437 protein-coding genes, 12 tRNA genes, 1 other RNA gene and 1 pseudogene (1 of these 451 only partly in view) are annotated in these 452,292 nt (G+C 64.4%); 213 read left to right on the top strand and 238 right to left on the bottom strand.

Annotated elements, in window-relative coordinates; translation table 11 throughout:
- Positions 1-5: 5 nt before the first annotated feature.
- A complete protein-coding gene (dksA, locus tag DND132_RS03750) occupies positions 6-368 on the bottom strand; it encodes an RNA polymerase-binding protein DksA (protein ID WP_014321374.1) in 363 nt (120 codons plus the stop codon).
- A 223-nt stretch (positions 369-591) separates the two neighbouring features.
- Between dksA and DND132_RS03745 the strand changes: the two genes are divergently transcribed.
- From DND132_RS03745 to DND132_RS03725, 5 genes are all read left to right on the top strand, one after another.
- Positions 592-666: transfer RNA gene (locus tag DND132_RS03745), tRNA-Gly, on the top strand.
- Positions 667-673: 7 nt separating this feature from the next.
- Positions 674-748 (top strand) — tRNA-Cys (locus DND132_RS03740).
- A 4-nt stretch (positions 749-752) separates the two neighbouring features.
- Positions 753-827: transfer RNA gene (locus DND132_RS03735), tRNA-Gly, on the top strand.
- Positions 828-889: 62 nt separating this feature from the next.
- Positions 890-964 (top strand) — tRNA-Gly (locus DND132_RS03730).
- A 191-nt stretch (positions 965-1,155) separates the two neighbouring features.
- A complete protein-coding gene (locus DND132_RS03725) occupies positions 1,156-2,175 on the top strand; it encodes a hypothetical protein (RefSeq protein ID WP_014321373.1) in 1,020 nt (339 codons plus the stop codon).
- Between the two features lie 343 nt (positions 2,176-2,518).
- Here the strand turns inward: DND132_RS03725 and DND132_RS03720 are convergent, their stop codons facing one another.
- Together DND132_RS03720 and DND132_RS03715 are read right to left on the bottom strand one after the other, a co-directional pair.
- Positions 2,519-3,385 carry a DMT family transporter gene (locus DND132_RS03720; RefSeq protein WP_014321372.1) on the bottom strand — a complete coding sequence of 289 codons (867 nt, stop codon included), beginning with the start codon at positions 3,383-3,385 and terminating at the stop codon, positions 2,519-2,521.
- The gene (locus DND132_RS03715) at positions 3,382-4,383 is read right to left on the bottom strand and encodes a metal-dependent hydrolase (protein WP_014321371.1); all 1,002 of its coding nucleotides are present in this window, start codon (positions 4,381-4,383) and stop codon (positions 3,382-3,384) included. Before DND132_RS03715 ends, DND132_RS03720 begins: the two co-directional genes overlap by 4 nt.
- 107 nt (positions 4,384-4,490) lie before the next feature.
- On the opposite strand from DND132_RS03715, the gene DND132_RS03710 reads away from it, so the two are divergent.
- The 6 genes from DND132_RS03710 to leuB all read left to right on the top strand — a co-directional run bounded on the left by DND132_RS03710 (position 4,491) and on the right by leuB (position 10,739).
- On the top strand, positions 4,491-5,138 hold the full coding sequence (locus DND132_RS03710; protein WP_014321370.1) for a phosphatidylserine decarboxylase family protein: 648 nt from the start codon (positions 4,491-4,493) through the stop codon (positions 5,136-5,138).
- Positions 5,139-5,165: 27 nt separating this feature from the next.
- Positions 5,166-5,933, top strand: coding sequence for a CDP-diacylglycerol--serine O-phosphatidyltransferase (pssA, locus tag DND132_RS03705; RefSeq protein ID WP_014321369.1), 768 nt, complete (start codon positions 5,166-5,168; stop codon positions 5,931-5,933).
- 139 nt (positions 5,934-6,072) lie between these two features.
- A complete protein-coding gene (locus DND132_RS03700; RefSeq protein WP_014321368.1) occupies positions 6,073-7,605 on the top strand; it encodes a 2-isopropylmalate synthase in 1,533 nt (510 codons plus the stop codon).
- Between the two features lie 4 nt (positions 7,606-7,609).
- Complete coding sequence (leuC, locus tag DND132_RS03695; RefSeq protein ID WP_014321367.1) at positions 7,610-8,869, top strand: 3-isopropylmalate dehydratase large subunit; 1,260 nt, start codon at positions 7,610-7,612, stop codon at positions 8,867-8,869.
- A 12-nt stretch (positions 8,870-8,881) separates the two neighbouring features.
- Positions 8,882-9,373 carry a 3-isopropylmalate dehydratase small subunit gene (locus DND132_RS03690; protein ID WP_014321366.1) on the top strand — a complete coding sequence of 164 codons (492 nt, stop codon included), beginning with the start codon at positions 8,882-8,884 and terminating at the stop codon, positions 9,371-9,373.
- A 298-nt stretch (positions 9,374-9,671) separates the two neighbouring features.
- The gene (gene leuB / locus DND132_RS03685) at positions 9,672-10,739 is read left to right on the top strand and encodes a 3-isopropylmalate dehydrogenase (protein ID WP_014321365.1); all 1,068 of its coding nucleotides are present in this window, start codon (positions 9,672-9,674) and stop codon (positions 10,737-10,739) included.
- A gap of 62 nt (positions 10,740-10,801) precedes the next feature.
- Here the strand turns inward: leuB and DND132_RS03680 are convergent, their stop codons facing one another.
- From DND132_RS03680 to DND132_RS03670, 3 genes are all read right to left on the bottom strand, one after another.
- A complete protein-coding gene (locus DND132_RS03680; RefSeq protein ID WP_014321364.1) occupies positions 10,802-11,260 on the bottom strand; it encodes a hypothetical protein in 459 nt (152 codons plus the stop codon).
- The gene (locus DND132_RS03675) at positions 11,257-11,502 is read right to left on the bottom strand and encodes a hypothetical protein (protein ID WP_014321363.1); all 246 of its coding nucleotides are present in this window, start codon (positions 11,500-11,502) and stop codon (positions 11,257-11,259) included. The genes DND132_RS03680 and DND132_RS03675 overlap by 4 nt, the downstream gene beginning before the upstream one ends.
- 112 nt (positions 11,503-11,614) lie before the next feature.
- Positions 11,615-11,920: a GIY-YIG nuclease family protein gene (locus tag DND132_RS03670; RefSeq protein ID WP_014321362.1), complete on the bottom strand. Its 306-nt coding sequence runs from the start codon at positions 11,918-11,920 to the stop codon at positions 11,615-11,617.
- A gap of 81 nt (positions 11,921-12,001) precedes the next feature.
- Here DND132_RS03670 and DND132_RS18910 point away from each other — a divergent pair.
- From DND132_RS18910 to DND132_RS03645, 6 genes and pseudogenes are all read left to right on the top strand, one after another.
- A pseudogene (locus DND132_RS18910) lies at positions 12,002-12,544 on the top strand (ATP-binding cassette domain-containing protein); the annotation flags it as partial.
- Positions 12,530-13,975 carry an ABC-F family ATP-binding cassette domain-containing protein gene (locus tag DND132_RS03665; RefSeq protein ID WP_420794997.1) on the top strand — a complete coding sequence of 482 codons (1,446 nt, stop codon included), beginning with the start codon at positions 12,530-12,532 and terminating at the stop codon, positions 13,973-13,975. The pseudogene DND132_RS18910 and the gene DND132_RS03665, both read left to right, overlap by 15 nt.
- Positions 13,972-14,361 carry a (deoxy)nucleoside triphosphate pyrophosphohydrolase gene (locus tag DND132_RS03660; RefSeq protein WP_014321360.1) on the top strand — a complete coding sequence of 130 codons (390 nt, stop codon included), beginning with the start codon at positions 13,972-13,974 and terminating at the stop codon, positions 14,359-14,361. Before DND132_RS03665 ends, DND132_RS03660 begins: the two co-directional genes overlap by 4 nt.
- A gap of 123 nt (positions 14,362-14,484) precedes the next feature.
- Positions 14,485-15,357 (top strand): methylenetetrahydrofolate reductase, encoded by an 873-nt coding sequence (locus DND132_RS03655; RefSeq protein WP_014321359.1) that lies wholly within the window; start codon positions 14,485-14,487, stop codon positions 15,355-15,357.
- Positions 15,358-15,375: 18 nt separating this feature from the next.
- Entirely contained in the window at positions 15,376-16,401 is a 1,026-nt protein-coding gene (locus tag DND132_RS03650) for an aspartate-semialdehyde dehydrogenase (protein ID WP_014321358.1), read from the top strand.
- Between the two features lie 10 nt (positions 16,402-16,411).
- Positions 16,412-17,353, top strand: a complete 942-nt coding sequence (locus tag DND132_RS03645; protein WP_014321357.1) for an aminotransferase class IV — start codon at positions 16,412-16,414, stop codon at positions 17,351-17,353.
- Positions 17,354-17,800: 447 nt separating this feature from the next.
- On the opposite strand, the gene DND132_RS03640 is transcribed toward DND132_RS03645, so the two are convergent.
- On the bottom strand, positions 17,801-18,706 hold the full coding sequence (locus DND132_RS03640; RefSeq protein WP_014321356.1) for a glycosyltransferase family 2 protein: 906 nt from the start codon (positions 18,704-18,706) through the stop codon (positions 17,801-17,803).
- Positions 18,707-18,981: 275 nt separating this feature from the next.
- On the opposite strand from DND132_RS03640, the gene DND132_RS03635 reads away from it, so the two are divergent.
- Complete coding sequence (locus DND132_RS03635) at positions 18,982-21,741, top strand: SulP family inorganic anion transporter (RefSeq protein ID WP_014321355.1); 2,760 nt, start codon at positions 18,982-18,984, stop codon at positions 21,739-21,741.
- A 7-nt stretch (positions 21,742-21,748) separates the two neighbouring features.
- Here DND132_RS03635 and rfbD read toward each other — a convergent pair whose 3' ends face one another.
- The 11 genes from rfbD to DND132_RS03580 form a co-directional block, all read right to left on the bottom strand.
- Positions 21,749-22,624 (bottom strand): dTDP-4-dehydrorhamnose reductase, encoded by an 876-nt coding sequence (gene rfbD / locus DND132_RS03630; RefSeq protein WP_014321354.1) that lies wholly within the window; start codon positions 22,622-22,624, stop codon positions 21,749-21,751.
- Positions 22,624-23,640, bottom strand: a complete 1,017-nt coding sequence (rfbB, locus tag DND132_RS03625) for a dTDP-glucose 4,6-dehydratase (RefSeq protein ID WP_014321353.1) — start codon at positions 23,638-23,640, stop codon at positions 22,624-22,626. The genes rfbD and rfbB overlap by 1 nt, the downstream gene beginning before the upstream one ends.
- A 74-nt stretch (positions 23,641-23,714) precedes the next feature.
- Positions 23,715-24,176, bottom strand: coding sequence for a tRNA (cytidine(34)-2'-O)-methyltransferase (locus tag DND132_RS03620; protein WP_014321352.1), 462 nt, complete (start codon positions 24,174-24,176; stop codon positions 23,715-23,717).
- 3 nt (positions 24,177-24,179) lie between these two features.
- Entirely contained in the window at positions 24,180-24,887 is a 708-nt protein-coding gene (locus DND132_RS03615) for a molybdopterin-guanine dinucleotide biosynthesis protein MobB (protein ID WP_014321351.1), read from the bottom strand.
- Positions 24,884-25,552, bottom strand: coding sequence for an energy-coupling factor ABC transporter ATP-binding protein (locus DND132_RS03610; RefSeq protein WP_014321350.1), 669 nt, complete (start codon positions 25,550-25,552; stop codon positions 24,884-24,886). The genes DND132_RS03615 and DND132_RS03610 overlap by 4 nt, the downstream gene beginning before the upstream one ends.
- Positions 25,549-26,244: an ABC transporter permease gene (locus tag DND132_RS03605; RefSeq protein WP_014321349.1), complete on the bottom strand. Its 696-nt coding sequence runs from the start codon at positions 26,242-26,244 to the stop codon at positions 25,549-25,551. The genes DND132_RS03610 and DND132_RS03605 overlap by 4 nt, the downstream gene beginning before the upstream one ends.
- Positions 26,245-26,311: 67 nt before the next feature.
- A complete protein-coding gene (locus tag DND132_RS03600; RefSeq protein ID WP_014321348.1) occupies positions 26,312-27,136 on the bottom strand; it encodes an ABC transporter substrate-binding protein in 825 nt (274 codons plus the stop codon).
- A 54-nt stretch (positions 27,137-27,190) separates the two neighbouring features.
- Positions 27,191-27,577: a winged helix-turn-helix domain-containing protein gene (locus DND132_RS03595; protein ID WP_014321347.1), complete on the bottom strand. Its 387-nt coding sequence runs from the start codon at positions 27,575-27,577 to the stop codon at positions 27,191-27,193.
- Between the two features lie 128 nt (positions 27,578-27,705).
- Positions 27,706-28,542, bottom strand: coding sequence for a HesA/MoeB/ThiF family protein (locus tag DND132_RS03590; protein ID WP_014321346.1), 837 nt, complete (start codon positions 28,540-28,542; stop codon positions 27,706-27,708).
- A gap of 4 nt (positions 28,543-28,546) precedes the next feature.
- On the bottom strand, positions 28,547-28,774 hold the full coding sequence (locus DND132_RS03585) for a MoaD/ThiS family protein (protein ID WP_014321345.1): 228 nt from the start codon (positions 28,772-28,774) through the stop codon (positions 28,547-28,549).
- 93 nt (positions 28,775-28,867) lie between these two features.
- On the bottom strand, positions 28,868-30,595 hold the full coding sequence (locus DND132_RS03580; protein ID WP_014321344.1) for an aldehyde ferredoxin oxidoreductase family protein: 1,728 nt from the start codon (positions 30,593-30,595) through the stop codon (positions 28,868-28,870).
- A 212-nt stretch (positions 30,596-30,807) separates the two neighbouring features.
- Here DND132_RS03580 and DND132_RS03575 point away from each other — a divergent pair, with 212 nt between their 5' ends.
- Complete coding sequence (locus DND132_RS03575) at positions 30,808-31,350, top strand: hypothetical protein (protein ID WP_148266934.1); 543 nt, start codon at positions 30,808-30,810, stop codon at positions 31,348-31,350.
- A 298-nt stretch (positions 31,351-31,648) separates the two neighbouring features.
- A complete protein-coding gene (locus DND132_RS03570) occupies positions 31,649-32,473 on the top strand; it encodes a hypothetical protein (RefSeq protein WP_041915684.1) in 825 nt (274 codons plus the stop codon).
- Positions 32,474-32,492: 19 nt separating this feature from the next.
- On the opposite strand, the gene DND132_RS03565 is transcribed toward DND132_RS03570, so the two are convergent.
- On the bottom strand, positions 32,493-33,419 hold the full coding sequence (locus DND132_RS03565; RefSeq protein ID WP_014321341.1) for a LysR family transcriptional regulator: 927 nt from the start codon (positions 33,417-33,419) through the stop codon (positions 32,493-32,495).
- Between the two features lie 306 nt (positions 33,420-33,725).
- On the opposite strand from DND132_RS03565, the gene DND132_RS03560 reads away from it, so the two are divergent.
- The 6 genes from DND132_RS03560 (at position 33,726) to DND132_RS03535 (ending at position 41,047) form a co-directional block, all read left to right on the top strand.
- On the top strand, positions 33,726-35,372 hold the full coding sequence (locus tag DND132_RS03560) for an arylsulfatase (protein ID WP_014321340.1): 1,647 nt from the start codon (positions 33,726-33,728) through the stop codon (positions 35,370-35,372).
- 83 nt (positions 35,373-35,455) lie between these two features.
- Complete coding sequence (locus DND132_RS03555; RefSeq protein ID WP_014321339.1) at positions 35,456-36,436, top strand: HAD family hydrolase; 981 nt, start codon at positions 35,456-35,458, stop codon at positions 36,434-36,436.
- Positions 36,437-36,499: 63 nt separating this feature from the next.
- Positions 36,500-37,807 carry a cytochrome b N-terminal domain-containing protein gene (locus DND132_RS03550; RefSeq protein ID WP_014321338.1) on the top strand — a complete coding sequence of 436 codons (1,308 nt, stop codon included), beginning with the start codon at positions 36,500-36,502 and terminating at the stop codon, positions 37,805-37,807.
- Positions 37,804-38,313 carry a QcrA and Rieske domain-containing protein gene (locus DND132_RS03545; protein WP_014321337.1) on the top strand — a complete coding sequence of 170 codons (510 nt, stop codon included), beginning with the start codon at positions 37,804-37,806 and terminating at the stop codon, positions 38,311-38,313. Before DND132_RS03550 ends, DND132_RS03545 begins: the two co-directional genes overlap by 4 nt.
- A gap of 19 nt (positions 38,314-38,332) precedes the next feature.
- A complete protein-coding gene (locus tag DND132_RS03540; RefSeq protein ID WP_014321336.1) occupies positions 38,333-40,609 on the top strand; it encodes a tetratricopeptide repeat protein in 2,277 nt (758 codons plus the stop codon).
- A gap of 75 nt (positions 40,610-40,684) precedes the next feature.
- A complete protein-coding gene (locus DND132_RS03535; RefSeq protein WP_014321335.1) occupies positions 40,685-41,047 on the top strand; it encodes a SpoIIAA family protein in 363 nt (120 codons plus the stop codon).
- A gap of 63 nt (positions 41,048-41,110) precedes the next feature.
- Here DND132_RS03535 and DND132_RS03530 read toward each other — a convergent pair.
- The 10 genes from DND132_RS03530 to DND132_RS03485 all read right to left on the bottom strand — a co-directional run bounded on the left by DND132_RS03530 (position 41,111) and on the right by DND132_RS03485 (position 49,073).
- Positions 41,111-41,187: transfer RNA gene (locus tag DND132_RS03530), tRNA-Val, on the bottom strand.
- A 77-nt stretch (positions 41,188-41,264) separates the two neighbouring features.
- Positions 41,265-43,367: an FAD-dependent oxidoreductase gene (locus tag DND132_RS03525; protein WP_014321334.1), complete on the bottom strand. Its 2,103-nt coding sequence runs from the start codon at positions 43,365-43,367 to the stop codon at positions 41,265-41,267.
- A 12-nt stretch (positions 43,368-43,379) separates the two neighbouring features.
- Positions 43,380-43,955, bottom strand: a complete 576-nt coding sequence (locus DND132_RS03520; protein ID WP_014321333.1) for an electron transport complex protein RnfA — start codon at positions 43,953-43,955, stop codon at positions 43,380-43,382.
- Between the two features lies 1 nt (position 43,956).
- Complete coding sequence (locus tag DND132_RS03515) at positions 43,957-44,454, bottom strand: DUF2059 domain-containing protein (protein WP_014321332.1); 498 nt, start codon at positions 44,452-44,454, stop codon at positions 43,957-43,959.
- A 2-nt stretch (positions 44,455-44,456) separates the two neighbouring features.
- Complete coding sequence (gene rsxE, locus DND132_RS03510; RefSeq protein WP_014321331.1) at positions 44,457-45,134, bottom strand: electron transport complex subunit RsxE; 678 nt, start codon at positions 45,132-45,134, stop codon at positions 44,457-44,459.
- Between the two features lie 13 nt (positions 45,135-45,147).
- Complete coding sequence (gene rnfG / locus DND132_RS03505) at positions 45,148-45,723, bottom strand: RnfABCDGE type electron transport complex subunit G (protein ID WP_014321330.1); 576 nt, start codon at positions 45,721-45,723, stop codon at positions 45,148-45,150.
- The gene (locus tag DND132_RS03500; RefSeq protein ID WP_014321329.1) at positions 45,724-46,704 is read right to left on the bottom strand and encodes an RnfABCDGE type electron transport complex subunit D; all 981 of its coding nucleotides are present in this window, start codon (positions 46,702-46,704) and stop codon (positions 45,724-45,726) included. It abuts the gene before it with no gap.
- Positions 46,698-47,903, bottom strand: a complete 1,206-nt coding sequence (locus tag DND132_RS03495) for an electron transporter RnfC (protein ID WP_014321328.1) — start codon at positions 47,901-47,903, stop codon at positions 46,698-46,700. The genes DND132_RS03500 and DND132_RS03495 overlap by 7 nt, the downstream gene beginning before the upstream one ends.
- A 14-nt stretch (positions 47,904-47,917) precedes the next feature.
- Complete coding sequence (locus tag DND132_RS03490; RefSeq protein ID WP_014321327.1) at positions 47,918-48,658, bottom strand: cytochrome c3 family protein; 741 nt, start codon at positions 48,656-48,658, stop codon at positions 47,918-47,920.
- 127 nt (positions 48,659-48,785) lie between these two features.
- Positions 48,786-49,073: a hypothetical protein gene (locus DND132_RS03485; protein ID WP_014321326.1), complete on the bottom strand. Its 288-nt coding sequence runs from the start codon at positions 49,071-49,073 to the stop codon at positions 48,786-48,788.
- Between the two features lie 66 nt (positions 49,074-49,139).
- On the opposite strand from DND132_RS03485, the gene DND132_RS03480 reads away from it, so the two are divergent.
- The gene (locus DND132_RS03480; protein WP_014321325.1) at positions 49,140-49,769 is read left to right on the top strand and encodes a PilZ domain-containing protein; all 630 of its coding nucleotides are present in this window, start codon (positions 49,140-49,142) and stop codon (positions 49,767-49,769) included.
- 10 nt (positions 49,770-49,779) lie between these two features.
- On the opposite strand, the gene DND132_RS03475 is transcribed toward DND132_RS03480, so the two are convergent.
- The 3 genes from DND132_RS03475 to DND132_RS03465 all read right to left on the bottom strand — a co-directional run bounded on the left by DND132_RS03475 (position 49,780) and on the right by DND132_RS03465 (position 51,888).
- Entirely contained in the window at positions 49,780-50,682 is a 903-nt protein-coding gene (locus tag DND132_RS03475) for an NAD(P)/FAD-dependent oxidoreductase (RefSeq protein WP_014321324.1), read from the bottom strand.
- 91 nt (positions 50,683-50,773) lie between these two features.
- Complete coding sequence (locus DND132_RS03470) at positions 50,774-51,556, bottom strand: HD domain-containing protein (RefSeq protein WP_014321323.1); 783 nt, start codon at positions 51,554-51,556, stop codon at positions 50,774-50,776.
- 2 nt (positions 51,557-51,558) lie between these two features.
- Entirely contained in the window at positions 51,559-51,888 is a 330-nt protein-coding gene (locus DND132_RS03465) for an SHOCT domain-containing protein (protein WP_014321322.1), read from the bottom strand.
- Between the two features lie 188 nt (positions 51,889-52,076).
- Here DND132_RS03465 and DND132_RS03460 point away from each other — a divergent pair, with 188 nt between their 5' ends.
- The 10 genes from DND132_RS03460 to lpxC all read left to right on the top strand — a co-directional run bounded on the left by DND132_RS03460 (position 52,077) and on the right by lpxC (position 60,964).
- Positions 52,077-52,475: a response regulator gene (locus DND132_RS03460; protein WP_014321321.1), complete on the top strand. Its 399-nt coding sequence runs from the start codon at positions 52,077-52,079 to the stop codon at positions 52,473-52,475.
- A 35-nt stretch (positions 52,476-52,510) separates the two neighbouring features.
- Positions 52,511-53,359 (top strand): TIM44-like domain-containing protein, encoded by an 849-nt coding sequence (locus tag DND132_RS17505; RefSeq protein ID WP_014321320.1) that lies wholly within the window; start codon positions 52,511-52,513, stop codon positions 53,357-53,359.
- A gap of 42 nt (positions 53,360-53,401) precedes the next feature.
- Positions 53,402-54,127: a class I SAM-dependent methyltransferase gene (locus DND132_RS03450; protein WP_014321319.1), complete on the top strand. Its 726-nt coding sequence runs from the start codon at positions 53,402-53,404 to the stop codon at positions 54,125-54,127.
- Positions 54,124-55,851 carry a YcaO-like family protein gene (locus DND132_RS03445; RefSeq protein ID WP_014321318.1) on the top strand — a complete coding sequence of 576 codons (1,728 nt, stop codon included), beginning with the start codon at positions 54,124-54,126 and terminating at the stop codon, positions 55,849-55,851. The genes DND132_RS03450 and DND132_RS03445 overlap by 4 nt, the downstream gene beginning before the upstream one ends.
- Before the next feature lie 210 nt (positions 55,852-56,061).
- Positions 56,062-56,379, top strand: a complete 318-nt coding sequence (locus DND132_RS03440; protein ID WP_014321317.1) for a TusE/DsrC/DsvC family sulfur relay protein — start codon at positions 56,062-56,064, stop codon at positions 56,377-56,379.
- A gap of 191 nt (positions 56,380-56,570) precedes the next feature.
- Positions 56,571-56,798, top strand: a complete 228-nt coding sequence (rpmE, locus tag DND132_RS03435) for a 50S ribosomal protein L31 (protein WP_014321316.1) — start codon at positions 56,571-56,573, stop codon at positions 56,796-56,798.
- Positions 56,799-56,996: 198 nt separating this feature from the next.
- On the top strand, positions 56,997-57,923 hold the full coding sequence (locus tag DND132_RS03430) for a DUF1385 domain-containing protein (RefSeq protein ID WP_014321315.1): 927 nt from the start codon (positions 56,997-56,999) through the stop codon (positions 57,921-57,923).
- 3 nt (positions 57,924-57,926) lie between these two features.
- On the top strand, positions 57,927-58,994 hold the full coding sequence (prfA, locus tag DND132_RS03425) for a peptide chain release factor 1 (protein ID WP_014321314.1): 1,068 nt from the start codon (positions 57,927-57,929) through the stop codon (positions 58,992-58,994).
- A 19-nt stretch (positions 58,995-59,013) separates the two neighbouring features.
- Positions 59,014-59,865, top strand: a complete 852-nt coding sequence (gene prmC / locus DND132_RS03420; protein WP_014321313.1) for a peptide chain release factor N(5)-glutamine methyltransferase — start codon at positions 59,014-59,016, stop codon at positions 59,863-59,865.
- A 181-nt stretch (positions 59,866-60,046) separates the two neighbouring features.
- Positions 60,047-60,964, top strand: a complete 918-nt coding sequence (lpxC, locus tag DND132_RS03415; RefSeq protein WP_014321312.1) for a UDP-3-O-acyl-N-acetylglucosamine deacetylase — start codon at positions 60,047-60,049, stop codon at positions 60,962-60,964.
- Positions 60,965-61,273: 309 nt separating this feature from the next.
- On the opposite strand, the gene DND132_RS03410 is transcribed toward lpxC, so the two are convergent.
- The 13 genes from DND132_RS03410 to DND132_RS03350 form a co-directional block, all read right to left on the bottom strand.
- Entirely contained in the window at positions 61,274-62,101 is an 828-nt protein-coding gene (locus tag DND132_RS03410; protein WP_014321311.1) for a hypothetical protein, read from the bottom strand.
- A gap of 8 nt (positions 62,102-62,109) precedes the next feature.
- Positions 62,110-62,517, bottom strand: a complete 408-nt coding sequence (locus tag DND132_RS03405) for a hypothetical protein (RefSeq protein ID WP_014321310.1) — start codon at positions 62,515-62,517, stop codon at positions 62,110-62,112.
- 23 nt (positions 62,518-62,540) lie between these two features.
- Positions 62,541-62,867: a hypothetical protein gene (locus DND132_RS03400; RefSeq protein ID WP_014321309.1), complete on the bottom strand. Its 327-nt coding sequence runs from the start codon at positions 62,865-62,867 to the stop codon at positions 62,541-62,543.
- Positions 62,868-62,870: 3 nt separating this feature from the next.
- Entirely contained in the window at positions 62,871-63,503 is a 633-nt protein-coding gene (locus DND132_RS03395) for a flagellar basal body-associated FliL family protein (RefSeq protein WP_238528318.1), read from the bottom strand.
- A 93-nt stretch (positions 63,504-63,596) separates the two neighbouring features.
- On the bottom strand, positions 63,597-63,977 hold the full coding sequence (locus DND132_RS03390; protein WP_014321307.1) for a chemotaxis response regulator CheY: 381 nt from the start codon (positions 63,975-63,977) through the stop codon (positions 63,597-63,599).
- Positions 63,978-64,000: 23 nt separating this feature from the next.
- Entirely contained in the window at positions 64,001-64,786 is a 786-nt protein-coding gene (locus tag DND132_RS03385) for a FliA/WhiG family RNA polymerase sigma factor (RefSeq protein WP_014321306.1), read from the bottom strand.
- A complete protein-coding gene (locus DND132_RS03380) occupies positions 64,728-65,555 on the bottom strand; it encodes a MinD/ParA family protein (RefSeq protein WP_014321305.1) in 828 nt (275 codons plus the stop codon). The genes DND132_RS03385 and DND132_RS03380 overlap by 59 nt, the downstream gene beginning before the upstream one ends.
- A gap of 17 nt (positions 65,556-65,572) precedes the next feature.
- A complete protein-coding gene (locus DND132_RS03375; RefSeq protein WP_014321304.1) occupies positions 65,573-66,649 on the bottom strand; it encodes a flagellar biosynthesis protein FlhF in 1,077 nt (358 codons plus the stop codon).
- Positions 66,650-66,658: 9 nt separating this feature from the next.
- Complete coding sequence (flhA, locus tag DND132_RS03370) at positions 66,659-68,758, bottom strand: flagellar biosynthesis protein FlhA (RefSeq protein WP_014321303.1); 2,100 nt, start codon at positions 68,756-68,758, stop codon at positions 66,659-66,661.
- A gap of 61 nt (positions 68,759-68,819) precedes the next feature.
- A complete protein-coding gene (flhB, locus tag DND132_RS03365; RefSeq protein ID WP_014321302.1) occupies positions 68,820-69,890 on the bottom strand; it encodes a flagellar biosynthesis protein FlhB in 1,071 nt (356 codons plus the stop codon).
- A 12-nt stretch (positions 69,891-69,902) separates the two neighbouring features.
- A complete protein-coding gene (gene fliR / locus DND132_RS03360; RefSeq protein WP_014321301.1) occupies positions 69,903-70,691 on the bottom strand; it encodes a flagellar biosynthetic protein FliR in 789 nt (262 codons plus the stop codon).
- 123 nt (positions 70,692-70,814) lie between these two features.
- Complete coding sequence (locus DND132_RS03355) at positions 70,815-71,720, bottom strand: M23 family metallopeptidase (RefSeq protein WP_014321300.1); 906 nt, start codon at positions 71,718-71,720, stop codon at positions 70,815-70,817.
- Between the two features lie 62 nt (positions 71,721-71,782).
- Positions 71,783-72,532 carry a tRNA lysidine(34) synthetase gene (locus DND132_RS03350; RefSeq protein ID WP_014321299.1) on the bottom strand — a complete coding sequence of 250 codons (750 nt, stop codon included), beginning with the start codon at positions 72,530-72,532 and terminating at the stop codon, positions 71,783-71,785.
- Between the two features lie 164 nt (positions 72,533-72,696).
- On the opposite strand from DND132_RS03350, the gene DND132_RS03345 reads away from it, so the two are divergent.
- The 5 genes from DND132_RS03345 (at position 72,697) to DND132_RS18145 (ending at position 76,681) form a co-directional block, all read left to right on the top strand.
- Positions 72,697-74,037, top strand: coding sequence for a DUF4340 domain-containing protein (locus DND132_RS03345; RefSeq protein ID WP_014321298.1), 1,341 nt, complete (start codon positions 72,697-72,699; stop codon positions 74,035-74,037).
- A gap of 34 nt (positions 74,038-74,071) precedes the next feature.
- Entirely contained in the window at positions 74,072-74,299 is a 228-nt protein-coding gene (gene rpoZ / locus DND132_RS03340) for a DNA-directed RNA polymerase subunit omega (RefSeq protein WP_014321297.1), read from the top strand.
- 10 nt (positions 74,300-74,309) lie between these two features.
- Positions 74,310-75,422 (top strand): molecular chaperone DnaJ, encoded by a 1,113-nt coding sequence (gene dnaJ, locus DND132_RS03335; RefSeq protein WP_014321296.1) that lies wholly within the window; start codon positions 74,310-74,312, stop codon positions 75,420-75,422.
- A gap of 3 nt (positions 75,423-75,425) precedes the next feature.
- The gene (gene moaC, locus DND132_RS03330) at positions 75,426-75,905 is read left to right on the top strand and encodes a cyclic pyranopterin monophosphate synthase MoaC (protein WP_014321295.1); all 480 of its coding nucleotides are present in this window, start codon (positions 75,426-75,428) and stop codon (positions 75,903-75,905) included.
- 209 nt (positions 75,906-76,114) lie between these two features.
- Positions 76,115-76,681: a hypothetical protein gene (locus tag DND132_RS18145; RefSeq protein WP_148266933.1), complete on the top strand. Its 567-nt coding sequence runs from the start codon at positions 76,115-76,117 to the stop codon at positions 76,679-76,681.
- Positions 76,682-76,776: 95 nt separating this feature from the next.
- Here the strand turns inward: DND132_RS18145 and hisF are convergent, their stop codons facing one another.
- The 5 genes from hisF to DND132_RS03305 all read right to left on the bottom strand — a co-directional run bounded on the left by hisF (position 76,777) and on the right by DND132_RS03305 (position 79,982).
- On the bottom strand, positions 76,777-77,556 hold the full coding sequence (gene hisF / locus DND132_RS03325) for an imidazole glycerol phosphate synthase subunit HisF (protein WP_014321294.1): 780 nt from the start codon (positions 77,554-77,556) through the stop codon (positions 76,777-76,779).
- Complete coding sequence (gene hisH / locus DND132_RS03320; protein ID WP_014321293.1) at positions 77,546-78,187, bottom strand: imidazole glycerol phosphate synthase subunit HisH; 642 nt, start codon at positions 78,185-78,187, stop codon at positions 77,546-77,548. The genes hisF and hisH overlap by 11 nt, the downstream gene beginning before the upstream one ends.
- A gap of 155 nt (positions 78,188-78,342) precedes the next feature.
- Complete coding sequence (locus DND132_RS03315; RefSeq protein ID WP_014321292.1) at positions 78,343-79,113, bottom strand: J domain-containing protein; 771 nt, start codon at positions 79,111-79,113, stop codon at positions 78,343-78,345.
- Positions 79,114-79,128: 15 nt separating this feature from the next.
- Positions 79,129-79,566 (bottom strand): YkgJ family cysteine cluster protein, encoded by a 438-nt coding sequence (locus DND132_RS03310; RefSeq protein ID WP_014321291.1) that lies wholly within the window; start codon positions 79,564-79,566, stop codon positions 79,129-79,131.
- The gene (locus tag DND132_RS03305) at positions 79,563-79,982 is read right to left on the bottom strand and encodes a CoA-binding protein (RefSeq protein WP_014321290.1); all 420 of its coding nucleotides are present in this window, start codon (positions 79,980-79,982) and stop codon (positions 79,563-79,565) included. Before DND132_RS03305 ends, DND132_RS03310 begins: the two co-directional genes overlap by 4 nt.
- 81 nt (positions 79,983-80,063) lie before the next feature.
- Between DND132_RS03305 and DND132_RS03300 the strand changes: the two genes are divergently transcribed.
- Positions 80,064-81,287, top strand: a complete 1,224-nt coding sequence (locus DND132_RS03300; protein ID WP_014321289.1) for a M24 family metallopeptidase — start codon at positions 80,064-80,066, stop codon at positions 81,285-81,287.
- Between the two features lie 92 nt (positions 81,288-81,379).
- The gene (locus DND132_RS03295) at positions 81,380-81,769 is read left to right on the top strand and encodes a hypothetical protein (RefSeq protein WP_014321288.1); all 390 of its coding nucleotides are present in this window, start codon (positions 81,380-81,382) and stop codon (positions 81,767-81,769) included.
- Positions 81,770-81,818: 49 nt separating this feature from the next.
- On the opposite strand, the gene DND132_RS03290 is transcribed toward DND132_RS03295, so the two are convergent.
- A complete protein-coding gene (locus DND132_RS03290; RefSeq protein WP_014321287.1) occupies positions 81,819-83,015 on the bottom strand; it encodes an iron-containing alcohol dehydrogenase in 1,197 nt (398 codons plus the stop codon).
- Between the two features lie 26 nt (positions 83,016-83,041).
- Positions 83,042-84,874: a protein-disulfide reductase DsbD family protein gene (locus DND132_RS03285; protein ID WP_014321286.1), complete on the bottom strand. Its 1,833-nt coding sequence runs from the start codon at positions 84,872-84,874 to the stop codon at positions 83,042-83,044.
- 98 nt (positions 84,875-84,972) lie between these two features.
- On the opposite strand from DND132_RS03285, the gene DND132_RS03280 reads away from it, so the two are divergent.
- Positions 84,973-85,048, top strand: a tRNA-Lys gene (locus DND132_RS03280).
- A gap of 245 nt (positions 85,049-85,293) precedes the next feature.
- Here the strand turns inward: DND132_RS03280 and mdoH are convergent.
- The 12 genes from mdoH to DND132_RS03220 form a co-directional block, all read right to left on the bottom strand.
- Positions 85,294-87,390 carry a glucans biosynthesis glucosyltransferase MdoH gene (gene mdoH / locus DND132_RS03275; protein WP_014321285.1) on the bottom strand — a complete coding sequence of 699 codons (2,097 nt, stop codon included), beginning with the start codon at positions 87,388-87,390 and terminating at the stop codon, positions 85,294-85,296.
- A gap of 6 nt (positions 87,391-87,396) precedes the next feature.
- On the bottom strand, positions 87,397-87,771 hold the full coding sequence (locus tag DND132_RS03270; protein WP_014321284.1) for a hypothetical protein: 375 nt from the start codon (positions 87,769-87,771) through the stop codon (positions 87,397-87,399).
- Entirely contained in the window at positions 87,755-89,356 is a 1,602-nt protein-coding gene (locus DND132_RS03265) for an OpgD/OpgG family glucan biosynthesis protein (protein WP_014321283.1), read from the bottom strand. The genes DND132_RS03270 and DND132_RS03265 overlap by 17 nt, the downstream gene beginning before the upstream one ends.
- A gap of 263 nt (positions 89,357-89,619) precedes the next feature.
- Positions 89,620-91,014: a HAMP domain-containing sensor histidine kinase gene (locus DND132_RS03260; protein WP_014321282.1), complete on the bottom strand. Its 1,395-nt coding sequence runs from the start codon at positions 91,012-91,014 to the stop codon at positions 89,620-89,622.
- Entirely contained in the window at positions 91,011-91,709 is a 699-nt protein-coding gene (locus DND132_RS03255) for a response regulator (protein WP_014321281.1), read from the bottom strand. The genes DND132_RS03260 and DND132_RS03255 overlap by 4 nt, the downstream gene beginning before the upstream one ends.
- Positions 91,710-91,888: 179 nt before the next feature.
- Entirely contained in the window at positions 91,889-92,527 is a 639-nt protein-coding gene (gene thiE, locus DND132_RS03250; RefSeq protein ID WP_014321280.1) for a thiamine phosphate synthase, read from the bottom strand.
- A complete protein-coding gene (gene thiM, locus DND132_RS03245; protein WP_014321279.1) occupies positions 92,527-93,339 on the bottom strand; it encodes a hydroxyethylthiazole kinase in 813 nt (270 codons plus the stop codon). The genes thiE and thiM overlap by 1 nt, the downstream gene beginning before the upstream one ends.
- Positions 93,336-93,638, bottom strand: a complete 303-nt coding sequence (locus DND132_RS03240; protein ID WP_014321278.1) for an MTH1187 family thiamine-binding protein — start codon at positions 93,636-93,638, stop codon at positions 93,336-93,338. The genes thiM and DND132_RS03240 overlap by 4 nt, the downstream gene beginning before the upstream one ends.
- A gap of 311 nt (positions 93,639-93,949) precedes the next feature.
- Positions 93,950-97,456 carry a pyruvate:ferredoxin (flavodoxin) oxidoreductase gene (nifJ, locus tag DND132_RS03235; protein ID WP_014321277.1) on the bottom strand — a complete coding sequence of 1,169 codons (3,507 nt, stop codon included), beginning with the start codon at positions 97,454-97,456 and terminating at the stop codon, positions 93,950-93,952.
- Between the two features lie 380 nt (positions 97,457-97,836).
- Positions 97,837-99,219 (bottom strand): MBL fold metallo-hydrolase, encoded by a 1,383-nt coding sequence (locus tag DND132_RS03230; RefSeq protein WP_014321276.1) that lies wholly within the window; start codon positions 99,217-99,219, stop codon positions 97,837-97,839.
- 77 nt (positions 99,220-99,296) lie between these two features.
- Positions 99,297-100,343: a hypothetical protein gene (locus tag DND132_RS03225; RefSeq protein WP_014321275.1), complete on the bottom strand. Its 1,047-nt coding sequence runs from the start codon at positions 100,341-100,343 to the stop codon at positions 99,297-99,299.
- Positions 100,344-100,767: 424 nt separating this feature from the next.
- A tRNA-Asn gene (locus DND132_RS03220) sits at positions 100,768-100,843 on the bottom strand.
- A 278-nt stretch (positions 100,844-101,121) separates the two neighbouring features.
- Between DND132_RS03220 and lysS the strand changes: the two genes are divergently transcribed.
- The 12 genes from lysS to DND132_RS03160 all read left to right on the top strand — a co-directional run bounded on the left by lysS (position 101,122) and on the right by DND132_RS03160 (position 116,614).
- Entirely contained in the window at positions 101,122-102,630 is a 1,509-nt protein-coding gene (lysS, locus tag DND132_RS03215) for a lysine--tRNA ligase (protein WP_014321274.1), read from the top strand.
- A gap of 5 nt (positions 102,631-102,635) precedes the next feature.
- On the top strand, positions 102,636-103,865 hold the full coding sequence (locus DND132_RS03210; RefSeq protein WP_014321273.1) for a lipoprotein-releasing ABC transporter permease subunit: 1,230 nt from the start codon (positions 102,636-102,638) through the stop codon (positions 103,863-103,865).
- Positions 103,858-104,541, top strand: coding sequence for an ABC transporter ATP-binding protein (locus DND132_RS03205; RefSeq protein WP_014321272.1), 684 nt, complete (start codon positions 103,858-103,860; stop codon positions 104,539-104,541). Before DND132_RS03210 ends, DND132_RS03205 begins: the two co-directional genes overlap by 8 nt.
- Positions 104,531-107,254, top strand: coding sequence for an outer membrane protein assembly factor BamA (gene bamA, locus DND132_RS03200; protein ID WP_014321271.1), 2,724 nt, complete (start codon positions 104,531-104,533; stop codon positions 107,252-107,254). The genes DND132_RS03205 and bamA overlap by 11 nt, the downstream gene beginning before the upstream one ends.
- A 36-nt stretch (positions 107,255-107,290) precedes the next feature.
- Positions 107,291-107,806 carry an OmpH/Skp family outer membrane protein gene (locus DND132_RS03195; protein ID WP_014321270.1) on the top strand — a complete coding sequence of 172 codons (516 nt, stop codon included), beginning with the start codon at positions 107,291-107,293 and terminating at the stop codon, positions 107,804-107,806.
- Between the two features lie 4 nt (positions 107,807-107,810).
- Positions 107,811-108,851 carry a UDP-3-O-(3-hydroxymyristoyl)glucosamine N-acyltransferase gene (gene lpxD / locus DND132_RS03190; protein WP_014321269.1) on the top strand — a complete coding sequence of 347 codons (1,041 nt, stop codon included), beginning with the start codon at positions 107,811-107,813 and terminating at the stop codon, positions 108,849-108,851.
- Positions 108,844-109,302, top strand: a complete 459-nt coding sequence (gene fabZ / locus DND132_RS03185) for a 3-hydroxyacyl-ACP dehydratase FabZ (protein ID WP_014321268.1) — start codon at positions 108,844-108,846, stop codon at positions 109,300-109,302. Before lpxD ends, fabZ begins: the two co-directional genes overlap by 8 nt.
- Entirely contained in the window at positions 109,302-110,111 is an 810-nt protein-coding gene (gene lpxA, locus DND132_RS03180; RefSeq protein ID WP_014321267.1) for an acyl-ACP--UDP-N-acetylglucosamine O-acyltransferase, read from the top strand. The genes fabZ and lpxA overlap by 1 nt, the downstream gene beginning before the upstream one ends.
- A 16-nt stretch (positions 110,112-110,127) precedes the next feature.
- Positions 110,128-110,967 carry an LpxI family protein gene (locus DND132_RS03175; protein WP_014321266.1) on the top strand — a complete coding sequence of 280 codons (840 nt, stop codon included), beginning with the start codon at positions 110,128-110,130 and terminating at the stop codon, positions 110,965-110,967.
- 130 nt (positions 110,968-111,097) lie between these two features.
- Positions 111,098-111,997 (top strand): damage-control phosphatase ARMT1 family protein, encoded by a 900-nt coding sequence (locus tag DND132_RS03170; protein WP_014321265.1) that lies wholly within the window; start codon positions 111,098-111,100, stop codon positions 111,995-111,997.
- Positions 111,990-115,142, top strand: coding sequence for an AsmA family protein (locus DND132_RS03165; protein ID WP_014321264.1), 3,153 nt, complete (start codon positions 111,990-111,992; stop codon positions 115,140-115,142). Before DND132_RS03170 ends, DND132_RS03165 begins: the two co-directional genes overlap by 8 nt.
- An 86-nt stretch (positions 115,143-115,228) precedes the next feature.
- Positions 115,229-116,614 (top strand): YhjD/YihY/BrkB family envelope integrity protein, encoded by a 1,386-nt coding sequence (locus tag DND132_RS03160; RefSeq protein WP_014321263.1) that lies wholly within the window; start codon positions 115,229-115,231, stop codon positions 116,612-116,614.
- A 6-nt stretch (positions 116,615-116,620) separates the two neighbouring features.
- Here DND132_RS03160 and tgt read toward each other — a convergent pair whose 3' ends face one another.
- Positions 116,621-117,739 carry a tRNA guanosine(34) transglycosylase Tgt gene (gene tgt / locus DND132_RS03155; protein ID WP_014321262.1) on the bottom strand — a complete coding sequence of 373 codons (1,119 nt, stop codon included), beginning with the start codon at positions 117,737-117,739 and terminating at the stop codon, positions 116,621-116,623.
- Positions 117,739-118,374 carry an endonuclease III gene (gene nth / locus DND132_RS03150; protein ID WP_014321261.1) on the bottom strand — a complete coding sequence of 212 codons (636 nt, stop codon included), beginning with the start codon at positions 118,372-118,374 and terminating at the stop codon, positions 117,739-117,741. The genes tgt and nth overlap by 1 nt, the downstream gene beginning before the upstream one ends.
- A gap of 120 nt (positions 118,375-118,494) precedes the next feature.
- Between nth and cutA the strand changes: the two genes are divergently transcribed.
- The 12 genes from cutA (at position 118,495) to pal (ending at position 128,273) form a co-directional block, all read left to right on the top strand.
- Entirely contained in the window at positions 118,495-118,815 is a 321-nt protein-coding gene (cutA, locus tag DND132_RS03145) for a divalent-cation tolerance protein CutA (protein ID WP_014321260.1), read from the top strand.
- A gap of 78 nt (positions 118,816-118,893) precedes the next feature.
- The gene (locus DND132_RS03140; protein WP_014321259.1) at positions 118,894-119,829 is read left to right on the top strand and encodes a carbohydrate kinase family protein; all 936 of its coding nucleotides are present in this window, start codon (positions 118,894-118,896) and stop codon (positions 119,827-119,829) included.
- Between the two features lie 29 nt (positions 119,830-119,858).
- Positions 119,859-120,941, top strand: a complete 1,083-nt coding sequence (locus DND132_RS03135) for a phosphotransferase family protein (protein WP_014321258.1) — start codon at positions 119,859-119,861, stop codon at positions 120,939-120,941.
- Between the two features lie 3 nt (positions 120,942-120,944).
- Positions 120,945-121,532, top strand: a complete 588-nt coding sequence (locus tag DND132_RS03130; protein ID WP_014321257.1) for an adenylyl-sulfate kinase — start codon at positions 120,945-120,947, stop codon at positions 121,530-121,532.
- 73 nt (positions 121,533-121,605) lie between these two features.
- A complete protein-coding gene (miaB, locus tag DND132_RS03125; RefSeq protein ID WP_041915680.1) occupies positions 121,606-122,952 on the top strand; it encodes a tRNA (N6-isopentenyl adenosine(37)-C2)-methylthiotransferase MiaB in 1,347 nt (448 codons plus the stop codon).
- The gene (locus tag DND132_RS03120) at positions 122,946-123,440 is read left to right on the top strand and encodes a bifunctional nuclease family protein (protein ID WP_014321255.1); all 495 of its coding nucleotides are present in this window, start codon (positions 122,946-122,948) and stop codon (positions 123,438-123,440) included. The genes miaB and DND132_RS03120 overlap by 7 nt, the downstream gene beginning before the upstream one ends.
- A gap of 7 nt (positions 123,441-123,447) precedes the next feature.
- A complete protein-coding gene (locus tag DND132_RS03115) occupies positions 123,448-124,098 on the top strand; it encodes a histidinol phosphate phosphatase domain-containing protein (protein WP_014321254.1) in 651 nt (216 codons plus the stop codon).
- A 141-nt stretch (positions 124,099-124,239) separates the two neighbouring features.
- Positions 124,240-124,941, top strand: a complete 702-nt coding sequence (locus DND132_RS03110) for a MotA/TolQ/ExbB proton channel family protein (RefSeq protein WP_014321253.1) — start codon at positions 124,240-124,242, stop codon at positions 124,939-124,941.
- Positions 124,942-124,950: 9 nt separating this feature from the next.
- Positions 124,951-125,367, top strand: a complete 417-nt coding sequence (tolR, locus tag DND132_RS03105; RefSeq protein WP_014321252.1) for a protein TolR — start codon at positions 124,951-124,953, stop codon at positions 125,365-125,367.
- A gap of 21 nt (positions 125,368-125,388) precedes the next feature.
- Positions 125,389-126,285 carry a TonB family protein gene (locus tag DND132_RS03100; RefSeq protein ID WP_014321251.1) on the top strand — a complete coding sequence of 299 codons (897 nt, stop codon included), beginning with the start codon at positions 125,389-125,391 and terminating at the stop codon, positions 126,283-126,285.
- A gap of 5 nt (positions 126,286-126,290) precedes the next feature.
- On the top strand, positions 126,291-127,598 hold the full coding sequence (locus tag DND132_RS03095; protein ID WP_014321250.1) for a PD40 domain-containing protein: 1,308 nt from the start codon (positions 126,291-126,293) through the stop codon (positions 127,596-127,598).
- A gap of 120 nt (positions 127,599-127,718) precedes the next feature.
- Positions 127,719-128,273 carry a peptidoglycan-associated lipoprotein Pal gene (gene pal / locus DND132_RS03090; RefSeq protein WP_014321249.1) on the top strand — a complete coding sequence of 185 codons (555 nt, stop codon included), beginning with the start codon at positions 127,719-127,721 and terminating at the stop codon, positions 128,271-128,273.
- Between the two features lie 327 nt (positions 128,274-128,600).
- Here the strand turns inward: pal and DND132_RS03085 are convergent, their stop codons facing one another.
- Entirely contained in the window at positions 128,601-129,083 is a 483-nt protein-coding gene (locus tag DND132_RS03085) for a phosphatidylglycerophosphatase A family protein (protein ID WP_014321248.1), read from the bottom strand.
- Positions 129,084-129,368: 285 nt separating this feature from the next.
- On the opposite strand from DND132_RS03085, the gene DND132_RS03075 reads away from it, so the two are divergent.
- The 3 genes from DND132_RS03075 to DND132_RS03065 all read left to right on the top strand — a co-directional run bounded on the left by DND132_RS03075 (position 129,369) and on the right by DND132_RS03065 (position 131,213).
- Positions 129,369-129,923 carry a GNAT family N-acetyltransferase gene (locus tag DND132_RS03075; RefSeq protein WP_014321247.1) on the top strand — a complete coding sequence of 185 codons (555 nt, stop codon included), beginning with the start codon at positions 129,369-129,371 and terminating at the stop codon, positions 129,921-129,923.
- 162 nt (positions 129,924-130,085) lie between these two features.
- Positions 130,086-130,574, top strand: a complete 489-nt coding sequence (locus tag DND132_RS03070; protein WP_014321246.1) for a GNAT family N-acetyltransferase — start codon at positions 130,086-130,088, stop codon at positions 130,572-130,574.
- 69 nt (positions 130,575-130,643) lie between these two features.
- Positions 130,644-131,213 carry a class I SAM-dependent methyltransferase gene (locus tag DND132_RS03065; RefSeq protein ID WP_014321245.1) on the top strand — a complete coding sequence of 190 codons (570 nt, stop codon included), beginning with the start codon at positions 130,644-130,646 and terminating at the stop codon, positions 131,211-131,213.
- A 16-nt stretch (positions 131,214-131,229) separates the two neighbouring features.
- On the opposite strand, the gene DND132_RS03060 is transcribed toward DND132_RS03065, so the two are convergent.
- Both DND132_RS03060 and DND132_RS03055 read right to left on the bottom strand, forming a co-directional pair.
- Positions 131,230-131,652: a GNAT family N-acetyltransferase gene (locus tag DND132_RS03060; RefSeq protein WP_014321244.1), complete on the bottom strand. Its 423-nt coding sequence runs from the start codon at positions 131,650-131,652 to the stop codon at positions 131,230-131,232.
- 35 nt (positions 131,653-131,687) lie between these two features.
- Positions 131,688-132,299 carry a Maf family protein gene (locus DND132_RS03055; RefSeq protein ID WP_014321243.1) on the bottom strand — a complete coding sequence of 204 codons (612 nt, stop codon included), beginning with the start codon at positions 132,297-132,299 and terminating at the stop codon, positions 131,688-131,690.
- 211 nt (positions 132,300-132,510) lie between these two features.
- Here DND132_RS03055 and DND132_RS03050 point away from each other — a divergent pair, with 211 nt between their 5' ends.
- The 12 genes from DND132_RS03050 to DND132_RS02995 all read left to right on the top strand — a co-directional run bounded on the left by DND132_RS03050 (position 132,511) and on the right by DND132_RS02995 (position 143,347).
- Positions 132,511-133,224, top strand: a complete 714-nt coding sequence (locus tag DND132_RS03050; RefSeq protein ID WP_238528317.1) for an OmpA/MotB family protein — start codon at positions 132,511-132,513, stop codon at positions 133,222-133,224.
- A gap of 16 nt (positions 133,225-133,240) precedes the next feature.
- Complete coding sequence (locus DND132_RS03045; protein WP_014321241.1) at positions 133,241-134,134, top strand: motility protein A; 894 nt, start codon at positions 133,241-133,243, stop codon at positions 134,132-134,134.
- Between the two features lie 108 nt (positions 134,135-134,242).
- Positions 134,243-135,205 carry a glucokinase gene (locus DND132_RS03040; protein ID WP_014321240.1) on the top strand — a complete coding sequence of 321 codons (963 nt, stop codon included), beginning with the start codon at positions 134,243-134,245 and terminating at the stop codon, positions 135,203-135,205.
- Positions 135,206-135,327: 122 nt separating this feature from the next.
- Entirely contained in the window at positions 135,328-135,810 is a 483-nt protein-coding gene (gpt, locus tag DND132_RS03035; protein WP_014321239.1) for a xanthine phosphoribosyltransferase, read from the top strand.
- A gap of 131 nt (positions 135,811-135,941) precedes the next feature.
- Entirely contained in the window at positions 135,942-137,087 is a 1,146-nt protein-coding gene (locus DND132_RS03030; RefSeq protein WP_014321238.1) for a BMP family ABC transporter substrate-binding protein, read from the top strand.
- Positions 137,088-137,096: 9 nt separating this feature from the next.
- Complete coding sequence (locus DND132_RS03025; protein WP_014321237.1) at positions 137,097-138,158, top strand: ABC transporter permease; 1,062 nt, start codon at positions 137,097-137,099, stop codon at positions 138,156-138,158.
- A gap of 4 nt (positions 138,159-138,162) precedes the next feature.
- On the top strand, positions 138,163-139,080 hold the full coding sequence (locus DND132_RS03020) for an ABC transporter permease (RefSeq protein ID WP_014321236.1): 918 nt from the start codon (positions 138,163-138,165) through the stop codon (positions 139,078-139,080).
- Positions 139,081-139,083: 3 nt separating this feature from the next.
- Positions 139,084-140,619, top strand: coding sequence for an ABC transporter ATP-binding protein (locus tag DND132_RS03015; RefSeq protein ID WP_014321235.1), 1,536 nt, complete (start codon positions 139,084-139,086; stop codon positions 140,617-140,619).
- A 76-nt stretch (positions 140,620-140,695) separates the two neighbouring features.
- A complete protein-coding gene (locus DND132_RS03010; protein ID WP_014321234.1) occupies positions 140,696-141,457 on the top strand; it encodes a basic amino acid ABC transporter substrate-binding protein in 762 nt (253 codons plus the stop codon).
- Between the two features lie 61 nt (positions 141,458-141,518).
- Positions 141,519-142,232, top strand: coding sequence for an amino acid ABC transporter permease (locus tag DND132_RS03005; protein WP_014321233.1), 714 nt, complete (start codon positions 141,519-141,521; stop codon positions 142,230-142,232).
- Positions 142,233-142,367: 135 nt separating this feature from the next.
- A complete protein-coding gene (locus DND132_RS03000) occupies positions 142,368-142,838 on the top strand; it encodes a MarR family winged helix-turn-helix transcriptional regulator (protein WP_014321232.1) in 471 nt (156 codons plus the stop codon).
- A gap of 47 nt (positions 142,839-142,885) precedes the next feature.
- The gene (locus DND132_RS02995) at positions 142,886-143,347 is read left to right on the top strand and encodes a DsrE/DsrF/DrsH-like family protein (protein ID WP_014321231.1); all 462 of its coding nucleotides are present in this window, start codon (positions 142,886-142,888) and stop codon (positions 143,345-143,347) included.
- Positions 143,348-143,399: 52 nt separating this feature from the next.
- Here the strand turns inward: DND132_RS02995 and DND132_RS02990 are convergent, their stop codons facing one another.
- From DND132_RS02990 to DND132_RS02965, 6 genes are all read right to left on the bottom strand, one after another.
- Positions 143,400-143,621: a YgdI/YgdR family lipoprotein gene (locus tag DND132_RS02990; protein WP_014321230.1), complete on the bottom strand. Its 222-nt coding sequence runs from the start codon at positions 143,619-143,621 to the stop codon at positions 143,400-143,402.
- 88 nt (positions 143,622-143,709) lie between these two features.
- Positions 143,710-144,495, bottom strand: a complete 786-nt coding sequence (locus DND132_RS02985; protein ID WP_014321229.1) for an amidohydrolase family protein — start codon at positions 144,493-144,495, stop codon at positions 143,710-143,712.
- An 81-nt stretch (positions 144,496-144,576) separates the two neighbouring features.
- Positions 144,577-144,996 (bottom strand): acyl-CoA thioesterase, encoded by a 420-nt coding sequence (locus tag DND132_RS02980; RefSeq protein ID WP_014321228.1) that lies wholly within the window; start codon positions 144,994-144,996, stop codon positions 144,577-144,579.
- Positions 144,996-146,192 carry a cofactor-independent phosphoglycerate mutase gene (locus tag DND132_RS02975; protein ID WP_014321227.1) on the bottom strand — a complete coding sequence of 399 codons (1,197 nt, stop codon included), beginning with the start codon at positions 146,190-146,192 and terminating at the stop codon, positions 144,996-144,998. Before DND132_RS02975 ends, DND132_RS02980 begins: the two co-directional genes overlap by 1 nt.
- 24 nt (positions 146,193-146,216) lie before the next feature.
- Positions 146,217-147,515, bottom strand: a complete 1,299-nt coding sequence (locus tag DND132_RS02970; protein ID WP_014321226.1) for a homoserine dehydrogenase — start codon at positions 147,513-147,515, stop codon at positions 146,217-146,219.
- 2 nt (positions 147,516-147,517) lie between these two features.
- A complete protein-coding gene (locus DND132_RS02965; RefSeq protein ID WP_014321225.1) occupies positions 147,518-148,729 on the bottom strand; it encodes an aminotransferase class I/II-fold pyridoxal phosphate-dependent enzyme in 1,212 nt (403 codons plus the stop codon).
- A 220-nt stretch (positions 148,730-148,949) separates the two neighbouring features.
- Between DND132_RS02965 and DND132_RS02960 the strand changes: the two genes are divergently transcribed.
- The 9 genes from DND132_RS02960 to ettA all read left to right on the top strand — a co-directional run bounded on the left by DND132_RS02960 (position 148,950) and on the right by ettA (position 160,148).
- Positions 148,950-149,873, top strand: a complete 924-nt coding sequence (locus DND132_RS02960) for a branched-chain amino acid transaminase (RefSeq protein ID WP_014321224.1) — start codon at positions 148,950-148,952, stop codon at positions 149,871-149,873.
- Positions 149,874-150,004: 131 nt separating this feature from the next.
- Positions 150,005-151,873: a DNA polymerase III subunit gamma/tau gene (dnaX, locus tag DND132_RS02955; protein WP_014321223.1), complete on the top strand. Its 1,869-nt coding sequence runs from the start codon at positions 150,005-150,007 to the stop codon at positions 151,871-151,873.
- A 23-nt stretch (positions 151,874-151,896) separates the two neighbouring features.
- On the top strand, positions 151,897-152,208 hold the full coding sequence (locus tag DND132_RS02950) for a YbaB/EbfC family nucleoid-associated protein (protein ID WP_014321222.1): 312 nt from the start codon (positions 151,897-151,899) through the stop codon (positions 152,206-152,208).
- A 90-nt stretch (positions 152,209-152,298) separates the two neighbouring features.
- Entirely contained in the window at positions 152,299-152,904 is a 606-nt protein-coding gene (gene recR, locus DND132_RS02945; RefSeq protein WP_014321221.1) for a recombination mediator RecR, read from the top strand.
- 11 nt (positions 152,905-152,915) lie between these two features.
- On the top strand, positions 152,916-155,126 hold the full coding sequence (gene recD2 / locus DND132_RS02940) for an SF1B family DNA helicase RecD2 (RefSeq protein WP_014321220.1): 2,211 nt from the start codon (positions 152,916-152,918) through the stop codon (positions 155,124-155,126).
- Positions 155,127-155,309: 183 nt separating this feature from the next.
- Positions 155,310-155,816 (top strand): ferritin, encoded by a 507-nt coding sequence (locus tag DND132_RS02935; RefSeq protein WP_014321219.1) that lies wholly within the window; start codon positions 155,310-155,312, stop codon positions 155,814-155,816.
- A gap of 73 nt (positions 155,817-155,889) precedes the next feature.
- Positions 155,890-157,575 (top strand): 2-oxoacid:acceptor oxidoreductase subunit alpha, encoded by a 1,686-nt coding sequence (locus DND132_RS02930; RefSeq protein WP_014321218.1) that lies wholly within the window; start codon positions 155,890-155,892, stop codon positions 157,573-157,575.
- A 15-nt stretch (positions 157,576-157,590) separates the two neighbouring features.
- Positions 157,591-158,421, top strand: coding sequence for a 2-oxoacid:ferredoxin oxidoreductase subunit beta (locus DND132_RS02925; RefSeq protein ID WP_014321217.1), 831 nt, complete (start codon positions 157,591-157,593; stop codon positions 158,419-158,421).
- 44 nt (positions 158,422-158,465) lie between these two features.
- Positions 158,466-160,148: an energy-dependent translational throttle protein EttA gene (gene ettA / locus DND132_RS02920; protein ID WP_014321216.1), complete on the top strand. Its 1,683-nt coding sequence runs from the start codon at positions 158,466-158,468 to the stop codon at positions 160,146-160,148.
- Positions 160,149-160,550: 402 nt separating this feature from the next.
- On the opposite strand, the gene DND132_RS02915 is transcribed toward ettA, so the two are convergent.
- The 3 genes from DND132_RS02915 to DND132_RS02905 all read right to left on the bottom strand — a co-directional run bounded on the left by DND132_RS02915 (position 160,551) and on the right by DND132_RS02905 (position 166,700).
- Positions 160,551-162,785: a GGDEF domain-containing protein gene (locus DND132_RS02915; RefSeq protein ID WP_014321215.1), complete on the bottom strand. Its 2,235-nt coding sequence runs from the start codon at positions 162,783-162,785 to the stop codon at positions 160,551-160,553.
- Positions 162,786-163,030: 245 nt separating this feature from the next.
- Positions 163,031-165,277 carry a carboxyl transferase domain-containing protein gene (locus tag DND132_RS02910; protein WP_014321214.1) on the bottom strand — a complete coding sequence of 749 codons (2,247 nt, stop codon included), beginning with the start codon at positions 165,275-165,277 and terminating at the stop codon, positions 163,031-163,033.
- Positions 165,278-165,281: 4 nt separating this feature from the next.
- A complete protein-coding gene (locus tag DND132_RS02905) occupies positions 165,282-166,700 on the bottom strand; it encodes a biotin carboxylase N-terminal domain-containing protein (protein WP_014321213.1) in 1,419 nt (472 codons plus the stop codon).
- Between the two features lie 248 nt (positions 166,701-166,948).
- Between DND132_RS02905 and DND132_RS02900 the strand changes: the two genes are divergently transcribed.
- The gene (locus tag DND132_RS02900) at positions 166,949-168,211 is read left to right on the top strand and encodes an NAD(P)/FAD-dependent oxidoreductase (RefSeq protein ID WP_014321212.1); all 1,263 of its coding nucleotides are present in this window, start codon (positions 166,949-166,951) and stop codon (positions 168,209-168,211) included.
- Between the two features lie 356 nt (positions 168,212-168,567).
- On the opposite strand, the gene DND132_RS02895 is transcribed toward DND132_RS02900, so the two are convergent.
- Both DND132_RS02895 and DND132_RS02890 read right to left on the bottom strand, forming a co-directional pair.
- The gene (locus DND132_RS02895) at positions 168,568-170,775 is read right to left on the bottom strand and encodes a CHASE2 domain-containing protein (protein WP_014321211.1); all 2,208 of its coding nucleotides are present in this window, start codon (positions 170,773-170,775) and stop codon (positions 168,568-168,570) included.
- Between the two features lie 156 nt (positions 170,776-170,931).
- Positions 170,932-171,663 (bottom strand): sulfite exporter TauE/SafE family protein, encoded by a 732-nt coding sequence (locus DND132_RS02890; protein ID WP_014321210.1) that lies wholly within the window; start codon positions 171,661-171,663, stop codon positions 170,932-170,934.
- 161 nt (positions 171,664-171,824) lie between these two features.
- On the opposite strand from DND132_RS02890, the gene DND132_RS02885 reads away from it, so the two are divergent.
- Complete coding sequence (locus DND132_RS02885) at positions 171,825-172,004, top strand: ferredoxin (protein WP_014321209.1); 180 nt, start codon at positions 171,825-171,827, stop codon at positions 172,002-172,004.
- A 67-nt stretch (positions 172,005-172,071) separates the two neighbouring features.
- Here DND132_RS02885 and DND132_RS02880 read toward each other — a convergent pair whose 3' ends face one another.
- From DND132_RS02880 to DND132_RS02860, 5 genes are all read right to left on the bottom strand, one after another.
- A complete protein-coding gene (locus DND132_RS02880; RefSeq protein WP_014321208.1) occupies positions 172,072-172,518 on the bottom strand; it encodes a DUF1499 domain-containing protein in 447 nt (148 codons plus the stop codon).
- Positions 172,519-172,571: 53 nt separating this feature from the next.
- Positions 172,572-173,468: a DMT family transporter gene (locus tag DND132_RS02875; RefSeq protein ID WP_014321207.1), complete on the bottom strand. Its 897-nt coding sequence runs from the start codon at positions 173,466-173,468 to the stop codon at positions 172,572-172,574.
- 38 nt (positions 173,469-173,506) lie between these two features.
- Positions 173,507-173,836, bottom strand: coding sequence for an MGMT family protein (locus DND132_RS02870; RefSeq protein ID WP_014321206.1), 330 nt, complete (start codon positions 173,834-173,836; stop codon positions 173,507-173,509).
- Between the two features lie 105 nt (positions 173,837-173,941).
- On the bottom strand, positions 173,942-174,739 hold the full coding sequence (locus DND132_RS02865) for a ZIP family metal transporter (RefSeq protein WP_041915904.1): 798 nt from the start codon (positions 174,737-174,739) through the stop codon (positions 173,942-173,944).
- 179 nt (positions 174,740-174,918) lie between these two features.
- Positions 174,919-175,173, bottom strand: coding sequence for a hypothetical protein (locus DND132_RS02860; protein WP_014321204.1), 255 nt, complete (start codon positions 175,171-175,173; stop codon positions 174,919-174,921).
- Positions 175,174-176,433: 1,260 nt separating this feature from the next.
- Between DND132_RS02860 and DND132_RS02855 the strand changes: the two genes are divergently transcribed.
- Complete coding sequence (locus DND132_RS02855) at positions 176,434-176,754, top strand: TIGR03905 family TSCPD domain-containing protein (RefSeq protein ID WP_238528315.1); 321 nt, start codon at positions 176,434-176,436, stop codon at positions 176,752-176,754.
- 243 nt (positions 176,755-176,997) lie between these two features.
- Here DND132_RS02855 and DND132_RS02850 read toward each other — a convergent pair whose 3' ends face one another.
- Complete coding sequence (locus tag DND132_RS02850) at positions 176,998-177,288, bottom strand: hypothetical protein (protein WP_014321201.1); 291 nt, start codon at positions 177,286-177,288, stop codon at positions 176,998-177,000.
- A gap of 422 nt (positions 177,289-177,710) precedes the next feature.
- Here DND132_RS02850 and hsdR point away from each other — a divergent pair, with 422 nt between their 5' ends.
- The 4 genes from hsdR (at position 177,711) to DND132_RS02830 (ending at position 185,703) form a co-directional block, all read left to right on the top strand.
- Positions 177,711-181,079, top strand: coding sequence for a type I restriction-modification system endonuclease (gene hsdR, locus DND132_RS02845; RefSeq protein WP_014321200.1), 3,369 nt, complete (start codon positions 177,711-177,713; stop codon positions 181,077-181,079).
- Between the two features lie 366 nt (positions 181,080-181,445).
- Entirely contained in the window at positions 181,446-182,882 is a 1,437-nt protein-coding gene (locus DND132_RS02840) for a type I restriction-modification system subunit M (RefSeq protein WP_014321199.1), read from the top strand.
- The gene (locus tag DND132_RS02835) at positions 182,875-184,374 is read left to right on the top strand and encodes a restriction endonuclease subunit S (RefSeq protein ID WP_014321198.1); all 1,500 of its coding nucleotides are present in this window, start codon (positions 182,875-182,877) and stop codon (positions 184,372-184,374) included. The genes DND132_RS02840 and DND132_RS02835 overlap by 8 nt, the downstream gene beginning before the upstream one ends.
- Before the next feature lie 414 nt (positions 184,375-184,788).
- Positions 184,789-185,703, top strand: coding sequence for a hypothetical protein (locus tag DND132_RS02830; RefSeq protein ID WP_014321196.1), 915 nt, complete (start codon positions 184,789-184,791; stop codon positions 185,701-185,703).
- A 249-nt stretch (positions 185,704-185,952) separates the two neighbouring features.
- On the opposite strand, the gene DND132_RS02825 is transcribed toward DND132_RS02830, so the two are convergent.
- The 5 genes from DND132_RS02825 to DND132_RS02805 form a co-directional block, all read right to left on the bottom strand.
- Positions 185,953-187,692: a site-specific integrase gene (locus tag DND132_RS02825; RefSeq protein WP_014321195.1), complete on the bottom strand. Its 1,740-nt coding sequence runs from the start codon at positions 187,690-187,692 to the stop codon at positions 185,953-185,955.
- Between the two features lie 141 nt (positions 187,693-187,833).
- Positions 187,834-187,929, bottom strand: a tRNA-Ser gene (locus DND132_RS02820).
- Positions 187,930-188,159: 230 nt separating this feature from the next.
- Entirely contained in the window at positions 188,160-188,546 is a 387-nt protein-coding gene (locus tag DND132_RS02815) for a NifB/NifX family molybdenum-iron cluster-binding protein (RefSeq protein WP_014321194.1), read from the bottom strand.
- A gap of 75 nt (positions 188,547-188,621) precedes the next feature.
- Complete coding sequence (locus tag DND132_RS02810) at positions 188,622-189,104, bottom strand: nucleoside deaminase (protein ID WP_041915901.1); 483 nt, start codon at positions 189,102-189,104, stop codon at positions 188,622-188,624.
- A gap of 9 nt (positions 189,105-189,113) precedes the next feature.
- Positions 189,114-189,929: a phosphoribosylformylglycinamidine synthase subunit PurQ gene (locus tag DND132_RS02805; RefSeq protein WP_014321192.1), complete on the bottom strand. Its 816-nt coding sequence runs from the start codon at positions 189,927-189,929 to the stop codon at positions 189,114-189,116.
- 173 nt (positions 189,930-190,102) lie between these two features.
- On the opposite strand from DND132_RS02805, the gene DND132_RS02800 reads away from it, so the two are divergent.
- From DND132_RS02800 to DND132_RS02730, 15 genes are all read left to right on the top strand, one after another.
- Entirely contained in the window at positions 190,103-191,749 is a 1,647-nt protein-coding gene (locus tag DND132_RS02800; protein ID WP_014321191.1) for a CTP synthase, read from the top strand.
- Between the two features lie 3 nt (positions 191,750-191,752).
- A complete protein-coding gene (kdsA, locus tag DND132_RS02795) occupies positions 191,753-192,556 on the top strand; it encodes a 3-deoxy-8-phosphooctulonate synthase (protein WP_014321190.1) in 804 nt (267 codons plus the stop codon).
- Positions 192,549-193,073: a KdsC family phosphatase gene (locus DND132_RS02790; protein WP_014321189.1), complete on the top strand. Its 525-nt coding sequence runs from the start codon at positions 192,549-192,551 to the stop codon at positions 193,071-193,073. Before kdsA ends, DND132_RS02790 begins: the two co-directional genes overlap by 8 nt.
- A complete protein-coding gene (gene lptC, locus DND132_RS02785; RefSeq protein WP_014321188.1) occupies positions 193,074-193,691 on the top strand; it encodes an LPS export ABC transporter periplasmic protein LptC in 618 nt (205 codons plus the stop codon).
- Positions 193,692-193,722: 31 nt separating this feature from the next.
- Positions 193,723-194,529 carry an LptA/OstA family protein gene (locus DND132_RS02780; RefSeq protein WP_148266932.1) on the top strand — a complete coding sequence of 269 codons (807 nt, stop codon included), beginning with the start codon at positions 193,723-193,725 and terminating at the stop codon, positions 194,527-194,529.
- A complete protein-coding gene (gene lptB / locus DND132_RS02775) occupies positions 194,530-195,255 on the top strand; it encodes an LPS export ABC transporter ATP-binding protein (protein ID WP_014321186.1) in 726 nt (241 codons plus the stop codon). It abuts the gene before it with no gap.
- 236 nt (positions 195,256-195,491) lie between these two features.
- Complete coding sequence (rpoN, locus tag DND132_RS02770; RefSeq protein ID WP_014321185.1) at positions 195,492-196,901, top strand: RNA polymerase factor sigma-54; 1,410 nt, start codon at positions 195,492-195,494, stop codon at positions 196,899-196,901.
- A gap of 34 nt (positions 196,902-196,935) precedes the next feature.
- Complete coding sequence (gene hpf, locus DND132_RS02765; RefSeq protein ID WP_014321184.1) at positions 196,936-197,478, top strand: ribosome hibernation-promoting factor, HPF/YfiA family; 543 nt, start codon at positions 196,936-196,938, stop codon at positions 197,476-197,478.
- A 2-nt stretch (positions 197,479-197,480) separates the two neighbouring features.
- Positions 197,481-197,930, top strand: a complete 450-nt coding sequence (locus DND132_RS02760; RefSeq protein WP_014321183.1) for a PTS sugar transporter subunit IIA — start codon at positions 197,481-197,483, stop codon at positions 197,928-197,930.
- Between the two features lie 18 nt (positions 197,931-197,948).
- Positions 197,949-198,830: an RNase adapter RapZ gene (gene rapZ / locus DND132_RS02755; RefSeq protein WP_014321182.1), complete on the top strand. Its 882-nt coding sequence runs from the start codon at positions 197,949-197,951 to the stop codon at positions 198,828-198,830.
- Between the two features lie 2 nt (positions 198,831-198,832).
- A complete protein-coding gene (locus DND132_RS02750; protein WP_014321181.1) occupies positions 198,833-199,273 on the top strand; it encodes a PTS sugar transporter subunit IIA in 441 nt (146 codons plus the stop codon).
- A gap of 10 nt (positions 199,274-199,283) precedes the next feature.
- Entirely contained in the window at positions 199,284-199,748 is a 465-nt protein-coding gene (locus DND132_RS02745; RefSeq protein ID WP_014321180.1) for a PTS sugar transporter subunit IIB, read from the top strand.
- Between the two features lie 26 nt (positions 199,749-199,774).
- Entirely contained in the window at positions 199,775-200,455 is a 681-nt protein-coding gene (locus tag DND132_RS02740; protein WP_041915900.1) for a PTS sugar transporter subunit IIC, read from the top strand.
- 343 nt (positions 200,456-200,798) lie between these two features.
- Positions 200,799-201,719: a manganese-dependent inorganic pyrophosphatase gene (locus DND132_RS02735; protein WP_014321178.1), complete on the top strand. Its 921-nt coding sequence runs from the start codon at positions 200,799-200,801 to the stop codon at positions 201,717-201,719.
- Between the two features lie 305 nt (positions 201,720-202,024).
- On the top strand, positions 202,025-202,693 hold the full coding sequence (locus DND132_RS02730) for a PEP-CTERM sorting domain-containing protein (protein ID WP_014321177.1): 669 nt from the start codon (positions 202,025-202,027) through the stop codon (positions 202,691-202,693).
- A 186-nt stretch (positions 202,694-202,879) separates the two neighbouring features.
- On the opposite strand, the gene DND132_RS02725 is transcribed toward DND132_RS02730, so the two are convergent.
- The 10 genes from DND132_RS02725 to DND132_RS18650 all read right to left on the bottom strand — a co-directional run bounded on the left by DND132_RS02725 (position 202,880) and on the right by DND132_RS18650 (position 212,094).
- Positions 202,880-203,695: an ABC transporter permease gene (locus DND132_RS02725; protein ID WP_014321176.1), complete on the bottom strand. Its 816-nt coding sequence runs from the start codon at positions 203,693-203,695 to the stop codon at positions 202,880-202,882.
- Positions 203,685-204,626 (bottom strand): ABC transporter permease, encoded by a 942-nt coding sequence (locus tag DND132_RS02720; protein ID WP_014321175.1) that lies wholly within the window; start codon positions 204,624-204,626, stop codon positions 203,685-203,687. The genes DND132_RS02725 and DND132_RS02720 overlap by 11 nt, the downstream gene beginning before the upstream one ends.
- Positions 204,623-205,669 (bottom strand): ABC transporter ATP-binding protein, encoded by a 1,047-nt coding sequence (locus DND132_RS02715; RefSeq protein WP_014321174.1) that lies wholly within the window; start codon positions 205,667-205,669, stop codon positions 204,623-204,625. The genes DND132_RS02720 and DND132_RS02715 overlap by 4 nt, the downstream gene beginning before the upstream one ends.
- An 86-nt stretch (positions 205,670-205,755) precedes the next feature.
- Positions 205,756-206,913, bottom strand: coding sequence for an ABC transporter substrate-binding protein (locus DND132_RS02710; protein ID WP_014321173.1), 1,158 nt, complete (start codon positions 206,911-206,913; stop codon positions 205,756-205,758).
- A 297-nt stretch (positions 206,914-207,210) separates the two neighbouring features.
- Complete coding sequence (locus DND132_RS17500) at positions 207,211-208,380, bottom strand: GAF domain-containing protein (RefSeq protein WP_014321172.1); 1,170 nt, start codon at positions 208,378-208,380, stop codon at positions 207,211-207,213.
- 245 nt (positions 208,381-208,625) lie between these two features.
- A complete protein-coding gene (dapA, locus tag DND132_RS02700; RefSeq protein ID WP_014321171.1) occupies positions 208,626-209,507 on the bottom strand; it encodes a 4-hydroxy-tetrahydrodipicolinate synthase in 882 nt (293 codons plus the stop codon).
- 49 nt (positions 209,508-209,556) lie between these two features.
- Complete coding sequence (locus DND132_RS02695; protein WP_476643946.1) at positions 209,557-210,417, bottom strand: UshA-like (seleno)protein family 2; 861 nt, start codon at positions 210,415-210,417, stop codon at positions 209,557-209,559.
- Between the two features lies 1 nt (position 210,418).
- A complete protein-coding gene (locus DND132_RS02690) occupies positions 210,419-210,694 on the bottom strand; it encodes an HU family DNA-binding protein (RefSeq protein ID WP_014321169.1) in 276 nt (91 codons plus the stop codon).
- A 137-nt stretch (positions 210,695-210,831) separates the two neighbouring features.
- Positions 210,832-211,641: a MinD/ParA family protein gene (locus tag DND132_RS02685; protein WP_014321168.1), complete on the bottom strand. Its 810-nt coding sequence runs from the start codon at positions 211,639-211,641 to the stop codon at positions 210,832-210,834.
- A gap of 12 nt (positions 211,642-211,653) precedes the next feature.
- Positions 211,654-212,094, bottom strand: a complete 441-nt coding sequence (locus DND132_RS18650) for a GGDEF domain-containing protein (protein WP_238528370.1) — start codon at positions 212,092-212,094, stop codon at positions 211,654-211,656.
- On the opposite strand from DND132_RS18650, the gene DND132_RS18645 reads away from it, so the two are divergent.
- Positions 212,093-212,512, top strand: coding sequence for a hypothetical protein (locus DND132_RS18645; protein ID WP_238528313.1), 420 nt, complete (start codon positions 212,093-212,095; stop codon positions 212,510-212,512). The two genes, DND132_RS18650 and DND132_RS18645, sit on opposite strands and share 2 nt — an antisense overlap.
- Here the strand turns inward: DND132_RS18645 and prfB are convergent.
- The 9 genes from prfB to DND132_RS02635 form a co-directional block, all read right to left on the bottom strand.
- A protein-coding gene (prfB, locus tag DND132_RS02675; RefSeq protein WP_014321167.1) for a peptide chain release factor 2 occupies positions 212,484-213,603 on the bottom strand; the annotation gives its coding sequence in 2 pieces (ribosomal slippage) (positions 212,484-213,527 and positions 213,529-213,603; 1,119 coding nt in all). The two genes, DND132_RS18645 and prfB, sit on opposite strands and share 29 nt — an antisense overlap.
- Positions 213,603-215,120, bottom strand: coding sequence for an apolipoprotein N-acyltransferase (gene lnt / locus DND132_RS02670; RefSeq protein ID WP_014321166.1), 1,518 nt, complete (start codon positions 215,118-215,120; stop codon positions 213,603-213,605). Before lnt ends, prfB begins: the two co-directional genes overlap by 1 nt.
- A 3-nt stretch (positions 215,121-215,123) precedes the next feature.
- On the bottom strand, positions 215,124-215,945 hold the full coding sequence (locus DND132_RS02665; protein WP_014321165.1) for a hemolysin family protein: 822 nt from the start codon (positions 215,943-215,945) through the stop codon (positions 215,124-215,126).
- A 130-nt stretch (positions 215,946-216,075) separates the two neighbouring features.
- Positions 216,076-217,959: a tRNA uridine-5-carboxymethylaminomethyl(34) synthesis enzyme MnmG gene (gene mnmG / locus DND132_RS02660; RefSeq protein ID WP_014321164.1), complete on the bottom strand. Its 1,884-nt coding sequence runs from the start codon at positions 217,957-217,959 to the stop codon at positions 216,076-216,078.
- Between the two features lie 15 nt (positions 217,960-217,974).
- Positions 217,975-219,198, bottom strand: coding sequence for a M20 family metallo-hydrolase (locus DND132_RS02655; protein ID WP_014321163.1), 1,224 nt, complete (start codon positions 219,196-219,198; stop codon positions 217,975-217,977).
- Between the two features lie 100 nt (positions 219,199-219,298).
- Positions 219,299-219,586, bottom strand: coding sequence for a PxxKW family cysteine-rich protein (locus DND132_RS02650; RefSeq protein WP_014321162.1), 288 nt, complete (start codon positions 219,584-219,586; stop codon positions 219,299-219,301).
- A gap of 129 nt (positions 219,587-219,715) precedes the next feature.
- A complete protein-coding gene (locus DND132_RS02645) occupies positions 219,716-221,065 on the bottom strand; it encodes an amidohydrolase (RefSeq protein WP_014321161.1) in 1,350 nt (449 codons plus the stop codon).
- 3 nt (positions 221,066-221,068) lie between these two features.
- The gene (mtnP, locus tag DND132_RS02640) at positions 221,069-221,827 is read right to left on the bottom strand and encodes an S-methyl-5'-thioadenosine phosphorylase (protein WP_014321160.1); all 759 of its coding nucleotides are present in this window, start codon (positions 221,825-221,827) and stop codon (positions 221,069-221,071) included.
- A gap of 12 nt (positions 221,828-221,839) precedes the next feature.
- Entirely contained in the window at positions 221,840-222,361 is a 522-nt protein-coding gene (locus DND132_RS02635) for an adenine phosphoribosyltransferase (protein ID WP_014321159.1), read from the bottom strand.
- A gap of 113 nt (positions 222,362-222,474) precedes the next feature.
- Between DND132_RS02635 and rsmA the strand changes: the two genes are divergently transcribed.
- The 8 genes from rsmA (at position 222,475) to cbiB (ending at position 231,661) form a co-directional block, all read left to right on the top strand.
- The gene (rsmA, locus tag DND132_RS02630) at positions 222,475-223,257 is read left to right on the top strand and encodes a 16S rRNA (adenine(1518)-N(6)/adenine(1519)-N(6))-dimethyltransferase RsmA (RefSeq protein WP_014321158.1); all 783 of its coding nucleotides are present in this window, start codon (positions 222,475-222,477) and stop codon (positions 223,255-223,257) included.
- Between the two features lie 275 nt (positions 223,258-223,532).
- Positions 223,533-223,805 (top strand): HU family DNA-binding protein, encoded by a 273-nt coding sequence (locus DND132_RS02625; RefSeq protein WP_014321157.1) that lies wholly within the window; start codon positions 223,533-223,535, stop codon positions 223,803-223,805.
- Between the two features lie 371 nt (positions 223,806-224,176).
- On the top strand, positions 224,177-224,377 hold the full coding sequence (gene rpsU / locus DND132_RS02620) for a 30S ribosomal protein S21 (RefSeq protein ID WP_014321155.1): 201 nt from the start codon (positions 224,177-224,179) through the stop codon (positions 224,375-224,377).
- A 3-nt stretch (positions 224,378-224,380) separates the two neighbouring features.
- Positions 224,381-224,827, top strand: a complete 447-nt coding sequence (locus DND132_RS02615; RefSeq protein WP_014321154.1) for a GatB/YqeY domain-containing protein — start codon at positions 224,381-224,383, stop codon at positions 224,825-224,827.
- 23 nt (positions 224,828-224,850) lie between these two features.
- Positions 224,851-227,145, top strand: a complete 2,295-nt coding sequence (locus tag DND132_RS02610; RefSeq protein WP_014321153.1) for an endonuclease MutS2 — start codon at positions 224,851-224,853, stop codon at positions 227,143-227,145.
- Positions 227,146-227,166: 21 nt separating this feature from the next.
- Positions 227,167-228,918 carry a DNA primase gene (gene dnaG / locus DND132_RS02605; RefSeq protein WP_014321152.1) on the top strand — a complete coding sequence of 584 codons (1,752 nt, stop codon included), beginning with the start codon at positions 227,167-227,169 and terminating at the stop codon, positions 228,916-228,918.
- Positions 228,905-230,656: an RNA polymerase sigma factor RpoD gene (rpoD, locus tag DND132_RS02600; RefSeq protein ID WP_014321151.1), complete on the top strand. Its 1,752-nt coding sequence runs from the start codon at positions 228,905-228,907 to the stop codon at positions 230,654-230,656. Before dnaG ends, rpoD begins: the two co-directional genes overlap by 14 nt.
- Positions 230,657-230,707: 51 nt before the next feature.
- Positions 230,708-231,661, top strand: coding sequence for an adenosylcobinamide-phosphate synthase CbiB (cbiB, locus tag DND132_RS02595; RefSeq protein WP_014321150.1), 954 nt, complete (start codon positions 230,708-230,710; stop codon positions 231,659-231,661).
- A 308-nt stretch (positions 231,662-231,969) separates the two neighbouring features.
- Here cbiB and proC read toward each other — a convergent pair whose 3' ends face one another.
- The 16 genes from proC to DND132_RS18420 form a co-directional block, all read right to left on the bottom strand.
- Positions 231,970-232,773 (bottom strand): pyrroline-5-carboxylate reductase, encoded by an 804-nt coding sequence (proC, locus tag DND132_RS02590; protein WP_014321149.1) that lies wholly within the window; start codon positions 232,771-232,773, stop codon positions 231,970-231,972.
- Positions 232,773-233,195, bottom strand: coding sequence for a nucleoside-diphosphate kinase (gene ndk, locus DND132_RS02585; protein WP_014321148.1), 423 nt, complete (start codon positions 233,193-233,195; stop codon positions 232,773-232,775). Before ndk ends, proC begins: the two co-directional genes overlap by 1 nt.
- A gap of 80 nt (positions 233,196-233,275) precedes the next feature.
- The gene (locus DND132_RS02580) at positions 233,276-234,070 is read right to left on the bottom strand and encodes an ABC transporter ATP-binding protein (protein WP_014321147.1); all 795 of its coding nucleotides are present in this window, start codon (positions 234,068-234,070) and stop codon (positions 233,276-233,278) included.
- Positions 234,067-234,966, bottom strand: a complete 900-nt coding sequence (locus DND132_RS02575; RefSeq protein WP_014321146.1) for an ABC transporter permease — start codon at positions 234,964-234,966, stop codon at positions 234,067-234,069. Before DND132_RS02575 ends, DND132_RS02580 begins: the two co-directional genes overlap by 4 nt.
- Before the next feature lie 128 nt (positions 234,967-235,094).
- A complete protein-coding gene (locus tag DND132_RS02570) occupies positions 235,095-236,045 on the bottom strand; it encodes an ABC transporter substrate-binding protein (RefSeq protein ID WP_014321145.1) in 951 nt (316 codons plus the stop codon).
- A 155-nt stretch (positions 236,046-236,200) separates the two neighbouring features.
- Positions 236,201-237,178 carry a flagellar motor switch protein FliM gene (gene fliM / locus DND132_RS02565; RefSeq protein ID WP_014321144.1) on the bottom strand — a complete coding sequence of 326 codons (978 nt, stop codon included), beginning with the start codon at positions 237,176-237,178 and terminating at the stop codon, positions 236,201-236,203.
- Positions 237,179-237,565: 387 nt separating this feature from the next.
- Positions 237,566-238,798, bottom strand: a complete 1,233-nt coding sequence (locus DND132_RS02560) for a divergent polysaccharide deacetylase family protein (RefSeq protein WP_014321143.1) — start codon at positions 238,796-238,798, stop codon at positions 237,566-237,568.
- An 18-nt stretch (positions 238,799-238,816) separates the two neighbouring features.
- Complete coding sequence (locus tag DND132_RS02555) at positions 238,817-240,100, bottom strand: S41 family peptidase (RefSeq protein WP_014321142.1); 1,284 nt, start codon at positions 240,098-240,100, stop codon at positions 238,817-238,819.
- Positions 240,101-240,147: 47 nt separating this feature from the next.
- Positions 240,148-241,254 (bottom strand): murein hydrolase activator EnvC family protein, encoded by a 1,107-nt coding sequence (locus tag DND132_RS02550; RefSeq protein WP_014321141.1) that lies wholly within the window; start codon positions 241,252-241,254, stop codon positions 240,148-240,150.
- A 6-nt stretch (positions 241,255-241,260) separates the two neighbouring features.
- Positions 241,261-241,914 (bottom strand): endonuclease III domain-containing protein, encoded by a 654-nt coding sequence (locus tag DND132_RS02545; protein ID WP_014321140.1) that lies wholly within the window; start codon positions 241,912-241,914, stop codon positions 241,261-241,263.
- 1 nt (position 241,915) lies between these two features.
- Entirely contained in the window at positions 241,916-242,779 is an 864-nt protein-coding gene (locus tag DND132_RS02540; protein WP_014321139.1) for a 50S ribosomal protein L11 methyltransferase, read from the bottom strand.
- A gap of 81 nt (positions 242,780-242,860) precedes the next feature.
- Positions 242,861-243,067, bottom strand: coding sequence for a hypothetical protein (locus tag DND132_RS02535; RefSeq protein ID WP_014321138.1), 207 nt, complete (start codon positions 243,065-243,067; stop codon positions 242,861-242,863).
- A gap of 65 nt (positions 243,068-243,132) precedes the next feature.
- A complete protein-coding gene (locus DND132_RS02530) occupies positions 243,133-244,341 on the bottom strand; it encodes an aspartate aminotransferase family protein (protein WP_014321137.1) in 1,209 nt (402 codons plus the stop codon).
- A gap of 14 nt (positions 244,342-244,355) precedes the next feature.
- Positions 244,356-244,814, bottom strand: a complete 459-nt coding sequence (gene dut / locus DND132_RS02525; RefSeq protein ID WP_014321136.1) for a dUTP diphosphatase — start codon at positions 244,812-244,814, stop codon at positions 244,356-244,358.
- A gap of 242 nt (positions 244,815-245,056) precedes the next feature.
- Positions 245,057-246,664 carry a sodium:solute symporter family protein gene (locus DND132_RS02520; RefSeq protein ID WP_014321135.1) on the bottom strand — a complete coding sequence of 536 codons (1,608 nt, stop codon included), beginning with the start codon at positions 246,662-246,664 and terminating at the stop codon, positions 245,057-245,059.
- Positions 246,661-246,798 carry a symporter small accessory protein gene (locus DND132_RS18420; RefSeq protein WP_014321134.1) on the bottom strand — a complete coding sequence of 46 codons (138 nt, stop codon included), beginning with the start codon at positions 246,796-246,798 and terminating at the stop codon, positions 246,661-246,663. Before DND132_RS18420 ends, DND132_RS02520 begins: the two co-directional genes overlap by 4 nt.
- A gap of 506 nt (positions 246,799-247,304) precedes the next feature.
- On the opposite strand from DND132_RS18420, the gene DND132_RS02515 reads away from it, so the two are divergent.
- The 8 genes from DND132_RS02515 (at position 247,305) to secF (ending at position 255,662) form a co-directional block, all read left to right on the top strand.
- The gene (locus DND132_RS02515) at positions 247,305-248,834 is read left to right on the top strand and encodes a glutamate synthase-related protein (protein WP_014321133.1); all 1,530 of its coding nucleotides are present in this window, start codon (positions 247,305-247,307) and stop codon (positions 248,832-248,834) included.
- Between the two features lie 12 nt (positions 248,835-248,846).
- On the top strand, positions 248,847-249,293 hold the full coding sequence (locus tag DND132_RS02510) for a 4Fe-4S dicluster domain-containing protein (protein WP_014321132.1): 447 nt from the start codon (positions 248,847-248,849) through the stop codon (positions 249,291-249,293).
- A gap of 9 nt (positions 249,294-249,302) precedes the next feature.
- Positions 249,303-250,589 carry an NAD(P)/FAD-dependent oxidoreductase gene (locus tag DND132_RS02505; RefSeq protein ID WP_014321131.1) on the top strand — a complete coding sequence of 429 codons (1,287 nt, stop codon included), beginning with the start codon at positions 249,303-249,305 and terminating at the stop codon, positions 250,587-250,589.
- Between the two features lie 11 nt (positions 250,590-250,600).
- On the top strand, positions 250,601-251,698 hold the full coding sequence (locus tag DND132_RS02500; RefSeq protein ID WP_014321130.1) for a class II glutamine amidotransferase: 1,098 nt from the start codon (positions 250,601-250,603) through the stop codon (positions 251,696-251,698).
- The gene (locus tag DND132_RS02495; RefSeq protein WP_014321129.1) at positions 251,699-252,460 is read left to right on the top strand and encodes a GltB/FmdC/FwdC-like GXGXG domain-containing protein; all 762 of its coding nucleotides are present in this window, start codon (positions 251,699-251,701) and stop codon (positions 252,458-252,460) included.
- 42 nt (positions 252,461-252,502) lie between these two features.
- Positions 252,503-252,865: a preprotein translocase subunit YajC gene (gene yajC / locus DND132_RS02490; protein WP_014321128.1), complete on the top strand. Its 363-nt coding sequence runs from the start codon at positions 252,503-252,505 to the stop codon at positions 252,863-252,865.
- Positions 252,866-252,994: 129 nt separating this feature from the next.
- Complete coding sequence (gene secD, locus DND132_RS02485; RefSeq protein WP_014321127.1) at positions 252,995-254,590, top strand: protein translocase subunit SecD; 1,596 nt, start codon at positions 252,995-252,997, stop codon at positions 254,588-254,590.
- Between the two features lie 10 nt (positions 254,591-254,600).
- Positions 254,601-255,662: a protein translocase subunit SecF gene (secF, locus tag DND132_RS02480; protein WP_014321126.1), complete on the top strand. Its 1,062-nt coding sequence runs from the start codon at positions 254,601-254,603 to the stop codon at positions 255,660-255,662.
- A 103-nt stretch (positions 255,663-255,765) separates the two neighbouring features.
- On the opposite strand, the gene DND132_RS02475 is transcribed toward secF, so the two are convergent.
- Entirely contained in the window at positions 255,766-257,169 is a 1,404-nt protein-coding gene (locus tag DND132_RS02475; protein WP_041915673.1) for a phenylacetate--CoA ligase family protein, read from the bottom strand.
- Between the two features lie 285 nt (positions 257,170-257,454).
- Between DND132_RS02475 and DND132_RS02470 the strand changes: the two genes are divergently transcribed.
- A complete protein-coding gene (locus DND132_RS02470) occupies positions 257,455-257,985 on the top strand; it encodes a hypothetical protein (RefSeq protein ID WP_014321124.1) in 531 nt (176 codons plus the stop codon).
- Between the two features lie 92 nt (positions 257,986-258,077).
- Here DND132_RS02470 and DND132_RS02465 read toward each other — a convergent pair whose 3' ends face one another.
- The 6 genes from DND132_RS02465 to DND132_RS02440 form a co-directional block, all read right to left on the bottom strand.
- On the bottom strand, positions 258,078-258,743 hold the full coding sequence (locus tag DND132_RS02465) for an adenylate kinase (protein WP_014321123.1): 666 nt from the start codon (positions 258,741-258,743) through the stop codon (positions 258,078-258,080).
- 95 nt (positions 258,744-258,838) lie between these two features.
- A complete protein-coding gene (tilS, locus tag DND132_RS02460) occupies positions 258,839-259,849 on the bottom strand; it encodes a tRNA lysidine(34) synthetase TilS (protein ID WP_014321122.1) in 1,011 nt (336 codons plus the stop codon).
- Between the two features lies 1 nt (position 259,850).
- A complete protein-coding gene (locus tag DND132_RS02455) occupies positions 259,851-260,198 on the bottom strand; it encodes a hypothetical protein (RefSeq protein ID WP_014321121.1) in 348 nt (115 codons plus the stop codon).
- Complete coding sequence (gene hemA / locus DND132_RS02450; protein WP_014321120.1) at positions 260,198-261,568, bottom strand: glutamyl-tRNA reductase; 1,371 nt, start codon at positions 261,566-261,568, stop codon at positions 260,198-260,200. The genes DND132_RS02455 and hemA overlap by 1 nt, the downstream gene beginning before the upstream one ends.
- Entirely contained in the window at positions 261,565-262,377 is an 813-nt protein-coding gene (locus tag DND132_RS02445; RefSeq protein ID WP_014321119.1) for a cytochrome C assembly family protein, read from the bottom strand. Before DND132_RS02445 ends, hemA begins: the two co-directional genes overlap by 4 nt.
- The gene (locus DND132_RS02440) at positions 262,364-263,041 is read right to left on the bottom strand and encodes a precorrin-2 dehydrogenase/sirohydrochlorin ferrochelatase family protein (protein WP_014321118.1); all 678 of its coding nucleotides are present in this window, start codon (positions 263,039-263,041) and stop codon (positions 262,364-262,366) included. The genes DND132_RS02445 and DND132_RS02440 overlap by 14 nt, the downstream gene beginning before the upstream one ends.
- A gap of 103 nt (positions 263,042-263,144) precedes the next feature.
- On the opposite strand from DND132_RS02440, the gene DND132_RS02435 reads away from it, so the two are divergent.
- Together DND132_RS02435 and DND132_RS02430 are read left to right on the top strand one after the other, a co-directional pair.
- The gene (locus tag DND132_RS02435; RefSeq protein WP_014321117.1) at positions 263,145-264,395 is read left to right on the top strand and encodes a glycosyltransferase family 9 protein; all 1,251 of its coding nucleotides are present in this window, start codon (positions 263,145-263,147) and stop codon (positions 264,393-264,395) included.
- A gap of 4 nt (positions 264,396-264,399) precedes the next feature.
- Complete coding sequence (locus DND132_RS02430; RefSeq protein WP_014321116.1) at positions 264,400-265,671, top strand: CgeB family protein; 1,272 nt, start codon at positions 264,400-264,402, stop codon at positions 265,669-265,671.
- Positions 265,672-265,738: 67 nt separating this feature from the next.
- Here DND132_RS02430 and DND132_RS02425 read toward each other — a convergent pair whose 3' ends face one another.
- From DND132_RS02425 to xerD, 10 genes are all read right to left on the bottom strand, one after another.
- The gene (locus tag DND132_RS02425; RefSeq protein WP_014321115.1) at positions 265,739-266,962 is read right to left on the bottom strand and encodes a replication-associated recombination protein A; all 1,224 of its coding nucleotides are present in this window, start codon (positions 266,960-266,962) and stop codon (positions 265,739-265,741) included.
- Positions 266,959-267,699: an RsmE family RNA methyltransferase gene (locus DND132_RS02420; protein WP_014321114.1), complete on the bottom strand. Its 741-nt coding sequence runs from the start codon at positions 267,697-267,699 to the stop codon at positions 266,959-266,961. The genes DND132_RS02425 and DND132_RS02420 overlap by 4 nt, the downstream gene beginning before the upstream one ends.
- Before the next feature lie 48 nt (positions 267,700-267,747).
- Entirely contained in the window at positions 267,748-268,986 is a 1,239-nt protein-coding gene (lysA, locus tag DND132_RS02415; protein WP_014321113.1) for a diaminopimelate decarboxylase, read from the bottom strand.
- Positions 268,987-269,080: 94 nt separating this feature from the next.
- Positions 269,081-269,527: a hypothetical protein gene (locus DND132_RS02410; protein WP_014321112.1), complete on the bottom strand. Its 447-nt coding sequence runs from the start codon at positions 269,525-269,527 to the stop codon at positions 269,081-269,083.
- A gap of 2 nt (positions 269,528-269,529) precedes the next feature.
- The gene (gene mutS / locus DND132_RS02405; RefSeq protein ID WP_014321111.1) at positions 269,530-272,136 is read right to left on the bottom strand and encodes a DNA mismatch repair protein MutS; all 2,607 of its coding nucleotides are present in this window, start codon (positions 272,134-272,136) and stop codon (positions 269,530-269,532) included.
- A gap of 45 nt (positions 272,137-272,181) precedes the next feature.
- A complete protein-coding gene (locus DND132_RS02400; RefSeq protein WP_014321110.1) occupies positions 272,182-273,327 on the bottom strand; it encodes a tetratricopeptide repeat protein in 1,146 nt (381 codons plus the stop codon).
- An 8-nt stretch (positions 273,328-273,335) separates the two neighbouring features.
- Positions 273,336-273,695 (bottom strand): LapA family protein, encoded by a 360-nt coding sequence (locus tag DND132_RS02395; protein ID WP_014321109.1) that lies wholly within the window; start codon positions 273,693-273,695, stop codon positions 273,336-273,338.
- Positions 273,696-273,705: 10 nt separating this feature from the next.
- Positions 273,706-274,191 carry an HIT family protein gene (locus DND132_RS02390; RefSeq protein ID WP_014321108.1) on the bottom strand — a complete coding sequence of 162 codons (486 nt, stop codon included), beginning with the start codon at positions 274,189-274,191 and terminating at the stop codon, positions 273,706-273,708.
- Positions 274,192-274,321: 130 nt separating this feature from the next.
- Entirely contained in the window at positions 274,322-277,009 is a 2,688-nt protein-coding gene (locus tag DND132_RS02385) for a CBS domain-containing protein (RefSeq protein ID WP_014321107.1), read from the bottom strand.
- A gap of 25 nt (positions 277,010-277,034) precedes the next feature.
- Positions 277,035-277,958 carry a site-specific tyrosine recombinase XerD gene (gene xerD, locus DND132_RS02380; RefSeq protein ID WP_014321106.1) on the bottom strand — a complete coding sequence of 308 codons (924 nt, stop codon included), beginning with the start codon at positions 277,956-277,958 and terminating at the stop codon, positions 277,035-277,037.
- Positions 277,959-278,165: 207 nt separating this feature from the next.
- Between xerD and DND132_RS02375 the strand changes: the two genes are divergently transcribed.
- The 7 genes from DND132_RS02375 (at position 278,166) to DND132_RS02345 (ending at position 284,275) form a co-directional block, all read left to right on the top strand.
- Positions 278,166-279,332, top strand: a complete 1,167-nt coding sequence (locus DND132_RS02375) for an LL-diaminopimelate aminotransferase (protein WP_014321105.1) — start codon at positions 278,166-278,168, stop codon at positions 279,330-279,332.
- A complete protein-coding gene (gene folK / locus DND132_RS02370) occupies positions 279,329-279,832 on the top strand; it encodes a 2-amino-4-hydroxy-6-hydroxymethyldihydropteridine diphosphokinase (RefSeq protein ID WP_014321104.1) in 504 nt (167 codons plus the stop codon). Before DND132_RS02375 ends, folK begins: the two co-directional genes overlap by 4 nt.
- Before the next feature lie 24 nt (positions 279,833-279,856).
- Positions 279,857-280,156 carry a TRASH domain-containing protein gene (locus DND132_RS02365; RefSeq protein ID WP_014321103.1) on the top strand — a complete coding sequence of 100 codons (300 nt, stop codon included), beginning with the start codon at positions 279,857-279,859 and terminating at the stop codon, positions 280,154-280,156.
- A gap of 471 nt (positions 280,157-280,627) precedes the next feature.
- Complete coding sequence (locus DND132_RS02360) at positions 280,628-282,712, top strand: tetratricopeptide repeat protein (RefSeq protein WP_014321102.1); 2,085 nt, start codon at positions 280,628-280,630, stop codon at positions 282,710-282,712.
- Positions 282,713-282,714: 2 nt separating this feature from the next.
- Positions 282,715-283,407, top strand: coding sequence for an AzlC family ABC transporter permease (locus DND132_RS02355; RefSeq protein WP_014321101.1), 693 nt, complete (start codon positions 282,715-282,717; stop codon positions 283,405-283,407).
- Entirely contained in the window at positions 283,394-283,690 is a 297-nt protein-coding gene (locus DND132_RS02350) for an AzlD family protein (RefSeq protein WP_014321100.1), read from the top strand. The genes DND132_RS02355 and DND132_RS02350 overlap by 14 nt, the downstream gene beginning before the upstream one ends.
- Positions 283,691-283,834: 144 nt before the next feature.
- Positions 283,835-284,275, top strand: a complete 441-nt coding sequence (locus DND132_RS02345; RefSeq protein ID WP_014321099.1) for a GNAT family N-acetyltransferase — start codon at positions 283,835-283,837, stop codon at positions 284,273-284,275.
- Positions 284,276-284,576: 301 nt separating this feature from the next.
- Here DND132_RS02345 and DND132_RS17495 read toward each other — a convergent pair whose 3' ends face one another.
- Positions 284,577-286,085 (bottom strand): response regulator, encoded by a 1,509-nt coding sequence (locus tag DND132_RS17495; RefSeq protein ID WP_014321098.1) that lies wholly within the window; start codon positions 286,083-286,085, stop codon positions 284,577-284,579.
- A 360-nt stretch (positions 286,086-286,445) separates the two neighbouring features.
- Here DND132_RS17495 and DND132_RS17490 point away from each other — a divergent pair, with 360 nt between their 5' ends.
- A complete protein-coding gene (locus tag DND132_RS17490; RefSeq protein ID WP_014321097.1) occupies positions 286,446-288,371 on the top strand; it encodes an ankyrin repeat domain-containing protein in 1,926 nt (641 codons plus the stop codon).
- Between the two features lie 97 nt (positions 288,372-288,468).
- Positions 288,469-289,137: a nucleotidyltransferase domain-containing protein gene (locus tag DND132_RS02315; RefSeq protein ID WP_014321096.1), complete on the top strand. Its 669-nt coding sequence runs from the start codon at positions 288,469-288,471 to the stop codon at positions 289,135-289,137.
- Between the two features lie 79 nt (positions 289,138-289,216).
- Here the strand turns inward: DND132_RS02315 and DND132_RS02310 are convergent.
- The 5 genes from DND132_RS02310 to rimI all read right to left on the bottom strand — a co-directional run bounded on the left by DND132_RS02310 (position 289,217) and on the right by rimI (position 292,133).
- A tRNA-Leu gene (locus DND132_RS02310) sits at positions 289,217-289,303 on the bottom strand.
- Between the two features lie 16 nt (positions 289,304-289,319).
- On the bottom strand, positions 289,320-289,610 hold the full coding sequence (secG, locus tag DND132_RS02305) for a preprotein translocase subunit SecG (RefSeq protein WP_420794996.1): 291 nt from the start codon (positions 289,608-289,610) through the stop codon (positions 289,320-289,322).
- A 101-nt stretch (positions 289,611-289,711) separates the two neighbouring features.
- Positions 289,712-290,467: a triose-phosphate isomerase gene (gene tpiA, locus DND132_RS02300; protein ID WP_014321094.1), complete on the bottom strand. Its 756-nt coding sequence runs from the start codon at positions 290,465-290,467 to the stop codon at positions 289,712-289,714.
- Positions 290,467-291,666: a phosphoglycerate kinase gene (locus DND132_RS02295; protein WP_014321093.1), complete on the bottom strand. Its 1,200-nt coding sequence runs from the start codon at positions 291,664-291,666 to the stop codon at positions 290,467-290,469. Before DND132_RS02295 ends, tpiA begins: the two co-directional genes overlap by 1 nt.
- An 11-nt stretch (positions 291,667-291,677) precedes the next feature.
- Complete coding sequence (gene rimI, locus DND132_RS02290; protein WP_014321092.1) at positions 291,678-292,133, bottom strand: ribosomal protein S18-alanine N-acetyltransferase; 456 nt, start codon at positions 292,131-292,133, stop codon at positions 291,678-291,680.
- Positions 292,134-292,219: 86 nt separating this feature from the next.
- Here rimI and DND132_RS02285 point away from each other — a divergent pair, with 86 nt between their 5' ends.
- The gene (locus DND132_RS02285; RefSeq protein ID WP_014321091.1) at positions 292,220-292,756 is read left to right on the top strand and encodes an NUDIX hydrolase; all 537 of its coding nucleotides are present in this window, start codon (positions 292,220-292,222) and stop codon (positions 292,754-292,756) included.
- A 22-nt stretch (positions 292,757-292,778) separates the two neighbouring features.
- On the opposite strand, the gene DND132_RS02280 is transcribed toward DND132_RS02285, so the two are convergent.
- Together DND132_RS02280 and DND132_RS02275 are read right to left on the bottom strand one after the other, a co-directional pair.
- On the bottom strand, positions 292,779-293,573 hold the full coding sequence (locus DND132_RS02280) for an inositol monophosphatase family protein (protein ID WP_014321090.1): 795 nt from the start codon (positions 293,571-293,573) through the stop codon (positions 292,779-292,781).
- Positions 293,574-293,639: 66 nt separating this feature from the next.
- Positions 293,640-293,843, bottom strand: a complete 204-nt coding sequence (locus DND132_RS02275) for a DUF6485 family protein (protein WP_014321089.1) — start codon at positions 293,841-293,843, stop codon at positions 293,640-293,642.
- Between the two features lie 274 nt (positions 293,844-294,117).
- Here DND132_RS02275 and DND132_RS02270 point away from each other — a divergent pair, with 274 nt between their 5' ends.
- Together DND132_RS02270 and gcvT are read left to right on the top strand one after the other, a co-directional pair.
- Entirely contained in the window at positions 294,118-295,854 is a 1,737-nt protein-coding gene (locus DND132_RS02270; protein ID WP_014321088.1) for a hypothetical protein, read from the top strand.
- A gap of 21 nt (positions 295,855-295,875) precedes the next feature.
- Positions 295,876-296,961: a glycine cleavage system aminomethyltransferase GcvT gene (gcvT, locus tag DND132_RS02265; protein WP_014321087.1), complete on the top strand. Its 1,086-nt coding sequence runs from the start codon at positions 295,876-295,878 to the stop codon at positions 296,959-296,961.
- A gap of 198 nt (positions 296,962-297,159) precedes the next feature.
- Here the strand turns inward: gcvT and DND132_RS02260 are convergent, their stop codons facing one another.
- Positions 297,160-297,804, bottom strand: a complete 645-nt coding sequence (locus DND132_RS02260) for a lysophospholipid acyltransferase family protein (protein ID WP_014321086.1) — start codon at positions 297,802-297,804, stop codon at positions 297,160-297,162.
- 165 nt (positions 297,805-297,969) lie between these two features.
- Between DND132_RS02260 and yedF the strand changes: the two genes are divergently transcribed.
- Both yedF and DND132_RS02250 read left to right on the top strand, forming a co-directional pair.
- Positions 297,970-298,596 (top strand): sulfurtransferase-like selenium metabolism protein YedF, encoded by a 627-nt coding sequence (gene yedF / locus DND132_RS02255; RefSeq protein WP_014321085.1) that lies wholly within the window; start codon positions 297,970-297,972, stop codon positions 298,594-298,596.
- Positions 298,597-298,606: 10 nt separating this feature from the next.
- Positions 298,607-299,362, top strand: coding sequence for a pseudouridine synthase (locus DND132_RS02250; protein WP_014321084.1), 756 nt, complete (start codon positions 298,607-298,609; stop codon positions 299,360-299,362).
- Here DND132_RS02250 and lolA read toward each other — a convergent pair.
- The 4 genes from lolA to DND132_RS02230 form a co-directional block, all read right to left on the bottom strand.
- Positions 299,359-300,051 (bottom strand): outer membrane lipoprotein periplasmic chaperone LolA, encoded by a 693-nt coding sequence (lolA, locus tag DND132_RS02245; RefSeq protein WP_014321083.1) that lies wholly within the window; start codon positions 300,049-300,051, stop codon positions 299,359-299,361. The two genes, DND132_RS02250 and lolA, sit on opposite strands and share 4 nt — an antisense overlap.
- Before the next feature lie 14 nt (positions 300,052-300,065).
- Entirely contained in the window at positions 300,066-302,300 is a 2,235-nt protein-coding gene (locus tag DND132_RS02240; protein WP_014321082.1) for a DNA translocase FtsK, read from the bottom strand.
- Between the two features lie 87 nt (positions 302,301-302,387).
- On the bottom strand, positions 302,388-302,945 hold the full coding sequence (gene efp / locus DND132_RS02235) for an elongation factor P (protein ID WP_014321081.1): 558 nt from the start codon (positions 302,943-302,945) through the stop codon (positions 302,388-302,390).
- Positions 302,946-302,995: 50 nt separating this feature from the next.
- Complete coding sequence (locus tag DND132_RS02230; RefSeq protein ID WP_014321080.1) at positions 302,996-303,454, bottom strand: type II 3-dehydroquinate dehydratase; 459 nt, start codon at positions 303,452-303,454, stop codon at positions 302,996-302,998.
- Between the two features lie 111 nt (positions 303,455-303,565).
- Between DND132_RS02230 and yihA the strand changes: the two genes are divergently transcribed.
- On the top strand, positions 303,566-304,147 hold the full coding sequence (yihA, locus tag DND132_RS02225) for a ribosome biogenesis GTP-binding protein YihA/YsxC (protein ID WP_014321079.1): 582 nt from the start codon (positions 303,566-303,568) through the stop codon (positions 304,145-304,147).
- On the opposite strand, the gene DND132_RS02220 is transcribed toward yihA, so the two are convergent.
- From DND132_RS02220 to DND132_RS02210, 3 genes are read right to left on the bottom strand one after another with little or no spacing between them, the layout of a single operon-like run.
- Positions 304,148-305,275, bottom strand: a complete 1,128-nt coding sequence (locus tag DND132_RS02220; protein WP_014321078.1) for an LptF/LptG family permease — start codon at positions 305,273-305,275, stop codon at positions 304,148-304,150.
- A complete protein-coding gene (gene lptF, locus DND132_RS02215) occupies positions 305,272-306,447 on the bottom strand; it encodes an LPS export ABC transporter permease LptF (RefSeq protein WP_014321077.1) in 1,176 nt (391 codons plus the stop codon). The genes DND132_RS02220 and lptF overlap by 4 nt, the downstream gene beginning before the upstream one ends.
- A 9-nt stretch (positions 306,448-306,456) precedes the next feature.
- Entirely contained in the window at positions 306,457-306,639 is a 183-nt protein-coding gene (locus DND132_RS02210; protein ID WP_014321076.1) for a hypothetical protein, read from the bottom strand.
- A 125-nt stretch (positions 306,640-306,764) separates the two neighbouring features.
- Between DND132_RS02210 and DND132_RS02205 the strand changes: the two genes are divergently transcribed.
- On the top strand, positions 306,765-307,556 hold the full coding sequence (locus tag DND132_RS02205; protein WP_014321075.1) for an undecaprenyl-diphosphate phosphatase: 792 nt from the start codon (positions 306,765-306,767) through the stop codon (positions 307,554-307,556).
- A gap of 89 nt (positions 307,557-307,645) precedes the next feature.
- A tRNA-Met gene (locus DND132_RS02200) sits at positions 307,646-307,722 on the top strand.
- 116 nt (positions 307,723-307,838) lie between these two features.
- On the opposite strand, the gene DND132_RS18140 is transcribed toward DND132_RS02200, so the two are convergent.
- The 3 genes from DND132_RS18140 to DND132_RS02190 all read right to left on the bottom strand — a co-directional run bounded on the left by DND132_RS18140 (position 307,839) and on the right by DND132_RS02190 (position 311,695).
- Positions 307,839-308,252, bottom strand: a complete 414-nt coding sequence (locus DND132_RS18140) for a hypothetical protein (protein WP_148266928.1) — start codon at positions 308,250-308,252, stop codon at positions 307,839-307,841.
- Positions 308,253-308,346: 94 nt separating this feature from the next.
- Positions 308,347-310,593 carry a hypothetical protein gene (locus tag DND132_RS02195; RefSeq protein ID WP_148266927.1) on the bottom strand — a complete coding sequence of 749 codons (2,247 nt, stop codon included), beginning with the start codon at positions 310,591-310,593 and terminating at the stop codon, positions 308,347-308,349.
- A gap of 211 nt (positions 310,594-310,804) precedes the next feature.
- The gene (locus DND132_RS02190) at positions 310,805-311,695 is read right to left on the bottom strand and encodes a hypothetical protein (RefSeq protein WP_014321073.1); all 891 of its coding nucleotides are present in this window, start codon (positions 311,693-311,695) and stop codon (positions 310,805-310,807) included.
- 330 nt (positions 311,696-312,025) lie between these two features.
- On the opposite strand from DND132_RS02190, the gene DND132_RS02185 reads away from it, so the two are divergent.
- A complete protein-coding gene (locus tag DND132_RS02185; protein WP_014321072.1) occupies positions 312,026-312,331 on the top strand; it encodes a hypothetical protein in 306 nt (101 codons plus the stop codon).
- 121 nt (positions 312,332-312,452) lie between these two features.
- Here DND132_RS02185 and DND132_RS02180 read toward each other — a convergent pair whose 3' ends face one another.
- The gene (locus tag DND132_RS02180) at positions 312,453-312,851 is read right to left on the bottom strand and encodes a desulfoferrodoxin family protein (protein WP_014321071.1); all 399 of its coding nucleotides are present in this window, start codon (positions 312,849-312,851) and stop codon (positions 312,453-312,455) included.
- Between the two features lie 703 nt (positions 312,852-313,554).
- On the opposite strand from DND132_RS02180, the gene ssrA reads away from it, so the two are divergent.
- Positions 313,555-313,940: a transfer-messenger RNA gene (gene ssrA, locus DND132_RS17920) on the top strand.
- A gap of 208 nt (positions 313,941-314,148) precedes the next feature.
- Here the strand turns inward: ssrA and DND132_RS02175 are convergent.
- From DND132_RS02175 to DND132_RS02145, 7 genes are all read right to left on the bottom strand, one after another.
- On the bottom strand, positions 314,149-314,727 hold the full coding sequence (locus DND132_RS02175; protein ID WP_014321070.1) for a 4Fe-4S dicluster domain-containing protein: 579 nt from the start codon (positions 314,725-314,727) through the stop codon (positions 314,149-314,151).
- Between the two features lie 10 nt (positions 314,728-314,737).
- The gene (locus DND132_RS02170) at positions 314,738-316,870 is read right to left on the bottom strand and encodes a molybdopterin-containing oxidoreductase family protein (RefSeq protein WP_014321069.1); all 2,133 of its coding nucleotides are present in this window, start codon (positions 316,868-316,870) and stop codon (positions 314,738-314,740) included.
- 218 nt (positions 316,871-317,088) lie between these two features.
- Positions 317,089-317,970, bottom strand: coding sequence for a formate/nitrite transporter family protein (locus tag DND132_RS02165; protein WP_014321068.1), 882 nt, complete (start codon positions 317,968-317,970; stop codon positions 317,089-317,091).
- A gap of 321 nt (positions 317,971-318,291) precedes the next feature.
- Positions 318,292-319,044 (bottom strand): flagellar motor protein MotB, encoded by a 753-nt coding sequence (locus DND132_RS02160; RefSeq protein ID WP_014321067.1) that lies wholly within the window; start codon positions 319,042-319,044, stop codon positions 318,292-318,294.
- 4 nt (positions 319,045-319,048) lie between these two features.
- On the bottom strand, positions 319,049-319,813 hold the full coding sequence (locus DND132_RS02155; RefSeq protein ID WP_014321066.1) for an OmpA/MotB family protein: 765 nt from the start codon (positions 319,811-319,813) through the stop codon (positions 319,049-319,051).
- A gap of 21 nt (positions 319,814-319,834) precedes the next feature.
- Positions 319,835-320,587, bottom strand: a complete 753-nt coding sequence (locus DND132_RS02150) for a motility protein A (RefSeq protein WP_014321065.1) — start codon at positions 320,585-320,587, stop codon at positions 319,835-319,837.
- Positions 320,588-320,590: 3 nt separating this feature from the next.
- Positions 320,591-321,709, bottom strand: a complete 1,119-nt coding sequence (locus tag DND132_RS02145) for a DUF342 domain-containing protein (RefSeq protein WP_014321064.1) — start codon at positions 321,707-321,709, stop codon at positions 320,591-320,593.
- 275 nt (positions 321,710-321,984) lie between these two features.
- Between DND132_RS02145 and DND132_RS02140 the strand changes: the two genes are divergently transcribed.
- The gene (locus DND132_RS02140; protein ID WP_014321063.1) at positions 321,985-322,374 is read left to right on the top strand and encodes a flagellar protein FlaG; all 390 of its coding nucleotides are present in this window, start codon (positions 321,985-321,987) and stop codon (positions 322,372-322,374) included.
- Between the two features lie 148 nt (positions 322,375-322,522).
- Positions 322,523-322,822 (top strand): hypothetical protein, encoded by a 300-nt coding sequence (locus tag DND132_RS02135; protein WP_014321062.1) that lies wholly within the window; start codon positions 322,523-322,525, stop codon positions 322,820-322,822.
- 73 nt (positions 322,823-322,895) lie between these two features.
- Here the strand turns inward: DND132_RS02135 and DND132_RS02130 are convergent, their stop codons facing one another.
- From DND132_RS02130 to DND132_RS02120, 3 genes are all read right to left on the bottom strand, one after another.
- Positions 322,896-326,486 (bottom strand): PEP/pyruvate-binding domain-containing protein, encoded by a 3,591-nt coding sequence (locus tag DND132_RS02130; protein ID WP_014321061.1) that lies wholly within the window; start codon positions 326,484-326,486, stop codon positions 322,896-322,898.
- Between the two features lie 362 nt (positions 326,487-326,848).
- Positions 326,849-330,550, bottom strand: a complete 3,702-nt coding sequence (locus tag DND132_RS02125) for a pyruvate carboxylase (protein ID WP_041915667.1) — start codon at positions 330,548-330,550, stop codon at positions 326,849-326,851.
- A 43-nt stretch (positions 330,551-330,593) separates the two neighbouring features.
- Positions 330,594-331,562: a biotin--[acetyl-CoA-carboxylase] ligase gene (locus tag DND132_RS02120; RefSeq protein ID WP_014321059.1), complete on the bottom strand. Its 969-nt coding sequence runs from the start codon at positions 331,560-331,562 to the stop codon at positions 330,594-330,596.
- 28 nt (positions 331,563-331,590) lie between these two features.
- Between DND132_RS02120 and DND132_RS02115 the strand changes: the two genes are divergently transcribed.
- Positions 331,591-332,736, top strand: coding sequence for a tRNA nucleotidyltransferase/poly(A) polymerase-related protein (locus DND132_RS02115; protein ID WP_014321058.1), 1,146 nt, complete (start codon positions 331,591-331,593; stop codon positions 332,734-332,736).
- 68 nt (positions 332,737-332,804) lie between these two features.
- Positions 332,805-333,713, top strand: a complete 909-nt coding sequence (locus DND132_RS02110) for an exopolyphosphatase (RefSeq protein WP_014321057.1) — start codon at positions 332,805-332,807, stop codon at positions 333,711-333,713.
- Between the two features lie 8 nt (positions 333,714-333,721).
- Here the strand turns inward: DND132_RS02110 and DND132_RS02105 are convergent, their stop codons facing one another.
- Positions 333,722-334,498, bottom strand: coding sequence for a hypothetical protein (locus tag DND132_RS02105; RefSeq protein ID WP_014321056.1), 777 nt, complete (start codon positions 334,496-334,498; stop codon positions 333,722-333,724).
- Positions 334,499-334,641: 143 nt separating this feature from the next.
- Here DND132_RS02105 and sucD point away from each other — a divergent pair, with 143 nt between their 5' ends.
- Both sucD and DND132_RS02095 read left to right on the top strand, forming a co-directional pair.
- Entirely contained in the window at positions 334,642-336,720 is a 2,079-nt protein-coding gene (gene sucD / locus DND132_RS02100; RefSeq protein ID WP_014321055.1) for a succinate--CoA ligase subunit alpha, read from the top strand.
- A 12-nt stretch (positions 336,721-336,732) separates the two neighbouring features.
- Positions 336,733-337,791 carry a glycosyltransferase family 4 protein gene (locus tag DND132_RS02095; RefSeq protein WP_014321054.1) on the top strand — a complete coding sequence of 353 codons (1,059 nt, stop codon included), beginning with the start codon at positions 336,733-336,735 and terminating at the stop codon, positions 337,789-337,791.
- A 38-nt stretch (positions 337,792-337,829) separates the two neighbouring features.
- Here the strand turns inward: DND132_RS02095 and DND132_RS02090 are convergent, their stop codons facing one another.
- The 4 genes from DND132_RS02090 to DND132_RS02075 form a co-directional block, all read right to left on the bottom strand.
- Positions 337,830-338,285: a metal-dependent hydrolase gene (locus tag DND132_RS02090; protein ID WP_014321053.1), complete on the bottom strand. Its 456-nt coding sequence runs from the start codon at positions 338,283-338,285 to the stop codon at positions 337,830-337,832.
- A gap of 23 nt (positions 338,286-338,308) precedes the next feature.
- Entirely contained in the window at positions 338,309-338,878 is a 570-nt protein-coding gene (locus DND132_RS02085) for a TetR/AcrR family transcriptional regulator (protein WP_014321052.1), read from the bottom strand.
- 154 nt (positions 338,879-339,032) lie between these two features.
- Positions 339,033-340,193: a SufB/SufD family protein gene (locus DND132_RS02080; RefSeq protein WP_014321051.1), complete on the bottom strand. Its 1,161-nt coding sequence runs from the start codon at positions 340,191-340,193 to the stop codon at positions 339,033-339,035.
- A 22-nt stretch (positions 340,194-340,215) separates the two neighbouring features.
- On the bottom strand, positions 340,216-340,974 hold the full coding sequence (locus DND132_RS02075) for an ABC transporter ATP-binding protein (protein ID WP_014321050.1): 759 nt from the start codon (positions 340,972-340,974) through the stop codon (positions 340,216-340,218).
- Positions 340,975-341,113: 139 nt separating this feature from the next.
- Here DND132_RS02075 and DND132_RS02070 point away from each other — a divergent pair, with 139 nt between their 5' ends.
- Positions 341,114-341,836, top strand: a complete 723-nt coding sequence (locus tag DND132_RS02070) for a Smr/MutS family protein (protein ID WP_014321049.1) — start codon at positions 341,114-341,116, stop codon at positions 341,834-341,836.
- Positions 341,837-341,896: 60 nt separating this feature from the next.
- Here DND132_RS02070 and DND132_RS02065 read toward each other — a convergent pair whose 3' ends face one another.
- A complete protein-coding gene (locus tag DND132_RS02065) occupies positions 341,897-342,439 on the bottom strand; it encodes a chemotaxis protein CheW (RefSeq protein WP_014321048.1) in 543 nt (180 codons plus the stop codon).
- Between the two features lie 272 nt (positions 342,440-342,711).
- Here DND132_RS02065 and DND132_RS02060 point away from each other — a divergent pair.
- Positions 342,712-342,788: transfer RNA gene (locus DND132_RS02060), tRNA-Pro, on the top strand.
- Positions 342,789-342,852: 64 nt separating this feature from the next.
- Positions 342,853-342,928 (top strand) — tRNA-Thr (locus DND132_RS02055).
- A gap of 74 nt (positions 342,929-343,002) precedes the next feature.
- Here the strand turns inward: DND132_RS02055 and DND132_RS02050 are convergent.
- The 8 genes from DND132_RS02050 to DND132_RS02020 all read right to left on the bottom strand — a co-directional run bounded on the left by DND132_RS02050 (position 343,003) and on the right by DND132_RS02020 (position 352,398).
- Positions 343,003-343,848 carry a flagellin gene (locus DND132_RS02050; RefSeq protein ID WP_014321047.1) on the bottom strand — a complete coding sequence of 282 codons (846 nt, stop codon included), beginning with the start codon at positions 343,846-343,848 and terminating at the stop codon, positions 343,003-343,005.
- Positions 343,849-344,274: 426 nt separating this feature from the next.
- Entirely contained in the window at positions 344,275-344,553 is a 279-nt protein-coding gene (gene ilvN, locus DND132_RS02045) for an acetolactate synthase small subunit (RefSeq protein ID WP_014321046.1), read from the bottom strand.
- Positions 344,546-346,222, bottom strand: a complete 1,677-nt coding sequence (gene ilvB, locus DND132_RS02040; protein ID WP_014321045.1) for an acetolactate synthase large subunit — start codon at positions 346,220-346,222, stop codon at positions 344,546-344,548. Before ilvB (DND132_RS02040) ends, ilvN (DND132_RS02045) begins: the two co-directional genes overlap by 8 nt.
- Positions 346,223-346,717: 495 nt before the next feature.
- Positions 346,718-346,885, bottom strand: coding sequence for a hypothetical protein (locus DND132_RS18415; protein ID WP_014321044.1), 168 nt, complete (start codon positions 346,883-346,885; stop codon positions 346,718-346,720).
- Between the two features lie 62 nt (positions 346,886-346,947).
- Positions 346,948-349,449 (bottom strand): Lon protease family protein, encoded by a 2,502-nt coding sequence (locus tag DND132_RS02035; protein WP_014321043.1) that lies wholly within the window; start codon positions 349,447-349,449, stop codon positions 346,948-346,950.
- A 17-nt stretch (positions 349,450-349,466) separates the two neighbouring features.
- Positions 349,467-349,883 carry an Hsp20/alpha crystallin family protein gene (locus tag DND132_RS02030; RefSeq protein ID WP_014321042.1) on the bottom strand — a complete coding sequence of 139 codons (417 nt, stop codon included), beginning with the start codon at positions 349,881-349,883 and terminating at the stop codon, positions 349,467-349,469.
- Positions 349,884-350,032: 149 nt separating this feature from the next.
- A complete protein-coding gene (locus DND132_RS02025; RefSeq protein ID WP_014321041.1) occupies positions 350,033-350,215 on the bottom strand; it encodes a hypothetical protein in 183 nt (60 codons plus the stop codon).
- 44 nt (positions 350,216-350,259) lie between these two features.
- Positions 350,260-352,398: a putative bifunctional diguanylate cyclase/phosphodiesterase gene (locus DND132_RS02020; protein WP_014321040.1), complete on the bottom strand. Its 2,139-nt coding sequence runs from the start codon at positions 352,396-352,398 to the stop codon at positions 350,260-350,262.
- A 212-nt stretch (positions 352,399-352,610) separates the two neighbouring features.
- Between DND132_RS02020 and DND132_RS02015 the strand changes: the two genes are divergently transcribed.
- The 5 genes from DND132_RS02015 (at position 352,611) to epsC (ending at position 356,889) form a co-directional block, all read left to right on the top strand.
- The gene (locus tag DND132_RS02015) at positions 352,611-352,871 is read left to right on the top strand and encodes a DUF493 family protein (RefSeq protein ID WP_014321039.1); all 261 of its coding nucleotides are present in this window, start codon (positions 352,611-352,613) and stop codon (positions 352,869-352,871) included.
- Between the two features lie 109 nt (positions 352,872-352,980).
- Positions 352,981-353,835, top strand: coding sequence for a Fe-S cluster assembly protein NifU (nifU, locus tag DND132_RS02010; RefSeq protein WP_014321038.1), 855 nt, complete (start codon positions 352,981-352,983; stop codon positions 353,833-353,835).
- 2 nt (positions 353,836-353,837) lie between these two features.
- Positions 353,838-355,034 carry a cysteine desulfurase NifS gene (gene nifS, locus DND132_RS02005; RefSeq protein ID WP_014321037.1) on the top strand — a complete coding sequence of 399 codons (1,197 nt, stop codon included), beginning with the start codon at positions 353,838-353,840 and terminating at the stop codon, positions 355,032-355,034.
- A 2-nt stretch (positions 355,035-355,036) separates the two neighbouring features.
- Positions 355,037-355,957 (top strand): cysteine synthase A, encoded by a 921-nt coding sequence (cysK, locus tag DND132_RS02000; RefSeq protein WP_014321036.1) that lies wholly within the window; start codon positions 355,037-355,039, stop codon positions 355,955-355,957.
- A gap of 11 nt (positions 355,958-355,968) precedes the next feature.
- Entirely contained in the window at positions 355,969-356,889 is a 921-nt protein-coding gene (gene epsC, locus DND132_RS01995; RefSeq protein ID WP_014321035.1) for a serine O-acetyltransferase EpsC, read from the top strand.
- Between the two features lie 85 nt (positions 356,890-356,974).
- Here the strand turns inward: epsC and DND132_RS01990 are convergent, their stop codons facing one another.
- The gene (locus DND132_RS01990; RefSeq protein ID WP_014321034.1) at positions 356,975-357,604 is read right to left on the bottom strand and encodes a tetratricopeptide repeat protein; all 630 of its coding nucleotides are present in this window, start codon (positions 357,602-357,604) and stop codon (positions 356,975-356,977) included.
- A gap of 214 nt (positions 357,605-357,818) precedes the next feature.
- Here DND132_RS01990 and ileS point away from each other — a divergent pair, with 214 nt between their 5' ends.
- The 7 genes from ileS to DND132_RS01955 are packed head-to-tail and all read left to right on the top strand — an operon-like array spanning position 357,819 to position 364,119.
- The gene (gene ileS / locus DND132_RS01985; protein WP_014321033.1) at positions 357,819-360,635 is read left to right on the top strand and encodes an isoleucine--tRNA ligase; all 2,817 of its coding nucleotides are present in this window, start codon (positions 357,819-357,821) and stop codon (positions 360,633-360,635) included.
- Between the two features lie 7 nt (positions 360,636-360,642).
- Positions 360,643-361,143 carry a signal peptidase II gene (lspA, locus tag DND132_RS01980; RefSeq protein ID WP_014321032.1) on the top strand — a complete coding sequence of 167 codons (501 nt, stop codon included), beginning with the start codon at positions 360,643-360,645 and terminating at the stop codon, positions 361,141-361,143.
- A 12-nt stretch (positions 361,144-361,155) separates the two neighbouring features.
- The gene (locus tag DND132_RS01975; RefSeq protein ID WP_014321031.1) at positions 361,156-361,380 is read left to right on the top strand and encodes a PLD nuclease N-terminal domain-containing protein; all 225 of its coding nucleotides are present in this window, start codon (positions 361,156-361,158) and stop codon (positions 361,378-361,380) included.
- Positions 361,377-362,336, top strand: a complete 960-nt coding sequence (locus tag DND132_RS01970) for a tetratricopeptide repeat protein (RefSeq protein WP_014321030.1) — start codon at positions 361,377-361,379, stop codon at positions 362,334-362,336. Before DND132_RS01975 ends, DND132_RS01970 begins: the two co-directional genes overlap by 4 nt.
- A gap of 49 nt (positions 362,337-362,385) precedes the next feature.
- Positions 362,386-362,829: an NIL domain-containing protein gene (locus DND132_RS01965; protein ID WP_014321029.1), complete on the top strand. Its 444-nt coding sequence runs from the start codon at positions 362,386-362,388 to the stop codon at positions 362,827-362,829.
- Between the two features lie 16 nt (positions 362,830-362,845).
- A complete protein-coding gene (locus tag DND132_RS01960) occupies positions 362,846-363,364 on the top strand; it encodes a PilZ domain-containing protein (protein ID WP_014321028.1) in 519 nt (172 codons plus the stop codon).
- Positions 363,365-363,381: 17 nt separating this feature from the next.
- On the top strand, positions 363,382-364,119 hold the full coding sequence (locus DND132_RS01955) for a protein phosphatase CheZ (RefSeq protein ID WP_014321027.1): 738 nt from the start codon (positions 363,382-363,384) through the stop codon (positions 364,117-364,119).
- 225 nt (positions 364,120-364,344) lie between these two features.
- Here DND132_RS01955 and mgtE read toward each other — a convergent pair whose 3' ends face one another.
- Positions 364,345-365,679, bottom strand: a complete 1,335-nt coding sequence (mgtE, locus tag DND132_RS01950) for a magnesium transporter (protein WP_014321026.1) — start codon at positions 365,677-365,679, stop codon at positions 364,345-364,347.
- Between the two features lie 159 nt (positions 365,680-365,838).
- Between mgtE and nadC the strand changes: the two genes are divergently transcribed.
- Genes nadC through nadB form a run of 3 tightly spaced genes read left to right on the top strand, consistent with a single transcriptional unit; the run spans position 365,839 to position 369,373 of the window.
- Positions 365,839-366,705 (top strand): carboxylating nicotinate-nucleotide diphosphorylase, encoded by an 867-nt coding sequence (gene nadC / locus DND132_RS01945; protein WP_014321025.1) that lies wholly within the window; start codon positions 365,839-365,841, stop codon positions 366,703-366,705.
- 14 nt (positions 366,706-366,719) lie between these two features.
- A complete protein-coding gene (gene nadA / locus DND132_RS01940) occupies positions 366,720-367,760 on the top strand; it encodes a quinolinate synthase NadA (protein ID WP_014321024.1) in 1,041 nt (346 codons plus the stop codon).
- Positions 367,761-367,786: 26 nt separating this feature from the next.
- Positions 367,787-369,373, top strand: coding sequence for an L-aspartate oxidase (gene nadB, locus DND132_RS01935; RefSeq protein ID WP_014321023.1), 1,587 nt, complete (start codon positions 367,787-367,789; stop codon positions 369,371-369,373).
- Between the two features lie 660 nt (positions 369,374-370,033).
- On the opposite strand, the gene DND132_RS01930 is transcribed toward nadB, so the two are convergent.
- The 6 genes from DND132_RS01930 to DND132_RS01905 all read right to left on the bottom strand — a co-directional run bounded on the left by DND132_RS01930 (position 370,034) and on the right by DND132_RS01905 (position 376,216).
- Positions 370,034-371,491 carry a TrkH family potassium uptake protein gene (locus DND132_RS01930; protein WP_014321022.1) on the bottom strand — a complete coding sequence of 486 codons (1,458 nt, stop codon included), beginning with the start codon at positions 371,489-371,491 and terminating at the stop codon, positions 370,034-370,036.
- Positions 371,492-372,862, bottom strand: coding sequence for a Trk system potassium transporter TrkA (gene trkA, locus DND132_RS01925; RefSeq protein WP_014321021.1), 1,371 nt, complete (start codon positions 372,860-372,862; stop codon positions 371,492-371,494).
- A 166-nt stretch (positions 372,863-373,028) separates the two neighbouring features.
- On the bottom strand, positions 373,029-373,700 hold the full coding sequence (locus tag DND132_RS01920; protein WP_014321020.1) for a nitrite/sulfite reductase domain-containing protein: 672 nt from the start codon (positions 373,698-373,700) through the stop codon (positions 373,029-373,031).
- A gap of 32 nt (positions 373,701-373,732) precedes the next feature.
- A complete protein-coding gene (locus DND132_RS01915; RefSeq protein WP_014321019.1) occupies positions 373,733-374,050 on the bottom strand; it encodes a cupin domain-containing protein in 318 nt (105 codons plus the stop codon).
- Positions 374,051-374,060: 10 nt separating this feature from the next.
- Positions 374,061-374,855 (bottom strand): ATP-binding protein, encoded by a 795-nt coding sequence (locus tag DND132_RS01910; RefSeq protein ID WP_014321018.1) that lies wholly within the window; start codon positions 374,853-374,855, stop codon positions 374,061-374,063.
- 29 nt (positions 374,856-374,884) lie between these two features.
- Complete coding sequence (locus DND132_RS01905; protein ID WP_014321017.1) at positions 374,885-376,216, bottom strand: 4Fe-4S binding protein; 1,332 nt, start codon at positions 376,214-376,216, stop codon at positions 374,885-374,887.
- 84 nt (positions 376,217-376,300) lie between these two features.
- On the opposite strand from DND132_RS01905, the gene DND132_RS01900 reads away from it, so the two are divergent.
- Positions 376,301-376,978 (top strand): Crp/Fnr family transcriptional regulator, encoded by a 678-nt coding sequence (locus DND132_RS01900; RefSeq protein WP_014321016.1) that lies wholly within the window; start codon positions 376,301-376,303, stop codon positions 376,976-376,978.
- A gap of 55 nt (positions 376,979-377,033) precedes the next feature.
- Here the strand turns inward: DND132_RS01900 and DND132_RS01895 are convergent, their stop codons facing one another.
- The 10 genes from DND132_RS01895 to DND132_RS01850 all read right to left on the bottom strand — a co-directional run bounded on the left by DND132_RS01895 (position 377,034) and on the right by DND132_RS01850 (position 389,568).
- On the bottom strand, positions 377,034-377,882 hold the full coding sequence (locus tag DND132_RS01895; protein WP_014321015.1) for an ABC transporter substrate-binding protein: 849 nt from the start codon (positions 377,880-377,882) through the stop codon (positions 377,034-377,036).
- A gap of 162 nt (positions 377,883-378,044) precedes the next feature.
- Positions 378,045-378,308 carry a 30S ribosomal protein S20 gene (rpsT, locus tag DND132_RS01890; RefSeq protein ID WP_014321014.1) on the bottom strand — a complete coding sequence of 88 codons (264 nt, stop codon included), beginning with the start codon at positions 378,306-378,308 and terminating at the stop codon, positions 378,045-378,047.
- Between the two features lie 120 nt (positions 378,309-378,428).
- Positions 378,429-380,537, bottom strand: coding sequence for a glycine--tRNA ligase subunit beta (glyS, locus tag DND132_RS01885; protein WP_014321013.1), 2,109 nt, complete (start codon positions 380,535-380,537; stop codon positions 378,429-378,431).
- Between the two features lie 41 nt (positions 380,538-380,578).
- Positions 380,579-381,448, bottom strand: a complete 870-nt coding sequence (gene glyQ, locus DND132_RS01880) for a glycine--tRNA ligase subunit alpha (protein WP_014321012.1) — start codon at positions 381,446-381,448, stop codon at positions 380,579-380,581.
- Between the two features lie 13 nt (positions 381,449-381,461).
- On the bottom strand, positions 381,462-382,220 hold the full coding sequence (recO, locus tag DND132_RS01875) for a DNA repair protein RecO (protein WP_014321011.1): 759 nt from the start codon (positions 382,218-382,220) through the stop codon (positions 381,462-381,464).
- A 33-nt stretch (positions 382,221-382,253) separates the two neighbouring features.
- Complete coding sequence (locus DND132_RS01870; RefSeq protein WP_014321010.1) at positions 382,254-383,294, bottom strand: helix-turn-helix domain-containing protein; 1,041 nt, start codon at positions 383,292-383,294, stop codon at positions 382,254-382,256.
- Positions 383,291-384,229: a SurA N-terminal domain-containing protein gene (locus DND132_RS01865; protein WP_148266925.1), complete on the bottom strand. Its 939-nt coding sequence runs from the start codon at positions 384,227-384,229 to the stop codon at positions 383,291-383,293. The genes DND132_RS01870 and DND132_RS01865 overlap by 4 nt, the downstream gene beginning before the upstream one ends.
- A gap of 130 nt (positions 384,230-384,359) precedes the next feature.
- The gene (locus DND132_RS01860) at positions 384,360-385,472 is read right to left on the bottom strand and encodes a peptidylprolyl isomerase (RefSeq protein WP_014321008.1); all 1,113 of its coding nucleotides are present in this window, start codon (positions 385,470-385,472) and stop codon (positions 384,360-384,362) included.
- A 9-nt stretch (positions 385,473-385,481) separates the two neighbouring features.
- A complete protein-coding gene (gene mfd, locus DND132_RS01855) occupies positions 385,482-388,967 on the bottom strand; it encodes a transcription-repair coupling factor (RefSeq protein ID WP_014321007.1) in 3,486 nt (1,161 codons plus the stop codon).
- A 100-nt stretch (positions 388,968-389,067) separates the two neighbouring features.
- Positions 389,068-389,568, bottom strand: a complete 501-nt coding sequence (locus DND132_RS01850) for a chemotaxis protein CheW (RefSeq protein ID WP_014321006.1) — start codon at positions 389,566-389,568, stop codon at positions 389,068-389,070.
- Positions 389,569-389,895: 327 nt separating this feature from the next.
- On the opposite strand from DND132_RS01850, the gene DND132_RS01845 reads away from it, so the two are divergent.
- Entirely contained in the window at positions 389,896-390,111 is a 216-nt protein-coding gene (locus DND132_RS01845; protein ID WP_014321005.1) for a hypothetical protein, read from the top strand.
- A 71-nt stretch (positions 390,112-390,182) separates the two neighbouring features.
- Here the strand turns inward: DND132_RS01845 and DND132_RS01840 are convergent, their stop codons facing one another.
- A complete protein-coding gene (locus tag DND132_RS01840; RefSeq protein WP_014321004.1) occupies positions 390,183-391,520 on the bottom strand; it encodes a UDP-glucose dehydrogenase family protein in 1,338 nt (445 codons plus the stop codon).
- Positions 391,521-391,697: 177 nt separating this feature from the next.
- Here DND132_RS01840 and DND132_RS01835 point away from each other — a divergent pair, with 177 nt between their 5' ends.
- From DND132_RS01835 to cimA, 7 genes are read left to right on the top strand one after another with little or no spacing between them, the layout of a single operon-like run.
- Positions 391,698-392,423, top strand: coding sequence for a pyridoxine 5'-phosphate synthase (locus DND132_RS01835; RefSeq protein WP_014321003.1), 726 nt, complete (start codon positions 391,698-391,700; stop codon positions 392,421-392,423).
- Positions 392,424-392,445: 22 nt separating this feature from the next.
- Positions 392,446-392,820: a holo-[acyl-carrier-protein] synthase gene (locus DND132_RS01830; RefSeq protein WP_014321002.1), complete on the top strand. Its 375-nt coding sequence runs from the start codon at positions 392,446-392,448 to the stop codon at positions 392,818-392,820.
- Positions 392,821-392,842: 22 nt separating this feature from the next.
- Positions 392,843-394,393 carry a bifunctional ADP-dependent NAD(P)H-hydrate dehydratase/NAD(P)H-hydrate epimerase gene (locus tag DND132_RS01825; RefSeq protein ID WP_014321001.1) on the top strand — a complete coding sequence of 517 codons (1,551 nt, stop codon included), beginning with the start codon at positions 392,843-392,845 and terminating at the stop codon, positions 394,391-394,393.
- Positions 394,387-394,836, top strand: a complete 450-nt coding sequence (locus tag DND132_RS01820) for a CBS domain-containing protein (protein ID WP_014321000.1) — start codon at positions 394,387-394,389, stop codon at positions 394,834-394,836. The genes DND132_RS01825 and DND132_RS01820 overlap by 7 nt, the downstream gene beginning before the upstream one ends.
- Before the next feature lie 9 nt (positions 394,837-394,845).
- Positions 394,846-395,331 carry a tRNA (adenosine(37)-N6)-threonylcarbamoyltransferase complex ATPase subunit type 1 TsaE gene (tsaE, locus tag DND132_RS01815; RefSeq protein WP_014320999.1) on the top strand — a complete coding sequence of 162 codons (486 nt, stop codon included), beginning with the start codon at positions 394,846-394,848 and terminating at the stop codon, positions 395,329-395,331.
- A gap of 16 nt (positions 395,332-395,347) precedes the next feature.
- Positions 395,348-396,577, top strand: a complete 1,230-nt coding sequence (locus tag DND132_RS01810) for an aspartate kinase (protein WP_014320998.1) — start codon at positions 395,348-395,350, stop codon at positions 396,575-396,577.
- 3 nt (positions 396,578-396,580) lie between these two features.
- Positions 396,581-398,176 carry a citramalate synthase gene (gene cimA, locus DND132_RS01805; RefSeq protein WP_014320997.1) on the top strand — a complete coding sequence of 532 codons (1,596 nt, stop codon included), beginning with the start codon at positions 396,581-396,583 and terminating at the stop codon, positions 398,174-398,176.
- A gap of 430 nt (positions 398,177-398,606) precedes the next feature.
- On the opposite strand, the gene gap is transcribed toward cimA, so the two are convergent.
- Complete coding sequence (gene gap, locus DND132_RS01800; protein ID WP_014320996.1) at positions 398,607-399,587, bottom strand: type I glyceraldehyde-3-phosphate dehydrogenase; 981 nt, start codon at positions 399,585-399,587, stop codon at positions 398,607-398,609.
- A 93-nt stretch (positions 399,588-399,680) separates the two neighbouring features.
- Positions 399,681-400,433 (bottom strand): 5'/3'-nucleotidase SurE, encoded by a 753-nt coding sequence (surE, locus tag DND132_RS01795; protein WP_014320995.1) that lies wholly within the window; start codon positions 400,431-400,433, stop codon positions 399,681-399,683.
- Positions 400,434-400,580: 147 nt separating this feature from the next.
- On the opposite strand from surE, the gene DND132_RS01790 reads away from it, so the two are divergent.
- The 7 genes from DND132_RS01790 (at position 400,581) to DND132_RS01760 (ending at position 405,775) form a co-directional block, all read left to right on the top strand.
- Positions 400,581-401,621, top strand: coding sequence for a 3'-5' exoribonuclease YhaM family protein (locus DND132_RS01790; RefSeq protein WP_014320994.1), 1,041 nt, complete (start codon positions 400,581-400,583; stop codon positions 401,619-401,621).
- Complete coding sequence (tmk, locus tag DND132_RS01785; protein ID WP_014320993.1) at positions 401,597-402,238, top strand: dTMP kinase; 642 nt, start codon at positions 401,597-401,599, stop codon at positions 402,236-402,238. Before DND132_RS01790 ends, tmk begins: the two co-directional genes overlap by 25 nt.
- A gap of 114 nt (positions 402,239-402,352) precedes the next feature.
- Positions 402,353-403,168 carry an amino acid ABC transporter permease gene (locus DND132_RS01780; RefSeq protein ID WP_014320992.1) on the top strand — a complete coding sequence of 272 codons (816 nt, stop codon included), beginning with the start codon at positions 402,353-402,355 and terminating at the stop codon, positions 403,166-403,168.
- A 158-nt stretch (positions 403,169-403,326) separates the two neighbouring features.
- Positions 403,327-404,187: a transporter substrate-binding domain-containing protein gene (locus tag DND132_RS01775; RefSeq protein ID WP_014320990.1), complete on the top strand. Its 861-nt coding sequence runs from the start codon at positions 403,327-403,329 to the stop codon at positions 404,185-404,187.
- 13 nt (positions 404,188-404,200) lie between these two features.
- Complete coding sequence (locus tag DND132_RS01770) at positions 404,201-405,085, top strand: amino acid ABC transporter permease (protein ID WP_014320989.1); 885 nt, start codon at positions 404,201-404,203, stop codon at positions 405,083-405,085.
- 102 nt (positions 405,086-405,187) lie between these two features.
- On the top strand, positions 405,188-405,439 hold the full coding sequence (locus DND132_RS01765) for a glutaredoxin family protein (protein ID WP_041915664.1): 252 nt from the start codon (positions 405,188-405,190) through the stop codon (positions 405,437-405,439).
- 3 nt (positions 405,440-405,442) lie between these two features.
- Positions 405,443-405,775, top strand: a complete 333-nt coding sequence (locus DND132_RS01760) for a ferredoxin-thioredoxin reductase catalytic domain-containing protein (RefSeq protein ID WP_014320987.1) — start codon at positions 405,443-405,445, stop codon at positions 405,773-405,775.
- A 47-nt stretch (positions 405,776-405,822) separates the two neighbouring features.
- On the opposite strand, the gene DND132_RS01755 is transcribed toward DND132_RS01760, so the two are convergent.
- From DND132_RS01755 to trmFO, 3 genes are all read right to left on the bottom strand, one after another.
- Positions 405,823-406,899 (bottom strand): M48 family metallopeptidase, encoded by a 1,077-nt coding sequence (locus DND132_RS01755; RefSeq protein WP_014320986.1) that lies wholly within the window; start codon positions 406,897-406,899, stop codon positions 405,823-405,825.
- Positions 406,900-407,000: 101 nt separating this feature from the next.
- On the bottom strand, positions 407,001-408,305 hold the full coding sequence (locus tag DND132_RS01750; RefSeq protein WP_014320985.1) for an O-acetylhomoserine aminocarboxypropyltransferase/cysteine synthase family protein: 1,305 nt from the start codon (positions 408,303-408,305) through the stop codon (positions 407,001-407,003).
- Between the two features lie 305 nt (positions 408,306-408,610).
- Positions 408,611-409,933, bottom strand: coding sequence for a methylenetetrahydrofolate--tRNA-(uracil(54)-C(5))-methyltransferase (FADH(2)-oxidizing) TrmFO (gene trmFO / locus DND132_RS01745; RefSeq protein ID WP_014320984.1), 1,323 nt, complete (start codon positions 409,931-409,933; stop codon positions 408,611-408,613).
- A 76-nt stretch (positions 409,934-410,009) separates the two neighbouring features.
- Here trmFO and DND132_RS01740 point away from each other — a divergent pair, with 76 nt between their 5' ends.
- The 13 genes from DND132_RS01740 (at position 410,010) to DND132_RS01680 (ending at position 422,937) form a co-directional block, all read left to right on the top strand.
- Positions 410,010-410,978, top strand: coding sequence for an ABC transporter ATP-binding protein (locus tag DND132_RS01740; protein ID WP_014320983.1), 969 nt, complete (start codon positions 410,010-410,012; stop codon positions 410,976-410,978).
- Positions 410,979-410,981: 3 nt separating this feature from the next.
- Positions 410,982-411,941 carry an ABC transporter ATP-binding protein gene (locus DND132_RS01735; RefSeq protein ID WP_014320982.1) on the top strand — a complete coding sequence of 320 codons (960 nt, stop codon included), beginning with the start codon at positions 410,982-410,984 and terminating at the stop codon, positions 411,939-411,941.
- Between the two features lie 93 nt (positions 411,942-412,034).
- The gene (locus tag DND132_RS01730; protein ID WP_014320981.1) at positions 412,035-412,598 is read left to right on the top strand and encodes an HD domain-containing protein; all 564 of its coding nucleotides are present in this window, start codon (positions 412,035-412,037) and stop codon (positions 412,596-412,598) included.
- A gap of 95 nt (positions 412,599-412,693) precedes the next feature.
- Positions 412,694-413,464: a cobalt ECF transporter T component CbiQ gene (gene cbiQ / locus DND132_RS01725; protein ID WP_014320980.1), complete on the top strand. Its 771-nt coding sequence runs from the start codon at positions 412,694-412,696 to the stop codon at positions 413,462-413,464.
- Positions 413,461-414,177 (top strand): energy-coupling factor ABC transporter ATP-binding protein, encoded by a 717-nt coding sequence (locus tag DND132_RS01720; protein WP_014320979.1) that lies wholly within the window; start codon positions 413,461-413,463, stop codon positions 414,175-414,177. Before cbiQ ends, DND132_RS01720 begins: the two co-directional genes overlap by 4 nt.
- Positions 414,178-414,347: 170 nt before the next feature.
- Positions 414,348-415,739: an MATE family efflux transporter gene (locus DND132_RS01715; RefSeq protein WP_014320978.1), complete on the top strand. Its 1,392-nt coding sequence runs from the start codon at positions 414,348-414,350 to the stop codon at positions 415,737-415,739.
- A 9-nt stretch (positions 415,740-415,748) separates the two neighbouring features.
- Positions 415,749-416,630, top strand: coding sequence for a DUF2156 domain-containing protein (locus DND132_RS01710; RefSeq protein ID WP_014320977.1), 882 nt, complete (start codon positions 415,749-415,751; stop codon positions 416,628-416,630).
- Between the two features lie 3 nt (positions 416,631-416,633).
- Positions 416,634-417,932 (top strand): alkaline phosphatase family protein, encoded by a 1,299-nt coding sequence (locus DND132_RS01705; protein WP_014320976.1) that lies wholly within the window; start codon positions 416,634-416,636, stop codon positions 417,930-417,932.
- Positions 417,933-420,089, top strand: a complete 2,157-nt coding sequence (locus DND132_RS01700; protein WP_014320975.1) for an ATP-dependent helicase — start codon at positions 417,933-417,935, stop codon at positions 420,087-420,089.
- A gap of 17 nt (positions 420,090-420,106) precedes the next feature.
- Positions 420,107-421,054, top strand: a complete 948-nt coding sequence (thiL, locus tag DND132_RS01695; protein WP_014320974.1) for a thiamine-phosphate kinase — start codon at positions 420,107-420,109, stop codon at positions 421,052-421,054.
- A gap of 11 nt (positions 421,055-421,065) precedes the next feature.
- A complete protein-coding gene (gene tsaA / locus DND132_RS01690) occupies positions 421,066-421,470 on the top strand; it encodes a tRNA (N6-threonylcarbamoyladenosine(37)-N6)-methyltransferase TrmO (RefSeq protein WP_014320973.1) in 405 nt (134 codons plus the stop codon).
- 5 nt (positions 421,471-421,475) lie between these two features.
- Positions 421,476-422,342 carry an alpha/beta fold hydrolase gene (locus tag DND132_RS01685; protein WP_014320972.1) on the top strand — a complete coding sequence of 289 codons (867 nt, stop codon included), beginning with the start codon at positions 421,476-421,478 and terminating at the stop codon, positions 422,340-422,342.
- A 34-nt stretch (positions 422,343-422,376) separates the two neighbouring features.
- Complete coding sequence (locus DND132_RS01680; protein ID WP_014320971.1) at positions 422,377-422,937, top strand: chalcone isomerase family protein; 561 nt, start codon at positions 422,377-422,379, stop codon at positions 422,935-422,937.
- Positions 422,938-423,217: 280 nt separating this feature from the next.
- Here DND132_RS01680 and DND132_RS01675 read toward each other — a convergent pair whose 3' ends face one another.
- The 5 genes from DND132_RS01675 to DND132_RS01650 all read right to left on the bottom strand — a co-directional run bounded on the left by DND132_RS01675 (position 423,218) and on the right by DND132_RS01650 (position 429,330).
- Positions 423,218-424,009, bottom strand: coding sequence for a formate dehydrogenase accessory sulfurtransferase FdhD (locus tag DND132_RS01675; RefSeq protein ID WP_014320970.1), 792 nt, complete (start codon positions 424,007-424,009; stop codon positions 423,218-423,220).
- Positions 424,010-424,013: 4 nt separating this feature from the next.
- On the bottom strand, positions 424,014-424,928 hold the full coding sequence (locus DND132_RS01670; protein WP_014320969.1) for a formate dehydrogenase accessory protein FdhE: 915 nt from the start codon (positions 424,926-424,928) through the stop codon (positions 424,014-424,016).
- Positions 424,929-425,002: 74 nt separating this feature from the next.
- Positions 425,003-425,737 carry a 4Fe-4S dicluster domain-containing protein gene (locus DND132_RS01665; RefSeq protein WP_014320968.1) on the bottom strand — a complete coding sequence of 245 codons (735 nt, stop codon included), beginning with the start codon at positions 425,735-425,737 and terminating at the stop codon, positions 425,003-425,005.
- Positions 425,738-425,749: 12 nt separating this feature from the next.
- A complete protein-coding gene (gene fdnG / locus DND132_RS01660; protein WP_014320967.1) occupies positions 425,750-428,791 on the bottom strand; it encodes a formate dehydrogenase-N subunit alpha in 3,042 nt (1,013 codons plus the stop codon).
- Between the two features lie 149 nt (positions 428,792-428,940).
- Entirely contained in the window at positions 428,941-429,330 is a 390-nt protein-coding gene (locus DND132_RS01650) for a winged helix-turn-helix domain-containing protein (protein ID WP_014320966.1), read from the bottom strand.
- Positions 429,331-429,864: 534 nt separating this feature from the next.
- Between DND132_RS01650 and DND132_RS01645 the strand changes: the two genes are divergently transcribed.
- Entirely contained in the window at positions 429,865-431,142 is a 1,278-nt protein-coding gene (locus DND132_RS01645) for a double-cubane-cluster-containing anaerobic reductase (protein WP_014320965.1), read from the top strand.
- Positions 431,139-431,915 carry an acyl-CoA dehydratase activase gene (locus DND132_RS01640; protein ID WP_014320964.1) on the top strand — a complete coding sequence of 259 codons (777 nt, stop codon included), beginning with the start codon at positions 431,139-431,141 and terminating at the stop codon, positions 431,913-431,915. Before DND132_RS01645 ends, DND132_RS01640 begins: the two co-directional genes overlap by 4 nt.
- A gap of 3 nt (positions 431,916-431,918) precedes the next feature.
- Here the strand turns inward: DND132_RS01640 and DND132_RS01635 are convergent, their stop codons facing one another.
- From DND132_RS01635 to DND132_RS01585, 11 genes are all read right to left on the bottom strand, one after another.
- The gene (locus DND132_RS01635; protein ID WP_014320963.1) at positions 431,919-432,491 is read right to left on the bottom strand and encodes a DUF2179 domain-containing protein; all 573 of its coding nucleotides are present in this window, start codon (positions 432,489-432,491) and stop codon (positions 431,919-431,921) included.
- Positions 432,492-432,776: 285 nt separating this feature from the next.
- A complete protein-coding gene (gene ilvC / locus DND132_RS01630) occupies positions 432,777-433,766 on the bottom strand; it encodes a ketol-acid reductoisomerase (RefSeq protein WP_014320962.1) in 990 nt (329 codons plus the stop codon).
- Between the two features lie 120 nt (positions 433,767-433,886).
- A complete protein-coding gene (ilvN, locus tag DND132_RS01625) occupies positions 433,887-434,378 on the bottom strand; it encodes an acetolactate synthase small subunit (protein ID WP_014320961.1) in 492 nt (163 codons plus the stop codon).
- Positions 434,379-434,387: 9 nt separating this feature from the next.
- A complete protein-coding gene (gene ilvB, locus DND132_RS01620; RefSeq protein WP_014320960.1) occupies positions 434,388-436,079 on the bottom strand; it encodes a biosynthetic-type acetolactate synthase large subunit in 1,692 nt (563 codons plus the stop codon).
- 3 nt (positions 436,080-436,082) lie between these two features.
- Complete coding sequence (locus tag DND132_RS01615) at positions 436,083-436,313, bottom strand: DUF465 domain-containing protein (RefSeq protein ID WP_014320959.1); 231 nt, start codon at positions 436,311-436,313, stop codon at positions 436,083-436,085.
- Between the two features lie 20 nt (positions 436,314-436,333).
- Complete coding sequence (locus DND132_RS01610) at positions 436,334-436,630, bottom strand: DUF167 domain-containing protein (protein WP_014320958.1); 297 nt, start codon at positions 436,628-436,630, stop codon at positions 436,334-436,336.
- A gap of 21 nt (positions 436,631-436,651) precedes the next feature.
- The gene (locus DND132_RS01605) at positions 436,652-437,155 is read right to left on the bottom strand and encodes a DivIVA domain-containing protein (protein WP_014320957.1); all 504 of its coding nucleotides are present in this window, start codon (positions 437,153-437,155) and stop codon (positions 436,652-436,654) included.
- 22 nt (positions 437,156-437,177) lie between these two features.
- Positions 437,178-437,486, bottom strand: coding sequence for a YggT family protein (locus DND132_RS01600; protein ID WP_014320956.1), 309 nt, complete (start codon positions 437,484-437,486; stop codon positions 437,178-437,180).
- 85 nt (positions 437,487-437,571) lie between these two features.
- The gene (locus DND132_RS01595; protein WP_014320955.1) at positions 437,572-438,252 is read right to left on the bottom strand and encodes an HAD family hydrolase; all 681 of its coding nucleotides are present in this window, start codon (positions 438,250-438,252) and stop codon (positions 437,572-437,574) included.
- A 16-nt stretch (positions 438,253-438,268) separates the two neighbouring features.
- Complete coding sequence (locus tag DND132_RS01590) at positions 438,269-439,051, bottom strand: hypothetical protein (RefSeq protein WP_014320954.1); 783 nt, start codon at positions 439,049-439,051, stop codon at positions 438,269-438,271.
- Between the two features lie 16 nt (positions 439,052-439,067).
- Positions 439,068-439,439, bottom strand: a complete 372-nt coding sequence (locus DND132_RS01585; RefSeq protein WP_014320953.1) for a hypothetical protein — start codon at positions 439,437-439,439, stop codon at positions 439,068-439,070.
- A 244-nt stretch (positions 439,440-439,683) separates the two neighbouring features.
- Here DND132_RS01585 and DND132_RS01580 point away from each other — a divergent pair, with 244 nt between their 5' ends.
- A complete protein-coding gene (locus DND132_RS01580) occupies positions 439,684-439,884 on the top strand; it encodes a twin-arginine translocase TatA/TatE family subunit (RefSeq protein ID WP_014320952.1) in 201 nt (66 codons plus the stop codon).
- Positions 439,885-440,200: 316 nt separating this feature from the next.
- Here the strand turns inward: DND132_RS01580 and DND132_RS01575 are convergent, their stop codons facing one another.
- The 3 genes from DND132_RS01575 to DND132_RS01565 are packed head-to-tail and all read right to left on the bottom strand — an operon-like array spanning position 440,201 to position 442,544.
- Complete coding sequence (locus DND132_RS01575; protein WP_014320951.1) at positions 440,201-440,767, bottom strand: CDP-alcohol phosphatidyltransferase family protein; 567 nt, start codon at positions 440,765-440,767, stop codon at positions 440,201-440,203.
- Between the two features lie 21 nt (positions 440,768-440,788).
- Positions 440,789-441,691, bottom strand: coding sequence for a hypothetical protein (locus DND132_RS01570; RefSeq protein WP_014320950.1), 903 nt, complete (start codon positions 441,689-441,691; stop codon positions 440,789-440,791).
- Positions 441,684-442,544 carry a hypothetical protein gene (locus DND132_RS01565; protein WP_148266924.1) on the bottom strand — a complete coding sequence of 287 codons (861 nt, stop codon included), beginning with the start codon at positions 442,542-442,544 and terminating at the stop codon, positions 441,684-441,686. Before DND132_RS01565 ends, DND132_RS01570 begins: the two co-directional genes overlap by 8 nt.
- 231 nt (positions 442,545-442,775) lie before the next feature.
- Between DND132_RS01565 and DND132_RS01560 the strand changes: the two genes are divergently transcribed.
- Entirely contained in the window at positions 442,776-443,264 is a 489-nt protein-coding gene (locus DND132_RS01560) for a SixA phosphatase family protein (RefSeq protein WP_014320948.1), read from the top strand.
- On the opposite strand, the gene miaA is transcribed toward DND132_RS01560, so the two are convergent.
- The 4 genes from miaA to DND132_RS01540 are packed head-to-tail and all read right to left on the bottom strand — an operon-like array spanning position 443,265 to position 446,873.
- Positions 443,265-444,191, bottom strand: a complete 927-nt coding sequence (gene miaA / locus DND132_RS01555) for a tRNA (adenosine(37)-N6)-dimethylallyltransferase MiaA (protein ID WP_014320947.1) — start codon at positions 444,189-444,191, stop codon at positions 443,265-443,267.
- The gene (gene coaD / locus DND132_RS01550) at positions 444,188-444,715 is read right to left on the bottom strand and encodes a pantetheine-phosphate adenylyltransferase (protein WP_014320946.1); all 528 of its coding nucleotides are present in this window, start codon (positions 444,713-444,715) and stop codon (positions 444,188-444,190) included. The genes miaA and coaD overlap by 4 nt, the downstream gene beginning before the upstream one ends.
- Positions 444,703-445,263 (bottom strand): 16S rRNA (guanine(966)-N(2))-methyltransferase RsmD, encoded by a 561-nt coding sequence (gene rsmD, locus DND132_RS01545; RefSeq protein WP_014320945.1) that lies wholly within the window; start codon positions 445,261-445,263, stop codon positions 444,703-444,705. Before rsmD ends, coaD begins: the two co-directional genes overlap by 13 nt.
- Before the next feature lie 2 nt (positions 445,264-445,265).
- Positions 445,266-446,873 (bottom strand): MBL fold metallo-hydrolase RNA specificity domain-containing protein, encoded by a 1,608-nt coding sequence (locus DND132_RS01540; RefSeq protein ID WP_014320944.1) that lies wholly within the window; start codon positions 446,871-446,873, stop codon positions 445,266-445,268.
- A gap of 173 nt (positions 446,874-447,046) precedes the next feature.
- On the opposite strand from DND132_RS01540, the gene DND132_RS01535 reads away from it, so the two are divergent.
- Both DND132_RS01535 and DND132_RS01530 read left to right on the top strand, forming a co-directional pair.
- Entirely contained in the window at positions 447,047-447,703 is a 657-nt protein-coding gene (locus DND132_RS01535) for an LOG family protein (protein WP_190275305.1), read from the top strand.
- 5 nt (positions 447,704-447,708) lie between these two features.
- Positions 447,709-448,611, top strand: a complete 903-nt coding sequence (locus DND132_RS01530; RefSeq protein WP_014320942.1) for a DMT family transporter — start codon at positions 447,709-447,711, stop codon at positions 448,609-448,611.
- Between the two features lie 106 nt (positions 448,612-448,717).
- Here the strand turns inward: DND132_RS01530 and DND132_RS17485 are convergent, their stop codons facing one another.
- The 4 genes from DND132_RS17485 to gpmI form a co-directional block, all read right to left on the bottom strand.
- A complete protein-coding gene (locus DND132_RS17485; protein ID WP_050813936.1) occupies positions 448,718-449,065 on the bottom strand; it encodes an OsmC family protein in 348 nt (115 codons plus the stop codon).
- A gap of 134 nt (positions 449,066-449,199) precedes the next feature.
- A complete protein-coding gene (locus DND132_RS01520; protein WP_238528291.1) occupies positions 449,200-450,819 on the bottom strand; it encodes a methyl-accepting chemotaxis protein in 1,620 nt (539 codons plus the stop codon).
- A 384-nt stretch (positions 450,820-451,203) separates the two neighbouring features.
- A complete protein-coding gene (locus DND132_RS01515; RefSeq protein WP_014320939.1) occupies positions 451,204-451,446 on the bottom strand; it encodes a hypothetical protein in 243 nt (80 codons plus the stop codon).
- Positions 451,447-451,448: 2 nt separating this feature from the next.
- Positions 451,449-452,292, bottom strand: the 3' portion of a protein-coding gene (gene gpmI, locus DND132_RS01510; protein ID WP_041915659.1) for a 2,3-bisphosphoglycerate-independent phosphoglycerate mutase. It continues 686 nt past the right edge of the window; only the last 844 of its 1,530 coding nucleotides appear in the window; its start codon lies beyond the right edge, outside the window — the gene reads right to left on this strand; its stop codon occupies positions 451,449-451,451.

The raw sequence follows: 452,292 nt of genomic DNA, 5'->3' as shown, positions 1-452,292 counted from the left end.
GGCGGCTAGTCGCCGCGCACGGCCTCGTCTTCTTCCTGTTTGCTCTTGCAGTTGATGCACAGCGTGGTCATGGGCCGCGCCTTGAGCCGGGCAATGGAGATATCGTCGCCGCATTCCTGACAGATGCCGAATTCGCCATCGTCGATGCGGTTGATGGCCTGCTGAATCTTCTTGATCAGCTTGCGTTCGCGATCGCGTAGACGCAGGGTGAAGGCCCGGTCGCTCTCGGCCGTGGCCCGGTCCGCCGGATCGGCATAGACCTCGCCCGATTCGGTCATGTCTTCGATGGTCGCCTCACTCTTCTTGAGGATGTCATCGAGCATGCCGTTCAGGGTTTCCTTAAAGTACTTCAGATCGTTGGCTTCCATATAACTTCCCCCTCCAGGAGTGAGCAGTCTGTTGAGGAGCTAAGGGTGTAACCCCTTTTCTACTGAATTAAAGCGCGTTGGTATACCAAAAAGGCCCAAAAAGTAAAGTCTTTCCATTAGGCCAAAAATTCCGGGGAGTTCATACTCTCCCGGATTTTAAAAAAATCCAAAATACGCTTGACACCCAACGGGGCCACGGGTAAACAGTGGTTCGCTTTTGAGGGCGGGAATAACTCAGTGGTAGAGTGCAACCTTGCCAAGGTTGAAGTCGCGGGTTCAAATCCCGTTTCCCGCTCCAAAAAATCGGCGACATAGCCAAGTGGTAAGGCAGAGGTCTGCAAAACCTCCATTCTCCGGTTCAAATCCGGATGTCGCCTCCACTCGGCGGGAATAACTCAGTGGTAGAGTGCAACCTTGCCAAGGTTGAAGTCGCGGGTTCAAATCCCGTTTCCCGCTCCAGCTAATCAAGCCGGTCTCCGCGTGAGACCGGCTTTTTTAGGGGAGCCCGCCGCCGAAGACACGCGGGAATAACTCAGTGGTAGAGTGCAACCTTGCCAAGGTTGAAGTCGCGGGTTCAAATCCCGTTTCCCGCTCCACGAACACCCAGGCCGATCCCTCCGGGACCGGCCTTTTTTATGCCCGGCGTTTTCCCCTACACGCTTGGTTTTATTCCGCTATCGATAAAATGTGACTTTTGCGCATCGTTTTGCCCATGGCCGGTATGGTCCGTGCAGATACGGGCTGGACGGCAACAATTTCCCGTACAAACCCGACCGTCCGGACGACCATGAGCAAGACGACCATCGATCATATCCAGAGCCCCGTCCACGGCGCGATTCCCGGCGGATTGACGGGCTCGCCCCTGGCCTCGGCGGGCATGCAGGCCCGGAACTTCACCGCCATGGTCGGCCTCCCGGCCCCGGCCATCGCCCCGGACTTCTACACCCCCGACCCCCTGGTCGCGGACGTGGAGCGTCTGTGCGACCCCGACGAGCCCGTGTCCGACACTCGGCTGCTCAACCTGGCCGTGAAATACTTTTTTGCCTACGTGCACGAGGACGCCCATTGCGACGCCGTGCCTTACGCCGAACTGGCCGCGCTCTATGAACAGTTTTCGCGCCACCAGTCCATGAACGAGCCGGGCGACGACATCGAGGTCATGAACCGGCTGCGCATGTGGTCCCCGGTGCTGCGCGTCCTGGCCGACGCCCCGCGCGCGGCCCACGTCCTGCGCGCGGTCCTGGCCCGGACCGACGCCGCCCCGGCCTGCGGGCCCTTCGTGGGCGTGGACCTCGGGGCCGGGACCGGCATCATGCTCCTGGCCCTGCAAATCCTGGCCCGGCGCGGCGGCTGCTCGGACATCCAGACCCTGGGTTACCAGTGCGACCCGCTGTCCGGCGAGCGGACCCACGACCTGGTCCATGCCCTTGGCGCGGGGTCCGTCATGCTCGCAGACCCTGCCCGCGAACACGCCTTCCATCTGGTGCGCGGCCGGAACGTCGATTTCGTGGCCAACGAGGTCATGGCGGGCATCCAGCAGTCCCTGGACGCGGACAACTGTTTCGACAAGTACCGGGCCTTCATCCACGCCGTGGGCCACGGCCTGGACCGGGCCGCCTTCTTCCCAGACGGGCTCGTCGCCCACAGCACCGCCACCCGCGCCTCGGTCATCCTCGCCCGCGAAAACGGCTTCCAGCCCCCGGCCGAATACCTGACCGACAAATTCATCCCCCAGGGATTCATCCTCGACGGCAAGGTCCTGCCCATCCACAAACTCGGCAGCGACTTCTATCGTTACCTGACCTAGAAGAGGCCTCCGGCGGGGCCTCGCCGGCCGGGCGCCTCCGGCGGCCGGGGCGCTGCCCCGGACCCCGCCAGAGAACCTTTTGAAAAAGGTTCTCTGGACTCTCCAAAACTTTTTGGCGCCGCTTCGCGGGGGCCGTGCGTCCGCACGCTCCGTGCTTCTTCGCGGTGCCAACCACATCCGTACATGCTTCAATAATAAAATACGCCTTCCCGCAACCCACCCCGCGAAGCGGCGCTAAAAAGTTTAGGAAGGAGAAGGGGATGGGGGGGCGAGGGAAGGGGAAGAGGGAACCCTTTTCAAAGGGTTCCCTCTTCCCCTTCCCTCGGCTGCCGGAGGCATCCATCTACCCCCACAGGGCGATGACGGCGGCTCCGGTGGTCATGATGATGGTGCCGATGAGGCGGAAGCGGATGCCGGTTTCCTTGAACAGGAGCCAGCCGTAGAGCACGGAGAAGATGCCCGCGGTGCGTTTGATGGTGATCATGTAGGCTGCGGCGGTCATGGTCATGGCGGTGTTGTGGCAGGCGGCTTCGGCGAAGACGATCAGTCCGGCAACGGCGCCGAGCAGGGGTTTACGGGTCAGGTTCTTGAGGGACGCCTTGCCCGTGGCCAGGAGGATGAGGGTCAGCAGGACGCCGTACAGGGCGAAGATGACCACGGCGGCGAACATGGGCGAGGAGTTGAGGATGATGACCTTGCCGCCCACCGAGGTCAGGCCGAAGAGCACGGCCACGACGAGCATCAGGGCCGAGCCGGGTTCCTTCCAGATCGCCTTGACCGGGCCGAGCAGGCCGTAGCGGGCTGAATCGAGGTTGAGCACGTAGCCGCCCGCGACGACCAGGAGCATGCCCAGGATGCCCTGGGGCTTGAGGCTTTCGTCCAGGATGAGCCCGCCGGTGAAGAGGACGAAGACCGGGGTGAAGCTGAGGAAGGGCAGGGTCAGGGACAGGGGCGACACGTGGATGGCGCGGTAATAGAGGACGATGGAGATCATGAGCAGGGGCAGCACCCAGGCCAGGGAGGGGAGGAAATCGGGGCCGATGGGCGGGATGTCGATGAACATGAGCGCCGCGAGGAAAAGCGGCAGGCCGTAGAAATAGGGGATCAGGCTCATTTCCCAGGGCGATAGGTCCGAGAAGAATCGCTTTATGAACGCGGAGTTGGAGGCCATGAAAAAGGCCGCGCCCACGGAGAGCAGGAACCAGGTCACTGCGGCGGCTCCCCGGCGTCGGCAAGGGCGCTGATCCCGCCCTCATAGGACCAGGCCGTGAGGCGGCCCGTGTGATCCAGGTGGGCGACCAGGGTGAAGGGCAGCCGTTTGCCGTCGTAGTACCAGGTCATGACCGGGTTGGTGGAGGCGAAGCGCAGATCGCGGAAGACCAGGGTCCGGCCCTCGGGCGTGTCGGTCTCCTCCACGTAGGGCCACAAGGTGAACCAGGCATAGGTGGCGAACATGGATTGCTGCTTGCCAAGGGCGCGCAGGAACGTCTTGTCCGCCCGTCTGACGCGCAGGGGCGCGGTGGGCTCGCGGTCGCCGAACAGGTCCATGGTGTCGAGCAGGTAGTCCGGACCGGCGGTGACGACCACCTTCCAGAAGCGCGGGGACAGGGCGTCCGGGGTGACGCGGACGTGGTCATGGGCCACGCCTCGGGCGTCGAGGCGGTGGGCGTAGACGTTCTGGAGTATTGCCCCGGCGGCCATGTTGGCCAGGGGGTAGGCGAAGAACCAGGCCATGCCGACCAGGGCGATGGTCTGGCGATGCTTTTTGCCCAGTCCGGCCGTGGCCAGCAGGGCGAGCGCGGTCAGGGTGAAGACCGGGTCGATGATGAAGGCCCCGTCCAGGGCGAAGCGGTGGTTGGAGAAGGGCGCGAGGAGCTGGGTGCCGTAGGTGGTGATCAGGTCGAGCCAGACGTGGGTCAGGGTCAGGGCGTAGAACAGGGCGGCGATCTTCACGAACGGGGTGCGCCGGGAAACGAGCTTGTACAGCCCGGCCAGGGCCAGCGCCAGGACCAGGGTGCCGAAAAAGGAGGTGCTGACTCCCCGGTGGTAGAGCAGGTTGAACTCCGGGCCGTCGCTGAAGAGGATGTCCGCGTCGGGAATCCAGGCCGCGAGCACGCAGGCGGGCAGCAGGAATTTCGCTTCGGGAAACCACCTGCGCGCGGCCAGGCCGCCCATGAGGCCCGAGGAGAGGTGCGTGACCGGGTCCATGGATGGGGGTATACCTTGCGGCGAATATATTGTAAAAAACAAACTTGCGGTTTGAGGGAGCCAAGGGTAAGGAGCGGAAACTTCGTATAAAAGGAGCACGACGCGCCATGTTGAAACCGTCTGTCGGCGTCGCCCTGGAAGGGCTGCCCTATATCATCATCGCGGCATTCACCACTCTGATCTTCGCCATCATCGGCTGCTGGCCCATGGCCGTCCTCGGGCTGGCCGCCACCGCCTTCATCGGGCACTTCTTCCGCGACCCCGAGCGGGTCGGTCCGGAGGACGCCGAGGCCGTGTCCGCCCCGGCGGACGGCAAGGTCATCAAGGTCGGCCGGGCCGTGGACCCCGTCACCGGGGAAACCCGCCAGTACATCGCCATCTTCATGAACATGCTCAACGTGCACGTGAACCGCATGCCGGTCAGCGGCAAGGTCGAGACCATCCGCTACATTCCGGGCAAGTTCTTCAACGCCTCCTTCGACAAGGCCAGCGAGGACAACGAGCGCAACATCCTGGTGGTCACCGGCAAGGGCAACCAGCGGTTCACCATGGTCCAGATCGCGGGGCTGATCGCCCGGCGCATCGTCTGCTGGGCCGAGCCGGGCGACAAGCTCAAGCGCGGCGAGCGGTATGGTCTTATTAAGTTCGGATCAAGAGTTGACCTTTACATTCCGGATGGCTATGTACCAACTGTCAGCGTCGGTCAGAAGACCGTCGCGGGCGAAACGGTGGTCGCGGAAAAACGCGCCGCCTGACCCGGAGACTGAACGCAACCGATCGCCATGGTAGAAAAGAAATTGCCGCGCCATAAGAGTGTCTATCTCTTGCCGAACCTGCTGACCACGGCCAGCCTGTTCGTCGGCTTTCTGGGACTGACCTGGGCCATCCAGGGGGATATCGCCTCCTGCGCCCTGTGCATCCTGGCCAGCTGCGTGTTCGACGGGCTGGACGGCAAGGTGGCGCGTATCACCAACACCCAGAGCGAATTCGGCGTCCAGCTCGACTCCCTGGCCGACCTGGTCGCCTTCGGCGTGGTCCCGGCGGTCATGGCTTACCTCTGGGTCCTGAACGACTTCGGCCGCCTCGGCCTGATGGCCGCCTTCCTGTTCATGGCCTGCGGGGCCCTGCGCCTGGCGCGGTTCAACGTCCAGGCGGCGACCTCCTCCAAGAAGCATTTCGTGGGGCTGCCCATCCCGGCGGCGGCCTGTACCCTGGCCACCCTGGTCCTCTTCACCGAATACGTGCCGCAGGAGTACATGCACTCCGTGGTTTCGGTGGGCACATTGGTCCTGGTCTACGTGCTGTCCTTCTTCATGGTCAGCACCATCCGTTTCTACTCCTTCAAGGAAATCAGCGCCTTCAAGGCTCATCCCTTCAGCTGGATGGTGACCGCGATCCTGCTTTTCTCGCTCATCGCGTCGCGCCCGAAGGTGCTCGGCTTCGTCTTCTTCCTGGGCTACCTCGTGTCCGGCCCGCTCTACACCCTTTTCCTACTATCCCGTACCAACAAGCGACTACTACGGGACAGCTCCAAGAAAGAGCTAGGCTAGCTCTCCTCATCCCATATTGGTACGTCGTACTGACCCTGATCGCCACGCTGCCCGTGCGGGTTTTGCGTTTGGCGGTTGCATACCCATTGGCAAACATTTAGAACATACCCCCGCAGGGGGAAATATCCCGGAGGATACCATGGCAGAAAGAGTGTACGTATTCGATACCACCTTGCGTGACGGCGAACAGTCTCCCGGCGCGACCATGAACCTGGACGAGAAGATCCGCATGGCCCGTCAGCTCGAAACCCTGGGCGTGGACATCATCGAGGCGGGCTTCCCCATCGCCAGCCAGGGCGACTTCGAGGCGGTCCAGGCCATTGCCTCGGCCGTCGAGAAACCGCAGATCGCCGGACTGTGCCGCGCCGTGGTCAAGGACATCGACCGCTGCTGGGAGGCCATCAAGGACGCCCGGCACCCGCGCATCCACGTCTTCCTGGCCACCAGCGAAATCCACATGAAGCACAAGCTGGGCAAGACCGCCGACGAGGTCATCGAGATGATCAAGAAGGCCGTGGCCCATGCCCGCCAGTACACGGACAACGTGGAGTTCTCGGCCGAGGACGCCTCGCGCTCGGACTGGGACTTCCTGGTCAAGGTGACCGAGACGGCCATCGACGCCGGGGCCTGCGTGGTCAACCTCCCGGACACCGTGGGCTACGCCCAGCCCTTTGAATACTATGACATGATCAAGTACGTCGTGGACAACGTCCGCAACATGGACAAGGCCATGATTTCGGTCCATTGCCACAACGATCTGGGCTCGGCCGTGGCCAACTCCCTGGCCGCGGTCAGGGCGGGCGCGCGCCAGGTGGAGTGCACCGTGCTCGGCATCGGCGAGCGCGCGGGCAACGCGGCCCTGGAGGACCTGGTCATGGCCCTGAACACCCGCAAGGAGATGTACGGCGTGGAGACCGGCATCAACACCGAGCAGTTGTACCCGTCCTGCCGCCGTCTGTCCCAGATCATCGGCATGCCCATCCCGCCCAACAAGGCCATCGTCGGAGCCAACGCCTTTGCCCACGAGTCCGGCGTGCACCAGGACGGCGTGCTCAAGAACCGGCTGACCTACGAGATCATGACCCCGGCCTCCATCGGCCTGACCACCAACGAGATCGTCATCGGCAAGCACTCCGGCTCCCACGCCGTGCGCAAAAAGGCCGAGGAACTGGGCTACAAACTGGACGAGGCCCAGGTCAACGTGCTCTTCAAGGCGGTCAAGGACCTGGCCGACAAGAAGGAGCAGGTCTTCGACGAGGACGTGGAGGCGCTCATCCTGGAGTCCGTGTACCGCCGCAAGGACCGCTTCCGGCTGGTGGACATGTCCGTGTTCTCCGGCACGGGCGACGTGCCGCCCCACGCTGCCACGGTCATGGAGTTCGGGGCCGAGGGCGATGCCGAGGTGCGCAAAACCAGCAATTTCGGCGAGGGTTCCATTGACGCCGTGTTCCAGTCCATCTACTCATTGGTGGGCGTATCCCCGAAACTCGAAAGTTATACGGTCAACGCCGTGACCGAAGGGTCCGACGCCCTGGCCGGCGTCGCCGTGCGCATCGAGCACGACGGCGTCAAGGCCGTGGGCCGCGCCAACGACGGCGATGTGGTCAAGGCCAGCGCCTTGGCCATGGTCAACGCATTGAACCGCTTGGAAAAAGCGAAAGAGGAGAAATAGTCAGATGGGTCAGACCTTAGCTGAAAAAATTCTGCAGAATCATACGGACCAGACCGTCACCGGCCCCGGGCAGATCGTCCAGTGCCGGGTGGACATGGTCCTCGCCAACGACGTCACCGCGCCGCTGGCCGCCAAGGCCTTCAAGGCCATGGGCGCGAAAAAGGTGTTCGACAAGGACAAGGTGGCCCTGGTCTGCGACCATTTCACTCCGAACAAGGACATCGACTCCGCCGAACAGGTCAAGGTGGTCCGCGACTTCGCCGAGGAAATGGGCGTGACCCATTACTACGAGTGCGGCGAGGTCGGCGTGGAGCACGCCCTGTTGCCCGAGAAGGGCATCGTCGGCCCCGGCAACGTGGTCGTGGGCGCGGATTCCCACACCTGCACCTACGGCGGCCTGGGCGCCTTCGCCACGGGCATGGGCTCCACCGACATCGGCGCGGCCATGGCGCTGGGCGAGACCTGGTTCAAGGTCCCGCCGACCATCCGCGTGAACCTGACCGGCACCCCCGGCGAGTTCGTCGGCCCCAAGGATTTCGTCCTCAATCAGATCGGCATCCTCGGCGTGTCCGGCGCGCTCTACAAGGCGCTCGAATACGGCGGCGAGGTCGTGGACGCCATGACCATGGAAGGGCGCATGACCATCGCCAACATGGCCATCGAGGCGGGCGGCAAGGTCGGCCTGTTCCCGGCGGACCGGAAGACCCTGGACTACGCCGCCAAGGCCGGGTTCAAGGGCGGCGAGATCATGGCCGCCGACGCGGACGCCGTGTACGAGCGCGTGCTCGACATCGACGTCACCGGCATGGCCCCCCAGGTGGCCTGTCCGCATCTGCCCGAGAACGTCAAGCCCGTGGACGAGACCGCCGGGCTCAAGATCCATCAGGCCGTCATCGGCTCCTGCACCAACGGCCGCATCGAGGACATGCGCCTGGCGGCCGGCGTGCTCAAGGGCCGCAAGGTCGATCCCAAGGTGCGCTGCATCATCCTGCCCGCCACCCCGTCCATCTGGAAGGCGTGCATGCGGGAAGGGCTGATGGAGATCTTCATGGAAGCGGGCTGCATCGTGGGCCCGCCCACCTGCGGCCCCTGCCTGGGCGGCCACATGGGCATCCTGGCGGGCGGCGAGCGCGCCATCGCCACCACCAACCGGAACTTCAAGGGCCGCATGGGCTCCCTGGAGTCCGAGGTCTTCCTGTCCAACCCCGCCGTGGCCGCCGCCTCCGCCGTGGCCGGCGAGATCATCAACCCGGCCAAGCTGTAGGAGGGTGCAACAATGAAAGTAACCGGAACCGCTCACAAAGTGGGCGACCATATCGATACGGACGCCATCATCCCGGCCCGCTTCCTGGTGACCACCGACGCCAAGGAACTGGGCGCCAACTGCATGGAGGGCCTGGAGGCCGGATGGGTCAAGCGGGTCAAGGAGAACGACGTCATGGTCGGCGGCGTGAACTTCGGCTGCGGCTCGTCCCGCGAACACGCGCCCATCTCCATCCTGGGCGCGGGCATCCCCGTGGTCCTGGCCCACAGCTTCGCGCGCATCTTCTACCGCAACGGCTTCAACATGGGCCTGGTCCTGCTCGAGATCGGCGACGACATCGACAAGTTCAGCGACACCGACCAGATCGAAGTGGACACGGCAAGCGGCGTCATCAGGAACCTGACCACCGGAGCCACCGTCCAGGCCGCCCCGGTCCCCCCGTTTATGCAGGAAATCCTGAATGCGGGCGGACTGGTCGAGTACGCCAAGAAGAAACTGGCCTAAGAAGGCCTCCGGCGGCCGGGGGAAGGGGAAGGGAAACCCTTTGAAAAGGGTTGTCCCTTCCCCTTCCCCCGGACCCCCATCCCCCATCCTTTCCCAAACTTTTTGGTTCCGCTTCGCGGGGTAGGGGGACGATAAATTTGTTAGTGGCATTGAGCATGCGCCCCCACGGCCCCGCCGAAGGCGCGACAAAAAGTTTTGGAGAGTCCAGAGAACCTTTTTCAAAAGGTTCTCTGGTCCCGCCGAAGGCGACCCCCGGTAGGGCCGCCGGAGGCATCTTCCAGCACAACAGGAGTGAGCGATGAAGATATGTGTAATGCCCGGCGACGGCATCGGCCCGGAGATCGTGGCCCAGGCGCTGCGGGTTCTGGACAAGGTCGGCGACAAGTTCGGCCGCGCCTTCGAGACCACCGAGGCGTTGATCGGCGGTTGCGCCATCGACGCCGAGGGCGTGCCGCTGCCCGCCGGGACCGTGGCCAAATGCAAGGATTCGGACGCGGTGCTGCTCGGCGCGGTGGGCGGTCCCAAGTGGGACGTCATCGACCCGGCCATCCGTCCGGAGAAGGGCTTGCTCGGCATCCGCAAGGAGCTCGGGCTGTTCGCCAACGTGCGTCCGGCCAAGCTGTTCAAGCAGCTGTCCGCCGCCTGCTACCTGCGCCCGGACATCGTGGCCCGCGGCCTGGACGTCATGGTCGTGCGCGAGTTGACTGGCGGCATCTATTTCGGCGAGCCACGCTTTGACGGCGAGAAGGATGGCGAGCGGTTCGGCTACAACACCATGACCTACTACGAGCACGAGATCCGGCGCATCGCCAAGGTGGCCTTCGAGGCAGCGCGCAAGCGTTCCGGCAGGGTCTGCTCCGTGGACAAGGCCAACGTCCTGGACGTGTCCCGCGTCTGGCGCGAAATCGTCATCGACGAGCACAAGAACTACCCGGACATCGAGCTGTCGCACCTGTACGTGGACAACGCGGCCATGCAACTGGTGCGCGACCCGTCCCAGTTCGACGTGCTGGTCACCGGCAACCTGTTCGGCGACATCCTGTCGGACGAGGCCGCGGCCATCACCGGTTCCATCGGCATGCTGCCGTCGGCATCGCTCGGCGCGGGCAATCCCGGCCTGTTCGAGCCCATCCACGGTTCGGCCCCGGACATCGCGGGCAAGGACCTGGCCAACCCCCTGGCCACCATCCTGTCCGTGTCCATGATGCTGCGCCACGCCTTCGACATGGCCGAGGAGGCCGACTGCGTGGAGCGGGCCGTGGAAAAGACCCTGGAGCAGGGCTACCGCACCGGCGATATCATGCAGGAGGGCGGCAAGCGCGTGGGCTGCACCGCCATGGCCGAGGCCGTGCTGGCGAACATGTAGTCCGGATCAAGAGAAGAGTCGAAGGGCCGCGTCGTTTGCGATGCGGCCCTTTTATTTGGCGGCTAGAGCCGGGGGGTGCTGAGCTTGCCCGCCTTGAGGGCCTGTTTGCCGGTCTCCAGGTCGATGAAGCCTAGGGCCACGCACACGCCCAGGTAGTCCATCTTGAGGATTTCCATCTTCTTCAGGGCGCGGTTGTGCTGTTCCCGGGTGATCTTGCCCTGGTTGAGCAGGTAGCGGCCCATCTTTTCGTTCTCGTCCATCTCGACCGATTCCAGGTCGGCCACGGAGATGCTCCGGACGTCGCCGCGATCGCTTTTCAGAGCGGCCAGGGCCTGTTCCTTTGTGGTCAGCTCCCGTTGCAGGTCCCGCTTGCGGTCGCGCAGGGATTGGTGCCGGGTCTCGAGTTCGTTTTGCAGGTTGTACAGCTCGTTCATGGTCGTGTAGCGGTACTTGGAGATCATCCGGAAGATGATGAAGAAGGCGGCCAGGGCCAGGCCGAAGAGCATGCTGAAGGTCATCATGGCCGTTTCCGCTGCTCCAGGATGGATATCTGGTCGGTCAGGTCGTCCACCTTGGTCTTAAGGTCCGCGATCTGTTCGTCCAGGACGGCGTTCTTGGATTCGAGGTGGACGGTCAGCCGCCGGACCTCGTTGCGCTTGCGGCGGATCATGTCCGAGCAGTTGTGGTGGTGGACCACGATGATCCCCAGGAGGACGAACCCGAACATGGCCAGGAGGAGATATAGGGTGCTTACTTCCAGCATGCGATGACGCGTCGGGTTGTCGGTTCGGAAAAGGCCTGAACTGCGGGCAAGATACGTGCAAACACGGCGGGATGCAAGGAAATGCATCGTATCCCGAAAGGCCGTCCGCCCGTCACCCGTCCGCCGCCTGGCCGGACCCCGCGCCGGTCCGCGCAAGATCGAGCAGCAGCCCGATCTTCTGTCCGGCGGGCAGCTTCTTGATGCGCATTTCCAGCTTCAGGGCCGCGCTCTTGCCGTCCACCTCCGCGCTGGCCGCCAGGCACACCGGGAGCCGCGCCCGGGTGTACTTGGAGGCGGTTCCGGCGTTGTGCGCCGCGATCCGCCGGTCCAGGTCGTTGGTGATGCCGCAGTAGAGGCTGTTGTCCGCGCAGCGGAGCAGGTAGACGTGCCATGCCTTCATGGGGGCCAGTGTACCCATCGGACCGCGCGCGGTCAAAACAGTTGCCAATCCGCTTCACCCATTATATCTCATGCCCAAACGAAAAAGGTCCATTATTATATGTCCCGCATCACAGTACAGAGTCTCGAGAAATCCTACGGCGGCCACCCGATCTTTTCCGACGTGGCCTTCGAGGTCACGCCGGGCATGCGCCTGGCCCTGACCGGCCCCAACGGCTGCGGCAAGTCCACGCTGCTCAAGGTCCTGGCCGGGGAGATCGAGCCCGACGGCGGCCAGGTCACCCTGACCAAGGGCGCCCGCGTGGGCTACGTGGCCCAGGAGATGACCGGCGATATCCTGGAGCAACAGCTCCTGGCCTGGGTCCTTTCCGCCCTGCCTTCCTGGAACGAGTTCTGGGAGGCGTGGGAAAAGGCCGTGGCCGACGGCGACAACGCCCGCATCGAGCGGCTGGCCCACCGCCAGGCCGAGTTCGAGCAGCTCTACGGCTACAATCCGGACCACAAGGCCCGGGCCATCCTGACCGGCCTGGGGTTCGCCGAGGACGACCTGCACAAGCGCATCGGCGAGCTGTCCGGCGGCTGGCGCGAGCGGGCCAAGCTCGGTCGGGTCCTGTTGCAGGGCGCGGACGTGCTCCTGCTCGACGAGCCCACCAACCACCTCGACCTGGAGGCCGTGGAGTGGCTGGAGGACTACCTGCTCAACTTCCGGGGCTCGCTGGCCTTCGTGGTCCACGACCGCATCTTCCTGAACCGCGTGGGCACCCACGTGCTCTTCCTGGGCGGGGCCAAGCCGCTCCTGCGCAAGGGCTCCTTCGACGAGTTCCTGGCCTGGGACGAGGAGAACCGCGAGCAGCGGCGTAAGGAAGCGGACAAGCTGTCGGCCAAGATCGAGAACGAATACAAGTATATCAACAAGTTCCGCGTGAAGGCGCGCAAGGCCGCCCAGGCCCAGAGCAAGCTCAAGAAGGTCGAGAAGCTGGAGCGTGAGCTGGTCCAGATCAAGGAGGTCCAGGCCTCCCACCACCGGGGCCGGAGCCTGAACTTCCGGTTGCCCGAGCCCAAGCGCGGCGACAAGGTCGCGATTTCCGTGGTGGACCTCGAATTTCACTACCAGGGCGGCCAGCCGGTCTGGCCCGCCCTGAACTTCCAGCTCTTCCGGGGCAAGAAGGTGGCCGTTGTCGCGCCAAACGGCGCGGGCAAATCGACCCTGCTCAAGCTCATCGCCGGGTCCCTGACCCCGTCGGCCGGGCACGTCAAGATCGGTCCGGGCACGGAGATGGGCTATTTCAGCCAGCACCAGCACGAGATCCTGAACCTGGACAGCTCGGTCCTGGGCGAGATCCGGCGGCTGTCCAGCCCCGGCCTGACCGAGGAGCAGGTCATGAGCGTCCTCGGCCTGTTCCTGCTCGGCGAGTCCTATTTCGAACGCAAGGTCCGGGGGCTGTCCGGCGGCGAGAAGTCCCGCCTGCTCCTGGCCACCCTGTTCCTGGCCAAGGCCAACCTGCTCATCCTGGACGAGCCCACCAATCACCTGGACATCGAAACCCGCGAAGGGCTCATCCGGGCCCTCCAGGACTACGAGGGCACGTTGCTCTTCGTGGCCCACGACCGCTACCTCCTGAACGAGGTGGCCGAGGAGGTCTGGTCCCTGGACGGCAACGGACTGACCCAGCATGTGGGCGGGTTCGAGGCGTTCCATGCCCGGCAGAAGCAGGAGGAGGCCTGCCGCAACAACCCGGCCGCCTGCGACCCGGAGGACTCCCTGGAGAAGCCCAAGCTGACCAAGGAGGAGAAGCGCCGCCAGGCCGAGGAGCGCAACCGCCTCTACCGCGAGCTCAAGCCGCTGAAGAAGAAGTACGACAAGCTCGAGGCGGACCTGGAAAAGGTCCTGGACGAGCAGGCCGGACTGGAAGCGAAGATGAACGATCCCGCCACCTACGAGAAGCCCGAGGAGGCCCTCCGGCTCAACGCGGCCTACAAGGACGCCACCGAGTGGGCCGAGACCCTCATGGAGCGCATGGCCGAGCTGGAAGGGCGCATGGAGGCCATCACCGGGGCCGGGGGCGAGGCGTGACCAAGCCCGTCCTGGAAGTGGTCGCGGGCATCGTTTGGCGCGACGGGCTCTACCTGGCCGTACAGCGGCCCGAGGGTGGCCCCATGGCCGGATGGTGGGAGTTTCCGGGCGGCAAGGTGGAGCAGGGCGAGACGCGCGAGCAGGCCCTGGTCCGCGAGTTCCGTGAGGAGCTGGCCGTCACGCCCGTGGAGTTCGCCTACTGGCGCGACCTGCGCCACGAGTACGACGAGTTCGCCGTGCATCTGTATTTTTTCCATATTACGAAGTATTCCGGTGAGTTGCAGAGTATGGAAAAGCAGCGCATGGCCTGGGTCGATCCCCGCCTGTCGCCCGCCCTGGACTTCCTGCCCGCCGACATCGTCATTGTCGAAGCCCTCCATGCATGATTCCGATGCCCGCCGGGCGTGGATTGACGCCATTTCTCCATTGAACGTTGGGCGGAGAAGGAGTATGTATCTTCACTTGCCCGGCATGGGTCGTTCTTGAAGTGATTGTTGAAGGAGTCTGCTTTGCGCGTTTGTGATCTGATCGACGGGAAGTCCCCGTTCATCTCCATGGAGTTTTTCCCGCCCAAGGAGCGGGAGGCCTGGCCCGCCTTTTTCGAGGTGGTGGACAAGCTCAAGGTCCTCGATCCCCTGTTCGCGTCCGTGACCTACGGCGCGGGCGGCGGAACCCAGGACAACACCCTGGAGATAGCCACCCGGATGAAACGGGACCACGGCATCGAGCCGGTCACCCACCTGACCAGCGTGGGGGCCTCGGCCGCAAAGCTGGACGGTTTCCTCGAAAGCCTCATCGAGGCGGGTATCGACAACGTCCTGGCCCTGCGCGGCGATCCGCCCCGCGGCGTGGTGGACTTCGACTTCAACGCCCAGGAGTTCAAGCACGCCTCGGACCTCATCGAGTACATCTGCGCGCGCTATCCCTCCCTGTGCGTGGGCGGCGCGGCCTATCCCGAGCCCCACTGCGAGTCCCCGTCCATCCGCTCGGACCTGGACATGGTCCACCTCAAGGTGCGCAAGGGCGCGAAGTTCCTGGTGACCCAGCTGTTCTTCGACAACCGCATGTATTTCGACTACGTGGAGCGGCTCAAGCTCATGGGTTCCGACGTGCCGGTCATCCCCGGCATCCTGCCGATCATGAGCCTGAAGTCCGCCAAGTTCATCCTCGGCCTGTGTGGCGCCGCCATTCCGGGCAAATTCCTGAGCGCCCTGGAAAAGGCGCATGAGGAGGGCGGTGACGATGCCGTGTACAGACTCGGCATCGACTACGCCACCAAACAGGCCCGCGAACTCATCGAAGGGGGCGCGCCGGGCGTGCATCTGTACACGCTCAATCGCGCCGAGGCCGTTCTGGAAATCGGAAAAAATCTCAATATATAGTCTTTGGGGGTAAGGAAAATGAGCAAGAAGTTCGTTGTCGCGGTCTGCGGCGCCACGGGTGCCGTGGGTCAGGAAATGCTGAAGGTCCTGGAGCAGAGGGATTTCCCCTGCAGCAAGATCATCCCGCTGGCCTCTTCCCGCAGCGCGGGCAAGAAGGTCGAATGTCAGGGCCACGAGCTGGTCGTGCAGGAGTTGACCAAGGACTCCTTCAACGGCGTGGACATCGCCCTGTTCTCGGCGGGCGGCGCCATCAGCAAGGAGTACGCACCCATCGCGGCCCAGGCGGGCTGTGTGGTGGTGGACAACTCCGCGGCCTGGCGCATGGACCCCGAGTGCCCCCTGGTGGTTCCCGAAGTGAACCCCCAGGATCTGGACTGGCACAAGGGCATCATCGCCAACCCGAACTGCTCGACCATCCAGATGATGGTCGCTCTCAAGCCCATCCATGACGAGGCCAAGATCAAGCGCGTGGTCGTGTCCACCTACCAGGCCGTGTCCGGCACCGGCCAGAAGGCCATCGAGGAACTGGAGAACCAGGTCCGCCGCCTCATGTCCGGCCAGCCCGTGGTGGCCGACGTCTACCCGCACCAGATCGCCTTCAACTGCCTGCCGCACATCGACGTCTTCATGGACAACGGCTACACCAAGGAAGAGATGAAGATGGTCAACGAGACCGTCAAGATCATGGGCGACCCGAACATCAAGGTCACCGCCACCTGCGTGCGCGTGCCGGTCTTCTACGGTCACTCCGAGTCCGTGAACATCGAGACCGAGCTCAAGCTGACCGCCGACGACGTCCGCGCCCTGCTGGCCAAGGCCCCCGGCGTGACCGTCGAGGACTACCCCGAGAAGCTCATTTACCCCATGGCCATCAACGCCTCGGGCGAGGACGACACCTTCGTCGGCCGTATCCGCGAGGACGAGACCATCGACAACGGCATCAACATGTGGATCGTCTCCGACAACATCCGCAAGGGCGCGGCCCTGAATACCGTCCAGATCGCCGAGACCTTGATCGAACGCGACCTGGTGCGCGTGCCCTAAGGAGTTCATCGTGGCCAAGGTAGCGGATTCAAAAGCCTATTTGGAGGCCATGCTGGCCGTGGAGCGCCCCGGTGCCCACGAGATCCAGGCCTTCTACGAACACCGTGTGGGGCTGGTCTGCACGGACCCCAAGCTCATGCTCATGCCCTGGGACGACCACCTGGTCCATCGCGGCGACGGCATCTTCGAGACCATGAAGTTCGTGGGCAGGAAGCTCTACCAGCTCGAGCCGCACATGGCCCGCATGCAGCGTTCCTGCGAGGCCATCTACATGACCCCGCCGTGCTCCTGGGACGACATCCGCGGGCTCATCCTGGATGTGGCCCGTGCGGGCGGCCGGGACGACGGCATGGTCCGCGTGCTCATCGGGCGCGGCCCCGGCGGCTTCGGCATCTATCCGTCCGAGTGCCCCGAGGCCAGCCTCTACGTGGTCGCCTATGACCTGCATCCCAAACCGGAGTCGGTCTACGAGAAGGGCGTCACCGCCTTCAAGACCTCCATCCCCGCCAAGCAGTCGTACCTGGCGACCATCAAGTCCATCGACTATCTGCCCAACGTGCTCATGAAGCACGAGGCAGAGGAAAAGGGCTACGACTTCCCGTTCTGCTTCGACCACAACGGGTTCCTGGCCGAAGGGGCCACCGAAAACGTGTGCATCGTGGACGACGGCGGCAGCCTGATCATCCCGGAGTTCACCAACGCCCTGGCCGGAACCACCCTCATGCGCGCCGTGGACCTGATCAAGAACGAGCTGCCCATCGTCTTCCGCAGCATCAGCGAAGAGGAAATCCTCCTGGCCCGCGAGGTCATCATCGTCGGCACCACCGGCGACGCCATCCCCGTGGTCCGCTTCAACGGCAAGCCCATCCACAACGTCAAGCCCGGCCCCGTGGCCAAACGCATCCGCGAGCTCCTCAAAAAGGACCTCCAGGACACCGGCATCCCGCTCTAGGCCGGTCACCAAGCCAATCAAAAAGGGCCGCCCTCCGGGACGGCCCTTTTTTTATGCCTCCGGCGGCCGGGGGAAGGGGAAGGAAAAACCTTTCCCGAAAGGTTTTTCCTTCCCCTTCCCCCGGCCCCCCATCCCCATCCTTTTCCAAAGCTTTTTATCGCCGCTGCGCGTGGTGGGGTACGTGAAAAAGGCTCCCGACTCATTTTGAGTCCGGAGCCATTCTTTTTCTTCAATTTTTGAAGCGATTCGGGTGGCGCAGCCACCCGACAGCGTCTCTCGGCGCTGGCACTAGGCTTTCGAGAGTGGGTCAGCTGTGCATTTTCTTCCGGCCGCGACAACCACAGCGTAGCCGTCTACGTGAGGATTGGCGCGGCCGGAAAAAATGTGCAGATGGCCCGCTATCGGAAGCCGTCTTCCGTACCTTTCACTGACTGAGTGAATGATCCCCTAGAGAAGGGTTGTAGAATTAATGACCGCCTTGTCGAACTGGCGAATGGCCTCCTCCGCCAGGGTGTCCGTGCCCATGGTCTTCATGGCGTGGTCGTGGAGCATGCGGGTGACGTCCATGGGGCCGGGGATGGTCATGAAGCCGAAGGCCTCGGCCCAGGCGTCGCCGCGCAGATACGCCAGCGCCCAGCGCACGGTGTGGTCGGGGAAGAAGGCCTGGTTGTTGATGACCAGCATGGCCTTGCACCGGCCGTCCTCGGCCCGTTCGCGGAACGAGACCTTGCGGTGTTCGCATGAGGTCAGCGGGTAGCCGACGTGGTAGAAGTTCCCGCCCGCCTGCGCCGTCTGGACCCACAGGTCCCAGTCGCGGTAGAAGGTGTTGTCGCGGAACCCCTCGGTCCGCTCGAAGGCCTGGCGGGTGATGAGCACGCCGGGGCCCAGGAAGCCGCGCGCCTGGAGCAGGCCGTCCCGGAAGGGGGGCAGCTGGATCATGGCCGGGCCGGGCGACTGGCTGCGGCCCGGGGCCAGGCGGATGTAGTCGGCGTACATGACGTCGGTCTCGGGGTGATCCGCGAAGACCGCGTCGGCGGTGGTCAGATACTTGGGGTCCAGCCGATGGTCGGGCCGCAGGAACACCAGCCGGTCGCCGATGGACTTGGCGGCGGCCAGGTTGCGCGCCCTGGACGGGGTCACGCCGGGCTCGAAGGTCTCCAGCCGGACCGCGTCGAGGCCGGTGACGGCCCGCCAGAGGGTTTCGGAGGAAGGGTCGTGTCCGCCGTTTCCCGCCACCACGATCTCGGCCCGGTCGAGTCCTTCGGACTGCCGGGAAACGGACTGCAACAGTCGCGGCAGGCCGGGGTGGGTTTCCAGGTCGGAAACGATTATGGAAACGGTATGCTTGCGCATGGTCGCCCTTCCGTGGGATTGCACATTACAATGCGGGGGAGGTTGTACGGTCCGTGTACACATTTCGCCTCACTCGCACCAATTGTATCGACCCATAGATAGGAAACTTTAGGGGCTTGATATGATTTTCCGAAAAAACATATCCGCCGGCCGCCGGCGCATCGGCTTGCGCGGGGTCAAGGCTTGACGTATGTAGGTAACTGCGTGAAACAATATGGGAACCGGTTTCGTTCCATCCGGTCTGTGGCTCCACCTTTTGACCCCGGCGGTATTTTGTGGCGATTTTCCAGTGTGATTCCTGCGGCTACGAGCGCATCGTCCAGGACCTCCTGACCGGGCAGCGGGCCCGCTGTCCCGGCTGCGGCCGGGTCGTGACCATTGCCGGGGAGGGGACCGGATCGGACGCCGCCGGGGCTCCCGTGGACGCGGACAGTTCCCGCGAAGTGGGGATGGCGGAGTCTGACGGGCCCGTGGTCCGGGAGGCCGCGAGCGACCCGCTTCCGGCGGGCGGCGACGGCGTGCCCCTCGCCCCGGTCGATCCGGACGACGGGGAGTCCGAGGTGGACCTGCAAGTACCGGAGGACGTCATTTGCGCGGCCTGCGGGCACGTGCAGGAACCGGGGCACGGCGAGACCTGTTCCGGGTGCGGAGCAATGCTCAAGGCGGTGGAGGCGCTGCCCGAGGTGGACGAGAGCGAGATCGACGTCAGCGACCTGGCCGAGATCGACGAGCCCCAGGTCTGGGACGCCGACTTCCAGGGCGACGGGGACGGCGCGAGCCTGGAGGAGACCGAGGACCCGGACCGCTGGCGGCTTCTGCGCGGCGGCAAGACCCTCAACCTGTATGCGGGCATCGTCTCCGGCGTGCTGTCGCTCTTTTTCGTCTACGCCCTGTCCCTGTTGGCCGCCTCCCAGGCGGGCATGCACCAGTACCTGCCGTTTCTGCTCGGCACCGCCCTGACCGGGGTCATCGTCGGGTCCATCTTCTATTCGTTCCTCTCGCGCATCCCCTTTGCCCTGGTAGGGCCCGAGACGGTCCTGACCGCCGTGCTCTTCCTGTTCCTGGGCAGCATGTACCGCCAGATGGCCGAGACCCTTTCCCCGGAACTCATCCTGCCGACCCTGATGGCCGGCATCGCCGTGGCGGCCCTGCTCACCGGACTGAGCCTGTTGGTGCTCGGCCGGTTCCGGTTGGGCGAATACATCCGCTTTCTGCCCCTCCAGGTCATCGGCGGGGTCATCGGCGGGGTGGGCGTGTTCGTGCTCCTCGGGGCCTTCGCCTGGATGGGCGGGCTGAGCCTCGACTGGAGCAACGTCTACAGCCTGGCCCTGTCCCTGGGGACCAACTTCGATCTCCGAAAGGATCTCTACACCATGGGGCCGAGCGTGATCTTCGGCCTGATCCTGTTCTTCGCCATGTTCCGGACCAAAAATTCCCTGTTCCTGGTGGCCCTGATCCTGGTGGCCGTGGGCGCGGGCAACGCGGCGTCCATCTGGGGCACGAACCCGGCCCTGCGCGACCTGGCCGTGCCCGTGCCCTTCCCCGAGGGGTCCCTGCTGGTCCACCTACAGGAGGTGCTCAGGTCGCCCATGCTCTTCAGCGACATCCAGTGGTCGGTGATCAAGTCCCACGGGCTGTACATCGGGGCCATGGTCGTCCTGGCCGTGTTCACGGTCATGTTCCGGATCACGCGCCTGGAGTTCGCCCGCGGCCGGGGGAGCGACCTGAACCGCGAATACGCGGCCCTGGGCGTGACCAACATGGTCTCCGGGCTGTGCTGCGGCATGCCGGTCTCCCTGTCCTACGGACGTAGCGCGGGCAGCTACGGCGCGGGCGGACGCGGGCCCCTGGCCGGGATCGTGGCCGGGCTGGTCTGCGCGTCCGGGCTCTTCTATGCGGACTACGTCCTGCCCATGATCCCCCGGTTCGTGCCCGAGGGGCTGCTGGTCTACGCCGGGCTGGACCTCATCCGCGACTGGGGCTTCCGGACCAAGTCGTCCTTCACCAGTCGGTCCGAGCTGTGGCTGCTCCGGCTGACCTTCGCGGCCACCATCCTCCTCGGGTTGCTCGAAGGCATCGGCTTTGCCGTGGCCCTGGCCCTGATGGTCACGGTCGGCCGCGTGAGCCGGGGCGGGGTGGTGCGCAACGAGCTTTCCGGCTCCCAGCACACCAGCAACGTGGACCGGGCCCCGGCGCAGCAGCGCGTCCTCCGGGAGTACGGCGACCACATCCACATCATGCGCCTCCAGGGGTTCGTCTTCCTGGGGTCCATGGAGCGGCTCATCCAGGCTGTCCGCAGGCGGCTGGACGACCGGGGGCAGCTCTCCCTGGAATACCTGGTCCTGGACTTCCGTCTGGCCCAGGGGTTCGCCTCGGCATCCAGCCTGGGCTTCGCCAAGCTGTACAAGCTGGCCGTGGAGCGCGGCATCCAGGTGGTCATCACCAGCGCGCCGCTGGAGCTGGAGTCGCACCTGGTCGCCCTGGGCTACGCGGGCGATGAGGAGGGGCTGTTCCGGACCTTCTTCAACCTGGATTATGCCCTGGAGTGGTGCGAGAATCGCGTGCTCGACGGCGAGGGCATGCTCGAGATGAAGCAGAAGACCCTGCCCGAACTGCTGGTGCCGATCTTCCCGGAGCCCCGGTACATCCCGGCCCTGATGAAGGTCCTCAAGCGCGAGACCGTCAGGGCGGGCGAGGCGGTCTTCCGCCAGGGGGACAGTTCGGACTCCATGTTCTTCGTGGAGTCCGGCAGGCTGGACGTGGAGTTGGAGTTGCCCGACGGCCGGATCATCCGGCTGAAAAAGGTCGGTCCCGGCGCGGTCTTCGGCGAGATGGGCATCTACACCCTGTCCCCGAGGTCGGCGACCATCCGGGCGGCCGAGCCGTGCGTGCTCTACCGCATGACCCTGCACAAGCTCGACGCCATCGAGGAGCGCGTGCCCAGGCTGGTCACGGCCATCAACAGGTTCCTGATAAATCTCCTGTCCGAGCGGCTGGCCGATTCCAACGCCCGTGTCCGAGAACTGATGCTCTAGGCCGGGCTCAGGCCCCCAGGCCGAGGTCGCCCAGGACGTACTGTCTGAGGGCGTCTTCCCAGCGGCGCGGGGTTATGCCCGTGGTCCGGGTGAATTTGGCCAGGTCGAGCACCGAGTAGGACGGCCGGAAGGCCTTGGTGGGGTAGGCCGTGGTGGGCACGGGCGAGACCGTGCAGTCCTTGCCCGCCAGGTTCACGGCGGTGTTGGCCAGTCCGTGCCAGGAAGTTTCGCCCGAGTTGGCCAGGTGGAAGAGGCCGGTGGCGTCCTTTTCCAGCAGCTTGACGGTGTTCTCCGCGATGTCCGGGGTGTAGGACGGGGAGCCGACCTGGTCGTTGACCACGGTCAGCTTCCTGTGAACGTCGGCCAGCCCCAGGATCTTCTTCACGAAATTCGTCCGGCCCGGGCCGAAGAGCCAGGAGATGCGGATGATCAGGGTGCGCTCGTAGCCGAGCTTGAGCAGGCCGCGCTCGCCGTCCGCCTTGCTGATGCCGTAGACCGAGACCGCGTTGGGCTCGTCGTATTCGGTGTAGGGCGTGCGCTTGCGGCCATTGAAGACGAAGTCCGTGCTGTAGTGGACGAAGGGGATGGCCCGGCGCGCGGCCAGGGTGGCCAGGAGCGGCGGAACCGACCCGTTCAGGGCGAAGGCCTGGTCCGGCTCGTCCTCGGCCAGGTCCACCTGGGTGTAGCCCGTGGCGTTGACCAGCAGGTCCGGGTCGTTCTTGTCGAGCCACTGCTCCACGCTGAGCGGGTCCAGGACGTCGCAGTCGCGCCGGGATAGGGGAAAGGGCAGGGCTCCGGCGCGACCGAAGGCCGTGGTCAGGGCCTGGCCGAGCAGCCCGGTCCGTCCGCCCAGAACGGCGATCCGCGCCCCCTCCATGCGCATCAGGCGCGCTCCTCGTACCAGGTGTCCATGAAGCTCCGGTACTCGCCGCTCTGAACCTGTTCAAGCCAGGTCCCGTTGGCCTCGTACCAGGCGATGGTCCGGGCCAGCCCCTCGGCGAAGGGCAGGGTCGGGGCGAAGCCGAGTTCCTCGGCGGCCAGGGAGAAGTCCATGGCGTACCGCTTGTCGTGGCCCGGCCGGTCGGTGACGTGGGTGATCAGCGACTCGGGCTTGCCCACGATGGACAGCAGGGTCCTTACCACCGAGATGTTGGTCTCCTCGGCCGCGCCGCCGAAGTTGTAGACCTGGCCCTCGCGTCCCCTGGTCAGGGTCAGCTCCACGCCCCGGCAGTGGTCGTCCACGAAGATCCAGTCGCGCACGTTGAGCCCGTCGCCGTAGACCGGAAGGGGTTTGTCCGCCTTTGCGTTCAGGTACATGAGCGGGATGAGCTTCTCCGGGAATTGGTAGGGTCCGTAGTTGTTGGAGCAGCGGGTGATCAGCACGGGAAAGCGGTAGGTCTCGAAGTAGGCCCGGGCCATGAGGTCCGCGCCCGCCTTGCTGGCCGAATACGGGCTGTTGGGCGCGAGCGGGGTGGTCTCGGTGAACTTTCCCGAGGGCCCGAGGGTGCCGTAGACCTCGTCCGTGGACACGTGGACGAACCGCCCGATGCCGCACTGGCGGGCGCACTCCATGAGGTTCTGGGCCCCGCCCACGTTGGTGGTCACGAACGGCGACGGGTCGTTGATGGACCGGTCCACGTGGGACTCGGCCGCGAAGTTGACCACCGCGTCCACCCCGTTGTCGGTCAGCAGGTCCATGACCAGGTCGCGGTCGCAGATGTCGCCGTGTACGAAGGCGTAGCGCGGTTCGGTTTTCTCAATGTCCAGGAGATTCAGACAGTTGCCCGCATAGGTCAGCTTGTCCAGGTTGACGATGGACCAGTCCGGGTGGGCGGCCAGCATGAGCCGGATGAAGTTGGTGCCGATGAAGCCGCAGCCGCCGGTGACGAGAAGTTTCATGGGTGTGTCGGGTCCGGTAAAAGGGTTGGGAGACTACTTTGACGATGGCAGTCTACCGCCGGGACGCCCGAAACTCAAGCCGGGAACGCGTCCACGATGGAGTCCGTCTGGCGCAGGGCCTCGAAGAGCAGGATGCCCGTGGCCGTGGACAGGTTCAGGCTGCGCACCTCGCCCCAGATGGGGATGCGCACCATGGCGTGCCCCTCCATCAGCTCCATGGGCAGGCCGCGCGTCTCCGGGCCGAGGACGATGGCGTCGTCGGCCCGGAAGGCAAAGCGGTGGTGCGCGATGCGCGCCTTGGTGGTGGCCATGACCAGGCGCGGCGGGGCCACGGTCGCAAGGAAGTGGTCGAAGTCCGGGTGCACGGTCAGGTCCACGGCGGGCCAGTAGTCCAGCCCGGCGCGCTTGAGGTGCTTGTCGTCGATGGAGAACCCCAGTGGCTCGATGAGGTGCAGCGGGGTCCTGGTGGCCGCGCACAGCCGGGCGATGTTGCCGGTGTTGGGCGGGATCTCCGGCTCGAAGAGGACGATGCGCACGGCCTAGACGTCCAGTTTGATGGTCGCCTTGCCCGGCGCGTACCCCTTGAGGGTGCGGATCATCTCGCGGATGGAGGCGGAGATGATGTCCTCCACGAAGGGCTTCATGCCCACCGCCGCGCCGTCGATGTCCACCTGGATGGAGTTGTGCATGGCCAGGCAGGCCCTGGGCGTGACCTTGCCCGCCACGATTTCGGCGGCCAGGGTCCGGCAGTCCGGACGCCCGCAGGTCTCGCAGTCCATGCCCGGCAGGAAGAATCCCTTTTCCAGGACGACGTCGGCCAGGGCCTGGATGTCGTTGATCATCGGCACGCCGTCCACGGAGGTCTCGCCCACGCTGGCGATGGCCAGCTCCGGGTGCAGCCAGTCGATGCCGTCGGACAGGTCCCCGCGCAGGCAGAGGATGCGCGGCAGGAAGCCGAGTTCCTTGCCGCCCTCCACCAGGAGCACGTCGTTGGTCAGGAGCGGCAGCAGGTCCGGCAGGAAACGGTGCCGGGTCCACTGGACGAAGGTCTCCTTGGGGCCCAGCCCGGCCACGGTGTCGCAGACGGCCGCGTAGTCCGTGGTGTCTGCGTCGCTCCAGTCGAAGCCGTGGTGGCTGAACTTGGCCGCGGACACGGTCAGTCCCTGCGCCTTGAAGTAGTGGGCGAGCTGTACGCCCAGGGTGGTCTTGCCGGAATTTTTGGGCCCGATGATGGAGACTGCCTTCATGGTTCCTCCGAATGTTGGACGGTCCGCACCAGGCGGCCTTCGTCCAGGTAATGGATGTGGTCGGCCAGGGTCTTGAGCCAGGGCATGTCGTGGCTGGCCACGACCAGGCTCGCGCCGTATTCGTCGCGGGCGGACAGGGCGGCCTGGTGGATCAGCTCGGCGCTCTTGGCGTCCAGGCTGGCCGTGGGCTCGTCCATGAGCAGGAGCTTGGGCTTGATGACCAGCCGGGCGGCCAGGGCCACGCGCTGGACCTCTCCGCCGGATAGTTCGAACCACTGCCGCCTGGCGAAGACGCCGGGGTCGAGGCCGACGATTTCGAGCGCCCGGAAGACCTTGGCCGGAATGTCGTTTTTGCCGCGGATACGCAGGCCGTAGGCCACGTTGGCGAAGACCGTGCGCTTGAGCAGGTAGGGCTCCTGGACCAGCAGGGAGACCTGCCGGGTCACGGCGGACCCGGGGTGGGCCGGGCGGCCGAGAAAGGTGATGGTCCCCTGCGCCGGGGGCTCCAGGAGGGCGAGCAGGCACAGCAGGGTGGACTTGCCCGAGCCGTTGGGCCCGGCCAGGCCGGAGATGGTCCCCTCGGCGAACTCCAGGTGTTCGATGTCGAGGACGGTCCGGTCCGAATACCGCTGCCGGATGTGGTCGAGAACGACGAGGGCGCTCATTGCACGGCCCGCTTCTTGAGCCCGACGGCCCCGATGTTGACCAGCAGGGCCACGGTCAGGAGAACCATGCCGAGCGCGATGCCCACGGCGAATTCGCCCTTGCCGGTCTCCAGCGCGATGGCCGTGGTGATGGTCCGGGTGTGCCACTTGATGTTGCCGCCGACCATCATGGAGATGCCCACCTCGGAGACGATGCGTCCGTAGGCGGCCATGGCCGCGAGCATGATGGAGTAGCGCGCCTCCAGGACCGTGGCCCACATCATCTGGGTCGGCGTGGCGCCCAAGGTGATCAGGGTCATGGGCAGCCGTTTGTCCAGGGACTCCACGGCGTTGGCGGTCATGGCCACGATGATGGGCAGGCCGAGCAGGGCCTGGCCGATGGCCATGCCGGGGATGGTGAAGAGCAGGCCGGTGCCGCCGAGCGGGCCGTTGCGCGTCAGAAAGGCGTAGACCACCAGGCCGATGACCACGGTGGGGAAGGAGAGCAGGGTGTCCACGATGGTGCGGACGACCTTCTTTCCGGGAAATTTCTTGTAGCCGAGCAGGAACCCCAGGGGCACGCCCAGGGCCATGCTGCACGTCATGGACAGGGTCGAGGCGTAGACCGTGGCCCAGATGGCGGAGTAGGCCTCCGGATCTCCCGAGAACAGGAGCCGGAACCCTTGCAGAAAGCCTTGGAGCAGATATTCCATGTTGGTCTCGTGAAGAGGGGGGAGGGAGTTGCCGCCTCCCTCCCCCCTTCGGATCGGTTTGCTGAAGTTACTTCGCGTTGGGGGTGAACAGCGGCTTGCCGAGCAGCTTGAAGTCGCCGATGGCCTTCTGGACGTCCGGGGAGGCCATCCAGTTGATGAACTTGGTGGCCAGGTCGTACTGGGCGTCCTTGCACTTGGCGGTGTTCACGGCCAGGGCGCTGTACTGGTTGAACAGGACCTTGTCGCCTTCCACCAGGACCACCAGCGGCGGGTTGCCGCCCTTGGTGTCCGCGTACTTGATGTAGGTGCCGCGGTCGGTCATGGTGTAGCCGTTCTTCTCGTTGGCGATGTTGATGGTCGGGAGCATGCCCTGGCCGGTCTGGATGTACCAGGCGGCCTTCTCGGGCACGGCCATGCCGGCGGCCTTCCACAGGGAGAGCTCCTTCTTGTGGGTGCCGGAGTTGTCGCCGCGGCTGGCGAAGACGGCCTGCTTCTCGGCGATGGTCTTCAGCGCGTCGGCCACGTTCATGCCCTTCACGCCCGCCGGGTCGGAGGCCGGGCCGATGATGACGAAGTCGTTGTACATGAGTTCCTTGCGGTCGACGAGCACGCCCTTGTCCACGTAGGCCTTCTCGGACGCGGGGGCATGCACCAGGACCACGTCCACGTCGCAGTTCTCGGCCATGGCCAGGGCCTTGCCGGTACCCACGGCGATGTACTTGATCTCAATGCCGGTGTCCTTCAGAAATTTCGGCACGATCAGGTCGTCCAGCAGGCCGGTGTTGGCGGTGCTGGTGGTGGTGGCCATCATCAGGGTCTGACCCGCCATGACGGGCAGGGCCATGGCCGTGATGATCAGGCAGGACAGGACGGCGATAAGCAAACGTTTCATTCGTTCCTCCATTGATGAACAGTTGTATCCGCTGACCCCAAACAAGATGAGGTGCTATTCCATGTCGTCGCGGTAGAATTCGCCGGACTTGGTGACGTCCATGCCGAGCACTTCCGTGGCGCGCTTGGTGGCGTATTCCTCAACATCCAGGTAGAATTGCAGGAATTCCTCCATGACCTCCTTGCCGTAGGGCGAGAGGTTGAAGCGCTGGCCCTTGCCCTTGGTCTTCTCCACCAGGGGCTTGCCGATGCGCTCCTCGGCGCTCTTCAGTTTGCCCCAGGCGCGCCGGTAGGACATGCCCAGGGCTTCGGCCGCCTTGCGCAGGGAGCCGAGTTTTTCCACCTGTTGGAGCAGCAGGGTGCTGCCGATGCCGATGTAGGTCTGGTCTTCCTGTTCGAGCCAGACGCGCAATCTGAGTATGATTTCTGGGTTCCGTTTCATGGGGCACCTCGGAGTTCGCGGTCAAAAAAAGAAGCCGTTTCAGTTTGATATCCTGCTAACTGATGAAAATAGACGAATCTTCGGAATTACGTCAATGAAAACATAATGCGGAAGGAATTGACACCGGATCAGAGGGAGACGACCTCGAAGGTGTGCGAGCGCAGGTCGGTCATGAGCATCTTCCCGGCCAGGGTCGGCGCGCCGGTCAGGAGGTTGACCGCTTCCGAGGCCATCAGCGAGGCGATGAAGTTCACGGCCGGGGCCGGGCAGCCGAGGCGCTCCTCGGCGCCGTTGTCCGTGCCCATGAGGTCCGCCGGGCCGAGCTGGCCGGGCATGACCACGGCGACGAAGCCGGTCCATCCGGCCAGGGCCCCGGTCACCAGGGGGATACCCGCGTCGGACGCGGCGTGTTGCAGGTGGCCGCGCATGGTCAGACCGCCCAGGGCGTCCAGGGCCAGGTCGCAGCCGTCCAGAAAATCGGGCAGGGTCTCCGGGGTCAGGTATTCCGCGTGGGTCTGAAGGGTGACGGATGGGTTGATCTCCGCCGCCCGGAGACGGGCCGCGCGGGTCTTGAGGCGGCCGCACCCGTCCAGGGTGGACAGGGCCTGGCGGTTCAGGTTGGAGGGTTCGAACACGTCGCCGTCGGCCGCGCGCACGGTGCCGACGCCCAGGCGCAGGAACTGCTCCAGCAGGGAGCCGCCCAGTCCGCCGAGTCCCACCTGGGCCACGCTCGCCCGGAGCAGGCGGATCTGGTCCTCGCGGGACACGGACTCCCGGTTGCGCAGGTAGCGGGCGGGCGTGACGCCCTGGATCAGGGCCAGGGCCTCGACCTCATGGCCGGGCACGCCGTGCTCCCCGGCCAGTTCGGCCACGTCGTTCACGTCCAGGACCGGTCCGTTGCCGCCCCAGGGCAGGGCGCCGGGGTGCGCGAGGCTGCGGATGGACTCTTCGAGGGAGGCGTCCAAGGGACTAGCCTCCGCCCACCGGGGGGAACAGCCCGACGCGGTCGCCGTCCTTGATCTCGTTGTCCAGTTTGGAGAACCGGGAGTTGATGAACATGATGGTCACGTCCTTCTCCGGGATGCCGAGTTTGGCCACCAGGGAGCGGATGGTCTCGCCCGGTTCAACGGGATAGTCGTCGCTGTTTTCAGGCAGGTAATCCCTCAGGGTGGCAAAGCATTTGAGTTCTATTCCCATGATTTGAACCTAGGCGGTTGGGGTACGTGGGTCAACCATAAAAAGGGGCCGGGGAACATGCCCCGGCCCTTGTCGTTCCGTTTGATGCGCTGCTTAGACCTTGGCGTCCTGGAGTTCTTCCACGGTGTAATCCCAGATGACGTTGTGAGGCGGCAGGGGATCGGTCTCGAAGAAGCGGGGCAGCTGGTCGTCGATCTTGGAGAAGCCGGCGCGCTCGTTGAAGTCCAGTTCGTCCTTCAGGGCACCAGCGCCCAGGGCGACCAGGTCGTCCACGGAGAAGCTGTTGCCGGTCCAGGACTGGACCAGGTCGGCCATGGTCTGGACGCCGTTGTCGGAATCCAGGACCGCGAAGGCCACGAACAGGCAGAAGCCCATGGAGTCGATGGCCGCGGTGGCAACCTGGAGGTTCTTGGACAGCTCGACGTTGCCTTCCTTCTTGTGGCCGTCGATGGAGCCGCCCACGCCCAGGCAGTTGGCGGTGACGCCGTAACCGGCGGTGTGGTCAGCGCCCATGGGGGTGGTGGCGTAGGTCACGCCGACGCCCTTGACCGCACGCGGGTCGTAGGCGGGCATGGACTGGCCCTTGACGGTGGGCAGGCGCTCCACGCCGAAGGCGCCGCCGGCGAAGTCCACGCCGTTGCCGATGATCATGCCCAGGGGATCGTTGGTGCCGACCTTCTTGAGCAGCTCGATGGCGGCCTTGCCGTCACCCCAGGGGATGATGCCGCCGTCCATGGCCACGGCCACGGTGTTGCCGATCTCGATGGTGTCCATGCCCTTTTCGTCGCAGATGCGGTCCATGAGGGCGATGTCGTCGATGTCCTTGATCAGGGAGTTGGCGCCCAGGGCCCAGACGGTCTCGTACTCAAAGCCGGAGGTCACGTAGTTGCCGTTGGCGTCGTTGTACTGCTGGGAGCACTGGATGATGCAGCCGGTATGGCAGCCTTCGGTGGTCTTGCCGCCGCGTTCCTTGATCAGGTCGGCGATCTTCTCGCCGGAGATCTCGGCGGCGTGCTCGCACTGGCCGTAGCGGAAGTTCTTGGTGGGCATGGCGCCCGCCTCGTTGATGATGTTGACCAGGACGTTGGTGCCGTAGGCGGGCAGGCCCTGGGAGGTGACCGGATGGCCCTTGAGGATGGAGACCCAGGTGGTCCGGGCTTCCTTGAAGGCGTCCGCGTCGGCGGCCGAGACCTTCTCGTTGACCTCGGGGTCGAGGACGATGGCCTTGATCTTCTTGGAGCCGAGAACGGCGCCGGTGCCGCCGCGACCGGCAGAGCGGGCGGGCCGCTTGTACGGATCGGTGAACTGGATGGTGGCGGCCTTGCGCAGGGTCTCGCCGGCGGGTCCGATCATGGCCGCGACGAGCTTGTCGCCGTACTGGGCCAGGAGCTTGTCATGGGCGGGATAGTTGTCCATGCCGACGATGTCGGTGGCATCGCGAAATTCAACCTTGTCCTCGGTGATGAACAGGGTGGAGAAGGGCGCGTCTTCGGCGGGCTTGTCTTCGAGGATGATGGCCTTGAGGCCCATCTTGGGCATCTTGTGGGCGAACAGGCCGCCGGAGTTGGACTCCTTGATGCCGCCGGTCAGGGGGGACTTGGCGCCCACGGACAGACGGCCGGAGTTGGCCGCGGTGGAGCCGCCCATCAGGCCGGTGGCGAAGACCAGCTTGTTCTCGGCCGACAGGGGATGACAGGTGGCCGGGACCTCTTTGTTGATCACCCTGGAAGTCAGGGCGCGACCGCCGAGCCCGGCGTAGGGGCCGTCATCCTCAAAGGTGTATTCCTTCGTCCGACAGTTGATTCTCAGAATTCTTGACATTGATTCACCCTCTGCTTTTTTTGATATTGAGCGTATGGCTTGACGCGTTGTCGATAAACGGACTAACTGTCTCCTCATACCCTGTTTTCAAAATTAATGTCAAAAAAAACAATATACTATGTTGGTGTCGACATAATGTTCGATTTCAGTACAATACATGCGGGAAGGCAAAAATGAAATTGATCAGTAAGCCCGGTTGTATGGAACTTTCGATGGTTGCGGAGGCCGCCTGGGGTTGGAATTATATTCTCCAGAAGGGATTCGCGCTGGACGGCGTTTCCGGGACGTCCGTGCGCGGTTTTTTGCATGATGCCCTCGGTTTCGACGACGGATTCATCGACTCCACGGTGCGGACCATATTCTTGAACAACAGCCCGGTGGACGACCTGGACCGAACCTACATCAAGGACGGGGACCGCATGGGCCTGGGCAGCGCCATGCCCGGCCTGGTCGGTATCGTCATGGGCAGGGACAACTTCTACAAGAGCTTCCGCAGCGGGATCGAGATCAAGGATCATTCCCGCGCCCAGGCGTCACCGGCCCGGGTGTCCATGAAGGTCTTCAGCACCCTGGCCGCGGAGACCGGACGGGGGCTGCTGGCCCGGGGCATTCTGGTGGACGCCGGGGTGCTGGCCGAGTTCCTGCGCGACCGGAAGGCGCAGATCCTCTCGGCCGACGGGCTGGATGCCGAGGGATTCCTGGCCAGGCTCGAGACCATGACGGGCGACGTGTCCATCCGGGTGATCTTCGCCTGATCCCGGCCCGGTCCGCGACCCGTTTTCGGGTTCATCGACGGCCCCGTATCGTCCGCCCATTATTTCCTTGACATTTTGCGATAACAAAAAGGATACTTTTAGCTAATGAAGTAAATTTTTGGTTATCAATCGCATGGATGCCGAGGGAGGGCCGTTGATGAAGACCTTCTTGCCTGTTTGGAGCGGACCGGGTGGAGCGCGTGCAATCGCGTGCTCCACCTTTGTTTTTGTCGTCTGGCTGGCCGTATCGGTCTGCCTCGCCGGACCGGTCCGGGCGGAGGGCGGTGCGGCAGCCTCGGTGCCGGATACCAACGCCCTGGCCGAGGCCGGAGCCAAGCTCGCCAACCCCCTGGGCAGCCTGTGGGCGCTCAATTTCGACATTCACCCGTTGCAGTTCTTCAACGGCACCGAGGTCGAGGACGGTCCCAAGTACGGGGTCGGGGTGAATTTCCAGCCGATTATGCCCATCCCGCTCTACGGGACCGGCGACAACCAGGCCAAGCTGGTCACCCGGCCCGTGGTGCCCATCGTCTTCAGCCAGCCCGTGCCCACGAGCGGGGGCGACACGCGCCAGGTGGGCGGCATAGGGGACATCCAGCTGCCGGTCCTGTATTCCCCCCCGGAAACCGTGACGGGGTCGAACCTGATAATCGGGGCCGGACCCGTGGCCCTTCTGCCCACGGCAACGGACGACGTCCTGGGCGAGGATCAGTGGGGGTTGGGTCCGGCGGTCGTGCTCGGCTACAAGAACAAGTTGTTCACCGCCGCGCTCTTTCCCAACTATTTCTGGAAGGTGGCCTCGGCCGGGCAGGGAAGGAAACCCGATCTGAACAGGGGCAGTCTGCTGTACGTGCTGACCTTCAATCTGCCCGACGCCTGGCAGATCGGCATGAACCCGACCATCACCTATGACCACACCGCGTCCGAAGGCAATCGCTGGACCGTGCCCGTGGGGCTGTTCGTGGGCAAGACCGTGCGCATGGGCGGCTCGCCGGTGAACATCAAGGCCGGGTTCGAATACTCCGTGGTCAAGCCCGACGACTTCGGCCAGCAGGCCATGTTCCGCATCCAGCTCACCCCGGTCATCGATTCGCTGATCAAGGAGCCGCTGTTCGGGAACTAGGCCGGGAGCCGGGCGGCGGTCAGTCCCGTTCCTTCAGTTCCTCGGCCACGTCCAGGAATACGTCCTGCAACGTTTGCAGCGCGTCGAAGACGGAGCAGCCGCTCAGGCGGACGATGGAGTAGTCTGTCCACAGGTCCAGTCTCGGCTTGGGGGACAGGTACAGTTCGTCCTTTGACGACAATTTGTTGAGTACCTGACGGGTGGTCATGGTGAAGGCGTCGCTGCTGGCCACCATCCGCAGCAGGGTGGTGGCGCTGTCGCACTGGATCAGACCCGTGCCGAAGTCCTCCAATGACCGGATCTCGCGCCCGAGGAGTTTGCTAAACAGGTTCAGGATGCGTTCCGGCGTCCACATGGCCGCCAGGGGATAGGCGTTGAAGTCCTCGGGGGTCGGGTTCTCCAGGGCGGCCAGCGGATGGCCCTTGCGGACGCAGTAGAACAGCTCCTCCGGAGGCAGACCGACGATCTCGAATTCGGGCACGTCCTTCACCTCCTGGGATTCGCCCACGAAGAAATCGAGCACGCGTTTGCGCAACAACTCGGTCAGCCTCGGCGCATAGTCCACGGTCAGCTTGACCGTCATCTTCGGAAACAATTTGTTGAACCGGCCGATGGCATCGCCCGCCAGGAGTTCGGCCGGAAACGGTCCGCAGCCCACGTTGATCTCGCCTTTCTCGCCTCCCTTGAGCAGGGCGATGTCGCGGTGCAGCAGGTCGATGTCGTTGAGCAGCCTTTCTCCACGCTGGAGGATCAGGGCGCCATAGCGGGTCGGCAGCAGCTTGCCCCGCAAGCGGTCGAACAGCCGGACTCCGAGCTTGTCCTCCAGGGTGAGGATGGAGCGGGACAGGGCCGGTTGGGAGATGCAGAGCTTTTCGGCGGCCAGACGGAAATTGCCGTGCTTGGCCAGGGCGTCGATTTGTTCGATGTGTCTGAGAGTGATGTTCATGATTTTGATTTTTAATGGAGTTTGATGAGCGGGTCGTCCCGTGGCGGTTGGGCGGAATACCTTCTGGTGTGTTACATTTCCATTTCTGATAACAAAATATTATCGGAATGTAATTAAATTGCATTGGACAAATTCTGGAGGGCTGCCTAGGAAATAGAATAGACCAGCTTTATGAGCGGGTCGATATGCAAGGACGGGCGGATGGAAAGGCCGAGCTGCTGGGTCCGCAGTTTGGTGTGGTGTTCAAACGGCAGGTCCATTACCATCGCCCAGGATGGCGGTATAACCCAGAGGAGGGTTCCACTCATGAAACGACGGATTTTGTATGTCCCGGCCATTGCGGCCGCATTGATCCTGTGCCTGGCCGTCATCGCCTCGGCGGCGAGCAGGCCGAACATCGTCCTGATCGTGTCCGACGACACCGGTTTCGGCGATCTCGGCGTGTACGGCGGCGGCGAGGGGCGCGGCATGCCCACGCCCAACTTCGACAAACTGGCGGACGAGGGCATGACCTTCTTCTCGTTCTACGCCCAGCCCAGCTGCACGCCGGGCCGGGCCGCCATGCAGACCGGGCGCATCCCCAACCGCAGCGGCATGACCACCGTGGCCTTCCAGGGCCAGGGCGGCGGCCTGCCCGCGGCCGAGTGGACGCTGGCCTCGGTCCTCAAACAGGCCGGCTACGCCACCTACTTCACCGGCAAGTGGCACCTGGGCGAGGACGACTACGCCCTGCCCAACGCCCAGGGCTACGACGACATGAAGTACTGCTTCCTCTACCACCTCAACGCCTACACCTACGGCGATCCCAAGTGGTTCCCGGACATGGATCCCAAGCTGCGGGAAATGTTCCAGAAGGTGACCAAGGGCTCCCTGTCCGGCAAGGCCGGGGAAAAGGCCAAGCAGGACTGGACGGTCAACGGCGAATACGTGAACACCCCGGAAAAGGGCGTGGTCGGCATTCCCTTCCTGGACAGCTACGTGGAAAAGGCGGCCCTGGAGTTCCTGGAGCAGGGCGCCAAGGACGCCAAGGAGGGCAAGCCCTTCTTCATCAACGTGAACTTCATGAAGGTTCACCAGCCGAACATGCCGGCCCCGGAGTTCGAGCACAAGTCGATGTCCAAGTCCAAGTATGCGGACTCCATCGTCGAGCTCGACACCCGTGTCGGCCGCATCATGGACAAGCTGCGCAAGCTCGGCCTGGACAAGAACACCCTGGTCTTCTGGACCACGGACAACGGCGCCTGGCAGGACGTGTACCCCGATGCGGGCTACACCCCGTTCCGCGGCACCAAGGGCACCGTGCGTGAAGGCGGCAACCGCGTTCCCGCCATCGCCTGGATGCCCGGCAAGATCAAGGCCGGCGTGCGCAACAGCGACATCGTCGGCGGCCTGGACTTCATGGCCACCTTCGCCTCCGTCGCGGGCGTGAAGCTGCCCGCCAAGGACCGTGCCGGAGAGCCGATCATCTTCGACAGCTATGACATGTCCCCGGTCCTGTTCGGCAAGGGCAAGTGCGCCCGCACCAGCTGGTTCTACTTCACCGAGGACGAGCTGACCCCCGGCGCGGCCCGCGTCGGCAACTACAAGGCCGTGTTCAACCTGCGCGGCGACAACGGCCAGGCCACCGGCGGACTGGCCGTGGACTCCAACCTCGGTTGGAAGGGCCAGAGCAAGTATGTCGCTACCATCCCGCAGATCTTCGACCTCTGGGCGGATCCGCAGGAACGCTACGACATCTTCATGAACAACTACACCGAACGGACCTGGACCGTGGTGACCATCAACGCGGCGATCCAGGAACTGATGAAGACCTACGTGCAGTATCCTCCGCGCAAGCTGCAGAGCGAGACCTACACCGGTCCCATTACGCTGACCAAGTATCAGCACTTCAAGTACATTCGCGACTCCCTTGCGAAGGACGGCATCAGCCTGACCCTGCCCTCGGGCAACTAGGGAGCGTACCGGATACACCATGAACACCCGCCCCCGGAGGTCCCAGGCCTCCGGGGGCGGGCCATTCCCGAAGGAGAGAAAGAATGCGCCTGCGTCGATATGCCTCCAGCCTGCTCATCCTGATTTTCGTCATCGCCTTCGGCCTGCCGGCCCTTGCGGCGGACCCGCTGCCTTCCTGGAACGACGGCCCGGCCAAACGGGCGGTCATGGATTTCGTCACCCGGACCACCCTTGAGGGCGGGCCGGATTTCATCCCGGTCCCCGAGCGGATCGCGACCTTCGACAACGACGGCACCCTGTGGGCGGAAAAACCCCTCTACGCCCAGCTGTTCTTCGCCCTGGACCGGGTCCGGCAGCTCGCTCCGGATCATCCGGAATGGAAGACGCAGGAGCCCTTCGCATCGCTGCTCAAAGGTGATATGAAGGGCGTGGAGAAGGGCGGGATGAAGGCCCTGCTCGAAGTGGTCATGGCCACCCACGCGGGCATGACCACTGACGAGTTCGAGGCCCTGGTCCGGGAGTGGATCGCCACGGCCCGGCACCCGCAGACCAAGATGCTCTTCACCGGGATGGTCTATCAGCCCATGCTCGAGCTGCTGGACTACATGCGGGCCAACGGCTTCAAGACCTTCATCGTGTCCGGCGGCGGCATCGAGTTCATGCGCCCCTGGACCGAGAAGGTGTACGGCGTCCCGCCCGAGCAGGTGGTGGGCAGCTCGATCAAGACGAAGTTCGAGTTGCGCGACGGCAAGCCGGCCATCCTCCGTGAGGCCCAGCTGGACTTCATTGACGACAAGGAAGGCAAGCCCGTGGGCATCAACCTGCACATCGGCCGCCGTCCCGTGGCCGCCTTCGGCAACTCCGACGGGGACCTGCAGATGTTGCAGTACGCCACCGCCGGACAGGGTGCGCGCTTTGCCCTGCTGGTCCACCACACGGACGGCCAGCGCGAGTTCGCCTACGACAAGGGGGCCGAGAAGGCCCTGGCCGCGGCCGCCCAGGCGGGCTGGACCGTGGTGGACATGAAAAAGGACTGGAAGACCATTTACCCCGCCGCCAAGTAGCGGCGTCCGACACGGGAACATACCGGGGCGTCGCGGGGGCGGCGCTCCGGCAAAGGATATCGCATGCGGCCCTCGAGACAGTCCATCACCGACCTCATCCTCCATCTGCACCCCCGCACCGTGCCGCTGTCCACGATCCGGTTCTCCCTGAGCTTTGGATTGGGCGGCATGGCCGTGACCCTGATCGGGCTGCTCTTCCTGACCGGCGTACTCCTGCTCCTGGCCTATGAGCCGACCCCGGGCGGGGCCTACGCCTCGGTCCAGACCCTGGGCCGCGAGGTCCCCCTGGGCTACTGGGTGCGCAACATCCACCACGCCGGGGCCAACCTGCTGGTGGTCGTGGCCGTGCTCCACCTGCTGCGCGTGGTCCTGACCGGGGCCTTCGGGCCGGGCCGCCGCCTGAACTGGGTCATCGGCCTGTTTCTGCTCTTCCTCGTCCTGGCCGCCAACTTCACCGGCTACCTGCTGCCCTGGGACCAGCTGGCCTACTGGGCCGTGACCATCTCCACGGCCATGCTCGGCTACATCCCCCTGTGCGGCGACTGGCTGCGCACTTTCTTCCGGGGCGGGGCGGAGATCGGCCCGGCCACCCTGGCCAACTTCCACGTCCTGCATGTGGCCGTCATTCCCGGCTGCCTGCTGGTCCTGCTGGTCTGGCACTTCTGGCTGGTGCGCAAGGCCCACGGGCTCATCGGCGCGCCCGAAGGGGACCAGCCCGTGCGCCGCGTGCCGGTGGTCCCGGACCTGGTGGCCCGCGAGGCCGCCGTGGGGCTCGGCCTCATCGCCCTGGTCCTGCTCCTGGCCCTGGTCTGGAACGCGCCGCTCCTGGCCCAGGCCAATCCGGGCATGAGCCCCAACCCGACCAAGGCCCCGTGGTACTTCCAGGGGTTCCAGGAGTTGCTCCTGCACCTCCATCCCTTGTTCGCGGTCTTTGTCTGGCCGCTTTTGGCCGGTGTGACGCTCCTGCTCGTTCCCTTTCTGCCGGACAGCGCTCTGCCCGGCGGGGTCTGGTTCGGCTCGGAGCGCGGGCGCGAGCTGGCCCTGGCCGCCGCCCTGACGGGCGCTGGTCTGGCCCTGGCCGTGGTCCTGGCGGACAACGCGCTTGCGCAGGCGGGCGCGCCGCTTACGGACACCCTGGTCACGCGCGGGATGGTCCCCACGGCAGCCGTGCTTGTTCTGGCCGCCGGGGCGTACTGGCTGGTGGTCAGGGTCCTTGGCTGCACCCGGGCCGAGGCGGTCATGGCCGGGCTGGTCCTGGGCTTCGCCGCCCTGGCCGCCCTGACCGTGGTCGGCGTCTGGTTCCGGGGCGCGGAGATGCATCTGGTCGCGCCCTGGGCGCAGGGGGCGGCCGCAGCGGGAGGGTTGTCGTGAGCAAGTGGGAGCAAAAGAACGGCGCGGGACTGACGACCCGCCGGACCTTCCTCAACCGGCTCTGGATATTTCTCGGCCTGGCCGGCCTGGCCGAATTCGCCTGGCTCGGCGTGTCCTTCCTGGGCGCCCGTCGGGACCGCGACCGGCCCGAAGCGGCGGAGCGCATCGTCACCGTGGGCGAGGCCGCCTCGTTCAAGCCCGGCACGGTCACGCCCGTGCCCCAGGGGCGGTTCTACCTGGCCCGTCTGGCGGACGGCGGGTTCCTGGCCCTGTCGCGGACCTGCACCCACCTGGGCTGTTCCGTGCCCTGGGACGAGGACAAGCACCTGTTCGTCTGCCCCTGTCACGGCTCCTCCTTCAGCCTGACCGGCGAGGTCCTGACCGGCCCCGCGCCCCGGCCCCTGGACACCTTCGCCGTGCGCATCGAGGACGGCGTGGTCAAGGTCGACTGCGCCACACCCCGCCGCCGGGACCGCTTCCGGGCGGAACAGGCCGTGCGGCTCTAGGACGGGAACGGGGAACGCCATGAGCACGCCATTTCACGAATCGGCCGTTTGGGAGCGCATCGCGCTGGTCGCGGCCGTGCTCATCCTGCTTTCTCCTGCGGCGGCCCTGTATCTCCATCCGCCCCGCACCGGCGTCCCCCAGGAGGAACCCGCCCGGTTCGTGGGCTCCGAGGCCTGCGCCCGATGTCACAAGGCGGCCTACGACAAGTGGCGTGGCTCCGACCACGACCGGGCCATGGAACCGGCCGCCGAGGACACGGTGCTCGGCGACTTCAACAACGTGACCTACACCGATCCCCACTCCGGCGTGGTCTCGCGTTTCTACCGCCGCGACAAACGGTTCTTCGTCGAGACCGAGGGACCGGACGGCAAGCCCGGCCAGTTCGAGGTCACCTACACCTTCGGGGTCTATCCCCTGCAACAGTATCTGGTCCCGTTCCCCGGCGGCAGGCTGCAATGCCTGAACATCGCCTGGGACGTGGAGCGCAGGGCCTGGTACCGGCTCCCGCCCTACGACGTGCAGGGGCCCGGCGACTGGCTTCACTGGACCAACGGCGGCCAGACCTGGAACGTCATGTGCGCGGAGTGCCACTCCACCCGCGTGCGCAAGGGGTACGACCCCGAGGCCGACGCCTACCACACCACCTGGGCCGAGATCGACGTGGGCTGCGAGGCCTGCCACGGGCCGGGCTCCAGACACGTGGCCTGGGCCGACCTGCCGCCCCTGGCCCGGGCCGATGTCCCGAACTACGCCCTGACCGTGTGCACCTCGGGCATCGGCAACGAGGAACAGGTCCGCATCTGCGCCCCGTGCCATGCGCGGCGTTTCCAGCTGGGCGACAACTCGCACGGGGAGGGCGAGCTTCTGGACCTGATGGTCCCGCAGCTTCTCGGCCGGGACATGTATTTCCCGGACGGCCAGATCGAGGCCGAGGACTACGTTTACGGCTCCTTCGTCCAGAGCAAGATGTACGCGCGCGGGGTGCGCTGCGGCGACTGCCACGACGTGCACGGCCTCAAGCGGCACAAGGAGGGCAACGACCTGTGCACCCAGTGCCACCGGGCCGAGGTCTACGACACGCCGGGCCACCATTTTCACAAGAGGGAGGACAAGGGCAAGCCGAGCGAAGGGTACCTGTGCATCCGCTGTCACATGCCCGAGCGCACCTACATGGGCATCGACCGGCGGGCCGACCACAGCCTGCGCGTGCCGCGCCCGGACCTGAGTGTGACCCTGGGCACGCCCAACGCCTGCTCGGCCAAGGGGTGCCACGACGACAAGTCCCTGGCGTGGAACGTCCAGGCCGTGACCAAGTGGTACGGCGAGAAGCGCAAGCCGCACTACGGCACGGTCATCGCGGCGGGGCGGGCCGGCCGGCCCGAGGCCGAAGGGGAGCTCATCCGGCTGGCCGGGGACGGTCTGTCGCCGTCCATCGTCCGGGCCACGGCCCTGGAGCTGCTGCGCGACTACCCCTCGGAGGCGAGCCGCGCGGCCCTGGCTCGTGGGCTGGAGGACGCGGATGCCCTGATCCGCTACACCGCCATCCGCAGCCTGGCCTATTTCGACGCCGAGACCCGGCTCAGGCGCATCGCGCCCAAGCTGTACGACCCGGTCAAGGGCGTGCGCATGGAGGCCGCGGCCCTGCTCAGCTCCCTGCCCGAGTCCGACCTGCGCGAGGCGGACCGCGAAGCCTTCCGCGCGGACCTCGAGGACTATCGGCAGAGCCTGCGCTACAACGCCGACTTCGCGGCCCAGCGCTACAACCTGGGCAACCTGGCGGTCAACCGGGGCGACGACCCGGCGGCCGAGCGCGACTACCGCAAGGCCATCGCCATCGACGACCATTTCTATCCGGCCAAGGTCAACCTGGCCATGCTCTACAACCGGCAGGGCGACAACGTCCGGGCCGAACGGCTCCTGCGCGAGGTCACGGTGCAGCGCCCGGACCTGTATGAAGTGGCCTATTCCCTGGGGCTGCTCCTGGCCGAGATGGGGCGCTACACGGACGCCGAGACCTACCTGGGCCGGGCCGCCGAGCACCTGCCGGAAAACGCGCGCGCCCAGTACAACTACGGCCAGGTCCTGCTCGCCCTGAAGCGGCCGGTCGAGGCCGAGGCGGCCATGAAGAGGGCGCTCGATGCCGCACCGCACAACCAGGCCTATTTCGTGGCCCTGGCCAATTTCTACCTGGCCTCGGGCAGGCCGGACAAGGCCCGCGACCTGGCCCTGCGCATCCTGGAGCGCTCGCCCGGCGATACGGCCGCAACGGAACTGCTCCGGCACCTCGGCCGCTAGCCCCGGACATTCCCAAAACTCCGCAAATGGGGTATGTTCCCCCTGAATCGTCGTATCCGAACAAGGAGGATTCGCATGATCACCGTTATGGAACAATCCACGCCGACCATGGTCGCGGTCAGGGCCACGGACAAGCTGACGGACGCGGACTACAGGGACGTTTGGATTCCGGCCCTGGAAAAGGCCATTGGGGATGGCGGCAAGGCCGACGCCCTGCTGTTCATGGACGCGGACTTCAAGGGGTGGGAGTTCAAGGCCATGTGGGACGACGCCAAGTTCGGCCTGGCCCACCGCAAGGATTTCCGCAGGCTGGCCGTAGTCGGCGGTCCGGACTGGGTCCGCTGGGGCGTCCGCCTGGGCGAACTGCTCATGGACTGCGAGGTCAAGCTCTATCCGCCGGAAAAGCTCGATCAGGCCCTGGAATGGATCGTGGCCTGAGCGCCCAGGCTCACGCGAAAAAAAACGGACGCTTGCGACAACCGTCCGTTTTTTCTGTCAAAGTGGTGGGCGATACGGGATTTGAACCTGTGACTTCCACCGTGTGAAGATGGCACTCTGACCAGCTGAGTTAATCGCCCACTTTGGTCTTTCCTCGGGGACATCGCCTCAAGGGAGAAACTGTATATCGCCTGGTCCTGCGCTTTGCAACCCTTTTTTACTGATTTTTAACACAGTCCCCGCTGGTGCAGGTCTGGCCGTCGATCATGTCCCGGTTGTAGCAGGTCAGGCCGCAACGCAGGCAGCGGCAGGTCTCGTGCTTGGCCTGGGCCTCGCTCAGGGCGCCCTCGATCTCGTCGAAGGTGCAGGCGCGTTCGTCGCACTCCACCAGGTGGGGCATCTTGGACCGCTCGCGGAAGCCCACGTCCGGCACGTCGGTGAACATGGTGTAGGGCAGCAGGTCGCGCTGGGTGCGGGCGTCCACGTGGGGCGTCTCGCCGTTGAGGTACTGGTGGATGGACCGCGCCGCCTTGCGGCCTTCGCCCAGGGCGGTGATGACCAGGGCCGGGCCGGTGTGCATGTCGCCGCCGGTGAAGACGTTGGGCATGGCCGTGCGCAGGGTGTCGGAATCGGCGGCCAGGGTGCGCCAGCGCGTCTCCTCCAGCTGGCAGACGCCGTTTTCGTACAGGCAGGAGAGTTCGGGCTTCTGGCCGATGGCCGTGTACACGGTGTCCGCCTCGATCAGGGTCTCGGACCCCTCGATGGGCACGGGACGGCGGCGGCCGGACTGGTCGGGCTCGCCGAGCTCCATCTTGATGTATTCGATGTGGGTCACGTGGCCCGCGTCGTCCTTGACGATGCGCGTGGGTGCGGCCAGGAAGAGGTATTTGACGCCTTCCTCCTCGGCCCCGACGATCTCCTCCATGTTGGCGGGCATCTCGTCCCGGGTGCGGCGGTACATGAGGGTCACGTCCGCGCCCAGGCGCAGGCTCGTCCGGGCCGCGTCGATGGCGGTGTTGCCGCCGCCCACGACCACGACCTTCCGGCCCGTGCCGGTGTCGATGCCCAGGCCCACCTTGGTCAGGAACTCGGTGCCCGTGGATACGCCCTCGGCGTCCTCGTTGTCGATGCGCAGGTTCAGGTTCATCCACGCGCCGATGCCCAGGAACACGGCCTCGAAGCCGTCCTCATGCAGGGTGTTCAGGGAAAAGTCCTTGCCGAAGAACTGCCCGTATCTGACGTCGATGCCCAGGTCCAGGATGCCCTGGATCTCCCAGTCGAGCACGGCCTTGGGCAGCCGGTATTCCGGGATGCCGTAGCGCAGCTGGCCGCCGAGCTTGGGCATGGACTCGAAGATGGTCGGGCGGTGGCCCAGGCGGCGCAGGAAAAAGGCGCAGGACAACCCGGCCGGGCCGCCGCCGACCACGGCCACCTTGCGTCCGGTGTCCGGGGCGCAGGTGATGGGCAGGCGGACGCCGGAGTTCATCTCCCAGTCCGCCGCGAACCGCTTGATCATGTTGATGCCCACAGGCTCGTCCACGTTGCCGCGGCGGCAGACACCCTCGCAGGGGTGGGGGCAGACCCGGCCGATGGACAGGGGCATGGGGATGCGCTCGCGGATGGTCTCCAGCGCCCCGGCGTAGTCGCCGTGCGAGACCTGTTCGATGTACCGGGGGATGTTGATCTGTCCCGGACAGCGCTGGCGGCACGGGGCCAGGCAGTCGGTCTCCAGGTTCAGGTGGGTGATGCGCGCGGTCATGCCCCAGATGGTGATCACGCCGCGCGGGCAGACCTGGGCGCAGCCGCCGCAGGCCGTGCACAGGTTGGGGTCCACCACGGGATAGCCGTTGGGGCCCATCTCGATGGCCCCGAACTGGCAGGCCGTGACGCAGGTGCCGAAGCCGAGGCATCCCTCGGGGCACATCTTGGAGCCGGAGTAGAGCATGTGCTGGGCGCGGCAGTCCTTGACCCCGGCGTAGCGGTAGACCTCCTCGGCGCGCACGCCGCCGGTGCAGTCCACAAAGGCGATCTGCTTTTCCATGGAGGAAAATTCCAGCCCCATGATGGCGGCCACCTTGGCGGCCACGGCGTCGCCGCCGATGACGCAGACCGTGGCCCCGGCCTTGCCCTCGACCACGCCCTGGGCCGCACCGGAGCAGCCGGGGAAACCGCACCCGCCACAGTTGGCCCCGGCCAGCACCCCTTCCACCTGGGCGATGCGCGGGTCCTCGTAGACGTAGAGCAGCTTGGAGGCCACGGCCAGGATGACGGCGGACGTGAAGCCGATGCCGAGCAGGATCAGTACGGAAGCGGTGATCATAGCGTCAAACTCCTAGGAGGCCATGCCCTTGAAGGCGAAGAAGGCCAGCGACATGAGGCCCGCCATGATCAGGGCCAGCGGGGTGCCGCGCATGGCCATGGGCACCCTGGACAGGTCCAGCCGCTCGCGGATGCCCGCCAGCAGGACCAGGGCGAGGAGGAAGCCCGCGCCCGAGGCCACCGAGAAGATCAGGGTCTCGAGCAGGGAGTATTCCTCGCGCTGGCAGATGATGGCGATGCCGAGCACCGCGCAGTTGGTCGTGATCAGCGGCAGGAAGATGCCGAGCGACTTGTACAGCGGCGGCACGGCCTTTTTCAGGAACATCTCCACGAACTGGACCAGGGCGGCGATGACCAGGATGAAGGCGATGGTCTGGAGATAGTCCAGGTCGTTGGGCGTGAGCAGGAATTTCTGGACGCACCAGGTGATGACCGCGGCCATGGTGGCCACGAAGACCACGGCCATGCCCATGCCCATGGCCACGCCCGAGTTCTTGGACGTGCCGATGAACGGGCAGTTGCCCAGGTACTGCGCCAACACGATGTTGTTGACGAAGATGGCGGCGATGACGAGTACGAAGTAATCCATGCTACTTGTCCTTGATGTATCCGGCTTCCTTCAGGCGGGTGGCGATGCGGGCCATCATGTCGTTGGTCATTTTCGGGATGTCCTCCCGCAGCATCTTGCCGTACTCCTCCCGGGCGTACTGCTGGGTGACCTCGAACTGCTTCTTCCAGACCGGTGTGTCGTAGAGGGCGATGAGGTCGTCCACGTCCTGCTGGGTCAGACGCTCGGCGTAGTAGGCCGTCTGTTTGGCGAGCACGTCGTTCATGGTCTTCTGCACGGCGTTGTGCATTTCCTCGTTGATGATCTGGCCCGCCTCTTCCGGCAGGTTGGGCAGCTTCTTTTTCAGCTGGATCTGGGCCACGGCAAGGAGCTTGGCCATCATCGTCTGCACGGTATCCACGGTTCCGGAGGCCTCGAACATGGTCATCAGGCTCTGGTCGGTGGGCCGTTCGGCCAGGGCCGGGGAGGCGCACAGGGCCAGGGTCAGAAGGAGCAGGGGGAATATGAGCAGTCGTTTCATGATTACATCCTCGGTTTGCTGGCACACATGCCGCAGGTTTTACAATCGTGGACCGGGCCCTGGATGGCCTCGAGTCCCTTGGTTTTCCGTTGCCAATTGGTCAGGGCGTTCATCCCCGCCAGGAGTACGCCCAGGCAGACAAAGGCGCCCGGCGCCTCGACCATGAAGCCGAAGGGTTTGAACCAGCCGCCCATGACCTGCATGCCGAACCAGGTCCCGTAGCCGAACAGCTCGCGCAGGGAGCCCAGGAAGGTCAGCGACAGGGTGTAGCCCAACCCCATGCCCAGGCCGTCGGCGATGGACAGCAGCACCGGGTTCTTGGAGGCGAAGGCCTCGGCCCGTCCCAGGATGATGCAGTTGACCACGATGAGGGGCACGAAGATGCCGAGCTGCTGGTACAGGGGGTAGGCGTAGGCCTGCATGAGCAGCTCGACGCAGACCACCAGGGAGGCCGCCACCACGATGAAGCAGGCGATGCGCACCTTGGAGGGGATGATCCGGCTGAGCATGGAGACCAGCATGTTGGACAGGGCCAGGACGAAGATGACGGCCACGCCCATACCGAAGCCGTTGTAGGCCGTCTTGGTCACGGCCAGGGTGGGGCACAGCCCCAGGACCAGTTTGAACGGCGGCAGGTCCGTCCACAGTCCCTTGGAGAATTCCTTCCACAATGTGCTCATGGCGCTTTCCTTGTCAGGACCACGTGGCGTGGATCTTGTCCTTGATCTGGTTGAAAATCCGGATCGCTTCGTTGACCGCGGCCACGCTGCCCGTGGACGAGATGGTCGCCCCGGCGATGGCCGCGATGTCGCCGCCGTTCTTGGTCAGCTCCACGGACTTGGTGCTGTGGCCCCGGAACTGGTCGCGGTAGTCCGGCTCGGTCAGGCGCATGCCCAGGCCGGGCGTCTCCTTGAGGGTGGTCGTGCCGATGCCGACCAACTCGCTGCCGTCGGTGTTGAAGCCGACCATGATGCCCACCGGGCCGCCGAACCCCTTGCCGAAGGTCTCCAGCGCCACGCCCAGGAGCTTGCCGTCCTTCATGGCCGGGAACACGGTCACTGTCCCGGTCGGCAGGTCGAAGGTCTTGCGGTCCTTGATCGGGTTGTTGTCGTAGTTCGAGAAGATGTCCTTCAGGGCCGGGCCCTGCACGTAGGTCATGACCTGCTCCTCGATGCGCGCGGAGGTGGCGTGGCGCACCGAGGCCAGGGTCAGTCCGGACAGCCCGCAGATGAGCGACAGGACCAGGACCATCTTGATCATATCCTTCATCTATGCGCCCTCCCTGCCGTTTAGGAAGGAGTAGGGGCCGCCGAAGGGGCGGGGCCGGATGCGGTCCAGAAGCGGGGTGAACAGGTTGGCCAGGAGGATGGCGAAAGGCACGCCGTCGGGGTACGTGCCGTACACCCGGATGACGATGACCATGGCCCCGGCCATGAGCCCGAAGATCACGTCGGGCAGCCTGCCGATGGGGCTGGACGACGGGTCCGTGGCCAGGAAGAAGGCTCCGAAGACCGCGCCGCCCGCCAGCAGGTGGAACAGGGGCGGGGCGTAGGCCGCGGGGTCCATGAAGCGGTAGATCCAGGCCGTCAGCAGCAGTCCGCCGAGGAACCCGGCCGGGATCTCCCAGGAGATGTGCCCACGCAGCAGGAGGTAGGCGGCGCCCACCAGCAGGGCGCCCACGTGGACGGCCCCCAGGCCGCCGAGCTGGTTGCCCAGGAACAGGTCCTGGTAGTGGATGGAGGCGATGGACTCCACGCCGAAATACTTGAGCTGTTGCAGGGGCGCGGCCAGCTGGGAGGAGAGCATGGTCGCGTTGGTGTCCATCCAGCTCCCCCAGGAGATGCGGCACATGGCCCAGCCTACCAGGGGCGGGCAGAGCGGGCTGCCGCCCAGGCCGCCGAAAATCATCTTGCCCAGGGTGATGGAGGCGGACGACCCGATGGTCACCAGCCACCACGGGCTTGAGGCCGGGAGCAGGAAGGCGAAGAGCAGGCCGGTGACCGGGGCGCTGTAGTCGTCCACGGACTGTTCGCGTTTCATGATCCGGTTGAGCAGGGCCTCGGTGGTCACGGCCACGGCGCAGGACAGGGCCATGACCCTGAGCGCCCCCATGCCGAAGACGACCACGGCCATGAGGGCCGCGGGCAAGAGCGCGACGAGGGTGTCGATCATGTGGCGCCGGATGGTCCGTCCGCAGTGCACGTGGGGCGCGACGGCCACGGTCAGGATGGGATTCAGCGGCTTCAGCATTGCGAGTCTCCTGTCCGCTCCTTGAGTTCTTCGTCCGTGGGCCCGGTCGGGGCGTGGGCGCCGGCCAGCAGGGCCAGCTCGTACTTGGCCAGGCGGATGTATTGCAGCAGCGGGCGCCTTGCCGTGCACCAGTAGCCGCACAGGCCGCACTCCATGCAGGAGTGGATGTGGTAGGCCTCGGCCCGCTGGAACTGCTTGAATTCGGCGCATCGGCTGATCATGCCGGGCATGATCCGGGCCGGACAGTGGCGCTCGCATGCCCCGCAACCCAGGCAGAAGTTGTCCGTGGTCTCGAGGCTGGCGTCTTGGCGCATGAGGGTCAGGCCGCTGGTGTCCTTGTCCACGCCCTGTTCCAGGTTGACCGCGGCCAGGCCGCGCAGGGGGCCGCCCAGGACGGCGCGGTCGCCGGGCTGGAGCCGGGCCCCGGCCTCGACGGCCAGGAAGCCCACGGGCGTGCCCACGCGGACCAGCAGGTTTTGCCCGCCGATGGTCATGGGCGTCTCGGTCACGGGACGGCCCGTCTCCATGACCCGGCCCACGGCGTACAGGTCCTTGACCGACAGGATGGTGGCCTTGTCCGGCCGGGAGCCGGGCAGGACCTCCTCCTTGAGGACCGCCTTGAAGACCAGGGGGTCGAGCCCGTTGGGGTAGACCGGGGTGACGTGGACCACGGTGCAGTTGGCAAAGGCCGTGGATTGGTTGCCCTTGGCCGCCACCAGAAACATCCTGCCCGGCTCGACGACCTTCTGGACCGTGTCCAGGCCCAGTTGCAGGGTCTTGCGGTAGTCGCGCAGCAGGGGCTCGTAGACCGAGATGCCGGGCTCGGGCGGAACCGCGTTGATGATCAGGGTGGGGGCCTTGTACATCAGGCCCACGTCCACGCCCATGGATTTGAGCCAACGCCTGAGCGGCTCGCCGCCCTCGGCGCAGGGGGAGACGGGTTCGGTCCTGCCCCCGGCGTCCGCCTCGATGAGCATGGAGTGGGGCTCCAGTTCAAGGATGGTTCCGGCCAGGGGGGCGTGCAGGTCGCCCTTGTCCGGGCCGTTGCCTACGGCCACCCTGGCGCCCGCCAGGACCTGCTCGCCCACGGCCAGGACCGGGGTCATGCCCTCCATGGGAAGGCGCAGCATGTCGGGCCGGGAGGCCGTGGTCAAAGGCCCGGTCTCGCCGCACAGCAGGCTGAAGTTGAAATCGCTCATGGTGCTTCGGTCCCTTATTTCATATGGCATTGGTAGCAGGCGTCGTCGCTGAACGGGCCGCTGCCGTTCTTTTCGTGGCAGCCCCGGCACTGGTCGTGGTAGGCCGTCATGGTGGTGGGGATCAGCCTGTCCACGGTCCCGGTGTGGCAGTCGGCGCAGGCCTGGTAGTCCGTCTGGTCGGCCGGTTCGGCCTTGCGCTCGTGGCAGCGGGTGCAGCCCACGGCCCCTTCCTTGTAGAAGTCGTCGTGGCAGTCCGCGCACCGGGCGTGGGCCGCGTCGCGCAGGCTCGGCCGGGATTCGGCTCCGTCCTTGTGGCAGTTGGAGCAGGCCTGGGGTTCGGGCTCGATGTCCTTGCCGTGGTGGCAGGAGAGGCAGTCGCCGGAGGCGTAGTTCTCGGCGTGCTCGTCGTGGTTGAACCTGGCGATGGTCGCCCCGGCGTGGTGGCAGGCCCCGCACTGTTTTTCGTCCATGGCGTCCTGGTGCGCGACCTTGAAGTTCTCGTCGAACTTGGCCACGTGGCAGGTGGAGCAGGCGACCGGATCCCGGTCCGCGTCCGAGGTGTGGTGGCAGTCGACGCATCGGCCGTCCATGTCGCCGATGTGTTGCGCATGGTTCAGGATGACCTTGCCCCCCTTGTTCTCCAGGAGCACGCGCACGGGCGGTCCCTCGGAGCCGGCAGGGGCCAGATAGCCGCCTGCGGCGACAAGAAAGAGGATGCCGGTCACGATGGCGATGGGAAGATACCGTTTCTGCAATGGAGCGACCTCATGGGTTAGAGCGGAATACAAACTTGTAGCTGAAACCGTGGGGTTTAGTCCATACCCTAAAGGGGTTTTCGGGTTACGACGAGCGTCGTCCGGAAGAATCGGGATTATGCAGAATTTACTTTCGGCCAAGGAGGCCGAGGGCGAACATCAGACCAAACAGGGCCACTCCGGACCACCACAGGAAAACAGCCACTTCCGTGGTCACGAGCACGTATGCCGCCTTGGCGGCCACGTCCAGGGGGAGGTTCCCGGCCAGGGTCAGCAGGTCCATGCCGAGCAGTTTGCCGAGCACGGTCATGAGGGTTATGGAGGGCCAGGACCCGGTCACGGCCCAGGCCGCGCCCTGCCAGGCCAGGGTCATCAGGCATCCGATCCAGGCGATCATTCCGAGCGTTTTGAGCATGCAAGGCGTATATATAATTGCGGTCCGAAAGGCCATAGTTTACCGCAAGCATAGGGGGAGGTCGGCATGGACATCGCCGTGGGAGACAGCATCATTCTGGAGGTTTCCACCTTTGAGGACCGCTTCCTCGGGCTGGTCGCCGGGCTCGGCGAGGACGGCCGCCTGACGGTCTTCGCCGACGTGCCCGACGCGGTCGTCAAGCGCCTTGCCACCGACACCTTCGCCTTGGTCCGCTACGCCTACGACGGCAGGCTGCTCGGCTTTACCACCCGCGTCCTGCAAACCCTGGACACGCCGGGCACCCTGTTCGAACTGGCCGCCCCCCAGAGGGTCTTCGACGCCGAGGAGCGTTGCGAACCGCGCTGTTGCTGCACCTTCCCGGCCTTCGTGGCCAACGGGAAGGGGGCCGTCCGGGGGGTTCTGGAGGACATGTCCGACAGCTGCGCCCGCGTTCGTTTCGTGGACGACGGCCCGGACGGCTGCCCGGCGGAAAAGGGCGGGCGCGTGCGCCTGACCTTCCATCCCTTCGACATGGCCGGGGAGGGCATCGGCGTGGGCTGCACCGTGGTCAAGACCTTCATGCGGAACCACGCCCACTACGCGGTCCTGCGCTTCAACAACGACGAACCGGATGCCCGCAAGCGGATATCCGGTTTCATCGAGGCCCAGGTCTGCTGCCGCATCCCGGGAACCTAGCCGTTTCGGTCTAGGCTTCGAGCTTCTTGGCGTAGGTGGCGGCTTCGATGCCCGCCACGCAGCCCTCGCCCACGGCCTTGGCCATCTGGAGGGGCGGCCCGCAGATGTCGCCCGCGGCGTAGACGCCCTCCACGTTGGTGCGCTGCTTCTTGTCCGCCTCGATGTACTTCATGTTCTCGTCCAGCCGCACGCCGAGCATGGCGGTCAGCTCCAGCACGCCCTTGGCGCCCAGTTCGATGAACACGCCGCTGACGGCCTGGGTGGAGCCGTCGTCCAGGAGCACGGATTCGACCGCGTTCTCCCCCCGGATCTCCTGGATGGACACGCCCTCGTGGACGTGCACGCCGGTCTCGGCGAGTTGCCTGCGCAGTCCCTCGTTGACGTCCAGCTCCTGGCAATAGAGGTGCACCTCGCTGGCGAAGTGGGTCAGGGCCACGGCCCCGCCCGCGGCGGCGCTGCGGCACCCGGCCACGGCCACCACCTCGTTTCTGTAGAAGCCCGCGTCGCAGTCCACGCAGTAGCTCACGCCCTTGCCGAGCAGCGCCTTTTCGCCGGGCACGCCCAGCTTGTTGCGGCTGGACCCGGTGGCCAGAATGATGGTCTTGGCCCGGACCGCGTCGCCGGATTCGAGCTTGAGGGAGAAGAGCCTGCCGTCCGGCTCGATGGCCAGGACGTCCTCGTTGCGGAATTCGGTCCCGAAGCTCTCGGCCTGTTCGCGGCCCTTCTTCAGGATTTCCTCGCCGGATATCTTGATCTGGCAGCAGTAGTTCTCAACGTGGGCCCAGTACAGGCTGGAGTTGTCTATGCGGCCGAGCATGAGGGTTTTGGCCTTCCTGCGCGAGGCGTGGATGGCGGCCTGCAGGCCGCCGGGGCCGGAGCCGAGAATGACGACGTCGTAGAGTGTATCGGACATGAGGGGTCCTCCTGTGTTCGGATGAGAGTGCGTTACCGGAAATAATAAGCACTCGCCGGAGGATGTAAAGCGTCGTCCCCGGACGGGGTCGTCAGGACCGGACCGCGCCCCGGGCGCGCAGGTGGTCCATGACCTTGGCCTCCAGGGCCTCCACCTCGGGGGTCGAGGGCAGCATGCCGAAGGTCCGGGCCACCAGGCCGCGTTCGAGGAGCAGTCGGGCCGAGGTTGCGTAGGTCAGGGAGAAGAGCCAGCCGGTCATGAGCAGCAGGAAGTCCTTTTCGAAGCGCAGCAGGGAATAGTCGCAGGACCCGCCGGACAGGACCGCGTCCATGACGGCCGGGGTGTAGCGCGCTGGGTCTTCCTCGAGTTGCAGCAGGACCACCCGGTCCGGGGATCGAGGGCTGGCCAGGTAGTCCAGGATCACGGTGAAGATGTCGATCTTGTCCGCGTCGCGGGTGACGTTGACCATGGCGGCCAGAGGGTTGGTCAGGGCCGGGTTGAGGTCCTTCACGTTGTGCAGCCCCACGGCGGCCCGGATCAGGCGCCATTCCTCGGTCGTGAACCCGCCGGGCAGGTCCAGGCGGCGCAGGGTCAGCACGCCCATGCGCCCGTGGTTCACGGAGTCCGCATCCTTGAAGGTCCGGTAGCGGGTGAACTGCGGGAACCGGCCGATGTCGTGGTACAGGGCGGCCATGGCCGCCAGTTCCCCGGTGCGCCCGGTGATCCGCTCGTCCGCGACGATGGCCAGGCCGTTGTCCAGGACCCGCATGGTGTGGTCGAGCTTCAGGCGGATGTGGTAGTCGTTGTTCTCCTCGCCGGTGAGGTGGCTCTCGGCGAATTCCCGGACCAGTTGCGTGTGGGTGGCCAGCGACATGATCAATCCTCGAGGCGCTTCAGCCGGGCCTTGTATTCCATCTCGGAGATTTCGCCCTTGTCGAACTGCTCCTTGAGCTCGGCGCGCTCCCGTTCGGTCTCACGGCGGGCCTCCTCGTCGAGTTCCTTGTCGCGCAGGGGGCCGCCCGGTCCGAAGAGCAGGCGGAGGAAGAGCAGGATCACGCCCATGATCAGGGTGACGAAGAGCAGCCGGGCCAGGGCGGGCAGGATGTGTTCCCCGTACCCGGCGTTGAACGGCCAGGCGCGCCACTGCGGGCTGTCCAGGAAGTCGAAGAAGCCGCCGAGCAGGGCGGGGATGTGCGAAAGGTCCATGATCAGGTTTCCTCCGGGGCGGCGTGGTTCGCCGTGGCCCTGTTCCTACGTGGCAATCGCCTCCAGGGCAAGTCCCGGCCGTACGGGCGGGCGGCATGTGAAGGCGTTATATATTGCGTCCGAAGTCTGCCCGGCCCGTTGTCTTCCTTCCTGGAGTGGTGTACTTTTGTTTCCGATAAGGAGAATCAATGCGTATTCTTATAGTTGAAGACGAATTCACCAGCCGCAAGCTGTTGACCGCGCTGCTGTCCGATTTCGGCGAATGCGACACGGCCTCCGACGGCGTGGAGTGCGTGGACGCCTTCCGCCGGGCCATTGCCGAAGGTCGTCCCTACGATCTGGTCTGCATGGACATCATGATGCCCAACAAGGACGGCCACCAGGCCCTCAAGGACATCCGGGCCATGGAGCAGGAGGCGGGCGTTTCCGCCGCCGACGAGGCCAAGGTCATCATGATCACCGCCCTGAACGACCCAAAGACCGTGGTCCGGGCCTACTACAAGGGCGGGGCCGCGGCCTATCTGCCCAAACCCATCGAGGTGGAGAGCCTCTACGCCATCCTGCGCAACCTCGCGCTCATCGATTGATTGCCTGTCCGCCGACTTTGTTTTACGAAACACCCATGCACAACGTCATCCATGCAATCGCGGCCGGTGCGTCCGGCCGTTCGGCGCACCGCCGGGCACGTTGCCTGGGCAGGCTGCTGACCGCGTCCGTCCTGGTCCTGCTCACGGCCACCCCGGCCCTTGCCCAGGCCGCGGCCCCGAGCCGCACCGGCTCCATCCTGAACATCCTCCTGCTGGTGCTCATCGCCTATTTCCTGGTCCGCGCCTTCCGGCGTCGTTCCGGCGGCAATGACGACGACCGGACCCGGCCCGGTCGCTGGTCCCGGCCCGACTACCCGGACAAGCCCGGCGACGAGGACGGCTCCGGCGAGACCCGGCCCGACGTACGGTCCGACGACGGCACCGCCCAACGGCCCGAGGCCCGGACCATGGACCGCCACGAGGCGGCCCGCCGCACCTGGGACATGCTCGGTTCCAGGGAACCCGGCCAGCGGCCCGAGCCCACGACCCCCACGGGGACGCCCACGGGTTCGTCCCTGCGCGCCGACGGGTTCGACGAGGCCGAGTTCCTGGAAGGGGCCAAGGTCCTCTTTTCCCGCTTCCAGCAGGCCCGCGACAAGGAAGACTACGACGATCTCCGCGACTTTCTGTCCGACGGGGTCTACAGCGATGCCGTGGCCGCCGGGGAACGCCCCCGCACCGAGGTCATGCTCGTCTCGGCCCTGCTTACGGAGCTGCATTCGGACAACGGCCGCACCACGGCCTCCGTGCACTACGACGCGCAGTTGCGCGTGGGCGAGGAGGGCCGTCCGGTCCGATACCGCGCCGTCTGGGAGTTCGACCGCGACGACACCACGCCCGGCGGACTGTGGGTCCTGGAAAGGATCAATTCGATAGACCAATAAAACACGGCCTCTTCGAGAGGCCTTCGTATTCCGGAGGGAAGAATGGCGGATACCGTTTTCAACCTGGAACAGCCCATCGGTGCGCTCATCGACCTCGCCGTGCGGGAGTTCGGCGAGGTCGGGTTCGAGCCCGTGACCATCGGCGACCAGACCCTGGAGATCCTCCAGGTCAAACAGATGCCCAAGTATCTCGACAAGCTGGTGGACCGGACTCGGTCGGGCAAGAAGATTTCCCTGCCCCTGTGGGCCAAGGTCTGGCCCTCCTGCCTGGTCCTGGGCTACACCCTGACCCGGTTTCCGTTCACGCCCGGCTGCTCGGTCCTCGAAGTGGGCACGGGCTGCGCCGTGAACGGCATGGTCATGGCCAAGCTCGGCCACCACGTGACCGTCAGCGACGTGGAACCCTACGCCCTGCTGTTCAGCCGCATCAACGTGCTGAAGAACGGCCTGGACGGCCTGGTGGACATCCGGCGGGTGGACTTCACCAGGGACTCCCTGGGGTGCCGCTTCGACTACATCATCGGCTGCGAGGTCCTGTACGAGGAGGCTGTCTACGAGCCTCTGGCGGACTTCCTCGGCGCCCATCTGGCCGAGACCCCGTCCGCCGAGGTCTTCATGGCCATGGACCGCAAGCGGCAGGGCCGGAAGTTTTTCGACAAGGCGGCCGAAACCTTCGCCATGATGAAGTCGGCGGCCAACTACAAGGACAACGAGACCGGCGAGGAAAACGTCATCAACCTGTTCCGCATGAAGAGGAAGGCCGCGTGATCGAACTCGGAAACTGTCCCAAATCCTTCACCACGGACCAGGACAAGGCGTGCAGCCCGGTGGAGACCGTGGCCCGCGTCAAGGCCGCCCTGGCCGAAAAGTGCAGCGGCGTCCTGGCCCGGACCGACCGGGTGGACACCGGCCGTCTCGGCATCCCGGTGTTCGTCAGCGAGTGCGGCCCCGAGGCCCGCGAGGTCATGCCCACCCGCAAGCAGATGGGCAAGGGCGCGTCCCCGGAGCAGGCCGAGGCCTCGGCCCTCATGGAGCTGGTGGAGCGCTTCTCCTATTTCAGCTTCTGGGCCGACCCGGAGAATTTCACCGAACTGACCTGGTCCGAGGCCCAGGCCCGCTGGCCGGGCCGGGTCATGGACGTCGGCCAGGTGATCCGCTCGGTGGGCGAGAACATCGGGCCGGACAAGGCCGTCCGGCTCCTGGACCTGATCCGCTGGAGGTTCCACCCGGCCCTCAACGTGGCCGCCGGGCGGGAGGAGTACGTCCCCCTGGACTGGTTCAAGAAGCTCAACGAATTCAACGGCTCCTCCGCCGGGAACACCTTCGAGGAGTCCATCGCACAGGGGGCCTGCGAGCTGGTGGAGCGGCACGTCTGCGCGCTCATCGACCGCTCCCGGCAGGTCACCCCGACCATTGACCCGGCCACCTGCGGCGATCCGGTCCTGCGCCGTCTGCTCGATTGCTTCGCGCGCAACGGCGTGACCATAATTCTCAAGGACTTCAGCCTCGGCTATCCCGTGCCCACCGTGGCCGCCGTGGCCTGGGACCGCAAGACCTTCCCGGCCCTGAGCGAGATCGTCTTCACCGCCGGGACCGCGGCCTCGCCGGTCAAGGCGGCCATCCGCGCCGTGACCGAGGTGGCCCAACTGGCGGGCGACTTCGAGACCAGCCGCGTGTACGAGGCCTCGGGGCTGCCCAAGTTCACCGAACTCGATCAGATCGAGTGGCTGAAGCGGGGCGGCGTGGTCCCCCTCGATTCCCTGCCCACGGTGGAGGACGGGGACATATATAATGAATTGACCGCCCTGGCCCGAGGGCTGGCGGACAAGGGCGACACGCTCTACGCCGTGGACACCCGGCACCCGGAGCTGATGGTCACGGCCAACTATAACTTCGTGCCCGGCTTCGACTTCCGGGAGCGCACCCCGCACCGGTCCATTGGCCTGTTCGTGGGCCGCATCCTGGCCGAGGACGCGGACTTCGACGAGGCCCTGGAGGGGCTGGACGTGCTTGAGGAGATTTACCCCGGCGCGTACTTCCTTCCGTTCTTCCGGGGACTGCTGGCCCTGCGCATGGGCGATCCGCTTTACGCGGCGGCCTGCTTCGAGGAATCCGTGGACCTGCAACCGGCCGACGCCGAGCGCGGCCTGGCGGTCTTCTACCAGGCCTACGCCCTGTCCCAGATGGAGGCGTGGGAGGAGACCGTCGAACTTCTGGACCGGGCCGTGTCGCTGGACCGCGAGTGCCGGGAGTTCTTCAACCTGCGCGGCGTGGCCCACTTCAAGGGCGGCCGGTACGAGTTGGCCGCCGAGGACTTCAAGGCCTCGCTGGACATCGACAGCGGCTCGCCCCACGACCTGGCCAATCTCGGCCTGTGCCACAAGTTCCTGGGCAACCGGCAGGAGGCGGAGGATTACCTGCGGGCGGCCCTCGACATGGACCCGTCCTTGGAGTATGCTCGCGATCATCTGTCCGAACTCATGGAATCCTAGTTCGTTACGGGTGCCTTTTCGGACCGCTTTTTGTTCCATTGAATTGTGGCGAGTACTTGACAAGGTTGGGGAGGCGACGTAATGTCCCTCCACGGTTTTACACCGGTCTTTTGGATCGCAGCTAAGCAGCGGATCGCTGTTTAAATGGATAAGGTCGCTCCGGGAACCCTCGGAGCTACAGCAAGACAAACATCCACTTAGGAGGATACAATGGCTGTTGTTGAATTCCAGGGCTCTTCTTTCGAAGTTGACGAAGACGGCTTCCTGCAGAAATTTGAAGACTGGACCCCTGTTTGGGTCGAATACGTGAAGGAATCCGAGGGCATCAAGGAGATCTCCGAGGATCACCAGAAAGTCATCGACTTCCTGCAGGACTACTACAAGAAGAACGGTATCGCTCCGATGGTCCGTATCCTCTCCAAGGTCACCGGCTTCAAGCTGAAGCAGATCTACGAACTGTTCCCGTCCGGACCCGGCAAGGGAGCCTGTAAGATGGCCGGCCTGCCCAAGCCCACCGGCTGCGTCTAGTTCTCAACCGAACTCGACTGACAAAGGCGGGAGCTTCGGCCCCCGCCTTTTTTGCGCCTTTGGCGGCCGTGGGGCGGGGCGAGGGCGCAAGACCGCGAAAACCGGGAAAATCCCGGAAATTTTCCTTGCCAAGCGGTGGGGCAGTGCGTATAAGACCGAGTTCCACGCAAAAAGAATGACAGGAGATAGTCATGAAAAACGATATTCATCCCAAGACTTACAAGGCCAAGGTCCGCTGCCACTGCGGTTACGAGGCCGAGCTGCTGACCACCAAGGGTGAGGAGTTCGAGGTGGAAATCTGCGCCAACTGCCATCCGTTCTACACCGGCAAGCAGCGCTTCGTGGACACCGCCGGCCGCATCGACCGCTTCCGCAAGAAGTACGGCGATCTGAGCACCCTGGCCGCCAAGTCCAAGTAGCTTCGTTTTTTCGGCGCAAGCCGAGACCATATGCCTTCGGTGGGGTCGCGTACCCTTCGGAGGCATATTGTTTTATCCGGCGCTTTACAATCGACGGGGAATCCATGATTCTCCGTACACGGGACATGGCGCGGGCCGACCCGGGGACCGTTTCCTTTACCGGAGGGTATCTGCTTGAGACTGCGAGGAATTCTGACGATGGCCGCACCCCAGGCCGTGGGCGGCCAGGCGGTGATCGAGGGCGTGATGATGCGCGCCCGGGACAATCTCGCCATTGCCGTCCGCAAGGCGGACGGCGAGATCGTCACCGAGGTCCGTCCGTGGTTCACCATGGTCAGGCATCCCTTGCTCAAGAAACCCTTCCTGCGCGGCTTCCCGGTGCTCATGGAGACCATGGTCAACGGCATCAAGGCCCTCAATTATTCCGCCATGCAGGCCGCCGAGGACTCCGAGGAGGAGGGCGGCGAGCTGACCACGTGGCACCTGGTCCTGACCATGGTCGTGGCGTTGGGCGCGGCGCTCGGCCTGTTCGTGGTCGTGCCCCATTTCCTGTCCCTGGGCATGGAGCTGCTCGGCCTGGGCGGCGACGTGGACTCCCTGAGTTTCCACGCCTGGGACGGGCTGATCAAGATGATCGTCTTCGTCGGCTACATCCTGGCCATCTCGTACATCCCGGACATTCGCCGGGTCTTCCAGTACCACGGGGCCGAGCACAAGGTCATCTGGACCTGGGAGGAGGGCAAGGAGCTCTCCCCGGCGTCCAGCCGTTTCTACAGCCGCCTGCACCCGCGCTGCGGCACCGCCTTCCTGCTCTTCGTCCTGGCGGTGTCCATCGTGCTCTACGCCGTGCTCGTGCCATGGCTGTTGACCTTCTATTCGCCGGAACATTTCGCCGTCAAACACCTGTACATCGTCGGTATGAAGCTCTTTCTCATGATTCCGGTCAGTTGCGTGGCCTATGAGATGATCAAGTTCGCCGGGAAATACAGCCGGAACTGGCTGTGCAAGCTGTTGTGCTGGCCCGGTCTGATGATGCAGTTGCTGACCACCAAGGAACCCGACGACAGCCAGCTTGAGGTGGCCATCGCCGCCCTGCGCTGCGCCGTTAACGCCGAGGAGTGCTAGACCATGTTTGGCAAGCTTGAAGAGATTGAGGAAAAATACGTCCTTTTGGAGCAGGAACTGGCCGAGCCCGATATTTTCAACGATCAGGAACGGTACAAGAAGGTCTCCAAGGCCCATGCCGACCTGAGCGAGGTGGTCGAGGCCTTCCGTCGGTACAAGCAGCTTTCCCAGGAGCTGGACGACAACCGCGAGATGCTCAACGACGCCGACCCGGAGATCCGGGAGATGGCCAAGGCCGAGATCGACGACCTCGAGGGCGAACTGCCCGAGATCGAGGAACAGCTCAAGGTCCTGCTCCTGCCCAAGGACCCCATGGATGAGAAGAACATCATCCTCGAAATCCGCGCCGGTACCGGCGGCGACGAGGCGGCCCTGTTCGCGGCCGACCTGTACCGCATGTACACCCGCTACGCCGAGATCAACCACTGGAAGGTCGAGGAGATGAGCGCCAACCACACCGGTTCCGGCGGTTACAAGGAAGTCATCGCCTCCATCTCCGGCGACAAGGTCTACAGCAAGCTCAAGTACGAGTCCGGCACCCACCGCGTGCAACGCGTCCCGGCCACCGAGTCCCAGGGCCGCATCCACACCTCGGCCGTGACCGTGGCCATCATGCCCGAGGCCGAGGAGGTGGATATCGATCTCCGCCCCGAGGACCTGCGCGTGGACGTGTTCCGCTCCTCGGGTCCCGGCGGCCAGTCGGTCAACACCACGGACTCGGCCATCCGCGTGACCCACATCCCCTCGGGCATGATCGTCATCTGCCAGGACGAGAAGTCCCAGCACAAGAACAAGGCCAAGGCCCTCAAGGTCCTGCGCTCCCGTCTGCTCCAGATCGAGCAGGACAAGGCCAAGGCGGAGCAGGAGGCCAACCGTCGCAGCCAGGTGGGCTCCGGCGACCGGTCCGAGCGCATCCGCACCTACAACTATCCCCAGGGCCGCGTGTCCGATCACCGCATCAACCTGACCCTGCACCAGCTTCCCCAGATCATGGAGGGTGAATTGCAGGATCTGACCGACGCCCTGATCAGCTACTTCCAGGCCGAAGCCCTCAAGCGGCAGGGCGACTAGCCGCCCCCGAGGAGCCCCTGTGCCCCGCAATATTCAGGACGTGCTGAAACGGTGCGAGTCCCGCCTGTCCGGCGTGGACTCGCCTCGTTTGAGCGCCGAACTCCTGGCCGCCCACGCCCTGGGCTGCTCGCGCCCGGCCTTGAACCTGGACCGGGGCAGGGTCCTGACCGACGAGGAACTGGCCGCCGTGGAAACCCTGGTCGCGCGCCGCGAGGCGGGCGAACCCGTGGCCTACATCCTGGGCAACCGGGAGTTCTACGGCCTCGACTTCGCGGTCTCGCCCGCCGTGCTCATCCCCCGGCCCGAGACCGAACACATCGTCGAGGCCGTGGAGGAGCGCTTTTCCAAGGACCAGCCCTTCCGTTTCGCCGACCTCGGCACCGGCTCCGGCATCCTGGCCGTGACCATCGCCGTGCTCTTTCCCCAGGCCAGGGGCGTGGCCGTGGACATCAGCCCTGATGCCCTGGATGTGGCCCGCGCCAATGCCCGGACCCACAACGTGGCGGACCGGCTGGACTTTCTTCAGGCGGATTTCACTAGCCAAACCCCGGAAGGACCGTACGACCTGGTCGTCTCCAACCCGCCGTACGTCACCGAGGCCGAATTCGAGGCGGCCAGCCGAGAGGTCACCGGCTTCGAGCCCACCGGCGCGCTGGTCAGCGGCCCGGACGGCCTGGACCACATCCGGGCCATGCTCCCCCGCGTGGCCGACATGCTCCGGCCTGGCGGCTGGATGTTCATGGAAATCGGCTGGGAACAGGGGTGCGCGGTAATGAATATCCTTGCTGGCGAATATCCATCATTCGAAGCGGTTGGGGTGCGAAAGGACCTCGCCGGGCTGGATCGCGTGGTCTGTGCGCGGCGAAACTAATCGTACAAATGCAACACCTTCAGCCGTACCTTGTGGTAAAAAAACAAAGAGTTGCTTGAATGCAACACGTGTTTGGATCGTTTGCTTGACTAAAAATCAATACAAAACGTGTAGTTATAGCTTTTCGTCTTTATGGCATTGTTCTTGCTTATGGATGATCGGTTAATCAACCGGAGGAATAATGTCTCAGACGACTATACATAGATCAGTACGTTGCACCGGAATCGGACTCCACAGCGGCAAGCAGGTGGAAATGGTCCTTCGGCCCGCAGCGGAAGATACCGGCATCCTGTTCTCCCTGCGGAACGGGTCCGGTTCCACGTTCCTGACCCCCGCCCCGTCCCTGGTCGTGGAGACCAGCCTGGCCACGGTGCTGGGGGACGGCCGCGAGACCGTGGCCACCGTCGAACACCTGCTCGCCACCATCAACGGCATGGGCATCGACAACATCCACATCGAGGTCTCGGGCAAGGAAGTGCCCATCATGGACGGCAGCGCCGCCTCCTTCGTCTACCTGCTCAAGCAGGCGGGCGTGCGCAAGCTGAACAAGCCCCGCAAGGTCATGGCCGTCAAGAAGGCCATGGAGTTCGAACAGGACGGCAAGTACATCAAGGCCCGCCCGTACGACGGCCTGCGCCTGGACTACACCATCGAGTTCGCGCATCCGCTCATCGGCCGCCAGCACATGTCCCTGGAGATCACGCCCGAGAACTTCGCCCAGCATCTCGCCAAGGCGCGTACCTTCGGTTTCCTGAAGGAAGTCGATTACCTGCACGCCAACGGCCTGGCCCTGGGCGGGTCCCTGGACAACGCGGTCGTCCTGGACGAGTACAACATCCTCAATGCCGAGGGACTGCGCTTCGACGACGAGTTCGTGCGCCACAAGATGCTCGACTTCGTCGGCGACATCGCCACCTTCGGCGCGCGGCTCCAGGGTCACTTCGAGGTCTTCGCCTCGGGACACGCCCTGAACAACGCCTTCCTGCGGCACCTGGACGAGAACCGCGACCTCTACCTTGAGGAAAAGGTCGAATCCGTCCCCGCCATGGAAAAGGCCCCGGCCCGCGAACAGCTCCGCCCTGCCCCGGCCGTCGCTTAGGCGATCCAATCACGCATCACGCAAAAGCCCGCCACCCGGCGGGCTTTTTTTTGGGCCTCGCCGGCCGGGCGCCTCCGGCGGCCAGGGCGCTGCCCTGGACCCGCCAGAGAAACTTTTGAAAAAGGTTCTCTGGACTCTCCAAAACTTTTTGGCGCCGCTTCGCGGTAACCGTGCGGAAGCACTTTTCGTGCCTCGTTCTGGTTCAATGTCCTATCCACTTAGTACAAGAACACGCCTCCCTGCGCCCCACACCGCTCAGCGGCGGTAAAAAGCTTTGGAAAAGGATGGGGATGGGGGGCCGGGGGCGTCTTACTTCTTCAACAGCAATTCGGCGAGGAGGCCGCTGTGTTGGGTGCGGGGGAGTTTGGTCACGCCGAGGAGTTGGATTTGGAACGGGGCCTGGGGGTGTTTGCGGGTATCGAGGTAGCGGGCCAGGGTGTCGGCGTGTTCGGGGTGTTGCAGTTGCACGCGGCAGGACAGGGCGTCGGCCTTGTGGAGGAACTGGACGCGGGTCAGGCCCATGCGCGGATGGTCGAATTCGACCACGGTTTCGGTCAGGCCGGTCCCGGTGTCGGCGGTGCGCACGATGGTCGTCTGGCGCAGGGCGGCGGGCGCGAGCCAGGGCTGGTAGGCGAGGGTGACCCTGGCCGAGGTGTGCAGGATCGCGGACAGGGCGTCGGCGCAGTTGGCCGCGTCCTGGTAGGCGGCGTGGAGCGGCGGTGTGGCGGCCAGCAGGGCCAGGAAATCGGGCAGGGGCAGGGGACGGCCGAAGCGGTCGGCCTGGCGGAGCGCGGTCCGGAAGCGGTTTTCGAACAGGGTGCGGGCGGAGTCGAAGTCGCCGATGCGGGACAGGGTGGTGGCGGTTTGGCCGTGGGGAGCGCCGCCGGACAGTTCCTTGAGCACGATGCGCGGCGCGAGCTGCTGGATAAGGAAGAGCAGGCGACTGCCCTCGGGGTGAACGGTTTCAAGCTGGGCCAGGAGCCGTTCACCGTCGATGTCCACCCAGGCCATTGCGTCCGGGAGATTCTTGAGCAACACGCCCCGGACCTTCTGGCCGGGCCGGTGACGGTTGCGGAACCGGTCGGACCGGCTGCCGCCGAAGGACGAGCCGCCGGAGCCTGAACCCGAGATGCGCACGGCGACACCTAGGCCTGGTCGATGATCAGTTCGACTTCCTCCAGCCCGAGGCCGGTGGACTTGGCGAGCTGCATCGCGGTCTTGCCGGAGCGGTGCCCCTGGATAATGATTTCACGCATGAATTGCGGGGACTTGGCGTATTCGTTGGCGAGCTTGACCAGCTTTCTGAGTTCGGCGGCCTTGTTTTCGAGCTGGGTGTTCAGGGCGACCAGCTCCTGCTGGCGCTGTTCGAAGGTGGCCACCAGTTCGTTTTCCAGCTGGGTGTTGAACTGTAACCGTTTGATGAACTCCTCCTGCTTGGCGTGCAGGCCGGAGAGCAGGGTCTCGGACTTGCGCAGGCGGAGGAAGAAGACGATGACCACGCCGAGCAGGACGACCTCGCTGAGGGTGAACAGGATGATGAGCAGGTTGGACATGGCTGGGTTGCCCCCTCAAGGGGTCATATCTTGACGTTGACGATGTTGCCGGACCAGGGTGAGCCGTCCGAGGCCCCGGTGTCCGGGTCCTCCTCTTCTGGTTCGCGTCCCCGGCGTTCCGGGGCGGCCTCCTGCTGCCGGTCGTTGTGGCCGTCGCGGTCCACGGGATCGGTGGCGGCGTTCTTCTGGACCTGTTGGACCGTGCCCTCGCGCTTGCGGAGCTGTTCCTGGATCAGCGGGCCGAAGAGTTGCTGGTTGATCTCGGGCGTGGCCTTTTCCGCATGGGCGATCTTCTGCACGAAGGGCAGCTGGGAAATGAGTATGGGCAGGTCCAACGGCGTGGTGCTCATGGATCACCTCACAAGATATTGTTCGAACATCAGCGTGTCGAACTGGCCGAACCCCATGTACTGGTTGATGATGACCAGCAGTTCCTTTTTCAGTTTCTCGCTGTTTTCCTTATCGGACAGAAATTCGAGATCCTTATTCTTGAGATAGTAGTACAGGGCGTTGCGCACGGCATACGTCTCCTGCTTGAACTGCCGGGCCAGTCCCTCGTCCTCGGTGGACAGGAGGATGCTGACCTCGAGGAAGCGTATCTTGCCCGCCTCGTCCACTTGCTCGATGAGGAACGGGTCGAGCTTGACGATGATCTGCGGCGTCTCCGGGGCCTCGGGTTCCGGTTGCGGGATGGCCGTCTCCTCGACGGGCGGCGGGGGCGGAGGCGGCGTTTCGGGTTCGCGCAGCAGGAGGATGACGATGACGGCCAGCAGGACCAGGATGACGCCCAGTCCCATGAGCACGAACTTGTTCTTGAGCAGGGCGACCAGCCCGAGCCTGGGCTTGCCGCCGTCCTCGGTCAGGAGCGGGGTCTCGACCGGGACTTCCTCGATCTCCTCGTCCTCGTCCTCGTCTTCGAGGAACGGGGCGTCGTCGAGGTCGAGATCGACCTTCTGGGTGGCCCGGCTCGCCGCGGCATCGTCCAACTCCGCTTTCCGCTGCGCGGGAGCGTCGGTTACATCATCGGCATCATCCGGGACGAGCAGGACCATGGCACACGCCTATCGGGCAGAGGTCGCCTAGCCGAAGATTTTTTCGATCTTCTGGCCCAGGGTTTCGGGGGTGAACGGCTTGACGATGTAGTTGGACACCTTGGCCTGCACGGCCTCGATGATGTTCTCCTGCTGAGCCTCGGCCGTGACCATCAGGAAGGGGATGTCCGAGTACTCCTCGCTGGCGCGCACCTTGCGGAGCAGTTCGATGCCGGACATGGTCGGCATGTTCCAGTCGGAGACGATGAAGTCGATGTTGTCCTTGTTGAGCACTTCCCAGGCGGTGGAGCCGTCATCGGCCTCGACGATGTTGTTGAAACCCAGCTGGCGCAGGATGTTCTTGATGATTTTACGCATGGTGGAGAAATCGTCTACAACCAGGACGCGCATGTTGGTGTTGTAAGCCATCGAAAGTCTCCTTTACGTGGATGCTACTCGTTTTCGTAACGAGCTCTGAACGTTTTTCTCAATTTATTCAATGCTTGGGAGTGGAGTTGCGAGACGCGGCCCTCGGTTATGTCCATAACCTCCGCAGTCTCCTTCATGTTCAGCTCCTCTCCGTAATACAGAGATATGACCAATTTTTCTCTTGGCGTCAATTCTTCAATGAGATTGGCTACTTTGTCAACAATCTCCTGGAAGGCGGCCGACTGGAACGGTTCGTTGTCGGTCATTTTTTTCTGGCCGACGAGGTTCTCCTGGAAGGAGTCCAGGCTGAGGCAGACCTGGTTGTTCAGGGCTTCGAGTCCCTGCTGGACCTCCCGGTCCGACATGCCGGTGTGGGCGCAGAGCTGTTCCGTGGTGGCCGGGGAGCCGGTCTCGTGCTCGATCTGGCGCATGGAGTCCTCGAGCACCTTGACCTTCTGCCGGAGCCCCCGGGAGAACCAGTCCATGCGCCGCAGCTCGTCGAGCATGGCCCCCTTGATGCGGTTCTCCGAGTAGGTGTCGAACTTGATCCCCAGCTCCGGGTTGAACTTTCCCAAGGCATCGAGAAGACCGAGGCTGCCCGCGCTGATGAGCTCGTTGAGCTCCACGCTCTGGGGCAGCTTGGCCTTGAGCCGCAGCGCCAGGATCCGGATTTTGGGCGCGTAGTAGCGGACGATGTTTTCCCGGTCCCTCGGCGAAAAATCGTCCCAATGCCTGACGCCCTGTTCCAGCTCAAGCCACGGATCGTTCCTGGAAGAGGAGCTTTTTCCAGAAGAATTTAATATTGTCATCGGTGTTGGGGGTTACCTGCCAGTTTTTGACCTTCTGGGCCGTCTGCCGGACAGCGACGCTGGCCGGGGTCTTGGGAAATTTGTGGCAGAACGGGGTCTGGGCGATGACCGCGTTGCGCACGTTCTGGTCGTAGGGCACGAAGCCGACCAGGTCCAGCGAGATGCCGTCCAGGAAGTGGTCGCAGGCGTTCAGGAGCTTGAGGTAGACCTCGCGGGCCATGTTCACGTCCTTGACCATGTTCACCAGCACGCGGAACTTCTCCACCCCGTGGTGCAGCTTGAGGACCTTTATCAGGGCGTAGGCGTCGGTCAGGGAAGTGGGCTCCGGGGTGATGATCAGCAGTCGTTCCTGCACGGCCAGGTTGAAGTAGAGCACGTTGTCGTTGATGCCCGCGCCCGTGTCCACGATGAGGTAGTCCACGTTGTCCTCCAGGGAGTCCATGGCATCCAGGAGTTCGAGCTTCTGGCCCTTGTCCAGGTTGACCATGTCGCTCACGCCCGACGAGGCCGGGAGGATGCGGAAGCCGTAGGGGGTGTCGAAGAGGATCTTGTCCAGGGTCATGTCCTCGTGGAACAGGTGGAAGAGATTGTGTTTGGGCGTGACCCCGAGAATGACGTCCACGTTGGCCAGCCCCAGGTCCGCGTCGAGCAGGACCACGTTCTTGCCCGCGGCGCTGAGGGAATAGGCCAGGTTGACCGACATGTTGGTCTTGCCGACCCCTCCCTTGCCGGAAGTGACGGAGAGGACCAGGGGAAGATTCGAGCTCATGACGGGTGACGCGCTCCTTAGGGTTGGGTTGTGCCGTCGGGCAGCCTGCGCATGAACATGAGTCGCCAGATCATCTCTTCCGTGGCCGGGCTGATGCTGTTCTTCAGGCCGGGGCCGTAGGACAGGGCCGAGACCGGCAGTCCGCCGGCGAAAGCCATGTTCAATATTGCCCCGAATGTACAGGCTTCATCGAGTTTCGTCCAGATAACGCTGGCTAGTTGTTCACTTTTGTATTTGTCCACGAAACGCTCGAACTGGCCCTTGCTGTAGTAGGGATTCAGGACCAGGTGAATGGACAGGTCCGGGCATTCGTGCAGGCCGTAGAGGCGCGACCATTCCTCCAGGGTGGTCCTCCCGGACAGGCCGGGCAGGTCGATGAGGATCATGTCGAATTGCCGGGCCTCGTCGCGGAGCAGGGCGAAGTCGTCCTTGGTGATGATCTCGCGGAAGGCCAGGCCGCTCAGTTCGGCGTAGTGCTTGAGGATCAGGCGGCCCTTGCCCCGGCCGCCGTCGGCCGTGGCCAGGCACAGGCGCATGCCCGGCTGCTCCTTCTTCATGCGCAGGGCGAGGCGCACCAGGCTGGAGGTCTTTCCGGCCCCGCCGGGCCCGGCAAAGGCGTGGAAGCGGTTGGTCCAGGTCCCGGCCCGGAACGGCGTGGCCTTGAGCAGCGGGTCCAGGGCTCCCATGACCGGCAGGTCGCGGGTTTCGCGCATGGTGCAGTAGACGTGGGTCAGGACCCGTTCGTCCACCTCCTCGCGCTCCAGGTATTCCAGCGCGATGCGCTGCTTGGACGAGAGCCGGGTCGGGTCCATCTGCGGCTTCATCAGGGCCAGAATCTGGCCCTTGATCTGGCTCCATTCGCGCTGCCAGCCCACCGAGTCGCGCAGGGCGGCGTCCACCACGCCGTCCCTGGTGTCGCGCTGCGGGCGGCGCGGCTGCGGATCGCTCTCCACCGCGGCCACGATCTCGCAGCACTTGCAGCCGTTCTCGGTGACGGTCTTGTTGGACAGGATCACGGCCTCGTCGCCGAGTTCGGATCGGACCTTGGCGAAGGCGGCCGTGGACGTGGCGGCCCGGTAAGTCTTCATTCTCATAATCTGGTCCTAGAGTTCGACGGTTGCGACCGACTGAATTTTGACGTCCGCCGGGATTTCGGCCTGGGAGATGACCGGCAGGGTCGGGATGAACCGGGTCAGCAGCTGGGCCAGCTGCGAGCGCAGTTGCGGTGTGACCAACAGGATGGGCTGGCCGTCGGCCACCATGGCGTCCTCCGTCGAGCGGTTGATGGCCTGGATGATCCTCTGGGCCATGCCCGGCTCCAGGGCCAGGTAGCCGCCCTGTTCGGCCGGGCGCATGGCGTTGTTCAGAATCTCGTCGATCTGCGGGTTCAGGGTGATGATCGGCAGCACCCCGTTGTCGCCGAGATACGGCTTGACGATGGTCCGGCCCATGCGGGCGCGGACGTATTCCGTGAGCTGTGTCGGGTCCTGGGTTGCCGGGGCGTAGTCGGCCAGGGTCTCCACGATGGTCAGCAGGTCGCGGATGGAGACGTTCTCCTGGACCAGGGCCTGGAGGACTTTCTGCACGCCGCCCACGCTGAGCACGGCGGGCACCAGGGATTCCACGGCCTTGGGCGCGCGCTTGGACAGGTTGTTGAGCAGCTCCTGGGTCTCCTGGCGGCCGAGGAACTCGTGCAGGTTGCGCCGGAAGACCTCGGTCAGGTGGGTGGCGATGACCGTGGACGGATCGACCACGGTGTAACCCGCCAGCATGGCCTCCTCCTTCTGGGCCTCGGGAATCCACACGGCCGGGAGGTTGAAGGCGGGCTCCACGGTCTCCACACCCTCGATGCGGTGCTTGGCGTCGCCCGGGTCCATGGCCAGGTAGTGGTCGATGAGCAGCTCCGCGCTGGCAACCGGGTTGCCCTTGATGAGCACGCGGTACTCGCCGGGCTTGAGCTGGAGGTTGTCGCGCAGGTGCAGGGAGGGTACGACCACGCCCATGTCCAGGGCGAACTGGCGGCGGATGGAGCGGATGCGCGAGAGCAGGTTGCCGCTCTGTTCCTCGTCCACCAGGGGGATGAGCCCGTAGCCCACCTCCAGTTCCAGCTGGTCGAGCGGCAGCAGGGCCTGGACCTCCTCCGGGGTGTCCAGGGTGGCGGGCTGCTTCTGCTCCTTGGCCTCCTGGGCCACGGTGAAGCTGCGCCGCTGCTTGGCCGAGATATGGCCCACGCCGAAGACGATGGCGGCCAGAGTCAGGAACGGGATGGTCGGCATGCCGGGAACGATGCCGAAGATGACCAGGATGCCGGACACCAGCTTGAGCGCCCGGTGATGATAGGACAGCTGGCCGATGAATTCCTCGCCCATCTTGGCCTCGGCGGCCGCGCGGGAGACGATGATGCCCGCCGAGGTGGAGATGATCAGGGACGGGATGGTGGCCACCAGGCCGTCGCCGATGGTCAGCAGGGTGTAGGTATGGGCCGCGTCCATCCACTCCATGTTTTTCTGCAGCACGCCGATGAGGAAGCCGCCGATGATGTTGATGGCCGTGATCATCAGGCCGGCCTTGACGTCTCCGGACACGAACTTGCCTGCGCCGTCCATGGCCCCGTAGAAGTCGGCCTCGCGGCGCAGGTCCTCGCGCTTCTTGGTGGCCTGCTCCTCGTCGATGAGCCCGGCGTTGAGGTCCGCCTCGATGGCCATCTGCTTGCCCGGCATGGCGTCCAGGGTGAAGCGGGCGGCCACCTCGGCGATGCGGGTGGTGCCGGTGACGATGACGGTCTTGTTCAGGATGAACAGGATCATGAAGATGACGATGCCGATGACGTAGTTGCCGCCGACCACGAACTCGCCGAAGCTCTGGATGACCGAGCCCGCGGCCGAGGTGCCCTCGTCGCCGTGCAGCAGGATGGCGCGGGTGGTGGCCACGTTCAGGGCCAGGCGCAGCAGGGTGGTGACCAGCAGGAGCGACGGGAAGATGGAAAATTCCAGCGGCGAGGTCATGAACATGGAGGTCACCAGGATGACCAGACCCAGCGAGATGGAGACCGAGAGCATGAAGTCGATGAACGGCGTCGGCAGGGGGATGAGCATCACGAAGAGGATGACCACCACGCCTCCGGCCAGGAGGATGTCGCCCTGCTTGGCGAACTTGCTGTAGTCGATTTTCGGGATGGCGGTCTTGGCGGAAGGCTGGGCCATGTTTTTGACACCTCTCGGATGGTTCGTCTGTGGATTCCGGGGAGGGTGTCAGGCCTCGCAACTAGCGGCGTCGCTTGAATTTCTCCAGCTTCGCCAGAATTGCGGCCACGGCCTGGAACAGTTCCTCCGGGATGGTTTCTCCGATCTCCACCTGTTTATACAAAGCCTGTGCCAAGGGTCGGTTTTCCTCGATGGGGATGGAGTTCTCGCGCGCAACTTCCTTGATTCGTTCGGCAACCTTGTTCACACCCTTGGCCAGGACCAGGGGCGCGGGGGCCTTCAGCGGGTCGTACTGCAGGGCCACGGCGTAGTGGGTCGGGTTGGTGATGACCACGTCCGCCTTGGGGATGTCCTGGAACATGCGCGAGGCCATGACCTCCATCATCTTCTGGCGCTGCTTCTGCTTGATCTTGGGGTCGCCCTCGGCCTGCTTGCGCTCGTCCTTGATCTCGTCCTTGGTCATCTTGATCTGCTCCTCGTAGTTCCAGCGCTCGTAGACCAGGTCGGCCACGGCGATGAGCAGCATGGGGATGAGGGCGTAGCAGACCATCCTGTAGCCCACGGTGACGATGAAGGCGAGGATTCCCTGGACGTTGGAGTGGAACAAGGGGAGCAGGTTGGGCAGCTCCTGCCGGATGACGATATACGGGGCGATGGCCACGGCCATGGCCTGGAGCAGGCTCTTGCCCAGTTTGAGCAGGGCGTCCGGGCTGAGCATGAGCTTCTTGATGCCGCTCATGATGTTGAACAGCTTGCCGAACTTCGGCTCCAGGGGCTTGGTGGTCCACAGGGAGCCCACCTGCAACCGCAGGGACAGGAAGGCCACCAGGGCCAGGACCAGCATGAACGGCACCACCAGCAGGGCCATCTTCTTGAGGCCCCAGGCGAACAGGGCGTAGGCCATGGGCTTGTCCACCTGGAAGTTGATGGCCTCAAGGAAGGTCCAGCGGTAGATCTCGGTGAACTGGTCGCTGTAGAAGCCGATCATGAAGCGCAGGGTCAGGACTCCGGCCAGCAGGGTCATGACCTTGGGTATCTCCTGGCCCTTGGCGACGTTGCCCTCCTCGCGCTGCTTGTCGCGCCGCTTCTGGGTGGCCCTTTCGGTTTTACTCGGATCTTCCTGGCCGATCATGGACGCCGTCCCCTATTGCAGGCCGGACATGCCGAAGCGCATGACGTTCTCGTACATGTTGTTCAGGCCGGTCAGGTAGTCGCCCACGTACTGGGCCATGATGGAGAAGATGAAGCCCAGGAAGAAGAAGCCCACGGTGATCTTGATGGGAAAGCCGAGGATGAGCACATGCATCTGGGGCGCGGCCCGCGAGATGAGCGCCAGGGAGAGGTCCACCAGGAACAGGGCGGCCATGACCGGGGCCGCGATCTTGATGGCCAGGGTGAACATCAGGTTGGAGAAGTGGAAGATGTCGTTGGCCAGTTCCGGCTGGAGCAGCAGGGTGCCCGGCGGGATGTACTGGAAGCTCATGCCCACGGCCTTGAGCAGATAGAGGTGGCCGTTGAGGACCAGGAAGGTCAGCATGGTGCACATGTACAGGAAATGGGCCGAGACCGCGTTGCTCGTGCCGGTGATGGGATCGACCACGTTGACCATGGCGAAGCCCATCTGGAAACCGATGATCTGGCCGCCCAGCTGGACCGCCGCGAACAGAAAATTGACGAGCATGCCGAGGATCAGGCCGAGCACCAGTTCGCCGAGGAACATGATGGCGATGTTCCAGCCCGTGGGCATCAGGGAGCCGGGGAAGGAAAGCTGCGGCCAGAGCGCCATGGACAGGACCAGGACCAGGGCGGCCTTGACCACCTTGGGGATGGATTGCCCGCCGAAAAAGGGCAGCAGAAAGAGCACGACGCTGATGCGGAACAGCGTCAGGAAATAGCTGAGCAGGTCGCTCGGTTGGAATCCGAAAAGCTCCATTATCGCGTCATTGCAAAACCCGAACCAATCGGGGCGTCGGACCGTGCCGCCCGGAAACGAACAGGCCCTTCCGGAATGTGGCATTCCAAAAGGGCCCTGGACATTCGTGAAACGGGAACCGGTTTAGTTGAGGATGTACCGTTTGGGGTTCACCGGCACGCCGTTCAGGCGGACCTCGTAGTGCAGGTGGGGGCCGGTGGAGCGGCCCGTGTTGCCCACGTAGCCGATGAGCTCGCCGCGGGTGACTTCCTGGCCGCTCTTGATGGCGATGCGGTTCAGGTGGGCGAACCGGGTGGTCAGGCTGGCGTTGTGCTTCAGGCGGATGCACAGGCCGTAGGAGCCGTCGCGTCCGGCGAAGGTCACGCTGCCGCGCGCCGGGGCATAGACCGGGGTGCCGCGCGGGGCCGAGATATCGAGCCCCTTGTGGAACTCGCGCTTGCCCGTGAAGGGCGAGGTGCGCCAGGCGAAGCCCGAGGTCACCCAGCCGGAGGTCGGCCAGATGGACGGGGTGGCTTCGAGGATGTTCTGGTTGGAACGCAGGGTGTGCATGATTTCCTGCTGGCGGACCTCTTCGAGGCGCGCCTCCACGTTCAACTGGCGCAGGAACTCGTGCATCTTGCGGGCGAGCAGTTCCTGGCGGTAGAGGGGCAGGTAGCCCTTGGAGAAATTCTCGTTGGCGGGACCGCCCTTGGGGGCGGCGGCCTGGCTGCCGTCCTGGTCCAGGTTGATCATGACCCGGAGCTTGGAGTCGAAATCGCGGATGCGGCTCAGGTTGCCTTGGAGGGAGGTGATCTTCTGGGAGAGACTGAGGAGTTGGGTTTTTTGTTCCTGGACGGTTTTTTCAGCGATGTTGAGGCCTTGCTCGATACGGGAGTGCTCGGCGTATTTATTCCAGAGAATGACGTTGCCCGCGGCCATGGACACCGTCATCAGGAAGAGGAACATGATAACCCAGCCTCGGAGCTGGAATTTCTTGCAAGAACCCTGTTTGTCTCTGAAGACAACTATGTGGTATTTTCGGAAAAGCATTACCTTTCCAGGATGTTACAAGTTTGCAGAGCAGCCGGACTCGGACTTTGAGTACTATTAGTCTAGACTTTTTTGCTTGTCAAGTCGACTTGTTGCCGGGTTATGGCGTTGAAGATATTGTTTTTTATACGTTTATCTTTCCGCCACATGGCCCGTAGCCATTCATGGATTTCGTCCCTTTTGGTGAATCCGTTGGAAGGGCAGACGTTTTCCCAAATGGGCAGCTCCCATTGGGCGGCCGCCTTGATCACGGTCTTCTTGTCCAGGAGCATGGTCGGCCGGATGACCTTGAGCTTGCCGCCGAAGAACGGCTCGTTGGCCGACAGCCCGTCGGCGCGCCCGTTCTGGACCACGTTCATGAAGAAGGTGATCACGTTGTCGTCGGCGTTGTGTCCGAAGGCCAGGTGGGTCAGGTTGTAGTCGCGGCACAGCTCGAAGAGCCGCTTTCGGCGTTGCATGGCGCACCAGAAGCACGGGGAATTCTTGCGGTTTTCCTCGGTGTGGGCGCGCGGGCCGAAGTCGGTCAGCTCCACGTGCGCGGCCAGCCCGTTTTCCGCGCACCACCTGACCAGCGGCGCATGGGAGGCGGGGTCGAAGCCGGGGTTGACGTGCAGGGCCATCAGCTCCACGGGAAAGGGCATGATCGCCCGGCGGATGGTCATGACCTTGAGCATGAGGAAGCTGTCCACGCCGCCGGAAATGGCCAGGCCGATGCGGGCCCCGCCCGTGACCATGTCGGTCTGCTGCATGAGCTTGCCCGTGGCGGTGACGCATTTTTTCTGCGCAAAGGTGAGTTTGCCCCATGAGGCCATCTGTTGTTCTCCCGTTCGATTTGCTGCAGGGCGGGTCAGGTCAGGCAGATAGAGTATTCCTGCTTGACTTGCAAGCCCCTTTGGGGCAGCTTTACAAGCTTTCGCGTCACGGTCCGAACCGTCCGTTCGGGCCCGGAACCAGGTCCCCCCGGAGGATGCCTGTTTTGAGACGGATACTGTTCCTTGTCGTCATCGTGCTCGCGGCCGCCCTGGCCGGTGGCGCGTACTGGTACAGGTCCGGCATGGAAAAACAGGTCGTGACGTCCCGCTGGCTGGCACATCCCCTGAAGAAGGTCAAGTCCGTGCACGTCCGGCAGGGGGGCGAGGCCTATACCCTCGTCCTCGACGGCGACCGATGGGTGGCGCGGGTCCCGGGCGCGTCCTGGAACGTCTCGGCCAGGGCCCTGGGCGACCGGGTCCGGGATTACCTGATCCGGGTGCCGGAACTGGTGCCGCTGCTCGCCTTTGACGGGAACGAATCCGAGATGCTCGGGGAGTACGGCCTGACCGAGCCGGAGCTCAAGCTCATCGTCCAGTTCCGGGACGAGAACGTGCCGCCCCTGAACCTCAGGTTCGCCCGGGGCGAGTCCGGCAAGACCTACGGCTGGAACTCGGAGACGCCCGGCCGGGTCTACGAATTCGGAGGCGAGGTCTTCGAGCAGCTCGCCCATCCGGCCGCCTACTTCCTCGACACCAAGGTCTTTCGTTTCAACGAGGAGCAGGTCAGCCAGGTGCAGCTGGTCCAGCCGTTCGGTTCGAGCTGGGTGGCCCGGCGCGAGTCCAAGGGGTTCGTTTTCGTCCTGCCCGGTTACCTCAAGGGCAAGGAGGCGTCCAGCTCGGAGCTCAAGCTCTACCTGCACGCCCTGGCCCTGCTGCGGGCGGGCAGGCTGGTGCTCGAACCCGCGGTGCCGGAAAAGGGCATGGCGGCCCTGACCATCAAGGTCTGGTCGGACGACGCCAAGGAGCCGTCCACGGTGGAATTCTTCACCATCGAGGATGACCCCAAACACTATTTCGGCCGCTCTTCCTGGCTGACCGTGCCGTTCCTGCTCGATGCGGAGAGCGTCAGTCAGCTGGTCAAGAGCGCCTTCGACGTCCAGGGGCGCAACGTGTTCTCCCTGGACATCGGCCAGGTTGCCCTGCTGGTCGTCGTCAACGGCGACCGGCGTTACGTGGTCCGTCGCGGGCACACCGGCTGGCGCGTGGACGGAGGGGAAAAAGACATCCCCGGCATTGACATGGCGCTCTGGCGATTTACAGAGTTACAGTTTGAGGCGTTGCCCCTGAACAACCTGGCCGCCACGGCTGTGAAGCTCATGCACTGCCGCCTGCTGGACGGCGACGGGAACGAACTGAAGGGGATCACCTTCTACGCGGATCCCAAGCTGCCCCAGGGACAGTGTTGGATGAAGAACGGAGACGGCATGTACTACCCGGTCTCCGCCCGGCTGCTCAAGGACCTGCAAGGGATGTTCCCGGCGGGCGAGCCCGGAAAAGTGGAATAACGGCGCTTCGAACGAAGTCTTTAAGGAGAATAGCATGGCAAGGATCACCGTTGAAGATTGTCTGGCCAAAGTGAGCAATCGCTTTCTCATCACCCAGATGGCCATCAAGAGGGTCAAGCAGTACCGCGAAGGGTACGAACCCCTGATCGATTCCAAGAACAAGGAAGTGGTCAACGCCCTGCGCGAGATCGCGGCCGGCAAGGTCATCCCCGACACCACCTCCGACCTGCATCTGCATTCTTCCGAAACCGAGGAAGCCTAAGTAGCCGGTCATGTCCAAACGCGATTACTACGAGATCCTGGAGGTGGAGCGGACCGCCACCCAGGATCAGATCAAGACGGCGTACCGGAGACTGGCCTTCAAGTATCATCCCGACCGCAACCAGGATGATCCCGACGCCGAATCCAAATTCAAGGAGGCCGCCGAGGCCTACGAGGTCCTGGGCAACCAGGACAAGCGCCAGTCCTATGACCGGTTCGGCTTCGACGGCGTGAACGGCAACGGCTTCTCCGGCTTTTCCAGCAACGAGGACATCTTCGGCGCCTTCAGCGACATCTTCGGCGAGGTCTTCGGCTTTTCCTCGGCCGGGCGGGCCAACCGCCCCCGGGCCGATTCCGACCTGCGCTACAACCTGGAGATATCCTTCCGGGACGCGGCCAAGGGCACCGAGGTGTCCATCAAGATTCCCGTGGAGACCCATTGCGAGACCTGCGGCGGCAGCGGGGCGGCCCCCGGCTCCTCGCCCCAGACCTGCCCCCAGTGCGGCGGGTCCGGCACGGTCCAGCAGTCCCAGGGATTCTTCCGCATTTCCGCCACCTGCCCCCAGTGCCACGGCGCGGGCAAGCTGATCACCGACCCCTGCGACACCTGCATGGGGCGCGGCACGGTCATCCAGGACAAGGACCTGAGCGTCCGCATCCCGGCGGGCGTGGACAACAACTCGCGCCTGCGGCTGCGCGGCGAGGGCGAGGCCGGGGTCAACGGCGGCCCTCCGGGCGACCTCTATGTGGTCATCCGGGTCACGCCCGACGACACCTTCGAGCGCCAGGGCCAGAACCTGATCATCAGCCGGGAAATCTCCATGGTCGAGGCCGCCCTGGGCCATCGCCTGGAGGTGCCCACCCTGGACGAGCCGGTCAACCTGGACATCCCGAGCGGCACCCAGTCCGGCGAGGTCTTTCGGCTGCGCGGCCTGGGGCTGCCCCATCTCGGCTCCACCCAGAACGGCGACCTGCTCGTGGAGATCCGCGTGAAGACCCCCTCCAAGCTGAACGCCCGCCAGGAGGAGCTCCTGCGGGAGTTCGCCGAGATCGAGGCAGGAAAACTCAAGAATCGGGCCAAGGGCTTCTTCAAGAAGGCCAAGGACAAGGTCATGGGAGAGTAGACGATGGCACAAGGCTTTTCGCACATGGACCAGGACGGCAACGCCCGCATGGTGGACGTCTCCGCCAAGAACGACACGAGCCGCACGGCCATTGTCCGGGGATTGGTCCGCATTTCCCCGGAGACCATGCGCCTGCTCAAGGAGGACGCCCTGCCCAAGGGTGACGTCCTGACCACGGCCAAGATCGCGGGCATCCAGGCCGCCAAGCGGACCAGCGACCTCATCCCCATGTGCCACCCCCTGCCCATCAGCTATATCGACGTGCGCTTCACCGTGCACGACGAGGCCTCGACCATCGAACTCGAATGCGAGGTCCGGACCACCTACAAGACCGGCGTCGAGATGGAGGCCCTGATAGGCTGCCAGGTGGCCGCCGCGACCATCTACGACATGTGCAAGGCGGTCCAGAAGGACATCGTCATCGACAAATGCCGGCTGGTCTACAAGTCCGGCGGGAAGTCCGGGATTTTTACCGCCAAATAGTTAACTTGTTATTTTAAAATAAAAAAGCTGGCATACATCTGTATGCCAGCTTTTTTTGTGTAGCGTTATGGATATAACTGATTGGTATTAGGGTTGGTTTATTGTAAACAGATACAATAAATAGGGCTGATTAGAGATGGCTGGCACATTATAGCTATAAAGAATTGGAAATTGAAAATAATTTTTCCAAAGAGTTAACGGAGGATGCAATGGCTGATGTTGCAACAGTAATGATTTCTGGTGGACTTTTTTTGCTTACAGCTATTTTGGCGTGGTATACTCGTACCCTCGCCATTGAAGCTAAATCTGCCCGTCTTCTCCAAATACAACCGTGCGTTGTGGTTACAATAGAGCCAAGTAAGTTTTTGTTTTACATGGAGCTTGTAATTGTGAATACAGGGATGGGCGTAGCTCGTAATGTAACAATTGAAGCTAATCCCGACATCTCTCTTGAAGGGGAAAAGTCAGGTAAGACATTTAATGAGTTGTCATTTTTGAATTGGGATATTCTAAAACCTGGACAAGAAATTAGGCATTCAATCGGGTCGTTTAGGCATTATAGGGAATGCCCAACATCAATAACGTCAAAATGTTATGATGTTATTGGTAATCAACATATATTCACAACTCATATCAATGTAGCAGTGTTAGAAGGTATTACTAAAATAGGGGAAGATCCTTCAGAGAGAATTGCGAATGGCGTTGAGAAAATCCTTGCAACAATCAATCGGTCTGATTTTCGGAAGCGACAAATAGAGATAGTGCCACAAAAATAATAATTACATTATATTGTTTAATATTATGTGCAAATGAGCATAGAAAAAGGCCGTTCTCTGTGAAGAGAACGGCCTTTTCTATGATTCGGCTAGAACTACCAGACCATGCGGGTCTGGACGCCGTGTTCGGACATGTATTTCTTGAGTTGCGGGATGGTGTATTCGCCGTAGTGGACGATGGAGGCGATGAGCGCGGCCGTGGCCTTGCCCTCGGTCACGGCGTCGACCATGTGCTGGGGGTTGCCCGCGCCGCCGGAGGCGATGACCGGGATGGTCACGGCCTCGGCCACCAGCCGGGTCAGTTCCAGGTCGTAGCCGTTCTTCACGCCGTCGGCGTCGATGGAGTTCAGGCAGATTTCGCCCGCGCCGAGCGCCTCGCCGGTCTTGGCCCATTCGATGGCGTCCATGCCCATGTACTTGCGGCCGCCGTGGATGACGATCTCGAAGCCGGAGGGGATGTCCTCGGACTTGGGCACGCGCTTGACGTCCATGCCGAGCACCACGCACTGGGAGCCGAACATGGCCGCGCCCTCGCTGATAATGTCCGGGTTCTTGACCGCGCCGGAGTTGACCGAGACCTTTTCCGCACCGGCCACGAGCACGTCGCGCATGTCGGACACGGAGTTGATGCCCCCGCCCACGGAGAACGGGATGAATATCTGGGAGGCGACTTTTTCGACCACGTCCAGGAAGATGCCGCGCGCCTCGTGGGAGGCGGTGATGTCGTAGAAGACGATCTCGTCCGCGCCGTCCTCGTAGTAGCGCTTGGCGGACTCGACCGGATCGCCGATGTCCACGTTGCCTTCGAACTTGATGCCCTTGGTCAGACGGCCGTTGCGCACGTCGAGGCAGGGGATGACCCGTTTACTCAGCATTTCCGGCCTCCACGCAGTAGTTGTAGAAGTTGCGGAGCATCTTCAGGCCGGGACGGCCGCTCTTTTCCGGGTGGAACTGGACGGCCCACAGCCCCTTGCGGCCGTGCACCGAGCAGAAGTCGATGCCGTAGCGGGTGGTGCCGATGACGAACTCCTCGGCGGGTGCGGGGTAGTAGCTGTGCACGAAGTAGAAGTCCGCGTCCGGGTCGATACCGTCGAACAGCTCGCACTCCTTGATCAGCTCCACCTGGTTCCAGCCCATGTGCGGCACGCGGATCTGGATGTCCTCGTAGTCCACCCAGGAAGGGTTGAACAGTCGGCATTCGCCGGGGATGACCTCCAGGGCCTTGGTGTCGTTTTCCTCGGAGTAGTCCAGGAGAATCTGGCAGCCCACGCAGATGCCGAGCACGGGCTTCTTCTGGGCGATGAGCTTCTTGATGACCTGGTCGAGGCCGCCGGATTCGAGCTCTTCCATGGCCTGGCCGGCGGCGCCGACGCCCGGGAAGATGATCCCGGTGGCATTGTCCAGTTTCACGGGGTCGTTGGTGATTTCATTCGGGATGCCCAGGTGCTCCAGGGCCCGGTGGACGCTGGTCTGGTTCCCCGCCTTGTAATCGAAGATGGCGAGCATGGGTTCCTCCGCTTGATACTCGGTATGCTACAGCGACTAGTAAAAATACCGGGGGAAAACAAGGCTTTTATTGCACCGGCAAAAATGTATGCCAGGATTGGCAAATGTTCGTTTCGGCGGGGGGTTGTCAGGACCGCGTCCGGCCCCTGAAACGGTCATTTCCCGAGGATGCGCAACAGCAGGTCGCCCTTGAAGGGCCCGAGCTTTCGGCCCAATCCCTTGAGCCGGATGGGACGGCCGACCACAAAGTCCTGGGGCAGGGTGACCTCGATGGTCCTGGGCCCCTTGGTGAAGGGGTGCTCCACGGTGATGCGCACCTTGCGGCCCGGCAGGAGGTGGGAGGCCGGGTAGTGGACGGTCTGCTCGAAGTCCATCTGGCCCGTGAGCCACCCCTTGATGCCCTTGGAGAAGTCCAGGTTCAGGGTCCGCTCGCCCCAGTGCAGCTGCAGGCTGCGCTTCTTGAGCTCCAGGGGGCCCTTGTAGCCCGGTTGGTCCTTGCGGATCTGGGAGTAGATGTCCTCGAAGACCTTCTTGGCGAAGGGGTCGTTGAGGATGGTCCGCAGGACCTCCTCCTCACGGTAGTAATACTTCTGGTTCTTGGCCCGGGTGGAGCGGCGCGGCTTCTCCGGTTTGGGCGGGGGCGTCCTGTCCCGCTGCCGGGCGTAGGCCCTGGCCCCCTGTTCGCGGCTGGCCGTGGGCTCGGCCTCGGGGCCGTGGGACGCGGACCGCGTGGGTCCGGCGAGGTCCAGGAGCTTGCGGGCCGTGACGTAGGCCTCGTTGACCACGCGGAACTTCTCGGCGGCCCGTGGGCTCGGGTTCAGGTCCGGGTGGTACTTGAAGGCCAGCTTGCGGAAGGCGGACTTGACCTCCTCCAGGTTCGCCCCTGGGGCGAGCTGAAGCTCTTTGAGGCACTCCTGGAGATTCATGGGAAGCGTCCTTGGTTATTCGTCGGAAATCAGCGCGTTGGGCGACGTGTCGGGATCATAGCGCAAAAGATCGTGCTCGCGCAAATAGGCGCGTCCCTGGCGGACGAACTCCGCGTGCCCGGCCTCGGGGTTCACGCCGGGACAGTACTCCTGGATCATCTCCCAGCTGGTCTCGTCGATGAGGTTGCCCCGGAAGTAGGGCCAGGCGCGGCAGATGTCCGGGCGGCCGGGGTGCACCGAGCAGCCTTCCTTGTAGAAGACGCAGTAGTCGTCCTCGCCCACGCCGAGCTGAATCTTGCCGCCGCGCGTCTGGGCGTAGCGCGCGACCAGCTCGTCCACGGTGATGTGCAGGAAGTCGGCCAGCCGCACGCAATCCTTGTCGGTCATGACGATGCCGCCCTCGCCCTGGCAGCAGTGGCCGCACATGCGGCATTCGAAGGCGGCCACGGTCATGGACGGATCCCCATGGCCTGCATCTCGACCTTGGTGCAGCGGTCCTCAACCACGGTGATGCCGCTTCCGGCCAGTATCTGCCGGGCCTCGGGGCTGACGATGCCGGACTGCATCCAGAAGATTTTGGGCAGCGGATCGAGGGCCAGGGCCTCGCGGGCGTGGTCCGGGCAGAACTGCGGGGCCCGGAACACGTCCACCAGGTCCACGGGCACGGGGATGTCGCCGAGGGCGGGGTAGGTGGGCAGCCCCCAGACGTCGCTGCGCTTGGGATGGACCGGGATGACGTTGAAGCCCATGTCGATGAGGGCGCGGCCGACCATGTCCACGGGGCGGCCGGGCTTGTCCACGGCGCCGACCACGGCGATGGTCTTGACCTCGCGCAGCAGGGGCGCTAGCTCTTTCATGTCGATCAACATTGCTCGATACCTCGCAGATTGAGAGGCCGTTGTACAGCAAAGCCTTCCGATTGCCTAGCCGATAATCCCCAAGGAGCCGCCATGTTCGAAGCCATCGCCCGCATCCCACAAGAGGAACTCTCGCGCCGCTGGGACGCCGTCCGGCGCCACCTGCGCCATATCGCCCCGGAAGCGGGCGGCATCCTGGTCTTTTCCCGGCTGAACATCTATTACCTGACCGGCACCTTCGGCCAGGGCGTGCTCTGGCTGCCGCTTGACGGCGAGCCCGTGCTGCTCATCCGCAAGGGCGTCAACCGCGCCCGGCTGGAGGCGGGGGTCCGGCACATCCTGCCGTTCAAGTCCTACGGCGAACTGCCCGGCCTGTGTGCCGACGCGGGCAGCCCCTTCACGCCCACCCTGGCGGCGGTCATGGCCGGGCTGACCTGGCAGCTCGGGATCATGCTGGCGGACAAGCTCAAGGACTACGCCATCGTGCCCGGCGACCACGCCGTGGCCCTGGCCAAGATGGTCAAGTCCGAGTTCGAGCTGGACATCCTGCGCCGCTGCGGCGAGCGGCACCACCGCTGCCTGTACGACATCCTGCCGCCCCTGCTCCATCCCGGCATGACCGAGCGCGAGATCGCCCACAAGGCGTGGGAGGTCTTTTTCGCCGAGGGGCACATGGGCATCATCCGCATGCAGGCCCACGGCGAGGAGGCCTTCCTCGGCCACGTGTCCGCCGGGGACTCCGGCAACTATCCCAGCGGGTTCAACGGCCCCCTCGGATTGCGCGGCGAACACCCGGCCTCGGCACTGATGGGCAACGTGCACAAGATATGGGAGCCGGGCGAACCGCTCATGCTCGACATCGGCTTCCAGCTCGAGGGCTACCACACGGACAAGACCCAGGCCTATTTCGCCGGGCCCGCGTCGGCCATCCCCGACGACGTCCGCCGGGCCCACGAGTTCTGCATGGAGCTCCAGGACTGGATGTGCGCCACGGCCAAGCCGGGCGTGACCCCGGAGGAACTCTACCTGCACTGCCTGGACGAGGCCGAGCGGCAGGGCTTCGCCGACGGCTTCATGGGGCTGGACGAGAACCGGGTCCCGTTCGTGGGCCACGGCATCGGCCTGACCGTGGACGAGTACCCGCCCATGGCCAAGGGATTCACCCAGCCGCTGGAGCAGGGCATGGTCATCGCCCTGGAGCCCAAGCAGGGCATCCGCGGCGTGGCCATGGTCGGGGTGGAGAACACCTTCGAGATCACCGCCGACGGCTGCCGCTGCATCTCGGGCGACCGCTACGACATGATTCCCGTGGAATAGGGCGATAACGGGGTTGAACTGTTTTCGGCGAGTGTAGTAGAGGCAGACGGGGCGGATTGTTTCGCCCCGCGTCCGCAACCAGCGAGGGAAGCATGGCCTATACCCAGATATTCACGTCCAAGAACGAGTATCTCCTGTGCATCACCGACGGCGTGGTGGATGACGCCGAGACCTTCATCGAGTGGGCGCTGAAGCTGGTGGCCAAGGCGCGGGAGGCCCGGCGGACGCGCATCCTGGTGGACAACCGCACCTTACGCCTGGATCTCTCGCCGCTCGACATCATCACCTTCGCCAACTTCCTGGAGGATCAGGGCACGGCCAAGCTCGGCCTGCGCCTGGCCGTCCTGTCCAACCCGCACAACCCGGAGACCAGCCGCCTGGTGGAGACCGCCCTGGTCAACCGCTCCGCCTCCTACAGGAGTTTCCGCTCCCAGCAGGAGGCCCAGGAATGGCTCCTCGGCGAGCCGCTTCTGTCCGAATGAAAAAAGGCTCCCCGAGGGGAGCCTTCCTTTTTCCGTATGAATCGGTCGCTTATTCGTAGGCCGCCTCAAAGATGGCGATGACGTCCTCCACGGTCATGTCCACGGGGGTGACGTCGAACAGCGCGCCCATGGTGGCCAGGGCGTTTTCGGCCAGGGCCGGGATCTCCTCGCGGGTCACGCCGTAGTCGGACAGCTTCTCCTCGTCCAGGCCGACCCCGGTGATGAGGGCGTCCAGGGCGTCGAGAAAGGCCAGGCCGGTCACTTCCTCCTCCAGGTTTTCCTCCAGGGTGTCGCCCATGGCCAGGGCCAGGTCGCCCAGCCGTTCCTCGCCCCGAGCGGCCAGGAAGCCGAAATACGCCTTGGACAGCAGCACCAGCCCGGCCCCGTGGGGCAGGTTGGGGTGGAAGGCGGACAGGGCGTGCTCCAGGGAGTGCTGGGAGATGCACGAGGAATAGGTCTCGCACAGCCCGGCCGCGGTGCAGGCCCAGGCCATGACGGTCCGCGCCTCCAGGTTGTCGCCCTCGGCCACGGCCTGGGGCAGGGTGTGGCTGATGAGGTGCACGGCCTCCAGGGCGAGCATGTCGCTGGCCGGCTGGCGGCAGGTGGCCAGGTAGGCCTCGGTGGCGTGGAAAAAGGCGTCCATGCCGGTGTAGGCGGTCTGCCTCGGCGGCACGGAGAGCATCAGCTTGGGGTCCACGATGGACAGGGCCGGGAAGGTCCCGTCAAAGCCCCAGCCGAGCTTCTCGCGCGAATCGGTGCCGGACTTGGTGATGACCGTCCACGGGTCGGCCTCGGTGCCGGTGCCCGCCGTGGTCGGGATGGCCACGATGGGCAGGGGCTCGTTCGCCGGGGTCTGGCCGCCGCCCGAGCCGGACTGCATGTAGTCCCAGTATTTCCCGGGGTTGGTGGCCATGGTGGCGATGGCCTTGGCCGAGTCGATGGTCGAGCCGCCGCCCAGGCCGACCACGAACTTGACGCCCTTTTCGCGGCAGATGGCGGCCGCCTCGTCCACGGCGTCGGATTCCGGGTTGGGCTTGATCCTGTCGTAGACGATGGTCTGGACGTCCTGTCTGGACAGCTGGGACTGGACCCGGGCCAGGTAGCCCTGGTGGATCATCACGCCGGATTCGCCGATGACGATCATGGCCTTGTCGCCGCGCGGCAGGTGGGGGGTGTCGCCCAATCGGTCGAGGCTGTCGGGGCCGAAGACGATGCGGGTGGGCATGAAGTATTGGAAGTTGAGCACGGAGCGTCTCCTCGTTTTTTCTCTTTCTAAAGGGATTTCAGCAAGTTTTCAAGCTGGTCGGCGGTGTACAGGTCGCGGATGACCACCGGGGTCTCGCGGCCGTTCACCCGGAACACGGCGGCCGTGGGCAGGCTGCGGCTGCCCAGCGCGGCCAGCAGGGCCTCGGCCTCGGGGTCGCGTTCTGTCATGTCCACCTTGATGAAGCGGACGCCGTAGCGTTCCTTCCACTCGGCCACGTTGGACCGGGTCATGACCGTGGCCTCCAGCGCCTTGCAGGTGGGGCACCAGTCGGCGGTGAATTCCAGGAATATCTTCTCCTGGCCCAGCGATTGGTCGAGCTCAACGGGGTTGAAGTGCTCCCACGGGTCGGCCCGGACCTCCGTGCCGGGCGTCGTCCAGTAGACCGTGACGGCCAGGAGCACGAGCATGGAGACGCGCAGGATGAGCTGGGTGCCCTGCCGGGCGGTCCGGGAGCGGACCCACAGCCAGCCGCCGAACAGGATGACCCACAGGGGGGCCAGGACGCGCAGGCTCTGCCCGCCCAGGGCGATGCCGAGCAGGTAGAAGGCGGTGCCGAGCAGGAAGAAGGCGATGCCCTTTTCCACGTACTCGATCCACGGCCCGGACCTCGGCAGGAAGCGCGACAGGCCGGGGCTCAGGATGAGCAGCAGGTAGGGCGCGGACATGCCCAGGCCGATGCAGATGAAGACCGTGGCGATGATCACCGGCCCCTGGATCAGGGCCCAGCCGAGCACGCCGCCCAGGAACGGGCCGCTGCACGGGGTGGCCAGCAGGGTGGTCAACATGCCGGTGAAGAAGGCCTGCTTGCGCGGGTTCTTGTGCCCGGCCCCGAACTTGAGGTCGATGACCGGCAGGTGGAACAGGCCGAACAGGCTGAGGGCCAGCGCGCCCATGATCGCGGCCATGCCGAGCACCAGCCAGCGGTTCTGGAAGAGCGCGCCCCAGGCCGAGCCCGTGGCCCCCAGGACCAGGGCCAGAAACAGGAAGAAGGTCAGCACCCCGATGACAAAGAATACGTTGTGCTCCCGGAAGGCCCGGATGCGCGCGTGGGGGTCGCCCTCGGCCCCGGCCCCGAGCAGGGCGGAGAGCTTCAGACTGACCACGGGCAGGACGCAGGGCATGACGTTAAGGATGAGTCCGGCCAGCAGCCCCATGAGCACGGCCGAGAGCAGTCCGCCCACCTCGAGGCCGGGCTGGAAGTAGGTCGGGCTGAATCGCCAGGCGATCACGGCCGCGTCGACCTCGGCGTCGGCCTCGGCCTGTGTCTGGGACGCGCTCCGGACCATGCTCCGGAAGCCGGCCCACCACACCTGGCTTGCGGCGGGCGGCAGAGTGGCCGTGTCGAGCCCGGCCTTGCCGAAGGCGAACTCCACGCGCGCCGGGACGCACTTGGTCGGGTGACACAGGAGCAGGTCCAGGGACAGGTTCACCGGAAAACGGTTTTCGAGGTCGTCGGGCACCAGGACGAAGAGGGTGGTCCCGTCGAGGTAGGCGGCCACGGTGATGGTCGGGTCGTAGGAGTCCGGCTTGTCCTTGCCCCTGGGGTAGAACACGGTCAGGCCGGTGCCGTCGGCGGCCGTGGCGGTCAGGCGCGTGGGCTTGCCCGTCTCGCCGGGCACGTTGGAATAGGCGTACCAGTCCTTGTGGATGTGCAGGGTCAGGGCCAGCAGGGTGCCGCCCGGCGATCCCGGCCGGACAGCGCCGGGAGACACGGCGAAGGGCTCCACCGAGGTCTCCATGGGCAGCGAGGACGGCTGCACCAGGGCCTTTGCCGGGGTAGCGGGCAGGAACAGGAGGGCACTCAGGAGCAGGGTAAAAAGAAGCTTGTTTATGGGCATTTAGGTCCTGTGTGAAAAAAATGAAAATTTGTGGTTGACTTTTCCGGGGCCGACTTATAGTTATCTCTCCGTCGCGACGAACAACGGCGCGACCGAGTGGGTCACTAGCTCAATTGGCAGAGCAGCGGACTCTTAATCCGGAGGTTCAAGGTTCGATTCCTTGGTGACCCACCACTCAGAAAACACACCCCGTCAGCAATGGCGGGGTTTTTTCGTTTCGGGCTGTTGCCTGTGCTGTTGTCGGCGATATGGTTCACGGATCTGCTCGTCGCTGTTCAGGGTTGTTCGCCGGAAACGGCGCAGGCCGCGCCGGACGGACGGTCTTTCCGGCGCAGGACCCATCTTACCTCACCCCGGCGTCAGGTCAATGGAATGATAGTGTATTGAGGATCGGCCCCGGCTCAAGCCTGCGGGCCGGTTCAGGCCCGCTTCAGCCACGCCTTGCGCACGGCGCCGTCGTTGGCGGTCCAGGCCTGGCGGTGGACGGTCAGGAGGCCGTCCGGGTCGCGCAGCAGGACCTGCTTTTCGTTCTGGGACAGCGCATTGGGGCCGCCTTCCAAGACCTTTTTGACCAATTGCGCGTTGCGGGCGCGGGCGGCCTCGCCCGGATTGCGCCTGTGGCGCAGGAGCAGGGCGCGGCGCAGGCCGTTCAGAGCCGGGTCGAGCAGGGTGCGCAGGAAGCCCGCCTCGCGCGGCAGGCCGAGCGGCACGGGGGCGTTCTCGAACTCCACGGTGAAGCGGGTCACGTCCACGATCTCGCTGTCCGGGAAGGTCTCCTCGGGGATGAGCAGCAGCCCCTTGCGGCGCAGCCAGCGGCCCGGCGCGTCGTGGCTGGTCAGCACGGACAGGGGCATGGACAGGACGATGGGCAGGACGATGGGCGCGATCCACCAGAAGAAGCGCGGGGCGTAGAGCCAGACGATGCCGCCCCAGAGCAGCCCGAACAGCGTGCCCCCGCCGTGGAAGCGCAGGGCGTCGCGCCAGGTGGTCGGCCGGTCGTCGCGCTGCTGCGAGCCCCAGCCGATCTTCCGGCCGAGCAGGGTGATGCACACGAACTTGCTGTGGAAGAACATGCGGATGGGCGCGAGCAGGGTCGAGAAGGCCACCTCCAGGACGATGCTCGTCAGCAGCCGGGCCGCGCCGCCGAACTGACGGGCCCGCCTGGTCTTGAGGACGATCATCAGGTAGCTCAGGACCTTGGGGAAGAAGAGCAGGACGCCCGTGGTGGCCAGCAGGACCAGGGCCCACAGGGGCTGCCAGACCGGCCAGGCCGGGAACAGGGAACGCGTGGCCGCGAAGTAGCTCGGGCCGACTACGGCCTGGAGCACGGCCTCGGCCGAGGAGAGCATCAGGAAGAGGAACCAGAGCAGGGCGGACACGTAGCTCATGGCCCCGTTGAGAAAGAGCACCCGGTGGGCCGGGAAGAGCCCCTCGGTGAACAGCAGGCGCAGGTGTTGCAGGTTGCCCTGGCACCAGCGCCGGTCCCGCTTCAGCTCCGAGAGCAGGTTGGGCGGGCATTCCTCCCAGCTGCCGGTCAGGTCGAAGGCCAGCCAGACCTCCCATCCCGCGCGGCGCATGAGCGCGGCCTCCACGAAGTCGTGGCTGAGGATGTCCCCGCCCAGCGGCGGCTTGCCGGAAAGCCGGGGCAGGCCGCAGTGGCGCATGAACGGGTCCACGCGGATGAGCGCGTTGTGGCCCCAGTACTGGGCGTCGCCCAGCTGCCAGAAGTGCAGCCCGGCCGCGAACATGGGGCCGTAGGCGCGGTTGGCGAACTGTTGCAGCCGTCCGAGCAGGGTGTCGCGGCCGAAGCAGGCCGGGGCGGTCTGGAGGATGCCGATGCGCGGCCGCCGCTCCATGATGTGGACCATGTCGCACAGGGTGTCCCCGCGCATGACGCTGTCCGCGTCGAACACGGCCATGTAGGTGTAGTCCCTGCCGTGGCGGCGGCAGAAGTCGGCCACGTTGCCGCTCTTGCGCTTCAGGTTGACCTTGCGGTTGCGGTAGAAGATGCGTCCCTGGGCCCCGAGTTCCTCCACCAGCCCGGCCCAGGCGGCCTCCTCCTCCATCCATTTGTCCGCGCTGCCCGAGTCGCTCAGGATGTGGATGTCGAACTGGTCCGCCTTGCCGGTGCGTTGCAGGGAGAGATAGGTGGTCTTGACCCCGGCCATGACCCGCGGCGTGTCCTCGTTGCAGATGGGGAAGAGCACGGCCGTGCGCGGGGCGTCGCCCGGCGCGAGCGGTTCGGCCAGGGCGTGGCTGACCGCGAAGCGATCGTAGCGGCGCATGAGGGTGAACCAGCCCATGATGGCCGTCCAGAACCCCACGGATATCCAGGCGAAGAGGATGGAGTAGACGATGATGATGGCCAGCTCCAGGGGGGTGGACCCCTTGTCGGGCAGCACGGACCCCACGTAGGCGCTGGCCAGGGCCGACGGGATGAGGATGAGCAGGGTCAGGACCGAGCGCCGCTTGGCGGTGGAGAAGGTGGCGTGGCGTTTCTGCGGATCGCGCGACATGGGACTTTACCTGGAAAGGGACAATATGAGGGTCAGGGCCAGCAGCAGGCCGAGCATGGCCAACCAGCCCCATTGGGCCGCGAAGCCGGACAGGCCGGAGCGCGGTCGGCCCAGGTACTGGCAGGGCATGTGGCTGCGGTGCAGGGCCGGGGCGTCCGGCGGATAGACCTGGAGGTCCGGGGCGGGCAACCGGGACAGGAGCGCGTCCAGGGCCTGCTCGGGCCCGGCCCCGGCGGGTAGTCCGCGCAGGGTCTGGAGAACCAGCTCAAGGCGGTCCTCGGTGGGCATGGGCAGCTGCTCGGCGTAGGCCGTCAGGCAGCGGGCTGCCCGTTCGCGCCGCTTCTTGTCGTCGGCCGATCCGCCGTCAGGGACGATAGGCATAGTTCCAGGTTTCCGTCAGGGTGGTGTCGTTGATCTTCAGGAAGGCCCGCAGGTCCACGGGCGGCCTGCGGTTGGGCAGGACCTTTTCCAGGGCCGAGGGGGCCTGGTCGGGCCGGATCACGAAGGACAGCCGCCACCCCCCTGTATGCGGGTTCTTCTCCACGTTCTGCGCGGCGACCACCGCGCCCTTGCCGCAGGTGACCACGCCCTCCACCTTGGACGGCGGTTGCAGCAGGGCCAGGGCCTTGCTCTGGAAGTCCACGATGAACCTCTGGCCGCCGCCCCAGGCGTCGCCGGTACGGGTGGCGCTGACGTAGCCGAGCGGCGGGTGGGTGAACCCGCCATTGTACCACAGCAGCCGGTAGGCGTAGGTCTGGGGGACCCCCACGGGCAGCGGGTCGCGCGGGCTCCAGAAGGCCACGATGTTGTCGTGGATTTCCTTGTCCGTGGGGATGTTGATCAGCTCCACGTGGCCGAAGCCCCAGTCTCCCACCGGCTCCACCCAGAGGGTCGGGCGGCGTTCGTAGCCCGCTTCGAGGTCCTCGTAGTGGGCGAAGTCCCGGTCGCGCTGGACGAGCCCGAAGCCGCGCACGTTGTCCGCGGAAAAGGCGTTGATTTCAAGGTTTTCCGGGTTGTCCAGGGGCCGCCAGAACCATTCGCCCGAGTCGTTCTTGATGAGCAGGCCGTCGGAGTCGTGCACCTCGGGCCGGAAGTCCCGGACCTTGCGCTCGTCCGTGTTCTCGCCGAACAGGAACATGCTGGTCAGGGGGGCGATGCCGATCTTGGCCACGGGGATGCGCAGGAACAGGGTGGCGGTGACGTCCATGGTGGTGGTCCGGCCGCTCTCGATGACGAAGGTGTAGGCCCCGGTCAGGCTCTTGCTGTCCAGCAGGGCGTGCACGGTCAGGCTGGTGCTCTTGCGGGTCGGCTTCTCGATCCAGAATTCCTTGAAATAGGGGAACTCCTCGCCGTCCGGCAGGGCGGTGTCCACGGCCAGGCCGCGCGCCGATATCCCGTAGGCCTGGCCCTTGGCCACGGCCCGGAAATAGCTCGCGCCCAGGAAGACCGCGACCTCGTCGAAATAGCTCGGCGTGTTGATGGGCCCGTGGATGCGGAAGCCCGCGAAGCCGAACCGTTCGGGGATCTGTTCCGGCAGGGAGTGATTGTTGCCGTAGTCGAACAGGGCCGGGTCGAAGGGAATCCGCTCGGTCGCGTCCTTGGTGACGACGTGGACGTCCACCAGCCGGTCGTAGAACAGGCCGGGGTGGAAGAACTGCACCTGGAAGGACAGCTTCTCGTCCTTCCACAGGGCCTTGTCCGGGCGGAAGCGGATATCGCGCCAGGCGTCGTAGTCCAGGTCGAGCAGGGCCTGAGGCACTTCCCCCTGGGCCGGGGCGAACGGGGCCTGGCTCAACTGCCGGGCCTTGTCCACCACCACCTGGCGGGAGAAGGGCGTCTCCTCCCCGGCCAGGGCCGGTTTCACGGGCAGGGTCCCCGGCAGGACCTGGGCGAGCAGGAGCAGGGCCGGGAACAGGAGATGGAGGCGCCCGAGGGCGCGTCCGGACGAATGTATGCGTTGTGACATTACGGGCTTTTTCGCTTGTTGGTTGTTTCCGGGACAGGACCTTGGTCCGTGGCCGCAGGAGACAGCACAGTACGCGATGCCCAGGGTATTATCAATTTTGAAACGCGTTTTTGCACAAAGTCGTTTTATAAAGAATATTCAGGATGTTGCCTCAATGTGCAAAGGTTCGCGCATGCGTCGCTCCCGGGCGCGCGGCCGGACGGATCGATTTTTCCGCCTGGGAGCGGGCAGGAGGGCCCGGCACGGCGCTGCCGGGATCGGGGTTACTCCCGGTCCAGGGGCAGGCGGATGGTCACGCGGAAGGTCTCGTCCTCGCTCCGGGCGCGGATGGTCCCGCCGTGGTCCTCGACGATCTTGCGGGCGAAGGCCAGGCCCAGGCCGTTGCCCTCGACCTCGTCGTAGCCCAGCCGCCGGAAGGGGGCGAACACGGCCTCCAGTTCATCATCGGACAGGGGGGGATAGGCGTTGCTCACCCGGATGACCACGGCCTCGCGGTCGTCCTCCCATTCGGCCCCGCAGCGGATGTCCACCCGGCCGTTGTCCGGGCTGTACTTGACCGCGTTGGACAGGACGTTGTCCAGGACGATGCGCAGGTCCTGCCGACGGCAGCGGAAGGCGGGCACGGGCGAGAGGTACAGCTGGAGGCGGATGGACCGCGCGCCCGTGAGCGGTCCGACCCGTTCGGCGGCCTCCTCGAGCATGACGTTCATGTCCGCCATGTCCTCGCGCGGCGGGGGCTCCTGGAGATCGAGCTTGGACAGCTTCATGATCTGGTCGATGAGCGAGTCCATGTGGTCGATCTCCTCCTCCATGCGCCGGACGTGCTTGACCACGCCGTCCGTGCGGCCCGCCTCCAGCCGTTCGAGGACGATCTGCTGGGAGACGCGGATGCGCGCCAGGGGGGAGCGCAACTCGTGGGACAGGTTGGCGGTCAGTTCGCGCCCGCCCCGGACCATTTTTTCCAGGCTGTTGACCATGTGGTTGAAGGTCCGGGCCAGGGTGCCCATCTCGTCCTTGCGGTCGTCGAACACGCGAGGGGTGAAGTCGCCCCGGGCCAGCTGTTGGGCGGACCGGGTCATCTGGACCATGGGCCGGGTCAGGCGGCGCGACACCGGGATGAGCAGCAGGGCGGCCACCGTGGCCATGAGCAGCAGCCCCTCCATGAACCAGACCTCCTCGTTGTGGGTGATCCACTCGTTGAGCAGGTGCACGGTCAGGGTGCCCAGCGGGGTCTTGAGCGGCCCGTAGGAGTAGATGGACCCCTTGTCGCCCTTACGGATGAAATAGATGCGGTCGTTCTGCTTCGTGACCAGCTTGAGTTCCAGCTCCTCCTCGCCGGTCAGGGGCGGGGTCCGGTAGGATTGGGCCACGGTTACGCCGCGTTCGTCGGTGATCCAGGCGTCGCCGCTAAAGGCGTTGGCGTAGATGTCGAGGACTCGGTCCAGGCGGGCGCGCAGTTCCGGGGTCAGCCGGGTCGCGCCGTCGGTCTCGAGCCCGATGATCTGCTTGAGGGCCTCGGTGCGGTTCTTGGCGTGCAGGGTGAAGGGCGGGCGCATGTGGCCCATCTTGAGCAGTCCGCCGATGCCCGCGATGGCCACCGCCTGGACCAGGATGAAGGCGAAGAGGATCTTCAGGTACAACCGGCTGACTTTCATCATTCACCCACGAACATGTAGCCCGTGCCCCAGACGGTCCGGATGCGCTTGGCATGGGCCGGATATGGCTTGAGCAGGGAACGCAGCTTGGAGACGTGCACGTCGATGGACCGGTCGTAGGCCGCGAAGTCCTTGTCCCAGGCCATGTCCATGAGTTCGTCGCGGGACAGGGCGCGGTCCGCGTGGCCCATGAGCGCCTTGAGCAGGCGGAACTCCGTGGGGGCCAGCTCGACCTCCCCGCCGTCGATCTCCAGGACCTGGCGGGCCAGGTTCAGGACCAGCCCGCCCGCATGGATGGCCGTGATCTCGGCCCTGCGCTCTTCGCATGCCTCCACCCGGCGGAGCACGGCCTTGATCCGGGCCAGCAGCTCGCGCGGGTTGAACGGCTTGGCCATGTAGTCGTCGGCCCCGAGTTCGAGCCCGACGATGCGGTCCGTGTCCTCGCCCTTGGCCGTGAGCATGATCACCGGGGTGGCGAATTCCACGCGGATGTCGCGCAAAACCTCGAGCCCGTCCTTGCCCGGCATCATCACGTCCAGGACGATGACGCTCGGGTTGAGCGAGCGGATGGTCTCCACCGCCTTCATGCCCGAGGGCAGGGTGGCCGTGGGGAAGTCGTACTCGCCCAGGTACTCGGCCACCAGGTCGCGCAGCTTCTGGTCGTCGTCGATGATCAGGATCGGGCCGTTGCTCTTCATTGTTTCCCCTTACCCGGATGTCGCGCGGGATGAAAAGGCCCCGCAGCCCCCTTTTACAATGTTTAACAACTTTTATCACCCCGTGGACGGGGGGCGGGACAAGGACAAAAAACGCGGCCCCCCCGTGGGAGGCCGCGCATGCGCCCCGGCTCGCGGGGCAGGGGGAAGGGCGGGCAGGGCTACCGCGTCCCTTCCTTCATGGCGTAGGCCAGCTCTCGCGCGGCCTCGGCGGGCGAGGGCGCGGAGCAGATGGCCGAGACCACGGCGATGCCCGCCACGCCCGAACCGGCCACGGCCCGGACGTTGTCGCGCTGCACGCCGCCGATGGCCACCAGCGGGATGGCGGACTGCCCCACCGCGCGCCGCAGCCCCTCGGGACCCCACGGCGTGCCCTTGACGTCCTTCTTGGTCAGGGTGGGGTAGGCCGGGCCGATGCCGAGGTAGTCCACGGGCCGGTTCTGGGCGTCCAGAAGCTCGGCCTCGGTGTCCACGGACAGGCCGAGGATGGCGTCAGGACCGATGATCCGGCGGACGTCCTCGGGGAGCATGTCGGACTGGCCCACGTGCACGCCCTCGACCCCGGCGGCCAGGGCCACGTCCACGCGGTCGTTGATGAGCAGCGGGATGGACAGCGGCTTGAGCAGCCTGTGCAGGGCGCGGGCCAACTCCACGAATTCGCCGGTGTCGGCCTCCTTTTCGCGCAGCTGGACCATGGTGCAGCCGCCCTCGGCGGCCTGGGCCACGACCTCTTCCAGGGACCGGCCCCGGCAGAGGCTGCGGTCCGTGACGAGATAGACGAGCAGATCTTCGGTTCTCATTATTCCACCACCTTGAGGCGGGTGCGGACGGCCTCCTCGTCCAGGAGATAGAGGGCGTCCTGGAGGTGCATCTGCAGGCTGCCGGGACCGGGCGACTGCTCGGCGGCCATTTCCCCGGCAATGTTCATGACCGCGGCGGTGTCCACGGCGGCCTGGAAGTAGTCGTGGCGCACGGCGGCGAAGGCTCCGGCCAGGGCGGTGCAGGTGCAGCCCAGCCCGGTCACGCGCGGCATCATGTCCGAGCCGCCCGCCAGGCGCATCTCGCGGTTTCCGCCAACCACCAGGTCGGTCTCGCCGCTGACCAGGACCGTGCACCCGTAGCGCTCGTTCAGGGCCTTGGCCGCGCCCTTGGCCTCGTCCACGTCCATGGAGGTGTCCACGCCCTTGGGGCGGCCGTCCTGACCGGCCAGGGCCATGATCTCCGAGGCGTTGCCCCGGACGATGTCCGGATGGTACTTCTCGAGAAATTCCATGCAGATGTCCGTGCGGAAGGCGTTCACTCCGGCGGCCACGGGATCGAGGACCACGGGCATGCCCATGTCATTGGCCTGGGCCATGGCCACGTGCATGCCCTCCACGTAGTCGTCGGCCAGGGTGCCGATGTTGACCACCAGGGCGCCGGCCAGGTCCACCAGGCCGGGCAGGTCCTCGGCCACATGGTTCATGGCCGGGGAGGCCCCCAGGGCGAGCAGGGAGTTGGCCGTGTTGTTGGTGACCACGTAGTTGGTGATGTTGACGATGAGCGGGGCCTGTATGCGGACCTCGCAGATATCCTTCCAGATGGTCCGGATCAGTTTGTCGGGCGCGCTCATTTCAGCAGCTCCCCGACGCTTTCGACCTTGTCGCGCATGCGCCCGGCCCCGCCGGAGCGGGAGTCCACGGTCAGGTTCAGGTAGACCCGGCCGCACCCCTTGCGCATGTCGTCGTGGCAACGCTTGATGGTCGCCATGATTTCGTCGAATTCGCCCTCGAGGACGGTGCCCATGGCCCCGAGTTCATGGGGTAGTCCGGATTCCCGGACGATCTCGATGGTCCGCGCCACGTAGGGTGCGAAGGACCCCTGGTCGGGGCGTTCCAGGGGGAACAGGCTGAAGGTGGCTACACAACTCATGACATTCTTCCTTGTTGATGCGTTCAAGAAAGGCCGCTCCAGGCGGCCGACCGCTCCAGGATTGACCCATTCATGCATAACGTCAATGCCCGAAGCCCGGTAAATGTCGGTTTCATTCTCCATCAGGCCGTCTCTCAGCCCCACACCCGGCGAAGCGGCAATAAAAAGTTTAGGAAGGAAAGGGGGATGGGGGTCCGGGGAAGGGGAAGGAAGCCTTTCAAAGGGTTTCCCTTCCCCCTTCCCCCGGCCGCCGGAGGCGTGAAAAAAGGCCGGGGCGTGAGCCCCGGCCTCGATGTGGCGTATGCGGTCGGCTATTCCTTGCAGTCTTCGCCGGCCATGTGCTTGAGGGTCTCGTAGCGCTTGTTGTAGTTCGTCTCGATCTCGGCCCGGTACTCCTTGGAGAACTCGGGGTAGAACCGTTCGAGCATGGCGTAGCGGTTTTCGCCGGACAGGAACTCCTGGAGGGTGCCGTCGGGGGCCTTGGATTCCAGGATGAACGGGTTCTTGCCCTCGTCGGCCAGCAGCGGGTTGTAGCGGTAGAGCGGCCAGTAGCCTGAGTCCACGGCCAGCTTCTGCTCGAGCTGGGTCTTGCCCATGCCCTTCTTGATGCCCTGGTTGATGCACGGGGCGTAGCAGATGATCAGGGACGGGCCGGGGTAGGCCTCGGCCTCCTTGACGGCCTTGAGGAACTGCTGCTTGTTGGCGCCCATGGACACGGAGGCCACGTAGACGTAGCCGTAGGTCATGGCCATGCGGCCGAGGTCCTTCTTGTTGGTGGTCTTTCCGGCCGCCGCGAACTTGGCGATGGAGCCGAGCGGGGTGGCCTTGGAGGACTGGCCGCCGGTGTTGGAGTAGACCTCGGTGTCCAGGACCAGGACGTTGATGTCCTTGCCCGAGGCGAGCACGTGGTCCAGTCCGCCGTAGCCGATGTCGTAGGCCCAGCCGTCGCCGCCGAAGACCCAGATGGACTGCTTGGTGAACAGGTCGGACATGGCCAGGATTTCCTTGAGGGCCTTCTTGCGCGTGCCCTTGAGGGCCTTTTTCAGGGCCTCGCCGGCTGCCTTGGACTCCTCGGGATCGCCCATGACCTTGACCCACTTGTTCAGCTTGGTCTTGAGCGCGCCGGTCTCGACCTTGGCGGCCTCCTTGCACAGCTCGGCCAGGTGGGCGCGGCGCTGGTCCGTGGCCATCTCGATGCCGTAGCCGAACTCGGCCGCGTCCTCGAACAGGGAGTTGCCCCAGGCCGGGCCGTGGCCGTCGGGATTGACGCAGTACGGCGCGGTGGGCGCGGAGGCGCCCCAGATGGACGAACAGCCCGTGGCATTGGCGATGACCATGCGCTCACCGAAGAGCTGGGTGATGACCTTGACGTAGGGGGTCTCGCCGCAGCCCGCGCAGGCCCCGGAGAATTCCATGAGGGACTTGCGGAACTGGGAGCCCTTGACCGAGTCGCGGGCCATGACGTCCTTGTAGGTGACGGTGTCGGCGAAGTCGAAGTTGGGCACCTGGACCCCGGTCTGGGTGGCGATGGGCTTCATGACCAGGGCCTTTTCCTTGGCCGGGCAGATGTCGGCGCAGTTGCCGCAGCCCAGGCAGTCCAGGGAGTTGACCTGAAGGCGGAAGTGCAGGCCCTTGAGGTCCTTGCCCACGGCGTCGATGGTCTCGTAGGTGGCCGGGGCCTTCTTCATCTCGTCGTCGGTGGCCAGCACGGCGCGCAGGGCGGAGTGCGGGCAGACGAAGGCGCACTGGTTGCACTGGATGCAGTTTTCCTTGATCCACTCGGGCACCAGGATGGCCACGCCGCGCTTCTCGTACTTGGACGTGGCGGACGGCATGGTCCCGTCGTGGGAGAAGGCCGAGACGGGCAGGGAGTCGCCCTTCTGGGCCAGGACCGGGCGCATGACGTTCTTGACGTAGGCCGGTTCGTTGCGGTTGGGGGCCTTGTCGTCCTTGAGGGTCTTCCAGGCCTCGGGCACGGGAATCTCAACGAGGGCGTCCGGGGCCTTGTCCACGGCGGCGCAGTTCATGTCGACGATCTTCTGGCCCTTCTTGCCGTAGGCCTTGTCGATGCCGTCCTTGAGCAGGGCGACGGCCTTGGTGAACGGGATGACGTCGGCCAGCTTGAAGAAGGCGGTCTGCATGACCATGTTGATGCGGCCGCCCAGGCCGACCCCGGCCGCGATCTTGACCGCGTCGACGGCGTAGAACTTGAGGTTTTTCTCGGCGATGGTCCGGCGCATGGCGGCGGGCAGCTGCTTGTCCATCTCCTCGGCGGTCCAGGGACAGTTGAGCACGAAGGTGCCGCCGTCCTTGATGCCCTCGAGCACGTCGTACTGGTGCACGTAGCTCGGGTTGTGGCAGGCCACGTAGTCCGCGTTCTGGACCAGGTAGGTGGACTGGATGGGCTTCTTGCCGAAGCGCAGGTGCGAGATGGTGATGCCGCCCGACTTCTTGGAGTCGTAGGCGAAGTAGCCCTGGGCGTAGAGGTTGGTGTTGTCGCCGATGATCTTGATGGCCTGCTTGTTGGCGCCCACCGTGCCGTCGGAACCCAGACCCCAGAACTTGCACTGGACCGTGCCCGCCGGGGCGGTGTCCACGCAGTCGCAGTCGAACAGGGAGGTGTTGGTCACGTCGTCGGTGATGCCCACGGTGAAGCCGTGGCGGGGCTTGGCCAGGGAGTTGAAGACCGACTCGACCTGGGCCGGGGTGAAGTCCTTGGACCCCAGGCCGTAGCGGCCGCCGACGACGACCGGGGCGTTGCGCTTGCCGGCAAAGGCGGCGCAGACGTCCATGTACAGGGGATCGCCCAGGGCGCCCGGCTCCTTGGTGCGGTCCAGGACGGCGATCTTTTTGGCGGTCTTGGGGATGGCGGCGAGCAGGTGCTTGACCGAGAACGGACGGTACAGGCGGACCTTGACCAGGCCGACCTTCTTACCGATGGAATTCAGGTAGTTGACGGTCTCCTCGATGGTCTCGCAGGCCGAACCCATGGCGATGATCACGCGGTCGGCCTTGGCGTGGCCCACGTAGTCGAAGAGTTTGTAGCGGCGACCGGTGACCTTGCCGACCTTCTTCATGGCCTCGGTGACGATGTCCGGGATGGCCGCGTAGTAGGTGTTGGTGGTCTCGCGGCCCTGGAAGTAGATGTCCGGGTTCTGGGCGGTGCCGCGGATGTTCGGATGCTCGGGGTTCATGGCCTTCTTGCGGAACTCGGCCACCTTGTCCATGTTCATCAGCGGCTGCATGTCCTCGTAGTCGATGACCGCGATCTTCTGGATCTCGTGGGAGGTGCGGAAGCCGTCGAAAATGGACATGAACGGGACGCTGGCCTCCACGGCGGCGATGTGGGCCACCAGGGAGAGGTCCATGACCTCCTGGACGGAGTTGGAAAAGAGCATGGCGAAGCCGGTCTGGCGGGTGGCCATGACGTCCTGGTGGTCGCCGAAGATGGACAGGGCGTGGCCGGCCACGGCGCGGGCCGAGACATGGAAGACGCCGGGCAGCAGCTCGCCCGCGATCTTGTACATGTTCGGGATCATCAGCAGGAGCCCCTGGGAGGCGGTGAAGGTGGTGGTCAGCGCGCCGCCGGCCAGGGAGCCGTGGACCGCGCCCGCCGCGCCCGCCTCGGACTGCATCTGGCGGATCTGAACTTTCTGGCCGAAAATGTTTTTCCGTCCGTGGGCGGCCCATTCGTCGGCGATTTCGCCCATGGGCGTGGACGGGGTGATGGGGTAGATGGCGGCCGTCTCGCTCATGGCGTAGGCCACATGCGCGGCAGCGGTGTTGCCGTCCATAGTTTTCATGGTCTTCTTGGGCATTTGCTTCTCCAAGTTGTTTTGTTGGACCTGTAACTGACTCTGGACATATGGCGGTTCCCGACGGTCGGGTTCCGTGCGGTCCGTGCGGACCGGATCATGCATGGTTATACACGTTCCATCCTAGTTGTTTCGCGATTTATGCAGCCGGGGTCAAGTCCTTTGCCCTCCGTTCCCCGACCAATCCAAGCCATTTACCGAATTTCTCGGGCGGCGGCGGGGGTGACGGCGGCCCGGCGGCCGGGTCGGCGGTCTTGTCCGGATCTCCCGTCCCATGCCGGATCGGCTGTCGATACAGCCGGTTGCGTATGTCCTCGCCCCGGACTGCGGACCGAAAAAAAGGCGGCCCCGGCATTCCGGGGCCGCCGATGGTTTCTCGGGGATCATTTTTCGGTGTGGAAGCCCGCGCGGCTCCAGGCGAGATAGCCGCCCGCCAGGCTGCGCACGTCCCAGTAGCCGTGCTTCTGGAGATAGGAGGCGGCGATGTTCGCCCGGTAGCCCGCCGCGCAGTAGAGCAGGTGGTGGGCGTTCTCGTCGAGGTCGAACTTGCCGTCCAGGATGTCGATCAGCGGGATGTGCTTAGCGCCGGGAATGTGCCCGCCGGCCCACTCGGCCGGGGTGCGCACGTCGATCAGGCTGATGGGCTTGCCTTCCTCCTGAATGTTCTGGAGGACCTGGGCCGAGTCGATGGCCAGGGAGTCCACCGGGCGGCCGGAGTAGACCCAGGCCTGGATGCCGCCGGACAGGTAGCCGAAGATGTTGTCGTAGCCGATGCGGTGCAGCTCGATGCGCATGCGCTCGTAGTCGTCGCGGGTGTCGACCACCAGGAGGATGTCGGCGTCCGGCTCCACGGTCATGCCCACCCAGTTGGCCAGGCTCGGCTCGAAGCCGATGTTCAGGGAGCCGGGGATGTGGTACCCGGCGAAGGCCGCGGCGTCGCGCACGTCGATGACCACCGCGCCGTCCTGCATCTTCTCCTCGAACCTGTACGGGTTCATGGCCAGGTCCAGCGGGCAGCGTTCGAGCAGCGGCGCGCCTTCGGCATTGGTGGAGATGATGTGGGTGAAGGACTTGGGCCGGGCCGGGAAGTTCTGGCTCATGGCCAGGTGGAACGACTCGAAGTTGTCGAAGCCGAGCATGGGGTTGTGGCGCCGCTCGAAGCCCAGCGTGGAGCTCGGCTTGGAGGACATGCCGCGCCCGCACAGGGAGCCCGCGCCGTGGGCCGGGAAGACCTCCAGGCTGTCCGGGAACTTGGCGAACTTGACGTAGAGGGAGTTCCACAGGTTGTGGACCTGCTCGTCGAGCTTGGCGCCGCCCACCAGGTCGGGCCGTCCGATGTCGCCCACGAAGAGCACGTCGCCGGTCAGCAGCATCCAGGGCTCGTCGCCGCGCGTGGTGTCCGTGACCAGCAGGGACAGGGCGTCCGGGGTGTGGCCGGGGGTGTGCAGGACCTCGAGTTTGGCGTTGCCCACGACCAGCTGCTCCCCCTCCTTGAGCGGGGTGAAGTCGTAGCTGACCGGCGAGGTCTCGTAGACCATGACGTCGCAGCCGGTCTGGGATTTCAGTTCCTGCGCACCGGATACGTGGTCCGCGTGCACGTGGGTGTCGATGACGTGGACGATCTTCATGCCTTCCTCGCGGGAGATGTCCAGGTAGTCCTGCACGTCCCGCTTGGGGTCCACGACGACCATTTCACCGGCGGCGGGGCAGCCGATGGCGTAGGAAAAGCAACCGAGTCCGGGTGTGGTGATCTGCTTGAAGTACATTGGGGGCTCCTTGATGACTTCTCTTCTTGCTCCGACAAGAATAAGCACAAAGAAGGATCAATGCAACATGTGAACAATCATTCTAGTTCGTCGGCCCTGGTCCGGAAGCGCGCGGCCAGGTCGTCCAGGATGCCGGCGGCCGCCCCGAAGGCCTCGGCGTTGCCGCCATCCCGGCCCAGGGAGCGCCGGTAGCCCCACTGGGAGAGGTAGAAGAGCTCGGATTCCGGGCAGGACTGGCAGACCTGGCGCAGCTTGGTGACGATCTCGGCCCTGGTCCGTTCGCGGGCCAGGATGGCCTGCTTGAGGCGGTCGCTGGCCTCGCCCGTGCCCTTGCCCTCGGCCATGGCGGCCTGCAGCTGGCCGTTGGCCCGCTCCACGGCCTTGGCCGCGCGGCGGTACCCGGCCGCCGATTCGAGGATGGACGGGTCGTCGGCAAAGGCGTGCAGCACCTCGGCGGTGCGCTCGATGCGCCGGGCGTCGAGGCGGAGCATGACCTTTATCTCATCAGTGGTCAGGGTCCGGGTCTCGGTGGCGTCGCCCACCGTGTATTCGCGCTCGGTGTTGGCCGCGGTGTCCACCAGGTGGACCATGAAGGCCGGGGCGTAGAGGGCGTACAGGGTCTTGAGCGTGGCCGGATTGAAGGCGTAGTCGTAGACCGCCTTGCGCGAGGCGTCGATGTCGTCGCCGGACACGGCGAAGCCGTCCAGCTCGCGACCGTAGTAGCGGTTCAGGGCCACGGCGGAGACCAGGCTTTCGGGCTTGCCCTTGGGGCCGCGCGGGTGGAATCGGTGCAGCAGGAAGTCGGACAGGGACTCCACGAAGGTGAAGGTGACCACCTTGTCCTCGGCCACCTCGATGGTTTTGGGCTCCTTGGGCTGCTCGGGCTGGGCGGCCGGTGCCGGGGCGGCGGCCTCGGGCTGGGCCGTGGCCGCCGAGTAGTCGGGCTTGGCCTCCTGGCCCTTGTCCACCCAGTCCGGGGCCCTGGCGGGCTCGGGGGCGGGCGGGGTCACCTCGGACCGGACCATGGAGGGCTCCTCCGGGGTCCGGTTCAGGAGAAAGAAGGCGCCGACGGCGAGCAGCACGGCGCAGACGATCAGTATGAGGGCGGTCCGGTTCTGTTTCATGACCATGCCTCCCGGCAGGGGGTAGGGGTTGAGCTTGGCGGGTCCGGCGCACGCGGCGTCCGCATCGGCGGCACCGGGACTGGGGGACCGCCTCGTCGAGCCCAAGGCTACCCCGAGCGCCCGCTTTGGGCAATGCCTCTTTGGCCGGGCGGGGCGGATCCTCCGCTCCGAGGCGGAGGGACGCGGCAGGAGCCGGTGTGTCGACAAACGGCCAGGCGGTTGTCTGTGCGCCACTGCAACAGATGGATATTGTGGGTATAAATGACGGAAAGCCCGCTTCAGGCCGATTTTGGCCGACGGGACGGGCGAGGGGCTGTACAGTATGAAGGGGAACAGGCGGCGGGGTGTGGCCGTGCGGCGCGGCAGGGCAACGGAGGGCAAGGAAAAACCCCTTACGATCGCTCGTAAGGGGTTTTGATTTCCTTGGCTCCCCAGCACGGACTTGAACCGCGAACCTAGTGATTAACAGTCACCCGCTCTGCCGATTGAGCTACTGGGGAACATTTCTCGCCGAAGCGAGAAGAGTGTTTAAACAAATCGTTTCGGGGGGTCAAGCAAAAAAAGTGGACTTTTTCAGGAAAATGCAAATACGCTTTTGCCGGGGGCTAAGGTTCCCATTTTCTTGACGGCATCGGTTATATGGCTTACGGAATCAACGTCTCGCGGATTTTTCCAGATTTTGTGCGGGACGGGGAAAATAATTTTGTCACAAGATACTCAAAAAGAAAAGAAAATTAAGCTCGCAACCAAGTCGCCGAACGCGGAACGGTTCAGTCACATGCTCCAGGCCCTCGAGGCCAAGGACGAACTCAATTCCGTCATCAAGACACGCGTGGAAAAGGCGTGTCTCCTCCTGGACAACAACATCCCCCTGTACCCCAACAATTTCCGGCGCGATGCGGAAATCCAGGACATCTGGCGGGAGTACGGGGAGTTGGACGAAGAGGCCCTGGAGGGGACCGACGCGCAGTTCACCATCGCCGGGCGGGTGGTCTCCTACCGCTCCTTCGGCAAGGTCACCTTCTTCCACATGCAGGACCGCAGCGGCAACATCCAGGTCTACGCGGCCCGCGACGAACTGGGCCCGGACGAGTACCAGCTCTTCAAGAAGACGGACATCGGCGACATCGTCGGCGTGACCGGCTCCCTGTTCCGGACCAAGACCGGCGAGCTGACCGTCAAGACAAGGCATTTCCAGCTGGTGACCAAGTCCATGCGTCCGCTGCCCGAGAAATACCACGGGCTCAAGGACGTGGAGACCCGCTATCGCCAGCGGTACGTGGACCTCATCGTCACCCCCCGGACCAAGGAAATCTTCCAGGCCCGCACGGCCATCATCCGGGAGCTGCGCAACATCCTCGACGAGAAGGGCTTCATGGAAGTGGAAACGCCCATGATGCAGGCCATCCCCGGCGGGGCCACGGCCAAGCCCTTCGAGACCCACCACAACGCCCTGGACATGAAGCTCTACATGCGCATCGCGCCCGAGCTCTATCTCAAGCGCCTCCTGGTGGGCGGTTTCGAGCGGGTCTACGAGATCAACCGCAACTTCCGCAACGAGGGCATGGACACCCAGCACAACCCCGAGTTCACCATGCTCGAGTTCTACTGGGCCTACGCCGACTTCATGGACCTCATGGACCTGACCGAGGAGATCTTCTCGCGCATCGCCGAGAAGGTCACCGGCTCCACCGTGGTCCCGTATCAGGGCGAGATGATCGACCTGACCGTGGGCGCCTGGACGCGCATGCCGTTCCACGAATCCCTGGAGAAGATCGGCGGCGTGTCCCCCGACGTCTACATGGACTACGACAGGTGCGCGGCCATGGTGAAGGAGAAGGGCGAGAAGGTCATCACGGGCGAAAAGCTCGGCAAGCTTCAGGCCAAGCTCTTCGACCTGCTGGTGGAACCCCGGCTGATCCAGCCCCATTTCATCTATCATTACCCGACCGACATCTCGCCGTTGTCCCGCCGAAACGAGGACAACCCCGACATAACCGACCGCTTCGAGCTGTTCATGACCGGCCGCGAGTTGGCCAACGCCTTTTCCGAACTGAACGATCCCGTGGACCAGCGCGGTCGTTTCGAGATCCAGGTTCAGGAGAAGGAGGCCGGTGACGAAGAGGCGCACTTCATGGATGAGGACTACGTCCGCGCCCTGGAATACGGCATGCCCCCGGCTGCCGGCCAGGGCATCGGCATCGACCGCCTGGTCATGCTGCTCACGGACTCCGCCTCCATCCGCGAGGTCATCCTCTTCCCGCTGCTCAGGCCCGAGGCCGGGTAGGGTCTATGCGGTTTGAGACCTTCGTCGCACTGAGATACCTGTTCGCCCTGCGCAAGCAGTCGTTCATTTCCGTTATATCGCTGTTCGCGGTCTGCGGGGTGGCCATCGGCGTGGGCGCGCTCATCGTGGTCATCGGCGTGATGAACGGTTTCTCCACCGACCTGCGGGACAAGATCCTCGGGGTCAACGCACATATCCTGATCACCTCCCTGCGGGGCGGCATCAGCGACTACGAGGAACTGGCCGACGAGGCGAAGAAGGTTCCGGGCGTCACGGGAGTGACGCCCTTCGTCTATTCCGAGGTCATGCTTTCCACCCGTACCGGGGTCAAGGGCGTGGTCCTGCGCGGTATCGACCCGTCCACCTCGTCCTCGGTCCTGTCCCTGTCCAAGGACATGATCAGCGGCAGCGTCAGCCGCCTGAACGACAACGGCGACTTCCCCGGGATCATCATCGGCTCGGAGCTGGCCAAGCGCCTCGGTCTGACCGAGGGGTCCCTGGTCAACCTGCTTTCGCCGTCCGGCCGGACCAGCGCGGCCGGGTTCACGCCCAAGGTCAGCCGCTTCGCCGTGGCCGGCATCTTCCGCACCGGCATGTTCGAGTACGACTCCTCCATGGGCTACGTCAGCATCCCGGCCGCCCGCCAGCTGCTCGGCTTCAAGGGCGATCTGGTCTCGGGCCTCGAGATCAGCGTGGACGACGTCTACAACGTGAAGAAGATTTCGAACGACCTGCGCGACAAGGTCGCGTCGTTCACGGTCTACGTGCGCAACTGGCAGGAGATGAACGCCAACCTCTTCGCCGCCCTGGAGCTCGAGAAGACGGCCATGTTCATCATCCTGGCCATGATCGTTCTGGTGGGCTCCTTCTCCATCGTCACCACCCTGGTCATGCTGGTCATCCAGAAGACCAAGGACATCGCCGTGCTCATGTCCCTCGGGGCCGACAAACGCTCCATCCGCAACATCTTCATGTTCCAGGGGACCTTCATCGGCCTGGCCGGGACCTTCATCGGCTTTCTCATCGGCGTGCCGCTGAGCCTGCTCCTCAAGGAGTACCAGTTCATCAAGCTGCCGAGCAACGTCTACCCCGTGGACTACCTGCCCGTGCGCCTGGAGGCGCTGGACCTGTTCACCATCGGGGCGGCCGCCTTCCTGCTCTGCTTCGTGGCCACCATCTACCCGGCGCGCCGGGCGGCGGGCCTGAGCCCGTCGGAGGCCTTGCGTTATGAGTAGGGAGGCGATATACCAACTGATTGACGTCAGCAAGGAGTTCGACGGACCCTCGGAAGTGGTCCGCGTGCTGCGCGGAGTCGATCTGGAAATCCGCCGGGGCGAGTCCCTGGCCATCCTGGGCGCCTCCGGGTCCGGCAAGACCACGCTGCTGCATATGCTCGGCACCCTGGACACTGTGACCGCCGGCAAGATCTTCCTGAACGGCGTCGATCTGGGCACCCTGGGGGACAGGGAGCGGGCGACACTCAGAAACCGGGAGATCGGCTTCGTGTTCCAGTTCCACCATCTGTTGCCCGAGTTCTCCACCCTGGAGAACGTGGCGATGCCCGCCTTTATTGCCGGGAAGGGGCGCGGCGAAGGGCTGCGTCTGGCACGGGAGGCCCTGGACATGGTTGGACTTGCGCACAGGCTCGAACACAAGGTAACCACCCTGTCTGGCGGTGAGCGGCAGCGGGCGGCCATCGCCCGGGCCATTCTTCTCCGTCCCAAGGTGCTGCTGGCCGACGAGCCCACCGGCAACCTCGACGAGGAAAACGGCGCCAGGATCGGCAACCTGCTGGCCTCTCTCAACAATGAATTGGGTATGACCTTTATCGTCGTGACACATAATCCGGAACTCGCAGCGATGATGCATCGGCGCTTCGAACTGCGTTCAGGAGAACTCTATGCTCAGTAATCTCGCCCGCGGTCTGGCGATGGGGGTGATCGCAACCATTGTCCTGCTGGCCGCCGGAACGGGCCATGCCGCCGAAAAGCTCAACCAGGACGTGTCCGTCGCGGTACTGCCCTTCGAGGTCAACGCGGGCGACGACCTGAGCTATCTCAAGGACAGCCTGCCTGAGTTGCTGAGCGACCGGTTGAAGGAAGCCGGATTCAAGGTCATCGCGCCCGAGGAAGTGAGCCGCATGGTCGGCGACAAGGGCTACACCCAGTTCGACCCGGACAAGGCGCGCGAGATCGCCCTGCTGGCCGGGGCCCAATTTTCCGTCTACGGCTCCCTGAACCAGATCGGGGAGAACCTGACCATCGACGCCCGACTGGTCGACGCCTACGCCAAGGACCCGGGCAAGAAGATTTCCGTGACAAAGAAGGGGCTGATCAACCTGCTGCCCGCGGTGGACGCCCTGGTGGACCGCATGCGCATGGACCTGTTGCGCCTGGACATCGTCTCCGAAGTGGACGTGGAGGGCACCAAGGTCCTGGACAAGGACGTGGTCCTCATGCGCATGACCATGCAGAAAGGTGACATGATCACCGCCAAGTCCGTCAACACGGCCCTGAAGAACGTCTACGATCTCGGTTATTTCGACGATGTCCGCGTGAAGCTTGAGGACGCCGAGGACGGCAAGAAGGTCGTCTTCGTGGTCAAGGAGAAACCGCGCATCCAGGCCATCGGCGTGCGCGGAGCCAAGGAGATCGACGCCGACGACATCCTCGAGGCGGTCTCCACCAAGAAGGGCAGCGTGGTCAACCCCAAGGTCCTGTCCGACGACATCCGGGTCATCCGCGAGATGTACCGTAAGGAAGGCTACTACAAGGCCAACGTCACCCAGGAGATCGAGGACGCGGGCTCCGGCATCGCCCGGCTGACCTTCGTCATCGACGAGGGGCCGCAGCTGTACATCGAGCACGTCATCATCGACGGCGCCAAGCAGCTCGATCCCGAGGACATCAAGGGCGTCCTGGCCCTCAAGGAGCGCGGCTGGCTCTCCTGGATCGACAACTCCGGCGTGCTCAAGGAAGAGCTCCTCGACCGCGACGCCTCGGCCATCATGGCCTATTACCAGTCCAAGGGCTTCCTGACCGCCAAGGTCGGCCAGCCCGAGGTGGAGATCAAGGACGACGGCATCGACGTCATCTACAAGGTATGGGAGGGCGACCGCTACAAGATGGGCGACACCTCCTTCACCGGCGACCTCATCGACGACCCGTCCAAGCTCCTGCAGGTGACCCAGATCGACCAGCTCAAGGATGAGGACGAATATTTCGACCGGCTCATCCTCCAGAAGGACGTCTCGGCCCTGACCAACTACTACAACGACTACGGCTACGCCTACGCCGACGTGGGCGTGAAGCTCGACGACGACCCCGAGACCAAGATCGTCAACGTGGTCTACACCATCAGCAAGCACCAGCGGGTGCATATCCGCCGGGTGCTCATCGAGGGCAATACGGTCACCCGCGACAACGTCATCCTGCGCGAGATGCGTCTGGCCGACGGCGATCAGTTCAGCGGCGAGAAGCTCCGGCGTTCCAGCCAGCGGCTGACCAACCTCGACTTCTTCGAAAAGGTCGATATCGCCCCGGTGCCCACGGGCAACCCCGAGGAGATGGACCTGGTGGTCAAGGTCAAGGACAAGGCCACCGGCAAGATCAGCGGCGGCGTGGGCTTCTCCACCTATGACGGCATCTTCTTTGGCGGCGAGATTTCCGAGAAGAACCTCTTCGGCCGCGGCTACGACGTGGGCTTCAACGGCCAGGTGGGCGGGACCACGACTAAATACGTCCTGCATTTCACCAACCCGCACATCAACGACACCGATCTCGGCTTCGGCGCCCAGGTGTACCGGCGGTCCACCGACTACAACCAGTACACCGTGGCCGGCACCGGCACCGACATCAACTTCTTCTATCCCATCGGCGAGTACACCAAGCTCCGCTGGGACTACAACCTGGAAGCCTACGACATCACCGACGTTTCCGACGACGCCTCCCAGGAGATCAAGAACGACGAGGGCTCGCACCTGGCCTCCATCCTGGGCGGCACGATCACGCGCGACACCCGTGACGATTTCCGCAACACGTCCACGGGCACCAAGACCAAGCTGACCATCCTCTTCGGCGGCGGCCCCCTCGGCGGCACCGACGACTTCGTCAAGTACGTCGGCGAATTCGAATGGTGGCATCCGGTCTTCGAGCAGGTCGTCTTCCACTCCAAGTTCTGGGCGGGTTACCTGCACAAGAACTTCGGCGGCGGCACGATCCCCTCGGCCCAGCGCTTCGAACTCGGCGGCCAGTACACGGTCCGCGGCTACTCGAACTACGGCATCACCCCGACCGACGGCCCCAATTCCGACGCGGCGGTGGGCGGCGACAAGGCCTTCTACACCAACCTCGAACTCAAGCGTCCCATCAGCAAGGAACTGGGCATCGTGGCCCTGGGCTTTTTCGACGCAGGCAACTCGTGGAAGGAAGGGGAGAGCTGGTTCGACTCCGTGGAGCGCGGCTCCATGGCCGCGCCTTCGCTGGGCCTGTACAAGAGCGTCGGCGCCGGTATCAACTGGTATTCCCCGATGGGCCCCGTGGGCGTGATTTACGCCTACGCCCTGGACGACCTGGCCGACTCGAAGACGCACACCATCGAGTTGATCATGGGTCAGCAATTCTAACCCGACATCGTTTTTAATCAGTCAAGGAGTCATACAATGAAAAAGATCTGTCTGTTTGCCGTTTGTTTCGTCTTTCTGCTTCAGGCCGCAGCCTATGCCGAGACCAAGATCGCGGTCTTCAGCACCAAGGAAGTCGTGCAGAAATCCGCCTACGGCAAGGATGTGCGCGATAAGCTCGACGCCAAGTTCACCGCCCGCGGCAACCAGCTCAAGAAGGAGCGCGAGGACCTCGAAAAGCTGAAGATGCAGATCGACAGCAACGCCTTCGAGGGCAAGGTCCTCCAGGACAAGGTCACCGAGCTCCGCCGCCGCGGCCGCGACTGGAACGAGGACTTCTCCGTCTACCAGAAGGCCATCCAGGCCGAGCAGAACGAGCTGGGCAAGCCCGTGCTCAAGAAGCTCGAGAAGATCCTCATGGACTACTGCACCGCGCACGGCTACACCATCGTCTTCGACAAGCAGACCCCCGGCCTGGCCTTCATCGCCGACGGCCTGGACATCACCGATCAGCTCGTCAAGGAACTCGACAAACTCCAAAAGGCCGGAAAGTAGTCGCATGACCATCAAGCTGTCCGCCCTGGCCGAAAAGCTCGGGCTTGCCTACACGGGTGCGGATAGGGAGATAGCCGGGGTCAACACCCTGGAAAAGGCCGGGCCCGGCGACCTGTCGTTCCTGGTCAATCCCAAGTACCTGCACCAGTTGGAAACCACCAAGGCCGGATGTGTCCTCACATCCGGCCATTATGCCGACAGGGTCCCGTGCGCGCTCGTGAGCGAGAACGTGTACATGGACCTGGCCCGGGTGGTGAACGTCTTTGCGCGCCCCCAAGGGTGCCTGACCGGCGTGCACACCCTGGCCTTCGTCCACCCCGACGCCGACGTGGCCGATTCCGCCACAGTCTACCCCTTCGCCTTCGTGGGCGCGGGGGCCGTGGTCGGGCCGGACACGGTCATCTTCGCCGGGGCCTACGTGGGCGAGGGGAGCGTCATCGGGGAGGGGTGCATCCTCTACCCCAACTGCGTGGTCATGGGCGGCCTGACCCTGGGCGACCACGTCATCCTCCAGCCCGGAGCGGTGCTCGGCGGCGACGGCTACGGCTATGCCCAGACCCCGTTCGGGCACATGAAGATTCCCCAGATCGGCACCGTGGTCGTCGAGAACGACGTGGAGATCGGCTCCAACTCGGCCATCGACCGCGCCGCCCTGGACACCACCCGCATCGGCCGGGGGACCAAGATCGACAATCTGGTCCAGATCGGCCACAATGTGGAGATCGGCGAGCACTGCCTGATCATCGGTCAGACCGGCATCGGCGGTTCCTCGGTCATCGGCAACGGCGTGGTCCTTGCGGGCCAGACCGGCGTGCCGGACAACGTCAGGATCGGCGACGGGGCCATGGTCGCCGCCCAGAGCGGCATCCTCGGCGACGTCGAGCCCGGCAGCAGGCTCGCGGGCAGCCCGGCCATCCCGGCCAAGGCCTACTTCAAGGCCGTGGGCGTGTGCACGCCCAAACTGCCCGAGCTGTTCAAGCGCGTGAAGAAACTGGAAAAAGAACTGGCCGACCTGAAGATGGCCAGCGGAGGGAGCGATGAATAACGGCTGTCCGCTCGACATACGCAAGATCATGGAGATGCTCCCGCACCGGTACCCCTTCCTGCTGGTGGACCGCGTGCTGGAGTTCGAGGCGGGGGTCCGTCTCAAGGCCGTGAAGAACGTGACCATCAACGAGAACTTTTTCCAGGGACATTTCCCGGGGCTGCCGGTCATGCCCGGCGTGCTCCAGCTCGAGGCCCTGGCCCAGACCGGCGCGCTGTTCGTCATGAATTCCTTCGACGAACCGCTCGGGGACAGGATTTTTCTGTTCACCGGCCTGGACAAGGTCAAGTTCCGCAGGCCCGTGGTTCCGGGCGACCAGCTCGTCCTGAACGTCCAATTCCTCAAACAAAAGTTGAACATATGGAAGATGCGCGGCGTCGCCGAAGTGGACGGTCAGGTGACCTGCCAGGGCGAATTCTCCGCCGCCATCGCCAACAGGGGGGACATGTAATGTCCAGTCAGATCCATCCCAGCGCCATTATTCATCCCACGGCGGAGCTGGGAGCCGATGTCCGCATCGACCCCTACGTCGTTGTGGGGGCCGACACCAAGATCGGCGACGGCACCTTCCTGGAGACCCATTGCGTCATCCAGGCCAACACCGAAATCGGCAAGAACAACCACATACACCCGAACGCCGTCATCGGCGGCGAGCCGCAGCACGCCGCCTTCAAGGGCGAGCGGACCTTCACCCGCATCGGCGACAACAACATCATCCGCGAGTGCGTGACCATCCACCGCGGCACGGTCCAGGGCGTGCAGGAGACCGTCATCGGCTCGGGCTGCATGTTCATGGCCTATTCGCACATCGCCCACGACTGCAAGATCGGCGACCACGTCATCCTGGCCAACGCCGTGCAGCTGGCGGGCCACGTCGAGGTGGGCCGCAACGTGACCATCTCCGGCATGTCCGCGGTCCAGCAGTTCATCCGTATCGGCGAATACTCCTTCCTGGGCGGCGCCAGCGGCTACAAGCTCGACGTGCCGCCGTTCATGCTGGCCCACGGCGTGCGCGGCATGCTATTCGGACCCAACCTCATCGGGCTCAAGCGCAACGGCTTCGACTCCGCCGCCTGCAAGGCGCTCAAGAAGGCCTACAAGATCATCTTCCGCTCCGGCCTGACCAAGGAACAGAGCCTGGCCCAGGTGGAAGAGGAGCTGCCGGGCATTCCCCAGGTGGCCCGTCTCGTCTCGTTCATCCGCGAGAGCAAGAACGGCGTGGTTCCCGACCACAAGCAGCGCTGCGCCAACGGCCACTAGGCCCTCCCGGAGCGGCATGACCGAACCCGTCAGCACCATCGGCCTCATTGCCGGAGGCAAGCAGTTCCCCGTGTTGGTGGCCCGTGGCGTCAAGGCCAGGGGCCACCGGCTCGTGGTGGCCGGTTTCACCGGACACACCAACATGGACGTGGTCCCGCTGGCCGACGTCTTCCGGGAACTCAAGCTCGGCAAGCTCAACCAGCTCATCTCCTTCCTCAAGGAGGAGAAGGTGGACAAGGTCATCATGGCCGGGACCATCGAGAAGCCCAAGGTCATGGACATCCGCCACCTGGACATGCGGGCCATCAAGCTCATCCTCGGCCGCAAGGACAAGGGCGACTCCGCGCTGCTCGGCATCATCGGCCGGGAGTTCGAGAAGGAGGGCATGCCCGTTGTTCCGGCCCACGAGTACCTGCCGGACCTGCTTTCGCCCGAGGGTGTCATGACCCGGCGAGAACCCGATGCGCGCGAGTGGGGCGACCTCAGGTTCGCCTGGGACATCGCCAAGGAGCTCGGGCGCATGGACGTGGGCCAGTGCGTGGTGGTCCGAGAGGGCATCGTGGCCGCCGTGGAGGCCCTGGAGGGCACGGACGAGACCCTGCGGCGCGGCTTCAGGTACGGCGGCCCGGAGTGCGTGGTGGTCAAGGTCTTCAAGCCCGGCCAGCAGCAGGAGGTGGACCTGCCGAGTCTCGGTCTGGACACCCTGAAGCTCATGGCCGAGGGCAAGGCCACCTGTCTCGGCGTGGAGGCGGGCAAGAGCCTGTTCTTCGACCGCGAGGCGGCCATCGAGTTCGCCGACCGGGCGGGCATCGCCGTGGTCGGGCTGACCGCGGATTCCTTCCCCGAATCTTCCTGACGTTTTCTTAACGATTCCATCACCGTCTTGCCAATGGCGGGGCGTTGTGCGATCACACTGTGAGGTCATGTCGTTGCGGTCGGCCGCGACGCCGTGTCCCGTCGTTTCCTTTTTTCGAACGGATTGCCTCATGGATACTGCACTCGAATGTCTGCCCTGCTTCAAGCGGATGGCCATCAGGGAGGCGAAGATCGCCTGCCCGGACGACCCCGCGCTGCGTGAAGAGATCGTCGCCCGGTGGGAGGCCCTCCTGCCCCGTCTGGATATGGACGAGCCGCCGCCGTCCCTGACCCGGCATCTTTCGGACCTGGTTCGGGAAATCTCCGGCTGCGGCGACCTGTACGCGGCGGACAAGGCGGCGGCCAACGCCTTCGTCCTCGGACTGCTTCCCGACCTCGCGGCCCGCGTGGAGGCCGAGCGCGGTCCGGGCGATCCCCTGCGCCTGGCCCTGGAGTTGGCCATCATCGGCAACTACATCGACCGGGGCGTGGAGCTGGACTTCGACCTGGAAAAGGAGCTGTTCCAGGTCAAGGACTCGGTTTCCCCCGAGCTGCTGGACAGCTTCCGGCAACAGGCCGTGCCCGGCGCGTCCGTGCTCATCCTGGGCGACAACACCGGCGAGATCGTCCTGGACACCCTGCTGGTCCGGGAACTGACGCGCATCGGCTGCGAGGTGACCTACGCGGTCCGCTCTCGGCCCGTACTCAACGACGCCACCATGCCCGACGCCGTGGCCGTGGGCATGACCGAGCTGTGCACCGTGGTGGAGTCCGGCGCGGACACCCCCGGCACGGTCCTGGACCGCTGCACCCCGGCCTTCATCGAGCGCATGCGCGCAAGCGACGTCATCCTGAGCAAGGGGCAGGGCAACTTCGAGGCCCTGGACGGGGTCTGGCCCGGCGCGTTCTGCGCCTTCAAGGTCAAGTGCCCGCGCATCGCCCGCAAGACCGGCCTCACGTTCGGGGCGAGCGCCCTGTGCCTGAGCCGCGAGCCCAGGGACGGCAACGGCGACGGGAAGGATCATGCTTAGGCGGCTGCCGCGCATCCTGGTCGAGTGCCTGGTGGCCCTTGTCCTGGTCTGCACCGGGCTGTTGCTCTGGGCCTCCTACTACATCGACACCGGCGAGTTCCGCGCCCGCTTCACCGAGACCATGGAGACGGTCCTGGGCCGCTCCGTGACCCTCAAGGGCGACCTGGACATCGCCATCTGGCCGAGGCTTGCCCTGACCGTGGAGGACCTCGGCATCGGCGAGGCGCCGGGCTTCGGCGACGGCCCGGCGGCCCATTTCAACGACATTGAAATCAGCGTGCGCATCCTGCCGCTCCTGTCCCATCACGTGGAGGTGGAATTCCTGGAGCTGAAGGGGTTGAAGGGCGTCGTGGTCCGCAACGGGCAGGGCGTTTTCAACTGGCAGTCCCTGGTGGAGCGCGGCGGTCAGGGGGGCGAGGGCGCGACCATGGACGGCTGGACCTTCGCCGTGAACAGCGTGGAGATCACCGACGCCGAACTCCTCTTCCGCGACGAGATGGCCGCCACCGAGTACAAACTTTCCGGCATAGACATCCACACCGGGAACGTCACCCTGGGCGAGGACGTGCCGTTCTCCCTGAGCAGCGGCTTTTCCTGGGCCGACCAGGGCATCAAGGCGGACCTGGTCCTCAAGGGCATGATCCGGGTCATGGACGACGGCACTCCGCCGGTCTTTTCCCGGACCACGGTCCAGGCCAAGGTCTACGGCGACTTTCTGCCCAAAAAGGCCGCGCCGGGCGAGTTCATCGCCGCCGTGGACCTGGACTGGGACAAGCGCATCGTCACCTTCGAGGACATCCGGGCCAGCCTGTTCGGCCTGCGCGCCGAGGGCGACGTGACCAGCGGCGACCTGGACAAGGGGCTGGACTTCCGGGGCCACATCACCGTGCATCCGTTCGTGCCGCGCGACCTCATCGCCCTGTACGCCCCGGACATGCCGGTCAAGGACGTGGACGGCCTGCGCAGCAGCGCGGTGGCCTCCTTCGTGCACGTCACCGAGGAGGGGGCACGCTTCGACAATCTGATCCTGACCCTGGACGACATCACCGTGCGTGGCCGCTGCGCCTTCACGGGGTGGACCCGGCCGGTCCTCGACTTCGACCTGCGCGGCAACACCCTCGACCTGGACCGTTACCTGCCCCTGTTCCGCACCGGCACCCCGTTCATCTGGGACGATTTCGGCCTGCCGTTCTTCCGGGCCTTGCGGGGCGGCGGCACGGCCCGGGCGGACGGCTTCAAGGTTCTCGACACCCTGATCTCGGATATCCGCCTGAAGGTGGCCGCCACGGACAAGGGCATCGCCTTCGACGCCGGGGCCATCCGCGAGGGCATGGCCTCCCTGGGCGGGACCATGGACGTGGCCATCGGCACGGACAAGGCGGGCGATCCGACCCTGGCGTTGAGCGCCGTGGTCGATGCCGAGTCCCAGCGGCGGGGCTTCGCGTTCCTGCACCGGGATCCGCTGGACGTGGGCGGTTCGGGCACCCTCCACCTGGAGGTCTCGGTCCCGAAGATGGCCTGTCCCCCCGATGCCCGGTCCATCTATATCCTGCAGCATCTCGACGGGTTGGCCCGGCTCTCCCTGGGCGGGGGCAAGGCGGTTCTCAAGCGGGACAAGGCCGAACCCCTTTCCCTGGACTACACCAGGGCGGACCTGGAAGTGAAGGTCCGGCCCGACGGCAATGGCGCCAAGGGCGTCTGGAACAGCACGGTCTCGGCCGGCATCAAGCTGCGCACGGGCGGCGACCTGGAATCGCTGAACGGAACGGCGGATGGGGTCCTGTCCGCGGGCATCGACGAGCTTCGCGCCCAAAGCCGGGGCATGGCCGTCAGCGGCTACCTGACCTCGCCCCGGCTGCCCAAGGATGCCCGGCGGCTGACCTTCGGCGGCACCGTGGCCTTCGACACCGCCAAGGGAGCCGCGTCCCTCACGGACGGCGTGTTCCAGGTCCTGGAGACCACCCTCAAGGGTGACGCCCGACTGGCCGGTTCCGCCGGAAAGCGGCGGGTGGAGGGCGCCTTCGACGTGGCTCAGGCCGACCCCAAGCGGATCATCTACCTCCTGACCGGCGAGAACCTGCGTACCCGTGACGGCGACGCCCTGCGCAAGGCCGCACTGGCCGCGCGGTACGAGGCCGACGGGAACGGCTTCACCCTGAGCGACCTGAGCGGCGAGCTGGACGGCACCACGGTCAAGGGCCACGTGGTCGGCACGGGCTACCCCAACCCCCTGCTGGCCTTTTCCCTGGCCTCCGGTCCCCTCAATCTGGACCGCTACCTGACACCCGCCCCGGCCCCGAGCCTGAGCGACGTGCGCGCGGGCAGGGTGCCGGAATCCACTCCCGCGAAAATGCCCCTCGAATTTCTCCGCGCCCTCAAGCTCAACGGCAAGGTTCTGTTCCAGGAGTTCACCCTGGCCAGGGTCCGTTGCGAGTCCCTGGAGGGCTTTGTCCGGGCCAACGAGGGCATCATCCACTTGTCCCGGATGCAGGGGAAACTCCACGGCGGGACCCTCAAGGCAGGCCTGGAGGGGCAGGCGGGGCTCGACGCCCTGGACCTGCACCTCACCCTGGACGTGGACAAGATGCAGGCCGGTCCGTTCATGCTGGAGATGGCCGAGCGCGAATACCTGCGCGGCGAGACGGACATCAAGGCGGACCTGCACAGCGTGGGCCGGACCGACGACGACATCCTGGCCAACCTGGACGGCACTGCCTCGGTGCGGATCACCAACGGCTCGTTCAAGTTCACCGGCTGGGACCTGCCCGTCAGGCCGGTGGATGAGGGTCGGGGCGCGCAGATCGGCGCGGAGCAGCAACGCCGGACCAACGGACGCACGGTCTTCCGCAGGTCGTCCTCCGACGCCACGGTGGAGAAGGGCGTGTTCAGGATCGACAACTTCCGGCTCGAGGCCCCGCCCGTGCTTCAGGCCTACGGCGAGGGGAATTTCAGCCTGCCCGCCAACACCATCGACCTGTCCATCCGCAACGACTTCGTGGCCGTGCCGAGCGTGACCCTGCACCTGACGGGCAAGCTAACCGACCCCAAGGTGGAGGTGCCCACCGGGCGCATCGTCAACGACACGGTCCTGAACATCCTGAGCCTGCCCAAGAAGTCCTTCGAATTTCTGCGGGACCTGTTCTGATGGAAGACCGGGCGGACTTGCCTGCGCGGGCGCAAACGGTGTATGCGGCAACAGGGCGGAACCTTTAGCGGACAGGTGGAGCGGGTATGAGTCTGGTCAAAAAGGCCATGCAGCTGAGGCGGCAGTTCCTCGAGGACATATGGGAGCGCAACGTCCCCGGCACGCCCTTCGTGGTGCGCATCTGGCGGGGGGCCTGCCGTCTGGTCTACCTGATCGGCTTCAGCTTCATCAAGGACCAGACCATCATCCGCGCGGCGGCCCTGACCTTCACCACCATCCTGTCCATCGTTCCGTTCCTGGCCGTGGCCTTCTCCATCTCCAAGGGGTTCGGCTTCCAGAACACCGGCAAGATGCGCGACCTGATCCTGCACCTGACCACGGGCCAGCCCGAGGTGGCGGACAAGATCATCGAGTACATCGACCGGACCAACGTCCAGGCCCTGGGCTGGGTCGGCGTGGTCACGCTCCTCTTCACGGTCCTCTCCCTGGTGGGGACCATCGAGAAGGCCTTCAACGTCATCTGGAGCGTGGACAAGGGGCGCTCGGCCTGGCGGCGGATCACGGATTTCTTCCCGATCATCCTCTTCGGCCCCATCTTTCTGTTCGTGGCCTCGAGCTTCAACTTCAGCCTGCAGAACCAGGAGATGATCTCCCGGGTCATGAGCCTCAAGGCCATCGGCTACCTGGAGACCGCGTTCCTCAAGACCGTGCCGTATCTCCTGATCATCATGGCCTTTTCCATGATGTACGCCTTCATCCCCAACACCCGGGTGCGCCTCCGGGCCGCGATCATCGGCGGGGTGGTCGGCGGGGTCCTGTGGCAGATGGCCCAGTGGCTGTACATCAACTGGCAGATCGGCGCGGTCAAGTACAACGCCATCTACGGCAGCTTCGCCCAGTTGCCCCTGCTCCTGGTCTGGATCTACCTGAGCTGGGTCATCGTCCTGCTCGGCGCCCAGGTCAGCCACGCCTGGCAGAACATCAATTCCTTCGTCAAGCAGCGCTATTTCGGCACGGCCACGCCCTACGAGCGGCAGAAGATCGCGGTATTGATGATGGTCGTCCTGGCCAAGCGGTTCCACGAGGGCGCGCCCCTGCCGTCCGTGGAGGAGATCTCCGACGGTCTCATGGCCCCCGCCTCCCTGGTCTCGGACCTGTTCCGGGTGCTCCAGCAAGCGGGCTACACGGTCCCGGCCGAGGTGCCGGGGCATGAGGTCTTCGCCCCGGCCCGCGAACTGACGGACGTGCGCGTGCTCGACGTCATCCGGGCCATCAACATGGAGGGCGAGCGGAGGGTCTTCGCCGAATTCGACGAGAAGTACGGCTTCCTGGAACGCGTCCTGGGCCAGCTCGGCAAGGCCACGGCCAACAGCGAGGCCAACCTGACCCTGCTGCAATGCGCCGAGGAATACCCCGGAGCCGTCTTCAGCATCGCGCCCGGCGACGAGCCGGACCGCTCCCCGCAGGGCTGATCCCGCCTATTCCCGGCCGTAGGCCGCTTCGTATTTGGCCTTGAGTTCGCGGAAGGTCCCTTCCTCGATGGCCTGGCGGATCTGCTTCATCAGATTCAGGTAGAAGTACAAGTTGTGGTAGGTGTTCAGCCGGTAGGAGAGCAGCTCCTTGGCCATGTACAGGTGGCGCAGGTACGCCTTCGAGAAGTTGCGGCAGGTATAGCAGCCACAGTTGGGGTCCAGGGGTGAGTCGTCCTCGGCGTACTCGGCCCGCTTGATGTTGACCTTGCCGAGCGAGGTGAACAGGGTCCCGTTGCGGGCGTTGCGCGAGGGAAGGACGCAGTCGAACATGTCCACGCCCACGGACACGCCCTCGAGGATGTCCAGCGGGGTGCCCACGCCCATAAGGTAGCGCGGCTTGTCGGCCGGCATCTTCGGGGTGATGTGGTGCAGCAGGTCGTACATTTCCTCCGTGGACTCGCCCACGGACAGCCCGCCGATGGCGAACCCCTCGAAGTCGATCCCGCGCAGCTGTTCCAGGCTGCGGTCGCGCAGATCCTTGTAAAACCCGCCCTGGACGATGCCGAACATGAGCTGGTAGCCCGATCCCTTGGGGTAGTGGTCGCGGCACCGTTTGGCCCAGCGGGTGGTCATCTCCAGGGACTTCTCGGTGTAGGCACGGTCGTTGCCGTAGCCCACGCACTCGTCGAGCACCATCATGATGTCCGAGCCGAGGTTGCGCTGGATGTCGATGGCCTTTTCCGGGGAGAAGAAATGCTTGGACCCGTCGATGTAGGAGCGGAACTCCACGCCCTCCTCGGAGAGCTTGCGGATGCCCTCCAGGCTGAAGACCTGGAATCCTCCGGAGTCGGTTAGGATGGGGCGCTTCCAGTTGGCGAACTTGTGCAGGCCGCCGCGCCGGGCCACCAGCTCGTCGCCGGGCCGCAGGTACAGGTGGTAGGTGTTGCCCAGGATGATCTGGGCCTCCATCTCCTCCAGGTCGCGGGGCGTCAGGCTTTTGACCGTGCCCTGGGTGCCCACGGGCATGAAGATGGGCGTCTGGATGTCGCCGTGGGCCGTGGTCAGGGTCCCGCGCCGGGCCAGATTGTCCTTGGCGTGGACGGTGAAGTCGCCGGGCCGGGCCATTACGCGACCCCCTTTTTCGGACAGATGTCGTTCAGTTCGCAGACGTCGCAGTGGGGCTTGCGCGCCGGGCAGACCTCCCGGCCGAAGAAGACCAGCAGGTGGTTGACGTCGCCCCAGGTCTCGCGAGGGAAGAGGGGCATGAGGTCCTTTTCGATCTGCACGGGCTCGGTCTTGGTGGTCAGCCCCATGCGGAAGGCCAGCCGCTTCACGTGGGTGTCCACGGCGATGCCCTCGTTCACGCCGAAGGCGTTGGCCAGGACGATGGACGCGGTCTTGCGGGCCACGCCGCCAAGGGTGATCAGCTCGGCCATGGTCCGGGGCACCTCGCCGTTGTAGACCTCCATGATCCGGGTGGCCGCGGCCTTGATGTTCTTGGCCTTGTTGCGGAAAAAGCCCGTGGAGCGGACCACCTCCTCGATCTCGGCCACGTCGGCCTCGGCCGCGTCCTCGATGGACGGCCAGCGTTCGAAGAAGACCGGGGTGACCATGTTCACCCGTTCGTCCGTGCACTGGGCGGACAGGGCCGTGGCCACCAGCAGTTCCCAGGCGTTGGTGTAGGCTAGGGCCGGTTTGGGGGCGGGGTACCGCCGGGACAGGCGGGCGAAAATTTCGGCTGCGCGTTCTTTCCTGTTCATGAGACCTCCGTGTCGGAGGCTTGTTAGCACCTGCGGGCGCTCGGCTCAAGGGCCAAAGGCGCGGCTCCCCGGTTGCGTCCGCCGCAGAACAATGTATCATCGTCCCCAATGGAGGAACCCATGTCCGCATCGTTCGTCTACATGACCTGCGCGAGCCCCGGCGAGGCCGAGGCCATCGGGACCATGCTCGTGGAGAAACGGCTGGCCGCCTGCGCCAACATTCTGCCCGGCATGCGCTCCGTCTACTGGTGGCGGGGCCGCATGGAGCGGGCCGAGGAGACGGTCCTCATCGCCAAGACCCGCACCGACCTGGTGGAGGCGCTGACCGACGCCGTCAAGGCGGCCCACGGCTACGAGGTTCCCTGCGTGGTCGCGCTGCCCGTCACCGGCGGCAACCCGGACTTCCTCCGCTGGATCGAGGACGAGACCGGGGAACCGTGACGCAAAGGGGATCGTTGACAGCATCGGGACCATGCACGTAGGTTCCCGTTGACCAAATCAGCCATTTGAGGAGTGCGCATGCAGATCTATATTTCCGGGTCCCTGGCCTTCGACCGCATCATGACCTTCCCCGACAAGTTCTCGAACCACATCCTGCCGGACAAGATCCATATCCTGAACGTCTCCTTCCTGGTGAACGGGCTGGTGGAGCGGTTCGGGGGCACGGCCGGCAACATCGCCTACAACCTCTCCCTGCTGGGCGAGAAATCGACCATCCTGAGCCAGGTGGGCAAGGACTTCGGCCCCTACGACGAACGGTTGCAGCAGCACGGCATCGCCGTGGACGGCATCCGGACCATCGAGCAGGAGTTCACCGCCGGGTGCTACATCACCACGGACATGTCCGACAACCAGATCAACGGCTTCAACCCCGGGGCCATGAAGTATCCCTGCCAGTACGATATGAGCCGCATCGACCCTGCCGAGGCCATCGGCCTCATCGCCCCCGGCAACATCCACGACATGGTCGATCATCCGAAATACTACCGCGAGCACGGCATCCCCTACATCTTCGATCCGGGCCAGCAGATTCCGGCCCTGTCGGGCGACCAGCTCAACGAGGCCATCGACGGCGCGGAAATCCTCATCGTCAACGATTATGAGCTGGAGATGATCAAGAAATCCACAGGGCTGTCCAAAGCGGACATCGTCGGCAAGGTGGCCTACCTGATCACCACCCTGGGTGAAAAGGGGTCCGTGGTCACCACCGTCGATGACGAGACGGCCATAGGCGTGGTCCCGGCCAGGGAAGTGCTCGACCCCACCGGGGCCGGAGACGCCTTCCGCGCCGGACTGCTCAAGGGGCTGGCCATGGGCAAGACCGTGGCCGAGGCCTGCAAACTGGGAGCCACCTGCGCCACCTATGCGGTGGAGTTCAAGGGCACCCAGGAACACTCCTTCACCCTGGAGGAGTTTACCGCGCGCTACGAGTCGGTCTTCGGGCCGCTGACGTAGCCGTCGGCCGAGAGGCCGGGGAGGGCGACATGATCGAACTCAAGGTCCAGGCCATCGAACGATATCTGCGCCGCGTGTACGGCGACGACGCCCGGTTCCTGGCGGCCGGGGACATCGGCAGCCTCGACGCCCAGGGCATGAAGGGGTTCGGCTACGGCAAGCCCCTGCTGGTCCGCTTCGAGGCCGGGGGCGCGATCCGCGAGGCCGTGTTCTCGGTCATGAAGGGCGACAAGTACGGCCACCAGTTCTACTGGGACCGGGCGGCCGTGCTTATGTTCCAGTACGAGACCTCGGCCCGCATGGAGCGCCACGTCCGGCCCCTGGGCCTGGGCTACGTGGACGGCTCGGACGCGCTCATCCCGGTGAACGGGGCCAAGGAGTTCTTCATCGTCAACGAGAAGCTCCTCGGTCACGACTATTTCCAGGACCTGGAACGCATCCGGAAAAGCGGTCTGCGCGACGGCGATCTGGACCTGGCCCGCGAGTTCGCCCGCTGGCTGGCCAGGGTCCACGCGGACAAGCTCGACGATGCGCACCTGTACGCCCGGCGCATCCGCAACCTGCTCGGGGCCAGCGAGTGCATCCTCGGCCTGGTGGACGAGGCCTTCCCCCCGGACTACGCCTTTTTCGGCGCGGATCGCTTCCGGGCCCTGGAAAAACGGCTCATCGACTGGCGCTGGAAGCTGAAGGGGTACGCCCACCGGCTGAGCGCGGTGCACGGCGACTTCCACCCCTGGAACGTGCTCGTCACCGACGACGGGGACTTTTCGGTGCTCGACCGCAGCCGGGGCGAGTGGGGCGAGCCCGGCGGCGACCTGGCCTCCATGGCGGTCAACTACCTGCTCTGGTCCCTGTACGACCGGGAAAAACTGGCCGGGCCCTTCCGGGAGCTCTACCTGACCTATTTCGGAGAGTACCTGGAGCGCACCGGGGACAGCGAGGTCCTCGAGGTCCTGGCCCCGTTCTGCGTCTTTCGCGGCCTGGTCATCGCCTCGCCCGAGTGGTATCCCGACCACCCCGAGGGGGTGCGCCGCCGGTTGTTCAACTTCGTGGCCAACGTGCTCGAGGACGACGTCTTCGACTGGGCGCACGTCAACCGGTACCTGGAGTAGGCCATGGCCGGATCAGGCGGCGAGGGCTGGGCGATCTGGGTCGTGGGGCTGCCCGGCAGCGGCAAGTCCACCCTGGCGGACGGCCTGCGCGACGCGCTCACGGCGCGGGGCGTGGACGTGGAGCTGCTCCGGATGGACGAGCGGCGCAAGGCGTATTTTCCCGAGCCCCGGTACACCCGCGAGGAGCGCGAGACCGCCTACCGGCTGTTCGCCGAGGAGGCGGCCCGACTGGTCCGACGGGGGCGCAACGTGATCCTGGACGGCTCGGCCTACAAAGCGGCCATGCGCCGCTACGCCCGCGCGCTCATCCCCCGGTTCGCCGAGGTCTTCGTGCATTGCGGGCTGGACACGGCCATGGCCCGCGAGGCCGGACGGCCCGCCGGGAAGGTCATGGCCGACCTCTACCGCAAGGCCCTGGAGCGGCGGAAGACCGGCCGCGATTTCGAGGGGTTGGGTGAGGTCATCGGGGTGGACGTGCCCTTCGAGCGCGACCCCGGAGCCGAGTTCGTCATCGACAACACCGCCCTGACCCGCGAGGAGACCTTGGGAAAAACCTTGCACTTTCTGGACACCTGGCTGGCCAGTGTTTAACTGCCCACATGACCGCGCCGATCCATCGGCCTGAACCGAAACGAACCGGCCCCTTGGAGCCGGATGCATGCATATGAAATTCCACATCACCACCTTCGGGTGCCAGATGAACGTCCACGATTCGCAGTGGCTGACCCGCGCCCTGGAGAGCAGGGGGTGGGAGGAGACCGGCGAGGACGACGCCCAGGTCTACATCCTGAACACGTGCAGTGTGCGCGACAAGCCCGAGCAGAAGGTCTACAGCGAGCTCGGGCGGGTGGCCGCGCATTGCAAACGCGATGAATCCGTGTTCGCCGCCGTGGGCGGCTGCGTGGCCCAGCAGGTGGGGCGCGGCTTCTTCGAGCGCTTCCCCTTTGTCCGCCTGGTCTTCGGCTCGGACGGCATCGCGGGCGCGCCCAACGCCCTGGAGCGCATCGCCGCGGGCAGCGACGAGCGCGTGGCTCTGCTCGACTTCGTCACCCTGTACGAGGAGCGCGAGCGGCCCGAAACCCCGGCCGCCCCGGACAACACCCGCCAGGCCTTCGTCAACATCATGCAGGGGTGCGACAACTTCTGCGCCTACTGCATCGTGCCCTACACGCGTGGCCGCCAGAAGTCCCGCACCCCGGACGCCATCCTGGACGAGTGCCGCTCCCTGGTGGACAACGGGGTGCGCGAGATCACCCTGCTCGGGCAGAACGTCAACAGCTTCGGCCTGGACAAGGGCGGAACGGGCGTCAGCTTCGCCCAGCTCCTGCGCGCCGTGGCCGCCATCCCCGGCCTGGACCGGCTGCGCTTCACCACCTCGCACCCCAAGGACATCGCCGGGGAGGTCATCCGCGCCTTCGGCGAACTCGAGAACCTGTGCCCATCCCTGCACCTGCCCATGCAGGCCGGGTCGGACCGGGTGCTCAAGGCCATGCGCCGCAAGTACGACATGAAGCGCTACCTGGAGATCGTGGACGGCCTGAAGGCGGCGCGGCCGGACATCAGCCTGACCACGGACCTCATCGTCGGCTTCCCCGGCGAGACCGAGGAGGACTTCAAGGAGACCCTGCGGATGGTCGAACTGGTCGGCTTCGAGTCCAGCTTTTCCTTCAAGTATTCCGACAGGCCCGGCGTGGCGGCCGTGAACATGGAGCCCAAGGTCCCGGCCGAAGAGGCCGCCGAGCGGCTGCTGCGCTTGCAGACTCTGCAAAATAATATTACTAGAAAATGTCTAAAGAACCTGGTGGGCGTGGAAACCGACGCGTTCATCGAGGGATTGAGCCGCATGCAGGAGGGGGATGCCCTTTCCTGGAAGGGGCGCGATCCGGCCGGTCGCATCGTCAACGTCTCCGTGGCGGAGAGCGGCGATCTGGTCGGCAGGATGGTCCCGGTGCGCATTGTGGAAGCCAAGAAACACTCCCTGGTGGGAGAGAGGACGGGCGAGCCGTGGTAAAGGTCGAGATTTTCGGATTGGCCGTGGACGAGGCGGGCAAGTCTCCGATCATCGTCCTCAAGGACGAGGGGGAGACTCGGGTCCTGCCCATCTGGATCGGGGCCATGGAGGCCATGTCCATCTCCATGGCCATCAACAAGGTGCCCTTTCCCCGGCCCATGACTCACGACCTCCTGCTCAACGCCATCCGCGCCCTGGGGGGCGTGATCAACCGCGTGGAGATCACCGACATCGAGAACGGAACCTTCTTCGCGGAGATCGTCCTCGACGCCGGGGGCGAGACCAAGCGCATCGACAGCCGCCCCTCGGACGCCATCGCCCTGGCCGTGCGCGCCGAATGTCCCATCCTGGCGGGCGAATCGGTTCTGGAAGAGGCCGGGGGGCCGTTCCCGGAACACCCCGAGACGGTCATCAAGACCGAGGACTCCGAGAAGTGGCAGGAGGAGCTGGACAAGCTCTCCGAAGACGACATCAAATACAAGATGTAGGCCCAACATGATCGATCTGCACACCCATACCATTTTCAGCGACGGGGAGCTCATCCCCGCCGAACTCGTCCGCCGGGCCGAGGTCATCGGCTACAAGGCCATCTGCATGACCGACCACGCGGACGAGGCGACCATGTACCACGCGCTCGAGAACGTGCTGCGCTTCGTCAAGAAGCACGGGCACTTCTTCGACATCAACGTCCTGGCCGGCGTGGAGCTGACCCACGTGCCGCCCGCGCTCATCGCCGAGATGGTCAAGAGCGCGCGCGACAGCGGGGCGCAGGTGGTGGTCATGCACGGCGAGACCCCGGTGGAGCCCGTGGCCCCCGGCACCAACCTGGCGGCCATCGAGGCGGGCGTGGACATCCTGGCCCATCCCGGCCTGATCACCGCCGAGGAGGTCCAACTCGCCGCGGAAAAGGGCGTGGCCCTCGAGATCACCACGCGCGGCGGCCACAGCTACACCAACGGCCACGTGGCCGCCATGGCCCGCAAATACGGGGCCAAGCTGGTGGTCGACAACGACGCCCATGCCCCGCGCGACCTGGTCGGCGAGGACCTGCGCCGGACCATCGCCCTGGGCGCGGGGCTGACCCCGGACGAATACCGGCAGACCGAGGCCAACGCCTGGGAAATCGTCCAGCGATGCATGAAATGATGTTTCCCGATCGTCGCACTGTCGTGACCAAGAAGGCGTAGGCACGTAAAGAAATACAGGAAAGCCGTGGCTTGCTTGAGGCCCGGCTTTTTTCGCATGAAGCGGGCCCCCACGGCCCATAGACCCGACAAAGGTGCAATCATGAACTTTCTGCCCGACAACTCCATTCTGACCCTGCTCTCCGGGGCGACCCTGGCGGTCAAACTGGTCATGCTCTTCCTGGGGTGCATGTCCCTGTGGAGCTGGACCATCATCTTCCTCAAGTTCTTCACCATCGGCACGGCCCGCAAGAAGGTCATCCAGGGGTACGAGGCCTTTGTGGCGGCGGGCGACCTGGCCAAGGGCATCAAGAGCCTGGGCGACCAGGAGTCCCCCCTGGCCCGGGTCGCGTCCCTGGCCATCAAGGAGTTCCGCCTGCTCGAAAAGGCGGGCGTCAACCGCGAGCGCAAGCGGCTGCTGGTCAAGGACACCCTGCGGCGCGTGCTCAAGCAGGGCATCTCCAAGGAAATGCGCTCGCTTACCCGCAACCTGCCGTTCCTGGCCACCTGCGCCAACGCCGCCCCGTTCATCGGTCTGTTCGGCACGGTCTGGGGCATCATGCACTCGTTCCACTCCATCGGCATGGCCCAGTCGGCGGCCCTGGCCACGGTGGCGCCGGGCATCTCCGAGGCCCTCATCGCCACGGCCATCGGCCTGCTGGTGGCCATCCCGGCGACCATTTTCTACAACTATTTCCTGGGAAAGCTGAACGAGGTGGAGTCCGGCATGGTGGACTTCGCCGGGGCCTTCCTGAACCGCGCCGAGCGCGAGATCGCCTGGGCGGACAAGCCCGAGCGGGCGTAGGAGACGGCCATGGCGATCAAGACCGGCGGCGGGTTCCTCAACGAGATCAACGTCACGCCCTTCGTGGACGTGATGCTGGTCCTGCTGATCATCTTCATGGTCACGGCCCCGCTCATGACCCAGGGGGTGGAGGTGGACCTGCCGACCACGCGCACGGTCCGCAACCTGCCCCAGGATTCGGAACATCTGGTCCTGACGGTCAAGAAGGACGGCAAGATATTCCTGGACGAGTACCAGGTGTCCATGGACGAGCTGGAGGACCACCTGAAGCGGCTGGTGTCCGGGCAGAAGAAGCAGCTCTTCCTGCGCGCGGACAAGGAGGTGCCCTACGGCACCGTGGTGCAGGTCATGGGCGAGATCAAGGCGGCGGGCATCGACAAGCTCGGTATCGTGGCCGAAGAGCCCAGGCCGGATAAAAACAAGTAATTTCCCAGAGTTGATATAGACATGCGGCAGGGCCTCGGCTTCACCCTCTCTCTCTTGTTCCACGCGGGCATATTCGCCTTCGCGCTGTTCGGCGTGAACTATTCCGCGCCGAGCGTGAACCTGGACCGGCCCGTGTACAACGTGGATCTGATCTCCCTGGCCCCGCCCCCGGCCGGGCCGCCCGTCAAGGTCCAGGCCGAGGCCCAGGCCCCCGCGGAGACCCCGGCGGTGCCCGTGGTCGAGGCCAAACCCGAACAGGCCGAGGCCAAGCCCGTGCCCGTGGTCGAGGCCAAGCCCGAACCCGAGCCGGAGGCCCAGGAAATCAGCCCCAAGAAGGTCGAAAAGAAGACCGTGGTCAAGAAGAAGGAAGAGCCCAAGCCCAAGCCGAAACCAGAGCCCAAGCCCGAACCCAAGCCGAAACCCAAGCCCAAGAAGACGGCCCAGCAACTGCTGGCCGAGGGCATGGCCGCGGCCCAGGCCCAGGCCAAGCGCGAGGACGCCGCCAAGCAGAAGAACCTGGCCAGCGAACTGGCCGCCCTGAAGAAGCAGGAGGGCAGCGACGTCTACGCCCACGGCGGACAGCCGGGCGGGCAGGAGGGCGGCCGCGAGGGCGGCGTGGCGGGCGGCGCCGGATCGGGCCTGTCCGAGGTCTACGCCCTCATCGTCGGCTCGGCCATCAAGAAGCACTGGCGCTATCCCGCCTTTGCCGGTGAGGCCAACCTCATGGTGACCATCGAGATCACCCTTGCGGACGACGGCAAGATTCTTTCCTCGAAGATCCTGGAACCCTCGAACAATCCTGAATTCGACAGTTCCGCCCTTCGAGCCATCAAGGAAACCGAGTATGTGGAGAAGCCGCGCACCCCGCGTGACCGGCTCATCCGCATCAATTTCAACAGCCAGGAACTCTCAGAGTAAACGGTATGAAACGGATAACGATCCTCATCGCAGCCTGTCTGCTCGTCTGCCTCGCGGCGGCGTTCGCCTCGGCCCAGGGCCCCCTGACCGTGGACATCCACGGCCCCGGCCAGCGCATGGTCAACATCGTCCTGCTCCCGCCCAAGGGGCTCGACGGCCAACCCGTGCCCGAGGCGGCGGCCAAGGCCTTCGAGGAACTGGTGGCCAACGACCTCGGCTACATCCCGTTCCTCAAGCTGGTCCCGGTGACCACGCTGCTCGGCGGCGACCCGAGCCGGGGCGTGACCGCCCAGGACATCGACTTCAAGCCCCTCCAGCTCGCCCGTGTGGACCTCTGCCTGACCACCGGCTGGAACGGCCAGTACCTTGAGGCCCGGGTCTACGAGACCTTCGGCGGCCGCCGCGTGGTCGGCAAGGCCTACCGCGACGTGGCCGACAAGCTGCCCATGGTGGCCGACCGGTTCTGTTCCGCCTTCCTCGAGGCCCTGACCGGCAAGAAGGGCTTCTTCGATTCGCCCATCGCCTTCGTCAAGCAGGACGGCAAGGCCAAGGAAATCTACACGGTGTTGCCGCAGGGCAGGGGGTTGACGCAGATCTCCGACCTGGGCGGCTTCAACCTGAGCCCGGCCTGGTCCGCCGAGGGCGACCTGATCGCCTTCACTCACATCGGCAACGACCGCCATGAACTGTGCATCTACGAGGCCAAGACGCACAAGATCCGGCGCATCGCCAAGGGGCTGGGCGACACGGTCATCAGCCCGGTCTACGGCCCCGGCGACGTGCTCTACGCCTCCCTGAACCTCAACGGAACCACCAACATCTACGAACTGAGCAAGTCCTACAAGGTCGGCAAGCGGCTGGGGGCCAGCCCGTATATCGACGTCTCGCCGAGCTTCGACCGGACCGGCTCCAAGATGGCCTTCACCTCGGGCCGGGCGGGCAACCCGCACATCTACCTGCTGGACATGCAGTCCGGCCAGGTCCGGCGCGTGACCACCACGGGCAAGTACAACACCCACCCGTGCCTGAGCCCCGACGGCCGGTACGTGGCCTACACGCACCAGACCTCGGACGGCCACCGCATCTTCCTGCACGACCTCGAGACCGGCCGCGAGAAGCAGCTGACCTTCGGGCCGGGCAACGACGAATATCCGGCCTTCGGCCCGGACGGCTACTTCATCGCCTTCGCCTCCAGCCGGACCGGAGCCTACCAGCTCTACCTGACCACCCGGCACGGCGACACGCCGCGCAGGATATCCACGGGCAAGGGCGCCGCATTCGCCCCTGCATGGGATACTTCCCTACAGTGGTAAATTGTAATATATTCGGAGTTGATTTTTGGCGCGGAAAAGGTACATCGTAACAAATCGAAAACCGGGTACTCACGGAGTACTGCAAATATGGCCGGGCGACGGCTCTACCAAGGAGTGAGCATGAGAATCAAATGGTATGTCGGTATTGTGGCCCTTATGGCCGTGTCCCTTCTTCTCTTTGCCGGGTGTGCGAAGAAATCTACAACCACGGAGCCGACCCAGAGTCAGGTCGAAGTGAAGGACGATACCCAGTGGACGCCGCCCCAGCCGGCAGAGCCCGCCGTGGATGAGGCCGCCCTGGCCGCCGAGCAGCAGGCCCGCGCAAAGGCCGAGGCTGTCCAGGAACTGACCAACGTGACCATCCATTTTGCCTTCAATTCCTATGAACTGAGCGACGAATCCCGCTCGATCCTGGCCCAGAAGGCCACCATCCTGCGCAAGTTCGCGGACGTCAACGTGGTCATTGAAGGCCATTGCGACGAACGCGGCACCGAGGAATACAACCTCGCCCTGGGCGAGCGCCGCGCCCGCGCCGCCTACGAACACCTCGTCATCCTGGGCGTGGAACCCGAACGCATGAAGATCGTCAGCTACGGCGAGGAATACCCCGTGGACCCGGGCCACAACGAAACCGCCTGGGCCAAGAACCGCCGCGACGAATTCGTCATCAAATAACCTCGTCAGTGATATCAATTAAAAAGGACGCCGCCCGTATGGGCGGCGTCCTTTTTTATGATGCCTCCGGCGGCCAGAGGGGGAACCTCTTGAAAGAGGTTCCCCCTCTGGACTCCCCCTCCAGAACTTTTTGTGTGCCTTCGGCAAGGACGTGCCGTCATGAAAGGACGTCCTTCGTATAAGGGGGGACAACCGCGATATACCCCGCGAAGCGGCGTCAAAAAGTTTAGGAAAAGGAGGGGATGGGGGTCCGGGGGAAGGGGAGGAAAAACCCTTTGAAAAGGGTTCTTTCCTCCCCTTCCCCCGGCCGCCGGAGGCATTCTTTTCCTAAAAAAGAAGTCCTGCGGCGTAGTGGATCAGGTGCAGGCAGGCCAGGGCGTAAAGTCCGGCCACGCCGTCGTCGAGCATGACGCCGAAGCCGCCGGGGAAGGCGGTTTCGGCCCATTTGACGGGCCAGGGCTTGAGGATGTCGAAGATGCGGAACAGGACGAAGGCGATGGCCAGGTACCAGATGGGCATGGCGAAAAAGAGCAGGGTGATCCACTGGCCGAAGAGTTCGTCCACGACCACGCTGCCGGGGTCCTTGCGATTCATGACGATCTCGGCCCGGCCGCAACCCCAGGTGCCGACGATGAACACGCCGAGCAGCACGGCCAGCCGCCAGGGCAGGTCGAGGGAGAGGAACAGCCACGGGGCGGCCACCACGGCGGCCAGGGAGCCCCAGGTGCCGGGGGCCTTGGGGAAATGGCCCACCGGGCCGAGGGTGGCCAGGGCGACGGCGAGCTTGTCGAGGGGATTGGGTGTGGACATGAACGGGCTCCGGGCTGGTTTTTTCGCCTTGATAATCGGAAACCGGGCCACAGGCAACGTTCTTGACGGGCGTGCGTGGCGGCGGGTATCGCTGGACCGTCATGGCGGCCCGTTTTCGGCGGCCGCGCAGCCCTTGCAGGAGACTGTTTGCCTCGTTTGCTTTCGGATCTTGTTCGTTAGTCCCGTGCCGCCCGCGACCGTTTCGGAGCGGGCGGGAATGGATCGAGGCCGCGTCCCGGACGGGCGCGGGTCTTTCTGCATGGACTGAAACAACAGGATGAAAACATGTTGATACGCTTGGAAACAGACAACGACGAGGCCGCCATCCGGGCGGTCGAATACGCGGCCTTCCGCAACCATCCCCAGCACGCGCCCGGCGCGGAACCCACCGAACACCTGATCGTCGACGCCCTGCGCGCTTCGGGCCGGTTGAGCCTGTCCCTGGTGGCCGAGGACGGCGGCGCGGTGGTCGGTCACGTGGCCCTGTCCCCGGCCTTGCTGGGGAACGCCCCGGAGGACGCCCCGGAGGTTGCCATGAAAGACGGGAACCAGGGCTGGTACCTGCTCGGCCCGGTGGGCGTGACGCCCGAACGCCAGGGGCGGGGCATCGGCTCGGCCCTGATCCGCGAGGCCCTGGAGGTCATGCGGGACCGGGGCGCGCGCGGCGTGGTCCTGGTGGGCGAGCCGGGCTACTACGCGCGGTTCGGTTTCAGCGCCCGGCCGGGGCTGACCATGGACGGCGTGCCCGGCCGGTATGTCCTGGGCCTCTCCCTGGATGACGGCGAGGTCCGGGGGAGGATCACCGCCGACCCGGCCTTTTTCGTGACCGCCGAGGCGTGATTGCGCAGCGACGAGACTATGGGGGGCGGGCCGTGGGTCCGCTCCCTTTTTTAAGGCGGGAAGTGGGGCGGCAAGCGCTTGCCTGGCGGGGGAAGGGCGATTATGGTCGTCGCCGATCACGCACCCGACCGGCTCGAAGCCGGCGAACCAAGGAGCCGACCCATGCAGCCCGCCACCGAACAGGATCTTCCCAGGATCGTCGAGATATACAATTCCACGGTCGCCACGCGCATCTCCACCGCCGACACCGAGCCGGTCTCCGTGGAGGCCAGGCGGCCCTGGTTCGAGCACCACGTGCCAGGCCGGCGGCCCATCATGGTCGAGCGCATCGACGGCGAGGTGGCGGCCTGGGTCAGCTTCGAATCGTTCTACGGCCGTCCGGCCTACGACCACACCGCCGAGATCAGCATCTACATCGCCCCGGAGCACCGGCGGCAGGGGCTGGGGCGCAAGCTGCTCCGGGAGGCACTGGACATGACCCCGGCCCTGGGCATCAACACCGTGCTCGGCTACATCTTTTCCCACAACGAGGGGTCCATGCGGCTGTTCGCCTCATTCGGCTTCGAGGAGTGGGGCCGGTTCCCGGACATCGCCGAGATGGACGGCCGGGAGTACAGCCTGTCCATCATGGGCAAGCGGGTCAACCCGTAGCGTCCTTTTGACGCGGCCGCGCCCGGCGCGTATCCTGTGCTTCCCTTAGACCCCTGACCAGGAGAATCCATGGACGCCAAGCCCAAGGCCGCAGGCAAGAGCAGTATCGGCCACATTGATCTGGACCTCGCCCTCGACAACATCATGGTCGGCCCCCGGGCCACGTACCTCGACCTCGGCTGCGGCGCGGGGAACTACACCCTGGCCCTGGCCCGGCGGCTGGGCGCGGGCTCCCTGGTTTACGCCCTGGATTTGTGGGAGGACGGCATCATCGCCCTGGCCGAGACAGCGCGCGAAGAGGGGCTGGGCAACATCGAACCCAAGGTGGCCGACCTCTCCCAGCCCCTGGACCTGGAGACCGGCTCGGTGGACGCCGCGTTCATGGCCACGGTCCTGCACGATCTGCCCGAAGCGGCCCGGCCCGGCCTCATGGGCGAGTTGAGCCGCGTGCTCGTGCCCGGCGGCGTCTTCGCCCTCATCGAGTTCAAGAAATTCGCCCACGGCCCCGGCCCGTCGAGCCCGGACAAGCGCATCGGCCCGGAGGACGCGGACAGGCTGACCGCCCCCCACGGGTTCGTCCGGGACGGTACGGTCGATCTCGGCGAGTTCACCTATCTCGCCAGGTTCATTCGGAAATAGCGGGAAGGGCGGCCGCCTAGTCGGTGAAGCCCTTTTCCCGCATGACGGCGGGCCGGACGAACCGCGCCATGCCCGTCTTCATGTTGCTGAAGCCCTGTTTGCGGTAGAAGCCCTCCTTGCCGGGGGCCGCATAGAGGATGACGTTGCACTCCCCCACACCGTCCAGGATGGCGCGCATGATCGCGGCCCCGAGGCCGTGGCCCTGGTATTCCGGGAGGACCGCGCAGTCGTAGACCGCGGCCTGGTACGCGCCGTCGGAGATGGCCCGGCCGAAGCCGACCAGCTTGTCCCCGTCATGGATGAAGACCGTGGTGTGGCTCGCCCGGAACGCCCTGGCGAGCACCTCGGGCGCATGGGAGGCCATGCCCACCAGTTTGAGGATGTCCGCCACGGTCTGCCAGTCGATGCCTTCGCAACCGGTCGTCGTTCGCAAGTTCATGGGATGCCTCGTCTGCATGATTCGCGGGGCGGCGCTCAGCCGCGTCCGGGAGTGATGATGCCGGAGGCGAGGAGCACCTCCAGGACGCGGGCCACGGGCAGGCCGACCACGTTGGTGTAGGAACCGCGTATGGCCGTGACCAGGAAGGTGCCCACGCCCTGGATGGCGTAGGCCCCGGCCTTGTCCATGGGCTCGCCGGTCTCGATGTAGCTCATCAGCTCGCCCTCGGTGGAGGTGCGCATGTCCACGTCCGTGCTCACGGCCTCGGACAGGGTCCTGCCGTCGGGCAGAACCACACAGAAGCCGGTGACCACCTGATGGGTCGCGCCGGACAGGGCGGTGAGCATGTCCAGGGCGTCGAGCCGGGAACGCGGCTTGCCCATGATCCGCTCGCCCAGGACCACGGCGGTGTCCGCGCCGATGACCGTGGCGCCCCGGAAACGTGTCGCCACGTCCAGGGTCTTGAGTTCGGCCATGCGCAGGACGTAGGCGGCGGGCGTCTCGCCCGGCTCGGGCGAGGGCTCGTCGAGGGGGCTCGGATGCACGTCGAAGGTCAGCCCGAGGTCGGACAGCAGTTCGCGCCGACGGGGCGAGCCCGAGGCCAGGACGATGGGGGTGCGGTTCTGAAAGGGGCCTGGTTTCGTCATGCCCCGGAATGTTCCCCATATCCCGGTCCGCGTCAACGACGGACTCTTGACGGAGGGGCCTTGGTCCTCGCCGAAAAAGCGTTCATGGACCGACACGGTTTGTAACTTTTCTCGTCATTCCCGGCGATTACAACCCTGGCAGGTTTTTTGCTTCATATCGCGCGCGTGGGCGAAGACCGCGCGCGTGAACGCAGGAGCGACGATGCAGGACATGGATACGAACAGCGGACTGGGATTCACCTCGTTTCACCAGATGGAAGGGCCGGACCCGAACCGGGGGGCCAACGACTGGGCCGTGCCCTGGTCCGACCTGATGATGGTCATGTTCGTGCTCTTCGTGGTGCTGTTCATCTACACGAGCACCAAGCAGGACGTGAAGATCCTGTTCAGCCGCCAGTCGGCCGAGAAGGCCCAGGCGGCCGGCGCCCTGGACCCGCTCATGGGGCTCATCGGCCAGATCGCCAGCCGGGCCGACACCGGCGGGTCGCGGGACGTGGTCCGCATGGCCGAGAAGGAGGTCCTGTACCGCTCCCGGACCAACGGCATCACCGTGGTCCGCGAGGCCCCGGGCAGGGTGCGCGTGACCCTGCGCGGCGACCTCTTCTTCGACGGCAACTCCGGGCGGCTCAAGCCCGAGTCCGCCGCGTACCTGGACGAGATCGGGGACGTGGTCCGCCTCAGCGTGGGGCTGGTCCACGTCATCGGGTTCGCGGACCAGAGCGAGGCCGAGGGATCCAGCAGCTTCACCCTGTCCTCGGAGCGGGCGGCGAGCGTGGCCGACCAGCTCATCACCCGGCTCGGCATCGAGCCCAAGCGGCTGGTCATCACCGGCAGGGGGGCGTACCAGCCCGAGTTGCCCGACACCTCGGCGGCCAACCAGACCCTGAACCGGCGGGTCGAAATCGTCATCGCCAACAACAGCTGACCCAGCGGAGGCATGCATGGGCAGAAAGAATCTCATCGGCATCGTCTTGAGCCTGATCATCTTCGCGGGCAGTTTCCTGCTCACCGGAGCGGCCGGGGCGTATTTCAACCTGGCGGCCTTCCTGGTGGTCATCTCCGGCCTGAGCGCGGCCATGCTCATCAGCTACCCGGTCAAACACGTGGTCAACGCCTTCCAGGTGGCCAAGAACGTCTATTCCAACGGCCGGACCACGGCCGAGGAGATCGTCAACACGCTCCTCGACCTGTCGGTCAAGTCCAAGGTGGACGGCGTGCTCTCCCTGGAGCGCTCGGCCAACAAGGCCACCAGCTCCTTCATGAAGAGCGGGCTGTGCCTGCTGGTGGACAACTACAAGGAGGAGGAGATCCGCGAGTGCCTGAACGCGGAGATGGCCTTCTTCAACCTGCGCCGCCAGCAGAGCGAGCGGTTCTTCCAGACCCTGGCCCGCACGGCCCCGGCCTTCGGCGTGGCCGGATCGGTCATCGGGCTCATCGGCCTGCTCATGGGCATCAACGACACGGCCGTGATCCTCAAAAACATCCCGGTGGCTTTCATCTCCACCCTGTACGGGCTGATCCTGTCCCACCTGGTGTTCTCGCCCATTGCCGAAAACATCAATTATTCAACGAGGGCCGAGCTGCTCAACCAGAAGCTGGTCATGGAGGGCATCGTGGCCATCAGCAAGGAGCAGAACTCCTACAAGCTCGAGCGCAAGCTGGCCTCGTTTCTGTCTCCGTCCGAGCGTGAGGGCAAGACCGAAACCCTGCGGCGCATCACCCGCAAGTACGTGCAGCGCAAGCGCGGCCCCGTGGAACTGGCCGACATGGCGGACGGCACGGAGGGCGCGGAGGCGGCTCAAACTGCCATGGACAAGGCCACCGAGGCGGCCTGACGCCGAGCGTCGGGTCGAACCGGGTGAATCAGCTGAAAAAGGGGCCTTCGGGCTCCTTTTTTTTTCGCCCGATTGTGCTACGGTGCGTTTCACGGAGGAGAGGGGCGCATGGCCAAGATTCTGGCCGCCGACATCGGCGGCACCCACAGTCGTTTCGCCTTGTTCGAGGCGCGGGGCAACGACCTCGAGATGCTGGATTCCATCTGGCTCGACACCCACGGGGCGCGGACCTTTCCGGAGCTCCTGGAACAGCTCTGGGACAGCGAGTTCCCGGTCCGGCCGGGCGGCTTCGAGGCGGCGGTCCTGGCCCCGGCCGGGGCCGTGTACCACGGCCTGACCTGCCCGGACCTGCCCAACGCGCCGTGGGGCATCGACCTGCGCGAGGTGGACTTCGGCACGCCCGCAGTGCGCCTGATCAACGATTTTTCGGCCCAGGCCTATGCCTGCCGCACCTCGGCCGTGGCCGACGCCCTGGTCATCCAGGCCGGGGAGCCCGTGGACGGAGAGACCATCGGGATCATCGGGGCCGGGACCGGGCTCGGCTATTCCGCGCTGCTCAGGACCGGCGACACCTGGACGGCCCTGCCGTCAGAGGGCGGACACATGGCCTTCCCCTTCATCGGCCGGGACGAGGCCGAGTACGCGGAGTTCAACCGCATCGAAAGCGGGCGCAACTGGCCCGAGGGGGACTCCGTGGTCACCGGCCTGGGGCTTCAACTCGTGCACCGCTTCCTGACCGGCGAGGACCTGACGCCCAAGGAAATCTCGGCCCGGATCACCCCGCAAAGCGAGACCACCCGGTGGTACGCCCGGTTCTACGCCAGGGCGTGCCGCAACTGGGCCATCGGGCTGATGACCACCGGCGGCATGTTCATCGCGGGCGGGGTGGCGGCCAAGAACCCCATGTTCGTGCAGGTTCCCGATTTTCTGGAGGAATTTCACAATTCCCACGTGTACCAGGAGTTCCTGGGCACCATCCCGGTCCGGCTCAACGCCAACCAGGCGAGCGGCCTGTTCGGCGCGGCCTTCTTCGGCGCACAGATGCTGGCCGGGCGCGGCGGAAGAGGGTGATCCCGAGGCCGGAAACCGAGACCGTCTCCACGTCGTGCACGAACGCGGCCGAGACCCCTTGATTAATTGCCCGGACACGGGTACGAAGCCCGACGTTCCGACACCGTTCAAGGAGTGTAACCATGGTTGACAAGAGCCGATACCAGAAGATGTTTCCGGTTTCCTGGGAGCAGTTGCACCGCGACTGCCGGGCCCTGTCCTGGCGGCTGGTGGACAAGGGACCGTGGAAGGGCATCCTGGCCATCACCCGTGGCGGTCTGGTCCCGGCGGCCATCATCGCCCGTGAGCTGGACATCCACCTCATCGACACCATCTGCCTGTCCTCCTACGACTGGAAGAACCAGGGCGAGGCCACCATACTCAAGGAAGTGGACAACGACGGCGAGGGCTGGCTGCTCATCGACGACCTGGTGGACACGGGCAAGACCGCCAAGATCGCCCGCGACATGGTCCCCAGGGCGCACTTCGCCACGGTCTACGCCAAGCCCGCGGGCCGCCCCACGGTGGACACCTTCATCACCGAGGTCAGCCAGGACACCTGGATTCTGTTCCCCTGGGACGCCGGTTCGCAGTTCGTGGAGCCCATCGCCCAGGCCTCGGAGTAGCAGGCCGCTGCCGGAAAAATTTCTTCTTGAAAAACAAGGGAATCGTCATGGCCCGAACAAATTGGGTCTTGCCCGATACCTGCTGCTGAGATATGCGTTTTTGATATGCAACCGCTAACGGAGAGGTCCTCATGAAGAAACTGCTCAAATTGATTGGTCTGCCGGCGGCCCTGCTGCTGTCGCTGTCCCTTTTCGCCTGCGGTGAAGCCCCGCAGGAGAAGAAAGCCGAAGAACCCGCCAAGACCGAAGAGGCCCAGGCCCCCGCGCCCAAGGAAGAGCCCAAGATGGTCAAGGCCGGGTTCATCTACGTGTCCCCGGTGGGCGACGCCGGGTACTCCTACGCCCACGATCTCGGCCGCCAGGCCGTGGACGCCCTGCCCTGGGCCACCACCAAATTCGCCGAGTCGGTGCCCGAGGGCGCGGATTCCGAGCGCGTGCTGCGCAACATGGCCCGCGAGGGGATGGACATCATCTTCGCCACCAGCTTCGGCTACATGGACCCGGTCATGAAGGTCGCCAAGGAATTTCCCGACACCAAGTTCATGCACTGCTCCGGCTTCAAGAAGGGAGCCAACGTCAGCAACTACTTCGGCCGCATCTACCAGGCCCGCTACCTGACCGGGCTGATCGCCGGTTCCATGACCAAGTCCAACAAGCTCGGTTACGTGGCCGCATTCCCCATCCCCGAGGTCATTCGCGGCATCAACGCCTTCACCATCGGCGCGCGCCAGGTGAACCCGGACGTCAAGGTGCACGTGGTCTGGACCAAGACCTGGTATGACCCGGCCCTGGAAAAGGACGCCGCCAAGTCCCTGCTGGACGCCGGTTGCGACGTCATCACCCAGCACCAGGACTCCCCGGCCGCCCAGGAAGCCGCCCAGGAAGCGGGCGCCTACTGCATCGGCTACAACTCCGACATGTCCTCCTTCGCGCCCAAGGCCAACCTGACCTCGGCCATCTGGAACTGGGGCCCCATGTACGTGAAGACCGTGGAAGCGGTCCGCGACGGCTCCTGGCAGGGTGACCAGTCCACCTGGTGGTCCATGCAGGACGGCGTGGTCGACATCGCCCCCATGGGCGCCATGGTCCCGGACGACGTCAAGTCCCTGGTCAACGCCAAGAAGGCCGAGCTCATGGCCGGCAAGGACACGGTCTTCGCCGGTCCGATCAAGAACCAGGCCGGTGAGGTGGCCATCGCCGAGGGCTCGACCCCGGACGACGGCGCGCTGCTCGGCATGGACTGGTTCGTGGAAGGCGTGGTCGGCACCACCAACTAAGTCGGTCACGTGCTGAAGATCCGAAAAAGAGATGAACCCTGGAAGTGGGGCGCCCTGGTCGTATTCCTGGGCGCCCTGCTCTTTTCCCTCGTGCTCAGCGGCCTGCTCCTCGAAGGGCAGGGCAAGGACGCCCTCTACGGGCTGACCGTGCTCTGGCAGGGGAGTTTCGGCAACGTCTGGTCGCTCGAGGACGTGCTCCTCAAGGCCATTCCCCTGTTCCTCTGTTCGCTCGGCGTGGCCGTGGCCTTCCGCATGCAGATATGGAACATCGGGGCCGAGGGGCAGTTCGCCCTGGGGGCCATCGGGGCCACCTGGATGGCCCTGGCCTTCCCGAACCTGCCCCGGTTCGTCCTCCTGCCGCTCATGTTCGTCATGGCCTTCATCCTGGGCGGGGCCTGGGCGCTCATCCCGGCCGTGCTCAGGCTGAAGCTGCGGGTCAACGAGATCATCTCCACCCTGATGCTCAACTACATCGCCATCCTGCTCCTGGACTACCTGGTCTTCGGGGTCTGGAAGGACCCGGCCAGCTTCGGTTTTCCCATGACCCCCGAATTCACCGAGGGTGCGATCATCCCGACCATCGGGGGCAGCCGCGTGCACTGGGGCCTGCTCTTCTGCGTGGTCGTGGGCGTGGGGCTGTGGGGTTTCATGCGCTTCACCCGGCTGGGCTTCGAGCTCAAGGCCAGCGGCGAGGGCGCGCGCGTGGCCCGCTACGCCAAGATCCGCTACGGCATGCTCGTCCTGCTGGTCATGGGCCTGTCCGGCGGTTTCGCGGGCTGGGCGGGCTGCGTGGAGACCTCGGCCATCCTCAACCGGCTCCAGCCCTCGCTCATGGTCGGCTACGGCTACACCGCCATCGTGGTCGCCTGGCTGGCCCGGCTCGAGCCCCTGAACATCGCCTTCGCCTCCTTCCTCCTGGCCGCGCTGCGGGTCGGGGTGGAGAACATGCAGCTCAAATTGCAGATCCCGGCGGCCTTCGGGACCATCATGGAGGGCATCATCCTCCTGACCGTGCTGGCCGGACAGTTTTTCCTGACCTACAAGCTGGTCCGCAGCCAGGGACAGGAGTAGGGCCATGTGGGATTTCCTCATACCGCTGTTCGCGGCCACCGTGCAGTCCGGCACCCCCATCCTGTACGCCACCCTGGGCGAGATGATGACCGAGAAGGGCGGGGTGCTGAACCTCGGCGTGGAGGGCATGATGGCCATCTCGGCCCTGGCCGCCTTCTGGGCCAGCTACGTCACCGGCTCCCCCTGGCTCGGCTTCCTGGCGGGCGGTTGCGCGGGCATGCTCATGGCCTCGCTGCACGCCTTTGTCTGCGTCACCTGCCTGGGCAACCAGGTGGTCTCCGGCCTGGCCCTGACCATCCTGGGCGGCGGCCTGACCCATTTCCTCGGCGTGCCCTACGTGGGCCTGGCCGCGCCCGGCTTCGATCCCTTCGATTTCCCGCTGCTTGCGCGGATTCCGGTGCTCGGCGACATCTTCTTCCGGCACGACATGCTCGTCTACGTGTCCTTCATCATCCCGGTCGTCTTCTGGTTCTTCTTCCGGCGGACCAGCCTCGGCCTGCACGTGGCCGCCACCGGCGAGATGCCCGCAGCGGCCGCCGCAGCGGGCCTCAAGCCCATCCGGCTGCGCTACTTTGCTGTCATCGCGGGCGGCTTCCTGGTGGGGCTCGGCGGGGCGTACCTGTCGCTCGCCTACACCCACCTGTGGACCAACGGGCTGTCCGGCGGTCGCGGCTGGATCGCCGTGGCTCTGGTCATCTTCGCCTTCTGGCGTCCGGGCCGGGCCGTGGTCGGCGCGTACCTCTTCGGCGGGGTCATGGCCTTCCAGCTCCGGCTCCAGGCCGCGGGCACGCACCTGCCGTCCTCCCTGCTGCTCATGCTGCCCTACCTGCTGACCATCCTGGTCCTGATCCTGTCGGCCTGGCGGGGCCGCCGCATCGACGCGCCCGCCGCGCTCGGCACCAACATCGAGCCGGAGGGGTAGGGGATGACCGACCTGAAGTTCGTCCGGCCGGTGCGCACGCGGCCCATCCCCGAGGGCACGCAGCCCGTGGTCGCCCTCAAGGGGCTGACCAAGCGGTTCGGCAAGGTCCTGGCCAACGACGCCATCACCCTGGACGTCTACCCCGGCCGGATCAAGGCCCTGCTCGGCGAGAACGGGGCGGGCAAGTCCACCATGATGTCCATGCTCGCGGGCCGCTACAAGCCGGACGAGGGGACCATTGAGATCGACGGCGCGCCGGTTCGCTTCAGCTCCTCCAAGGACGCCATCCGGGCGGGCATCGGCATGGTCTACCAGCACTTCATGCTCGTGGATTCCATGACCGTGGCCGAGAACGTCCTGCTCGGCCAGGAAGGGGGCTTCTTCGTCTCCCAGCGCGAGATGGAGCACCGGGTGGGCGGGCTGGCCGAAAAGTACGGCCTGAACATCGATCCGGCCGCGCGCATCTGCGAGCTGTCCATGGGCGAGCGCCAGTTGGTGGAGATCCTCAAACTTTTGTATCGCGAGAGCCGCATCCTCATCTTCGACGAGCCCACGGCGGTCCTCACCCCGGAGGAGACCCGCAATCTTTTCGAGGTCCTGTGGCGCATGACCGAGCAGGGCAAGGCGATCATCTTCATCTCCCACAAGCTGGAGGAGGTCATCGCCCTGGCCGACGAGATCGCCATCCTGCGGCGCGGCCGCATCGAGGGCGAACTGGACCCGGAGTCCATCGAATCCAAGGCGGACCTGGCCTCGCGCATGGTCGGCAAGGAGGTGCTCCTGGAGGTGGACCGCATGCCCGCCGAGATCGGCGACAAGGTCCTGGAGGTCCGGAACCTGACCGGCCTGGGGCTCACCGAGGTGGACCTGGACGTGCGCCGGGGCGAGATCGTGGCCCTGGTGGGCGTGGCGGGCAACGGCCAGAAGGCCCTGGTCGAGGCCGTCACCGGCCTGGTCAAGCCGCCGCTGGACACGGTCTTCATCATGGGCAAGCCGTGGCGGCAGTTTTTTGCCGAGTCCACCTGGAACCGGTCCATGTGCTACATCCCCGAGGACCGGCTCGGCCTGGCCACGCTGCCCAACCAGAACCTGGTGGACAACCTGCTCCTGACCACGCGCGACGGGTTCGCCAAGGGTCCCTGGCTGGACAAGAAGCGGGCGGCCAAGCACACGGTCCGGCTCATCGAGAAGTTCGACATCCGGCCGGGCCGCATCCACGCCCTGGCCTGGCAGCTCTCGGGCGGCAACCTGCAGAAGGCCGTCCTGGCCCGCGAACTGTACCGCGAGCCCAAGCTCATCGTGGCCGAGCAGCCCACCCAGGGACTGGACGTTTCGGCCACCGAGGAGGTCTGGAACCGGCTGCTGGAGGCCCGCGCCATGGCCGGGGTGCTCCTGGTCACCGGTGACCTCAACGAGGCCCTGCAACTGGCCGACCGCGTGGCGGTCATCTATCGCGGCCGCATCCTGGACATCCTCGACAACTCCGGCAAGGGCATCACCCGCAGGATCGGCCCGCTCATGGCCGGCATCGTCGATTGATCCCGCCTCGACGAAAACGAATTTTCCGGTTCCCCGACCGGATTGATCCCATTAATCCATCAGCAAGGAGAATGATATGAAGTTCAACAAAATGCGCATGCTGCTTATGCTCGCCGCGATCATCTCGCTGTGCGCCTTCGCCACCTTCGCCCAGGCCGGAACCACCCTGGACAAGATCAAGGCCAAGGGCGTCATCACCGTGGGCAACTCCCCGGACTACCCGCCGTTCGAGTCCATCGGCGACGGCGGCGAGCGCGTCGGCTTCGACGTGGACCTGCTGAACGCCATCGCCGCCAAGATGGGCGTCAAGGTCCAGTGGGTGACCATGGACTTCGCGGCCATCGTCACCGCCACCCAGAGCGGTCAGGTGGACATGGGCATGTCCGGCTTCTCCGTCACCCCGGAGCGCGCCGGGCAGGTCAGCTTCTCCGCCCCGTACTTCGCCAGCGGCCAGGCCCTGGTCGTGCGCAACGACTCTGACATCAAGTCCGCCGCCGACCTCAAGGGCAAAAAGATCGCGGTCCAGCTGGGCACCACCGGCGAGCAGGAGGCCGACAAGATCGAGGGCGCCGAAGTGGTCAAGCCCGAGAGCTACAACATCGCCTTCATGATGCTCGGCAACAAGGTCGCGGACGCGGTCGTCGCCGACATCTCCGTGGCCGACGAGTTCGTCAAGCAGGGCAAGTTCAAGCGCGCCGGCGAGCCCCTGACCTTTGAAGAATTCGCCATGATCACCCGCAAGGGCAACGACGCCCTGCTGCAGGCCCTGAACCAGGGTCTGGAGGCGGTCAAGGCGGACGGCACCTACGCCGCCATCGTCAAGAAGTGGAACCTCTAGTCTAGTCGCAACCGGGCCGGGGGCGCAGGTCCCCGGCCTCTTTTTTTCAGGAGGTCCGGCGATGGATTTCTCGCTGCTTTTCAAACACCAGGACATGCTCCTGCACGGGGCCTGGATCACCCTCCAGGTGACCTTCGGGGCCCTGGCCCTGGGGCTTTTTCTCGGCATCCTGGCCGGGACCGGGCGCATCAGCCGCCGCGTGCAGATCAGGGTGATCGCCGACGTCTACATCCAGGTCATCCGCGGCACCCCCATGCTGCTCCAGATATTCTTCTTCTACCTCGGTTTTCCCCAGCTCTACATGCTGGCCACGGGCGACGGGTTCACTCCCGATCCGCTGATCACCGGCATCGTGGCGCTCGGCATCAACAGCGGGGCGTACAACGCCGAGATCATCCGCGCGGGCATCCAGTCCATCAACAAGGGCCAGATGGAGGCCGCGCGATCCACCGGCCTGTCCCACACCCAGGCCATGTTCCACGTCATCCTGCCCCAGGCCCTCAAGCGGATGATTCCGCCGCTCGGCAACGAGCTCATCGTCCTGCTCAAGGACTCGTCGCTCATCTCCACCATCGGCGTGGCCGAGCTCATGTTCACGGCCAAGGTCCTGGGCGCGCGCTACTACACCTACGTGCCGTTCCTGGTGGGCGTGGGCTGCATCTACCTGGTGCTGACCTTCGGCTTCTCGCGCCTGTTCAACGCCCTGGAGCGCAAACTCTCCGCGGGCAGCGGGGCGCGCACGGAAAAGAAGGGGGCCGTCCCGGACCTGGGCTAGCGCCCGGCGACCCCGGAACGGCGTCCGCCGTCATCCCTGCCTGAAACCCCCTCCCGGCCCCGGCCCGGAGGGGGTTTTCACGTGGTCCGTCCTCTTTCCCTTGACTTTCGACGAACAATGGGTATTGTTCATACCATGAACAAAAATATTGATACCCGCATACCAGACCGCGACGTGGTCGAATTCGAGCACCTGATGGAGTCCCTGTTCCAGTGCTGCCGCGAACGGCTGCAATACCAGAGCGAGCGGTTCGAGCTGCCCGACGCCGAGCTGCGCTGCCTGCTGCTCTTCGAAGGGGAGCGTTACCTGACGGCCAAGGGACTGGCCTACCGCCTGAACGTGGCCAAGAGCCGGGTGACCAAGCTGGTCTCGGCCCTTGTCCGGCGCGGTCTGCTGGCGTCCCTGCCCGATCCCGCCGACTCGCGCGTCAAGCTCCTCTCCCTGACGCCCGAGGGCGGGCGGCTCATCGGGGAGATCGCCCGGTTCCGCTTCGAGGCGCACCAGGCCGTGCTGGCATGGTTCAATCCCGAGCAGCGCGCCGAGCTGCTCCATTCCCTGTCCCTGCTTTCGCGGCACATGAAGTCGGTCAGGGATTTGATGGCCTGATTTTTTTTGAGGGATTTGTTCATATCATTAACAATATGGAGGATGTCATGTCTGATGCAACCAAGAACGAAGGCGGAAAGCAGAAGCACGCCTTCATCACCTCCCGAGGAACCCTGGACGGGGCCATGCCCGCGCTGGTCATGGCGCTCAACTCGCGGCGGCTCGGCAACGACGCGACCATTTTCTACACCTTCATGGGCATGGACGTGATCCGGCCCGGCGGCATCGAGAAGCTGAAGTTCTACCCCGAGGGCACCATGGGCGCCATTCCGGGCATGCCGCACCTGGCCACGAGCATGATGAAGAAGTGGATGAACGAGGCCAACATCCCGGACGCGGCCGAAATGTTCGAGATGGCCCAGCTGGAAGGGGTCAAGTTCGTGGCCTGCCACATGACCATGTCGATGATGAAGCTGAAGCAGGAGGACTTCGTGGAAGGGGTCGAGGTCTGGACCGCCGAGGAGTTCATCAAGTACGCGAGCCAGTGCGACCTCTGCCTGTTCACCTAGAGCGCCAAGGAAAAAGCCCCGGTCCTGCCGGGGCTTTTCGCTGTCGGGGGGGCTACTGCTCCTTGATGAGCTTGATCTCCTGCTTTTCCAGGGTCACCTGTTTGCCGTTCTCGTCGGTGAAGGCGTAGGTGTCTGTGGAGACGTCGTAGACGGGATTGTCCTGGGCAATGTATATCTGCCCGTCCGTGGTGGTGATCTTGTAGCTGGTCGTCATGCAGCCAGCCAGGACCACGGTCAGGAGGCAGGCGGCGAGCAGTTTGGGCAATGCGGACATGGAAAACTCCCCATTGTTACGATAATGGGGCCAGACTAGCCCCAAATCGGGCGATTTATCAACGCCAAAATGGAAAACGCGGTCGAAATTACGCAAAAAGTTTGCCCGCGCGGTTCAGGAAGGCGTCCACGCGCTCCTCGGACAGGCCGAGGCGCTCGGTGATGCGCCGGATCTCCTCCCCCGCGTCGTACAGGGGATAATCGCTGCCGAACAGGATGCGGTCCGGGGTGAAGGCGTCCACCAGCCGCTTGAGCAGGTCGTCGTCCACGAAGTCCATGACGCTGGAACAGTCCACGTACACGTCCAGGCCCGCCAGGTGCTCCATGGCGTATTCCCACTGCTTGAGCCCGCCCATGTGGGCCGCGATCATGACCGGCCGGGGAAAGGCCCGGCGCAGGGCGGCCATCTTCATGGGGCAGGAGGGGTTCAGCGCCGGGGGCAGGTCGTCGCCCACGTGGAACATGCATATGAATCGCTCGTCCACCAGCTCCATGAGGTCGTAGAAGGCCGGGTCGTCCATGCGGAACCCCTGGAAATCGGGGTGGAACTTGAGTCCCCGTATGCCGTTCTCGGCCAGCCGCTCCAGTTCCTCGGCGTTGCGGTCGTAGCCGGGATGCAGGGTGCCGAAGGGGATGAACCGGGGCGCGGTCTTCTTCAGTTCGATGGCCCAGTCGTTGGCCGGGACCACCTGACGAGGCGAGGTGGCGGCCGCCAGGACCACGGCCTTGTCCAGGCCCGCCCGATCGAGGCGGGCGATGAGGTCGTCGGCCTTGCCCGTGCCCACGGGGGTGATGCCGTAATGATCCACCAGATGGCCGACGGCCTTGTCGGCGATCTTGTTGTGGAAGGCGTGGGTGTGGATGTCGATGCGCATGGCGGTGTTGTACCCGGACGGCCGCGGAGATGCAAACACTTGTATGAATCCCCTCCAGGGCGGGGTTCGCGGGCGCTCGGGCTACTGGAACAGTTCGCGGAGCCAGTCCGGGATGGGCACGGGTCTGCCCTTGAGGTTGACGCAGGCGTGTTCGGTCATGCCCGTGGCGTGGAGCACGGTCTTGTCGTCGTTCCAGACCTCGTAGACGAACTCCACCGAGGCGCGGCCCCACTTGGAGATGCCGCAGCGTACGTGGATGCGGTCGTCGTAGCGGATGGGCGTGCGGTAGCGGCACTGGGCCTGGCGCGCGGGCAGCATGATCCCGCGCTCCTCGGCCACGCGGTAGCTGATGCCTGTGTCACGCATGAACTGGCTGCGGGACCGTTCGAACAGGTGCAGGTATTCGGCGTGGTAGACCACGGCCATGGCGTCGGTCTCGCCGTAGGAGACGAAGTGGGTGTACCAGCCGTCGCGTTCGGGAAAGGGTGCTCTGGGGGCCATTATCGTATCCCGAAGGTCTTGAGGGCGTGGGCCAGCAGCTCGTGCCCCCGGTCCAGCTTCAGGCCCGAGGTCGCGGCGTTCTTCTCGCTGAAGCCGTCCACCCCGGACGGGGCGCAGCCGGGTCCGTTGAGGAGGAAGGGTACCGGGTCCGAGGTATGGGTCTTTTCCCTGATGGGCGTGAAGTGGTCGCAGGTCACGATCCAGGCGGTCTCCACGTTCTTGAGGGCCGCGCGCAGGGGGGCCACGATGCGGGCGTCGAACCGGGAGATGGCCTCCACCTTGTCCTTGGCGCTGCCGCCGTGGCCGCACTCGTCCGGGCCTTCCAGGTGCACGAAGACGAAGTCGTGGTCTTCGAGGAACTTGAGCGCCGCCGCCACCTTGCCCTCGTAGTTGGTGTCGAGCAGGCCGGTGGCCCCGGGCACGTCGATGACGGCCATGTTCGAGGCGAAGCCGAGCCCCTTGATCAGGTCAACGGCCGAGATGACCGCGCCGTCCAGGCCGTTGGTCGCCTTGAAGTCGGGCAGGCTCAGGGGACGGCCCTGGCCCCACGGCCAGATGGAGTTGGCCGCCGAGCGGTTCAGGGTCCGGTCGGCCAGCAGGTCGCGGGCCTCGAAGAGCAGGTCCCACAGCTGCGGGCTGCGGGAAAAGGCGCGCAGGTCCTGCTTGATGGGCTTGTCCGTGATGTCGTGGGGCGGGTTGATGAACAGCCGCGCGTCGTCGGTCAGGGCCCCGTCTCGCTGGACCAGTAGGTGGCGGTACTGGATGCCCGGATAAAAGGCGTAGGTCTCGTTGCCGAGCTTTTCCTGGAGCCGCTCCACCAGGGGGCGCGAGACCTCGGAGGCGATGTGCCCCGAGGAGTAGTCGCGCATGATCCCGTCGATGGCCAGCTTGGAGACAGTGACCAGGTTGAGCCGCCAGACCAGGTCGTCCGGCCCGAGGGAGAGCCCCTGGGCGGCCGCCTCGATGGGCCCGCGTCCGGTGTGGTAGGTCGCCGGGTCGAAGCCGAGCAGGGCCATGTTGGCCACGTCCGAGCCGGGGGCCATGCCCTCGGGCACGGTCTGCGCCAGGCCCACCGCGCCGGTGGCGGCCAGCTCGTCCATGTTCGGCGTGACGGCGGCCTCCATGGTGGTCCTGCCGTCCAGTTCGTCCAGGGGCCAGCCGCCCATGCCGTCCGCAATGAGATAGAGAAGCTTCATGTCAGGTCCGTCTATGGGTCCGTCTTACAGGATTCGGAATTTGACGCAGGGCTCCACCGAGAAGTCCATGGCGTCGATCTCGGCCAGGACCGCGTCCGCGTCGCGGGCCGAGGTCTCGTGGGTGATGATCACCAGGGGGATGCCCTGGGCCCCGGCCTCGCCTTTCTGCACCGCCTGGGCGATGGATACGTTGTGGTCGGCCATGGACCGGGTGATGGCGGCCATGACGCCGGTCCGGTCGGCCACGGTGAAGCGGAAGTAGTACTTGGACTCGGATTCCTCGGGCGGCAGGATTTTGGCCTTGGGGATCGGCTGGTTGTGGAAGCCGGTGTTGTCCGGGCCCACGCAGCCGTCGCCGATCTTGCGCACCAGGTTCATGATGTCCGCCAGCACAGCGGAACCCGTGGGCAGGTCGCCCGCGCCCTGGCCGTGGAGCATGATCGGACCCACCGCGTTGCCTTCCAGGCGCACGGCGTTGTAGTTGCCGCCCACCCGCGCCAGCAGGTAGGTGTAGGGCACCAGGGCCGGGTGCACGCCCGCCTCGAGCTTGCCGTGCACGTCCTCCACATGGGCCAGGAGCTTGATGCGGTAGCCGAACTCCCTGGCGAAGTCGATGTCCATGGGCGTCACCCCGGTGATGCCCTGCACCGGCAGGTCGGCCAGGGGGTAGTCCACGCCGTAGGCCATGCGGATGAGCACGCACAGCTTGTGGGCCGTGTCGAACCCCTCGATGTCGAAGGTCGGGTCCGCCTCGGCGTAGCCCAGGTCCTGGGCATCGGCCAGGGCGGCCTCGAAGTTCACGCCCTTGGTGGTCATCTCGGACAGAATGTAGTTGGCCGTGCCGTTCATGATCCCCAGGAGCTTGACGATCTTGTCGCCCGCCAGGCTCTCCTTGAGGGTCTGGACGATGGGGATGCCCCCGGCGCAGCTGGCCTCGAAGAGCAGACCCACGCCGTTGTCCGCCGCGGCCTGGAACAGCTCCAGGCCGTGCTCGGCGAGCAGGTGCTTGTTGGCCGTGACCACGTGCTTGCCCGCGGCGAACGCCTTGAGCATGAGGTCCTTGGCCGTGTCCAGGCCGCCCATGAGCTCGACCACGATGTCGATGGACGGATCGTTGACCAGGTCGTCCGGGGCGTCGGTGAAGGTCACGGTCGGGCCGGGATCGAAGGCTCGCTTCTTGGTCAGGTCGCGGACCAGGACCTTGGCGATCTCCACGCGCTTGCCGAGCCGCTTCTCGATGCGGTCCGCGTTCATCTCCAGGATCCGGGCCAGGCCGGAGCCCACCGTGCCGAAGCCTCCGAGGCCGAGTCTGATCACATCCATGCTTACCCCTTTGCGAAGAATTTGCGCAGGTTGCGCACTGCCTGGTTCGTGCGGTGACGGTTCTCCACGAAGCTGAAGCGGACGTGGTCGTCGCCGTACTGGCCGAAGCCGAGACCGGGCGAGACCGCCACTTCGGCCTCCTGCAGGAGCATCTTGGAGAACTCCACGGAGCCCATGTGCTTGAACTCGTCGGGAATCTTGGCCCACAGGAACATGGTCGCCTGGGGCGGGGTCACGCACCAGCCGATGCGGTTCAAGCCCTCGCACAGGGCGTCGCGGCGGTCCTGGTACACGGCCATGATCTCGCGGACCGCCTTGTCCATGTCCTCCTGAGTGAACTTGGGACAGTCGTCGAGGTCGCCGTTCAGGGCGCAGGCGGCCGCGATCTGGATGGGCTGGTAGATGCCGTAGTCGAGATAGCTCTTGATGCGGGTCAGGGCGTTGACCATGTCCGGGTTGCCCACGCAGTAGCCCACGCGCATGCCGGCCATGGAATAGCTCTTGGTCATGGAGAAGAACTCCACGGCCACGTCCTTGGCGCCGTCGGCCTGCATCAGGCTCGGGGCCACGTACCCGTCGAAGACGAAGTCCGCGTAGGCCAGGTCGTGGATGACGTACAGCCCGTTCTCCTTGGCGAAGTCGATGATCCGCTGGAAGAAGGGCAGGTCCACGCACTGGGTGGTCGGGTTGTGCGGGAAGTTGATGATCAGGAGCTTGGGCTTGGGCCAGGTGTGCCGGATGGCCGTCTCCAGGTTCTCGAAGAAGTCCTGGCCCGGTCCGATGGGCACGCGGCGCACGTCGGCGCCCGCGATGATCGAGGCGTAGGGATGGATGGGGTAGGCCGGGTCCGGGGCCAGGACCACGTCGCCGGGCGAGAGCATGGCCAGGGCCAGATGGGCCAGCCCTTCCTTGGCGCCCATGGTCACGCAGATCTCGCTGTCGCGGTCCAGCGTCACGTCGAAGCGGCGGTAGTACCAGTCCTGAACGGCCTTGCGCAGGCCCTTGATTCCCTTGGATGCCGAGTACTTGGAGTTGCCGGGCTTGTATGCCGCCTCTGCCAGCTTGTCGAGAATGGGCTTGGGGGTGGGCACATCGGGGTTGCCCATTCCCAGGTCGATGATGTCCGCGCCTGCGTGGCGCAGCTTCATCTTGAGTTCGTTGACCTGGGCGAACACATAGGGGGGCAGTCGATCGACTCTCGCAAACTTTGACATGGCGGAAAACTCCTCAAAATGTATTGGTACAAGGAAATTTTCTTACTCTGCACGGTGTGCACTGTCAAAATGAAAAATGGGCGAAATCGACCGTCGGGCAAAGACGCGCAATCAACGAATTGACGGTTGTGTCTTGACCTCCCCGGCGGTTTTTCTTAGCGTCCATCTTTCGATCAGGAGTATATCCGGCCGAAGGCCGAAACACATAAGGAGATCTTTCATGGTTCAGAAGTCCGAAACCATCTGGTTCGATGGTAAACAGGTTCCCTGGGACGAGGCCAACGTGCACGTCCTGACCCACGCCCTGCACTATGCCACGGCGGTCTTCGAGGGCATCCGCGCCTACGAGTGCGCGGACGGCTCGTCCGAGGTCTTCCGTCTCAGGGACCACATGGTCCGCCTGGTCGATTCGACCAAGATCCTGGGCATCAAGATGCCCTACACCGCCGACGAGATGACCGAGGCCGCCATCGAGACCCTCAAGGTCAACAAGCTGCCCGGCGCCTACGTCCGGCCGCTGGTCTTCGTGGGCGAGGGCGCCATGGGCGTCTACCCCGGCGACAACCCGGTGCGCGCCATCATCGCCGCCTGGCCTTGGGGCGCCTACCTGGGCGAGGACGCCCTGGAGAAGGGCATCAGCGTCCGGTGCAGCAGCTTCAGCCGCCATCACGTCAACGTCATGATGGTCAAGGCCAAGGCCTCGGGCAACTACGTCAACTCCGTTCTGGCCAAGAACGAGGCCATTGCCGACGGCTTCGACGAGGCCATCCTGCTCGACACCACGGGCCACGTTTCCGAGGGCACCGGCGAGAACATCTTCCTGGTCCGCGACGACGTCATCTACACCCCGCACCTGGACGGCGTGCTCGGCGGCCTGACCCGCGACTCCATCATCTCCCTGGCCGGGGACCTGGGCTACGAGGTCCGCGAGGAGCCCATCGCCCGCGACATGCTCTACGTGGCCGACGAGGTCTTCTTCACCGGCACCGCGGCCGAACTGACCCCGATCAGCTCCGTGGACCGCCGCCAGATCGGCGACGGCAAGGCGGGCCCGGTGGCCAAGCTGCTCCAGGCCGAGTTCTTCAAGATCGTCAAGGGCGAAAACCCCGACTACGAGCACTGGCTGCACCGCTACCAGGCTTGATAGAAAGTCTAGAAAACCGGTTCATCATCTGGTAAGTAGGGGGAAATCCGGCGCGGAATGTCGGGTTTCCCCTTTTTTTATTCGTATTTCCGGGAAAAGGCGGCCTCCGCGCCACAGCCACGGGCAGACCCATGAGCACAGCGAATCTCACGGCCAAGTATCGTCCCCAGACCTTCGAGGAAGTGGCGGGGCAGCAGGCGGTCAAATCCATCCTTTCCAGGGCGGCGGCCCAGGACAAGATCGCGCCCGCCTATCTTTTTTCCGGCACCCGCGGCGTGGGCAAGACGACCATCGCCCGCATCTTCGCCAAGGCGCTCAACTGCGTGAACGCGCCAACGGGCGAGCCGTGCAACGTCTGCGACCACTGCCGCCAGATCACCGCGGGCGTGGCCCCGGACGTCATCGAGATCGACGGCGCGTCCAACCGGGGCATCGACGACGCCCGCCGCCTCAAGGAGGACATCGGCTACGCGCCCATCGACGGCCGCTACAAGGTCTTCATCATCGACGAGGCGCACATGCTCACCAAGGAGGCCTTCAACGCCCTGCTCAAGACCCTGGAGGAGCCGCCGCCGCGCGCCACCTTCATCATGGCCACCACCGAGCACCACAAGTTTCCCGCGACCATCATCAGCCGCTGCCAGCACTATACCTTCAAGATGCTGCCCCAGGCCGAACTAGTGGCCCATCTCGAAAAGATCATGAATCTCGAGGGGCTCAAGTACGAGCCCAGCGCGCTGTCCATCATCGCCAAGCGCGGCGCGGGCTCGGTGCGCGACTCCATGTCCCTGCTCGGCCAGGCCCTGGCCATGGGCGAGGACGTGCTCAGGGAGGCCGACGTGCGCGGCTTCCTCGGTCTGGCGGGCCAGGACGTCTTCTTCGGGCTCATGGAATCCATGCACGCCCGCGACCTGGTGGCCGTGGGCCACGTGCTCCGGCAGGTCCTGGACCAGGGGCTCGACCTCGGCTTCTTCCTGCGCGAGCTGACCAGCTGCTGGCGGAACATGTTCCTGCTCCGCCAGGCGGGCGAGGCGGCCCTGCCGCTCCTCGGCCTGTCCGGCGAGGAGGCCGTGGGCTGGATGAACTGGGCGGGCAAGTTCGAGCCCGCGCACATCCACGCCTGCTGGCAGATGACCCTGGACGGCCAGCGCAAGGTCATGACCAGCCTGGAACCGGCCCTGGCCCTGGAGCTGCTGCTGCTCAACCTGACCAGCCTGCCCGACCTGATCAACCTGGAGACCTTGAGCCCGCGCACCGGCGGCGCGCCCCGTTCCCCCATGGGCGGGGGCCAGTCGGGTCCCGCGTCCGGTTCCGGCATGCAGGGCGGGCGGGGCACGCAGGCAGGAGGGCAGGGCATGCCGTCCGGCCGGAACATGCCGGGCGGCAGGCAGTTCGCGCCGACGCAACAGGCCGCGCCGCAACCTCCGCAACAGGTTTCGTATCAGGCCGCGCCGCCGGTCCGTTCGGCCCAGCCGACGCACCATGAGGCCCGGGAATCACACGGGTCCGGCTTCGCGCCGCCCAGGGCGCAGTCCGCGCCCCCGGCCCGGCCCGAGCCGGAACCCGAGCCCGTCGGCCCGTCCGACGCCACGCCCCTGTCCGAGCACGCGGCGCACCCTGTCCAGGCCGCGTCCATCCCCGGTCCGCGCGACTGGGAAGGGTTTCTCAAGTTCGTGGAGGCGCGCAACGGCGAGGCCGGGGTCAAGGTGTCCATGCTCCACCTGACAGAAGGGGTGCGCGACCGGAACGGACTCAAGATCGTCTGCAGGACCCGGACGATGTGTTCGCAGCTCAAGGAGAAATCCACGCTGGCGGCCCTGGACGGGCTGACCAGGGAATTTTTCGGTCCAATGGTTGAGGTTCGCGTGGAAACAGGCGATATTGCCGAGCCCAAATCGGACAAGCAACTCATGGAAGAGGCGGAAAACCATCCCGGCGTGATCAGGGTCATGGAGGCCTTCAACGCCCAGATGCTTTCCGTCGGTCACAGAAAACAGTAAGCCCACGATCCGAGGAGAATATAATGAAAGGCATGAACGAAATGCTCCGTCAGGCCCAGATCATGCAGCGCAAGATGACCGAAGCCCAGGACGCCCTGAAGACCAAGGAGGTCGAGGCCTCCAGCGGCGGCGGCATGGTCACCGTCAAGGTCACCGGGGCCCAGGAGGTCACCGAGGTGCGCATCGAGCCGTCCGTCATGGAGTCCGGCGACGTGGAGATGCTTCAGGACCTGGTCATGACCGCGGCCAACGAGGCCCTCAAGAAGTCCAAGGAGATGATGGAGGAGGCCATGAAGGGCGTCACCGGCGGCATTTCCATCCCCGGCATGTTCTAAGTCCGTCCGTTGCCCGGCGTGTCGCGGCCCGGACGTCCGTCCGCGCCGCCGCACCGCCTTCGGGCGACCGTTTTTCCTCAAGGAGCCCCATTGCAGAACCTTCCCGGACCGCTCAAGGAAGTGGTCGATCAACTGTCGAGCCTGCCCGGCATCGGCCCCAAATCCGCCCTGCGCATCGCCCTGACCCTGCTCAAGATGCCCCGCGAGCGGGCCGCCGGGGTGGGGCAGTCCATCTTGGATCTGCGCGAGCGGCTCTGCCTGTGCGAGGACTGCGCCTGCCTGGCCGAGTCCAGCCCCTGCGCCATCTGCGCCGACGCGACGCGCGACACCGGCCAGCTCTGTCTGGTGCCCGAATGGGACGCCCTCCTGGCCCTGGAGGAGATGGGCGTCTACCGGGGAAAATATCTGGTGCTCGGCGGGCTGTTGTCCCCCCTGGACGGCGTGGACCCCGGCCAGCTCGAGATCGAGCGGCTGCGGCGCAGGCTGGCCTCGGGCGATTTCTCCGAGCTGATCCTGGCCTTGGGCGCCACCCTGGACGCCGAGTCCACGGCCTCCTACGTCAAGAACCTGGTGGAGTCCGAGTTCCCCGGGGTCTCCGTGACCCGCCTGGCCCAGGGCATCCCCATGGGGGCCGAGGTCAAGTACATGGACAAGGAGACCCTCAAGCAGTCGCTGGTCCACCGCCAGAAGATGTGACCGGGAACCCCATGAGCGACGAGCAGCAGACCAGTCTGAACGACGCCGAAGTCGTCAGCGTCATCTATCACAACAAGGAAAACGGCTACGCCATCGTCCGCGTCCGGACCAAGGACGAACCGGGCCAGATCACCATCGTCGGCATCCTCGGCGAGCTGGCCGGGGGCGCGAGCCTGAACCTGCGCGGCCGGTGGATCACCCACCCCAAGTTCGGCCGCCAGTTCGAGGTGGCTTCCTTCGAGGAGGCCCGGCCCGCCACCGAGAACGGGGTCATGCGCTTCCTGCAGTCGTCCATCAAGGGGGTGGGGGAGAAGACCGCCGCCCTGATCGTCGAGGAATTCGGCGTGGGCGTCCTGGACGTCCTGGACGAGGATCCGGAACAGCTCCTGCGCATCAAGGGCATCTCCAAGAACAAGCTCAAGGACATCATCGAGTCCTGGGGCCGCCAGCGGGAGATCAAGAACCTGCTGGTCTTCCTCCAGTCCCACAAGGTGCCGACCACCTTCGCGGGCAAGATATTCCATCTCTACGGGGCCCAGGCCGAGGCCAAGCTGCGCGAGAACCCCTACGACCTGGCCTACGAGATTCGGGGCGTGGGCTTCAAGACCGCCGACCACATGGCCATGAAGCTCGGCTTCGCCCCGGACAGTGCCCAGCGGTTCGAGGCGGCCATCGCCTACACCCTGCTGACCTCCTGCGAGCGCAACGGCCACCTGTTCCTGCCCAAGCCCAAACTCCTGGAGGACGTGGCCCGCATGCTCGACACCACGGACTTCGACAAGCTGGAGCTGGCCCTGTACGCCCTGGAGGAGAAGAAGCGCATCCGCATCGAGAACCTGTCCGAGCAGGGCATCTCCGAGGCGGTCTACCTCATGTATTTCTTCCACTACGAGAACGAGACCACCCAGCGGCTGTACCAGCTCATCAGCCACCCCACGCCCATCTCGCGCAAGAAGATCGACAAGACCCTGCCCCTGGTGGAGGACAAGCTCGGCTTCACCCTGTCCGAGGAGCAGCGCGAGGCGGTCTTCGAGGCGTGCTCCAACAAGGTCTTCATCATCACCGGCGGGCCCGGCACCGGCAAGACGACCATCACCAAGGCGATCCTGCTGACCCTCAAGGAGCTCGGGCTCAAGGTCAAGCAGGCCGCGCCCACGGGCAGGGCGGCCAAGCGCATGGCCGAGGCCACCGGCCACCCGGCCAAGACCGTGCACCGCATGCTCCAGTTCCAGCCCGACGGCGGGTTCCACTACTGCGAGGACCAGAAGCTCAAGGCCGACGTGCTCGTGGTGGACGAGGCCTCCATGGTGGACGCCCAGCTCTTCGTCTCCATCCTGCGGGCCCTGCCGCACACCTGCCGCCTGATCCTGGTGGGCGACGTGAACCAGCTGCCCAGCGTGGGGCCGGGCAACGTCCTGGGCGACCTCATCGAGTCCCGCCGCGTGCCCTGCGCCGTGCTGACGCACATCTTCCGCCAGGCCCAGGAGAGCTTCATCGTGGTCAACGCCCACCTGATCAACGAGGGCAAGTTTCCGCGCCAGCACCCGTGCCCGCCGCCCGAGGCGGACTTCTACTGGATTCCCCAGGAGGACCCGGCCAAGGTCCAGCGGCTCATCCTCGACTCGGTCTGCGAACGCATCCCCGAGCGCTACGGCCTGGACCCGTTGCGCGACATTCAGGTGCTCACCCCCATGCACAAGGGCGAGGTCGGCACCCAGGCCCTGAACGCGGCCCTCCAGGCGCGCCTCAACCCGCCGGGTCCGGGCGTGCGCGAGCTCAAGCGCAAGTTCGCCACCTTCCGGGAAGGGGACCGGGTCATCCAGCTCAAGAACAACTACGACAAAGAAGTGTTCAACGGCGACCTGGGCTGGATATCCGAGGTCGATCCCGAGGAGCAGGAGCTGATGGTCGAGTTCGACGGCAACCTGGTGCACTTCGAGGCCTCGGAGCTGGACGAACTGGGCCTGGCCTACGCGGTCTCCGTGCACAAGTCCCAGGGCAGCGAGTACCCGGCCGTGGTCATGCCCATCGTCACCCAGCATTTCCTGCTGTTGCAGCGCAACCTGCTCTACACCGGCCTGACCCGCGCCCGCGAACTGGCCGTGCTCATCGGCTCGGATCGGGCCTTCCGCATCGGCCTGGCCAACGCCACCTCGGGCAACCGCAACACGCACCTCGCCTACCGGCTGCGGGCCATCTTCGACCAGAATCGCCTCTACTAGCCGCGCGGGGCCGGGCGACGCCGTTCCGTCGCAGACCGTGGCGACTTGCAAAAACAGCGAAAAAATGGTCTAGCATGCTCTGGCCTTTTTGCTTGTGATGCTTATTATCACCCACTGGGACGAGGGGCGATGGCGCGCCCCGCCCGCACCTACAAAAACAATACAGTCAAGGAGACTTCAGTCATGCTCAGCGAAAAATTGGAAGATGCGCTCAACGATCAGATGAACTGGGAAATCTATTCCGCCAACCTCTATCTTTCCATGGCCTCCCATTTCACCCATGTGGGACTGTCCGGGTTCGCCGCCTGGATGAACGCCCAGTACCAGGAAGAGATGTTCCACGCCATGCGCTTCTTCAACTACATCAACAACGCGGGCGGCCACGCCAAGCTCGGCACCATCGAGGCCCCGCAGCATGACTGGGAGTCCCCCCTGGCCGCTTTCGAGGACGCCCTGGAACACGAGAAGGGCGTGACCGCGCGCATCAACAAGATCGCCGACCTGGCCGTGCAGGAGCGCAACCACGCCGTGGGCATCTTCCTGCAGTGGTTCATCTCCGAGCAGGTCGAGGAAGAGGAGAGCGTCGGCGATGCCGTGGGCAAGCTCAAGCTCGTCGGCGACGGCGGCGGGCTGTTCATGCTCGACCGCGACCTCGGCACCAGGGTCTTCACCCCGCCGACCAACGCCTAACCGACCACACCGACCGGCCGGGAGAATGCAAGCCGTTCTCCCGGCCTTTTTGTTACCGCAACCCGGAGCAGGCATGCAGGGAAAAAGCATCAACATCGTCATCGGCGGCGCCGCGGGCCAGGGGCTCGTGACCATCGGCCAGTTGCTCTCCAGGGCCGTCACCAGGGCCGGATACCACCTCGTGGTCACCCAGCGCTACATGTCCAGGGTGCGCGGCGGGCACAATTCCTACGCCGTCCGCATCAGCGGGGAGGAACTGCTCGGCGGGACCGAGGCCATCGACATCCTGGCCGCCCTCGACGCCCAGACCCTGGACAAGCACCTCGGCGCCCTGAACCGGGGCGGTCTGGTCGTGGCCGGGGCCGACCTCGACACCACGGGCCTGAACGCACTGCGCATCCCCTACGCCGACCTCGCGCCCAAGCCGCTGTTCCACAACACGGCCATGCTCGGCGTGCTCGGCCGGGCCGTGAACCTGGACCTCGCCATCCTTGAGGAGCTGCTGTCCCAGACCTTCGCCAGGAAGGGCGGCGAGGTGGTCGAGGCCAACCTTGAGGTCCTGCGCAGGGCTTACGCCTGGGTCGCGGAGCAGGACCACGATTTCACCTGCGCCGTGACCCCGGCCGGTACCCGTGGCCGGATGATGCTCAACGGCAACGAGGCCATCGGCCTGGGCGCCCTGGCCGCGGGCTGCAATTTCGTGTCCTTCTATCCCATGACCCCGTCCACGGGCGTGGCCATGACCCTCATCGCCAAGGGCGCGCCGCTGGGGCTGCAATACGAGCAGGTCGAGGACGAGATCGCGGCCATGAACATGGCGCTCGGCGCGTCCTACGCCGGTGCCCGCGCCCTGGTGACCACCTCGGGCGGCGGCTTCGCCCTCATGGAGGAGGCCGTCAGCCTGGCCGGCGTGTCCGAGACCCCCATCGTCTGTGTGGTGGTCCAGCGGCCCGGCCCGGCCACGGGGTTGCCCACCCGCACCGAACAGGCGGACCTCAACCTGGTGCTCCACGCCGGGCACGGCGAGTTCCCCAGGGCCATCTTCGCCCCGGCCACGCCCGAGGACTGCTTCTACCTGACCCACCGGGCCTTTGACCTGGCCGAGACCTACCAGACCCCGATCTTCATCCTGTCCGAGCAGTACCTGGCCGACTCCTTCCGCGACGTGGAGCCCTTCGACCTGGACGACCTGCCCGAAGTGGCCGGGCCGCTCCTCGCCTGGCAGGGCGGCGAGTACAAGCGCTACGCCCTGACCGACGACGGCATCTCGCCGCGCCTGATCCCCGGCGTGACCGAGGCCCTGGTCCGGGCCGATTCCCACGAGCACGAGGAAAACTCCCACATCACCGAGGACAAGGCCATCCGCGTGGCCATGAACTCCAAGCGGCTGCGCAAGGAGTCCGGCCTGTTCGAGGAGGTCATCGGCCCCGACTACTACGGCGAGGAGGGGGCCGACGTGGTTTTGGTCTGCTGGGGGCCCACCCTGGGCGCCTGCATCGAGGCCTGCGAGCGCATCGACTCGAACAAGACCTTCGGCGTGCTGCACTTCAAGCAGGTCTACCCCCTGCGCGAGGAACAGTTCATGGACTTCCTGGAAAGCGCGGGCACGGTCATCGCCGTGGAGGGCAACGCCACGGCCCAGTTCGCCGGGCTCCTCGCCCGGGAAACCGGCTTCGCCGTCAAGGACCGCATCCTGCGTTTCGACGGCCGGGCCATGACCTGGGAATACGTGCTCAAGGGCCTTTCCGACATCCTCTAGACCAGGGAGCGACATATGGTTTCCATCGAAGAATACGGCGAATTCGAGACCGCGTGGTGCCCCGGCTGCGGCAACTTCTCCATCCTCAAGTGCCTCAAGCAGGCCCTGGCCGAACAGGACCTCGCGCCCCGCGACATCGTCATCTCCTCGGGCATCGGCCAGGCGGCCAAGCTGCCGCACTACCTGCGCTGCAACATGTTCAACGGCCTGCACGGCCGGTCCCTGCCCGTGGCCCAAGGCATCAAGATGGCCAATCCGGGCCTGCGCGTGCTCGTCTCCTCGGGCGACGGGTGCAGCTACGGCGAGGGCGGCAACCACTTTCTGGCCGCCGTCAGGCGCAACATGGACCTGACCGTCCTCGTCCACGACAACCAGATCTACGGCCTGACCAAGGGCCAGGCCAGCCCGACCTCGGCGCGCGGCCACGTGACCAAGGCCCAGCCCGAAGGCAACCGGTCCGACGGCTTCAACCCCGTGGCCACGGCCGTGGCCATGAAGGCGAGCTTCGTGGCCAGGGCCTTCTCCGGCGAGCCCGAACACCTGGTGGCGGTCATCAAGGAGGCCATGGCCCACAGGGGGTTCTCCCTGGTGGACATCCTCCAGCCCTGCGTCTCCTTCAACAAGGTCAACACCTACGCCTGGTACAAGGAGCGGACCTACATCCTCGAAGACCACGACCCCACGGACTGGGCGTCGGCCATGGCCCTGAGCGAGGAGTTCGGCGAGCGCATCCCCCTGGGCGTCCTGTACCGCGCGGACAAGCCGGTCTTCGCCCACGGCGACCGGCTGGCCGACCACGCCTATGACAAAAACGACTTGAAAGCGGTGTTGCAGTCGTATACCTAGGGCCACTGCTGCACGACATTCACTTTCAACGAGGTTCTCCATACATGAGCAACGAAGCGGAAAAGATCATCTACTCCATGTACAAGGTGACCAAGCGTCACGGACAGAAGGAGGTGCTCAAGAACGTCTCCCTGTCCTACTTCTACGGCGCCAAGATCGGCGTGCTCGGCCTGAACGGCTCGGGCAAGTCGTCCCTGCTCAAGATCCTGGCCGGAGTGGACGACCGCTTCGAGGGCGAAATCCAGGTCAAGGACGGCTACACCATCGGCTACCTAGAGCAGGAGCCGCTGGTGGACGAGACCCGCACCGTGCGCGAGGTGGTCGAGGAGGGCGTGGCCGAGGTCATGGACGTGGTCCGCGAGTACAACGCCATCAACGAGAAGTTCGCCGAGCCCATGGAGCCCGAGGAGATGGACGCCCTGATCGAACGCCAGGGCAAGGTCCAGGAGCTCATGGACGCCAAGGGCGCCTGGGACATCGACTCCAAGCTCGACATGGCCATGGACTCCCTGCGCTGCCCGCCCGCCGACACCCCGGTGTCGGTCATCTCCGGCGGCGAGCGCCGCCGCGTGGCCCTGTGCCGCCTGCTGCTCCAGGCCCCGGACATCCTGCTCCTGGACGAGCCCACCAACCACCTGGACGCGGACTCCGTGGCCTGGCTGGAACGGTATCTCTCCTCCTTCCCGGGCACGGTCATCGCCGTGACCCACGACCGCTACTTCCTGGACAACGTGGCCGGCTGGATCCTCGAACTCGACCGGGGCCGGGGTATCCCCTGGAAGGGCAACTACTCCTCCTGGCTCGAACAGAAGCAGAACCGCCTGGCCCAGGAGGGCAAGCAGGAGGCCGACCGCCAGAAGACCCTGGAACGCGAACTGGAGTGGATCCGCATGTCGCCCAAGGGCCGCCGCGCCAAGTCCAAAGCGCGCATCAACGCCTACGAGTCCATGCTCTCCCACGAGGCCGAACGGCTGGCCGACGACCTCCAGATCTACATTCCGCCGGGACCGCACCTCGGCAAGCAGGTCATCGTGGCCGAGCACGTGACCAAATCCATGGGCGACAAGCTGCTCATGGATGACGTCAACTTCATCCTGCCGCCCAACGCCATCGTCGGCATCATCGGCCCCAACGGCGCGGGCAAGTCCACCCTGTGCAAGATGATCGTGGGCCAGGAAAAGCCCGATTCCGGTACCCTGACCCTCGGGGCCACGGTCAAGCTCGCCTACGCCGACCAGAACCGCGATTCCCTGATCCCCGGCAAAACCGTGTACGAGATAATCAGCGGCGGGGCGGAGTTCATCAAGCTTGGCGACCGCGAGGTCAATGCCCGCGCCTACTGCTCCCGCTTCAACTTCGCCGGGGCCGACCAGCAGAAAAAAGTGGACGTCCTGTCCGGCGGCGAACGCAACCGCGTGCACATGGCCCAGATGCTCAAGTCCGGGGCCAACGTCCTGCTCCTCGACGAACCGACCAACGACCTCGACGTCAACACCATGCGCGCCCTGGAAGACGGTCTGGAAAACTTCGCGGGCTGCGTCCTGGTCATCAGCCACGACCGCTGGTTCCTCGACCGCATCGCCACCCACATCATCGCCTTCGAGGGCGACTCCAAAGTGGTCATGCTCGAAGGCAACTACTCCGACTACGACGCGGACCGCAAAAAACGCCTCGGCACCGACGCCGACCAGCCCCACCGCCTGAAATTCCGCAGACTGACGCGATAAGCTGCATCAACGAAAAAGGGCCGGTTGCACCGGCCCTTTTTTGTTGTGGATGCCTCCGGCGGCCGGGGGAAGGGAGAGGGAAACCCTTTGAAAAGGGCTTTCCCTCTCCCCTTCCCCCGGACCTCCATCCCCTCTCCCCTCCTAAACTTTTTGGCGCCGCTTCGCGGGGAGGGGAGCGGGGGGATGGTTTGAAAGGGAAATTCCGTCTGGAGCGAGAGTAAGGGGCATAAAAAGAAGAAATTACGTCCTCGCAGGCCGCGAAGCGGAACCAAAAAGTTCTGGAGATTCTTAAGAACCTCTTTCAAGAGGTTCTTAAGCGGGTCCTGGGCAGCGCCCTGGCCGCCGGAGGCATCATCCGTCCACGATCGCGCAGCGGCCTTTAAGTCTCACTTTAACAAAACATCATTTGCAGACGGCAGCCGATTCGACCTTGCCCACGGCGGGGCGGCGGTCGATGGCCACGGAGTTGCCGGGGATGGACTTGGCGTATTTCTTGATGTGCGCGGCGCGTTCGCCGATCTCCATGAGGGAGCAGGGGCCGTCGATCTCGATGACGCCGAGGGAGATGGTCACCAGGGGGTATTTGCGTTCCTTGTCGTCGCGACCCTTGGCCTGTATCCAGCCGCGTTGCTGGTCTTCGAGGCAGTAGCAGTTCCTGACCAAGCGTCCGAAACAGCGGGTGATGGAGGCGCACAGTCTGCGCACGGCGTCGGGCGGGGTGATGAGCACGAAGTCGTCGCCGCCGATGTGGCACAGGCGGGCGTCGCTGGGGGCGTGCTTGCGCGTGGCCCATGACATGATGTCCGCGGCCAGCTTGATGATCCGGTCGCCGTTCTTGAAGCCGTAGGTGTCGTTGTAGACCTTGAAGTGGTCCAGGTCCCCGTAGATGATGGAGAAGGGGCGTTTCTGCTTGATGCGCGACTCCACCTCCTGTTCGATGGCCACGTTGCCGGGCAGGCCGGTCAGGGGGTTGGTGCCCTTGGCCATCTCCACCTGTATCTTGGCCAGCACGTTAAGCAGGTCCTGGACCGTGACCACGCCGTAGAGCAGTCCTTTTTTGGTCACGATGATGTCGTCGTAGGCCTTGATGTGTTCGCGCTTCATGGCCGTGCGCGCGGCCTGTTCCACGGGCATGTCCACGTCCACGATGAGCGGGCTTTTGTCCATGATCGCGTCGATGGACCGCTTGTGGTACAGGGCGATGCCGAACTGGGAGGAGAGCTGGCGGTTGAGGTGGTACTCCATGACCAGCCCCTTGGGCACGTTGTCGCGCACGACCACGATGTTGGTGAAAGTGTCGTTCCTGCGGAAGAACTCGTGGGCCGTGGAGACCAGGCAGTCCATCTCCACGGCGTGGGGGGCCTTGGCCAGGTCGCCCACGGGCGGGGAGCAGATGATGTTGTTGGCGATGTCGCCCACGGTCTTGAGGTGGCGGCATTCCTCGTTGACGTCCGGCTTGGGCGCGGCGGGCCGGGCCAGGAAATAGCCCTGGCCGCAGTGCACGCCGATGTCCTTGAGGCAGACCGCCTGGTCGCGGGTCTCAATGCCCTCGCCGATGATCCGCGAGCCGATCTTGTCCGCGAAGGTGGCCGTGGTCTCGACCAGGGCGCGCTTGACCGGGTCCTTGTGGATGTCGTCGATGAGCGACTTGTCGAGCTTGATGTAGTCGGGCTGGAGCTCGGCGATGAGGGTCAGGCCCGCGTAGCCCGCGCCCGCGTCGTCCACGGCGATCTGGAACCCCTGGCTGCGGTAGTGGGCCAGGGTGCGGTAGAACAGGTCGAAGTCCTGGACCGAATGCTGCTCGGTGATCTCGAAGACCACGTTGTCCGGGGTCAGGCCGTACTTGTCCATGAGTTCCAGGGTCTGGCCGGGGGAGAAGGCCGGGTCCGCCATGGTCTTGGGGTGGATGTTCAGGAAGAGTTTCTGGCCGTCGCGCAGCTCGCCCACGTTGCGGATGGCCGCCTCGCGGCAGAGTTTTTCCAGGGCGAACAGGCGGCCCAGTCCCTCGGCGGTCTGGAAGAGCATGACCGGTGAGCGGAAGGCCGAGCCCTCGGGCCCGCGCGCCAGTGCCTCCCAGCCCAGGATGGTGTCCGTGCGGAAGTCGAGGATGGGCTGATAGTGGGCCGAGACCCACCCCTGGACCAGGATGGTGTTGAACCGCCCGGTGATGGACAGCTCGTTCATGTCCAGGGGGCGGCTCTCCATGCGCCGGGCCGTTTGCAGGGCCCGGTCCAGGGCCTCCGCCCGGCGGTTTTCGTCGTCCGGGCAGGTCATGGGCGCGAAGCCCATGCCCAGGTCGATGCCGAGCCCGGTGTGGCGGAGCATGGTCGGCTCCAGGTCCTTCTGGGCCTGGGTCTTGTATTCGTAGGCGATGTCCGCCGGGTTGTTGTCCTGGGGCACGAGGAAGGCGGCCTTGCCCGGCTCGGGCCGGGAGACGCGGACGTGGCGCGCGTTGTTCCCGGCGGCGGTGGCGGCCAGGGAGTCGCGCAGCTCCTTTTCGAGCAGGTCCACGAAGCTCTGGCCGTACATTTCCCGGAGCTTGACGTAGTCCCGGATGGTGATCAGGACGAGGGTCCGGGGCAACATGCTCCCGGCCGACAGGCCGGTCAGCATATCCGCTGGAAGTACCGTGTGCATCGTCATTCCCCTGTGGTCGAGTCGGGCGGATCGTGTGTTGACGAAATTGCATGGCTCAAGAGGTCTCGCCATTTCGCCGGGGTACCGGCGATGCGGGCACCGCCGGGTGACCTGCGCATCGAATCTGTTACATGCGTCGCGGCTTCGGTTGTTACCGATCGGTGTCAGGATGCGTAAAATTCGGTTGCGGACAAAAAAAGGCAGCCTGTGGGGGCTGCCTTCGTTTGTCGAATCAGAGGCGGGGGTTAGCGGTAGTAGAGGTTCCGTCCGCCGATGGTCAGGAAGGCCTGGTGCAGGTTCTTGCGGATATCCTTGCGGCTCCACACGCCCTGGATGTGGCCCCTGGACAGGGCCTTGTAGCAGTTGTGGTAGTTGGGCGGGATCTCCATGCCTGTGGTCTCCTTGATGACGCCGGGGCCGGCGAAGCCGATGCGCGACGAGCGCACTGCGTACTGGTAGGGCGAACAGCCCAGGAAGGAGGCCACGGGCCCGGCGTAGGAGTTGGTGTCGTAGAGCACGATGTACAGGCCGCCTTCCTCGATGTAGCGGCGCACGGCCATGGTCACCCTGGGCATCTGGATCAGGCCGTTGACGCCCTCCTGGATGCGGATGCCCGCCGTGCCGTGGATGTAGGCCAGGAAGGGCTGGTGCTTGGTCTGGGCCAGTTCCAGGGCGCGGATGAACTTCTCGCCCTCGGCCGCGCCCACGGAGCCGCCCCGGAAGTTGGCCACCAGGGTGGCGCAGGTCACGCGCAGCCCCTCCAGGGTGGCGTTGAAGGTCAGGCAGCTGGACTCAAGGCCGGTCTTCTTCTTGGCGGCCTCAATGCGGGCGTCGAAGTTGGGGAACTTGGTCGGGTTGCCCGAGGCGATGTCCCGGTTGAACTCGCGCACCGAGCCCCGGTCGAAGACGTTGTGGAGGTACCACTGGTACTCCATGGGGAAGTTGTAGCCGCAGTTGGGGCAGACGCCCGCGTAGTCGGTGAACAGGTCGCGCGCCCAGATGTCCAGGCAGCCGCGCTTCTTGGAGTGCGGGCAGGTGATCTCGCGGTCCACCAGGGCCTGGGGGGAGACGTAGTCGCTGTCGTTGACCAGGGCGGGCGTTTCAGGCTCGGACTGGGACAGACCGGTCAGCTCCATCTCCTTCTGCCTGTCCATGCCCGAGGTGACGCCGACCTTGCGCAGCAGCCCCCGGAACATGGCGTAGAACCTGGCCGTGATCACGTGGACCTCGTCCAGGAACTCCTCCGCGATGCGCTCCACGCGCTGCTTGAACGGCTTGATCAGCCCGTACAGGATCAGGCTGGTCGTGTTGGAGACGATGCCGGAGCTGGTGGCGCTCATCTTTTCCAGCAGGGAGCGGTTGTCCTGGTAGGCCTGCTGGGCCATGCGCCGGTATTTGCGGAACCGTTTGGCCACCAGCCGCTCGCGGGCCTTCTCGTTCAGGGACCAGCGGACGATGACGTCGGTGTTCTTCTTGAAGTGGCGCAGGGCCACGGCGCGGAACAGGTGCACGCCCCGCACGCTGAGGGCCACCTCGTCCGTGGCCCGGATGACCTGCTCGCGGACCTGCTTGAAGAAGTCGAAGTGATCGGCCCGGGCGCCCAGCGGAGGCTCCTGGATGATGCCGTCGATGTAGCCGCCCGCCAGGTTGTCCTGGGCGGTGATCCGCTGGGCCAGGGCGCAGGACTCGATGAGTTCGGCCGGGGCGCGTTCGGAGCCCCGGATGTGGCCCTCGATGGCCGCCGCGCCCTCGGGCGAGATGACCGAGTAGTAGCCGTGGGAGAGCATGAGGCGTTTGTCGGCCATGCCGATGGCCTCGGCGCCGCCCGATCCGCCCTCGGAGAAGATGGCCACGATGGGCACGTCCAGTCCGGCCATTTCGTAAATGTTTTCCGCGATCTGCTGGGCAGCGCCCGGAAAGTCCTCAATGGGGTAGGAGCCCGGCGTGTTCACGTAGGCGTGGATGGGGATCTGCTCCCGCGCCGCGACCTTCATGTACTTGAGCGCCTTGGAGTTGCCCCACGGCTTGATGGAGCCGCCGTTGCGGAACTCCTCGCCGTGGCCCTTTTCCTGGCCCACGACCATGACCGGCTGGTTGATGATCTTTTTGCCCCGGCGCCGGGTGATGTAGGCGCGGGCGATGAGCATGCCGGGGTCGATGGAGTGCTCGTCCTGGCCGCCCATCTCGGTGTAGTTGTCGTAGACGTTCTCGAGGATGTCCTTGAGGCTGGCCCGTTGGGGGTGGCGGACGATGCGCACCTTGTCCATGGCGGTCAGCTGGGCGTCGATGGCCGTCTCCATGGTGGACAGCCGTTTGTCCAGGGACTCAACGGCCCGGATGGTCTGCTCCTCGGTCAGGTCCGCGTTCTTCGCCTGGAACCCGCTGATCTCCGTGGCGAACGCGTCGAGCTCGGGGCGGGACTTGTTGCCCAGGATGTCGCGGGCGTAGTTGACCCGGCCCAGGAGGGACTGCAGTGTTTTTTCTATATTCATAGGCTTAGAATTCGAGGAGGTTGGCGGTTTTTGCGAGGAGGAAGGGGACGTTCGACTTCATGGGTCCCCCGGCGGAGTCGGAGCCGTTCAGCTTCAGGTCGTTCAGGAACCGAAGGCCGCGCTCCTTGGCCTCCTCCAGGTCCTTGCCCCAGATGATGGCCAGGGCCAGGTTGGGGTCGTACTCCGTGGGAATCTGGTAGGTGCGATCCGTGGGCACGTGGGTGTGCACGGTCAGCCAGTCCCGCTCCTGCCACTTGAGCTCCTCGATGCGGCCCACCCAGGGGGTGAAGCCGTTCTCGGTGTCCTCGGCGATGAGCCGGTATTCGATGCCCACGCCGTCGAAGGTGACGTCGTCCTGGGTGTAGCCCAGGGGGTCGCCCAAGCCGATCCGGATCTGCTCGCGGATGAGGTTCACGTCGCGGTCGCCCCTGACCGAACTGATGCAGGCCGACACGCCGTTCTCCACCTGGATGCGGGTGTTCACCTCCATGAGGAACGGATCGCCGTTGGGGGTCACGATCCACTCCCAGGTGCCCACGTTGTCGTACTTGATCTCCTTGGCGATGGACAGGGAGTAGCCGGTGATGTCGTCGAGCACCTTCTGGGCGTCGAACGAATAGGCGAACCCTTGGGGCCAGAAGCCGGGGGCCACCTCGATGCGTTTTTGCAGGCCGGGCGACTGGACCGAGCAGTTGCGCGTGCCGAAGTGGACCGGGTTGGTCCCGGACCGGTCGGACACGATCTGCACTTCCAGGTGGTTGAAGTTGAAGACCCGCTGCTCGATGAGCACGCCCTCGTCGTTGAAGGTCCGCAGGGAGTAGTTGCGGATGCGCCGGTAGGTCTGGCGGAAGCGGGCCATGTCCTCGCACTCGTCGATGCCCATGCCGCCGCCGCCCGCCGAGGCCTTGACCAGGACCACGGGCCTGTTTATGCCCATCTTGGCCTGGAACTCGAACAGGCTTTCGGCGATGGCCTCGGCCTCCAGCTCGTCGTAGATGGCCCGGTCCGAGCCGGGCACCGTGGGCACGCCCAGGGTGCGGGCGATGCGCTTGGTGTTGATCTTGTCGCCCAGGTCGCGGATGACCTCCCAGGAGGGTCCGATGAAGGTCATGGCGCGGTCCCGCTGGACCACGCGCCGGGCGAACCGGTAGTTTTCGGAAAAGAAGCCGTATCCGGGATGGATGGCCGTGGCCCCGGCCTCATCGGCCACGGACAGGATGTCCCCGGCGTCGAGGTAGTTGTGGATGCGGTACAGGGATTTCTCCCCGCCCAGTCGGCGGGCCACGTCCAGGTGGCCGGACTGGGAGTCCTCTTCGGTGTACAGGGCCGCGAAGGGCAGGCCGAGGTCGGAACATGCCTCCATGATCCGCACGGCGATCTCGCCCCGGTTGGCAATGAGTATCTTGTGTCCGTCTATGCTCACGTCGTGAATTCTCGTGTTCTGATGTGGTTTTGGCGGAGCCCTAAATACCGTTTCTTCCTCCTTCTGGCAAATCTTTTGCCGATACGTTTATCTTTTTATATCAATAGGTTATCTTGAAACACCCGTTTTAATTATTATCTATGGATTTTTTACTAAAAAATGTGTAGAAAGTCGGTCCGGCAAGTTTTGACGACTCGGGTTTGTCAGATTTGTCAACGCCTTGAGACCTGGATCAGGAGGAGTTCCGCATGGATTACGTTATTGTAGGAAATGGTGTTTCGGCCATCGGCGCCATCGAGGGCATTCGCCAGCACGACAAGACCGGGACCATCACGGTCGTCAGTGACGAGACCGTGCCGACCTACGGCCGCCCGCTCATTTCCTATTATCTCTCGGACAAGATCAAGTTCGAGACCCTGCCGTTCCGCCCCGAGGAGTTTTACGAGCGGAACGGGGTGACCATGCGGCTGGGCTCCCGCGTCCTGTCCGTGGACCCGGCCGGAAAGGTCCTGACCCTCGACTGCGGCGACCGGATCAACTACGACAAGCTGCTGCTGGCCACGGGCGGCACCCCGGTCAAGCCGAATATGCCGGGCATCGATGGACCCGGCGTGTACAATTTCACCACCGTGGCCCATGCCGAGACCCTCAAGGACCTGGTGGACAAGGTCAAGAAGGTCGTGGTCATCGGCGCGGGCCTCATCGCCCTCAAGGCCGCCGAAGGGTTCGCCGAGAAGGGCGTGGACGTGACCATCGTGGTCCGCTCCCGGATCATGCGCACCTACTTCGACGAGACCGCCGGCGAACTCATCGTCAACCACCTGGAAAAGAACGGCATCCGCTTCATGCAGGGCACGGCCACCAAGGAGATCGTCCGCTACAAGGACGGCGCCATCAAGGGCGTGGAGACCGACCAGGGGCTCGTTCCGGCGGACGTGGTCATCGTGGCCGCTGGCGTGCGCCCGAACATGGGACTGGCCGTCCAGGCCGGACTGACCACCGAGAAGGGCATCCGCGTGAACGACTACATGGCCACCTCCGATGCGGACATCTTCGCCGCCGGCGACGTGGCCGAGGCCAAGGACCTGCTGACCGGCGAATACACGGTCCGGCCCATCTGGCCCAACGCCTACACCCAGGGTCGCTACGCGGGCCGCAACATGGCCGGGGCCGAAACCCCGTACACCGGCGGCCTGTCCATGAACTCCATCACCTACTACGGCCTGCCGACCATCTCCGTGGGCGAGACCAACCTGGCCGACGACGACAACTACGAAACCGCCGTATTCCTGGACCGCGACAACTCGATCTACCGCAAGCTCATCTTCAAGAACAACGTGCTCGCCGGATGCATCCTCATCGGGGCCATCGACGCGGCCGGGTTCTACACCAGTTTCATCAAGAACGGCTTCGAACTGGACGAGGCGGGCAAGGAACGGCTCATGGAAGGCGACCCTTCCCCGGCCCTCTGGCCCGACAGCTTCATCGAAGCCATGATGAACAACCCCTAGACCGGGTCATCTGAACAAATCGAAAAGGGCCGCCCCGCAGGGCGGCCCTTTTTTTTCGCCTCCGGCGGCCAGAGAACCTTTTGAAAAAGGTTCTCTGGCTCTCCAAAACTTTTGGCGCCGCTTTGCGGAGGCCGAATGGGCGCAGACTCCGTGCGTCTTTTCGACTCCACATCGCATCCATAATATCTCAGTAACAGAATAAATCTTCCGCTACCCACCCCGCGAAGCGGCGCTGAAAAGTTTAGGAGGGAGAGAGTGGGGTTGGGGGGTCCAGGGGGGAAGGGGAGAGAGAGGGGAACCCTTTCCAAAGGGTTCCCTCTCTCTCCCCTTCCCCCCTGGCCGCCGGAGGCATCCTCCTATTTCGTCTTGTGCGTGAAGACGCAGTCCCAGTCGCAGGCGGGCGGTTCGGTTTGGAGGTGTTCGCAGCGTTCGATGTACAGGTCGCAGAGGATGGTGTCCCTTCCGTATCCGCGCAGTTGGCGGAACAGGGTTTCGGCGGTTTCGAAGTCGCGGTCCACGTAGGCCTGGTGGGCGCGTTCGTGGAGGGCGAGTTCGTCGCGCCGCGCTTCGGCCTCTTCCGGGGCGTACACGGTATAGATGGTCACGGGCTCTTTCTTGCCCTTGACCCGCACGTTGTCGAGGATGCGGAAGTAGTGGCCGTCCGGGCAGGCGTCGCGGATGGCCTGGCTGACCACGATCTTCTGGCCGTAGTACTTGGTCAGTCCCTCCAGGCGCGAGGCGAGGTTCACGTTGTCGCCGATGAGGGTGTAGTCGAAGAGGTCGCTGGAGCCCATGTTGCCCACACGCACCGGGCCGCAGTGAATGCCGATGCCCACGGCGATGGCGAAGCCGTATTTTTCGAGAAACACCTTGTTCAGTTCCTCGAGTCTGCGCTGCTGGGCCAGGGCGGCGCGCAGGGATTTTTCCTGATGGTTTTCGATGTCCAGGGGGGCGTTCCAGAAGGCCATGACCGCGTCGCCGATGAACTTGTCCAGGGTGCCCTCGTTTTCGGTGATGATCCGGGTCATGGGCGTCAGGTAGTCGTGGAGCAGGTCCGTGACCTGGGTGGGCGAGAGTTTTTCGGACAGGGAGGTGAAGTTGCGCACGTCCGAGAACTGGATGGTGATGTTCTTTTCCTGGCCGTCCAGGGACAGGGCGTCCGGGTTGTCCATGATCTGCGAGATGACCGACGGGGCGAGGTAGTGGGCGAAGGCCCCGTGGATGTACCGTTTGGCGGTCTCCTCGCGCCAGAATTTGATCAGGGTCAGGGTGATGAAGGTCAGGCCCAGGGTCAGGTAGGAGTACATGGGCGAGATGAAGAGGTTTTGCTCCCTGTAGAAGAGCACGGATCCGTACCACATGGCGCAGCCCATGCCGAGCAGGGGCAGGATGATCCACGAGGCGCGGGCCCACATGAGCAGGAAGGTGGTCACCAGTCCGCCCGCCAGCATGCCCAGGAACTCCAGGCCCGGCGCCCAGTCCGGCACCGAGAGGATCTGTTTGGACAGGATATTGTCCACGATGGTGGCGTGGGCCTCAACGCCGGGGAAGCCGGGGTCCAGCGGCGTGGCCCGGATGTCCTTGAGCCCCGAGGCCGAGGTACCGATGAAGGCGATCCTGCCGCGCAGGGAGCCGGGCGCCAGCTTGCGGGCGAGGACGTCCGCGGCCGAGATGTATTCGAAGGTCCGCATGGGGCCGCGGTAGTTGATGAGCATCTGCCCGCCGGCGTCCGTGGGGACGACCACGTCGTTGAACTTGATGGATTCGATGCCCACGGGCGACATCTTGATGATGATGTTCTTTTCGCCCGTGGCCTGCATGAGGGTGGCCAGGGCCAGGCTGGCGTAAATCTGTCCGTCGTGGCTGTAGAGCAGGGGCACCCGGCGGTACACGGAGTCCAGGTCCGGGGTGATGGTGATGAAGCCGCTCTCCGGGGCCGCCTCGGCCAGGACCGGGATGGGGCAGATCATCCGGTCGCCCTCGGGCAGGCAGTCGTGGGGCGACGGCGCGCCGGGCGGCGACAGGACGGCCGTCCGGGCGGGCCGTACGCAGCAATCGTTGTTGGCGACGGCCCTGTCGCGGCTGAAGTCGAACCCGAGGGTGTAGGGCCCGTCCTTGAGATTGTAGGCCAGCAGCCTGTCGTAATCCATGAGGTCCCTGGGCAGCCCCTCGAAACGCATGTCGATGTGCAGCTCGCGCCTGACGTCGGCCTGCATGACCATCGGGGAGGTCCGGTCCGGTTCGCTGAAAATGACGTCCGAGGCCACGGCCACGGCGCCGTAGGCGGTCAGGTACTTGAGCAGCAGGGCCACCCGGTAGCGCGGCCAGGGCCACTGGCCCAGTTCGGCCAGGCTCTTCTCGTCCAGGTCGATGATCACCGGCACCTGGGTGGCGGCGGGCTGGTGATACTGGCGCAGGTAGTTGTCGTAGATCTTCAGGTTGAGCAGGTGCAGGAATTTCGGTTGGCTGAGGAACAGCGCGATCATGATGACCGTGACCGATACGCCCGCTCCCAGGAGTATCAGCTGGTCCCTCTTGAACAATCGTTTCAGCAGTTCACGCATGGCTACCGGCCGCAGTGGTTTGTACGTGTTCCCTGTTATTACAGATAACCATCCGCTTATAAAGAAAAAGTCGCGGCGCTCGCCGTAAAATCGGACAGCGGGCGGCGCGCGACGACCGGTGCTGGAATGATTATTCGTTATTTCAATGCGTTGCGCTTATATGGGCAGGATGTTCCGGTAGAGCATCATGCAGCCGAGCAGGAAGACCAGGACCAAGGCCAGCTGCCGGTAGCCACGGTCCGAGAGGCGTTCGTAGGCCTTGGTGCCGAGAAAGATGCCGATGAGCAGGGCGGGCAGGCTCAGGCCGTAGAGGTGCAGGACCTCGCTTGTGATCATGCCGGACGCGGCCTGGACGATGATGATGGCCAGGCCGGACAGGGCGAAGAAGCAGGCCAGGGTGGCCTTGGTCTGATCCTTGGTCCAGGGTTGCAGGGCGGTGTAGATGATGACCGGCGGGCCGCCCACGCCCAGGCTGCCGCCGAGCAGTCCCGAGCAGAACCCGGCCAGGACGGTCATCCGTTTGCCGAAGGTACGGGGCTCGGGCCGGACCAGGAACTGGTAGCTGGTGAAGGCGACTATGATGACGCCCACGCCAACGGACAGTCCCCTGGTCGGGATCTGCCTGAGCGCGTAGACGCCCAGAGGGATGCCGAGGATGCTGGCGGCCATCAGTGTGAAAGTGCATTGGAGATGGATGCTTTTGCGCAGGCGGACGGCGAGGTAGAGGCTGATGATCACCGCCAGGAGAACCATCAGGGGCACGCTGGTCTTGATGTCCAGGAAGAACCCGAACAGGGGCAGGGCGATGAGCCCGAAGCCGAACCCGGTCAGCCCCTGGAGGAAGGCGGCGGCGAGCACGATGAAGACGATGGCGATTGTTTCCAGCATGGACCGTGGAGTACTGCATTTGTCCCGGACTGCCAACGGGGATTTGGCGTTTCGGTGGATTGTCCCGAAAAACAGTTGCCACCAAATTGGCTCGCGGGGTATACGTATGGGCAAATGGGACTCCATTTTTAACAAATCCCAGTATCTCAGGAGGTTGAGCTATGGCCATTGTTATTGATCATGATGAATGCATCGGTTGTGAATCCTGCGTGGAGATCTGCCCCGAAGTCTTTGAAATGGATGCCGACGGGGAAAAGGCCACGGTCATCGCCCCGGATTCCACCCTGGCCTGTGTGGACGAGGCCATCGAGACCTGTCCCAACGAGGCCATTTCCAAATAGACGTTCGGTTTGGCCCAAAAAAAAGACCGCCCGGAAAGGCGGTCTTTTTTTTGTCTGCGGGAAACGGCTATTGCATGTTTTCGAAGATCATCCGGACCTCTTCGATGCGGTCGCGGCTGTCCGAGAAGTTGAAGGCCTCGCCTCTGGACACGGCGTGGACCTGGATCAGGCCCGCCTGTTGGTCGTAGAAGAACTCGGCGTCGTCCATGGTGCGCAGCATGCGGCTCTTGAACTCGGCGCGCAGGTAGTTGCCCTCGGTCAGGAGCACCTTGCCGCCGAAGACGGACTCCACGGCCGTGCCCAGATCGACCATGACCTTGTCGGGATCGCCCGTGGCCCGGATGGGCTCGATCCGGTGTTTGTCGTCGGTGGCCTGGGAGGAGACGCAGTCGAGGTCGGGCGGACAGACGGCGAACTTGCCTTCGCTCATGCCCAGGTCCGGGGCCTTGGTGGAGCAGGCGAAGAGGGCGGCCAGGGCCAGGGCGAGAAGGGCGGTCACGAATAGCTGTTTCATGGTCGTCAATCTATGGCGAAACCCGGTGAAAAAGCAACCCCTATCCCGTGAAATCAGGCAGGGCGCTGTGGGCGGGTGGCCATGACAACGCCGCTGAAGATGAGCACGAACCCCACGCCGTGGACCGTGGTCACGGGCTGGCCGAGCAGGAACCAGGCCCCGATGCCGCTGAAGACCGGCATGAAGTACTGAAACAGGGCGGCGTTGCCCGGTCCGATGTGCATGATGGCGGAATTCCAGAGGAAGAACGCCACCAGCGAGGCCAGGATGCCGATGTACAGGACCGCGCCGAGCACGGCCGGGGTCAGGGTCCAGGCCGGGGCGAAGCAGTTTTCCAGCAGCGCCGCAGGGATGAGCGGGAGGGTCCCCAGGAGAAAGGTCGCGCCGAGGTAGGCGTTGCGGCTGACGGCGGCGGGCTTGCGCTTGACCAGGATGGAGTACACGGCCCACAGGAACCCGGCCAGGAGCATGACCAGATCGCCCGCGCGGAAGGTCATGTGCAGGAGGACCCCGAGGCTCCCCCGCGTGGCGATGGCCAGCATGCCCGCGATGGCGATGACCAGCCCGGCCCCGCGCAACAGGGAGATGCGCTCCTTGAGGAAGATGCGGGCCAGGATGACCACGAAGACCGGGGTCGTGGAGGCGAACAGGGCCATGTTCACGGCCTCGGTGGTCCGCGCGCTGACGTAGACCAGGGTGTTGAACAGGGTCACGCCGGTCACGGCCGCCACCAGGAGTTCCCAGCGGTTGTCGAGCAGGGCCTGCATGTCCCGCTGCATGTCCCGCCGGGCAAAGGGCAGGAACACGGCCGTGGCCGTCACCCAGCGCAGGGCGGCCAGGGTCACGGGCGGGATGTCGTTGACGAATCCGCTGGCGATGAGGAAGTTGCCGGACCATATGGTCACGGCGAGCAGGGCGAAGAGGAATCCCAGGGGGCGGTTGCCGGGCATCGGAGAGGAATAGACGAACCGGGACCGCTTGGCAATCGCTAAGCGCCCGCGTCCGCCGGGATGGGACGCCAGCCGAAGCGGACCAGGTCGATGCGGTCCGTGTCGTCGAAGGACACGCCCTCGGCCAGGAGCAGCCGTTTCTGCTCCTCGTACCCCTGAAACCGGTCCAGGGAGATCCGCCCCTCGCGGTTGATCACCCGGTGCCAGGGCAGGTTCTCCTTGCGCGAGCTGGAGTGCAGCACCCTGGACACCTGGCGCGCCCCCCGGCGGTTGCCCGCCAGGGCGGCCACGGTCCCGTAGGTGCACACGCGCCCCTCGGGGATGGCCCGGATGGTCTCGATGATCTTTTCGGTGAACGGGGAGGGCATGGGGCTTGATACACCGCAGGACCGCCTTGAGGCAAGACGGCCGGGGCAGCCGGGCATTTCCGCCAACGGCCCCGCACGCGCCGGTGCCGACCGGGCGGTCGGCCCCTAACCCAGGGCCACGTCCAGGATCATCATCAGGGTGAAGCCGAAGACCACGCCCATGGTGGCCAGGTCGCCGTTGCCCGAGGACTGGGATTCCGGGATGACCTCCTCCACGACCACGAAGATCATGGCCCCGGCGGCAAAGGCCAGGGCGTAGGGCAGCAGGGGCCGGGCCACCAGCACGGCGGCCGCGCCGAGCACGGCGGCCACGGGCTCGACCATGCCCGAGGCCTGGCCGTACAGGAACGCCTTCGTGCGCGACATGCCCTCGCGGCGCAGGGGTACGGACACGGCCGTGCCCTCGGGGAAATTCTGGATGCCGATGCCCAGCGCCAGGGACACGGCCCCGGCCAGGCTGGCGGAGTCGAGCCCGGCGGCCACGGCCCCGAAGGCCACGCCCACGGCCAGCCCCTCGGGGATGTTGTGCAGGGTGATGGCCGTGACCAGCAGGGTGCTGCGCCGCCAGTTGGTCTTGACGCCCTCCGCCTCGGACAGGGGCGCGTTCAGGTGCAGGTGGGGCAGGACCATATCCACCAGCCGGAGGAAGGACGCGCCGAGCACGAATCCCACGGCGGCCGGGACAAAGGCCCAGGTTCCCATGTCCCCGCTCATCTCCAGGGCCGGGGCCAGGAGCGACCAGTAGCTGGCGGCCATCATCACGCCTCCGGCGAACCCGAGCATGATGTCCAGGGTCCGCTTGGAGATGTCCCTGGCCGTGAAGACCAGGGCCGCGCCCAGGGCGGTCACGCCCCAGGTGAACAGGGTGGCCAGGAAGGCCTGAAAGACGGCGTTTTGCTCCATGAACCAGTGCACGCGACGAATCTCCTGTGGCTGAAGACTGTTCCTGTCGGACGGAATGGGCTGTGGACGATAGGGAATGTACGATCGAAGGAGGCCGGGGACAAGGAGAAAAACGGCCGCGGAAAGCGGTCCGGACGGGCGGGTTGGGGCGGGCCGTTGCCGGGGCGTCCCGGCACTGGCTACTTGAACACCCGTTCCTCCTTGTGGTCCGGGCTCTGTTCGCCGTCCACCAGAAGGTAGCGATTTTCCCACCGCTTGAGCATGGTCACCAGGACGATGAGGTTGGCGTTGAGCCGCGTGACCTCGTTCCTGGTAGCCTTGGTCCATTTCCAGATGAACAGGGGGGCGAAGATCAGGCAGAAGGACAGGATGACCAGGAGGATGATCAGGATGATCATGACCACGCCGTTGGTTGCTGCGATATACGGGTCCATGGTTTTTTCTCCGAATGATTGGGTTGAGTGGGGCAAGCCGTCCCGGGTCAAAGGGGGCGCGCGGACGGTGAACCGGCCGTGGCGCGGCGGGCCGCGACGGAATGGGGGGCGTGGAGTCGAAGGGGGTGATGACGGAACATGGCGGCTCCCATTCCGCACGCGCGTCCTATGGACGCACCTGGGGAATCGATCCCGGAACAGCGAGCAGCCTTCGTGCGATCAGCCCCCTTGTAGCCCATCGCGCGGCAAATGCAAAGCGTCCGGCCATGGGAATTTCGCGGCCGGTGGGCCGGTCGAGGCGGGGGCGGTCGATTCGGCGGATGCGCCGCGCCGGCCCTCCGCCCGGTCCGGTTCCCTGCGCCTTTCATCTCCTCCTGTGGAGGCCATCGTGCCTGCCGTCGCGGCACCGATGCACATGTGCGCATCGTTCCCCCTCGTAAACGAAAGGGCGATACAAGCAGTGTGAAGCCTTTTCGGGCATGGTTGGCCGGTCGTCCTTCCCGGAGCTCCGCCCGGCCTTGTCGGGAAATGATAAAACGAGGGGTGTCGAGGAAGATGTTCATCCAGGGAAAATGACGAAGGCGGGAAAAGTCCGCGACATAAACTATAACAATTTGATTAATAATGCTTTTTTTTAAACATGTCGGGGGATTGCCCCTGGTCTGGGCAATTACCTGCAAGATCGGTAGGAAAAAATGTTCCATGTTTCACAATTGAGGTTTGACAGGGGTATCGACTTTCTGTAGTTCAACTCCCCGGCGAGCGGGAAAAGCCCGTCATTCGCCACTTGGTGGAGAGAGTTCAATGACATGCGTTTGTCCGGTTTGCGCTTCGTCTCAGGTAGGGCTTGAGAAATAAAGCACAAGCGTTCGGTTCGGCAGTGCCCATGATCTTCTGGTTGTATCATAGGGTGTTCGCCGGGCTGTTCGCGCCGGGCGGCCGTGTCCGAGATGTTTTCAGCAGAGGTTGATAACCTCTCCCTCCGCTGCGGGAACGAGCGGGGCCTGCCCAAACGCGGGCTCCTGGTTGTCGGAACCATTTTGCATGGTCGTTTGCGTCGATGTGCAACGTTCCCGCAATTGCCTTGAGGAATCGTCTCCGTGCCCACGGACGACGCGCCGCGTCCTCCCGTGTCCCCAATTCGGGACATGCCGGAGGAGGGCGGCCGCATTGGCCCGCAGGGGCCGCCGTCGCGGCATGGGGCGTGTATTATAGCCGGTTCGTCCGGCTTGAACCGTAAAAGGAAATGGATTGAATACAATGGATAACGCACATCGTCAGGCCGCTCCCATGCGCACTGTGCCCGGCCCCCGCGCACGGGTCGAACACTTCATCCCGGAAGGGAGCGTCTGCACCAAGGAAATCGACTTCGTCGTGGACAACGGCAGCATCGATTACGTCAACTTCTCCGGCGGTTGCGAGGGCAACCTCAAGGCCATCGCCGCCATGATCGAGGGCATGAACGTCGATTTCGTCCTGGACCGTTTCAGCGGCATCACCTGCGGCTCCAAGTCCACCTCCTGCGTGGACCAGTTCTGCCACGCCCTCCAGGAATACAAGAACAAGCACACGTCCAGCTAGCCCTCCGCGCCGCCGGTTCGAACCGGCAGCGGCGGAGCGCACAGGGACCGGCGGGCGACCGTCGGTCCTTTTTTTATGGTCGATGAAAGGGGGCGAAGGGGTGGACGGCGGCGAGGACGCGCCGGGTGCCGGTGCACCTAGGCGGAGCATCGATGTCTTTGCCGTGCCTGGCGGCGGATCACACGGGCGGCGCAGTGCCGTCGCAATCTGCCTGGCGGCGGACCAAAAGGGCGTCGGGCCGCCTCAGGCCGCCTTCTTTTTCCTGGTGTAGATGAACAGAATGGTCGGCTCGGCCCCGTACTCGTCGTCGGCCTGCAGCCCCCGGTCGAGCAGCCGCGACATGGCCGTCTTGGCGTCGTCTTCCGAGGCCAGCAGGTAATTCATCAGGCAGCGGTCGTTCCGGCTGTCCCGGTCCGACCCCTTTTCCTCGATGCCGACATACCAATCCCCGGCCAGGCCGCCATGGTGCCCGATATGCCGCGCGGCCTGCGCCACCACATCCTCAACAGCTCTTGCTTCATGCGGGTAACTCATGGCCACCCCTCTATAATGTTCTTGAGCGGGAAGCAATCCTGGGGTTGGGTGATTGGGGGGGAGGAGAGGGGTAAATAGGATGAAAGACCGTGTTGTCTACAGAATAGGAACGGTTGATGTGGCGTGGGATAAAAAACAAATCCCGGCAGGGTGCTGCCGGGATTCGTCTTGAGAAATATGGCGGAGAGGGTGGGAGAATGCGACACTCTCTCGTCGCCGAGACCGGATCGGCCTCGCATCTCCCTCACCTTCCTTCATAAACGGCAAGGTCTTGCCGTGTGGTCGGTTCCGCTAACAGCGGTTGCTGATCTGGGTAGATGGTCCGAAAATGGTCCGAGTTTGTCAAGCTCAAGAACTTCCTTTATCGGGCGTTCTGTTGTAGGTTCGCGATGTTTCTCGCCATGTTGGACTGGAGAATGCCAATGGACCGGACAAGCGACACCATCCAATCACCGAACTTCTGGTTCCTCGCAGAGCATGACGAGCTGCTGCTCAAGTGTGCAGCGCAGGCCGAACGGCTGGTATTCGCGGACCCGAATGCCGCCCTGTTCAAGGTGCGTCTCTTTGGTGAACTGCTCACGAAGCAGGTGGCCGTCCGATCCGCCGTCCCCATCTACGAGGGAGACACCGCCCTCCGCATCATTCGCCGCCTCGATGATGAAGGCCTCCTGACCCCGAAGATCAACCAAGTCCTCCACATACTTCGCAAAGCCGGGAACGTCGCAGCCCACGAACTCGAAGGAGAGCCGCAACACGCACTCGACGCGCTTCGGTTTGCCCGCATCCTCGCCATCTGGTTCCATCGTTCCTTCGGTGAGGACAAGGCATTCGATCCGGGGCCGTTTCTGCCTCCCGCCAAACCACAACAAGCAGATGACGCCCTTGCCGAGGAACTGGGACGACTCCGCAGGCAGCTCGCTGAGACGGAGCAAGCGCAACAGGAGGCACAGCAGAGGGCGGAAGAGGCCTACCAACAGCTTTCAACCACCGAGGCTCTTCTTCGAGAGACCGAGCAGCAACAGACGCAGGAGAACGCACGGTTTGCCGAACGACTCGGAGAGCTGCAAAGGCAGACAGCCGAAAAGAGCCAAGACGAGATCAACCTCACCAAGGCGACCATCAAGACGGTGGCCGAGGATGCGGTGGACCTCGACGAGGCCGACACCCGCAAACTCATCGACGACCAGCTTCGTGATGCCGGATGGGAAGCGGACACACAGCGCATCACTTTCAAGGCCGGTGTGCGCCCGCAGAAAGGGAGGAATCTCGCCATCGCCGAATGGCCGACAGCAACGGGGCCAGCCGACTACGTCCTCTTTGTGGGCATAACTCCAGTCGCGACGGTCGAGGCCAAGCGCAAGCGGGTCGATGTCTCCGCCGCGATCAAGCAGGCCCAGCGGTACAGCAAGGGCTATGTGATCAAGGGGGAGGAGCGACTTCCTGAAGGCGAGCCGTGGGATGACCATATCGTCCCCTTCCTGCTTTCCTCCAATGGCAGACCGTTCCTCAAGCAGGTTCGGACCAAGAGCGGCATCTGGTTCCGTGACGCCCGTGTCCCGACCAACCTTGCCCGCCCTCTGACCGCGTGGCCGACACCGCAGGGGCTGATTGAGCTGTTGGGGCAGGACATCCCCGAGGCTGACGAGACCCTTGCCAAGGACTCCTCGGACTACCTCGATCTGCGCTATTACCAGCATGAAGCCATCCGAGCCATTGAAGACGCCATCGCCAAAGGTGAGCGCAACATCCTCACAGCCATGGCGACGGGGACGGGCAAGACGCGAACCTGCATCGGGCTGGTCTACCGGCTCTGCAAGGCCAAGCGATTCCGCCGGGTGCTCTTCCTCGTGGACCGAACGTCCCTCGGGGAACAGACTGCGGACGCCTTCAAGGATTTCCGGTTGGAGAGCCACCAGACATTCAATGACATCTACGACGTGAAGGAGCTGGGCGACATCAAGCCTGACAAGGACACCCGGCTTCAGATCGCTACCATCCAAGGCATGATCAAGCGGCTCCTGTTCTCTAGCGAGGGCGAACAGCCGTTGCCTGTGGACCAGTATGACTGCGTCATCGTGGACGAGTGCCACCGGGGGTACAATCTCGACAAGGACATGTCGGAAGCGGAACTGACCTTCCGAAGCGAGCGGGACTATATCTCCAAGTACAGCCGGGTACTCGACCATTTCGACGCGGTCAGGATCGGTCTCACGGCAACGCCAGCACTGCACACCACCGAACTCTTCGGCGAACCGGTCTATACTTACTCATACCGTCAGGCGGTCATCGACGGCTACCTTGTGGACCATGAGCCGCCCATCCGCATCGTCACGCGTTTGGCCGAGGACGGCATCACATGGAAGGCCGGGGAAGAAATCGAAGTGCTCGACATGAAGAGCGGGGAGATCGACACATGGAATCTCGACGATGAGGTGTCGGTGGAGATCGAGGAGTTCAATAAGCGTGTCATCACCGAGCCGTTCAACAAGGTCGTGTGCGAGTGTCTGGCCAAGCATCTTGATCCGACATTCGACGGCAAGACACTCATCTTCTGCGCTACGGACAGCCATGCCGACATGGTGGTGGACCTGCTCAAGCAGGCGTTCGCCGATCAATATGGTTCCGTTGATGACGACGCGATCGTCAAGATCACAGGGACGGCGGACAAGCCGCTGGGGTTGATCCGGCACTTCAAGAACGAGAAGATGCCGAATGTGGTCGTCACTGTGGACCTGCTGACCACGGGCATCGACGTGCCGAAGATCACCAACCTCGTGTTCCTGCGCCGAGTCCGCAGCCGCATCCTCTACGAGCAGATGATGGGCCGGGCGACCCGGCTGTGCGATGAGATCGGCAAGGAGTGTTTCCGCATCTTCGATGCCGTGGATATGTACTCGGCCATTCAGGATTACTCGACCATGAAGCCGGTGGTACAGAATCCCTCCGTCACGTTCGACCAGCTCATCAAGGAGCTGGAAGAGGCGGAGGCGGATGATGTGCGCAAAACGGTCATCGATCAGTTCCGAGCCAAGTTCCAGCGCAAGAAACGTCTTCTTGAGGGCGATGCCCTGGAGAAGTTCACGACCATCACGGGAGACGATACCGAACAATTCGCTCAGAAATTGGCCGAGACGGATTTGCAGGCCACAAGCCGGATGTTGACCAGCCTCCAAGGGCTCGGCGCGTTCTTGGACAATCTGAGAATGAGGAAGAGGCCGAAGCAACTCATCTCCCACCATGACGACGAAGTCCTCCGGGAAGAGCGGGGCTACGGCGACAGTGTGAAGCCGAAGGACTACCTCGACGCATTCAGGCAGTACATCGACACACACAAGAACGACGTGGCGGCCATCAAGGTCGTGTTGCAACGGCCCCGTGACCTCACTCGGCAGCAGCTCCGGGAATTGAAACTCCTGCTTGACGAGCAAGGCTATTCCGAGGTCAAACTTCGGACCGCTTGGCGGGATGCCACCAATCAGGATATCGCCGCCTCCATCATCGGCTTCATCCGCCAACTCGCCTTGGGTTCTCCGCTTGTTCCTTATCAAAAGAGGGTCGAACGGGCCATGGAACGCATCCTTGCCAGCAGGCCTTGGACGGACCCGCAGCGCAAGTGGTTAGAACGTATCGGCGCACAGATGTTGGAAGAGACCATCGTGGACAGGGACGCATTGAACAGCGGCCAGTTCAAAGCGGATGGCGGTTTTCGACGGTTGGACAGGGTGTTCGACGGTCAGTTGGAAGAAGTGCTCGGCGAACTTAATGACGCCTTGTGGCAGGACGCGGGGTAAGGACTATGACGAAGCTCAAGCATGACCCCACGCCAAAGCCCGAACCAGATCAAGATCCACGTCACAAGGTGTACGACGACATAAGCAAAGAGCCTCCGTGTAGTGATCGCAGACCGTTAACCAATTGGGATCATCCTCGTGATTTCTGGTCGAAAGCTCCTTGGAATGTCCCGCCGGAGAATAAAGCCAAGTGTCCATTTTGTATCGAAGTTGTTCCTATCCACCTCCTTTATGTCCACATCGAGCGCACCCATCAGACAATAAAAATCAGATGCCCTTTCTGCGATATGCTTTTGCATGCATCGGCAGTTAGGGAGCATTTCGCCAACAAACACCGTGTTAGCATAGAAGGCAAGAAGCTATAACATGACCACAACACAAGACATCGTGCAGAAGCTGTGGAAGCTCTGCGATATACTTTGGGGTGACGGTGTCACCTACCACCAGTACGTAAACGAGCTGACATACCTCCTCTTTCTGAAGATGGCGGAGGAGACCGAGAAGGAAGACCAGCTTCCCGAGGCTTACCACTGGAAGAAACTGGTCGAGATGGACGGTGTGGAGCAACTCACGTTCTACAAGAAGCTGCTCATCGACCTCGGCACTCAAGGATCGAAGCTGGTACAGGACATCTATGCTAACGCCTCCAGCTTCATCCAGCAGCCCAAGAACCTGCGGAAACTTGTGGATTCCCTCGATGAACTGGACTGGTACAGCGCACGGGAAGAAGGTCTCGGCGACCTGTACGAGGGGTTGCTCGAAAAGAACGCCACCGAGTCCAAGCGGGGAGCCGGACAGTACTTCACACCGCGTCGGCTTATCGAAGTCATGGTTGAGTTGATGCAACCGCAGGCCGGGGAGGTCATCCAAGACCCGGCAGCGGGAACGGGCGGCTTCCTGATCAACGCGGACGCCTACATTCGGGAGCGCACCGGCAACCTGTACAACCTGCCGGAGTCGAAGCAGAACTTCCAACGGCGGCAGGCCTTCCAAGGCATGGAGTTGGTGCAGGACGTTCACCGCCTCTGCCTGATGAACTTGATGCTGCACGGCATCGAGACCCCCATTGCGCTCGGCGACACCCTCGGGCCGCAGGGGGCATCCATGCCGAAGGCGGATGTCATCCTGACGAACCCGCCGTTCGGCACGGCAACAGGCGGAGGCCACACGCGCCGTGAGGATTTCACCTTCCCGACCAACAACCGCCAGCTTGCCTTCCTTCAGCACGTCTACAGGGGCTTGAAGCCCGGTGGCCGTGCCGCCGTGGTCCTGCCCGACAACGTGCTCTTCGAGGACAACACGGGTCGGAAGATTCGCACCGACCTCATGGACAAGTGCAACCTGCATACGATCCTACGTCTGCCTACCGGCATCTTCTACGCACAGGGCGTCAAGACCAACGTCCTGTTCTTCCAGCGCGGCGAGACGGACAAGGGCAACACCAAGGCGGTCTGGGTCTACGACCTGCGGACCAACATGCCCAGCTTCGGCAAACGCACCCCGCTCACTCGCGCTCACTTCTCCGCTTTCGAGCAGGCCTACGGCGACGATCCCAACGGCGGCTCCGAACGAGTGGATCAGGGCGAGGAAGGCCGCTTCCGCTGCTATTCGCGAGACGACATCGCCAAGCGGGCCGACAACCTCGATATCACTTGGCTCCGCGACGAGAATGCCGACCATGCCGAAGACCTGCCGGAACCGGAAGAGTTGGCAGGCCAGATCATGGAGAATCTGAGGATTGCCATGCAGGAGATAGAAGAACTGGTGGGGATGTTGGGTGAAGGTGGGGAACTTGATGGCTAAGCAGGCAGACAAAGGGAAATGGAGCACCGAGGAGTTGCCAGTTCAATGGGATTGGGCAGTTTTTCAAGACATTTTTGAAGATCTGACATCTTCTACCAAAAAGGTAAAACAAAAAGAATACATCGAGAATGCTCCGCTTGCTGTTGTTGATCAAGGGGTTGCGCTCATCGGTGGGGCAACAGACAAATTTGATCTTGCTTTTGAGGGAGATTTACCCGTCATTGTGTTTGGTGATCACACGCGCTGTGTGAAACTTGTCGATTTCCCTTTTGTCCAAGGTGCCGATGGGGTGAAGGTCTTGAAACCCCTTTCACCGCTTTCAACCAACCTCTATTCTTATGCTTTGAATACGGTTCAACTTCCTGACCGAGGTTATAGTCGGCACTTCAAATTCCTGAAGGCAACGGAATTTCCTGTTCCTCCCCTAAACGAACAACGCCGCATCGCTGACAAGATCGACGCGCTCCAAGCCAAGAGCCGCCGTGCTCGTGAGGCGTTGGAGACGGTGGGGCCGCTGCTGGAGAAGTTCCGGCAGTCCGTGCTTGCCGCCGCCTTCCGTGGCGACCTGACCGCAGAATGGCGCGAGCAGCATCCCGATGTGGAGCCAGCCGAAAAGCTCCTCGAACGCATCCGTGTCGAACGCCGCGCCCGGTGGGAAGAAGCGGAACTCGCCAAGATGCGAGCCAAGGGCATCAATCCCAAGAACGACAAGTGGAAGGCCAAGTACAAGGAGCCGGAGCCTGTTGATGCGAGCGGGTTGCCGGAACTGCCGGAAGGATGGTGCTGGGCGAAGGTTGAAGAACTGGCATGTGATGTCAGGTATGGAACGTCCGCAAAAACCTCAGACGATGAAACTCAGATGCCTGTCTTGCGGATGGGGAATATCGTTGATGGCGACCTTGTTTATGACAATCTGAAATATCTAGATCGCAGTCACAAAGACCTCTCTGAGCTGTGCCTGCATTATGGCGACATCCTTTTCAACCGGACGAACAGTGCAGAGCTTGTCGGCAAGACTGCTATGTTCGATTCTGATGAGGACTTCTCATTCGCGTCCTATTTGATTCGAGTTAGAGTGTTGCAGATCGTCCCTGAAGTTGTTGTGTGGTACATCAACTCTCCTTTTGGTCGCCAGTGGGTCTCACAAAACGTGAGCCAGCAGGTTGGACAGGCGAACATCAACGGCTCAAAGCTGAAAGCTCTTGCCGTCCCTATACCTCCGCAAGATGAGCAGGTGGAGCTTGCGCGGAAGATAAAACAAACTCTGGCTGTCATCAAAGGACAGAGAGAGAACAGCATCGGGCTGATAGGCCAAGTCGCCAATCTCGATCAATCCATTCTCGCCAAAGCCTTCCGAGGCGAACTCGTACCCCAAGACCCGAACGACGAACCGGCCTCTGTCCTGCTGGAGCGAATCAAGGCTGAGCGAGAAACGGCGAAGGGAAAAAAGAAGGCAGGACGGGCAAGAAGTGAAGATGCGGCAGCCGGTTAGCCCCTATTCAGGGGTGGAGCGGTAGTGCTCGCGCACCTTGGTCTTCTTCCCGTTCTTGTCCGTGCGGACATGTTCGGGGACATGGACCTTCTTCTTTCCAGACTTGGTCTTGGCCATAAGGCATCACCTCCTATCCGAAGTCAGTACCTTCGGTATCTACCAGCACTGCTCGGAAGGGTCTGGCGAAGAGCTGCCGCACCTTCATTATCAGCAGTATCGAATGGGCGAATCAGGGTCAACTATGCCGACTCCCCCTCCTCGAACGACCCACGAGCGGATCACGTACCGACCTGCATAAAAATTCTGGGAGGCACACTTTGACCGGTGAGCCTCTTCTCGTTTGACGAACTGTATACGTAGATGGTATCTCCTTCCGGCACTTCTCGAAATCATTGAAGAAAATCAGGTGATACCATGGCCGATCTCGATATCAGGATTCCCGACCCCGACGACGAATACACCATCAGGATCGCGCCGGGGTACGTCAGCATCACTGATCACAACAAGCCCAAGGCGAGTGGCCCGAAGAAGCAGAAGGCCAAGGTCAGCAAGTCACCGGCAGCACCGTCGAGGAGCAGGTTCACGGACAAGAGCAGGCTGTCACTCCAGAAGGCGTTGAACGAGATCAAACTGCACAAAACGCCTACGCACTACATCGTGTTGACGTGCATGACCTCGCCCTCTCCCAAGGACTGGAAACGTGCGATCACCAACCTTCGCAGGCGATTCGTGGCGAACTTCCCCCGAAGTTGGTTCTTCTGGCGTCTCATGCCGGAAACGCAACGAGGTGTACCGATTCTTCATCTCCTTGGCAGGCTTGAAAACGACATGCCCGAGGACGAACTTCAGAATCTGGTAAAGGGCTGGTGGGTCAAGATCAATGATCTCGACGGGACGATGGAGGATCGGGCCGTTCGAGTGCAGGTTGTGTCGGACTCCCCGGAGAAGCTGTTCCGAAAGATGGGGTCCGATGAACCGACGACTCACCACACGAGCTGCTTCGAATCATGGGGAAAGCTCGGAAAGCGGTGGGCCGTGTGGAACGAGAAAAATGTTCCCTTCGACGTGGTGGAAGAGATCACGGTCAAGCATGACTGCCATCACGAGATCAAACGCGTGTTGCTGGATGCCGTGGAGCAGGACATCCACGAGATCGAGGCTCGACTTCAGGGGCAGACAGGCTCCTCGGAGTACTTCAAGCTCGTGGACAGCCTGAACAAGAAACAGCAGTATCTGGACAAGATCAGGGCCATGGATGACAACCTCATCTTCTTGGATGCGAAGGACATGGCCTTGTTCAGGGATACCTTGCGCGAGTTCAGTGATTAGCGTCTTGTCGTCCTGTATTCGTGCATAAGTCCTACAGAAGCTGGACGATTTTCGGCTTCCTGTTTTTTTCAGGATATGCGCTTGAACTGAGGCTTCCCCAGAGGCACAGCGAGGGTAATCCGGCTCTTGGCGGCGGTTGAACTACCGACTGTTTACAGACGATTTTCGGCCTGTTGATTTTTCTGGACGCATAAGAGGCCGATGCTGACGCGCACAGGAAGACTACTCCAGCCCTTGGCTGGTCGAGACTCACCTCTTGGTGATCCACATGCTGCCCTTGAGATGGCCGAGGTCCATCACCTTGTCGAAGTCGATCTGGCAAATGAATTCCTCGAACTTGGCCTTCACCGGATCGGCTCCCTCGTAGCCGCCGGTCACATCTTCGAACTCACCTTCTTCGTGGCCGACCACTTCCTTGACCAGCCTGCGGTCAACGCGTTTGTGTTTGCCCAGCGTGATGACGGTATGCCGGAATGAGTGGAATACCACCTCGCTCGTCTCGTCGGTGCTGCCGCCTATTCCATACTTGCGCCGGAAGTAGGTGAACGCCTTCGAGATGTTGGTGGATAGCTTGCCGTCAGCTTGACTCAAGGTGCTGCGGTGGAAGAGGTGTTCTTCTCCGTTGGCTCGGAGGTGGGCGACACGGTCCAGCAGGCCGATCTCGATGAGGAACGGATGGATGGGGACAATCCGCTTTCCGGCCTCTGACTTGATGTCCTTGTCATCCTCGGCATTGATGTCGAAGCACATGACGCCGTCGATCTCGCGTATGTCATCAAGGTAGAGCTGGCAGATTTCCTCCAGCCGTGCGCCGGAAAAGAGCGCGATGATCGGTACCCAAAAGTTGGCCGCATGGGTGAATTTCCCCTTGTGGTAGTCCTTGTTCTCGAACAGGGCTTTCAATTCGTCGAGGGTGAAGGCTCGGCGTTTGGGCGTGGTCGCGTTGGTGTTGCTCTTGCCGAGCTTGAGGACGGATTTCAACGGATTAGCCTGCGTGAGGAACTCCTCTTCACAACACCAGTTCAGGAAGGATTTGACGTTGGTGTAGTTGGTTTCGAGGGACTTGGACTTGAGCCGATGTGCCGCTGGTATGTCCATGGCAAGCAGTTCGTCTCTTGTCTTGCCTCGGTACTTGGCGATGTGGTTGCCGTTGGGCAGGCCCGTGATGATGTCGCGATACAGTCGCATGTGGTCACGGGTCAATTCGTCGATGCGGATGCCGGAGCCGACGTATTCGACGAAACGGCGCAGTTGCGGCGGGATGTCCTTGATGCTGGCCTTGCCCCATTCCGACTTGGTCTTGTCTTCGATGTACTTTTCCATCACGGCTTCGAGAACCGGAGCCGGTTGCGTCGGCTGGGGCAGGGGGACAGGAATGGATGGTTGCGGTAGAGAAACGGAAACAGGAGGCAGCTTGGCCAAGTACTCCCGCTCACCCAGCACATCTCCCATCGCCCGGCAGTGTTGGACGTTCAGCAGGTCGAACACCATCTCGTAAACGCCACGGGCTATGCGGTAAAAATCCGTCGAATCCGGGGCCACCTCAATGCCGCTCTGCGTGATGAAGCGGTCAATGTACGAACCGAAGAAAGTGTAGTCGGACTGTGCCAGCCCAGCACCAGCCTCATCGATGTACATCTCCAGCCTGCTCGGTTCATGGTCTTTCGGAAAATGGGCAGGGATCGGTGTTCGGTCCTCAAGGGGCGGCATGGCTCGTTTGCCTTCGTCCTCGTAAAGGCACTGTTCGAGGAAGGCTCGGAGCTTGGCTTTGAGATCGGCAGGGGAGAGCGTGTTCATGGTCGTGTCGGGCAACAGGGTGAAAAAGGATCGGACCGCCGAAGCTAACCGTTCGGCCCGTTGGTTGGCAAGGCGCTTGTTGCCAGTCTTCAGGCTCACCTTGATGACCTGCTGACCGATGACGGAATGGAACTGCTGCGGAACGCGATAACGGAAGTGATGGGTGCTCCCGTCAAGGACGATATGGCTCATGCTTTCGGCTCCCTGAACAGGCCATTTCGGGCAGATGGTCCGAAAATGGTCCGAGTTCGGATGGTGCTGAAAGCGGCTCGGCCACTCTTTCCCCGCAAGAACGAAAAAAGGTCTCGCTTTCGCAAGACCTTATCTCATTCGTGGCGGAGAGGGTGGGATTCGAACCCACGTACGAGCTATTAACTCGTAACTCGATTTCGAGTCGAGCGCGTTACGGCCGGACTTCGCTACCTCTCCTGGATGCGCCGTGTGTCGGCGTGGAAGGGCTATATAAACAGACTCGGCGCAAGTGGCAAGCACCTTTTGGCTTTGTTCGCCGGTGGCCAGGGGCAGGCCTGGCGTTGGGGCGCGGAAGGGCCGTGACTTGATTGGCGCGGACGGGGTGTGCGTAAAGAGGAGGGGTAGGCGAAAGAAAGCCCCCGGCGGGTGGGCTCGGGGGCTTCGGGGATATTCGGTGCGGCGGGGGCCTAGAGCGGTTTGAGCTTGCTCAGGGCGGGGCCGTCGTGGTGGTCGCAGTCGTGGTGGTCGCAGGTGATCTGGTTGTCCTTGAGCTCGCCGGACAGCCATTTTTCCAGGACCTTCTCGATGGGGCCGGAACAGCCCCGGACCACGTCGATGCCCGCGTTGCGCAGGATGTTCAGCGCGCCCTCGCCCATGTTGCCGGCGAGCATGACCTTGACGCCGCGCTCGGCCAGGATCGGGGCGATGTCGGACTTGCAGCCGCAGCCCTGGGGGGAATCCATGCGTTCGCTGAAGGTGATCCGGTTATCCTCGACCGTGACCAGGGTGTAGTGGTCGCAATGGCCGAAATGGTCGTCGATGAGTCCTTCGCGGGTGGGCAGTGCGATGATCATGTGTCTCTCCTGAATAAATGAATGGTCTGAATGGGGGATAATAAGGCGCGGCGCTCCGTTGTAAAGGGGGGCGGCCTATTTTCTCCGCTCCAGGAAGAACCGCTTGAGCAGGGCCGAGCATTCGTTGCCCATGACACCCTCCACGGTCCACAGCCGGTGGTTGGTGAAGGGCAGGGCGCACCCCTGCATGTTGGAGACCAGGGCCCCGGCGCGCTCGTCGCGGGCCGCGAAGACCACCCCGGCCACCCGGGCGTGGATCAGCGCGCCCGTGCACATCAGGCAGGGCTCCAGGGTCACGGCCAGGATCGTGTCCGGCAGCCGGTAGTTGCGCAGCACGCGGGCCGCCTCGCGCAGGCAGAGAATCTCCGCGTGGCCCGTGGGGTCGTGGGCGGCGATGGGCCGGTTGTGGGCCGAGGCGAGCAGGGTGCCGGTGGGCGTGAACAGGGCCGCGCCCACGGGGGCCTCGCCCGCCTGGGCCGCCTTGCACGCCTCGCCGAAGGCCACGTCCATGAGATCGCGCCAGGTGGTTCCTGCGGGCGGCGGGGGCGCGACGGGCAGGGCCAAGGGCTACCTGTCCTTCAGGTAGCGCACCCCGGCTTCGAGCATGGTCAGGCCGAGCGGGATGTCCGGGTCGGTGCCCCGGGTCCAGGACGGATGGTTGGTCTTGTGATTGTACGCCTCGGGGTGGGGCATGAGGCCCAGGATGCGCCCGGTGGGGTCGGTCAGCCCGGCGATGCCGAGCGGCGATCCGTTGGGATTGTAGGGGTACTCCAGGGTCACTTCGCGGGTCTCGGGGTGGACGTACTGCACCGCGATGAGATTGTCGTCCTGCAGGGCCCGGAAGATGTTTTCATCCATGGGGATGATCTTGCCCTCGCCGTGGCGGATGGGCACGTCGAGGTAGTCGATGCCCTTGGTGAACACGCAGGGCGAGGCCGGGTTGGTCTTGAGCCGCACCCAGCGGTCCTCGAACCGGCCGGAGTCGTTGTAGGACAGGGACACCTGGCGTTCGAAGTAGCGCCCGCCCACGGCCGGAAGCAGGCCGAGCTTGCACAGCAGCTGGAAGCCGTTGCAGATGCCGAGGATGATGCCGCCCTTGTCGAAAAAGGCCTTCAGCTGATCCAGAACGGGCTTGCCGTCCGCGTCGTTGGACCACCGCCAGCGCAGGGCCGCCGCCTGGGCCGCGCCCAGGTCGTCGCCGTCGAGAAATCCGCCGGGGCAGAGCAGGTAATTGTAGTCGTCCATGCGGACATGGCCCGCTGCGAGGTCGGAAAAATAAACGATATCGGCATGATCCGCGCCCGCTTCCCGCAGGGCGTAGGCGGATTCCTTTTCGCAGTTGGTGCCGTATCCGGTGATGACGAGTGCGTTGACGCGGGCCATGAAAATCTCCTCTTCATATTGACTTTGTCGCAGTACCCTGCAAAATTTGCAAAGCAGCGCCGTGCTGGGCAGGAACATACGTGTCCGACGCACGACAGTCAACATGACCGGTGGACGAAGCCGGTGATGATATATCCTTATAATTCAAGCTTAACGAAGGGGCTTCCTGACGTATGAAAACCAAGTTCATATTTATTACCGGTGGTGTTCTTTCCTCCCTGGGCAAGGGTCTGGCCGCGGCATCCATCGGGGCACTCCTCCAGGCCCGCGGCCTCAAGGCGACCATCCAGAAACTCGATCCCTACATCAACGTTGACCCCGGCACCATGAACCCCTTCCAGCACGGCGAGGTCTACGTCACCGACGACGGCGCCGAAACCGACCTCGACCTCGGCCACTACGAGCGCTATCTCGGCACGGCCCTGAGCCAGCAGAACAACTACACCTCCGGTTCCATCTACTATTCCGTCATCCAGAAGGAGCGCCGCGGCGACTACCTGGGCGGCACCGTGCAGGTCATCCCGCACATCACCGACGCCATCAAGGAGGCGGTCATCAACCTGCCCAACGGCGAGGATGTGGCCCTGATCGAGATCGGCGGCACCGTGGGCGACATCGAGGGCCAGCCGTTCCTGGAGGCCATCCGCCAGCTCAAGAACGACCTGGGCAAGGAGAACGTTCTGTTCATCCACCTGACCCTGGTGCCGTACATCAAGGCCGCGGGCGAGCTGAAGACCAAGCCCACCCAGCACTCGGTCAAGGAACTGCGCAGCGTGGGCATCCAGCCCGACATCATCATCGCCCGCTCCGAGGTGCGCCTGCCCGACGACCTCAAGAAGAAGATCGCCCTGTTCTGCGACGTTGACCAGGACGCCGTGTTCACCGGCGTGGACGTGGACAACATCTACAAGGTGCCGCTGGAATTCTACAACGAGGGCGTGGACCAGAAGATCGCCATCCTGCTCAAGCTGCCCGCCAAGAACGCCGAGCTGACCCCCTGGGAGAATCTCGTCCATGCCCTGGACAACCCCAAGGGCTCGGTCAAGATCGGCATCGTCGGCAAGTACGTGGACCTGACCGAGGCCTACAAGAGCCTGCATGAGGCCCTCATCCACGGCGGCGTGGCCAACGAGGTCAAGGTGGAGCTCGAATACGTCAACTCCGAGAAGGTCACCCCGGCCAACGTGGACAAGAAGCTCAAGGGACTGGACGGCATCCTGGTGCCCGGCGGGTTCGGCTCGCGCGGCATCGAGGGCAAGATCCTGTCCATCAAGTACGCCCGCGAGAACAAGGTTCCCTTCTTCGGCATCTGCCTGGGCATGCAGTGCGCCTGCATCGAGTTCGCCCGCAACGTCATCGGCCTGGAAGGGGCCAACTCCGAGGAGTTCGACAAGACCACCCCGCACAACATCATCTACCTGATGAAGGAGTGGTTCGACTTCCGGACCAAGAAGACCGAGACCCGCTGCGAGGAGTCCGAAAAGGGCGGCACCATGCGGCTCGGCTCCTACCCGTGCAAGCTCAAGAAGGACACCAAGGCCTTCGAGGCCTACAAGGCCGTGAACATCGACGAGCGGCACCGCCACCGGTTCGAGTACAACAACAAGTACATCGAGCAGTTCGAGCAAAACGGCATGGTCCTGTCCGGCACCGCCCCGGACGAGTCCCTGGTGGAGATCGTGGAGCTGCCCGGCCATCCCTGGTTCCTGGGCTGTCAGTTCCACCCGGAATTCAAGTCCAATCCCATGCACCCGCACCCGCTGTTCCGGGAGTTCATCCGGGCCGCCAAGGATGAGAAGGCCAAGATGGCCAAGAAGTAGCAGATGGCAGACCTTTATCAAGCCAGCAGGTCCGGCCCGTTCATTCTGGCCGGACCCTGCGCCATTGAAAGCCGGGAGACCGCGCTTCAGACCGCCGACGTCCTCGCCGGGCTGGCCTCGAAGCTCGGCCTCCCCATCGTCTACAAGAGCTCCTTCGACAAGGCCAACCGGACCTCCCTGACCAGCTTCAGGGGACCGGGCATGGAGGAGGGGCTCGCCATCCTGGCCGAGGTCAAGGCGGCCACGGGGCTGCCTGTGGTCACGGATATCCACCATCCGGAACAGGCCGCGCCCGTGGCCGAGGTGGCCGATGTCCTCCAGATCCCGGCCTTTCTCTGCCGCCAGACCGATCTGCTGATGGCCGCCGCCCGCACCGGCAGGGTGGTCAACGTCAAGAAGGGCCAGTTCCTGGCCCCCTGGGACATGAAGAACGTGGTCGAAAAGCTCCGCGCGGCGGGCAACGACCGCATCTGGCTGACCGAGCGCGGCTCCACCTACGGCTACAACAACCTGGTGGTGGACATGCGTTCCATCCCGCAGATGCAGGCCTTCGGCGTGCCGGTGATCATGGACGCCACCCACTCGGTGCAGCTGCCCGGCGGACTGGGCGGGGCCTCGGGCGGGCAGCGCGAATACGTCCCGGTCCTGGCCTCGGCCGCCGTGGCCGCGGGCGTGGACGGCGTGTTCATGGAGGTTCATCCCGACCCGGACAGAGCCCTGTGCGACGGCCCCAACTCCCTGCCGCTCAATCAGGTGGAGGGGCTGCTCAACCGGCTCCTGGCCCTGTGGGAGGTCGTCCGTGGCTGACGCGACCGCGCTGGCGCGGAAGATCAAGCTGCTGGTGCTCGACGTAGACGGGGTGCTGACCGACGGCGGCCTGTACTACGGCGACGAGGGCCTCCTCATGAAACGCTTCAACGTGCAGGACGGCCTCGGCATCAAGATGGCCCAGGCCGTGGGCCTTGAGATCGGGGTCATCACCGGCCTGAACCAGAGGCCGGTGGAAAACCGCGTCCGCGAGCTGGGCATCAAGTACTACTACGCCGGACATCACCGCAAGGTCCCGCTTTTCGAGGAGATGTGCGAAAAGGCGGGGGTTGCCCCCGAGGAGGCCGCCTACATGGGCGACGACTGGATCGACCTGGCCGTCATGCGCCGCGCAGGGCTGGCCCTGTGCGTGCCCAATGCGGTGCCCGAGGCCGTCGAGGCCGCGGACTGGGTGTCCACCCGTTCGGGCGGACACGGCGCGGTCCGTGAAGCCATCGCCTTCATCCTCGAGGCGCGCGGCCTCAAGGAACAGGCCCTCAAGCACTGGGTGGACTAGATGAGAGGGCGCCCCGCTCTGGTTCTGTTCGTCATCTTCGGTCTCGGCCTGCTTCTCGGCCTGGCCGTGAACTCCCTCTTCTTTTCCGATCCCATCCTGGAGAACGCGGACACCGCCGCCAAACCGGCCGTGTCCCGCGAGGACATGTTCGCCGACGCCGACGTCTCGGCCGAAGACATCGAGTTGGTCCAGGGCAAGCAGGGGAGCCTGTCCTGGAAGCTGCTGGCCAAGAGCGCCAAGTACAACCAGGAACTCGGCATCATCGCCGTGGACTTTCCCCAGCTGACCGCCTTTTTCGGCGCGGACCGCCAGGAGGTCTACGTCCAGGCCGACCGCGGCGAGGTGGATCAGGAGAACGACAACCTGTCGCTCTACGACGGGGTCAGCGGCCGGTTCGGCAATCTGGCCCTGGACGCCCAGTACCTTGATTATGTGGGCGCAATCGGTAAGGTGTACCTCAAGGGCGGCGTCACCGTGCGCCGACCGGACATGACCGTCCAGGCCAAGGCCATGGAGATCGACCTGGTCACGAGACAACTGGTGGCCGCGGGCGGGGTGGAAGCCCTGCTGGCCCCCGAGGGGCTGGGAAAGAGCCCTTTGATCGAAAACAAGGAATAAGACGTTGCGAAAAACGGTTCGCCATACGGGAATGCTGCTGATGCTGGCCCTGCTGCTGGTGCCGGTTCGGGCCCAGGCCCAGGACTGGGGCGAGGTGCGCGAGGCCATGGTCAACCTGAACGTGCGCAAGGCGCCCGCCCCGGGAGCGGAGCACGTGGTCACCCTGGCCAAGGGCCAGCGGGTGCGCACGGACTTCCCCAAGGACGGCTGGGTGGCCGTGTTCGAACTGGGTGAAAAGGACCGCGACCTCGCCAAGGCCGTGGGCTACGCCAACGCCAAGTATCTCAAGGTGGTCGAGGAGACGCCGGCCGCGCCCGCCCCGGCGCCCAAGGCCGATTCCGGCGAGGGCGAGGTCAAGGCCGAGGTGGCCGAAACCCCGCCGCCCGCCCCCGTCCCGGTGGGCGTGGACCCGAGCCGCATGCCGGTCAGGATCACCTCCGACCGCATGACCTACGACGAGACCGGCAAGGTCATCGCCTTCGTGGGCAACGTGGTCGCCACCCACGGCGAGCTGACCCTGTGGGCCGACAAGCTCTCGGCCTACCTCTCGGCCAGGACCGACAAGAAGTTCTCCGCCGACAGCGTGGACCGCATCGTGGCCGAGGGCAACGTCCGGGCCAAAAAGGGGACCACCGAGGGGACCTGCGGCAAGCTGACCTACCTGGTGGGTCCGCAGCTGCTCAAGATGGAGCGGAATCCCAAGCTTCAGGACGGCCCCAACTCCCTGACCGGCGAAGTCATCAACTTCCACATCAAGGACGACCGGTCCGAGGTCATCGGCGGCGAGCAGCGCGTCAAGGCCATCTTCATGACCCCCGGCAATCTCAAGGTGCAGTAGATGGCGGAAGGACTGCGTGCCACCAATTTGTCCAAGCGGTACGGCCAGAAAGAGGTCGTCCACGGGATCAACATCGAGCTCAACGCCCGCGAGGTGGTCGGCCTGCTCGGCCCCAACGGAGCGGGCAAGACGACCACGTTCTACATGCTCGTGGGCATCGTCCAGCCCAACACCGGCGAGGTCACCCTGAACGGGCGGCCGCTTACGGACAAGCCCCTGCACGAGCGCGCCCGCATGGGGGTCAGCTACCTGCCCCAGGAGAGCTCCATCTTCCGCAAGCTGACCGTGCGCCAGAACCTCCAGATCATCCTGGAGCAGACCGGCCTGACCTCGAAGCAGCAGCGCGTCCGGGCCGACGAGCTCCTGGAGATGTTCACCATCACCAAGCTGGCGGACCAGGCGGCCATGTTCCTGTCCGGCGGCGAGCGGCGCAGGCTCGAGATCGCCAGGGCGCTCATCCTCGCCCCCCAGTTCATCCTCCTGGACGAGCCCTTCGCGGGCATCGACCCCATCGCGGTCATCGACATCCAGGAGATCATCTCCGTGCTCAAGTCCATGGAGATCGGCATCCTCATTTCCGACCACAACGTCAGGGAGACGTTGAATATCTGCGACCGCGCCTACCTGGTCTACGAGGGCACGGTCATCCTGGAGGGAGGGCCGGACGAGATCGTCAAGTCCAGCCGCGCCCGGCAGATATATCTGGGCGAGGATTTCCGTCTCTGAGCCTTTTCCGCATCTTTTTCCGCTTTCCCGATTTACACCGTTCGCAAAGGTTGGTACACTTTTTTCATACCAGAAATATGCCCGTTGAATTTGCAATAGAAACAGGATGTTATCACAATTGTGTTGCATCCTTTAATTCACTGTGACATAGTCGAACTGAAAAAAATGGCTGCCGAATGAAAAAAATTTTCGTTATCCGGCAGCCGATAAATACAACCTCAAGCGGGTGATGAATCATGGGATTGGAACTTCGGCAACAGCTCAAGCTCTCACAGCAACTGGTCATGACGCCCCAGTTGCAGCAGGCCATCAAGCTGCTGCAACTTTCGCGGCTTGAACTGCTGGAGACGGTGCAGCAGGAATTGTTGGAGAATCCTTTCCTGGACGAGACCGAGACCGAGACCGAGGTCCCGGACAAGGCGGAGGTCCTGACCGAATCCCAGGCCGAGGAGGAACTGGTCCGCAACGCGGACTGGGAGAACTACCTCGGCGAATTCTCCTCCACCTCCAAGCAGGCCCTGTCCCGCGACCTGGAGATGCCGGAGGAGGGCATGTCCTTCGAAGCCCGCCTGGCCTCCAAGCCCTCCCTGGAAGGGCATCTCAACTGGCAGATGCGCCTGTCCAGCTTCACCGAGCACGAACTGGCCATCGGCGACGTCATCCTCGGCAATCTCGACTCCAACGGCTACCTCCAGGCCTCCATGGAGGAACTGACCGCCATGGTCCAGGCCACCCCGGAGGAGGTCGAGTCCGTCCTGACCCGCATCCAGCATCTCGACCCCGTGGGCGTCGGCTCCCGCACCCCGCAGGAGTGCCTGCTGGTCCAGATGGAGGTCCTGGGCTACGACGATCCGACGCTCATCTCCCTGGTGCGCGACCACCTGGAGGACCTGGAGAAGAACCGCTACAAGCCCCTGGCCCGCAAGTTCAAGATCTCCATGGAGGACCTCAAGGCCTACCTGGACCTGATCCAGACCCTCGACCCCATGCCGGGCGCCAATTTTTCCAGCACCGAACCGCACTATGTCAGCCCCGACGTCTTCGTCTACAAGTACGGCGAGGACTTCGTCATCATCCTCAACGAGGACGGCATGCCCCGCCTTCAGATGAACACCTTCTACATGGATTCCATGAAGGGCGCGGCCGACAAGGAGAAGGAATATTTTCAGGAAAAGATGCGTTCCGCCGCATGGTTGATGAAAAGTCTGTACCAGCGGCAGCGAACCCTGTATAAAGTAGTCGAAAGCATTGTCGGCTTCCAGAGGGCCTTCTTCGAGGAAGGCGTGACGAAACTCAAACCCCTGATCCTCAAGGAGGTGGCGGAAGACATCGAGATGCACGAGTCCACCGTGAGCCGAATCACGACCAACAAGTATGTTTCGACCCCTCACGGCATCTTCGAGCTGAAGTTCTTCTTCAACTCGGCCCTGGACCTGAACGACGGTTCCCAGGTGGGTTCGGAGAGCGTCAAGGCGCTCATCAAGCAAATGATCGCAGACGAAGACACGAAGAAACCGCTCAGCGACGAGCGCATCGGCGAGATCCTCCAGGAAAAGCTGGAAGTGAACATCGCCCGGCGTACGGTCGCCAAATACCGCTCGGCAATGGGCATTGCTTCGTCTTCAAAACGCAAGCAGTACTTCTAGTCCCTGCTTGGCACTCACAACCAGGAGGCAGCGTATGAACATCAGCTTCACTTTCAAGAACTTCGAGCCTTCCGATCACCTCAAGGGGTATGCGGAAAAGCGTTTTGAAAAGGTAGCGAAATACGTTTCCGATGCGGAGGCAGATCTCCAGGTCAACCTGCTGGTCGATAAGTTCCGCCACAAGGCGGACGTGATCCTGAACTCGGATCGCATTCACATCTCGGCCTATGAAGACTCGGAAGACATGTACTCCACCATAGACATGGTCCTGGACAAGCTGGAAGCCCAGCTTCGCAAGATGCGTGAAAAGATGAAGAATCGCCCCAGGCAGGCGAGTCCCAATAAATTGGTGCAGATGAACTACCTGTCCTACGAGGACCTTGCTTCCGGTTCGTCGCCCACCATCGTCGGCAGCGATGCATACGAGCCCAAGCCCATGTCCGTGGAAGAGGCCGCCATGCAGCTTGATGCCCGCGACAAGGAATTCCTGGTCTTCCTCAACGCGGAGACCGATGGCGTCAACGTTATCTACAAGAGAAAGAACGGCGATTACGGCCTCATAGACCCCGGTAACTAAGCATGAAACTCAGTGATTACCTGGCGAAGGAACTGATCCTTCCCGAGCTCAAGTCCGAGACCAAGTCGGACGTGCTGCAAGAACTCGTCGCCCCCCTGGGCGAGCAATATCCAGAGATGGACACGGACCATGCGGTCCGTGTCCTTCTCGACCGCGAGGGGCTGGGCTCCACCGGTATCGGCGACGGCATCGCCATCCCCCACGGCAAGCTTGAGGATCTGGGAAAGGTCATCGTGGTCGTGGGCCGCAGCCTCAAGGGCGTGGAGTTCGAGGCTCTCGACCACAGGCCCTGTACCATTTTCTTCCTGGTCCTGGCCCCGGAGCAGGTGGCGGGCATGCACCTGCGCGTCCTGGCCCAGATATCCCGTCTCCTCAAGGACGAGGAATTCCGCAAGGCGTTCCTGTCGGCCGAGGACGTCGAAGGGCTCTGGGCCCTCCTCAAGAGCGTGTAACTCCATGGGCGGACTCCGTTGACCTCGACCAATCCCTTTCCCGTGGTGATCGTCACCGGACTTTCCGGGTCCGGCAAGAGCACCGCCCTCAAGGTCTTCGAGGACCTGGGATTTTTCTGTATCGACGGGCTGCCCTCCGAGATGTCGCCCAAGCTGGCCGAGCTCATCCTGACCTTCGACACCAAGTACCGCGGCATGGCGCTCGGCATGGACCTGCGCCAGTTCGAGTTCGTGGACGGCTGGGGAAAGGCCCTGGAGGGGTTCGCCGAGTTGGGCATCACCCCGCAGGTCCTCTTTCTCGAGGCCAAGATGGCCGAACTGGTCCGCCGCTACGCCACCACCCGCCGTCCCCATCCGCTGGAGAGCCGCAACCTCGGCCTGGAAGCGGCCCTGGAGATGGAGAAGAAGCTCCTGGCGCCTGTCCGCTCGGGCGCGGCCCTGGTCCTGGACACCACGGACTACTCCATCCACGACCTGCGCCGGGTCATCCAGACCAAGTGGTCGGCCCTGGAGGACGTGGGGCTGGGCATGCGGGTGCACATCATCACCTTCGGCTTCAAGTACGGCGTGCCGTCCGAGGCGGACCTGGTCTTCGACCTCCGCTTCCTGCCCAATCCATATTTCGACAAGTCCCTGCGCTCCCTGTCCGGCCTGGACAAGGCCGTGTCCGACTACGTCCTGGACAATCCCACGGGGCAGGGCTTCATCCGGCGGTTCCACGATTTTCTGCTCTATCTTCTGCCTCTGTACGCCGAGGAAGGGCGCTACAGGATCACCCTGGCCCTGGGCTGCACCGGCGGCCGCCACCGGTCGGTTTCCGTGGCCGAGTCGGTACTGGCAACCCTGAAGGAAAAGGGGTATACGGTTTCGATCGAACATCGACACATGGAACTCGGATAGACATGGTTGCACAGACTGACAAGAAATCCGGCGTGATCGGCGTGGTGCTGGTCACCCACGGCAGCTTCGGCGAGACCCTGCTCAAGGCGGCCGAGATGGTCCTGGGTCCCCAGGAGAACTGCCTGGCCGTGGGCATCGACGTGAACAAGGGCGTGGACGAGGCCCTGGAAAATGTGCGCAAGGCGATCCAGTCCGTGGAGCAGGGCAAGGGCGTCATGGCCCTGACCGACCTGTTCGGCGGTTCGCCCACGACCATGTCCCTGTCCCTGATGAAATCGGAAAATCTCGAGGTCATCACCGGCGTCAACCTGCCCATGCTCGTGGCCACCCTCCAGGCCCGCTCCCTGACGTTGCCCGACCTGGCCGAAAAGGCCATGGTGGCGGGGCAGCAGGGAATCAAGGTCGCCGGGGCGATGCTGCGCAAAAAAGCGACGAAAAAGTAGGGATGGTGCCGTGACTCTCGTTCGTATCGACAACCGCTTGATTCACGGCCAGATCATCGAGACGTGGCTGCCCTACACCGGCGCCAAGACCGTTATCGTGGCCAACGACGAGCTGGCCCACGATATCCTCCAGCAGGAGATCATGTCCCTGGCCATCCCCCAGGCCGTGAAGAGCTCCTTCATCACCGTGGACGAGGTCCCCTCGGCCATGGCCCGCATGTGTTCCAATGCCGGCGACGGCGGGGCCATCCTCCTGTTTTCCAGCTGTGCCGACGCCCGCCGGGCCTTCGACTCCGGGTTCGGCTTCCACGTACTGAACATCGGCAACGTCCACTACAGCCCGGGCAAGCGCCAGATCTCCCCGAGCGTGGCCCTGTCCGACGAGGACGAGACCTGCCTGCGCCAGCTGAACCGCCAGGGCGTGGAACTCGATTTCCGCTGCGTGCCCAACGACCCCGTGCAGGTGAGGTTCTAGACCATGCTCGCCCAGCATTCACTCGCCTGGTTCGCCCTGGTCGCTTTTTTTTTGCCCTCTTTTCCCAGTTCCGCTCGACCGTAAGCATCGGCCTGCTTGAGCGCCCCCTGGTGGTGGGCTTCTTCTGGGGCGCGGCCACGGGGGAATACACCACCAGCCTGTACATCGCCATCTTCTTCGAACTCTTCTGGCTCGACCTCATCCCGGCCGGGACCTACATCCCGCCGCAGCTCACGGCGGCCACCTTCGCGGCCCTGGCCTTGACCACATGGTTCGGGCTGGACCAGCCGTCCCGGATCATGTTCGTGCTCTTCGCCAGCATGCCCCTGGCCTGGATCGGCACCAAGGTGGAAGGGTGGCTGCGCGAACGGGAGCAGGGCAGTTACAACGCGCTGCTCAACTGGGCGCGCAATCCGAGGTCCAAGCACCTGCCCGGCGCGCTCATTCTGCGCTCCATGGCCCGCGGGCTGCTCATGGGCTGGATCACCTTCCTGGCGGCCATCCTCATCCTCAAGCTGGGGTTGGACGTCTTCTTCGCCTTCTATCCGCCGATCTTCCTGCACCTGGGCGTGACCTGGGCCCATCTCTGGGTGGCCGCCTCCCTGGGCGGGCTCATGGCCCTGCGACTGAAGCGTGCATATGTCATCCTGGCCACGGGCATCGTCATCGTCGCCCTGTTCCTGATCCTGCCCGACTTCGGCATCTGATCCCGCTGCGGTCCCGCGCCGTTTTCGTGCCGGACCGCACTGCATGCCGACCTGCACGCGCGACGAGTTTGCGATCCTCTTCACATGGTTGACGCCGGGACCGACTCGTCCCGAAGGATTTTCCGAGCAAAATCAGCGACCGGACGTGTCTCCCAAAAGCCTTGGCAGACGCGGGCTGAGGCGGAATTATGGCGGTTCCGCGACAGGCGCAAATCTTTTCGCGCTTTTCTTACTTTGGCTGCGCTTTTAGCTTGGCAGGCGGGGCAGTTTGTGATATCTGTCACATTCTGTTTTTTTGATGCTCAAATCCATATATGGGATAATTTAATTAGGAGGACTTGATATGGCTATTTTGGTTGTTGGACACAAGAACCCTGACACCGACACCGTCGCTTCCGCGATCGGTGCCGCCGATCTGTACAGCAAACGTGGCATGGAAGCCAAGGCCGTGACCCAGGGCGAGATCGCTCCGGAGACCGCCTTCGTGCTCGGCAAGTTCGGCTTCGCCGCTCCCGAGATCGTCACCGACGCCACCGATCAGAAGATCATCCTGGTGGACCACACCGACATCTCCCAGACCATCGACAACCTGGACAAGGGTGAGCTCCTTGCCGTCGTCGATCACCACAAGCTGGGTGACATCACCACCGCCGGTCCGCTGGAAATGTGGGTCTGGCCCGTGGGCTGTTCCGCCACCGTGCTGAAGTCCATGTACGACTTCTACAACGTCGAGATTCCGGCCAACATCGCCGGCATCATGCTGTGCGCCATCCTGAGCGACACCGTCATGTTCAAGTCCGTCACCTGCACCGACGCCGACAAGGCCGCCGTCGAAGCCCTGGCCAAGATCGCCGGTGTGTCCGACGTCATGGCCCTGGGCATGGAGATGTTCAAGGTCAAGTCCGCCGTTGACGGCGCCGCCGCCAGCGAGCTGGTCTTCCGCGACTACAAGGACTTCGACATGTCCGGCAACAAGGTCGGCATCGGCCAGCTGGAAGTCGTGGACCTGTCCATGCTGGATGCCCACAAGGCCGCCCTGCAGGCCGAGATCGAGAAGGTCAAGGCCGAAGGCCGCCACTCCGTCTTCCTGCTCCTGACCGACATCATGAAGGAAGGCTCCGAGATGCTCATCGCCTCCGACGATCCGTCCGTGGTCGAGAAGGCCTTCGGCATCGCCACCAAGGGCGAGCCGGTCTGGCTGGAAGGCGTCATGAGCCGCAAGAAGCAGGTCGCCCCCAACTTCATCAAGGCCTTCGAAGCCTAGTAGTTCCATACTACTGACAGTGCGCAAAGTCGGGCCCGTCAGCGTTGTGCTGGCGGGCCTTTTGCGTTGTCCGGCCCCGGTCGCCTCGGCCGCAGCCCAAATCCCGCATGGGGAAAAAAGGGCGGCGGGGCGGAAACGGGGCACATCGGCAGGGAATCCTGTCGGTCGATTTGACACGTCCGTCGACAAAATTGACAAATCGGGCGGGAATGTGACGATACCGCCCCCGGATTTCAGCACGTTATATTAAGGAATGTTTATTGCTGGGAAACAATACACACGAACTCAACAAAAGGAACCGTAACATGAACATCCGTAGATTCCTTTGGCTGGTCGTTTTGTGTTTCTGCCTCGTCACCTCCGAAGCCTTCGCCAATCCGTCCATCACCCTGTACGACTGGGCATTCAACATCGACGGCGTCATTACCACTTCCGGCGACATGCCGGTAAGCGGCAGCCTGACCGACGGCTTGGGTGAGCTGAGCTGGTCCACCAGCGAAGCGGGAAGCCACACGTTCATCGCCTTTTTCGATTATGAGATCGACGAGCCGCTGAACACCTTCTTCAACGAATACGGCGCGGCGGTCGGTGTCCCCGCTCCCGGCATGATGTGGGAAATCGATGAGCCGGGCTTCCTGTTCGGGGACATCTACACCCACGTGCTGGCCGGCGCCCTCGACAACACCAATGCCCTGCCTTGGGGGAATGACGACGACGTCTCCTTTGCCCTGGGCTGGACCTTCTCCCTGGCCGAAAACCAGATCGCGAACATCATCCTGGATCTTTCCGAGCTGATACCGCTCGTGCCGTTCTATCTTGCCCAGATGGACACCCAAAGCCCGGAGACAATCTATTATTCAGGCGCCCTGACCATCGAAACGACGCCGGTTCCCGAACCCTCGACCATCATTCTCTTTGGCCTGGGGCTGTTGAGCGCCCTGGGGGTCGCCCGAGCCCGGGCGCGCCGCAGGTAAACCGGCAACGACGGGACCTCCCTTGCGAAGGGGCTGCGCAGAAAACCGCGCATGCCCCGTCGCGTCCATACTCCGGGCATGAAAAACCCCGTCCCATTTTCCATGGGACGGGGTTTTTTTACGGCAATTCCACACGAACCTATGCCCGGTATGGAGACCTCGGGATCGGGGGCGATCCCACAGCCCCTACTTGCTGCCGCCTTCCACATCCTCGCCGTCGCGGATCCAGTAATAGGCGAGCAGGATGGGGATGAAGGTGATGGCCATGATGAAGATGGCCACCACGTTGGTCACCGGGCGCTGCCGGGGGCGGATCAGCTCGGTCAGCATCCAGATGGGCAGGGTGGTCTCCTGGCCCGCCGTGAAGGTGGTCACGATGACCTCGTCGAAGCTCAGGGCGAAGGCCAGCATGCCGCCCGCCAGCAGGGCCGTGGCGATGTTCGGCAGGACCACGTGGCGGAAGGTCTGGAAACCGTCCGCGCCGAGATCCATGGAGGCCTCGATCTGGGAGCCGGAGACGCGCCGGAACCGGGCCACGGCGTTGTTGTAGACCACCACGATGCAGAAGGTGGCGTGACCCAGGACGATGGTCCAGGTGCTGAACGGGATGTGCAGCAGGTGGAAGGCGCTGCGCAGGGAGATGCCGGTGATCACGCCGGGCAGGGCGATGGGCAGGATGATCAGCAGGGAGATGGCCTCCTTGCCGAAGAAGCGGCGCTTGTACAGCGCGGCCGCGGCCAGGGTGCCCAGGGTCAGGGAGATGATCGTCGAGACGCTCGCCACCCGCAGGGACAGGGAGATGGCGTCCCAGATGTCCTGGCGGCCGAAGGCCACGGCGAACCACTTGGTGGTCAGGCCCGGCGGCGGGAACTGGTAGGACTTCTCCTCGGTGGAAAAGGCGTAGAGCAGGATGAACAGGAAGGGGAGGTGCAGGAAGAGCATGCCGCCCCAGGTGGCCAGACGCAGGCTCAGGGTGGCCCGTGTGTCGGCTTTAGAGTGCATCGAAGGCCCCCAGTCGTTTGGCGATGGTCAGGTAGATGGACATGATCACGATGGGCACGATGGAAAAGGCGGCCGCCAGGGGGATGTTGCCCGCGATGCCCTGGTGGGTGTAGACGGCCTGGCCGATGAAGTAGCGGGACGAGCCGATGATGCCGGGGATGATGTAGTCGCCGAGCGTCAGGGAGAAGGTGAAGATGGAGCCCGCCACCACGCCGGGAAAGGCCAGGGGCAGGATGACCGTGCGGAAGGTCTGGTTCGGCTGCGCGCCCAGGTCGGCCGAGGCCTCGAGCAGGGAGGACGGCACCCGCTCCAGGGAGGCCTGAATGGGCAGGATCATGTACGGCATCCAGATGTACAGGAAGACCAGGAAGGTCCCGATATAGCTGACGGAAAGGGACGACCCGCCAACCACGGGCAGGGCCAGGACCGAGTTCAGCAGCGGGGTCAGCCCCAGCTTGGCCAGGATCCAGGTCAGGATGCCCTCCTTGGCCAGGATGAGCTTCCAGGAGTAGACGCGCACCAGGTAGCTGGACCACAGCGGCAGCATGATGGCCAGGTAGAGCAGGGCCTTGAGGCGGCCCCGGGCGTACCGGGCCATGTAGTAGGCGATGGGAAAGGCGATGGCGCTTGAGGCCAGGGTCACGACCGAGGCCATGACCACCGTGCGGATGACGATGTCCAGGTTGGCCGGGGTGAACAGCTGGAGCAGGGTGTCGAAGGTCGGCTTGTGGACGATCATCCCCGTGAACTCGTCGATGGAGAACAGGCTCTGGACGAGCAGGGAGAAGAGCGAGCCGAGGTAGATGATCCCCAGCCAGAGCAGGGGCGGGGTCAGCAGGGCCAGCAGGAAGAGCGTGGGCCTGCGGAAGAAGAAGGTGGATATCCTGCCGGTCAGCCCGGACGAGGAACGCGTCATGGCGGCGGTGGTCACGCGGCACCCCCTCCGGCACCCCTCCCGGCACCGAAGACCCGCATGTCGGACTTGAGCCAGGCGATCTCGCGAACCGTGCCCGGTTCCACGGCGGGCGCGGCGCAGACCCCGCCCGTGGCCACGGAGACCGTGACGGGTGCGCCGTTTGCCAGCTGCATGGCGTACTGGACGTTGGCTCCGTGGTAGTTGACGTCGAGCACCGTGCCCTCGGCCTTCCAGTAGGCGTCCGGGGCCAGGGCCCCGTCGACGAAGACGATGCGCTCGGGCCGGATGGAGCAGGTACACCCGTCCGGGCAGAAGTCGCGGGCGTGTTCCGGGGCCAGGACGTTGGCGTCGCCCACGAAGTCGGCCACGAATGGCGATTCCGGGCGTTCGTAGATGGCCTCGGGCGTGCCGATCTGCTCGATGCGCCCGTTGTGGAACACGGCCACGCGGTCGCTCATGGATAGGGCCTCGTCCTGGTCGTGGGTCACGTAGACGAAGGTGATGCCGAGCTGGCGCTGGAGGGACTTGAGTTCCAGCTGCATCTGCTTGCGCAGCTTGAGGTCGAGGGCGCCGAGCGGTTCGTCCAGAAGCAGGACGCGCGGCTGGTTGACCAGGGCGCGGGCCAGGGCGATGCGCTGGCGCTGGCCGCCGGACAGCTGGGCGGGCTTGCGCCTGCCCACGTCGCGGAGCTTGACCAGTTCGAGCATGGCCTCGGCCTTGCGCCGGTATTCCTTCCTGGGCATGCCCTTGACCATCAGCCCGTAGGCCACGTTTTCGAGAATGGTCATGTGCGGGAACAGGGCGTAGTCCTGGAAGACCGTGTTCACGTTGCGGTTGTAGGGCGGGATCTCCTGGGCCTCCTGGCCGTCGATGAACACCCGGCCCGAGGTGGTGGTTTCGAACCCGGCGATGAGCCGCAGACTCGTGGTCTTGCCCGAACCCGAGGGGCCGAGCATGGAAAAGAATTCGCCCTCCTCCACGCCGAAGGAGACGTGGTCCAGGGCTTTGACCTCGCCGTAGTGACGGCTGACATCCAGAAATCCGATTGCAGTGCTCATGGTGCGTCTTGTCTTGAGGTTTCAGGGGCGGGGCGGCCCTGGTTCGGCCGCCCCGCGGAGGTTTCGTTCAGGATGCGGGAACCGGCCTACCGGCCGCCCAGGATGGCGATGTAGTCGGTCACCCAGCGGTAGTAGGGCACGCAGGGGCCTTTGGGTCCCTTGGACACCGGGGTACGCCAGAAGCTGATCCGCTCGAAGTCGTCCAGGCCGTTGGTCTTGCAGCCGTCGTCGCCGAGCAGGGCGTTGCCGGTGCAGGCCTCGAGGTTGACGGGCACGCCGCCGAACCAGGCGGCCACGTCGCCCTGGAGCTTCTTGTTCAGGGACCATTCCAGCCACTTGTAGGCCAGGTTGGGGTGCGGGGCGTTGACGTGCAGCATGGTCGTGTCCGCCCAGCCGGTGGCCCCTTCAGCGGGGATGACGCTGGCCACGGGCTCGCCCTTGGAGACCAGAATGTTCACCTGGAAGGGCCAGGAGGACGAGGCGACCACTCCCTCGTTGGTGAAGTCGTCGATCTGGATGAACGCGTCATGCCAGTAGCGGTTGACGATCTTGCGCTGGGCGCGGAGCACCTCCAGGCAGGCCTGGTACTGCTCCTCGGACAGTTCGTAGGGGTCGTCGATGCCCAGTTCGGGCTTGAGCTTCTTCAGGTACAGGGCGGCGTCCGCGATGTAGATGGGGCCGTCGAAGGCCTGGACGCGGCCCTTGTTGGACTTGCCGTCGGGCAGGGTCTGCTCGCGGAAGACCACGTCCCAGCTGGTGGGCGGGGTGGGGAAGACCTTGGTGTTGTACATGAGCACGTTGGAGCCCCACAGGTAGGGCACGCCGTAGTGCTTGCCGTCCACCGTGTGCCAGGGCGCGTCCTGGAGGCGCTTGTCCACCTTGCTCCAGCTGGGGATCAGAGCCGTGTTGATCTCCTGGACCCGCTTGCCCGCGATAAGGCGCAGGCTGGCGTCGCCCGAGGCCGTGACCAGGTCGAAGCCGCCCTCGTTCATCAGGGCGACCATCTCGTCGGAGGTCCCGGCGACCTTGACCCGCACCTTGCAGTTGTACTGCTTCTCGAATTCGGTGACCCAGTCGTATGCCGGGTCGGTCTCGCCGCGCTCGATGTAGCCCGCCCAGGCCACGATATCGAGCGTGTCCTCCAGGGGGCCGATCTTTTCCATCTTCTCCGCCAGGGCCAGGCCGGAAAGTCCGAACATCAGGAACATCGCCGCCAGCAGACTGACGGTCAGCAGCCGTTTCATGTTTTTCCTCCTCTCTCTCGATTTGATGATTATGGCCCTATTCAAACCGTGATGCCTGGCATCGTTTTTCAATTTCGTTAAAAATAGACATGAACAAAATTGATGAATTGTTTGAATAAACCATATTTGTAAAACACACCCAAATATGAAAAGAGTCAATGAGGATAAGTGGGGGTAAAATGGCCTAAAAAACTACCAGTTACGACCGGCAATGGCGGGAAAAACAGCCGCAGGCACGGAAGGGAGACGCCACGGCGGGCGTTTCGGCGAAAACGGGTGAAAACAGCCCGGAATGGGTTATTCTTCGGACAGGGAAAGGAGAAAGGCGCGGAGATTGATCTTCCGGTTGCGCAGGCCGAGCTTGGTGCGGATGTTCTTGCGGTGGAAGTTGACCGAATTCAGGGAGGTGGCGAACAGTTCGGCGATGTCCTTGGTCTGATACCCCTTGCGGATCAGGGAGGCGACCTGCATTTCCTGCGGTGTGAGGTAGATGTCCATGGCCTTGGCCTTGGAGAGGAAGGGCGAGAGGATCTCCTCCACGTTCTGCCGGATGATCGAGACGTAGGTCCGCTGCCGTTCGGTCAGCTCCGTGTGTTCGAGCTTTTCCAGGTAGGGCGTGACCAGCTCCTTGATGTTGCGCAGGAGGGTCCGCTCGGCCTCCTTGCGGTCCTGCTCCTTCTGCTTGAGCAGCAGTTCCAGGGCCGAATGGGCCTCCGCCATGCTGGCGGCCGGGCCGTCCTTGGTCCGGGCCATGTCCCGTTCCAGCTGTCGGCGCTTGTCGATCTCGGTGTGCAGGCGGCTCTCGGTGTTGGCCCGGTCGATGGCCAGGGCGTAGATGGTGGCCAGCCGCTCGATGTCCTCCAGGGACTGCTGGTCGAACCCGCCAGGCGCGTTGCCCACCGCGATCTGGCCCAGCAGCCGGCCTTCGAACAGGGCCGGAACCGACAGAAAGTTGTTCAGGGCGAAGTGACCGTTGGGCAGGCCGATGGAGGAGGCGTGGCGGGCCGGTTCATTGGTGTAGAACCCCTTGCGCGTGTTCAGGGTGTACCCCCACAGGCCGGGATAGACTCCGTCCCGGGTCCGGGGAAAGATGACGCTCTTGCTCGTCTCCGTGATCCGGCACTCGGTGCTGAACAGGGCGGTCAGGGTATGGCAGATGTTGTCCCCGCTCTCCAGGTCGATGGTCGAGACATAGCCGATGGCGCTGCCGGTCAACAGCTTGGAATAATTGAGGACGATGTGGGCGATGCCCGGTATGGAGGCATTGGCCAGGGCCAGGAAGGTGGACAGGTCCGCGATGAGCGAGGCGGCCTCGCCCCGGTAGGAGCGGGAGCCGATCCGGCGGCTCTCGGCCAGGGCCGTCTCCAGCTCCCTGACCCGCTCGGCCACATGGGATTCCCCTTCTCCGGTTCCTTCGGGCGTCATGTCGCCGTGTTCATCCTGCGGGTTGGGCCAGCGTTTCTTCATGCCCGGATCACCTGCGTGCGGTTGTCGGTTTCGGCCGCCCCGGTCGCGGGCGGCACGGGCCATACTGCCCCGGAGACCCCATCCCTGTCCAGCGCCGACCCGCACGGGCGTCCATGGCCCCTCCGGGAGGCAGACCGAGTAGGCCGAGAGGCCATTCGCCGGACGCAAAAAAGGGACGGCGCGGGCCGTCCCTTTTCCGGGAGATGACGAAAAAAGGCCCCGGCACATGCCGAGGCCTTCAAATATCACAAGAGACCGGCAGTTTTCAGCACGGCTTCCAGTTTGGGTTTGTTCTCGTCCTGCAGGGGCACGATGGGCAGGCGGAACTGCGCGTCCTTGAAGATGCCCATCATGGCCAGCGAGGTCTTGACCGGGATGGGATTGGTCTCCATGAACATGGCCCGGTTGACCGGGGCCATCTTGAGGCTGAGTTCCAGGGCCTTCTCGTGGTCCTTGTCGAAGAAGGCCTTGCACATGGCGCTCACGGCCTTGGGCATGATGTTGGAAATGACGGAGATGACGCCCACGCCGCCCACGGCCAGCAGGGGCAGGGAAGTGAAGTCGTCGCCGGACAGCAGCTTGAAGTCGCGGCCGCACAGCTCCACGACCTCGGCGCCCTGGCAGAGGTTGCCGGTGGCCTCCTTGACCGCAATGGCCTCGGGCACGGCGTCCTTGATCTTCTTCAGCGTGGACGGCAGGCAGTTCAGACCGGTCCGGCCGGGCACGTTGTAGATGACCATGGGCATGTGGGCCGCGTCGGCGATGGCCTTGAAGTGGGCCACCAGGCCGCCCGGAGTCGGTTTGTTGTAGTAGGGCGTGATCTGCAGGGTGGCGTCGGCCCCGGCGTCCCTGGCCATCTTGGTCAGCTCGATGGCCTCCTTGGTGGAGTTGGACCCGGCTCCGGCAACCACGGGCACGCGGCCTTTGGTCTGATCCACGCAGATTTTGATGACCCGTCCCTGTTCCTCGTGGGACATGGTCGCCGCTTCGCCGGTGGTGCCGCAGGGCACCAGCCCGTCGATACCCTGCTCGATCTGCCATTCAATGAAATCGCGGTAGGTCGATTCGTCGACCTCGCCATCCTTGAAGGGCGTCGAGAGAGCGGTGAAAGCTCCTCGTAATTCCATCGTCATCTCCTCCTAAAGTATACGTAGCCACCCGAATCCGCAGCCCTTCCTACTGGAACAGGGCCCCGATCTCCGGATTGTCCTTGATCGCGTCGTTCATGCCTATGGAAGACGAGGTATAATTCTTCGCCTCTTCCCAGGCAAATGAATTTTCTCTTTCCGGCCATTGCAGGACGGTTATCTCGACCAGGCTGCGGCCCCTGTCGTAGGGCCGGACCCACAGGCACCGGCCATCGGCCAGGACCCGTCCGTTGATGCCGGACCCGCCGCCGCTGCCGAAGAGCATGTCCGGGACCTGTTCCGGGTTGGATCGAAGATAGTCGTTCTCCGCCACCCAGCCCCAGTCGCACAGACCGATAAGCAGGTCCACCCGGCCCCGTTCCGCCTTGACCCGGCGGGAGACCTCTGCGGCCAGCTCAGGCGACGGGGCGTCGGCCCCGTCCGGCAGGGACGGGTAACGCAGGAAGCCGACCTTGCGGCCGTCCGGCAGTTCCCGCACCGTGAAGGGCTCTTCCCCGGCCGTCTTCTGCCACGGCCAGCGGGGCACGTCGTCCCCGGCAAGGGCCTTGGCCTCCCTGGCCGTGAGGAGTCCCACATCGTAGTGCATGGCGTTGTAGGCCCGACTCAGGGAGACCATGGTTTTGGCCAGCCCCGGATTGCCGTTGGGACGGATGTACTCCCAGCCGCCGGAGACCAGCAGCAAGGGAGCGTCCGTTTTGGGGACGTCCATAAAATACGTGGCCCGACGGGCCACCCCTCCGAGGGTCTTGCCGCCTCAGGTCGGGCATGGCCGCACCGTGCCATACGTATTTGCCGAGTAAAGGATGGTCAAAAGAGAACCCTGCGCGCGGGCGTCGCCGCACACAAGGACCATGACCGCCAGAAACAGGCAGTATGAAAGTCGTCGCATCCTACTGGTTGATGTATTCCTTCAACTCTTTGCCGGGACGGAAGAAGGGAAGTTTCTTGGGCCGGACCTGGACGACGGTCCCGGTCTTGGGATTGCGCCCGGTGTATCCCTCGTAGTCCTTGATCTTGAAGCTGCCAAAACCCCGGATTTCCACGCGGTCGCCCCGAAGCAGGGCTTCCTTGACGGAATCCACGAAGGCGCCGACCACCTTGGTGGCCTCGTCAACGTGCATTTTCTTTTGTTCTGACAGAGCCTTGATCAATTCGCTCTTGTTCATGCTGTTCCCCCTGAAACGTGTGTTTCCCACAGGTTCCGGAATTGGCCCTGGGAGGTAACAAAAAAGTAATCAGTTCAGAAATTCTCACTAACTATGCCGAAAAATAACTCTTTTCGTCAACCATTATTTCTCGAATTTCATTCCGAAGGAAAATTTTTCAGAATGGGGCGACCGCCGATGCGCGTCCGGTTGTCCTCGCGGTACCGAATGAGCTTCTTGGCGATGCCCACGATATCCTTGCTGGCCGTGGCCTGCGGGGCGAATTTCAAGAGTGGGGTCTGGCGCCGAACCGACTCAACCAGGGTCCGGTCCTGGTGCACGTAGCCCAGGTTGCGCAGCTCGATGTTCAGGAAATTCATGCACGCCGCGTTGAGCCGCTCGAAGGTCTGCTTGGCCTCCTTGGCGCTGGTGGCCTGGTTGATCAGGACCAGGAAGTCCCGGACGTCGTGCTGGGTGGCCAGGACCTTGATCATGGCGTAGCTGTCGGTCAGGGAGGTCGGTTCCGGGGTGACCACCACCACGCGCAGCTGGGTCATGGCCGCCAGGGACAGGACCGTGTGGCTGATGCCCGCGCCGAGGTCGAGCATAAGGAAGTCGTATTCGCCCGCCAGGGTGATGAGCTTCCGGAACAGGATGTCCTGGAGGTCCTCGTCCATCTCCACCAGTTCGGGCACGCCGCTGGTGGCCGGGAGCATGTCGAAGCCGTCCTCGATGGACACCAGGACGTCCTCGGCGTCCACGCCGGTCTGGAGCAGGTCGTGCAGGTTGCGGTCCGGGGAGATGCCGAGCAGGACGTCAAGGTTGGCCAGGCCGAGGTCGCAGTCCATGAGCATGGACGTGATGTGCATGGCGTGCAGGGCGTAGCCCAGGTTGAGCACGATGTTGGTCTTGCCGACACCGCCCTTGCCGCTCATGATCGAGAGACTGAGTGTATTGTTGTGGTTCATTGTCCGTCTCCGTTATTTCCCGCCGAACAGGAACTGCTTTTCGTTGGCGTGCACCAGGGTCTCGCTGGGGACGTTGTCCGCAAAGGCGAGCCTGGAGACCTTGATCTGATCCTTGCCGGCACCCTTGGCCTCGTAGAGCGCGCCGTCGGCCAGTTCGATCAGTTCCCTGTCCGTGATGTTCACGCTGCCCTTGTAGCAGGTCAGGCCCACGGAGCAGGTGACGTGGAAGGTCCCGTCGCCGTCCGGGGTGGTGAATTCGATCTCCCTGAACTCCTGGAGAAGCCGTGCCAGGAGCCGCTGGGCCCGGACCAGGCCGGACCCGGCCATGATCAGGGCGAACTCCTCGCCGCCGAAGCGGGCCGCCAGGTCGTAGCGCCGGGTGTGCGCCTTGAGGTGCCCGGCAAAGGTGCTCAGGACCTCGTCCCCCTTCTGGTGGCCGTAGGTGTCGTTGATGCGCTTGAAGTCGTCCAGGTCGAAGATGGCCAGGGAGAGGGGGGGTGCGGGCGCGCTTGGAGCGCTCGATCTCGATGTCCAGGATGCGGTCGAAGGCGCGCCGATTGGCCAGCCCGGTCAGCGGGTCGTGGTCGGTCTGGTAGGCAAGCCGCTCCAGGGTCTCCTGGAACCGCTTCAGCTGCGGGTAGGCGTCGCCGTTGATGGGCAGGGAGAGCCACTGCCCGAGATCGCGCCGGGCGGCGATGGACTCCCACTCCTCGCAGGAGACCCCCTGGATGAGCCGGAAGACCCAGACCGCGTGTTCGAGATCCCGGCCGGACTGCTTGGAAAACTCGCACAGCTCCTCCTGGAGCGCGGTCAGTTCCGAGGCCAGCTCGTTCTCGGGGAATTTAATGCTTTTGTCCGTGGGCATGGATGAATAATAGGTAGTTTCGGATCATTTCGTCCAGATCGCCGTCCAGAAAGGCGTCCACGTTGCCGCTTTCGCAGTTGGATCGGTGGTCCTTGACCAAACGATACGGTTGCAGGGTGTATGTCCGTATCTGGCTGCCCCAGGCGATGGCGTCCTTGGCCTGGTAGTCCTGCCTGCGGCTTTCCTCGATCTTCTTCAGCTCCCGCTCGTAGAGCCGGGCCTTGACCAGCCGCAGGGCCGTGGCCTTGTTGCGGTGCTGGGATTTCTCGTTCTGGCACTGGGCCACGATGCCGGTGGGGATGTGGGTGATGCGCACGGCTGAGCTGGTCTTGTTCACGGACTGCCCGCCGGGCCCGCTGGACCGGAAGGTGTCGATGCGCAGGTCCTCGTCCTTGACCTCGATCTCGATGTTCTCGTCCATGTCCGGGTACACGTCCACCGAGGCGAACGAGGTGTGCCGCCTGCCCGAGGAATCGAAGGGGGAGATGCGGATCAGCCGGTGCACGCCGGTCTCGCCCTTGAGCAGGCCGTAGGCGAACAGCCCCTCGATCTGGAGGGTCACGGACTTGAGCCCCGCCTCCTCGCCCGCCTGGTAGTCCAGCTGGGTGACCTTGAACCCCTTGCGCTCGGCGTAGCGGTAGTACATGCGCAGAAGCATCTCGGCCCAGTCCTGGGACTCGACGCCGCCCGCGCCGGGATGGATTTCGAGGATGGCGTCGCCCTTGTCGTGTTCGAAGGCGAACATGGTCGCCAGCTCGGTCCCGGCCAGCCGCTCGCGAAGCAGGGCCACCTGGGCGTTCAGGGCGCTGAGCGATTCCTCGTCCGGGTCCTCCTGGGCCAGTTCGAGCCAGGCGTCCAGGTCGTCCTTGGCCTCGGACAGGCCGTCATACATTTCGAGCTTGGTGGAGAGCTGGCTCTTTTCCTTGAGCAGCGGGGTCAGGGCCTCGGGATTGTCCCAGGCCCCGGGTTTGGAGATTTCCTTTTCTATCGCGTCGAGGCGCGTTTTGGTCTCGGCGTAGTCAAAGACGCCCCCAGAGGGATTCGTATTGGTCGATGAGGTCCGCCGAGGCGGCCTTGAGCTCGGGATATTCCAACATTATTGAACGGTTCCTTTGTTTCGTGCGGCCGCAATGAGAATGTAGCCGAAGGCGGCCGCGGTCATCACGTGGATGAACGCCTTGAGCCAGCCGTTGATGCGATGATACACGGTATCGGCCGTAAGGGCAGCGATTTTCATGCTCAGGCTCTCGGCCCGGAACTGGTTGCCCACGGCGGCCCGGCGGCCCACCGGGTCGATGAACGCGGAGATGCCCGTATTGGTGCAGCGGGCCAGCCAGCGGCCCTGTTCCACGGCCCGCATGGTCGCCAGGTCGAGGTGCTGGCCCGGCGCGGACGTGTTGCCGAACCAGGCGTCGTTGCTGATGTTCACCAGCACGTTGGCCCCGCGCTCCACCTGTTGCTGGGCCAGGTCCGGAAAGATGGCTTCATAGCAGATGAGCATGCCCAGCGCAACGCCGTTGAGCTTGAGCGGCCTGTTGTCCAGGCCCGGCTTGAAGTCGCCCGCGGCCTGGACCAGCTTCTTGAAGGGAATCCACTCCTCCAGGGGCATGTACTCGCCGAAGGGCACCAGGTGCTCCTTGTCGTAGGACTGGGTGGTCTGGCCCAGGGTGTCCATGAGCCAGGCCCGGTTGTAGAGCACGTAGGCGTTGGTCTTGGTATTGGTCACGCGGTAGGCGGGCGAACCGGTGATGAGCGGGGTGTCGGTCTCATGGACCAGGGTTTCCAGGGCCTTGCGGTAGGGGGTCGGCTCCTGGAGATAAAAGGGCATGGCCGTCTCGGGCCAGATGACCACCTTGGGGTGATGCAGGGCGATGGCCTCGGCGCTCAGCCGGGCGTATTTCCGGACGGTCGCCGCCTGGTAGGCGCGATCCCATTTCTGCCCCTGGTCCACGTTGCCCTGGACCAGGGTGACCATGTAGTCGAGCTTGCCCACGTCGAAGGCGGACACGCGCCAGAACCCGAAGCCCGCGATCAGGGCGGTCAGGGAAACGGCCAGGACCAGGGCCCCGCGATAGGTGGCGCAGAGCAGCAGGGCCACGGCCAGGGCCGTGTACAGGCCGGACAGACCGTAGGCCCCGATGACCGAAGCCCCCTGCACGGCAAAGGGCCAGGCCGCGAAGGCCGAGGACAGGTTCATCCATGGGAAGCCCGAGAACACGGAGCCCATGAGCATCTCCATGCTCGCCCAGGCGAACCCGGCCAGCAGGCAGAGGGGCATTCCGTCGATGCGCTTGCCCGCGAAATGCATGGCGTAGGCGAACAGGCCGAAATACAGGCCGATGAACCCGGCCAGGAGCACGGGGCAGGGCAGGGCCACGTACCACGGCAGCCCGCCGTAGATCTGCACCGGGATGACCATCCAGTAGAAGCAGCCCGTGGCCGCCAGGGTCCCGGCCAGCCAGCCGAAGCGGAAGGCCCGGCCGCCGGACACGGCGCGCAGACCGATCCAGGCCAGCCCCAGGGGGAAAGCGAGGACCGCTGGCGGGAAATGGAACAGCGGGTTGGCGAACCCGATCCAGGCCCCCAACGTCGCGAGAAGCACCAGTTTGAGCACGGCCTACTCGGTCCCCAGGGGCTCGACCTTGATGGTCCAGATCTGGCGCTCGTCGGCCTCCATGACCGTGAACCGCCAGCCCGAAAAGGTGTACAGCGTGCCCGGGTCCGGGATGCGCCCGGCCAGGGCGGCCATGTAGCCGCCGATGGAGTCCACTTCCTCGCTCTCCAGGTCCAGGCCGAACTTGCGGTTGACGTCCTCCAGCGGGGCGCGGCCCGAGACCACGAAGGTCCCGTCCGAATAGTCCTGGATCTCGTCCGGGCGCTGCTCGTCGTATTCGTCCGAGATGTCGCCGACGATCTCCTCAAGCACGTCCTCCATGGTGACCATGCCCGAGGTCCCGCCGTATTCGTCCTGGACGACGGCCATGTGCAGCTTTTCCTTCTTGAAATAGGCCAGGACCTCGTCCAGGGGCTTGTCCTCGGCCACAAAGAAGGCGGGGCGCAGCAGTTCCACCACGGACCGGTCCGCCTGGCCGTTGAGCAGGGGCTCGAGCAGGTCCTTGGCGTGGACCAGGCCGAAGATGTGGTCCTTGTTGTCCTGATAGATGGGGATGCGGGAGTGGGCGCCCTGATTGACGATGAGCTCGGCCACGTCCTTGACGGTGCTGGAGGCGTCGGCGCAGACCATGTCCGTGCGCGGGACCATGATCTCCTCCACGAGCTTCTGGTCCAGGCCGAGCACGTTCAGGAGCATGGAGACCTCATGGCTCTCCAGCTCGCCGTCGGCCTTGGCCTCGAGGATGTGTTCCTCTATCTGGTGCTCGTTGTTGCCGAATATTTTCTTGAAAATGTTGCGAAATCGACTGTCGGATCCTTCGTCCAAGACCAGACTCCTTTCGTGGGGTTCAGAAGCGATGCGCGGTGCGCGGGCCTTTTCGGGCGAACGTCGCACCGATGTTCATGTATTTAGACAGACTGTGACACCCTGTCAACCGACGGCGGCCGGGGGATTGTTACGATAGGCCGAGTTTTTTCAGGTGGATTTCCAGGCAGGCCAGGGCCGCCGGGGTGACGCCGGAGATGCGTCCGGCCTGGCCCAGGGTCCGGGGCTGGATGCGGGACAGCTTCTCGACCACCTCGCGGGTCAGGCCCGAGACCGATCCGTAGTCCAGGTCCTCGGGCAGGACCTTGTCCTCCAGGGACTTGAACTTGGCCACCAGCTCCTCCTGCTTGACCAGGTACCCCTCGTAGCGCACCTGCACCTCGGCCTCGCACAGGACCTCGCGGTCCAGTCCGGCCAGTTCCGGGCAGAACACGGCCAGCCGGTCAATGTCCATCTGCGGCTGGCGCAGCAAGGAGGCCAGCTCCACGGCCTTGCCCGGCACGGACGCGCCGATGGACTCAAGCGTCTCGCGGGTGGCGGCGTCCGGGCGGATGCGGATGGAGTGCATGGCTTCAAGCACCGCTTGAAGTTTTTCCTGCTTGGCCGTGAACAGCCGCCACTGGTCGTCGTCCACCAGCCCGAGGTCCCGGCCCACCGGGGTCAGCCGTTCGTCCGCGTTGCCCTCGCGCAGGAGCAGCCGGTGCTCGGCGCGGGAGGTGAACATGCGGTAGGGCTCCTCGGTGCCCTTGGTCACCAGGTCGTCCACCAGCACGGCCATGTACGCCTGGTCGCGGGAGAGCAGGAACGGCTCGCGGCCGAGCAGCTTGCAGGCCGCGTTGAGCGCGGCCCACAGCCCCTGGGCGGCGGCCTCCTCGTAGCCCGAGGTGCCGTTGATCTGGCCCGCGCAGTAAAGCCCGGGGACCGCCTTGGTCTCCAGGGTGGGCCTGAGCTGGGTGGGCGGCACGAAATCATACTCGATGGCATAGCCCGGCCGGACGATCTGGGCGTTCTCCAGCCCCCGGATGGCCCGGATCATCTTCTTCTGCACGTCGAAGGGCAGGCTGGTGGGGATGCCGCTGGGGTACATCTCCGGGCTGTGAAGCCCCTCCGGTTCGACGAAGATCTGGTGCCGGTCCTTTTCCGGGAACCGGGCCACCTTGTCCTCGATGGACGGACAGTAGCGCGCGCCCGTGCCCTCGATGATTCCGGTGAACATGGGCGAACGGTCGAAGCCCGAGCGGATGGCCTCGTGGGCCCGCTCGTTGGTGTAGGTCAGCCAGCAGGACACCTGGGGCAGGGGCACGGTCCTGTTGCGGAAGCTGAAGGGCGTGGGCGGGTCGTCGCCGGGCTGCTCCTGCATGGCCGAAAAATCGATGGAGTCGCGCAGCAGACGCGGGGTGGTGCCGGTCTTGAGGCGGCCCAGGTCGAAGCCCAGCTCGCGCAGGCTGGCGGACAGGGAGTTGGCCGCCGGATCGCCCATGCGCCCGCCGCTGAAGTGTTCCAGACCGATGTGCATGAGCCCGCGCAGGAAGGTCCCGGTGGTCAGGAGCACGGCCCGGGCCGGGAAGACCTCGCCCAGCTCCGTGCGCAGGCCGCTGACCGCGCCGTTCTCGGTCAGCACGGCCGCGCCCATGTCCTGGAAGACCCACAGGTTCTCCTGGCTGAATACCGAGCGCTGGACCACGCGCATGTATTCGGCGCGGTCGATCTGGGCCCGGCTCGAACGCACGGCCGGGCCCTTGCGGGTGTTCAGGATGCGGAACTGGATGCCCGCAGCGTCGGCCCACAGCCCCATCATGCCGCCCAGGGCGTCGATCTCCTTGACCATGTGGCCCTTGGCCAGGCCGCCGATGGCCGGGTTGCAGGAGAGGTGCCCGATGCGGTCCACGTTGATGGTCAGCAGCAGGGTCTTGAGGCCCAGCCGGGCCGAGGCCATGGCGGCCTCGCACCCGGCATGGCCCGCGCCGACCACGATGAGGTCGAACTCGGCCGGAATGGGTTGCTTGCGCTGCATGGCTCCCCGCGGGGTCTACCGGGTCAGGAGCATGTCGGCGATGACCTTGGCGTCGCCGATGGTGCTCTTGATGGAAGACCATTCATTGGGCTGGTGCGCGTTGTGGTTCAGGGTGGACCAGACCACGGCGTCGTAGCCCTTGCGACGCAGGAACGCGGCCACGGTGCCGCCGCCCACGCCCACGGTATGCGGATTGTTGTGGTAGATCCTGCGCACCGAGGCCATGGTCCGGACCGCGATCTCGCTGTCCGCCGGGGTGGCCGGTGCGGCCTGCTCCCACATGATCGGCTCGCACTCCACGGTCACGCCGTACTTGGCCGCCACCTCGGCGCCAATGGCCCGGATGGTTCCGAGTACGTCGTTCAGGTCGTACTGGGGCATGACCCGGCAGTCCACGTAGAACACGTCCCGGCCGGGCATGGTGTTCACGTTGGCCACGTTGGCCTCGCGCATGGTCGGTTGGAAGGTGGAGCGGGGCGGGCTGAACAGGGCGTCCTCGGCCGGGTACAGGGTCTCCAACTCCTTGATGCGCAGGATGAACTCCGCGCTGGGGAACATGGAGTTGACGCCCTGGTCCGGGGTGGAGGCGTGGCACTGCTTGCCGATCACGGTGATCTTGACCCAAAACATGGACTTTTCGGCCACCTCGACCATCTCGGAGGAGGGTTCGCCGGAATCCGGGACCAGGAAGAGGTCGTCCTTGCCGAAGAGGTCCTCGTGCTCGCGAACGATGTAGTCCAGGCCGAAGCCCGAGCCGGTCTCCTCGTCGGACACGAGGATCAGGCCGTAGTTCATCTCCGGGGTGATCTTCAGGTCGAGCAGCCCCTTGGCGGTCAGCAGCGAGGAGACCATGCCCTGCTGGTTGTCCTCCACGCCCCGGCCGACCAGGGTGTCGCCGTCGCGCTGAACCACGTAGGGATCGGAATTCCACAGCCCGAGGTCTCCCGGAGGGACCACGTCGATGTGCGATATGACCCACAGGGTCTTTTCCGTGTTCCTGCCGGGGACGACCGCCACGATGTTGGGGCGGTAGCCGCAGGGCACGTCCGGGTCCGGGGCGTTGAACTCGCGGATGTCCCGGATACCCATGGATTGGAGATGGCCGAGCAGGAAGTCGGCCTTGGCCTTTTCGCCTTCGCCCCCGTTGCGGGGTCCGAGGGCCGGAATGGCCGTCAGTCTGGTCTGCAGTTCGACGACCGCCTCGGTCTGGCGGTCCAGTTCGGAAAAGAGCGCGTCCATGGAACCTCCGATGTCGTTTTCGTGGAAACTAGCCCAAAAACCGGAGCATACAAACAAAAAAAAGGCGGGGACCAGCCCCGCCTTTCCTGCTTGCCGTGATCTAGCGACCGCGCGCGGCGCGCTTGGAAGCCTTCAGCGGGTTGACCTTGACCTTGCCGGCCTTGTCCACTTCGGCGCGCACGTGCGTGGCGAAGTTGCACACGCCGTGGGCCCACTTGCGGGCGGGCTGGGCGTAGGTCGGGCAGTAGTCGGTGTCCTCGAAGGAAACGCTGCGGTCGCAGCCTTCACACTTCTCCACAACGGGTTCCAGAATGACGCCCTTGTAGCTCAGACCCTCAGCGGTCTTGACGGCGCCTTCCAGGGTAACGATTCCTTTTTTCTTGGCCATGTCGTGCCTTCCTCCTAAAAATAATGCGGCTCACGGGATGCCAGCGGCATACGAATTTTCATATCGGTGCAAGAGCAGACTTCGATATGCACCAGGGGCGGGTGTTGTCAAGCTATTTGCGGTTCTTTTTCACTTTCCGGAGGCCCGCCGGACCCATTTCGCGGCCCTGGCCGCCTCGCGGCGCAGCCCGCCCACGTCCAGGGTCCGGAACTCGCCATAGAGATAGAGCACCTCGCCCGCCACCATGGTCATGCAGACCTCCATGCCCGTGGCCGCGTAGACCGCGTGGGACACGTGGTTGAAGACCGGCATGAGGTTGGGCGAGGAGAGGTCCAGGGCGATCATGTCCGCCGGGTATCCGGCCTCGATGCGGCCCAGCTCGGGCCAGCCCAGGCAGCGGGCCGAGTTGCGGGTGGCCATGTCCAGGGCGGTCTGGGCGCCCACGGCCGAGGCGTCGCCGTGGCGGACCTTGCCGACCAGGGCGGCCAGCCCCATGTCGCGAAACATGTTCAGCTGGTTGTTGCTCGACGCGCCGTCCGTGCCCAGTCCCACGTTAACCCCGGCGTCGAGCAGGTCCTGCACCGGGGACATGCCCGAGCACAATTTCAGGTTGGAGGCCGGGTTGTGGACCACGTTGGCCCCGGACGCGGCCAGCCGGGCGATCTCCCGCTCGTCCACGTCCACGCAGTGGTGCAGGGTCACGCGCGGGGAGAGCAGCCCGCGGGTGCGCAGGATCTCCACCGGGCGCATGCCGTACTTGCCCAGGCAGACCGAGGTCTCGGTGGGCGATTCGGCCAGGTGCGTCTGCCAGGGGATGTCCAGGGACTCGGCCAGCTCGTAGCTCGCCTCGAGCAGCTCCGGCGGTACGGTGAAGGCCGCGTGGGGCGTGACCGCCGTGCGCACCAGCGGGTCGTCGGCAAAACGCGCCTGAAGCGTCCGGATGGTCTCCCAGCACGCCTCGGCCGTGGGGAAGAACGGGGACGGGAAGGCGAAGAATCCCTCGCCCAGGACCGCGCGCAGACCGCAGGCCGAGGCCGCCTCGCCCGTGACGTGCTCGTGGAAATAGCCGTTCAGGAAGGCCGTGCACCCGGTACGGATCAGTTCCGCGCAGCCGAGCCGCGCGCCGATGCCGAGCAGTTCCTCGTCCAGTTGGGCCTCCACGGGCCAGATGTGCTCCTGAAGCCAGTCCATGAGCGGCAGGTCGTCGGCAAAGCCGCGCAGCAGGGTCATGGGCAGGTGGGTGTGGCCGTTGACCAGGCCGGGCAGGAGCATCCTGCCCGCCATGTCCAGCCGTTGGACGGGCTCGTACCGGGCGTCGAGGTCGGCGTAGTCGCCCACCTCGAGGACCAGGCCGTCGGCCACGGCCACCCCGGCGTCGGTCAGGACGCGCCGCTCGTCGTCCTGGGTGATGACCGCGTCGGCCCGGACCAGCAGGTCGCAGGCCAGGGGCGCGGTCGCGGTAAAGTCGGATGCGTGCATGGCCTAGTCCAACTCCCGGATGACCTCGACCAGCAGGGAGGTGACCTTTTCCACGTTGCCCCTGAAGACCTCGAGAATCTCGTCCCAGGTCACCGGGGCCTCGTCGGTCTTCCAGCAGTCGTAGTCCGTGCTCATGGCCACGGCCGCATATGGGATGCCCGCCTCGTTGGCCAGCAGGCACTCCGGGGCCACGCTCATGTTGATGACGTCCGCGCCCCACATGCGGAACATGTTAGACTCGGCCCGGGTGGAAAAGCGCGAGCCCTCGATGGTGATGACCGTGCCGGTATTGTGGTGGGTCAGGCCGAGCTTGTCGCAGGCCCCGTTGAGCCTGCCGCGCAGGTTCGCGTCGAAGGGGTCGGCCATGGCCGTGTGCACCGCGCCGTGGGGCTCGAACTCGTCGAAGAAGGAGACCTGCCGGCGCCGGGTGAAGTCGATGAACTGGTCCAGGATGACCAGGTCGCCCCGGCCGATCTCCTCGCGCAGGGAGCCGCAGGCCGTGGTGGCCAGGATGCGGTCGCAGCCGATGTCCTTGAGGGCCTTGATGTTGGCCCGGTAGTTGACGAAGGTGGGCGGAATGGTGTGCTCGCGGCCGTGCCGGGCCAGCAGGACCACCTCGCGGCCCTCGATGGTCCCTTCCTTGAGCAGGGCGGAGGGCTTGCCGTAGGGCGTGCCCATCTCCACGTCGCGGGCATCTCGCAACAGGTCCGGATCGTCCAGGCCGCTGCCGCCGATGATGCCGATCTTGCCGGTTTTGCTCATGATCGCTCCCGGTTAATCGATTCCGATCAGGAAATCATGTTTCACGTCGGCCGCGCGCATGACCTCGTCGCCGTCCAGGAAGGAGAGCTGGATGACGAAGCCCGCGCCCACGATCTCGCCGCCCGCCTCGCGGATCAGCTTGATCATGCCCTCGGCCGTGCCGCCCGTGGCCAGCAGGTCGTCGATCATCAGGATCTTGTCGCCCTGTTCGATGGCGTCCACGTGCATGCACAGGGTGTCCGAGCCGTATTCCAGGTCGTAGGTCACGCAGCGGTTCTTGTACGGCAGCTTGCCGGGCTTGCGGATGGGCACGAAGCCGATGCCCATCTTGAGGGCCAGGGGCGCGCCGAAGATGAATCCCCGGGCGTCGGCGGCCACGATCTTGTCCGCGCCGCAGTCCTTGTACTTCTCGTACAGCTGGTCGATGACGTAGCGAAAGGCCTTGGGCGTGCTCAGGATGGGCGTGATGTCGAAGAAGGTGATGCCCTTCTTGGGGTAGTCCGGGATGTCCCGCACGTAATGGCGTAGGTTCATGGGTCCTCCTCATGGAACGGATACCGGGGATTCATACGTTTTCCGGGGAGATGGTGTCAATGCTGTTGCCAGCCGGACCGGGTTCCGCTATCCCCTGACGACGGAGAACACGCATGGCGCATAGAGACCAGCCCCACCGGGCCAAGAAGAGCCTGGGCCAGAACTTCCTGACCGACCGGAACATCTGCCGCAAGATCGTGGACGCCCTGGCGCCCACGCCCGGCGCGTCTATTATAGAAATAGGTCCGGGGCAGGGCGCCCTGACCGAACACCTGGTCGAGACCGGGGCGCGCCTGCGGGTGGTGGAGATGGACGACGACCTGGCCGACCGGCTCGAGGAACGCTGGCCCGACCTCGAGGTCATCCGGGCCGACGCCCTGAAGTTCCCCTGGGCGGAGCTGAATGCGGAGGGACCGGTCCGGATCATCGGCAACCTCCCGTACAACGTGGGCTCCAAGCTCATCTGGGACATCGTCAGCCGGGTCGAGACCCTGGAACGGGCGGTCTTCATGGTCCAGCACGAGGTGGCCCTGCGGCTGACCGCCGAGCCCGGTTCCAAGGCCTACGGCGGGCTGACCGCCTGGGTCCGGAACTTCAGCGACACGCGCTATCTCTTCAAGGTGCCGCCCACGGTCTTCCGGCCGCGCCCCAAGGTCGATTCCGCCGTGGTCCGCTTCGATCCCCTGCCCGCGGGGGCCCGTCCCGAAGACCCGGACCGGCTGGCGGAGCTGATCAAGCTGCTCTTCCAGCAGCGGCGCAAGCAGATTTCCACCATCCTGAAAAAGCGCATGACCCCGGCGGTGGAGCAGTGGTTCCGGGAGGAGGGCGTCAGTCCGTCGCTCAGGCCGGAAAACCTCACGCCGACACAATTCCGTGCGCTTTCCTTAATCTATTAGTCCATATTTTCACAAAGACCGTGCAATCCCTGCTCTCTGGCGAGGGGAAAACCGGATTTTCAGGCCCGAATCCGAGGGTGCAAAATGCCCCGAAAGCGCCATATAGCGTAGGTTTTTTCGTTTTTTTTCAATGCTCGGGCTGGACACGGGACAAAAGTTCATTTAAAGGCCAAGAGGTGAGTTGGTGACGGAAACAAAGTGCGAGTGCATTTTGCGCTCTGGCTGCACTTTAACAAATACCATCAGGTAATTATTTCACCGAGGAGGAAGGACTGATGACAAAGGCTGAATTGGTTGTCAAAATCGCGGAAAAGGCCAACCTGACCAAAGCGAACGCCGAACGCGCCCTGAATGCGTTCCTCGAGACCGTGGAAAGCACCCTGGTCTCCGAGGGCAAGCTCACCCTGACCGGTTTCGGCACCTTCATGGTGGAGCTCCGCAAGTCCCGCGTCGGACGCAACCCCCGCACCGGTCTCGAACTCAAGATCCCCGAGACCAAGGTCGTCAAATTCCGTCCCGGTAAGATTCTCAAAGACGCCGTCAAATAATTTGGAGAGATAACGATGATTCACGGTGAAACCGTTCACAGCCCGCTGCCCATGGACCTCCCTTGGTGGATGCCTGATCATTTCGTCTTTTTCGGTGTCCTGTACATCGTCCTCGGCGTCCTCGGCGTCGCTCTGACGGTTACGGTCCTCCAGTCCCTCCGGGACGCGAAAAAGGCAGGACACTAATCATCGACCGACTGCATCGAAGAGGCCTGTCCGGGTACTGCCGGACGGGCCTTTTTTCGCGGACCAGGCATTCCGTTTTCGACCACATTTTTCGGTTGCCTTTTCGTTTTTTTGTATATATGTAGTTTCTCTTATTTCGCTGGCCCGCCAAGAGAGCGGGCGGTTCACCGAGGAGGTGATTTTCATTGCCCGGAGTGTATTTTGACGAAAATGACAATTTCGACGTCTCCCTGCGTCGCTTCAAGAAGCAGGTGGAGAAGGCCGGAATTCTGTCCGAGTTGAAGAAACGCCAGCACTACGAGAAGCCGAGCGTGCAGAAGAAGAAAAAGAAAGCTGCCGCCAAGAAAAGGCTTGCCAAAAAGATGCGCAAGATTCGCAGCATGTAGATTATGAGTCTGTCCAAGCAAATAGACAAAGACTACATAGAGGCCTATAAGGCCAAAGCTACGGTAAAAGTGGCCGTCTTGAGGCATCTCAAGACGGCCATTAAAAACCGTATGGTCGAGGACAAGTGCCAGGACCTGTCCGACGAGATCGTCCTTGATCTCGTCGCCAAACAGGTCAAGCAGCGCAAGGACTCCTTCGACCAGTACACCAAGGCGGGCAGGGACGACCTGGCCCGTGTCGAGGCCGACGAACTCGTCGCCCTCGAAGTCTATCTCCCCAAGCAGCTGTCCGACGAGGAGCTTTCGGCCGCCATCGACAAGGCCATCGCCGACGTCGGGGCCGCCTCCATGGCGGACATGGGCAAGGTCATGCAGGCCGTGCTCGAGGCGCACAAGGGACAGGTTGACGGCAAAAAGGCCAGCGGGCTGGTCAGGGCCAAGCTCTCCTAACTCTCGAACCCCCCGGCTCATCCATGGAGTCCAGAACATTCCAGGTATTGGAGTTCCCCAAGATTCTTGGGGCACTGTCCGGTTTCGCCGTGTCCGAACCCGGCGCTTCCGCGTGCCTGGCCATCCGCCCCCACGACACCCTTCCGGCCGTGCGCCGGGCCGGGACCCTGTTCGACCAGGGCGCGGCCTGGGTGCGCGAGTCGGGCTTCCGCATGCGCCCCTTTCCCGAAGTGGGCGGCATCTTTCCGCACCTGGACAGCGAGCTGGCCGTGCTCGACCAGGACGCGCTCTTCGCCCTGAAGGTCATCCTGGACCTGGCCCGCGACGCCCGCGACTCCCTGTCCGGCTTCGAGGAACGCGGCTTCGACGTGCTCCGCGACGAGCTCTTCGCCTACCCCTGGCCCCAGAAGACCGTGTCCGGCATCACCCGCTGCCTGGACGCCGAAGGACAGATCAAGGACGAAAGTTCCCCGAACCTGCTGACCGTGCGCCAGGAGATTCGGGCCATTCACCAGCGCTGTACCAAGCGGGTCAAGGACTTCATCCTCCAGGAGAACATGGCATCGGCCATGCAGGACGAGTTCATGACCATCTCGTCCGACCGGTACGTGCTGCCCATCAAGGCGAATTTCAAGAACAAGACCAAAGGCATCATCCACGACTACTCGCAGACCGGCGAGACCTGCTACTTCGAGCCCATCTTCCTGGTGGAGACCAACAACAAGCTCCAGGAACTCAAGCGCGAGGAGCGGGCCGAGGAATACAAGGTCCTGCAATACCTGACCTCCCTGGTACGCCAGGAGGGGGACGCGGTGCGCGGGGCCTACGACGGCCTGGTCACCCTGGACGTGCTCACGGCCAAGGTCCGGTTGGCCGACGCCTACAACGGCCGGACCATCGAGGTGGTCGAGGAGGGCGCGCCCAAGCTCCTCAAGGCCCGCCATCCGCTCCTGGCCCTGACCGACGACGCGGTCCACGCCGTGAACATCGAGCTGCTGGAAGGCCAGCGGGCCATGATCGTCAGCGGCGGCAACGCGGGCGGCAAGACCGTCTGCCTCAAGACCGTGGGCCTCATCGGCCTGATGGCCTTTTCCGGCCTGCCGGTCCCGGCCGCGGAGGGCAGCCGCCTGCCCCTGTGGGACGACATCTTCGTCATCATGGGCGACGAGCAGTCCCTGGAGGAGAACGTCTCCACCTTCACCGCCCAAATCAAATACCTGCGGCGGGTCTGGGACAAGGTGGACGACCGCTCCCTGTTCATCCTCGACGAGTTCGGCGCGGGCACGGACCCCACCCAGGGCGCGGCCCTGGCCCAGGCGGTCATCGACTCCCTGCTGGAAAAGCGGGCCACCGCGTTCACGGCCACCCATTTCCCGGCGCTGAAGGCCTACGCCATGGCCACCAAGGGTGTGCGCGCGGCCAGCGTGCTCTTCGACCCGAGCACCAAGAAGCCGCTCTTTCGCCTGGCCTACGACCAGGTGGGCGCGTCCATCGCCCTGGACGTGGCCCGCGAGCACGGCCTGCCCGCCGCCATCCTGGAACGGGCCGAAAAATATCTCCTGCTGGACGGTTCGGACACCTCCGCCGTGCTGGACCGTCTCAACGCCATGGCCGTGAAGAAAGAGGCCGAACTGGACGCCATCGAGGCGGAGCACGCCCGCATCGAGAAGAAGCGGGCCACCCTTGAGCAAAAGTTCGAGAAGGAACGCTCCAAGATCCTCAAGGACGTTCAGGCCAAGGCCCAGGAAGTGGTCAAGCAGTGGAAGACCGAGCGCATCGGCCAGAAAGAGGCGCGCAAGAAGCTCCACCAGGCCCGCCTGCGCATCGAGGACATCATCCCGGAACGCAAGGAGGAACCCGTTTTTTCCTTCGCGGATATTGTCCCGGGCAAGAAAGTGTCGTATCCGGCATGGAACAAGTCGGGCACGGTGCTGGAAATCAACGAGAAGAAGAAGCAGGCCAAGGTGGACATCGGCGGCGTGGCCATGTGGGTCAAGGCCGAGCATCTCGGCCCGGCCGACGACCCGTCGTGGAACGCCAGGCCCGCCGGGCCCAAGCTTCCGGCCCCGAGCGAACTGGTGATCGAGGTGGACCTGCGCGGACGCAGGGCCGACGAGGCCCTGAGCGAGCTGGAGCGGGCCCTGGACGACGCCCTGCGCAAGGGCGCGGGCAAGATGGAGATCGTGCACGGCCGGGGGACCGGGGCGCTCAGGCGCGAGGTGCACGAGTTCCTCAAGTATTATCCGGCGGTGGAGAGTTTCACCCTGGCCCCGGAGGACCGGGGCGGGGACGGCATGACCGAGGTAACGCTCAAGTAGCGCATCGCCCGGAGGCGTTTGGTGGACAGAAGTGGCATCGAGGCCGTCAAGGCCCGGATCAATATCTCGGACGTGGTGCGCCGGTATGTTGACCTGAAACCGGTTTCCGGCCGGTGGATGGGGGCGTGCCCCTTCCATCAGGAGACCAAGCCGTCCATGTCCGTGAACGACGAGGAGGGCTTCTTCTACTGCTTCGGCTGCCAGGCGTCGGGCGACGTCATCGATTTTTACGGGCGCATCAACGGCTTGGAATTCAAGGAGTCCCTGGAACAGCTGGCCGCCGAGTGCGGGGTGGAGCTGAGCCACGTGCCGAGCGACCCGCACGCCGCCGAGCGCAAGGCGCGCAAGCAGCTGCTCATGGACATGCACGACGAGGCCAACCAGTTCTTCCAGCGCAACCTGTCCCTGGCCTCCGGGGACCAGTGCCGCCGCTACCTCGCCAACCGGGGCATGACCCCGGAGATGATCGCCAAGTTCGGCCTGGGCTATTCCCCGGAGGACTGGCACGGACTGGACAATTTTCTGCGCACCAAGGGCCGCAGCCCCGAGGACGGGGTGGAAGCGGGGCTCTTGTCTAAAAATGAAAAAAACAATATCTACGACCGGTTCCGGGGAAGATTGATCTTTCCCATCCAAAATTTGTCCGGCCGGGTTATTGCTTTTGGCGGCAGAATAATTACTGAAGGAGAACCCAAGTATCTGAACAGCTCGGATACGCCGATATACAAGAAGGGCGACCACTTGTATGGGCTCAATCTGGCCCGGTCCACCATGACCCGCACCAAGCGGGCCATCCTGACCGAAGGATACATGGATGTCATATCGCTTCACCAGTTCGGCTACACCGACTCCTGCGGCGTCCTGGGCACGGCCCTGACGGCCGATCAGGTGAAACGGCTGGCCGGTTTCTGTTCGCGCGTCGATCTGGTCTTCGACGGCGACGGAGCGGGACACAAGGCGGCCATGAAGTCGAGCAGGATGATCCTGCTCCAGGGCGTGGCCTGCCGGGCGGTCCTCCTGCCGGACGGCGAGGACGTGGACAGCCTGCTCCAGACCAGGGGAGCGGAGGGGTTCGAGGTCTGCCTGAACGAGGCCCCGGACGGTTTGACGTTTTGCATGAACACCCTGCGGGAGGAGTACGCCCCCAGGGATATCATGGCTTGGGCCAAGAGTTTTCTGTCGGAATTGTCCGACGCGTCCTTGCGGGCGTATTACCTGCCCCGGTTGGTGACCGGGCTCGGATTGTCCGAGGCTGACTTCAGGCGCGACGCGGGTGCAGCGGCACCCCAACAGCGCAATCCACGGCATCAGCCCCGACAGACGATGCGAGCCGAGCCGCAACCGGCCATGGGCGTCGGCAAGGACTTTGCGGATGATCGGTATTTTTTACGGTTTTCGATCCAGTATCCGGACTATGTGACGGAACTGGCCAAAAGGGGAATGACCCAGGTTCTTCGCACCGAATGGGCGAGGGCGCTGTGGGAGAAGCTCGAAACAACGCAGCAAGGCCATATCGCGAGCCTGCTGAACGAACAGGAAAAGGGCTTCTACTTCCGGTGCCGCGAAGAACTGCATGAGAACGTCCTCTCCGGCCGGGATTTGCTGGAGGAATGGAATCATATTTGTCACACGATCGCGCTTGAGCAGCAGAAGCTGGACAAGCGCCAGCTCACAGAGGCCATACGCCAGGCACAGCAGAGCGGGGACACGGAACGGGCCATGCAGCTGCTGGCCATGAAGGACTCCCGCAGGAGGGACGATGAGCAACATTAAGGAAATCCAACAGATCAAAGCTCTTATCGCCGAAGGTAAGAAAAAGGGATTCCTGACATACGAAGAGTTGAGCAAGGCCCTGCCTTCCGACTACAACAGCCCCGACCAGCTCGAGGAAATCCACGCCATCTTCGACCAGATGGACATCGCCCTGGTGGACTCGGACGATTCCGACAAGAAGTTGACCGACGATGACGACGACAAGGAGTTGGAGTTCGACGACGCCGACGACGATTCCTCGGAATACGCCTCGCGCAGCACCGATCCCGTGCGCATGTACCTGCGCGAGATGGGCGCCGTGCCGCTGCTCGACCGCGAGGGCGAGGTGGTCATCGCCAAGAAGATCGAAAACGGCGAGATGGACGTCCTCTACTCCCTGGTGGAGGTGCCCGTGGCCGTGGAAGAGCTCATTTCCGTGGGCGAGGACCTGGAAGACGGCCGCATCAAGCTCAAGGACGTGGTCAAGACCATCGAGGAGGACGATCCGTCCGAGGATGAGATGAACCAGCGCCAGCGGGTCATCTTCCTGCTCGCAGAGGTCAAGAAGCTCTACCACAAGAAGAAGAAAATCTACGAGAAGCTCGACTACTGCGCCTGCCTGGACAAGCGCGTGTACGGCGTGCAGCAGGAGATCCTCAGCTACAAGGAGGAGATCGTCACCCGGCTGCGCGACATCAAGCTCGAGAAGACGCTCATCGACCGCATCATCGAGACGGTCAACGACTACGTGCGCCAGATGCACAACTGTCAGCGCGACCTGTCCGCCTATGTCCTGTCCGTGGGCAAGACCAAGGCCGAGATCGAGGAGCTCTTCCAGCAGGTGGACGCCCGGTCCATCAACCCGGTGGCCGCCTCCACACAGCTCGGCATGACCGTGGAGGAGTTCTTCTCCTTCAAGGAAATGCTCGCGGGCAAGCTGGAGATCATGCACCGGCTCCAGGACAAGTGCTGCCACTCCGTGCACGACCTGGAAGAGGTCCTGTGGCGCATCAAGTCCGGCAACCAGACCGCCATGCAGGCCAAGCAGGAGCTGATCCGCGCCAACCTGCGCCTGGTGGTCTCCATCGCCAAGAAGTACACCAACCGCGGCCTCCAGTTCCTGGACCTGATCCAGGAGGGCAACATCGGCCTGATGAAGGCCGTGGACAAGTTCGAGTACCAGCGCGGCTACAAGTTCTCGACCTACGCCACCTGGTGGATTCGCCAGGCCATCACCCGCGCCATCGCGGACCAGGCCCGGACCATCCGCATCCCGGTGCACATGATCGAGACCATCAACAAGCTCATCCGCACCTCGCGCTACCTGGTGCAGGAGCTCGGCCGCGACCCGTCTCCCGAGGAGATCGCCGAGCGCATGGACTACCCGCTGGAGAAGGTCAAGAAGGTCCTCAAGATCGCCAAGGAACCCATTTCCCTCGAGACCCCCATCGGCGACGAGGAAGATTCCAGCCTGGGCGATTTCATCGAGGACAAGAAGGCCACCGCGCCCGCCGAGGAAGTGGTCTCCACCAAGCTCAGCGAGCAGATCGCCTCGGTTCTGTCCGACCTGACCCCGCGCGAGGAGCAGGTCCTGCGCAAGCGCTTCGGCATCGGCGAGAAATCCGACCACACCCTGGAGGAGGTCGGCAAGCTGTTCAACGTCACCCGCGAACGCATCCGCCAGATCGAGGCCAAGGCCCTGCGCAAGTTGCGCCACCCCGTGCGCAGCGCGTTGCTTCGGTCCTACTTCGAGAATTAGCCAACCGAAAGGGCCGGGAAGCACCTCGCTTCCCGGCCCTTTTTTATTGCCATGGAACATCCCGTAGCCGTCTTTCTGGTCCCCGCCCTGGCCTTGGTTCTGGACGCCTGGTTCGGCGACCCAGCCGGCTGGCCGCACCCGGTCCGGCTCATCGGCAGTGGGCTCGACCTGTACGAGGCCGCGGCCCGCAGGCTCGGCGTCAACCTACGCCTGGCTGGCTGGCTGGCCGTGCCCCTGTTCGCCGCTACCGCCTGGTGCCTGGTGGGTTGGCTGACGGCCATTCCGTACCTCGGCCCGCTCCTGGCCGTGTATTTCGCCTTTGCCGGACTGGCCCTGGGCTGCCTGCTGCGCGAGGCCCGCAGGGTGGCCGAATTGCTCGACGCCGGAGACCTGGCCGGTGCGCGCAACGCCCTGTCCATGCTCGTCAGCCGCGAGACCGGCGGCCTCGACGCGGAGGGAGTGCGCCGCTCCCTGGCCGAGACGGTCAGCGAAAATCTCAATGACGGCTTCACCGCGCCGCTGTTCTACCTGGCCCTGTTCGGGCCCGCCGGACTGTGGGCCTACAAGACCGTGTCCACCATGGACTCCATGTGGGGCTATCGCACGGACCGTTTCGTCCGGCTGGGGCAGGGCGCGGCCCGGACCGACGATCTCCTGGCCTGGATTCCGGCCCGGCTGACCGCCCTGTTCCTGTTCGCGGCGGGCCGACGGCTCGGCCTCAAGACGGCCACGGCGCGGGCCCGGTTCCGGGCCGACGCCCTCAAGATGGAGAGCCCCAACGCGGGTTGGCCCATGGCCGCCGCAGCCTGGCTCCTGGAAGGGCGCATGGGCGGCCCCACGGTCTATTTCGGAAAGATCAAGGACAAGCCCGTGCTGGGCCCCGTAGGCACGGTCTGGGACCGTGCCAGGCTCCACAGGCTCTTCCGGCTGGTCCGCAAGAGCGGCAATCTGGCTGCCTGGACCCTCATTCCCGTGCTCGGGTTGATCCGGTTGTTGTTCGCCTGACGGCGAGTCGGGGGAAGGGAGGGAAAAAACTTTTGAGAAAGTTTTTTCCCTCCCTTCCCACGAACCCCCATCCCTCCATTTTTCAAAACTTTTTGGGTCGCTGCGCGAAGTGCGCGGGGCGGCATTGTCCGTGCCGTTTCTAGGTACGCTCTGCTAGCCTGTGCAAAAAAAGACGCGCATCCGCAGACGCACGCCCTTGCCGAAGGCACATAAAAAGTTTGGAAAAGAGGGGGTTGGGGGGTACGGGGAGAAGGGGGAGAAAAACCCTTTTCAAAGGGTTTTCTCCCCCTTCCCCCCGATTCTTTTCGCTATTGGTCGCCCAGTTCGATGCTTCGATAGTAGGACTCGAAGACACCGTCGATGATGTCGCCCCTGAGCGCCTGTCGGTCGAAGTGCATGAGCGCGCGGATGGTCGTGCCGCCGGGGGAGGTGACCATTTCGCGCAGTTCGGACACGGAGTGTTCGCTCTGCTCGGCCATGACCGCCGAGCCGAGGAAGAGGCCCTTGACCATTTCCACGCTTTGCGCCCGGGTCAGGCCCAGGGCCACGCCGGACTCGATCATGGCCTCCATGAAGTAGAAGACGTAGGCCGGGCCCGAGCCGATCACGCCGGTGAAGGCGTCGAAGAGCTTCTCGGGCAGGACGTGCACCTGGCCGATGGAGGCGAACAGTTCGGGGACCAGCGCCTTGATCTCGTCGGTCAGGTTGTGGTTGTCCAGACAGACCGCGGACACGCCGTGACCCACCAGGGCCGGGGTGTTGGGCATGATCCGGACCACAGGGCAACGGTCCTCGGTCCAGTCCTCGTAGGTGGACAGGGGGATGCCCGCGCAGATGGCGATGAGGCATTTGCCCTTGTCGAGCAGAGGCGTCAGTTCCTTGACCACGGGTTCGGCGTGCTGCGGCTTGACGGCCAGGACGATGTAGTCGCACGCCTTGGCGAGATCGGTCGCGCTCTCGTGCACGATGAGCCCGTGTTCCCGGTTGAGCCTTTCCAGGTTGGCCTTGTTGAAGTCCACCCCGTGCAGTTCGATGTCGTCGCGAGAGGCCAGCCCCTTGACGATGGCCGACCCCATGTTACCTACGCCTATGAACCCGATTTTCTTAGTCATTATCCCACCAGCTCGTCGTCGTTGAAGAAGTATGCCACCTCGGTCCTGGCGGTGTCGGGACCGTCGGAACCGTGGCAGGCGTTGTTCTGGATGTTGATGCCGTAGGCCGCGCGGATGGTGCCCTCGGCCGCGTCGGCCGGGTTGGTCGCGCCCATGAGCGCGCGGTACCGCTCGATGGCGTTGTCGCCCTCGAGGCAGGAAACCACCACCGGGCCGGAGATCATGTAGTCCACCAGCTCGCCGAAGAAGGGACGCTCCTTGTGCACCGCGTAAAAGCCCTCGGCCTTGGCGCGATCCATGCGCATCATCTTCATGCCCTTGATCTTGAGGCCGGAGTCGGTGATCATTTTCAGGATCTCGGCGATAAGGCCACGCTCGACCGCATCGGGCTTGATGATGGAAAAGGTCTGTTCGATTGCCATGAAAGCCTCCGTTTGTCTGTTACTGTCCTATACCTGTCGGCAATGATTTGCCAGCATATGGATTGCGGCCCGCACCGGCCTCAACCCAACAACATGCGGTCCGAGACCCCCTCGTCCCCGCGCAGGCGCGAGAACCGTTCGAGCAGGTCTTCGACCTTGAGATTCCTTTTTTCCTCGCCCTCGATGTCCAGGACCACCTGGCCCCGATGGAACATGATCAGGCGGTTGCCCAGGGCGATGGCCTGCTTCATGTTGTGGGTGACCATGAGGGTGGTCAGGTTCAGGGAACCGACGATCTCCTCGGTCAGTTCCAGGACCATGCCGGCGGTCTTGGGGTCCAGGGCGGCGGTGTGCTCGTCCAGGAGCAGCAACCGGGGCCGGACCAGGGTGGCCATGAGCATGGTCAGGGCCTGGCGCTGGCCGCCCGAGAGCAGGCCGGTGTGGGTCTTGAGGCGGTCCTCCAGGCCCAGGCCGAGGATGGCCAGCTTCTCGCGAAAATACTCGCGGTCCTTCTTCTTGACGCCCCAGGACAGCCCGCGGGTCATGCCGCGCTTGTTGGCCATGGCCAGGTTCTGCTCGATGGTCGCCCCGGCGCAGGTGCCGAGCAGCGGGTCCTGGAAGACCCGGCCGATGAGCGAGGCGCGCTTGTGTTCCGGCCATTTGGTGATGTCCAGGTCGTCCAGGACGATCCTGCCGGAGTCCACGGGAAACGACCCGGCCAGGGCGTTGAGGAAGGTGGACTTGCCCGCGCCGTTGGAGCCGATGATGGTGATGAAGTCGCCGTCCTTGACCTCGAGGTCCACGCCGTTCAGGGCGGTCACCTCGTTGACGTCGCCCCGATTGAAGGCCTTGGTGATGCGGGAGACGGAAATCATTTGGACCTCCCGGCCAGGAACTGGCGCTTCATCTTGGGCATGACCAGGGCGAAGACCACCAGGATGGCGGTGATCAGGTTCAGGTCGCTGGGCGTGATCGAGAAGGAGCCGAGCTTGAGACCGAGGGCCAGGCCGATGGCGATGCGGTAGAGCACCGAGCCGAGCAGGGCGGCGATGAGCGCACGGGTGATGGTCTTGTCGCCGAACACTGTCTCGCCGACGATGACCGAGGCCAGGCCCGCGACGACGGTGCCCACACCCATGTTCACGTCCGCCGCGCCCTGGTTCTGGGCCACCAGGGCCCCGGAGGCGGCCACCAGGGCGTTGGACAGCCCCACGCCGCAGATGATGACGATGTCGGTGTTCACGCCCTGGCTGGTGATCATCTGCGGGTTGTCGCCCGTGGCCAGGAAGGCCAGGCCGATCTCGGTGTGCAGGAACCAGATGAGCACGACGACCACGGCGAAGCAGATCAGCCCGAAGAGCAGTGGGGTCGAGTGTTGGGGCAGCACCCCCGTGAAATTATTGAACCAGTCTACCACGGTGTCCTGGCCGAGCAGGGCCATGTTCGGCCGCCCCATGATGCGCAGGTTGATGGAGTAAAGCGCGATCATGGTCAGGATGGAGGCGAGCAGGTGGAGGATCTTGAACTTGGTGTTCAGGATGCCGGTGACCATGCCCGCCAGGAACCCGGCGCCGGCGGCCATGAAGATGGACAGGAGCGGGGAATATCCCGAGGTGATGGCCACGGCCGAGACGGCGGCCCCGAGCGGCAGGCTCCCGTCCACGGTAAGGTCCGGGAAATCGAGCACCCGAAAGGTCAGGTACACGCCGATGACCATGAGGCCGTAGGCGAACCCCTGCTCAATGGCGCCGAAAAATGCGTAGAGAGTCATGTATCGATCCTAATGGTTGCCGTGGCCGGTGCGTCGCGGGCGGGTCCGGCGGAAAATAAAAAAGGCGCGTTGGTGAAGCAACGCGCCTTGTATCGTTTCTGGGCCCGATTGGCAAATGCGTTTCGCGCCTACTCGATGACCTTGGTGGCCCGGTCGATGACCGACTGGGGCAGGGTCACGCCCATGGCCTTGGCGGCCTTGAGGTTGACGTGCAGGTTCAGGTCGTTGAGGAACTCCACGGGCATGTCGCCGGGCTTGACGCCGTCCACCAGGATGCGGGCGGCCATGTCGCCGGTCTGCAAGCCCATCTTGTAGTAGTCCACGGCCACGGCCGCGATGGCGCCGCGCGCCACGGAGTCCACGTCGCCGACGATGAGCGGCAGGTGGTTGTCCTCGCAGACCTTGACGGCCGACTCGATGGCCGAGACCACGGTGTTGTCCGTGCCCACGTAGACCACGTCGCAGCGGCCCACCAGGCTCTTGGCGGCCTGGTACACGCCGCTGGAGTTGGCGATGGTCGCTTCCTCGACATTGATGCCGACCTTGGCGGCCTCTTCCTTCAGGGCCTTCAGGTTGGGCACGGAGTTGGGCTCGCCCGAATTGTAGATGATGCCGATGGCCTTGACGTTCGGCACGATCTCCCGGATCAGGGCCACATGCTTGTCCATGGGGCTGTAGTCGGACATGCCGGTGATGTTCGTGCCGTCGGTGTTCTTGAGGTCCTTGACCAGCCCGGCGGTGACGGGATCGGTCACGCCGGTGAAGACGATGGGCGTGTCGTGGATCTTCTGGGCGCAGGCCTGGGCGCCGGGGGTGGCGATGGCCACCACCAGGTCGGGCTGCTCGCCGATGATCTGGGAGACGATCTGGGTGTTGTTGGCCATATTGCCCTGGGCAATGTGCACGTTATAGGTGAAATCAATGCCCTTTTCCTTGAGACGGTCGGCCACGCCGTTACGCATGGCGTCCAGGGCGGGGTGCTCCACGATCTGGGTCACGGAGATGACGTACTTCTTGCCGGCAAAGGCGGTGGAGGCGACCAGCAGGACGGCCGCCATGAGCAACAGTATCTTTTTCATCGGAAAACTCCTCCTCGAAGTGCTTTTCAAAAGGGAACATTGACCGCCCGGCGGGCTTTTCGTCAAGCCATTTCAAGTTGAAGACGGCGGCTCGCGTCCCAATACAAAAGGGGCCGCACGAAGCGGCCCCGGAAACTCGTCGAAAAACGGACGGATCAGAAGCGGATTTCCTCTTCCTTGATGACCTTGAAGGACTTGTTGCCCTTGACCCGGCCGGGCAGCCCCTGGAACTTGCGCACGCCTTCGACCTCGGCCTCGAGGAGTTCGTCCTCGTCGGTATCGAGGAGGATGATGTCGCCCTCCTGGAGGTAGAGCAACTGGCGGCCGGAGATGGAGGTCCGGCCCAGGCGCACGACCATTTCCACGGGCGTCTCCATGAGCCGCTCCTTGAAGCGGTTGATCCAGACGTGGTCCACTTCGAGCCGTTCGGACTGGAAGGAGGCGTGAAGTTTCGAGCGGATGGGCTCCATGGTGGCGTAGGGCAGGCAGACGATGAGCGAGCCGATGGCGTTTTCGAGCTCCACCTCGAAGGTAACCACGATGACCACGTCCGAAGGCGGCACGATGGCCGCGAACTGGGGGTTCACCTCGGTGCGGACCATCTCCACGTGGACCTCGTGCACGGGCTTCCAGGACTCCTCCATGTTGGCCAGGGCGATCTTGACCACGCGCTCAACGATGGCCTGTTCGATGGGCGTGAAGTCGCGGCCTTCGACCTTGGGCTGGGAGCCCGCGCCGCCGAAGAAGTTTTCGACCAGGGCGAAAACCAGGCGGGAATCGACCACCAGCAGGGCGTTGCCGCGCAGGGGGTCCATCTTGAAGATGGAGATGGAGGTCGGCACCGGCAGGGAGCGCATGAAATCGCCGAACTTGGACATGTCGATGGAGATGGGGTTGATGTCCACCCGCTTGCGCATGGTGTTGGCCAGGGCGTTGGTGCACAACCGCGCGAACCGGTCGTTGACGATCTCGAGCACGGGCATGCGGCCGCGGATGATCCTGTCCTGGTTGGCCAGGTCGAACGCGACCACCCCGGTATCGTCCTCCGGTATCTCGGTCTCGGTCTCGACATCCCCGCCGGAAAGGCCCCGGAGCAGGGCATCAACTTCATCTTGTTCGAGGATTTTGCTCATCTGGACAAAGCCTCATGTACGCCGATCTTACGGCCCGTTTGACCGGCGCGTGCCGGGAAATTGAACGTCGTTGAACAATTAGCAAAAACCGGGCCGTACCGTTTGTTTCCTATCGGCGGATTTTCGGAAATCCTTATGCACCTGCATACCGCGCACCCCCGATCCTGGCAACGAAATGGCGCAATTTACGCCCGATTTCGCCCGATATTGTTTAGAGAAAGATGAGACTTAGTCAAATACCCATATCCGCATAACTCAATATTTCAAGCAATCCGGGATAATGGCGACTGCCGACGGGAAAGACATCCCCATGTCTCGACACTGCGGCCGAAACCGGGCCGCCAGCGGCGTCCGGGGAAAAAACGGGAACGAGGCGGGCGGGACGGCCTATTCCGTGGGCAGTTTCGACAGGGTGATGACCTGGATGGCCGGGTCCCGGCTGTCCTGCCAGGCGCGGAGGGCGTCCAGGGTCTGGCGGTAGGGGTGGCCGATGGCGATGGCCCGGCCCTGGCGCTGGGCCACCCGTTCGGTCTTGCGCAGCTGGAGCAGGATGGCGTTCACGTCCTTGACGTTGTCCAGGAAGGTATCCCGCTCGTAGAAGGGGATGCCCACGGTCTTGGCCGTGGCCCGGCCCACGCTCTTGCCCGAGGTCAGGCTGTCCAGGAAGAACAGCCCGTGGCGCTTGAATTCGGTCAGGGCGACGGCCATGCCCGCCTTGTCGGCGGTGAAACGCGAACCCATGTGGTTGTTCACCCCGATGGCCTCGGGGATGCGCGCCAGGTTGTCCGCCACGCGCTGCCGGACCTGGTCCGGGGTCATTGACACGAACAGGGCGTCGTCCCCCGGCTTGACCTGGGGGTAGCCCATGGGCTCCATGGGGAAGTGAATGAGCAGGTCGTGGTGGGTCTTGGCGATCCACTCCACGCACTCGCGGGTGTGGCTGGCGTGCGGCCAGACCGCGAAGGTCAGGGGCAGGTCCAGCCCGGCCAGTCCCTTGAGCACGCGGTAATCCTCACCCACGTCGTCGATGACCACCACCAGCTTGGGCCCCTTGGCCTCGGGCCGGGCGATGATCTGCGGCGTGGCCTCGAGGAGCAGCCGGTGGGTGCGCTGCCCGCGAATCTCGATGGCCGCCTCGGTGTCGCCGTTGTCCAGCAGGACCGCGTCGGGCAGCCGGTCGAAGAGGCGTCTGCGCAGGGTGACCAGGAAGCGGTTGCGGTCCGTGACCTTGGGGAACTGGAGCACCTGGTAGTGGTACCCGCTGCCCTCGAACCGGCGTTGCTCCACGTCCACCAGGTCGAGGTCGTGCATCTTGAGGTCCAGGTCCCGCATGGTCTCGATGATGGCCAGATCGGCCTGCTTGACCTGGTCCTCCATGTCCGAGGTGACCTCTTCATACACCTTGTCGGGCTGCGGTTCCTCGCGCCGTTCCTCGGCCACGGGCGTGATCACCTGGGGCGGCGGGGTCTGCTTGGTCAGAAGCATCCAGCCGAGCCCGGCCAGGGCCAGGAAGGCGAGGGTGAACAGGAAAATAAGAGGACCGGGCCGATAGATCCTCTTCAGGAGTCCATCGAGCCCGGTCCGGTTTTCGGTATTGGTGTCGGGAGCGCGGTCGTCCATGGGCGCGGCCCGGCCTGCCTACTGGAGTTCCTTCATGCGGGGCAGGCTCTTGACCAGTTCCAGGGCCATGCGCAGCTGGTTGTCGCGGGTGAGCATGTCCTTGGCCTTTTCCGCGTCCTCGTCCTTCTTCTGCTTGGCGGATTTCTGGCCGTTTTCCAGGTGGCCGCTCAGGTCCTTCTCGCGGACCGTGAACCGGTCGCGCAGGTCCATCTCATCCTCGCGCGGCGCCTCGAAGGGGATGCGCAGGTCGGGCTCGATGCCCTTGGCCTGAATGGAGCGCCCGCTGGGGGTGTAGTAGAGCGCGGTGGTCAGCTTGATGCCCGAGCCGTCGGACAGGGGGATGATCTGCTGGACCGAGCCCTTGCCGAAGGAACGTTCGCCCACGATCAGGGAGCGCTTGCGGTCCTGGAGGGCGCCGGCCACGATCTCGGAGGCCGAGGCCGAACCAGCGTTGATCAGGGTGACCATGGGGACCTTGACGTCGTCGGCGTTCTTGGTGGCGAAGAAGTCCTTGCGGTCCGCCTGGTTGCGGCCCTGGATGTAGACGATGGTAACGTCCTCAAGGAAGGTGTCGGCCACGGAGACCGCCTGGTTCAGCAAGCCGCCGGGGTTGTTGCGCAGGTCGAAGACGATGCCCTTGAGCTCGTGGGTCTTGCGGTACTGGTCCACGGCGTCACGCAGGTTCTTGGTGGAGGACTCCTGGAACTTGGTCAGGCGCAGGTACAGGTAGCCGTCCTCCAGGGACTGGGTCTTGACGTTGACGATGGGAATGGTCCCGCGGACGATGGCCACTTCCACCGGCTTGTTGGAATCCTTGTGCAGGATGAGCAGGTTGACGGTGGTGCCCTTTTCGCCGCGGATCAGCTTGACCGCGTCCATGAGGGTCATGTCCTGGGTGGACTCGCCGTCGATCTCGAGGATGATGTCGCCCGCGAGCAGGCCCGCCTTGTAGGCCGGGGTGTCCTCGATGGGCGAGACGACCACGATGCGCCCCTGGTCCATGCTGATCTCGATGCCGATGCCGCTGAACTTGCCGGCGGTGTCCACCTGCATGTCCTTGAAGTCCTCGGGCGAGAGATAGGTGGAGTGGGGGTCCAACTCCTCGAGCATGCCCTTGATGGAATTGTCGATGAGCTCCTTCTTGGTCACGGGCTTGACGTAGTTGCTTTCAACCAGGTCGAGCACCTGCGAGAAGGTCTTGAGCGCTTCGAACTGATCGCCCTTGGCCGCGATGGTCTGGCTCGGGGCGACGGTCAGGGTAAACAGAAGCAGAAAAGTGACTATCCAAAGCGTAACACGCATGAATGCCTCCCGAATAACGGAGTCCTAATGTGTTGGGTCAACGACAATCATCTCAGGGCTGTTAACCAAGTTTGTGGGTTAATTGGTTTTTGATGAAAACGCAATTCAAAATACAGTCCAGGCCCGTCCAGCTTGGGGAAATAGCCCACCGTGCCCAGGGGCTCGTTTTTCTCCACCTCCTGGCCGTTGCGCACGAACGTGTCGGACAAATAGGCGTAAAGGCTGTAATAATTATACCCGTGGTAGATGATGACCACATGCCCGAAGCCGCGCAGGGTGTCGTTGTGAACCACCTTGCCCCAGAAGATGGACTGTACCTGGCTCCCCTCGGCGGCCCCGATGGCCAGGCCGCGCTCCGGGGGATTGGCCTTCAGGTCGAAGCCCGCGACCACCCGCCCCTTGACGGGCCAGGGCAGGGTGCGCTTGTACAGGGCGAACCGCTTGGTCTTCTGGGACTGCAACTGGTATTTGAGCTTCTCGATGGTGGCCAGGATATCGGACAGCTCGGCTTCGGCGTTCTCCTTCTGGCGGTTGATCTTCTTGAGGTTCCGGCGCAGGGCGTACTGGTTGTCCAGGAGCCGGTCCTTGCTCTCGTTCACCTGGGCCAGCTGTTTTTCGGCCTCCTCGGCCAGCTGACGCTGGTTCTCCAGGTTCAGGGCGATCTTCCGCGAATTGTCCCGGGCCTCGTCCAGCTTGCGGCCTGTGGCCGCGTAGATGTCCGCCAGCCAGTTGAAGCGGCGGTCGAACATGGCCCAGTCCTCCACGCCCTCGAAACGCGAGCGGACGTTCTGCAGATGCAGCGGCCACAGGGTGCGCATGAGCCCGGACAGCTCCATGGTGATGCGCTCCTTCTCCTTTTCCAGGGTGAAGTGGTCCTGCTGGGCCTGGCGCTCACTCTCGCGGATGTCGGACAGAACCTTTTCCTGGTCCCGGATGCGCCCCTTGAGCAACTTGACGTCGTCCTCGATGTCCGACAGCCGGGTGGATATCTGCCCGGCCTTTTGGGTCAGCTCGCGGACCTTCCGCTCGTTCTCGTCCGCCTTCTGGTGCTCCTGCTGCAAGGACTCGCTGATGGACTCGTCCTCGGCCTGGGCACAGGCCAGGGCCGGAAGCAGCAGGATGCAACATACTGTCAGGACGAGGAATTTTCGCATGAGAGTCTATTGTTCAAGGAAAGGTTGAAGAGGACAGGCGTCGCACAGGCCCGCCTTTTTCCGGCACCAGTTGGCACCCACGCGGACAATGAGGGCATGGTATTCGTTGTACAGTGCCACATCCTCGGGCAGGGCGTCCATGAAAATGGATTGCAGCCCGTGGTAGTCGATGTCCTCCCAGGCCAGGCCGTGGCGGCCAAGGATGCGGGCCGTGTAGGCGTCCACCACGAAGGTCGGGAAATCCAGGGCGTAGAGCAGGATGCAGTCCCCGGTCTCGGGCCCGATGCCGTTGATGGACAGGACCTTGGGCCGCAGTTCGGCGAGCTCCCGGTCCTTCAGGGCGAGCAGGTCGAACTCCGCCTCGTCCTTGAGGAATTGCAGGAAGTTGTGAATCCGCTTGGCCTTGATGTTGTAATATCCGGCCGGACGGATCAGCTCGGCCAGACGCGGCACGGACAGGGCGTGCAGGGGTTCGGCTTCGAGCACGCCCGCGTCCTTGAGGTTGGACAGGGCCTTTTCCACGTTCTTCCAGTTGGTGTTCTGGGTCAGGATGGCCCCGATGGCGATCTCGAACGGGGTCTCGCCCGGCCACCACTCGCTCGGGCCGAGGGTGGCCAGCATGGCCTCGTACATATCCATCAGGGTGCCGGGCAGGGCCATGCTAGCTCCCCAGGTTCTGCCAGACCAGGCAGATCCACTCGCCCTCGACGAACCGCTCGGGTTCGCCCAGGCCGCGTCGCCCGTAGGCCTCGGCCACGGCGTCGGACTGCTTGTCTGCCAGGATGCCGGACAGGACCAGGGTGCCGCCGGGCCTGACCCTGGCGACGATGTCGCCGGCCATCTCGATGAGCGGCCCGGACAGGATGTTGGCCACCACCAGGTCGAAGGTCCGGCCCGGCTCCACGCAGTCGATGGAGCCCACGGCCAGCCGCATGGACTCGGTCACGCCGTTGGCGGCCACGTTCTCCACGGCGCAGACCACGGCCTGGGGGTCGATGTCCAGGCCGATGCCGGTCAGGCCGAGCTTGGACAGGCCGATGCCGAGGATGCCGGACCCGGTGCCCAGGTCCAGGAAGGTCTTGCCCTCGGCGATGGTCCCGGCCTTGGCCAGCCGGCCGATGGTCGCCAGGCACAGGGAGGTGGTCGCGTGGTGGCCGGTGCCGAAGGCCATCTTGGGCTCGATGACGATGTGGGTGGTCCCGTTCTCCTCGTCGTCGTTCAGCCACGGCGGGTAGATGCGGAAGGATTCCCCGCAGTTGACCGGAACGAAGAAGTCCTTCCAGGCCATGGCCCAATTCTCGGACTCCTGTTCGGACCAGGTCACGTCCGCCTCGGGGAAGCGGGCCTGGAACTCCCGGACCATCTCGTGGCCCAGGGGGTGGTCCTCCAGGTACAGGGTGAACCTGCGGCCGTCCCCGGCGGGAGTCTCCTCCCAGCCGTGGGGGACCTTGGACGCGATGAAGACCCCGGCCTCGTCGGCGGTTTCCTCGGGAATGGTGAACTGGATCTTGAGCAGGGTGGACATGGCGGTGCGTCCTCTTGGTGGAATATGACAAGGCCGGGAACGTGCCCCGGCCTTGAATGGTTGCGTCATCAATGAGCCAAACTAGAATACCTTGTCGATGAACGAGCCTTTGCCCGTGTACCGGAAGTCGTAAAGGGTGGTCTGCTCGGCCTGTTTGACCGCGTCTGACTTGACCTCGGTCGGGGTCTTGACCTCGCCCGCCCGCTCGGCCTGGGGAACCGGTTCCGGTTCCTTTTCCTGCCGGGGGAGATAGTCCGGCGTGGACCCTATGGGGGCGACGGCGCTCATGACTCGATTCCTCAAATCACAGAATACGCCTTCGCCACCGGGCGGTCAAGCCGACCTCTCCGCGACTATCCCTCCACCGACGTCAGGACCTCGTCCAGGGCCCGCATGAAGAACAGGATGTCCTCCTCGGTCACGGTCAGGGGCGGCACCAGCCGCAGAACGGTCCCCTGGGTCAGGTTGCAGACCACCTTGTGTTCCAGCAGCCCCTTCCAGATCTCCGGTCCGTTCTTGGCCAGTTCGATGCCGAAGAGCAGTCCCAGGCCGCGCGTTCCGGCGATGGTCTCGGGGTGTTTCTTCCGGAGTTCGAGAACCTGCTTTTTGGCGAACTCGCCCATCTTCAGGGCGCGGTCGGCCATCTTCTCCTCAAGCATGATGTCGATGACCTTGGCGGCCACGGCCGAGACCACGGCCCCGCCGCCGAAGGTGGTGGCGTGGGAACCGGGCGTGAATCCCTTGGCCACCTCGTCGCTGCACAGGACCGCGCCCATGGGCAGCCCGTTGGCCAGCGCCTTGGCCGAGGTGAAGATGTCCGGGGTGATGCCGTAGTGCTGGTGCGCCCAGAACCGGCCCGTGCGGCAGACGCCGGTCTGGACCTCGTCCACGATGAGCAGGATGCCGTTCTCCTTGCACAGGGCCACGATGTCGTTGACGTAGTCCTGGGGCAGGGGACGCACGCCGCCCTCGCCCTGGACCATCTCGATCATGATCGCGGCGGTGTGGGCGTTGATGGCCCCGCGCAGGGCGTTGACGTTGCCGAAGGACACGGTCACGAACCCCTCAGGCAGGGGATTGTACCCTTCCTTGATGGGCCCGTACTGGCCGGTGGCGGTCAGCGTGGACAGGGTCCTGCCGTGGAAGGACTTCTCCAGGGTGATGACCTCGTAGCGGTCCTCGTTGCGCACGGTGTGCATGTACTTGCGGGCCAGCTTGATGGCCCCCTCGTTGGCCTCGGCCCCGGAGTTGCAGAAGAAGACCTTGCCCGCCGCGCAGGTGGACAGCAGCTTCTCGGCCAGGTCGAGCTGGGGCTCCTGGTAGAAGAGGTTGGAGACGTGGACCATCTTGCGGGCCTGTTCGGCCATGACCTCGGCCAGGTCCTCGCGGCTGTGGCCAAGGGAGCAGACGGCGATGCCCGCCAGGAAGTCGTGGTACTCCACGCCGTCCAGGTCGTACAACCGGCAGTCCTTGGCCCGGCTCACGGCCAGGGGATAGCGGCCGTAGGTATTACATATGAGATTGGATTCCCGTTTCTTTATGGCTTCGAATTTCTCGGACATGATGCTTCTCTCTATTAGTGTTTCCCGGTGGAGCCGAATCCGCCCGCGCCGCGCGCGGTGGAGCCGAGTTCGTCCACGGGGGTGATTATCGCTTGAAACACGGGCATGAAGACGAGCTGTGCGATGCGCTGTCCGCGCCTTATTCGTCGCACCTCGCCCGAGGTATTGAGCAGTGAGACCTTGATCTCCCCGCGGTAGTCCGGATCGATGACGCCGACGCCCTGGCTGACGGTCAGCCCTTCCTTGGTGCCCAGGCCGCTGCGCGAGAAGACGTACCCGGCCACGCTGGGCTCGCGGACCTCGATGGCCACGCCCGCCGGGATGGCGGCCTTTTCGCCGGGGCCGATCTCGATCTCGCCCTCGTCGATGCAGGCGCGCAGGTCCAGACCCGCCGAATGTTCGGTGGCGTAGGCCAGTTCGTTTTCTTGCCAAACCTCGTGCAGGAACTTCACGTTCACGTCGATCTTGTTCATTGTGCGTCTCTATCCTTGTGTTGAACGAATGGTTGTTTATGTTCGCTTCAAAAGCAACTGTCAACAAACGGTCCACCCCCGGCGCCGCCGGTCCCCGCATGGGGTGCGGCGGGGGCGAATCCCTGCCCGCCGGGGGCGAAATCACCCGGCATCGCCGCGTGTCGGCATCCTCTCCCGATTGCAATGAAAAAAGGCGCCATCCCTCCCGGAACGGCGCCTTGCGATCGCGTTGTCGAAACGGATCAGCAGAGTCCCTCCCAGCAGAGGTCGAGGTGTTTTTCCTCGATTCGTCGGGTGGCCAGGCTGACGCCCACGGCCAGGACCAGGGAGACGGGCAGGGCGACCACATTGGGATCGACCCACTGCATGAGCCACAGCCAGGAGCCGGGCGCGGCGTCGGACACCAGGGTGGCCTTGCCGAACATGGCCTGGCACAGGCCGATGAAGCCCGCTTCCTTGACGTGGACGAAGAGCAGCCAGAACATGGAGAAGCAGAACCCGCCGACCATGGAGACCTTGGCCCCGGTCTTGGTCATGCCTCTCCAATACAGGCCGAGCACGTAGATGGGCAGGAACGAGGCGGCGCACAGGCCGAAGAAGAAGGCCGTGGCCCGGGCGATGACCCCGCCGGGCAGCAGCCAGGCCCAGACCAGGGTGGCGATGATGGCCACGGTCACGCCCAGCCGGTTGAGCTTCATGGACGAGCCGCCGTTGCCCACGTTGACGTATTGTTCAAGGAAGTCGCGGGACAGCGAGGTGCCGCCCACGTGGTACTGGGAGCTCATGGTGGACATGGCCGCCGCGAACATGGCCACCAGGAACAGGCCGGAGAACCAGCCGGGCATGACCTTGTCGATGTACAGCGGGATGATGGAGTCGAAGTTGTTGTCGGCCATGGTGATGGCGATCTTGCCGAACTTCTGGAAGAAGACCACGTTGGACAGGGCCCCGGTGACGAAGGCCACGCCGGTCATGAGCAGGATGAACACGCCGCCGATGGCCACGGCCCGGTTGAGCTCGCGGTCCGAGGGCACGGTCATGTAGCGGATGGCCAGCTGCGGCTGGGCCAGCACGCCGATGCCCACGCCGTAGATGATGGTCGTGTACACGGTCAGCCCGATGGGGGACTGGAGGTGCGGGCCGGTGGTCCAGCCGGTCATGCCGCCCTTGGCCAGCCCGGCCGGGACCAGGGCGACCATGTCGGTCAGGGCCTGGTGCGCCGCGGTCACGCCGCCGAGCAGGGAGTAGGTGGTGACGATGAGGATGAGCATCATGACGGCCATGATGGTCCCCTGGAAGGCGTCGGTGTACATGACCGCCTTGAGCCCGCCGGTGATCACGTACAGGGCCACGATGGCGGTGACCACGAGCAGCCAGACGCCGTAGGAGACGGCCGGGAAGGCCACCTCGAGCATGCGGCAGATGCCGATGAGTACGGCGGCCGCGTAGACCGGGATGAAGACGAAGATGACCACGCCCGAGAACTGCTGGATGAACTTGGAGCCGTAGCGCCTGCCCAGGAATTCGGGGAAGGTGTGGGAATCGAGCTGGAGCCCCATGCGCCGGGTGCGCTTGCCGAAGAAGACCATGGCCACGAAGATGCCCACGAAGATGGTCAGGAAGGTCAGCCAGAGCAGGGACATGCCGAACATGCCCGAGACGCCGCCGAAACCGACGATGGCCGAGGTGGAGACGAAGGTCGCCCCGTAGGACATGGCCAGGACGAACGGGTTCATGCTCCGTCCGGCGAGCATGTAGTCCGTGGACTCGCGGGTCTTGAGCCAGGCCCGGTAGCCGAGATAGAAAATGACCCCGAGATAGATGAGAACGCCGATGAGCTTGCCGGTCATGACGCCCCCCCTCCGGTTTTGTCGGTACCCTTGTTGTTCCAGTTCACAATTCCGTAAACGACGCACAGCGCCGTGGCCGCCACGGACAGCCAGAAGGCCAGCGCGATCTCCACACTCCCCAATCCCAGCATCATGATCTTGCCCCTTTGTTGCGGGCCGGAGACGCTTGGGCCGCAAACAAAAAGGGCCGCAAGCTTGTCGCCTGCGGCCCTGGTTGTGGATGAAACTTGTGGTCAGCTACACGCACACCTCGAAACCGCAGGCGCTTCTAAAAAAGCGAAAGCTAAAAAAGAAAAAGAAGCCGAAGCGGTTCTGGTGCGTTTGCATGGTCATCCCTTAGCCGGGTGGTCCGCAAAAGTCAAGGGATATCAAGCCACGAGCGGGGCAGGGCGGTTCCCCGGTCCGTAGCGGGCCGATCAAGACGTTTCGCATATGGGTCAAGACGCTTTCCAAATATATACATTGCATGGAAATTCAACGTGTTAAAAGTTTTCTTGACAGAGAATAGGGTGATGTGTTTTTGTGACTCCCCTTTGCTATTCGGTGGTATTGCCCGAATTGTGAAAGTTTCGGAGACGCGCTCCGACCATCTTGTCCGCAGGATGACTTTTTTGGCAACTAACGAGAGAGGTTACCTGTCTTGCTTTTTCAGCCCATCAACAAGAATTACCATGAGTTCTGTATTGAACGGGACCCGGAGCTGTGCATCAACTGCAAGGTCTGCGTCCGGCAGTGTTCGTACGAGGCTCACTATTGGGATGAAGCCCGGCAAAAGGTCATGCACGACAACTCCAAGTGCATCGGCTGTCACCGCTGCGAGGCCCTGTGCCCCACGGCGGCCCTGAACATCATCAAGAAGCCGTCGGATTTCAGGACGAACAGCCTGTGGCGCCCGGTGTTCCTGCAGAACATCTACAAACAGGCGGACACGGGCGGCGTGCTCCTGGCGGGCATGGGCTCCCCGGTGGACATCCCGGTCTACTGGGACCGCATGCTGCTGGACGCCAGCCAGGTGACCAACCCGTCCATCGACCCCCTGCGCGAACCCATGGAGCTGAAGACCTTCCTGGGGGCCAAGCCGCGCAAGCTGGAGCTCACGACGGACAAGAAGACCGGCAAGACCACCCTCAAGACCCGCCTGACCCCGCAGCTGACCCTGGACGTGCCGATCATGTTCGCGGCCATGAGCTTCGGGGCCATCAACTTCAATCTGCACCGGGCCATGGCCCGCGCGGCCACCGAATGCGGGACCTATTACAATACCGGCGAGGGCGGGCTGCACAAGACCTTATATAAATACGGCGAGCACACCATCGTCCAGGTGGCCTCGGGCCGCTTCGGGGTGCACCGCGACTACCTCCGGGCGGGCGCGGCCATCGAGATCAAGGTGGGGCAGGGCGCCAAGCCCGGCATCGGCGGGCACCTGCCCGGCGGCAAGGTCAACGACAAGGTCTCCGAGACCCGCATGATCCCCATCGGGTCCGACGCCATCTCCCCGGCCCCGCACCACGACATCTACTCCATCGAGGACCTGCTCCAGCTCATCTACGCCCTGAAGGAGGCCTCGGAATACAAGGCCCCGGTCTCGGTCAAGATCGCGGCCGTGCACAACGTGGCCGCCATCGCCTCGGGCATCGCCCGGGCGGGCGCGGACATCATCACCATCGACGGCATGCGCGGCGGCACGGGCGCGGCCCCGGCCATGATCCGCGACAACGTCGGCATCCCCATCGAGCTGGCCCTGGCCCAGGTGGACCAGCGGCTGCGCGACGAGGGCATCCGCAACAGCGTCTCGGTGGTGGCCGCGGGCGGCATCCGCTGCTCCGGCGACGTCATCAAGGCCATCGCGCTGGGCGCGGACGCCGTGTACATCGGCACGGCCACGCTCATCGCCGTGGGCTGCACCATCTGCGGCCGGTGCTACACCGGCAAGTGCCCGTGGGGCATCGCCACCAACGATCCCAAGCTGTCCAAGCGCCAGAACCCGGACATCGCGGCCCGCAAGCTGACCAACCTGATCCACGCCTGGGGGCACGAGATCGAGGAGATGCTCGGCGGCATGGGACTCAACTCCATCGAGTCCCTGCGCGGCAACCGCGACAAGCTCCGGGGCGTCGGCCTTTCCGACACCGAACTCGACATCCTCGGCATCAAGCATGCCGGGCGCTAGACGGAGGACATCATGAAAAGAGTCTATCCGGACAAGGAATACTGCATCGGCTGCCACCTCTGCGAAGTGGCCTGCATCACCGCCCACTCCAAATCCAAGGACCCGATCATCGCCTTCCGCGAAGAGCAGGGCAAGGACGGGCTGACCGCCTGCAAGAAGGTCTTCGAGAAGGGCGACATCTGCGTGGCCATCTCCTGCCGCCACTGCGACGAGCCCTCCTGCGTGGCCGCCTGCATCTCCGGCGGCCTGCACAAGGACCCGGAGACGGGCCGCACGGTCTACGACCGCGACAAGTGCGTGGGCTGCTGGTCCTGCCTCATGGCCTGCCCCTACGGGGCCATCAAGCGGCACCCCATCGAGAACAAGATCGTCAAGTGCGACCTGTGCGAAGGGCGAGAGGGCGGACCGGCCTGCGTGGCCGCCTGCCCCAACCAGGCCCTGAAATTCGAGGAGAGATAGGGAGCGACCATGAAATACGTCATCATCGGCAACGGCATCGCCTCCATCGGAGCCATCGAGGGCATCCGCAAGGTCGATACCGAAAACGAGATCCTGGTCATCGGGGCCGAGGACGCCCCGGCCTACGGCCGCCCGCTCATCTCCTACCTGCTGGCGGGCAAGATCGGCCCGGACCGCCTGTCCCTCAGGCCCCAGGAATTCTACGAGAAAAGCAAGGTCTCCGTGATGCTCGGCACCAGGGTCACGGCCATCGACACCAAGGCCAGAACCGTGACCACGGACAAGGGCGACGTGGTGGAGTTCGAGAACCTGCTCGTCGCCACCGGCGGCATCCCGTTCACCCCGCCCATTCCGGGCTCGGACGGGGCCGACGTGTACAACTTCACCAACCTGGCCCACGCCCACACGCTCATCTCCAAGGCCAAGGAGATAAAGCGGGCGGTGGTCATCGGCGGCGGGCTCATCGGGCTCAAGGCCGGCGAATCCCTGTTCGACCGGGGCGTGGACGTGACCATCCTGGAGCTCTCGCCGCGCATCCTGAGCCTGGCCTTTGACGAGAATGCGGCCGCCCTGGCCGGTTCGCGCCTGGCCGAGGTCGGCCTGAACGTGCGCTGCGGCGTGTCGGCCAAGGAGATCCAGCGCGACCAGGAGGGCAACCTCAAGGGCGTGCACCTGACCGACGGCGACTTCCTGCAATGCGACGTGGTGGTCATCGCCATCGGCGTGGTCCCCAACTACAACCTGGCCAAGGAGGCCGGGATAGCGGTGGACCGGGGCATCAAGGTGGACGACCACATGCGCACCAGCGCGCCGGGCGTGTTCGCCGCGGGCGACGTGGCCCAGGCCAGGGACCTGCTGTTCGGCGACGACCGAGTCATCCCCATCTGGACCAACGCGTACAACCAGGGATTCTGCGCGGGCAAGAACATGACCGGCGCGGACGTGCCCTTCACCGGCTCCCTGTCCATGAACTCCATTTCCTTCTACGGGCTGCCGACCATCTCCGTGGGCACGGTCAACCCGCCCGAGGGCGACGCCGCCTACGACGTGGCCGTCTCCCTGGACCAGAAGAAGAAAAGCTACCGCAAGCTCGTCTTCCACAACGACCGGCTTGTCGGCTACGTGCTGGTGGGCGACATCGACATGGCGGGCATGTACACCGCCTTCGTCAAATTCCAGCTGGCCGTTCCCGAGGACGCCAGGAAGCAGATTCTGGCCGGAGCGCCCGACGTGCTCATGTGGCCGGACGAGTTCTTCAAGGAAACCTGGAATCCCGGCGTCGTGGAACCGGATTAAAGGATCACGCAATGAAAGCACCTGAAAGATATTATGATTTCCAGAAGGATATCTCCGGCTGCGGGATATTCGGCGTCATCAACAGGAAGCGGGGCCTGATCCCGGGCGACATGCCCATCCAGGCCATGACCTGCATGCACGACCGGGGCAACGGCCTGGGCGGCGGGTTCGCGGCCTACGGCATCTACCCCGAGCACGCCGAGAAGTACTGCTTCCACATGATGTGCGACGACGACGCGGCCATCAAGGGCTCCGAGGAGATGATCAAGAAGTACTTCGATCTGCACTTCTACGAGCCCATCCCCACCCGCAGGACCCTGGCCATCCCCACGCCGCCCAAGTTCAACCGCTACTTCGTGACCGTGCCGGAAAAACCGGAGAACGAGTTCCGCGAACTGCCGGAAGAGGACTACGTGGTGGCCGTGGTCATGAAGATCAACACCGCCGTGGCCGGGGCCTTCGTGGTCTCCTCGGGCAAGAACATGGGCGCCTTCAAGGGCGTGGGCTTCCCCGAGGACATCGCCGACTTCTTCCGCCTGGAGGAATACAGCGCCTACATCTGGACCGGCCACAACCGGTTCCCGACCAACACCCCGGGCTGGTGGGGCGGGGCGCACCCGTTCACCATCCTGAACTGGTCCATCGTGCACAACGGCGAGATTTCCTCCTACGGCATCAACCGCCGCTACCTGTGCGAGCACGACTACCTCTGCACCATGATGACCGACACCGAGGTCGTGGCCTACGAGCTGGACATGCTCATCCGCAAGCACGGCCTGTCCTGGGAGATGGCCGCCAAGGTCTTCGCCCCCCCGTTCTGGGACGAGATCGAGCGCATGGACGCGGAGGACAGGGAACTGTACACCACCCTGCGCGCCACCTACGGTCCGGCCATGCTCAACGGGCCCTTCGCCATCCTGGTGGCCGACAACAACCGGCTCATGGGCCTGAATGACCGCATCAAGCTGCGGCCCCTGCTGGTGGCCGAGAAGGACGACATGATCTTCATGTCGAGCGAGGAATCGGCCGTGCGCGACGTCTGTCCCGAGCTGGACCGCGTCTGGATGCCCAAGGCGGGCGAACCCGTCATCGTGGACCTGGAGGATTAGATGGCAGCCAAGAGAAAACAGAAGACCCTCACGGCAGGGCGGACCTACTACAGGCAGTTCAACGAGGAGATCCGCGCCCTGGTCGAGGACGGCGTGACCGACTTCGTCATCAGGGAGTGCAACGGCCAGCGCTACCTGGCCACCGCGCTGGACGGCGACTTCAACTTCGACATCTACGGCGTTCCCGGCCAGGATCTGGGCGCGTTCATGCGCGGCCCGCACGTCCGGGTGCACAACAACGCCCAGGACGGCGTGGGCAACACCATGGACGCCGGCCGGATCGTCATCGAGGGACTGGCCGGAGACGTCATCGGCTACGCCATGCGCGGCGGCGACATCTTCATCAAGGGCGACGTGGGCTACCGCGTGGGCATCCACATGAAGGCCTACCTGGAGCACCAGCCCAGGATCGTGGTCGGCGGCAAGGCGGGGGACTTCCTCGGCGAATACATGGCCGGTGGAATTATTTTGCTCTTGGGTATGTTTTCTGATAAGCCTGATGCGCCTGTTGCGGGACGGAGTCTCGGGACGGGCATGCACGGCGGCGTGATCTACGTCCGCGGCGCCGTTCCCGAAGACCAGCTCGGTCCCGGACTGACGGCCACCCCCGTGGATTCCGACGACCTCAAGGTCATCGAAGGGCTGGTCAATGAATACGCCAAGGAATTGAAGCTGGACAGCAAGGCGATTTTAAGCGAGAACTTCGTGAAAATTCGTCCGTTTTCGCACCGGCCGTACGGCAATCTGTACGTCCCCTGCTAGACGGCGGGGAAGATACAACACTCATTACCTTTGGAGGAACCAATGTTCTTCGATTCCGTAGCCTTCGCCATGGCTCCGCCCGCGGGCGGCGATGGCGGCGCCGCAGGCGGCCTCGGCGGCATCCTGGGCGGCCCGCTGCCCATGCTCGTCCTGATGTTCGCCATCTTCTACTTCCTGCTCATCCGTCCGCAGCAGAAGAAGCAAAAGGCTCATCGGGCCATGCTCGACGCTCTCAAGAAGGGCGACAAGGTCTGGACCAACGGCGGCATCCTCGGCGCCATCGTCGACATCGATGGCGACAACCTGACCATCGAGATCGCCTCGGGCGTCAACGTCGTCATCAAGCGCGGCTTTGTCGCGGACAAGGACGGCGCCGCGCCCGCAACGGACAAAAAGAAGAAGTAGGTTCTTGCGCCGGCACCCGAGACTTCCGTGCGGATCGGACCACACCCGTAAGGTGGCCCGATCCGCGCTTGCGTTTGTCGTGGGTCCTCTCAGGCGGGTAGCAACCAGTTTGTATTACAGGGAGATTTCATGCAAAGTTTGCGTCTGAGAGCCATCATCGCTCTCTTCGTCGTGCTCCTGGGGCTGGCCTTCATGCTGCCGTCCCTGCCCGGCGTCAAGGATTCGTCCCTCGGCAAGGTCCTGCCGGGCAACGGGATCAACCTCGGCCTCGACCTCAAGGGCGGCATCTACCTGACCCTCGGCGTGGACATGAAGACGGCCATGGACAACAACCTGGCCCGGCTGGGCGACGACCTAAAGGCGTCCGCCCGCGAGCAGGACGTCTACATCCTGCGTCCGACCGTCCTGAACGAGAACGCCATCGAGGTCACGCTCATCAAGTCCGAGCAGAAGGACGCTTTTGAAGGCGTCATCAAGGACTACACCCCGTTCACCATCGAACAGTCCACGCCGCTCGACGGCGACAAGGTCAAATACGTCCTGTCCGTGCCGCCCAAGTACCGCACCGAGGTCGAAAAGCTGACCATGGACCAGGCCATCAAGACCATCCGCAACCGCATCGACCAGTTCGGCGTGGCCGAACCCGAGATCCGCAAGCAGCAGGACAACCGCATCCAGGTCCAGCTGCCCGGCCTGGCCGATCCCGAGCGGGCCATCAGGATCATCGGCCAGACCGCCCATCTCGAATTCAAGATGGTCGATGACTCCGCCGACCTGAAGAAGGCCCAGCAGGGCATCCTCAGCCCCGGCCGCGAACTGGCCGATCTCCTGCACCGTCAGGCCAACGGCACCTACGCCAAGTCGCCCATCGTCCTCAAGAAGGACGCGGTCCTGACCGGCGAGTACGTGTCCGACGCCCAGGTCCGCCTGGACCAGTGGAACAACGCCTACGTCGCGCTGACCTTCAACGCCCGCGGGGCCAAGATCTTCACCGACCTGACCGCCGACAACGTGAACAAGCGCATGGCCATCGTCCTGGACGGCCAGGTCTATTCCGCGCCGGTCATCCGCGAGCGCATCGCGGGCGGCAAGGCCTCCATCACCGGCAACTTCACCCGTGAAGAAGCCCGTGACCTTGCGGTCGTGCTCCGCGCCGGTTCCCTGCCCGCGCCCGTGACCATCCTGGAACAGCGCTCCGTCGGTCCGTCCCTGGGCCAGGAATCCATCAACAGCGGCATCATGTCCGCCATGGTGGGCATGGCCCTGGTCCTGCTGTGCATGGTCGTCTACTACGGTTTCGGCGGCGTGGTCGCCGACATCGTCCTGGTCCTGAACATCATGCTCATCATGGGCGGTCTGGCCGCGTTCGGCGCGACCCTGACCCTGCCGGGCATTGCGGGCATCATCCTGACCATCGGCATGGCCGTTGACGCCAACGTCATCATCTACGAGCGCATCCGCGAGGAACTGCGGCGCGGCCTGTCGCCCAAGCAGTCCGTGGCGGAAGGATACGGCAGGGCCACCCTGACCATCCTCGACGCCAACGTGACCACGGTCATCGCGGCCATCATCCTGTACCAGTTCGGTACCGGGCCCATCCGCGGCTTCGCCGTCACGCTGACGCTCGGCATCATCACCTCCATGTTCACGGCCATCTTCGTGTCGCGCATCCTGTTCGACCTGTACCTGAAAAACCGCGCCGACAACGCCAAGCTGAGCGTCTAGGGGGACGATAATGGGACTTCAGATAATCAAACCCGACACCAATCTGGACTTCATCGGCATCAGGAAGATCGCCTTCATCCTGTCGGCGGTCCTCATCCTGGCCGGTCTCGGCTCCCTGCTGATCAAGGGCGGCCCCAAATACGGCATCGACTTCGCGGGCGGCATGATCGTCCAGGTGAAGGTCGACAAGGCCGTGGACGTGGGCGCCATCAAGGACGCCGTGGACACGCTCAAGCTGCCCGGCCTGGTGGTCCAGTCCCTCGGCCTCGAGGGTGACCACGAGTACCTGATCCGGACCTCCTCCTCGAACATCTCGTCCGAAGAGGTCCGGGGCAAGATCAACACGGCCCTGACCGACAACCTCGGCGCGAGCTTCGAGATCCAGCGGCTCGAGATGGTCGGCCCCAAGGTCGGCGCGGACCTCCGCTCCCAGGCCCTTGAGGCCCTGTTCTACGCGGTCCTGCTCATCGCCGTGTACATCTCCGGCCGCTTCGAGCAGCGCTGGACCGCGGCCGCGGTCATGGCCGCCGCCCTGGCGGGCGGCGTGTACGGCATCGGTCTGCTCGGCCTGGACATGGGCTGGCTCATCCTGGTCGCCCTGATCATCACCGTGGGGCTGTGCTGGTACCTCAAGCTCAACTATGCCCTGGGCGCGGTGGTCGCCCTCATACACGACGTGATCATCACGGTCGGCCTGTTCTCCATCATGAACAAGGAATTCGACCTGACCATCATCGCCGCGTTGCTGACCATCGTCGGCTACTCGCTCAACGACACCATCATCGTCTTCGACCGCATCCGCGAGAACACCCATGCCAAGCAGGGCAAGATGTCCTTCGGCAGGATCATCAACCTGTCGGTCAACCAGACCCTGTCGCGCACCATCATGACCTCGGCCACCACGCTCCTCGTGGTGCTCTGCCTGTACGTCATGGGCGGCTCGGTCATCCACGACTTCGCCCTGGCGCTGCTCATCGGCATCACCGTGGGTACGTACTCCTCCATCTTCGTTGCCAGCCCCATCCTCTACGGATTCGGCCCCAGCGAACAACCGGAGGCCGAAGAAGCCTAACCGGCTCCACATGCCAATACAAAAGGGAGGCCCGACCGGCCTCCCTTTTTTTTCGCCCCGCAGGCGGGCGTCTTCGGCGGTGTGCAACCTCGGAGGCCGCGCGTCACGCGCCCTTTTTGACGATGTCCTTGGGGAAGTGTTCGGGGTCGCCGAAGGGGTGCAGGTCGATGGCCGGGTGGACCCTGTCGCCCATGTCCTGCAGCAGAGCGCGGTATTCGCTGCTGATCCTGGGCAGCTCCCGGACGAATACGGATTTGACCAGATCACGGGTCCGCCCGGTGGGCTCTACGCCCTCGGCAAGTTCGACCCGGAGTCGGAGCTGTTGCCGCAGGTCGTCCGTATCCTCGGTGGTGATGACGAATTTCCCGGTCAGCACGCGGGTCAGTTCCGGGGCGTCCAGAATCCATTTGGTGTACTCGGGGAAGATGGTTATCCCGTAGATGCTGGCGGCGAACTTGCCCCGCCCGAAGAGATAGACCAGCGGCGTCTTCCAGATGCGCTGCGCAATGCCCAGGGCTTCGGTTTTCGCCTGGAGCCCGATGCCGAGCGCGGAGAGCCGGGTTTCAAGGTCTCCGTAGGTGAGGGTGCCGCCGATGTCCCTGGTATTGTAGCGCACCAGGGGAATGCCGCTCGGCGCCGTGACCACCAGTCGACCGTCCACGGTCTCGAAGTACCGGGTCTCGGGATTGTACTGATTCACGGCGGGCACCCGGTCGCTGCCGAACAGGGCGGTGGCCAGGCTGTCGTCTTCCGCAGCCATGCGCCGCAGGCAGATCGTCAGCGGCGTCTCGTGGGCGACCATGCCGATGTCCGCCGAACCGTACATGTTGAGGGCGTCGGTCAGGATGTTGTCCAGGCCGGTCTGCTCGGCGAAGCGGGTCCGCCAGCGTTCGGTGAAGGCCTCGCCGGTAAACACGAACCGCAGTTTGAGCCGCTTCCAGTCGAGATCGTCCCGAATCCCCGCATCGATGATGGTTTTGACATGCGGGGGATAGCCCGCAATGACGATCTGGTCGAAACGGTCGTGCATGGACCGGACCAGGGCGAGCACGTCGGGAATGTGAATCCCCGGCGTCGCCAGGGTCAGCGGGTAGCCTTTGCGCGAAATCCATTCGTTGGCCATCATCGTGCTGGTCCCGGCCGCCCACAAGCCCATGGCGAAGGCGACAATGAACAGGGTGGACCGGTTCCGTACCTCCAGGAAATCCCGAAACAGTAACTCCCAGGCCTCGGCCGTGTGCCGGGTCTGCTCGTCGAAGGCGGGCCAGAAGCAGGGTGTGCCCGTGGAGCCGGAGCTGGACGCGATCAGGCGGGAACGGCCCAGCTCCCCGTCCCAGCAGAGCTGGTCCACGGGGTAGTGGTTGATGTAGTTTTCCTTGTCCGTGGCGGGGATGCGGGCGAAGTCGTCCATGCCCCGTATGGCGGCAGGATCGACGCCGTTTCGGTGCAGAAAGTCCCTGTAGGCGGGGACCCGCGCCGCGCATCGGCGGAAAAGGTCGAGCGCCATCCGTTCGCTCCGTTCTTGCCAATAGCCGTCAGGGGCCGACTTGATCAGGACCAGGCGGTCATCGGCCGACGAAGCCAGAAATTGTGCATAACTGTCCATGAACAACCTCGGAAAGAAGGGTGGTGGAATACTCCCGGAAGTCCTCCGGGCGACGGCCGAGCACCGGTTCCTGTCCGCCGGGGGGGGGAACCCGCCCGCATGGGAATCGAGCGATACCGTATTGCGGATCAATCGACAACCGGGTATCTGTAATCCATCGACTTACATTAGAAAAGGAGGAGTTGCATGAAATTGTTACTGCCGTTGCTGCTCACGCTCTGCCTGCTCCCCGCGACGGGACATGCCGGTGAATTCGACTGCCAAAACCCCCCGTTCGGGGAAGCCATCGCCCAATTCGACGGGTTTCACAAATACAAGGAAGCGGGCCCGGTTTCCTACTATACCCATGACGACCCGGACTGCGGCATCGCCGCGAACAAGTACGGCAAGCCGGAGATTGCCTATGCCGTGGTGGACGGAAAGCTCTACGCCCAGATCGTGACCGTGGTCAGTGAGGAACTGACGCGCGGCATCAAAGAGAGGGCGGCCTTGTACAAGGCGGGCAAGATCAAGGCCGCCGACCTGTCTCCCGGCTTTCGCGATCAGGTCAATGCCGATGTCCAGCCGAAGATGAAAGAGGGCGAGAACAGTTCCGAACTGATCTGGAACTTCCCGGACCGCAAGCTCAGGGCCAAATTCAAGGTGGACTACGCGACCAACACGGTCAAACTCAATTATTACTACCTTCCGCTCTGGGAAACGCTGCAGGACAAGTAGCGAACCAGGTGAACGCGCAAGGGGAAAAGAGAAACGAAAAAAAGCCCCTCCGGCAGGGCCGGAGGGGCTTTTTCAGTGCGTCACAGCCAAGCCTAGGCGAGCTGGCTGATGAGGTATTCCTTGATCTCGTTGATGGACTTTTCGCCGTCGAGTTCGATGTACTTGAAGTCGGCGTCCTTGAGATTCTTGAAGTAGTTGCAGGCGGCCATGGTGCCGGTCTTGTCATCGTAGTAGATGTTGTGGCGCACGTCGATGGCGCCCTCGTCCTGGTCGTCCTGGCGGGCGGACAGGGCGCCGCCGCAGACGCGGCACTTGTCGCCGTCGGGGGCGATGGCCGGGATGCCGACGTTGTTGGGATGGTTCGGGTTGTTGGCGCACAGGCGGCGACCCATGATGCGGGCCTTGGCGATCTCGCGGGGCAGCTTGATCTCGATGACGTAGTCGAGCTTCACGCCGTCCTTCTGCAGGGCTTCCCAGAGCTTCTCGCCCTGAACCAGGGAGCGGGGGAAACCGTCCAGGAGCCAGCCGCTCTTGGAGTTGGACAGCACGTCCAGGACCATGGGAATGGTGATATCATCAGGAACCAGTTCGCCCTTGTTGATGTACTCCTTGGCCTTCATGCCCAGCTCGGTGCCGCCGCCGATGTGCTTGCGGAAGATGGCGCCGGACTCGATGTGGTCCAGTTTGTACTTGTCCTTGGCGATGTCGCCCTGGGTGCCTTTACCGGAGCCGTTGGGGCCGAAAATCAGAATATTCATAAATCCTCCTGATGATGAAAAAGCGAAATGCCGACTGGCCATTCCGATACATTGTGCAAAAGATCACATGCTATTATACCGGGGAGGCCCGGAAGTCAATGCTTGGAGGCGAAAACCATGTTCCCTGAACCCACGGAGGCGGTCTTGTCGCCGGGGAACTGGAAGACCGCGCCCACCCGGCGATCCCGCCAGGCCTCGTCGAGCTTGAACAGGGTGTCGGCCAGGGCCTGGCCGGGACCGAGACGGTCGAGGCAGGCCTTGTAGAGGTGCAGCCGCTGGGCCTTGTGCAGGGATTCGAGCCGGGAATTATCCAGGATTTCACAAGCCTCGGACTCAAGGACGGCCCAGAACGCCTGCTCCACGCGGCCCAGGCGCCACAGCCGGGCCACGGACTGCCAGAAGGCCGGGTTTTCCTTCTCGATGAGCGGCAGGATCTCGTTGCGCACGCGGTTGCGGGTCATGGCCGGGTCCGCGTTGGACGCGTCCTCGCGCCAGGGCACGCCGAGGTGGGTCACGAAGGCCTTGAGCGTGGACTTGGGGATGAGCAGCAGGGGGCGGATCAGGCCGCGCGCCGGGTCGTGACCGGCCATGCCGGACAGGCCGGGCCAGCCCGTGCCCCGGATCAGGCGCATGAGCACGTCCTCGCTCAGGTCGTCCAACTGGTGGCCCAGGGCGATGAAATCCCAGCCGCCGGATTCGCGTAGCTCGGCATAGAGGGCGTAGCGCGCCTCGCGCCCGGCCTCCTCGAGCCCCACGCCGCGTTCCTCGGCCAGCCGGGCCACGTCGCGGGTCTCGACTTCGCAGTCGATGCCCAGCCGTTCGCACAAGGCGCGGGCAAAGGTGGCGTCATCCGCCGATTCCGGCCGCAATTGATGGTCCAGATGGACGGCCCCCACGGTGAAGTCCGCGCGGGATGAGAGGTAGTGCAGGACCAGGAGCAGGGCGGTGGAGTCCACGCCGCCGGACAGGCCCACCAGGACGCGGCGGCCGGTCAGGTCGATGCCCAACTCCTCCTCCACGAACCGGCCCGCGTAGAGGCAGAAATGCGCCCACTTGGGCAGGAGGTCCTGGAGGGTCGGCGGGATGTCGGCGGGCAGGGCGGCCATGCTACACCGAGACTTCCAGCTCCTCGATGAACTGGTCAAGATATTCGATCATGTGCTTGCGCTGGGGCGGGGTGGCGTAGGTCACGCAGGAACAGCGGATCTTGTTGCGCGCGCGGACGAGCAGCTCCATGCGCAGACTGCATCGGTCGGGCAAATCCACGGCCTCCAGGGCCATGAAGTAGGGGCCGCACTCGTTCAGATGGGCCTTCTGCTCGGGCTGAAGCAGGTCCTCGGGCAGGGGCAGGTAGTATATGCCCTCCAGGGAGCCGCGCAGACCCAGTTCGTCAAAGGCCTTGATCACGGTCTGAAAGTCCTGGTCGGTCAGGTCGTCCACGAGATAGGTACGCATTATTGTTCCTTTTTCGAAATTTCGATGTATTGCTCGATGTCCTCGGGCGCACAGACGGCCGACTTGCGGTCCAGGTGCGCGCTGTCGGGCACGGATTCGTCGTCCAGGTTGAACATGCGCCGGGCCAGGTCGATGAACCGTTCGGCCGAGCCTTCTTCCTGGGTGCGGCGCTTGAGAAAACAGATGGGCTCGTGCAGGGACTTGTGGGCGATGGACAGGGCCAGCCGCTCCAGGGCGTCGCGGGTCCGCTCGTCCACCGGGCCGATCTTGCGCAGGGTCTTGGCCAGTTCGCGCTGGGCCACGTCCTCGGCCTTGCCGACCAGGTCCACGATGGTCGGCTGGAGGCTCAACGAATTGAGCCAGTTGCCGAATGTCGCGGTCTCGAGGTCCACCACGGCGCGGGCCTTGGTGGCCTCGCCCTGGCGCTGGGCCATGTTCTCGTCCACGACCTCCTTGAGGTCGTCGATGTCGTAGAGATAGACGTTGTCCAGGGTGTTGACGTCCGGGTCGATGTCGCGCGGCACGGCGATGTCGATGAAGAACATGGGCTTGTTCTTGCGCTTGCGCAGCACGGCCTTGACGTCCTTGGCCTGGATCACGGCCACGGGCGAGCCGGTGGAGGAGATGACGATGTCCACCTCGTGCAGCCGGTCGGGCATGGCCTCGATCTGGATGGGCTCGCCGCCCAGACTCTCGGCCAGGTCCTTGGCCCTGGACAGGGTCCGGTTGGCGATGATGATGTCCTTGACGCCGTTGCGCAGCAGGTGCATGGCGGCCAGTTCGGCCATCTCGCCCGCGCCGACCAGCATGGCCTTGGTGGGCTTGAGGTCGCCGAATATCTTGCGCGCCAGCTCCACGGCCGCATAGCTGATGGACACCGCGCTGGAGGCGATGGCCGTTTCGGTGCGGATGCGCTTGGCCACGGAAAAGGACTTGTGCAGCAGCCGGTTGACGATGGTCTTGGCCGTGCCCTTGTCCACGGCGGAGCGGTAGGCATCCTTGAGCTGGCCGAGAATCTGCGGCTCGCCCATGACCATGGAATCGAGCGACGAGGCCACGCTGAAGATGTGCCGGACCGCTTCCAGGTCCGAGTACTCGTAGATGTTCTCCATGAGCAGCTCTGCGGAGCCGTTGCACGCCCCGGCCCAGTACTGGACCACGGCGTCCATGGCCTCGGCCGTGGGGACCTTCCTGGCCACGGCCACGATCTCCACGCGGTTGCAGGTGGACAGGGCCAGACATTCCTGCACCGGACAGTGGGCCATGAGCCCCTGCTCGAAATTCTCGAGATCGGTCAGGGCGAACTTCTCGCGCACGTCCACACCCGCGGTGCGGTGGTTGAGGCCAATGAGGATTATCTGCTTATTCATGGCATGGCCCTGAAGGTGATGGTGTGGTGAATGAGGGAGATGCACATCCCGGCGAAGACCCAGATGGCCAGGATGGCGGGCTTGCGTCCGCGCCAGCCGAGCACCACGCGCTGATGGAAGAGGAAGGCGTAGAGGAACCAGACCGCCAGGGAGCCGATCTTCATGATGTCCCAGGCGAACGGCTTGAAGGGCGCGATCAGGTACCAGCTGAAGGTGGAGAAGAGTCCCAGGGTGTAGAGCGGGAAGCCGATGAGCACGGCCCAGCGGTTGACGGTGTCGAACTTGTCCAGCGACGGGATGCTCTGGCCCATGGCCTTGAGGCCTTCCTTGGTCTTGAGCTTGCGGTTGTAATAGAGGAAGGCCACGCCCGCGCCGAAGGCCATGATCAGCGCGCCGAGCGTCAGGATCAGGGAGCCGATGTGCAGGCCGAAGAACAGGGCGGTCAGCTGCGGGGGCATGACCACGCGGATGCCGCCCAGGGCCAGGGAGGCCACGAAGAGCAGCAGGGCGAAGGGCAGGGCGGTGATGGCCAGGTATTCCAGGCGCAGCCGCCACCACAGGAAGAAATACAGGGCCAGGGCGCACCAGCCGATGATGTTGAAATAGAAGGTGCCCCCGCTCAGGGCCGCCGGATCACGGCTCAGGGTCAGCCCCAGGTCCACGGTGTTGAAGGTGAAGCCCAGGACGGCCAGCCAGATGGCGATGCGCTTGAGCCTGTCGTTCTCCGTGAACACGGAGGTCAGGAACAGCACGGTGCCGAGCGCGTAGAGCGCGATGATCACGATATGAAGCGTCTCAAACAAGCCCATCAAGCAACTCCGGGATGTTGTCGTGCAACGGTTCGGGCAACGATTCTTTAAGAATTTCCGTGGCCGAGTCAAGGTCGCGCGCCTTGAAGGCGTCGAGCAGGGCGGAGTTGACCAGGGTGCGGAAGACCGCCGTGTTGTCGCCGGTGGTCAGGCCCAGGGAGAGCATGAGCGGCCGGATGCGCCCCATGCAGGTCAAGAGGCCGGCGTATTCGTCGCCGAAACTCTCCTGCAATTCCTTGCGAATGCGCTTGGCCATGGCCGGGCTGCGGCCCGCCGTGGAGATGGCCACGGTCAGGTCCCCGCGCTTGACCGTGGCGGGCACGATGAAGCTGCATTTCTCGGGCTGGTCCACGATGTTGCAGAGAATGCCCCGGTCGCGGCACAGGTTGCTGATGCGCCAGTTGACCGCTTCGGACGAGGTGCAGGCGATGACCAGGAACTTGCCGTCCAGGTCGTCGTCCGCGAACTCCCGGCAGTGGAAGTCCACGTTGGGCAGGTCCAGGATGGGGGCCATTTCCGGGTCGGCCTCGCGGGTGTCGATGATGGTCACGCGACCGGCCCCGGAATCGACCAGGGACTGGATCTTGCGCTTGCCGACCTCGCCCGCGCCGACCACCAGGCAGCCCTTGTTTTCCAGGTTCACGAAGATGGGGTAATATCGCATGGGTCTTGATAACCAATGCGCGCAAACATGTAAAATGGGAAATTGCCCGGTTCTTGCAAGAATCATTGGAATTACGCTAGGATTTTGACGCGCGCGACACAACATGAAGAATTACCTCGTCATACAACTCGCCCGGTTCGGGGATCTCGTCCAGACCAAGCGGCTCATCGCGACCCTCGCGGCCCGTCCGGACGGCGTGGTCCACCTCTGCCTGGACCATTCCCTGGCCCCCCTGGCCCGGCTGGTCCATCCCGAGGCGGTCCTGCACCCGGTCACGGCCCACGCCACGGGGCTCGACGGCAAGACGGCCGCGCTCCGCATGCTCGTGGACAACCGGCGCGTCTTCGCCGAGCTGGCGGCCACGGACTTCGAGACCGTGTACAACCTCAATTTTTCCGGCCTGAACTTCCGCCTGGCCGCACTGTTCGACCCGGACCGGGTGGAGGGGTACGGCTGGCGCGACGGCCAGGAGATCACCGGCAGATGGCCCGCCATGGCCATGCGCTGGTCCGGGTTCCGCCGTCTGGGCATGAACCTGGTGGACTTCTGGGGCGCGTACTGCCCGGACATGCTTCCGCCGGAGCGGGTCAATCCCGAGGCCGCGCCCAAGGGCGGCGGAATCGGCGTGGTCCTGGCCGGACGCGAGTCCCGGCGCTCCCTGCCCGCGCCGCTGCTGGCGCGGATCGCGGCCACCCTGGCCGGGGCGCGCAAGGCCCGGTCCGTCAAGCTCCTGGGCGGACAGGCCGAGCGGGCGGCGGGGCAGGCCGTGCTCAAGGAGCTGCCCGCCAACCTCCAGTCCGTGACCGAAAACCTGGCCGGGCGGACCGACTGGCGGGGGCTTGCCGAGGTCGTCGGCTCCCTGGACCTGCTCGTCACCCCGGATACCGGGACCATGCACCTGGCCGCCCACCTGGGCACGCCCGTGGCCGCCTTTTTTCTGTCCTCGGCCTGGGCCTTCGAGACCGGCCCCTACGGCCTGGGGCACACGGTCTACCAAGCCGCGACCGACTGCCTGCCGTGCCTGGAGACCGCGTCCTGCCGGGAGAACGTCAAATGTCTGAACGCGTTCGCGGCCCCCGGCTTCCAGCGCTTCCTGGTCACGGGCAAGGCCGAACACGCCCCGGACGGCCTTCTGGCCCTGCACTCGGTCTTCGACGGCCTGGGCCAGACCTACGCGCCCTTTGCCGGAACCGACCCGGACGCGGACCGACGGATCGTGCTGCGCAACTTTCTCCTGCATCACCTGCACGGCGCCGAGCCGCGCTTCGACCGCCTGGAACAGGACCTCGCCCGGCAGCTGTACCTGGAAAAAGACTGGATGACCGCTGACAAGCCCTCCGGGGCACAGGGATAACCTCATGGAAACGCTTCGTATTCTCGTCGTCCTGCCGCTCTACGGCGGCTCCCTGCCCATCGGCCGGTACGTGGCCTCGGCCCTGCAACAGGAGGGGCACCTGACCGAGGTCTTCGAGGCCCCGGACTTCTACCCGGCCTACACCGCCCTGAGCGACCTCAAGGTGACCACGGACCGCCTGGACTATTTGCAGAATTCCTTCCTGAACGTGATCGGCCAGTCCATCCTGGCCAAGGTCGAGACCTTCGAGCCGGACCTGGTCCTGGCCATGGCCCAGGCCCCGCTGTCCCGGCAGGCCCTGAAGCGGCTGCGGCGCGACGGGGTGGCCACGGCCATGTGGTTCGTGGAGGACCACGACCTGTTCACCTACTGGAAGGGGTTCGCGCCCCTGTACGATGTCTTTGCCGTGATCCAGAAAGGGCCTTTCTTCGAGGATCTTGCGGCCATCGGCCAGCCGAACGCCCTGTATCTGCCCCTGGCCGCCCAGCCGGATTTCCACAAGCCCGTGGACCTGAGCCCGGTGGAGCGGCGCAAGTTCGGCTCCGAGGTCTCGTTCATGGGCGCGGGCTATCCCAACCGGCGCAGGGCCTTCCGCGAGCTGGTCAACCTCGACTTCAAGATATGGGGCACGGAGTGGGAGGGCGACCACGTCCTCGAACCGCTGCTCCAGCTCAAGGGCGCGCGCGTAACTCCTGAGGAATGCGTGAAAATTTTCAACGGCACCAAGATCAACCTGAACCTCCATTCCTCGGTCCAGGCCGACGAGCTGGTCACCTTCGGCGACTTCGTCAACCCGCGCACCTTCGAACTGGCCGCCTGCGGAGCGTTCCAGCTGGTGGACCGCCGCACCCTCATGGCCGAGGCCTTTGCCGAGGACGAGCTGGCCATCTTCGAGTCCATGGACGAACTCATCGAAAAAATAGAGTATTTCTCCTCACGCCCAGAGGAACGCCAAGTCTGGGCCGAGCGGTCGCGGGCCAGGGTCCTCAAGGACCACACCTATGCGCGGCGCATGCGCTGCCTGCTCGAGTTCACCGCCCAGCGCATTCCGGGCTGGCCCAGGCCGCGCGCGGCATCCCCGATCTTTGCCGAGGACTACCCGGCGGCGCTGAAGGCGGACATCCGCGCCCTCCTGGCCCGCCTCGGCCTGCCCGAGGACGTGTCCTTCGAGGACCTGGTCTGGGCGGTCCGGCAGCAGCGGGGCAGGCTGGACGACCTGGATACGGCCGTTCTGTTCCTGGACGAATGGCGGAAACTGTACCGCAGGCAGTCCTGAAAAAGTTCAAGCGTCCCATGAAAAAAGACCCGGTTGCATTTACAACTGGGCCTTTTCCTTGACGAAATCAACGCTGTTTCTTGAACTGCCGCAGCCAGGCGTTGAGCCTCGGCTCCTCGCCCTGGTCCTTGGCGTGGTAAAACTTGCGGCCCGTCAACTCGGTCGGCAGGTAGTCCTGGTCCGCCCAGCCGCGGGGGAAATTGTGCGGGTAGAGGTAGCCCCGGCCGTAGCCCCATTCCCGTTGCAGGGAGGAGGTGGCGTTGCGCAGGTGCAGCGGCACCGGCATGGGCCCGTTCTCGCGGACCTCCTTCTGGGCCGTGCGGTAGGCCGCGTAGGTGGCGTTGCTCTTGGGCGCCAGGGCGAGATACACGGCGGTCTGGGCCATGGGGATGAACCCCTCGGGCATGCCGATGGCCTCCACGGCCTGGTGGCAGGCCATGGCCTGGTTCAGGGCGAAGGGATCGCCGAGCCCCACGTCCTCCGAGGCCGAGATGACCAGCCGCCGGGTGACGAAGCGCGGGTCCTCGCCGCTTTCGAGCAGGCAGGCCAAGTAGTACAGGGCCGCGTCCGGGTCCGAACCCCGGATGGACTTGATCATGGCCGAGACCAGCTCGTAGTGCGAGTCGCCGTCGCGGTCGCCCCGGACCACGATCTCGGGCAGGGACTCGCGCAGGCACTCCGGGCATCGCTTGTCCTTGGGCAGCTCGGCGGTGTACTCCAACAAATTCAAAAGGGTGCGCGCATCGCCTCCGGCCATGGCCGCGAGCATCCTGTGGCTCTCCTCCTCAAGCTCCACGTTCAGTTCACGGGCCCCGCGATGAGACACGTCCACCAGTTCCTCGCGGCTGAGCTGGCGCAGCCTGAGCACGTGCAGCCGGGACAGGAGCTGGCGGGTGACGCTGAAGGACGGGTTCTCGGTGGTGGTGGCCAGCAGGGTGATCTCGCCGCTCTCCAGGATGGGCAGGAAGAAGTCCTGCTGGGCCTTGGAGAAGCGGTGCAGCTCGTCGAGGATAAGGATTTCCTGGCCTGGCAGCATCTTGCGCAGGGCGGTCAGGCCCGCCTCGGGCGCGCTGACGCGCAGGTACTTCTTGCCGGTCAACTGGGCCAGGAGCAGGGCCAGGGTGGACTTGCCGCAGCCGGGCGGGCCGAAAAGCAGAAGACTGGGCATGCGCTTGGACTGGGCAAAGGCCTCGATCCGGTTGCGGATGTGGCCCTGGCCCACGAAGTCGTCCAGGGAGGCGGGACGAATTCTGTCGGCAAGCGGGTGGCTTTCTTCGATTTCCAGCTTCATGAGCGGTCCTGTGCGCCGAACATGGCGAGACTCAAGCAATACACGGCGGCGGTCTCCCAGCGCAGGATGGAGGGCCCGAGGGTCACCGGGCCGAACCCGGCCCGGACCAGCCGGTCCGCTTCATCGGGGTCGAAGCCGCCTTCCGGTCCGATTACTACAAGAGTGCGCCCTTTGGAAAGCATGACGGGCGAAAGGGGCGTGACCGCCTCCTCGGCCTCCCAGGCCAGGTAGCAGTGATCGAACCGCCCGGCCAGGGGGATGAGCCCGTCCACACCGCCGGAGACCGTGTCCAGCTCCGGCAACCACACGGCCCCGCACTGTTTGGCCGCCTGGACGAACTTCTCGGTCCAGGTCTCCTTGGGATCGTCGGGCAGGCTGCCCTGACTGCGTGCGGCCTGCCAGAAGATCAGCCCAGCGCCCTGCAATTCCACAGTTTTTTCGAGGAGATAGTCGCGCCGCTTGGACTTGCCCCAGCCGATGGCCAGGGTCAGGCCGGTCGCGGACGCCGGGTGCTCGGCCAGTTCCAGGGCCTCAAGCTCCGCCCGGTTTTTGGCGATGTCGCGCACCGTGAACAGCCCGTCGCGCCCATGGCCGTCAAAGAGCCGGACGGTCTGGGATCTCTCGGTGCGCAGGATGGTGCCCATGTGCCGTGCCTCAGGGCCGCTCAGCACGACCACGTCGCCCGCGACGGCGGGCCACTGGTCCGGGGACAGGAAAAAGGTGTTCAATCGCGCCATGGACAACCTGAAAAAAAGGGCCGGAGGCGAACCCCCGGCCCCCGGAAGCTAGAGTTCGTTCATTAGGAGATCATCATATGTCTCCCGCCTGCGGGCGACAATGACCTTGTCGCCGTCCACGAGCAATTCGCAGGCGCGCGGCCGGGAGTTGTAGTTGGAGGACATGGAGAAACCGTAGGCCCCGGCCGAGTAGACGACCAGCAGCTCGCCCTGCATGACCTCGGGCAGCTCGCGGTCACGGGCCAGGAAGTCGCCGGACTCGCAGATGGGCCCGACCACGTCGAAGACCTTGGGCGCGCGGCCCTTGGGCTCCACCTCGGCGATGCGGTGGTAGGAGCCGTACAGGCTCGGGCGGACCAGGTCGTTCATGGCCGCGTCCACGATGAGAAAGTTCTTGGCCGGGTTGGACTTGGTGTAGACCACCTCGGTGACCAGGATGCCCGCGTTGCCGGCGATGACCCGGCCCGGTTCCAGGATGACCTTGAGGGGCAGCCCCTTGAGCTTGTCGCTCAGGGCCTTGCCGAACTCGGCGGGGTGGGGCGGCTCCTCCTCGTTGTAGGGGATGCCCAGGCCGCCGCCCAGGTCCAGGTACTTGATCTCGATACCCAGATCCTTGAGCCGCGCGTTGAAGGCCAGGAGCTTGTCCAGGGCCTCGAGGAACGGGTCCAGGCTGGTCAGCTGGGAACCGATGTGGCAGTCCATGCCCACGGGCTCCACGTGCTTAAGTTCGGCGGCCCGCTTGTAGGCCTGCATGGACATGTCGATGTCCAGGCCGAACTTGTTCTTCTGCATGCCCGTGGAGATGTACGGGTGGGTCTGCGGGTCCACGTCCGGGTTGATGCGGAAGCTGACGCGCGCCGTGGTGCCCATCTCGCCGGCCACCTGGTCGATGCGTTCAAGCTCGGCCAGGGACTCCACGTTGAACATCAGGATGCGCGCCTCCAGGGCCTCGCGGATTTCGGAATCCCGCTTGCCCACGCCGGAATAGACGATGCGGCTCGGGTCCACCCCGGCCTGGAGGGCGCGGTAGAGTTCGCCGCCCGAGACGATGTCCATGCCCGCGCCCTCGGCGGCCAGCATCTTGAGCACGGCCAGGTTGGAGTTGGCCTTGACCGAGAAGCAGGTCAGGTGGTCCAGGGCATCGAAGGCGGAGTCAAAGGCGTGGAAATGCCGCCGGAAGGTGGCGGCGGAGTAGATATAAAGCGGGGTGCAGTACTGCTTGGCCAGTGCGGTCACGCTGACCTCTTCGGCAAACAGTACGCCGTCCCGTTGTTGGAAATGATGCATGTTATTCGATCTCCTGATAAAGATGTATGGGGATCAATACGCCGTATGGAATGATATCATCCAATACTTTTCCCATATGAAACCGGCCCGCGCCTCAGGGCTCGGACATGTACACGTCGGTGTACTGCACGGCCATGGTCGGGATCTCGCTCTTGCCGGACACCCTGAAGCGGTATTCCACGCCGGGCTCAAGCCCGCAGATGTTCAGCCTGAGGACGTTGCCCTCAAGGTCGAAGCCGTCCTGGCCCCGGGTGAAGTGCTGCGCCTCGCGCGGCACGAACGGACAGCCCACGCACCCCTGGTCCTCGCCGTCGCCCACGGCCTCAAAGAGCACGCTGGCGCGCCACAACCGGTCCACCGAACCGCTCACGGCCACCCGCAGGAGCAGGCACCGGTCCACGCGTTCGCCGTCGATGAGCTTCAGGGTGAAGCGGTCCTGGCTCCGGGTCGCCTCGGGCCATTGCTTGCGGCCCATGGCGCATCCGGCCAGCAGGACCAGGCAGAGGAGGAGGAGGGTAGTGGCGACGAGGGATTTGCGCATGGCTAGTCCTTGATCATGTCCTTCCATTGGTTGAGGAGCATCAGCGCCTGGATGGGCGTCATGCCGTCCACGTCCAGGTCCGTGAGCTGGGTGATGATCGGATGCTCGCACAGCTCGCGGTCGATCTTGATGGGCGGTGCGCCGAAGCCTGGCAACAGGGTCTGGGACGCCCGGTCCACGGCCCCTTTTGCTTGGTTATCCTGCGATTTTTCTTCCAGTTCCGCAAGGATTTCCCGGGCGCGCTCCACCACGGGGCGGGGCACCCCGGCCAGCCGGGCCACCTCGATGCCGTAGCTGCGGTCGGCCGGACCGGGCACAAGCCTGCGTAAAAACACGATATCCCCTTTCCACTCCTTGACCGCGATGTTCAGGTTGCGCAACCCGTCGATCTTGCCTTCCAGGCCGGTCAGCTCATGGTAGTGGGTGGCGAACAGGGTGCGCACCGAGCCGCCCGCCCGGGTGGACAGTTCCTCGACCACGGCCCAGGCCAGGGACAGCCCGTCGTAGGTGCTGGTGCCGCGCCCGATCTCGTCCAGGATGACCAGGCTGCGTTTGCCCGCCTGGCGGAGGATGCGCGCGGTCTCGGTCATCTCGACCATGAAGGTGGAGTGGCCCTGGGCCAGGTTGTCCGAGGCCCCCACTCGGGAAAAGACGCGGTCCGCCAGCCCGATGCGCGCGCTGCGGGCCGGGACGAAGGAGCCGATCTGGGCCATGATGGTCATGATCGCCACCTGGCGCAGGACCGTGGATTTGCCCGCCATGTTCGGGCCGGTGATGAGCAGGATGCGGCGGCCCTGGTCCATGCGCAGGTCGCCGGGGATGTAGTTGGCCGCGCCCATGGCCGCCTCGACCACCGGATGGCGGCCCTGTTCGATTTCTATCTCGAGCCCGTCGTGCAGCACCGGCCGGGTCCACTCGTTGACCCGCGCGGCCTCGGCCAGCCCCTGCCAGTAGTCCAGGGAGGCGATGGCGTCGGCCATGAACAGGAACCGGGACCGGGCCTTGGCCAGGTGCTCGCGCAGCTCCTGGAAGAGCTTGTATTCCAGGCTCTTGCGCTCCTCGGACGCGGAGATGATCTTGTCCTCGAGTTCCTTCAGTTCGGGCGTGATGTAGCGCTCGCTGTTGACCAGGGTCTGGCGGCGGATGAAATGGTCCGGCACCTGGCCCTTGTACGCCTTGGAGACCTCGAAGAAGTAGCCGAAGACCTTGTTGAAGCCGAGCTTGAGCTTGGGAATGTCGTTCTTGGCCAGCTCGGCCCGGTGCAGTGCCTTGAGGCGGTCCTCGCCGTGCTCGTTGAGTTCGATGAGCTCGTCGAGCACCGGGTCGAACCCCTTGCGGAACAGGCCGCCGTCCGTGATCACGGGCGGGGGGGTGTCCACCAGGGCCTTGTCCAGCAGGGCGCAGAGGTCGTCCATGGCGTCCCACTTGGCGAGGATGCGCTTCAGGTCCGGGGCCGGGTCCAGGTCCTCCCCGGCCAGCAGTGAATGGAGCCGGGGAAGCATGGACAGGCTGCGGCGCAGGGCGATGAAATCCTTGGGATTGGCCCGGCCCAGGAAGATGCGCGTGGACAGCCGCTCCAGGTCGTAGACCGAGTCCAGGGCGTGGCGCACGTCGCCGCGCAGCCGGTCGCGCTCAAACAGGAAGGCCACGCACTCCTGGGTCTTCTCGATGGGCGCGAGATTGCGCCACGGCTGGCGCAGACGGGCCTCGAGCAGGCGTCCGCCCATGGGCGTCATGGTCCGGTCCATGACCTGCCACAGGGTGCCGGGGCCGGACCGGCCGTCCAGGCGGCGGAAAATTTCGAGATTGCGCTCCGTGACCTCGTCCAGCAGCAGGTGTTTGCCGAGGTTCAGCGGCCGGAACTCGCCCAGGTGGCCGAATTCGCCCTTCTGGGTCTGGTCCAGGTAGGTGAGCAGGGCGCCGCAGGCCCGGACCAGCTCGTTCTTGCCCTGCAGGCCGAGGCTGTCCAGGTCCGCCGCGTGCTGGGCCTCCAGGATGCGGTTGCGCGCTCCGGCCAGATCGAAGAAGGTGCCCGGCGCCACGGCCGTGACCTGGCCCGCCAGGTCGTTGAACTGCGGCGGGACCTTGACGCCCTGGGGCAGGAGCAACTCGCTCGGGTCGATCTTGACCATCCACTGCCACAGCTCGGGCTCCTTGCGGCTGTATAGCCCGGACCACTGGCCCGTGGAGAAGTCGAGCCAGGCGATGCCGCCCGCGTCCTTGGCGCTGTCCCAGTAGAACGCGCCGAGATAGTTGTTGGCCTTGGACCGCAGGTTGGAGTCCTCGACCACGGTGCCGGGCGTGAGCACGCGGGTCACGTCGCGCTTGACCAACCCCTTGGCTTCCTTGGGATCCTCGATCTGATCACAGATGGCGATCTTGTAGCCCTTGTCGAGCAGCTGGCTCAGGTACGGCTCCACCGCGTGGTGGGGCATGCCGCACATGGGGATGGGGTTCTCGTCGTTGGGATTGCGGCTGGTCAGGGCGATCTGGACCGCTCTGGACACGACCTCGGCGTCCTCGAAGAAGAGTTCGTAGAAGTCGCCCATGCGGAAAAAGAGCAGGCAGCCCGGATGCTCCTCCTTGAAGCGGAGGTACTGCTCGAGCATGGGCGTCAGTTTCTTTTGTACCACGAGAACGTCGGTGCGGGGAATTTATTCGGTGATGTCGGTTCGAAAGGCGATGGAGTGCCAGCTGTGGCAGCGCGGGCAGTTGAAGAAGAGCTGGTCGCGCTTCAGGCCGCAGTGACGGCAGAAGAACCGGCGCACCCGCCGGGCCCGGCCGATGAAGAAGGACAGCTGTTCCTTGAAGAAGGGCGTCAGGGTCTGGTCCGCCCTGGAGAGGTCGAACAGCTCCAGGCGCGCCTGCCAGAAGTCGGCGTCGAGCATGAGCGCCTTCTCGAACCAGGACCGGGCGTTGTCCGTGTCCTCCACGCGCAGCATGAGCATGGCCCCGTAGTAGAGCAGCAGGACGTCCGGCTCCTGGGTCTCGATGATGGGCACCACCACCTCGACGACCTTCTCGTCCGGGCAGGTCCTGGACCACTCGGTTTCCTCGCCGAAGGAGTTGATCCGGGCCTTTTCGGCCTGACTCAGGGCCAGGAGCAGCCCCTCGAACAGGACGAAGCGCAGTTCCGGGACCACCCGTTCCAGGGCCTGGCCCAGGATGTCGCCGATCTTGTTCGCGTTGCCCGCCCTGTAGGCCTGGGTCATCTGCTCAAGCCACGCCTCCACCGCGCCGGGGTAGGCCCGGATGGCATGGCGCAGGGCGCGGTTGCCCTGGGAGACGTTGCCCTCGGCGAAGCGGTCCCTGGCCAGTCGGACCAGGTAGTGCGCCTGGGGCAGGGGCAGGTCGAGCTGGCCGTAGGATTCGGCCGCCTTCTCGAAGTCGCCGCGCTCGGCCGTGAGCCGGGCCATCTCCCTGTGGATGGAGATGGGGTCCTGACCCAGGGCGCGGGCCTCGTGAAAGGCCTTTTCCGCCCGGTCCAGGAACCCGGCCCGGCGGAAGTCCCGACCCAGCTCGAACCAGGCGCGGGCCTTGAACTCGCGGTCCAGGCCCGGCCGGACGATGAGGCTGTTCCGAATCTGGATGGCGCGCTCGATCTCGCCCTGGGATCGGTACAGGCTGCCGAGCGCGAGGTAGATTTCAACCGCCTCGGGGTCGTTCTGGACGACCTTGCTGAGTTCCTCGATGGCCGCGCGGGTGTCCTGCACGGGCAGGGACTCGCCGTTGTTCGCGGCGTTGTCGCGGTCCCGGAGGGAACCCGGCGTCCTCTTGCGGTTGAAGATGTTCCAGCCCATGGCGGTACCTAGGCGTTGTCCTCTTCCTTGGTCTCGGGAGAGGCGAAGGAGGGGGCTTCGCTGATGGGCATGTTGCGCAGGGAATTGAGCTCCTGCTCCAGGCTGGCCATGCGGGTGCGGCATTCCTTGAGCTTGGCCGCGCCACGGAACTTGTCCACCACGAAATAGATCATGGTCAGCAGGGAGCCGGCCACGAAGGCGGCCAGGATCAGGACGCCGAAGGGCAGGGGGATGGAGTGCAGGGTGGCCACGTAGGGAATATCGAGGATCAGCGTCAGGTTCTGAAGCAGGACGTCGTTGTTCTGGCTGAAGAACAGAATGGAAAAGACAAAAAGTGCCAACAGAAACAGGACCTTGATAAAACGCATGTGGTTCTCCTTACGCTATTGCATCGAACAGCGGCTTAAGGCGGCTGTAGGTTGAATACAGGTGTTCGGGGATGACCGTGGTCTCGCCGAAGACGGCCATAAACGAGGCGTCCCCGTTCCAGCGGGGGACGATCTGGAAATGCATGTGCTGGGCGATGCCGGAACCGGCCGCCTCGCCCAGGTTGAGCCCCATGTTGATGCCCTGCGGATGGAAGGCGTCCTCCAGCACCTGGATGGCCCGGCGTATCCACAGCATGCAGTCATTGGACTCCTCCAGGGTCAGGTCCGTCAGGTGCGCCACGTGACGGTAGGGGGTGACCATGAGGTGCCCGTTGTTGTACGGGAACTTGTTCATGATCACGAAACAGTGCTCACCGCGCGCGAGGATGCAGCGCTCCGCGTCCTCGTCCGTGTGCTCGGGAATGCAGAAGACGCACTCCTCGGGCTTGGGTCCGAGTATATAATCCAGGCGCCACGGCGCCCACAAAACATCCATGATCCACTTCCGTTTGTCTTTCAAGCCGGTTGCGGCCCAGGTTCGGCACATCGCCCGAAACGGCCGCTCGGACCAACCAACATCTTGATTTTCTACACGGCTTGTCCGCCGAGGGCAAGAGGGGAAAGCATCAGTCTCCGCTCTCCTCTTCGAACCTTGCCGATAATTCCTTATTCAATTTTTTCGCCAGATTCAATTGCTCGTGCCGGGTTTCCGCCCGCCCGTCGATCTTGGCGGTCATCAGCTTGTCCAGGATGATCGCGTAGATCGGGCCCGGCTCTATGCCGATATTCTTGAGGTCCTTGCCGTTCACCTCAATCTCGACATACTGCAACCTGGCGAGATATTGCGAAATATTCCGCCGAATGTATTCCTTTCGGCTGCGCGCCATGAGGAACAGGATGCCCTCCACCGGCAGGGGATGGAGGATCTTGTACAACCGGCTCAGGCGCGAACGGCCCTCCTTCCAGCCCATGAGTTTCATCAGGGCTTCGCCGATCTGGTCCCGCAACTGGAAGAAGTCGCGCTCCTCGCGCCTGGTGAAATGCAGCCGCCCGGTCACCTGGTCGATCTGGTCCCGCTTGATGCCCATGGTCATGCCCAGGAGATAGAGTTTCCAGGGGACCACCGGGGGCTCCAGATAGAGGAGCTTGTACCAGTTGTGGACCTTGACCAGCTCGGTCAGTATCTGGACCCGCTCCTTGTCCAGGGAGAGCAGGGGATGGATGGCCTCCATGATGCCCAGCTCCTGCATGCGCAACAGGCAGGCCAGGGGGTCCTCCTCGTTCATGATCAGTTGCAGCTCGTGCATGACCCTGGTCCCGGACAGCTTGCTGAAGAGCTTGAGGCTGAGGGCGTTCTTGATCAGCCGCATGGTCTGGCCGCCGATCTGGAAGTCGAAGCGCCGCTCGAAGCGGATGGCCCGGAGGATGCGCGTCGGGTCCTCCACGAAGCTCAGGGAATGGAGCACGCGGATGGTCTTGTTGCGGATGTCCCGCTCGGCCCCGAAGAAGTCCACCAGCTGGCCGTAACGGCCGGGGTTGATGCGCAGGGCCAGGGCGTTGACCGTGAAGTCGCGGCGGTACAGGTCCATCTTGATGGACGACAGCTCCACCGTGGGCAGGGCGGCGGGGTATTCGTAATATTCCAGCCGGGCCGTGGCCACGTCCACCCGCTGGCCGTCGTCGAGGATGACCACGGCGGTCTTGAACTTGGAGTGGGCCTTGACCCGGCCGCCGAGCTTGGCCGCGAACCGCCGGGCAAAGGCGATGCCGTCGCCCTCGACCACCAGGTCCAGGTCCAGGTTGGGCCGACCGAGCAGGATGTCGCGCACGAACCCGCCCACGGCGTAGACCTCCCAGCCCATGTCCGTGCCCAGCTCGCCCGCCTCCTTGAGCAGGTCGAGCATGCGCTGGGGCAGCCGGTTCCTGACCTGGGAGGCGATGTTCCGCTCGCGGCGGTGGTCCGGCATGAGGGAGTCGGGGATGCGGGCGGGCTCCTCGATGAGCATGTTGGTCAGGTCCGTGCGGGTGATGACCCCGACCAGTTCGCCGTTTTCCACCACGGGCAGCATGCGCTGCCGGTTGCTCAGGATGATCTCCATGACCCGGTACAGATCGGTCGAGGACTCCACGGTCTCGAAGGCCCTGGTCATGTACTCGGACAGGCCCACGTCGCCCAGGTGGTGGGACAGGGCCTTGTCCGCGATTTTATGACCGATTATGCCGATGCATTGCATGCTGTCCTTGGCCACCACGGGCACGTCCTTGAGCCCGTAGCGGGTCATCAGCTCCACGGCGTCGGCCATGGTCTTGTCGCCCTCGATGACCACGGGCGGGCGGGACATGAGCGAGTCCACCACGATCTGCGGATTGATCTGGGAGTAGAACAGGGCGAACAGGTCGTCGCGCACCTCGGCCAGGGTGCGGTCCTTGATGGTCGCCGAGGCCGCCGCGTCGTGCCCGCCGCCGCCCAGGGAGGCGCAGATGCGGCCCACGTTGACGTCCGGGCTCTTGGACCGGGCCACCAGGTGGATGCGGTCGGCCATGCGGCCCATGGCGAAGACCACCTTGATCTTCTCCATGTCCATGAGCTTGTGGACCAGCAGGGCGAAGTCCGGCACGAACTTGTCCGTGGACATCTCGGTCACGACCACGTCCACCCCGTGGATGTCGTATGTCTTGGCGTTCTTGAACAATTCGCCGAGATAGGTGACCTGCTCGGCGGACAGCTCGTGGGACAGAAGGTCGGTGATGACCTCGATGTCCATGCCCTGGGACTTGAGCCAGCCCGCGGCCTCGAAGTCCTGGGGCGTGGTCGTGTTGAAGCCGAAGGAGCCGGTGTCCTCGTAAATGCCGATGCCGAGCAGGGTGGCCTCCTCCATGTTCAGGGACAGCCCCCTTTCGCGGATCTCGGCCACGATGATGGCCGTGGTGGAGCCCCACTCGCGGACCACGCTCTTCTCGGCGGGCAGGTCGTCCTCGCTGTCCGGGTGGTGGTCGTAGAGGTGGATGCGCAGGTTCTCGTTGTCGAGTAGGGGGCGGACATGGGGAATGCGCGAGCGCTGACGGGTGTCCACCACCACCAAAAGCTCCACGGACTCCGGCTCGATGTCCTTGAAGGCCTTGAAATTGAAGAGATAGGTGGTGGACTCGATGAAGAAGTTGCGCAGGTTTGATTCCTGGCTGCCCGGAAAGATGAGCACCGCGCCGGGATAGAGCTTGCTGGCCGCGACCATGGCCGCCAAGGCGTCGAAGTCCGCGTTGGCGTGGGCCGTGATCACGACCGGGGCCTGTATCTTTTCCGGTTTGTTTTTCATTTCATATTCCGCGTTGTTGCGAAGATCACATGGTTGATCGCGGGTGGAACTTCCGGTGCAGGGTCTTGAGCCGGTTGGCCTCCACGTGGGTGTAGATCTCGGTGGCGCTGATGTCCGCGTGCCCCAGGAGAATCTGCACGGTGCGCAGGTCCGCGCCCCCTTCCAGCAGGTGGGTGGCGAAGGAGTGGCGGAAGGTGTGCGGCGAGATGGACCGCTTTATGCCCGCCGCCTCGGCGTATTTCTTGATCAGCTTCCACACGCCCTGGCGGGTCAGCCCCTTGCCCGAGCGGTTCAGGAACATGAAGTCCTCACGTGGCTTGAAGCCGGGCCGGGTGAATTCCAAGTAGCGGTTGAGGTAGTCCTGGGCCGTGTAGTGGATGGGGATGAGCCGGTCCTTGGACCCCTTGCCGAAGACCTTGAGCATGCCCACCTGGGGGTCATAGTCCAGGACCTTCATGCCGATGAGCTCGGACACCCGGAGCCCCGCCGCGTAGAGCAGTTCCAGCATGACCTTGTCGCGCATGCCCAGCGGGGTGGAGGTGTCGGGCAGGGCCAGGACCCGGGAAATCTCCTCGCGGCTTAAAAATTCCGGCAGCTTGCGCGGCAGCTTGGGATTTTCGAGGAGCTGACCGGGGTCCTCCTTGTACCACTTCTCGCCCACGGCGAAGGCGAAGAACCCGCGCAGGGAGGAGAGGTGCCGGGCCAGGGAGCGGCTCTTCAGGCCGCGCGCCCGCAGATGGGTCAGGTAGAGGAACAGGGTCTGGTCCGTCAGGTCCTTGAGCGGAAAGGAGCGCTCCTCCAGGAAGGCGAGCAGGGAGCCCAGGTCGTTGGCGTAGCCGGTCAGGCTGTTCTCGGACAGCCCCTTTTCGATCAGCAGGTGCTCAAGGTATCTGTCCACCCAGGGGTGGCTGTACTCGTTGATGTTTTTCTCTTTGTCGGGGCGCGCCATGATCACTGCCGGACCGCTTTGATACTATTAAAGTATTGGATGATATCCACGGGAAAAGGGTATCTGCCGCACTGCATGGAAACCAAGCACGGCTGCCACCCTCCTTGCTACCAAGGTGAGGGTCAAAGCGCAATGGTTCGCATTGACACAGGGTCATGCCCCCATTATGAAAGTGCTTCAATATCGGATTTCAAGGAGAGATCATACATGTCTGAATTCAAGTTGGCCGACCGTCTCTCGACGCTGCCGCCGTATCTGTTCGCCGCCATCGACAAGGCCAAGGCGGAAGTCGCCAAGAAGGGCATGGACATCATCAGCCTGGGCATCGGCGACCCCGACCTGCCCACCCCCGAATTCATCATCGAAGCCCTCTACGAGAGCGCCAAGAAGCCCAAGAACCACCGCTATCCCGACTACATCGGCATGCTGGCCTACCGCCAGGCCGTGGCCGACTGGTACAAGCAGCGGTTCGGCGTGGATCTCGACCCCGAGACCGAGATCGTCAGCCTGATCGGCTCCAAGGAGGGCATCGCCCACTTCCCGATGGCCTACGTCAACCCCGGCGACACGGTCCTGGTGGCCACCCCCAACTACCCGGTCTACGGCGTGGCCACGGAGTTCGCCGGCGGAAGGGTGGAGTACCTGCCCCTGCTTGAGGAAAACGACTTCCTCGTGGACCTGGACGCCATTTCCGACGACACCTGGGCCAAGGCCAAGATGATCTTCGTCTGCTATCCGAACAACCCGACCGCGGCCACCGCGACCAAGCCCTTCTACGAGAAGCTCATCGAGAAGGCCAAGGAATTCAACGTCATCGTGGTCTCGGACGCGGCCTACACCGAAATTTACTACGATCCGGACAACAAGCCCATTTCCATCTTCGAGTGCGAGGGGGCCAAGGACGTCTGCATCGAGTTCCATTCCCTGTCCAAGACCTACAACATGACCGGCTGGCGCATCGGCATGGCCGTTGGCAACCGGAGCCTGGTCGCGGGCCTGGGCAAGATCAAGGAAAACGTGGACTCCGGCATCTTCCAGGCCGTCCAGGAGGCGGGCATCGCGGCCCTGCGCCAGGGCGAGCCCTTTGCCGAGAGCTTCCGGGCCATCTACAAGGAGCGCCGGGACGTGGTTAGCGCCGCCCTGACCAAGATCGGCATCAGGCACCGTGTGCCGGACGCCTCCTTCTACCTCTGGTGCAACGTGCCGGAAGGGTACAAGTCCGCGGAATTCGTGACCAACGTGCTCATGAAGACCGGCGTGGTCCTGACCCCCGGCAACGGCTTCGGCACGCCTGGGGAAGGGTACTTCCGCATCTCCCTGACCGTGAACAACGACAAGCTCGAGGAGGCCGTATCCAGAATTTCGAAACTGTGATCTGCTACGTGAGCCTCGGCTCCAACGTGGGAGACACCGAAGACAACCTCCACGAGGCCCTGGTCCTGCTCGAGGACTACGGTGACGACATCCGCCTGAAAAAGGTCTCGGAATACTACGAGACCGAACCCCAGGGGGAGATCAAGGATCAGCCGTGGTTCACCAACCAGGTGATCGAGCTCGAGATCGACGCCGAGATCTGGTCGCCGCCGGGCTTCCTGTCCACCTGCACGGCCATCGAGGCCAAGATGGGCCGCACCAGGGCCGTGCCCGGCGGTCCCAGGCCGCTCGACATGGACATCATCGCCTGGGGCGACACCGTCATGGACATGGACTTCCTGACCCTGCCGCATCCGCGCGCCAAGGAAAGGGCGTTCGTGCTCGTGCCGCTCAAGGAGATCGCCCCGGACTTCGTCTTTCCCGACGGGACCACCGTGGACGAGGCGCTTGCCGCCATCACGTACCGGCAGGAAGGGCGCAAGCTCTGGCAGGACTCCTAACCCAACCAACCAACGAGGCAACCCATGCTGAAATTCCTGGTCATCGCTGCGGCCCTGTTTCTGGTCTACAAGCTCTTCATGGGCGACAAGCAAAAGAAGGACATGAAGAAGGACAAGGCCTTCAAGCAGAAGGTGGCCTCGGGCGAAATGGTCAAGGACCCGTCCTGCGGGACCTACGTGGACAAGGACGGCGACATCCGCGTCCGGGAAGGGGACAAGGTCCACGTGTTCTGCTCCTACGAATGCCGCGACAAGTACCTGAAGCGCATCGGCGCCACGGCCGCCAAAAAGGAAGCCGTGGAGTCCAAGGACGACGAAGCATAGGCTTCCCAGCCCATCCGACAAGACAAAGGCCCGACCCAGGGCCTTTTTTTTCGTCCTCAGTTCGAGCGTGAGCGATTTTCCGTCCGTGGACGGAGTTCGCATCACAAATTCCCCCAAAACGCGGCACAGGGGATTTCTCGTGCGCCGTCCATCGGCAAGCCATCAGTAGGCGACGACGTGTCCAGGCAATCGATGCAACTTGAAGTAATTTTTCTCACTCTTCCGGTGTGTTATATAATTGTCTCATAATGTAAATTATGTAAACTTTCAACAATGAGGGGCTGAAACAGGGCCGATCGTCACCGTGAAAATTTGCCCTTCCCGGTTTTCGGCCACTCATCCATTGGCCCGCCCGGAACCGTCCCTTGGACGGACAATCGCAATACCGCCCATTGAGCATTTCGGGAACGGCTGGTAAGGATGCCCCATCACCAACGGACAAAAAGCCGCCACGGCCGCATTCGAGGAACAATGAAAGCACGCATCGCATTTTCGCTTCTGACGCTTTTTCTGGTCCTGGCCGGACTGAACCCCGCCCAAGCCGAGGAAAAACAGTCCTTCCAGCAATGGCTCGAGCACTACCGCGCCTGGGACCGCCTGGAAAAGGAATACGCCCAGGAGTCCGCCGCCGATACCCCCGAGGCCGTGCTCAAGCGCGCCCAGGTCTACCTGAACCTCAATTCGCCCGCAAAAGCCCTTGAAATCATTGAGATGACACCGGCCTTCACCGGCAAGGACGAGGCCGACCGGCTATGGCTCGGCGGCCGCGCCCACCGAGGTTTGGGCGACCTGACCAAGGCCGTTTTGTGGTACACCCAGGCCACTAAATTCCTGTCCGACGATGAGATCAAGGCCCGTTTCAAGGGCGAACCCGACCTGGCCGTCATCTGGCACGACGTCTGGATCAAGATGTACTGGGCCTGGCTGGCCAACCACACCCTTTCCCGCGACTCCCAGAAGGAAGCCCTGAACATGATCATGGTCGTGGGCCGCAAGGTCTGGGAGAACGACTTCTGGAACCGGGTGTATTCCCTCATGAATCCCAATATGGCGCCTGATGGCAAGGCGCCAGCGCCCGGCCAGGCGGACCCGGCCGCGTCCCTGGTCCAGTCCGCGGACACGCAGCGGATCGCCCGCGCCCTGGCCGCCGTGTCCCTGGAAAAATTCGAAGAGGCCACAGGCTACATCTCCACGCTGTCCAACGACACCGTGCGCGCATTCTGGACCTCGATCCTGTACTTCCTCAATAGCGGCAACACACCGAAAAACCTTGAAGTATTCCTTAAAGACAACTACCTCAAGGCCCACGCCTTCTGGGCGGGCAACATCCTGGCCCCCTATTCCAAGTCCCGGTCCGAATGGTTCCTGGGCAATCCGGACTCGGCCGCCTGGACCAAGTTCCGCAACAACATCCTGACCATGGCCCCGGCCGAAGCGGAAAAGGCCATCGACAACGAGCTCGGCTCCATGCTCATCTCCGAGCAGACCGCGACCCTGCTGCGCAACTTCAAGCTCGCCCTGTCCCTGTCCAACGGCAATCGGCAGGTTGCGGCAACCACCTGGGATTCCATAGATAAAACAACGTTGCCCATCTGCCTGCGGCTGGCGGGCGTACTGGCCTTCAAGGATGACTTGAACAAAATCCTGCCCGAAAAACCGGCCGAGGCCTTTGCCCTGTACCCGGTGCTGGCCGCCCTTTCCGGGGCCGCCGGGATAGATGTCCATCCCGAGACCGAGGCCCCCTTCTGGACCGCCGCCCCGGCCGATCAGTTGCAGGCCCTGTCCGCCGGACAGTATCCCCTGGACCGACTGCTCCTCATGGCCTGGTGGCAGCAGCGGTTCGCGGCCGAGCCGTCCGTGGGGCTGGCCAAGCGCGTTGCCTATCTGTTCGACGACTCGTCCTTCGGCATTCGCGGCCTGATCTTCCTGGCCGACGACGCGGTCAAGGCCAAGAACCTGCAACTCGGGGCCTTTTACCTGAACCGCATCGACGAACCCGCCCTGCCGCCCGAGCTGCGCATGGCCTGGCTGGACATCAAGACCCGCCTGGAACTCGACGCCGGGCACCAGGCCCAGGCCCTGGAGACCTACCAGGCCATGACCAAGACCGGCGAGCCCATCCCGGTCATGACACGCTTGCGCATGGCCCTGCTCTACCAGCAGCGGCGGGAGTACGAGACCGCACAGCAGGAACTGCTGACCATGTGGGACCAGCGGGCGACCATGACCACCGCCCTGCAGGCCGAGACCCTGTTCTGGCTCGGCGAGGGCGAACAGGCCCTGCGCAATCCCGACAAGGCGCTGGATTATTACCTTAAACTGGCCTGGCAGTATCCCCAGGAGAACATCTGGTGCCTGACGGCCATGTACCGCGCCTCCCTGATCTATGAAAAGCGGGGCAAGTACGAGACCGCCAAGCGGCTGCTCGGCACAGTGGTGCGCAACGCCTCCATCAAGGAACAGCGCGTGGCCGCCCAGGCGCGCATCGACGCCATCGACAAGAAGATGGGCGAGGAAAACGGCGGCGGCGAGAGCACCCTGGTCTACCCGTTCTAGTCTTGACCGCGCGCCTGTCGCTCGAATCCGCCCGGCAGGGGGCCCTGCGCACCCTGCCCGTGGCCCTCAGCGTCTTTGCCTACGGCCTGGTCTACGGCCTGCTCACCCGCCAGGCCGGACTGACCATGGGGGAGGCGGCCCTGTCCAGCGGCCTGATCTTCGCCGGGTCGTCGCAGTTCGTGGCCCTGGACATGTGGTCCCATCCGCTGCCCATAACCGCTCTGATTTTCACCACATTCATCGTCAACCTGCGGCACGTGCTCATGAGCGCGTCCCTGACGCCCTGGATGCGCGGCCTGCCTCCCCGCACCACCCTTCCCCTGCTTTTCCTGCTGGTGGACGAGAGCTGGGCCATGACCTACGGGGCCGTCAGCCGGGGCAAGTCGGACCTGGGCTTCCTGCTGGGCAGCGGCCTGCTCATCTGGGCCGCATGGATGGGGGCGACGATCACCGGCAGGCTGGCCGGGGCGGTCATTCCCGACCCCGAGGCCTTCGGGCTCGACTTCGCCTTCACCGCCGTGTTCCTCTCCCTGCTGGCCGGGCTGTGGAAGGGCAAGGGGGACATCCCGCCCTGGGCCGTGGCCGCGATCACCGCCCTGGTGGTCCATCATTTCCTGCCCGGCAAATGGTACATCGTCATCGGCGGCCTGGCCGGGAGCCTGACCGGGCTTTGGGGGAACCGTGGGAACCGATAGCCTGATCGCCATCCTCGGCATGGCCGCCGTGACCTACCTGACCCGAATCGCCGGGCCGTGGCTGGTCCGCCTGGTCCAGGGCAACCAGCGGGTGGAGGCGTGCCTGTCAAGGCTGCCCGGCTCCATCCTGGCCGCGCTGCTCGCCCCGCTGGTCTTTGCCGTGGGCACGGCCGAGGCCGTCGCTTCGGGCGTCACCCTGGTGTTCGCCCTGCGTTTCCGGAACATGCCCCTGTCCCTGGTGGCGGGCGTGGGGTCCCTGATCCTCCTGCGGCACCTCCTGTGACCCCTTGCCGGAGAGACGGCCGGGGCGCTTGAAGCCCGGAAAGGGCTCACCCAGGGATATCAACTGGTTGACGGAATACACCGTATGCTATATTTTCCTGAAAACCGTTTTCTGGACGACCCCGAACCACTTGTGGATAAACGCATGCGCCTGGAACCAGCCGGTGAGGCGGACCATCCCGAACTGCTCGCGGTCTGGGAAGCGTCCGTCCGCGCGACCCATCATTTCCTGGCCGAGGAGGACATCCTGCCCCTGCGTCCGCTAATCCTCGAACACTATTTCGATGCGGTGACCCTGTGCTGCGCCCGGGACATGGCCGGAAAGATCCTCGGATTCAGCGGTGTTGCCCACGGCAACCTGGAAATGCTCTTCGTCGCGCCGGACAGCCGGGGCCGGGGCATCGGTACGGCCCTATGCCGCCACGCCGTGGACCGCTTCGGCGTGACCCGGGTGGACGTCAACGAGCAGAATCCGCAGGCCCTGGGGTTCTACGAACGCTTCGGCTTCGAGGTTGTGGGCCGTTCACCCCTGGACGGCCAGGGCAAGCCCTTCCCCCTGCTCCACATGAAGCTGCGGCGGTCCTGATTTTTCCCCGTAATCCTTCCTGAAACCGCATTTATTCGACCAGTTATTGCGCTGTTCTCCCACATCCGTACACTTTTCGCGTGCGGGGGCCCCCCACAAAGCCCTTCCGCCAGGCCTTGATGATCGCCGGAGAGACTGGAACGCCACGCCCCAGAACGGGCCCACGGCGCAACAATCCAGACCGGCCGGGAACTGCTCATGATCGCAGCCGGATATCTACTATGCAGAGTACGCTATATATGGACGAAAAAGGGGGTGCGGCCTTGGCGGCCACACCCCCAGAACGATCTTGCGGGCGGGATCAGGAGCAGGCGCAGGCGCGGGACTTTTCGCAGGCGGCCCGGATGGTCTCGCTCAGGGCCACGCTGTTGACCGGCTTGTGGAGGCAGGCGAAGGCCCCCAGGTTCATGCAGGTTTCGCGCTCCTGTTCGGCCTTCCGGTCCGACAGGACCAGGACCTCGGTTGCCGGATGGTCCCGCTTGAACCGGCGCAGCACGTCCGGCCCGCCGGAATCCGGCATGTCCAGGAGGACCACCTCGGGCTCCTCCATGGTGTAGAAGACGCTCTTGCCGTCGTACAGGGCGAAGGCCCCCACCCCGCCGTCGCGTTGCAGCCGGGCGGACAGTGTCGGCAGGAACTTGCGCCGCTCGTCGGCCAGCAGGGTACGGCACAGCTCCCGGCGGACGCGCTTGCAGGCCGCGCCCAGGTGGTACTCCCGGCCGATGCCGAAGGTCACGTCCGCGACGCCTTCGACGCGGGCGGCCAGATCGCAGACCCGCCGGGCCATGCGCTCCACCAGCCTGGCGTGGTCGTTGATGGTCAGGGACACGAAGCCGTCCTTCACGAACACGGATACGCCCCAGGCGTCGAAGGGGATGCGCGAACGCACCGCCTCGGCCAGGGCCACGTCCTCGGCGCGGGCCGAGGTACAGGCCGCATCCTCCCTGGCCGCCGCGTCGGGGCACGGACGGGCGCAGGCCGCCCGCTGAAATACGTCGTTCGGGTTGTAACGCCGCCCCGCTCCGATCTCCACGCCGCGCACGCCAGCCATGGCCGCGATCTCCTCGAACAGGTCGCGCGCCCCGCTCGCCAGGGTGGCGTCGTGGTCTTCCAGGCTCAAGGTCAGCGAACCATCGCGGGCGACAACGGCCACGTCGTGCCCAGCGCGCGCCAGCTCGGCCCGCACCCGGGCGGCCAGCCGGAAATCCTCCGCGCAAGCCCGGGTGGCCTCGGAATCGCGGACCACGCCGTTGGCCAGTTGCTCGACGATGAGGCAGGCGCTCTGCCGGACCCCCAGGGCCCCCACCGGAACGACCACGTCGTACAGTGTCTCGGACCAGGGATCGTTGCAATCCGTAACATCTACCACCCACTCGCCGCGCACCCGGTCGTCGGCGGTCATACGGGCCACGGCCTGGGCCTCGGTGTGCCGACCGTCCCGGCAGGCCGTCCAGAGCCGGTCATTGCGCTCATTGACCAGGCAAGCAGCCAAAATATTTCCGCAATTTCGCGGCGTGAGCAGGGCCGAATAGCCCCAGAAGACCAGATCCTCACCCCCGGACAGCTTCCGGGCCACGGCGTAGCGCAGCCAGGCGACCAGCCCGTTGCGCTCCGGCGCGGCCAGAGGCGATCCCCCGGCCTCCGGATCGAACAGACCGCTGAACGCCGCCCGTTTCCGGCCCGATAGCCGGGCCGCATCGGCTATGATTTCGCGGTCGTCCACCAGCCGGTAGCCGGTGATTTCCGCCACGTGCTCGACCACGGGCCGCGCATCGCAGAAAACTCCGTTGAAAATTGTAATGGCTGTCATGAATCGCTCGTGGCTTGGGCCTGATCCCCTCAGGCAGCGGTTTTCGACATGCGGTCGAACTGAAGCGGCGTTTCTGGCTGTTGCCGATTGCAACGTTTGATGAACGCCGACCGGGATATATCGCTGATACAGCGTGGTCCCGACCTTTCCTGATCACCATTTCATCCAATGATAGCGATGCGTTGAACAATACACGATCATCAAATGATCGGTCAGGAAATGCACGAAGCGTTCCAGGTCGAACCGGAGATGACCGATTCCCGTCGCTTCGGGAAATAAACCGATATACACGGGCATATTATGCTGGTATAGGCAAGATTGCTCAGGCTGTTTCCCCGAGATTTTTGCGGGAGACGTTCCATGATTATACGTCGTTGCGTGCGGCATTCGCTGCTGATCGCTCTACTGTGCCTGACGCTTTTCCCCTCCATGGCACAGGGCAAGACCCTGATCCAACTGTCCCGTTCCCTGGATGCGCGGCCCGTATGGGAAGCCTTGGCCGCAGGGGCCGATCCCCATGAACGGGACAAGGACGCCAACACCCCGCTGCACGTGGCCGCCGCCTGGGGCTCCCCGGACATCTGCCGCGCCCTGCTCCGGGCCGGCGCGGAAGTGGATGCGCGCAACAAGTACGGCGTCACGCCATTAATTTCGGCCGCCGGGCAGGGTCGCTTCGCGAACATGGTGGTCCTCATGGAGGCGGGTGCGGACGTCAACGCGGCCAGCGACGGCGGGGGCACTCCCCTGTCTACGTCCTTCATGGCCCACGGCCCCGCAGCCCTGGAGGCCCTCCGCGTCCTGCTGGAACGCAAGCCCGACCTCAATGTGCGCGGCAAAGAGGGAGACACTCCGCTCAGCTCCGGCATCGGCTGGGTCGAGGCGTCCCGCATCCTCCTGCTGCTGGACGCCGGGGCCGACCCGAACATCCCGAACAAGCGCGGCCAGACGGCGGTGCACGAGGCCGTGCGCTTCGACCGGGTGGCCCTCATGGAGCCGTTGATACGGCACGGCGCCGACCTGAACGCTCCGGGACAATATGGCACGCCGTTACAGGTGGCGGCCCAGAACGACTTCACGGCCATGGCCGAGATATTGGTCGCCAACGGGGCAAAGGATACCCATCCGTCCTCGCGCCCGACCCCGCGTCCGGAGCGGAAAAAGGAGGAATACCCCCTGCATCGGGCCGCCCAGAGCCAGTTCGGTCTGGAGGACGTGCGCCGCCTGCTCAAGGAGGGGGCGGACCCGAATCAAGCGGACGGATTCAAGAAAACCCCGCTTGCCTACGCGGTCCATGAAGGCAGGCTCTCGACGGTCATCCTGCTGCTCGAGGCGGGCGCGGACCCGAACGTCTCGGACAGCCAGTGGGACTCTCCCCTGCATCTGGCCGCCCAGAACAACCGGCCCGAAGTCATCAAATATCTCCTCCAGTACGGGGTGAAGCCCGATCGCATGGGACGGATGGACACCCCGCTCCAACGGGCGGCCAGCCTGGACTGGTACGGTTCCGCAAAGGTTCTGATCGACGCCGGAGCCGACCCCGACCTGATCTCCGGCATGGGGTTGACCGCCCTCGCCTACGCGGCCGCCAAGCCCGACAGCCGCGTGGCCCCGCTGCTCATCGCCTCCGGCGCGGACGTGAATCTCCAGGGCCGGGCCAAGTTGAGCCCGCTCTCCATCGCCGTGGGCAAGCACAACACCGGGACCGTCAACCTGCTCCTGGCCCACGGGGCCGACATCAACGCCACGGGCCCCGGAGGCGCGTCCGCCCTGCACGTGGCCATCGGCGCGCGCTATCCCGACATGGCCGAACTCCTGCTCAAGGCGGGCGCTGACGGCGCGCAACAGGACCAGTTCGGCAGAACGGCCATGCACGTCGCGGCGCGGGCCAACGACCTGACGGTGCTTGAACTGCTGGTGGGCAAGGGATATGCGGTGGACGAGCCGGACCGTTTGGGCAGGACGCCCCTCTTCGGCGCCGCCATGAGCGGCAGGCAGGAGGCGGCCACGTACCTGATCCGACAGGGTGCGGACGTCATGGCCAGGGACCGGGGCGGCGATACGCTCCTGCACCAGGCCGCCCTGAACAACCAACGGGACAGCTGCGCATTGCTCCTCGACGCCGGTGCGGACATCAACGCCCTGAACAAACACGGAAAGACCCCGCTCGATCTCGTCATTGCTCGATTGGACAACAAAGGCCGGGTCCCGGCGGAAACCAGACGACAACTCGCCGATCTGGCGGAATTTCTCATGGCCCATGGAGCCCGCGAGACCGCCAAGAAGTAGGATCGCTCTTCCCCCGCCCATTGCCTCCGAATCGGGCTGGCGCCGGAAGGCGGCAACTGCTACACCCCCGGTTCACGCAACCCGCAAGGAGTATGACATGATCGAAGCGCGAACCTGGATGGCCGACGTCCTTCCCCGTCTGCAGGAGGCCTTCGGCCCCCGGCTGCGGTATCTCGGATTGCAGGGCAGCTACCGCCGTGGGGAGGCCACGGAAACGAGCGACATCGACCTCGTGGTCCTGCTGGACACGGTGGCCCTGGACGACCTGGACGTGTACCGGACCATCGTCCACGCCATGCCCGAGGGGCGCAAGGCCTGCGGATTCCTCTGCGGCGTCCGGGAGTTCGCCGCCTGGCCGCCCCACGAACTGTTCTCTTTTGCGAAAGATACGACCGATCATTTCGGCAGGCTGGAGGACTTCCTGCCGCCCGTGACCCGCGAGGACGTCCGGTACGGCGCACGGATCGGCGCGTCCACCCTGCTCCACCTGCTGACCCACAGCTATCTGTACGCCGACGCGGAGGCCAGGCCCGCCATCCTGAAGGAGGCCTGCAAATCCGCCTTCTTCCTCATGCTGGTGGTCCACTACCTGGATTCCGGGCGGTTCTGCGCGAGCAAACGGGAACTGCTCGCGGAGCTGGACGGCGTGGACCAGGAAATCATCGAGGCGGGTCTGGACTTGTCCGCCCCACCGGCCGACCGCTCCGAAAAAGAGCGCTACGCCCTGCTCCTGAACTGGTGCCGGGAAGTGATGCGGACCGCCTGAGCCGCACTGGCGGCATCCTTCCCATTCCCTAAAAAAGAGGAAGGGTTGCAGCTTGTTAGCTGCAACCCTTTTGATTTCGTGGTGCCGAGGGGGGGATTCGAACCCCCACGGAATTTCTTCCACTGCCCCCTCAAGACAGCGTGTCTACCAATTCCACCACCTCGGCACGATATGCTTTGAACCTACTGGTTCTTGGCGTCGTCACCGGTATCCTTGAAGGTTACGCCGGGCTTGGCCGGGGCCGCCGGGGCCGTGGTCTCCGCCGCAGGCGTTTGCTGCTGCAGCATGATGGAGTCCACGTTGGATACCTTGTTGCCGGTCAGGATATTGTACCCGAGGGAAGTGAGCAGGAAAACCGTTGCAAGTCCAGCGGTTACCTTGACCAGGAGACCGCCCGCGCCGGTGCTGCCGAACATCGTGCTGCTCCCGCCGCCGAAGATGACTCCCATCCCCTCGTGACCGGACTGAAGCATTACAGCGCCGATCAAAAAGATGCAAGCCAAAACATGGATGACTATGACTATGGTTTCCACAATTAATCCCTTTTCTTAGAAACTTGTTTCCGCCTGCGAAATCAAGCCAGTACGATCCGACTGAAGCTTTCTCCCTGCAAGCTCGCGCCTCCTACCAATACTCCATCCACGTTGTCAAGCGCAATAATTTCAGCGCAGTTGCCCGGCTTGACGCTTCCGCCATACAAGATCCTCATTTCATTGGCTTTTTCACCAAAGATGGAGACGAGGATTTTCCGCGTGAAGGCGTGCGCCTCGACGATTTCCGCAGGGCCGGCCACCTCTCCGGTGCCGATGGCCCAGACCGGCTCGTAGGCCACGGACAGACGCTCGGGGTCCATGTCCGCGGGCACGTCCGCGAGCCCGGCCCGCAACTGGCGCTCGAGCACCTCCTGCACCCGGCCCGCCCGGCGCTCCTCGATGAGCTCGCCGATGCACAGCACGACCTTGAGGCCCTGGGACAGCCCGTAGGCGGTCTTGCGACCCACCAATGCGTCGTCCTCGCCGAGCACGTGCCTGCGCTCCGAGTGGCCGGTCAGGCCGAAGGAAGCGCCCGCGTCCTTGAGCATGTTCGGGGAGATCTCGCCGGTGAAGGCGCCCTCCTCCTCTGTATAGAAGTCCTGGCCCCCGACCGAAAAACCGGCTGCCGGGCCGAACACGTCGCCCACGGCCTTGAGTGCGGTAAATGGCGGGAATACGAGCACTTCCCTGTCAGCCGGGAGTGCGTCCGCGACCAGCCCGACCAGTTCCCCGGCCGTGGCTTCGGCCTCGCCCCAGGTCTTGTACATCTTCCAGTTGGCTGCCATCAGCTTCTTCATTACTTCATGCACTCCTTTAAGGCTTTGAAGGCCGGAAGTTCCTTGCCTTCGAGGAATTCCAGGAACGAGCCGCCGCCCGTGGAGATGAAACTGAACTTGTCGGCCAAGCCGAGCAGGTGGACCACCGCGTCCGTGTCTCCGCCGCCCACGATGGTCAAGCCGTTCTTCAGCCCGGCGATGGCCTCGCAGACCGCCAGGGACCCCTTGGCGAAGGCCGTGGTTTCAAAGAGCCCCATGGGCCCGTTCCAGACCACGGTCTTGGCCAACTCGATGACGGAGACGAAATTGGTGATGGTCTCGGGGCCGATGTCCAGGACCAGGGCGTCCGGCGGGATGGTCTTGGCCGTGCACACCCCCTCGGCCTGCTTGGCCTTGGGCGTCTTGGCGTAGAGGAAGTCCACGGGCAGGTGGAGCACCGAGCCCATGGACTTGGCCTTGGCCATGATCTCGGCCGCCGCGTCCACCAAGTCCGGCTCCACCAGGGACTGGCCCACATTGTAGCCCTGGGCCAGAAGGAAGGTGTTGGCCATGGCCCCGCCGATGATGATGTCGTCCACCTTGCCGAGCAGATTGCGCAATATTCCCAACTTGGTGGAGACCTTGGCCCCGCCCGAGACGCAGACATAGGGGCGCTTGGGGGATTGCAGGGCCTCGCCCAGATATTCGTATTCGCGCTTGAGCAGGAACCCGGCGCAGCAGACCTTGGCGTACTTGGGCACGTCCACCACCGAGGCGTTCTCGCGGTGGGCCACGCCGAAGGCGTCGTTGACGTAGACGTCGGCCAGGGAGGCCAGCAGCTTGCCGAAATCGCCCCGCTCTTCCGGGGTCTTGCCGGTCTCCTCGGGGTTGAAGCGCAGGTTGTCGAGCATGATCACCTGACCCGGCACGAGGTCGGCGGCCATCTTCACGGCCTGGTCGCCGATGCGGCCGGGCACCAGGGCCACGCCCTTGCCGAGCAGTTCGCCGGTGCGCCGGGCCACCGGGCCCAGGGAGAGTTCGGGTACGACCTTGCCTTTGGGCTTGCCCAGATGCGCGCAGAGAATGACCGAGGCCCCCTGGTCCAAAGCATAGCGGATGGTCGGCAGGGCCGCACGGATGCGGTTGTCGTCGGTGATGACTCCGTCCTCTATGGGGACGTTGAAGTCCACCCTGAACAGTACTTTTTTTCCAGCGATATCAACCTGATCTATACACAGCATACGGCAGGACCTCACCCTTCGTTTTGTTGAAAATCATACCGGAACAGGAGCGCGTCCTCCCTGGTGTCCGGGTAGTATTTCTTCCTCACGCCGATCTTCTTGTATCCGAATTTGCGGTACAAAGCCAAGGCCGGATCATTGGAGACCTTTACATCCAGGAAACTTTTCGCGATGCCGCGCGCCGCGCAGATCTCGAAACACCTGGCCAGCAGGGCTTCGCCCAGCCCCTGACGGCGGCAATCCGGATGCACCGCCAGGTTGAGGACCTCCATCTCGTCCGCGATGAGCGAAAAGGCCATGTAACCCACAAGGGCGCCGTCCCGGCGTACGCCGATGACCTTGTAGGCCCCGCCTTCGAGGCCGAGCAGGAACTGCTCCCGGGTCCAATGGTACTCGAAGCACAACGCCTCCAGCTCCATGAGCTGTTGAACGTCCGGCTCCCCCAATTCGACCACCTCGTCCCTCATCCCGCCTCCGCGCCCATATAGGGCTGGATATGTTGAAACAATACATGTATACAATGTTTACGAGCCAAACAAAAGAGCGTGCGCCCATGATCACACCACAAGAAGCCCTCGAGCGCGACACGGATCACCTGGTCGAAGTCATCGACAAGGACAACCGTCCCCTGGCCGTGCTTTCCAAGCGCAGCGTGCACCGGCAACTCCTGATGCACCGTTCGGTCCAGGTGCTGGTCTTCAACCCCGACAAGAAAATCTTCCTGCAGAAACGCAACCTGAACAAGCCGTTCTTCCCCGGCCGCTGGGACGTCTCCGCCCGGACCCATCCACGGGCCGGGGAATCCGACTTCGACGCCGCCATCCGGGCCCTCAGAGAGGAGCTGAACCTGGAGATCGAGCAGCCCCAGCTGATCCGGGAACTGCCCGCCGGGCCGGAGACCGGCTTCGAGCACGTCTCCCTGTTCGAGGTGACCCGGAACACCCTGCCCGTGGTGCCCAACGGCGACGCGGTCTGCGAGGGGTTCTATTACTCGCCCGAGGAATTGACCTGCCTGGTCAAGGAGTTCCGGGAGCTGCTCACGCCCAACCTGGTCATCCTCTGGGAGTCCGGCCTGCTCGTCCCGGCCTAGCCCCGCCCCGTTGCAACGGGTCCTAGTCCCGGGCCAGAAGCCCGCTCAGCCGCTCGTGAATCCGGCCGTTGGTGGCCAGGATGCAGCGCGACCCGAAGGCGTACGGCACGGTCGCGTCGTATTCGCTCACCCTGCCGCCCGCCTCTTCGACCAGGAGCATCCCGGCCGCAGTATCCCACGGGTTCAGGGCGCGCTCGTAGAAGCCGTCCAGCCGCCCGCAGGCCACGAAAGCCAGGTCCACGGCCGCGGCCCCGCCCCGCCGAATGCCCTGGGCAATGGGCAGCAGCGTGCGGAGATTCTTCAGGATATCCTCGAGATGCGCGTCGATGTCGTAGGGAAAGCCCGTGGCCAGGACGCACTGTTCCAGGTCCGCTTCGCCGGTCACGGCGATGGGCTTGCCGTTCAGGAACGCCCCCTGCCCGGCCACGGCGATGAAACGCTCGTCCAGCAGCGGCATGTTGACCATGCCCAGGACCACACGGTCGCGGTGCCACAGGGCGATGGAGTTGGCCACGTAGGGCAGGCCGTGGGCGAAATTCGTGGTCCCGTCCACCGGGTCGATGATCCAGGTCAGTTCGCCGGGCTCGGTGTCCTTGGCCGTTTCCTCGGCCAGGAAATCCGAACCGGGCAGGAGCGCGGCCAGCTCGGTCTTGAGCATGGCCTCCACGGCCAGGTCGGTCTCGGTGACCAGGTCGATGCGGCCCTTGTGCCGGATTTGGCGGGTGCGGCTCGCGCCCTCCCGGACGATCTCCCCGGCCCTGTCCGCGACGGCGTGCAGCCCGTCCAGGATGTCCGCCGCGTCGAAATGTACTGTCATGGGCCTTGCCCCTCCAAGAAAAAGGGCGGTCTGGGCCGCCCTGATGCATGTTCCGGTGGCGCGGGCCTAGGCCCGGCGCTGGATGAAGAATTCCACGGACCGGTTGAAGGTCTTTTCCTCTTCCTTGGTGAAATAGCAGGCGGGCAGCTCACCCCGCTGCCGGTGGTAGTGCAGACATTCGCAACAGATGCCGTGCTTGTCGCAGTTGTGGGTGCAGGTGCAATATTGCTCGTTGATTTTCGAGCGCGGGCATTGGTCCTTCTTTTTCATGACGCCCCCTCTGGTCACGGAAACGTTGCGGTACTGTTGCGCCTCAAAGGCCTGGGTACAGTAGCCAACAGCGGGCAGAGAGTCAATGATTCAGGCCCATTGTTTCCCGACGGACCGGTGTGACGCCCCTGATCATCCGGAACCCGCCGCAAGTGGGGATCATGCGAATATAATCCGCTAATCATTGTATTTCACGGCAGATGGGTATAGAGTAATTTGATGATCACGTGAGGCCCCGCCCCTCGTCCTTTGACCCGACCCGGAACCGTTCCCTATGTGGAAAAGAGCATTCAGCCAGGCTCCTGGCTACAAGAAAAAAGGGAAAAAGAAGTCCCGCGTCCGACTTGAAACCCTTGAGGAACTCAAGGCGTTCATCGACTACGAGCACATCAAGCACTGCCTGCTCCGGCCCTATTTCGAGGAACCCGACTACCCCCTGGTGGAGGCCCGCGAGCTGCTGCCCTCCTTCGAAGTCGATCTCTACGAGCACAAGAATCTGCCGGGCTTTTCCATGGTCGTCTTCGAGCGGCAGCTCAATTCCTTTCAGGAAATCTTCCAGTTCGACGCCCTGCACTCCCTCTCGGACTGGGAGGAGATGCTGGTGCAGGACTCCTGCTCGGTGGAGGACAACGCCAGGGCGACCAACATCCGCACCTTCCTGAGCCGCCTGCCCAAGCGCTACCGCCAGGAATTCCTGAACAGGTTCGAAACCTGCGACATCTGCACCATCCAGGACTACGACAAGATACTGCCCTTCCTGCTCCAGTTGGAGCGGGCCCACGTCCTGGCGCTCAACTCGGCGGGCGAGTTCACCCTGCAGGGCGTGTACGCCTCCCTGCCGTCCAACCTGGACAGCGAGCTCAAGCAGTTCGGGCTCAAGATCGGCAAGTTCAAGCCGGGCAACAACCTGCTCTACGAGTGCAACCGGCTGTTCGTCTACCAGTTCATGATGGAGCTGTACGGCTTCCCCATCGTCTCGGAGCGGCGCACGTCCTCGGCCATGTTCGCCATCCGCCTGCTGCGCCAGCACGAGCGGTTCATCGTTCGCGTGCTCGGCCAGAGCGACCGGACCATCACCACCCTGATGTCGCCGCCCAAGGGCACGCCCAGGCGGTCCATGAAGTACCCCAGGGTGGAGAAGATCGCTCTGATCCAGGTCAACGAGAACCAGAAGGAGCTTGTGGAGGTCCTCAAGGACCAGGGATTCTTCATCGACCCCAGGAAGCGCGTGGTCATCCTCCGGGTGACCTACCAGCAGCACGACTACAACCCCAAGAACGTGCGCGAGGACCGCGCCCTGTCCGTGCTCCGGCAGGAGATCATCCACCCGATCACCGGGCGGATCATCGAGGGCATGAACATCATCCAGAACGTGCGCAACATGCTCCTGCGCCTGAACGACATCGTGCGCGGCGAGTACCGCATCCCGGTGAACTACAAGCGCCAGGAGCTGATCGACAACACCGAGACCCACGAAAACCGGCTCAAGGTGCTCTACGTCTGGTTGTCCAAGCACATGCACCGCATCGTGGACTACTCGGACGACTACTACGCGCAGCTGGTCCGCGTCCTGGACGCCTATCTCCTGGCCCCGGACAACTACAAGATTTTCAACGAGCTCCACGACCTGCACCAGGAAGTCTGGTCGCGCTACGGCCAGATTCAGCAGGCCAGGAAGATCCGGGTCCTTGAAGATTTGCGCTATCGCAAGTACAAGGGCGAGGCCATCTCGTACAGGCGCATGCTGGAGCTGATGAACGAAATCCTGAACGATCTCAAGTTCGAGATCGTCAACTATTTCGACAAGCTCGTGGTCAAGATCCTGATCATCGGCAACGACGTGGTGTCCGACCCCTACCTGTTGCGCAAGTACGTGCAGCGGGACGACAAGGACCTCTCGCCCTACGGGCGGGACATCAAGAAACAGTACCAACAGCTGGTCATGCTGCTCGACGAATTCCGGTCCATCCGGAAATCCCGCGTGTCGGGCCGGGCCGGTTCGGGACAATAGCAATACCGCAAGGAGCATACATTGGAAAAACTGCAGACCACCCCGCTCACCCAGTGGCACAGGGAAAACGGCGCCAAGATGGCCCCGTTCGCCGGTTTCGACATGCCGGTGCAGTACAAGGGCATCATCGTCGAACACAAGCACACCCGTGAAAAGGCGGGCATCTTCGACATCTGCCACATGGGCGAATTCAAGCTCTCCGGCAAGGGCGCGAAGGACGCGCTGAACACCATCGTCAGCCACGACCTGAACACGCTGGCCCCCGGCAAGTGCCGCTACGGCTTCCTGCTCAACGCCTCGGGCGGCATCAACGACGACCTGATCGTCTATTGCCTGGCCGAGGACGAGTACATGCTCGTGGTCAACGGCGCGTGCCGCCAAAAGGACTTCGACCACATCGCGGCCAACCTGCCCTCCGGCCTGGTCTTCACGGACATCAGCGACGAGACCGGCAAGATCGACGTGCAGGGCCCGGAGAGCCTGGAGGTCGTCAACGCGCTCCTGGGTTGCAAGTGGAATCATTTGAAATACTTCAACTTCGAGCAGACAGACGTGCTCGGCTTCCCGATGATCGTCAGCCGCACCGGGTACACGGGCGAGCTGGGCTACGAGCTCTACCTGCCGTCTGACAAGGCCCTGGACGTGTGGGAAAAGCTCATGGCGGACGAGCGCGTGGAGCCGGTCGGCCTGGGCGCACGCGACACCCTGCGCCTGGAGATCGGCTATCCGCTCTACGGCCAGGACCTGGACGAGCAGCGCACCCCGGTGGAGGCCGGTTCCGGCTTCTTCCTCAAGAAGGAGTCCGAATACATCGGCAAGTCCGGCCTGGGCCGCGTGGACGAGTGCCTGATTCCCCTGACCATCGACGGCCGGCGCACGGCCCGCCACAACGACGAGGTCTGCCTGCCCGGCGGTGAGAAGACCGGCGTGGTCACCAGCGGTTCCTTCGCCCCGAGCCTGGGCCACTGCGTCGCCCTGGCCTACGTCCGGGCCAAGGACGCGGACAACGAGACCTTCATCATCAAGACCGCCCGCGCCGAGCTGGAAGCGAAAAAGACAAGCCTCCCCTTCTACAAGGAAGGCACAGCCCGCATGAAGACGGAGTAACCCGCTTCACCAGACGACCAACCGCAAGCCCCCGGCTCCCCGAGCCGGGGGCTTTCCTTTGGCCGACCCCGCGAAGCGCAACAAAAAGTTTAGGAAGGAGAGAGGGGTTGGGGGGTCCAGGGGGAAGGGGAGAGAAGGAAGCCCTTTTCAAAGGGTTCCTTCTCTCCCCTTCCCCCCGGCCGCCGGAGACGCCCTCCTCTACTCCGCGCCCAGGGCGAGCATGCGGGCTTCGAGGCGGGCGGTCTCGCGTTCGAGAACGTCCTTGGTCAGCTTCTCGTCGGTCACGTCCATGGGTTCGCCCACGTAGACCGGGCAGCGGGTGAACGGCAGGGGCAGGACGAAGTGGTCCCAGGACTTGTCGAAGACCACCTTGCGCTCGGGATAGGCCCGGATGGGCAGAATCTTGGCCCCGGCCCGCTGGGCCAGGAAGATGACACCGTCCTTGGCCTTGTGACGCGGCCCCTTGGGCCCGTCGATGGTGAACACGGCCATACGGTTTTCCTGTTCCATGACCCGTTTGGCCTTGAGCAGGGCCTTGACCCCGCCGCGGGTGCTCGACCCGCGCACCGTGGTGTGGCCGATGCGCTCCAGCACGCGGGCGATGACCTCGCCGTCCTTGGACTGGCTGACGAAGGTCACCAGATGCGAACTCACGGTGTGGCCGAAGGCGGTCACCGGAAAGATTTCGCCGTGCCACAGGGCGATGACCCCGGCCTCGCCGCGCCGGTTCCGGTCAAGGAAATCAATGGCTCCGTGCGGCTCGAACCGGATGGTCCGCACCCAGAGCTTGAACAGCCAGGCGATGAAAGGCGCAAACGCGGCGGGATCAATCGGTATTTTCATGCGGGCACGCTCGGTTTCGGATTTTCCTTTCTCTACCGGCTCGGCGGACGAAGGGCAAGGGGCAGCGAGCATTGAAACAGTCTTTCAAAGACACCCATACGATGCATCTTATCAATTTGACCAACGGGCCCATTCTGGGCAGCATTCTACGATCAAGGAGTAGATATGACTGACATTTCCATTGATTGCAAAGGCCTGCCCTGCCCCCAGCCCGTGCTCCGCTGCAAGGAGGCCATTGAAAAGGATCGCCCGGCCAAGCTGGTGATCATCGTGGACAACGACGCGGCCAGGGAGAACGTCACCCGGTTCATGACCATGCAGGGCTACACCGTGCAGGCGGAGAAGTCCGGAGCCGACCATCTCGTCACCGGTCTGCGCACGGACGGCGGCGAAGGCGCGGACGAGTGCGAGGCGTGCGCGGTCATGACCGAAGCCGAGATCGCCGCCGTGGCCAAGGAGAAAATCCTGGTCTTCGTGCCCACCGAGGTCATGGGCTCGGGCGACGACGAACTAGGCGCCGGCCTGATGTACAATTTCACGGTCACCCTCAAGGAACTGGGCGACGAGCTGTGGCGCATCGTCCTGGTCAACGGCGGCGTCAAGCTGGCCGTGCCCGGCCACCGCTGCTTCGACGAGCTCAAGAAGCTCGAGGAGAGCGGCGTGTCCATCCTGGTCTGCGGCACCTGCCTGGAGTTCTTCGGCCTGACCGCCCGGCGCGGCCTGGGCGACGTGACCAACATGCTCGACGTGGTCACCAGCTTCCAGCTTGCCACAAAGACCATTCGGGTCTAGAAGACGGGGCATGCCCGATGCCCCCTCCGATACCCTGCGGCTGAACAAATTCATCGCCCAATGCGGCGTCGCGTCCCGGCGCGGCGCCGACGAGATGGTCTTTGCCGGACGGGTGACCGTCAACGGCGCAACCGCCGATTCCCCCGGCCTCCAGGTCGATCCGGCCCGCGACGAGGTCGCGGTGGACGGCAAGGTCATCGGCCAGAAGGCGAGCGCCGGGGACCTGACCCTCCTGCTGCACAAGCCGGTGGAGACCGTGACCACGGCCAGCGACCCGCAGGGCCGCAAGACCGTGCTCGATCTCCTGCCCCCGGAAATCCGCAAAAAACGCCCCTTCCCCGTGGGCAGGCTGGACTTCTTCTCCGAAGGTCTGCTCCTGCTGACCACGGACGGCGACCTCTGCTACCGGCTGACCCACCCCAAGTACCACCTGCCCAAGGTCTACGTCGTGACCATCCGGGGCTCGGTGCCGCAAAAGGCGGTCCAGACCATGCGCCAGGGCATGACCCTCAGGGAAGGCGACCGGCTCGCCCCGGCCAAGGTGCGTCTGCTCAAGCCCATTGCCGGAACGCAACAGCTTGAAATCACGCTCATTCAGGGAGTGAACCGGCAGATTCGCCGGATGTGCGAAGAACTCGGGCTGACCATCCTGCGCCTCCGGCGCGTGCGCCAGGGCCCGGTGGCCCTGGGCGACCTCAAGCCCGGCGCATGGCGCGAGCTGACCAGCGAGGAGACGGCGGCCCTGAAGCGGGACGTCGGGCTCTAGAACCCCTGGGTGTTGTCCTCCACCTGCGTGCCCTCGGGCGGGGTGAAGGTGAACATGTCCGGGGCGAGGTCCACGTCGGTCTCCACGTTGGACAGCCTGACCTCGTTGCCGTTGCCGTAGAAATCCACGATCATGACCTGCCGGAGCAGGCCGGTGGCCGGTTCCACGCCCACAAAGGCCAGGACCATGCCCGGCTCCGCCTCCTTGGGCACCAGTTGCAGCACGGTCAGGTCCTTGCCCCACTTGGCCCGGACCTCGTCCGCCCCCGGCCACTCGGTCTTGACCACGAAGTCTTCCTTGATGTTGGCCTGGCCCGAGAGGAACCGCAGGATGGTCTTGGAGTCCAGCAGTGCCGCGACCCCATACTTGATGGCCAGCTCCTCGTCCGGGATGTAGTCCCAAGCGAACTCGGGGCCGACCACCAGCAGCTCCTTTTCCGGGGCCGAGGTCTCCCAGCGCACCTGGGAGGGCTGGCGGAACCAGATCTTGCCCTCGCGCTTGTCCACCTCGCCGCTGGCCACGTTGGTCAGCTCCTGGCTGAAGTCGGCCCGGAAGGTCTTCAGGGTCTCGTAACGCTTCTGGATCAGATCCGGCAGGTCCTGCGCCGGAATGGGCTCGGCCGCCCCGGCCAGCACGGGCAGCAGCAGGCAGGAGACCATGACGAAAACGGCAACGGAAAGTCTAGACATAAATCTTACTCCAATTATTCCGGCTTGATGACCTTGCGCGGCTTGCTCCCCTCCTGGGGACCGAGGATGCCGTCCATCTCCATCTGCTCGATGAACCGGGCCGCGCGGTTGAACCCGATGCGCAGCCTGCGCTGCAACAGCGAGATGGACGCCTTGCCCTGCTCAAGCACGAACTGTACCGCTTCGTCATAGACCGGGTCGTCCGTGGAGCCGACCCCGCCGGAAGGCCCGTCCCCGCCCGCATTCGGGCTCCAGTCGCTAAAGTCGAGGTCGAATTCCTGAGGCACGGCCTCCTTCCAGTACTGGACCACGTGTGCAATTTCCGTCTCGTCCACGTACGCGCCGTGCATGCGGATGAGCTTGCCGCCGCTCGGCTTGAAGAGCATGTCGCCCTTGCCCAGCAGCCGCTCCGCGCCCACGCCGTCGAGGATGGTCCGGGAGTCGAACTTGGAGGTCACGAAAAACGAGATGCGCGTGGGGAAGTTGGCCTTGATCAGACCGGTGACCACGTCCACGCTGGGCCGCTGGGTGGCCAGGACCATGTGGATGCCCGCGGCGCGGGCCAGCTGGGCCAGCCGCACGATGCACTGCTCCACGTCCTTGGCCGCGGTCATCATCAGGTCGGCCAGCTCGTCGATGATGATGACCAGGTACGGCATGTGCTTCATGTTCTCGAATTCCTCGGGAACATTGTCGCCCATTTCTTCCAGCTTCTTGTTGTATCCCTCGATGTTGCGCACGCCGAGCTGGGCCATCTTCTCGTACCGGCAGTCCATCTCGAAGACCGCCCATTCCAGGGCGCTCTTGGCCATGTTCATGTCCGTGACCACGGGATGAACCAGGTGCGGCAGGTCCGCGTAGGGGGCCAGCTCGATGCGCTTGGGGTCCACCAGCAGGAGCTTCACGTCCTCGGGCCCGGCCTTGTACAGCAGGGAGAGCAGGAACCCGTTGATGCCCACGGACTTGCCCGCGCCGGTGGCGCCCGCCACCAGCAGATGCGGCATGCGCGCCAGGTCGGCCACCTTGAAGCCGCCCTGGATGTCCTTGCCCAGGGCCAGGGTCAGGGGCGACTTGGAGCCGGTGAACTCCTTGGATTCCAGGACCTCGCGCAGGTAGACCATCTCCCGCTCGATGTTCGGGATCTCCACGCCCACGCTGTCCTTGCCCGGTATGGGGGCCTCGATGCGCACGGACTCGGCGCGCAGGGCCAGGGCGATGTCGTCGGTCAGGTTCTCGATCTTGGAGACCTTGATGCCGGGCGCGGGCTTGAACTCGAACATGGTCACCACAGGGCCGGGCACCACCCGCTGGATTTCGCCCTGCACATTGAAATCGTTGAGGCATTCCTTCAGCCGGTCGGCCAGGGGCTGCAACACGGCCGGGGTCTGGGAGGTGTGCTGGGCCGGGGGCGCGGTGAGCAACTCCACACTCGGCAATCCGCCCGGCGCGGCCGGGACCTTGGGCGCGGCCGGTTGGGCGGGAGCGGGCTTGGGCTTGGGCTGCCGGGCGGGCTTGGCCGCCTTGACCGGGCGGTCCTCCTCCCCGGCGTCCAGGTCCACGAACTGGAGTTCCATGTCCTCCTGGGCCGGTTCCTCGGCCTGTTCCCGGGCCAGGGCCCTGGCCTCGCGGCGCTCGGCCCGCTTCTCGGCCCGGAGCATGGCGCCCTCGCGGTACCGTTCCCACCAGCGGCCGAGCAGGGCCCAGATGGAGGCCCAGGTGAAGCCGGCCACCGCCTGCAGGGAGACGATGGTCACGAACAGCCAGAGCAGGAAGGTGCCCACGGGCCGCAGGTACGGCATGGTGTACTTGGTGATGATGGACCGGCCGAAGAAGCCGCTGCCCACCAGGCCGTAGGCGTCCTTGGGCACGTCGAAGAACCACGGGTGCATGGCCCAGGCCTCGAAGGACACGAACAGGCCGACCACGCCGAGCCAGCGCAGGGGCGAAAGCTTGAGCCGGGAGACGAACCGGGTCAACCCGAGATAGAGGAAGTACAGGGGCCAGAACACCGCCCCCATGCCGAACATCTCCACCAGGAAACCGGCGCAATAGGACCCGGCGTACCCGACCACGTTCTGGACCTTGCGCCCGGCGGTGACGGCCTGGTTGAAGCTCGGATCACCGGGGCTGAAGGAGAGAATGCTCAGGAACAGAAAGGCGGAGAGGAACAGGAAAAAGAGGCCCACGGCCTCATTGCCGCGCCCTTTCCGTTTCTCCGTCCGCACCGTGGTTTTCGGTCGTCTCGCCATTAAGCCTCACTTGATAAAAAAGGTCCTGGACGGCAACCCGCCCACGACCTTTTTTACGCAATTTACACAACGAGTTGCAAGTCCGCTTTACTCGCGACCAAGATACTCTCCGGTCCGGGTGTCCACCTTGATGGTGTCGCCTTCGTTGATGAAGAGCGGGACGTTGACCTTGAGGCCCGTCTCCATGGTGGCGGGTTTGGTGGCATTGGACACGCGGTCGCCCTGGATGCCGGGGTCGGTCTGGGCCACCTTGAGGCTGACGTTGGCGGGCAGGTCCACGCCGATGAGCTCGCCGTTGTACAGAAGGACCTTGACCGTGTCGCCTTCCTTGATGAAGCCGCCCTTCTCGCCCACGTTGGCCGCGGGCACGTGCATCTGCTCGTAGGTCTCGAGGTCCATGAACACGGAGTGCTCGCCGTCCCGGAAGATGTACTGCATCTCGGCCACGGCCATGTCCGGCTTGTCGACCTTTTCACCGGAGCGGAAGGTCTTGTCCAGCACCTGGCCGGTCAGCATCTGGCGCAGCTTGGTGCGCACCATGGCCCCGCCCTTGCCCGGCTTGAAGTGCTGGAATTCGATGATTTCGAAGGGCTTGCCGTCGATCTCGATTTTCAGGCCTGTCCTGAAATCCTTGGTCTGAATCATATATTTCTCCAAATGGTTTCCGGGGTGTCCCCGGGTATTTTTCAACGATCCTATGCCCGGAGGCGCTGGTGGAGCGCCTGGACACCGAGGGCATAACCCAGAATCCCGAATCCGGCAATGACGCCGACGCACCTCTCGCCCATCAGGGATTTCTGGCGCAGGGGCTGGTCCGTGCGCGCCCAGATGTTGCTGATGTGCACCTCCACGCAGGGGATGCCGATCCAGGCCAGGCAGTCGGCCAGGGCCAGGGAGGTGTGGGTGTACGCTCCGGCGTTGAAGACCACGCCGTCCACGCCCTCTTCGCGGGCCCGCTCCAGCCGGTCGATGAGCCCGCCCTCGGAATTGGACTGAAAATGCGCAAGCTCGACGTCACCCGCCCTGTCGCCCATGACCCGGGCGAGGAGTTCGGGCATGTCGTCCATGGTCTGCGAGCCGTAGATCTCGGGCTGGCGGGTTCCGATATGACCGAGGTTGGGGCCGTTCAGGATCAGAATCTTGAGTGCTGACATGCATCTTTCCTTGTGGCGCGGGATGGTGTATTGCCCGCTTCCTTGACGCGCCCCGAGAAAAAAACAAGAGTGGGGGCGTTCGATAACCAACTTGCGAAACGGTACCTCTTTATGAACCGAACCATCGAGTTAGTCAAAACAATATACGAAATCAAGCAGCTTGAGGACGTGGATGCCCCTCAGATCGCCCTGGCGGGCCGGTCCAACGTGGGCAAGTCCTCGCTGGTCAACCGCCTGGCCGGGCGCAAGGCCTTGGCCAAGATCAGCTCCAAGCCGGGCAAGACGCGCAGCCTCAACTACTATCGCGTGGACCCGGACGGCTACTATCTGGTGGATCTGCCCGGCTACGGCTACGCCAAGTGCTCCAAGCAGGAGCGCATCAAGTGGGCCAAGCTCATCGAGGCCTATATAACCGGCAACACGCACCTCAAGGCCGTGGCCGTGCTTCTGGACGCCCGGCTTTCGCCGCAGAAACTGGACCTGGAACTGACCGGCTACGTGCGCGGCCTGTCCATCCCGGTCATCCCCGTCCTGACCAAGGCGGACAAGCCCAAGCAGCGGGAGCTGGCCCAGCTCCAGAAGCAGTGGCAGGACATCCTCCAGCAGGACCGCCCTCCCCTGCTCTTTTCGAGCAAGACCGGCAAGGGCGAGGAAAAATTGTGGGCCCGGCTCGGCGAATACGCCGGGCTGTGATCACGCCCGCCGGGGAATGAGCCCTTCCACGGCCGTCCGGATCATGGCCTTGAAGCCCGGCATGGCCACCCAGGCCAACCGCAGGCTCGCCAGCGCGGCCATGATCCCGTTGCCCAGCCAGGCCGCCAGGATGGGCGGCAGCACCCCCTTCTCCCCGGCGGTCGCCCCGACCACGTGCATCCCGTACTGGATGAAGATCAGGATCAGCGCAAGGCCGATGTTGGCGTAGACGTTCTCGGAAAAGGTCACCAGCACGAGCGCCAGCAGGGCCATGACCACCATGGAGAAGGCATAGGACAGCTTGCCGTGCCAGATGGTCAGAAGCATCTCCACGTTGGAGCCCGACTCCTGGAGGCGCGCTATGGCCCTGGACAGTTCGATGAGCGGCAGCTGCGCGGTGTCGCCCTTGAGCTCCACGGCCGCGTAGGCCTTGAGGTTCTGGCGCACGGACAGGAACTGGGACGGCCGGTCCACGGTGATGAAGGTCCGGGTGTCCAATTCGTGCACGTCCAAAAGCCCCCAGCCGTGATCGTCGATGAGCGCCTTCTTGGCGTTCAGGATGCGGATCAGCTCCTGGTTGTCCGTGGTGAACTCGTAGATCGTGATGTCGCTCGCCCGGCTCTTGCTCGGCTGGGCCTCCTTGGCCTGGACGATGAACGGCCCGTCCCGGAACCACAGGTTGTGGATGGTCAGCTCGTCCAGCTGCTTCTTGCGCACGTCCTCCTTCCAGATGCGGTTGGCCTCCTGCTCGCCGAAGACCCCGAGGAACTGGGAAAAGACCAGCTGTCCGCAGCTCCAGATCAGGGCATAGATCACGAAGAACCGGATGAACCAGGCGAAGGACACGCCCCCGGCGCGCAGGGCGAGCATCTCGCGGGACCTGGCCAGCACGCCCAGCTGGACGACCATGGCCAGGAGAAAGACCGCGGGCATGAGCTGCGAGACGATGAGCGGTATCTTGACGATGAAATAGAAGAGGATGGTCTGCGCGCCGAGCCCCGCCCGGATGAAGTCGTCCAGCCGGTCGAAGATGTCCGACAGAAGATACAGGGAGGTGCCCACGGCCAGGCAGATGGCCATGAGATAGAGGTTCTGCCGGATGAGATACCGGCTCAAGACGCCGATCATGCCTCGGCCTCCCCGCCCTTGCGGGTCAACCGCAGGTGCAGCAGCCAGTGGACCACCGTGGGCGTGCGCTCAAGGTTGGCGTAGCGCAGCCCGGCCAGGGCCACGAAGATGAACAGGATGTCCGGGGCCCACATGCCGTATTCCGGCGGGATGGTGCCCGATTCGCCCATGCTCACGCCGATGGAGAACATGGTGTAGTAGACCATGAACAGGCCCATGGCCAGGAGCAGGCCGTACTGCTGCCTGAGCCCCCGGAAGATGGAGGCGATGGGGATGGCGAACAGGCCCAGGATGAAGCAGCCCAGCGGCAGGGTCAGCCGCTTGTAGAACTCCGTGTCCACCTTGCGGAAGAAGCGCTCGTTCTCATGCGGCATCAGGCTGTGATCCTTGCGGATGTCGCGCAATCGGAAGAACGGCATGTCCTTGGCCTTCTGTTCGGCGAAGTTGAAGCCGGTCAGCAGCTTGCCCAGGTCGAGCTTGATGGAATACTTGCGGAACTTGAGGATGTTCAGCTCGTCGCCGCTCTGGCGGAAGATGCGGCCGTTGTGGAAGACAACGTGGATCTTGGCCTCCTGGGGATTGGAGACCACCTCGGCCTCGGGGGCGACCACGACCACCGAGGTTCCCTTGATGGAATCGTCGCGCACGAAAGCGAACTTCAACTCGCCCTTCTCGTTGTCCACCTGGTGGGCGTAGAAGGTGATGTTCGGGAATTCCTTATTGAACACGCCAGGTTGCAGGGCAAACTTCGAGTGGGTCTTGGCGAAGTAATAGAGCTTGGTCTTGAACATGTCCATGCCCCAGGCCAGCCCCCAGAAGGAGATGAAGAAGGCGAACAGCGTGCACAGGCTGCAAAAGAGCACGGGCGCAGGGAGCATGCGGTACAGGCTGACCCCGCTCGCCTTGAGGGCCACCAGTTCGTTGTCCGTGCTCATGCGCAGGAAGGTCAGGAACACGCTGAGCATGGTGGCGATGGGCGTGATCAGCAGCAGGAAAAACGGCGTCAGGTAGAAGAACAGCTGGAGGATGTTCAGCACCCCGATGTTCTGGGAGAGGAACAGCGAGCGCAACTGCAGCATCCGGCCCACCAGGATGAGCCCAAGAAGGCAGGACACGGTCAAGCCGAAGAGCTTGCACAGTTCCAGGAATATCTGACGCTGGAGAAGCTTCACCGCAGGGAATCAGCCCTTGTTTTCCTTGAAGAAACGGATGATGAGCTCCATGTCCTTGGGGCTGAGGTTGAAGCGCCCGCCCGCCTCTTCGATGAGCGCGGAGAGCGGCCGTTCGTCGCCGTTGTCCCGCAGCTCGCAGATCCAGGCCACGGCTTTGCGGGTCAGTTCGCTTTGGGGCATGATGGTCGTCATGGGTCGCTCCTGTGGTTGAACATCCTTACAGCGAAAGGAAATACACCAGCTTCCGAGGGGTTGCAAGACGGTGTTAGTTGGTCTAGACCCTAGCGTACGTTCCGCACTCAACCTCTGAGGATCACATGGCGCCCTGGTACGTTGCGATCATTCTCGGCATTGTCGAAGGCCTGACCGAATTCCTGCCCATCTCGAGCACGGGCCATCTGATCATCGCCGGACACCTCCTGAATTTCACCGGTCCCAAGGCCGACACCTTCGAGATCGTCATCCAGCTCGGGGCCATCCTGGCCGTGGTGGTCCTGTACTGGGACCGCTTCGTGGGGTTGATCTTCCCGGACAAGAGCCGCAAATTTTCGGGCGTGTACGGCCTCTGGCTCCTGTTCCTGACCTCCCTGCCCGCCTCGGTCCTCGGCCTGCTGACCCACCACTACATCAAGGAATATCTCTTTTCGCCCTTTACCGTGGCCATCTCCCTGGCCGTGGGCGCGGTGCTCATCTTCGTGGTCGAGGCCCTGGACCTGAAGAAGACCACCCTGACCCTGGACGAGATCACCCCGAAGACGGCGCTGGGCATCGGCCTGTTCCAGTGCCTGGCCCTGTGGCCGGGCTTTTCGCGGTCCGCCTCGACCATCATGGGCGGCATGCTCCTGGGGACCAAGCGCACCGTGGCCGCCGAGTACTCGTTCATCGCGGCCGTGCCCATCATGTTCGCCGCCACGGGCTACGACTTCCTCAAGAACTACGCCCTGTTCGAGAGCGGCGATCTGGTCTTCCTGCTCATCGGCTTCGTGGTCTCCTTCATCGCGGCCTGGCTGGCCGTCAAGGGGTTCATCGTCCTGCTGGGCCGCCTGACCCTGCGCCCCTTCGCCGTGTACCGCCTGGTCCTGGCCGCCCTGATTCTCCTGTTTTTGTAGCACCTTCCAATTTTCCGGCCGAACCGGGAATTTCCACTTGCCAAGCCGGAAAAGACGGTCTATAGACTGTGACCGCTTCGGCGAAACGTGGCGAGGTAGCTCAGATGGTTAGAGCATGCGGCTCATATCCGCAGTGTCGGAGGTTCAATTCCTCTCCTCGCTACCACGAATGAAACGGAAGCCCGTAAAATCAACCCGATTTTACGGGCTTTCTTTTTGCCCTCCCGCCGGACAAAACCCAATGCGGCGAAAAACAATGGCTCGTCCGTGATATCCCGGGCACTAGCGCCCCTTGTCGTACAGCCCCCAAGTGCAACACTTTGGATGTATGTTGTTTTTAATATCCGTATCGGTTACAGCCAAGGCATCTTCTTTTGTTTTATAAACGGAGAAGTCCAAAAAATTTTCATTCTTATCATATGGACCGATAATGATAAACCTGCCACAATCAGGCGCCCTGTCCAATTCAATGGTTGTTTGATTCTCGGTACTTCGTATGATCCTATAGTGGATTGGTCCTGTTTCCTTAAACTTGATTGTATTGGAATCTATGGTCATATCACCATAGAAACTGCATATGACTTCGCTATAACACAACCATTCCCCTTTCGGCATGTCCATATGATCGGACGCCAGCGACAGTTGCCATGTAAATAACAACAGTAGAACAATGACGGGAAAAATCATTTTTTTCATTTCGTCTCCCGATGTTGCGTTTCCGTGTTTACCATAGTGGGTAAACAATCACGTCCCGATCAACTATCCTTAAAACGAAAGGACCCCACGCCCCCTAGTCGGCGACCTTCACGTGGGTCTTGAACCGGAAATCGCAGACGTCCTCGACCTTCCCGTCCTCGATCTTCTTGACGTCATGGTACTCTTGCCTGTTGTTGAAGGAGATCGAAGCCTTGGAGTGATACTCCAGGAAGAGCTTGCCGCCGTAACGGAAGAACCGGCCGGTGCCGCCGCAGCGGTCGAACGGCCCCCCTCCGACCCCCTGCATTTCGAGCAAGGGAGCCCGCAGGGGCGAATCGCTGAAATGCGCGCCCTCGCCGTCGAGCAGCTCGAAGAAATCCTTGTCGCAACCGGGCCCGGCGCCGCTGGCCATGTCCAGGTGCGTGACCGTGACCGGGTGGCCGTCGTTGGCGAGGTCCAGCACGGCCGTACCCATGGCCTCCGTCTGGAAATACCGCTCCTTCACCTCGTTCAGCAGGGGCTTTTCGTTCTTGATGAACGGAATCGACTCCGGCCCCTTGCCGGCCAGGATATCCCTGCACAGGGCGGGCTCGGTGGCCGCCGGGCCGATGAACATCTCCGTCTCGGACGTGAACTCGCAGCCTCCCGTTCCCGTAAAGGAGAAACTCCGCACGGGGTGACGGGCATCCTGAAAATACAGCAGGTGTATCTCGCCGCGATAGCTGACCAGGCCGAAACGGCCGTTCCACGCCCACCACCGATCATCCGGAAAGATAAAGAACGCGTCCGAATCGGCGGCCGAGCCGTCCGAAACGTTCCGGATCCTGAAACTCGGGCAGCGCGCCGTGCCCTCGTACGAGAACAGGAAATCGTACCGCTTCCCCTCCCTGGGCACGTCGATGGTCCCGGTCTCGGCGATCAATTCCTCCAGACGCCCGGCATTGGCGTATTCCGCCACGGCCTGACAGAGATTCAGGGAGCGCCCCGCGCCCGGTTCGCCCCGCAGAAAGCCGGTTATCTCCGGCGTTGCTTCCCCGCCCAGGTCCAGATAGGCGCGGTAGTGCCGCTCGGCATCGGCCATGACGGCGAGCTTCCTGTCCCAGTCGAGGAGCGGCCCGAGGGAACGCCTGAGCAGATCGGCCAGCAGCAGGTGAGACTGGGCGTCCGACGGATCGAGTTCGATGGCGCGCTCCAGTGCGGCCTGCGCATATGGTTCCCTACGCGGTCTGGGGGTTCGCACCAGCATTGCATATTCGCGAAATATCCGAGCAGCCAGCCGACGGGAAAGGCCGTCCTGCTCCGCGTCCAGGTGCTCCTGGGGCATGGCCGCAACCAGCCGCTCCCTGGCGTACATCTCCAGCACGCTGCGCGGCTTGTCCGTTCTCTCAAGGGTCTTCAATGCGTCGGCATAGGCCTGTTGCAGCGCTCCCCAGTCCGCGCCGGACCGGGGCTCCCCGTCGAGGTCGTAGATATCCAGGATCGAATCCCGCTGCTTGGCGGTGCGCATGACATACAGGCGGTCCTGCGCATCGAGGGCGCAATTCCAGGCGTTCGTGGGCAATTGCAGGATCCGGGTTATCCGGGGGCCTACCGGTTGCGAGCGGTCGATGACGGCAATCCGGTTGAAGCGGTCGCCGATGACCGCCGTCCGCTTGCTGGCGCTCTTCAAGTACCGATACCCGGGCTGCCAAAGGAGGTCGGCGTAATCCACGCTGCCTGTACGGGGAATGCCCGGCGCGTTGTGGTACAGGGTCAGCCTCGGCCCGGCCCCGTCACGAAACAGGATGTCCCCCTCGGGGAACCCCAGGACCGGGATGCCCGGTGCGTTTCGTTCCCGGACGGACATGCCCGCGTCGTCGAATTCGACCTCCATAAGCGTACTTTGATTGGACTGGGCCAATGACCGGCCGCCTTCCGACAACAGCAGCCCGCCGATGGACGGATAGCTCGCAAAGGACTTCGCCGGGAGATGGCGGAAATTCGTCCAATAGACCGTGACCTTCCACTCGGAATGCTTCTTCACATCCTCGTGGACCGCGTAGGCGCTCGCATCCGGGGCAATGGCGATGAGGTTGGCGGCATAGGTCTGCTTCCAGAGACGCCGGGGCCTACGCGGATCGGAGACGTCGAAGGCCTCGACCACGTCCGGCTTGGTCTTTTTGTACTTGTAATAGCTTATGACCGTAAGCAGCAGTTTGTTGTCCGGCGAAAGGGCCAGCCTCCTGCCGCCGCCGTCCACCTTGATTCGACCGGCCACCCGTGGATGGGCGGGGTCCGCCGTGTCGATGAGCAGGATTTCCCCCGTGCCCTGCGCGGCCACCAGCGAGCCGTCGGAACTCACGCAAAGGTTGCTGGCCTTGCTCTCCAGCGAAATCGAGCCGATTTTTTCCGGCATCATCCCCATGAGCAGCGGGGAACACAACAATAACAAGATAATACAGCGTGTCGTCGATTGCATGTATGGCGTCCCGATATGATCGTTCATTGGAGGCGAACGAGCTGGTATTTTTTACGTTTCCAGGCGATGCGGTCAAAGGAGTCAACGCCCGCCGCTACCAATCGCGCTTGAACGGATTGTAGCCGCAGACAACCCCGATTTGGCGAAGGGCGTAGGCGTAGGCGTAGAGGTACAGCCCGTCCCGGGCCCGCACAACCCAAGGCAGCCTCGTCTCGATTCCGGCGCCGACGTACGGGCCGTCCACCGGTTCCAGCCAGAACCGCCCGAAGGCATATCCCGGACCGAATTCGGTTTGGAAGTCGGCCGGGACGATGCGTTTGATGCTCATCAAATCATCCACGTCCGCAAAACGCACCAGGATCAATTCGTCCTTGATCTCCACCCGGTCGGCGCCTTCGATCGCCCTTCCCCGCTGCCTGGCAGTCCGCGGAAGCGCGGCCAATTTGAACGTTCCGTTCTGGTCGTCGTCAAAGGCAAGGATCGCGACCACCTGATTGTCGTTTCCCAGATCACAATAGACGGCTTCACCCCTGACCTCCAATTTCCCGGAATGGACACGGCGCAATGATCGTATCGGATTGCGCCCGTCCACGACCTCCACCATGCTGCCGCAGGAAACCACGCCGTGCGGAGTCTCGATATCCATGCCCAGCCGGTACACGGAGGATCGGGCCCCGAGGCCGGTTGCGCAATACAGTGCGCCGACTACCAACAGACAGGCGGCGGGATAGGCCCAGGCAAAGGAAGCGACGGGCTTGAGCCGCATTTTCTCATGGCCTATCAACAGGGCAATATACAGGACGATCAAAAAAGGACTTAAGAGGAAAGAATAGGTGAACAGAACTTCGAACGCCAGGGACCAGACAATCACCCAAAATAGCAAACTCACGATGAAGATGGAATGATCACCGGCAAACCGGAGAAGCCTCGTGGTCAGAGACTGCTTCCCCCCACCATTGGAGGCCGTATCCGTATCGTTGTGCATTGTCGGGCCCTTTCCGGTTAGACCTATTATGTCCGATCAATACCAATCATCAAAGACTACACGAAGAGACATTGTCAAATAATTTCCCACATTGACCTCTGGTACGGGTCAGGGCCGCTTCGGCCGACAAACGACCGGGAACGCACCCGGGACATCGCCAAGCCCCTGCGCCCGACCTTCCTCATTCCGCATGGGGCGAGGATTGGACAACACGGACCATTTGCGTCCGACAAAAATAAATCAACAGGCTTTGTTAATAAAACTGATGGATGTACGGCGTCGAATTTGCTTGAAAATTCAAAACAACGGAATCGGAGGGCATATCGCGACATGGAAAATCCAAGCGCCGAACAGGCGATCCGAATCATTGAAGATCTCGTAACCAAGACGTTCAACACGCAAAACGCCTTTGAGCGTGCCATTGAAAAGCTGCTTGAAGAGGCCGAACGCATCAGGGAGAGCGTGGAAGATATTTCCCAGCCCCTTTCCTGTCGGCAGACAAGACAAATATTGCAGAACGTCTCCCTCATCATTCGAGAACTGGGGATGATCGAAAAAGGGTTCGGACAAACCGCGACGAAGGCGCCGCATCGACAGCTGACCTACGAGTTCGAGGTTGGCGCCACGAAACAATGATCCGTGTCGAACGGTTCCACGGCAAGTTTGTCCGGGGACCGGTTCCGACAGGCCATTCCCCGTGTCTCATCGGCAAAAAAGCCCGCACGGCGAACCGTGCGGGCTTTTCCTTGGTTCCGGGCTAGACCGTGAACTTGGTCACCCAGAAATCGTGCAGGTTGCAGAAGCTCGTGGCGTAGTATTCGCCCTTGGGCGGGAGGTCGTAGGTGGAGACCGGCTTGTCCTCGGGCGTGAAGACCTGGGCGCCGATGACCTTGCCGTCCGCGCCGACCACCGTGTGCCGGACGATGTAATGGGCCGCGCTCATGGGATGTTTGGTCTGTACGGTCAGCTTGCCGTCCGCCATGCTCACCTGAGGCAGGTGGATGGGTGCCTTTTTCGCCCACTGGCCCGGATCGTCGGCTGTGTAGACGATGTTGGACGGGAACGGGCCGGTGTCCGCCGAGGCCCTGCGCACGCCCAGGGAAAGCCCGGCCGCCAGGGCCAGGGCCGATTTGAGGAAAACGCGTCTGTTGCTCATGATGCCTCCTGTAAGGAATGATTATTGTCCTCACTTTACCACGTTCCGGCCGACTTGCAACCTCCTGCAGGACACAAATCGGATGCACACCGTCTTTTTCCCGTTTTGTTTCACGGCAGAAGACCGTCCTGTTCCGCCTCTTACACGACAGTCCCAGGAATCAGCCGATTCCGAAAGCCGGGGGCACCCGCAAGGCGACCGTAACGGCCGCCCCCCTCCTTGCCTTCCGGAACGGCCGGAGGTGTTCAACGTGTCTCACATCCACAGGGAAAGGCTCGACACTCGGGACGCGGTTCAACTGCCGGAGCACGCGCATCTCCCTCCATGCGACGTGAAACCGCAGCCCCACGACCGCCAGGGATGTTGGCGCGCAAACGCTCGGAAAGGCCCCTCCGGAGACAGGGCCGGGCCGACGCCGCCTCGCCTTCCCCGGCCATGTCTAGACTTTCGGCTTCCACCGGCACATCCCCAACCCTACGGACTCCCTAAGGATACGATTTGCCCCTTGGAACAGGCCGTGAATCGGGCCCAAATACTCTAAAGAAAAACTAGATATTATCTAGATTATTAATATCATACCGAATGTATTGAATATATTCCGACGATAGCGAATAATCCCCCATCGGTGAAAAATTGAGCTGTTTTGGTTGCCAAACGGGCCCGAGACCTTATATAGGAGATGTCCCGAACGGTTCTTTGACATGGGGGCGCACTGGTTTCGACGGGGATAGTTGAAGCCGAAGCCGCAGGTCGAGGTTGGTCGATGGCCTCGTAAAAATCGACCACAAAGATAATTGCCAACGACAATTACGAATACGCAATGGCTGCTTAATTGCAGAGTTGCACCTGACAACACAGCTTGTCACGATTCTCCCGCCGACGCCTTATACGCGGGCAGGGTCGTCAAATCATAGGGCTAGCAAGCCGAGGTTCGTTCCTTGCCGGAGCTGCGAAACACTCAAAGGATCTAGTTCGACGGCCGTCCGGCCCGGAGCAACCCGTCGAGCGAAATTTTAATCCGGACCTAAACCTGTAGACGCTTTCGCGGATCGTTCTCGGACGGGAGTTCGACTCTCCCCGCCTCCACCATTTTTGTTCCGTTCATCACGGAGAAATTTCATCAGCCCCTGCTTTGCGGGGGCTTTTCTCTTTTCCGGGCAGGGGAATGGCAACGGCCTTGCCCCGGCGACGCACAGGGCATCGCGGGCGGACGTGCGCCCCGCTCCGACGGGATGGACAACAAAAAAGGTGCACTCCGGCGGAGTGCACCTTTCGTGTTTCAGGGTTTCTCGAACCGTCAGGCCCCGGCCAGCGTGTTTTTCGGGGTGGGCTTCATGTAGATGATCGACATGGCGCTCATCTTCCTGTCTATTTCCCGGCCCATGTCCCGGGCCTTCTGGAGGAGCATGTCCCGCTCGCCGAAGGTGATGGCGTCGGTCATGCAGACCTCGACACAGACCGGCGGGTCGCCGGCCACGACGCGATCGTAGCAGAGGTCGCATTTGTGGGCCTTGTTGCGCACCGCGTCGAACTGGATGACGTGGTACGGACATGCCTCGATGCAGGCCCCGGAACCCGTGCACTTGTCCGGGTCGATGCGCACGATGCCGTTCTGCGGGTCCTTGGTGATGGCCCCGGCCTTGCAGGCCTTGACGCATTGCGGATTCTTGCAGTGCTGGCACGGCACCACCCAGCAGTGCTCCGAAACCTTGGGATAGGTCCCCTGGGTGGCCGACTCCACGCGAAGGTAGAACGGGATTTGTCCGGGCATGCAGTTCTCGTGGTCCACGATGCCCTTGTGATTGCGGCAGGCCACCACGCACGTCTTGCAGCCAATGCATTTGTTCATATCTATCATCAAACCGAGTTGTTGCATCGTTTCCTCCTTACTTGCTTATGCGCACCCTGGTGGAGACGTGCGCCTCGCCGCCCACGAGATCCTGCCACTCGAGGTGGGAGCCCGCGTCGGGAATGAGCTCGTTGTCGCAGTAGCCGCACCCCGCCGCCACGCGGCCCACGGTCGCGCCGAAGCCGTGCATGACGCCCACGCAGTCGGGCCGGATGTGTTCGGTGAGCATGACCGGCATGGTCAGCTCGCCCGTCTCCGAGGCGATGGTCACCACGTCGCCGTCCTTGATGCCGAGCCTGGCGGCCGCGGCCGGGTTGAGGATGGCCGGATTGGTCTCCTGGCCCGACATGGGGTCGCGCAGCTGGGCGTTGTTGCAGGACCAGGGTCCGGTCCCGTTGATGTGGATGCGCCGGTAGCTGATCATGATGAAGGGATAGTCCTTCTCGTGCGCATCGTATTCCGGGGCCAGGATGGGACGTGGCAGCTGCTGGCCCCGCTCCTCCAGGTCATCCCAGTAGAGCTGCACCTTGCCGCTCGGGGTGTTGAAGCCCCCGTTCTCGTACTTGCGGAAACCGATGGTTCCGGGCGACCACCGCCCGCCCATGGCCTTGAGCTTGTCCACGGAAAGCCCCAGTCCCTTGAGTTGGATGTCGTAGTATTCGACGTCGTCCTTGAACTGGAAGTATTCCGGGAACAGCCGCCTGCCGAGCTCGATGAAGACAAGGTTGGAGTGCATGGCCTCGCCGGGGGCCTCGACCAGGGGTTGCCGGAGCAGCACGCCGTGGCCGAAGTTGTACCACCAGGGCATGTACAGCAGCTCGTAGCGCTCGAAGTGGGTCTGGTCCGGAAGCACGAGGTCCGCGTATTTGCTGGTTTCCGAGAGCATGATGTCCGTGTTCAGGAGGAATTCGAGGAGGTATTCGCCGTTCTCGTCCTTCATGCACACGGCCTTCTGCCATTCCCGGTTGCCCATCTCGGTGAGCGCGGGGTTGGCCTCGGTGACCAGCAGTATCTTGAGGGAGCCGTCCTTGATGGCCTGCGCCTCGTACCAAGTGGGCTCCAGGATGAAGCTGTAGTTCCTGAACGCCTCGCTGTTGGGGCCGGTCCGGTGGAACCCCTTCTCCTGGAGGGGCGCCGGGCCGGGCGGCAGCGGCTCCACCGGGCTCATGGGCGTCAGCTGCGGAATGGGCTGGCCGCCGGGGTTGTCCAGATTACCGGTGATGGCCAGGAAGATGGACCAGGCGTGCCCGAAGTCCAGGGCCTGGCCGAGCATGATGGACTTGAAGCCGTCCACGCCCACGGCCGGGGCCTGGGCGCACATGGTCGCCAGCCTGCGGATGTCCTCGGCCGGGACGTCGCAGATTTTGCTCATGGCCTCGGGGGTCATGTCCTTGACGTGGGCCTTGACCTTTTCGAAGTCGCCCTCGCGGACCCATTCCTCGACGAATTTCCTGTCGTAGAGGTCGTTTTCGATGATGTGATTGATCATGCCCAGGAACAGGGCCGTGTCCCCGGACGGCCTGATGGGAATCCACCAGTCCGCCTTGGCCGCGTCCGGGCTGAAGATCGGGTCCACGACGACGAGCTTGGCCCCGCGGTCCATGGCCTCCATGATGTCCCTGGGCACGCAGGCGTCGTCCAGGCAGCCGAAGGCGTGGCGCCCGACCAGCAGGATGATGCCGTCCTTTGGCATGGTGAACCAGGCGGGCGGGATGTGGTGGTTGGGAATGCCGCCCCAGCACTTGATCTCGGAGACGATCTTGCCCGAATCGCAGTGCGGCAGGCCGGTGTTGATGTACCCGCCGTAGGCATTGAGGAAATGCCATTTGGGATCGGTCAGGGAGTGGGGAAAGAAACTGTAGGTGAGCTTGTGCGCCTCTCCCCGGTCATACAGGCTGCGCAGCTTCGCCTCCATGATGTCGAAGGCCTCATCCCAGGATATCTCCTCGAACTTGCCCTCCCCCCGCTCGCCCACGCGCTTGAGCGGCATGGTCAGCCGGTCCTTGGCGTATTGGAGCGTGACGCCAGCCATGCCCTTGACGCAGGCCTTGCCGCCGAATTTCGGGTTGCCCTTGACTTCCGTTACGCGTCCATCCCGGATTTTCGCCAGGATAGCGCATTCCGCCTTGCATTGATAGCAAACGGTTGGATGCCATCCGTCCTGTACCATGTGTGCCTCCTTGTGTTGCGACTCCGTCACGTTCCCACCTGTCCGCAGTGCGATCCGTTGGAGCCGTCCACCCGGCAGACGTCACTCGAGCCTGTCGGGTATATCCCCCGGATAATCCGGGTGACGCCGCGCAAAGCCGCGCGCGACGATCCATACAATGGCGGCAAAGGCCGAAAACAGTCCCCACACGATGAGATTCAGCGGTGAATAATCCATAATTACAACTTGATGATGAAAGAGGTTTTGTCCTTGTAGAGCTTCTTCACCCGCTCGGCGTTCGAAACCAGCTGGAAGGGAATGCCCACGAACAGGATGCCGCCCACGATGTTGCCCAGCACGGTGTACAGCTGGTTGTGGGCCCAGCCGTACTGGCCGAACCCCCAGTGCAGGAGGATCGGCGCGGCCTGTCCCGCCTGCCGGGCGGCCTCCAGGAACACGTCCTGCTGGAAGAGCGGCAGGGCCAGAAAGCCGATGTTGGCGATGCAGTGCTCGGTCATGCCGGCCACGAAGGCCAGGGGGCCGTAGGCGGCCATGGCGATCTTGGCCATGTCCCCCTCGGCCTTGACGAACAGTATGGCGGCGGTCTGGAGCATCCAGGTGCAGACGATGCCCATGACGAATATCTGGGTCGCGGTGTAGCCCATCTTGGCCACCCCGATGGCGTGGGACTTGGCCAGCCAGGGCCAGGCCGCATACGCCCCGCTCTTGCTGATCAGCCACATGAAGAACATGCTGCCCACGAAATTGCCCACATATCCGAGGGCGATGCCCCAGATGAAGCGGCCCCAGCCGATGCGCTTGTGAAATATCCCGATGACGCCGATGTACATGTCGGCCGTGACCAGGGTCATGCCCGACATCATGATGACGACCAGGGAGAACATGAAGACGAGGCCCATGAGCAGGTTGGCGAAGCCCGGCCCCAGATGCTCGCCCACCCCGGCCGAGACCGACAGGGCCAAGGTGGCGCCGAAGACCACCATGGCGCCCCCGGAAAACGAGGAAATGAGAAAGGCCCAGGGACGGTTGCGCACCATGTCCCATTTGTAGGAGCATATGTCCGCAACGCGAATGACGAGTTCATCGAGGTTTGCGGGCATACATCACCTCCCGGCCCATTGCGGGCCGCAGCTCGGTTTCGTCGTCTCGGGCCTGTACCTGCCTACAAAAATGTTACGCCAGACAGGGGAGTATGACCAGAAGAAATATGAACGAATGATTATGCATCCAATCGACCGGAAACCCTGGCGCTCGTTCGCTCCGCCGACGCCGCGCCACGGCAACGCGCGGACAAGAAGGTCCGTCCTCCGGGCGCAGGCCGTGGGCGCAGGAGGCGGCATACGGGAATTTCGCCCTTCCCCGGCAAAAAGGCCCCGGCGACGGTTCGCCGGGGCCTTATGCGTTGCCGAAAAGCGGAGCTGCTACCACTTGGAGCGGCCCGGCGGCATGTAGAAGAACTCCACCCGGCGGTTGGCCTGGCGGTTTTCCTCGGAGGTGCCGGGCAGGAGCGGCTTGGAGCCCCCGTAGCCCACGGCCTTCATGCGCGTGGCCGGGATGTCCGAGTGCTCGATGATGTAGCGCAGGCAGCTGGCCGCGCGGGCCGCGGACAGGGACCAGTTGGAGCCGTATTGGACGGACTCGGGCGTCTCGCCGTCGGTGTGGCCCCGGATGACCAGGTTGAAGTCCGTCTGCTTCATGGAGTCGATGACCATCTGCAGGGCCTGCTTGGCCTCGGCGGTCAGTTCCACGGACCCCTTGTCGAAGAGCAACTGGCTGCTCAGGCGGAGCATGACCCCGGACTTGTCCGAGCTGACCTTGGCCATGTGGGTCAGGTCCTTGGACCGGATGGCCTTCTTGAGGATCACCCCGAGCTCGACGATCTGCCGATTTTCACGGACGCTCTGCCGCTCCTTGAAGGTCGTGTCCGCATAGGGCACGGACTGGGCCGAGCGATCCTCGTACTGCACGCCGAGGGCCTCCTGGATGGAGCCCATGAGTTTGCGGAAGTTGGTCACGTCCTGGTTGGTGAAGGACAGGAGCAGGACGAAAAAGCACAACAGAAGCGTGACCATGTCGGCGAAGGTGGCCATCCACGGCGGAATCCCCTCGTCGGGCTTGGGTGGATCGGACTTGGGTCCCCCGCCCTGCTGTTCCAATGCTTCCTGGTCGGCCATGTTTCTACCACGCGTCCCGCTGGGGCATGTGTATGTAAAATTCCACCCGCTGATTCCTCAGCCGGTCCGCCTCGGTGTCGTTGGGCACCTCGGGCCGGGTGTCGGCGTAACCCACGGCCTTGGCCCGGTTGATCTCAATGCCGCCCTTGTTGACGATGTAGTCCAGGGCCACGGCGGCCCGCGCCGCGGACAGCTCCCAGTTGGACGGGTACTTGGCCGTATGGATGGGCCGGTCGTCCGTGTGTCCCCGGACCACAAGGTTCAGCTTGTAGTCCTTGAGGACCTTGATGACCCCGTCCAGGATCTGCGTCGCATCGGGCCTGAGTTCGGCGGTGAACGGCTGGAACAGCGCGGCCGAACTGGTCCGGAAGACCACCCCGTCGCGGTCCGCGTTGACCCCGGCCCCCTCCTTCAGCTTGTTGTCCAGGTTCTCGACCATGGACTTGATGCGCATGACCACGGACAGGAGCAGCCGCTGGTCGTGGGAGATGGACGAGGCCATCTCCTTGGTCGCCTCGGAACTGGTGTTGAACTGGGCCATCTCGTCGGAGACCGCGCGGACCTCCTTCACGCCGAAGGCGCCCTTGAGCGAGCCGAGCGCGTCGCGGAACTTCTCCTCGCTCTGCTGGGCAAAGGACAGCAGGAGCACGAAAAAACACAACAACAGCGTGACCATGTCGGCGAAGGTCGCCATCCACGGCGGCAGCCCCTCGTCGCCCGGCGGGTCCTCCGGCGGCTTTCTGCGTATGACTTCTTCGACCTTGGCCATGGTATCTCCGGGTGCCGGGGACTAGGTCGCTTCGCGCAGGGCCGGGGACAGGAAGGCCTGGAGCTTTTCCTTGACCACCGACGGATGGTCCCCGCGTTGCAGCGAGGAGACGCCCTCGATCATGATCTGCATGAACAGGACGTCCTCGGCGGACCGCTCCTCCAGCTTGGTGGCCATGGGCAGGAACATGACGTTGGCCATGATGGCCCCGTAGAAGGTGGTCAGCAGGGCCACGGCCATGGCCGGGCCGATGGACGACGGGTCCGACAGGTTGGAGAGCATGTTGACCAGGCCGATGAGGGTGCCGATCATGCCGAAGGCCGGGGCCATGGTGCCCATGCCCTTGAACACGGCCTGTCCCTGGCGGTGGCGCTGCTTCATGAACTCCAGCTCGATCTCCATGACCGAGCGGACCAGCCCCTCGCTGGAGCCGTCCACGACCAGCATCACGCCCTTCTTGAGGAACTGGTCCTCGATGTTGACCTTTTCCAGGGCGACCAGGCTCTCCTTGCGGGCCGTGTCGGCCAGGGAGGTGATCAGCCTGATGATGTCCTGGGGGTCCGAGGACTTGAACATGAGGGTCTTCATGCCGACCTTGAAGGCGTTGATGACCACGCCCATGGGGAACATGACGAAGGTGACGGCGAAGGTGCCGCCGATGACAACCACCACCGAGGGAATGTCGATGAACCCCGCCGCGTTGCCGCCCATGAAGATGGTCGTGATGACCAGACCGAAGGCACCCGCCAGACCGATGAGAGTTGCGATATCCATATGCTATTTCTTGCTCTTTCCGGATGAAGCGCCGATTCTGACTTCACCGTTCTCATGGTAGAAGAAGACGTCTTCCAAAAAATCATCCACCTTGTAGTACGCCGAACCGATGCAGATTTCCACGCCCGGCTTGACCACGCCGGGCACCAGGACCCGGCATTCGTCAAGCCGTTCGGTGGCGTAGATGCCGTCCCACAGCTTGACCTTCATGTTCTTGAGCAGTTCCAGCTCCCTGCGGGCCGACTCCAGCCGCGGCTCGTACTCGGCCCGAAATTCCTCGCCCCGGTTCAGGGTCTTCTCGTAGGAGGCGATGTCCTCGTGCAGCGCCTTGATGCGCACGTTGTACCGCTGGTCCGCATAGAGCAGGGACGGCTTGTAGCCCAGGATCAGGGAGGTGTCCGTGTCCATGCCCCCGCCGAGCTGCCCGCCCACGTAGATGTAGTTGTAGGCGCAGACCGTGCCGCCCGTGAGCCGCCCGCCCACGGCCAGCCGCTTGCCCGCGTAGACGTCGCTGTGCATCAGCGCGCCCTTGATCATGATGTCGCCGCCGGACAGCAGGGTCGCATACTCGCAAAAGGCCAGCTTCATGTCCTTGCCGGCCTTGAGCAGCGCCTCCTTGCCGCCCTTGACGCCGCCTCGGCAGTCCAGGCTGCCCCGGGCCTTGATGGTCGCCCCTTCCACCTGGTCGTTGACCCGCACGTCCCCGGCCTCGATGGTGAAGCCGCTGCGCACGGACCCCTCGACCACCACGTTCCCCACGAAGTCCACGTTGCCGGTGTGGTAGTCGATATCCGAGTGGACCGTCAGGGGGTTGCGGACCAGGATGCGGCCCTCCTTGTAGCAGACGTAGCCGTCCACGGCCGCGAAGAGCTTGTCCGGGGAGTCCCGCTTGATGCCCGTGCCCGTGCCCGCCGGAAAGGACTTTTCCTCGGACACGAACCGTTCGTCCAGGTCCGCCCCGGCATCTTCCACCGGAATCCACTCGGCGATGAGGTCCCCGGCGGCCACGTTGGTGACGAACTGGCGTTCGTGATGGTCCACGCTGCCGTCAGCCTGCTCCTCCGGCTTGAGCTTGGCCGGATCCCAGTCAGGGTTGAAGTAATGTTTCAGGAAAAACGGCATTGCCCCTCTGGATGATTGGCTGGGAAAACCGGTCGTCCACCGGCGGCGATATCCCGAAAAGCCGCAGGCGTACCAGCCTGTTACAAGCCTGTCGAAAACATGGGGATCGTATGGAATTATCTACTTATCGTCAATAATTATCACCTTTTTGGCTGTCCGCGCAATACGTGGCATCAAATATTGTCTGCCCCTAAAGATAACGAAGAACATGCCGATACTGAACGTAAGAGGCATATTAGGTTGGGATGATTCGTGCAACACCAGGGAGGGAGACCATGAATATCCCCGAGATGAACATCGACATGAAGCAAGAGCTGCGCTCGGAGAGCGTTGTTCCGGCCACGGCCGTGCAGAGGTCGTCCTCCCAGGACGGCCTGTCCCGGCGCGACGACGCGGTCACGGCGCAGAGCAAGGCAGGGGCGGACAGGCAGTCCGACAGTCCGACCCGGGAAGAACTGGAAACCTTGATCGGCGAGGCCGAGGAACACCTTGAGGCCAACAACGTCAAGCTGAAGTTCAACATCCTGGAGAACAACGACACGATTCAGGTGGAGATCGTCGATTCCGACGGGAAGACCATCCGCAAGATTCCGGACGACGAACTGATCAAGCTGACCAAGTCCCTGAAGAGTCTCGGACAGGGGTTCCTGGACCGCGTGTCCTAGGCCGTTGTCCCCACGCAGCCATGGAGCGCGCCCCGGCCCTGTGCCAGGGGGCGTCTTTGGCGTTGGCGCGCCCCGCTCTCACGGGCTTGCCAAGGCGCTGGAGCTTGGGCATAGTCGAGGAGTAGACCGCCCGAACAAGGAGGCGCCCATGTCGGACATCAGCATTTCCACGGACACGGTGCAGGGCATGAGCCTGGGCAACCAGCTCTTCGGCCCGGAGTCCGTCAGGGACTACAACGACGAGATCGCCTCGGGCATCAATACGGCGGGCGGCCTGGACAACCGCGAACAGGCCGTGGCCGGGCTGGAGGTCGCCTCCCGGACCCAGGACTACCTCGGGGCGGGCACGGACTTCTCCTCCTCCGGCACGGACATCGACATCCAGCAGGCCGTGCACCAGGCCGCTGCCGACACCGGCATCGGGACCATCGCCGACAAGATCGCCTGAACCCCGTTTTACGCAAACGAAAAGGCCCCGACCAGAATGGTCGGGGCCTTCTTTTTTCGTCATGAAGCGGGGGCTACCACTGCTTCTTGCGCTGCACTTCCAGCGCCGCCTCCTGCTCCTCGAAGGTCTTGAAACCGGCGTGGTGCATGGCGTCCTCCACGGTGTGGTGCCAATCCCAGCTGGCGTAGATGACCGGCTTGTGGAAGACCGAACGGAACTGCTCCATCTCCTGGCGGTAGAACTCCTCCTTGGGGGTCTCCATGTGGTCGCGGAGCTGTTCGCTGAAGCGGTCGAGCTCGCCTTCGTACCATTCCATGAAGTCCTCGGGGGACTTGTACTTCTTGAGGATGTGACCGTAGCTGTTGGCCTCCAGGAGGTCCTGGAGCTTGACCATGTGCTGCTTCTTGAGCCAGGCCCCGAGCTCGCTGGTCTTGATGTTCTCGGACTCGATCGCGGCCATGTCCAGCTTGGTCTGGTGGTAGGTGTCGGGCACCACCGAGGCGGAGACGATGCCCGCGATGGCCACCAGGCCGCGCAGGATCACGGAGTTGGACACGCCCTGGCCGCAGAAGCCGACCTTCTTGCAGGCCTTCTGGCCCGCGAAGATGGCGGACAGGATGGCCCAGACCACCGCCGGGTCCTCCTCGTCGTAGATGTGCTGGAGGCTGGCGTTGTCGCGGTCCGTGGCCAGGACCATCTGGGTCATGTCGTTGGACCCGATGGAGAACCCGTCCACTTCCTTGAGGAACTCCTTGCACAGGATGGCGTTGCTCGGGATCTCGGCCATGAGGATGACCTTGAGCCCGTCCTTGCCGGATTCCAGGTTGTGCACCTGCTTGAGGTAGCGCTTCATGGAGCGGGCCTCTTCCAGGGTGCGCACGAACGGGAACATGATCGACAGGTTGTGGCCGCCGTAGATGCCCCGGGCCAGCTTGAAGGCTTCGAGCTCCCAGTCATGGATGTTTCGGGAGACGCCCCGGTAGCCGATCATGGGGTTGTCCTCGTGGGCCTCGAACAGGGAGCCGCCCAGGAGGTTGCGGTACTCGTTGGACTTGAAGTCCGTGGTCCGGTAGACGATGTTCGAGCCGTAGAAGGCCATGGCGAACAGGGCCAGTCCCTGGGACAGGGTCTGGATGTAGTTCTCCTTGCCGGTGGTGTAGCCGCGCGATTCGAGGAGCCGGCGGATGCGGTCGGGCAGGGTCGCCACCTCGTCCATCTCGGACTTCAGGCCCATCTTGAGGGCCACTTCCTCGCGCAGCCGGGTGATCTTGTCGAGGTAGGCCTCGAACTCCGGGTCCTCCTTGAGGCGGGCCACGTACTCGCCCACGACCTTCTCATGCTGCTGGCGGACCTTCCAGGCCTCGGTGCGGGCCAGGGGGGTGGGTTCGAGCATGTCGTGGTAGCCCAGGACCACGGCCACGTGGGCCTCGGGGTCGATGGAGGTCTTGAGCACGTCCAGACGCTCGGTGGCGTGGGCGATGTGCTCGTCGAGCTTGCGGTCCATCTCGCGCAGGCGGCGGTGCATGGCGAGGACCTCGTCCGTGCTGCGGGCGCCCTCCTGCTCGGCCAGGGACTCCATCTGGCGGGTCAGGCCGGTGATCAGGCCGACGTATTCGCGCAGCTTCAGCGGCATGGTGATCAGGCCGGAATCCAGCTGCTCCTTCATGACCTTGGTCAGATGGTGATCCATCTCCTGGAGCTTTTCCTCCACCAGGTCGTTGAGGACGTCCTTGTCGTAGGCCTCCAGCGCCATGGGATGGACGCCGATGTTGCCGAGCATGAACTCGGCGCGCAGCAGGCCGACCTCGAAGTCGGGCACGTTGCGCAGGCGGGACAGGAACAGGGCCTGGCCCACGTCGGCCAGGATCAGGCCGACCTTGGTCTTGGTGGCGGGCAGCTTGTCCACGTTGATCTCGCCGCCGACCTCCACCAGGGGCAGTTCGCCCCGGTAGACCTTGCCACGGGAGCCGTCCACGGTGACCTGCTGGCCGTCCATGGAGCGCAGGGCCTCGATGCGCTGGATGCCGATGATGGCCGGGATGCCCAGCTCGCGCGAGGTGATGGCCGCGTGGCTGGTGTCGCCGCCCACGTCGGCCAGGATGGCCGAGGCGATGCGCATGCCGGGAACCATGTCCGGGTCGGTGCGCTCGGCGGCCAGGATGTCGCCCTTGCTGATCTTGTTCAGTTCCAGGGCGGAACGCAGGTACTTGACCGTACCCTGCCCCGCGCCACGGGACGCGCCGTTGCCCTCCAGGATGACCTCGGCCGTTTCCACGGCCTTCTTGTCCACCTCGAGGCGGCGCATGAAGATGGTGTGCGGATGAAGTTCGAAGTCCTCGTTCCAGCGGGTCTCGGGCCGGGCCTGGACGAACCACAGGCGGTCGGTCTTGTCGATGCAGAACTCGGTGTCCATGATCATGCCGCCGTAGGCCCTGGAGATGTTGCGCACGCCCTGGGCCACGGTCTCGGCCTGGGCGATGGACAGGGCCCAGCGGAAGACCTCGTTGTCGGCGACCTTGACCACGTGGGTGCCGCTGCCGTCCTCCTTGTAGACGATCTTCTTCTCCTTGCAGCCCATGTAGCGGATGACCACCTCGCGGCCGCCCTCACGCTGGAACACGTAGAACTTGTCCGGGGTGACCATGCCGCCGACAACCGCCTCGCCGAGGCCGTAGCTGGCGTCGATGGACACGAGGTCGTTGCGGTCGGTGCCCCGGCAGCCCGTGGCCGTGTCCGCGCTGAAGGCCGTGCCCGAGATGACCGGATTGATCATCCGCATGATGCACACGGACAGGGAGGTGTGCTCAATGGCCCACTCCTTCTTGGCGGTCTCGGCGATGGTGTCGTCGCCGGTCTTCTCGGCCTTGGTGATGGCGTCGAGGATGGCTTCGCGGCGGTAGGTCATGGAGCGCAGGTTGTAGGCCGAGGCGCAGTCCCAATGGTAGGCCTCGAGGCACTCGTCCGCGCCGATGATATTAAGGTAGGTGTCCTGGAGCCCGGCGAAGGCCTTCTTGCGGCTGTCCTCGCCCGCGGCCGAGGAGCGAACGGCCACCGGCACGTCGTCCAGCCCGGCCTCCTTGCAGATGGATTGATAGGCGGCCTTGACTTCCTTGCCGACCTCTTCGGGCATGTCCACGGACAGGATGGCCGACTGGACCAGGACCGAACGCATGCGCAGCTGGTCGATGCCCTCGGGGGAGGTGGCGAAGCCCTCGACCACGTTGTTGATGAAGGTGCGCAGGCGGATGGGGGTGCCGGACTGCTTCCGGGACTCCTCGCCGATCTTCTTGCCCACGTCGCGGACGAAATTCTGGAGGTAGTCGGAGTCCTCGTTGACCGCGTCGGAGTACCAGTCGATCTTGTTGTACTCCTTGTCCACGGTGGCCCGGACCACGGCGGCGTTGACCTTGGTCTCATCTAAGAGGATGTGGAAGGCGTGCGAGGAGATGGCCCGGAATTCCGGGGCACGGATGCCCGGCACCTGGCTGATGATGGCCGTGTTGTAGTTCTTGCCGCCGACCAGCAGCTCAGCGTCCTCGCCGATCTTCTTGATCTCGGCACCGTTGAGGACAAGCTTCTGCTTGAGCCCCTCCACCTTGGCATCGACTTTCTTGGCTTTGGCCGCCGGTGCGGTATCCGTTGCGTCATTCTTGGCTTTGGCCATCGTTTCCTCCTGGTATGACCGTGGGGACCGGACGTTTTTCCTACCCTGTCCATACCCTAAAATCACGGCGCTTTCCATTTTGATTTATCAAAAAAGAACAATCAAAACCCGAGTTTCGAATTTCCGCTTACAGGGTTCATAACCGCTTCGTCAACGAAACAATTGGTCCAACCACTACTCCAATTGGTCCAATAAAAAACTCCAGAAACCGTCCGGAATCTCCTCTTCCTTAATTCTAGGCAGCGCAAAAAACAAGGGCCGACGCGCTGTTACAGCGCGTCGGCCCGATTCTTCTCGGGGGTTTCCCGGGCCACGGCCACGGGACATCAAATCAGACCAATTTTGCAGGCCGCATTATTTTTTTACAATTTCTGGCCGCAGTTCGGGCAGAAGTTGCAATCCTCGGAGGGAACGACCGTCTTGCAGGTGGGACAGACGCCCGCCTCTGGTCCGAGCTCCACGAGCAGCTCCCCTTCCACCACCGGGATCATCTTCTTGTCCTCGGTGTAGTTGGCGGACTTGATGACCCTGCGGACCATGCCGCTCACCGGGGCGAGGACCGCCTTCTCCTGCTTCATGATGGAGATGTTGAACAGCTCCTCGCCCGCCTTGACGCGGTCGCCGGGGCGGACGTGGGTGACCCACAGGTCGCCGTTGCTCGGCGAGCCCACGTGGAAGATGTTCGACGGATCGGCCAGCTCGGTGGCGTCCTTGGCCCCGGCCTCGGCCTCGGCCACCTTGACCTGGTGGCTCATGATCTCGGAGTCGAGCACGTAGCGGACCACGGCCATGCCGTTCTCGTCGGGCTCGGAGATGTCCAGGATGCGCATGATGTGCGGCTTCTTGCAGTTGCCCTGGAAATCCAGGATCTCACCCTTCTCCAGCCCTTCGAACCAGACGTCCACGGGCAGGTTGTTGATGTTGCCGAACTTCTCGCAGAAGTCGATGGTCTTGATGGCGTCGCCCGGATGGTTGAGATACATGATGAACTCTTCCTCGGACGGCTGGCGGTGCAGCCGGGACTGCAACGCCTTCTTCTCGGCCACCAGGTCCACGTCCTTGAGGGTGGTCAGGGGCGAGGCCTCGGTGCGCTCCTTGATGGCCGTCTCCCAGCCGGAGCCGAAGGCGGACTGGTAGACCCAGTCGGCCGGGAAGCCCAGGGGCAGCTTGCCGAACTTGCCGAGGAGCAGGTTGCGGAAGGCGTCGTTGGAGTCGCGGTACAGGTCGAGACGCGCCTCGCGCTCGAGATCGGTCAGCTCCCCCTCGCCGCACAGGGTGACGATGTCCAGGATGTTGAGCATGCGGCGCACTTCGCGCTTGCCGCCGCGCTTGTAGGCCCCGGTCACGGCCAGGAAGGCGGTGTTCCAGGTGATCTGCGAGCCCGGCGTGACGTCGTGGTAGCGGACCACCTTGCGGGTCCCCTCCAGGAACTTGAGCATGTACGGCAGGAGCTTGATGTAGCCCTGCTTGAGCGCGCCCTCCTGGGAGGAGGAGGTCGCCCCGCCCGGCATACCGTGGCGGACCACGTCGTGGTCGATGCCCTGGAAGTACGGAGCGGTGTAGCGGTCGTAGTAGGGCATGATCTGCTTGAGCCGGAAGTTGGTCGCCCGGATCATGTCCTTGTCGAGGTGGGTCTGGAGGCCCAGTTCGTCCTCGATGTAGGCCGCCGTGGACAGGACCTCGCCCTGGCCGTACCAGCGCACGGACGCGCCGATGGCCACGTCCACGATGTGCGCGCCGGCCTGGGCGGCCGCGCCCATGGTCGGGACGAACAGCCCGTCGGTGTAGTGCCGGTGGCTGTGGATGACCAGCTCGGGATATTTTTCGGTGATGGCCGAGATCAGCTCGCGCATGAACCGGGGCGGACACACGCCGCCCATGTCCTTGAGGCCGAGGATGATGGTCTTCTCGGTCTGCTTGCGGCTGATGCCCGCCGCCTCGGAGCACATGCGGATGATCTCGTCGGTCACGGTCATGTAGCGCTCCACCGTGAAGCCCTTGGCCCAGGACAGGGAGATGGCGGGCTCGAAGATGTTCCGCTTCGAGGTCATGGCCACCTCGGCGAACGGCCGCATGTTATCGACGTGGTTGAGGAAGTCGAAACAGCGGATGACCTCGTAGTGCTCGTTGATCATCTCCCCGGTCAGCCGCATGACGTTCTTGGGCTGCGGCTTGTAGCCCAGGATGTTGGTGGACCGGATGAGGATCTGCTTGAGGGTGTTGGGCGCGAACTTGTTCCACTCGGCCGCCTCGGTGAACGGATAGGTCATGTTCGCCAGCATGGCCACGTGGAAATGCGCCCCGCCGCCGTTCTCCAGGGAGAAGAAGCCGCACTTGTCGAGCGAGGGACCAATGATGCGGTCCTCGGCCAGACGGAACCGGTTGCCGCTGTTGGACTGGGTGATGTCGCGGGTCGTGGTGTCCGTCATGTGGATGATTCCGGCCTCGCGGTCCGTGCGCAGGGTGTCCAGGATGGCGTCCCGGTCCATCTTGCGCGAGAAGCGCGGCTCGAACCAGGAGGACACCTCGGGCGGCTCGGCCAGGTGGAACCGGCCCACGCGCTTGTCCTCGCGGCCCCGGTATTCGCCGAGCTGCACGTAGCGGTTGTAGCCCTGGGCCGAAATCTCGGCCACCAGCCGGGTCAGGCGCAGGGAATCCGGCTCGCGGTCGGAATAGTCCATGAGTTCGGCGTAGTTCTGGCGCACGAAATTGGTGTCGTAATCCGCCTCGACGAACTTCTTGTGGCCGATGATCTTGAGATGGAAGGGAATGGTCGTCTTGACCCCGCCGATCATGTACTCGCGCAGGGCGCGGTTCATCAGGGCCACGACCTTGTTCCAGGAGTTGCCGTAGGCGATGAGCAGCGCGGCCGCCGAGTCGTAGTTGGACGGGAAGCGGTAGCCGTCGCCCACGCAGGAGTCGATGCGGATGCCCTGCCCGCCGGGCGAGACGTACCGGGTGATGCGCCCGGAGTTGGGTTCGAAATGCTTCTGCGGGTCCTCGCAGTTGATGCGGCACTGCATGGCCCACTGGAACGGCTTGGTGTTCTCCTCGTTCAGGCGCAGCTTGGCCCCGAAGGCGATGGCGATCTGCTCCTCAACCAGGTCGATGCCGTAGCGGCACTCGGTGATGCCGTGCTCCACCTGGAGCCGGGTGTTGACCTCGATGAGGTACGGCACGCCCTCGGCGTCCACCAGGAATTCCACGGTGGCCAGGGAGTAGTAGCCCACGGCCGAGACCAGCTTCCGGGCATAGCCCTTGAGCCGCTCGCGCAGTTCGGGGGTGAACCTGGGCCACGGGGACGGGGTGATCTCGATGAGCTTCTGGTGGTTGCGCTGGACCGTGCAGTCGCGCTCGTCCAGGCAGAAGACGTTGCCGTACTTGTCGGCGATGACCTGGATCTCGATGTGGCGCACCGAGGTCAGCAGCTTTTCCACGTACAGGCGCGGGTTGCCGAAGGAGGCCTGGGCCAGGGCCGAGGCCTTGGAGAAGGCGTTCTCCAGGTCCTCTTCCTGGTAGACCTCGTAGATGCCGCGTCCGCCGCCGCCGCCCTCGGCCTTGAGCATCACCGGGAAGCCGATCTCCTTGGCGATCTCGCGCGCCTCGGGGATGGACACGGCCCCTTCGGAGCCAGGCACCACGGGCACGCCCTGTTCGATGGCCAGCTTGCGCACGGCCACCTTGTTGCCGAGGATGCGCATGGGTTCCTGCTCGGGACCGATGAAGATGATCCCCTCCCTGGCGCACCGGGCCGGGAAGGTGTCGTCCTCGGAACAGAAGCCCCAGCCGGGATGGATGGCGACCACGTTGTTGGCCTTGGCCTCGCGGATGATCCGTTCCTGGTCGAGGTACGCGCGGGGGTCCGCGCCGAGCATCAGCAGTTCGTTGGCGCCGGAGGATGCCGGGGAGGTTTTATCCACGTCCGTGGCGGTCATTATCGCCTTGGCGTTGAACATTTCGGTGATGGAACGGCAGATGCGCCTGGCCGGGATACCCCGGTTGGCCACCAGAATCCGCTTCCCCCTGACCTCTTCAAGTACCTGTTCAAAGGACTTCGGCTGCATGAATCTCACTGGTCTCCTAAGACAGAAATGACTGAAAATACCCTTATGCCCGTCCCGCCCCATGCGGAACCTGGAGAGGGAATATCGAACCCGAGTAGAGCACCGTTTCCACTCCGCCACGACGCAAAACCAGTCCACCATTCAAGGACAGACCCGCCAAGAGGGCCTCATAGGAGCTCTCGTCTCCTTCCTTGACCAAGATCGTTCGTCCGAACCAGGCGAGTTTGCTCTCGAACATTGAGATGAATCGAGGGGGTGGAATCTCGTCGAGCATTACTGCATACACGCTTTTCCCACGGTTTACAAGTTGGCCCAGGAGGGCCACGGGGCCGCCCGAAAAGAACGGCAGTCCGATTTTCGCGGCCGGGACCGAATGATCTTCGCGCATTTGCGCGTCCTTCGGACAGTCAGCGAGATTCAGCCCCACGCCGACGACGGACGTGCCGTTTCGCTCCTCGATCAACATTCCGCCAACCTTGCGTCCATCCTGGAGAATGTCATTGGGCCACTTGATCCGGACCTGGGCTCCGAGCCCGGCCAGGACCTCGCTGACCACGTGCCCGACGACCAGGGGTAGGAGGTCGGACATGGCCTCGGCCCACGGCCCCTTTTCCGGCGTGGGCGGAAGCACGATGGAGGCGTGCATGTTCCCGGCCAGGGACGCCCAGGGACGGCGCAGCTGCCCGCGTCCCCGGCTCTGCCGGGCGCAGACCACCGCGCCCCACGGTCCGAGGAGTTCGTCGGCCGCAAGCCGGGCGGCCAGCTCCATGGTCGTCGCGCATTCCTCGGCCACGACCACGGTCCCGTCCGCAAGGCCGGAGCCCCGCAGCCAGTCCTCCGGGACCGCGCCGGGCTCGGTCCCGTCCGGGTCCGCCACGTGGTCCCCATCCGCCCCTTCCGGGACCGCCGGAACCCACGGCCCGAAGGCCCTCAGGTCGGCCTGCCAGAGGGGGTGCACCGCCGTGCCGTCGCCGGCCGTCGGTTTGATGAGAAAAATTCCTTGTGGAAGCATGGGTTACCTTGTGTTACACGAGGAGCTAATGAAAGTGTATCTGGCTGGCGGCGCGGTCCGCGATCTCCTGCTCGGCAGGCCCATCCACGACCGGGACTACCTGGTCATGGACGCCACCCGCGAGGAATTCCGCCGGGCCTTTCCCCAGGCCCGCGAGGTGGGCCGGACCTTCCCGGTCTTCCTGGTGGACAACATCGAGTTCTCCTTCCCCAGGGCGGACTCCCTGGATGAAGAGTTAAAAGCCAGAGACCTGACTGTCAATGCGCAACTGCTCGATGAACACGGCGAAGTCATCTTCCATCCCCAGGGGTTCGACGACCTCGAGGCGCGCATCCTGCGTCCGGCCTCAAGCCACTCCCTGGCCGACGACCCGCTCCGGGTCCTGCGCGCGGCCCGGTTCTCGGCCCAGCTGCCGGACTTCACGGCACACCAGGAGCTGATCGAGGCCATGCGCGCGGTGGGCCGCTGCGGAGGACTTGCGGCCGTGTCCGCCGACCGCGTGGTCCCGGAGCTGCGCAAGGCCCTGGAGAGCCCCCGGCCCGGCAACTTCCTGCGCCTCCTGGCCGAGGCGGACTGCCTGCTGCCGTGGTTCCCCGAGTTCGAGAAGGGGCGGACCATCCCGGCGGGTCCCCTGCCCTACCACCACAGCGACGTGCTGGCACACACCTGCCGGGTCATGGACGACCTGGCCGGGGACCCGGTGGCCGTCTGGATGGGCCTGACCCACGACCTCGGCAAGATCCTGACCCCCCGGGAACGGCTGCCCCGCCACTACGGCCACGACCTGGCGGGCGTGCCCCTGGCCGAAGGCGCCGCCCTGCGCCTGCGCATGCCCAACGAATACAAGAACGCGGGCATGAAGGCGGCCCGCTGGCACATGACCGCGGCCCGCTACGGCCAGCTGCGGCCCGGCACCCGCGTGGACCTGCTCATGGACCTGCACCTGTCCGGGACCCTGACCCCCCTGTTCGAACTCGTCCGGGCCGACCACGGCGAGCAATACGGCGACCGGGCCCGAAAGGAGCTGGCGGCCATCCTGCCCGTCCGGCTCGCGCCCGAGGACCGCAACCACGGGGCCGAGTCCGGCGAGAAGCTGCGCATGCTCCGTGCTCAGGTCCTGCGCGGCGGCCCGCCTGCGGGCGACGGTTTTGACAAATATTCCACAACCGACTAATAATGCGGCATCCTGCACAAGATAGGCGAAGATAACCGGCAACCACCCGCAATCCGTGGAGAATCAGCATGCGACTCGTGACCCGATCCGACTTCGACGGCCTGGCCTGCGCCACCCTGCTCAAACAGCTGAACATGATTGACGACTACCTGTTCGCCCACCCCAAGGATTTGCAGGACGGCCGGGTCGAGGTGACCGAAAACGACATCCTGGCCAACGTGCCCTTTGTCGAGGGATGCGGGCTGTGGTTCGATCACCACACCAGCGAGCGGGACCGCCTCGGGGAGATCGAGTTCGAGGGCGCGAGCATCCCCCTGCCGAGCTGCGCGCGGGTCGTCTACGAATACTACGGCGCGGACAAATTCCCGGCCGCCTACGGTGAGTTCATCAAGGCCGTGGACAAGGTGGATTCGGCGGACCTGACCACCGACGAGATCACGAATCCCGAAGCCTGGGTCCTGCTCGGCTTTCTCATGGACCCCCGGACCGGGCTCGGCCGCTACCGGGACTACCGCATCAGCAACTACCAGCTCATGCTCGACATGATCGAGTACTGCCGGACCAAGTCGGTCGAGGAGATCCTGGCCATCGGCGACGTCCGGGAACGGGCGGACAAGTATCTCAAGGACCGCGAGCCGTTCATCGACATGCTCAGGGACAACGCCACGGTGCACGGGGACGCGGTGGTCCTGGACCTGCGCCGCCAGGAGCCCATCTACTGCGGCAACCGGTTCATGGTCTACAGCCTGTTCCCGGAGTGCAACATCAGCGTCCGGATCATCTGGGGATTCAAGAAGCAGAACGTGGTCGTCACCGTGGGCCACTCCATCCTCAACCGCACCAGCCCGGTGGACGTGGGCGCGCTGATGCTCGCCCTGGGCGGCGGCGGGCACCGGGCCGTGGGCACCTGTCAGGTCACCGAGGCCCAGGTCCCGGCGACCCTGGAGACGATCCTGACCCGGATCGACGCCTCATAGGCGCGGCCTCACCGCCCCCGGAACCGGTCCATGGCCGCGCGGACCTCGTCCTTGCGTTCGGCGTAGACGCGTGCGCAGAACCGCTTCAGGGCGCTCCCGACCTCGTTCACGGGGGGCAGCTCCTCCACTTCGGGGAAACGGTACCCGTCGAGATCGATGGGCACGAAGCACATGTCGTTGTCGCGTCCGTCGCCCTTGTCCCCGTAGACCATGTCCCCGAGAATCTCCTCGCGCTCCATCTGCACGGGGTCCATGCTCTTGACCTCGCGCAGCATGGACGACATGGACCGGTCGTTGTTGGCCTTGTGGATCTTCTCGTTGATGATCCCGGCGATCTCCTCGAGCCGCTTGTAGTGCATGGTCACGCGCTTGCGGCCCGGCCGATTGGGATCGTTGTAGTACCGGCCGTTGAGATATTCGTGGATGGCGTCGTAGAGCCCCCGGTAGGCCGTCTCCACGCAGACCGCGTACCGTCCCTTGCCGGTCAGGGCGAAGGGCACGGCCTCGTGGACCAGGATTTCGGCCCCCTCGTCCGGCGGGATGCGCGCGGGATCAAGGCCCAGCTCGGCGCAGAAGGCATCGGCCGTGGCCTCGTCCAGGAGCAGGAGGCGCAGGGTCGCGGCCGCCCGGAACATCCGCTCGATCACGGGCAGCAGTTCCTCGACCATGCCGGCGAAGGCCTCCAGGGCGTAGTCCAGCTCCTTCCTGTTGCCGAAATAGCTCTCGGCCATGTCCGAGATGACGTCCATCTGCAACTGGTCGGCAAAATCACTGAGATCAGACACGATTCCTCCGCTTCAGGGCTTTTTTGCACCCACAAATCATATTTTCCCTCCAAATTACTTCATGGTCAATATATTTACATTGATTCAGGCGCTCAAACCCACTAAAGTGCCAGCGACCCATAAGCCAAGACCAGGAGCCGTTCATGCTACTCGACGAACACCACAGCAAACTCCTCTTCGACAAGGCCCGCATCCCCGTCCCGCAAGGCGCGGCGGTCTTCCCCGGTGAGGAAGACGACTTCGCACCCGACTATCCCCTGCCCTGGTTTCTCAAGGCCCAGGTCCTGTCCGGCGGACGGGGCAAGGCCGGAGGCATCCTGCGCATCGACGACCCCGCCGACTTTCCGGCCCGGGCCCGCAAGCTCTTCGGCCGCGACATCCGGGGCGAGGCGGTCCCCTACATCCGGGTGGAGCCGGGCGAGGCCATCGCCCGGGAATGCTACCTCTCCCTGACCGTGTCCCGCGAGCGGCGCTGCATCCTGCTCACCGCGGGCCGCAAGGGCGGCGTGGAGATAGAGAAGCTGGGGCAGGACAACCTCCTGGTCCAGCCCATCACCCTGCCCGGCGGCATGGCCCCCCACCAGGTCCGGGCGGCCTTCTTCCACCTCGGCCTCCCCAGGGAGCTGTTCAAGGATTTCAGCGAATTGTTGGACACCCTGTTCCGCTGCATGCTCGACAACGGGCTGCTTCTGGCCGAGATCAACCCCCTGATCGTCACCCCGGACGACCGGCTGGTGGCCCTGGACGGCAAGGTGGAGATGGACGACAACTTCGTGGACCTGCACCCCGAGGCCGGGGCCTACTACCGGCCCGAGCACGCCACCCCCGAGGAAAACATGGCCCGCGACGCCGGGCTCTCCTTTGTCCGGCTGCCCGGCTGGGTGGGGCTGATGGTCAACGGCGCGGGGCTGGCCATGGCCACCATGGACCTGCTCAATTTCTCCGGTCTGCCCGCCAGCAACTTCCTGGACCTGGGCGGCGGGGCCGACCAGAAACGCATGGAGACCGCCCTGGAGCTGCTCTTCGGCGACCACCGGGTCCAGGCGATCTTCATCAATCTCTTCGGCGGGATACTCTCCTGCGAAAAGGTCGCCCAGGCCATGAAGGGCGCACTCGGGGGACAGTCCCCGAAAAAACCCATCGTGGTCCGCATGTCCGGCAAGGACGCCCTTCAGGGCCTGGAGATCCTGCGCGAACTCAACGTGAACAACCTGCACATGGCCGGGGACATGCAGGCGGCCATCGCCATCCTGGACACCATCCGCCCGGCCCGGACCGAGCCCGTGGACTACCCCGCCCCGCCGGACATCCCCCTGGGCCCGCGCCCCCGGCCCACGGGCTGGAAAAGCGAGGCCGTCTTCCCCATCGACGCGGACACCCCCATCCTGGTCCAGGGCATCACCGGCCGCGAAGGCCAGCTGCACACCCGGCTCATGCAGGAGTACGGGGCCAACGTGGTGGCGGGCGTGACCCCGTTCAAGGGCGGCCAGGAAGTCCTCGGCGTGCCGGTCTACGACTCCATCGCCCAGGCCGCGCGTGCCCACGACATCGGGGCGTCCATCATCTTCGTGCCCCCGCGCATGGCCGCCGACGCCGTGGCCGAGGCCGTGCGCAACGAAATCCCCTGGACCGTGTGCATCACCGAGGGCATCACCCAGCACGACATGCTGGCCGCCTTCGAGCAGGCCAAGGGCTCGCCCACCCGGATCGTCGGCCCGAACACGCCGGGCGTCATCGTCCCCGGCCGGACCAAGATCGGGATCATGCCGACCATGCCCTTCATGCCCGGCCCCGTGGCCGTGCTCTCCCGCAGCGGCACCCTGACCTACGAGGTGGCCGACCGCCTGACCAGGGCCGGAATCGGCCAATCCCTGTGCGTGGGCATCGGCGGCGACCCGTTCATCGGGGTCGATTTCGTGGATATGTTCGAAATGATACGCAATCACGACGAAACCAGGGCCGTGGTCGTGCTTGGTGAAATCGGTGGACAGGCGGAGGAGAATCTGGCTGAATACGTCGTCCGCACGGGATTCGACAAACCGGTCATCTCGTTCATCGCCGGCCAGACCGCCCCCGCGGGCAAACGACTGGGCCACGCCGGAGCCATCCTGGCCAACGGCGGCGGCATCAAGGACAAGCTCGAAACCATGGGCAGGGCCGGATTCGCGGTCTGCCCCAGCCTGGAAGCCGTTGCCGAGACAACGGCCAGGGCGTTGAAATAAAAGAGGTTCACGTTGAAGGTTCTGTTACTCGACCTGGGCAAGATCATGCGCGGCGGCCAGCGCCAGGTCTATTATCTGGCGCGTGCCCTGCACCGTGCCGAGGGGTTCGACCCCCTGGTGGCCATACCCGGCGACTCCCCCCTCAAGCCCCTGCTCCTGACCGACGGCATACCCTTCACCGAACTGCCCTCGAACAGCGACTACAATCCGTTGAACATCCTGCGGGTGCTGAGCCTGGTCAAGTCCTTCAAACCGGACGTGGTCCACACCAACGACGCCAAGGGGGCCTCCCTGGGGGCCCTGGCCAAGAAGCTGCGCAACACCTTCCGGCTGGTCCATAGCCGCCGCGTGTCCTACAAGCTCAAGCCGGGCTGGAGCAAGAACAAGTACCTGCTCGGCGACGTCCTGGTGGCCGTCAGCCGCGAAATCCAGGAGGTCCTGGTGGGCTGCGGCGTGCCCGAGGAAAAGACCACGGTCATCCACAGCGGCATCGACCCGGCCATGTACACCGCCGAGCCGCGCCACCACCCGGTGCTGACCGTGGGCGCCGTGGGGGCCCTCAGCTCCCAGAAGGGCTTCGAGGTCCTTATCGAAGCGTTGGCTCATCTGCGCAAGTCCCCGGACATGCCCGACTGGCAGTGCATGATCGCGGGCGAAGGCCCCATGCAGCAGGACCTGAAGCGCCAGGCGGAAAAGCTGAACCTGGCGGACTCCATCCTCTTCCTGGGCTACCGCGACAGCCGCGAGGTCCTGCCCGAGATCGACGTCCTGACCGTCCCGTCCGTGGACGGCGAGGGCTCCAACGCGGTCATCAAGGAGGGCTGGGCCACCCGGACCCCGGTGATCACCTCGGACCTGCCCTCCAACCTCGAACTGGTCACCCACGAGCGCGACGGTCTGGTCTTCAAGAACCGCGACGCGGCCGACCTGGCGGCGTGCATCGTCCGCGTGGTCAACGACAAGGCCCTGAGCGACCGGCTGGTCGCGGGCGGCGCGGAATCGGTCCTCCGCTACACGGACAAGACCATGGCCGACCGCTACATGGCCCTGTACAAGGGCCTGCGGCACTGAGCGGACCGGGCGGGATGATCACGTCCCGCTCACCGGAATCACTTGAATTTTCCGTCCAGGATCAGGTGGGAGAGGTAGCCCAGCACAAAGGCGGCGTAGAACGGCGCGAAGTGCTGGACCAGCCCCTGCGTCTGCATGAAGAGGGGGATGACCAGGATGGGCAGCGGCACCAGGGCCATGGCCCACCAGGTGTGCGTCCAGCCCCGGTGCGTGCCCACGGCCGGGAGCATGGAGAAGAGCCCGAACCAGGCGGCCCAGACGTAGAGCCCCTTGATGATCAGCCCCAGGTCCACGAGCACGAAGACCGCGTAATAGAGGTTCTGGCCCTTGGAGTTGGTGTCCACGTCCGGAAAGAGCGCCCCGAGCAGGCAGAAACCGAGCAGTCCGGCGGCCTGGAGCGGGTCGAAGACCATCCAGCCCAGCAGGATCACCCCCACCAGCCCCATGACGCCGAAAAACAGCCCTCCGGCCAGGTGTCCCCTGTAATCAGGCATGCGAAGAAACGGAGCGCCGCATCCTAGACGCAGATGCTGCGCAGGACGAACTCCCTGGCTTCGGCGAACAGGCCGGGGATGTCGTAGGGCGTCAGGAACCGGGTGCGCACCGCGCCGACGATGACGCCGTAGACCATGAAGGCCGTCTGGGCCACGGGCAGTGCCTTGATGGAACCGTCCGCGATCCCCCGCCGCAGAATATCCTCTATGATGTAGATGAGATCCAGGAACTTGGCCGCGATCTTCTCGCGGTCCAGGTCCGGGTTGTCGTCGCTGAAGGGCGAACAACGGATGATCGTGGGAAAGGTCTTCTCATGCTCGATGGTGAAGTCCAGGTAGGCCCGGACAAAGGTGCCCATGGCCTCGCAGCCGGTGCTCGTCCCGTCCGTGGCCTGGTGCAGCGCGCCGACCATGTCGTTGATCAGCTCCGCCCCGGCCTCCATGAACAGATTTTCCTTGGAATCGTAGTAGTGAAAGACCAGGCCCGAGGCCACGCCGGCCTGCTCGGCGACCATTTTCATGGTCGTGCCCGCATAGCCGCAACGGGCGAACAGTTCCTGGGCTGCCAGCAGGATTCCTTCCTTCTTCGTCATTCGGCACTCCCTGTCGATCGCTTTTCCTTAAGAAATGAATGCCATTGATTAGTACGTCAATCCGGTTTGTTCAAGGGCTAATTCCGTCCCGGATCGGCAAAAAAAAGGGGGCGGTGGCCGAAGCCGCCGCCCCCAATGGATGCGCAGGGATGGGCTACATCACGTCGGACGTCTGCAACTCCTCGATCTGCTTGTCGATTTCCTGTTGCAAACGGTCGGGCAGCCCCATGATGTCGGTGTTCAGGAAGCCGCGCACGATGGTCGAGGTGGCCTCGTCCTCGTCCATGCCGCGGGCCATGAGATACTCGATCTCCTCCTGGGCGATCTTGCCCACCGAGGCCTCGTGGGAGAGCTCCACGCCCTCCACGGTGCCGTCCAGCTCGGGGATGGCCCAGATGCGGCCGCCGCCGAGGATCAGCCCCTGACATTCCAGGTGGCCCTTGCTCGGCACGTTGTGGGCGGCGATGTGCCCCCGGCTGATGATGGTCCCGCCCGAGGCGATGGTCCGGGCGATGATCTCGCACCGGGTGTTCGGGGCGTTCATGATCACGCGGTTGCCCATGTCCAGGAGCGAGCCTTCGGTGGCCACCACTACGGAGTTGAAGCGGGCCACGGCGTCCGCACCGTCCAGGGTGATGGAGGGGTACATCTGCAGGTCCTTGACCGGCTTGAGCAGCACGTAGTTGTTCAGGAACTTGCCGCCCTCCTCCACCTTGCCCGCCGAACGCGGCCGCACGGCCACGGCGTCGGACCAGTTGTGGACCATGGTGAAGGTCAGGGAGGCGTTTTTCCCGACGAAAAACTCGGAGATGCCCAGGTGCGCGCCGTGCCGCGTGCCGTGGGCCACGGAACAGCCGGTGATGATGTGCGCCTCGGCCCCCTCCTCGATGATCACGAGGTTGTGGACGTTCTGGCCCACGTTCTCGGACTTGAGCATGAGACAGGACTGGATCGGGTCCTTGATCTTGGCCCCGGCCTTGACCCGGATGAAGTAGCCGCCGTGCAGGTTGTCGTAGGCGGACCGGGTGAACTCGTCCTTGTCCTTGTCCACCAGGGTCCAGAAGTACTCCTTGAGGCCGTCGTACTTCTTGAGGGCATCCTTGATGTCCATGATCTCAACGTTCTCGTCCCGGGACTGGCAATGGACCGCGGACTGGTCCATCTGCAGGTAGGAGGCGGAACGGGTGGACAGGTCCGAAACCACGCCCGCCATGAGGAGCTGGTCCTTGTCCGCGTCGGACAGGGCGTTCAGATCGGCGATGGCCTCCTGCTTGAGGCCGTCAAACTTGAAATCCTTCAGATCGACTTTGCTCATATCAATTCTCCCGTGCCGACGGCTAGTTCATGCAGCGGACACATTCCTGGTAGCCGTGCTCCCGAATGTGGTCCAGAATGTCGCGGGGGCGGCCTTCGCAGCACAGATGGCCCTGGTACAGGACCTGGCCCCGGTCGGCGTTCACGTAGTCGAGGATGTACCCGGTGTGGGTGATGATCAGCCCGGAGGTCTTGACCCGCTCCTTGCGCTCCTTGAGGCTCAGGTCCGGGGCCACGCTGAACTTGCCGTCCAGGACGTCGCGGGCGACCTTGCCGACGAGCTGCATGTTCTCCATGTCCACGCCGGACTCGGGCTCGTCGAAGAGCACCAGGTCGGGTTGCTGGGCCATGAGCTGGAGCAGTTCCGAACGCTTGATCTCGCCGCCGGAAAAACCCGCGTTGATGTCGCGGTCGAGGAAATCGCCCATGTTCACGATCTCGGCCAGCAGGTCGGCGTTGACGTGGCCCTTGCGCGAGCACATCTGCACCAGGTGGCGGGTGCGCAGGCCGTGGATGGTCGGCGGACGCTGGAAGGACATGCCCATGCCCAGGCGGGCGCGCTCGTACATGGGCGCGTTGGTGATGTCCCGGCCCTGGAAGGTTATTTTGCCCCTGGTCACCTCATAGCCGGAAAAGCCCATCAGGGTCATGAGCAGGGAGGTCTTGCCGGAGCCGTTGGGTCCGAACAGGATGAAGGTCTCCCCGTCATTTATCTCGAGATCGATCCCTCGCAGGACCTCTTTGTCGCCGATGTTGACATGCAAGTCTTCAATGGTCAGCATGTGTTTCCTCGCTTTGAATGATGTGCAACAGGCTCATTACTCAAGCACGTCGCGGAAGTCCAGCGATAGCTTCGCCGGATGGCACCAGCCGCCAACCCACGCGGGTTTCAATATACTCGGTTCGACCAAAGGCAGGTACATGATGGCCAAAAAACGCATGAACGACCTTGGCGATCTCAAGCAGATCAAGTTCAAGAAGGAAAAAGAGGACGTCTATTCACTTCCGTACGAGAAAAATGCGGCCCCAAAGGAAAATGTCAACCCCGAGGAGGACTCGTATGACGAGGAAATGTTCATGGCCGCCATGCACGGGGTGAAGCCCATGGACGGCCAGGGCGGCCGCAAGGTGCCCCCTGCCGTGCAGACGGGGCCGAACCGGGCGCTCTCGCCCGAGGAGGAGGCCGGAAACGACCTGGCCCGCTTCATGCGCGGGGACATCGAGTTCGAGCTCGAATACACGGACGAGTTCATGTACGGCTACGTGCGCGGCCTGGACATCAAGATATTCCAGCGGCTCAAGGCCGGTTCCCTGAGCGTGGCCGGGCACCTGGACCTGCACGGCATGACCTCGGACCAGGCGCGGGACTCCCTGCTCTTCTTCATCCGCGAATCCTATCTCCAGGGGCACCGCTGCGTGCTGGTGGTCACCGGCCGGGGCAAGAACTCGCCGGGCGGCCAGCCCATCCTGCGCTCCGAGGCCGAGGCCTGGCTGACCAAGGAGCCGCTTCGGCGCGTGGTCCTGGCCTTCTGCACGGCCCAACCCAAGCACGGCGGCGCGGGCGCCCTCTACGTCCTGCTGCGCAAGCAGAAGAAGACCGAAGGCAAGGTCCGCTGGGACAAGATGATGAACTGGGAGGAATAGCCGAAAACCGGCCCGGACGAAAAACCCCCGCCCTTCCGGACGGGGGTTTTTGTTGCGGTTCTACGCCTGGGCCTGTGCGGCGGCCTCTTCCGGTGCCGGGGCCCGGTCGGCTCCGCCCAGTCCGGCCATGTCCTTGGCGATGGCCAGCTCCTCGGCGGAGAAGATCTTGTTGATGTCGATGATGATGATGAACTGCTCGTTCTGGCGGCCCATGCCCTTGATGTACTCGGCGTTGATGGCCGCGCCCATCTTCGGGGCCGGCTCGATGGTGTCCGGGGTCATCTCGAAGACCTCGCGCACCGAATCGACCAGCGCTCCCATGACCGTGAACTCGCCCTCGTACTCGATCTCCACGATGATGATGCAGGTATCCACCGTGTCCTCGCCCTTGGACATGCCCAGCTTGAGGCGCATGTCCACCACGGGCACGGCGTGCCCGCGCAGGTTGATGACCCCGCGCATGAATTTGGGCGTCCTCGGAATCTTGGTGATGGAGGTCAGCTCCAGGACCTCGCGGACGGTGCCGATGTCCAGGGCGAAGATCTCCTTGCCCAGCGTGAAGGTCAAAAACTGATTGATGTCTTTCAGCGCTTCATCAGCCATGCCCAACCCCCTGATTGCTTGTTCATTCCTGAAATTGATGACCCGGTTCTGCCCGCGCCCGGCGGGGCCGGCGACGTTCCCGGGAGTTATCCAACGTTTCAGCTACCCTGTTATACACGCCCGAAGGGAAATGCCATTATAAATGTCCCCTGCCCGCCAGCTTGCACAAGGCGGGAGCCCACGGCAATCGTCAAAAAATACACCAAGTTGACATTTTTTCCGAAAAAACCGTTGACAACAAACCCGTGCACGGCTAGTTACTCACTTCGCGTCGGGATGTAGCGCAGTCTGGGAGCGCACTTGAATGGGGTTCAAGGGGTCGGAGGTTCAAATCCTCTCATCCCGACCAAACGATGAAACACCCCGCTGGGCCGAGAAAATCGGCCCGGCATTTCATCGAAAACAGCTGGAACGCTGCTGTAGCTCAATCGGTAGAGCGCATCCTTGGTAAGGATGAGGTAGACGGTTCAATCCCGTCCAGCAGCTCCATATATCAAAAAAAAACGCCCTTCTCTCGAAGGGCGTTTTTTATTGCGTGACAACAGGACCCGGCTTATCCGCTCCTACCCGCTTCCGTCCACAATGGTCCCGGTAGTCCGGGCCACGAGGTCGGCCAGGAGCTGTTCCAGGGAATAGTCCGGGTCCGAGGGCTTGCGCAGCTGGGCGGCCTGGTCCAGGAGCTGGGCCTGGCTCTCGAGGCTGAGCTGCTGCGACTGGAGGCTATCCTCCTTGCCCTCGTACACGTTCAGGATGGCGGACATCTCGCTTTGCAGGGACTGGACGTAGCCGAGCTGGGTCGCCCTGGTGCCGGAGTCCCCGAGGTCCGCGCCGTCGAGGTCGGTCCAGGCCACGCCGCTGGACGGGGTGTCCACGGAGTGGAAGGTGATGTTGAACCCGCCGTCCTTGCTCGACTGGATGTAGACGTTGCCGTCGGCGTCGATCTGGTCCGTGCCCCATTGGGAGGAGTCGAGCAGCGCGATGCCGTTGAAGTCGGAATTGGAGATGGCCCCGGTGATCTTGTCCCGCAGGGCGTCGAAGTCGCTCTGGACCACGGCGCTCGTGCCGTCCAGCTCGCCGGAGTTGATCTGGTCGATCATGTCCTCCATGTCGTTCAGGGCATCCACGATGGTGGCCATGTCGGTCCGGGCCACGCCCATCATGGATGCGGCCTCGCCCACGTTGTTTGAGGCCTGACGCACGGCGGCCGCGTCGCCGCGCAACTGGCCGCTGATGGCCTCCTCGAAGGGATTGGTGAAGGTGGCCGCCCGGACCGGCCCGCCTAGGATCAGGCTGCGCAGGTCCCGGCCCACGGCCGACGAGCCGAACAGCTGGTTGGTCAGCATATCCTGCTGCAACAGCTGAAACGAGTAGTCGTAGAGCAAGCTCTTCTCGATGTCGGTCAGGGCCATGCCGTCTCCCGGAGGTTACAATGCACCGAGAACGTTATCGGCGGTCCGGCCCGGAACTTTAGGGGGCATGAACGCTCTTGTTCCACGCCCTGCGCCCCCCCTTCCCGGCTCCCCCTTCCGGCTGCGCCCACCCGCCGCACGCCCCGCCGCAGGCCCCGCCGCACGCCCCAAAAAACGGACATATACAACTGACTCCCTTTTCGCCGGGTGGAATCCGCGTAGCGATGAAAAGTTGCGCCGCAGGCGCAGAAGAGGGATGCAAGGGCGCGAGTCCTTGCTCGCCGGAGGCGAAATCATCCGACTTGCGCCGCGAAGCGGCTTTCAACGTCTGTTTTTTCCCGTCAGGGACGTAACGGGACAGTCCCCCAAAAGAAAAGGCCGGCGCGAGCCGGCCTCGGAGAGAGGAAGGTTCCCCTCGGAAGGGGCTTATTGAACGAATTCGGCCATCTTGGCGAAGACGGGGTGGCCGCTGTCGTAGCGCTCGACCAGAAGCACGTCCTCAAGCTTGTCCACCTGCTTGATCATCTGGTCCAACCGGTCGTCGGCGTTGACCAGCAGCCATATCTTGCTGGTCCCGCCGCCGTTGACCGGCATGCAGGCGATGCCCTCGACGTTGTAGGCCCGGCGGGCGAACAGGCCGCAGATGTGGGACATGACGCCGGGATGGTTGTTCACCGACAGTTCGATGACGGTCTGCTTACACATGGCTCTCACCTCCGATCATTTGGGAATTGGCCGCACCGGGGGCCACCATGGGATACACGGGTTCGTCCGGGCTGACGGGCACGTGGATGAGCGCCGGGCCAGGCTCGGCCAGGGCCTGGGCCAGGGTCCCTTCGGGATCGGCGCAGTTGCCCAGGTCATAGGTTTTGATCCCGAAGCCGTCGGCGATCTTTATGAAGTCCACACACTTGCAGTAGTCGGACGCCACGTAGCGCTTGCCGTAGAAGAGATCCTGCTGCTGGCGGACCAGCCCCAGGGCGTTGTTGTTGGTCAGGATGATCTTGACCGGGATGTCGTATTCCATGGCCGTGGCCAGGTCCTGGATGTTCATCATGATCGAGCCGTCGCCGGAAAAACAGATGACCGGCTTGTCCGGGGCGGCCAGAGCCGCGCCCAGGGCCGCGGGCATGCCGAAGCCCATGGTCCCGAGACCGCCGGAGGTCAGCCAGTGGCGCGGGTGGCTGAAGGGATAGACCTGGGCGGTACGCATCTGGTGCTGGCCCACGTCGGTGCAGACGATGGCCTGGTCCCCGGCCAGTTCGGCGGCCTTGAGGATGACGCCGTAGGCCGAGGCGGGATCGTCCGCGCCGGGCACGATCATGGGGTGGGCCGCCTTCAGGGCCGTGATCCGGCTGTTCCACTCGGTCCGGTTCCTGCGCTCGACGTGCGGCAGGATGGCCGCCAGCACGTCGGCCACGTCGCCCCGCACCGTGGCGTGGGCGGTCTTGATCTTGTCCAGTTCGCTCGGATCGATGTCCATGTGGATGATCTTGGCCTGCGGGCAGAACTCCGAGACCTTGCCCGTGGCCCGGTCGTCGAAGCGCACGCCCACGGCGATGAGCAGGTCGCATTCCTCCAGGGCCAGGTTGGTGTAGCGCGCCGCGTGCATGCCGAGCATGCCCAGGTTCAGCGGGTGGCCCGAGGGGATGGTCCCCAACCCCATGAGGGTCATGACCGCCGGGATGGCCCCCTTCTCGGCCACGGCCAGGGCCTGGGCCGCGGAGTCGGACTGGATCACGCCGCCGCCCAGGTAGAGCACGGGCCGCTCGGCCCGGTTGATCATGGCCGCCGCGTGCTCGATCTCGCCGTGGAACAGCTCGGGCGTGGCGTCGGGCGCGCCGGGTTCGGGCCACTCGTCGAACTCCACCTCGGCCATCTGCACGTCCTTGGGCACGTCGATGACCACCGGGCCGGGACGGCCGCTGGCGGCGATACGGAAGGCGTCCGGGATGACCTTGAGCAGGTCCTCGGCGGACCGGACCAGGAAATTGTGCTTGGTGATGGGCACGGACAGGCCGTAGGTGTCCACCTCCTGGAACGCGTCGGTCCCGATCATGGACAGGGGCACCTGGCCGGTGATGCAGATGATCGGGATGGAGTCGAGCTTGGCGTCGGCGATGGCCGTCAGGGTGTTGGTCGCGCCCGGCCCCGAGGTGGCGAAGAAGACCGCCGGTTTGCCCGTGACCCGGGCCATGCCCTGGGCGATGAACCCGGCCCCCTGCTCGTGCCGGGTCAGGATGTGCTTGATGTTCCCGCTCTTGCCCATGGCGTCGTAGAGCGGCAGATTCGCCCCGCCCGGAATGCCGGCAATGGTCCGCACACCCTGCCGTTCCAGCAATTTGATGATTATTTCCGCACCTGACATTTTCATTTGAGCCTCCTGTGGGCCCCGTCTCCGGTGGGAAGTAACGAAAAACCCCCACCGGTTCGCACCGACGGGGGTTTGTGAAATTCGAATGTACCTATCCCGCTATGGCGCGTCCCTATGAACACGACCTACTACTACGTCCACGACGACGCATACGACAGCCTGGGATAGGCTGGCGGGAGCGAGAGTAAGGGTATTGGTGACGCGCAACATGGAAAGTTCCTTTTGTCCTTTGAAATTTTGATTAGTCCGGCCAAATCGAAAGGTCAAGCACTTTTCCGAAAGAAACCGACAGGTTCACTCGCAGATATACGTTACATGCTTGAATTACAGGAAATTTAGTAAGCCAAAAGACCACGCCCGGCTCATGAGGCGGGCCGCAGCGGCCGCCGTCGCGCCCGAAGGCCCCCCCCGCCCGCCGGGAATAATCGCCCGAGGCGTGATCGGAGCGGTCCGGGAACGCCCGCAGGCCACGCGATCACGCGTGATCGGACCGGACTAGAGCCGGTCCACGACGAGCCACAGAGCCGCGGCCCCGACGAACATGCGGACCACATGGCCGACGTTGAAGTGGTAGCCCCAGTTGATGGAGAACATGAGCACCACGGCGAGGGCGAAGCCCGCCAGGATGCATTTTCGCCAGATATTCAGTCTCAACAGATTCATGCATGCCTCGAAAAGGGGTTGCGACGAATCGCAACCCCTTTGTTGTCGTCAACGGGCCCGCCCTACTTCTTGGCGGGCTTGTCCTTGGCCGCTTTTTTGGCGGCGGGCTTCTTCTTTTCGTCCTGGTCCTTGCCGAAGGCGGCCAGCTTGTCGGCCAGGTCGCGCAGCTTGTCGTCCACCAACCGGTTGATGGTCTTGGCCGGATACTTGCCGCCCGCGCCGCGCACGCCCGCCTTCATGCCGGTCAGGAGCTCGATGCCCTCGTCGATGGTCTTCACGGCCCAGATGTGGAACGTGCCCGCCTTGACCGCCTCGATGACCTCGTCGCGAAGCATCAGATCCTTGACGTTGGGGTGCGGGATCATGACGCCCTGACGGCCGGTCAGGCCCGCGTGCTTGCAGCACAGAAAGAACCCCTCGATCTTCTGGTTCACCCCGCCGATGGGCTGGACCTCGCCGTACTGGTTCACGGAACCCGTGACCGCGATGTACTGGCGGATGGGTACCCCGGACAGGCTCGACAACAGGGCGTACAGCTCCGTGGACGAGGCCGAGTCGCCGTCGATGCCGCCGTAGGACTGCTCGAAGGCGATGCTGGCCGCCAGGGACAGGGGCTTGTCCTGGGCGAACCGGCTGCGCAGGAAGCCGGACAGGATGAGCATGCCCTTGTTGTGCGTCGGGCCGGACATGTCCGCCTCGCGCTCGATATTGATGATCCCCTCCTTGCCCAGCGACGTAACCGCCGTGATTCTTGAGGGTTTTCCGAACATATAGTCGCCTAAGGAATACACGGCCAGGCCGTTGACCTGGCCAGCGACCTCGCCGTCCGTGTCCACGAACAGGCTGCCCCGGTCGATCATCTCCTGGATGCGCTCCTCCACCTGGTTGGAGCGGTAGATTTTGGCCTCCACGGCCTCGCGCACGTGCTCGCCCGAGACCGCCTCGGCCCCGGCCTGGCCCGCGAAGTAGTCGGCCTCGGAAAGGAGGTCGTCCAGTCCGGGGAAGGCCGTGGTGATCTTCTCCTGGCGGCCCGCCCAGCGGACGCCCTCCTCCAGGATGGCGGCCACGCCGCTGCGGTCGAAGGGCTTGAGCCCGTTGCGGTCCACCTCGCCGCGCACGAACCGGGCCACCTGGAGCATGGAGTCGTCGGTCAGGTCCATGCTCGACTCGTAGTCGGCCCGGACCTTGAATATCTTGGGCACGTCCTCGTCGTAGTTGCGTAGCAACGCGTAGAGGTACGGGCTGCCGAGCACGACCACCTTGACGGCCATGTCGATGGGCTCGGGCTTGAGGCCCGTGGCGCTGATAAAGTAGTACGGATCGAAGGTCTCGATCTCGATCTTTTCGGTCTTGAGCGCCCGCTTCAGGGTCTGCCACACGCCGGGCTCCATGATGGCGTCCATCAGGTTGATGACCAGGTAGCCGCCGTTGGCCTTGACGAAGGAGCCCGCCTTGATCTTGGTGTAGTCCGTGTGCCAGCCGCCCATGCGGTCCATGACCCGCTCGATGGAGCCGAACAGGTTGCGGTAGGTGGGATAGGATTCCACGATGACCGGCGGCCCCTGGGTCTCGGCGTTGTCCACCAGCAGGTTGACCTGGTACGGCTGGAAGACCATCTCGGCGGACGGGCCGGGCATGACCATGCCGGGGATCGGGCCGGGGTGGCCCGGACCGCCCAGGGCTTTGATGGAGTCCAGGTCCTCGACCATGCTGTCGAGCACGGACTCCAGGTATTTCTCCACCCGCTCGTCGGCGTAGGCCTCGCGCACGGGCTTGAGGAACTCCTGGGCCAGGGCCAGAAACATGAGCCGGTCCACCTCGCGGTGCTTCTCCCCGACCTCCTTCTGCAACTCCTTGAGTTCCTGGACGATGTGGTCGATCTCCTCCTTGAGCTCCAGCCGCTTGTCACGCAGCTTCTCGAACTCCTCGCGGGGGAAGCGGCCCTTGTCCACCAGCTCCTCCAATTCGATCATGCGCTTGGGCTCGCCGTCCACCAGCGGGACCACGTCCGGCCGCTGGATGGGGCCCATCTGCATGCGCACGACCACCAGGCCGGTGTCTTTGACCTGGTCCTCGATGGCCTTGTAGAAGCCCATGACCTTTTTCTCGTGGGCCTCGGCGATCTCGTTCTTGCGGGCGATGTACTCCTCGCTCTCGAAGAGCTGAGGGACCTCGCGCTTGATGTCGTCCAGAAACTTCTGCATGTCCTTCTTGAAGCGGTCGCCCTGCCCCGGCTCGAAGCGGAGCAGGATGGGCGCCTCGGGATGCTTGAAGTTGTTCACGTAGCAGAGGTCGCTGGGGGTCGGGCGGCCGTTGCCCATCTCGCCCAGGAGCTTGCGCACCGTGGACAGCCTCCCCAGGCCGGGCTGGCCCGTGACGAAAATATTGTAGCCCTTCTTGACCATGCCCATGCCGAAGCGGAAGGCCTCCACGCCGCGCTTCTGGCCGATGATGTCCTTCTGGGGCTCCAGGTCGTCCGTGGTCCCGATGGACAGCTGGTCGGGGCCCGGAGTCCACTTGAGCTTCTCGACGGGTACTTCGAATGTCGTGCTTTTCTTGGCCATGAGTCCGTCTCCGTAGGTTATTTCCGGGAAATCCTGATCCGTTGTCCCGACTGGTCCGCGCACTTGGGCAGCCTGACCACCAACACGCCGTCGTCGAATTCCGCCCGGACACCGTCCGTGTCGATGCGGCACGGCAGGCGCAGCTCCTTGTGAAAACTGTGGGTGCTGGCGTGTCCGGGGCCGGACTGCCGGGTCTCCGCAACGATGGAGAGCTGGCGCTCCATCACCGAGACGTGCACGTCCTCCGGATTCATGTTGCCGAGTTCCAGCCGTACCACCAGGGTATCGTCCTCCTCGTCGAGGATGAGGTCGCCAGCCATTCGGCAGAACAGGGACGGCAGGTTGAAGTCCGCGCACAGGTCGTCAAAGAGCCGGTCCACGTCGCTGCGCATGCGCGATATCTCGTCGCGGCTCCATCGTTTCAAATCAGCCATTGGCGTTAACCCTCCTCGGCGAATCCGTCGCCGACGCTCGTCCGGGAATCATCGAATACCGTTCCAGGGTACATCACCCACGACAAAAAAAACAGGGGCCTGACGATTTTTCGTCAGGCCCCGGCAACGGCGCTGGGAAGCTCGCTCCCCTAGAGACTGCGGAAGAGATTGGACACGGCCAGGATGACGAACCCCGTGGAGACCAGCCAGAAGGGCCGGACCAGGTCCTCCAGGACCGGGATGGACATGACGTCGAGCTGGATGAGGATGCCGAGAAGGCCGATGATCACGCCGACGATCCAGGTGAGCAGTTGCGGTGCGCTGAGATTCATGGGGAAAAACTCCAGTTATTGAGACGGATGAAATGCCAGTTTATCTACTTTGAATCCTTGACGAAATCTTCGGCCTGCTCCCGTGGGAGCGGGCGCGAGTACAGGTAGCCCTGACCGTAATCGCATTGCAGTGAATAAAGCAAGTCCCTTTGCCGCTCCGTCTCGATGCCCTCGGCCACCACGCGCAGCCGCAGGGAGTGGGCCATGTTCACGATGGCCCGGATGATCTCGATGTTCTCCGGGGAGGACTCCATGCGCTGGACGAAGCTCAGGTCGATCTTGAGCTGGTCCGTGGGGAACCGCTGGAGATAGCTCATGGACGAGTAGCCTGTGCCGAAGTCGTCGATGGACAGCAGGATGCCGAGGTTCTTCAGGGTCTTGAGCTGGTTGACCGACTTGATCGCGTCGAGCATGACCACGGTCTCGGTGATCTCGAGCTTGAGCCTGCCGGGACGCAGGCCGGTCCGCTTCAGAACGCGCTCCACGTTGGCCGCCAGCGAACTCTCGGCGAACTGTTTGGCCGAGATGTTCACGGCGATGGTCAGGTTCTCCGCCGCCGGATACCGCCGGGTCCACTCCTGCATGGCCGTGCACGCCTCCTCCAGAATCTGGGAACCCAGGGTGACGATCTGACCGGTCTCCTCGGCCACGGGGATGAATTCGCCGGGACTGACCAGGCCGCGCTCGGGATGGTTCCAGCGGGCCAGGGCCTCGAACCCGTAGAGGCTGCCGTCGGCCAGGTTGACGATGGGCTGGTAGTGGGCCGTAAACTCGCCGGCCACCAGGGCGCGGTTGAGCTCGCTTTCCACGGCCAGGACGTTGATCATGCCCTCGCGCATGCGCTTGTCGTAGGCCGTGACCCGGTTCTTGCCCTCCTCCTTGGCCTCGTTCATGGCCACCTGGGCGTTGTGCAGGACCTCCTCGGTATCGACCTCGGTACCGGCCCCGACGTCGTAGCCTATGCTGGCGGACAGGGTGAAGGTGATGCCGTCCACCTCCACCGGCTCCCTGAAGGAATCGAAAATCAAGCGGATGAGGGGCCGGACATCGCTGCGCCGGGGCATGTCCTCGATGAGCACGCCGAATTCGTCGCTGCCGAAGCGGGCCACGGTGTCGATGGGCCGGACCGTCTGCTGGAGCTTGACCCCGATCCGGACCATGAGCTTGTCGCCCACGCTGTGCCCGTAGTGGTCGTTGACCGCCTGGAAGCGGTCCATGTTGATGAACAGGACCGCGAAAAATTCACCGGAGCGGGCGCACCGCTCCGCCGCCCGGTTGAGCCGTTCCAGGAACAGGGTCCGGTTGGGCAGGCCGGTCAGGGGATCGTGGAAGTTGCTGTGCTGGAGCTTGCTCTCCACGAGCTTGCGGTTGGTGATGTCGCGCATGCTCAGGCGGAGGCCCAGGGGCTCGCCCTTGTCCGAAGAGATGGAGTGGCGGACCAGGCTCAGCCACTTGGTCTTGGCGTTGATGTCGCCGATGCGGAAATCCAGGCTCTCCTCGTCGCCCACGGTGTCGTCCTGCATGAACTGGACCCACTTGTTCAGGTCCTCGCGGTGGACGATGCGCTGCATCAGGTCCGGCTCGTCGAGGAACCGCTGGGGCGAATAGCCGCTGATCCGCTCGCAGGACGGCGAGATGTAGCGGAGGCTGCCGTTGGGGCCGATCCAGCTCTCCCAGTCGTAGTTGTAGTCCGCGACCATGCGGTAGCGCTGCTCGGACCGGGCCAGGGCCTCGCGGGACGCCTCCAGCTCCGCCACCGTGGCCTCGAGCCGCCGGGTGGTCTCCATAAGGGAGCGCTTGTGCCGGTGCAGTTCGGCGAAGATGTTGGTCTTGCCGCGCAGAATTTCCGGCTCCACCGGCTTGAACAGATAGTCCACCGCGCCCAGCTCGTAGCCGTGGAAGACATGCCGCTGCTCCTTGCTGATGGCGGTGATGAAGATGATCGGGATGTTCCGGGTGGCCTCGGAGCCGCGCAGCCGCTCGGCCAGCTCGAAGCCGTCCATGCCGGGCATCATGACGTCCAGGAGGGCCACGGCGAAGTCGTGGTCCGGAAGCAGGTTGAGGGCCTCCGCCCCGGACATGGCCGTGACCAGGTTGAGGTCCTGCCCGCGCAGGATGCCCTCCACCAGCTTGAGGTTGATCCGTTCGTCGTCCACGACGAGAACGTCTACTATTTCACTCATTTCCCTTCCTTGATTCGGCTCGGGACGGTTCCGGCGCCCCTACCGCAGAATGGACCATATCCCAGCTTATTCCGGAATGATGTTATAAATCGCATGAATGAAAAACCATTTTATTGGAATCGTTGGCTCTTTGCGCTATGCTCCACCATGGTCCGGCGTGCCGGGAACAATCCCTCGCGGCCGCCCCATCATACATGAGACAGGAGAATCTTATGTCCGACAAATTGATAAAATTCAAGCAAACCCTGGACGAACACCACCAATGGCCGTGTCCATACGTCTACAAATTCATCGTCCCGGCCGAAAGCCTGGACCGTTTCAAGGAGGTCTTCGCCTCGGAGCCCCTCTCGTTCCGCCAGTCCAAGACCGGAAAATATACCAGTGTGACGATGACTTCGACCATGTGTTCCGCGGACGAAGTCATGGCCGTGTACGAAAAGGCGGCCCAGGTTCCGGGGGTCATGTCCCTCTAATCCGCGCTCAAGCCTTTACAGTCGGCGCGTCGGGACTTACTGTAAACGAATGTGATCGTATCGCACTTGTTACAACTGTTCAGATGAACTCAGCCATTTCGGAGTCAACATGTGGGAATATACCGACAAAGTTAAGGACCATTTCCTGAATCCGCGCAACGCGGGCACCATTGAGGACGCGGACGGGATCGGCGAAGTCGGCTCGCTGGCCTGCGGCGACGCCCTGACCCTGTACATTAAGGTCGGCGACGACGGCAGGATCACCGACGCCAAGTTCCAGACCTTCGGCTGCGCCAGCGCCATCGCCTCCAGCTCCGCCCTGACCGAGCTGATTATCGGCAAGACCGTGGAAGAGGCGGAAAAGCTTACCAACAAGGACATCGCCGAATACCTGGGCGGCCTGCCCCGCGAGAAGATGCACTGCTCGGTCATGGGCCAGGAGGCCCTGGAACAGGCCATCAAAAACATGCGCGGCGAGGCCCCGTCCAAGGCCGAACACTCCCACGAGGGCGAGCTCATCTGTGAATGCTTCGGCGTGTTCGACGAGGAGATCCTCGAGGCCATCAAGGTCAACGACCTCAAGACCGTGGAGGACGTGACCAACTTCACCAAGGCCGGCGGCGGCTGCGGCAAGTGCATCCCGGACCTGGAACGGCTCCTGGCCGAGGCACGCGGCGAGGGCGTCTGCCCCACTCCGTCGGCGACCCCCGCCTTCCCGGCCGAGGGCATGACCAACATCCAGCGCATGCACCTCATCGAGCGGGTCATCGACGAGGACGTCCGGCCCAAGCTCAAGGCGGACGGCGGCAACATCGAACTGGTGGACATCGACCGCGACGCCGTGGTCGTCCGCTTCCTGGGCATGTGCTCGGGCTGCCCGTCCAGCCGGGCGACCCTGGAAGGGCTGGTGGAGACCGCCCTCAGGGAAAAGGTCGATCCCGGCCTGAAGGTGCGGGAGGGATAATCATGCAGACCATCTATCTGGACAACAACGCCACCACGCAGGTGGACCCGGCCGTGTTCGAGGCCATGAAGCCCTATTTCACCGAATTGTACGGCAACCCCTCCTCCATGCACCGCTTCGGCGGCCAGGTGGGGGTCAAGCTCAAGGAGGCGCGCGCCTCCGTGGCGGCCCTACTCGGCTGCGAGCCCGAGGAGATCATCTTCACCTCCTGCGGCTCCGAGTCCGACAACACGGCCATCCGCTCGGCCTTGGCCGCCCGGCCCGACCGGCGCCACATCATCACCACCGCCGTGGAGCACCCGGCCATTCTGAGCCTGTGCAAATACCTCGAAAAGAAGGACGGCTACGAGGTCACCTACCTCGGCACCGACGAGTTCGGCCGCCTCGACATCGAGGAATACAAGGCGGCCCTGAGGCCGGACACGGCCATCGTCTCGGTCATGTGGGCCAACAACGAGACAGGCAACATCCATCCCATCGAGGAGATGGCCAAGATCGCCAAGGAACACGACGTGTTCTTCCACACCGACGCGGTCCAGGCCGTGGGCAAGGTGGACATAGACCTGTCCAGGGTGCCGGTGGACATGCTCTCCCTGTCCGGGCACAAGCTGCACGCCCCCAAGGGTGTGGGCGCGCTCTTCGTGCGCAGGCGCCTGCCCTTCCGCCCGTTCCTCATCGGCGGGCACCAGGAGCGCAGCCGCCGCGCGGGCACCGAGAACACCACGGGCATCATCGCCCTGGGCAAGGCCTGCGAACTGGCCCGCGAACACATGGTCGAGGAGAACACCGAGGTGAAGAGGCTGCGCGACAGGCTGGAGACCGGCCTGCTCAAGGCCATCCCGGACACCAAGCTCAACGGCGACCCGGAACACCGTCTGCCCAACACCACGAACATCTCCTTCGGCTACGTCGAGGGCGAGGCCATCCTGCTGATGATGGACCAGGTGGGCATCGCGGCCAGCTCCGGCTCGGCCTGCACCTCGGGCTCCCTGGAGCCGTCCCACGTGCTCCGCGCCATGGGCGTGCCCTTCACCTTCGCCCACGGGTCCATCCGTTTCTCCCTGAGCCGGTTCAACACCGAGGAGGAGATCGACTTCGTGGTCAAGACCCTGCCGCCGATCATCGAAAACCTGCGCAAGCTCTCGCCGTTCTCGGCGGAAAAGCAGGCCCCGGCCTGCACCAAAAGCTTTTCGGAGTAGCCATGAACATTGCCGACAACATGACGGATCTCATCGGGCGCACGCCCATGGTCCGCCTGAACAGGCTGTCCGCCGGGCTCAAGGCCGAGGTGGTCGCCAAACTGGAATTCTACAACCCGTGCGGCTCGGTCAAGGACCGCATCGGCCGGAACATGATCGAGACCGCCCTGAAAAACGGGACCATCGACGAGAACACGGTCCTGGTGGAGCCGACCAGCGGCAACACCGGCATCGGTCTGGCCTTTGTCTGCGCCGTCAAGGGGATGAAGCTCATCCTGACCATGCCCGAGTCCATGTCCATGGAGCGGCGCAAGCTGCTCAAGGGGCTGGGCGCGGAGCTGATCCTGACCCCGGCCGCCGAGGGCATGAAGGGGGCCATCGACCGGGCGCAACGGATCGTCCGGGAGACGGACAACGCCTTCATGCCCATGCAGTTCGACAACCCAGCCAACCCCGAGGCCCATCGCCGGACCACGGGGCTGGAGATCTGGGAGGACACCGACGGCGAGGTGGACCTGTTCGTGGCCGGCGTGGGCACGGGCGGCACCCTGACCGGCGTGGCCGAGGCCCTCAAGGCCCGCAAACCCGCGGTCAAGGCCGTGGCCGTGGAACCCGACGCCTCTCCGGTCCTGTCCGGCGGCGAGCCCGGCCCCCACGCCATCCAGGGCATCGGCGCGGGTTTCGTGCCCGGGGCCCTGAACACGGAGATCATCGACGAGGTGGTCCGCATCACCAACGACGAGGCCCTGGAGACCGCCAAGCGGCTCATGCGCGAGGAAGGCATCCTCTGCGGCATCTCGTCCGGGGCCAACTGCGCGGCGGCCCTCAAGCTGGCGGCGCGCAAGGAGAACGCGGGCAAGATGATCGTCTTCATCGTCTGCGACACCGGCGAACGGTACCTGAGCACCCCGCTCTTCGAATAAAGGGAGATTCCATGACCAGTGAAGACTACACATTGGCGGATGTGGTCGCGCTCCTCGTGGAGTCCGGAGACAAGGGCCCGCGTTCCCACCGCCGGGCGGGCGAAGCCCCCATGCCCTCGGTGGAGATTCTGCGCGGCATCGTCGAGGACCTGCGCTGCGTCCTGTTTCCGGGGTATTTCGGCCCGTCCGAGATCACCCCGGACACCATGCCCTACTACATCGGCTCGACCCTGGACCAGCTGGAACGCAAGCTCGCGGACCAGATCAACCGGGGCTACTGCTTCGTCTGCGACGCCACCACCACGGAGCGGTGCAGCGACTGCGAGAAGCGGGCCAAGACCATTGCCAAGAAATTCATCACCAGGCTGCCCGAGATCAGGGAGTACCTGCTGTCCGACGTGGAGGCGGCCTACATCGGCGACCCCGCGGCCAAGACACACGGGGAGACCATATTCTGCTACCCGTCCATCCGGGCCCTGACCAACCACCGCATCGCCCACGAGCTGTACAAGCTCGGCGTGGACATCATCCCCCGGATCATCGGCGAGATGGCCCACTCGGACACGGGCATCGACATCCACCCCGGCGCGACCATCGGCCGGTCCTTCTTCATCGACCACGGCACCGGCACGGTCATCGGCGAGACCTGCATCATCGGCGACAACGTGCGCGTGTACCAGGGCGTGACCCTGGGGGCCAAGTCCTTCCCCAAGGGCGAGGACGAGATGCTTATCAAGGGGCTGCCCCGCCACCCCATCGTGGAGGACGACGTGATCATCTACGCCGGGGCGACCATCCTCGGCCGCATCACCATCGGCCGCGAAGCGGTCATCGGCGGCAACGTCTGGATCGTGCGCGACGTCCCGGCCGGGGCGCAGATTGTCCAGACACGGGCCCTGGAACAGTCCTTCGAGCACGGCGCGGGCATCTGATCCCGCACGAATCCTTCAATAAAAAAGCAAATAAAAAGGGAGGCATGGACAACCATGTCTCCCTTTTCTTCATGTTTGACTTTAACTATTTTTCCAGTCCCTGAACCATGTCCGCCACGGGTTGTCCGGTGGGCGACTTGGCCTCCGGGTCGATGGTCAGGACCTCCTTCCAGGCCTTCAGGGCCAAGGCCGGATCGTTCAGGTCGTGGAGGTAGACGATGCCCATGTTGAACCGCGCGGTGACGTGCTTCGGGTCCAGGGCCGCGGCGTGGCCGAAGGCGTCCACGGACTTGTCGAACTGTTTGGTCCGCCGGTACATGACCCCCAGGTCGGACCAGACGTTGACCTCGTTGGGCCTGAGCTCCAGGGCGCGTTCGTAGGCGTTGACCGCCCGCGCGGGCAGGTTGTGGTCGAAGCAGAAGTTGCCGAGCTCGATCCACAGGTCCGCGTTGGTCGGGTCGGCGGCCGCCCCGTTCTCCAGGCGGGCCAGGGCCTCGGGATCGGCCGTGTGCGGCACCGGGGACTCGGTGGGCACGGCCTGGGTCGACACGTTCAGCCGCTGCTGCCGCTGGCCGACATAGAGCATGGTCACGGCGTTGCCGATGAAGGCCCCGAGCAGCACGCCCAGGACCGCCAGCATGATCGCCGAGCTTTTCTTGACGTACCCGGGCCCCTTGAGCTCCACGGCCTCGTCCTCACGTTTGTTCACTCCCATCATATCTCCTGATTCGTCTGTTGTTCACGTTCGGGACATTGTCGTCCACTTGTCACAAAAGCACGTTTCGCAGGCCGTGTAAACATTGTGCAAGTCCCCGCCCCGCCCGTGCAAAGCTTGACTTCCGGTCCGGCTTATACCAATCTACGCCGTCTCATCAAAACGGCCACTATGATTTAAAGAAATATATGGTTCCCGGAGGACTTGAAAACCCATGAGCGACTACAAAAAAACTTTGCTCCTGCCCCAGACCACCTTCCCCATGAAGGCCAACCTCACGCAGCGCGAGCCCGAGATGCTCAAGTTCTGGGAGGAGATCAAGGCCTATGACGAGATGGTCGCCGCCGGTGACCCCGACGACAGATACGTGCTGCACGACGGTCCTCCCTACGCCAACGGCCACATCCACATGGGCACGGCCCTGAACAAGGTCCTCAAGGACATCATCGTCAAGTCCCGGAACATCCAGGGCCAGAAGGCCGAGTACGTGCCCGGCTGGGACTGCCACGGCCTGCCCATCGAGCACAAGGTCGAGCAGGAACTGAAGAAAAAGAACAAGGAACTCGACACCCTGACCATCCGCAAGATCTGCCGCTCCTACGCCGCCAAATGGCTGGACACCCAGCGCCAGGAGTTCAAGCGGCTGGGCGTGTTCGGAGTATGGGACGACCCGTACATGACCATGAAGCCCGAGTACGAGGCGGCCACCGCCCGTGAACTGGGCCGGTTCATGGAGCGCGACGGCGTGGTCCGGGGCAAGAAGCCCATCTACTGGTGTTGCGACTGCCACACCGCCCTGGCCGAGGCCGAGGTGGAGTACGAGGACCACACCTCCCCGTCCATCTACGTCCGCTTCCCCATGGCCGACGAGAATTTCAAGAAGATCACGGACATCGACGTCTCCAGTCTGTACATCCTCATCTGGACCACCACCCCGTGGACCATCCCGGACAACATGGCCGTGGCCGTGCACCCGGACTTCGACTACGTCCTGGTCCAGACGGGCGGCGACTACTACGTCCTGGCCGAAGCCCTGCTCGAATCCTGCGCCGGCAAGTTCGGCTGGGAGTCCTGGGAGACCCTGGCCACCTTCCGCGGCGCGGACCTCGAGGGCATGCGGGCCAAGCACCCCATCTACGACCGCCCGTCCCCGGTGGTCCTGGCCGACTACGTGACCCTGGACACCGGCACGGGCTGCGTGCACACCGCGCCGGGACACGGCCGCGAGGACTTCGAGACCGGCCTGCGCTACGGCCTGGAAATCTACTCGCCCATGAACAATCGCGGCGAATTTCTCAATGAAGTCGAATTTTTCGCCGGACTGAACGTCTGGGAGGCCAACCCCAAGGTCATCGAGAAGCTGACCGAGTTGGGCAACCTGATGGCCTCGGAAAAGATCACCCACTCCTACCCCCACTGCTGGCGCTGCAAGCAGCCGGTCATCTTCCGGGCCACCACCCAGTGGTTCATCGGCATGGACGAGAACAACCTGCGCAAGCGGGCCCTCAAGGCCATCCGCAACGACGTGGAGTGGATTCCGTCCTGGGGCGAGGAGCGCATCTACAACATGGTCGAAAACCGGCCTGACTGGTGCATCTCCCGCCAGCGCAACTGGGGCGTGCCCATCTCCGCGCTCATCTGCGAGGACTGCGACGAGACCTGGTTCGACGCCAAGTGGGTCTACGACATCTGCGACCGCTACGCCAAGCACGAGACCGGCTGCGACTACTGGTTCGAGGCCCCGCTCGAAGAGATCGTGCCCGAGGGGCTGACCTGTCCCAAGTGCGGCGGCAAACACTGGCGGCGCGAGACCGACATCCTGGACGTCTGGTTCGACTCCGGCACCAGCTACGCCGCCGTGGTGGAGCAGCGCAAGGAGACCCGCTTCCCGGCGGACCTGTACCTGGAGGGCTCGGACCAGCATCGCGGCTGGTTCCACTCCTCCCTGCTCGCCTCGGTGGGCACGCGCGACGTGCCGCCCTACAAGGCGGTCCTGACCCACGGCTACGTGGTCGACGCCGAAGGGCGCAAGATGTCGAAATCCATCGGCAACGTCCTGGCCCCGCAAGAGATCATCGACAAGTTCGGCGCGGAGATCCTGCGCATGTGGGTCTCGGCCTCCAACTACCAGGAGGACATCCGCATCTCGGACGAGACCCTGAGCCGGTTGGTCGACGCCTACCGCCGCATCCGCAACACCTGCCGCTACCTGCTGTCCAACCTGAGCGACTTCGACCCGGCGGACAAAGTGGCCGTGGCCGACATGCCGCCGCTGGACCGCTACGCCCTGGACATGGTCGTGCGCCAGCACGACGCCATCCGCACGGCCTACCGCCGGTTCGAATTCCACAAGGTCTACCACACCCTGCACAACCTCTGCGTGGTGGACCTGTCCGCCTTCTACCTCGACATCATCAAGGACCGCCTCTACGTGGAGGAGCGGGACGGCCTCAAGCGCCGCTCCGCCCAGACCGTGCTCTGGCAGATCCTGCTCATGCTCCTCGAGGACATGGCCCCGGTCCTGTCCTTCACCGCCGAGGAGGCCTTCCAGGACCTGCCCGAGGCGATCAAGGCCGCCCTGCCGCAAAGCAAGACGGTCTTCGCCCTGCGCTTCCAGCCCGACCGGCCCGGCCTGTCCGCCGACGAGCGCGCCCGCTGGGAACGACTGGCCCTGGTCCGGTCCGAGGTCAACAAGGCCATCGAGCCCCTGCGCAAGGACCGGGTCATCGGCAAGTCCCTGGACGCCCAGGTGACCCTCTACGCCGACGAGGCCGTCCGCGAGCTGGTCGCCACCGAGGACATCGACCCGCGCGAGTTCTTCATCATCTCCAAGCTGGTCCTGGACGAGCCGGAGAACGCCCCGGCGGACGCCTATGTCGGCGAGGACATCGAAAATCTCAAGGTCGCCGTGGCCCCCGCTCCGGGCGAGAAGTGCGAACGGTGCTGGCGCATCGCCGAGGACCTGGGCACGGACCCGGACTACCCGGACGCCTGCCCGCGCTGCACGGCGGTGCTCAAGACCCTCGAATAGGAGCCCCATGAATCGGTACAAGCTGGCAGCCGTCTGGGCGGCGGGCACCGTGGTGCTCGACCAGATCACCAAGCTCCTGGTCCACAACCTGATGCAGCCGTGGACCGGCAGGGAGATCGTTCCCGGTCTGTTCAACCTGGTTCACGTGCTGAACAAGGGCGCGGCCTGGGGCTTCCTGGACGACGACAAGATCGACTGGCAGCGCCCGCTGTTCATCCTCATCTCCCTGGCCGCCGTCCTGGTCATCGCCTACATGATCCGGCTGACCAGGGACGGGGACCGCTGGATGCTCGCCGGGCTGGGCATGATCGCGGGCGGGGCCGTGGGCAACGCCATCGACCGGCTCTGGCTCGGCTCGGTCATCGACTTCCTGGACTTCTACGCGGGCAGCTACCACTGGCCCGCCTTCAACGTGGCCGACAGCGCCCTGACCGTGGGCGCGGGCTGCATCATCGTGTCCACCCTGCTCAACCGCGGGGACACCCGAAAGCCGTCCCGGCTTTCCTAAGGAGAACGCACCATGTTCGCAGACTTCTCGGCCCTGACCCCGACCCAGTGGGCCATCGTGCTGATCGCGGTCGGCGCCTGTTTCGCCTTCAGCGTCTGGTCCATCCTGGACGTCTGGAAACGGAACTTCGAATCCCCGACGGAAAAGAGCCTGTGGATGCAGATCTGCATTTTTATTCCCATCCTCGGCGCTCTGACGTATCTTTTCCTCGGCAGAAAAAGAGGGAGCTTGCAATGAAGATGAAAAACAGCAGTCTTTTCACCGTCCTGTTGATCCTCCTGAGCCTGTCCGCGCTGGCCGGTTGCGCCACCAGGACCGACGTGGAGGCCATGCAGTCCGACCGTCAGCAGGACCTCAACCGAATCCGGCAGCTTGAGGCCGAACTGGCCGAGTCCAAACAGCAGCTCAAGGCAGAGATCGAGAAGTCCAACAACCCCATCCGCGAACAGTCCGCCGACATGTGGGCCGAAATCCAGTCCCTGCGCGCCGAGATCGCCAAGATGCGCGGCGAGGTGGACAATCTGAACATCCGCATGGACCGCCAGGTGGGCGCGGCCGACTCCGCCGTGACCGTCGAGGACCTGTCCAAGCGGCTGTCCGAGGTGGAATTCGCCATGGTGAACGAGCTCCAGGTGGACCTGCCCGAGGTCCGCAAGGCGCATGACGCGGCCGCTGCCGCCACGGCCACCGCCGGGGCCACTGCGGCCGCCACAGCCACCGCCGCCACCGCCGCCCCGGCCGACGCCCCCGAAGAGGCGGCCGTCGCAACCGGAGCCGCAGCGGCCGGAGCCGCCACGGCCGCGGCCCAGGCCGACACCGACCCGGCCAAGGCCCTCTACGACAAGGCCTACGCCCTGTACAAGGAAGGCAACTACGAGCGCGCCCGCTCCTACTGGGCCGAGTTCACCGACACCTTCAAGGGCCATGCCTTCACGCCCAGCGCGGTCTTCTGGCAGGGCCAGTGCTATTACATGCTCAAGGACTACGCCCGGGCCGTCATCCTCTACGAGGACGTCATCGAGAAGTACCAGAAGAGCTCCAAGTACAAGGCCGCCCTGCTCCGGGCCGGCTACTCCTGGGAGCGCCTGGGCAAGCCCGAGCTGGCCAAGATGCGTTTCGAGGAAATCATCAAAAAATTCCCCAAGACCGTGGAAGCCACCCAGGCCAAGCGGTCCCTGGACAAAATGAAATAATTGCGGCCAACGCGCCGAACGTGCCATGAAGGGCACTCAGGACAGTCCCATGCAAGAAGTCAAGAATGGTTTCAGGAAGATCGTCTACCTTTCCTTCCCGCCGGAAGTCTCCGGCAGGCCCGTGGTCTGCAACCTGCTGCGCAAGTTCGACCTGAGCTTCAACATCCTCAAGGCGGACATCTCCCCGCGCCACGAGGGGACCATGACCCTCGAGGTCTCGGGCCGGGAGGACGAGTTCCACAAGGGCATCGGCTACCTCAAGGAGAACGGTGTGCGCATCACCCCGGTGGCGCACAAGATCTTCCGCGACGAGGACGCCTGCATCCACTGCGGGGTGTGCACGGCCATGTGCCCCACCGACGCCCTGGCCCTGGACCGCGAGACCCTCAAGGTCGTCTTCAACGTGGACAAGTGTTCCGCCTGCGGCATGTGCACCCGCGTCTGCCCGGTCAAGTGCATGACCCTCGACATGGACGAAAACGGCAGGTCCTAAACCCCAAGGGGGTCCCATGAGTGAAGAGAAACGCTCCTTCTCGCGCATACAGGTCCGGCTCAAGGCCCAGGCCCGCGTCATGCATTCCCTGGATTCGCCCCAGCTCTTCACCGGCGACGCCATGCCCCAGCCGGTCACCCGCGAGGACTTCGTCAAGAAGAGCAAGCTCCCCGAGGAAGTGACCGCCTTCCTGGCGGAGATGGACCGCAAGCTCGACCAGATCATCTCCATGCTCGGCCAGGACTCGGTCAAGGCCGACTTCTCCCTGCCCGTGGAGGTCATGGAGATCTCCGCCGCGGGCGTCAAGTTCCGCTCGGCCCGGCAATTCCAGCCCGGCGACGCCCTGGAACTGATCATCTACCTCAGCCAGTCGCCTATGCGTCTGGCGGGCAGCAAGGGGCGCATCCTGGACCAGGAGCCCGACACCGGCCTGTACCGCTTCGAATTCGTGGACCTGCGCGGATCGGACATGGAGGCCATCGTGCAGTTCGTCTTCAAGGAACAGCGCGAACAGATCCGCAACTCCAAAATGTAGCCTCCCGGAGCACGTGCATGACCAGCAACGAAGAATTGGTTAGGGAACTGATGGAAAAGGTCTCCGACCAGCTCGTGGAAAATCTCAAGGGGACCATCGCGTCCGCCGTGGAACGGGAGATCGCCAGAAACCTGTCCAAGGCGCTGCTGGAAGGCGAATTCTACCGCCGGGTCAACGAGGACCTCCAGGGCGGGCTCAAGAAGATCTACCAGGAAGTCAAGGCCGCCCGGGGCGGGACCGAGATCAAGTGCATCACCGCGGACATCGACCCCGAGGAGCTCTTCTCCGAGACCTCGGACCAGCTGGACGCCGTGCTCAGGACCACGGAAAAGGCCGCCGTGGAGATCATCGACATCGTCGAGAAGCTCCAGGACCTCCAGGGGTCCGTGGCCACCATCGTCAAGGGGTTCGAGTCCGGCGGCGTGACCAAGCGGGACCGCGAGAAGCTCAAGGAAATCAACGGCACCCTGGGCACCGACCTATCCAATATCATGGTCTCCCTGAGCTTCCAGGATCTGACCGGACAGCGCATCAAGAAGATCATCGACTCCCTCCGCCAGATCGAACAGATCGTCCGCGAGGTCATGCTCTCCACCGGCCTGATGATCCGCCAGCGCGAGGCCGAGCCGGAGAAGGATTTCGAGGCCCTGTCCCAGGAGGCGCGCAACGAGGCCACCTCCAAGCTCCAGGGCCCGTCCGAAGGGACCAACCAGGGCGACGTGGACGACCTCCTCGCCTCCCTCGGCCTGGACTGACGAACACGGGAATCAACGAAAAAAGGGGCGCACCGGATATCCGGTGCGCCCCTTTTATTGGTGTTGTGCTCTCATCGGTGAAATCGGAAGGGGAAGCCGCTTCGCGGCGTTTGTCGGGTGATTCCCCTTCGGCGGGCAGGGCCATCCCCTTGCGCCCCGGCATGCGCCTTCTGCGCGATTTCCTCATGCTGCGCAGCGTGATCCGCTCCGGCGCAGCCGTCGGGCTCAGTGCAGCAGGACCAGCCCGGCCAGGCCGAGGAGGACCAGGAACCCCATGGAGTCCGTGATGGTCGTCAGGAAGATGCTCGAGGCCTGGGCCGGGTCGCGCCCCAACTCCTTGAGGAGCAGCGGAATGGACCCGCCGGCCAGTGCGCCCAGGAGCATGTCCACCCACAGGGCCGCGCCCATGACCGAGGCCAGGAGCACCTTGTGCGTGACCAGCAGGACCGCGCAGAAGACCAGGGTGGAGATGATCATCCCGTTGACGAACCCGATGCGCAGCTCGCGCAGCACGGCGATCCAGGCGCGCTTGCGGTCGAAACGCTCCATGGCCAGCTGGCGGATCATGACCGCCAGGGCCTGCTGCCCGGTGTTGCCCGCCTGGTTGGCGACAACGGGCATGAGCACGGCCAGCACCGCCATCTGGGCGATGTTGCCCTCGAACAGATGGACCACCCAGGCCGAGACGGCCGAGAAGATGACGTTGAGGATCAGCCAGGGCAGGCGCATGCGCAGGGAATAGAGCCACGGGGAGTCCGTGGTCTCGTCCGCGCCCGCGCCGACCATGGCCTGCATGTCCTCGGAGGCCTCTTCGTGGATGATGTCGATGACGTCGTCGACCGTGACCACGCCGAGCAGCCGGTTGCCGAAATCGACCACGGGCAGGGCCAGGAAATTGTAGTGGGCGATGAGGTGGGCGACCTCTTCCTTGTCCACGTTGTAGCCAACGGAAATGAGGTTCTGGGTCTTGACCAGGTCCCGCAGGTGGCTGCCGCGCTTGGCCAGCAGCAGGTCGCGCAAAGAGAGCACGCCCACCAGCCGGTCCTTCTTGTCCACCAGGTAGGCGTAGTACGGGATCTCCTTGTCCTCGACCTCCTCGCGGATCTTGGCCACGGCCTCGTCCGCGTTCAGGTCCTGGTCGAGGATGACCACCTCGGTGTTCATGACGCCGCCCGCGGTGTCCGGGTCGAAGGTCAGCAGGGTCTTGAGCTCCGCGCGATCCTCGGCGGCCACGCGGCTGAGCAGGGCCTTCTGGAGGTCGTCGGACAGGCCGTCGAGGAGGTCGGTGGCATCGTCCGGGGCCATCTCCTCGACGATGCGGGCGGCCAGCCCCCGGTTCAGGCTGCTGATGAGCGCCTTCTGGTCGAGGTCGTCCATCTCCGCGATGGATTCGGCCGCGTCCTTGATGGGCAGCTGCTTGATGAACTTGACCTGATCGGCGATGTCCAGCCCTTCGATCGTCTCGGCGGCATCCGCAGGATGCTGCGATTCGAAGTCCACGGCGGCCATGTCGTCCAGTTCCTCGTCGGGGCGAGGGGTGTATTCCTCTTTCACGCTCATGGGCTGGATACCTAGCTCAAATCCAGCTCCAGGTCAAAGAAATCGAACTTCGGCAACGTGATATTAATGTGAAATATTTCATCAACCCCGACGGCTCTTGACGAACGCCCCCGCGTGCCTTACTTCCCTTGATCACCCTGCAAATATATGGATGCAACCATGCCCACCAACCTTTTCGACGACTTTTTCCAGGCCGAGGCCAGGATGTTCCTGCTGGCCACCATCCGCATAGCTCTGGCCGAGGACGGCTCGGACCTGACCAGCCAGGGGCTGTTCACCGAGTCCGACATGGCCCAGGCCCTGATCGTGGCCAAACAGCGCACCGTCGTGGCCGGGCTGCCGATCATCCCGCTCGTGCTCGAATTCGGCGGCAAGGAGTGCCAGGCGCACCTCAACGTGGACGACGGCGAGACCGTGTCCGAGGGGACCATGGTCGCGGCCATCCAGGGCCCGGCCATTCAGCTGCTCAAGGCCGAACGGGTCATGCTCAACTTCCTCTGCCATCTGTCCGGCGTCGCCAACCTGACCGCGCGATACGTGGAGGCCCTCAAGGGCACCAAGACCACCCTGCTCGACACGCGCAAGACCCTTCCCGGCCTGCGCTTTCCCGAAAAGTACGCGGTCCTGGCCGGGGGCGGCAGGAATCACCGCCTGACCCTGTCCGACATGCTCATGCTCAAGGACAACCACATCGACCGGGCCGGGTCCATCACCGAGGCCGTGCGCCAGCTCCGGACCGTCCTCTCGCCCTGCCCGCCCATCGAGGTGGAGTGCCGGACCCTGGACGACGTCAAGGAGACCTCCAAGCTGGACGTGCAGCGGATCATGCTCGACAACATGGACGCCGAGACCGCCCGGACCGCCCTGTCCATGATCCCCGACGCCATCGAGACGGAAATCAGCGGCAACGTCTCCCTGGAAACCATCCGCGACATTGCCGAACTCGGACCGGACTACATCTCCGTGGGCAAGCTGACCCACTCCGCGCCCAGTTCCGATTTCAGTATGCAATTCGTGCCGTTGTGATAACGAGGAACACTGTGGAAAACGCCAAGGAAACCATTTTCCGGATCAAGGACGAACGGGGCGACTCCCTGGCCATTCTCGGCCACCACTACCAGTCCGACGAGGTCATCGACTGCACGGACATCCGCGGCGACTCCCTGGAGCTGGCCCGCAAGATCAACGGCCTGAGCGCCGAGCACGTGGTCTTCTGCGGGGTCTATTTCATGGCCGAATCCGCGGCCATCCTGGCCCGCCCCGGCCAGAAGATCCACATCCCGGACGCCACCGCCACCTGCCCCATGGCCGACATGGCCGAGGCGGGCCGCGTGCGCAAGACCCTGGCCATCCTCGGCGAGAGCGGCCGGAAGATCGTGCCCCTGACCTACGTCAACTCCTCGGCCGCCGTGAAGGGCGTGGTCGGCGAGCATGGCGGCTCGGTCTGCACCTCTGCCAACGCCAGGGTCATGCTCGAATGGGCCCTGAACCAGGGCGACGCCGTGCTCTTCCTGCCCGACCAGCACCTGGGCAACAACACCGGCGACGTGCTCGGCATCCCCGAGGACCAGCGCCTGCTCCTGCCCCGCGACGTCATCCACGGCGACCCGGCCCTGGCCGTCAATCCCGAGGACGCCGAGGGCAAAAAGCTCATCCTCTGGCCCGGCTACTGCCCGGTCCACGTGGAGTTCACCCTGGAGGCCGTGCGCGCCATCCGCGAGAACGAGCCCGAGGCCAAGATCGTGGTCCACCCCGAGTGCGACCCGGCCATTGTCCGGGCCGTGGACGGCAACGGCTCCACCACCTTCCTGATCCGTTACGCGGACGAGGCCCCGGCCGGTTCCACGGTGTACATCGGCACCGAGGAGAACCTGGTCAAACGGCTGGCCGCAAAGTACGCGGGCTGCAAGACCATCCGGCCGCTGCGCACCGCCCTGTGCGAGGACATGGGCAAGACCACCCTGGAGAACCTCGCGCGCACCCTTGAAACCCTAGACACCGCCGCGCCCGTCACGGTGAGCAACGCCGTGAAGGAGCCCGCCAAGCTGGCCCTGGACCGCATGCTCGCCGTTTGCTCCTAGGCGGACATGGTGCTACACCCTTGGCCATGAACAATTTTCGCCTGCAATCCGACGCGTTGATCATCGGTTCCGGCATCGCCGGTTCCGTAGCCGCCCTCACCCTGGCCGACCAGGGGCGCGACGTCATCCTCATTACTGCCGGGGCCGACCTGAAAACCGGCAACACCTCCCTTGCCCAGGGGGGCATCGTCTACCGCAACGAGCACGACGACCCCAAGATCCTGGAAAAGGACATCCTGACCGCGGGCTGGAAGCACAACTACACCCGCGCCGTGCGCTTCATCGCCCGCAAGGGACCGGAAGTGCTGAAGGAACTCTTTCTCGAAAAGTACAAGATTCCCTTCAACCAGCGTAAACCCGGCGACTGGTACCTGACCCGCGAGGGCGGGCACTCCATGCCCCGCATCCTCTACTGCGACGACCACACGGGCCGGAACATCATGGACGTCCTGGCCGACGCCGTGGAGAAGCACCCGAACATCCGCGTGCTGACCCAGCGCACGGCCATCGACCTGTTGACCACCCAGCACCACGCCCGGCACCTGGACTTCAAGTACGACCTGTCCAACCAGTGCGTGGGGGCCTACGTCTTCAACGACCAGGTGGGCAAGGTCGAGACCATCCTGTCCAAGTACACCATGCTGGCCACCGGCGGCATCGGACAGATCTACCTGCACACCACCAACACCCCCGGCTCCATCGGCTCGGGCCTGGCCATGGCCCATCGCGCGGGCGCCCGGCTGATGAACTGCGAATACGTCCAGTTCCATCCCACGGCCCTGTACGGCGGGACCAAGCGCGGCGAACGCCGCTTCCTGGTCTCCGAGGCCGTGCGCGGCGAGGGCGCGGTCCTGGTCAACAAGGACGGCGAGCGCTTCATGCCCCGCTACGATCCGCGCGCCGACCTGGCCCCCCGCGACATCGTCACCAGGGCGATCATGGACGAGATGCTGACCACGGACGACGACTCCGTGTACCTGGACTGCTCCGGGATCAAGCAGGACGTGGACAAGCGCTTTCCGACCATCTCCGAGCGCTGCCGCAAGATGGGCCTGAACATGGCCTCGGACCCGGTCCCCGTGGTCCCGGCCGCCCACTACTTCTGCGGCGGCATCCTGGTGGACTCCCGCGCCCGGACCACCCTGGACCAGCTTTACGCGGCCGGGGAATGCAGCTGCACCGGTGTGCACGGCGCCAACCGGCTGGCCAGCACCTCGCTGCTCGAAGGCATGCTCTGGGGCCACTCCGCCGGACACGACATGGCCATGCGCCTGAACCGGACCTCGGGCCTGTCCCGCAAGCTCCTGGACGCCATCCCGGACTGGGTGCCCCACGGCATCCGCGACGAGGACCCGGCCCTGATCGCCCAGGACTGGTCCAACATCCGCAACACCATGTGGAACTACGTGGGCGTGGCCCGTTCGAGCAACCGGCTCAACCGCGCCTTCGTGGACCTGCGCAAGCTGACCAAGAACCTCCAGGACTTCTACCGCGAGACCGAGTTGAGCAAGTCCATCATCGACCTCTTCCACGGCTCCCAGACGGCCTACATCATCACCTTGTCCGCCCTGCGCAACAAGGAGACCAAGGGGTGCCACTACCGCATCGACTAGGCCGTCCCCGGACGTGAACAACGACCCTTCCGGCCCGCGCCGTCCCACCCGGACGACGCGGGCCGTTTCGTCGGCGCGGCCCGGCAAGGGGCACCTCCGTTCCCCGGATCAAGCCCTTGCGCCCTCCGCCGAGATCCCCCCCTCCCACCACAAATCCAGGTCCGCCACTCCCCGCAAATTCCCTTCTTCCCCCAACCCGCCGATCACACCGGCGCACCCCAGAAATTCGCCCCCGCCATCCCTGGGACAACACCCTCAACTCCCCCTTTTCCCGACCATTATTCACTCATTCCGGCCGCCGATTCGCCTCCCGCTGTAGCCCTTAGCGCCCGCACCGCGCTCCCGCCCGGCAACCAGGCCTCCCCCCGATCAATCGCCGGCAAATCGTTGCGGGACAACGAGTCTGGAAAAAGTCTAGAGAATCTTGAGACTTTTCCACCCCCGCTTTCGGCCCGAAATGACGGACTTTTTCCGTCCTGGCGCGGCCCGGACCCACCAGTGCGCGGCCAACGAGACGGCAGGCCGCCCGGAGGCGGCAGCACGGGATGCTCCTGACCCGCTCGGAGCAGACGACACAACGCGGCCCACCCGCTCCGGACAGGCCGTTTTCGCCGGATCGCGCCCCACAGATGATGCGATGGAGGGACCGCCCGCTACGGGCTACTTGCGCCAGAACTCGGGCACGAAGAGGATGATGACGGTGTAGATTTCCAGCCGCCCCAGGACCATGCAGAAGGTCAGGACCCACTTGGCCGCGTCCGGCATCCAGGCGAAGTTGTCCGTGGGCCCTACCCCGCCGATGCCGGGACCGATGTTGCCGATGCAGGCCAGGGAGGCGGCAAAGGAGGTGACCACGTCCACGCCGGTGGCCGCGACCACGAAGGCGGCCAGGACCAGCAGCCCCACCCACAGGAAGGCGAAGCCCCAGACGCCGCTGATGACGTCATCCTTGACCACGGTGCGGCCCATCTTGACGTGGGACACGGAGCGCGGGTGGATGAGCCGGAAGAGTTCCTGGTAGGACTGCTTGAAGAGCAGCATGATGCGCATGACCTTCATGCCGCCGCCCGTGGACCCGGCGCAGCCGCCCACGAACATGCAGAACAGCAGGATGGCCTGGGCCAGGCCGGGCCACAGCTCGTAGTCCGCCGTGGCGAACCCGGTGGTGGTCAGGATGGAGGCCACCTGGAACGAGGTGTAGCGCACCGAGTCGGCCAGGTTGTCATAGTTCCCGGCCACGTACACGGTGATGGTCAGGATGACCACAAAGACGAGGACCATGCCCGCGAAGACCCGGAATTCCGGGTCCTTGAGCATGGCCGACGGCTTCCACTTGAGGACCAGGTAGTGCAGGGAGAAGTTCACGCCCGCGATGAGCATGAACACGGTGATGACGTAGTCGATGTAGGCGGAGTCGAAGCCCGCCACCGAGGCGTTCCGGGTGGAGAACCCGCCCGTGGCCATGGTCCCGAAGGTGTGGCACAGGGCCTCGAACAGGTCCATGCCCCCGAACATGAGCAGCACGGTCTCCAGCGCGCTGAACAGGACGTAGACCTTCCACAGGGTCATGGCCGTGTCCTTGATGCGCGGCTTGAGCTTGTCCGGGGACGGCCCCGGCACCTCGGCCTTGTACAGCTGCATGCCGCCCACGCCCAGGAACGGCAGGATGGCCAGGGACAGGACGATGATGCCCATGCCGCCGAGCCAGTGGGTCAGGCTGCGCCAGAAGAGCAGCCCGCGCGGTACGGCCTCGATGTCGGCCAGCACGGACGAGCCGGTGGTGCTGAACCCGGACAGGGACTCGAACACGCAGTCCACCACGGACCCGAAGGTCCCGCCCAGGTAGAACGGCAGCCCGCCGAAGGCCCCGGCCGCGAACCAACCCAGCGCCACGATGGCCATGCCCTCGCGGTGGGTCATGATGGACGCCTTGTGCGAGCGGTCGCGAAAAACCAGGAAGGCGATCCCGCCCAGGGCCACGGTGATGCCCATGGACATGGCCAGGGGCGCGGCCGTGCCGTCGTGGTAGTAGAGCCCCCAGGCCAGGGGCAGGACCATGGTCAGCCCCACGCAGGCCACCAGCGCCCCGATGACGTGCAGGACGTAGCGCCAGCGCATCTAGAAGAGCTCCTCCACCCGGGTGGTCAGGACCCGCTCCACCTTGGGGATGGTCTGGCTGGTGGAAATGATGATCAGCCTGTCGTTGGGCCGGACCACGGAGTCGCCGCGCGGGATGACCACCTCGTCGCCGCGCTGGAAGCAGAGAACCAGGCTGCCGCGTGGAAATCCGAGGTCCTTGACCGCCTTGCCCACGATGGGGGAATCCTCCAGGGCCACGGCCTCCAGCGCCTCGGCCTCCTCGCCCTTGATGGACACCGAGGAGATGATCTTGCCCCGCCGGATGTAGTGCAGCAGGGAGTTGATGGCCGACAGCCGGGGGCAGACCACGTAGTCGATGCCGATGGGCTCGATCAGGGGCATATAGCCGAAATTGTTGACGCGCGTCACCGTGCGCTTGGCCCCGAGGGACTTGGCCAGCAGGCAGGACAGGATGTTGGTCTCCTCGTCGCCGGTCACGGCGATGACCATGTCCATGTCCTGGATGTTCTCCTCGCGCAGGATTTCCTGGTCCGTGGAGTCGCCCATGAGCACGATGGGCCGGTCCAGGTGCTCGGACAGGTATTCGCACCGCTTCTGGCGGTTCTCCAGCAGCCGGGTGTGGTAGTACTTGTTGTCCAGGGCCTTGGCCAGGCGGAAGCCGATGTTGCCGCCGCCGATGATCAGGACCTTGCGCACCGGGTCGTCCACGATGCCGAGCCGGGCCAGGATCTCATCCTGGTCGCGGATGTCGCAGACGAAATAGACCAGGTCGCCCTTTTTCAGCACGTCCTGACCGCCGGGGATGATCAGCTTATCGTTGCGCACGATGGCCGCGATGACCAGTCCCAAGTCATCGCCGATCTTTTCGCGCAGTTGGATGAGCGGGCTGCCCACGATGGGGCTGCGGTCCGGCAGGTGGATGCCGATGAGCCGGATCTTGCCGCCCGCGAACTCGTTGATCTCCACCGCGCCGGGCACGCTCATGAGCCGCAGCACCGAGTTGACCACCTCTTCGTCGGGGTTGATGATCTTGGTGATGTGCGCCCCACGTTCGGTCAGCAACTGGCTGTAATTCGTATACATCTCGTTGCGGATGCGGGCCAGTTTGGTGACCCCCTCGCTGAGCATGTTGGCGTAGTAGCAGCTGATCAGGTTGATCTCGTCGGAGTCGGTCACGGCCAGGAAGATGTCGGCCTCCCGAATGCCCGCGTCCTCAAGGACCTTGGGGCTGGACCCAGAGCCCTTAATGGTCTGGACGTCCGAGCTCTCCGCGACCTTGCGCAGGGCCTCGTCGCTGGTGTCCACGACCACGACTTCCTTGTTTTCCACCGCCAGCCGCTGCGCGAGGTGGTAGCCGACCTCGCCGGCGCCTATGATGATGACCCGCAAATGACGCTCCTTCATTGAGTGAAAAGCACTCTACCTTTTACCCATGTTTTTCCGCCAGTGCAAGAATGCGGGTCCCCCTTCGGGCCAATGATATCCGGCCGTTAACCAAGGGCGGGCGGCCACGGAATCCCGTGGCCGCCCGCCCGGGCGCGGTCATTTGGCGGGATCAGCCGATGGCCGCCCCAACCGCGTCCCTGACCGCCTCCACGCCGACCCGTTCCACGAACCGGGCGGTCCGCTCCTTCACCTTGCCCTGCGCGGCGTAAAAGGCCAGGGCCTTGCGGATGACCGCGAAGGCCTCCGCCTCGGAGACGTCCTCGGCCAGGATGTCCCCCTGGCGCACGCGCTTGCCGCCGTTGCCGCCGAAGGTCACGGTCCAGCCGTGTTTTTTGCCGAACAACCCCACATCGCGCACCAGGGACTCGGCGCAGCACATGGGGCAGCCGGAGACGCCGGTCTTGAGCTTGGCGGGCAGGCTGAAGTCCGCCAGCATCCGCTCCAGCCGGTCGGCCGCGCCCAGGGAGTCCTGCTGGCCGAGCTTGCATCCGGCCGAGCCCAAACATCCCTGGACCTTGTACCGGTAGGCGTCGCCCACCAGCCCCACGGCCTCGACCACGCTTCGTAGCGCGGACGCGGGCACGTTGTCGATCATCAGCCGCTGGCTGGCGGCCAGCCGCACCCCGGCCAGGCCGTTGTCCCGCACGGCGCGGGTGACGGCCTCCAGCAGGTCCGCGTCCATCTGCCCCAGACGCATGCGCGGGACCACGGTGTACGTGCCGTCCTTGCGCGGACGGACAGCGCCCTTGGGCAAGCCCGCTATGTATGCTTCCATGTTCATGTCTTTATTCGCTCCTTGTCGCGCATGACGAATCAGATGGGCGGGGCGATGTGCACCAGCACGCGCATGTCCGTAATGGCCCGCACCCCGTGGGGTTCGGCGATCCGCGAGACGAGCACGTCGCCGGGCCGGGCGGGCATGGTCGCGCCGTCCGCGCCCAGGAACTCGCCCTCCCCCTCGAGGATGGTCAGGGTCAGCTCCCCTTCCAGGTCGTGGGAGTGGATGGGCAGCTTCTGCCCGGCCCTGAAGTTGAAGTTGATGACCTTCATGAACTCGGACTCGTGGGCCAGGTAGTTGGAAAAGGTCAGGTCCTTGAAGCCGTGTATCTCGAACAGTTCGATCTTCTTCATGACGATCCTCCTAGAGTTCAAAATGCAATTGGGTGGTCCTGAGCACGGCCCCGGTGCGGCTGACCGTCACCCGCTCGGTGGGCACGGCCTTCCCCGCGCGCTTGACCGCCTCGTTCAGGATGGCGCTCATGGAGGAGCAGCACGGCACCTCCATCTCCATGACCGTGATGGACTTGAGGTCGTTTTCCGCAATGATCCCGGCCAGCTTGTCCACATACGCCATCTGGTCGTCGAACTTGGGGCAGCCCATGAGGACCACCCGGTCCGGCACGTAGTCGCCGTGGTAGGTCGGCATGGCCACGGGCACGCAGTCCGCGGTCAGGAGCAGGTCCGCATGCTTGAGGAACGGCGCGTCGGGCGGCACCAGACGCAGCTGCACCGGCCAGTGGGACAGGGCCGAGCCCGCCCCCTGGGCCGTGGGCACGTTGGCCCGGCCGCACGGGGTCAGGGTCTGGAGGGCCGCGCCGGGGCAGCCGCCCACCCTGGCCCCCTCGGAGGACGCCTTCGCGCCCAGGCGCAGGGACTCGGGGTCGGGCATGTGGTCCGGCACCTCGCGGCCCTGGGCCTTGAGGTGTTCGGTCACGGCCTCGGGGTCAAAATCGGCGGCCTTGCGAACCTCCACCTTGAGCGCGCCCGTGGGGCAATCGCCCAGGCAGGCGCCCAGGCCGTCGCAGTAGATTTCCTTGACCAGCCGGGCCTTGCCGTCAACGATGGCCAGGGCCCCTTCGGCGCAGGCGGGCACACACTGGCCGCAGCCGGTGCACAGGTCCTCATCGATGGTGATCATTTTACGCTCATGGATCATTTTCCTATCCCCTTGGTTTTCAAGATGGTTCATATTCTGGCCACGCCGAGGAACACGGCGTGGAGACTGACCGCCAGGACGATGAACGCGGTCCGGGCGGCGTCGCGGGAAAGACCGGGAAAAACATAGCCTATGCGGCCGTGGGCGCAGGCGGACACGCAATCGCCGCACAGGGTGCAGGACAGGGCCGGGCGTCCCTTTGCCAGGCGCGCCTCGTCCAGGGCGTTGTACCGGCAGCGGGTCAGGCAGGCCCCGCACCGGGTGCAGTCCGCGTCGATGCGGATGCGCCAGGGCGCGATGCGCCCGAAAATGTTGCCCACGAGCCCCATGGGGCAGAACGCGGTGCAGTGGACCATCATCCCCCTGCGGCGGGAGACGAAGACCATGACCCCCACCCCGACCAGCCCGAAGGCAGCGCCCAGGAGCACGGCGCTCGCGCCCGGCACCTGGAGGACGCGCAGCGCCCAGGCCGCGCCCACGGCCAGGACCAGGGTCGCCCCCCTGCCCCACAGGCTCAGGGAACGCAGGGTCCCGGACGGCGCGGGCCTGCCGCCCAGACGGCTCATGGCGTCGTCCCAGGCCCCGATGTAGCACAGGTGGCTGCACCAGGCCGGGCCGACCAGGAGCAGGGTCGCGCCGAACAGGACGAGCATGAAGTAGCCGGACCCGCGAAAGACCGGACCGGCCGCGATCAGGGCCGGGACCGGCAGGTGCAGGGTCCCGGTCATGAGCATGCGGTCCATGCCCAGGAGCCCCAGGGCCAGTTGCAGGAAGAACACGGCCGAAAACAGCGCCCAGACGCGCGGACGGACCGTCCGGTGCCCCTTGGGGGTACGCATGCGCGCGCCGATCCACTGGGCGTAGCAGCCGAGCAGGAATATCTCGAACCAGCCCCAGCCGGGCCAATAGCGGTCCGCCAGCAGAATGGGGAAAGAGACCTTGCTCCGGGCCGCGGCCAGGCCGATCACCGTGAGCAGAAACATGGCCGCGCGCGGCCCGGCCCACTCCCGCTCGCGGTCGAACCAGCCGTCGAGCCCCCGGCCGAGCAAGGCCAGCAGGCCCACGCCGTCTAGGAGGATGACCCCGCCCATGATCCAGGCCAGCCGCTCCCAGGGCTCGCCCAGGACCAGACGAAACCCGATGAAGTCCACCGTGGCCTGCGCCCAGACAAAGCCGCCCCAGAGGAGCGCGGCAGCCGCCACGGGACGCGCCCAGGCCCGCCGGGCCGCGAGCAGCCCGGCCAGGACCGCCAGGGAGGCGGCCAGGCCGAAGTCGCCCTGGCGCAGGCCGTGCGCCCCGAGCAGGAGCAGGGCCGCCATGGGCGGGATCAGACGGTATGACGTCGCGGTTCCGTTTTCCATGGCCCCATCCTGAACAATCTTTTTGACCTCGACCATGACTTAGGTCAAATTAATCTTTCAACCAGAAAATATGGAGAAAATGTTTTGCGGGACAAGCTGGCGGCCGTGCGCGGCGTGACCTTTTTCCGGGGACTGCCCGAGGACCAGTTGGCCAAGCTGGCGGCCATCGCCGTGACCAGGCGGTACGACAAGGGCGAGACCCTGTTCCTGGCGGACGCCCCGGCGGACGGGTTCCATGCGCCGATCACGGGGCGGGTCAAGGTCTTCCGCACCTCCCCGGCGGGCAAGGAGCAGATCCTGCACGTCTTTGGTCCGGGCGAGGCCGTGGGCGAGGTCCCGGTCTTCGAGGGCGGGACCTTCCCGGCCCAGTGCGAGGCCGTGGAGCCCTGCGAAACCCTGTTCTTCCCGCGCGCCGCCTTCCGCGACATTCTGCGCGATGACCCGGACCTGGCCATGCGCATGATGGCCATGCTCTCCCAGCGCCTGCGCATCCTGGTCAACAAGATCGACGACCTGAGCCTCAAGGAAACCCCGGCCAGGGTGGCCGCCTACCTCCTGCTCCTGCGCTCGTCCACGGACTCCGACACCTTCCGCCTGGACCTGCCCAAGGGCCAGATCGCCCTGTATCTCGGGACCATCCAGGAAACCCTGTCGCGCATCTTCAAGCGCTTCACCGACGAGGGGCTGATCGACATCCGGGGCCGGGAGATAACCCTCCTCGACCCGGATCGGCTGCGCGAACTGGCCGACGAGGGCCGCTAGCCTAAAAGAAAGGGGAGCCTTGCGGCCCCCCGTTTCCATCCCGGCAAAACGATGCCTAGTGATCGTACTGCCTGGCGTATGCCGCGTCGTTGTACATGCCCTCGCCGTAGGCCTGACGGCCATAATCGGCGATGACCCCCTGCCCTTCGGGCGAGGCCAGGAACTTGATGAATTCCACGGCCAGCTCGTGATTCGGTGCGCCCGCGGGCGAGGCCAGGGCGTGGTAGGTATTGATCAGCATGGGGTCGCCCCGGAACAGTATCTTCAGCTTGGGCATGTCCTTTCTGCCCATGATCCAGGTGGAGCTGTCGGTCATGAAGTAGCCGCCCTCGTCGTTGGCCCGCTTCAGGGTGGCCATCATGAAGTCCTTGGTGACCACATACCACTTCCCTTCGGGCTGAATGCCCGCCTTCTTCCACACGGCCAGTTCCTTCTTGTGCGTTCCGGAATTGTCGCCGCGCGACAGGAACAGCGCCCCGGCCCCGGCGATGCGGGCATAGGCGTCGGCCGCGTCCTTGGCCCCGGCGATGCCCGCCGGATCGTCCGCCGGACCGACGATGTAGAACTCGTTGGAACCGATCAGGGTGCGGTCCACGGCCCAGCCGTCGGCCACGGCCTGTTTCTCGGCGGCGGGCGCATGGACCATGCAGGCGTCCACCTCGCCGCCCTTGAGCAGGCTCAGGGATTTGCCGGAACCGGCCTTGACCCAGCACATGGTCGCGCCGTGCCTGGCGTTGAAGGTCTCGGCCAGGACCTTGAGCAGCCCCAGTTCGCCCGGTGAGCCCGTGGCCAGCGTGTAGACCGTGCCCCCGTCGCCGTAGGTCTCCGTGCACGCGATGCCGCCCGCGTACACGTTGCCCAGGAGCAGCAGAAACATCAGGCTGGACAGCAAAAATCTCTTCATAATCAACTCCTTGTATAGGTTGCAGTGGGGGCCAAGTTATCATTATTGATTATGCACGACAAGACACAATATGACATTGCGTCCGTTAATACGGCGGACAACGCAAAAAGCCCGCCGCACAGGGTGCGGCGGGCTGAAGAAAACAGCGTGGAAACGAGACCGTTAGGCGGTCTTGTTGATGGCGGCCTGGAGCCGGGCGATGCGGCGCTGGGCCTGACGCGCGTGAATGACCTTCTTGCGGGCGGCGCGGTCCAGCACGGAGCTGGCTTCCTTCAGGGCCTCCTGAGCCTTGGCGGTGTCGTTTTCCTCGAGGGCGAGACGAACGGCCTTGACGGTGTTCTTGATGCGGGTCTTGGAAACACGGTTGCGGGCGCGACGCTTCAAGCTCTGACGGTGCCTTTTCAGGGCGGACTTGTGATTAGCCAAGGTAATTTCTCCTGATCAATTTATTATCGCAGTAAAATGCGTTTGTTTTGCAATTCTTCCCGAAGGGAGTGCCTTTTATATGGACTCCCCGCCGGATGTCAAGACTTTTCTGAACCAGGGCTAGACCTGCAGGGCGTTGAAGTCGGCCAGACGTCCCAGCCGATCCACCAGTCCCTTGAGCAGGTTCAGCCGGTTCAGCCGAACGTCCGGGGCATCGCACATGACCATGACGTGGTCGAAGAAACCGTCCACGGCCGGACGCAGCTCCCCGAGCAGGCCGAACAGCCCGCCGAAGTCGCGGTTCTCCCAGAGGTCGTCGAAGCGCGGGGCCAGCTCGTCGAGCTTGGCGCCGAAGGCGGTCTCGTGCTCGTCCTCGAACAGGTCCGCGTCATAGCTGCCGGTCAGCGGCTCGCCCGCCTCGTCACCCTGCTTGCGGATGATGTTGGCGGCCCGCTTGAAGGTCAGCACGCTGCGCTCGAAATCGGCCCCACGGCTGAACTCGGCCAAGGCGTCGAGCCGCGCCTTGAGGGTGCGGATGTCGTTGAAGCCCGCGCCCAGGGCGGCGTCCACCACGCGGGTGTCGAACCCCTGGCCGGTGAACAGGGCGCGCAGCCGCTGTGCAAAGAAGTCCAGGAGCTTGTCCAGGGCCTCATTCTGCTCCACCTTCCACTTGACCCCGGAATAGGCCTTCTGGGCCGCCTTGAGGAAGGCTTCCAGGTCCAGGTCCAGGTCGTGCTCCATGATGATCCGACTGATGCCCAGGGCGCAGCGGCGCAGGGCATACGGGTCGTTGGCCCCGGTGGGCACCTTGCCCAGACCGAAGCAGCCGGCCATGGTGTCGGCCTTGTCGGCCATGGAGACCAGGGCCCCGGACAGGGAGGACGGCACCGGGGTGTCCGGACCGGCGGGCAGGTACTGCTCGTAGATGCCCTTCGACACGATCTCGCCCAGCCCGGCGCGTTCGGCGTAGATGCCGCCCATCTTGCCCTGCAGGGAGTCGAATTCGATGACCATTTCGGACACCAGGTCCGCCTTGGCCAGACGCCCTGCCCTGGCGTACTGCTCGATCTCGCCGGGCAGGATGGACTGGGACGCGTCCAGGGTCTCGGCCAGCTTGCGGCACAGGGTCTCGATGCGCCGGGACTTGTCGCCCACCGAGCCGAGCGGCCCGAGAAAGACCACGTGCTCCAGCTTTTCGAGCCAGGTGTCGAACTCCACCTCGCAGTCCGCCTCCCAGAAGAAGCGGGCGTCCTCGAGGCGGGCCTTGAGGACCCGCTCCCACCCCTTCTTGACCAGGGCCACGTCCAGCGGCTCCAGGTTCAGGGTGGTCAGGAAGTGCGGCAGCAGCCTGCCGTCCGCGCCCTCCAGGCCGAAGGACTTCTGGTGGGACTGCATGGAGGTCAGCAGGACCTCGCGCGGCAGGGCCAGGTACAGCGGATCGATGTCGCCGATGAGCGGCTTGGGGTATTCCACCAGGTTGGCCACCTCGTCCAGCAGCCCGTCGTTCCAGACGATGGAGCCGCCCAGGGCCTGGGCCAGCCGGTTGCCCTCGGCCACGATGGTCTCCCGTCGCTCGACGGGATCGATGACCACCTTGCACTGGTCGCGGACAACGGAAAAATAGTCGGCGGAGGAGGCCACGGAGAACGGGCCGGGGCCCATGACCCGGTGCCCGCGCGTCTCGCGGCCCGAGGTCAGGTTCTCCAGGGTGAACTCGACCACGTCGGCGTCGAGCAGGGCCAGGAGCCAGCGCACCGGGCGGCCGAAGGTGAAGTCGTAGTCGCCCCAGTGCATCCGCTTGGGGAAGGACAGGGACTCGATGCACTTGACGCAGAGGGCGGGCAGGATGTCGATGGTCCGGCCGCCGCCCACGGTCTTCTTGGCCGCCAGGTACTCGCCCTTGTCGGTCTCCATGCGGAACAGCGCGTCCTCGGCCACGCCCTGGGTCTTGGCGAAGCCCTGCCCCGCCTTGGTCAGGTTGCCGTCGCCGTCATAGGCGATGCGCACCGGAGGCCCGGTCACGGTCTCCTCCTGGGAGAGCTGGGCCAGGGCCAGGGAGGGCACGTGGGCGGTGATGCGGCGCGGGGTGGCGTAGCACTTGACGCCCCCGTTCTCGACCATGGACTCGGTCAGGCCCTTGGCAAAGGCCTCCTCGAGCTCGGCCGCCAGCTTGGGAACGAAGCGGGCGGGCATTTCCTCGGTTCCGATTTCCAGAATGAATTCGGCCATTGTTCTTCTCTTCTTAGTCTATTGCGTGACGAAGGCGTCGCTTATTTCCTGAGCAGGGGGTAGCCCATCTCTTCCCGCTGGTCGGCGTAGAGCCTGGCGATCTTCGAGGCCAGGTTGCGCACGCGGCCGATGTAGGTGGCGCGCTCGGTGATGGAGATGGCCCCTCGGGCGTCCAGCAGGTTGAAGGAGTGGGAGCACTTCAGGCAGTAGTCGTAGGCGGGCCAGGGCAGACCGGCCTCGCACAGCTTCAGGCATTCGCCCTCGAACTTGTTGAAGAGGTCGAAGAGCATGTCCGCGTCGGACAGCTCGAAGTTGTACTTGGACATCTCCACCTCGTTCTGGTGGTAGACGTCGCCGTAGGTGATGGTGTCGTTCCACCTGAGGTCGTAGACCGACTCCTTCTCCTGCAGATACATGGAGATGCGCTCCAGCCCGTAGGTGATCTCCACGCTCACGGGCTTGAGGTCGATGCCGCCCACCTGCTGGAAGTAGGTGAACTGGGTGACCTCCATGCCGTTCAGCCAGACCTCCCAGCCCAACCCCCAGGCGCCCAGGGTGGGCGACTCCCAGTCGTCCTCCACGAAGCGGATGTCGTGGGCCGCGGCGTCGATGCCCAGCGCGGCCAGGGACTGAAGGTACAGCTCCTGGACGTTGTCCGGGGACGGCTTCAGGATGACCTGGAACTGGTAGTAGTGCTGCAACCGGTTGGGGTTCTCGCCGTAGCGGCCGTCGGTCGGGCGGCGGGAAGGCTCCACGTAAGCGGTCTTCCACGGCTCGGGGCCGATGACCCGGAAAAAGGTGGAGGGATTGAACGTCCCGGCCCCGCACTCGATGTCCATGGGCTGGACCACGGCACACCCGTAATCCGCCCAGAACGCCTGCAATTTCAGTATGACATCCTGAAAATTCATGGTTTGCTCCAACTCATACCTTTTTATACATGCCGCCCTCCCAGGACAGGCCCAGGTGGTAGGCGACGAATAGTTCGATCAACTGACTGGCCTGGCGGCGGACTTCATTGTCCATGGACACCGAGGCCCAGTCGGACGGCCGGCTGTGCTGAATCCAGTCCAGGGCGCGCAGCACCCCGGCGGAAATCGGCCGAGCAAGTCCCTCTAACGGTTTCCCGTCCGAAAGACAAGTGCGACAGGCCACTTGGCCGCGCTCCACGCCGAAGCGGTGGCCGCATTCACAGGACAGGGGGCGGCCGCACACCCCGCAGCGCAGGAAGTCGGGCGTGAAGCCCAGGTCGAAGGCCAGCCTGGCCCGGAAGAGCCAGGGCGTGAAGTCGCTGCTCCCGCCGCCCGCCTCGAGCATGTGCAGGGTCTCCAGAAGCAGGTCGTAGGCCGGTTTGGCGTCGGACGGATCGATCTCCACCGCCTCCACGAACTTGACGCAGTTGACGGCCAGGCCGGTGCGCGCCGGGTCCTTGCGGACCTCGGGAAAATTGTGCAGCAGGGTCCCCTCTTCGAGGACCGTGTACGCGCCGGTCTTGTTGGTTCCGATGGTGAAGAGGACGTGGCTCAGGGGGTCGAGACAGCCCACGAAGCGGCGTCGCGAACGGCTGCCGCCGAAGGCGAACCCGTTGAAGATGCCGCGCGACGGGGTCAGCAGACGGACCCATACGTCGGCCTCCCGAAAACGCCCGGTCTTGAGTACGAGGGCTTTCTCGGTGGCGCTCATGTCGTTATGTCCGCGCGGAGGCCGAGACCCCGGTTACATGCCGAAGAGAAGCGTCTGGATGTTGCCCTTGGCCAGGTCCAGGTCGTAGGGATTGCCGTTGTAGGTCACGGTCACGCCGGACACGTTGCCGATGCGGATGCGGCGCGGGCTGTTGAACATGAGCCGCAGGGGCTCGCCCTTGCGCAGCACGAAGTCGCGGGCCATCTTGGTCTCGTCCCCGCGCCAGACGCCGATCCAGCACCCCTTGTCCGAAGTGGCGCGGATAATCACCACGTGGTCGTAGTTGGGCTCGGCGGGCGTGCCCTCCTGGGTGATGGCGGCCTCCTCGTCGGCCGCGTCGGTCCGGGCAGGAGCCCTGGCCGGGGGCGCCGCCGGGACCTGGGCGGGGGCCTGGGCCGTGGCGGCCTGTTCCGCGGGTTGCGCCGGAGCGGATTCGGTCGCCGCCGGAGCGGATTCCGGGGCCACGGTCGGAGCCTGGCCGGTCTGCGCCGCCCCGCCCTGCTCCTCTGCCGGAGTCGGCTCGGGAGCGATGCCGGGCACGTTTTCGGGGGCGGTCCGGCCGTCGGCGGGCGCCGCCTCCGGGGCCACGCCCTCGGGCGCGGCGGGCTGGACCGACTCCTCGGCCGGAACCGGGGCCGGGGCCTGGGTGCCCGTGATCTTGCCCTTGTTCAGATTCAGGGCCAGGATGATCGCCGCACCGGCCAGGGCCAGGACGATGAGCAGGGTGGGCCACACGGACCGTCCGCGCCGTCCCGCCGCCGGATCGTTGTCCTGAAAGGCCTTTTCGGCGTTGGGGGCCACGTCGTAGGAAAGATCCCCGGCCTGGGGAGGCTCCATCTGGTACTCGCGGTCCACGACCATGGACAATTCGTCCGGGTCGAGCCCGAGCAGCCGGGCGTAGCTCTTGACGAACCCCTTGGTATACACGGGATGCGGCAGGGCCGAGCGGTCACCGTTCTCCAGGGCGAGGATGACGACGCGGCTGATCTTGGTGGCGTCCATGACCGCCTTGACGGTCAGGCCCTGGGCCTCGCGTTCACGCTGCAGCGTTTCGCCGAGTTCCTGAAATGTCATTGGGTTACTCCATTATCGGTCTTGGGCGCGTCGTCCATGTAGATGATCACCGCGCTCTGCTTCAGTTTGTTGAAATAGTCCGTGAAGACCGTCTCCCGCTTCTTCTGCATCAAATCCTTGTAGATGTCGTCGCGCACGTCCTCAAGCGGAACGATGCGGTCCTCGTTGATCTTGACGGGCGACAGCAGGGCCTGATGGTTCTGGATGGTCAGCGGCGTGCTCACGCCGCCCACGGACACGCCCTTGAGGGCGTTCTGCCAGTCGTCGGCCAGGTCCTCCCAGCTCAGTTCGCCGATGGACCCGCCGCTCTCCTTGCCCGGACCGACGCTGTACTTGGCCACGGCCTCGGCAAAAGTCATCTCGCCGCTGGTGATGCGTTCGCGCACCTCCACGGGAGAGACCTCGGACGGCAGGAGGATGATGGCCAGCTCGACCATCTTGCCCATGGAGTAGTCGTCCTTGCGCGCCTCGTACTCCTGCTGGATCTCCGAGTCCGTGACCACGACCTTGCTGTTGACCATGTGGCCGATGAGCTCCTGCTTCTCGAGCAGTTTCTTGAGCCGCGACCGGAACTCCTCCATGGACAGGCCGTCCTGGGCGACCATCTGCTGGAACTCCTCCAGGGTCAGCTTGCGCTCGGTGCGGACCCGCTCGATCTCCTTGTCGATGTTCTCGTCCGAGACCTCGACGGAAAACCGCTTGATTTCCTGCTGGATGAGCACGTCGTTGACGAGCTTGTCCAGGGCCTGCCTGCGCAGTCCCTCCAATTGCGTCTGTTCACGGGCGGTCAGCTTGCGGTCCTTGATCTGGTCGTAGACGGGCTTCATCTCCTGGTCCAGGTCGTACTGGGTGACGATGGAGTCGTTGATCTTCACCAGGATGCGGTCCACGACCACATCCTCGGCCTGCGCCGTCAGCGGACATATCAGGAGCATGGCTCCCAAGAGCAAGGAAACAACTTTTACCACGCATTCACTCCTTGAACCGGGGAGGAAGCACCCTGCTTTCCCCGAATTGTTGTCGGATTCTAGTCGGTTTGTGCGGACTATGCAACGAACGGACCGATCAGATCCCCGAATCCGTGCCGACCTGGTCCATGGGGATGGCCTCGTCGGCCGGGTCCTGGCCTTCTCCGTCGTCCTGACGCATGTCGTCCCGGCTCACGTCCGGCGGCGGGACCTGGTCCATGGTCTGGTCCGCCGGTTCCTCCGGTTCCTCGGTCACGGCGTCCGAACCACCCGAGTCGCCCTCTCCCGGCTTGGACGCGGATTCCAGGAGATGCTCGCTGACCTGGATGTCCGCCTTGGCCAGGGTGGCGGAGAGCCATTCCTCGAAGGCGCTCTCCATCTTCTTCTCGAGCAGGGCCTCCTCCACCAGGGGGTAGGCCTGGGCCGGAGGCAGGACCTTGGCCTCGCTGCGTTCGAGCAGGACCAGGGCCTCGAAGCCGAAGCGGTCGGTCAGCACATCGCTGGCCTGGCCCGGCTTGAGCCCGGTCAGGGCGGTGCGCCAGGGGGCGGACAGCCGCCCTTCGCGGACCACCACCTCGCGGGTCTCGACCTCGCCGAAGGCGGTGGCCAGGCTCATCTGGTCGTGGTCCTTGAGATATTTGTCCACCGCCTTGACCACCAGCTCGCGACTCGGGCCGCGCACCACCAGGATGCGCATGCTCTCGGGCAGGTAGAAGTCGGAGATGTGGTCGCGGTAGTACTTCTCCGCTTCCTTGTAGTCGATCTTGATCTGCGGCCTGAGGACCTGCTGGAAGAACTTCTTCTGGGCCAGGTAGTAGCGCAGCTGCGTCCGCCAGGACTTGAGGTCGATGTATTCCTCCACCAGGACCTGGTCGAAGGCCCCCTCGGGGTAATCGGCGCGCACCGCGTCCTCGGCCTTGCGCAGCTCCTCGTCGGTCACGGACAGGTCGCGGCGGGCCAGCTCCTGGACCACCAGCTCCTGGACGATGAGGTCGGACAGGATCTCGCCGTACTCCCGGCGCAGCTTCTCCACGCTCGGCACGTAGGCCCCGACGCTGTCCTCCTGGAACTGGTCGTGCTGGAACTCCAGCTGGCTGAGGTGGATGGGCGCGCCGTTGACCCGGGCCACGATGCCGATGTCGTCCGTGTCCCCGGTGCAGCCGACCAGCAGGGCCGCCAACAATAACAATATGGCTGTGTGACGTTTCATATGCACTCGTTATCGTCCGTCCCGCGGCGCGGTTTCGGCATCGAGCATGCCTTCCAGGTCCGCGGCGGTGGATTCCAGCGCCTCCCGCATGGAGTGCGCGTCGTCGTATCGGATTTCCAGCTTGGCCGGGGGAATGAGCCGGGCGGTCTCCCCCCGCTCGCCGACCCAGCGGATGAGCCGTTCGGGATTGACCGCCATGGCGTTGTCCTTCCAGGTGATGACCATCCGGCCGGGATAGAGTTCCGCCCTGGCCGCCTGCATCCGCGACAGGGTCCGCTTGATGCGCAGCACCCCGAAGAAGGCGTCCAGCGCCTCGGGCAGCGGGCCGAACCGGTCGCGAATCTCCGCCTCGAATTCGCGCAGTTCCATGTCCGTGGCGGCCGAGGACAGACCCCGGTAGTAGCGCAGCCGCTCCCGTGAATCCGGGATGTACCCGCCGGGAATATGCGCCTCGAACACAAAGTTGAGCTCCGTGTCCGACGCCCGGGCGTACTCCTCGCCGCGCAAGCGGGCGACCTCCTCCTCGAGCATCTCGAGGAAGAGTTCGAGGCCGACCTTGGCGATCTGCCCGGACTGGGCCTCGCCCAGGATATTGCCTGCGCCGCGAAGGCGCAAGTCCTCCATGGCCACCTTGAATCCTGCCCCCAGATAATCCATGTCCAGAATGATGCGCAAGCGTTTGCGCACGATTTCGGAAATATCCTTGATGGACGGGACCACGAAATACGCATAGGCCTGGCGCTCGCTCCGCCCCACCCTGCCGCGCAGTTGGTAGAGCTGGCCCAGGCCGAAGAGCTGGGCCTGGTCCACGATGAGCGTGTTGGCGTTGGGGAAGTCCAGGCCGGACTCCACGATGGAGGTGCACACGAGCACGTCCAGCTCCCCATGCCAGAAGTCGCGCATGGCCTCCTCCAGCCCCTTCTCGCTCATGCGGCCGTGGGCCATGCCCACCCTGGCGTCCGGGACCAGGCCGCGCACGAACTCGGCCACCCGCTCCAACCCGTTGACCCGGTTGTAGACCCAGTAGACCTGGCCGCCCCGGTCCAGCTCCCGGCGCAGGACCGCCTTGAGCTCCAGCTCCTCGCGCTCCATGATGCCCGTCTCCACGGGCTTGCGGTCCACGGGCGGGGTCTCGATGACGGACAGCCCCCGGATGCCGGACAGGGACAGTTGCAGGGTCCGGGGGATGGGCGTGGCTGTCAGGGTCAGGACGTCGATGTTCTGCCGGAAATGCTTGAGCTTTTCCTTGTGCTTGACCCCGAAGCGCTGCTCCTCGTCGAGGATGAGCAGGCCGAGATTGGGCAGCTCCACGTCCTTGGACAGGATGCGGTGCGTGCCGATGAGGATGTCGATCTCGCCCCGGCTGGCGGCCTCGAGCACGGTCTTCTGCCGCTTGGCCGAGACGAATCGGCTGAGCAGCCCCACGCGCACCGGGAACCCCTCCATGCGCTTGAGAAAGGTCTGGTAATGCTGCTCGGCCAGGACCGTGGTCGGGCACAGGAGCGCGGTCTGGCGGCCTTCCAGGGCCGCGCGGAAGGCGGCGCGCAGGGCCACCTCGGTCTTGCCGAAGCCCACGTCGCCGCAGACCAGCCGGTCCATGGGCTCGGCCTTCTCCATGTCGCGGAACACGTCGTTCACGGCCTTTTCCTGGTCCGGGGTCTCCTCGAAGCCGAAGGTGGCCTCGAACTCGGCGTACATCTCGTCCAGCGGGCCGTAGCCGTACCCCTTGGCCACCCGGCGGAAGGCGTACATCTCGACCAGCTCCAGGGCAATCTTCTCGATGGCCTTGCGGACCTTGGCCGTGGTCTTGGCCCAGCGCGACCCGCCGAGCTTGTCCAGGGACGGCGCCTTGGCCCCCTCGGGGCCCTTGAACCGCTCCACCAGGTTGAGCCGGTCCACGGGCAGGTAGAGCTTGTCCTCGCCCGAAAAATACAGGAGCAGGTAATCGTTGGCCCCCTCGCCGATGGACATGTGGTGCAGGCCGCCGAACTGGGACAACCCGTAGTCCCGGTGGACCAGCAGGTCGCCCTCGGTCAGGTCGTCGTAGCGCTCCAGCCCCTTGAAGGCCTTGTCGCGCCGCTCGTGCGCCCGTGCCGCCTGGGGCTGGAGGACCTCCTCGCCCAGGATGCGCGTGCGGCTCCAGCCGATGTCCATGCCCTTGCGCAGGGGCGAGACCAGGGCGAACAGGCCGGTCCGGTCCGGCACGTACTCCATGGTGATGGGCAGGCTCTCCTGCTCGGCCAGGTTCAGGAACTTGGTCCTTGAGCGCTGGGTGCGGAAACTCAGGATGGTGGTCTCGCCCGCGCTCTGCCACTCCTTGAGCCCGGCCATGAGGGCCGCCCACGGCCGCCGCGAGGCCTCGGGCCGCCAGAAGATGTCCGTGAAGTCGCTGTACGGGGTCTCGGGCAGGTCGATGCCGCTCTTCTCCCGGCCGATGGTCAGCTCCTCGAAGACCAGCTGGCGGGCGGAACTCCACGCCTTGCGGGCCACGTCGTGGGAGCGGATGACGAAGCGACGGGGCAGGCTGACGCCCTTGTCGCGCTCCTCGTCCTTCAGAAAATCGCGCCACGCCTGCTCGCGATCCTCAAGCCGAGCCCGAAGGGACCCGCCCGAGGAGAGCAGCCAGGCCGCTTCGCCCGGCAGAAAGGTCTCGAGGCCCACGGGCGCGTCGTAGTACAGGCCGGGCCAGATGAACCCGTCGTTCACGTCCAGCCGCTCGGACAGGGCCTGCTCCTGGACGGCGGATATCTCGCCGGTCCGACGCAGCTTCTCCCACTGGTCCCTGGCGCGGAACCCCCGGTCGCCGGAGGTGATGCACGGGGCCACGGGCAGAAGCACGGCCTCGGTCAGGTCCGCCTTGGAGCGCTGGGAGGCCGGATCGAACAGACGGATTTCCTCGAGCACGTCGCCGAAGAACTCCAGCCGCAGGGGCAGTTCGTAACCCGGCGCGTGGATGTCCAGGATGTCGCCGCGCATGGCCATGTCGCCGGGCTCGGCCACGAGTTTGCGGCGCACGTACCCCCAGGAGACCAGCTGTTCCAGGAGGATGTCCGGGGACATCTCCTCGCCCCTGGTCAGGGCGACCCAGTTCTCGCGCAGGACCTTCTCGTCGGGCCAGTGCGGCAGGAGGTTGTCGGCGGTCATAAGCACGCCGCGCGGGCCGTCCCGGTAGACCAGCCCGTACAGGGCGGCCCACCGCTCGCTCCAGCCCGAGGATTCCGGGTTGCGCGGGAGGTACGGCGGCAGGAAGACCCACTCCCGCTCCCAGGCGGGCCGCTCGATCCCGCCGGGCGCGCCGCGCGACAGCAGGGTCAGCAGGGCCTGCATCTCCTTGAACTCTGTGGCCCCGGGGACCACCAGGACCACGTCCGAGCCGCCCGCCAGCAGGGACCCCGCCAGCAGGGCCTGGGAGCCCGGCCCGCTCTTGAAGATGCGGACCGAATCCACGGTCCCCTTCATGAAATCGGCTATGTCCTTGGGATGGCTGGCTGGCATGGGTTCGCTGGGAAAAGGGTTTGCGGCCTTGCGGTCAAACAGAAAAGCCGCCGCTTCCCTGACGGGAGCGGGACGGCTTGTCGCCAGGAGTCCGCCCGGCCTAGACGGTGCCCAGGGCTTCCTTTTCCTCGTTGTCGAGGAGCGAATCCAGGTCGAGCAGAATGAGCAGCCGATCCTCGAGCTTGCCCACGCCGTCGATGTAGTCCGCGTCCATGCCGGCCACAACGGGCGGCGGCGGCTGCACGGAGTTGGCCGGGATGCGCAGGACCTCGGACACGGCATCGACCACGAACCCGACGATGATCATCTCGATCTCGATGACGATGATCCGGGTGTACTTGTCGTGCTCCTTGGACCTGAGCCCGAAACGGCGGCGCATGTCCACGATGGGGATGACCTTGCCGCGCAGGTTGATGACGCCTTCCACGAACTCGGGCGCGCGGGGCACGTTGGTGATCTCCATGGTCCGGATGATCTCCTGGACCTGGAGGATGTTGACCCCGAACTCCTCGTCGCCGATGCTGAAGGTCACCAGCTGGATCAGCTCCTGATCGGCCTCGCCCTCTTCGACGTCGAGGATGTCTTCAACTTCCGTTCTCATGGCTACCCCGTCTCGGATGACCGGACGCGACCGTCGGCACGCCCCGTTTTTCAAGCCCCGAATCTGTCAATCCCGTCCATTTTTGTCAATGAGAATATCCAGCCCGGCGGAATCCTTGGAAAGAACCCGGCCGTGTTCCCCCACATGGGCCGGGAACCGCCGACTCCCTTCTTTTTTCGCCAATGAAAATGCTTTGTTGTGCTTTATTATCTTGTTCGTTTCGCAAAGTATGGTTGACGCTCATGAGATAAAGGGCTAACGTAGGTCGGACTTAGTCCCTATACATTTGATTTTTATCACCTTTTGAAACGAGGCAGGCCGCAACGCATGGGTCAATACGCCAATTTCCCTGACCACGACACCCTGGAGGCCCAGGTCAAGAGCCTGGCCGACGACGAACTCCTCGATTTCTGGGAAGAAACCCAACAGCTTGCCAGGATGCTGGACCAAGCCGAACAGACCGACCTGGAATACAACCCCGAATACGAACGGGTCATCCTCCAGGAATTGCAGTACCGGACCTGTTTCAAGGGCCGCATCTGATCGTTCCCGAAAACGAAAAAACTCCCCGCCTCTGCCGAGACGGGGAGTTTTTTCGTGTCCGGTGAACGGCCCTATTCCACAGCGGTGCGGCCGATGGAGAAGTAGGCGAACCCGGCCTTGCCCATGCGTTCGGGCACGTACAGGTTGCGGCCGTCGAAGATGATCGGCGCGCTCAGGGCGCCCCTGATGCGCTCGAAGTCCGGGTTGCGGAACTGGTTCCAGTCCGTGACCACGGCCAGGGCGTCCGCCCCGTTCAACACCTCGTACTGGCTGTCCAGGATCTCAAGGTTCTCGATGTGGCCGATCTCGGCCCGGGCGCGGGTGTTGGCCACCGGGTCGAAGGCCCGGACCTTCATGCCCTGGGCGGTCAGTTCCTTGATGATCTCGATGGCCGAGGCCTCGCGGATGTCGTCGGTGTTGGCCTTGAAGGCGATGCCCCACAGGGCCAGGGTGCGGCCCGCGACGCCGCCCTGGGGCGCGAAGTAGGCCTTGATCTTCTCGGCCAGGACCAGCTTCTGGGCGTTGTTGACCTCGTCCACGGAGCGGATCAGCTTGGCCTCGTAGCCGTGTTCGGCGGCCGTGTCGATGAGCGCCTTGACGTCCTTGGGAAAGCAGGACCCGCCGTAGCCCACGCCGGGGTAGATGAAGGAGTAGCCGATGCGCGAATCCGAGCCGATGCCCGCGCGGACCTCGGACACGTCCGCTCCGACCCGCTCGCAGATGTTGGCCACTTCGTTGATGAAGGAAATCTTGGTGGCCAGCATGCAGTTGGCCGCGTACTTGGTCATCTCGGCCGAACGCACGCCCATGACGATGAGCTTTTCGCGGCTGCGGGCGAAGGGCGCGTACAGGGCCTTGATGGTCTTGGCCGAATCCTCGTCCCCGGTGCCGACGATGACCCGGTCCGGTTTCATGAAGTCGTTGACCGCGTCGCCTTCCTTGAGGAACTCGGGGTTGGAGACCACGTCGAACCCGATGGTCTCGCCGCGCTTCTCCAGTTCGCCCGCGATGATCCCGCGCACCCGGTCGGCGGTGCCCACGGGCACGGTGGACTTGTCCACCACGATCTTGGGCGAGGTCATCTTCTGGCCGATCTCGGCGGCCACGGCGTCCACGTACTTGAGGTCGCAGGAGCCGTCGGCCCGCTGCGGGGTGCCCACGGTGATGAAGACCACCTCGGCGTCGCGCATGCCCTCACCGAGATCCGTGGTGAAATGCAGGCGGCCCTGCAGGGTGTTGCGCTTGACCAGGTCTTCGAGACCGGGCTCGAAGATGTGGACCTTGCCGCTCTCCAGGGTCTCCACGACCTTGGGATTGACGTCCACGCAGAAAATATCGTTTCCCATTTCGGCAAAGCAGGCCGCGGACACCAATCCGACGTAGCCGGTTCCGACGATGCACACATTCATAAGGCGTTGCTCCTGATTGAGTTTCAGTACGCTATCAGGCAATGCGGATAACGCTTACGCGCAACCACGTCAACACGAATGCAAATCGTCACCGGAAAGCCACGGCTATTGCCATTCCGCTCCGGGTACCTTACTTAATGGGGATATCACGCAGTTACGCATCCGGAGGAGGATACAATGCCGGTACTCGTTGTCAACGTCGATCATGTGGCCACCCTGCGCCAGGCCCGGAGGGGCATCGAACCCGAACCCGTGACCGCCGCCTATATGGCGGAGATGGCCGGGGCCACCGGCATCATCGTCCACCTGCGCGAAGACCGCCGCCACATCCAGGACCGCGACGTGGAGCTGATCAAGCAGACCTGCAACACCCGGCTGCACCTGGAAATGGCCGCCACGGACGAGATGCAGGGGATCGCCCTGAAGATCGAACCCGAGATGGTCTGCCTGGTCCCGGAAAAGCGCCAGGAGCTGACCACCGAGGGCGGCCTGAACTGCATCGGCCGCGAGGCCGAACTCAAGGACTTCCTGGCCCCCATCCACGAGAAGGGCATCCGCTCCAGCCTGTTCATCGACGCCGATCCCAAGCAGATCGAGGCGGCCATCGCCACGGGCACGGAGTTCATCGAGATCCACACCGGCCACTACGCCGACGCCAAGGAATACGACAACCGGCGGGTGGAGCTGGAAAAGATCCTCAAGTCCATCTCCCTGGCCAAGGACATCGGCCTCAAGGTCAACCTCGGCCACGGACTGAACTACCGCAACATCCTGAACTTCAAGGACGTGCCCGGCATCAGCGAATACTCCATCGGGCACGCCATCATGGCCCGGGCCATCTACCTGGGCCTGGACCGGGCGGTCCGGGACATGGCCGAACTGATCCGGACCTTCGCGGACTAGCGGGTCCATGGAGCCGAAGACCATGATCAAGGGAACGGGCATCGACCTGACGGAACTGGACCGCATCCAGGCCCTCTGGGAGCGGTACGGGGAACGGTTCGTGCGCAAGATTCTGACCGACCGGGAACAGGCGCAGCTCCCCAGGCGCAACCCGGTCCCGCGCCTGGCCGCCCTGTTCGCCTGCAAGGAGGCGGCGGTCAAGGCGCTGGGCACCGGCTTCACCGAGGGCATCCACTGCCGCTGCATCGAGATCCTGCACCGCCCGAACGGCAAGCCCGAGATCGCCTTCCTCGGCAAAGGGCTGGAGCGCTGCGAGCGCATGGGCGTGACCGGGGCGCACGTGTCCATGACCCATTCCCGCGACGCCGCCGCCGCCACCGTGATATTGGAAGGATAACAACCCCAGTCCAGGAGAGCTCATGCTTCTGCCCCTTCCGACCCCCGCCGAAATGGCCGTGTGGGACCGGGAAACCATCCACACCATCGGCATCCCCGGCGTCACGCTCATGGAGTCCGCCTCCCGCGAGGCCGTCAACGTCCTGCTTGAGGAATACGGCGACGTGGGCGGCGCGGTCATCCACTGTTTCGCCGGGTCCGGCAACAACGGCGGCGACGCCTTTGCCGTGGCCCGGCACCTCAACGACCTCGGGGCCGAGGTCACGGTCTTCCACACCCGGCCCAAGAGGGGCTACCGGGGCGAGACCCGGACCAATCTCCTGTGGGCGCAGCGGCTCGGCATCCCCCTGGTCCACCTGGCCGGGGTGCGGTTGGACACCCTGGCCCAGCCCGACATCATCGTGGACGGCCTGCTCGGCACCGGCTTTGCGGGCGCCCTGCGCGAGGATTTTCTGCAACTGGTGCGGACCGTCAACCGGTTGGGCGAGCGCGCCTTCGTCCTGGCCGTGGACATCCCCTCCGGGCTGAACGGCCTGACCGGCCGCCCCCAGCCCGAGGCGGTCCGGGCCGACGCCACGGCCACCTTCCAGGCCCCCAAGCTCGGCCTGGTCCTGCCCGAGGCCCAGCCGCACACCGGCGCGCTGCACGTCTGCCCCATCGGCATCCCACTGATGATCCAGGAGAAATACCAGACCCGGCACCGGCTGATCACCGGCGAGGTCATGGCCGCCCTGCCCGCCCCCGCCCCGGACATGCACAAGGGCAGCGCCGGGCACGTCCTGGTGGTCGGCGGCAGCTTCGGCCTGACCGGCGCGCCGCACCTGGCCGCCCTGGCCGCCCTGCGCAGCGGGGCCGGACTGGCCACCGTGGCCTGTCCCGCCGGACTGGCCGACGCGGTCAAGGCGGGCTCCCCGGACATCATGACCCTGCCCCTGGGCGCGGGCACGGCCTGGACCGGGGACATGGCCGAGGCAATCAAGGCCGAACTCCACCGCTTCGATGCCGTGGTCCTCGGGCCCGGCATGGGGCGCACGCCCGAGGCCCGGTCCCTGGCCCTGGAGCTGGCCGCGGGCTGCGGCCTGCCCATGGTCCTGGACGCGGACGCCCTGTTCGCCCTGGCCGCCTCCCCCGAACACCTCCGGTCCCTGCCCGAACAGGCCGTGCTCACGCCCCATCCGGGCGAGATGGCCCGGCTGCTGGACACGGCGACCGCCGAAGTCCAGGCCGACCGGTTGGGGGCCGTGGACCGCTTCCTGGCCGCCTGCGACGCCACCCTGGTCCTCAAGGGCGCGGGCACGCTGGTGGCCGACCGGGACATGACCTGCGTCTCGCCCTTTGCCGAGCCCAACCTGTCCGTGGGCGGGGCCGGCGACGTCCTGTCCGGGGTCGTCGGCGCGCTCCTGGCCGGAGGACTTTCCCCAATGCGCGCGGCCTGCACCGGCGTGTTCTGGCACGGCCTGGCCGGGCGCGCCCTGAACAACGAATTTCCCGCACGCGGCAACCTCGCGTCCGAAATCGCCAACATGCTGCCCCACGCGGCGGCAGCCTTCACCAAGGAGCCTGAACCATGCTGAAAGCAAAAGACATCATGACCACCGAATGCATCACCCTGACCCCGGAGACCGACATCACCGCCGCGGCCAAGGTCCTGCTTGAAAAGAAAATCAACGGCGCGCCGGTCCTGGACGGCGACCAGGTGGTCGGCGTGCTCTGCCAGTCCGACCTGGTGGCCCAGCAGAAGAAGGTCACCCTGCCCTCCTTCTTCACCCTGCTGGACGGGGTCATCCCCCTCTCCTCCCACGACGAACTGGACCGCGAGATGACCAAGATCGCGGCCCTCAAGGTGGGCGACGCCATGACCGCGGCCCCGACCTTCGTCACCCCGGAGACGACCATCGAGGACGTGGCCACCATGATGGCCAACGAGAAGCTCTACACCCTGCCCGTGATCGAGAACGGCAAGCTGGTCGGCGTGGTCGGCAAGGAAGACGTGCTCAAGACCCTGATCAAGGACTAGGGACCGGCAGTGAGCCTGACCCTGCACCTCCCGGACAGCGAGGCCACCGTGGCCCTGGGCCGCGCCCTGGCGTCCATCCTGTCCCGAATGGACACTCCCCCGGCTTTGCTCTTGCAAGGCGACCTCGGATCGGGCAAAACCACGTTGGTCAGGGGTTTCGTGGAATCCCTGCCCGGCGCGGAATCGGCGGAGGTTTCGAGCCCGAGCTTCAACATCTGCAACCTGTATCCGACCACGCCCGGGGTGGCGCACTTCGACCTCTACCGGCTCGAAGGCATGGAGCCGGACGACGCCCTGTTCGATGCCTTCGAGGACCCGGACACGATCACCATCGTGGAGTGGATACAGTACCTTCCGAAGGAAATGTGGCCCGAAGACGCCCTTTTCCTGGAATGGACCCCGTCGGACACTGGACGAAGCCTGGTGTTGCATGCGATGGGAGGTGCGGCCCAGAGCGTCCTCGACGCCCTGCGCCCCAATGAAAACCGTTTTTAGAGAGCAGAATCGAAAAATGAACATCGTCGTACAAAAGTTCGGAGGCACGTCGGTCCGCAACCTGGAATGCCAACGCCAGGTCATGCAGAAGGTCCTGCGCCCCTACCGCGAGGGCAACAAGGTCATTGTGGTCCTCTCGGCCATGTCCGGTGAGACCAACCGGCTGCTGGAACTGGCCAACGAATGGTCGGACAACCCCGACCCGGCCGAAGCGGACGCCCTGGTCTCCACCGGGGAACAGATCTCCTGCGCCCTCTTCGCCATGCTCCTCAAGCAGCAGGGCGTCAAATGCCGCTCCGTGCTCGGCTTCCAGGCCCCGGTCAAAACCGACTGCTGCTACGGCAAGGCCCGCATCACCGACATCGACGAGGCCCGGCTCAAGGGCATGCTCCAGGAGTACGACATCCTGGTGGTGGCCGGTTTCCAGGGATGCGACGAGAACATGCGCATCACCACCCTGGGACGCGGCGGCTCCGACACCTCGGCCGTGGCCCTGGCAGCGGCCATCAAGGCCGACGTCTGCGAAATCTACACCGACGTTCCGGGCGTGTTCACCACGGACCCGAATCTCTGTACCGACGCGCGCAAGATCGACCGCATCTCCTATGACGAGATGCTCGAGATGGCCAGCATGGGAGCCAAGGTGCTCCAGATCCGCAGCGTCGAGTTCGCCAAGAAATACAATGTAACCGTTCATGTCCGCTCCACCTTTTCCGACGAGCCGGGCACCATAGTCACCCAGGAGGATGAGAACATGGAAGCCGTCATGGTTTCGGGCATCGCGTACGACAAGGATCAGGCCCGCATCACGCTGATACACGTCAAGGACACCCCCGGCGTGTCCGCCCAGATTTTCTCCCCCCTGGCCGAGAAGAAGATTCTCGTGGACATGATCGTCCAGAACCCGTCCAAGGACGGCCTCACGGACATGACCTTCACCGTGCCCCGCGCCGACGTGAAGGCGACCATCAACACCCTGGAAAAATTGAAGTATGAAATCGGCTACGAGGAGCTATCCAGCAACCTGAACGTCGCCAAGGTCTCGATTATCGGCGTCGGCATGCGTAACCATTCCGGTGTGGCCTCCAAGGCCTTCCGGGCGCTTGCCGATGAGAACGTGAACATCCTGATGATCAGCACCTCGGAGATCAAGATCACCTGCTTGATCGACGACAAGTACACCGAGCTGGCGGTACGCACACTCCATAAAGCCTTCAACTTGGAGGAAGGCAAACACATCGAGTAGCCGATGCAACAAATCACGATATACGACACGACGTTACGGGACGGAGCCCAGGCCGAAGAACTGAATCTGACCACCCAGGACAAGATCCGCATAGCCCAGAAGCTGGACGATCTGGGCATCCACTACATTGAGGGCGGCTGGCCCGGCTCCAACCCCACGGACAAGAAGTTTTTCGACAGGATTCGGTCCTACACCTTCAAGAACGCCAGGCTGGCCGCCTTCGGGTCCACGCACATGGCCAAGTACACCCCGGACAAGGACCCGAACCTGACCGGGCTGCTCAAGGCCGAGACCCCGGTGGTGACCATCTTCGGCAAGACCTGGGACATCCACGCCACCCTGGCCCTGGGCATCCCGCTCGAGCGCAACCTGGAGCTCATCGCCAACTCCGTGGCCTACCTCAAGGACCGGGTGGACGAGGTCATCTTCGACGCCGAGCACTTCTTCGACGGGTACAAGCGCAACCCCGAGTATGCCCTCAAGGCCCTGAATGCCGCCTTCGAGGCGGGCGCGGACCGGCTGGTCCTGTGCGACACCAACGGCGGCTCCATGACCCACGAGATCGGCGAGGCCGTCAAGGCCGTGCGCGAGAAGCTGCCCGAGGCCAGCCTCGGCATCCACGCCCACAACGACTCCGAGCTGGCCGTGGCCAACTCCCTGGAGGCGGTCCGCCTCGGCGCGGTCCAGGTCCAGGGGACCATCAACGGATACGGCGAGCGCTGCGGCAACGCCAACCTCTGCTCGGTCATCCCCAACCTGGAACTCAAGATGGGCTTTGACGTCATCGGCCGGGAAAGCCTGACCAAGCTCCTGCCCATCTCCCACTTCGTCAGCGAGATCGCGAACCTGCGGCCGTTCATGCGCCAGCCCTTCGTGGGCGCGTCCGCCTTTGCCCACAAGGGCGGCGTGCACGTCAGCGCCATCCTCAAGGACGCCCGCACCTACGAGCACATCCCGCCCGAAACCGTGGGCAACGAACGCCGCGTGCTCCTCTCGGACCAGGCGGGCAAGTCCAACATCCTGTTCAAGGCCCGCGAACTGGGCTACGAGCTGGCCAAGGACGACCCCACCGTGGATCGCCTGCTCAAGGAATTGAAGATCAAGGAGTCCATGGGCTACGAATACTCCGTGGCCGACGCCTCCTTCGAGCTCATGCTCCGCGAGGCCCTGGGCAAGCCCCTCGACTACTTCCACTTCCGCCACTTCTTCGTGGTGGACGCCAAGCGCGAGGAGGACGCCGAGCCCATGTCCGAGGCCACGGTCATCGTCAACGTCAAGGGCCAGCAGGAACACACCGCGGCCACCGGCCTGGGCCCGGTCAACGCCCTGGACCAGGCCCTGCGCAAGGGGCTCGAGCGGTTCTATCCCAGCCTCAAGGAGATCAAGCTCCTCGACTTCAAGGTCCGCGTCCTGTCCGGCGCGGTGCGCGACACCGGGGGCACCGCCTCCTTCGTCCGCGTCCTGGTCGAGACCGGCGACAAGACCGACCGCTGGACCACCATGGGCGTCTCCCACAACATCATCGAGGCCTCCTGGCAGGCCGTGGTCGACGCCATCAACTACAAGCTCTTCAAGGACGAAATGGCTGCGGCCGAATAGCCGAGCCTCCGGCGGCCGGGGGAAGGGGAGAGGGAAACCCTTTGGAAAAGGGTTCTCCCTCTCCCCTTCCCCCGGCCCCCCATCCCCCTCTCCCTTCCTAAACTTTTTATCGCCGCTTCGCGGGGTGCGAGAACAACGAAAAGCCCCCGGCTCAATAGTGAGCCGGGGGCTTTCTTTTCTTCTTCATATTCAGAGCGATTCGGGTGACGCAGCCACCCGACAGCGGCTCTCTCTTCCGCGCTCGCACTAGGCTTTCAAGAGTGGGTCAGCTGTGCATTTTTCTTCCGGGGGCTTTCACCGCAGCGTGCCACAGCTCTTAGGCCGAGCTTGCTCGGTCTTAGAGATGACGACAGCAGCGATAGCCGTCTACGTGAGGATGGAAGCCCCCGGAAAAAATGTGCGGATGGCCCGCTATCGGAAGCCGCCCCCGCTACATCGCAGCCGTCTTCTTGATCAACCGCAACAGCTGATTGGTAAAACCGGCCTCATTGTCGTACCAGGCAATGACCTTGACCTGGGTCCCGCCCATGACGCGGGTCAGGCCGCTGTCGACCACGCCGCCGAAGGTGGAGCCCATGAAGTCCACGGAGACCAGGGGTTCGTCGGTGTAGCCCATGGAGTCGTTGGCCGCCGCCTTGAGGGCCGCGTTGACCTCCTCCACCGTGGTCTCCTTCTTCAGCTCGCAGACCAGGTCCACCAGGGAGACGTTGGGGGTGGGCACGCGGATGGACATGCCGTCCAGCAGCCCGTTCAGCTCGGGAATGACCAGGCCGACGGCCTTGGCCGCGCCCGTGGTGGTCGGGACCATGTTCACGGCGCAGGCGCGGGCCCGGCGCATGTCCTTGTGCGAACCGTCCAGGATGCGCTGGCTCATGGTGTAGGAGTGCACCGTGGTCATGATGCCGTGTTTGATGCCGAAGGCGTCGTTGATGACCTTGGCCACCGGGGCCAGGCAGTTGGTCGTGCAGGAGGCGTTGGAAATGATCTTGTGCTCGGGCTTGAGTTCTTCGTCGTTGACGCCGATGACCACGGTCACGTCGGCGTTCTTGCCGGGCGCGGAGATGATCACCTTCTTGGCCCCGCAGGCCAGGTGCTTCTCGCAGCTCTCGCGGTCGGTGAACTTGCCGGTGGACTCGACCACGATGTCGCAGCCCAGTTCGCCCCAGGTCCATTCGCCGGGCGCATTGCGCGTCACCTTGACCGGCTTGCCGGCCATGACGAAGCCGTCCTCGGTGGGCTGCACGTCCGGGAACCGGCCGTGCACGGAGTCGTATTTCAGCAGGTGGGCCAGGTCCTCGTTGGAGGCGCGCGCGTTGACGGCCACCAGTTCCAGGTCGCTCTCCGTGGCCAGCAGCCGGGCCAGATACCGGCCGATGCGTCCAAATCCGTTCAAACCTATCTTCGTCGCCATGACGAATCCTCCTGTGGGTAAGCGATTATCTCTCTGAATAGGGCGTTATCGGGCAATAACCATACTGTGCCGACGGTTTTACGTCAACGGGGTTCACGAAATCGAGTCCTTCAACACGGTCAGGGTCTCGCGGTCCGTGAAATCGAAATGCAGCGGAGTCAGGGTGATGTGCCCGGCCGTAAGCAGCGCGCGGTCCCGGTCCGGGCTGATGCGGCCCGGCGGGATGGCCCCGCTGAGCCAGTAGTACGGCCTGCCGCGCGGGTCCTGGCGGGTGTCGTAGACGTCGTCGTAGGACGCCCTGGTGTGCGGGCAGAGGACCATCTCTTTCGCCTCCCCAATGGGGCAGTTGGGGAAATTGAGGTTGAGCACGCGCTTGCGCGGCAGCCTGTCCCAGGGGATTCTGAGCAGCAGTTCCGCGCAGAAGCGGGCCTGACCGCTCAGGTCCTCGGGGTTGAAGTTGTCCATGGACACGGCCATGGACGGAATCTCCATGAGCGCCCCCTCGGTGGCGGCGGACACCGTGCCGGAATAGAGGATGTCCACGCCCACGTTGGCCCCCGCGTTGATACCGGACAGGACCAGGTCGGGCTTCCGGTCGAGCAGCGTGGACAGGCCGAGCTTGACGCAGTCCACGGGGGTGCCGTAGACCCCCTGGCCCACGAAGCCGTTCTCCCGGAACTGCTTGACCCGGATGGGCAGGGCCAGGGTCACGGCGTGCCCCACGGCGGACTGCTCCGTGACCGGGGCGACCACGTGGACCTCGTGTCCGGCCTCCTTCAGGGCGAAATACAGGGCGCGCAGGCCGATGGCCTGGATGCCGTCGTCATTGGCGAGCAGAATGTTCATCGCGTCTCCGCCTGCAAGCTAGGATTTGACAATACGTATGAAATCAGGTTCATAACCCTGAGCGGGCCGCGCAACTTCCGCGCCGGTCCGTTTCCCGTGCATACGTATACGATACGTGTATGGGCGGGGTACCTCAACATCAATCCAATGGCAAGATCAGTGGGCAAAAAGTCGCAATATATCCAGTCTCTGTCACCGGGCCAGGCCGTGGACGACCTCTTTCTCCTGGCCGGGGCCAACCAGGCCCAGTCCAAGAACGGCCCCTACTGGAACCTCACCTTCCAGGACGCCACCGGGACCATCGACGGCAAGATATGGAGTCCGAAGAGCCTGGAATACCCCGTTCTCGAACCGGGCTGCCCGGTCCGGGTGCGCGGCTTCGTGGAGAGCTACCGCGACAGGAACCAGCTCAAGGTCGATCAGATGGACGTGTTCGAAGGCTTCGCCCCCGGCACGGACCTGTCCGACTTCCTGCCCGCCTCCGCCACCCCGCCCGAGGTGCTGATGGAGGCGCTGGAGGACCTGGTCACCGAGCACATGCGCCACAAGCCGTGGAAGACCTTATGCCGCAAGGTGTTGTGCAACGAGGAGATCCGCGCCCGGCTGCTGACCGCGCCCGGCGCCAAGACCGTGCACCACGCCTACGTGGGCGGCCTGCTCGAACACACCCTGGGCGTGGCCCGGGCGTGCATGGCCCTGTGCGACGTCTACCCCGACCTGGACCGCCAGACCCTGCTGGCCGGGGCCATCTTCCACGACCTGGGCAAGGCCTGGGAGCTGTCCGGCGGCCTGGCCAACGACTACACCGACGAGGGGCGGCTGTTCGGCCACATCCAGCTCGGCATGGAGAAGCTGGAGCCGTTCCTGGCCCGCTGCCCCCGCCTGGAGGAAGGCCTCAAGCTGCACCTCAAGCACCTCATCACCAGCCACCACGGCGAGCACGAGTTCGGCTCCCCGGTGCGGCCCAAGACCCCCGAGGCCTTTGTCCTGCACTTCGCGGACAACATGGACGCCAAGCTGAACATCATCGACCAGGCCTACGCCGACATGGACAAGACCGGCGCGACCTGGTCGCCCTACATGCGCTTCCTGGAGCGCAACGTGTTCCGGCCCGAGCCGACCCCGGACAACGCCAAAAAGCAGAACGCGAAAGCGGAGAATCAATGTTTATTACCTTTGAAGGCATAGAGGGTACCGGCAAATCCACGCAGATCGGCCGCGTCCGGGACTACTTCGAGGCCCGCGGCCGGGAGGTCCTCCTGACGCTCGAGCCGGGCGGCAGCCGCATCGGCGTCGAGCTGCGCAAGATGCTCCTGCACGTAGACAACCGGGAGATCACGCCCATCACGGAGCTCTTCCTCTACCTGGCGGACCGCGCCCAGCACGTGGGTCAGGTCATCCGCCCCGCCCTGGCCGCGGGCAAGGTGGTCCTGTGCGACCGGTTCGCCGACTCGACCATCGTCTACCAGGGCTACGGGCGCGGCCTGGACACCTCCATGCTCCGGGAGCTCAACGAGGTGGCCGTCAACGGCCTGTGGCCGGACCTGACCATCGTCCTGGACATCGACCCGGAGATCGGCCTGAAGCGGGCCACCCTGCGCAACATCGAGGACGGCAAGGCCAAGGAGGAAGGCCGGTTCGAGGCCGAGCACCTGTCCTTCCACAAGCGCATCCGCGAGGGCTACCTGACCTGGGCGGCCCTCAACCACAGGCGCATGAGCGTGGTCGATGCCGCCGGGACCCCGGACCAGGTCTTCGACCAGATCAGGGCGGTCATCGAGGCGTGCGGGGACGGCGCGGCCTGATCCCCTTCCCGGTCTCTTTTTGCACAATAGTTCCTGGAAAACTCCGGGTATTGTGTTATGGTGCAACCAGAACAGCGGTTGTTCCCCTTTCACCAACCCAAGAACCGGAACCGCATGTCGGCTGAATTCCTGCACAAGAAGATCGGGCCCCTGCCCCTTTCCGCCCTGGCGGACACGACCAAAACCCTGCTCCTCCTGGCCGCCGTCGTCTGGCTGCTCATCCTGGGCTCCCAGCGGCTGGGCTACAACTGGCAGTGGTACCGCATCCCGCAATACCTCTGGACGGTCACGGACCAGGGCTTCACCTGGGGGCCGCTCATGGAGGGGCTGGGAGTGACCTTCCGGATCACGGGCGTCAGCATGGTCCTCATGCTGGTCATCGGCCTGACCACGGCCCTGATGCGCATGTCCGCCTCCTGGGCGGCCCGGGGCGTGGCCAGGGCGTACATGGAGCTGATCCGCAACACCCCCCTGCTCATCCAGATATTCTTCATCTATTTCGTCGTCGCGCCCATCCTGGACATCTCGGCCTTCCGCTCGGCGGTCATCGCGCTGAGCCTGTTCGAGGGGGCCTACGCCTCGGAGATATTCCGGGCGGGCATCACCTCCATCGACAAGGGCCAGTGGGAGGCCGCCAAGAGCCTGGGCATGGGGCCGTACGCCATGTACCGGCACATCATCCTGCCCCAGGCCGTGCGGCGCGTGCTGCCGCCCCTGACCAGCCAGGCCGTGTCCCTGGTCAAGGACTCGGCCCTGGTCTCGACCATCGCCATCCTGGACCTGACCCAGCGCGGACGCATGATCGACGCGGAAACATTTTTGACGTTTGAGATATGGTTCACCGTCGCCGCCATCTACCTCGCGGTCACCCTGGCCCTGTCCGGGGTGGTCCGGCTGCTGGAGCGACGGTTCAACGGCCTCAGGGCCTGACCCCAAAAGGAGCTCGTCATATGACCATTTGGAGAGCTGCGAAGATCGACGGCGAGATCATAATCGCCATTCTCGGCGTGTCTCACGTCACGTTTGCCCAGGAATCCTGTAAATAACCCTTTGACCCGGCGCCTGACACGCCGACCAAGGAGAACCCCATGAAATTCCGCATCCTGGCCACCGCCACACTTTTCCTCCTGCTCGCATCCGCCTTCGGGTGCAGCCAGGAACCCATCCAGCCAAAATCGGACAAGACCGCACCGGCGGCGACCGCCGAGGCCCCGGCAACCGGCAGCCAGCTCGACGTCATCCTCAAACGCGGCACCATCCGCGTCGGTTTCGACACCTTCAAGCCCTGGGCCATGAAGGACAAAAACGGCGACTACATCGGCTTCGAGATCGAGGTGGCCCGGCAGCTGGCCAAGGACATGGGCGTCAAGGTCGAGTTCGTGCCCACCAAGTGGTCCGGCATCATCCCGGCGCTCCTGACCGGCAAGTTCGACATCATCATCGGCGGCATGTCCGTCACGCCCCAGCGCAACCTCAAGGTCAACTTCTCCCTGCCCTACGAGTATTCGGGCATGTCCATCGTGGCCAGCAGGAAGCTCGCCGAGGGCCGCGCCTCCATCGAGGACTTCAACAACCCCGGCACGACCATCGCCGTGCGGCTCGGCACCACCGCGGCCGAGGCGGCCAAGAACTTCCTGCCCCAGGCCAAGATCCTGTTCTTCGACGAGGAGTCCCAGACCATCCAGGAGCTGCTCAACGAGCGCGTCCACGCCGTGGTCGCCTCCAACCCGCTGCCCCTGACCCTGTCCAAGGAGTACGCGGACCAGCTCTTCCTGCCCCTCAAGGACGACTTCACCCGCGAGCCCATCGCCTTTGCCGTGAAGAAGGGCGACCTGGACTTCCTGAACTGGCTGAACAACTGGGTCCGCGTGACCATGAGCAAGGGCTGGCTGCAAAACCGTTACGAATACTGGTTCTTCACCAACAACTGGGAAAGCCAGATTCAGTAGCCGGACCGATCCATTGCCGTTGCCCGAGAAAAAGCGCCTGAGGATCACCCTGCCGGACGCCGTCATCCTGGCGGCCCTGGCAGGGGTCTTCGGCTATATCCTGTTCAAGGCCGCCACCGGCCTCAACTACCACTGGAAGTGGGAGGTCCTCCCGCAGTTCCTGGTGCGCTTCGACGAGCGGACCGGCTCGTGGGCGCCGGGCCTGCTGACCCAGGGGCTGTTCACCACCATCCGGCTGTCCGTGTGGTCCGGCCTGCTAGCCATGGTCCTCGGCGTGGTCGTGGGCCTGTTCCGGGTCAGCCCGAGCCTGTTCAAGCGCCAGGTGGGCGCGGTCTACGTGGGGCTCATCCGCAACACCCCTCCGCTGGTGCTCATCTTCGTCTTCTACTTCTTCATCGGCGACCAGATCATGAGCCTGCTCGGCGTGGAGCGCTTGATCTACGCCCTGTCCGACGGGGCGCGCGAGGCCCTGAGCTGGTTCTTCGGGCCCATGAACCGATTCCCCCGGTTCCTGTCCGCGCTGATCACCCTGGCCCTGTTCGAGGCGGCCTATATCGCGGAGATAGTCCGCGCGGGCATCGAGTCCGTGGAGCCCGGCCAGTGGGAGGCGGCCGCCGGGACCGGCCTGACCCGCACCCAGTCCCTGGTCCACGTCATTCTGCCCCAGGCCCTGCAACGGATGTTGCCAGCCCTGGCCGGACAGTTTATATCAATAATCAAGGACTCGGCCATCGTCTCGGTCATCTCCATCGAAGAGCTGACCTTCCAGGCCCAGCAACTCATGACCACCACGTACCGGAGCTTCGAAATCTGGACCCTGGTCCTGGTCATGTATTTCGTGCTCACGTTCCTCTGCTCCCTGCTGGTCCGCAGACTGGAACTGAGACTGAGCAGGTGATGCGACATGTTCAAGTCATTGAAGAAAATGTTTGGAAAAAACCCTGACGGAATGCCCGCAACCGACGCACCCGCCAAACAGTTCGACATGGAGGCGTTTCACATGAACGACATCAAGGTCTATGCCCTCTCCACCTGCATCCATTGCAGAAATGCCAAAAAATACCTCGACGAGTGCGGCGTGAAGTACGAATGCGTCCACGTGGATCAGCTGACCGGCGACGAGCGCAAGCAGATCGTCAACGAGGTCAAGGAATACAACCCGGCGGTCTCCTTCCCGACCATCGTCATCAAGGACAAGGTCATCGTCGGCTTCCACAAGGACCAGATCGACGCGGCCCTCAAGGAGGACTAGTCCATGGACGCGAAGCAGCTCTACGAATCGCTGAAGAAGATCCAGGAGCCCAAGGGCTACCACTTCAACGCGGACATGGACATGACCATGCCCCTGCTGGAGAGCCTGCTGACCAACAAGGAGCGTTTCGGCTACATGGCCTGCCCCTGCCGGCTGGCCAACGGCGAATACGAGGCGGACAAGGACATCATCTGCCCCTGCACCTACCGCGAGGACGACGTCAGGGAGTACGGAGCCTGCTTCTGCGCCCTCTACGTCAGCAAGGGATACAACGACGGCACCATCGAGAAACAGGTGGTCCCGGAACGCCGCCCGCCCGAGAAGATTCTCTTCTAGCTCCGCTTCAGGAAAAAGGAAGGCCCGCTTGATGCGGGCCTTTTTCGTTATTTCGAGGCGGTTTTCAACTCCGCCATGTTGGGGAGCAACTCCGTGCCCTCCTTCTCTTTCTCCTTCACTTCCTTGGAGCACTTTTCAAGAAAGACATAGCGGTAGGCGGACGTCGGGTGCGTGGTGGCGTGGCCGATGGCGTAGGGATTGTCGGCCCCCATGCGCCGCCAGAAATTCGGCGCTCCGGTGGAGTCGAACCCGGCCCGCTCCATAAAATACACGCCCATGTAGTCCGCCTCCTGCTCGAACTCCTGGCTGTACATCATCCCGGCGGCATTGGCGAAGTTGTTGGTGTAGACGCCCGTGACCCCGGCAAGCAGGCCGTCCAGCACCGCACCGATGATGCGGTTGCCCGTCTTCTTGGTGATGTGGCCCATCACGTTGTGGCCCATCTCATGCCCCACCACCAACGCCAGCTCATCGTCGCTTTCGATGTAATCCATCATGCCCTTGGTCACGACCACGGAATCCCCGTCCGCGTAGGCATTGACCACGGTGTCGTCGGACATGAGGACGGCGTAGTCGCACCGTTCGGCCGGGATGGCGCTGAGCGCCATGGGAGCCCCGTCGCGCTCGATCCAGAAGGACACGGTTTCGCCCGTATCCAGCTGTTCCTGAAGCTGGCCGGCGAACTTCACGTAGGCCTTGTCCCCGGTCTCCACCTTCCGCCCGTTGATCATCAGGACGACGTCTCCGGGCTGGAACCCGGCATCCGCCGCCGGGGTATGGGCGAAAACACGGGTAACCTTGATGCGTTCGTCCAGGCCCAGGGCATCCTTGTACGCCTGCCGCCACTCCTCGGGCACGTTGTCGATGGAGTTGGTGTCCATGCCCAGGTAGTAGGTCACCCGATCGCCGCACAGAACGGTCCCGTGCTCCAGCACGGGCAGGGAGACTTCGCTGAGCCGCCAGAATTTCCGCATGTGGCTCTCGACGGCCATCCGCTTCTGGATGGAGGCCTCCCTGGCCGCCAGCTCGGGATCGACATCGGGCCGCGCCGTTACCGGAGCGCAACCGGCAAACAGGGAAAGGAGAAGGGACAGAAGAAGAAAAACAACGGGCAGGCGAATCATGAAAGTGTACCTTCCTGCAACATTAAGATGCATAAAGGTACACTTTCATCAACCCTATATCAAGAGGCAAAATCCTCCTGCGCCGCTTTCGACGCCCTTGGCTACCGTTGCGACAGCGCCAACGCCCGATCCAGGTCGTCGATGATGTCGTCGGCGTCCTCCAACCCCACGGAGATGCGCACCAGGTCCAGGGGGACGCCGGCGGCGGCCTGCTCTTCGGGGGTGGACTGGCCGTGGGTGGTGGACGCCGGGTGGATGACCAGGGTCTTGGCGTCGAGGATGTTGGCCAGGTGGGAGCAGAGCTCCACGGACTCGATGAACTTGCGGCCCGCCTCGAGCCCGCCCCTGACCCCAAAGCCGAAGACCGCGCCCGGTCCCAGGGGGAAGGTGTTCTTGGCCCGGTCGAAGTCGGGGTGGCTCGGCAGGCCCGCGTAGTTGACCCACTCCACCGCATAGTGCCCTTCCAGGAACTCGGCCACCTTGCGGGCGTTCTCGCAGTGCTGGCGGGCGCGCAGGGGCAGGGTCTCCATGCCCTGGAGGATCAGAAAGCTGTTCTGCGGGGCGATGGTCGCGCCCGTGTCGCGCAGCATGCCGATGCGCACCTTGGTGGTGAACACGGGGCACGGCGCGCCCGACGGGCCGCCCAGGGCCTCCCACAGGTTCATGCCGTGGTAGGTCGGGTCCGGCGCGGTCAGCTCCGGATACCGGCCCCCGGCCGCCCAGTCGAAGTCGCCCTTCTCCACGATGGCCCCGCCCATGGCCGTGCCGTGGCCGCCCACGATCTTGGTCAGGGAGTAGACCGCGATGTCGCAGCCGAAATCGAAGGGATTGAAGATGGGCGGCGGGGCCACGGTGGCGTCGAGGATAAACGGCACCCCGTGATCGTGGGCCGCCTTGGCGATGCCGAGCAGGTCGTCCACGTTGCAGCGCGGATTGCCGATGGCCTCGGAATAGACCAGCCGGGTGTTCTCGTCGATGGCCGCCGCAAAGTTGGCCGGGTCGCTCGAATCCACGAAGCGGGCCTCGATGCCGAACCGCTTCAGGGTGTGCTCGAACAGGGTCTGGGTCCCGCCGTACAGGTTGGAGCCGGTGACGATGTTCTGCCCGGCGGAGGCGATGGTCGCCACCGCGTAGAAGATGGCGGCCATGCCGCTGGCCGTGGCGATGGCCCCGGCCCCGCCGTGCAGGGCGGCCAGCCGCTTTTCGAGCACGTCCGTGGTCGGGTTGTTCAGCCGGGTGTAGATGTAGCCCGGCTCCTTGAGGGCGAACAGGTTGGTCGCATGCTCGGTGTCGCGGAACAGGTAGGCGGTGGTCTGATATATGGGCACGGCGCGGGAGCCGGTGGGGTCCGGGGTATGTCCCGCGTGCAGGGCGATTGTCTGGGGTCCGTAATGCTTGTCGTTCATGGTCTTGCTCCTTGGTCCGGGCGAAAAACGCGCCCGCTCGACCAGTAAAATGCGCCTTCGCCCCCGCCTTGGCAAGGGTCCGACGCATTGCGATTCCTTATCGGCGGCATCACCTGAGCCGGGAACGGTCCCCGGCCGCCAACGGCTGGAACGGGACTTGCTCCAAATGGTGGACGGGAACGATTTTCCGACGCGGCCCCGGACGGTCGCGGTCAAACGGCCCACATTTCGCTAACATAGGGGTCAGCGAAAGATCCCCGCCCCGGAAACGTCAGAGCAGAGCAGACCGGGGCGGGGATCACCCGTTACAATCCCGCCGCCTCGATCCAGGCCGCGAACGCCGCCTGGGCACGCTGTCCGTAGGCTTCCTTGCGGAACTTCTTTTTGATCCGGCCCTCGAGCCCCGGCATGAGCCCGAAATTGACGTTGGACGGCTGGAACTGCTTGTCCGGTTTGGTCCGCAGGTGGTTCATGAGCGCGCCCAGGGCGGTCTCCACCGGCGGATCGATCACGGCCTCGCCGCGCAGCCGCCGTCCCAGGGACAGGCCGAGCCACAGCCCGCAGGCCGCCGACTCCAGGTACCCCTCCACCCCGGTGATCTGCCCGGCCAGATACGTGCCCGGCCGGTTTTTCAGTTGCAGGGTCTCGTCCAGGACCTCGGGGGCGTTGACGTAGGTGTTGCGATGGATGGACCCGAGGCGCAGAAACTCGGCGTTCTCCAGGCCGGGGATCATGCGGAAGATGCGCTTCTGTTCCGGATACTTGAGCTTGGTCTGGAAGCCCACCAGGTTGAAGGCGGTCTTGTCCGCGTTCTCGGTGCGCAGCTGGACGATGGCGAACGGCCGCTCCCCGGTGCGCGGGTCCGTGAAGCCCACGGGCTTGAGCGGGCCGAAGGCCAGCGTCATCTCCCCGCGCTCGGCCATGGCCTCCACGGGCAGGCAGGCCTCGAAGTGGACCTCCTTCTCGAACTCGCGCGGCTTGACCTTCTCCCCTTCGAGCAGGGCGGCCACAAAGGCCTTGTACTCGGCCTCGCTCATGGGGCAGTTCAGGTAGTCGTCGTCCTCGGGTTTCCAGCGGGAGCCCCAGAACGCCTTGTCGAAATCCACGGAGTCGCGGGACACGATGGGCGCGATGGCGTCGTAGAAATAGAGCCGCGCGTCGCCCACCGCGGCCATGAGGCTCTCGGTCAGGTCCGGACTGGCCAGGGGACCGGCGGCGATGACCACCGCGTCGGCGCCCGCAAGCGCCTCGTCGTCCAGGGAGGCGATCTCCCGGCGGACCACGGTGATGGCCTCGTGCCCCTCGATCTTCTCCGTGATGTAGTCGGAGAACAGGTTGCGGTCCACGGCCAGGGCCCCGCCCGCCGGGACGCGCGTGGCGAAGGCCGCCTCCATGACCAGGCTGCCCAGCCGCTCCATCTCCTCCTTGAGCAGCCCGATGGCCGCGGCCGGGCCCGTGGCCCGGAAGGAGTTGGAGCAGACCAGTTCGGCCAGGCCGTCCTCGGTGTGCGCCTCGCTGCGCTTTTCCGGCTTCATCTCGAAGAGGGTCACCGAGACCCCGGCCTCGGCCAGTTGCCAGGCGCAGTCGCACCCGGCCAGGCCGCCGCCCACGATCACCACATGTGCCATTTGCCCTCCCCGCCGTCGTTTACGTCCGCCGCAATATGCCGTATAGAAGGCCTACGGCGAACCCGTGGAATTCCTTATGACAAAACCACTGCTGGACATACACAGGCTGACCACCTGCTTTTCCTCGGCCCAGGGCATTGCCAAGGCGGTGGATAACGTCAGCCTTTCCTTTATGCAAGGAGAAACCCTGGCCATCGTGGGCGAGTCCGGCTGCGGCAAGACCGTGCTGGCCCTGTCCATCCTCGGGCTCATACCCGATCCGCCGGGCCGCGTCACGGACGGGTCCATCCTGTACCGGGACAAGGACCTCCTGGACATGTCCGAGAGCGAGCTGATGCACATCCGGGGCAACGCCATCTCCATGATCTTTCAGGAGCCCATGACCGCGCTCAACCCGGTCTTCCGCATCGACGACCAGATCGCCGAACCCCTGCGCCTGCACCAGGGGTTCGGCAAGCGCGAGGCCCTGGAAAAGGCCGTGGACGCCCTGAACCTGGTGGGCATCCCCAACCCGGCCAAGATCGCCCGGTCCTTTCCCCACGAGCTGTCCGGCGGCATGCGCCAGCGGGTCATGATCGCCATGGCCCTGGCCTGCAACCCGGACATCCTCATCGCGGACGAGCCGACCACGGCCCTCGATGTGACCATCCAGGCCCAGATCCTGGACCTCATGGACGAACTCAGGGAACGCATGAACGGCTCCCTCATGCTCATCACCCACGACCTCGGCGTGGTCGCCCGCATGGCCCTGCGCGTGGCCGTCATGTACTCGGGCAAGATCGTCGAGCTGGCCGGGGTCAACGACCTCTACGCCGAGCCGCTGCACCCGTACACCCAAGGGCTGCTGGCCTCCATGCCCTCCCTGGGCGAGACCCGGCCCCTGAGCCCCATCCCCGGCATCGTGCCGTCCATCTTCGACCTGCCCCAGGGGTGCCGCTTCCATCCGCGCTGCCCCAAGGCGTACCAGAAGTGCTCGCTCATGCTCCCCCCGCTGTTCGAACCCGAGCCGGGCCGCACGGTCCGCTGCTGGCTCTACGAGGACTAGGCCATGGCCCTGCTCGAACTGATCGACGTGACCAAGCACTACAAGGTCTCCGGCGGCCTGCTCGGCCTGACCACGGGCACGGTGCGCGCCGTGGACGGCGTGACCCTGAGCGTGGAGCGCGGCCACACCCTCGGGCTGGTGGGCGAGTCCGGGTGCGGCAAGTCCACCCTGGCCAAGTGCATCATGGGGCTGACGCCCGTGACCTCGGGCGAGGTCATCTTCGGCAACCGGTCCATATCGGCCTGGGACGAGAAGAAGCTGCGCTCCAAGATCCAGATGATCTTCCAGGACCCCTATTCCTCCCTGAACCCGCGCCAGAAGATCGGCTCCATCATCCGCGAGGGGCTGGACATCCACGGCATCGGCACCAGGGAGGAGCGCCGCGAAAAGGTCGCCGAACTGCTCAAACTGGTCGGCCTGCGGCCCGAGCACGGCGACCGCTATCCCCACGAATTTTCCGGCGGCCAGCGCCAGCGCGTGGCCGTGGCCCGGTGCCTGGCCCTGGACCCCAGGCTGGTGGTCTGCGACGAGCCGGTGTCCGCCCTGGACGTCTCGGTCCGGGCCCAGGTCCTCGGCCTGCTCAAGGAACTCCAGGAGCGCATGGGCCTGACCTACGTGTTCATCTCCCACGACCTGTCCGTGGTCAGCCACATCTGCGACCGGGTGGCGGTCATGTACCTCGGCCGGATCATGGAGATCGGCGAAAGCCGGACCCTGTTCGCCGACCCGAAACACCCGTACACCAAGGCCCTGCTGTCCGCCGTGCTCCGGCCCGACCCCATGGACCGGCCCGAGCGCATCGCCCTGACCGGCGACCTGCCGAGCCCCATGAACCCGCCCGCTGGCTGCCCCTTCCACCCCCGTTGCCCCGAGGCCTTCGACAAGTGCCGGAACGGCCGCCCCGAGCTCATGGAGCAGCCCGACGGCACGCGCACGGCCTGCTGGCTCTACGGCGGGCAATAAACTGTACCGGCCCGCCCGGCGTCCAACTGTATCTGGACCGGACAGCCCGGTTGCGGCATGATGCCGCCCGAACCCGAACATCAAGGAGCGTACATGATAACCCGAGAAGAAGCCTTCACCCTGCTCAAGGAACACAACAGCGAGGCCAGCCTGATCAACCACGCCCTGGAGTCCGAGGCGGTCCTGCGCGGCCTGGCCCGTAGGCTCGGCAAGGACGAGGAGCTGTGGGGCGTCACCGGCCTGCTCCACGACCTGGACTACGCCGTGACCAAGGAGGAGCACGCCCGGCACGGCCTGGACACCGTGAAGCTGCTCGAAGGCAGACTGCCCGACGAGGCCCTGAACGCCATCCGCCGCCACGCCGCCGAGATGAACGGGGCCGAGGCCCCGGAGACCGATTTCGACTTCGCCCTGCGCTGCGGCGAGACCGTCACCGGCATGGTCCACGCCGGCGCTCTGGTCCGGCCGACCAAGATCGACGGCATGCAGCCCAAAAGCCTCAAGAAGAAAATGAAGGACAAGGCGTTCGCCGCCAGCGTCAACCGCGACTGCATCCGCGAGTGCGACAGAATCGGCCTGGAGCTCGGCGAATTCCTCCAGATCGCCATCGACTCCATCACGGCCATCGCCCCGGAGGTCGGACTGGCCGCCGACTAGCCCCGGTTGCACGGCCACGGGTTTTGTATTACTCCTGTGCAGCGGTCCGGACGTCGGACCGAAGTCCCCGTAATGTCTTTCGAACAGGAGCCTGCGTGGCCTCACTGACCGAGCCGTTCGCCTCGGGCGATTCCCTTCTGCACCGCATGGACCCGCGCATCCGGCTCCTGGCCGCGCTGGTCCTGACCGTGCCCGTGGCCGTGCTACCCGCGTCCCGGCCCGCCTGGCTGGCCCTGGCCGCCGGGCTCGTCCTGGTGAAGATGGCCCGGCTGAACATGCTGCACGTGCTGCACCGCCTCCTGGTGGTCAACCTGTTCATCCTCTTTCTCTGGCTCTTCCTGCCCTTCACCGTGCCCGGCGAGCCGATCTTCGACCTCGGCCCGCTCATCGCCACGGCCCAGGGCGTAGACCGCGCCCTGCTCATCACGGTCAAATCCAACGCCATCGTGGTCAGCCTCATGGCCCTGCTCGGGACCATCTCCGTCCAGAACCTGGGCCCGGCCCTGCAACAGCTCGGCGTGCCCGACAAGCTCTGCCACATCCTGCTCTTCACCCACCGCTACGTCTTCTCCATATACCAGGAGTACACGACCATGCGCCAGGCCATGCGGGCGCGCGGATTCAAGCCGCGCACGGACACCCACACCTACCGGACCTTCGCCTGGCTGGTGGGCATGCTCCTGGTCAAAAGCTGGGACCGCGCCGAGCGGGTCCACGGGGCCATGCTCTGCCGGGGCTTCCGGGGCCGCTTCTACAGCCTGACCGCCTTCGAGACCCGGCCCGGCGACTACCTGTTTCTCACGGCCTGCGCCGCGCTGAGCGCCGGGCTGATCTACATGGGCTTCATCCAGGGGAGACTGTCGTGAGCCACGCCATCATCGAACTGAAGGACATCACCTACGCCTTCCCGGGCCGCGACGAGACCCTCAAGGGGCTGACCTTCCACCTCCACCCCGGCGAGAAGCTCGGCCTGTTCGGGCCCAACGGCGCGGGCAAGTCCACCATGCTGCACATCCTCATGGGGCTGCTCACCCCGGACCGGGGCGAGGTCCGGCTGTTCGGCGTGCCCATGACCGACGGCAAGGGGTTCGAGGCCGCCCGGCTCAAGATCGGCTTTCTGTTCCAGCACTCGGACGACCAGCTCTTCTGCCCCACGGTCCTGGACGACGTGGCCTTCGGCCCGCTCAACCAGGGGCTCGGCCGCGACGAGGCCGCCGAGCGCGCCCGCGAGGCCCTTGCCGCCGTGGGCCTGGCCGGATTCGAGGACCGCGTGCCGCACCGCCTGTCGGGCGGCGAAAAGAAACTGGTCGCCCTGGCCACCATCCTGTCCATGCGCCCCGAGGTCCTGGTCCTGGACGAGCCCACCACCGGACTCTCGCCCGAGGCCAAGGACCGACTGGTGGACATCCTCAAGGGGCTGGACATGGCCCGCCTGGTGGTCTCCCACGACCCGGACTTCCTGGCCGCCACCACCGGCCATCTGCTGGCCATGCGCGACGGCCGCATCCGGGCGGGCGAGCTCAAGCCGCACACCCACGTCCACGTGCACGAGGAAGGGGACGTCCCGCACCAGCACTGATCCCCGTCTCCGGTCCCGCCCCGACCCCGTCGGCCAAAGAGCCTGTCCGAACCGTCCCGGCCCCCGCCGGACGCGACGAATTTGCCCACCGCCCCTTGGCAATGCGAAATAAAACCCTATTATGAAGCAGCGGCCCGCCACGCAGGCGGACCCCAAACGAAATCCCGCTCATGCCGAACAACGATCTGACCGCGCAGATGTCGCATTCCCCCACCCGGACCATCTGGAGGCTGGCCTGGCCCCAGCTGATAATGACCATGTTCCACGTGCTCATCGGCATGACGGACGTGTGGGTGGCGGGCTACATATCCCGCGAGGTCCAGGCCTCGCTCGGCATCATCACCCAGTCCCTGTTCTTCCTGCTGGTGGTGGCCATGGCCGTGGCCAACGGCGCGGTGGCGGCCATCAGCCAGTCCATCGGGGCCGGGCTCGAAAAACGGGCCAGGCGCTACGTCGGGCTGTGCCTCATCCTGGCGGCGATGCTCGGCGCGGCCTTCCTGTTCCTGGGGCTGCCGCTCAAGAACCTGCTCCTGTCCGCCCTCCAGGTCCCGGAGTCCATGCGCCCGGTGACCCAGTATTTCCTGACCGTGTTCCTGCTCCTGCTGCCGCCCTACTACATGCTGCTCATCACCAACGCCATCTTCCGGGCGCGCAAGCAGGTCTTCTACCCGCTCTACTGCATGATCATCGTCACCTCCATGAACATCGTGCTCGACCTGGGCCTGGGATTGGGCTGGTTCGGCATGCCGGAGATCGGCTACAAGGGACTGGCCTGGGCCACCTTCGGCTCGGTCACCTGCGGCGCGCTCTTCAACCTGGCCGTCCTGGGCAGGCAGGGCCAGCTCTGCCCGGCCTGCTTCGCGCCCTGGCGCTGGATGAAGCGGGCCACGCCCTATTTGTTCAAGGTGGCCTGGCCCTCGGGGCTCATGCAGGTCGTCTGGCAGTCCGGCTACCTGGTGCTCTACGCCATCACCGCGAGCCTGCCCGGCGGCGCGGTCAACGCCCTGGCCGGCATGTCCATCGGCCTGCGCATCGAGTCCCTGCTGTTCATGCCCGCCATGGCCTTCAACATGACCGCGAGCATCCTCATCGGCCACTACCTCGGGGCGCGCCAGCCCCTGGAGGCCAAGCGGTTCGGTTTCCGCATCCTGGCCCTGGGGCTAGTCTCCATCTCCCTCTTCGCCCTGGTGGTCTGGCAGTTCATCAACCCGTGGGTGAACCTGCTGACCCGCGACGCGGCCGTGGCCGCCCAGGCGGTCAGCTACCTCAAGTGGAACATGCTGGCCATCCCCTTCACCCTGACCAGCATGATCGTGGCCGGGGCCTTCAACGGGGCCGGGGCCACCCTGTACAACATGCTCATCATGGGCGGGGCCACCTGGGGCCTCCGGCTGCCCCTGGCCTACCTCCTGGGGCACGAGATCATGAACGGGGCCGAGGGCATCTGGATCGCCATGTTCTGTTCGCAGGTCATCCAGTCGTCCACCCTGGTCTATTTCTTCCATTTCAAGAACTGGCAGCGTTTCGCCATGATCCGGCATCGAAACGGCCAAAACAGATAAGGATTGTCCATGACCCTCGAGTTCGAACCCATTTCTCTGGACCGGCAGGACGAATACCACGAGGCCCTGACCGGCTGTCCGCAACTCCTGACCAGCGACTTCTCCTTCGCCAACATCTTCGGCTGGGCCGACCACTACGGCCTGGAATGGGCCTTCCACAAAGGGTTGTGCTTCATCCGCCAGACCCTGCCCGAGCCGGTCTGCTGGGCGCCCGTGGGCCCGTGGGAGGACTACGACTGGGCGGGCTGCCGGGGCATGACCGAAGGCAAGCACTTCGTCCGCGTGCCCGAGGCCCTGACCCGGCTGTGGTCCATCGCCTACGGCAACAAAATGACCATCACCGAGAGCCGCGAGCACTGGGACTACGTCTACTCGGTGGAGGAGCTCATCGCCCTCAAGGGCAAGGCCTTCCACAACAAGAAGAACCTGCTCAACCAGTTCAAGAAGAGCTACCTGTACACCTACGAGTCCATGGCCCCCGAGTGCGTGGAGGAGGTCTTCGAGATGCAGGACGAGTGGTACAAGTGGTACGAGGAGAACAACCCCTCGGAGGCGCTCAAGGCCGAGAACCACGCCATCACCCGCGTGCTCCAGCACTTCGACCAGATCAAGGGGCTGATGGGCGCGACCATCCGGGTGGAGGGCAAGGTCATCGCCTACACCGTGGCCGAGCCGTTGTGCGAGGACTCCCTGGTCATCCATTTCGAGAAAGGCGACATCCGCTACAAGGGCGTGTACCAGGCCATCAACCAGATGTTCCTGGAGAACGACGGCGCGGAGTACACCAACGTCAACCGTGAGCAGGATCTCGGCGACGAGGGGCTGCGCAAGGCGAAGATGTCCTACAACCCCACTTTCTTCCTCAAGAAATTCGAGGCGGAACTGATCTAGGCCATGTCCCTGTTCCTGCCCTCCGAGCCACGTTCCCGACTGGTCGTCCTCGGCCTGGACGGCCTGCCGCTGAACCTCGCCCGCACCCTGGGGGCGTCCCTGCCCAACCTGCGCAGGCTGGCCGGGGACGCGGTCACGGTCCGGGCCGAACTGCCCGAGCTCTCCCCGGTCAACTGGACCAGCGTGGCCACCGGGGAAGGGCCGGAGGGGCACGGCGTGTTCGGCTTCTCGCACCTCGATCCCCGGACCTACGGCCTGCGCGTCACCCAGGCCACGGACGAGACCTGCCCGACGGTCTTCGACCGCCTCGGGGAGCGCGGCCTGGTCTCGCGGGTGGTCAACCTGCCCAACACCTACCCGGCCCGCCCCCTGCGCGGCATGCTCGTGGCCGGATTCGTGGCCCCGGACCTTCGCGGCGCGGCCTACCCGCCCTTCCTGGCCGCCCGGCTCGGCGAGGCGGGCTACAAGCTTGAGGCCGACACCACGCGCGGCCGGACCGATCCGGCCTACCTACTCGACGAACTGCGCGAAACGCTCAAGTCCCGGCTCACGGCCCTGGACATGCTCTGGCCCGACCTGGGCTGGGACCTGTTCGTGCACGTCTTCACCGAGACCGACCGGCTCTTCCACTTCCTCATGGACGCGGTCGTCCGCCCCGAGCTCCCGGCCCACTTCGAGTGCCTGCGCTTCCTGGCCGACTGGGACCACGCCCTCGGGCGATTCCTGGCCCGCTACGACGCCCTGCCCGAGCCCAAGCGGCTCCTGGTCGTGGCCGACCACGGGTTCACGGAGCTGACCACCGAGGTCAGCCTGAACACCTGGCTCATGCGGGCCGGGCTCCTGTCCCTGTCCGGCGCGCCGGACGACGAGTGGGACGCCTCGAAGATCACCCCGGAATCCAAGGCCTTCGCCCTGGACCCCGGACGCATCTACCTGCACGAGCGCAGGAGGTTCGCGCGCGGCACGGTCCTGCCCGGCGAGCGCGAGGGGCTGCTCGCGCGCATCATCGACGGGCTCATGGCCCTCAAATACGAGGGCGCGCCGGTCCTCAGGGCCGTGCACCGGGGGACGGCGTTCTATCCGGGCTCGGCCTCGGACCAATGCCCGGACCTGGTTTGCGAACCGCGCCCCGGCTTCGACCTCAAGGCCAAATTCGACCGCTGGAATATTTTTGGTTTGCATGGACGCACCGGGACACATACGGTGGACGGAGCCATTTTCGCCGACACCCGCGGCGCGCGGCCCGAACGCATGCGGGACGTCGGACGCATCATCCTGCAACACTTCGACATCACCGGATAAATGAGTATCGATTTCGAGAACGAACTGAATGACGCCCAGCGCGAGGCCGTGACCACCACCGAGGGACCGGTGCTGGTCATCGCCGGGGCCGGGTCGGGCAAGACCCGGACCATCGTCTACCGCCTGGCCAACCTGGTCCAGAAGGGCGTGGACCCGGCCCAGATCCTGCTCCTGACCTTCACCCGCAAGGCCGCCCAGGAGATGCTCGCCCGTGCCGAGACCATCCTCGGCCGCCCCCTGCACGGCACCTCGGGCGGCACCTTCCACTCGTTCGCCTACGCCACCCTGAGGCGCAACGCGGCGGACATCGGCTTCGCGGGCGGATTCACCCTCATGGACCGGGCCGACAGCGAAAACGTCTGCAAGGAGGTCCGGGACGAACTCAAGCTCGGCAAGGGCGACCGCTCCTATCCCAAGAAGGCCACCCTGCTGGATATGATCACCAAGTCCCGCAACAAGGAGCTGACCATCGAGGCGGTCATGGAGCGCGAGGCCTACCACCTGAGCCCCTACCTCGAGGACATCCAGCGCATCGCCGACGGCTACGCCGGGTTCAAGCGCAAGCACGCCCTGGTGGACTACGACGACCTGCTCTTCCTCCTGGACGACCTGCTGGCCAAGAACGAACCCCTGCGCAACCAGCTGCAGGCCCGCTACCGCTATATCATGGTGGACGAGTATCAGGACACCAACCTGGTCCAGGCGCGCATCGTCCAACAGCTGGCCGGACCACGGGGCAACGTCATGGCCGTGGGCGACGACGCCCAGTCCATCTACGCCTTCCGCGGGGCCAACGTGGCCAACATCCTGAAATTTCCAAAGATATTTGAGGGCACCAAGCTCATCCGGCTGGAAAAGAACTACCGCTCGGTCCAGCCCATCCTCGACCTGACCAACGAAATCCTCAAGGGCGCGACCACCAAGTTCGACAAGCACCTCTACTCGGACCTCAAGAGCGACCACCTGCCCCAGGTCATCCATCCCCTGAGCGACCAGACCCAGGCCCGGCTGGTGGTGGACCAGATCCTCGAACTGGGCCGCAAGCACATGCTCCACGACGTGGCCGTGCTCTTCCGCGCGAGCTACCAGTCCTTTCCCCTGGAAGTGGCCCTGACGCGCATCGGCATCGACTACCAGAAGTTCGGCGGCATCCGCTTCCACGAGGCCGCCCACGTCAAGGACGTGCTCGCCTTCATCCGCCTGGTCATCAACCCGCACGACCTGATGGCCTGGCAGCGGGCCATGGAGCACATCAAGGGCGTGGGGGCCAAGACCGTGGCCAAGATCTACCAGGCCATGCACTCGGGCGACGAGAAATACATGGCCAAGATGGTCAAGAAGCACGAACAGCTCAGGGAGCTGCTGGCCGAACTGGACCGGCTGCGCGCGGGCGAGAAGCGCCCGTCGGCCGTGCTCGAGGCCGTGCTGGCCTTCTACCAGCCCATCCTCATCGAGAAATATCCGGACGATTACCCCAAGCGCCAGGCCGGGCTGGAGCAGCTCAGCCAGATCGCGGCGGGCTACAAGGACATGGACCAGTTCATCGGCGACCTCTCCCTGGACGGCGATCCGGACGATGAGCAGCGCAAGGAGAACGCGGTGGTCCTGTCCACGGTCCACTCGGCCAAGGGGCTCGAATGGGCGGCGGTGATCATCATCGACCTGGTGGAGGACCGCTTCCCGTCGCGCAAGGCCATGCAGCGGGCCGAGGACCTGGAGGAGGAGCGCCGCCTCATGTACGTGGCCTGCACCCGGGCCAAGGAGGAACTCCGGCTGTTCGTGCCCGGCTCGGTCTACAACCGGGCCAGCGGCCTGTCCGACCCCACCCTGCCCAGCCCCTTCGTCATGGAGCTGCCGGACACGGTCTTCGAGCGGCTGAACGAGTCCTACGGCGGCGGCCTGGAGACGCGGCGGCGGCCCGCCTACTCCCTGCCCGATCCGGTTCCGCCCGTTTACGAGTCCCGCGACGAAGCGGATGCGCGGGACGTCCCGGAACCGGCGCGGCCCAAGGTGGACCCGTCCAAGCTCGGGTTCTGCAAGCACAAAATTTTCGGCAAGGGCAAGATCACCGCCCAACTGGACGCGAACAAATACAGGGTCAACTTCCCCGGCTTCGGCCTCAAGGTCATCATCGGGGACTACCTGGAATTCCTCTGATGGAGTATGGACAGGCTATGCGAAGCGAAGCACACTTTCTGGAACGGATCGACCACTATTTCCCGCGCGAGCACGAGTTCCTGGCCCTGGGCCGGGGCGACGACTGCGCCGTGCTCCGGGGCGGCACCGACTACTGCGTGACCTCGGACCTCTTTCTCGAGGGCGAGCACTTCCGCCGCGACTACTTCTCTGCGGCCGACATCGGCTACAAGGCCCTGGCGGTGAACGTCAGCGATCTCGCGGCCATGGGGGCCAAGCCCGTGGCCTTCACCATGGACCTGATGGCCCCGACCAGCCTGCCGGACGAGTTCTGGGAGGAATTTCTCAAGTCCATGTCCGGCCTGGCCCGGCAGTTCGACATGGTCCTGGCGGGCGGCGACCTGAGCCGCTGCGAGCGTCTGGGCGTGTCCATCTCCGCCTTCGGCGCGCCCGGCGCCACCGGGTTCCTCAGGCGCGGCAACTGCGCGCCCGGCGACATCCTGTTCACCGTGGGCGACTTCGGCCTGGCCCGGGCCGGTCTCATGGCCCTGGAGGCCGAGGGGCTCAAGGCCCGCGAGACCCTGCCCTCGGCGGTCCTGGCCCATCTGCGGCCCAAGCCCAAGGTCATGATCGGCACCCTGCTCAACGCCGCCGGGATCAAGGGGCTCATGGACCTGTCCGACGGCCTGGCCCGCGACCTGCCGCGCTTCCTCGGACCGGACCTGGGCGCGACCCTGACCATCGACCCCGCCACCCTGCACCCCAACGTGCACGCCTGGTGCGGCCGGGAGGGCCTCGACCCGGTGGAATTCGCCATGCTCGGCGGCGAGGACTACGCCCTGCTCGGCGCGGTCTCGCCCTTCGAGGCGGGCAAGGCCCGGTCCGTGCCCGGCTATGTGGAGATCGGCACGGTGGGCAGGACCCCCGGCATCACCGTCAACGGAAGGCCCTTCACCAACCCCGGATTCGACCACTTCACCCAATAGACGGAGGCGTCATGGACATGCAACTGGCCGTCATCGGCACCATCCACTCGGACATCAAGGACCTGGCCTCGGCCCCCAAGATGGAGGACGAGGCCGGGGCCGTGCGTGCCCGCATCGAGATCGACCCGGCCTACGCCGAGGGGCTGGACGGCCTCGAACCCGGTGCGAAGCTCGAACTCTTCACCTGGTTCCACAAGTCCGACCGCTCGGTCCTCAAGGTCCACCCCCGGGGCAACAAGGACAATCCCGTGCGCGGGGTGTTCTCCACCCGCTCCCCGGCCCGGCCCAATCCCATCGGCCTGCACCGCGTCACCCTGGTGGCCGTCGAGGAACCCCTGACCCTGGTGGTCGAGCCGCTGGAGGCCATCGACGGCACCCCGGTCATCGACATCAAGCCCAAGCCCCGGGGCAGGTAGGTTCCATGGACCGGTTCGAGGCCGTGGAAACCACCGCCGAGAACCAGGTGGGCGGATGGGTGCGGACCACCGACGGCGTGCGGCTGTGGGTGGAGATTCGCGGCACGGGGCAACCCGTGCTCCTGCTCCACGGCTGGACCATGAGCTCCCTGTTCTGGCGGCGTCAGGCCCAGCTGGCCGAGACCTGCCAGGTCATCACCGTGGACTTTCGCGGCCACGGCCGGTCACAGACCACGCCGCGCGGCCACAACGTGGTCCGTTACGCCACGGACGTGCGCGAGGTCGTCACCGCCCTGGGGCTGACCCGCGCCCTGCTCGTGGGCTGGTCCATGGGCGGCTCCGTGGTCCTGGAGTACTGGCGGCGGTTCGGCCCGGACCGGCTGGCCGGGCTCGGCCTGGTGGAGAGCGGCCCCTACCCCATGTCCCCCGCGCCGTGGAACGTGCACAAGTGCCACGGCCACAACGAGGAGGCCATGCAGGCGGACCTGGAGGCCATGCGGGCGGACCGCCGGGGCTTCGCCACGCGCTTCGTCAACGCCATGTTCCTGTCGGGCCACGCCCCGGAACACGCCCTGCGCTGGATGGTCGCGGAACAGCTCAAGAGCGACCCGGCGTCGGCCGCCGCCATCTACGAGGACTACGCCCGGCTCGACACCACGCCCGTGCTGCCCACGGTGGCCCTGCCCGCCCTGGTGGTCTACGGCCGCTCCCTGCACATGTGCTACGGCCCGTCCACCGGGCGGTACGTGGCCGCCACCCTGCCCGATTCGCGCTTCGTCCTCCTGGACAAAAGCGGTCATATGCCGTTTTATGAACAACCCGAGGAGTTCAACCGGACCGTGTCCGGGTTCCTGGACTCGCTGAACGCCTGACCCCGCGCCCGAACAGGCGCACGAGGAAGCCCCCATGAAACGCCTACTCTCCGCCGTGCTGCTCGCCCTGCTCTGCCTGACCCCGGCCATGGCGGCCGAGCTGGCCGACGTGACCCTGCCCGACACCGTGGAGGTCGGTGCGCGGAAGCTTACACTCAACGGCATCGCCCTGCGCGAGAAGTTCATCGTCGACGTCTATGTGGCGGGGCTTTACCTGACGGAGAAATCCAATGATCCCCAGGCGATCCTGGCCAACGAGGGGCCGCGCATGATGGTCATGCACTTTGTCCGCGACGTGGACGCCAAGGCCATCAACGAGGCCTGGATAGACGGACTCGAGGCCAACGTGGGAAACGTCACCCCGGAACTGCGGGAAAAGTTCGTGGAGCTGACCAAAATGATGACGGACGTCAAGAAGGGCCAGGAGATGGGCTTCGTCTACGACCCGGCCACGGGCACCGACGTCATGATCGCCGGGCGGCCCCGGGGCGGCATTCCTGGCAAGGACTTCGCCGACGCCGTCCTGGCCACCTGGATCGGCCCCAAGCCCGGCCCCGGCAAGAGCTTCAAGCAACAGATTCTGGGCGGAAAATAAAGACCTCCCGGCTCCCCCCCCGCGAAGCGAAACACACCGCGCCGAAGGCGCCTAATCGGGATGCAAGGGGGCGAACCCTGTCGCTGCTGTCGCCATCTCCAAGGCTCGAAGACTCGCCTAAAAGCTGGCGCTGCCCGCCGACAAATCCGCAGGACAGCGGATTTGGACCGTGCCTGATAAGGCGCGACCCCGAAGGGGTGAGCCCCAGAACGGGGCGAATCAAGGCGAAGTCGCCCGACAATCGCCGCGAAGCGGCCTTCAAATCCTGATTTTTTTCTCCCTACCTGAACCGCCACCCGTTGGCGTAGACGTTGTACGAGTTGCCCCGGATGCGGCCAACGAGGCTCAGGTTGTTGCGTTCGGCGTAGGTAACGGCCGAGCTGGTGGCCGCCGAGAACCCGCACAGGACCGGGATGTTGGCGGTGGTCGCCTTCATGGCCAGCTCCACGGCCAGACGCGAGGAGAGCATGGCGATGGTCACCCCCTCCAGGGTGCCTTCGAGCAGCGCCCGGCCCAGGGCCTTGTCAAAGGCGTTGTGCCGCCCCACGTCCTCGCCGTAGGCGATCAGCTGCCCGTCCGCGGAGAACAGGGCCGCCGCGTGGGTGCACCCGGTGTTCTTGAACAGGTTCTGCCGCCGCTCGAAGATTTCCTTGAGCCGGAAGAGCATGTCGGGCGCGATGTGTACGGGCCGAGGCGAGGGATAGATGCGCCGCACGGTCCGCCCCTCCCTGAGGGTCACTTCCGCACGGGAGGGGCCGTGGTAGGACAGGGCGAGGGTGCCGATGTCCTCCGGGCACATGATCCGCGACTGGGAGAACAGGTAGCCCGCCACCAGGTTCAGGTCGTCGCCGGGGGTACGGGCCAGGACGGCCTCGGGCTGTCCGTTGACGGTCAGCCGGATGTCGGCCTCCTCGGCGATCTGGTCATCCTTGAAGGACAGCTTCCCGTTTTCGAAACGCTGGATGGTCACCGGACAGGCCGGTTGCAGGGGACGGGTCTCGGCCGACCGGTCGGGGCGATCCGCTTCCGCCGGGCCGTTCAGTGCCCTGAGATGCGTCGTGGGTTCGCCCATGGGCTTAGTCCAGGGAGTTCCAGAGGGTTGGGGAAATGGGCACCAGGTCGTGCTCGCGGGCGAAGATGTCCAGGTGGATCAGCCCGATCTGCACGGCATCCAGGTCCGGCAGGGGGTCGCATTCGCGCATGTCGATGTTCAGGCAGTACTTGCCGCACTTGTGGCAGGCCTCGATGCGCTCGAACCTGGCGTCGTCCATGTAGAAGACCTCGCGCGACTCGTTGTCGTCGTTGCCGCAGGCCGGACAGGCGTTGCGCATGTAGCGCCAGTCGTGGCCGCACAGGGAGCAGTGCAGGAACTTCTTGCCCCCGCCGCCGACCAGCTGGTCCAGGTCCGTGACCTCCTTGGGGGAGAGCTGGGAGATGGAGGGCGTGGACCCGCAGACCGGGCAGTAGCCGTGGTCCCAGCCGAGCTTGGAAAGGGGCTCGCCCAGTCCCTGGGCCAATGCGCACAGGACAGGCGAGAAAACGGTCTCTGCAATATACAGCAGCGTGGTGAACGGTGTGATGCCGAGCTGTACGGAGGTGTTCTCAAAGTGTTTCCAATTGCCTTCGATCCGTGCCTGGGCGAGCCCCGCAAGGTTGTCGGCATTGTCCAGAAAGGCTTCGAGCTTGCGCCACGCCTCCGGGTCGGGATTGAGCACGTCGAACAGCAGGGGCAGGAGGGATGCCGCCGATTGTCGCATGCTCCCGGCCCATGGGGCGAGGTCCACGTCCACCATCAGGGGCACGCCCTGGTTGGCGCGGGCCGCGTCGAGGACGGGCAGGTCCAGGCCCTGCGCCGCCAGTTCGTCGCGCAGCCGCGCCTTTTCCACGAAGAGCGGGCGGAACTTGTCGGCCAGCTCGGCATAGGCGGGCACGCGCCGCTTGATGGCGTCGAGGGTCAGGGCAACAGCCTTCTGGTCAAAAACCGATTTCATGGAACGCTCCATAGCCTCCGCCCGTGGCCGGTGCGTCCGGGGACGCTCCGGCCTGGCGGAGAGGTGGTTTCAGGTTACGCCTTCATGGCCTTGAAGGGCCTGGTCAGGGTGGCCAGGAACTGCTTCTTGGACATGGGTCCGACATTGGCCTCGGCCACGGCGTGGTCGTGGTACTTGGCGGGCTCGTCGATGAGCAGGTAGATGACGTTGACGTCATCGGGGTCCGCCAGCATCGCCTTGGGCCACTTCTTCTTCAGGAGTTCGAGGCGCTGCTTGCCCAGGGCGAGCATCTCCTCGCGGTCGCCGAAGTTCATGGTCCCGGTGGGACAGGCCTTGACGCAGGCGGGCGGCATGCCCGCGTGGATGCGCTCGTTGCACATGGTGCACTTGCTCATCAGCCCGGTCTCGTCGTTGCGCCGCGGGATGTTGTACGGGCACGCATCGCGGACCTCTCCGGCCTGTTCCTTGGTGAAGCCCTTGGTCTTCTCGGTGAAGATGACCGCGCCGGTCTTCTCGTCCTTGAGGATGGCTCCGTCGATGTACACGTCGCCCAGCTCCTTGCACGGAGGGACTTCGCAGTGGCGGCACTGGTCCGGGAAGAAGTTCCAGCGGACCACGCCGTCCTCGAGGTGTTCGCTGAAGCGAACGAGTTTGTAGTTGTAGGGATTCAGGTCCTGCGGATTCTGGTGACTGCCCCAATGGTACTGGGTCGTCTTGTTGGCGGGCAGTTCATGCCACTCCTTGCAGGCGATCTGACAGCCGCGGCACGCCGTGCAGCGGGATGTGTCTATCAAGAATGACTTAGGCATGGCGCATCCTCCTTAGGTTGCCAGCTCGGTGAGCTTGTCTGCCTTGCGGATGTTCACGCAGCAGGCCTTGAATTCCGGAATGGTCGTGTTCGGGTCGCCGACCGAAGGCGTCAGCCGGTTGGTCGAGTCGCCGGTTCCGGGGGTCGTCCAGCCGAAGCAGAACGGCATGCCTATTTCATGGATGATCCGGCCGTGCACCTTGAGCGGGCGCATGCGGACCGTGACCATGGCGATGGCTTCGACCCGGCCGCGGATGGACTCCACGATCACGCCGTCGCCATTCTTGATGCCCTTTTCCTGCGCCAGTTCCGGGCTCATCTCCACGTAGAGCTGCGGCTCGGCCTCGAGCAGGTTGGGGATGTTTCGGGTCTCGCCGCCGCCGCACCAGTGTTCGGTCAGGCTGTAGGTGGTCAGCACGATGGGGTACTTGGGATCGGCGGGCTTGGCCAGCTTGTCCATGTCGGAGGAGACGAACTTGTACACCGGGCTGTTGAGCTGTCCGGAGAACAGGTTCTTGTTCACGGGGGTCTCCACCGGCTCGTAGTGCTCGGAGAACGGACCGTCCTGACGGCCGGGGCCGTAGATCTGGCCGAAGCCGAACTTGGACATGATGAACGGGTACTTGCCCTTGCCGGTGGCCATGGGCGGCCAGCCGCCGTCGGGCACGTCGCCGATCCACTTGCCGTCCTTCCACTCGATGACCGCCTTGGCCGGGTTGTACGGCTTGCCGTTCAGGTCCACGGAGGCGCGGTTGTAGAGGATGCGGCGGTTGACCGGCCAGCACCAGGACCAGTTGGGGAACAGGCCGATGTTGGCCTGCATCTCGGTCTGCTTGGTGGAGCGGCGCTTGGCCTTGTTGCCGTCCTCCTCGGTATAGCTGCCCGCGTAGAGCCAGTTCAGGCTCATGGTCGAGCCGTCGTCTTTCAGCGCGGTGAAGGAAGGCACCTGCTGGCCCTTCTTGTACAGCTTGTCGCCGACCTTGGAGTCCACGGTGAAACGGCCGTTGATGCGCTGGCACAGGTCGTCCGGATCATAGGTCTCGGGGTAGTCGAGCCAGGTCACGGCCTCGGGCAGCTTGCCGCCCTCCTTCTCGTACAGCTTCTTCACGCGGGACATGAATCCGCAGAACATGTCGCCGAAGGGCCGCGCCTCGTAGGCGGGCTTGACGACCTGGTAGTGCCAGAGCAGCCAGCGGCCGGAGTTGGTCACCGAGCCGTCCTTTTCCAGACGGTGGGCCGAAGGCAGGAGGAAGACCTCGGTCTTGACCTTCTTCGGGTCCACGCCGGGGCGATGCCAGTTGTCCGTGGTCTCGGAATGGTGGAGTTCGGAGGTGACCAGCCATTCGAGGTTGTCCATGGCCTTGCGCAGTTTGTTGGTGTTGGGAACGGAGTTCATCGGGTTCAGGCCGATGATGATGCCGCCCCGGATCTTGCCCTGGTACATGCGGTCGAAGAGGTACAGGTAGGAATAGTCCCCGCCCTTCTCGATCTTGGGCAGCAGCTCGTAGCAGAAGCCGTTTTCCCTGGTGGCGTGATCGCCGTACCAGGCCTTGAGCAGGCTGGCGAAGTACTTGGGCTTGTGCTGCCACCAGTTGGCGGACTGCGGATCGTTGCTGACCGGGGTGTTGCCCTTGATGTACTCGTCGTAGGTCTGCCAGCCGTTGTGCGGCATGGCCATGTAACCCGGGATGATGTGGTACAGCAGGGTGTGGTCCGTGGATCCCTGGACGTTGGGCTCGCCGCGCAGGGCGTTGATGCCGCCGCCGGCCACGCCGATGTTGCCGAGCAGCAGCTGGATGATGCCCGCGGAGCGAATGTTCTGCACGCCCACGGTGTGCTGGGTCCAGCCCAGGGCGTACATGACGGTCCCGGCCTTGTCCGGTTTGCCGGTGGCCGCGAAGGCCTCGTACACCTTGAGCAGGTTTTCCCTGGACACGCCGGTGGTGGCCGAGACGGTATCCAGGTCGTAGCGGGAATAGTGCTGCTTGAGCAGCTGGAACACGCAACGGGGGTTCTTCAGGCTGGTGTCGCGAACGGGAACGCCGTTCTTGTCCATCTCGAAGCCCCACTTGCTCTTGTCGTAGGACCGGGTCTTGGGGTCGTAGCCGGTGAAGATGCCGTCCTTGAACCCGAAGTCCTTGCCCACGACCAGGGCCGCGTTGGTGTACTCGGCCACGTACTCGTGGAAGTATTTCTCATTGTCGACGATGTACTTGATCATGCCGCCCAGGAAGGCGATGTCCGTACCGGACCGCAGGGGGACATGGAAATCCGACCGCGCGGACGTGCGGGAGAACTTCGGGTCCACGTGCATTACCGTGGCGCCCTTGTCCTTGGCCTGCAAGACCCACTTGAAGGAAATCGGATGGTGTTCGGCAGCATTGCTGCCCATGATAAGGATGGAATCGGCATTCTTGATGTCGATCCAGTGGTTGGTCATCGCGCCGCGTCCGAACGACTCTCCCAGAGCCGCAACAGTGGCGCTGTGTCAGATACGCGCCTGGTGGTCCATGTGGACGACACCCAGGCCGCGCATCGCCTGATGGGCGATGGCACATTCCTCGTTGCCCGCGTGGGACGTGCCCAGCAGGAACATGGATTCGAGACGGTTGACGGTTTTACCCTTGTCATCCTTGAGAATGAGGTCCTTGTCGCGGGTGTCCTTGATGCGCCGCGCGATGCGGTCCAGCACCCAATCCCAGTCCTTCTCTTCCCACTTGTCGCCGTAGGGAGCGCGGTACAGGGGCTTCTGCAGCCGGTGATGGCTGGTGGTCATGGTGAACATGGCCGCGCCCTTGGCGCACAATGCGCCCTCGTTGATGGGATAGTCCGGGTCGCCCTCTGTGTTGACCAGCTTGCCGTCCTTGACGTAGCCGATGATGTGGCAGCTCACCGAACAGAACGGACAGACCGTCACCACCTCTTTGGCGCCGGAGATCTTGATCTCCGCCGCGTAGGCCTTGACCGGCGTCAGGCTGACGCCGAGCTGACCGAGGGTGAGACACGCCGCTCCGGAGCCTGCGAGCTTCATGAAGCTTCGGCGGTCGAGTTTCATACCTATGGCCTCCTTGCTATACGCCGGACGTCTTTGACCGGCCCGGCAGTTGCTTACCCGGACGAAATGCCCAGGTACAGCCATACTAGCATAAAATTCAATCAATTCAACATGTTATATTTAACACATTGAAAAGCGCAGGAATCGGATCATTTATACCGGTCGAGGGAAAAAGGCAGGAATTCATGGCTTTTGGAAAGAGCATAGGCCTCGACCTCGCGGTACCATCGGTCGTAGCACCTGGTGATGGATTTTCCGAAGTCGGTCAGGTGGTATCCGGCGCGCCGGTTGGAATCCCGTTCGATGAGCTTGTGGCCGATCAGATCCTCGGTGGTCTTGATCTTGCCCCAGGCGCCCCGGTAGGACATGCCCAGGGCCTCGGCGGCCGCCTTGAGGGAGCCGCGCTCCTCCACGCTTTTCAGGAGCTGCAACCGGCCCAGACCGAACAGGACGCCCTCCTCGGTCTCAAACCACAGATGCATGCGCATGGTCGGATTGGCCTTGCAGCCGGCCTGCTTGGTCGTGCGTACATCCAGCATGGTCTACCTCCCCGCGGGCATGTCGGGAATATCCGGACCCCGTCCGGCCACCGCGCCGGGCAACGCCCGAACCGGACCATGGCACCCGGCGCGGCCGCCACGCGGGGCCGGGATGCCGGATCGGCCGGATTCAAACGTACATTGGGTCATGGATCGTCCTCTCGTTTCATTATGCCCACATAGACATAACTACTTCCTAGGGGACCGGGAGGCTCCCCACAACTCCTTCCGGACTGCACAACGTTTTGGCACAAAATAGTCTTAATTATCTGAAATACTGTGAGTTAATCAATTCATAGTAAAATCCGAACGACGAGGTCCCTTTTCCTTCCGCCCTTTTACCCTACAAATTCGTCGGGTTACAAATCGAAGACATTTCTGTTTTCACATGCAGAAAGTGGTGTCAAATCGTTGAAAAGATCGTTTTCCTGTTGCCTTCCCTGTTTCGCAAATAGAGATTTGTATTGGTAATTTATTGATAACATCAATATTTAATCGGTCAATCCACAACGTCCGGTCCAGAGGGGAACATCTATGTCCGAAAACACGCACCACGCCATGTGGGAAAAACTGAATATGGACCTCGAAGCGCACGACGGCCTGCTCGAGGTGCTCGGCAAATTCTACGGGGACATCTACCTGTCCCAGGAAAACCGCCTGAAGGGAGCGGAATACCTTGATTTCGTCCTTTCTGAGGTGCACGGGCTGCGCATCAGGGAGATCCAGGACGCCAAGGCCGAGGGGCGCAAGGTGGTCGGCTCCTTCTGCGTCTTCGTGCCCGAGGAGATCACCCTGGCCGCCGACGCCGTGCACGTGGGCCTGTGCGCCGGGGCCGAGGCGGGCAGCGAACTGGCCGAACAGCTGGTCCCGCGCAACACCTGCGCCCTGATCAAGTCCTTCATCGGCTTCAAGCTGGCCAAGCTCTGCCCGTACATCGAGTCCACGGACATGATCGTGGGCGAGACCACCTGCGACGGCAAGAAAAAGGCCTACGAGGCCTTCAACGAGATCGCCCCCACCTACGTCATGGAGGTGCCCCAGACCAAGTCCGAGGCCGCCCGCGAGTTGTGGAAGGCCGAGGTCGTGCGCTACATGATGGAAGTGGAGAAGCTGACCGGCCGGACCATCACCGCCGAAAAGCTCAAGCAAGGGATTAAGATTCTCAACAACCGGCGGCGCGCCCTGCAACGGCTGACCAGCCTGCGCGCGGCCTCTCCGGCCCCCATCTCCGGGCGCGACGCCCTGCTAATCAACCAGATCAGCTTCTACGACGACCCCATCCGGTTCACGGCCAAAATCAACGAGCTGTGCGACGAACTGGAGGCGCGCATCAAGACGGGCGAGGGCGTGGCCCCGGCGGGCACCCCCCGACTGCTCCTCTCGGGCTGCCCCATGGCCGTGCCCAACTGGAAGCTGCCCTACGTGGTGGAGAGCTCCGGCGCGGTCATCGTGGGCGAGGAATCGTGCATCGGCACCCGCAACTCGCGGGACCTGGTGGACGAGTCGGGCGAGACCCTGGAGGAGATGATCGACGCCATCGCCGACCGCTACATGAAGATCGACTGCGCCTGCTTCACCCCCAACCACGAGCGGCTGGACCACATCACCGCCCTGGCCAGGGACCTCAAGGCGGACGGCGTGATCCACTACAGCCTGCTCTTCTGCCAGCCGTACACCCACGAGTCCCTCAAGGTGGACAAGACCCTGCAGGCCGAGGGCATCCCCATGCTCTCCATCGAGACCGACTACTCCATGGAGGACGTGGAACAGCTCAAGACGCGCATCGAGGCCTTTGTGGAGACCCTTGCATGATCGCGGGCCTGGACATAGGATCACGTTCCATAGAACTGGTCGTCCTCAAGGACGGCGAGGTGGCGGATTCGCGCAAGCTGCCGACCACCTTCGATCCGGTGTCCCAGTGTTTCAGACTGCTGGATGGATTGCGCCCCGCCTCCTTGGTCGGGACCGGCTACGGACGCAATCTCATCCAGCGCCTGGACCTGGGCTGCGTCTGCACAACCATCACCGAGATCAAGGCCCACGCCCTGGGCGCGGCGCACCGCTTCCCCGAGGCGCGCACCGTGCTGGACATCGGCGGGCAGGACACCAAGGCCATGTCCCTGGCGGACGGCAAGGTCTTGAAATTCGAGATGAACGACCGCTGCGCGGCCGGCACGGGCAAGTTTCTGGAATACACGGCCGGGGTCTTTCAGATCCCGGTGGAGGAGTTCGGGCCATACGCCCTCAAGGGCGAGAACCCGCCCGAAATCAGCTCCATCTGCACGGTCTTCGCCGAGACCGAGGCCACCTCGCTCATGGCGCGCGGGGAGCGGCCCGAGGCCATCGCGCTGGGCCTGCACAGGGCCATCGTCAAACGCACCGCCAACATGCTCCGCCGGGTGGGCCTCAACTTCCCCCTGGTCTTCACCGGGGGCGTGGCCAACAACCCCTGCGTCCTGGCCCTGCTGGCCGAGTCCATCGGCGGCGAGATCGGCCGGGACATCCTGGTCCCGGACATGCCGGACCACATGGGCGCCCTGGGCGCGGCCCTGCACGGCCACAACGCGGCCGGAGACGCCCCCTAGCAGCTAGAACTGCGGGACGAGTCGGCGGATGGGCCGAAGGAGCCTGTCCATGCGACTGGAGCTGGGGCTCGGCACCTCGCTGGCCCCGCCCGCGGTCTCGAAGGTGTAGAAAAGCTCGGGATCGATGCGCCGCGCCTCGGCCAGGACGAGCTTCATGTCCTTGCGCTTGCAGACCACGAACTGGACCGTGACCGCGCCCTCGGAGCCCTCCCCGGCCACGGTGGTGATCATGAACCCGGCCCGGCGCACGGCCAGGGCGATGTCCACGCCCTTGCGGGCGCTGATGATGCGCACCACCACGTTGCCGAGCGCCAGCTTCTTCTCGGCCAGGATGCCGATCACGTTGCCTGCGGCGAAGCCCACCGCGTAGAACAGCCCGAGCACCGGCGTGTCGCCGACCTTGGTCATGACCGCCGAGGTGCCGAAGACCCACAGGGTCATCTCCAGGCAGCCCAGGTAAAAGGCCGCCCGCGACTCGCCGAGCATGGTCACGATGGTCCGCACGGTACCGATGGTCAGGGCCATCACTTCCAGGAGGAAGATGACCAGCCCGAGGAACAGGACATCCATAGTCATAGTCTCACCCTCAAAATGAAATTCGAGCAGCGAGCACTATGCACCTTCGCTCCGTGGGTCAAGGGAAATCCACGGGAAAAAATGTGACAATTGCAGCCTCGGTCCCCAGGCGGCAAAACCGCCGCCCGCCGCCCTTGCCCTCCCTTTCCCGCCGTCCCGCGCAACACGCTCTGTCCGTTGAAGAAACGGAATCCCTTCCGGCGGGCGGGACGCCAGGCGACCCGGTCCCGAAAAAAAAGGGCGGTCCCCGACGGGACCGCCCTTGAACAGCCTTGGCAGGCGAGCTTACTTCTTGAGCCAGCTCATCATCTTGCGCAGGCGGCCGCCGACTTCCTCGATCTGGGTCTCGGACTCGATGCGGCGCATGGTCTTGAGGCCCACCTGACCGGCCTGGTTGTCCAGGATGAAGTCGCGGGCGAACTTGCCGGACTGGATGTCCTTGAGCACGCGGCGCATTTCCGCACGGGTCTCGTCGGTGATGATGCGCGGGCCGGTGACGTAGTCGCCGTACTCGGCGGTGTCGGAGATGGAGTAGCGCATGTTGGCCAGACCGCCCTCGTACATGAGGTCGATGATCAGCTTGAGTTCGTGCATGCACTCGAAGTAGGCCATCTCGGGCTGGTACCCGGCCTCGACCAGGGTGTCGAAACCGGCCTTGCACAGGGCGGTCAGACCGCCGCAGAGCACGGCCTGCTCGCCGAACAGGTCGGTCTCGGTCTCTTCCTTGAAGGTGGTCTTGATCACGCCGGAGCGGGCGCCGCCGATGCCCTTGGCGTAGGCCAGGGCGATGTCGGTGGCCTTGCCGGAGGCGTCGGCGGCCACGGCCACGAGGCAGGGCACGCCGCCGCCCTCGGTGAAGGTGCGGCGCACCAGGTGACCGGGGCCCTTGGGGGCGATCATGACGCAGTCCACGCCCTTGGGCGGGGTGATCTGCTGGAAGTGGACGTTGAAGCCGTGACCGAAGGCGATGACGTTGCCCTCTTCGAGGTACGGAAGAATTTCGTTCTTGAAGACTGCGGCCTGGTACTGGTCGGGCAGCAGAATCATGATCATGTCGGCCTTCTTGGAGGCGTCGGCCACGGACATGGGCTCGAAGCCGTGCTCCTTGGCCAGATCATAGTTGGGACCACCGGGACGCTGGGCCACGATGACGTTGACGCCCGAGTCGCGCAGGTTCTGCGCGTGGGCATGGCCCTGGCTGCCGTAGCCGATCACGGCCACGGTTTTGTCTTTCAGAAGGGTCAGGTCCGCATCTTTCTCGTAATACACTTTCATGGGAATATCTCCTCGATATTGTTTGCCCCCAGTTGGGACACAACGGCTTGAATTATATGAACATGCGAAAAATCCGGGCGAGGAGCGAACTCCTGGCCCGGTGACTCGCCTGGTTGCAAATTATAGGTCGATCTGCATGGAGCGCCGCATGGCGACATTGCCGGTGCGGGCGATTTCCTTGATGCCGAACCGGGTGAGCAGATTGACGAGGGCGCCGATCTTGCCCTGGTCGCCCGTCACTTCGATGGTCAGCTCATCGACGCTCACGTCTACAACCTTGCACCTGAAGATGTCAACAATACGCAGGATCTCCGCGCGTTTTGAATCCTCGGCATTGACCTTGAGCAGGACCATTTCGCGCTCGACGGACTTCAGTTCGGTGAGATCCTTGACTTTGATGGTGGGAATCAGCTTGCGAAGCTGCTTGACGATCTGCTCGACGATGGCGTCGTCGCCCTCGGCCACGATGGTCATGAGGGAGACGCCCTTCTCCAGGGTCGGGGCAACGTTCAGGGAATAGATGTTGAAGCCGCGGCCGGAAAAGAGCCCGGCCACACGGGACAGGACGCCCGGTTCGTTTTCAACCATCACGGAAAGTGTATGCTTGCTCATCACGGCCTCCTAAACCAACAGCATCTCGGTCAGCGACGCTCCGGCCGGGACCATGGGGTAGACGTTTTCTTCCTTTTCCACGCGGATGTCCACGATGACCGGCTTGTCCAGCTTGAAGGCCTCGCGCAGGGTCTTCTCCACGTCCTTCTTCTCTGTCACGCGGAAACCGGCGGCCCCGTAGGCCTCGGCCAGCTTGACGAAGTCGGGCTGGGCGTCCATGCAGGTGGCGCAGTAGTTCTTCTCGTAGAAGAGTTCCTGCCACTGCCGGACCATGCCGAGGTAGCCGTTGTTCAGGATGACGATCTTGACCGGCAGCTTGTTGCAGACCACGGTCATCATCTCCTGGATGCACATCTGGATGGAGCCGTCGCCCGCGATGTCGATGACCAGCTTGTCCGGGAAGGCGCGTTGCGCGCCCATGGCCGCGGGGAAGCCGTAGCCCATGGTGCCCAGGCCGCCGGAGGTCAGCAACGTGTTCGGACGGTTGTACTTGTAGAACTGGGCCGCCCACATCTGGTTCTGGCCCACCTCGGTGGCGATGATGGCGTCACCCTTGGTGATTTCGTAAATTTTCTCGACCACGTACTGGGGCTTGATGCCGTCGGTGTCGTCCTTGTAGGTCAGCGGATGCTCCTGCATCCAGCCCTGGACCTTGTCCACCCACGGCTGGTGGTCGGCGGCCCAGTCGAACGTATCGAGGGTCCCCTCGGTCTCGGTCTTGAGCGCGGCCAGGGCGGACTTGCAGTCCGCCACCAGGGGCACCTGGACCGAGACGTTCTTCTGGATGGAGGTCGGGTCCACGTCGATATGCACGATGGTCGCGTTGGGCGCGAAGGTGTCCACCTTGCCGGTGACGCGGTCGTCGAAGCGCGCGCCCACGGCCAGGAGCAGGTCGCAGTTGTTCACCGCCATGTTGGCGGCGTAGGTGCCGTGCATGCCGAGCATGCCCAGGAACAGCGGGTCGTCGCCCGGGAACGCGCCCAGCCCCATGAGGGTGGCGGTCACCGGGATGTGCAGCTGCTGCCCGAGCCAGGTCAGCTCCTCATGGGAACCGGAGGTGATCACCCCGCCGCCCGCGTAGATCAGCGGGCGCTTGGCCTTTTGCAGCAGCTTGACCACCTTGCGGATCTGGCCGATGTGCGGGCTCTTGGTCGGCTTGTAGCTGCGCATGGACACTTCTTCGGGGTACTTGAACTCGGTGACCTGCTGCTGGATGTCCTTGGGCAGGTCCACGAGCACCGGGCCGGGCCGTCCGGTGCGGGCCAGGTAGAAGGCCTGCTTGACGATCCGGGCCAGGTCCTTGACGTCATGGACCAGGTAGTTGTGTTTGGTACAGGGTCGGGTGATGCCGACGATGTCCACTTCCTGGAAGGCGTCATTGCCGATCAGGGCCCGGGGCACCTGACCGGTGAAAATGACGACCGGAATCGAATCGGCGTAGGCCGTGGCGATGCCGGTTACGGTATTGGTGGCTCCGGGGCCGGAGGTGACTAGGCATACCCCTACCCGGCCGGTGGCCCGGGCGTAACCGTCGGCGGCGTGAATCGCGCCCTGCTCGTGACGCACCAGGATGTGCTCCACGGACGACTTGGGGATCTCGTCATAAATGTCGATCACGGCTCCCCCGGGGAAACCGAACATGACATCAACACCTTCCGCTTCCAGACACTTCAGCAGGATCTGGGCCCCGGTCAACTTCATTTGCTACGCCTCCAATTGGCGGTATTTGTCGAGCAGCGCCGACAGGGTGGTCTTGCCCGCCAGTTTCTTCTTCTTGAGTTCCTTCATTTCCTGCATCTCCGTGGGGGAAAGGTAGGACTTGGACTCGAGTTTATCCAGCATTTTCTCATAATTGATATGTTGGTCCCACAGCGCCTTGAGTTGCGTGTCGCTGGCCCCGTACTTCTCAATGAGATCAAGGTCCTTGGCTTCCATGTGCTGCTCCTTTTTACAAGTTATTGCGGTGCGTTGCCTGAGAGAAGACTTCCCCAGTCCGGCTCGCCCGCAGTATTAAGTGCCAGATGCTTCCTCCGGCTGGCGTGGCCGGACACGATCTCCACCTGGCTTTTTTTCAACTGCAACAAACGGGCGATGTACGCGACCAACCCCTTGTTGGCCTTGTTGTCCACCGCCGGGGCCCTGAGTCGAACCTTCAGGCACCCCTGGTACTCGCCGGCGACCTCGTCCTTCCTGGCGCCCGGCTGGGCCCAGACGTCGAGAGCCCATCCCGACTCCCGCTCGGAAACGAACACCGGCCGTGAAATACGCGCCCCCTACTCCGCCTTCTTCAGGTACTTGAGCTTGGACTCGATCTCCTCGACCTTGTCCCGCTCGGGGTCGCTGCGCTCGAGCATCTCCAGATGCGCGTTGAGCATGCCCTTGAGCTGGACCTCGAATTGGGTCCTGGTCCGCTTCAGGGATTCGATCTCCTCGTGAATCTGCGCCAGCCGGTTGTGCCCCTTGCGCACGGTGTCGTCGGCCTTGGCGCGCGCCTCGTCCAGGATCAGCTGGGCCTCGCGCCCGGCCGCCACCTTGAGGTCGTCAACCATCTTCTGGGTGGACATGAGGGTGTCCCGCAGGGTCTCGTCGCGCAGCCGGTACTCCTTGAGCGAGCTCTCCAACCGCTTGATCTTCTTGCGCATGCCTTTCTGTGCGTCGGCCGCGTCACCCAGGACCTCGGCCAGTTCGAGCATGAACTGATCGACCTCCACACGGGAATAGCCGAGCAGGCTGCGCGAAAACTGCTTGTTGAGCAAATCGATCTTGGAAACGGTCACCTCGGTCCTCCTTGTCAAAGGGCTACATGGACATGCCGGAACCCATGGAATAGGCCAGCCGCAGGAGGTTTCCCACGACCACTATCTGGCAGACCTTGATGGCCAGCAGGACCACGATGGGCGAGAGGTCGAAGCCGCCGACCACGGCAAAGGGAATCCAGGTGCGGATCTTGTAGAAGACCGGTTCCGTGATGCCGCGCAGAAAACGAACGATGGGATTGTACGGGTCCGGGTTCACCCAGGAGAGGAGAGCGGATATGATGACGACCCAAAAGTAGGCGGTGAGAACGATGTCGAGAACGGTAGCGATTGCTTGGACAATCAAGTCCATGAGGCCTCCAGACGGCGCGGCGCAAAGCACCGGCGATTAGTATCAATGTTGGTAATTTCGCACACGGGAATGCAAGAATCAAGTCCTAAAACGCGGGAGCACACCCTTTGTAGCAGCGCTGCATGGCCGCCCGGATGGACCAGAAATCCTCCACGTGGACCTCGGCGTCCAGGGCCGGGTCCCGATAGGCCCAGAAGCGCACCCCCGCGGCCTGGGCCGCCCGCTGGTCCACCACGGAATCCCCGATGTAGGCCACCTCGTCCGGACGCACGCCGTGCGCCTCCATGATCCGGTACAGCCCCTCGGGGTGCGGCTTGGGCTTGCTGACCACGCAGGAGGTGATCACCGGGTGGAAGAAGCCCTCCAGGTCCGTGAGCTTGAGGACCAGGTTCATGGACTCGCCCCGGCTGGTGTTCACGGCCAGTTGGAACCCGGCCGCGCGCAGCCACCACAGGAATTCGCGGATGCCGTCAGAGCGCTTGAAGTACGGAGCCAGGTCCGCCTGGTTCATGGTCCGGCCGATGGCGAAGGCCTGTTCCAGCCTGTCCGCGGGCACGATGTGGCGCACGGCCTCTTCGTGGGTCCGGGTGTGCACGTAGTATTTCTCCGCCTCGGTCATGGGCCCCAGGCCCAGTTCGCTGCGGATGGTGCCGTAATAGACCATGTTGGCCTCATACGAATCGATCAGCACCCCGTCGTTGTCGAAGACGATGGTCTTGAGGCCCTCGACCAGACGGGGGTTCATCAGGGAGTTGGCGATCGCCATGAAATGCTCCGGTGGCTTACTTGAGAATTGCGACGGTCAGTTCCTGCAACGCGGCGGGCAGCCCCTCGGGGGGGCGGCGGCGGCAGCCGAACTTCCAGGCCGGGGCCGTGGCCCTGTGCAGTCCGTCCTCTCCTTCCTCGAAGGAAAGGCCGAACTCCTCCCAGACCTCGAAGATCTCGGGATCGGCGCAGACCAGCTCCGCGCCCTCGGGCAGGAACGCGGGCAGGGACTCCACCACCCGCTGCCAGGGCAGCTGGATCTCCTGGCCGTCGGAAGTGCCCCCGGTGTGGCTCAGGGTCTCGCCCAGGACGGTCTCCCGCTCACCCAGGCTGTCCTCCTCGTCCACGCCGATGGACCGGTCCATGGCGTCCCAGCCGTTCCGGATGCCCTCTTCCAGCCCGACCAGTTCGAGGATGCGCTCCTCGAAGGTCCAGGCCAGGAGCAGCACGAACTGGGCCTTGGAGCGGGCATCGCGGGCCTCGCGCTCCTGCTTGGTGCCCTGCCCGTCGTCGAACTGGCGCGACAGCTGGGCCTGGATGGACATGGACGACCCCTCGTAGAAGTCGTTGGCGGTGATGGCCCCGAAATAGGCCATCTCGGCCGGGTCCTTGAACTGCTCGCCGAAATGGATGGAGTCGTTGATCAGCGCCCTGGCCGTCCGGGGATCGAGAGGCAGCCCCTCGGGCCGGAAGGCGTGGGGGGCCGGCTCGTCGGTCAGGCCGGGATCGAAAAAGGTCAGCCCGTCGAGGTCGTCACCGGACCACAGTTCGGGGTGCATGTAGGGAAATGCCAGCAGCATGCGCGCTCTCCTTGCTCTATTCGTCGCTGTTGGGGTCGAAGTGGCGGCACCGCCCGGCGCACCGGGGCAGGCCCATGACGCAGACCCCGTTCAGATGGTGTCCGCAACCCGGCGCGTCCGCACCGGGTAGGTAGGTGTACAGCCCGCAGTGAAAGGTGTCCCGAGCCACCCGCTGGAACTGCCGCCCCCAGAGGTCCGGGGCCGCGTCCTCGTCCACGCCGAAATACTCGGCGCGGCGCAGGAAGTCGTCAAAGGAGGACTCCCACCGGGCCGTGACCTGGCAACGCCATGACTTCGTGTATCCGGGGTTGAGCCACTCCTCGTAGAGGCAGCGGCCGTTGATGTGGTGCCGGCAGTCCGTGCCGGGCAACCGTGAAATGGTGCCCATTCCTACCCTTGGTTCTGTGCGTGGGGAAACATCGGCGGCCGTGGCCGACCCGTCTTCCTGTGCCGATGGGGATGATGTAAGGCCCGAACATTCAATTGTAAAGCCAAACCGCCCTTTTCCGGCCCCGAATCCCGTCGGGGCCGAGGTGGGGAAATGTCTGGCCGTCCTTGACTGGGCATGGAGCCGGGTGTATAGCCACTATCACAAATTATGGTGAAGTCATTCACCCAATTGGAGGCTATTTATGATTGGCGGATTCGGCGTTTGGGAACTCTTGATCATCCTCGTGATTGTTTTGGTCATTTTCGGCGCGAAGAAACTGCCGGAAATCGGCGGCGGCATCGGCAAGGCCATCAGCAATTTCAAGAAGGCCACCAGCGAGCCTGACGAAATCGACGTGACCCCCAAATCCTCTCCCTCCGACGACGAGAAGAAGGACAGCTAGCCCCTACTCCCTCCATCAACGGCCCTTTCGCCCGGTTGCCCTCCGCAACCGGGCTTTTTTTTGCCCCGAGCAACCCCACCCGACCCCAACGGCTCCGCCCCCGCACCCATTTTTCCCAAAAGCCCCCCGCCCCCGCCCTCCGCGAAGCGGCGACAAAAAGTTTAGGAAGGGAGAGGGGATGGGGGTCCGGGGGAAGGGGAGAGGGGAAGCCCTTTTCAAAGGGTTCCCCTCTCCCCTTCCCCCGGCCGATCGCTGCTGTCCTCATCAGTAGGGCTCGAAGATTCGCCAACGGCAGGAGGCCCGGAGGCGCGCTCCCCTACCCTTCGACCTGTTCGGAGAAGAGCGCGAAGCCTCGGCGGACGTAGGCGATGCCGGAAAGAATGGTGGACAGTGCGGTGACGGTGATCAGGGCCCCGAGGAAGAAGCCGTAGTCGAGCCCGAAGGTGCGGTGGATCATGACCGCGACCACGAGGACGATCTGGGCGGCGGTGTTGAACTTGCTGATCCGGATGGGCCGGATGCGGTTCTTGACGTCCACGCCCAGGAAGCTGAGCACGGCCAGGCCGCCGACGATGATCACGTCGCGGCTGACCACGAGCACGGCGAACCAGAAGGGAATCCAGCCCTTGGCCGCCAGGCAGATGAACGAGGTGACCAGCAGGGCCTTGTCCGCCAGGGGGTCGAGCACGGCCCCGAGCTGGGTGCGCTGGTCCCAGACCCTGGCCAGGAAGCCGTCGAAGGCGTCGGTCAGCCCGGCCACGGCGAAGAGCATCCAGGCCAGGTTGAAGTTCTCGCCCACGTAGGCCACCACGAAGAGCGGCGTCAGCAGGATGCGGACGATGGTCAGGATGTTGGGAACGGTCCAGATGGCGTCACGCGGCACGGGTCCCCTCCCTGCTCCGGCCTAGTCCCGGTTCTCGGCGGCCAGGTGGAAACTCAGGCCTCGCTGGGGCAGGAAGGCGTTGAGCAGCATTTCCAGCCGGTCGCGGTTGATCACGGACAGGGTCCAGACGGCCCCGGCCCCGGAGGGCTGCATGTCCAGCTCCGCGAGTTGGGCGTTCTGCACGGCGGAATCCCAGCCGTGCAGCACGCGGTCGAACTCCAGGACGCCGTCGGGCGAGAACCAGCCGGACACGGTCAGGGTTTCGCCGCCGGTCCGCGCGGCCTGGGCCGTGGGACGGTCGAAGAAGCGCGGCCACAGGTCGAACCAGGCCTTGGCCATGTCCGGGCTGACGGCCATCCACTCCTGCCCGTCGTAGGACAGACGGCACTTCCAGGTGCCCTTGTCGGCGCCCCGCTCCATGGTCAGGACCGGAGAGGCCCCTTGAGCGGGCGCGATGCCGGTCAGCTTGACCAGGTGCTGGAGGGCCTGGACCTCCTCGTCGCTCAGGTCGCCGGGCCAGACCACGGTGGCGGCCTGGGGCTGCGACAGGGTGGCGAAGAGCCCCATGCCGCCGAGGCTGTCGCGCAGGGAGCGGCGATCCACGCGCACGTCCAGGGTCAGGCCCAGCCCCTCGGGGAAGGCCTGGGAGGAGACTATCTTGTAGCCCTGGATGAACGGCTCGGCATGGCCGAGGAGATATTCCTTGAGCAGCGCGACGCGCTCTTCGGGGAGCTTGTTCGAGAGCATGCCCTTGGCCTCGTCGAGCACGGCCTGGGCGAATCCCTGGGCCCGCGCCTTGTCGCGCAGGTCGCGCTGGGACATGCCCTCGGCCATGGGCTCGAAGACCTGGACCTGCCCGGCCAGGACGGGCCGGACGCTCAGCAGGCAGCAGACAATGAAAAAGAGAAACAGATACCTACGCATCACCAGCCCCCTTGGCAGTCCGGGCCGCGTCCGCGTCGCCCGATTCCTTTTCGGGGCGGTCCACCAGGATGACCACCCGACATCCGTCCGCGATGGGACCGGTCTTGACCACGGCCCGGACCAGCCGGGCGTCCGAGGCGGCGATGATCACGTCCGTCCGCCAGGAGCCGTAGGCCCCGAGGGCCCGGACCATGAGCGGCCGCTTGCCGACCCGCTCGGCCAGGACCTTGGGGTTGTCGCTCACGGAATAGGCGACCATGCCCTTGTCCACCACGTTGGTCCGGCTGACCTGGAAGTAGCCGTAGGCGCCGAACCCGTCCTGGCCGTAGATGATCGGGGCCAGGGCCGGGGTGAGCTTGAGCCCGCGCGCATCGACGACCACGCCGGTGTAGCCTCGCGTGCCGCTGCCCACCTCTTCGGGCGCGTTGTCGGGCGTGTCCACGCCCTGCCCCGTGGCCGTGGACAGCCGGGGCGGGATGGTGCTCTGGAACTGGATGGTGTTGGGCAGGATCAATTCGGCCAGCTGTCCGCGCAGCTTCTCGGACACGCGCACCGTGCCCGCCTCGTCGTAGAGGCCCGGCCCCCGGTACAGGGAGTTCTGGATCAGCCCGCGCACCTGGGCGGCCAGGTCGCTGTCCCCGGACAGGAACGCGCCCACGGTCTGGTGCCCGTCGATGCGCACGGACAGGACCATGTCCAGGAGCCGCTTGCGCGCCTGGACCACGGCCCTGCGCACGGAGAGCGGCGACAGGGCGGTGTCGGATTCGTCCGCGGCCGCGCCCTCCACGGGCCGGACCACGGACAGCTCGCCGGTGCCCCAGGAGAGGGTCCCGTCGGCCCCGAAGGTCTGCACGAGCCCGTCAAAGGCCCGGGCAGGCGAAGCAAAAAGGAGAAATGACAATAAAATGGGAACGAATATGCGAAACGACATCGGCTAACTGTCCTGAAGTGTTCAAGGCCCCGTGCGGCCGGGATGGCCAAGGCAATCCCCCTGTATCGCGCTTGCCGGTTTTCTGCAAGCCGCTTGCCGCCGGCCGGACGCGGTGCTAGCATCCCGGGACGGCCTTCAACCACGGAGCGAGACATGCTAATCCATCTCATGCAGCACGGCGCCTGCCTGCCCAAGGAAGTCAACCCGAACCAGCCCCTGAGCCCGGTGGGCCGGGAGCAGGTGGAGAAGTCCGCCCGCGCCGCCGCCATCCTCGGCCTGCGCTTCCAGCTGGTGGCGGCCAGTTCCAAGGTCCGCTCCATCCAGACCGCCGAGATCATGGCCGGACAGACCGGCTACCCCGTGGAACGCATCGTGGTCACGGACGCGGTCAAGGCCATGGCCCCGACCGCCGAGACCATCAATTTCATCCGCGAATACGAAGGGTTGGATTCCATCCTCATCACCGGCCACCTGCCCTCCCTGGCCCTCCTGGCCTCAGCCATCCTGTCGCCGGGAAGGCATGTGGAGGTCCGTGTGGAGAACGGCGGGCTCATGCAGCTCGGTCTCGAACCCGGCAAGTCCGCCGGGACCCTGAACTGGGCCCTGACCCCGACGCAGCTGACCGTCCTGGCCGGAAGCTGATCAGCCCCGCTCCGCCAGCCACGCCACCGTCAGGTCGGCCACGGCCCGGTTCTCGCCGGGCGCGAACCAGTGGATGTCCGCCTCCCTGTTGAACCAGGTCAGCTGCCGTTTGGCATAGGCCCTGGTGTTCCGCACCCATTTCTCTCGGGCCTCGGCCAGGGTCAGTGCGCCGCGCAGGAACCCGAGCAGCTCGGCGCAGCCGATGCCGGTCCAGCCCGGCGCGTCCGGGTCCGGGCAACGCGCGAAGGCGGCCCTGGCCTCGTCCAGCCCCCCGCGCTCGAGCATGACGTCGATGCGCGCGGCCAGGAGCGGCTCCAGGTCGTTCAGGGCCAGGCGCATGCCGATCTTGAGGGCGTCGTAGGGGGCCGGGGCGTGCTCGCTCTCGGTGTGCCACCAGGTCATGGTCCGGCCCGTGGCCAGGAAGACCTCGGCGGCGCGGGCGTTGCGCTGGGTGTCGTTGGGATGGATTTTGGCCGCGTAGTCCGGGTCGGTGCGCGTCAGTTCCGCGTGCAGGGCCTGGGGCCCTTCCGCTGCCACGCGATCAAGGACCTGTCGGCGAATGTCCTCGGGAATCTCCGGGATGGGCGCAATGCCGGTCAGCAGGGAGCGGAGATAGAGCCCGGTGCCGCCCACCAGGATGGGCAGGCGGCCCTCCCCGCGCACGGCCTCGATCCTGTCCACGGCCAGCTCCACGAACCGGGCCGCGGTCATCTTCTCCCCGGTGGGCAGGAATCCGTAGAGATGGTGCGGGCAGGCGGCGCGCTCGTCCGCGTCGGGCTGGGCCGTGATGATCGGAAAGTCGCGGTAGACCTGACGGGAGTCGAAGTTGATGACGCTCGCGGGCAGGCGGCCCGCAATGGCGATGGCCGCTGAGGTCTTGCCCGTGCCGGTCGGGCCGAGCAGGCAGACGATGGGGGGCTTGCTCATATGTAGTGGTTGTGTCCCCACTCCTGGGGCTTGACGCCGAACTTGACCGACAGGGCCGTGGCCACCGGGCCGGGCACCAGCCCCCGGATGTCCCCGCCGTACTGAGCCACTTCCTTGACGATGGTGGAGCTCAGGTACATCCACTTGAAGTCGGTCATCATGAACACAGTCTCGATGTCGTGCTTGAGCTTGCGGTTCATGAGGGCCATCTGGAACTCGTACTCGAAGTCCGAGACCGCGCGCAGGCCGCGCATGATGGACCCCGCCCCCCGGCTCTCCACGTAGTCGATGAGCAGGCAGTCAAAGGATTCCACGGTGATCCTGGGCTCGTCGCGGAACACGTCCCGGGCCAGGGCCACGCGCTCGCCCACGGTGAACAGCGTCCGCTTGGGCGTGCTCTCGGCCACGCCCAGGATGATGTTGTCGAAGACGTTCAGCCCCCGGCGGGTCAGGCCCACGTGGCCCATGGTCAAAGGATCGAAGGTGCCGGGGTACACGGCCAGCCTGGGGTTCAATTTCGCCATAACAAAATCCTGGTTTGACCGTATTCGCGGTCGGTTAGCAACTCCATGGCCCCCACGGGGCCGTCCTCCGGGGCGGTCACCGAGCGTTCCACCTCGGCCAGAACCAGCCCGCCCGGCGCGATCCAGCCGTTCTCCAGCGCCTTTTCCAGGGCCGGGACGAGCAGGTCGTGCCCGTAGGGCGGATCGATGAAGACCAGGTCGAACGGACGCTCCGGCCCCTTGGACAATACACTGAAAAGGTCCTTGCAGACCACCCTGAAATGGCCCTTGTCCACCTTGAGGTCCGCCAGGTTGCGGCGGATGAGCGCGGCGGCCTTGGGGCTCTTCTCCACGAACCAGGCCATGGGCGCGCCCCGGCTCAGGCATTCCAGGGCCAGGGAGCCGCTGCCCGCGAACATGTCGATGACCCGCGCCCGGCCGAAGTCCACGCCGCGCGCCGCGAGCATGGAGAACACCGACTCGCGCACCTTCATGGTCGCGGGCCGGTAGCCCGGTCCTTCGCAGGTCAGAATCCTGCGCCCCTTGTATTGTCCGCCGACGATGCGCACGGCTACATCTCGGAGACCAGCTCCACGATGCTGCGATTGATGTCAAGCAGCTTGTCGCGCAGCTCGGCCTGGTCCACCCAGGGCCGCTTCTCCACGTCCCGGATGCGGTTGCGCAGCTCCTGGTACAGGGTCTCGGAGTCGGCCAGCAGAAATTCCCAGTCCACGTGCGGCCGGGCCACCTCCATGTCGACCACGGGCTCCAGTTCCTTGCCCGGCTCAAGCTCCAGGACCTCCATGTACTCCGGGATGTGCACCTCGAAGCCGAACCGCTCCACGATCAGCCTGGCGAACTCCTTCTGGACCTCGGCCTCGCCGTGCACCAGCAGGATCTTGATGGGCTTGCCCTGCATGGTCCCGAGCCAGTCGAGCAGCTCGTCGCGCCCGGCGTGACCCGAGAAGCCGTTGATGGTGAAGACCTTGGCCTTGACCAGGACCTCCTCGCCGAAGATGGTGATCTTCTTGGCCCCGTTGACGATCTTGCGGCCCGGCGTGCCCACGCCCTGCCAGCCCACGAAGACCACGCTGGCCCCCGGACGCCACAGGTTGTGCCGGAGGTGGTGCTTGATCCGGCCCGCGTTGGCCATGCCGCTGGCCGAGATGATGATGGCCGGGCCCTTGGACTCGTTGATGGCCTGGGACTGCTCCCGCGTCTGGGTGAAATGGAGGTTGGGCAGGTCCAGGGGGTTTTCCCCGGCCCGGATGTACTTCTGGGTTTCCTCATCGAAATATTCAGGATGCTTGCGGAAGATCTCCGTGGCCCGGATGGCCAGCGGGCTGTCCAGGTAGACCGGCATGTCCGCGGGCAGCTTGCCCTGCTTCCTGAGCAGGAACAGCGAGTAGATGATCTGCTGGGAGCGCTCCACGGCAAAGGCCGGGATGACCACCTTCTCGCCGTTGCCGTAGCTGTAGGCGATGGCCTCGGCCAGCTCCTCCAGGCTGCCCTTGGCGTCCACGTGGTTGCGGTTGCCGTAGGTGGACTCCATGAACAGGTAGTCCGCGCACTCCATGTCCGAGGGGTCGTTGACGATGAGCTGCTCGGGCCTGCCCAGATCGCCGGAGAAGACCGTCTTGGTCAGCTTGCCGTCCTCCTCGTACTCGATCTCGATGAAGGCCGAACCGAGGATGTGTCCGGCGTCCTTGTAGGTCACCTTGATGCCCGGCGCGGGCTCGAAGGTCTTGGAGTAGTCGATGGTCGCGAACAGGGGCGTGGTCCGTTCGGCGTCGGCGATGGTGTAGAGCGGCTTGATCATGTCGCCGCCGGTCCGCCGCTGCTTGCGGTTGTCCCACTCGGTCTCCATCTCCTGGATGTGGGCCGAGTCGAGGAGCATGATCTCAAGCAGGTCGCGGGTGGGCGCGGTGCAGTAGATGGGGTTATGGTACCCCTTGGCCACCAGGGCGGGCAGAAGCCCGGTGTGGTCCATGTGCGCGTGGGTGATCAGGATGAAATCCAGTTTCTTGGGGCCGTAGGCGGCGATGTTCCAGTTGCGCTTCTCGATTTCACGGTTGCCCTGGTGCATGCCGCAGTCCACGGCGAACCGCTTGCCGCCGCATTCGAGGATGTAACAGGAGCCGGTGACGGTGCGGGCCGCGCCCATGAAGGTGACTTTCATACGTTGTCCTCGCGTTGACATCCCGCCCGGAAACCGGAATAAAATCCCTTTCCGAACGGAACGAAATCAGTGTAGTGAAGCATCCAGCGGAATACTGCATCCGCCGCCACGACTACATGCCCCATAAACCGTGCACAGGCAACCTCCGCCATGGGCGCACAGGAGAACCAATGATTCATCGATCCAAGCAATATCTCATCGACGACCTGTCCATCCACGAATCCTGGCGGCTCTTCAAGATCATGTCCGAAATCGTGGACGGGTTCGAGAACCTGTCCGAGATCGGCCCGGCCGTGTCCGTGTTCGGCTCGGCCCGGGTCAAGCCGGGCGAACCGCTCTACCAGAAGACCGAACAGCTGTCCAAGGCCTTGTCCCAGGCCGGATTCTCGGTCATCACCGGCGGCGGTCCCGGCCTCATGGAGGCGGGCAACAAGGGCGCCTTCGAGAACGACGGCGAATCCATCGGCCTGCACATCCACCTGCCCATGGAGCAGAAGAGCAACCAGTTCCTGAACATCAAGAGCGAGTTCCGCTACTTCTTCATCCGCAAGCTCATGTTCATCAAGTACGCCCTGGCCTACGTGGCCCTGCCCGGCGGCTACGGCACCCTGGACGAACTGTCCGAGGCGCTGGTACTCATCCAGACCCACCGCATCAAGCCGTTCCCCATCGTGCTCTTCGGCACCGAGTTCTGGGCCGGGCTCATCGACTGGTTCAAGAACCAGATGGTCCCCAACGGCTTCTGCAAGGCCGAGGACCTCGACCTGTTCATCGTCACCGACGACGTGGACGAGGTGGTCGGCTACATCCGCAAGCACGTCATCGTCTAGCCCGCGTGACCGACAGCAAGAAAGCCCTGCTCTACGGCCTGGCCACGGTGTCCATCTGGTCCACCGTGGCCTCGGCCTTCAAGATCGCCCTGCGCGACCTCGCGCCCCTGCAGCTCCTGCTCTGCGCCTGCTTCTTCTCCATCCTGGCCCTTGCGGCCATCCTGCTGGCCCAGGGCAAGCTTAACGAAATCACCCGCATGGGCCGCCGGGAGACCGTGCGCTGCGCCCTGCTCGGCGCGCTCAACCCGTTCATCTACTACACCATCCTGTTCAAGGCCTACGACCTGCTGCCCGCCCAGGAGGCCCAGCCCATCAACTATACCTGGGCCGTGACCCTGTCGCTGCTGTCCGTACCCCTGCTCGGCCAGAAGCTGGCCCCCAAGGACCTGGGAGCCATCCTCCTCAGCTACCTCGGCGTGGTGGTCATCTCCACCCACGGCGACCTCCTCGCCATGCGTTTCTCCAGCCTGCCCGGCGTGGGACTGGCCCTGGGCAGCACGGTCATCTGGGCGCTCTACTGGATCTTCAACACCCGGAGCAAGGCCAACCCAATGGCCGGACTGCTTTTGAGCTTCCTGACCGGCTTCCCCCTGATCCTGGCGGCCACCCTGCTCTTCTCCGAGCTGCCGCCCCTGACAGCCGGACCGCTCCTAGCCTCGGCCTACGTCGGGCTGTTCGAGATGGGCATCACCTTCGCCCTGTGGCTCACGGCCATGAAGTACGCAGCCCGGCCCGACGGCGGCGGCACCGCCCGGGTGGCCAACCTGATCTTCCTGTCCCCCTTCCTCTCCCTGGTCTTCATCCACTTCCTGGTGGGCGAGACCATCCATCCGGCCACGGTGGCCGGCCTGGCCTTCATCATCGCGGGCAACGCATTGATGCAGTACAAGCCGCGAAAGCGCGCCTGATCCGGCGCGAGACGCCGCCCCGAAAAAAACGACAAACGGCACGCGACGTCGCCGCATGCCGTTCGTTGTGGCCGTAGCCCCGCAGGGCGCGGGGCCGTGCGCGGGATTACTCTTCCTTCAGCTCGAAGGACAGGGGCTGGCCGAGCAGGCCGTGGATGGGGCACCCCTTGCGGGCCGCGATCAGCCGTTTCCTGTCCTTGTCGCTCAGCCCCTCGGGCAGCTTGATGCTGTACTCGAAGGTATAGCCGCCCTCGCCCGGTTTGAGGGTCACCGTGGTCTCCACGAACTCCAGGTCGATGTCGTGGGTCCGGGCGAACACGCGCAGGGTGATGTTCATGCACCCGGCCAGGGACGCCTCCAGCAGGGAAAAGGGCGTGAACCCGGCGTCCTGCCCGCCGTGACGCGACGGGGCGTCGCACGCGGCCACGTGCACGCCGTCGGTGAATTCGGTCAAGTAATCGGTATCTTTGCTTTTCGTTGTGATCATGAGGCTACCTCGCTGTTGCGATCCGTTGAACGAAACCATGAATACGCCGGTATGCAGACCACAGTTCCGCCCTTTTTGCAATGCGCCTTGCGGTCCGCGAACTAGGCGGAGACGCTCACGTCGGCGGCGATGACGCCGAGCAGTTCCCCGCCCGCGCCGAAGAAGGGGCCGGACACGGTGATGCACTCCCGGCCCGAGGCCGAGGAGGTGTACACGTCGGAGATCTGGAAGGTGCGGGTCTCGGCCACGCCCCGGTACCAGGGCCGGTCGTTCCAGTCCGTGCCGAAGGCCGACGGGTCCTCGGCAAAGCCGGAGACCTTGCCGCCGATGTTGCTGACCGTCTGCCTGCCGTGCGCGTCGGTGACGTACATGAGCTCCAGGAATTCGTTCTTCCTGAGGGCCTCGCGCATGGCCTGCTCCAGCCGTTCGCGCCGCCCGGAACGGACCGCCTCGGACCCGGCCATGGCCCCGATGATCTCCTGAACCCGGCCGCTGCCCACCAGGCGGAACACGCCGGTCATGACGGCCAGCTCCTCCACGCGCCGGGTCAGTTCGTCCACGGCCTGGGCCGCCTCGACCATGCCCCGGTCCGTGTCCGAGGAGATGGCGTGCACCTCGGAGATGGTCCGGGTGACCTCCTCGCTGGCCACCGACTGCTGGGAGGATGCGGCGGCGATGGCCCCGATGCGTTCGGCGCTGGTCCCGGAGCGGGAGACGATCTCCTCCAGGGCGGCCCCGGACTCGCGGGCCAGCCCGGCGGCCTCGTCGGCCAGCCCGGCCATGGACTTGACCCCGTCGATGGTCCGGGCCACCTGGGCCTGGATGCCCTCGATGGCCACGCCCACGTCGCGGGTGGCGTCCATGGTCTTCTCGGCCAGCTTGCGCACCTCGTCGGCGACCACAGCGAAGCCGCGCCCGGCGTCGCCCGCCCTGGCCGCCTCGATGGCCGCGTTCAGGGCCAGCAGGTTGGTCTGATCCGCGATGTCGGAAATAACGCCCATGATCGCGCCGACGCCCTTGGCCTGGGAACCGAGTCCGGCCACGGACTCCACCAGGGACTGGGAGTTGTGCGAGACCGCGCCGATGGAGTCGATGGTCCGGGAGACGATCTCGGAGCCGGATTCGGCCCGCTCCATGACCGTGTCCGCGTCCGAGGCGGCGGCCCCGGCTCCGGCCGCGGTCTCGCTCACGGCCGCGTTCATCTCCTCCATGGCCGAGGCGGCCTCGGCCATGAGCCGCAGTTGCTCGGCCGCGCCGTCCCTGGCCTTGCCCGAGGCCACGCCCAGGGTGTCCGAATGCTCCCGGATGGCCTGCACGGAGGCCTCCAGGGTCCCGGCGGCGGACAACAGCCCCTCGCACCGGGCGGCCTCGCCCAGCCTGCGCGCCTGCGCGGCCTGGGCCAGGGCCTCCTTCACGCGGGCCTCGGCCTCGCGGGCTACATTTTCGCTCTTTTCGGCCCGCGCCTCCAACTCGGCGAGGTACTTTACGATCTTTTGCAGATGACCGGCCATCCTGCCAAAATTGTCATCCTTGCCCTCGGGCAGGTCCATGGCCCGCACGCCCTCGGCGATGCGTCCGGAAATCTGCTCCAACACACCATATTTATTGCGGATCACCCTGGCCGTCACCAGGGAGCACAGACCTCCGACGACGACCAGAGCCCCGATGAGGGACACCCATCCCCAGGGCGAATCCCCGAAAAATCCTGACAGAATTGTCACCTCGCCATCCGAACCCCAGGCCGGACCGACCCCGGCCAACAGACCGAAGACCGTTGCGGGAACCGCCAACGCTGCTAAATGCATACCCTTTTTCTGCATCCTTCCCCTTTTTCCCCCAAATGGATTGTACTGAACCAACGGGAAGGCCAAGCAAATGCCGGGCCACAAATCACCCCGATTCCCGACCACAAAGGACATTATACAATCGCGCCGCAGGCGCCAGACGGGTGCCGGGGTGCGAGCCACGGGACAAGTGAATCAAATCACCCGCCCATCGCCGCGCAACGGCCTTCCTCTCCTGATTTCCGAAAGGATTCATCCAAAAGAAAGGACCGGTCGGACGCAACGCGCCCGGCCGGTCCATCTCGTCGGAGAGTCCGGGGATCAGAGGAAGTCGGGGTCGATGCCCGCCTTGCCACCGGCCAGGATGAGCTTGAGGTAGCGGATGGTCCTGTCGTCCACGGGCACGATGGGGAAGTTCTCGCGGCAGGCGTCGCACTGGGCCATGGCGGGCCGTGACGGCGCGATGAGCGGGACTTCCCGGCCGCAGTGCGGGCAGGGATAGAGGAAGATCATCTCCATGGCCGCGGGCTTGACCGGGGTCAGTGGTTTCTTGCTTTCGGCCATGGTTATCCCTCGCGTACCAGGTTCTTGCCGGTCATTCCGGCGGGCGGCTCCATGCCCCACAATCCGATGATGGTCGGGGCGATGTCGCCGAGGATGCCCTCGTCGAGGACCGCGTTTTCGCGGCCCTTCTCGATGAGCACCAGGGGCACCGGATTGGTGGAGTGGGCCGTGTGCGGCGCGCCGCTCGCGTCGAGCATCTGTTCGGCGTTGCCGTGGTCGGCGGTCATGAGCACCCGGCCACCGCCCTGCAGCACCGCGTCCACGATGCGGCCCACGCAGCCGTCCACGGCCACGCACGCCTTTTCGGCGGCCGCCATGATGCCGGTGTGCCCGACCATGTCCAGGTTGGCCAGGTTGCAGACGCACAGGTCGTACCCGGCCCACTTGGCGATCAGGGTGTCGGCGACCTCGTCGGCGCTCATCTGCGGCTTGAGGTCGTAGGTGGCCACCTCGCGCGGGGACGGGATCATGATCCGGTCCTCGCCGGGGAACGGCTCCTCGCGCCCGCAGTTGAGGAAGTAGGTCACGTGGGCGTATTTCTCGGTCTCGGCGATGCGCAGCTGCTTCATGTGCCGGGATGAGGCGAACTCGCCCAGGGTGCCCGCGTAGTCCTCGGGCGGAAAGGCCGTGTCCATGGGGAAGGTGGACTCGTACCGGGTCATGGTCGCGAAGTCCGCCAGGGCGGGCACGTGCGGCCGCGCGAATTCGTTGAAATCCTTGTCGAAGATGGCCCGGCTGATCTCACGGGCGCGGTCCGCGCGGAAGTTGAAGAAGAACAGGCCGTCGTTGTCCCTGATGCGCCCGTCCACGCCGGCGACCACGCTCGGCTTGACGAACTCGTCGAAC

It is taken from the genome of Pseudodesulfovibrio mercurii (genome assembly GCF_000189295.2).
Taxonomy (GTDB): domain Bacteria; phylum Desulfobacterota; class Desulfovibrionia; order Desulfovibrionales; family Desulfovibrionaceae; genus Pseudodesulfovibrio; species Pseudodesulfovibrio mercurii.
The sequence above is the reverse complement of the archived record's forward strand: the minus strand, read 5'-3'. Positions and strand labels throughout refer to the sequence as shown.

Excerpts from the sequence above, each read along its gene's own strand:
- dksA (WP_014321374.1), bottom strand. The coding sequence starts at position 368 with ATGGAAGCCAACGATCTGAAGTACTTTAAGGAAACCCTGAACGGCATG.
- DND132_RS03725 (WP_014321373.1), top strand. The coding sequence starts at position 1,156 with ATGAGCAAGACGACCATCGATCATATCCAGAGCCCCGTCCACGGCGCG.
- DND132_RS03715 (WP_014321371.1), bottom strand. The coding sequence starts at position 4,383 with ATGGACCCGGTCACGCACCTCTCCTCGGGCCTCATGGGCGGCCTGGCC.
- DND132_RS03710 (WP_014321370.1), top strand. The coding sequence starts at position 4,491 with ATGTTGAAACCGTCTGTCGGCGTCGCCCTGGAAGGGCTGCCCTATATC.
- pssA (WP_014321369.1), top strand. The coding sequence starts at position 5,166 with ATGGTAGAAAAGAAATTGCCGCGCCATAAGAGTGTCTATCTCTTGCCG.
- DND132_RS03700 (WP_014321368.1), top strand. The coding sequence starts at position 6,073 with ATGGCAGAAAGAGTGTACGTATTCGATACCACCTTGCGTGACGGCGAA.
- leuC (WP_014321367.1), top strand. The coding sequence starts at position 7,610 with ATGGGTCAGACCTTAGCTGAAAAAATTCTGCAGAATCATACGGACCAG.
- DND132_RS03690 (WP_014321366.1), top strand. The coding sequence starts at position 8,882 with ATGAAAGTAACCGGAACCGCTCACAAAGTGGGCGACCATATCGATACG.
- leuB (WP_014321365.1), top strand. The coding sequence starts at position 9,672 with ATGAAGATATGTGTAATGCCCGGCGACGGCATCGGCCCGGAGATCGTG.
- DND132_RS03680 (WP_014321364.1), bottom strand. The coding sequence starts at position 11,260 with ATGATGACCTTCAGCATGCTCTTCGGCCTGGCCCTGGCCGCCTTCTTC.
- DND132_RS03675 (WP_014321363.1), bottom strand. The coding sequence starts at position 11,502 with ATGCTGGAAGTAAGCACCCTATATCTCCTCCTGGCCATGTTCGGGTTC.
- DND132_RS03670 (WP_014321362.1), bottom strand. The coding sequence starts at position 11,920 with ATGGGTACACTGGCCCCCATGAAGGCATGGCACGTCTACCTGCTCCGC.
- DND132_RS03650 (WP_014321358.1), top strand. The coding sequence starts at position 15,376 with ATGAGCAAGAAGTTCGTTGTCGCGGTCTGCGGCGCCACGGGTGCCGTG.
- DND132_RS03640 (WP_014321356.1), bottom strand. The coding sequence starts at position 18,706 with ATGCGCAAGCATACCGTTTCCATAATCGTTTCCGACCTGGAAACCCAC.
- rfbD (WP_014321354.1), bottom strand. The coding sequence starts at position 22,624 with ATGCGCATGGAGGGGGCGCGGATCGCCGTTCTGGGCGGACGGACCGGG.
- rfbB (WP_014321353.1), bottom strand. The coding sequence starts at position 23,640 with ATGAAACTTCTCGTCACCGGCGGCTGCGGCTTCATCGGCACCAACTTC.
- DND132_RS03615 (WP_014321351.1), bottom strand. The coding sequence starts at position 24,887 with ATGAAGGCAGTCTCCATCATCGGGCCCAAAAATTCCGGCAAGACCACC.
- DND132_RS03610 (WP_014321350.1), bottom strand. The coding sequence starts at position 25,552 with ATGAGCGCCCTCGTCGTTCTCGACCACATCCGGCAGCGGTATTCGGAC.
- DND132_RS03605 (WP_014321349.1), bottom strand. The coding sequence starts at position 26,244 with ATGGAATATCTGCTCCAAGGCTTTCTGCAAGGGTTCCGGCTCCTGTTC.
- DND132_RS03600 (WP_014321348.1), bottom strand. The coding sequence starts at position 27,136 with ATGAAACGTTTGCTTATCGCCGTCCTGTCCTGCCTGATCATCACGGCC.
- DND132_RS03595 (WP_014321347.1), bottom strand. The coding sequence starts at position 27,577 with ATGAAACGGAACCCAGAAATCATACTCAGATTGCGCGTCTGGCTCGAA.
- DND132_RS03585 (WP_014321345.1), bottom strand. The coding sequence starts at position 28,774 with ATGGGAATAGAACTCAAATGCTTTGCCACCCTGAGGGATTACCTGCCT.
- DND132_RS03580 (WP_014321344.1), bottom strand. The coding sequence starts at position 30,595 with ATGTCAAGAATTCTGAGAATCAACTGTCGGACGAAGGAATACACCTTT.
- DND132_RS03575 (WP_148266934.1), top strand. The coding sequence starts at position 30,808 with ATGGTTGCGGAGGCCGCCTGGGGTTGGAATTATATTCTCCAGAAGGGA.
- DND132_RS03565 (WP_014321341.1), bottom strand. The coding sequence starts at position 33,419 with ATGAACATCACTCTCAGACACATCGAACAAATCGACGCCCTGGCCAAG.
- DND132_RS03560 (WP_014321340.1), top strand. The coding sequence starts at position 33,726 with ATGAAACGACGGATTTTGTATGTCCCGGCCATTGCGGCCGCATTGATC.
- DND132_RS03555 (WP_014321339.1), top strand. The coding sequence starts at position 35,456 with ATGCGCCTGCGTCGATATGCCTCCAGCCTGCTCATCCTGATTTTCGTC.
- DND132_RS03550 (WP_014321338.1), top strand. The coding sequence starts at position 36,500 with ATGCGGCCCTCGAGACAGTCCATCACCGACCTCATCCTCCATCTGCAC.
- DND132_RS03540 (WP_014321336.1), top strand. The coding sequence starts at position 38,333 with ATGAGCACGCCATTTCACGAATCGGCCGTTTGGGAGCGCATCGCGCTG.
- DND132_RS03535 (WP_014321335.1), top strand. The coding sequence starts at position 40,685 with ATGATCACCGTTATGGAACAATCCACGCCGACCATGGTCGCGGTCAGG.
- DND132_RS03525 (WP_014321334.1), bottom strand. The coding sequence starts at position 43,367 with ATGATCACCGCTTCCGTACTGATCCTGCTCGGCATCGGCTTCACGTCC.
- DND132_RS03520 (WP_014321333.1), bottom strand. The coding sequence starts at position 43,955 with ATGGATTACTTCGTACTCGTCATCGCCGCCATCTTCGTCAACAACATC.
- DND132_RS03515 (WP_014321332.1), bottom strand. The coding sequence starts at position 44,454 with ATGAAACGACTGCTCATATTCCCCCTGCTCCTTCTGACCCTGGCCCTG.
- rsxE (WP_014321331.1), bottom strand. The coding sequence starts at position 45,134 with ATGAGCACATTGTGGAAGGAATTCTCCAAGGGACTGTGGACGGACCTG.
- rnfG (WP_014321330.1), bottom strand. The coding sequence starts at position 45,723 with ATGAAGGATATGATCAAGATGGTCCTGGTCCTGTCGCTCATCTGCGGG.
- DND132_RS03500 (WP_014321329.1), bottom strand. The coding sequence starts at position 46,704 with ATGCTGAAGCCGCTGAATCCCATCCTGACCGTGGCCGTCGCGCCCCAC.
- DND132_RS03495 (WP_014321328.1), bottom strand. The coding sequence starts at position 47,903 with ATGAGCGATTTCAACTTCAGCCTGCTGTGCGGCGAGACCGGGCCTTTG.
- DND132_RS03485 (WP_014321326.1), bottom strand. The coding sequence starts at position 49,073 with ATGCTCAAAACGCTCGGAATGATCGCCTGGATCGGATGCCTGATGACC.
- DND132_RS03480 (WP_014321325.1), top strand. The coding sequence starts at position 49,140 with ATGGACATCGCCGTGGGAGACAGCATCATTCTGGAGGTTTCCACCTTT.
- DND132_RS03475 (WP_014321324.1), bottom strand. The coding sequence starts at position 50,682 with ATGTCCGATACACTCTACGACGTCGTCATTCTCGGCTCCGGCCCCGGC.
- DND132_RS03470 (WP_014321323.1), bottom strand. The coding sequence starts at position 51,556 with ATGTCGCTGGCCACCCACACGCAACTGGTCCGGGAATTCGCCGAGAGC.
- DND132_RS03465 (WP_014321322.1), bottom strand. The coding sequence starts at position 51,888 with ATGGACCTTTCGCACATCCCCGCCCTGCTCGGCGGCTTCTTCGACTTC.
- DND132_RS03460 (WP_014321321.1), top strand. The coding sequence starts at position 52,077 with ATGCGTATTCTTATAGTTGAAGACGAATTCACCAGCCGCAAGCTGTTG.
- DND132_RS17505 (WP_014321320.1), top strand. The coding sequence starts at position 52,511 with ATGCACAACGTCATCCATGCAATCGCGGCCGGTGCGTCCGGCCGTTCG.
- DND132_RS03450 (WP_014321319.1), top strand. The coding sequence starts at position 53,402 with ATGGCGGATACCGTTTTCAACCTGGAACAGCCCATCGGTGCGCTCATC.
- DND132_RS03440 (WP_014321317.1), top strand. The coding sequence starts at position 56,062 with ATGGCTGTTGTTGAATTCCAGGGCTCTTCTTTCGAAGTTGACGAAGAC.
- rpmE (WP_014321316.1), top strand. The coding sequence starts at position 56,571 with ATGAAAAACGATATTCATCCCAAGACTTACAAGGCCAAGGTCCGCTGC.
- DND132_RS03430 (WP_014321315.1), top strand. The coding sequence starts at position 56,997 with ATGGCCGCACCCCAGGCCGTGGGCGGCCAGGCGGTGATCGAGGGCGTG.
- prfA (WP_014321314.1), top strand. The coding sequence starts at position 57,927 with ATGTTTGGCAAGCTTGAAGAGATTGAGGAAAAATACGTCCTTTTGGAG.
- lpxC (WP_014321312.1), top strand. The coding sequence starts at position 60,047 with ATGTCTCAGACGACTATACATAGATCAGTACGTTGCACCGGAATCGGA.
- DND132_RS03405 (WP_014321310.1), bottom strand. The coding sequence starts at position 62,517 with ATGTCCAACCTGCTCATCATCCTGTTCACCCTCAGCGAGGTCGTCCTG.
- DND132_RS03400 (WP_014321309.1), bottom strand. The coding sequence starts at position 62,867 with ATGAGCACCACGCCGTTGGACCTGCCCATACTCATTTCCCAGCTGCCC.
- DND132_RS03390 (WP_014321307.1), bottom strand. The coding sequence starts at position 63,977 with ATGGCTTACAACACCAACATGCGCGTCCTGGTTGTAGACGATTTCTCC.
- DND132_RS03385 (WP_014321306.1), bottom strand. The coding sequence starts at position 64,786 with ATGACAATATTAAATTCTTCTGGAAAAAGCTCCTCTTCCAGGAACGAT.
- DND132_RS03380 (WP_014321305.1), bottom strand. The coding sequence starts at position 65,555 with ATGAGCTCGAATCTTCCCCTGGTCCTCTCCGTCACTTCCGGCAAGGGA.
- DND132_RS03375 (WP_014321304.1), bottom strand. The coding sequence starts at position 66,649 with ATGAGAATGAAGACTTACCGGGCCGCCACGTCCACGGCCGCCTTCGCC.
- flhA (WP_014321303.1), bottom strand. The coding sequence starts at position 68,758 with ATGGCCCAGCCTTCCGCCAAGACCGCCATCCCGAAAATCGACTACAGC.
- flhB (WP_014321302.1), bottom strand. The coding sequence starts at position 69,890 with ATGATCGGCCAGGAAGATCCGAGTAAAACCGAAAGGGCCACCCAGAAG.
- fliR (WP_014321301.1), bottom strand. The coding sequence starts at position 70,691 with ATGGAGCTTTTCGGATTCCAACCGAGCGACCTGCTCAGCTATTTCCTG.
- DND132_RS03355 (WP_014321300.1), bottom strand. The coding sequence starts at position 71,720 with ATGCTTTTCCGAAAATACCACATAGTTGTCTTCAGAGACAAACAGGGT.
- DND132_RS03350 (WP_014321299.1), bottom strand. The coding sequence starts at position 72,532 with ATGGCCTCATGGGGCAAACTCACCTTTGCGCAGAAAAAATGCGTCACC.
- rpoZ (WP_014321297.1), top strand. The coding sequence starts at position 74,072 with ATGGCAAGGATCACCGTTGAAGATTGTCTGGCCAAAGTGAGCAATCGC.
- dnaJ (WP_014321296.1), top strand. The coding sequence starts at position 74,310 with ATGTCCAAACGCGATTACTACGAGATCCTGGAGGTGGAGCGGACCGCC.
- moaC (WP_014321295.1), top strand. The coding sequence starts at position 75,426 with ATGGCACAAGGCTTTTCGCACATGGACCAGGACGGCAACGCCCGCATG.
- DND132_RS18145 (WP_148266933.1), top strand. The coding sequence starts at position 76,115 with ATGGCTGATGTTGCAACAGTAATGATTTCTGGTGGACTTTTTTTGCTT.
- hisF (WP_014321294.1), bottom strand. The coding sequence starts at position 77,556 with ATGCTGAGTAAACGGGTCATCCCCTGCCTCGACGTGCGCAACGGCCGT.
- hisH (WP_014321293.1), bottom strand. The coding sequence starts at position 78,187 with ATGCTCGCCATCTTCGATTACAAGGCGGGGAACCAGACCAGCGTCCAC.
- DND132_RS03315 (WP_014321292.1), bottom strand. The coding sequence starts at position 79,113 with ATGAATCTCCAGGAGTGCCTCAAAGAGCTTCAGCTCGCCCCAGGGGCG.
- DND132_RS03310 (WP_014321291.1), bottom strand. The coding sequence starts at position 79,566 with ATGACCGTGGCCGCCTTCGAATGCCGCATGTGCGGCCACTGCTGCCAG.
- DND132_RS03305 (WP_014321290.1), bottom strand. The coding sequence starts at position 79,982 with ATGTTGATCGACATGAAAGAGCTAGCGCCCCTGCTGCGCGAGGTCAAG.
- DND132_RS03300 (WP_014321289.1), top strand. The coding sequence starts at position 80,064 with ATGTTCGAAGCCATCGCCCGCATCCCACAAGAGGAACTCTCGCGCCGC.
- DND132_RS03295 (WP_014321288.1), top strand. The coding sequence starts at position 81,380 with ATGGCCTATACCCAGATATTCACGTCCAAGAACGAGTATCTCCTGTGC.
- DND132_RS03285 (WP_014321286.1), bottom strand. The coding sequence starts at position 84,874 with ATGCCCATAAACAAGCTTCTTTTTACCCTGCTCCTGAGTGCCCTCCTG.
- mdoH (WP_014321285.1), bottom strand. The coding sequence starts at position 87,390 with ATGTCGCGCGATCCGCAGAAACGCCACGCCACCTTCTCCACCGCCAAG.
- DND132_RS03270 (WP_014321284.1), bottom strand. The coding sequence starts at position 87,771 with ATGCCTATCGTCCCTGACGGCGGATCGGCCGACGACAAGAAGCGGCGC.
- DND132_RS03265 (WP_014321283.1), bottom strand. The coding sequence starts at position 89,356 with ATGTCACAACGCATACATTCGTCCGGACGCGCCCTCGGGCGCCTCCAT.
- DND132_RS03260 (WP_014321282.1), bottom strand. The coding sequence starts at position 91,014 with ATGATGAAAGTCAGCCGGTTGTACCTGAAGATCCTCTTCGCCTTCATC.
- DND132_RS03255 (WP_014321281.1), bottom strand. The coding sequence starts at position 91,709 with ATGAAGAGCAACGGCCCGATCCTGATCATCGACGACGACCAGAAGCTG.
- thiE (WP_014321280.1), bottom strand. The coding sequence starts at position 92,527 with ATGAGAACCGAAGATCTGCTCGTCTATCTCGTCACGGACCGCAGCCTC.
- thiM (WP_014321279.1), bottom strand. The coding sequence starts at position 93,339 with ATGAGCGCGCCCGACAAACTGATCCGGACCATCTGGAAGGATATCTGC.
- DND132_RS03240 (WP_014321278.1), bottom strand. The coding sequence starts at position 93,638 with ATGAGTTGTGTAGCCACCTTCAGCCTGTTCCCCCTGGAACGCCCCGAC.
- nifJ (WP_014321277.1), bottom strand. The coding sequence starts at position 97,456 with ATGCCCAAGAAGACCATGAAAACTATGGACGGCAACACCGCTGCCGCG.
- DND132_RS03230 (WP_014321276.1), bottom strand. The coding sequence starts at position 99,219 with ATGTACTTCAAGCAGATCACCACACCCGGACTCGGTTGCTTTTCCTAC.
- DND132_RS03225 (WP_014321275.1), bottom strand. The coding sequence starts at position 100,343 with ATGAAACAGAACCGGACCGCCCTCATACTGATCGTCTGCGCCGTGCTG.
- lysS (WP_014321274.1), top strand. The coding sequence starts at position 101,122 with ATGCTCCAGGCCCTCGAGGCCAAGGACGAACTCAATTCCGTCATCAAG.
- DND132_RS03210 (WP_014321273.1), top strand. The coding sequence starts at position 102,636 with ATGCGGTTTGAGACCTTCGTCGCACTGAGATACCTGTTCGCCCTGCGC.
- DND132_RS03205 (WP_014321272.1), top strand. The coding sequence starts at position 103,858 with ATGAGTAGGGAGGCGATATACCAACTGATTGACGTCAGCAAGGAGTTC.
- bamA (WP_014321271.1), top strand. The coding sequence starts at position 104,531 with ATGCTCAGTAATCTCGCCCGCGGTCTGGCGATGGGGGTGATCGCAACC.
- DND132_RS03195 (WP_014321270.1), top strand. The coding sequence starts at position 107,291 with ATGAAAAAGATCTGTCTGTTTGCCGTTTGTTTCGTCTTTCTGCTTCAG.
- lpxD (WP_014321269.1), top strand. The coding sequence starts at position 107,811 with ATGACCATCAAGCTGTCCGCCCTGGCCGAAAAGCTCGGGCTTGCCTAC.
- fabZ (WP_014321268.1), top strand. The coding sequence starts at position 108,844 with ATGAATAACGGCTGTCCGCTCGACATACGCAAGATCATGGAGATGCTC.
- lpxA (WP_014321267.1), top strand. The coding sequence starts at position 109,302 with ATGTCCAGTCAGATCCATCCCAGCGCCATTATTCATCCCACGGCGGAG.
- DND132_RS03175 (WP_014321266.1), top strand. The coding sequence starts at position 110,128 with ATGACCGAACCCGTCAGCACCATCGGCCTCATTGCCGGAGGCAAGCAG.
- DND132_RS03170 (WP_014321265.1), top strand. The coding sequence starts at position 111,098 with ATGGATACTGCACTCGAATGTCTGCCCTGCTTCAAGCGGATGGCCATC.
- DND132_RS03165 (WP_014321264.1), top strand. The coding sequence starts at position 111,990 with ATGCTTAGGCGGCTGCCGCGCATCCTGGTCGAGTGCCTGGTGGCCCTT.
- DND132_RS03160 (WP_014321263.1), top strand. The coding sequence starts at position 115,229 with ATGAGTCTGGTCAAAAAGGCCATGCAGCTGAGGCGGCAGTTCCTCGAG.
- tgt (WP_014321262.1), bottom strand. The coding sequence starts at position 117,739 with ATGGCCCGGCCCGGCGACTTCACCGTCCACGCCAAGGACAATCTGGCC.
- nth (WP_014321261.1), bottom strand. The coding sequence starts at position 118,374 with ATGAACAGGAAAGAACGCGCAGCCGAAATTTTCGCCCGCCTGTCCCGG.
- cutA (WP_014321260.1), top strand. The coding sequence starts at position 118,495 with ATGTCCGCATCGTTCGTCTACATGACCTGCGCGAGCCCCGGCGAGGCC.
- DND132_RS03140 (WP_014321259.1), top strand. The coding sequence starts at position 118,894 with ATGCAGATCTATATTTCCGGGTCCCTGGCCTTCGACCGCATCATGACC.
- DND132_RS03135 (WP_014321258.1), top strand. The coding sequence starts at position 119,859 with ATGATCGAACTCAAGGTCCAGGCCATCGAACGATATCTGCGCCGCGTG.
- DND132_RS03130 (WP_014321257.1), top strand. The coding sequence starts at position 120,945 with ATGGCCGGATCAGGCGGCGAGGGCTGGGCGATCTGGGTCGTGGGGCTG.
- miaB (WP_041915680.1), top strand. The coding sequence starts at position 121,606 with ATGAAATTCCACATCACCACCTTCGGGTGCCAGATGAACGTCCACGAT.
- DND132_RS03115 (WP_014321254.1), top strand. The coding sequence starts at position 123,448 with ATGATCGATCTGCACACCCATACCATTTTCAGCGACGGGGAGCTCATC.
- DND132_RS03110 (WP_014321253.1), top strand. The coding sequence starts at position 124,240 with ATGAACTTTCTGCCCGACAACTCCATTCTGACCCTGCTCTCCGGGGCG.
- tolR (WP_014321252.1), top strand. The coding sequence starts at position 124,951 with ATGGCGATCAAGACCGGCGGCGGGTTCCTCAACGAGATCAACGTCACG.
- DND132_RS03100 (WP_014321251.1), top strand. The coding sequence starts at position 125,389 with ATGCGGCAGGGCCTCGGCTTCACCCTCTCTCTCTTGTTCCACGCGGGC.
- DND132_RS03095 (WP_014321250.1), top strand. The coding sequence starts at position 126,291 with ATGAAACGGATAACGATCCTCATCGCAGCCTGTCTGCTCGTCTGCCTC.
- pal (WP_014321249.1), top strand. The coding sequence starts at position 127,719 with ATGAGAATCAAATGGTATGTCGGTATTGTGGCCCTTATGGCCGTGTCC.
- DND132_RS03085 (WP_014321248.1), bottom strand. The coding sequence starts at position 129,083 with ATGTCCACACCCAATCCCCTCGACAAGCTCGCCGTCGCCCTGGCCACC.
- DND132_RS03075 (WP_014321247.1), top strand. The coding sequence starts at position 129,369 with ATGTTGATACGCTTGGAAACAGACAACGACGAGGCCGCCATCCGGGCG.
- DND132_RS03070 (WP_014321246.1), top strand. The coding sequence starts at position 130,086 with ATGCAGCCCGCCACCGAACAGGATCTTCCCAGGATCGTCGAGATATAC.
- DND132_RS03065 (WP_014321245.1), top strand. The coding sequence starts at position 130,644 with ATGGACGCCAAGCCCAAGGCCGCAGGCAAGAGCAGTATCGGCCACATT.
- DND132_RS03060 (WP_014321244.1), bottom strand. The coding sequence starts at position 131,652 with ATGAACTTGCGAACGACGACCGGTTGCGAAGGCATCGACTGGCAGACC.
- DND132_RS03055 (WP_014321243.1), bottom strand. The coding sequence starts at position 132,299 with ATGACGAAACCAGGCCCCTTTCAGAACCGCACCCCCATCGTCCTGGCC.
- DND132_RS03050 (WP_238528317.1), top strand. The coding sequence starts at position 132,511 with ATGGATACGAACAGCGGACTGGGATTCACCTCGTTTCACCAGATGGAA.
- DND132_RS03045 (WP_014321241.1), top strand. The coding sequence starts at position 133,241 with ATGGGCAGAAAGAATCTCATCGGCATCGTCTTGAGCCTGATCATCTTC.
- DND132_RS03040 (WP_014321240.1), top strand. The coding sequence starts at position 134,243 with ATGGCCAAGATTCTGGCCGCCGACATCGGCGGCACCCACAGTCGTTTC.
- gpt (WP_014321239.1), top strand. The coding sequence starts at position 135,328 with ATGGTTGACAAGAGCCGATACCAGAAGATGTTTCCGGTTTCCTGGGAG.
- DND132_RS03030 (WP_014321238.1), top strand. The coding sequence starts at position 135,942 with ATGAAGAAACTGCTCAAATTGATTGGTCTGCCGGCGGCCCTGCTGCTG.
- DND132_RS03020 (WP_014321236.1), top strand. The coding sequence starts at position 138,163 with ATGTGGGATTTCCTCATACCGCTGTTCGCGGCCACCGTGCAGTCCGGC.
- DND132_RS03015 (WP_014321235.1), top strand. The coding sequence starts at position 139,084 with ATGACCGACCTGAAGTTCGTCCGGCCGGTGCGCACGCGGCCCATCCCC.
- DND132_RS03010 (WP_014321234.1), top strand. The coding sequence starts at position 140,696 with ATGAAGTTCAACAAAATGCGCATGCTGCTTATGCTCGCCGCGATCATC.
- DND132_RS03005 (WP_014321233.1), top strand. The coding sequence starts at position 141,519 with ATGGATTTCTCGCTGCTTTTCAAACACCAGGACATGCTCCTGCACGGG.
- DND132_RS03000 (WP_014321232.1), top strand. The coding sequence starts at position 142,368 with ATGAACAAAAATATTGATACCCGCATACCAGACCGCGACGTGGTCGAA.
- DND132_RS02995 (WP_014321231.1), top strand. The coding sequence starts at position 142,886 with ATGTCTGATGCAACCAAGAACGAAGGCGGAAAGCAGAAGCACGCCTTC.
- DND132_RS02990 (WP_014321230.1), bottom strand. The coding sequence starts at position 143,621 with ATGTCCGCATTGCCCAAACTGCTCGCCGCCTGCCTCCTGACCGTGGTC.
- DND132_RS02985 (WP_014321229.1), bottom strand. The coding sequence starts at position 144,495 with ATGCGCATCGACATCCACACCCACGCCTTCCACAACAAGATCGCCGAC.
- DND132_RS02980 (WP_014321228.1), bottom strand. The coding sequence starts at position 144,996 with ATGGCCCCCAGAGCACCCTTTCCCGAACGCGACGGCTGGTACACCCAC.
- DND132_RS02975 (WP_014321227.1), bottom strand. The coding sequence starts at position 146,192 with ATGAAGCTTCTCTATCTCATTGCGGACGGCATGGGCGGCTGGCCCCTG.
- DND132_RS02970 (WP_014321226.1), bottom strand. The coding sequence starts at position 147,515 with ATGGATGTGATCAGACTCGGCCTCGGAGGCTTCGGCACGGTGGGCTCC.
- DND132_RS02965 (WP_014321225.1), bottom strand. The coding sequence starts at position 148,729 with ATGTCAAAGTTTGCGAGAGTCGATCGACTGCCCCCCTATGTGTTCGCC.
- DND132_RS02960 (WP_014321224.1), top strand. The coding sequence starts at position 148,950 with ATGGTTCAGAAGTCCGAAACCATCTGGTTCGATGGTAAACAGGTTCCC.
- dnaX (WP_014321223.1), top strand. The coding sequence starts at position 150,005 with ATGAGCACAGCGAATCTCACGGCCAAGTATCGTCCCCAGACCTTCGAG.
- DND132_RS02950 (WP_014321222.1), top strand. The coding sequence starts at position 151,897 with ATGAAAGGCATGAACGAAATGCTCCGTCAGGCCCAGATCATGCAGCGC.
- recD2 (WP_014321220.1), top strand. The coding sequence starts at position 152,916 with ATGAGCGACGAGCAGCAGACCAGTCTGAACGACGCCGAAGTCGTCAGC.
- DND132_RS02935 (WP_014321219.1), top strand. The coding sequence starts at position 155,310 with ATGCTCAGCGAAAAATTGGAAGATGCGCTCAACGATCAGATGAACTGG.
- DND132_RS02930 (WP_014321218.1), top strand. The coding sequence starts at position 155,890 with ATGCAGGGAAAAAGCATCAACATCGTCATCGGCGGCGCCGCGGGCCAG.
- DND132_RS02925 (WP_014321217.1), top strand. The coding sequence starts at position 157,591 with ATGGTTTCCATCGAAGAATACGGCGAATTCGAGACCGCGTGGTGCCCC.
- ettA (WP_014321216.1), top strand. The coding sequence starts at position 158,466 with ATGAGCAACGAAGCGGAAAAGATCATCTACTCCATGTACAAGGTGACC.
- DND132_RS02915 (WP_014321215.1), bottom strand. The coding sequence starts at position 162,785 with ATGCACACGGTACTTCCAGCGGATATGCTGACCGGCCTGTCGGCCGGG.
- DND132_RS02910 (WP_014321214.1), bottom strand. The coding sequence starts at position 165,277 with ATGAATATAGAAAAAACACTGCAGTCCCTCCTGGGCCGGGTCAACTAC.
- DND132_RS02900 (WP_014321212.1), top strand. The coding sequence starts at position 166,949 with ATGGATTACGTTATTGTAGGAAATGGTGTTTCGGCCATCGGCGCCATC.
- DND132_RS02895 (WP_014321211.1), bottom strand. The coding sequence starts at position 170,775 with ATGCGTGAACTGCTGAAACGATTGTTCAAGAGGGACCAGCTGATACTC.
- DND132_RS02890 (WP_014321210.1), bottom strand. The coding sequence starts at position 171,663 with ATGCTGGAAACAATCGCCATCGTCTTCATCGTGCTCGCCGCCGCCTTC.
- DND132_RS02885 (WP_014321209.1), top strand. The coding sequence starts at position 171,825 with ATGGCCATTGTTATTGATCATGATGAATGCATCGGTTGTGAATCCTGC.
- DND132_RS02880 (WP_014321208.1), bottom strand. The coding sequence starts at position 172,518 with ATGAAACAGCTATTCGTGACCGCCCTTCTCGCCCTGGCCCTGGCCGCC.
- DND132_RS02875 (WP_014321207.1), bottom strand. The coding sequence starts at position 173,468 with ATGCCCGGCAACCGCCCCCTGGGATTCCTCTTCGCCCTGCTCGCCGTG.
- DND132_RS02870 (WP_014321206.1), bottom strand. The coding sequence starts at position 173,836 with ATGCCCTCCCCGTTCACCGAAAAGATCATCGAGACCATCCGGGCCATC.
- DND132_RS02865 (WP_041915904.1), bottom strand. The coding sequence starts at position 174,739 with ATGGAGCAAAACGCCGTCTTTCAGGCCTTCCTGGCCACCCTGTTCACC.
- DND132_RS02860 (WP_014321204.1), bottom strand. The coding sequence starts at position 175,173 with ATGGACCCGTATATCGCAGCAACCAACGGCGTGGTCATGATCATCCTG.
- DND132_RS02855 (WP_238528315.1), top strand. The coding sequence starts at position 176,434 with ATGGATAACGCACATCGTCAGGCCGCTCCCATGCGCACTGTGCCCGGC.
- DND132_RS02850 (WP_014321201.1), bottom strand. The coding sequence starts at position 177,288 with ATGAGTTACCCGCATGAAGCAAGAGCTGTTGAGGATGTGGTGGCGCAG.
- hsdR (WP_014321200.1), top strand. The coding sequence starts at position 177,711 with ATGGACCGGACAAGCGACACCATCCAATCACCGAACTTCTGGTTCCTC.
- DND132_RS02840 (WP_014321199.1), top strand. The coding sequence starts at position 181,446 with ATGACCACAACACAAGACATCGTGCAGAAGCTGTGGAAGCTCTGCGAT.
- DND132_RS02835 (WP_014321198.1), top strand. The coding sequence starts at position 182,875 with ATGGCTAAGCAGGCAGACAAAGGGAAATGGAGCACCGAGGAGTTGCCA.
- DND132_RS02830 (WP_014321196.1), top strand. The coding sequence starts at position 184,789 with ATGGCCGATCTCGATATCAGGATTCCCGACCCCGACGACGAATACACC.
- DND132_RS02825 (WP_014321195.1), bottom strand. The coding sequence starts at position 187,692 with ATGAGCCATATCGTCCTTGACGGGAGCACCCATCACTTCCGTTATCGC.
- DND132_RS02815 (WP_014321194.1), bottom strand. The coding sequence starts at position 188,546 with ATGATCATCGCACTGCCCACCCGCGAAGGACTCATCGACGACCATTTC.
- DND132_RS02805 (WP_014321192.1), bottom strand. The coding sequence starts at position 189,929 with ATGGCCCGCGTCAACGCACTCGTCATCACCGGATACGGCACCAACTGC.
- DND132_RS02800 (WP_014321191.1), top strand. The coding sequence starts at position 190,103 with ATGAAAACCAAGTTCATATTTATTACCGGTGGTGTTCTTTCCTCCCTG.
- kdsA (WP_014321190.1), top strand. The coding sequence starts at position 191,753 with ATGGCAGACCTTTATCAAGCCAGCAGGTCCGGCCCGTTCATTCTGGCC.
- lptC (WP_014321188.1), top strand. The coding sequence starts at position 193,074 with ATGAGAGGGCGCCCCGCTCTGGTTCTGTTCGTCATCTTCGGTCTCGGC.
- DND132_RS02780 (WP_148266932.1), top strand. The coding sequence starts at position 193,723 with ATGCTGCTGATGCTGGCCCTGCTGCTGGTGCCGGTTCGGGCCCAGGCC.
- lptB (WP_014321186.1), top strand. The coding sequence starts at position 194,530 with ATGGCGGAAGGACTGCGTGCCACCAATTTGTCCAAGCGGTACGGCCAG.
- rpoN (WP_014321185.1), top strand. The coding sequence starts at position 195,492 with ATGGGATTGGAACTTCGGCAACAGCTCAAGCTCTCACAGCAACTGGTC.
- hpf (WP_014321184.1), top strand. The coding sequence starts at position 196,936 with ATGAACATCAGCTTCACTTTCAAGAACTTCGAGCCTTCCGATCACCTC.
- DND132_RS02760 (WP_014321183.1), top strand. The coding sequence starts at position 197,481 with ATGAAACTCAGTGATTACCTGGCGAAGGAACTGATCCTTCCCGAGCTC.
- DND132_RS02750 (WP_014321181.1), top strand. The coding sequence starts at position 198,833 with ATGGTTGCACAGACTGACAAGAAATCCGGCGTGATCGGCGTGGTGCTG.
- DND132_RS02735 (WP_014321178.1), top strand. The coding sequence starts at position 200,799 with ATGGCTATTTTGGTTGTTGGACACAAGAACCCTGACACCGACACCGTC.
- DND132_RS02730 (WP_014321177.1), top strand. The coding sequence starts at position 202,025 with ATGAACATCCGTAGATTCCTTTGGCTGGTCGTTTTGTGTTTCTGCCTC.
- DND132_RS02725 (WP_014321176.1), bottom strand. The coding sequence starts at position 203,695 with ATGCACTCTAAAGCCGACACACGGGCCACCCTGAGCCTGCGTCTGGCC.
- DND132_RS02715 (WP_014321174.1), bottom strand. The coding sequence starts at position 205,669 with ATGAGCACTGCAATCGGATTTCTGGATGTCAGCCGTCACTACGGCGAG.
- DND132_RS02710 (WP_014321173.1), bottom strand. The coding sequence starts at position 206,913 with ATGAAACGGCTGCTGACCGTCAGTCTGCTGGCGGCGATGTTCCTGATG.
- DND132_RS17500 (WP_014321172.1), bottom strand. The coding sequence starts at position 208,380 with ATGAAGAAACGCTGGCCCAACCCGCAGGATGAACACGGCGACATGACG.
- dapA (WP_014321171.1), bottom strand. The coding sequence starts at position 209,507 with ATGGAATTACGAGGAGCTTTCACCGCTCTCTCGACGCCCTTCAAGGAT.
- DND132_RS02690 (WP_014321169.1), bottom strand. The coding sequence starts at position 210,694 with ATGAACAAGAGCGAATTGATCAAGGCTCTGTCAGAACAAAAGAAAATG.
- DND132_RS02685 (WP_014321168.1), bottom strand. The coding sequence starts at position 211,641 with ATGAACCACAACAATACACTCAGTCTCTCGATCATGAGCGGCAAGGGC.
- DND132_RS18645 (WP_238528313.1), top strand. The coding sequence starts at position 212,093 with ATGCGCTTGAAGTCGTCCAGGTCGAAGATGGCCAGGGAGAGGGGGGGT.
- mnmG (WP_014321164.1), bottom strand. The coding sequence starts at position 217,959 with ATGCAGCGCAAGCAACCCATTCCGGCCGAGTTCGACCTCATCGTGGTC.
- DND132_RS02655 (WP_014321163.1), bottom strand. The coding sequence starts at position 219,198 with ATGGACGCGCTCTTTTCCGAACTGGACCGCCAGACCGAGGCGGTCGTC.
- DND132_RS02650 (WP_014321162.1), bottom strand. The coding sequence starts at position 219,586 with ATGGCCAAGAAAAAAGGAATCGTTACCCTGGAAGGCGCCGTCAAGACC.
- DND132_RS02645 (WP_014321161.1), bottom strand. The coding sequence starts at position 221,065 with ATGCACGCATCCGACTTTACCGCGACCGCGCCCCTGGCCTGCGACCTG.
- mtnP (WP_014321160.1), bottom strand. The coding sequence starts at position 221,827 with ATGAGCAAAACCGGCAAGATCGGCATCATCGGCGGCAGCGGCCTGGAC.
- DND132_RS02635 (WP_014321159.1), bottom strand. The coding sequence starts at position 222,361 with ATGAACCTACGCCATTACGTGCGGGACATCCCGGACTACCCCAAGAAG.
- rsmA (WP_014321158.1), top strand. The coding sequence starts at position 222,475 with ATGGCGCATAGAGACCAGCCCCACCGGGCCAAGAAGAGCCTGGGCCAG.
- DND132_RS02625 (WP_014321157.1), top strand. The coding sequence starts at position 223,533 with ATGACAAAGGCTGAATTGGTTGTCAAAATCGCGGAAAAGGCCAACCTG.
- DND132_RS02615 (WP_014321154.1), top strand. The coding sequence starts at position 224,381 with ATGAGTCTGTCCAAGCAAATAGACAAAGACTACATAGAGGCCTATAAG.
- DND132_RS02610 (WP_014321153.1), top strand. The coding sequence starts at position 224,851 with ATGGAGTCCAGAACATTCCAGGTATTGGAGTTCCCCAAGATTCTTGGG.
- rpoD (WP_014321151.1), top strand. The coding sequence starts at position 228,905 with ATGAGCAACATTAAGGAAATCCAACAGATCAAAGCTCTTATCGCCGAA.
- cbiB (WP_014321150.1), top strand. The coding sequence starts at position 230,708 with ATGGAACATCCCGTAGCCGTCTTTCTGGTCCCCGCCCTGGCCTTGGTT.
- proC (WP_014321149.1), bottom strand. The coding sequence starts at position 232,773 with ATGACTAAGAAAATCGGGTTCATAGGCGTAGGTAACATGGGGTCGGCC.
- ndk (WP_014321148.1), bottom strand. The coding sequence starts at position 233,195 with ATGGCAATCGAACAGACCTTTTCCATCATCAAGCCCGATGCGGTCGAG.
- DND132_RS02580 (WP_014321147.1), bottom strand. The coding sequence starts at position 234,070 with ATGATTTCCGTCTCCCGCATCACCAAGGCCTTCAATCGGGGCGACGTC.
- DND132_RS02575 (WP_014321146.1), bottom strand. The coding sequence starts at position 234,966 with ATGACTCTCTACGCATTTTTCGGCGCCATTGAGCAGGGGTTCGCCTAC.
- DND132_RS02570 (WP_014321145.1), bottom strand. The coding sequence starts at position 236,045 with ATGAAAAAGATACTGTTGCTCATGGCGGCCGTCCTGCTGGTCGCCTCC.
- fliM (WP_014321144.1), bottom strand. The coding sequence starts at position 237,178 with ATGAGCAAAATCCTCGAACAAGATGAAGTTGATGCCCTGCTCCGGGGC.
- DND132_RS02560 (WP_014321143.1), bottom strand. The coding sequence starts at position 238,798 with ATGGACGACCGCGCTCCCGACACCAATACCGAAAACCGGACCGGGCTC.
- DND132_RS02555 (WP_014321142.1), bottom strand. The coding sequence starts at position 240,100 with ATGCGTGTTACGCTTTGGATAGTCACTTTTCTGCTTCTGTTTACCCTG.
- DND132_RS02550 (WP_014321141.1), bottom strand. The coding sequence starts at position 241,254 with ATGCGAAAATTCCTCGTCCTGACAGTATGTTGCATCCTGCTGCTTCCG.
- DND132_RS02545 (WP_014321140.1), bottom strand. The coding sequence starts at position 241,914 with ATGGCCCTGCCCGGCACCCTGATGGATATGTACGAGGCCATGCTGGCC.
- DND132_RS02540 (WP_014321139.1), bottom strand. The coding sequence starts at position 242,779 with ATGTCCACCCTGCTCAAGATCCAGTTCACCATTCCCGAGGAAACCGCC.
- DND132_RS02535 (WP_014321138.1), bottom strand. The coding sequence starts at position 243,067 with ATGAGCGCCGTCGCCCCCATAGGGTCCACGCCGGACTATCTCCCCCGG.
- DND132_RS02530 (WP_014321137.1), bottom strand. The coding sequence starts at position 244,341 with ATGTCCGAGAAATTCGAAGCCATAAAGAAACGGGAATCCAATCTCATA.
- dut (WP_014321136.1), bottom strand. The coding sequence starts at position 244,814 with ATGAACAAGATCGACGTGAACGTGAAGTTCCTGCACGAGGTTTGGCAA.
- DND132_RS02520 (WP_014321135.1), bottom strand. The coding sequence starts at position 246,664 with ATGACCGGCAAGCTCATCGGCGTTCTCATCTATCTCGGGGTCATTTTC.
- DND132_RS18420 (WP_014321134.1), bottom strand. The coding sequence starts at position 246,798 with ATGATGCTGGGATTGGGGAGTGTGGAGATCGCGCTGGCCTTCTGGCTG.
- DND132_RS02510 (WP_014321132.1), top strand. The coding sequence starts at position 248,847 with ATGAAAAGAGTCTATCCGGACAAGGAATACTGCATCGGCTGCCACCTC.
- DND132_RS02505 (WP_014321131.1), top strand. The coding sequence starts at position 249,303 with ATGAAATACGTCATCATCGGCAACGGCATCGCCTCCATCGGAGCCATC.
- DND132_RS02500 (WP_014321130.1), top strand. The coding sequence starts at position 250,601 with ATGAAAGCACCTGAAAGATATTATGATTTCCAGAAGGATATCTCCGGC.
- DND132_RS02495 (WP_014321129.1), top strand. The coding sequence starts at position 251,699 with ATGGCAGCCAAGAGAAAACAGAAGACCCTCACGGCAGGGCGGACCTAC.
- yajC (WP_014321128.1), top strand. The coding sequence starts at position 252,503 with ATGTTCTTCGATTCCGTAGCCTTCGCCATGGCTCCGCCCGCGGGCGGC.
- secD (WP_014321127.1), top strand. The coding sequence starts at position 252,995 with ATGCAAAGTTTGCGTCTGAGAGCCATCATCGCTCTCTTCGTCGTGCTC.
- secF (WP_014321126.1), top strand. The coding sequence starts at position 254,601 with ATGGGACTTCAGATAATCAAACCCGACACCAATCTGGACTTCATCGGC.
- DND132_RS02475 (WP_041915673.1), bottom strand. The coding sequence starts at position 257,169 with ATGGCGCTCGACCTTTTCCGCCGATGCGCGGCGCGGGTCCCCGCCTAC.
- DND132_RS02470 (WP_014321124.1), top strand. The coding sequence starts at position 257,455 with ATGAAATTGTTACTGCCGTTGCTGCTCACGCTCTGCCTGCTCCCCGCG.
- DND132_RS02465 (WP_014321123.1), bottom strand. The coding sequence starts at position 258,743 with ATGAATATTCTGATTTTCGGCCCCAACGGCTCCGGTAAAGGCACCCAG.
- tilS (WP_014321122.1), bottom strand. The coding sequence starts at position 259,849 with ATGGCCGCCCTGCCCGCCGACATCCCGCCGACCCTCCAGGACCTCCTG.
- DND132_RS02455 (WP_014321121.1), bottom strand. The coding sequence starts at position 260,198 with ATGCGTACCTATCTCGTGGACGACCTGACCGACCAGGACTTTCAGACC.
- hemA (WP_014321120.1), bottom strand. The coding sequence starts at position 261,568 with ATGAATAAGCAGATAATCCTCATTGGCCTCAACCACCGCACCGCGGGT.
- DND132_RS02445 (WP_014321119.1), bottom strand. The coding sequence starts at position 262,377 with ATGGGCTTGTTTGAGACGCTTCATATCGTGATCATCGCGCTCTACGCG.
- DND132_RS02440 (WP_014321118.1), bottom strand. The coding sequence starts at position 263,041 with ATGCGATATTACCCCATCTTCGTGAACCTGGAAAACAAGGGCTGCCTG.
- DND132_RS02435 (WP_014321117.1), top strand. The coding sequence starts at position 263,145 with ATGAAGAATTACCTCGTCATACAACTCGCCCGGTTCGGGGATCTCGTC.
- DND132_RS02430 (WP_014321116.1), top strand. The coding sequence starts at position 264,400 with ATGGAAACGCTTCGTATTCTCGTCGTCCTGCCGCTCTACGGCGGCTCC.
- DND132_RS02425 (WP_014321115.1), bottom strand. The coding sequence starts at position 266,962 with ATGAAGCTGGAAATCGAAGAAAGCCACCCGCTTGCCGACAGAATTCGT.
- DND132_RS02420 (WP_014321114.1), bottom strand. The coding sequence starts at position 267,699 with ATGGCGCGATTGAACACCTTTTTCCTGTCCCCGGACCAGTGGCCCGCC.
- lysA (WP_014321113.1), bottom strand. The coding sequence starts at position 268,986 with ATGCATCATTTCCAACAACGGGACGGCGTACTGTTTGCCGAAGAGGTC.
- DND132_RS02410 (WP_014321112.1), bottom strand. The coding sequence starts at position 269,527 with ATGCGCAAATCCCTCGTCGCCACTACCCTCCTCCTCCTCTGCCTGGTC.
- mutS (WP_014321111.1), bottom strand. The coding sequence starts at position 272,136 with ATGCTCGAGCAGTACCTCCGCTTCAAGGAGGAGCATCCGGGCTGCCTG.
- DND132_RS02400 (WP_014321110.1), bottom strand. The coding sequence starts at position 273,327 with ATGGGCTGGAACATCTTCAACCGCAAGAGGACGCCGGGTTCCCTCCGG.
- DND132_RS02395 (WP_014321109.1), bottom strand. The coding sequence starts at position 273,695 with ATGCGTTTTATCAAGGTCCTGTTTCTGTTGGCACTTTTTGTCTTTTCC.
- DND132_RS02390 (WP_014321108.1), bottom strand. The coding sequence starts at position 274,191 with ATGGATGTTTTGTGGGCGCCGTGGCGCCTGGATTATATACTCGGACCC.
- DND132_RS02385 (WP_014321107.1), bottom strand. The coding sequence starts at position 277,009 with ATGAAAAACAAACCGGAAAAGATACAGGCCCCGGTCGTGATCACGGCC.
- xerD (WP_014321106.1), bottom strand. The coding sequence starts at position 277,958 with ATGGCGCGCCCCGACAAAGAGAAAAACATCAACGAGTACAGCCACCCC.
- DND132_RS02375 (WP_014321105.1), top strand. The coding sequence starts at position 278,166 with ATGTCTGAATTCAAGTTGGCCGACCGTCTCTCGACGCTGCCGCCGTAT.
- DND132_RS02365 (WP_014321103.1), top strand. The coding sequence starts at position 279,857 with ATGCTGAAATTCCTGGTCATCGCTGCGGCCCTGTTTCTGGTCTACAAG.
- DND132_RS02360 (WP_014321102.1), top strand. The coding sequence starts at position 280,628 with ATGAAAGCACGCATCGCATTTTCGCTTCTGACGCTTTTTCTGGTCCTG.
- DND132_RS02345 (WP_014321099.1), top strand. The coding sequence starts at position 283,835 with ATGCGCCTGGAACCAGCCGGTGAGGCGGACCATCCCGAACTGCTCGCG.
- DND132_RS17495 (WP_014321098.1), bottom strand. The coding sequence starts at position 286,085 with ATGACAGCCATTACAATTTTCAACGGAGTTTTCTGCGATGCGCGGCCC.
- DND132_RS17490 (WP_014321097.1), top strand. The coding sequence starts at position 286,446 with ATGATTATACGTCGTTGCGTGCGGCATTCGCTGCTGATCGCTCTACTG.
- DND132_RS02315 (WP_014321096.1), top strand. The coding sequence starts at position 288,469 with ATGATCGAAGCGCGAACCTGGATGGCCGACGTCCTTCCCCGTCTGCAG.
- secG (WP_420794996.1), bottom strand. The coding sequence starts at position 289,610 with ATGCTTCAGTCCGGTCACGAGGGGATGGGAGTCATCTTCGGCGGCGGG.
- tpiA (WP_014321094.1), bottom strand. The coding sequence starts at position 290,467 with ATGAAGAAGCTGATGGCAGCCAACTGGAAGATGTACAAGACCTGGGGC.
- DND132_RS02295 (WP_014321093.1), bottom strand. The coding sequence starts at position 291,666 with ATGCTGTGTATAGATCAGGTTGATATCGCTGGAAAAAAAGTACTGTTC.
- rimI (WP_014321092.1), bottom strand. The coding sequence starts at position 292,133 with ATGAGGGACGAGGTGGTCGAATTGGGGGAGCCGGACGTTCAACAGCTC.
- DND132_RS02285 (WP_014321091.1), top strand. The coding sequence starts at position 292,220 with ATGATCACACCACAAGAAGCCCTCGAGCGCGACACGGATCACCTGGTC.
- DND132_RS02280 (WP_014321090.1), bottom strand. The coding sequence starts at position 293,573 with ATGACAGTACATTTCGACGCGGCGGACATCCTGGACGGGCTGCACGCC.
- DND132_RS02275 (WP_014321089.1), bottom strand. The coding sequence starts at position 293,843 with ATGAAAAAGAAGGACCAATGCCCGCGCTCGAAAATCAACGAGCAATAT.
- DND132_RS02270 (WP_014321088.1), top strand. The coding sequence starts at position 294,118 with ATGTGGAAAAGAGCATTCAGCCAGGCTCCTGGCTACAAGAAAAAAGGG.
- DND132_RS02260 (WP_014321086.1), bottom strand. The coding sequence starts at position 297,804 with ATGAAAATACCGATTGATCCCGCCGCGTTTGCGCCTTTCATCGCCTGG.
- yedF (WP_014321085.1), top strand. The coding sequence starts at position 297,970 with ATGACTGACATTTCCATTGATTGCAAAGGCCTGCCCTGCCCCCAGCCC.
- DND132_RS02250 (WP_014321084.1), top strand. The coding sequence starts at position 298,607 with ATGCCCGATGCCCCCTCCGATACCCTGCGGCTGAACAAATTCATCGCC.
- lolA (WP_014321083.1), bottom strand. The coding sequence starts at position 300,051 with ATGTCTAGACTTTCCGTTGCCGTTTTCGTCATGGTCTCCTGCCTGCTG.
- DND132_RS02240 (WP_014321082.1), bottom strand. The coding sequence starts at position 302,300 with ATGGCGAGACGACCGAAAACCACGGTGCGGACGGAGAAACGGAAAGGG.
- efp (WP_014321081.1), bottom strand. The coding sequence starts at position 302,945 with ATGATTCAGACCAAGGATTTCAGGACAGGCCTGAAAATCGAGATCGAC.
- DND132_RS02230 (WP_014321080.1), bottom strand. The coding sequence starts at position 303,454 with ATGTCAGCACTCAAGATTCTGATCCTGAACGGCCCCAACCTCGGTCAT.
- yihA (WP_014321079.1), top strand. The coding sequence starts at position 303,566 with ATGAACCGAACCATCGAGTTAGTCAAAACAATATACGAAATCAAGCAG.
- DND132_RS02220 (WP_014321078.1), bottom strand. The coding sequence starts at position 305,275 with ATGATCGGCGTCTTGAGCCGGTATCTCATCCGGCAGAACCTCTATCTC.
- DND132_RS02210 (WP_014321076.1), bottom strand. The coding sequence starts at position 306,639 with ATGACGACCATCATGCCCCAAAGCGAACTGACCCGCAAAGCCGTGGCC.
- DND132_RS02205 (WP_014321075.1), top strand. The coding sequence starts at position 306,765 with ATGGCGCCCTGGTACGTTGCGATCATTCTCGGCATTGTCGAAGGCCTG.
- DND132_RS18140 (WP_148266928.1), bottom strand. The coding sequence starts at position 308,252 with ATGAAAAAAATGATTTTTCCCGTCATTGTTCTACTGTTGTTATTTACA.
- DND132_RS02190 (WP_014321073.1), bottom strand. The coding sequence starts at position 311,695 with ATGCACAACGATACGGATACGGCCTCCAATGGTGGGGGGAAGCAGTCT.
- DND132_RS02185 (WP_014321072.1), top strand. The coding sequence starts at position 312,026 with ATGGAAAATCCAAGCGCCGAACAGGCGATCCGAATCATTGAAGATCTC.
- DND132_RS02180 (WP_014321071.1), bottom strand. The coding sequence starts at position 312,851 with ATGAGCAACAGACGCGTTTTCCTCAAATCGGCCCTGGCCCTGGCGGCC.
- DND132_RS02175 (WP_014321070.1), bottom strand. The coding sequence starts at position 314,727 with ATGCAACAACTCGGTTTGATGATAGATATGAACAAATGCATTGGCTGC.
- DND132_RS02170 (WP_014321069.1), bottom strand. The coding sequence starts at position 316,870 with ATGGTACAGGACGGATGGCATCCAACCGTTTGCTATCAATGCAAGGCG.
- DND132_RS02165 (WP_014321068.1), bottom strand. The coding sequence starts at position 317,970 with ATGCCCGCAAACCTCGATGAACTCGTCATTCGCGTTGCGGACATATGC.
- DND132_RS02160 (WP_014321067.1), bottom strand. The coding sequence starts at position 319,044 with ATGGCCGACCAGGAAGCATTGGAACAGCAGGGCGGGGGACCCAAGTCC.
- DND132_RS02155 (WP_014321066.1), bottom strand. The coding sequence starts at position 319,813 with ATGGCCAAGGTCGAAGAAGTCATACGCAGAAAGCCGCCGGAGGACCCG.
- DND132_RS02150 (WP_014321065.1), bottom strand. The coding sequence starts at position 320,587 with ATGGATATCGCAACTCTCATCGGTCTGGCGGGTGCCTTCGGTCTGGTC.
- DND132_RS02145 (WP_014321064.1), bottom strand. The coding sequence starts at position 321,709 with ATGCCGTTTTTCCTGAAACATTACTTCAACCCTGACTGGGATCCGGCC.
- DND132_RS02140 (WP_014321063.1), top strand. The coding sequence starts at position 321,985 with ATGAATATCCCCGAGATGAACATCGACATGAAGCAAGAGCTGCGCTCG.
- DND132_RS02135 (WP_014321062.1), top strand. The coding sequence starts at position 322,523 with ATGTCGGACATCAGCATTTCCACGGACACGGTGCAGGGCATGAGCCTG.
- DND132_RS02130 (WP_014321061.1), bottom strand. The coding sequence starts at position 326,486 with ATGGCCAAAGCCAAGAATGACGCAACGGATACCGCACCGGCGGCCAAA.
- DND132_RS02125 (WP_041915667.1), bottom strand. The coding sequence starts at position 330,550 with ATGCAGCCGAAGTCCTTTGAACAGGTACTTGAAGAGGTCAGGGGGAAG.
- DND132_RS02120 (WP_014321059.1), bottom strand. The coding sequence starts at position 331,562 with ATGCTTCCACAAGGAATTTTTCTCATCAAACCGACGGCCGGCGACGGC.
- DND132_RS02115 (WP_014321058.1), top strand. The coding sequence starts at position 331,591 with ATGAAAGTGTATCTGGCTGGCGGCGCGGTCCGCGATCTCCTGCTCGGC.
- DND132_RS02110 (WP_014321057.1), top strand. The coding sequence starts at position 332,805 with ATGCGACTCGTGACCCGATCCGACTTCGACGGCCTGGCCTGCGCCACC.
- sucD (WP_014321055.1), top strand. The coding sequence starts at position 334,642 with ATGCTACTCGACGAACACCACAGCAAACTCCTCTTCGACAAGGCCCGC.
- DND132_RS02090 (WP_014321053.1), bottom strand. The coding sequence starts at position 338,285 with ATGCCTGATTACAGGGGACACCTGGCCGGAGGGCTGTTTTTCGGCGTC.
- DND132_RS02085 (WP_014321052.1), bottom strand. The coding sequence starts at position 338,878 with ATGACGAAGAAGGAAGGAATCCTGCTGGCAGCCCAGGAACTGTTCGCC.
- DND132_RS02080 (WP_014321051.1), bottom strand. The coding sequence starts at position 340,193 with ATGAGCAAAGTCGATCTGAAGGATTTCAAGTTTGACGGCCTCAAGCAG.
- DND132_RS02075 (WP_014321050.1), bottom strand. The coding sequence starts at position 340,974 with ATGCTGACCATTGAAGACTTGCATGTCAACATCGGCGACAAAGAGGTC.
- DND132_RS02070 (WP_014321049.1), top strand. The coding sequence starts at position 341,114 with ATGATGGCCAAAAAACGCATGAACGACCTTGGCGATCTCAAGCAGATC.
- DND132_RS02065 (WP_014321048.1), bottom strand. The coding sequence starts at position 342,439 with ATGGCTGATGAAGCGCTGAAAGACATCAATCAGTTTTTGACCTTCACG.
- DND132_RS02050 (WP_014321047.1), bottom strand. The coding sequence starts at position 343,848 with ATGGCCCTGACCGACATCGAGAAGAGCTTGCTCTACGACTACTCGTTT.
- ilvN (WP_014321046.1), bottom strand. The coding sequence starts at position 344,553 with ATGTGTAAGCAGACCGTCATCGAACTGTCGGTGAACAACCATCCCGGC.
- ilvB (WP_014321045.1), bottom strand. The coding sequence starts at position 346,222 with ATGAAAATGTCAGGTGCGGAAATAATCATCAAATTGCTGGAACGGCAG.
- DND132_RS18415 (WP_014321044.1), bottom strand. The coding sequence starts at position 346,885 with ATGAATCTGTTGAGACTGAATATCTGGCGAAAATGCATCCTGGCGGGC.
- DND132_RS02035 (WP_014321043.1), bottom strand. The coding sequence starts at position 349,449 with ATGGCCAAGAAAAGCACGACATTCGAAGTACCCGTCGAGAAGCTCAAG.
- DND132_RS02030 (WP_014321042.1), bottom strand. The coding sequence starts at position 349,883 with ATGGCTGATTTGAAACGATGGAGCCGCGACGAGATATCGCGCATGCGC.
- DND132_RS02025 (WP_014321041.1), bottom strand. The coding sequence starts at position 350,215 with ATGAATCTCAGCGCACCGCAACTGCTCACCTGGATCGTCGGCGTGATC.
- DND132_RS02020 (WP_014321040.1), bottom strand. The coding sequence starts at position 352,398 with ATGAGTGAAATAGTAGACGTTCTCGTCGTGGACGACGAACGGATCAAC.
- DND132_RS02015 (WP_014321039.1), top strand. The coding sequence starts at position 352,611 with ATGTCCGACAAATTGATAAAATTCAAGCAAACCCTGGACGAACACCAC.
- nifU (WP_014321038.1), top strand. The coding sequence starts at position 352,981 with ATGTGGGAATATACCGACAAAGTTAAGGACCATTTCCTGAATCCGCGC.
- nifS (WP_014321037.1), top strand. The coding sequence starts at position 353,838 with ATGCAGACCATCTATCTGGACAACAACGCCACCACGCAGGTGGACCCG.
- cysK (WP_014321036.1), top strand. The coding sequence starts at position 355,037 with ATGAACATTGCCGACAACATGACGGATCTCATCGGGCGCACGCCCATG.
- epsC (WP_014321035.1), top strand. The coding sequence starts at position 355,969 with ATGACCAGTGAAGACTACACATTGGCGGATGTGGTCGCGCTCCTCGTG.
- DND132_RS01990 (WP_014321034.1), bottom strand. The coding sequence starts at position 357,604 with ATGGGAGTGAACAAACGTGAGGACGAGGCCGTGGAGCTCAAGGGGCCC.
- ileS (WP_014321033.1), top strand. The coding sequence starts at position 357,819 with ATGAGCGACTACAAAAAAACTTTGCTCCTGCCCCAGACCACCTTCCCC.
- lspA (WP_014321032.1), top strand. The coding sequence starts at position 360,643 with ATGAATCGGTACAAGCTGGCAGCCGTCTGGGCGGCGGGCACCGTGGTG.
- DND132_RS01975 (WP_014321031.1), top strand. The coding sequence starts at position 361,156 with ATGTTCGCAGACTTCTCGGCCCTGACCCCGACCCAGTGGGCCATCGTG.
- DND132_RS01970 (WP_014321030.1), top strand. The coding sequence starts at position 361,377 with ATGAAGATGAAAAACAGCAGTCTTTTCACCGTCCTGTTGATCCTCCTG.
- DND132_RS01965 (WP_014321029.1), top strand. The coding sequence starts at position 362,386 with ATGCAAGAAGTCAAGAATGGTTTCAGGAAGATCGTCTACCTTTCCTTC.
- DND132_RS01960 (WP_014321028.1), top strand. The coding sequence starts at position 362,846 with ATGAGTGAAGAGAAACGCTCCTTCTCGCGCATACAGGTCCGGCTCAAG.
- DND132_RS01955 (WP_014321027.1), top strand. The coding sequence starts at position 363,382 with ATGACCAGCAACGAAGAATTGGTTAGGGAACTGATGGAAAAGGTCTCC.
- mgtE (WP_014321026.1), bottom strand. The coding sequence starts at position 365,679 with ATGAGCGTGAAAGAGGAATACACCCCTCGCCCCGACGAGGAACTGGAC.
- nadC (WP_014321025.1), top strand. The coding sequence starts at position 365,839 with ATGCCCACCAACCTTTTCGACGACTTTTTCCAGGCCGAGGCCAGGATG.
- nadB (WP_014321023.1), top strand. The coding sequence starts at position 367,787 with ATGAACAATTTTCGCCTGCAATCCGACGCGTTGATCATCGGTTCCGGC.
- DND132_RS01930 (WP_014321022.1), bottom strand. The coding sequence starts at position 371,491 with ATGCGCTGGCGCTACGTCCTGCACGTCATCGGGGCGCTGGTGGCCTGC.
- DND132_RS01920 (WP_014321020.1), bottom strand. The coding sequence starts at position 373,700 with ATGAACATGGAAGCATACATAGCGGGCTTGCCCAAGGGCGCTGTCCGT.
- DND132_RS01915 (WP_014321019.1), bottom strand. The coding sequence starts at position 374,050 with ATGAAGAAGATCGAACTGTTCGAGATACACGGCTTCAAGGACCTGACC.
- DND132_RS01910 (WP_014321018.1), bottom strand. The coding sequence starts at position 374,855 with ATGATCCATGAGCGTAAAATGATCACCATCGATGAGGACCTGTGCACC.
- DND132_RS01905 (WP_014321017.1), bottom strand. The coding sequence starts at position 376,216 with ATGGAAAACGGAACCGCGACGTCATACCGTCTGATCCCGCCCATGGCG.
- DND132_RS01895 (WP_014321015.1), bottom strand. The coding sequence starts at position 377,882 with ATGAAGAGATTTTTGCTGTCCAGCCTGATGTTTCTGCTGCTCCTGGGC.
- glyS (WP_014321013.1), bottom strand. The coding sequence starts at position 380,537 with ATGGCCGAATTCATTCTGGAAATCGGAACCGAGGAAATGCCCGCCCGC.
- glyQ (WP_014321012.1), bottom strand. The coding sequence starts at position 381,448 with ATGAATTTTCAGGATGTCATACTGAAATTGCAGGCGTTCTGGGCGGAT.
- recO (WP_014321011.1), bottom strand. The coding sequence starts at position 382,220 with ATGAGCGCCACCGAGAAAGCCCTCGTACTCAAGACCGGGCGTTTTCGG.
- DND132_RS01870 (WP_014321010.1), bottom strand. The coding sequence starts at position 383,294 with ATGACATTTCAGGAACTCGGCGAAACGCTGCAGCGTGAACGCGAGGCC.
- DND132_RS01865 (WP_148266925.1), bottom strand. The coding sequence starts at position 384,229 with ATGCTCCTGATATGTCCGCTGACGGCGCAGGCCGAGGATGTGGTCGTG.
- DND132_RS01860 (WP_014321008.1), bottom strand. The coding sequence starts at position 385,472 with ATGAAACGTCACACAGCCATATTGTTATTGTTGGCGGCCCTGCTGGTC.
- mfd (WP_014321007.1), bottom strand. The coding sequence starts at position 388,967 with ATGCCAGCCAGCCATCCCAAGGACATAGCCGATTTCATGAAGGGGACC.
- DND132_RS01850 (WP_014321006.1), bottom strand. The coding sequence starts at position 389,568 with ATGAGAACGGAAGTTGAAGACATCCTCGACGTCGAAGAGGGCGAGGCC.
- DND132_RS01845 (WP_014321005.1), top strand. The coding sequence starts at position 389,896 with ATGGGTCAATACGCCAATTTCCCTGACCACGACACCCTGGAGGCCCAG.
- DND132_RS01840 (WP_014321004.1), bottom strand. The coding sequence starts at position 391,520 with ATGAATGTGTGCATCGTCGGAACCGGCTACGTCGGATTGGTGTCCGCG.
- DND132_RS01835 (WP_014321003.1), top strand. The coding sequence starts at position 391,698 with ATGCCGGTACTCGTTGTCAACGTCGATCATGTGGCCACCCTGCGCCAG.
- DND132_RS01830 (WP_014321002.1), top strand. The coding sequence starts at position 392,446 with ATGATCAAGGGAACGGGCATCGACCTGACGGAACTGGACCGCATCCAG.
- DND132_RS01825 (WP_014321001.1), top strand. The coding sequence starts at position 392,843 with ATGCTTCTGCCCCTTCCGACCCCCGCCGAAATGGCCGTGTGGGACCGG.
- DND132_RS01820 (WP_014321000.1), top strand. The coding sequence starts at position 394,387 with ATGCTGAAAGCAAAAGACATCATGACCACCGAATGCATCACCCTGACC.
- DND132_RS01810 (WP_014320998.1), top strand. The coding sequence starts at position 395,348 with ATGAACATCGTCGTACAAAAGTTCGGAGGCACGTCGGTCCGCAACCTG.
- cimA (WP_014320997.1), top strand. The coding sequence starts at position 396,581 with ATGCAACAAATCACGATATACGACACGACGTTACGGGACGGAGCCCAG.
- gap (WP_014320996.1), bottom strand. The coding sequence starts at position 399,587 with ATGGCGACGAAGATAGGTTTGAACGGATTTGGACGCATCGGCCGGTAT.
- surE (WP_014320995.1), bottom strand. The coding sequence starts at position 400,433 with ATGAACATTCTGCTCGCCAATGACGACGGCATCCAGGCCATCGGCCTG.
- DND132_RS01790 (WP_014320994.1), top strand. The coding sequence starts at position 400,581 with ATGGCAAGATCAGTGGGCAAAAAGTCGCAATATATCCAGTCTCTGTCA.
- tmk (WP_014320993.1), top strand. The coding sequence starts at position 401,597 with ATGTTTATTACCTTTGAAGGCATAGAGGGTACCGGCAAATCCACGCAG.
- DND132_RS01780 (WP_014320992.1), top strand. The coding sequence starts at position 402,353 with ATGTCGGCTGAATTCCTGCACAAGAAGATCGGGCCCCTGCCCCTTTCC.
- DND132_RS01775 (WP_014320990.1), top strand. The coding sequence starts at position 403,327 with ATGAAATTCCGCATCCTGGCCACCGCCACACTTTTCCTCCTGCTCGCA.
- DND132_RS01765 (WP_041915664.1), top strand. The coding sequence starts at position 405,188 with ATGAACGACATCAAGGTCTATGCCCTCTCCACCTGCATCCATTGCAGA.
- DND132_RS01760 (WP_014320987.1), top strand. The coding sequence starts at position 405,443 with ATGGACGCGAAGCAGCTCTACGAATCGCTGAAGAAGATCCAGGAGCCC.
- DND132_RS01755 (WP_014320986.1), bottom strand. The coding sequence starts at position 406,899 with ATGATTCGCCTGCCCGTTGTTTTTCTTCTTCTGTCCCTTCTCCTTTCC.
- DND132_RS01750 (WP_014320985.1), bottom strand. The coding sequence starts at position 408,305 with ATGAACGACAAGCATTACGGACCCCAGACAATCGCCCTGCACGCGGGA.
- trmFO (WP_014320984.1), bottom strand. The coding sequence starts at position 409,933 with ATGGCACATGTGGTGATCGTGGGCGGCGGCCTGGCCGGGTGCGACTGC.
- DND132_RS01740 (WP_014320983.1), top strand. The coding sequence starts at position 410,010 with ATGACAAAACCACTGCTGGACATACACAGGCTGACCACCTGCTTTTCC.
- DND132_RS01735 (WP_014320982.1), top strand. The coding sequence starts at position 410,982 with ATGGCCCTGCTCGAACTGATCGACGTGACCAAGCACTACAAGGTCTCC.
- DND132_RS01730 (WP_014320981.1), top strand. The coding sequence starts at position 412,035 with ATGATAACCCGAGAAGAAGCCTTCACCCTGCTCAAGGAACACAACAGC.
- DND132_RS01715 (WP_014320978.1), top strand. The coding sequence starts at position 414,348 with ATGCCGAACAACGATCTGACCGCGCAGATGTCGCATTCCCCCACCCGG.
- DND132_RS01710 (WP_014320977.1), top strand. The coding sequence starts at position 415,749 with ATGACCCTCGAGTTCGAACCCATTTCTCTGGACCGGCAGGACGAATAC.
- DND132_RS01705 (WP_014320976.1), top strand. The coding sequence starts at position 416,634 with ATGTCCCTGTTCCTGCCCTCCGAGCCACGTTCCCGACTGGTCGTCCTC.
- DND132_RS01700 (WP_014320975.1), top strand. The coding sequence starts at position 417,933 with ATGAGTATCGATTTCGAGAACGAACTGAATGACGCCCAGCGCGAGGCC.
- thiL (WP_014320974.1), top strand. The coding sequence starts at position 420,107 with ATGCGAAGCGAAGCACACTTTCTGGAACGGATCGACCACTATTTCCCG.
- tsaA (WP_014320973.1), top strand. The coding sequence starts at position 421,066 with ATGGACATGCAACTGGCCGTCATCGGCACCATCCACTCGGACATCAAG.
- DND132_RS01685 (WP_014320972.1), top strand. The coding sequence starts at position 421,476 with ATGGACCGGTTCGAGGCCGTGGAAACCACCGCCGAGAACCAGGTGGGC.
- DND132_RS01680 (WP_014320971.1), top strand. The coding sequence starts at position 422,377 with ATGAAACGCCTACTCTCCGCCGTGCTGCTCGCCCTGCTCTGCCTGACC.
- DND132_RS01675 (WP_014320970.1), bottom strand. The coding sequence starts at position 424,009 with ATGGGCGAACCCACGACGCATCTCAGGGCACTGAACGGCCCGGCGGAA.
- DND132_RS01670 (WP_014320969.1), bottom strand. The coding sequence starts at position 424,928 with ATGAAATCGGTTTTTGACCAGAAGGCTGTTGCCCTGACCCTCGACGCC.
- DND132_RS01665 (WP_014320968.1), bottom strand. The coding sequence starts at position 425,737 with ATGCCTAAGTCATTCTTGATAGACACATCCCGCTGCACGGCGTGCCGC.
- DND132_RS01650 (WP_014320966.1), bottom strand. The coding sequence starts at position 429,330 with ATGCTGGATGTACGCACGACCAAGCAGGCCGGCTGCAAGGCCAATCCG.
- DND132_RS01645 (WP_014320965.1), top strand. The coding sequence starts at position 429,865 with ATGTCCGAAAACACGCACCACGCCATGTGGGAAAAACTGAATATGGAC.
- DND132_RS01640 (WP_014320964.1), top strand. The coding sequence starts at position 431,139 with ATGATCGCGGGCCTGGACATAGGATCACGTTCCATAGAACTGGTCGTC.
- DND132_RS01635 (WP_014320963.1), bottom strand. The coding sequence starts at position 432,491 with ATGACTATGGATGTCCTGTTCCTCGGGCTGGTCATCTTCCTCCTGGAA.
- ilvC (WP_014320962.1), bottom strand. The coding sequence starts at position 433,766 with ATGAAAGTGTATTACGAGAAAGATGCGGACCTGACCCTTCTGAAAGAC.
- ilvN (WP_014320961.1), bottom strand. The coding sequence starts at position 434,378 with ATGAGCAAGCATACACTTTCCGTGATGGTTGAAAACGAACCGGGCGTC.
- ilvB (WP_014320960.1), bottom strand. The coding sequence starts at position 436,079 with ATGAAGTTGACCGGGGCCCAGATCCTGCTGAAGTGTCTGGAAGCGGAA.
- DND132_RS01615 (WP_014320959.1), bottom strand. The coding sequence starts at position 436,313 with ATGGAAGCCAAGGACCTTGATCTCATTGAGAAGTACGGGGCCAGCGAC.
- DND132_RS01600 (WP_014320956.1), bottom strand. The coding sequence starts at position 437,486 with ATGGACTTGATTGTCCAAGCAATCGCTACCGTTCTCGACATCGTTCTC.
- DND132_RS01595 (WP_014320955.1), bottom strand. The coding sequence starts at position 438,252 with ATGGCGATCGCCAACTCCCTGATGAACCCCCGTCTGGTCGAGGGCCTC.
- DND132_RS01590 (WP_014320954.1), bottom strand. The coding sequence starts at position 439,051 with ATGCTGCTGGCATTTCCCTACATGCACCCCGAACTGTGGTCCGGTGAC.
- DND132_RS01585 (WP_014320953.1), bottom strand. The coding sequence starts at position 439,439 with ATGGGCACCATTTCACGGTTGCCCGGCACGGACTGCCGGCACCACATC.
- DND132_RS01580 (WP_014320952.1), top strand. The coding sequence starts at position 439,684 with ATGATTGGCGGATTCGGCGTTTGGGAACTCTTGATCATCCTCGTGATT.
- DND132_RS01570 (WP_014320950.1), bottom strand. The coding sequence starts at position 441,691 with ATGCGTAGGTATCTGTTTCTCTTTTTCATTGTCTGCTGCCTGCTGAGC.
- DND132_RS01560 (WP_014320948.1), top strand. The coding sequence starts at position 442,776 with ATGCTAATCCATCTCATGCAGCACGGCGCCTGCCTGCCCAAGGAAGTC.
- miaA (WP_014320947.1), bottom strand. The coding sequence starts at position 444,191 with ATGAGCAAGCCCCCCATCGTCTGCCTGCTCGGCCCGACCGGCACGGGC.
- coaD (WP_014320946.1), bottom strand. The coding sequence starts at position 444,715 with ATGGCGAAATTGAACCCCAGGCTGGCCGTGTACCCCGGCACCTTCGAT.
- DND132_RS01540 (WP_014320944.1), bottom strand. The coding sequence starts at position 446,873 with ATGAAAGTCACCTTCATGGGCGCGGCCCGCACCGTCACCGGCTCCTGT.
- DND132_RS01515 (WP_014320939.1), bottom strand. The coding sequence starts at position 451,446 with ATGGCCGAAAGCAAGAAACCACTGACCCCGGTCAAGCCCGCGGCCATG.